General features: G+C 61.2%; 433 protein-coding genes, 8 tRNA genes, 3 rRNA genes, 6 pseudogenes and 1 riboswitch (2 of these 451 cut by a window edge). Of the genes and pseudogenes, 162 read left to right on the top strand and 288 right to left on the bottom strand.

Translation table 11 applies throughout. The features are described from left to right. Together FAY22_RS21655 and FAY22_RS21650 are read left to right on the top strand one after the other, a co-directional pair. Positions 1-594: the 3' portion of a homoserine kinase gene (locus FAY22_RS21655; protein WP_146332990.1), read on the top strand. It extends 363 nt beyond the left edge of the window; 594 of the gene's 957 nt are visible here — the last part of the coding sequence; the start codon falls outside the window, past its left edge; its stop codon occupies positions 592-594. A 2-nt stretch (positions 595-596) separates the two neighbouring features. Continuing rightward, positions 597-1370 carry a BPSS1780 family membrane protein gene (locus FAY22_RS21650; RefSeq protein WP_146332988.1) on the top strand — a complete coding sequence of 258 codons (774 nt, stop codon included), beginning with the start codon at positions 597-599 and terminating at the stop codon, positions 1368-1370. 37 nt (positions 1371-1407) lie between these two features. Here FAY22_RS21650 and FAY22_RS21645 read toward each other — a convergent pair whose 3' ends face one another. From FAY22_RS21645 to FAY22_RS21625, 5 genes are all read right to left on the bottom strand, one after another. Next, positions 1408-1887 (bottom strand): hypothetical protein, encoded by a 480-nt coding sequence (locus FAY22_RS21645; RefSeq protein WP_146332985.1) that lies wholly within the window; start codon positions 1885-1887, stop codon positions 1408-1410. Between the two features lie 90 nt (positions 1888-1977). Continuing rightward, entirely contained in the window at positions 1978-2448 is a 471-nt protein-coding gene (locus FAY22_RS21640) for a periplasmic heavy metal sensor (protein WP_146332983.1), read from the bottom strand. Further along, entirely contained in the window at positions 2445-2879 is a 435-nt protein-coding gene (locus FAY22_RS21635) for an anti-sigma factor (RefSeq protein ID WP_146332981.1), read from the bottom strand. Before FAY22_RS21635 ends, FAY22_RS21640 begins: the two co-directional genes overlap by 4 nt. After that, on the bottom strand, positions 2876-3442 hold the full coding sequence (locus tag FAY22_RS21630) for a sigma-70 family RNA polymerase sigma factor (RefSeq protein ID WP_146332979.1): 567 nt from the start codon (positions 3440-3442) through the stop codon (positions 2876-2878). Before FAY22_RS21630 ends, FAY22_RS21635 begins: the two co-directional genes overlap by 4 nt. A gap of 108 nt (positions 3443-3550) precedes the next feature. Continuing rightward, entirely contained in the window at positions 3551-5839 is a 2289-nt protein-coding gene (locus FAY22_RS21625) for a UvrD-helicase domain-containing protein (RefSeq protein WP_146332977.1), read from the bottom strand. Positions 5840-6235: 396 nt separating this feature from the next. Between FAY22_RS21625 and FAY22_RS21620 the strand changes: the two genes are divergently transcribed. Continuing rightward, positions 6236-6745, top strand: a complete 510-nt coding sequence (locus FAY22_RS21620) for a dihydrodipicolinate synthase family protein (RefSeq protein WP_146332975.1) — start codon at positions 6236-6238, stop codon at positions 6743-6745. A 26-nt stretch (positions 6746-6771) separates the two neighbouring features. Here the strand turns inward: FAY22_RS21620 and FAY22_RS21615 are convergent, their stop codons facing one another. Further along, a complete protein-coding gene (locus FAY22_RS21615; RefSeq protein WP_146332973.1) occupies positions 6772-7149 on the bottom strand; it encodes a cupin domain-containing protein in 378 nt (125 codons plus the stop codon). 120 nt (positions 7150-7269) lie between these two features. Between FAY22_RS21615 and FAY22_RS21610 the strand changes: the two genes are divergently transcribed. After that, positions 7270-8220 (top strand): LysR family transcriptional regulator, encoded by a 951-nt coding sequence (locus tag FAY22_RS21610; protein ID WP_146332971.1) that lies wholly within the window; start codon positions 7270-7272, stop codon positions 8218-8220. On the opposite strand, the gene thiE is transcribed toward FAY22_RS21610, so the two are convergent. Genes thiE through thiC form a run of 5 tightly spaced genes read right to left on the bottom strand, consistent with a single transcriptional unit; the run spans position 8163 to position 12482 of the window. Beyond that, on the bottom strand, positions 8163-8771 hold the full coding sequence (gene thiE, locus FAY22_RS21605) for a thiamine phosphate synthase (RefSeq protein ID WP_146332969.1): 609 nt from the start codon (positions 8769-8771) through the stop codon (positions 8163-8165). The two genes, FAY22_RS21610 and thiE, sit on opposite strands and share 58 nt — an antisense overlap. Further along, complete coding sequence (locus tag FAY22_RS21600) at positions 8768-9556, bottom strand: hydroxymethylpyrimidine/phosphomethylpyrimidine kinase (RefSeq protein WP_146333577.1); 789 nt, start codon at positions 9554-9556, stop codon at positions 8768-8770. The genes thiE and FAY22_RS21600 overlap by 4 nt, the downstream gene beginning before the upstream one ends. Further along, entirely contained in the window at positions 9556-10347 is a 792-nt protein-coding gene (locus FAY22_RS21595) for a thiazole synthase (RefSeq protein WP_146332967.1), read from the bottom strand. Before FAY22_RS21595 ends, FAY22_RS21600 begins: the two co-directional genes overlap by 1 nt. 15 nt (positions 10348-10362) lie before the next feature. Continuing rightward, on the bottom strand, positions 10363-10566 hold the full coding sequence (gene thiS / locus FAY22_RS21590; protein WP_146332965.1) for a sulfur carrier protein ThiS: 204 nt from the start codon (positions 10564-10566) through the stop codon (positions 10363-10365). A gap of 2 nt (positions 10567-10568) precedes the next feature. Then, positions 10569-12482, bottom strand: a complete 1914-nt coding sequence (gene thiC / locus FAY22_RS21585) for a phosphomethylpyrimidine synthase ThiC (RefSeq protein ID WP_146332963.1) — start codon at positions 12480-12482, stop codon at positions 10569-10571. A 46-nt stretch (positions 12483-12528) separates the two neighbouring features. Continuing rightward, positions 12529-12627: riboswitch (TPP riboswitch) on the bottom strand. A 118-nt stretch (positions 12628-12745) separates the two neighbouring features. Between thiC and FAY22_RS21580 the strand changes: the two genes are divergently transcribed. Next, positions 12746-15559 carry a valine--tRNA ligase gene (locus FAY22_RS21580; protein WP_146332961.1) on the top strand — a complete coding sequence of 938 codons (2814 nt, stop codon included), beginning with the start codon at positions 12746-12748 and terminating at the stop codon, positions 15557-15559. 151 nt (positions 15560-15710) lie between these two features. Beyond that, entirely contained in the window at positions 15711-16166 is a 456-nt protein-coding gene (locus FAY22_RS21575) for a DUF2147 domain-containing protein (protein ID WP_146332959.1), read from the top strand. Positions 16167-16264: 98 nt separating this feature from the next. Here the strand turns inward: FAY22_RS21575 and FAY22_RS21570 are convergent, their stop codons facing one another. The 3 genes from FAY22_RS21570 to ruvA all read right to left on the bottom strand — a co-directional run bounded on the left by FAY22_RS21570 (position 16265) and on the right by ruvA (position 18983). Further along, entirely contained in the window at positions 16265-17095 is an 831-nt protein-coding gene (locus FAY22_RS21570; protein ID WP_168204913.1) for a 2-keto-4-pentenoate hydratase, read from the bottom strand. Between the two features lie 241 nt (positions 17096-17336). Next, complete coding sequence (gene ruvB, locus FAY22_RS21565) at positions 17337-18395, bottom strand: Holliday junction branch migration DNA helicase RuvB (RefSeq protein ID WP_146332957.1); 1059 nt, start codon at positions 18393-18395, stop codon at positions 17337-17339. Positions 18396-18404: 9 nt separating this feature from the next. Then, a complete protein-coding gene (gene ruvA / locus FAY22_RS21560; protein WP_146332955.1) occupies positions 18405-18983 on the bottom strand; it encodes a Holliday junction branch migration protein RuvA in 579 nt (192 codons plus the stop codon). A gap of 289 nt (positions 18984-19272) precedes the next feature. On the opposite strand from ruvA, the gene FAY22_RS21555 reads away from it, so the two are divergent. After that, positions 19273-19737, top strand: a complete 465-nt coding sequence (locus FAY22_RS21555; protein ID WP_146332953.1) for a hypothetical protein — start codon at positions 19273-19275, stop codon at positions 19735-19737. On the opposite strand, the gene ruvC is transcribed toward FAY22_RS21555, so the two are convergent. The 8 genes from ruvC to tyrS all read right to left on the bottom strand — a co-directional run bounded on the left by ruvC (position 19734) and on the right by tyrS (position 26473). Further along, the gene (ruvC, locus tag FAY22_RS21550; protein WP_146332952.1) at positions 19734-20276 is read right to left on the bottom strand and encodes a crossover junction endodeoxyribonuclease RuvC; all 543 of its coding nucleotides are present in this window, start codon (positions 20274-20276) and stop codon (positions 19734-19736) included. The two genes, FAY22_RS21555 and ruvC, sit on opposite strands and share 4 nt — an antisense overlap. A 45-nt stretch (positions 20277-20321) precedes the next feature. Beyond that, positions 20322-21887 (bottom strand): bifunctional phosphoribosylaminoimidazolecarboxamide formyltransferase/IMP cyclohydrolase, encoded by a 1566-nt coding sequence (gene purH / locus FAY22_RS21545; protein ID WP_146332950.1) that lies wholly within the window; start codon positions 21885-21887, stop codon positions 20322-20324. 88 nt (positions 21888-21975) lie between these two features. After that, positions 21976-22209, bottom strand: coding sequence for a Fis family transcriptional regulator (locus tag FAY22_RS21540; protein WP_146332948.1), 234 nt, complete (start codon positions 22207-22209; stop codon positions 21976-21978). A gap of 27 nt (positions 22210-22236) precedes the next feature. Beyond that, the gene (gene dusB, locus FAY22_RS21535; protein WP_146332946.1) at positions 22237-23283 is read right to left on the bottom strand and encodes a tRNA dihydrouridine synthase DusB; all 1047 of its coding nucleotides are present in this window, start codon (positions 23281-23283) and stop codon (positions 22237-22239) included. Positions 23284-23425: 142 nt separating this feature from the next. After that, on the bottom strand, positions 23426-24079 hold the full coding sequence (locus FAY22_RS21530) for a histidine phosphatase family protein (protein ID WP_146332944.1): 654 nt from the start codon (positions 24077-24079) through the stop codon (positions 23426-23428). Between the two features lie 16 nt (positions 24080-24095). After that, positions 24096-24740, bottom strand: a complete 645-nt coding sequence (locus tag FAY22_RS21525; protein WP_146332942.1) for a YbhB/YbcL family Raf kinase inhibitor-like protein — start codon at positions 24738-24740, stop codon at positions 24096-24098. Positions 24741-24797: 57 nt separating this feature from the next. Further along, positions 24798-25247: a D-aminoacyl-tRNA deacylase gene (dtd, locus tag FAY22_RS21520; protein WP_146332939.1), complete on the bottom strand. Its 450-nt coding sequence runs from the start codon at positions 25245-25247 to the stop codon at positions 24798-24800. Continuing rightward, positions 25247-26473, bottom strand: a complete 1227-nt coding sequence (tyrS, locus tag FAY22_RS21515) for a tyrosine--tRNA ligase (RefSeq protein ID WP_371417325.1) — start codon at positions 26471-26473, stop codon at positions 25247-25249. Before tyrS ends, dtd begins: the two co-directional genes overlap by 1 nt. A 359-nt stretch (positions 26474-26832) precedes the next feature. On the opposite strand from tyrS, the gene FAY22_RS21510 reads away from it, so the two are divergent. Together FAY22_RS21510 and FAY22_RS21505 are read left to right on the top strand one after the other, a co-directional pair. After that, on the top strand, positions 26833-28206 hold the full coding sequence (locus FAY22_RS21510; protein ID WP_146332935.1) for a M23 family metallopeptidase: 1374 nt from the start codon (positions 26833-26835) through the stop codon (positions 28204-28206). 157 nt (positions 28207-28363) lie between these two features. After that, complete coding sequence (locus FAY22_RS21505; protein WP_246860601.1) at positions 28364-29461, top strand: anhydro-N-acetylmuramic acid kinase; 1098 nt, start codon at positions 28364-28366, stop codon at positions 29459-29461. Between the two features lie 28 nt (positions 29462-29489). On the opposite strand, the gene FAY22_RS22090 is transcribed toward FAY22_RS21505, so the two are convergent. From FAY22_RS22090 to rplM, 7 genes are all read right to left on the bottom strand, one after another. Then, complete coding sequence (locus tag FAY22_RS22090) at positions 29490-29906, bottom strand: DUF4399 domain-containing protein (protein WP_168204912.1); 417 nt, start codon at positions 29904-29906, stop codon at positions 29490-29492. 255 nt (positions 29907-30161) lie between these two features. Continuing rightward, on the bottom strand, positions 30162-30512 hold the full coding sequence (gene erpA / locus FAY22_RS21495; RefSeq protein WP_040039999.1) for an iron-sulfur cluster insertion protein ErpA: 351 nt from the start codon (positions 30510-30512) through the stop codon (positions 30162-30164). Between the two features lie 51 nt (positions 30513-30563). Continuing rightward, a complete protein-coding gene (locus tag FAY22_RS21490; protein ID WP_146332930.1) occupies positions 30564-30953 on the bottom strand; it encodes a polymer-forming cytoskeletal protein in 390 nt (129 codons plus the stop codon). A gap of 12 nt (positions 30954-30965) precedes the next feature. Continuing rightward, on the bottom strand, positions 30966-31694 hold the full coding sequence (locus FAY22_RS21485) for a DUF6776 family protein (protein WP_246860600.1): 729 nt from the start codon (positions 31692-31694) through the stop codon (positions 30966-30968). A gap of 52 nt (positions 31695-31746) precedes the next feature. Beyond that, positions 31747-32790, bottom strand: a complete 1044-nt coding sequence (gene argC, locus FAY22_RS21480; RefSeq protein ID WP_146332928.1) for an N-acetyl-gamma-glutamyl-phosphate reductase — start codon at positions 32788-32790, stop codon at positions 31747-31749. Positions 32791-32921: 131 nt separating this feature from the next. Continuing rightward, complete coding sequence (rpsI, locus tag FAY22_RS21475; protein WP_146332926.1) at positions 32922-33314, bottom strand: 30S ribosomal protein S9; 393 nt, start codon at positions 33312-33314, stop codon at positions 32922-32924. 9 nt (positions 33315-33323) lie between these two features. Beyond that, positions 33324-33752, bottom strand: a complete 429-nt coding sequence (gene rplM, locus FAY22_RS21470) for a 50S ribosomal protein L13 (protein ID WP_146332924.1) — start codon at positions 33750-33752, stop codon at positions 33324-33326. Between the two features lie 557 nt (positions 33753-34309). Between rplM and FAY22_RS21465 the strand changes: the two genes are divergently transcribed. From FAY22_RS21465 to FAY22_RS22085, 3 genes are all read left to right on the top strand, one after another. Then, positions 34310-34753, top strand: coding sequence for an OsmC family protein (locus FAY22_RS21465; protein WP_146332922.1), 444 nt, complete (start codon positions 34310-34312; stop codon positions 34751-34753). Between the two features lie 298 nt (positions 34754-35051). Further along, the gene (locus tag FAY22_RS21460; protein ID WP_146332920.1) at positions 35052-36131 is read left to right on the top strand and encodes a porin; all 1080 of its coding nucleotides are present in this window, start codon (positions 35052-35054) and stop codon (positions 36129-36131) included. A gap of 263 nt (positions 36132-36394) precedes the next feature. Then, complete coding sequence (locus FAY22_RS22085) at positions 36395-36559, top strand: hypothetical protein (protein WP_168204911.1); 165 nt, start codon at positions 36395-36397, stop codon at positions 36557-36559. 86 nt (positions 36560-36645) lie between these two features. Here the strand turns inward: FAY22_RS22085 and coq7 are convergent, their stop codons facing one another. Then, positions 36646-37272 (bottom strand): 2-polyprenyl-3-methyl-6-methoxy-1,4-benzoquinone monooxygenase, encoded by a 627-nt coding sequence (coq7, locus tag FAY22_RS21455; protein ID WP_146332919.1) that lies wholly within the window; start codon positions 37270-37272, stop codon positions 36646-36648. 373 nt (positions 37273-37645) lie between these two features. On the opposite strand from coq7, the gene FAY22_RS21450 reads away from it, so the two are divergent. From FAY22_RS21450 to FAY22_RS21440, 3 genes are all read left to right on the top strand, one after another. Beyond that, positions 37646-38737, top strand: a complete 1092-nt coding sequence (locus FAY22_RS21450; RefSeq protein WP_146332917.1) for a porin — start codon at positions 37646-37648, stop codon at positions 38735-38737. Between the two features lie 495 nt (positions 38738-39232). Beyond that, positions 39233-40318: a porin gene (locus FAY22_RS21445; protein WP_146332915.1), complete on the top strand. Its 1086-nt coding sequence runs from the start codon at positions 39233-39235 to the stop codon at positions 40316-40318. Positions 40319-40648: 330 nt separating this feature from the next. Continuing rightward, the gene (locus tag FAY22_RS21440; protein ID WP_146332913.1) at positions 40649-41707 is read left to right on the top strand and encodes a porin; all 1059 of its coding nucleotides are present in this window, start codon (positions 40649-40651) and stop codon (positions 41705-41707) included. 153 nt (positions 41708-41860) lie between these two features. Here FAY22_RS21440 and FAY22_RS21435 read toward each other — a convergent pair whose 3' ends face one another. From FAY22_RS21435 to FAY22_RS21380, 12 genes are all read right to left on the bottom strand, one after another. After that, positions 41861-42658, bottom strand: a complete 798-nt coding sequence (locus FAY22_RS21435; protein ID WP_146332911.1) for a DUF3025 domain-containing protein — start codon at positions 42656-42658, stop codon at positions 41861-41863. A gap of 16 nt (positions 42659-42674) precedes the next feature. After that, on the bottom strand, positions 42675-43724 hold the full coding sequence (gene pyrC, locus FAY22_RS21430; RefSeq protein WP_146332909.1) for a dihydroorotase: 1050 nt from the start codon (positions 43722-43724) through the stop codon (positions 42675-42677). A 93-nt stretch (positions 43725-43817) separates the two neighbouring features. After that, positions 43818-44543 carry an amino acid ABC transporter ATP-binding protein gene (locus FAY22_RS21425; protein WP_146332907.1) on the bottom strand — a complete coding sequence of 242 codons (726 nt, stop codon included), beginning with the start codon at positions 44541-44543 and terminating at the stop codon, positions 43818-43820. After that, entirely contained in the window at positions 44540-45223 is a 684-nt protein-coding gene (gltK, locus tag FAY22_RS21420) for a glutamate/aspartate ABC transporter permease GltK (protein WP_146332905.1), read from the bottom strand. Before gltK ends, FAY22_RS21425 begins: the two co-directional genes overlap by 4 nt. 10 nt (positions 45224-45233) lie before the next feature. Beyond that, positions 45234-45962, bottom strand: coding sequence for an amino acid ABC transporter permease (locus FAY22_RS21415; RefSeq protein ID WP_146332903.1), 729 nt, complete (start codon positions 45960-45962; stop codon positions 45234-45236). Between the two features lie 132 nt (positions 45963-46094). Further along, the gene (locus FAY22_RS21410; RefSeq protein WP_146332901.1) at positions 46095-46991 is read right to left on the bottom strand and encodes a glutamate/aspartate ABC transporter substrate-binding protein; all 897 of its coding nucleotides are present in this window, start codon (positions 46989-46991) and stop codon (positions 46095-46097) included. Between the two features lie 233 nt (positions 46992-47224). Further along, positions 47225-48520 (bottom strand): TolC family protein, encoded by a 1296-nt coding sequence (locus FAY22_RS21405; RefSeq protein ID WP_146332899.1) that lies wholly within the window; start codon positions 48518-48520, stop codon positions 47225-47227. After that, the gene (locus tag FAY22_RS21400; protein ID WP_146332897.1) at positions 48517-48831 is read right to left on the bottom strand and encodes a DUF3240 family protein; all 315 of its coding nucleotides are present in this window, start codon (positions 48829-48831) and stop codon (positions 48517-48519) included. The genes FAY22_RS21405 and FAY22_RS21400 overlap by 4 nt, the downstream gene beginning before the upstream one ends. Next, positions 48831-51896, bottom strand: a complete 3066-nt coding sequence (locus FAY22_RS21395; protein ID WP_146333574.1) for an efflux RND transporter permease subunit — start codon at positions 51894-51896, stop codon at positions 48831-48833. Before FAY22_RS21395 ends, FAY22_RS21400 begins: the two co-directional genes overlap by 1 nt. Beyond that, complete coding sequence (locus FAY22_RS21390) at positions 51896-53026, bottom strand: efflux RND transporter periplasmic adaptor subunit (RefSeq protein WP_146332895.1); 1131 nt, start codon at positions 53024-53026, stop codon at positions 51896-51898. Before FAY22_RS21390 ends, FAY22_RS21395 begins: the two co-directional genes overlap by 1 nt. A gap of 308 nt (positions 53027-53334) precedes the next feature. Then, on the bottom strand, positions 53335-54300 hold the full coding sequence (locus FAY22_RS21385) for a LysR family transcriptional regulator (RefSeq protein WP_146332893.1): 966 nt from the start codon (positions 54298-54300) through the stop codon (positions 53335-53337). Positions 54301-54359: 59 nt separating this feature from the next. Continuing rightward, positions 54360-56216 (bottom strand): ABC transporter ATP-binding protein/permease, encoded by a 1857-nt coding sequence (locus FAY22_RS21380; RefSeq protein WP_146332891.1) that lies wholly within the window; start codon positions 56214-56216, stop codon positions 54360-54362. Positions 56217-56331: 115 nt separating this feature from the next. On the opposite strand from FAY22_RS21380, the gene FAY22_RS21375 reads away from it, so the two are divergent. Next, on the top strand, positions 56332-56754 hold the full coding sequence (locus tag FAY22_RS21375) for an acyl-CoA thioesterase (RefSeq protein WP_146332889.1): 423 nt from the start codon (positions 56332-56334) through the stop codon (positions 56752-56754). A gap of 155 nt (positions 56755-56909) precedes the next feature. Then, the gene (locus tag FAY22_RS21370; RefSeq protein ID WP_146332887.1) at positions 56910-58496 is read left to right on the top strand and encodes an alkaline phosphatase; all 1587 of its coding nucleotides are present in this window, start codon (positions 56910-56912) and stop codon (positions 58494-58496) included. Between the two features lie 54 nt (positions 58497-58550). Here FAY22_RS21370 and FAY22_RS21365 read toward each other — a convergent pair whose 3' ends face one another. From FAY22_RS21365 to FAY22_RS21350, 4 genes are all read right to left on the bottom strand, one after another. After that, positions 58551-60233, bottom strand: a complete 1683-nt coding sequence (locus tag FAY22_RS21365) for a long-chain fatty acid--CoA ligase (RefSeq protein ID WP_146332885.1) — start codon at positions 60231-60233, stop codon at positions 58551-58553. 300 nt (positions 60234-60533) lie between these two features. Further along, positions 60534-62216 (bottom strand): long-chain fatty acid--CoA ligase, encoded by a 1683-nt coding sequence (locus FAY22_RS21360; protein ID WP_146332883.1) that lies wholly within the window; start codon positions 62214-62216, stop codon positions 60534-60536. A 256-nt stretch (positions 62217-62472) separates the two neighbouring features. After that, positions 62473-63603, bottom strand: coding sequence for an aminopeptidase (locus tag FAY22_RS21355; protein WP_146332881.1), 1131 nt, complete (start codon positions 63601-63603; stop codon positions 62473-62475). A gap of 3 nt (positions 63604-63606) precedes the next feature. Then, positions 63607-65682: a molybdopterin-dependent oxidoreductase gene (locus FAY22_RS21350; protein WP_146332879.1), complete on the bottom strand. Its 2076-nt coding sequence runs from the start codon at positions 65680-65682 to the stop codon at positions 63607-63609. A gap of 216 nt (positions 65683-65898) precedes the next feature. On the opposite strand from FAY22_RS21350, the gene FAY22_RS21345 reads away from it, so the two are divergent. Both FAY22_RS21345 and FAY22_RS21340 read left to right on the top strand, forming a co-directional pair. After that, positions 65899-67092 (top strand): M20 aminoacylase family protein, encoded by a 1194-nt coding sequence (locus FAY22_RS21345; protein WP_146332877.1) that lies wholly within the window; start codon positions 65899-65901, stop codon positions 67090-67092. A gap of 14 nt (positions 67093-67106) precedes the next feature. Then, positions 67107-68120, top strand: a complete 1014-nt coding sequence (locus tag FAY22_RS21340; protein WP_146332876.1) for a DUF2891 domain-containing protein — start codon at positions 67107-67109, stop codon at positions 68118-68120. A 10-nt stretch (positions 68121-68130) separates the two neighbouring features. On the opposite strand, the gene FAY22_RS21335 is transcribed toward FAY22_RS21340, so the two are convergent. Both FAY22_RS21335 and FAY22_RS21330 read right to left on the bottom strand, forming a co-directional pair. After that, the gene (locus FAY22_RS21335; RefSeq protein ID WP_146332874.1) at positions 68131-69912 is read right to left on the bottom strand and encodes an ABC transporter ATP-binding protein/permease; all 1782 of its coding nucleotides are present in this window, start codon (positions 69910-69912) and stop codon (positions 68131-68133) included. Positions 69913-70002: 90 nt separating this feature from the next. Beyond that, positions 70003-70863 carry an NAD(P)-dependent oxidoreductase gene (locus FAY22_RS21330; protein ID WP_246860783.1) on the bottom strand — a complete coding sequence of 287 codons (861 nt, stop codon included), beginning with the start codon at positions 70861-70863 and terminating at the stop codon, positions 70003-70005. Between the two features lie 118 nt (positions 70864-70981). Between FAY22_RS21330 and FAY22_RS21325 the strand changes: the two genes are divergently transcribed. Together FAY22_RS21325 and FAY22_RS21320 are read left to right on the top strand one after the other, a co-directional pair. Beyond that, positions 70982-71872, top strand: coding sequence for an SMP-30/gluconolactonase/LRE family protein (locus tag FAY22_RS21325; RefSeq protein WP_146332872.1), 891 nt, complete (start codon positions 70982-70984; stop codon positions 71870-71872). A 61-nt stretch (positions 71873-71933) separates the two neighbouring features. After that, on the top strand, positions 71934-72557 hold the full coding sequence (locus tag FAY22_RS21320; protein WP_246860599.1) for an acyloxyacyl hydrolase: 624 nt from the start codon (positions 71934-71936) through the stop codon (positions 72555-72557). Between the two features lie 172 nt (positions 72558-72729). Here FAY22_RS21320 and FAY22_RS21315 read toward each other — a convergent pair. Then, a pseudogene (locus tag FAY22_RS21315) lies at positions 72730-73729 on the bottom strand (IS3 family transposase); the annotation flags it as partial. Positions 73730-73798: 69 nt separating this feature from the next. Between FAY22_RS21315 and FAY22_RS21310 the strand changes: the two are divergent. Beyond that, positions 73799-74919 (top strand): IS3 family transposase gene (locus tag FAY22_RS21310; protein ID WP_146333116.1). Its coding sequence is split into 2 segments (ribosomal slippage): positions 73799-74042 and positions 74042-74919, totalling 1122 coding nucleotides; the frame shifts between segments, so codons are not numbered across the junction. Positions 74920-74975: 56 nt separating this feature from the next. On the opposite strand, the pseudogene FAY22_RS22705 reads toward FAY22_RS21310, so the two are convergent. The 7 genes and pseudogenes from FAY22_RS22705 to FAY22_RS21280 all read right to left on the bottom strand — a co-directional run. Next, a pseudogene (locus tag FAY22_RS22705) lies at positions 74976-75065 on the bottom strand (transposase); the annotation flags it as partial. Between the two features lie 185 nt (positions 75066-75250). Then, positions 75251-75363: ribosomal RNA gene (gene rrf / locus FAY22_RS21305) — 5S ribosomal RNA — on the bottom strand. A 146-nt stretch (positions 75364-75509) separates the two neighbouring features. Next, a 23S ribosomal RNA gene (locus FAY22_RS21300) occupies positions 75510-78385 on the bottom strand. Positions 78386-78672: 287 nt separating this feature from the next. After that, positions 78673-78748 (bottom strand) — tRNA-Ala (locus FAY22_RS21295). A 9-nt stretch (positions 78749-78757) separates the two neighbouring features. Continuing rightward, positions 78758-78834, bottom strand: a tRNA-Ile gene (locus FAY22_RS21290). 63 nt (positions 78835-78897) lie between these two features. After that, positions 78898-80428: ribosomal RNA gene (locus FAY22_RS21285) — 16S ribosomal RNA — on the bottom strand. Together the 16S, 23S and 5S rRNA genes with 2 tRNA genes alongside form the textbook arrangement of a ribosomal RNA operon. A gap of 490 nt (positions 80429-80918) precedes the next feature. Further along, positions 80919-81695 (bottom strand): enoyl-CoA hydratase, encoded by a 777-nt coding sequence (locus tag FAY22_RS21280; RefSeq protein WP_146332870.1) that lies wholly within the window; start codon positions 81693-81695, stop codon positions 80919-80921. 239 nt (positions 81696-81934) lie between these two features. On the opposite strand from FAY22_RS21280, the gene FAY22_RS21275 reads away from it, so the two are divergent. After that, positions 81935-82378, top strand: coding sequence for a bacteriohemerythrin (locus FAY22_RS21275; RefSeq protein ID WP_146332868.1), 444 nt, complete (start codon positions 81935-81937; stop codon positions 82376-82378). On the opposite strand, the gene FAY22_RS21270 is transcribed toward FAY22_RS21275, so the two are convergent. Further along, positions 82379-83560 (bottom strand): murein transglycosylase A, encoded by a 1182-nt coding sequence (locus FAY22_RS21270; protein ID WP_146332866.1) that lies wholly within the window; start codon positions 83558-83560, stop codon positions 82379-82381. Positions 83561-83709: 149 nt separating this feature from the next. After that, positions 83710-84084, bottom strand: coding sequence for a Co2+/Mg2+ efflux protein ApaG (gene apaG / locus FAY22_RS21265; RefSeq protein WP_146332864.1), 375 nt, complete (start codon positions 84082-84084; stop codon positions 83710-83712). Positions 84085-84214: 130 nt separating this feature from the next. On the opposite strand from apaG, the gene rpe reads away from it, so the two are divergent. The 6 genes from rpe to trpC all read left to right on the top strand — a co-directional run bounded on the left by rpe (position 84215) and on the right by trpC (position 89682). Continuing rightward, complete coding sequence (gene rpe / locus FAY22_RS21260; RefSeq protein WP_146332862.1) at positions 84215-84880, top strand: ribulose-phosphate 3-epimerase; 666 nt, start codon at positions 84215-84217, stop codon at positions 84878-84880. After that, the gene (locus FAY22_RS21255; RefSeq protein WP_146332860.1) at positions 84877-85569 is read left to right on the top strand and encodes a phosphoglycolate phosphatase; all 693 of its coding nucleotides are present in this window, start codon (positions 84877-84879) and stop codon (positions 85567-85569) included. Before rpe ends, FAY22_RS21255 begins: the two co-directional genes overlap by 4 nt. 194 nt (positions 85570-85763) lie before the next feature. Continuing rightward, complete coding sequence (trpE, locus tag FAY22_RS21250; protein WP_146332858.1) at positions 85764-87260, top strand: anthranilate synthase component I; 1497 nt, start codon at positions 85764-85766, stop codon at positions 87258-87260. A gap of 1 nt (position 87261) precedes the next feature. Continuing rightward, positions 87262-87825, top strand: coding sequence for an aminodeoxychorismate/anthranilate synthase component II (locus tag FAY22_RS21245; RefSeq protein WP_146332856.1), 564 nt, complete (start codon positions 87262-87264; stop codon positions 87823-87825). Between the two features lie 15 nt (positions 87826-87840). Next, positions 87841-88875, top strand: coding sequence for an anthranilate phosphoribosyltransferase (trpD, locus tag FAY22_RS21240; RefSeq protein WP_146332854.1), 1035 nt, complete (start codon positions 87841-87843; stop codon positions 88873-88875). Between the two features lie 6 nt (positions 88876-88881). After that, positions 88882-89682, top strand: coding sequence for an indole-3-glycerol phosphate synthase TrpC (gene trpC, locus FAY22_RS21235; RefSeq protein ID WP_146332852.1), 801 nt, complete (start codon positions 88882-88884; stop codon positions 89680-89682). Between the two features lies 1 nt (position 89683). Here trpC and FAY22_RS21230 read toward each other — a convergent pair whose 3' ends face one another. From FAY22_RS21230 to FAY22_RS21195, 8 genes are all read right to left on the bottom strand, one after another. Continuing rightward, on the bottom strand, positions 89684-90163 hold the full coding sequence (locus FAY22_RS21230) for a hypothetical protein (RefSeq protein ID WP_246860597.1): 480 nt from the start codon (positions 90161-90163) through the stop codon (positions 89684-89686). Positions 90164-90253: 90 nt separating this feature from the next. Then, positions 90254-92059, bottom strand: a complete 1806-nt coding sequence (locus FAY22_RS21225) for a M61 family metallopeptidase (protein WP_146332850.1) — start codon at positions 92057-92059, stop codon at positions 90254-90256. Between the two features lie 27 nt (positions 92060-92086). Beyond that, the gene (locus FAY22_RS21220) at positions 92087-92545 is read right to left on the bottom strand and encodes a DUF3429 domain-containing protein (protein WP_146332848.1); all 459 of its coding nucleotides are present in this window, start codon (positions 92543-92545) and stop codon (positions 92087-92089) included. Positions 92546-92622: 77 nt separating this feature from the next. Then, positions 92623-93225: an NTP transferase domain-containing protein gene (locus FAY22_RS21215; RefSeq protein WP_146332846.1), complete on the bottom strand. Its 603-nt coding sequence runs from the start codon at positions 93223-93225 to the stop codon at positions 92623-92625. A gap of 37 nt (positions 93226-93262) precedes the next feature. Continuing rightward, positions 93263-93721 (bottom strand): (2Fe-2S)-binding protein, encoded by a 459-nt coding sequence (locus FAY22_RS21210; protein ID WP_146332844.1) that lies wholly within the window; start codon positions 93719-93721, stop codon positions 93263-93265. An 89-nt stretch (positions 93722-93810) separates the two neighbouring features. Next, entirely contained in the window at positions 93811-94800 is a 990-nt protein-coding gene (locus FAY22_RS21205; protein ID WP_146332842.1) for an MDR family oxidoreductase, read from the bottom strand. A gap of 119 nt (positions 94801-94919) precedes the next feature. Further along, complete coding sequence (locus FAY22_RS21200; RefSeq protein ID WP_246860596.1) at positions 94920-95642, bottom strand: DsbC family protein; 723 nt, start codon at positions 95640-95642, stop codon at positions 94920-94922. 23 nt (positions 95643-95665) lie between these two features. Further along, complete coding sequence (locus tag FAY22_RS21195; protein ID WP_146332838.1) at positions 95666-96853, bottom strand: UbiH/UbiF family hydroxylase; 1188 nt, start codon at positions 96851-96853, stop codon at positions 95666-95668. A gap of 116 nt (positions 96854-96969) precedes the next feature. On the opposite strand from FAY22_RS21195, the gene FAY22_RS21190 reads away from it, so the two are divergent. Then, a tRNA-Phe gene (locus FAY22_RS21190) sits at positions 96970-97045 on the top strand. A 343-nt stretch (positions 97046-97388) separates the two neighbouring features. Continuing rightward, positions 97389-97982: a hypothetical protein gene (locus FAY22_RS21185; RefSeq protein WP_146332836.1), complete on the top strand. Its 594-nt coding sequence runs from the start codon at positions 97389-97391 to the stop codon at positions 97980-97982. A 40-nt stretch (positions 97983-98022) separates the two neighbouring features. Here the strand turns inward: FAY22_RS21185 and FAY22_RS21180 are convergent, their stop codons facing one another. Then, positions 98023-98553 (bottom strand): hypothetical protein, encoded by a 531-nt coding sequence (locus tag FAY22_RS21180; RefSeq protein WP_146332834.1) that lies wholly within the window; start codon positions 98551-98553, stop codon positions 98023-98025. 104 nt (positions 98554-98657) lie between these two features. On the opposite strand from FAY22_RS21180, the gene FAY22_RS21175 reads away from it, so the two are divergent. From FAY22_RS21175 to FAY22_RS21140, 8 genes are all read left to right on the top strand, one after another. Then, positions 98658-99344: a response regulator transcription factor gene (locus FAY22_RS21175; protein WP_146332832.1), complete on the top strand. Its 687-nt coding sequence runs from the start codon at positions 98658-98660 to the stop codon at positions 99342-99344. Positions 99345-99491: 147 nt separating this feature from the next. Beyond that, positions 99492-100781 (top strand): glutamyl-tRNA reductase, encoded by a 1290-nt coding sequence (gene hemA, locus FAY22_RS21170; RefSeq protein WP_146332830.1) that lies wholly within the window; start codon positions 99492-99494, stop codon positions 100779-100781. Positions 100782-100871: 90 nt separating this feature from the next. Further along, entirely contained in the window at positions 100872-101954 is a 1083-nt protein-coding gene (gene prfA, locus FAY22_RS21165) for a peptide chain release factor 1 (protein ID WP_146332828.1), read from the top strand. Positions 101955-102030: 76 nt separating this feature from the next. After that, positions 102031-102507, top strand: coding sequence for a disulfide bond formation protein B (locus tag FAY22_RS21160; RefSeq protein ID WP_146332826.1), 477 nt, complete (start codon positions 102031-102033; stop codon positions 102505-102507). A gap of 18 nt (positions 102508-102525) precedes the next feature. Next, a complete protein-coding gene (gene prmC, locus FAY22_RS21155) occupies positions 102526-103377 on the top strand; it encodes a peptide chain release factor N(5)-glutamine methyltransferase (RefSeq protein ID WP_146332824.1) in 852 nt (283 codons plus the stop codon). Between the two features lie 95 nt (positions 103378-103472). Then, the gene (locus FAY22_RS21150) at positions 103473-105818 is read left to right on the top strand and encodes a Tex family protein (RefSeq protein ID WP_146332822.1); all 2346 of its coding nucleotides are present in this window, start codon (positions 103473-103475) and stop codon (positions 105816-105818) included. A 170-nt stretch (positions 105819-105988) separates the two neighbouring features. Then, on the top strand, positions 105989-106300 hold the full coding sequence (grxD, locus tag FAY22_RS21145; protein WP_146332820.1) for a Grx4 family monothiol glutaredoxin: 312 nt from the start codon (positions 105989-105991) through the stop codon (positions 106298-106300). Between the two features lie 35 nt (positions 106301-106335). Further along, positions 106336-106920: a UbiX family flavin prenyltransferase gene (locus FAY22_RS21140; protein ID WP_146332818.1), complete on the top strand. Its 585-nt coding sequence runs from the start codon at positions 106336-106338 to the stop codon at positions 106918-106920. 82 nt (positions 106921-107002) lie between these two features. Here the strand turns inward: FAY22_RS21140 and FAY22_RS21135 are convergent. The 8 genes from FAY22_RS21135 to FAY22_RS21100 all read right to left on the bottom strand — a co-directional run bounded on the left by FAY22_RS21135 (position 107003) and on the right by FAY22_RS21100 (position 113025). Further along, positions 107003-107078, bottom strand: a tRNA-Thr gene (locus FAY22_RS21135). A gap of 26 nt (positions 107079-107104) precedes the next feature. Further along, positions 107105-107587 (bottom strand): ClpXP protease specificity-enhancing factor, encoded by a 483-nt coding sequence (locus FAY22_RS21130; protein WP_146333570.1) that lies wholly within the window; start codon positions 107585-107587, stop codon positions 107105-107107. 82 nt (positions 107588-107669) lie between these two features. Continuing rightward, a complete protein-coding gene (locus FAY22_RS21125; RefSeq protein WP_146332816.1) occupies positions 107670-108281 on the bottom strand; it encodes a glutathione S-transferase N-terminal domain-containing protein in 612 nt (203 codons plus the stop codon). A gap of 90 nt (positions 108282-108371) precedes the next feature. Next, the gene (locus tag FAY22_RS21120; protein WP_146332814.1) at positions 108372-109136 is read right to left on the bottom strand and encodes a cytochrome c1; all 765 of its coding nucleotides are present in this window, start codon (positions 109134-109136) and stop codon (positions 108372-108374) included. Between the two features lie 23 nt (positions 109137-109159). Next, complete coding sequence (locus FAY22_RS21115; protein ID WP_168204935.1) at positions 109160-110566, bottom strand: cytochrome bc complex cytochrome b subunit; 1407 nt, start codon at positions 110564-110566, stop codon at positions 109160-109162. Between the two features lie 2 nt (positions 110567-110568). Beyond that, a complete protein-coding gene (gene petA, locus FAY22_RS21110; RefSeq protein WP_146332810.1) occupies positions 110569-111177 on the bottom strand; it encodes a ubiquinol-cytochrome c reductase iron-sulfur subunit in 609 nt (202 codons plus the stop codon). Positions 111178-111477: 300 nt separating this feature from the next. Next, positions 111478-112182 (bottom strand): response regulator transcription factor, encoded by a 705-nt coding sequence (locus tag FAY22_RS21105; RefSeq protein ID WP_246860595.1) that lies wholly within the window; start codon positions 112180-112182, stop codon positions 111478-111480. Between the two features lie 75 nt (positions 112183-112257). Next, positions 112258-113025 carry a Nif3-like dinuclear metal center hexameric protein gene (locus tag FAY22_RS21100; protein ID WP_146332807.1) on the bottom strand — a complete coding sequence of 256 codons (768 nt, stop codon included), beginning with the start codon at positions 113023-113025 and terminating at the stop codon, positions 112258-112260. Between the two features lie 13 nt (positions 113026-113038). On the opposite strand from FAY22_RS21100, the gene FAY22_RS21095 reads away from it, so the two are divergent. Together FAY22_RS21095 and FAY22_RS21090 are read left to right on the top strand one after the other, a co-directional pair. Next, positions 113039-114220 carry a Do family serine endopeptidase gene (locus FAY22_RS21095; RefSeq protein ID WP_146332805.1) on the top strand — a complete coding sequence of 394 codons (1182 nt, stop codon included), beginning with the start codon at positions 113039-113041 and terminating at the stop codon, positions 114218-114220. A 16-nt stretch (positions 114221-114236) separates the two neighbouring features. Further along, complete coding sequence (locus FAY22_RS21090) at positions 114237-114908, top strand: DUF2461 domain-containing protein (protein WP_146332803.1); 672 nt, start codon at positions 114237-114239, stop codon at positions 114906-114908. A gap of 12 nt (positions 114909-114920) precedes the next feature. On the opposite strand, the gene tatC is transcribed toward FAY22_RS21090, so the two are convergent. The 32 genes from tatC to FAY22_RS20930 all read right to left on the bottom strand — a co-directional run bounded on the left by tatC (position 114921) and on the right by FAY22_RS20930 (position 145102). Continuing rightward, positions 114921-115694 carry a twin-arginine translocase subunit TatC gene (tatC, locus tag FAY22_RS21085; protein ID WP_146332801.1) on the bottom strand — a complete coding sequence of 258 codons (774 nt, stop codon included), beginning with the start codon at positions 115692-115694 and terminating at the stop codon, positions 114921-114923. Positions 115695-115700: 6 nt separating this feature from the next. Continuing rightward, the gene (tatB, locus tag FAY22_RS21080) at positions 115701-116186 is read right to left on the bottom strand and encodes a Sec-independent protein translocase protein TatB (RefSeq protein WP_146332799.1); all 486 of its coding nucleotides are present in this window, start codon (positions 116184-116186) and stop codon (positions 115701-115703) included. 69 nt (positions 116187-116255) lie between these two features. After that, a complete protein-coding gene (gene tatA, locus FAY22_RS21075; protein WP_146332798.1) occupies positions 116256-116456 on the bottom strand; it encodes a Sec-independent protein translocase subunit TatA in 201 nt (66 codons plus the stop codon). A 45-nt stretch (positions 116457-116501) separates the two neighbouring features. Further along, positions 116502-116873 carry a histidine triad nucleotide-binding protein gene (locus FAY22_RS21070; protein WP_146332797.1) on the bottom strand — a complete coding sequence of 124 codons (372 nt, stop codon included), beginning with the start codon at positions 116871-116873 and terminating at the stop codon, positions 116502-116504. 46 nt (positions 116874-116919) lie between these two features. Next, positions 116920-117264, bottom strand: a complete 345-nt coding sequence (locus tag FAY22_RS21065) for a phosphoribosyl-ATP diphosphatase (RefSeq protein WP_146332795.1) — start codon at positions 117262-117264, stop codon at positions 116920-116922. Between the two features lie 7 nt (positions 117265-117271). Next, positions 117272-117676: a phosphoribosyl-AMP cyclohydrolase gene (hisI, locus tag FAY22_RS21060; RefSeq protein WP_146332793.1), complete on the bottom strand. Its 405-nt coding sequence runs from the start codon at positions 117674-117676 to the stop codon at positions 117272-117274. Then, complete coding sequence (hisF, locus tag FAY22_RS21055) at positions 117673-118437, bottom strand: imidazole glycerol phosphate synthase subunit HisF (protein WP_146332791.1); 765 nt, start codon at positions 118435-118437, stop codon at positions 117673-117675. The genes hisI and hisF overlap by 4 nt, the downstream gene beginning before the upstream one ends. 8 nt (positions 118438-118445) lie before the next feature. Further along, positions 118446-119231 (bottom strand): 1-(5-phosphoribosyl)-5-[(5-phosphoribosylamino)methylideneamino]imidazole-4-carboxamide isomerase, encoded by a 786-nt coding sequence (gene hisA, locus FAY22_RS21050; RefSeq protein WP_146332790.1) that lies wholly within the window; start codon positions 119229-119231, stop codon positions 118446-118448. Between the two features lie 61 nt (positions 119232-119292). Beyond that, the gene (gene hisH / locus FAY22_RS21045; RefSeq protein WP_146332788.1) at positions 119293-119931 is read right to left on the bottom strand and encodes an imidazole glycerol phosphate synthase subunit HisH; all 639 of its coding nucleotides are present in this window, start codon (positions 119929-119931) and stop codon (positions 119293-119295) included. Between the two features lie 28 nt (positions 119932-119959). Further along, entirely contained in the window at positions 119960-120556 is a 597-nt protein-coding gene (gene hisB, locus FAY22_RS21040; protein ID WP_146332786.1) for an imidazoleglycerol-phosphate dehydratase HisB, read from the bottom strand. Between the two features lie 19 nt (positions 120557-120575). Further along, the gene (gene hisC / locus FAY22_RS21035) at positions 120576-121664 is read right to left on the bottom strand and encodes a histidinol-phosphate transaminase (protein WP_146332784.1); all 1089 of its coding nucleotides are present in this window, start codon (positions 121662-121664) and stop codon (positions 120576-120578) included. Positions 121665-121671: 7 nt separating this feature from the next. Then, entirely contained in the window at positions 121672-122442 is a 771-nt protein-coding gene (locus tag FAY22_RS21030; protein ID WP_146332782.1) for a site-specific DNA-methyltransferase, read from the bottom strand. A gap of 16 nt (positions 122443-122458) precedes the next feature. Next, a complete protein-coding gene (gene hisD / locus FAY22_RS21025; RefSeq protein WP_146332780.1) occupies positions 122459-123772 on the bottom strand; it encodes a histidinol dehydrogenase in 1314 nt (437 codons plus the stop codon). 3 nt (positions 123773-123775) lie between these two features. Next, positions 123776-124426: an ATP phosphoribosyltransferase gene (gene hisG / locus FAY22_RS21020; protein WP_146332778.1), complete on the bottom strand. Its 651-nt coding sequence runs from the start codon at positions 124424-124426 to the stop codon at positions 123776-123778. After that, a complete protein-coding gene (gene murA, locus FAY22_RS21015) occupies positions 124426-125676 on the bottom strand; it encodes a UDP-N-acetylglucosamine 1-carboxyvinyltransferase (RefSeq protein WP_146332776.1) in 1251 nt (416 codons plus the stop codon). Before murA ends, hisG begins: the two co-directional genes overlap by 1 nt. Then, complete coding sequence (locus tag FAY22_RS21010; RefSeq protein WP_146332774.1) at positions 125676-125912, bottom strand: BolA family protein; 237 nt, start codon at positions 125910-125912, stop codon at positions 125676-125678. The genes murA and FAY22_RS21010 overlap by 1 nt, the downstream gene beginning before the upstream one ends. A 37-nt stretch (positions 125913-125949) precedes the next feature. Then, positions 125950-126705, bottom strand: a complete 756-nt coding sequence (locus FAY22_RS21005) for an ABC transporter permease (RefSeq protein ID WP_146332772.1) — start codon at positions 126703-126705, stop codon at positions 125950-125952. Next, a complete protein-coding gene (locus FAY22_RS21000) occupies positions 126702-127613 on the bottom strand; it encodes an ABC transporter ATP-binding protein (protein WP_146332769.1) in 912 nt (303 codons plus the stop codon). The genes FAY22_RS21005 and FAY22_RS21000 overlap by 4 nt, the downstream gene beginning before the upstream one ends. A gap of 121 nt (positions 127614-127734) precedes the next feature. Continuing rightward, positions 127735-128016, bottom strand: coding sequence for a lipid asymmetry maintenance protein MlaB (locus FAY22_RS20995; protein ID WP_146332767.1), 282 nt, complete (start codon positions 128014-128016; stop codon positions 127735-127737). A gap of 6 nt (positions 128017-128022) precedes the next feature. Beyond that, complete coding sequence (locus tag FAY22_RS20990; protein ID WP_146332765.1) at positions 128023-128673, bottom strand: phospholipid-binding protein MlaC; 651 nt, start codon at positions 128671-128673, stop codon at positions 128023-128025. A 120-nt stretch (positions 128674-128793) separates the two neighbouring features. Beyond that, positions 128794-129615: a VacJ family lipoprotein gene (locus tag FAY22_RS20985; protein ID WP_146332763.1), complete on the bottom strand. Its 822-nt coding sequence runs from the start codon at positions 129613-129615 to the stop codon at positions 128794-128796. Beyond that, positions 129612-130088 carry an outer membrane lipid asymmetry maintenance protein MlaD gene (gene mlaD / locus FAY22_RS20980; protein ID WP_146332761.1) on the bottom strand — a complete coding sequence of 159 codons (477 nt, stop codon included), beginning with the start codon at positions 130086-130088 and terminating at the stop codon, positions 129612-129614. Before mlaD ends, FAY22_RS20985 begins: the two co-directional genes overlap by 4 nt. Before the next feature lie 71 nt (positions 130089-130159). Beyond that, the gene (gene mlaE, locus FAY22_RS20975; RefSeq protein WP_146332759.1) at positions 130160-130939 is read right to left on the bottom strand and encodes a lipid asymmetry maintenance ABC transporter permease subunit MlaE; all 780 of its coding nucleotides are present in this window, start codon (positions 130937-130939) and stop codon (positions 130160-130162) included. Beyond that, entirely contained in the window at positions 130936-131739 is an 804-nt protein-coding gene (locus FAY22_RS20970) for an ABC transporter ATP-binding protein (protein ID WP_146332757.1), read from the bottom strand. The genes mlaE and FAY22_RS20970 overlap by 4 nt, the downstream gene beginning before the upstream one ends. 149 nt (positions 131740-131888) lie before the next feature. Further along, a complete protein-coding gene (locus tag FAY22_RS20965; RefSeq protein WP_146332755.1) occupies positions 131889-133352 on the bottom strand; it encodes a glutamate synthase subunit beta in 1464 nt (487 codons plus the stop codon). 143 nt (positions 133353-133495) lie between these two features. After that, entirely contained in the window at positions 133496-138172 is a 4677-nt protein-coding gene (locus FAY22_RS20960; protein ID WP_146332753.1) for a glutamate synthase-related protein, read from the bottom strand. Positions 138173-138360: 188 nt separating this feature from the next. Then, positions 138361-139086 (bottom strand): transposase, encoded by a 726-nt coding sequence (locus FAY22_RS20955; RefSeq protein ID WP_146333569.1) that lies wholly within the window; start codon positions 139084-139086, stop codon positions 138361-138363. A gap of 115 nt (positions 139087-139201) precedes the next feature. Beyond that, positions 139202-139729 carry a DUF2726 domain-containing protein gene (locus tag FAY22_RS20950; protein WP_168204910.1) on the bottom strand — a complete coding sequence of 176 codons (528 nt, stop codon included), beginning with the start codon at positions 139727-139729 and terminating at the stop codon, positions 139202-139204. Between the two features lie 90 nt (positions 139730-139819). Next, positions 139820-141340, bottom strand: coding sequence for an HDOD domain-containing protein (locus FAY22_RS20945; protein WP_146332749.1), 1521 nt, complete (start codon positions 141338-141340; stop codon positions 139820-139822). Between the two features lie 10 nt (positions 141341-141350). Next, positions 141351-143009 carry a bifunctional diguanylate cyclase/phosphodiesterase gene (locus FAY22_RS20940; protein ID WP_146332747.1) on the bottom strand — a complete coding sequence of 553 codons (1659 nt, stop codon included), beginning with the start codon at positions 143007-143009 and terminating at the stop codon, positions 141351-141353. 356 nt (positions 143010-143365) lie between these two features. Continuing rightward, positions 143366-143854, bottom strand: coding sequence for a single-stranded DNA-binding protein (ssb, locus tag FAY22_RS20935; protein WP_146332745.1), 489 nt, complete (start codon positions 143852-143854; stop codon positions 143366-143368). A 60-nt stretch (positions 143855-143914) separates the two neighbouring features. Then, complete coding sequence (locus FAY22_RS20930; protein ID WP_146332743.1) at positions 143915-145102, bottom strand: MFS transporter; 1188 nt, start codon at positions 145100-145102, stop codon at positions 143915-143917. A 139-nt stretch (positions 145103-145241) separates the two neighbouring features. Between FAY22_RS20930 and uvrA the strand changes: the two genes are divergently transcribed. Together uvrA and FAY22_RS20920 are read left to right on the top strand one after the other, a co-directional pair. Then, a complete protein-coding gene (gene uvrA / locus FAY22_RS20925; RefSeq protein ID WP_146332741.1) occupies positions 145242-148094 on the top strand; it encodes an excinuclease ABC subunit UvrA in 2853 nt (950 codons plus the stop codon). A 16-nt stretch (positions 148095-148110) separates the two neighbouring features. Further along, positions 148111-148389: an acylphosphatase gene (locus tag FAY22_RS20920; protein WP_146332739.1), complete on the top strand. Its 279-nt coding sequence runs from the start codon at positions 148111-148113 to the stop codon at positions 148387-148389. Here the strand turns inward: FAY22_RS20920 and FAY22_RS20915 are convergent, their stop codons facing one another. Together FAY22_RS20915 and FAY22_RS20910 are read right to left on the bottom strand one after the other, a co-directional pair. Next, the gene (locus tag FAY22_RS20915; RefSeq protein ID WP_146332737.1) at positions 148390-149298 is read right to left on the bottom strand and encodes an AEC family transporter; all 909 of its coding nucleotides are present in this window, start codon (positions 149296-149298) and stop codon (positions 148390-148392) included. An 85-nt stretch (positions 149299-149383) separates the two neighbouring features. Next, on the bottom strand, positions 149384-151369 hold the full coding sequence (locus tag FAY22_RS20910; RefSeq protein ID WP_146332735.1) for a monovalent cation:proton antiporter family protein: 1986 nt from the start codon (positions 151367-151369) through the stop codon (positions 149384-149386). 118 nt (positions 151370-151487) lie between these two features. On the opposite strand from FAY22_RS20910, the gene FAY22_RS20905 reads away from it, so the two are divergent. The 8 genes from FAY22_RS20905 to FAY22_RS20870 all read left to right on the top strand — a co-directional run bounded on the left by FAY22_RS20905 (position 151488) and on the right by FAY22_RS20870 (position 158147). After that, positions 151488-152516 carry an SIS domain-containing protein gene (locus FAY22_RS20905; RefSeq protein WP_146332733.1) on the top strand — a complete coding sequence of 343 codons (1029 nt, stop codon included), beginning with the start codon at positions 151488-151490 and terminating at the stop codon, positions 152514-152516. After that, entirely contained in the window at positions 152516-153040 is a 525-nt protein-coding gene (locus FAY22_RS20900) for an HAD family hydrolase (protein ID WP_146332731.1), read from the top strand. The genes FAY22_RS20905 and FAY22_RS20900 overlap by 1 nt, the downstream gene beginning before the upstream one ends. Then, positions 153037-153624, top strand: coding sequence for an LPS export ABC transporter periplasmic protein LptC (gene lptC, locus FAY22_RS20895; protein ID WP_146332728.1), 588 nt, complete (start codon positions 153037-153039; stop codon positions 153622-153624). The genes FAY22_RS20900 and lptC overlap by 4 nt, the downstream gene beginning before the upstream one ends. A gap of 33 nt (positions 153625-153657) precedes the next feature. Further along, positions 153658-154206, top strand: a complete 549-nt coding sequence (gene lptA / locus FAY22_RS20890) for a lipopolysaccharide transport periplasmic protein LptA (protein ID WP_146332726.1) — start codon at positions 153658-153660, stop codon at positions 154204-154206. A gap of 1 nt (position 154207) precedes the next feature. Further along, positions 154208-154948 carry an LPS export ABC transporter ATP-binding protein gene (gene lptB / locus FAY22_RS20885; RefSeq protein WP_146332724.1) on the top strand — a complete coding sequence of 247 codons (741 nt, stop codon included), beginning with the start codon at positions 154208-154210 and terminating at the stop codon, positions 154946-154948. Positions 154949-154966: 18 nt separating this feature from the next. Beyond that, positions 154967-156448, top strand: coding sequence for an RNA polymerase factor sigma-54 (locus tag FAY22_RS20880; protein ID WP_146332722.1), 1482 nt, complete (start codon positions 154967-154969; stop codon positions 156446-156448). A gap of 117 nt (positions 156449-156565) precedes the next feature. Further along, on the top strand, positions 156566-156913 hold the full coding sequence (hpf, locus tag FAY22_RS20875; protein WP_146332720.1) for a ribosome hibernation-promoting factor, HPF/YfiA family: 348 nt from the start codon (positions 156566-156568) through the stop codon (positions 156911-156913). Positions 156914-157058: 145 nt separating this feature from the next. Next, positions 157059-158147: an enoyl-CoA hydratase/isomerase family protein gene (locus tag FAY22_RS20870; RefSeq protein WP_146332718.1), complete on the top strand. Its 1089-nt coding sequence runs from the start codon at positions 157059-157061 to the stop codon at positions 158145-158147. 7 nt (positions 158148-158154) lie between these two features. On the opposite strand, the gene FAY22_RS20865 is transcribed toward FAY22_RS20870, so the two are convergent. The 7 genes and pseudogenes from FAY22_RS20865 to FAY22_RS20835 all read right to left on the bottom strand — a co-directional run bounded on the left by FAY22_RS20865 (position 158155) and on the right by FAY22_RS20835 (position 166095). After that, positions 158155-159288, bottom strand: a complete 1134-nt coding sequence (locus FAY22_RS20865; protein WP_146332716.1) for a deoxyguanosinetriphosphate triphosphohydrolase — start codon at positions 159286-159288, stop codon at positions 158155-158157. Further along, positions 159285-160923: pseudogene (aroKB, locus tag FAY22_RS20860) on the bottom strand (bifunctional shikimate kinase/3-dehydroquinate synthase AroKB). The gene FAY22_RS20865 and the pseudogene aroKB overlap by 4 nt, the downstream one beginning before the upstream one ends. A 93-nt stretch (positions 160924-161016) precedes the next feature. Next, a complete protein-coding gene (gene pilQ, locus FAY22_RS20855; protein ID WP_146333568.1) occupies positions 161017-163170 on the bottom strand; it encodes a type IV pilus secretin PilQ in 2154 nt (717 codons plus the stop codon). Further along, the gene (locus FAY22_RS20850; RefSeq protein WP_146332714.1) at positions 163170-163715 is read right to left on the bottom strand and encodes a pilus assembly protein PilP; all 546 of its coding nucleotides are present in this window, start codon (positions 163713-163715) and stop codon (positions 163170-163172) included. The genes pilQ and FAY22_RS20850 overlap by 1 nt, the downstream gene beginning before the upstream one ends. After that, on the bottom strand, positions 163712-164374 hold the full coding sequence (locus FAY22_RS20845) for a type 4a pilus biogenesis protein PilO (RefSeq protein ID WP_146332712.1): 663 nt from the start codon (positions 164372-164374) through the stop codon (positions 163712-163714). The genes FAY22_RS20850 and FAY22_RS20845 overlap by 4 nt, the downstream gene beginning before the upstream one ends. Positions 164375-164389: 15 nt before the next feature. Beyond that, the gene (locus FAY22_RS20840) at positions 164390-165016 is read right to left on the bottom strand and encodes a PilN domain-containing protein (RefSeq protein WP_146332710.1); all 627 of its coding nucleotides are present in this window, start codon (positions 165014-165016) and stop codon (positions 164390-164392) included. Continuing rightward, on the bottom strand, positions 165016-166095 hold the full coding sequence (locus FAY22_RS20835; protein ID WP_146332708.1) for a pilus assembly protein PilM: 1080 nt from the start codon (positions 166093-166095) through the stop codon (positions 165016-165018). The genes FAY22_RS20840 and FAY22_RS20835 overlap by 1 nt, the downstream gene beginning before the upstream one ends. A 312-nt stretch (positions 166096-166407) precedes the next feature. On the opposite strand from FAY22_RS20835, the gene FAY22_RS20830 reads away from it, so the two are divergent. Beyond that, positions 166408-168750, top strand: coding sequence for a penicillin-binding protein 1A (locus tag FAY22_RS20830; RefSeq protein WP_146332706.1), 2343 nt, complete (start codon positions 166408-166410; stop codon positions 168748-168750). A gap of 51 nt (positions 168751-168801) precedes the next feature. Here the strand turns inward: FAY22_RS20830 and cyaY are convergent, their stop codons facing one another. Continuing rightward, positions 168802-169137, bottom strand: coding sequence for an iron donor protein CyaY (cyaY, locus tag FAY22_RS20825; protein ID WP_146332704.1), 336 nt, complete (start codon positions 169135-169137; stop codon positions 168802-168804). A gap of 31 nt (positions 169138-169168) precedes the next feature. Here cyaY and FAY22_RS22700 point away from each other — a divergent pair, with 31 nt between their 5' ends. From FAY22_RS22700 to FAY22_RS20810, 3 genes are read left to right on the top strand one after another with little or no spacing between them, the layout of a single operon-like run. Continuing rightward, positions 169169-169351 carry a lipoprotein gene (locus tag FAY22_RS22700; protein WP_371417320.1) on the top strand — a complete coding sequence of 61 codons (183 nt, stop codon included), beginning with the start codon at positions 169169-169171 and terminating at the stop codon, positions 169349-169351. Between the two features lie 13 nt (positions 169352-169364). After that, a complete protein-coding gene (gene lysA, locus FAY22_RS20815) occupies positions 169365-170654 on the top strand; it encodes a diaminopimelate decarboxylase (protein ID WP_146332702.1) in 1290 nt (429 codons plus the stop codon). A gap of 8 nt (positions 170655-170662) precedes the next feature. Next, positions 170663-171406 (top strand): transporter, encoded by a 744-nt coding sequence (locus tag FAY22_RS20810; RefSeq protein WP_146332700.1) that lies wholly within the window; start codon positions 170663-170665, stop codon positions 171404-171406. Here FAY22_RS20810 and FAY22_RS20805 read toward each other — a convergent pair. The 8 genes from FAY22_RS20805 to FAY22_RS20770 all read right to left on the bottom strand — a co-directional run bounded on the left by FAY22_RS20805 (position 171373) and on the right by FAY22_RS20770 (position 178940). Then, a complete protein-coding gene (locus tag FAY22_RS20805; RefSeq protein ID WP_146332698.1) occupies positions 171373-172014 on the bottom strand; it encodes a sulfite oxidase heme-binding subunit YedZ in 642 nt (213 codons plus the stop codon). The two genes, FAY22_RS20810 and FAY22_RS20805, sit on opposite strands and share 34 nt — an antisense overlap. 18 nt (positions 172015-172032) lie before the next feature. After that, complete coding sequence (msrP, locus tag FAY22_RS20800; RefSeq protein WP_146332696.1) at positions 172033-173013, bottom strand: protein-methionine-sulfoxide reductase catalytic subunit MsrP; 981 nt, start codon at positions 173011-173013, stop codon at positions 172033-172035. Between the two features lie 70 nt (positions 173014-173083). Beyond that, positions 173084-173833, bottom strand: a complete 750-nt coding sequence (locus tag FAY22_RS20795) for an anti-sigma factor (protein WP_146332694.1) — start codon at positions 173831-173833, stop codon at positions 173084-173086. A 2-nt stretch (positions 173834-173835) separates the two neighbouring features. After that, positions 173836-174345, bottom strand: a complete 510-nt coding sequence (locus FAY22_RS20790) for an RNA polymerase sigma factor (RefSeq protein WP_146332692.1) — start codon at positions 174343-174345, stop codon at positions 173836-173838. Positions 174346-174372: 27 nt separating this feature from the next. Further along, the gene (locus tag FAY22_RS20785) at positions 174373-174756 is read right to left on the bottom strand and encodes a hypothetical protein (protein ID WP_146332691.1); all 384 of its coding nucleotides are present in this window, start codon (positions 174754-174756) and stop codon (positions 174373-174375) included. Between the two features lie 100 nt (positions 174757-174856). Continuing rightward, the gene (gene ccsB / locus FAY22_RS20780; protein ID WP_146332689.1) at positions 174857-176008 is read right to left on the bottom strand and encodes a c-type cytochrome biogenesis protein CcsB; all 1152 of its coding nucleotides are present in this window, start codon (positions 176006-176008) and stop codon (positions 174857-174859) included. An 87-nt stretch (positions 176009-176095) separates the two neighbouring features. Then, positions 176096-178204: a cytochrome c biogenesis protein ResB gene (locus tag FAY22_RS20775; RefSeq protein ID WP_146332687.1), complete on the bottom strand. Its 2109-nt coding sequence runs from the start codon at positions 178202-178204 to the stop codon at positions 176096-176098. A gap of 76 nt (positions 178205-178280) precedes the next feature. After that, positions 178281-178940: a cytochrome c gene (locus FAY22_RS20770; RefSeq protein ID WP_146332685.1), complete on the bottom strand. Its 660-nt coding sequence runs from the start codon at positions 178938-178940 to the stop codon at positions 178281-178283. A gap of 156 nt (positions 178941-179096) precedes the next feature. Between FAY22_RS20770 and yihA the strand changes: the two genes are divergently transcribed. The 3 genes from yihA to FAY22_RS20755 all read left to right on the top strand — a co-directional run bounded on the left by yihA (position 179097) and on the right by FAY22_RS20755 (position 182197). Continuing rightward, a complete protein-coding gene (yihA, locus tag FAY22_RS20765) occupies positions 179097-179795 on the top strand; it encodes a ribosome biogenesis GTP-binding protein YihA/YsxC (protein ID WP_146333566.1) in 699 nt (232 codons plus the stop codon). Between the two features lie 207 nt (positions 179796-180002). Further along, positions 180003-181016 carry a porphobilinogen synthase gene (gene hemB / locus FAY22_RS20760; RefSeq protein WP_146332683.1) on the top strand — a complete coding sequence of 338 codons (1014 nt, stop codon included), beginning with the start codon at positions 180003-180005 and terminating at the stop codon, positions 181014-181016. 92 nt (positions 181017-181108) lie between these two features. Then, on the top strand, positions 181109-182197 hold the full coding sequence (locus FAY22_RS20755) for a magnesium transporter CorA family protein (RefSeq protein ID WP_146332681.1): 1089 nt from the start codon (positions 181109-181111) through the stop codon (positions 182195-182197). A gap of 55 nt (positions 182198-182252) precedes the next feature. On the opposite strand, the gene dsbD is transcribed toward FAY22_RS20755, so the two are convergent. The 37 genes from dsbD to rpsL form a co-directional block, all read right to left on the bottom strand. Further along, positions 182253-183977, bottom strand: a complete 1725-nt coding sequence (gene dsbD, locus FAY22_RS20750) for a protein-disulfide reductase DsbD (RefSeq protein WP_246860593.1) — start codon at positions 183975-183977, stop codon at positions 182253-182255. Positions 183978-184044: 67 nt separating this feature from the next. After that, on the bottom strand, positions 184045-184377 hold the full coding sequence (gene cutA / locus FAY22_RS20745) for a divalent-cation tolerance protein CutA (RefSeq protein ID WP_146332677.1): 333 nt from the start codon (positions 184375-184377) through the stop codon (positions 184045-184047). Between the two features lie 28 nt (positions 184378-184405). Then, positions 184406-185191 carry an ABC transporter permease gene (locus tag FAY22_RS20740; protein ID WP_146332675.1) on the bottom strand — a complete coding sequence of 262 codons (786 nt, stop codon included), beginning with the start codon at positions 185189-185191 and terminating at the stop codon, positions 184406-184408. A gap of 1 nt (position 185192) precedes the next feature. Then, positions 185193-186125, bottom strand: coding sequence for an ATP-binding cassette domain-containing protein (locus FAY22_RS20735; RefSeq protein ID WP_146332673.1), 933 nt, complete (start codon positions 186123-186125; stop codon positions 185193-185195). 177 nt (positions 186126-186302) lie between these two features. Beyond that, positions 186303-186698, bottom strand: a complete 396-nt coding sequence (gene rplQ / locus FAY22_RS20730; RefSeq protein WP_146332671.1) for a 50S ribosomal protein L17 — start codon at positions 186696-186698, stop codon at positions 186303-186305. Between the two features lie 120 nt (positions 186699-186818). Beyond that, positions 186819-187796: a DNA-directed RNA polymerase subunit alpha gene (gene rpoA / locus FAY22_RS20725; protein WP_146332669.1), complete on the bottom strand. Its 978-nt coding sequence runs from the start codon at positions 187794-187796 to the stop codon at positions 186819-186821. Positions 187797-187892: 96 nt separating this feature from the next. Next, positions 187893-188516 carry a 30S ribosomal protein S4 gene (rpsD, locus tag FAY22_RS20720; RefSeq protein ID WP_146332667.1) on the bottom strand — a complete coding sequence of 208 codons (624 nt, stop codon included), beginning with the start codon at positions 188514-188516 and terminating at the stop codon, positions 187893-187895. Between the two features lie 154 nt (positions 188517-188670). Continuing rightward, positions 188671-189075: a 30S ribosomal protein S11 gene (rpsK, locus tag FAY22_RS20715; protein WP_040039200.1), complete on the bottom strand. Its 405-nt coding sequence runs from the start codon at positions 189073-189075 to the stop codon at positions 188671-188673. 42 nt (positions 189076-189117) lie between these two features. Further along, positions 189118-189483 (bottom strand): 30S ribosomal protein S13, encoded by a 366-nt coding sequence (gene rpsM / locus FAY22_RS20710; RefSeq protein WP_146332665.1) that lies wholly within the window; start codon positions 189481-189483, stop codon positions 189118-189120. 27 nt (positions 189484-189510) lie between these two features. Further along, positions 189511-189624: a 50S ribosomal protein L36 gene (gene rpmJ / locus FAY22_RS20705; RefSeq protein WP_014004415.1), complete on the bottom strand. Its 114-nt coding sequence runs from the start codon at positions 189622-189624 to the stop codon at positions 189511-189513. Between the two features lie 33 nt (positions 189625-189657). Continuing rightward, positions 189658-189876: a translation initiation factor IF-1 gene (infA, locus tag FAY22_RS20700; RefSeq protein ID WP_005663428.1), complete on the bottom strand. Its 219-nt coding sequence runs from the start codon at positions 189874-189876 to the stop codon at positions 189658-189660. A gap of 37 nt (positions 189877-189913) precedes the next feature. Then, a complete protein-coding gene (gene secY, locus FAY22_RS20695; RefSeq protein WP_146332663.1) occupies positions 189914-191245 on the bottom strand; it encodes a preprotein translocase subunit SecY in 1332 nt (443 codons plus the stop codon). Positions 191246-191282: 37 nt separating this feature from the next. Beyond that, a complete protein-coding gene (rplO, locus tag FAY22_RS20690) occupies positions 191283-191714 on the bottom strand; it encodes a 50S ribosomal protein L15 (RefSeq protein WP_146332661.1) in 432 nt (143 codons plus the stop codon). A gap of 27 nt (positions 191715-191741) precedes the next feature. Then, a complete protein-coding gene (gene rpmD / locus FAY22_RS20685) occupies positions 191742-191921 on the bottom strand; it encodes a 50S ribosomal protein L30 (protein WP_040039196.1) in 180 nt (59 codons plus the stop codon). Between the two features lie 10 nt (positions 191922-191931). Next, positions 191932-192453, bottom strand: coding sequence for a 30S ribosomal protein S5 (gene rpsE, locus FAY22_RS20680; RefSeq protein ID WP_040039195.1), 522 nt, complete (start codon positions 192451-192453; stop codon positions 191932-191934). A 12-nt stretch (positions 192454-192465) separates the two neighbouring features. Beyond that, on the bottom strand, positions 192466-192828 hold the full coding sequence (gene rplR / locus FAY22_RS20675) for a 50S ribosomal protein L18 (protein ID WP_146333565.1): 363 nt from the start codon (positions 192826-192828) through the stop codon (positions 192466-192468). 12 nt (positions 192829-192840) lie between these two features. After that, positions 192841-193374, bottom strand: a complete 534-nt coding sequence (rplF, locus tag FAY22_RS20670; RefSeq protein ID WP_146332659.1) for a 50S ribosomal protein L6 — start codon at positions 193372-193374, stop codon at positions 192841-192843. Positions 193375-193384: 10 nt separating this feature from the next. Further along, positions 193385-193780 (bottom strand): 30S ribosomal protein S8, encoded by a 396-nt coding sequence (gene rpsH / locus FAY22_RS20665; protein WP_146332657.1) that lies wholly within the window; start codon positions 193778-193780, stop codon positions 193385-193387. 14 nt (positions 193781-193794) lie between these two features. After that, the gene (gene rpsN / locus FAY22_RS20660; RefSeq protein WP_040039191.1) at positions 193795-194100 is read right to left on the bottom strand and encodes a 30S ribosomal protein S14; all 306 of its coding nucleotides are present in this window, start codon (positions 194098-194100) and stop codon (positions 193795-193797) included. Between the two features lie 7 nt (positions 194101-194107). Further along, the gene (gene rplE, locus FAY22_RS20655) at positions 194108-194647 is read right to left on the bottom strand and encodes a 50S ribosomal protein L5 (RefSeq protein WP_146332655.1); all 540 of its coding nucleotides are present in this window, start codon (positions 194645-194647) and stop codon (positions 194108-194110) included. 6 nt (positions 194648-194653) lie between these two features. Then, positions 194654-194968, bottom strand: coding sequence for a 50S ribosomal protein L24 (gene rplX / locus FAY22_RS20650; protein ID WP_146332654.1), 315 nt, complete (start codon positions 194966-194968; stop codon positions 194654-194656). Positions 194969-194977: 9 nt separating this feature from the next. After that, positions 194978-195346 carry a 50S ribosomal protein L14 gene (gene rplN / locus FAY22_RS20645; protein WP_040039188.1) on the bottom strand — a complete coding sequence of 123 codons (369 nt, stop codon included), beginning with the start codon at positions 195344-195346 and terminating at the stop codon, positions 194978-194980. Positions 195347-195581: 235 nt separating this feature from the next. Continuing rightward, positions 195582-195854 (bottom strand): 30S ribosomal protein S17, encoded by a 273-nt coding sequence (rpsQ, locus tag FAY22_RS20640; RefSeq protein WP_057289731.1) that lies wholly within the window; start codon positions 195852-195854, stop codon positions 195582-195584. Further along, a complete protein-coding gene (gene rpmC / locus FAY22_RS20635) occupies positions 195854-196045 on the bottom strand; it encodes a 50S ribosomal protein L29 (protein ID WP_146332652.1) in 192 nt (63 codons plus the stop codon). The genes rpsQ and rpmC overlap by 1 nt, the downstream gene beginning before the upstream one ends. Before the next feature lie 12 nt (positions 196046-196057). Beyond that, complete coding sequence (rplP, locus tag FAY22_RS20630; RefSeq protein ID WP_146332649.1) at positions 196058-196477, bottom strand: 50S ribosomal protein L16; 420 nt, start codon at positions 196475-196477, stop codon at positions 196058-196060. Between the two features lie 2 nt (positions 196478-196479). Next, positions 196480-197307 (bottom strand): 30S ribosomal protein S3, encoded by an 828-nt coding sequence (rpsC, locus tag FAY22_RS20625; RefSeq protein WP_146332647.1) that lies wholly within the window; start codon positions 197305-197307, stop codon positions 196480-196482. Between the two features lie 9 nt (positions 197308-197316). After that, a complete protein-coding gene (rplV, locus tag FAY22_RS20620) occupies positions 197317-197646 on the bottom strand; it encodes a 50S ribosomal protein L22 (protein WP_146332645.1) in 330 nt (109 codons plus the stop codon). Between the two features lie 8 nt (positions 197647-197654). Then, positions 197655-197930, bottom strand: coding sequence for a 30S ribosomal protein S19 (gene rpsS, locus FAY22_RS20615; protein ID WP_040039182.1), 276 nt, complete (start codon positions 197928-197930; stop codon positions 197655-197657). A gap of 10 nt (positions 197931-197940) precedes the next feature. Beyond that, positions 197941-198768, bottom strand: coding sequence for a 50S ribosomal protein L2 (gene rplB / locus FAY22_RS20610; protein WP_146332643.1), 828 nt, complete (start codon positions 198766-198768; stop codon positions 197941-197943). Continuing rightward, positions 198768-199085, bottom strand: coding sequence for a 50S ribosomal protein L23 (rplW, locus tag FAY22_RS20605; RefSeq protein WP_146332641.1), 318 nt, complete (start codon positions 199083-199085; stop codon positions 198768-198770). Before rplW ends, rplB begins: the two co-directional genes overlap by 1 nt. Beyond that, positions 199082-199702 (bottom strand): 50S ribosomal protein L4, encoded by a 621-nt coding sequence (gene rplD / locus FAY22_RS20600; protein WP_146332639.1) that lies wholly within the window; start codon positions 199700-199702, stop codon positions 199082-199084. The genes rplW and rplD overlap by 4 nt, the downstream gene beginning before the upstream one ends. Positions 199703-199705: 3 nt before the next feature. Then, positions 199706-200362 carry a 50S ribosomal protein L3 gene (gene rplC / locus FAY22_RS20595; RefSeq protein WP_146332637.1) on the bottom strand — a complete coding sequence of 219 codons (657 nt, stop codon included), beginning with the start codon at positions 200360-200362 and terminating at the stop codon, positions 199706-199708. 176 nt (positions 200363-200538) lie between these two features. Continuing rightward, positions 200539-200850 carry a 30S ribosomal protein S10 gene (gene rpsJ / locus FAY22_RS20590; protein WP_019139724.1) on the bottom strand — a complete coding sequence of 104 codons (312 nt, stop codon included), beginning with the start codon at positions 200848-200850 and terminating at the stop codon, positions 200539-200541. A gap of 87 nt (positions 200851-200937) precedes the next feature. Beyond that, positions 200938-202128, bottom strand: coding sequence for an elongation factor Tu (tuf, locus tag FAY22_RS20585; RefSeq protein WP_040038612.1), 1191 nt, complete (start codon positions 202126-202128; stop codon positions 200938-200940). Positions 202129-202220: 92 nt separating this feature from the next. Next, positions 202221-204323: an elongation factor G gene (gene fusA, locus FAY22_RS20580; protein WP_146332635.1), complete on the bottom strand. Its 2103-nt coding sequence runs from the start codon at positions 204321-204323 to the stop codon at positions 202221-202223. A 122-nt stretch (positions 204324-204445) separates the two neighbouring features. After that, the gene (rpsG, locus tag FAY22_RS20575) at positions 204446-204916 is read right to left on the bottom strand and encodes a 30S ribosomal protein S7 (RefSeq protein WP_040039176.1); all 471 of its coding nucleotides are present in this window, start codon (positions 204914-204916) and stop codon (positions 204446-204448) included. A gap of 146 nt (positions 204917-205062) precedes the next feature. Continuing rightward, positions 205063-205452, bottom strand: a complete 390-nt coding sequence (gene rpsL / locus FAY22_RS20570; protein WP_146332633.1) for a 30S ribosomal protein S12 — start codon at positions 205450-205452, stop codon at positions 205063-205065. 395 nt (positions 205453-205847) lie between these two features. Between rpsL and FAY22_RS20565 the strand changes: the two genes are divergently transcribed. Beyond that, positions 205848-207710 (top strand): phosphoethanolamine transferase, encoded by a 1863-nt coding sequence (locus FAY22_RS20565; protein ID WP_146332631.1) that lies wholly within the window; start codon positions 205848-205850, stop codon positions 207708-207710. Positions 207711-207790: 80 nt separating this feature from the next. On the opposite strand, the gene rpoC is transcribed toward FAY22_RS20565, so the two are convergent. The 14 genes and pseudogenes from rpoC to FAY22_RS20495 form a co-directional block, all read right to left on the bottom strand. After that, positions 207791-212032 (bottom strand): DNA-directed RNA polymerase subunit beta', encoded by a 4242-nt coding sequence (gene rpoC / locus FAY22_RS20560; RefSeq protein ID WP_146332629.1) that lies wholly within the window; start codon positions 212030-212032, stop codon positions 207791-207793. Positions 212033-212233: 201 nt separating this feature from the next. Next, positions 212234-216340 carry a DNA-directed RNA polymerase subunit beta gene (gene rpoB / locus FAY22_RS20555; protein WP_146332627.1) on the bottom strand — a complete coding sequence of 1369 codons (4107 nt, stop codon included), beginning with the start codon at positions 216338-216340 and terminating at the stop codon, positions 212234-212236. A gap of 276 nt (positions 216341-216616) precedes the next feature. Further along, positions 216617-216997: a 50S ribosomal protein L7/L12 gene (gene rplL / locus FAY22_RS20550; protein ID WP_146332625.1), complete on the bottom strand. Its 381-nt coding sequence runs from the start codon at positions 216995-216997 to the stop codon at positions 216617-216619. A 68-nt stretch (positions 216998-217065) separates the two neighbouring features. Then, positions 217066-217563, bottom strand: coding sequence for a 50S ribosomal protein L10 (rplJ, locus tag FAY22_RS20545; RefSeq protein WP_146332623.1), 498 nt, complete (start codon positions 217561-217563; stop codon positions 217066-217068). Between the two features lie 293 nt (positions 217564-217856). Beyond that, positions 217857-218552, bottom strand: a complete 696-nt coding sequence (gene rplA, locus FAY22_RS20540) for a 50S ribosomal protein L1 (RefSeq protein WP_146332622.1) — start codon at positions 218550-218552, stop codon at positions 217857-217859. Then, positions 218552-218982: pseudogene (rplK, locus tag FAY22_RS20535) on the bottom strand (50S ribosomal protein L11). Before rplK ends, rplA begins: the two are co-directional and overlap by 1 nt. 155 nt (positions 218983-219137) lie before the next feature. After that, positions 219138-219698: a transcription termination/antitermination protein NusG gene (gene nusG, locus FAY22_RS20530; RefSeq protein ID WP_146333564.1), complete on the bottom strand. Its 561-nt coding sequence runs from the start codon at positions 219696-219698 to the stop codon at positions 219138-219140. Positions 219699-219709: 11 nt separating this feature from the next. Beyond that, complete coding sequence (gene secE / locus FAY22_RS20525; protein ID WP_146332620.1) at positions 219710-220093, bottom strand: preprotein translocase subunit SecE; 384 nt, start codon at positions 220091-220093, stop codon at positions 219710-219712. 33 nt (positions 220094-220126) lie between these two features. Next, positions 220127-220202: transfer RNA gene (locus tag FAY22_RS20520), tRNA-Trp, on the bottom strand. 76 nt (positions 220203-220278) lie between these two features. Further along, positions 220279-221469 (bottom strand): elongation factor Tu, encoded by a 1191-nt coding sequence (gene tuf / locus FAY22_RS20515; RefSeq protein ID WP_040038612.1) that lies wholly within the window; start codon positions 221467-221469, stop codon positions 220279-220281. Between the two features lie 78 nt (positions 221470-221547). Next, positions 221548-221622: transfer RNA gene (locus FAY22_RS20510), tRNA-Thr, on the bottom strand. 38 nt (positions 221623-221660) lie between these two features. Continuing rightward, positions 221661-221734: transfer RNA gene (locus FAY22_RS20505), tRNA-Gly, on the bottom strand. Positions 221735-221774: 40 nt separating this feature from the next. Continuing rightward, positions 221775-221860: transfer RNA gene (locus FAY22_RS20500), tRNA-Tyr, on the bottom strand. Positions 221861-221974: 114 nt separating this feature from the next. Then, positions 221975-222925, bottom strand: coding sequence for a gamma-glutamyl-gamma-aminobutyrate hydrolase family protein (locus tag FAY22_RS20495; protein ID WP_146332619.1), 951 nt, complete (start codon positions 222923-222925; stop codon positions 221975-221977). A 211-nt stretch (positions 222926-223136) separates the two neighbouring features. On the opposite strand from FAY22_RS20495, the gene arsC reads away from it, so the two are divergent. Further along, positions 223137-223496 (top strand): arsenate reductase (glutaredoxin), encoded by a 360-nt coding sequence (arsC, locus tag FAY22_RS20490; protein WP_146332617.1) that lies wholly within the window; start codon positions 223137-223139, stop codon positions 223494-223496. A 4-nt stretch (positions 223497-223500) separates the two neighbouring features. Here the strand turns inward: arsC and FAY22_RS20485 are convergent, their stop codons facing one another. The 4 genes from FAY22_RS20485 to FAY22_RS20470 form a co-directional block, all read right to left on the bottom strand. Continuing rightward, entirely contained in the window at positions 223501-224913 is a 1413-nt protein-coding gene (locus FAY22_RS20485) for a DHA2 family efflux MFS transporter permease subunit (protein WP_146332615.1), read from the bottom strand. Positions 224914-224993: 80 nt separating this feature from the next. Next, complete coding sequence (locus FAY22_RS20480; RefSeq protein ID WP_146332614.1) at positions 224994-225191, bottom strand: DUF2905 domain-containing protein; 198 nt, start codon at positions 225189-225191, stop codon at positions 224994-224996. Between the two features lie 36 nt (positions 225192-225227). Continuing rightward, positions 225228-225425, bottom strand: coding sequence for a DUF2905 domain-containing protein (locus tag FAY22_RS20475; RefSeq protein ID WP_146332611.1), 198 nt, complete (start codon positions 225423-225425; stop codon positions 225228-225230). Positions 225426-225471: 46 nt separating this feature from the next. Continuing rightward, complete coding sequence (locus tag FAY22_RS20470; RefSeq protein WP_146332610.1) at positions 225472-226644, bottom strand: class I SAM-dependent methyltransferase; 1173 nt, start codon at positions 226642-226644, stop codon at positions 225472-225474. Between the two features lie 102 nt (positions 226645-226746). On the opposite strand from FAY22_RS20470, the gene FAY22_RS20465 reads away from it, so the two are divergent. The 3 genes from FAY22_RS20465 to ttcA are packed head-to-tail and all read left to right on the top strand — an operon-like array spanning position 226747 to position 228847. Further along, the gene (locus FAY22_RS20465; RefSeq protein ID WP_146332608.1) at positions 226747-227517 is read left to right on the top strand and encodes an SDR family oxidoreductase; all 771 of its coding nucleotides are present in this window, start codon (positions 226747-226749) and stop codon (positions 227515-227517) included. 11 nt (positions 227518-227528) lie between these two features. Next, the gene (locus FAY22_RS20460) at positions 227529-227921 is read left to right on the top strand and encodes a dihydroneopterin aldolase (protein WP_146332606.1); all 393 of its coding nucleotides are present in this window, start codon (positions 227529-227531) and stop codon (positions 227919-227921) included. A 2-nt stretch (positions 227922-227923) separates the two neighbouring features. Then, positions 227924-228847, top strand: coding sequence for a tRNA 2-thiocytidine(32) synthetase TtcA (gene ttcA, locus FAY22_RS20455; RefSeq protein WP_146332605.1), 924 nt, complete (start codon positions 227924-227926; stop codon positions 228845-228847). Between the two features lie 21 nt (positions 228848-228868). Here the strand turns inward: ttcA and FAY22_RS20450 are convergent, their stop codons facing one another. Next, positions 228869-229819: a DUF6279 family lipoprotein gene (locus FAY22_RS20450; RefSeq protein ID WP_246860592.1), complete on the bottom strand. Its 951-nt coding sequence runs from the start codon at positions 229817-229819 to the stop codon at positions 228869-228871. Here FAY22_RS20450 and glmU point away from each other — a divergent pair. Continuing rightward, positions 229775-231133 (top strand): bifunctional UDP-N-acetylglucosamine diphosphorylase/glucosamine-1-phosphate N-acetyltransferase GlmU, encoded by a 1359-nt coding sequence (gene glmU / locus FAY22_RS20445; protein WP_146332601.1) that lies wholly within the window; start codon positions 229775-229777, stop codon positions 231131-231133. The genes FAY22_RS20450 and glmU overlap by 45 nt on opposite strands. A 59-nt stretch (positions 231134-231192) precedes the next feature. On the opposite strand, the gene FAY22_RS20440 is transcribed toward glmU, so the two are convergent. Continuing rightward, on the bottom strand, positions 231193-231666 hold the full coding sequence (locus FAY22_RS20440; RefSeq protein WP_146332600.1) for an Lrp/AsnC family transcriptional regulator: 474 nt from the start codon (positions 231664-231666) through the stop codon (positions 231193-231195). Positions 231667-231820: 154 nt separating this feature from the next. Between FAY22_RS20440 and glmS the strand changes: the two genes are divergently transcribed. Then, on the top strand, positions 231821-233638 hold the full coding sequence (gene glmS, locus FAY22_RS20435) for a glutamine--fructose-6-phosphate transaminase (isomerizing) (protein WP_146332599.1): 1818 nt from the start codon (positions 231821-231823) through the stop codon (positions 233636-233638). A gap of 456 nt (positions 233639-234094) precedes the next feature. Here glmS and FAY22_RS20430 read toward each other — a convergent pair whose 3' ends face one another. Further along, complete coding sequence (locus tag FAY22_RS20430) at positions 234095-234412, bottom strand: hypothetical protein (RefSeq protein WP_146332597.1); 318 nt, start codon at positions 234410-234412, stop codon at positions 234095-234097. A 189-nt stretch (positions 234413-234601) separates the two neighbouring features. Beyond that, entirely contained in the window at positions 234602-235138 is a 537-nt protein-coding gene (locus FAY22_RS20425) for a hypothetical protein (protein ID WP_146332595.1), read from the bottom strand. A 265-nt stretch (positions 235139-235403) separates the two neighbouring features. Here FAY22_RS20425 and FAY22_RS20420 point away from each other — a divergent pair, with 265 nt between their 5' ends. Then, positions 235404-236123 (top strand): Crp/Fnr family transcriptional regulator, encoded by a 720-nt coding sequence (locus tag FAY22_RS20420; RefSeq protein ID WP_146332593.1) that lies wholly within the window; start codon positions 235404-235406, stop codon positions 236121-236123. On the opposite strand, the gene FAY22_RS20415 is transcribed toward FAY22_RS20420, so the two are convergent. Further along, positions 236124-236693: a BON domain-containing protein gene (locus tag FAY22_RS20415; protein ID WP_146332591.1), complete on the bottom strand. Its 570-nt coding sequence runs from the start codon at positions 236691-236693 to the stop codon at positions 236124-236126. A gap of 450 nt (positions 236694-237143) precedes the next feature. Between FAY22_RS20415 and FAY22_RS20410 the strand changes: the two genes are divergently transcribed. Then, positions 237144-237347, top strand: a complete 204-nt coding sequence (locus tag FAY22_RS20410; protein ID WP_146332589.1) for a CsbD family protein — start codon at positions 237144-237146, stop codon at positions 237345-237347. Between the two features lie 144 nt (positions 237348-237491). Then, complete coding sequence (locus FAY22_RS20405) at positions 237492-238163, top strand: hemolysin III family protein (protein WP_246860591.1); 672 nt, start codon at positions 237492-237494, stop codon at positions 238161-238163. A gap of 305 nt (positions 238164-238468) precedes the next feature. Here the strand turns inward: FAY22_RS20405 and FAY22_RS20400 are convergent, their stop codons facing one another. Continuing rightward, positions 238469-240574, bottom strand: coding sequence for a bifunctional diguanylate cyclase/phosphodiesterase (locus FAY22_RS20400; RefSeq protein ID WP_146332587.1), 2106 nt, complete (start codon positions 240572-240574; stop codon positions 238469-238471). A 574-nt stretch (positions 240575-241148) separates the two neighbouring features. On the opposite strand from FAY22_RS20400, the gene FAY22_RS20395 reads away from it, so the two are divergent. From FAY22_RS20395 to FAY22_RS20390, 3 genes and pseudogenes are all read left to right on the top strand, one after another. Beyond that, a complete protein-coding gene (locus tag FAY22_RS20395) occupies positions 241149-242243 on the top strand; it encodes an AI-2E family transporter (protein WP_146332585.1) in 1095 nt (364 codons plus the stop codon). Between the two features lie 638 nt (positions 242244-242881). Beyond that, positions 242882-243022 (top strand): annotated as a pseudogene (locus FAY22_RS22505) (NADH-quinone oxidoreductase subunit B); the annotation flags it as partial. 97 nt (positions 243023-243119) lie between these two features. Next, the gene (locus FAY22_RS20390; RefSeq protein WP_146332583.1) at positions 243120-243521 is read left to right on the top strand and encodes a GYD domain-containing protein; all 402 of its coding nucleotides are present in this window, start codon (positions 243120-243122) and stop codon (positions 243519-243521) included. A gap of 288 nt (positions 243522-243809) precedes the next feature. On the opposite strand, the gene FAY22_RS22080 is transcribed toward FAY22_RS20390, so the two are convergent. Continuing rightward, positions 243810-243986, bottom strand: a complete 177-nt coding sequence (locus FAY22_RS22080; protein ID WP_168204909.1) for a hypothetical protein — start codon at positions 243984-243986, stop codon at positions 243810-243812. A gap of 414 nt (positions 243987-244400) precedes the next feature. On the opposite strand from FAY22_RS22080, the gene mgtA reads away from it, so the two are divergent. Beyond that, positions 244401-246947 carry a magnesium-translocating P-type ATPase gene (mgtA, locus tag FAY22_RS20385; protein WP_146332581.1) on the top strand — a complete coding sequence of 849 codons (2547 nt, stop codon included), beginning with the start codon at positions 244401-244403 and terminating at the stop codon, positions 246945-246947. Positions 246948-247235: 288 nt separating this feature from the next. Then, a pseudogene (locus FAY22_RS20380) lies at positions 247236-247613 on the top strand (type II restriction endonuclease); the annotation flags it as partial. A gap of 48 nt (positions 247614-247661) precedes the next feature. Here the strand turns inward: FAY22_RS20380 and FAY22_RS22630 are convergent. Beyond that, the gene (locus FAY22_RS22630; RefSeq protein WP_371417316.1) at positions 247662-247820 is read right to left on the bottom strand and encodes a GDCCVxC domain-containing (seleno)protein; all 159 of its coding nucleotides are present in this window, start codon (positions 247818-247820) and stop codon (positions 247662-247664) included. 48 nt (positions 247821-247868) lie between these two features. Beyond that, positions 247869-248096 (bottom strand): helix-turn-helix domain-containing protein, encoded by a 228-nt coding sequence (locus FAY22_RS20375; protein WP_146332579.1) that lies wholly within the window; start codon positions 248094-248096, stop codon positions 247869-247871. A 121-nt stretch (positions 248097-248217) separates the two neighbouring features. On the opposite strand from FAY22_RS20375, the gene FAY22_RS20370 reads away from it, so the two are divergent. The 5 genes from FAY22_RS20370 (at position 248218) to FAY22_RS20350 (ending at position 255086) form a co-directional block, all read left to right on the top strand. Next, on the top strand, positions 248218-248598 hold the full coding sequence (locus FAY22_RS20370) for a hypothetical protein (RefSeq protein WP_146332577.1): 381 nt from the start codon (positions 248218-248220) through the stop codon (positions 248596-248598). A gap of 93 nt (positions 248599-248691) precedes the next feature. Then, a complete protein-coding gene (locus tag FAY22_RS20365) occupies positions 248692-249555 on the top strand; it encodes a TnsA endonuclease N-terminal domain-containing protein (RefSeq protein WP_146333562.1) in 864 nt (287 codons plus the stop codon). Then, positions 249545-251725, top strand: coding sequence for a DDE-type integrase/transposase/recombinase (locus tag FAY22_RS20360; RefSeq protein WP_168204908.1), 2181 nt, complete (start codon positions 249545-249547; stop codon positions 251723-251725). Before FAY22_RS20365 ends, FAY22_RS20360 begins: the two co-directional genes overlap by 11 nt. A gap of 21 nt (positions 251726-251746) precedes the next feature. Then, positions 251747-253258, top strand: a complete 1512-nt coding sequence (locus tag FAY22_RS20355; RefSeq protein ID WP_146332573.1) for an ATP-binding protein — start codon at positions 251747-251749, stop codon at positions 253256-253258. Then, a complete protein-coding gene (locus tag FAY22_RS20350) occupies positions 253218-255086 on the top strand; it encodes a TnsD family Tn7-like transposition protein (protein WP_168204907.1) in 1869 nt (622 codons plus the stop codon). The genes FAY22_RS20355 and FAY22_RS20350 overlap by 41 nt, the downstream gene beginning before the upstream one ends. Positions 255087-255104: 18 nt before the next feature. On the opposite strand, the gene FAY22_RS20345 is transcribed toward FAY22_RS20350, so the two are convergent. Further along, entirely contained in the window at positions 255105-256949 is a 1845-nt protein-coding gene (locus FAY22_RS20345; RefSeq protein ID WP_146332569.1) for a TnsD family Tn7-like transposition protein, read from the bottom strand. A 372-nt stretch (positions 256950-257321) separates the two neighbouring features. On the opposite strand from FAY22_RS20345, the gene FAY22_RS20340 reads away from it, so the two are divergent. The 3 genes from FAY22_RS20340 (at position 257322) to FAY22_RS20330 (ending at position 264198) form a co-directional block, all read left to right on the top strand. Then, a complete protein-coding gene (locus tag FAY22_RS20340; protein ID WP_146332567.1) occupies positions 257322-258257 on the top strand; it encodes a bestrophin family protein in 936 nt (311 codons plus the stop codon). A 360-nt stretch (positions 258258-258617) separates the two neighbouring features. After that, positions 258618-260354: a methyl-accepting chemotaxis protein gene (locus tag FAY22_RS20335; RefSeq protein WP_146332565.1), complete on the top strand. Its 1737-nt coding sequence runs from the start codon at positions 258618-258620 to the stop codon at positions 260352-260354. 85 nt (positions 260355-260439) lie between these two features. After that, positions 260440-264198, top strand: a complete 3759-nt coding sequence (locus tag FAY22_RS20330) for an EAL domain-containing protein (protein ID WP_168204906.1) — start codon at positions 260440-260442, stop codon at positions 264196-264198. 9 nt (positions 264199-264207) lie between these two features. On the opposite strand, the gene FAY22_RS20325 is transcribed toward FAY22_RS20330, so the two are convergent. The 6 genes from FAY22_RS20325 to FAY22_RS20300 form a co-directional block, all read right to left on the bottom strand. After that, entirely contained in the window at positions 264208-264642 is a 435-nt protein-coding gene (locus tag FAY22_RS20325; RefSeq protein WP_168204905.1) for a bacteriohemerythrin, read from the bottom strand. A 98-nt stretch (positions 264643-264740) separates the two neighbouring features. Further along, on the bottom strand, positions 264741-266429 hold the full coding sequence (locus FAY22_RS20320) for a GMC family oxidoreductase (protein WP_146332559.1): 1689 nt from the start codon (positions 266427-266429) through the stop codon (positions 264741-264743). A gap of 210 nt (positions 266430-266639) precedes the next feature. Next, positions 266640-267479: a hypothetical protein gene (locus tag FAY22_RS20315; RefSeq protein WP_146332557.1), complete on the bottom strand. Its 840-nt coding sequence runs from the start codon at positions 267477-267479 to the stop codon at positions 266640-266642. 90 nt (positions 267480-267569) lie between these two features. Beyond that, entirely contained in the window at positions 267570-268406 is an 837-nt protein-coding gene (locus tag FAY22_RS20310) for a Sir2 family NAD-dependent protein deacetylase (protein WP_168204904.1), read from the bottom strand. A gap of 25 nt (positions 268407-268431) precedes the next feature. Beyond that, complete coding sequence (locus tag FAY22_RS20305; RefSeq protein WP_146332553.1) at positions 268432-269100, bottom strand: HD domain-containing protein; 669 nt, start codon at positions 269098-269100, stop codon at positions 268432-268434. A gap of 66 nt (positions 269101-269166) precedes the next feature. Next, positions 269167-270387, bottom strand: a complete 1221-nt coding sequence (locus tag FAY22_RS20300; protein WP_146332551.1) for a 6-phosphofructokinase — start codon at positions 270385-270387, stop codon at positions 269167-269169. A 248-nt stretch (positions 270388-270635) separates the two neighbouring features. On the opposite strand from FAY22_RS20300, the gene FAY22_RS20295 reads away from it, so the two are divergent. Further along, positions 270636-273350, top strand: coding sequence for an EAL domain-containing protein (locus tag FAY22_RS20295; RefSeq protein WP_168204903.1), 2715 nt, complete (start codon positions 270636-270638; stop codon positions 273348-273350). A gap of 230 nt (positions 273351-273580) precedes the next feature. Further along, on the top strand, positions 273581-274066 hold the full coding sequence (locus FAY22_RS20290; RefSeq protein WP_146332547.1) for a hypothetical protein: 486 nt from the start codon (positions 273581-273583) through the stop codon (positions 274064-274066). Positions 274067-274200: 134 nt separating this feature from the next. Here the strand turns inward: FAY22_RS20290 and FAY22_RS20285 are convergent, their stop codons facing one another. Both FAY22_RS20285 and FAY22_RS20280 read right to left on the bottom strand, forming a co-directional pair. After that, positions 274201-275034, bottom strand: coding sequence for a Crp/Fnr family transcriptional regulator (locus FAY22_RS20285; RefSeq protein ID WP_246860590.1), 834 nt, complete (start codon positions 275032-275034; stop codon positions 274201-274203). A gap of 207 nt (positions 275035-275241) precedes the next feature. Continuing rightward, positions 275242-278163, bottom strand: a complete 2922-nt coding sequence (locus FAY22_RS20280; protein WP_168204902.1) for a PAS domain S-box protein — start codon at positions 278161-278163, stop codon at positions 275242-275244. Positions 278164-278385: 222 nt separating this feature from the next. Between FAY22_RS20280 and FAY22_RS20275 the strand changes: the two genes are divergently transcribed. The 3 genes from FAY22_RS20275 (at position 278386) to FAY22_RS20265 (ending at position 283740) form a co-directional block, all read left to right on the top strand. Further along, complete coding sequence (locus FAY22_RS20275; RefSeq protein ID WP_146332543.1) at positions 278386-280509, top strand: bifunctional diguanylate cyclase/phosphodiesterase; 2124 nt, start codon at positions 278386-278388, stop codon at positions 280507-280509. A gap of 98 nt (positions 280510-280607) precedes the next feature. Further along, positions 280608-282419: an alpha/beta hydrolase gene (locus tag FAY22_RS20270; RefSeq protein ID WP_146332541.1), complete on the top strand. Its 1812-nt coding sequence runs from the start codon at positions 280608-280610 to the stop codon at positions 282417-282419. Positions 282420-282702: 283 nt separating this feature from the next. Continuing rightward, complete coding sequence (locus FAY22_RS20265; RefSeq protein WP_146333560.1) at positions 282703-283740, top strand: GGDEF domain-containing protein; 1038 nt, start codon at positions 282703-282705, stop codon at positions 283738-283740. Positions 283741-283812: 72 nt separating this feature from the next. Here the strand turns inward: FAY22_RS20265 and FAY22_RS20260 are convergent, their stop codons facing one another. Then, positions 283813-284445 carry a LysE family translocator gene (locus tag FAY22_RS20260; protein ID WP_168204901.1) on the bottom strand — a complete coding sequence of 211 codons (633 nt, stop codon included), beginning with the start codon at positions 284443-284445 and terminating at the stop codon, positions 283813-283815. Positions 284446-284564: 119 nt separating this feature from the next. Here FAY22_RS20260 and FAY22_RS20255 point away from each other — a divergent pair, with 119 nt between their 5' ends. From FAY22_RS20255 to FAY22_RS20200, 12 genes are all read left to right on the top strand, one after another. Continuing rightward, positions 284565-285011: an Lrp/AsnC family transcriptional regulator gene (locus FAY22_RS20255; protein ID WP_246860589.1), complete on the top strand. Its 447-nt coding sequence runs from the start codon at positions 284565-284567 to the stop codon at positions 285009-285011. A gap of 261 nt (positions 285012-285272) precedes the next feature. Further along, positions 285273-286601, top strand: a complete 1329-nt coding sequence (locus FAY22_RS20250; RefSeq protein WP_146332538.1) for a hypothetical protein — start codon at positions 285273-285275, stop codon at positions 286599-286601. Positions 286602-286613: 12 nt separating this feature from the next. Continuing rightward, a complete protein-coding gene (locus tag FAY22_RS20245) occupies positions 286614-287018 on the top strand; it encodes a hypothetical protein (RefSeq protein ID WP_210411859.1) in 405 nt (134 codons plus the stop codon). 126 nt (positions 287019-287144) lie between these two features. After that, positions 287145-288680: a methyl-accepting chemotaxis protein gene (locus tag FAY22_RS20240; RefSeq protein WP_246860588.1), complete on the top strand. Its 1536-nt coding sequence runs from the start codon at positions 287145-287147 to the stop codon at positions 288678-288680. Positions 288681-288893: 213 nt separating this feature from the next. Beyond that, positions 288894-292469 (top strand): indolepyruvate ferredoxin oxidoreductase family protein, encoded by a 3576-nt coding sequence (locus FAY22_RS20235; protein WP_146332537.1) that lies wholly within the window; start codon positions 288894-288896, stop codon positions 292467-292469. A 165-nt stretch (positions 292470-292634) separates the two neighbouring features. Next, positions 292635-295919, top strand: coding sequence for a fused isobutyryl-CoA mutase/GTPase IcmF (gene icmF / locus FAY22_RS20230; RefSeq protein ID WP_146332535.1), 3285 nt, complete (start codon positions 292635-292637; stop codon positions 295917-295919). A gap of 223 nt (positions 295920-296142) precedes the next feature. Beyond that, positions 296143-296775 (top strand): paraquat-inducible protein A, encoded by a 633-nt coding sequence (locus FAY22_RS20225; protein WP_146332533.1) that lies wholly within the window; start codon positions 296143-296145, stop codon positions 296773-296775. Beyond that, positions 296772-297404: a paraquat-inducible protein A gene (locus FAY22_RS20220; protein ID WP_146332531.1), complete on the top strand. Its 633-nt coding sequence runs from the start codon at positions 296772-296774 to the stop codon at positions 297402-297404. The genes FAY22_RS20225 and FAY22_RS20220 overlap by 4 nt, the downstream gene beginning before the upstream one ends. An 18-nt stretch (positions 297405-297422) precedes the next feature. Then, the gene (locus FAY22_RS20215; RefSeq protein ID WP_146332529.1) at positions 297423-299045 is read left to right on the top strand and encodes an intermembrane transport protein PqiB; all 1623 of its coding nucleotides are present in this window, start codon (positions 297423-297425) and stop codon (positions 299043-299045) included. A gap of 3 nt (positions 299046-299048) precedes the next feature. Then, entirely contained in the window at positions 299049-299615 is a 567-nt protein-coding gene (locus FAY22_RS20210; protein ID WP_146332527.1) for a membrane integrity-associated transporter subunit PqiC, read from the top strand. A gap of 223 nt (positions 299616-299838) precedes the next feature. Then, entirely contained in the window at positions 299839-302466 is a 2628-nt protein-coding gene (locus FAY22_RS20205) for a bifunctional diguanylate cyclase/phosphodiesterase (RefSeq protein ID WP_146332525.1), read from the top strand. 177 nt (positions 302467-302643) lie between these two features. Further along, positions 302644-304269: a methyl-accepting chemotaxis protein gene (locus FAY22_RS20200; protein WP_146332523.1), complete on the top strand. Its 1626-nt coding sequence runs from the start codon at positions 302644-302646 to the stop codon at positions 304267-304269. A 17-nt stretch (positions 304270-304286) separates the two neighbouring features. Here FAY22_RS20200 and FAY22_RS20195 read toward each other — a convergent pair whose 3' ends face one another. Further along, positions 304287-304793 (bottom strand): hypothetical protein, encoded by a 507-nt coding sequence (locus tag FAY22_RS20195; protein ID WP_146332521.1) that lies wholly within the window; start codon positions 304791-304793, stop codon positions 304287-304289. A 239-nt stretch (positions 304794-305032) separates the two neighbouring features. On the opposite strand from FAY22_RS20195, the gene FAY22_RS20190 reads away from it, so the two are divergent. Together FAY22_RS20190 and FAY22_RS20185 are read left to right on the top strand one after the other, a co-directional pair. Continuing rightward, on the top strand, positions 305033-306226 hold the full coding sequence (locus FAY22_RS20190; protein ID WP_146332519.1) for a hypothetical protein: 1194 nt from the start codon (positions 305033-305035) through the stop codon (positions 306224-306226). A 304-nt stretch (positions 306227-306530) separates the two neighbouring features. Further along, positions 306531-306935 carry a bacteriohemerythrin gene (locus FAY22_RS20185; protein WP_168204899.1) on the top strand — a complete coding sequence of 135 codons (405 nt, stop codon included), beginning with the start codon at positions 306531-306533 and terminating at the stop codon, positions 306933-306935. 29 nt (positions 306936-306964) lie between these two features. Here FAY22_RS20185 and FAY22_RS20180 read toward each other — a convergent pair whose 3' ends face one another. The 12 genes from FAY22_RS20180 to FAY22_RS20125 all read right to left on the bottom strand — a co-directional run bounded on the left by FAY22_RS20180 (position 306965) and on the right by FAY22_RS20125 (position 319900). Then, entirely contained in the window at positions 306965-308050 is a 1086-nt protein-coding gene (locus FAY22_RS20180; protein WP_146332515.1) for a chemotaxis response regulator protein-glutamate methylesterase, read from the bottom strand. Positions 308051-308076: 26 nt separating this feature from the next. Next, complete coding sequence (locus tag FAY22_RS20175) at positions 308077-308559, bottom strand: chemotaxis protein CheD (protein ID WP_210411858.1); 483 nt, start codon at positions 308557-308559, stop codon at positions 308077-308079. Positions 308560-308563: 4 nt separating this feature from the next. Continuing rightward, positions 308564-309364, bottom strand: a complete 801-nt coding sequence (locus tag FAY22_RS20170) for a protein-glutamate O-methyltransferase CheR (protein ID WP_146333555.1) — start codon at positions 309362-309364, stop codon at positions 308564-308566. A 60-nt stretch (positions 309365-309424) separates the two neighbouring features. After that, positions 309425-309967, bottom strand: a complete 543-nt coding sequence (locus FAY22_RS20165; protein ID WP_146332513.1) for a chemotaxis protein CheW — start codon at positions 309965-309967, stop codon at positions 309425-309427. Between the two features lie 11 nt (positions 309968-309978). After that, a complete protein-coding gene (locus FAY22_RS20160) occupies positions 309979-311889 on the bottom strand; it encodes a methyl-accepting chemotaxis protein (protein ID WP_146332511.1) in 1911 nt (636 codons plus the stop codon). A 144-nt stretch (positions 311890-312033) separates the two neighbouring features. Next, the gene (locus FAY22_RS20155; RefSeq protein ID WP_146332509.1) at positions 312034-312561 is read right to left on the bottom strand and encodes a chemotaxis protein CheW; all 528 of its coding nucleotides are present in this window, start codon (positions 312559-312561) and stop codon (positions 312034-312036) included. An 11-nt stretch (positions 312562-312572) separates the two neighbouring features. Then, entirely contained in the window at positions 312573-314066 is a 1494-nt protein-coding gene (locus FAY22_RS20150; RefSeq protein WP_146332507.1) for a methyl-accepting chemotaxis protein, read from the bottom strand. Positions 314067-314091: 25 nt separating this feature from the next. Then, positions 314092-315738, bottom strand: a complete 1647-nt coding sequence (locus FAY22_RS20145) for a methyl-accepting chemotaxis protein (RefSeq protein ID WP_146332505.1) — start codon at positions 315736-315738, stop codon at positions 314092-314094. Positions 315739-315806: 68 nt separating this feature from the next. Continuing rightward, positions 315807-317975 carry a chemotaxis protein CheA gene (locus tag FAY22_RS20140; protein ID WP_146332503.1) on the bottom strand — a complete coding sequence of 723 codons (2169 nt, stop codon included), beginning with the start codon at positions 317973-317975 and terminating at the stop codon, positions 315807-315809. A 12-nt stretch (positions 317976-317987) separates the two neighbouring features. Beyond that, a complete protein-coding gene (locus FAY22_RS20135) occupies positions 317988-318335 on the bottom strand; it encodes a lipid asymmetry maintenance protein MlaB (RefSeq protein ID WP_146332501.1) in 348 nt (115 codons plus the stop codon). 36 nt (positions 318336-318371) lie between these two features. After that, positions 318372-318740 (bottom strand): response regulator, encoded by a 369-nt coding sequence (locus tag FAY22_RS20130; RefSeq protein WP_146332499.1) that lies wholly within the window; start codon positions 318738-318740, stop codon positions 318372-318374. Positions 318741-318748: 8 nt separating this feature from the next. Next, positions 318749-319900 carry a methyl-accepting chemotaxis protein gene (locus FAY22_RS20125; protein ID WP_146332497.1) on the bottom strand — a complete coding sequence of 384 codons (1152 nt, stop codon included), beginning with the start codon at positions 319898-319900 and terminating at the stop codon, positions 318749-318751. A gap of 437 nt (positions 319901-320337) precedes the next feature. Between FAY22_RS20125 and FAY22_RS20120 the strand changes: the two genes are divergently transcribed. Then, entirely contained in the window at positions 320338-321024 is a 687-nt protein-coding gene (locus FAY22_RS20120; protein ID WP_246860587.1) for a diphthine--ammonia ligase, read from the top strand. A 116-nt stretch (positions 321025-321140) separates the two neighbouring features. Beyond that, positions 321141-322025 carry an EamA family transporter RarD gene (gene rarD, locus FAY22_RS20115; protein ID WP_146332495.1) on the top strand — a complete coding sequence of 295 codons (885 nt, stop codon included), beginning with the start codon at positions 321141-321143 and terminating at the stop codon, positions 322023-322025. 63 nt (positions 322026-322088) lie between these two features. Here rarD and FAY22_RS20110 read toward each other — a convergent pair whose 3' ends face one another. Then, positions 322089-322706, bottom strand: a complete 618-nt coding sequence (locus tag FAY22_RS20110) for an OmpW family protein (protein WP_146332493.1) — start codon at positions 322704-322706, stop codon at positions 322089-322091. A gap of 248 nt (positions 322707-322954) precedes the next feature. Between FAY22_RS20110 and ettA the strand changes: the two genes are divergently transcribed. Then, positions 322955-324622 (top strand): energy-dependent translational throttle protein EttA, encoded by a 1668-nt coding sequence (gene ettA, locus FAY22_RS20105; protein WP_146332491.1) that lies wholly within the window; start codon positions 322955-322957, stop codon positions 324620-324622. Here ettA and FAY22_RS20100 read toward each other — a convergent pair. Continuing rightward, positions 324601-324885 (bottom strand): hypothetical protein, encoded by a 285-nt coding sequence (locus tag FAY22_RS20100; RefSeq protein ID WP_146332490.1) that lies wholly within the window; start codon positions 324883-324885, stop codon positions 324601-324603. The genes ettA and FAY22_RS20100 overlap by 22 nt on opposite strands. Here FAY22_RS20100 and FAY22_RS20095 point away from each other — a divergent pair. Continuing rightward, positions 324875-325552 (top strand): hypothetical protein, encoded by a 678-nt coding sequence (locus FAY22_RS20095; protein WP_246860586.1) that lies wholly within the window; start codon positions 324875-324877, stop codon positions 325550-325552. The two genes, FAY22_RS20100 and FAY22_RS20095, sit on opposite strands and share 11 nt — an antisense overlap. Positions 325553-325701: 149 nt before the next feature. Here FAY22_RS20095 and FAY22_RS20090 read toward each other — a convergent pair whose 3' ends face one another. From FAY22_RS20090 to FAY22_RS20080, 3 genes are all read right to left on the bottom strand, one after another. Next, entirely contained in the window at positions 325702-325926 is a 225-nt protein-coding gene (locus FAY22_RS20090) for a hypothetical protein (RefSeq protein WP_146332488.1), read from the bottom strand. 81 nt (positions 325927-326007) lie between these two features. Next, on the bottom strand, positions 326008-327336 hold the full coding sequence (locus FAY22_RS20085) for an OmpP1/FadL family transporter (RefSeq protein ID WP_146332485.1): 1329 nt from the start codon (positions 327334-327336) through the stop codon (positions 326008-326010). Positions 327337-327560: 224 nt separating this feature from the next. Continuing rightward, positions 327561-327791 (bottom strand): hypothetical protein, encoded by a 231-nt coding sequence (locus tag FAY22_RS20080; RefSeq protein WP_146332483.1) that lies wholly within the window; start codon positions 327789-327791, stop codon positions 327561-327563. Between the two features lie 116 nt (positions 327792-327907). Here FAY22_RS20080 and FAY22_RS20075 point away from each other — a divergent pair, with 116 nt between their 5' ends. Both FAY22_RS20075 and FAY22_RS20070 read left to right on the top strand, forming a co-directional pair. Then, positions 327908-328756 (top strand): helix-turn-helix domain-containing protein, encoded by an 849-nt coding sequence (locus FAY22_RS20075; RefSeq protein ID WP_146332480.1) that lies wholly within the window; start codon positions 327908-327910, stop codon positions 328754-328756. A gap of 97 nt (positions 328757-328853) precedes the next feature. Continuing rightward, positions 328854-329405: a YbhB/YbcL family Raf kinase inhibitor-like protein gene (locus FAY22_RS20070; protein WP_146332478.1), complete on the top strand. Its 552-nt coding sequence runs from the start codon at positions 328854-328856 to the stop codon at positions 329403-329405. Positions 329406-329412: 7 nt separating this feature from the next. Here FAY22_RS20070 and FAY22_RS20065 read toward each other — a convergent pair whose 3' ends face one another. Beyond that, positions 329413-330375 (bottom strand): hypothetical protein, encoded by a 963-nt coding sequence (locus FAY22_RS20065; protein WP_146332476.1) that lies wholly within the window; start codon positions 330373-330375, stop codon positions 329413-329415. A gap of 209 nt (positions 330376-330584) precedes the next feature. Between FAY22_RS20065 and FAY22_RS20060 the strand changes: the two genes are divergently transcribed. Then, a complete protein-coding gene (locus FAY22_RS20060; protein WP_146332474.1) occupies positions 330585-331004 on the top strand; it encodes a hypothetical protein in 420 nt (139 codons plus the stop codon). 9 nt (positions 331005-331013) lie between these two features. Here FAY22_RS20060 and FAY22_RS20055 read toward each other — a convergent pair whose 3' ends face one another. Then, entirely contained in the window at positions 331014-331229 is a 216-nt protein-coding gene (locus FAY22_RS20055) for a hypothetical protein (RefSeq protein WP_146332472.1), read from the bottom strand. A 157-nt stretch (positions 331230-331386) separates the two neighbouring features. Between FAY22_RS20055 and FAY22_RS20050 the strand changes: the two genes are divergently transcribed. From FAY22_RS20050 to lpxO, 4 genes are all read left to right on the top strand, one after another. Beyond that, on the top strand, positions 331387-331623 hold the full coding sequence (locus FAY22_RS20050) for a hypothetical protein (protein WP_146332470.1): 237 nt from the start codon (positions 331387-331389) through the stop codon (positions 331621-331623). Positions 331624-331807: 184 nt separating this feature from the next. Beyond that, positions 331808-333880 (top strand): elongation factor G, encoded by a 2073-nt coding sequence (gene fusA / locus FAY22_RS20045; RefSeq protein ID WP_146332468.1) that lies wholly within the window; start codon positions 331808-331810, stop codon positions 333878-333880. Between the two features lie 113 nt (positions 333881-333993). Continuing rightward, positions 333994-334287 (top strand): hypothetical protein, encoded by a 294-nt coding sequence (locus tag FAY22_RS20040; protein ID WP_146332466.1) that lies wholly within the window; start codon positions 333994-333996, stop codon positions 334285-334287. Positions 334288-334441: 154 nt separating this feature from the next. Next, positions 334442-335341: a lipid A hydroxylase LpxO gene (gene lpxO / locus FAY22_RS20035; protein WP_146332464.1), complete on the top strand. Its 900-nt coding sequence runs from the start codon at positions 334442-334444 to the stop codon at positions 335339-335341. Between the two features lie 91 nt (positions 335342-335432). Here the strand turns inward: lpxO and FAY22_RS20030 are convergent, their stop codons facing one another. The 6 genes from FAY22_RS20030 to FAY22_RS20005 form a co-directional block, all read right to left on the bottom strand. Beyond that, entirely contained in the window at positions 335433-336602 is a 1170-nt protein-coding gene (locus tag FAY22_RS20030; RefSeq protein ID WP_146332462.1) for a zinc-dependent alcohol dehydrogenase, read from the bottom strand. Beyond that, positions 336599-337636: an SRPBCC family protein gene (locus tag FAY22_RS20025; RefSeq protein ID WP_246860585.1), complete on the bottom strand. Its 1038-nt coding sequence runs from the start codon at positions 337634-337636 to the stop codon at positions 336599-336601. Before FAY22_RS20025 ends, FAY22_RS20030 begins: the two co-directional genes overlap by 4 nt. 160 nt (positions 337637-337796) lie before the next feature. Then, positions 337797-338339, bottom strand: a complete 543-nt coding sequence (gene speG / locus FAY22_RS20020) for a spermidine N1-acetyltransferase (protein ID WP_146332460.1) — start codon at positions 338337-338339, stop codon at positions 337797-337799. Positions 338340-338496: 157 nt separating this feature from the next. After that, a complete protein-coding gene (locus FAY22_RS20015; protein WP_146332458.1) occupies positions 338497-339063 on the bottom strand; it encodes a hypothetical protein in 567 nt (188 codons plus the stop codon). A 221-nt stretch (positions 339064-339284) separates the two neighbouring features. After that, positions 339285-339587, bottom strand: a complete 303-nt coding sequence (locus tag FAY22_RS20010) for an antibiotic biosynthesis monooxygenase (RefSeq protein WP_146332456.1) — start codon at positions 339585-339587, stop codon at positions 339285-339287. A gap of 133 nt (positions 339588-339720) precedes the next feature. After that, the gene (locus FAY22_RS20005) at positions 339721-340959 is read right to left on the bottom strand and encodes a hypothetical protein (protein ID WP_146332454.1); all 1239 of its coding nucleotides are present in this window, start codon (positions 340957-340959) and stop codon (positions 339721-339723) included. Here FAY22_RS20005 and FAY22_RS20000 point away from each other — a divergent pair. Continuing rightward, the gene (locus FAY22_RS20000; RefSeq protein ID WP_146332452.1) at positions 340958-341248 is read left to right on the top strand and encodes a hypothetical protein; all 291 of its coding nucleotides are present in this window, start codon (positions 340958-340960) and stop codon (positions 341246-341248) included. The two genes, FAY22_RS20005 and FAY22_RS20000, sit on opposite strands and share 2 nt — an antisense overlap. Before the next feature lie 341 nt (positions 341249-341589). On the opposite strand, the gene FAY22_RS19995 is transcribed toward FAY22_RS20000, so the two are convergent. The 3 genes from FAY22_RS19995 to FAY22_RS19985 form a co-directional block, all read right to left on the bottom strand. Further along, a complete protein-coding gene (locus tag FAY22_RS19995) occupies positions 341590-342714 on the bottom strand; it encodes a DNA topoisomerase IB (RefSeq protein WP_146332449.1) in 1125 nt (374 codons plus the stop codon). Positions 342715-342854: 140 nt separating this feature from the next. Next, entirely contained in the window at positions 342855-343985 is a 1131-nt protein-coding gene (locus FAY22_RS19990; RefSeq protein ID WP_146332447.1) for a sensor histidine kinase, read from the bottom strand. A gap of 310 nt (positions 343986-344295) precedes the next feature. Further along, the gene (locus FAY22_RS19985) at positions 344296-345417 is read right to left on the bottom strand and encodes a branched-chain amino acid ABC transporter substrate-binding protein (RefSeq protein ID WP_146332445.1); all 1122 of its coding nucleotides are present in this window, start codon (positions 345415-345417) and stop codon (positions 344296-344298) included. Positions 345418-345628: 211 nt separating this feature from the next. Here FAY22_RS19985 and FAY22_RS19980 point away from each other — a divergent pair, with 211 nt between their 5' ends. From FAY22_RS19980 to FAY22_RS19955, 7 genes are all read left to right on the top strand, one after another. Further along, positions 345629-345949, top strand: a complete 321-nt coding sequence (locus FAY22_RS19980) for a cupin domain-containing protein (protein ID WP_146332443.1) — start codon at positions 345629-345631, stop codon at positions 345947-345949. Positions 345950-346010: 61 nt separating this feature from the next. Continuing rightward, positions 346011-346886 carry an ion transporter gene (locus FAY22_RS19975; protein WP_146332441.1) on the top strand — a complete coding sequence of 292 codons (876 nt, stop codon included), beginning with the start codon at positions 346011-346013 and terminating at the stop codon, positions 346884-346886. 13 nt (positions 346887-346899) lie between these two features. Further along, on the top strand, positions 346900-348174 hold the full coding sequence (locus tag FAY22_RS19970) for an amidohydrolase family protein (RefSeq protein ID WP_146332439.1): 1275 nt from the start codon (positions 346900-346902) through the stop codon (positions 348172-348174). 29 nt (positions 348175-348203) lie between these two features. Next, a complete protein-coding gene (locus FAY22_RS22205; protein ID WP_210411857.1) occupies positions 348204-348899 on the top strand; it encodes a hypothetical protein in 696 nt (231 codons plus the stop codon). Next, complete coding sequence (locus FAY22_RS22200; protein ID WP_210411856.1) at positions 348785-349288, top strand: DUF748 domain-containing protein; 504 nt, start codon at positions 348785-348787, stop codon at positions 349286-349288. Before FAY22_RS22205 ends, FAY22_RS22200 begins: the two co-directional genes overlap by 115 nt. An 81-nt stretch (positions 349289-349369) precedes the next feature. Next, positions 349370-349996, top strand: coding sequence for a LysE family translocator (locus tag FAY22_RS19960; RefSeq protein WP_146332437.1), 627 nt, complete (start codon positions 349370-349372; stop codon positions 349994-349996). Positions 349997-350096: 100 nt separating this feature from the next. Continuing rightward, positions 350097-350723, top strand: coding sequence for a phospholipid-binding protein MlaC (locus FAY22_RS19955; RefSeq protein WP_146332435.1), 627 nt, complete (start codon positions 350097-350099; stop codon positions 350721-350723). 57 nt (positions 350724-350780) lie between these two features. Here FAY22_RS19955 and FAY22_RS19950 read toward each other — a convergent pair whose 3' ends face one another. The 4 genes from FAY22_RS19950 to mobA form a co-directional block, all read right to left on the bottom strand. Continuing rightward, complete coding sequence (locus FAY22_RS19950) at positions 350781-351128, bottom strand: hypothetical protein (RefSeq protein WP_146332432.1); 348 nt, start codon at positions 351126-351128, stop codon at positions 350781-350783. Between the two features lie 12 nt (positions 351129-351140). Beyond that, a complete protein-coding gene (gene lon / locus FAY22_RS19945) occupies positions 351141-353504 on the bottom strand; it encodes an endopeptidase La (protein ID WP_146333551.1) in 2364 nt (787 codons plus the stop codon). A gap of 285 nt (positions 353505-353789) precedes the next feature. After that, positions 353790-355070, bottom strand: coding sequence for a gephyrin-like molybdotransferase Glp (gene glp, locus FAY22_RS19940; protein ID WP_146332430.1), 1281 nt, complete (start codon positions 355068-355070; stop codon positions 353790-353792). Beyond that, on the bottom strand, positions 355067-355666 hold the full coding sequence (gene mobA, locus FAY22_RS19935; protein WP_146333550.1) for a molybdenum cofactor guanylyltransferase MobA: 600 nt from the start codon (positions 355664-355666) through the stop codon (positions 355067-355069). Before mobA ends, glp begins: the two co-directional genes overlap by 4 nt. Before the next feature lie 180 nt (positions 355667-355846). Between mobA and FAY22_RS19930 the strand changes: the two genes are divergently transcribed. Then, positions 355847-356446, top strand: a complete 600-nt coding sequence (locus FAY22_RS19930; protein WP_146332429.1) for a type 1 glutamine amidotransferase domain-containing protein — start codon at positions 355847-355849, stop codon at positions 356444-356446. 101 nt (positions 356447-356547) lie between these two features. On the opposite strand, the gene FAY22_RS19925 is transcribed toward FAY22_RS19930, so the two are convergent. Both FAY22_RS19925 and FAY22_RS19920 read right to left on the bottom strand, forming a co-directional pair. After that, a complete protein-coding gene (locus tag FAY22_RS19925; protein ID WP_146333549.1) occupies positions 356548-357291 on the bottom strand; it encodes an MgtC/SapB family protein in 744 nt (247 codons plus the stop codon). Positions 357292-357360: 69 nt separating this feature from the next. Continuing rightward, positions 357361-358047 carry a Crp/Fnr family transcriptional regulator gene (locus tag FAY22_RS19920; protein WP_146332427.1) on the bottom strand — a complete coding sequence of 229 codons (687 nt, stop codon included), beginning with the start codon at positions 358045-358047 and terminating at the stop codon, positions 357361-357363. A 217-nt stretch (positions 358048-358264) separates the two neighbouring features. On the opposite strand from FAY22_RS19920, the gene FAY22_RS19915 reads away from it, so the two are divergent. The 7 genes from FAY22_RS19915 (at position 358265) to FAY22_RS19885 (ending at position 366691) form a co-directional block, all read left to right on the top strand. Next, entirely contained in the window at positions 358265-360223 is a 1959-nt protein-coding gene (locus FAY22_RS19915; RefSeq protein ID WP_146332425.1) for a long-chain fatty acid--CoA ligase, read from the top strand. A 1-nt stretch (position 360224) separates the two neighbouring features. Continuing rightward, on the top strand, positions 360225-361013 hold the full coding sequence (locus FAY22_RS19910; protein ID WP_146332423.1) for an ABC transporter ATP-binding protein: 789 nt from the start codon (positions 360225-360227) through the stop codon (positions 361011-361013). A 73-nt stretch (positions 361014-361086) separates the two neighbouring features. After that, on the top strand, positions 361087-361983 hold the full coding sequence (locus FAY22_RS19905; RefSeq protein WP_210411986.1) for a branched-chain amino acid ABC transporter permease: 897 nt from the start codon (positions 361087-361089) through the stop codon (positions 361981-361983). Between the two features lie 54 nt (positions 361984-362037). After that, positions 362038-363096, top strand: a complete 1059-nt coding sequence (locus tag FAY22_RS19900; protein WP_146332419.1) for a branched-chain amino acid ABC transporter permease — start codon at positions 362038-362040, stop codon at positions 363094-363096. A 53-nt stretch (positions 363097-363149) separates the two neighbouring features. Beyond that, on the top strand, positions 363150-364451 hold the full coding sequence (locus tag FAY22_RS19895) for an ABC transporter substrate-binding protein (protein ID WP_146332417.1): 1302 nt from the start codon (positions 363150-363152) through the stop codon (positions 364449-364451). Positions 364452-364516: 65 nt separating this feature from the next. Beyond that, a complete protein-coding gene (locus tag FAY22_RS19890; protein WP_146332415.1) occupies positions 364517-365362 on the top strand; it encodes an ABC transporter ATP-binding protein in 846 nt (281 codons plus the stop codon). 81 nt (positions 365363-365443) lie between these two features. After that, positions 365444-366691 carry a phenylacetate--CoA ligase family protein gene (locus tag FAY22_RS19885; protein WP_146332413.1) on the top strand — a complete coding sequence of 416 codons (1248 nt, stop codon included), beginning with the start codon at positions 365444-365446 and terminating at the stop codon, positions 366689-366691. A 9-nt stretch (positions 366692-366700) separates the two neighbouring features. Here the strand turns inward: FAY22_RS19885 and FAY22_RS19880 are convergent, their stop codons facing one another. Further along, entirely contained in the window at positions 366701-366988 is a 288-nt protein-coding gene (locus FAY22_RS19880) for a hypothetical protein (RefSeq protein ID WP_246860584.1), read from the bottom strand. A 211-nt stretch (positions 366989-367199) separates the two neighbouring features. On the opposite strand from FAY22_RS19880, the gene FAY22_RS22625 reads away from it, so the two are divergent. Both FAY22_RS22625 and FAY22_RS19870 read left to right on the top strand, forming a co-directional pair. Further along, positions 367200-370847, top strand: coding sequence for a PAS domain S-box protein (locus FAY22_RS22625; protein ID WP_146332411.1), 3648 nt, complete (start codon positions 367200-367202; stop codon positions 370845-370847). A 151-nt stretch (positions 370848-370998) separates the two neighbouring features. After that, positions 370999-371583: a hypoxanthine-guanine phosphoribosyltransferase gene (locus FAY22_RS19870; protein ID WP_146332409.1), complete on the top strand. Its 585-nt coding sequence runs from the start codon at positions 370999-371001 to the stop codon at positions 371581-371583. 20 nt (positions 371584-371603) lie between these two features. Here FAY22_RS19870 and FAY22_RS19865 read toward each other — a convergent pair whose 3' ends face one another. Continuing rightward, positions 371604-372635, bottom strand: coding sequence for an AraC family transcriptional regulator (locus FAY22_RS19865; protein ID WP_168204897.1), 1032 nt, complete (start codon positions 372633-372635; stop codon positions 371604-371606). A gap of 161 nt (positions 372636-372796) precedes the next feature. Between FAY22_RS19865 and FAY22_RS19860 the strand changes: the two genes are divergently transcribed. From FAY22_RS19860 to FAY22_RS19840, 5 genes are read left to right on the top strand one after another with little or no spacing between them, the layout of a single operon-like run. Then, positions 372797-373807, top strand: a complete 1011-nt coding sequence (locus tag FAY22_RS19860) for a bile acid:sodium symporter family protein (RefSeq protein ID WP_246860583.1) — start codon at positions 372797-372799, stop codon at positions 373805-373807. Further along, on the top strand, positions 373804-374778 hold the full coding sequence (locus FAY22_RS19855) for an SDR family oxidoreductase (RefSeq protein WP_146332405.1): 975 nt from the start codon (positions 373804-373806) through the stop codon (positions 374776-374778). Before FAY22_RS19860 ends, FAY22_RS19855 begins: the two co-directional genes overlap by 4 nt. 1 nt (position 374779) lies before the next feature. Further along, the gene (locus tag FAY22_RS19850) at positions 374780-375586 is read left to right on the top strand and encodes an SDR family oxidoreductase (protein ID WP_146332404.1); all 807 of its coding nucleotides are present in this window, start codon (positions 374780-374782) and stop codon (positions 375584-375586) included. A 37-nt stretch (positions 375587-375623) separates the two neighbouring features. Beyond that, a complete protein-coding gene (locus FAY22_RS19845) occupies positions 375624-377396 on the top strand; it encodes a hypothetical protein (RefSeq protein WP_210411855.1) in 1773 nt (590 codons plus the stop codon). Between the two features lie 37 nt (positions 377397-377433). Beyond that, on the top strand, positions 377434-378624 hold the full coding sequence (locus FAY22_RS19840; RefSeq protein ID WP_146332403.1) for an MFS transporter: 1191 nt from the start codon (positions 377434-377436) through the stop codon (positions 378622-378624). 101 nt (positions 378625-378725) lie between these two features. On the opposite strand, the gene FAY22_RS19835 is transcribed toward FAY22_RS19840, so the two are convergent. Continuing rightward, positions 378726-379697 carry a nitronate monooxygenase family protein gene (locus FAY22_RS19835; protein WP_146332402.1) on the bottom strand — a complete coding sequence of 324 codons (972 nt, stop codon included), beginning with the start codon at positions 379695-379697 and terminating at the stop codon, positions 378726-378728. Between the two features lie 166 nt (positions 379698-379863). On the opposite strand from FAY22_RS19835, the gene FAY22_RS19830 reads away from it, so the two are divergent. Both FAY22_RS19830 and FAY22_RS19825 read left to right on the top strand, forming a co-directional pair. After that, positions 379864-380526, top strand: a complete 663-nt coding sequence (locus FAY22_RS19830; RefSeq protein ID WP_146332400.1) for a TetR/AcrR family transcriptional regulator — start codon at positions 379864-379866, stop codon at positions 380524-380526. Positions 380527-380539: 13 nt separating this feature from the next. Further along, positions 380540-381403 carry an enoyl-CoA hydratase-related protein gene (locus FAY22_RS19825; RefSeq protein ID WP_146332398.1) on the top strand — a complete coding sequence of 288 codons (864 nt, stop codon included), beginning with the start codon at positions 380540-380542 and terminating at the stop codon, positions 381401-381403. A 59-nt stretch (positions 381404-381462) separates the two neighbouring features. On the opposite strand, the gene FAY22_RS19820 is transcribed toward FAY22_RS19825, so the two are convergent. The 27 genes from FAY22_RS19820 to FAY22_RS19690 all read right to left on the bottom strand — a co-directional run bounded on the left by FAY22_RS19820 (position 381463) and on the right by FAY22_RS19690 (position 406572). After that, on the bottom strand, positions 381463-382371 hold the full coding sequence (locus FAY22_RS19820) for an MBL fold metallo-hydrolase (protein ID WP_146332396.1): 909 nt from the start codon (positions 382369-382371) through the stop codon (positions 381463-381465). Continuing rightward, positions 382368-382817 carry a hypothetical protein gene (locus FAY22_RS19815; RefSeq protein ID WP_146332394.1) on the bottom strand — a complete coding sequence of 150 codons (450 nt, stop codon included), beginning with the start codon at positions 382815-382817 and terminating at the stop codon, positions 382368-382370. Before FAY22_RS19815 ends, FAY22_RS19820 begins: the two co-directional genes overlap by 4 nt. Next, the gene (locus FAY22_RS19810; protein ID WP_246860582.1) at positions 382814-383443 is read right to left on the bottom strand and encodes a 2-hydroxychromene-2-carboxylate isomerase; all 630 of its coding nucleotides are present in this window, start codon (positions 383441-383443) and stop codon (positions 382814-382816) included. The genes FAY22_RS19815 and FAY22_RS19810 overlap by 4 nt, the downstream gene beginning before the upstream one ends. A gap of 17 nt (positions 383444-383460) precedes the next feature. Continuing rightward, positions 383461-383667, bottom strand: a complete 207-nt coding sequence (locus FAY22_RS19805; RefSeq protein WP_146332391.1) for a DUF1289 domain-containing protein — start codon at positions 383665-383667, stop codon at positions 383461-383463. Continuing rightward, positions 383664-384092 carry a thioesterase family protein gene (locus tag FAY22_RS19800; protein ID WP_146332390.1) on the bottom strand — a complete coding sequence of 143 codons (429 nt, stop codon included), beginning with the start codon at positions 384090-384092 and terminating at the stop codon, positions 383664-383666. Before FAY22_RS19800 ends, FAY22_RS19805 begins: the two co-directional genes overlap by 4 nt. Before the next feature lie 27 nt (positions 384093-384119). Further along, complete coding sequence (locus FAY22_RS19795) at positions 384120-384611, bottom strand: YbaK/EbsC family protein (RefSeq protein ID WP_146332389.1); 492 nt, start codon at positions 384609-384611, stop codon at positions 384120-384122. A gap of 5 nt (positions 384612-384616) precedes the next feature. After that, positions 384617-385219 carry a uracil-DNA glycosylase family protein gene (locus FAY22_RS19790; RefSeq protein ID WP_146332388.1) on the bottom strand — a complete coding sequence of 201 codons (603 nt, stop codon included), beginning with the start codon at positions 385217-385219 and terminating at the stop codon, positions 384617-384619. A 27-nt stretch (positions 385220-385246) separates the two neighbouring features. After that, positions 385247-386155, bottom strand: a complete 909-nt coding sequence (locus FAY22_RS19785) for a hydroxymethylglutaryl-CoA lyase (protein WP_146332387.1) — start codon at positions 386153-386155, stop codon at positions 385247-385249. A 1-nt stretch (position 386156) separates the two neighbouring features. Next, positions 386157-387089, bottom strand: a complete 933-nt coding sequence (locus tag FAY22_RS19780; protein ID WP_146332386.1) for a glyoxylate/hydroxypyruvate reductase A — start codon at positions 387087-387089, stop codon at positions 386157-386159. 20 nt (positions 387090-387109) lie between these two features. After that, positions 387110-389125 carry an acetyl/propionyl/methylcrotonyl-CoA carboxylase subunit alpha gene (locus tag FAY22_RS19775; RefSeq protein WP_146332384.1) on the bottom strand — a complete coding sequence of 672 codons (2016 nt, stop codon included), beginning with the start codon at positions 389123-389125 and terminating at the stop codon, positions 387110-387112. Positions 389126-389221: 96 nt separating this feature from the next. Beyond that, complete coding sequence (gene bioB / locus FAY22_RS19770) at positions 389222-390253, bottom strand: biotin synthase BioB (protein ID WP_146332382.1); 1032 nt, start codon at positions 390251-390253, stop codon at positions 389222-389224. A gap of 27 nt (positions 390254-390280) precedes the next feature. Next, complete coding sequence (gene bioD, locus FAY22_RS19765; RefSeq protein ID WP_146332380.1) at positions 390281-391003, bottom strand: dethiobiotin synthase; 723 nt, start codon at positions 391001-391003, stop codon at positions 390281-390283. A gap of 4 nt (positions 391004-391007) precedes the next feature. Beyond that, positions 391008-392186, bottom strand: coding sequence for an 8-amino-7-oxononanoate synthase (gene bioF / locus FAY22_RS19760; protein WP_146332378.1), 1179 nt, complete (start codon positions 392184-392186; stop codon positions 391008-391010). A 2-nt stretch (positions 392187-392188) separates the two neighbouring features. Next, positions 392189-393529 (bottom strand): adenosylmethionine--8-amino-7-oxononanoate transaminase, encoded by a 1341-nt coding sequence (bioA, locus tag FAY22_RS19755; protein ID WP_146332375.1) that lies wholly within the window; start codon positions 393527-393529, stop codon positions 392189-392191. A 47-nt stretch (positions 393530-393576) separates the two neighbouring features. Next, a complete protein-coding gene (locus FAY22_RS19750; protein WP_146332373.1) occupies positions 393577-394365 on the bottom strand; it encodes an enoyl-CoA hydratase/isomerase family protein in 789 nt (262 codons plus the stop codon). Between the two features lie 10 nt (positions 394366-394375). Then, positions 394376-395983 (bottom strand): carboxyl transferase domain-containing protein, encoded by a 1608-nt coding sequence (locus FAY22_RS19745; protein WP_146332371.1) that lies wholly within the window; start codon positions 395981-395983, stop codon positions 394376-394378. 28 nt (positions 395984-396011) lie between these two features. Further along, positions 396012-397706, bottom strand: coding sequence for an AMP-binding protein (locus FAY22_RS19740; protein WP_146332369.1), 1695 nt, complete (start codon positions 397704-397706; stop codon positions 396012-396014). Between the two features lie 14 nt (positions 397707-397720). Then, positions 397721-398119, bottom strand: coding sequence for a YchJ family protein (locus FAY22_RS19735; protein WP_146332367.1), 399 nt, complete (start codon positions 398117-398119; stop codon positions 397721-397723). Next, a complete protein-coding gene (locus FAY22_RS19730) occupies positions 398116-398766 on the bottom strand; it encodes an HAD family phosphatase (protein ID WP_146332365.1) in 651 nt (216 codons plus the stop codon). The genes FAY22_RS19735 and FAY22_RS19730 overlap by 4 nt, the downstream gene beginning before the upstream one ends. Continuing rightward, positions 398766-399167 carry a rhodanese-like domain-containing protein gene (locus FAY22_RS19725; RefSeq protein ID WP_146332363.1) on the bottom strand — a complete coding sequence of 134 codons (402 nt, stop codon included), beginning with the start codon at positions 399165-399167 and terminating at the stop codon, positions 398766-398768. The genes FAY22_RS19730 and FAY22_RS19725 overlap by 1 nt, the downstream gene beginning before the upstream one ends. A gap of 13 nt (positions 399168-399180) precedes the next feature. Beyond that, positions 399181-399786, bottom strand: coding sequence for a 2-hydroxychromene-2-carboxylate isomerase (locus FAY22_RS19720; RefSeq protein ID WP_146332361.1), 606 nt, complete (start codon positions 399784-399786; stop codon positions 399181-399183). Between the two features lie 16 nt (positions 399787-399802). Further along, positions 399803-400933, bottom strand: a complete 1131-nt coding sequence (locus FAY22_RS19715) for an acyl-CoA dehydrogenase family protein (protein WP_146332359.1) — start codon at positions 400931-400933, stop codon at positions 399803-399805. Positions 400934-400952: 19 nt separating this feature from the next. After that, positions 400953-401621, bottom strand: coding sequence for an SDR family oxidoreductase (locus tag FAY22_RS19710; RefSeq protein WP_146332357.1), 669 nt, complete (start codon positions 401619-401621; stop codon positions 400953-400955). Between the two features lie 82 nt (positions 401622-401703). After that, complete coding sequence (locus tag FAY22_RS19705) at positions 401704-402885, bottom strand: acetyl-CoA C-acetyltransferase (protein WP_146332355.1); 1182 nt, start codon at positions 402883-402885, stop codon at positions 401704-401706. Between the two features lie 22 nt (positions 402886-402907). Continuing rightward, a complete protein-coding gene (gene aceK / locus FAY22_RS19700) occupies positions 402908-404701 on the bottom strand; it encodes a bifunctional isocitrate dehydrogenase kinase/phosphatase (RefSeq protein ID WP_146332353.1) in 1794 nt (597 codons plus the stop codon). Between the two features lie 137 nt (positions 404702-404838). Continuing rightward, entirely contained in the window at positions 404839-406023 is a 1185-nt protein-coding gene (locus tag FAY22_RS19695; protein ID WP_146332351.1) for an isovaleryl-CoA dehydrogenase, read from the bottom strand. 99 nt (positions 406024-406122) lie between these two features. Next, complete coding sequence (locus FAY22_RS19690) at positions 406123-406572, bottom strand: MerR family DNA-binding transcriptional regulator (protein WP_146332349.1); 450 nt, start codon at positions 406570-406572, stop codon at positions 406123-406125. 143 nt (positions 406573-406715) lie between these two features. Between FAY22_RS19690 and FAY22_RS19685 the strand changes: the two genes are divergently transcribed. The 3 genes from FAY22_RS19685 (at position 406716) to FAY22_RS19675 (ending at position 408813) form a co-directional block, all read left to right on the top strand. Further along, positions 406716-407783: an MBL fold metallo-hydrolase gene (locus FAY22_RS19685; protein ID WP_146332347.1), complete on the top strand. Its 1068-nt coding sequence runs from the start codon at positions 406716-406718 to the stop codon at positions 407781-407783. Between the two features lie 10 nt (positions 407784-407793). Then, on the top strand, positions 407794-408114 hold the full coding sequence (locus tag FAY22_RS19680; protein WP_146332346.1) for an antibiotic biosynthesis monooxygenase: 321 nt from the start codon (positions 407794-407796) through the stop codon (positions 408112-408114). A gap of 300 nt (positions 408115-408414) precedes the next feature. After that, positions 408415-408813: a hypothetical protein gene (locus tag FAY22_RS19675; RefSeq protein WP_210411854.1), complete on the top strand. Its 399-nt coding sequence runs from the start codon at positions 408415-408417 to the stop codon at positions 408811-408813. Between the two features lie 3 nt (positions 408814-408816). Here FAY22_RS19675 and FAY22_RS19670 read toward each other — a convergent pair whose 3' ends face one another. From FAY22_RS19670 to FAY22_RS19640, 7 genes are all read right to left on the bottom strand, one after another. Continuing rightward, positions 408817-409608 carry a helical backbone metal receptor gene (locus FAY22_RS19670; RefSeq protein WP_146332344.1) on the bottom strand — a complete coding sequence of 264 codons (792 nt, stop codon included), beginning with the start codon at positions 409606-409608 and terminating at the stop codon, positions 408817-408819. A 60-nt stretch (positions 409609-409668) separates the two neighbouring features. Beyond that, the gene (locus tag FAY22_RS19665) at positions 409669-410442 is read right to left on the bottom strand and encodes an SDR family oxidoreductase (protein ID WP_146332342.1); all 774 of its coding nucleotides are present in this window, start codon (positions 410440-410442) and stop codon (positions 409669-409671) included. A 108-nt stretch (positions 410443-410550) separates the two neighbouring features. Then, positions 410551-411270, bottom strand: coding sequence for a thiol:disulfide interchange protein DsbA/DsbL (locus tag FAY22_RS19660; protein WP_146332339.1), 720 nt, complete (start codon positions 411268-411270; stop codon positions 410551-410553). A gap of 19 nt (positions 411271-411289) precedes the next feature. Next, positions 411290-411982 carry an SPOR domain-containing protein gene (locus tag FAY22_RS19655; RefSeq protein ID WP_146332337.1) on the bottom strand — a complete coding sequence of 231 codons (693 nt, stop codon included), beginning with the start codon at positions 411980-411982 and terminating at the stop codon, positions 411290-411292. Between the two features lie 6 nt (positions 411983-411988). Then, positions 411989-413716: an arginine--tRNA ligase gene (gene argS, locus FAY22_RS19650; RefSeq protein WP_146332335.1), complete on the bottom strand. Its 1728-nt coding sequence runs from the start codon at positions 413714-413716 to the stop codon at positions 411989-411991. Between the two features lie 69 nt (positions 413717-413785). Continuing rightward, positions 413786-414190: a gamma-glutamylcyclotransferase family protein gene (locus FAY22_RS19645; RefSeq protein ID WP_146332333.1), complete on the bottom strand. Its 405-nt coding sequence runs from the start codon at positions 414188-414190 to the stop codon at positions 413786-413788. 19 nt (positions 414191-414209) lie between these two features. Further along, on the bottom strand, positions 414210-415451 hold the full coding sequence (locus FAY22_RS19640; RefSeq protein ID WP_146332331.1) for a diguanylate cyclase: 1242 nt from the start codon (positions 415449-415451) through the stop codon (positions 414210-414212). 453 nt (positions 415452-415904) lie between these two features. On the opposite strand from FAY22_RS19640, the gene FAY22_RS19635 reads away from it, so the two are divergent. The 3 genes from FAY22_RS19635 (at position 415905) to FAY22_RS19625 (ending at position 421515) form a co-directional block, all read left to right on the top strand. Next, positions 415905-417545, top strand: coding sequence for a methyl-accepting chemotaxis protein (locus FAY22_RS19635; RefSeq protein WP_146332329.1), 1641 nt, complete (start codon positions 415905-415907; stop codon positions 417543-417545). 228 nt (positions 417546-417773) lie between these two features. Beyond that, complete coding sequence (locus FAY22_RS19630; RefSeq protein ID WP_146332327.1) at positions 417774-418700, top strand: histone deacetylase family protein; 927 nt, start codon at positions 417774-417776, stop codon at positions 418698-418700. Positions 418701-418836: 136 nt separating this feature from the next. Next, entirely contained in the window at positions 418837-421515 is a 2679-nt protein-coding gene (locus tag FAY22_RS19625; protein ID WP_146332325.1) for a bifunctional acetate--CoA ligase family protein/GNAT family N-acetyltransferase, read from the top strand. 57 nt (positions 421516-421572) lie between these two features. Here FAY22_RS19625 and FAY22_RS19620 read toward each other — a convergent pair whose 3' ends face one another. The 3 genes from FAY22_RS19620 to FAY22_RS19610 all read right to left on the bottom strand — a co-directional run bounded on the left by FAY22_RS19620 (position 421573) and on the right by FAY22_RS19610 (position 423832). Then, positions 421573-422304: a hypothetical protein gene (locus tag FAY22_RS19620; RefSeq protein WP_146332322.1), complete on the bottom strand. Its 732-nt coding sequence runs from the start codon at positions 422302-422304 to the stop codon at positions 421573-421575. 134 nt (positions 422305-422438) lie between these two features. Next, the gene (locus tag FAY22_RS19615; RefSeq protein ID WP_146332320.1) at positions 422439-423209 is read right to left on the bottom strand and encodes a ParA family protein; all 771 of its coding nucleotides are present in this window, start codon (positions 423207-423209) and stop codon (positions 422439-422441) included. Between the two features lie 149 nt (positions 423210-423358). Then, positions 423359-423832 carry a helix-turn-helix domain-containing protein gene (locus FAY22_RS19610; protein ID WP_146332318.1) on the bottom strand — a complete coding sequence of 158 codons (474 nt, stop codon included), beginning with the start codon at positions 423830-423832 and terminating at the stop codon, positions 423359-423361. A gap of 170 nt (positions 423833-424002) precedes the next feature. Here FAY22_RS19610 and FAY22_RS19605 point away from each other — a divergent pair, with 170 nt between their 5' ends. Further along, positions 424003-424461 (top strand): DUF4148 domain-containing protein, encoded by a 459-nt coding sequence (locus FAY22_RS19605; RefSeq protein WP_146332316.1) that lies wholly within the window; start codon positions 424003-424005, stop codon positions 424459-424461. Positions 424462-424687: 226 nt separating this feature from the next. Beyond that, positions 424688-424879: a LiaI-LiaF-like domain-containing protein gene (locus FAY22_RS19600; protein WP_146332314.1), complete on the top strand. Its 192-nt coding sequence runs from the start codon at positions 424688-424690 to the stop codon at positions 424877-424879. A gap of 59 nt (positions 424880-424938) precedes the next feature. Here FAY22_RS19600 and FAY22_RS22075 read toward each other — a convergent pair whose 3' ends face one another. Next, positions 424939-425076 (bottom strand): hypothetical protein, encoded by a 138-nt coding sequence (locus FAY22_RS22075; RefSeq protein WP_168204896.1) that lies wholly within the window; start codon positions 425074-425076, stop codon positions 424939-424941. 71 nt (positions 425077-425147) lie between these two features. Between FAY22_RS22075 and FAY22_RS22070 the strand changes: the two genes are divergently transcribed. Together FAY22_RS22070 and FAY22_RS19595 are read left to right on the top strand one after the other, a co-directional pair. Then, complete coding sequence (locus FAY22_RS22070) at positions 425148-425285, top strand: hypothetical protein (RefSeq protein WP_168204895.1); 138 nt, start codon at positions 425148-425150, stop codon at positions 425283-425285. Between the two features lie 192 nt (positions 425286-425477). Then, positions 425478-426284, top strand: a complete 807-nt coding sequence (locus tag FAY22_RS19595; protein ID WP_146332312.1) for an acyl-CoA thioesterase II — start codon at positions 425478-425480, stop codon at positions 426282-426284. A 43-nt stretch (positions 426285-426327) separates the two neighbouring features. Here the strand turns inward: FAY22_RS19595 and FAY22_RS19590 are convergent, their stop codons facing one another. Together FAY22_RS19590 and FAY22_RS19585 are read right to left on the bottom strand one after the other, a co-directional pair. Further along, positions 426328-427008 carry a hypothetical protein gene (locus tag FAY22_RS19590; RefSeq protein WP_246860579.1) on the bottom strand — a complete coding sequence of 227 codons (681 nt, stop codon included), beginning with the start codon at positions 427006-427008 and terminating at the stop codon, positions 426328-426330. Between the two features lie 185 nt (positions 427009-427193). Further along, positions 427194-428336: a hypothetical protein gene (locus tag FAY22_RS19585; RefSeq protein WP_146332308.1), complete on the bottom strand. Its 1143-nt coding sequence runs from the start codon at positions 428334-428336 to the stop codon at positions 427194-427196. A gap of 123 nt (positions 428337-428459) precedes the next feature. Between FAY22_RS19585 and FAY22_RS19580 the strand changes: the two genes are divergently transcribed. Next, positions 428460-428666: a hypothetical protein gene (locus FAY22_RS19580; protein ID WP_146332306.1), complete on the top strand. Its 207-nt coding sequence runs from the start codon at positions 428460-428462 to the stop codon at positions 428664-428666. Positions 428667-428670: 4 nt separating this feature from the next. Here the strand turns inward: FAY22_RS19580 and FAY22_RS19575 are convergent, their stop codons facing one another. From FAY22_RS19575 to FAY22_RS19565, 3 genes are all read right to left on the bottom strand, one after another. After that, on the bottom strand, positions 428671-429969 hold the full coding sequence (locus FAY22_RS19575) for an FAD-binding oxidoreductase (protein ID WP_146332304.1): 1299 nt from the start codon (positions 429967-429969) through the stop codon (positions 428671-428673). A 2-nt stretch (positions 429970-429971) separates the two neighbouring features. Beyond that, on the bottom strand, positions 429972-431387 hold the full coding sequence (locus FAY22_RS19570) for a homospermidine synthase (RefSeq protein ID WP_146332302.1): 1416 nt from the start codon (positions 431385-431387) through the stop codon (positions 429972-429974). Positions 431388-431570: 183 nt separating this feature from the next. Then, the gene (locus FAY22_RS19565) at positions 431571-432215 is read right to left on the bottom strand and encodes an MBL fold metallo-hydrolase (RefSeq protein WP_146332300.1); all 645 of its coding nucleotides are present in this window, start codon (positions 432213-432215) and stop codon (positions 431571-431573) included. A 161-nt stretch (positions 432216-432376) separates the two neighbouring features. Between FAY22_RS19565 and FAY22_RS19560 the strand changes: the two genes are divergently transcribed. The 4 genes from FAY22_RS19560 (at position 432377) to FAY22_RS19545 (ending at position 435482) form a co-directional block, all read left to right on the top strand. Further along, on the top strand, positions 432377-432820 hold the full coding sequence (locus FAY22_RS19560) for a glycine zipper 2TM domain-containing protein (RefSeq protein WP_146332298.1): 444 nt from the start codon (positions 432377-432379) through the stop codon (positions 432818-432820). 154 nt (positions 432821-432974) lie between these two features. Further along, positions 432975-433742, top strand: a complete 768-nt coding sequence (locus FAY22_RS19555) for a GGDEF domain-containing protein (protein WP_146332296.1) — start codon at positions 432975-432977, stop codon at positions 433740-433742. Between the two features lie 118 nt (positions 433743-433860). Further along, positions 433861-434205, top strand: a complete 345-nt coding sequence (locus tag FAY22_RS19550; RefSeq protein ID WP_146332294.1) for a hypothetical protein — start codon at positions 433861-433863, stop codon at positions 434203-434205. Positions 434206-434387: 182 nt separating this feature from the next. Continuing rightward, positions 434388-435482, top strand: a complete 1095-nt coding sequence (locus FAY22_RS19545; RefSeq protein WP_146332292.1) for a diguanylate cyclase — start codon at positions 434388-434390, stop codon at positions 435480-435482. 34 nt (positions 435483-435516) lie between these two features. On the opposite strand, the gene FAY22_RS19540 is transcribed toward FAY22_RS19545, so the two are convergent. After that, positions 435517-436269: a metallophosphoesterase gene (locus FAY22_RS19540; RefSeq protein ID WP_246860578.1), complete on the bottom strand. Its 753-nt coding sequence runs from the start codon at positions 436267-436269 to the stop codon at positions 435517-435519. Positions 436270-436420: 151 nt separating this feature from the next. Here FAY22_RS19540 and FAY22_RS19535 point away from each other — a divergent pair, with 151 nt between their 5' ends. From FAY22_RS19535 to FAY22_RS19495, 9 genes are all read left to right on the top strand, one after another. Then, positions 436421-437245, top strand: coding sequence for a nucleotidyltransferase (locus FAY22_RS19535; RefSeq protein WP_146332290.1), 825 nt, complete (start codon positions 436421-436423; stop codon positions 437243-437245). 117 nt (positions 437246-437362) lie between these two features. After that, positions 437363-439108, top strand: a complete 1746-nt coding sequence (locus FAY22_RS19530) for a cation:proton antiporter (protein ID WP_146332288.1) — start codon at positions 437363-437365, stop codon at positions 439106-439108. A 273-nt stretch (positions 439109-439381) separates the two neighbouring features. Further along, complete coding sequence (locus FAY22_RS19525) at positions 439382-440860, top strand: aldehyde dehydrogenase family protein (protein ID WP_246860577.1); 1479 nt, start codon at positions 439382-439384, stop codon at positions 440858-440860. A gap of 186 nt (positions 440861-441046) precedes the next feature. Further along, entirely contained in the window at positions 441047-443968 is a 2922-nt protein-coding gene (locus FAY22_RS19520) for an HD domain-containing phosphohydrolase (RefSeq protein ID WP_146332286.1), read from the top strand. Positions 443969-443999: 31 nt separating this feature from the next. Beyond that, positions 444000-444689: an SOS response-associated peptidase gene (locus FAY22_RS19515; protein WP_146332284.1), complete on the top strand. Its 690-nt coding sequence runs from the start codon at positions 444000-444002 to the stop codon at positions 444687-444689. Positions 444690-444714: 25 nt separating this feature from the next. Then, positions 444715-444960, top strand: a complete 246-nt coding sequence (locus FAY22_RS19510; RefSeq protein ID WP_146332282.1) for a hypothetical protein — start codon at positions 444715-444717, stop codon at positions 444958-444960. Continuing rightward, the gene (locus FAY22_RS19505) at positions 444944-445696 is read left to right on the top strand and encodes an SDR family NAD(P)-dependent oxidoreductase (protein ID WP_146332280.1); all 753 of its coding nucleotides are present in this window, start codon (positions 444944-444946) and stop codon (positions 445694-445696) included. Before FAY22_RS19510 ends, FAY22_RS19505 begins: the two co-directional genes overlap by 17 nt. Positions 445697-445838: 142 nt before the next feature. Next, positions 445839-448370: a glycerol-3-phosphate 1-O-acyltransferase PlsB gene (gene plsB, locus FAY22_RS19500; RefSeq protein WP_146332278.1), complete on the top strand. Its 2532-nt coding sequence runs from the start codon at positions 445839-445841 to the stop codon at positions 448368-448370. A gap of 166 nt (positions 448371-448536) precedes the next feature. After that, a complete protein-coding gene (locus FAY22_RS19495) occupies positions 448537-448737 on the top strand; it encodes a hypothetical protein (protein ID WP_146332275.1) in 201 nt (66 codons plus the stop codon). A 132-nt stretch (positions 448738-448869) separates the two neighbouring features. On the opposite strand, the gene FAY22_RS19490 is transcribed toward FAY22_RS19495, so the two are convergent. The 5 genes from FAY22_RS19490 to FAY22_RS19470 all read right to left on the bottom strand — a co-directional run bounded on the left by FAY22_RS19490 (position 448870) and on the right by FAY22_RS19470 (position 454072). Continuing rightward, complete coding sequence (locus tag FAY22_RS19490) at positions 448870-449742, bottom strand: SGNH/GDSL hydrolase family protein (RefSeq protein WP_146332273.1); 873 nt, start codon at positions 449740-449742, stop codon at positions 448870-448872. A 345-nt stretch (positions 449743-450087) separates the two neighbouring features. Continuing rightward, the gene (locus FAY22_RS19485; RefSeq protein WP_146332271.1) at positions 450088-451611 is read right to left on the bottom strand and encodes a CBS domain-containing protein; all 1524 of its coding nucleotides are present in this window, start codon (positions 451609-451611) and stop codon (positions 450088-450090) included. A gap of 255 nt (positions 451612-451866) precedes the next feature. After that, a complete protein-coding gene (locus tag FAY22_RS19480) occupies positions 451867-452391 on the bottom strand; it encodes a hypothetical protein (RefSeq protein ID WP_146332269.1) in 525 nt (174 codons plus the stop codon). A gap of 73 nt (positions 452392-452464) precedes the next feature. After that, entirely contained in the window at positions 452465-453040 is a 576-nt protein-coding gene (locus FAY22_RS19475) for a hypothetical protein (RefSeq protein WP_146332267.1), read from the bottom strand. Between the two features lie 795 nt (positions 453041-453835). Beyond that, positions 453836-454072, bottom strand: a complete 237-nt coding sequence (locus FAY22_RS19470) for a hypothetical protein (RefSeq protein ID WP_146332265.1) — start codon at positions 454070-454072, stop codon at positions 453836-453838. A gap of 274 nt (positions 454073-454346) precedes the next feature. Between FAY22_RS19470 and FAY22_RS19465 the strand changes: the two genes are divergently transcribed. Then, positions 454347-455681 carry a ferric reductase-like transmembrane domain-containing protein gene (locus FAY22_RS19465; protein WP_146332263.1) on the top strand — a complete coding sequence of 445 codons (1335 nt, stop codon included), beginning with the start codon at positions 454347-454349 and terminating at the stop codon, positions 455679-455681. 3 nt (positions 455682-455684) lie between these two features. Here FAY22_RS19465 and FAY22_RS19460 read toward each other — a convergent pair whose 3' ends face one another. Next, the gene (locus FAY22_RS19460; RefSeq protein WP_146332261.1) at positions 455685-456647 is read right to left on the bottom strand and encodes an AraC family transcriptional regulator; all 963 of its coding nucleotides are present in this window, start codon (positions 456645-456647) and stop codon (positions 455685-455687) included. Between the two features lie 108 nt (positions 456648-456755). Between FAY22_RS19460 and FAY22_RS19455 the strand changes: the two genes are divergently transcribed. Next, complete coding sequence (locus FAY22_RS19455) at positions 456756-457589, top strand: NAD(P)H-binding protein (protein WP_146332259.1); 834 nt, start codon at positions 456756-456758, stop codon at positions 457587-457589. Between the two features lie 22 nt (positions 457590-457611). Here the strand turns inward: FAY22_RS19455 and FAY22_RS19450 are convergent, their stop codons facing one another. Beyond that, positions 457612-458842, bottom strand: the 3' portion of a protein-coding gene (locus FAY22_RS19450; protein WP_246860576.1) for an alpha/beta hydrolase. 557 nt of this gene lie beyond the right edge of the window; 1231 of the gene's 1788 nt are visible here — the last part of the coding sequence; its start codon lies off the right edge, out of view; its stop codon occupies positions 457612-457614.

Genomic DNA, 458842 nt, shown 5'->3' with positions numbered 1-458842 from the left:
GCTATGCTGGCAAAGATGCATATCGCCGGCCAGGACTTTCCGCTGCACCAACCCAACCTGCGCGGACTGGACTGGTGGCTGGCAACGACGCCGGTCGTGCTGCCCTACCTGCCGCAGGCCGGACAGCATTTGTTGCGTGCGGAAATCCATGCGCAGGATGCGTTTGCCGCCTCGGCGGTGTATCGCGAGCTGCCGCGCGGGCCGATTCACGCCGACCTGTTCCGCAACAACGTCATGTTCGACGGCGAGCGCCTGACCGGCTTTTTCGATTTCTACTTCGCCGGCTGCGATACCTGGCTGTTCGACGTGGCAGTTACGGTCAACGACTGGTGCATCGACCTGGACAGCGGCGCGCTGGACATGGCGCGCTTGCATGCGCTACTCGACGCCTATCATGCGGTGCGGCCGTTTACACAGGCGGAAAAGGAATCCTGGCAACCGATGCTGCAAGCCGGCGCACTGCGCTTCTGGCTGTCCCGGCTGTATGATTTCTACCTGCCTCGCGAGGCGGAAATGCTGACGCCGCACGACCCGACCCATTTCGAGCGCATTTTGCGCCAGCGTATCGACAACCCGGTTCCGGCATTATTTTGACGATGGAAAAATTGCCCGCACGCACAGGCTGGCTTTGGGTGAAGGAAGGCTTCGCGTTGTTCCGCAAGCAACCTTTCGAAATGTCGACCCTGTTCTTAAGCTACATGTTCCTGATGCTCGCGCTCGGCATCGTTCCGCTGCTCGGGCAAATCCTGCCGATGGTGCTGGTGCCGGTGTTTTCGATGGCCTTCATGCAGGCATGCGTGAACATCGAACAGGGCAAGAAAATCTACCCGAACCTGCTGCTGACCGGGTTCCAGTCGCCCGCCTTGCGCCGCCTGCTCATCCTCGGCGCGCTCTACCTGCTGGCGGCGGTGGTCGCGATTGCCGCCTCCGCGCTGATCGACGGCGGTGTCCTGTGGGATTTGTTGAGCGGCCAGAAGGAACTGGACGAGCAAACCGTGCGCCAGTCCAACCTGACGCTGGCGACGATTTTCTCGGCGGCCGTCTACACGCCGGCGGCAATGGGTTTCTGGTATGCCGCGCCGCTGATCATGTGGCAGGACATGAGCGTCGGCAAGGCGATTTTCTACAGCTTCTTTGCCGTGCAGCGCGCGGGCAAAGCCTTCCTGACATATGGACTGGCGTGGATCCTGATAGGCGTGCTGCTGCCGGCCATTGCCAGCAGCATCGTCGCCATGGTGTTCGCACGCGCCGCAGCCGTGATGGTCATTCTATTGCCGCTGACGCTGATGCTGACGGTCGTGATGTATTGCTCGTTCTACCCCACCTACACCCATATTTTCGGGCGGCCCCAGCAGCCTCCCGCCGCCTGAACCGCGCAAGCGGAGACAGGCGGCGTCGCGCCTGTCTTCAATGTGGCAATTTCACCGGCTTCCAGCCGGCGTGGTCAAAGTACTTGCCATAGGTATTGACGGCCTGCGCGGCCTTGACCACGCCAAGCGCCCGGTCCTTGTCAGGCTGCTGACCTTCGAGTGCGTCGACGCCTTGCGTCAGTTGGCCGATGATCACATGCAGCTGCGCATCCGCCTTCGGATCGAGCTTGCAGTTCTGCACGATATAACCGACCTGCGCGTTGATATCCTGCCCCAGCTGTTCGTACTGTGCCGGCGTCAGCTTGCCGGCATGCGCTTGCGGCAGCGCGGCGGCAACCTGATCCCGGATCGTGCTCATCCCCTTGCGCAGCGGCTCATCGGTCGGCCACTTCTTGCCCGCATTGAGTTCGATTTTCTGCGGCACCGTGCCGTGATCATGATGGCTGTGCTCGGCAGCGAGCAAGGTCAACGGGAATGCCAGCGAGATCGCGGCCAGTAAGGATGCTGAAGATTTCATTGCGTATGCGCTCCATAACGATGTTCAAGGCGGGCCGCCTGCAAGCGGCCCTGTCTGCTTAAACGAAGCATCTGTGAAAATGTTCCATGCTTAATGCCGGTGCAGCATTTCCTCTTCGGTGGTTTCCTGCGCATAACGGCTCAAAAACAGCGTCATCAGTTTTTCCCGCTGATGCGGGTTCAGCAGATCGCGCTCCGCCAGCAGCTGCCGCATGACGCGCCGTTGCTGGCTGTCCTGCAAGGCAGCGATCCGTACCTGCTCGGCATCGAGCGCGACGTGGTCCGGCGCCGCCGAAAACGCCTGCCGGATCAAGGTTTCGCGATGCACCTTGATCTCGCGCCAGTTGGCCGCCAGGTCCTTCAGGAAGCCCTGCTCCATGTCGCTCCAGCGCCGACGCTGTTCGGCATTCAATTCCAGGTAATCCGGCAGGCTCACGCGTGCGCTTTGCGGCGCCGCTGGTTGGGACATCGCTCCCAGCCTGCTGACGCCGACAGTTGCGACGATGCCGGCGTTAAGCGCCAGCGAGACGGCCAGCAGCAATTTCAGTGCGCTACGATTCATTTCAGTCCTTTCGATATGCCGCACAGTTCGGCGGCGGCGCACAGCCCGCCGGGCGGGACGGGATCGAACACGCGCGTCACCGACGCCGGCGGCGCGACGGCGGCGGGAGCGATCAGCAGCGCGCCCAGCCAGGCACCGGACGCCAGCGACAGTGCCACGGCCAGGCCGGGCGCGCCCCAGGCCGCCCAAAACGACCGGGCCGGGGGCGGCCGGCTTGCGCTGCGCATGCGATGCTCCAGGTTTGCCGCCAGATCGAAGCCGAGCACCGGCGACGGCAGGTCTCGCAGCGCGCTGCGCAACACCAGCAATTCATCCAGCTGCTGGCGGCACACCGGGCAGCGATCCAGGTGCACCGCGAAACGACGGCGCTCGGATGATGTCAGCGTTTCATCCATGTAGGCGGAGATTTCGGCATGCTTGGGACAGTTCATCGGCGTGGCTCCGTTGGATGTCTGACGATGTCGAGCAATGCGGCGCGCGCCCGTGCAATGCGCGACTTGACGGTACCGATGTTCAGGTCGAGCACGTCCGCGATATGTTCATAGCTCATGTCTTCGATTTCCCGTAGCAGCAGGATTTCGCGATGTTCGGCCGGAAGGCGCAACAACGCCGCTTCCAGGACACGGTAGCGCTGTGCCGTTTCGACGACCGCTTCCGGCCCGGCCGCCGCATCCGGCATGTCGGCCTCGTCGTCCAGTTCCACGAACTCGACGACCTTGCCGCGACGCAGCAGGTCGAATGCGCCATTGCGCGCGATGCGAAACAGCCAGGTCTTGAACTGGGCATCGGGGCGCCAGCGATTGAGCCCCTGGTAAGCGCGCAGGAAGGTGTCCTGGGTCAGTTCCGCCGCGTCTTCCGGCGAGCGGGTCAGCCGCAGCAGGAAGCGGTAGATGCGGTCCTGGTAGCGCGCGACCAGTTCGGAAAATGCACGGCTGTCGCCGCGCTGGGCGAGCGTTGCGCATTGCATGTCGTCGAGGTGGGCAAGAGTTCGCATTATCGATACCCGCTCTAACGAACGGGCGCCGAAAAAGTTCCATCCGCAATCAGGAAAGGCATGCCTGGCTGCGCGCCGCCCCTATCAGCGCGCAGCAACAACTGTGCATCAATTCAGGCGCTGCGCCACTTTTTCCAGCTTGGCAATGCCGAGATCCAGCAGCTTCATGCCGTGCTTGCCGAAATTGATATGCGCCCGCATGTTCGTGCCGCCGCCTTCGATGTTGACGATCACGCCCTCGCCGAACTTCTGGTGCATGACGGTTTCGCCGATGCGCCAGCCGGCATCCTTGCGGGCAAAATTTTGCGCGATCTTGTTGGCGCCCGCTTCCGGCGCCTCGTCCCACGCCGATTTCCGGTGACCGAACCACTGCGGCTGCACGCGCGGCGACAGCCATTTCAGCGTTTCCTCCGGCAGTTCGTCGAAAAAGCGCGACTTCATGTTGTAGCGCGTCTGCCCGTGCAGCATGCGGGTCTGCGAAAAGCTCAGGTACAGGCGCTTCTTGGCGCGCGTGATCGCCACGTACATCAGGCGCCGCTCCTCTTCCAGCCCGCCCTCTTCCTGCGCGCTGTTTTCATGCGGGAACAAACCTTCTTCGAGACCGGTGATGAATACCGCGTCGAATTCCAGGCCCTTGGCCGAGTGCACCGTCATCAGCTGCAGCGCATCCTGCCCGGCCTGCGCCTGGTTGTCGCCCGCTTCCAGCGACGCGTGCGACAGGAAGGCCGACAGCGGCGACATCACCGTCGGCAAGGGCGCATCGGCGTCGAGCACTTCGACGCCGTCGGCGGTGGTGAGCGCCTCGCCGGCCACCGGCTGGCCTTTCGGCCCCAGGAAGGCCGGCGCGTCGATGCCGAAGCCTTCTTCCGACACGAACAGCATCGCCGCGCTCACCAGCTGTTCCAGGTTCTCGATGCGGTCCGCGCCTTCCTTCTCGTTCTGGTAGTGCGGGATCAGGCCACTCATGTCGAGCATCACCTTCACCATTTCCTGCAGCGGCAGGTTCTGCGTCTCGAAGCGCATGGCCTCGACCAGCTTCACGAAACCGCCCAATGAGCTCCCCGCCTTGCCGGCCACGTACGGAACCGCGGCATACAGCGAAATGCCGTACTGGCGCGCCGCATCCTGCAACTGCTCGATCGAGCGCGCGCCGATGCCGCGCGTCGGGAAATTCACCACGCGCAAAAAGGCCGAATCGTTGTGCGGGTTGTCCATCAATTGCAGGTAGGCGATCGCATGCTTGATTTCGGCGCGCTCGAAGAAGCGCTGCCCGCCATAGACGCGGTACGGAATGCCGGCGGTGAACAGCGCGTGCTCGATCACGCGCGACTGCGCATTCGAGCGGTACAGGATCGCGATCTCGCTGCGCGCCGCCCCTTCGTTGATCAGGCTCTTCGCTTCCTCGATGATCCACTGCGCTTCCTGGATATCGCTGCTGGCCTCGTACACGCGCACCGGTTCGCCGTGGCCGGCGTCGGTGCGCAGGTTCTTGCCGAGGCGCTTGCTGTTATTCGCGATCAGCGTGTTGGCGGCGTCGAGGATGTGGCCGTGCGAGCGATAGTTCTGCTCCAGCTTGATCAGGTTCTGCACGCGGAATTCGCGCTCGAACGCGACCATGTTGCCCACGTTCGCACCGCGGAACGCGTAAATGCTCTGGTCGTCGTCGCCGACCGCGAACACCGCGTTGTGCGCCCCGGCCATCAGCTTGAGCCATTTGTACTGCAGATCGTTGGTGTCCTGGAACTCGTCGACCAGGATGTGCTTGAAGCGCGCCTGGTAATGCTCGCGCAGCGGCTGGTTGCGCGTCAGCAAATCATAGGTGCGCAGCAGCAATTCCGCGAAATCGACCACGCCCTCGCGCTGGCACTGGTTGTCGTAGGCGGCGTACAGTTCGACGAACTTACGGTTGTAGTCGTCGTTGGCTTCCACGTCGTGCGCGCGCAAGCCATGCTCCTTCGCATTGTTGATGAAGTACATCAGGTTGCGCGGCGGGTATTTCTCATCGTCGACGTTCAGTGACTTCAATAAGCGTTTGATCGCCGACAGCTGGTCCTGGGAATCGAGGATCTGGAACGTCTGCGGCAAGCCGGCGTCGCGGTAGTGCGCGCGCAGCAGGCGGTTGCACAAGCCGTGAAAGGTGCCGATCCACATCCCCCGTGTATTGATCGGCAACATCGCGCCCAGGCGTGCCGTCATTTCCTTTGCCGCCTTGTTGGTAAAGGTCACCGCGAGTATACCGGCCGGAGACACCTGCCCGGTCTGGATCAGCCAGGCGATGCGCGTGGTCAGCACGCGGGTTTTTCCGGAGCCGGCGCCGGCCAGGATCAGCGCCGATTGCGCAGGCAAGGTGACGGCGGCGAGTTGTTCGGGATTGAGGTTGTGGAGGAGGTTCTGCATCCCGTGATTATACCGGCGAGCACCAGGCAGCTGAGGGCGATATTTCCCTGCGCCAGCGCCAATAGCACCGATCTTTCTTGCGCGCAAACCAAAGCGTTGCTTGACGCATAACACCCGCCACCGCATAATCAAAATGACATTTTTTCCTTCTTGTTATGCCCACGAGCGCCTGCCTCATCGATCGCTTCATCGCTTCCCGCGGCAATGCGCGGATGCAGGCACACGTCGCGCGCAAATCGAAAAAACAGCCGCTCATCTGACCGGGGCGCGCTGTCCCGTCAGGTGGGCTGACAGGACAGCAAGCGCAAAGGCCGGAAACTTTCCTCCTCTGACACGCGCGTTCTTCCAGACTCTCCCGACGGCGACCTTGCCGGTCAATTTTTCATTGGAGTTGCAATGACATCGTTTTCGGGAATCTGGGTTCCATTGGTGACGCCGTTTCATGGCGGCGCGGTCGATTTTCCTTCGCTTCAACAACTGACGCGTCGCATTGTGGACGCCGGCGTCGCCGGCCTCGTGGTCTGCGGATCGACCGGAGAAGCGGCGGCGTTAAGCGGCGAGGAACAGCTGGCGGTGCTGGATACCGTCCTGCGGGCAGCGCCGAACTGCCCGGTCGTGATGGGCCTGGCCGGCAACAACACGACATCGATGCTGCATCGTCTGCAGGAAATCCAGCAACGCCCCGTGCGCGGATTGCTGGTGCCGCCGCCATACTACGTCCGCCCATCGCAGGCCGGCCTGCTGGACTACTACCGCACACTCGCAGATGCGTCAGCAGTACCGCTGATCGTCTACAACATCCCTTACCGCACCGGCGTCAATATCGAACCGGTGCGGCTGGCGCGACATGTCCAGGCTGACGAGCTGCAGGCGGCGCCCCGCAGGCGCGGCGCCGCGCAGCAATAAGTTGCGCGAATCGGCTGGTCGCCGCTTCAGGTCGGCCACGGCAATTCGACCGGCACGCCGTCAGGCAGCCAGACGCCGACCGGCGAAGCCGCCAGCACGGCGAGCGTGTGCAACGGTTCGCTGCCGATACTGACAATCTGGTGATCGACACCGGACGGAATGACTATCGTGGTATTGGCACTAAAGCGCTCGATCCGGCCGTCGACGCGCAATTCCCCCTCGCCTGCCGTGCAGAGCACGACTTCCTCGCAGTCATGGCGATGCGGCGGCGTAGCGCACCCGGGATCCATCGCCTGGTGCCAGACAGACAGGTTACGCAAACCATTAGCGCTGCCGGCCAGCGTGACATGGGCGATTCCCGGAAAGGGCGTGGCGGACGGTGCTTCGTTGCTCAGTATTTGCATGTTTTCTCCTCGCTTGTCGAAACCGTCGGCGACGGTGTGATGCAAGTATGCGTCGGATATACAATGCGCAGAATAGACATCAATATCGGCATATTGAGGAAAATTTTTCGTTAATTGATCATGAGCGGATTCAGCCAGTTTCTCGCTTTCGCCTGCGCGGCCCGGCACGGCAGTTTTGCCGGCGCAGGCCGCGAACTCGGCGTGACGCCGTCGACCGTCGCCAAGCGCATCATGCGCCTGGAAGAGCAGCTCGGCCTGAAGCTGTTCCACCGCACGACGCGGCAGGTGACATTGACCTCCGATGGCGAATCGCTCTATGCGCGCTGCGAAAAGATCCTGGCGGATATCGACGAACTCGAAACCCTCGCCGCCGGCGCCAGTGGTTCGCCGCGCGGCGAGCTGCGCGTCAGCGTGCCCATCACCTACGGCAAGCTGGTGGTGTTGCCGGCACTGGCACGCCTGCTGCGTGCACATCCGGAGATGACGGCGGATGTCCGTCTGTCGGACCAGTTCTGCGACCTGATCAAGGATGGCTTCGACGCCGCGATTCGCGTCGGCACGCTCGCCGACTCCGGCCTGGCGAGCCGCCAGATCGACGTCCAGCAGCTGCGGATGTATGCGAGCCCCGGCTATCTCGACGCGCATGGGGTGCCCAAGCATCCGTGGCGCCTCGACGGGCATCGCTTCATTCTGTTTCGCAATCCCACCTCCGGCCGCGAGCGGCACGTGCAGTTTCAGGTAAATGGCAAGACGATGGATGTGCCACCGCAGCGTCGCCTTCTGGTCAACGACGGAGAAGGGATGGTGAGCGGCGCCTGCCTCGGGCTCGGGCTGCTGCAAGTACCGGACTTTATGGCTGCGGATGCCGTCGCGCGTGGCGCGCTGGTAGAGGTGCTTCCAGGCTTTCAGCCACCGCCCCAGCCCATGAGCGTGGTATGGGCGGGGAACCGGCTGATACCGCCGCGCCTGCGCGCATTCATCGACGCACTGGCGCGGCAGCGGGATGACCGGATTCAGGAGAAGAGAGCAGCGAAACGACGTGCGGACGCCTCCGGATCATCCGCCATGTAGACGCTGCTGATGGCCGCCACCATGTCGGTGCCGAGTGCCACCAGCGGCGCCGCATTCTCATGCGTCATGCCGCCGATGACCACGTTCGGCAGCGGGATCGCCGACTTCGCCTGCGTCACGATAGACGGTTGCGTGGTGACCGCGTACTTTTTCACACGCGACGGATAAAAGCCGCCGAACGCCACGTAGCTGGCGCCCGCGCGATGCGCATCATGCGCCATCTGCAGGCTGCCGTAACAGGATGCGCCGACGATCTTCCCGGAACCCACCACGGCGCGCACCTGAGCCACCGCCATGTCGGTGCCGCCGACGTGGATGCCATCCGCATCAAGCTCCAGGCACAAGTCGACGAAGTCGTTCACGATGAACGGCTTGCCGTAACGGCGGCACAATGCCTGCAGTTGCGCTGCCTGCTCGCGGCGCAGCTCGGCAGACGCCGTCTTGTGCCGGTACTGCACGAGCGCCGCGCCGCCGCGCAGGCCGGCTTCGGTGACATCGAGCAGTTTTTGCGTATCGTCCCAGTCCGGCGTGACGAGATACAGTCCCTTCATACATCTTCCTCAATTGAAACCCGGCGATTGGGTATGCGCTGGCCGTCGGCGATCGCGTACGACGTCACCAGCGCCTGATGACAATAGGATTGCGCCGCCTCGATGGCATGAACCATCGTTTTTCCTTGCGCGAGCAAGGCAGCGACGGCAGATGCGAGCGTACAGCCGGTGCCGTGATAACTTCCTTCCAGACGCGGCCACGTCCATGTCCGCTGATGGCCGTTGGCGAACCAGCGGTTCACCACTTCCGGCCCCGTGCCGTGTCCGCCCTTGATCAAGACATTCGGGCAATGGCGCAGCAGGGTTTCGACCTGCACCTCCGGGCGCAGCTCGCCGCCGCACAAGGCCGCCGCTTCCGGCAGGTTCGGCGTAACCAGCGTTGCCACCGGCAGCAACGGCGCGATTGCCTGCACTGCATTATCCTTGGCCAGCGGGTCGCCATGACCGCTGGCCAGCACCGGGTCGAGCACTACCTGCAGATCGGGCCGGCGCTGCTTCATCGCGCGCACCGTATCCGCGATCGCCTCGGCGTTTTCGCGGTTGCCGACGATGCCGATCTTGACCGCCGCGATGTCGATCTTGCCCATCAGCGCATGCGCTTGCTGCCGCACCAGCTCGGCCGGCACCGGATGCACGTTGAACACGCGGTCGTTGTCCTGCACCGTCAGCACGGTAATGGCGGTCAGCGGGTGCGCGCCCAGCGCCGACACTGCCTGGATATCCGCCTGCAGCCCCGCCCCGCCGCTCGGGTCCGAGCCGGCGAAGATCAGGACGCTGGGACGCATCACGTGGCGCGCCCTTCCATCGGCGAAGACGGCGACGCCGCGAATTTCTTCGGAATCCGGCCCGCCAGGTAGGCGTCGCGCCCGGCTTCCACGGCCAGCTTCATCGCCCGCGCCATGCGGATCGGGTCGCGCGCGCCGGCAATCGCCGTGTTCATCAGCACGCCGTCGCAGCCGAGCTCCATCGCAATGGCCGCATCGGACGCGGTGCCGACGCCGGCATCGACCAGCACCGGCACGTTCGACTGCTCGATGATCAGCGACAGGTTCCAGGGATTGAGGATGCCCATGCCGGAGCCGATCAGCGACGCCAGCGGCATCACCGCGATGCAGCCGATCTCTTCGAGCATCTTCGCCTGGATCGGGTCATCGCTGCAGTACACCATCACGTCGAAACCGTCCTTCACCAGCGTCTCGGCCGCCTTCAGCGTTTCCGGCATGTTGGGGAACAGGGTTTTCTGGTCACCCAGCACTTCGAGCTTGACCAGCTTGTGGCCGTTCAGTAGTTCGCGCGCGAGCTGCAGGGTATACACCGCATCCTTGGCGTTGTAGCAGCCGGCGGTATTAGGCAGGATCGTGTATTTCGAAGGCGGCACCACGTCGAGCAGGCTGGGCGCATTCGGGTCCTGGCCGATGTTGACGCGGCGGATCGCCACCGTGATGATTTCCGCGCCGGACGCTTCGGTGGCGACGCGCGTTTCTTCCAGGTCGCGGTACTTGCCGCTGCCGACCAACAGGCGCGAGCGATACGTTTTACCGGCGATGGTAAGGCCTTCGTTTTGCAGATCAGTCATAAAAATCCTTTGTCATTAACCGCCACCGATCGCACGAACAATATCGACGCGATCGCGCGGTTGCAGCACGCGCTGCGTCCACAGATGCCGCGGCACCACCTCGCGATTGATCGCCACCGCCAGCGACTTGTTCGCCAGGTCGAGCGAGGCGATCAGGTCCTGCACGTTCTGGTTATCGGCAACCGGGTGCGGCGCACCGTTCAGTTCGATCTCCATCATGCTTACTGCTTGCGATAGAGTTCCGCGCCGCTCTTGACGAATTCAACGGCCTTCACTTCCATGCCTTTCTTCAGCGCCTCCTCGTCGGAGACGCCTTGCGAAGCGGCGAAATCGCGCACGTCCTGCGTGATCTTCATCGAGCAGAAATGCGGGCCGCACATCGAGCAGAAATGCGCGACCTTGGCGGAATCCTTCGGCAGCGTCTCGTCATGGAATTCGCGCGCCTTGTCCGGGTCGAGGCCGAGGTTGAACTGGTCTTCCCAGCGGAATTCGAAGCGTGCTTTCGACAACGCGTTGTCGCGGATCTGTGCGCCCGGATGGCCTTTCGCCAGGTCGGCGGCGTGTGCGGCCAGCTTGTAGGTGATAATTCCTTCCTTGACGTCCGCTTTGTTTGGCAAGCCGAGGTGCTCCTTCGGCGTCACATAGCACAGCATCGCAGTGCCGTACCAGCCGATCATCGCAGCACCAATACCGGAGGTGATGTGGTCGTAGCCCGGTGCGATATCGGTGGTCAAGGGTCCCAGCGTGTAGAACGGCGCTTCGGCGCAATCGCGCAGCTGCAGGTCCATGTTTTCCTTGATCAGGTGCATCGGCACGTGGCCCGGACCTTCGATCATCACCTGCACGTCATGCTTCCAAGCGATCTGCGTCAGCTCGCCCAGCGTCTTCAGCTCGCCCAGCTGCGCTTCGTCGTTCGCGTCGTAGATCGAACCGGGGCGCAGGCCGTCGCCCAGCGAGAACGACACGTCGTAGGCCTTCATGATTTCGCAGATCTCTTCGAAATGCGTGTACAGGAAGGATTCCTTGTGATGCGCGAGGCACCACTTCGCCATGATCGAGCCGCCGCGCGACACGATGCCCGTCATACGCTTGGCCGTCAGCGGCACGTATTGCAGGCGCACGCCGGCGTGGATCGTGAAGTAATCGACGCCCTGTTCCGCCTGCTCGATCAGCGTGTCGCGGAAGATTTCCCAGGTCAGGTCCTCGGCCTTGCCGTTCACCTTTTCCAGCGCCTGGTAGATCGGCACGGTACCGATCGGCACCGGCGAATTGCGGATGATCCATTCGCGCGTTTCGTGGATGTGCTTGCCGGTCGACAGATCCATCACGGTGTCGCCACCCCAGCGGATCGCCCAGGTCATCTTTTCCACTTCTTCGCCGATCGACGACGTCACTGCGGAATTGCCGATATTGGCGTTGATCTTCACCAGGAAGTTGCGGCCGATGATCATCGGCTCGATTTCCGGGTGATTGATGTTGGCGGGGATGATCGCGCGGCCACAGGCGATTTCGGAGCGCACGAATTCCGGTGTGATTTCAGACGGGATGTTGGCGCCGAACGATTGCCCCGGATGCTGGCGACCCATCAGGTCGGCCAGCTTCTGTCCCATCGGGCCGGAAGTCTTCAAGCCTTCCAGGTATTCCTTGCGGCGCAGGTTTTCGCGGATCGCGATGTATTCCATTTCCGGCGTGATGATGCCGGCGCGCGCGTAGTGCATCTGCGTGACGTTCTTGCCCGCTACCGCGCGGCGCGGCTTGCGGTGCAGGTTGAAGCGCAGCTCGGCCAGCTTCGGATCGTTCAGGCGCTCGATGCCGTATTGCGAGGACGGTCCGGCCAGCTCTTCGGTATCGCCGCGTTCGGCGATCCACGCCGCGCGCAGCGCCGGCAAACCGGAGCGGATGTCGATCTGCACGGTCGGATCGGTATACGGTCCCGACGTGTCATACACATAAATCGGCGGATTCTTTTCCGCGCCCATGGACGCTGGCGTATCGGCCTGGCTGATCTCGCGCATCGGCACGCGGATATCCGGACGCGAACCTTCGACGTAGATCTTGCGGGAATTTGGCAGCGGCTGGATGGCCGCTTCGTCCACCTTGGCGGTGGCGGCGAGGAATTGCGGGTTGGCGTTCATGGTGCTCCTTTGCGATGTCGGAAAGCGAAGGAGCGACGGAAAAAGGCGGGACTTCCGAGTGCTTCCCTTCGCTGGCATTACCCAGATCAGGTTCGAGGGTATTTCTCACCCGGCCAAACGATGACCAGGACCCCTAGCGTGATGCCTTCAGAATAGAGAAAAAGCTCTAAAAATGGCAATGGCCGAATTATACGCCGATGATCGCCAAAGTCATCAGCCACCTCCCTTATAATGGAAAGTTTCGCTGAAACACAAATTAAATCATGGAATTAGCCAAGTCTTTCGAGCCCGCCGACATTGAAAAACACTGGCGCACCGAGTGGGAACAGCGCGGTTACTACACCGCCACGACCGATCCGTCCAAACCCTCCTTCAGCATCCAGTTGCCGCCCCCCAATGTTACCGGCACGCTGCACATGGGCCACGCGTTCAACCAGACCGTGATGGATGGCCTGACGCGCTACTACCGCATGCGCGGCCATAACACCGCCTGGATTCCCGGCACCGATCACGCTGGCATCGCGACCCAGATCGTGGTAGAGCGCCAGCTCGATGCGCAAAAGATTTCGCGCCACGACCTCGGCCGCGAAAAGTTCCTGGAAAAAGTGTGGGAGTGGAAAGAACACTCCGGCTCGACCATCACCGGCCAGATGCGCCGCCTGGGTGCATCCACCGACTGGAGCCGCGAATATTTCACGATGGACCCGAAGATGTCCAAGGCCGTCACAGAAGTGTTCGTGCGCCTGTTCGAGCAAGGCCTGATCTATCGTGGCAAGCGCCTGGTCAACTGGGACCCGAAGCTGCATACGGCAGTGTCCGACCTGGAAGTCGTGTCAGAAGAAGAAGACGGCTCGATGTGGCACATCCGTTATCCGCTGGCCGATGGCAGCGGACACATCACGGTCGCCACCACCCGCCCGGAAACCATGCTGGGCGACGTCGCGGTTGCAGTCGATCCGACCGACGAGCGTTACACGCACTTGCTCGGCAAGATGCTCACGCTACCGCTGACCGGTCGCGAAATCCCGATCATCGCCGACGACTACGTCGATAAGGAATTCGGCACCGGCTGCGTGAAGATCACGCCGGCACACGACTTCAACGACTATGCGGTAGGCCAGCGCCACCAGCTCCCGCAGATCAATATCTTCACGCTCGACGCGAAGATCAACGAGAATGCGCCTGCGAAATATCAGGGCATGGACCGCTACGACGCGCGCAAGCAAATCGTCGCCGACCTGGATGCGCTGGGCCTCCTGGAATCGGTCAAGCCGCACAAGCTGATGGTGCCGCGCGGCGACCGCACCGGCGTGGTGATCGAGCCGATGCTGACCGACCAGTGGTTCGTCGCGATGAGCAAGCCGGCGCCGGAAGGCACGCACTTCCCCGGCAAGTCGATTGCCGAAGTGGCGCTGGAAAAAGTAGCCGACGGCTCGATCAAGTTCATTCCGGAAAACTGGACCACCACCTACAACCAGTGGTTGAACAATATCCAGGACTGGTGCATCTCGCGCCAGCTGTGGTGGGGACACCAGATCCCGGCATGGTATGACGACGAAGGCAACATCTACGTCGCGCGCAGCGAGGAAGACGCGCAGAAGCAGGCCGGCGGCCGCGCGATCCGCCGCGACGACGACGTGCTCGACACCTGGTTCTCGTCGGCGCTCGTTCCCTTCTCCACGCTGGGCTGGCCGCAAGAAACACCGGACTACCAGATGTTCCTGCCGTCGTCGGTGCTGGTGACCGGCTTCGACATTATCTTTTTCTGGGTGGCGCGCATGGTGATGATGACCACGCACTTCACTGGCAAGGTACCGTTCGAAAAAGTCTACGTGCATGGCTTGGTTCGCGATGCAAGCGGCCAGAAGATGTCGAAGTCGAAGGGCAACACGCTCGACCCAATTGATCTCATCGACGGCATCGACGTCGAGTCGCTGGTCGCCAAGCGCACCACCGGCCTGATGAATCCGAAGCAGGCGGAAAGCATTGCCAAAGCGACCCGCAAGGAATTCCCGAACGGTATTCCCGCCTTCGGCACCGATGCGCTGCGCTTCACGATGGCGAGCTACGCCTCGCTCGGCCGCAACATCAACTTCGACTTGAGCCGCTGCGAAGGCTACCGCAACTTCTGCAACAAGCTGTGGAATGCGACCCGCTTCGTGCTGATGAATACCGAAGGCAAGGATTGCGGCTTCGACGCCGTCACCTGCGGCCCGGAAGGACGCGACTTCTCGCAAGCCGACCGCTGGATCGTGTCGCTCTTGCAGCGTACCGAAGCCGAAGTCGAGAAAGGCTTTGCCGACTACCGCTTCGACAACATCGCCTCCGCGATCTACAAGTTCATCTGGGACGAGTACTGCGACTGGTATCTGGAAATCGCGAAAGTGCAAATCCAGAACGGCACCGAAGCACAGCAGCGCGCCACCCGCCGCACGCTCTTGCGCGTGCTGGAAACGGTATTGCGCCTGGCGCACCCGGTCATCCCATTCATCACCGAGCAGCTGTGGCAAACCGTGGCGCCGCTGACCGGGCGAGAAATGGCCCCGGCCGGCGAGTCGATCATGCTGCAGCCTTATCCGGTGCCAAACCTGGAAAAGCTCGACGACAAGGCGGAAGGCTGGGTCGCGCAACTGAAGGCGATGACCGATGCCTGCCGCAACCTGCGCGGCGAGATGCAGTTGTCGCCGGCGCAGCGCGTGCCGCTGTTCATCGAAGCGTCCGCCGACGACAAGGCACTGATGCAGTCGTTCGCGCCGTATTTGCAGGCACTGGCAAAACTGGCAGAGGTGCAGGTCATCGACACGCTGCCGGAATCGCCCGCGCCGGTATCGATCGTCGGCACGGCCAAGCTGATGCTCAAAGTCGAGATCGATATCGCCGCGGAGCGCGAGCGCCTGTCGAAGGAAATCGCCCGCCTCGAAGGCGAAATCGCGAAAGCGAATGCCAAGCTCGGCAATGAAAGCTTTGTTGCCCGCGCTCCGGCGCATGTAGTTTCACAAGAGAAAGATCGTTTGTTGACCTTTGGGGCCACCCTCAACAAACTGCGTGAGCAATTTGATATATTGCAAAAAAAATAACAGCTAAACACGCAAAACTCGTGGTTCGTCACAATGTCATTTGTGATGAACAAAGCGACAGGCACTGACGGACCACGATTTGATTTTTCTTTTTTCTGCACGATCGTTCTGATCGGCAGGCTATATGACCCCTGGAGACAAGGAAAAAACCATGATTACAAAACGATTAGCCCTGACTTTGGGAGCGGTCACGCTCTCGCTCAGCTCGCTCGCCGCATGGGCTCAGACGAGCTCGCCGGTCGGCGTGTGGAAGACCATCGACGATGAGTCGGGCAAGCCGAAATCCCTGATCCGCATCAGCGAAGTCAACGGCGAACTGCGCGGCACGATCGAAAAACTGTTCCGCGAGCCCGGCGAAGATCCGAACCCGAAATGCGAAAAATGCGAAGGCCCGTTGAAAGACCAGCCGATCGTCGGCATGACCATCCTGACCGGCATGAAGAAGGACGGCAACGAATACAACGGCGGCCAGATCGTCGACCCGAAGAATGGCAAATCGTACAAGAGCAAGATGTCCGTCGCTGGCGGCGGCAAGAAGCTCGACGTGCGTGGCTACATCGGCGTACCGATGCTGGGACGCACCCAGACCTGGGAACGCGTGGACTAAGTCCCGCCCCTTCCGAAAAAAAGGCGCCGCTGGCGCCTTTTTCATTTCCACGATACCGTTTCCGCTTTCATGGAGAAGCGCAGACGGGCCGGCTCAGCTTAAATGAATGAAATGGTCAGCCCCGGCAAGCTCACTCCCGAGAAGGCCGATGTCCAGGTTTCTCCAGGCTTGATCGGGCAGACGTCGGTCCAGGTACCGGTAGTAATGATTTCGCCTTCCTTTAACAAGGGAAATTCCGGCTGCATCTTGAGCAACTGATGCAAATGCCACACGGCGTGCAAGGGGCTGCCCAGCACGTCGCTGCCAAAGCCGGCGGAACGCAGTTCATCCCCGCAAGACAACGACAGGCTGGCGTGCGATAGCACCTCGCCGAGATTGCGGCGGCTGGCAGCCGACAGCACCTTGGGCTCGCCGACAATCAACGAGCCATGCAAGCCGAAGGCGGCAATGGAATCGCTGACCTCGAACTTCCAATCCGGGAAAGGGCATACTACGATCTCGAAGGCATGCGCCATCCATTCGATGCACTCGGCCAGTTGCTCGATGGTCGCGTCCGGCGCGGGCGTGCGGTTCAGCTTGAATACGACTTCCGGCCCAATCCGTGGCTGCAATGCGCCAAGCAGGCTTTGGATACCGCGATTTTCCTCCGCAAATCGTACGGTCGAATCGAACAGCGGTGTCCAGATCGGGGCCCGGACCGGTTCCGCCACGCCATATCTGGACCAGATCTTGCGGTTGGAAAAACCGATCTTGCGGCCCACCATGGTTTCACCCTGAGCGATACGGATATCCATGATGCACTTCGCTACGTCGTAACTATCTCCGATCGTCATCGGCACCTGGCTGGACAATCGCGGAATCATCTCTGCCTGCGCGCGTGCATCGAGTAGCTGAAGCGCATAGCGATTAGCTTGCGTGGACATGAGCATGACGGGACTCGATGGAAAAGATATGTAGTAGGCGACGTTTCGAGCGGCTAATCCATTCGTACGCAGACGGCCACACGACAGATTGGTGCTTCCTTAAAAAAGAAAAGTGCGACCGTGCCAAAAAATTGATTATAAGTCGATGTTCTCGGATTTCTAACATCTTGCTCCGGGCACAGTATTTCTACTGATGTCAAAAATGCAATCCCCTGACATCTTTCCATTCTGAAATCATTCCCGGCCGCTAGGACTGCTCCCACAGGTCGCCAGACAAGCCGCCACGCGGAGCGGTGACACCGAAGTGGGCATAGGCGGTCGGCGTAGCAATACGCCCGCGCGGCGTGCGCTGCAAGAACCCCTGCTGAATCAGATACGGCTCCAGCACATCCTCGATGGTGTCGCGCTCTTCGCCGATGGCCGCCGCCAGGTTGTCGAGCCCGACCGGGCCGCCGTTGAACTTGAACAGAACGGCTTCCAGCAGCTTGCGGTCCATGACGTCGAAGCCGACCGGGTCGACATCGAGCATCTTCAGCGCCGCATCGGCCATGTCCTTGGTGATTTTCCCGTTGCCCTTGACTTCCGCATAGTCGCGCACGCGCCGCAACAGGCGGTTGGCGATACGCGGCGTGCCGCGGCTGCGCTTGGCGATTTCGAGCGCGCCATCGTCGACGATCGCCGCATTGAGGAGGGAGGCGCTACGCGTGACGATGCGCGCCAGTTCCTGCGGCGTGTAAAACTCGAGCCGCGCCACGATGCCGAAACGGTCGCGTAGCGGATTGGTGAGCATGCCGGCGCGCGTGGTCGCGCCGACCAGCGTAAACGGCTGCAGGTCGAGCCGCACCGAACGCGCGGCCGGGCCTTCGCCGATCATGATGTCGATCTGATAGTCTTCCAGCGCCGGATACAGGATTTCCTCGACCACCGGCGACAGGCGGTGGATCTCGTCGATGAACAGGACATCGTTCGGCTCCAGGTTGGTCAGCAGCGCCGCCAAGTCGCCGGCGCGTTCGAGCACCGGGCCGGAAGTCTGCCGCAGATTGACGCCCATCTCGCGCGCGATGATGTGCGCCAGCGTGGTCTTGCCCAACCCGGGCGGTCCGAACAGCAGCGTGTGATCCAGCGCCTCGCGGCGCTGGCGTGCGGCAGTGATGAAGATTTCCAGTTGGCTGTGAATTTTTTCCTGTCCGACGTATTCGCCGAGCTGTTTCGGACGCAACGCGCGCTCGATGGCTTCTTCGTTGCTCGATGCCGGGGTCGCGGAAATGATTCGCTGTTCGGTGAAATTGTCGGTCTGGATGCTCATGAAATCCTCTTACGCCTTGGACAGCGCCTTCAGCGCCAGCTTGATGCCGTCCGACACGCCGGAGCCCGCCGGCACTTGCTTCAACGCAAGCATGGCTTCCTTGTCGGAATAACCGAGCGCCAGCAAGGCATTCAGGATATCGGACGTTGCGTCGTGATAGGCAACGCCGCTCACCGCGCCCAGATCAGCGCCGATCTTGCCCTTGAGTTCCAGCAACAGGCGCTCCGCCGTCTTTTTGCCAATGCCGGGGATCTTGGTCAGGCGGCCAGCTTCCTGCAAGGTGATCGCCTGCGACAAATCCGCCACCGACATGCCGGACAAAATCGACAAGGCCGTACGCGCGCCGACACCGGATATCTTGATCAGCTGCTTGAACACATTCCGCTCTTCGACGGTGCCGAAACCGTACAGCAAGTGTGCGTCTTCGCGTACCGCCAGATGCGTGAGCAACACCACCTTTTCCCCCATGCCGGGCAGGTTGTAGAAGGTGCTCATCGGCACATCAACCTCATAACCGACACCATTGCAATCGACCAGCAATTGCGGCGGATTTTTCTCAAGGAGTATTCCGGAAAGACGACCTATCATGAATGAAAAAACCTTAGGACATTAAGCGAATCATACAGGACATTACCGCCTCCTCCCATTGCAGCGGGGGTTGCGCCAGCCAAGCCGGCTCGGTGTCTTGCCGGCGTCATTCCTGGATTCATGTTCGACTTCCTGGCAAGGATTTTTTCCGATGAGCGAAAATCTAAGAAGCGGTTTCAAATCGGATCGCGATGGATCGGGGCGCAGCGGATCGTTCGGCCCGTCCGGCAGGCAGCGCAACGAGCAACAACATGCGCAACGCGGATTCCAACCGTTATCGAGCCAGCGAATGCGCTTTTTTCATCCTCGCAAGCTTTTCCATCACCGCTATCTGCGCCGCCCGCTATCCTGGATCGGCACGCTGCTGGGCATACTCTGGGCACTGCCGCTGACCGTGGCCGGACTGTTGTTCGCCCTGCCCGTCTTTGCATGGCGCGGCCATGCGCAACTGGTACGCGGTCGCACTGCCGCGCTGCTGGTGCGTGGACCGTTCGCGGATGCCGTGCTAAGCCGCCACCCTTTCGGCGCCATGACAGCCATGGCGCTTGGCCATGTAATCATCGCCGAACACCAGGGGCTGTCCTCGCGCGTGCTGATGCATGAACTGGCGCATGTGCGGCAGGCGGAACGCTGGGGCATCGTCTTTCCATTCGCGTATCTCGCATCCAGCGCATGGGCCGGCATGCGCGGGCGCGACGCCTACTGGCATAACCGCTTCGAGATTGCCGCACGCAAGGCGGAAAAGCACTGCTAGCCGATCAAGCGGCCGCGCCGAACCCGCAAGCCCTTCTTCGTCAACGCCGGCGCCAAGCCTCCCAGGGTCGTAAGCGCCTCGCCGCTGTGCGCATGGCAAATCGCTACGCCAAGCGCATCGGCCGCGTCGGTGGAGGGCGTGCCGGTCAACATCAGCAGGCGCTGCACCATATCCTGTATCTGCTGCTTGGCCGCCCGGCCGTGGCCGGTAACGGCCTGCTTGATTTGCAGCGCAGTGTACTCCGCCACCGCCAGGTCGGCGCCGACGAGCGCGCAAATCGCCGCGCCCCGCGCCTGCCCCAGCAGCAGCGTCGACTGCGGATTGACATTGACGAATACCTTTTCGATCGCCGCGCAATCGGGCGAATAGGTGCGGATGATTTCGGAGACGCCGGCCAGAATGGTTTTCAGCCGCTGCGGCAGGTCGGCATCGGGCGTCTTGATGGTGCCTGACGCAATATAGCCGAGCTTGTTGCCCTGCTTGGTGATCACGCCAAAACCGGTGGTGCGCAGTCCGGGGTCAATGCCGAGAATTTTCATTGAAGAAGTCATCCCCGGGATACCGGGGATGACGATGTTGCGTAATTAATGACGGAAATGGCGCGTGCCGGTAAACAGCATGACCACGCCACGCTCGTCGGCTGCATCGATCACTTCCTGATCGCGCATCGACCCGCCCGGATGAATCACGCAGGTCGCTCCCGCGTCGACCACCACATCAAGACCGTCGCGGAACGGGAAGAATGCGTCCGACGCCACAGCGGACCCCGCCAAGGTCAGGCCGGCATTCTGCGCCTTGATCGAGGCGATGCGGGCCGAGTCCACGCGGCTCATCTGGCCGGCACCGACACCGAGCGTCATGCCGTTTCCGCAGAACACGATCGCGTTCGACTTGACGAACTTGGCGACGCGCCAGGCGAACATCATGTCCTGCAACTGCTGCGGCGTCGGCTGCTTCTTGGTCACCACTTTCAGTTCCGCCACGGCGACGTTCTTCGCATCCGGCGATTGCAGCAGCAAGCCGCCTCCGACGCGCTTGAAATCATAGGCGTTGACCGCGCTTGCCAGCGGAATTTCCAACAGGCGCACGTTCTGCTTGGGCGCGAAAATCTGCTTCGCCTCGGCAGAGAACGACGGTGCGATCAACACCTCGACGAATTGCTTGGCCACCGCTTCGGCGGCCTTGCCGTCGAGTTCACGGTTGAATGCAATGATGCCGCCGAAGGCCGAGGTCGGATCGGTCTGGAATGCTTTGCTGTACGCTTCCAGCGGATTGGCGCCGACCGCCACGCCGCACGGGTTCGCATGCTTGATGATCACGCAGGCGTTTTCCTCGAAGGTCTTCACGCATTCCCAAGCCGCGTCAGCGTCGGCGATGTTGTTGTAGGACAGTTCCTTACCCTGCAACTGCTTGTAATTCGCCAGCGCGCCGGCCACCGGAGCGAGGTCGCGATAGAACGCCGCCGACTGGTGCGGGTTTTCGCCGTAGCGCATTTCCTGCACTTTTTCGAAATGCAGGTTCAGCGTCTGCGGATAGGCGCTGCGGGTCGCATGCTGCTTGTCTTCGCCCAGCGACGTCAGGTAATTGGTGATCGCGCCGTCGTATTGCGCGGTATGGGCGAATACTTTCTTAGCCAGCGCGAACTTGGTGTCGTAGCCAACCTCGCCATTGTTCGCCTTCATTTCATCCAGCACGCGGCCGTAGTCGGCCGGATCGCACACCACCACCACATCCTTGTGGTTCTTGGCCGACGAACGCAGCATGGTCGGGCCGCCGATGTCGATGTTCTCGATCGCGTCTTCCAGCGTGCACTGGTCTTTTGCCACCGTCTGCTGGAACGGGTACAGGTTCACCACCACCATGTCGATGGTTGGAATGCCATGCTTTTCCAGAGCGGCCACATGCTCGGGCAAGTCGCGGCGCGCGAGAATGCCGCCATGCACCTTCGGATGCAGCGTCTTGACGCGGCCGTCGAGCATTTCCGGAAAGCCGGTGTAATCGGCCACCTCGGTCACCTTGACGCCATTGTCCGCCAGCAGTTTGGCGGTGCCTCCGGTCGACAGGATGTTGACGCCCATTGCGGACAGGGCCTTGGCGAAATCGAGCACGCCCGTTTTGTCGGAAACGGAAATGAGAGCTTGTTTGATCATGATGGACTGGCAGAAAGTAATAAATAACGAAAAAACGGTGCCGCGATGGCCGCGCCTCACTGCCACTGCACTGTTTTTGCGTTATAGATCACAGCAAGCCGTGCTGCTGCAGTTTCTTGCGCAAGGTATTACGGTTAATTCCCAGCATGTCGGCCGCAAGCGACTGGTTGCCGGCGGCGCGCGCCATCACTGCTTCGAGTATCGGCTTTTCAACGGTAAAAACCACCATTTCATAGACGTTCGACGGTTGTTGCTCGCCCAAGTCCCTGAAGTATTTCTCAAGGCTTTTCCTGACGACGTCCTGGATATTGTCTTTACTCATTGCAGTGTGTTGTACTTTTTATATGAATCAAGCGGCCAGCCTTTGCTCGGTCCGGCCGCTCGTGACCAAGCCATTCGTGGCCCGGCCGTATTGTAACCGTTCGCCGAATGCCAATTGCGTTTCGAAAAACGCGTCGACGGCGGCGAGCTGCTCTTCGCAGTTTTCCAGCCGGTTCATGCGCTGACGGAATTCCTCGCCGCCGGCCAGATCGCGCACGTACCAGCCGATATGTTTGCGCGCGGTGCGCAAGCCCATGAACTCGCCGTAGAACGCGTAATGTGCCTGCAAATGCTCGCTCATCAATGCGCGCACTTCCGCCACCGTCGGTGCCGGCAGATATTCTCCAGTGCGCAAGAAATGGTCGATCTCGCGGAAAATCCACGGCCGTCCCTGCGCAGCGCGGCCGATCATGACGGCATCGGCGCCGGTTGTCGCCAGCACCTGCTTCGCCTTTTCCGGCGAAGTGATGTCGCCATTGGCCACTACGGGGATCGACACGGCAGCCTTGACGGCCGCAATGGTCTCATATTCCGCCTCGCCGCCGTAACCGTCGGCGCGGGTGCGTCCATGCAAGGTCAGCATCGCGATGCCGCTGGCCTCGGCCATGCGGGCAATGGTCAAGGCATTCCTGTTCTCGCGATTCCAGCCGGTACGAAACTTCAGCGTGACTGGCACATCGACCGAGCGCACCACCGCATCGAGAATTTCGCCAACCAGCTTTTCGTCCTGCAACAAGGCGGAACCGCACCAGCTGTTGCACACTTTCTTGACCGGGCAGCCCATGTTGATGTCGATGATTTGCGCACCGCGCTCGACATTGAATTGCGCGCAACTCGCGAGAATCTGCGGATTGGCACCGGCGATCTGCACCGCTTTCGGTTCCATTTCGCCGTCATGGTTGATGCGGCGCGCCGTCTTTTCGCTGGCCCACAGGCGAGGATCGGATGCTGCCATTTCGGACACGGCATAGCCTGCGCCCAGCTGCTTGCATAACTGGCGGAAAGGCCGATCCGTCACGCCAGCCATCGGAGCGACGAATACATTATTTCGGAGAGAATATGGGCCGATATTCACGGGAAAGGGGCAGCGCAGGCACAAACCGCTATTTTATCCCCTCCGGCGCCGGCATCAAATTGCATTACAAAAATGTGTTGCAATGCGTTCAAGCCATCACCCCGAAAACAAGGAATGGCAATCTTATAAATTCTACAATTTACTATCGATCTATTTCATCGAGCGCCAACTCATCGAGGTTTTCCAGATGAGAAACGTCACCCCACTCCACCAATTTCAACCTGCCTTTACACCATTGCAGGCGATTGACGCTGGCATTGAAAATATCGAAATCGCGTGGATGTGCAAAGCCGACGCCTTGCGCCGCCCGGTAGGCGCATTCGAGCACACCACCATGCGTGACCAGCGCCACCTTGCGATAGCGCCCCTGCTCGACGATGCGCGTGATGGTTTGAATAACGCGCTGGGAAAATTCGCGCAGGGTCTCCGCCTCATGCTCGCCTTGCGGCATACGCGCATCGATGTCGCGTGCCTGCCAGGCGGCATAGGCTTGCGGATAGCGCTGGCTGATGTCGGCGTACATCATGCCTTCGAAGGCGCCGTAGCAGCGCTCGCGCAATCCCCGATCGACCAGCACCTGCATGCCGCGCGGGGCCGCAACCGCCTGTGCGGTTTGATAGGCGCGCTGCAAATCGCTGGAAAACACCGCGTCCAGCGGCTCATCGAGCAGCGCGCGTCCGAGCGCCGCAGCCTGCCGCTCGCCGGTGGCATTGAGCGGGATATCGAGGTGGCCTTGCAGGCGTTTCACGGCATTCCACGCAGTTTCGCCGTGGCGGATCAATAAAACTTCTGTCACTCGGACTTCCTCGGGGTTAGCGGCCGGCCTTGGCCAGCGCGGGGTTCAGGGTATAGGCGCCGACGATATTGGCTTCGGCGAGCACATGGCCGCGAATCGCGTCGCGCACCTGCTGGCCGGTGAATTTTCCGTCGACCGGCACGCGCTCGATATCGAGCGCAAACAGCGTGAACACATAATGATGCTGAATCGAGTCATTCCACGGCGGGCACGGGCCGTCGTAGCCGAAATAGTCGCCTGCCATGTCGGCGTCGCCGGCAAACCAGCCGGTGTAATCGTTGAGTCCATGCCGTCCTGGCTGGCTGCCGCCGATATCGGGGCCGCTCTTGCCGCGCAGCGTCACTTCATTGCAGTACTGGCCAGCCGCAATCGGCGTCATGTCGGCGGGCAGATCGATCAACGTCCAGTGGAAAAAGTCAACGCGCGGCAAGTCGGCCGGCACGCTTTTGCCTTCCTGGTTGACGTCGTCACCACGCGAGGGCACGTCGCGGTCATGGCAGATCAGCGCCAGCGACTTGGTGCCGGCTGGCAGATCGCTCCAGGCGAGATGCGGATTCCTGTTGGATGACATCGCAACATGTGATGCCGGATCGATCACGCAGAATGCATATTCGCCGGGGATGGCATCGCCATCCTTGAACGACTCGCTCCAAAGTTTCATCTTGGCCTCCTTGCCTGGTTAAGGATGTGATTCAACGCGCCGAGCATATCGCGGCGCTCAGTTTCCAGCCTTGATCTGCAGCCAGAACGTCACCGGCCCATCGTTGGTCAACGACACCTGCATGTGGGCGCCGAACTGGCCGGTTTCGACCGCAGGATGTTTATCGCGGGCTCTTGCGACAAAGTAGTCGAACAGGCGCTTGCCGTCTTCCGGCGACGCTGCCGGCGTGAAGGAAGGCCGCGTGCCGGAGCGGGTATCGGCCGCCAGCGTGAACTGCGGCACCAGCAGCAGCGCACCGCCGACATCGGCCACGCTGCGGTTCATCTTGCCTGCGTCATCGCCAAACACGCGATAGGAGAGCAGCTTGGCCAGGAGCGCATCGGCCTCTTTTTCCGTGTCGTTGCGCTCGGCACAGAGCAGCACCATCAAGCCGGCCTCGATGGCACCGACGGCCGCGCCATCGACAACCACACTCGCGTGCGTCACGCGCTGGATCAGCGCGATCATCAGGACAGCGTCACGCGCGCGAACTTGCGCTTGCCGACCTGCAGCACAAACGTGCCGGCCTCGACCTTCAGCGCCTTGTCGCTGATCGTCGCGCCGTCGATGCGCACGCCGCCCTGCTCGACCATGCGCAGCGCTTCCGAGGTCGACGCGCACAGGTTGGCCTGTTTGAGCAACTGGCCGATACCCAACGGTGCGCCCGACAGGCTCACCTCCGGAATGTCGTCCGGGATGCCGCCCTTGGCGCGGTTGTTGAAGTCGGCCAACGCATCGTGCGCCGCCTGGCGCGAATGGAAGCGTTCGACGATTTCCTGCGCCAGCAAGACCTTGATGTCGCGCGGATTGCGTCCGTCCTCGACCTCGCGCTTGAACTGCTCGACCTCGGCGATCGAGCGGAACGACAGCAGGTCGTAGTAACGCCACATCATGGTGTCGGAAATGCTCATCAACTTGGCGAACATGGTGTTGGCCGGCTCGGTGATGCCGACGTAATTGCCCTTGGACTTGGACATCTTTTCCACGCCATCGAGGCCTTCCAGCAGCGGCATGGTCAGGATGCACTGCGGCTCCTGGCCGTAATCCTTCTGCAACTCGCGTCCCACCAGCAGGTTGAACTTCTGATCTGTGCCGCCCAGTTCCAGGTCCGACTGCAGCGCCACCGAATCGTAGCCCTGCATCAGCGGGTACAGCAGCTCGTGCACCGAAATGGGCGTGCCGGCCTTCAAGCGCTTGGTGAAATCCTCGCGCTCCAGGATGCGCGCCACGGTGTACTTGGCCGACAGCTGAATCATGCCGCGCGCGCCGAGCGGATCGCACCATTCCGAGTTGTAGCGGATTTCAGTACGGGAGGGATCGAGCACCAGGCTGGCCTGCGCAAAATAGGTTTTGGCGTTTTCCTCGATCTGCTCGCGTGTCAATGGCGGGCGGGTAATGTTGCGCCCGGACGGGTCGCCGATCATCGAGGTGAAATCGCCAATCAGAAAGATGACCGTATGGCCCAGATTTTGCAATTGGCGCATTTTGTTAAGCACGACCGTATGCCCGAGGTGCAGGTCGGGCGCTGTCGGGTCCAAGCCGAGCTTGATGCGCAGAGGCTTGCCGGTTTTTTCCGAGCGCGCCAGTTTCTGTACGAAATCAGCTTCGATCAAGAGTTCATCGATACCGCGCTTGGTGATTGCCAGCGCTTCCTGCACCGCATCCGAAAGGGGCAAAGCGGTGGCGGGTTGCACTGTATTCTTGTTTTGGGAGACGTCCATGAGCTGAGAAAAATTAAGATGCGCCAGTAAAAAAATCCATACCATCTGTTTGGTATAATCGCTGCTTATTTTCAACCTTGCAATGCAACAATAAAAGCAGCAATAGCAGGTGAAAATCGGAGCTTGTGGGCGGTATTCCCGAGTCCGGGTTCGAACAAGAAGTGCCGCCAAAGATTCCTCGGCAAGCACCATCGCCCGGATCGCACCGCCAGATGCAGTGCGTGCACAAGCTCTACGGCGCTGCCGGAAAACGCGTTACGCGGCCCAAAAACGGCCTGCGATGCGTTTTGTGACAGCGATGCCCGTCAAAACAGCAGATTCTAACTTATTGCATGCTCCCTACAGACAAATTACTGAGCCTGGGCTCGAGCATCAAAGTACTTTTCGGTTCGTCGCGCAAGACGCGCATCATTTCTTCGTCGGCCCTGTTTTTGGCCGCGTGCGCGTTCGGAGCGGCAGGCGTGGCTCCAATGGCGCCGGATCCGGCCGACCTGCCGGTCAAGTCGATCAAGCAGGAATTGGCCATCCCCGACCTGTCCGAACAGATCGCCAAGCTGCAGGCCGACGACCAGTACTTTGTGCGTGAAGAAAGAGTCCGTTCCGGCGACACGCTGGCTACCCTCCTGTCCCGCCTGGGGGTCAACGATGACGCCGCCGCCGCCTTCATCAAATCCGATCGCATCGCGCGCAGCGTGCTGCAATTGAAGGCCGGACGCCGGGTACAGACGCAAACCGCTCACGATGGCACGCTTCTGCGCCTGTCGACCTCGCTGATCGATGGCAGCGGCAACCCGGCCAGGAATCTCGTCATCGCGCGCAATGGCGATCATTTCACCGCCACCGAAATGGCGGCGACGCTCGAGCGCCGCATCGAAATGAATTCTGGCGAGATCAAGTCGTCGCTGTACGCCGCCACCGATGCGGCCCAGATTCCCGATGCCGTCGCGAACCAGATGGTGGACATGTTCGCCACCAATATCGATTTTGCATCGGACCTGCGCCGCGGCGACCGCTTCAATGTCGTCTATGAGACATTCTGGCAAAACGGCGAATACGTGCGCGCCGGGCGCGTGCTGGCGGGCGAATTCGTCAATGCCGGCAATACCTATCAGGCTGTCTGGTTCGACGAGCCCAACAGCCGGCAGGGCGGCGGCTATTACTCGTTCGACGGCAAGTCCCTGAAAAAGGCCTTCCTCAAGTCCCCGCTCGAGTTTTCGCGCATCTCTTCCGGCTTTTCGATGCGCGTGCATCCGATTTCCGGACGCTGGAAGGCGCACCAGGGCGTCGATTTCGCTGCAGCGGTCGGCACGCCGATACGCGCCTCGGGGGACGGCACCATCGATTTCATGGGCACCCAGAACGGTTACGGCAACGTGGTCGTGATCAAGCACTGGAACAATTATTCGACCGCCTATGCGCATATGAGCCGCTTTGCGAGCGGCTTGAAGAAAGGTGCGAAGGTCAACCAGGGCGAGGTGATCGGCTACGTCGGCATGACAGGTTGGACCACCGGCCCGCACTTGCATTACGAGTTCCGCGTCAACAACCAGCCACGCGACCCGATGACGGTTGAGGTGCCGAACGCCCAGCCGCTGGCCGGAGCGGATTTGCAACGTTTCCGCACCGTTGCAAACGACATGCGCCATCGTTTTGCCCTGCTCAATCCCCAGGAAAACGGCATCAAGCTCAAGCTGGCATCCAAGTAGCAGGATCGAGCCCTAAACCGTTTAAGGGCTTGTACAATCGATGGCTATTGCAGCCTAACGACCGAAGGGCGCATTTCGATGCGCCCTTCGTCTTTTTGCAACGGATTCCCCAGCCCCCCCCTGAACGGTTCATATGTCGAAGCTTTTCATCGGTTTAATGTCAGGCACCAGCTTGGACGGCGTGGATGGCGTCCTGGCGGAGTTTCCGGCCGACGGCAGCGACACGCCGGTGAGCACCGTCGCCACCGCCTACATTCCCTTCCCTGCGCCACTGCGTGAGGAATTGATGGCGCTGCAAGCGCCGGCCGACAATGAAATTCATCGCGAAGCGATGGCCGCCAATCTGCTCGCGTGCCACTATGCCGATTGTGTCGCGCAGCTGACTGCGCACAGCGGGATCGCCCCGGCCGCGATTTGCGCCGTCGGCGCTCATGGCCAAACCATCCGGCATCGGCCGGAAGCAGGCTACACGCGCCAGATCAACAACCCGTCCCTGTTGGCCGAGTTATCCGGCATTGATGTGATTGCCGATTTCCGCAGCCGGGACATTGCCGCCGGCGGACAGGGCGCGCCCCTGGTTCCGGCATTTCACCAAGCCATTTTCGGGACTGCCGACGAAACCCGGGTTGTCGCCAACATCGGCGGCATCAGCAATATCAGCGTGCTCGATCATGGACAAAAGGTGATCGGCTTCGACACCGGTCCGGGCAATGTGTTGATGGATGCCTGGATTGCCCGGCATCTTGGCGGGTCTTTCGATGCCGGCGGCGCTTGGGCGGCCGGCGGGCGTGTCATCCCGGCACTGCTGCAGACCTTGCTCGACGAAGCCTTCCTGAAGCTGGCGCCGCCGAAAAGCACCGGCCGCGACCTGTTTCATCTGGCATGGCTGGAAAACAAGCTAAGCGGATTTGCCAGTGCTGCGGCACAGGATGTGCAGGCGACGCTGACGGAGTTCACGGCAGTGACACTGGCCACCGCCATTGCCGATCATGCCCGCGCCGCGCAGGCGGTGTATGTGTGTGGCGGCGGTGCCTACAATGCGCATCTAATGCATCGTCTGCAACATGCGCTGGCCGGCCAAGGACATTCGGCGCATGTGGCGTCGACGGACGCTTTAGGCGTGGCGCCCAATCATGTGGAGGCTCTGGCATTTGCCTGGCTCGCGCATCGCCATGTCGAACGCCAGGCTGGCAACCTGCCCAGCGTTACGGGAGCAAAAGGCTTGCGAATTCTCGGCGCGCTTTATCCGGCTTAAGCGGAACGGCACGCCCAAGCTGCTGGGACTACGGTTTCGCAAATCCGTTTTTCGACAGAACTTCGATCGTCACTTCCTTGCTCGACACGTAGTAAGGCTGGTGATAGGCATTGGCAAACAGCAGACGCAGGGTGTGTTTTCCAACCGGAAGTTCGAGCGTCGCTTCCGTTTCGCCCTTGCCGAAATGCCGGTATTTTTCGGTAAACGGAATCGGCTTGATCAGCATGTCGTTGGTCAGTTTCTGATCGATCAGCAAATGGTGATGACCGGTATTCTCGACATTCACGCCGGCGGGAGCGATCCCCATGCCGACCAGGCCAAACGCAATGCGAAAAGGCGAGGTAACCTTGTCACCATCGCGCAAGTTCACGAAATAGACCGCCTTGGACTCATTCAGGAGAGGACGGGTGCGCTCGGCGGCCCCATTGGAGGAACAGATATCCATATCCTGTGGCGCCTTGCCAATTTCCTTCCCGGTTGCCGGGCTGGCTGCCACTGCATGCATGGCAGTGAAAAGCATCGGAGCAAATAGGGCAAACAACGCGCGACGACGGGACATGACATCAACCTTCCGGGAAAATTTCCAACCGGAAGAAGATTGTACGGATATTGCCTCAGGGTAAATTGATTTGAGGCAAGAAATAGCAAGAAATAAAAAAGCGCAGGGCACGCCTGCGCTTTTCTGCCGATGACGCGGTAGTCAGGCCGAGAATGAAGAACCGCAGCCGCAGGTGGTTGACGCATTCGGATTCTTGATCACGAATTGCGCGCCTTCCAGATCGTCCTTGTAATCGATTTCCGCGCCGACCAAGTATTGGTAGCTCATCGAATCGATCAAGAGCTGGACGCCATTCTTGGTCATCGTTGTGTCGTCTTCATTGACGATTTCATCAAAGGTGAAACCGTATTGGAAGCCGGAGCAGCCTCCGCCTTGCACGAACACGCGCAGTTTCAGATCGGGATTGCCTTCTTCTTCGATCAGTTGCGCCACCTTGTCTGCGGCGCTGTCGGTGAAGATGATCGGTTCAGGCATTTCGGTGACGGCATTCATTGAGGACTCCTGCGAAGCAAACATGCATTCATTATATACGTTTGACGACGATTACGTATTGGACAGCGCCAGTTTGAGCACGGGCTCGCCGACTTGATCATGCGTAAGCTTGCCGGCGACCAAGGCGCCTCCGTGCATTTCCAGCGCCTTGTAATATACATCTCCAGTTATGCGGGCTCTCGGCTGTAATTCAAGCAGCTCGGAAGAATAGACCGGGCCGACGATCTCTCCATTCACCACCAAGTGCGCGACGCGTACCTCTCCTTCCACCTTGGCATGCTCCGAAATCACCAGCATGCTCGGCTCATTGGCATCGGCAATCACGTTGCCCTTGACCGTCCCATCTATGCGCAATCCCCCCTTGAAGTTCACATTGCCTTCAATATTGGTCGAGATGCCGATGAGACTATCAATCGTGCCTTTGGTTTTGCGGCCTAGCATAATGGCCCTCCTTCACAAATTCGCTGATTGTTGCGCCCGTATTTGACCTTTTTCGAGCACGCGTGCCTGGACCACTTTGGTCACAGCGCCTTCCGGCAGGGTGAGCACCCCTTCCACACGCTGATAATGCTTGAAGCTGAGCTTGTACTTGCCCTGCTCAGTAGGATTCCCATCTGGAAAAGTCATCATAGCACTTTTACCGTCTTTCAGAACCGTCGCTACAAGTTGCAAATTGCCAATAAATTCGTGTTCGCCCTTCCCGCCTTGCATGACGAGCAAGCGATAGCGCCATTGGTTCGGCCCGACCTGATCAACCTTCAGGCGGCGGATCGACACCCCCAAGGGGCCGGTGGCAGTCGGCAGCAGGCTTTCAAAGAAAGCCAGATCTTCCTTGAGCCGGGTATTCTCGGATTCCAGCGTTCTCACTTGGGCGGCGAGCTGCTTTTGCGCTGAGCGCTCGATATTGAGCTGGCTTTCCGCCGAATTGACGGTGGTTGAAAACTGGTCCCGCTCGGCGGTGAGGCGTTCGACCTGCTCCTTGTAACGGGAGATTTGTTCCCTGAGGTTGGCAGGATACGGACTCGGCAACCCCAGCCCCGCATCGAAGCTCCACATCGCCATCGCCCCTACCAAGCCGATCATGACCACCAAGAGCAGTCGCACCGACCACGGCAACTGCGACTTGATGGCCATGCGCGGCGACGACACCGACAAGCGTCGCCGCCACAGCCTGAACTTCATCGAGTTGAATGGGGAAGTGGTATGCGACATAAGCAGGCCGTGGCGTAATTCCTTAAGGCAATACTGGAATGTGCATCAATCCCGTCGTTTCATCAAGGCCGAACATGATATTCATGCACTGCACGCCCTGCCCCGCCGCACCTTTGACCAGATTGTCCTCGACCACCAGGATCACCAGCAGGTCGCCGCCACCCGGGCGGTGAAGCGCGATGCGCAACTTGTTCGATGCGCGTACCGAGCGTGTTTCCGGATGACTGCCAGCCGGCATGACGTCGACGAATTTTTCCCCTTCGAAGTAGCTCTGGTACAACGCCTGGAAATCGGTATCGCGCGCTTCCGGCACGATGTTCGCATACAGCGTGGAGTGAATGCCACGAATCATCGGTACCAGATGCGGCACGAAAGTCAGGCCAACTTTGCGTCCGGCGATTGCCTGCAGCCCCTGTACCGTTTCCGGCAGATGCCGATGGCCCTTCACGCCGTAAGCCTTGAAGTTGTCGGCGGCTTCCGCCAGCAGCGTATGCACTTCTGCCTTGCGTCCGGCGCCCGACACGCCGGACTTGCAGTCGGCAATCAGCGTCGCTTCGTTGACCAGCGGCTTGCCTTGCGCGAGCAACGGCGCGAAGCCCAGTTGCATCGAGGTCGGATAGCATCCCGGCAGGCCGATGAGGCGAGCCTTCTTGATTGCCTCGCGATTGATCTCTGGCAGGCCATACACCGCCTCATCGAGGATATCCGGGCAGGAATGCGGCATGCCATACCATTTCTCGAATTCGGCGGTGTCCTTCAAGCGGAAATCGGCAGCCAGGTCGATCACCTTCACGCCGGCGGCAAGCAGTTCGCGCGCCTGCGCCATCGCCACGCCATGCGGGGTCGCGAAAAACACGACGTCACACTCGTTGAGCCCGGCCTTCTCCGGCGATGAAAACGCCAGCGACACGTGCCCGCGCAAGGAAGGAAACATGTCGGCGACCGGCATGCCATCTTCTTTGCGCGACGTGATCGCGGTAAGTTGCACTTGAGGATGAGCGGCCAACAGACGCAGCAACTCCACGCCCGTGTAACCCGTGCCGCCGACGATACCGACTTTGATCATGTTTTTTCCTTGCTAAAGACCGTACATCACACTTGCAAATTTTAACAGGCAGCTCCCATGCCGCCGGGACGAAAAGCAAAAAGCCGCCAGGCGCAAACCCGGCGGCTTTTCGATGTTCTGAAAACGCGAGATTAGCGCTTGGAGAACTGTTTTGCGCGGCGTGCTTTGCGCAGGCCGACTTTCTTACGTTCGACTTCACGTGCGTCACGGGTGACGAAGCCGGCTTTCGACAGCTCCGACTTCAAGCCCGCATCGTAGTCGATCAGTGCACGGGTAATGCCGTGACGGACTGCACCTGCCTGGCCAGACTCGCCGCCGCCATGCACGTTGACCATGATGTCGAAACGCTCGACGTTGCCGGTCAGTTCCAGCGGCTGACGGATCACCATCAGGCCGGTTTCACGCGAAAAGTATTCCGCAGCCGGTTTGCCGTTGACGACGATGTTGCCGCTGCCTGCCTTGATGAACACGCGAGCCACTGCACTCTTGCGGCGGCCGGTTCCGTAATTGTAGTTACCGATCATGTCCGCTCCTTAGATTTCGAGTGCTTTGGGTTGCTGAGCAGCGTGCGGATGGTTGCCATCGGCATACACTTTCAGCTTCTTAATCATCGCGTAGCCGAGCGGGCCCTTGGGCAGCATGCCCTTGACCGCCTTTTCCAGCGCGCGACCCGGAAAACGCTGTTGCATTTTCTGGAAATTGGTTTCGTAGATACCGCCCGGATAGGTCGAGTGACGGTAGTAGATCTTGTTCAGTTCCTTGGTGCCGGTCACGCGCAGCTTGCCTGCGTTGATGACGACAATAAAGTCGCCCGTGTCGACGTGCGGGGTGAACTCGGGCTTGTGCTTGCCGCGCAGTCGGAGTGCCACTTCGCTGGCAACACGTCCGAGGACTTTGTCCGTCGCGTCAATCACGAACCACTCACGCTGAACCTCATGGGTTTTCGCGGAAAAGGTCTTCATGATGATGTCCTAAATAAATAAACGCTCAAATTGGCTGGCGGTTCCGCCCCTTACATCAGCGGACTCGGCCTTGTTATCTTTTCCTGAGCGAACGGAAAGCCTGAAAGTATAGCCTTTTCAAGGATTTGACGTCAAACCCCCCGGTGCAAGTCTGCAGTATGGGATACCACGCCACACGAATCCATAGGGATAAAAAAAACCCGAAGCGATTTGGCTTCGGGTTTAAATCCACACCAAAGGAGGAGGGTGGAGGAGACAATCGGGCGGTTGCCATCGCTCTCTAAGCGTTAACAACCAGCAATTAAAGTATAGGCGAATTTATTGTGCAACGCAAGAAAAATCCCTCGCGAGCGCCCTGTCAAGCACTCAATTACGAGGAAAATTCTATTAAATTCAAATACTTAATTTAATTTCACATTGTGGTTTTTTTCTCGCATTATGAATGCTGGGCTATCACCTGCCGTTTTCATTGGTATTTGGCGCGTTATTAGGCTGGACGGATCGATCAATTTCAAACCAGTTAAAATATTCCCCCTTCTGAACGAATCGAGAAATCAATGGAATGCACAGTGCGGTGGACCGGATTGTCCGGAATGACATTTTTGGCTGAAACGGGTTCGGGCCATGTCGTGGCAATGGATGGGGCTCCCGAGGGCGGCGGACGCGATCTTGCTCCGCGCCCGATGGAACTGGTTCTGGCCGGTACGGGAGGCTGCACTGCATACGATGTGGTCCTCATCCTGCGCAAGAGTCAACAGGATATTCGCGGCTGCGACGTCACCCTCAAGTCTGAACGCGCCGAGAAGGACCCGAAAGTGTTCACGAAGATCCACTTCCACTTCACCGTACGCGGCAGGAATCTGAAGCCCAGCATGGTGGAGCGCGCCATCAAGCTATCGCATGAAAAATACTGCTCCGCCTCGATCATGATGGAAAAAACAGCCGAGTTGACCCATTCATTCGAGATCGTGGACGACGTGGCGGAAGCAACCACCGCCTGAGCAACTGCCAGCCCATCCCGCAGCCCTCTCCTTTGAAAGCCGGCATGGCGCCACAGATGCGCCTGCGCCGGCATTCATTTAGCCAATCCGGCTACTTCCGCAGCATCCTCGCGCGAACGCATTTCCAATGTTGTCGTAAAGCCTATCTATACGGCTTGGAAAGCGGATTGAAAGGTTCGCACTGTTACTCTTGATTTGCCATTGGGCAACCGGTGCGCATCCCGGCGCAGGAGCACGAAACATTACATGTTTTCGATGCGCCCTCGCCTTTTGCATTGCAATTCAGGAGAGTACATTAATGAAAAAATCGCTTCTCGCGCTGACTGCGCTTGCCGCCATCGGCGGTACCGCACAAGCACAGTCGAACGTCACGATCTACGGCATCATGGATGCCGGCGTCGAATACGCCAATAATGCGAATGCCGCCAAGGATTCCGTGTGGCGCCTGACTTCCGGCGGACAAAACACTTCCCGCTTCGGCTTCAAGGGCACCGAGGATCTCGGCGGCGGGCTGAAGGCACTGTTCCAGCTGGAAGGCGGCATGTTCCTCGATTCCGGCGCCGGCGACGGCCCCCTGTTCAAGCGCCAAGCCAACGTCGGCTTGTCCGGCGCCTTCGGCAGTGTAGTCGCTGGCCGCTCTTTCACGACGACGTACGACTTCATATTGCCGTTTGATCCGATGGGTTACGCCCCGGGCTACTCATGGGCGACGTCCGGCAACGGCACCGCCACCAGCAAGTACGGCATGCCGACTGCATTCGACAACATGCTCAAATACCAGGGTGAGTTCAACGGCATCAAGTTCGGCGCATCGTACGGATTCGGAGAAGTTGCAGGAAACAACGCCGACAGCCGCAAATATGCACTCGGCATCGGGTACGCCGTCGGTCCGCTCAGCGTCGCCGCGACTTACGACCAGGCCAACGGCAACACGGTCACCGCGACTGGCAACAGAAACGAAACGACCACCTTGCACCTTGGCGCCGGTTACAAGATTTCGGACAGTATCGACGTGAAGGGCGGCTATCGCAGCTACAAGTTGGTCGCGGGTGCCGTCAATACTGCCGACGTACGCGCGGACACTTACTGGGGCGGCGTGAACTACAAGGCAACGCCCGCCCTGGAGCTGACGGGCGCCGTGTATTATCAAGACGTGAAGAACGTGGCATCGGGAACGGACGCAGACCCGACACTATATGTATTGCGCGCAAAATACGCTCTGTCCAAGCGCACCTTCCTCTACGCAACCACCGGCTATGCCAAGGCCAAGAACAATCAGACGGTGGGCCTGACACGCGACTCCACGGCCGATGGCGGCGTGACCGGCTTCAGCTCCAGCCAGACCGGCTTTATCGCCGGCATTCAGCATCGCTTCTGACGGCTTGCCGTCGACGCAATCGCACGACTCGTAGATGCAGGAACCCCGCCCAATTTGGCGGGGTTTTTCTTTGCGGCGAGGACATAATCAAGATCAAAGAAAGATTAGCTCCATCAATATTCCTTGGCGTTTTTTGAGATGCCTCAATATCCGATGCGTCACACGTGGCAGGGAGTTTTATATCGAAATCGGAGGCCTATATTGAATGATATGAGCTCTCCCAGAAAGAGCCGCTTTTCATAACAACACGAAAGAGGCCTGCCATGAAAAAACTCCTTTCCATTTTGATCGGCGCAATCTTACTGTCCAGCTGCTCCCACATGGGTTCCAGCGGCATGAGCGGCACAAGCGGCGTGAGCAGCTCCGACGAGAACAAGCCGTATTCACAACGCCCGTTCAACCCTGACGATCCTTATCACGGCGGATAAGCCTGCAACCGCCGAGCGCACCGGCACGCTGGCTCCGACAGGAGGGCGCACGAAAATGCTGAGCAATAAATGAATGACGCCGGCGATCAAAGATAGTACGCCGTCGTCGTCATGACTTTCGCCATTGCCTGCATCGCCTTTTGCACCAGTGGCGGCGTATCGGTTGCGCCCATTGCGTGCGCCTTTGCGCCGTGCTCGATTTCATCAAGACGCATCTGTTCGACGATGGCGCGCGACTTGCCGTCCTGAACAGGCAACTGCGTCAGGTGGCTCGCCAGATGCGCCTCGACCTGGCGCTCCGTTTCAACGACAAACCCCAGGCTGCGCGCATCGCCCAGGCGCGCCGCGACCGCCCCAAGCGCATAAGCGCCTGCGTACCATAGCGGATTGAGCAAGCTCGGCCGCGATCCCAATTGCTGCAGGCGCTCGGCGGTCCACGCCAGATGATCCTCCTCCTCTCGCCCGGCTTGCTTGAATTGCTGCTTTAAAGCATCGTTTTTCGTAAATCGCCCTTGCGCGTCGTATAACGCCTGCGCACACACTTCGCCAACATGATTTACGCGCATCAAGCCGGCGCTATGCCGCTTGTCTGCATCGGCCAAGAAATGATCCGGCTCGCCCACACCTGGATTGGCGCGCGACGCCGTGGCCACCCCCGCGATTACGCGTAGTGCTTTGTCAAATTCGCCTATTAACGTGTCGAAGCGCGCCATTTTCTTGAGATTCCTGTTCCTACCAGCTTAATAAATATGCAGACCAATCGCGCCGCACCAACAGAGCGCTTGGCCCGAAACCATCCATAGCGACCGCTGTGGTCGTCTTGCCCACAAAAACATTGCTTCTTTTGCATCAAAAAAATTGCTTTAGATTAGCTTCCCTAGACCATCTGTTGCTGATCAACCACACAATCACCGGAAAACATGCGTATAAGCAAAATTCTCTTTGCTCAACTAGCCCTCTTTTGTTGAAATCACCATTAGCTTCTTTACTAACTGGTTTGGAAGTGAAAGCAAGGAGAGTTACCACTAGTGGCCTTGCTGAGGGCAAGTAAAAAAATTTTAGCACGCCAACCTTGGAGATAAATTAATGAAAAAATCGCTTCTCGCACTTGCAGTTCTGGGCGCATTCGCAGGCGCAGCACAAGCACAATCGGCTGTAACTATCTACGGCTCGTTTGACGGCGGCGTTCGCCATCAAAACCGCACGGTGGCTGATACCGCCAGCGCAAATGGCGGCGTGTGGACGATGAGCTCGAACGGCCAATACAACTCCAACCGTATCGGCTTCAAAGGTGTCGAAGATCTCGGCGGCGGCCTGAATGCCCACTTCAACCTGGAAACCGGCTTTAACACCGGTACCGGCGTACAAGACGGCGCACTGTTCAACCGTTCCGCTTTCGTCGGTCTGGGCGGCTCCTGGGGCTCGCTGGATTTCGGTCACCAGTACTCCATCAACTTCAAGGTCGTCGGCACCTATGATCCGTTCAGCTACAAGTACGTCAGCATCATTCCGCTGGCAGGCTTGGGTGTTATCGGAGGCACTGCCGCCAACCCCATTGGTGGCGTAGGCACGCTGTACGCAGCCCCCCTCACCCGTTTGGACAACGACGCTCAATACAGCGGCAAGTTTGGCCCGGTAACGGTGTATGCGGAGCACGCTTTCGGTGAACAGGCTACTGGCTTTAGCGACGCTTCGACCAACGCAGTAGGCGCGGTCTATGCCGAAGGCCCGATTACCGTCGGCGGCGCATACACTACCCGCAAGAACAACGTGGCTACCGCTCCTGCGGTCAGCTATCAAGACTACAAGAGCTGGACAGTTGGTGGCGCATACGCTACCGGCCCGTTCCGTGTCGCTGCAGGCTACTCTGACTCCAAGCAAGACACCGGCGTTACCGCTGCCCCGGAAGCTCGTGGCAAGAACTGGTGGGTTGGCGGCAGCTACAACCTGACTCCGGAAGCTGCTCTGACCGCTGGCTACTACGAAACCAAGACCACGCAGCCGGCAGTACCGGCATTGGAAACCAAGCGCAAGCTGTTCATCGTTGGCGGCACCTACGCTCTGTCCAAGCGCACGAACCTCTATGCTGACATCGATAACAGCCGTTACAGCGTCAGCGCAGGCACTGCACCGAAGAACCTGACCGGCTTCTCCGCTGGTATCAACCACCTGTTCTAATCAGGAAAAGCGATTGCTTTCTATGGAAAGCAATCGCAGGGTTGCATGACCTGAAAAGGCTACTTTGAATAACATCGGAGTGCCTTGCACCAAAATTTAGATGGCCCTACAGAAATGTGGGGCCATTTTTCTTTTCATATGCCGTCGGCTCCCTTCGTGGACTACTTGGGACAACGGATATCTCAGATTCCAAATATTTAGGCCTATAGCCATTACCAACTGTATCCAATTCTTTCCATGAGGCATGTTCATTCTATAAATCGATGACAAATTGATATGGTTTTAGTAATGATGCGTTGCGACAAAGCTACAAATATCACGTTGTGATCCCCAAAACTAAAAACTCCTTTTGCTTTCATCCCGATTCTTTGATGAAATAACTACTAGCTTCTTAGTGATTCTGTTAGGAAGCTTTCCTTCGGCAAGCGGTTGGCACTCATAGCCCGGCCGGGAAAACAATAAAACGTAGTTCAAACATACCTTTGGGGATTTTCAATGAAAAAATCGCTTCTCGCACTCGCAGTACTGGGCGCCTTCGCAGGCGTAGCAAATGCACAAACCAACGTGACCGTTTACGGCATCGTTGATGCAGGCGTCGCGTATGACAATGGCGCCAGTGCTGCAGGAAAGACCTGGAAGCTGCAAAGCGGCCAACAGTCCGGTAGCCGTCTGGGCTTCAAAGGCACCGAAGATCTCGGTGGCGGTCTGTCCGCAATCTTCACTCTGGAAAACGGCTTCACCGTGGATGATGGCCAAGCGTCGACTTCCCTCGGTGGTCGTCTGTTCGGCCGCCAAGCATGGGTCGGCCTGAAGGGCTCCTTTGGCGAAGTCAAGCTTGGCCGTCAACAAACCCCTCTGTACTACGCTGTAGCAGCAGTTGATCCGTTCGGCATCGGCTTGGCTGGTAATGCACAGCGTGCATTCGGCTATGGCATGTACGGCCAAGATCCGCTGGCTCGCACCGACAACACCATCAGCTACGCTATCAGCAACAGCGGCTTCAACGCTGGCCTGAACTATAGCTTCGGCGAGCAAGCTGGCGATAACAACAAGAACCGTAACATTGGTGTTGCTCTTGGCTATGCTAACGGCCCGTTGAATGTGCAATTCGCTTATCAGAAGTCGAATAACGCCACGCTGCTGCCGAATGGGACTGCCTCGGCACAATTCCTCGATCTGACAGGCGTAGATGGATTGAACACTACGACGGCCGAGACGCTGAAAGCTGCCTTCATCGGTGCAACCTATGACTTCGGCGTTGCTAAAGCGCACGCTGCTTACGCAGACAACAAGCTGGAAGTTACCGGCGGCGAGGTGAAGAATCGTGACCTGATGCTGGGCGTTTCCGCACCGGTTGGCGCTGCAGGCACCGTCATGGCTTCGTGGATTCGTAACGATTTCAAATCCAGCGATGACAAGTCGAACCAATATGCAATCGGCTACACCCACAACCTGTCCAAGCGCACCAACCTGTACACCTCGTTCGCTTACACCAAGAACGACGCAGGCGTTCTCTTGAACTCCGCAGAAGCTGGCACGAGCGACCGCCTGCTCAACGTCGGCGTTCGTCACGCATTCTAATCGCACGCAGGCTTTTGCCTGCAGTGATATGAAAGCTGTTTAAAAGAGGCACCTTCGGGTGCCTTTTTTCATGAATAGCAATTTTCCCAATGTTGCATCCTTCTCAAGACCCAGCAATCAGAGGGTGGGTAAGCATCGCACAGGCGTTGTTACCAGACAACAAATAAGGATTTTATTGTTCAAAGAGGCAATTTTTCTTTGCTCTCCCATCCTTTCTTTGGTGAAATATCAAGCGCTTCAGCAGCCAACCTTCTGAAGTAGCAGGAAGGATGACCACTGCCCTGACTGCAGAAATAACAACTTTAACCTGACACCTTTGGGGATTTTGTAATGAAAAAATCGCTTCTCGCGCTCGCAGTGCTGGGCGCTGTTGCTGGCGTAGCAAATGCACAAACCAACGTGACCGTTTATGGCGTAGTTGACGCTGGTATTGCTCGTGAATCTGGCGACGTCGCTGGTACCGCATGGAAACTGGCCTCTGGCGTGCAGTCGGGTAACCGTTTGGGCTTCAAGGGTACCGAGGACCTCGGCGGTGGCCTGAAGGCAAACTTTCAATTGGAAAACGGCTTCAACGTTGACACCGGCACCCAGCGCCAAGGTGCACTCTTTGGCCGTCAAGCTTTTGTCGGTCTTTCCGGCAACTTCGGTGCAGTTAACCTGGGTCGTCAATACAACCCACTGTTCATCGCTCTGGACTCCATCGACCCGTTTGGTACCGGTCTGACTGGCGCTTCCACCAACTTGATGGCTGGCGGCTCTAATGGTGATGTTCGCGTCAACAACGCCATCACTTACACCTCCCCGAACATGAGCGGACTCTCTGCCACCGCTCTGTATGGCTTCGGCGAACAAGCTGGTGATACCTCCAAAAACCGCAACTACGCTCTGTCCGCAAACTATGCGAACGGCCCGGTGGCTGCAGTTTTGGCATATAGCAACACCAATGACAATGCGGCATCGCCTAACAGCGCCAAGGTATGGTTGATCGGCGGCACCTACGATCTCGGCGTCGTCAAGGCTCACCTGGCATATGAATCGGAAAAAGCTGATGCAAACTTCCCGACCGTAGGTGGCGCAGACTTCCGTGACTGGATGGCTGGCGTTTCCGCACCGGTCGCTGGTGGCACCGTCATGGCTTCCTACATCAAGAAGACCGACAAGACGAACAGCGCCGAAGGTGCTAAGCAATATGCTGTCGGCTACACCTATCCGCTGTCCAAGCGTACCAACGTGTACACTTCGTACAGCCGCGTTACCAACGACAGCAATGCGCAATTCTTCGCTGGCGATGCATCCAGCGGTGGTCCCTCGGACGCTGCTGGCAACAACACCCAGAAGGTGGGCGGCACCTCCACCGGCTTCGCTGTTGGTATTCGCCACACGTTCTAATCATTCGCAGGCGTAAGCCTGCAGTGATTTGCAACTGCTGTATTGAAAAGGCACCTTCGGGTGCCTTTTCTTTTGTATGCCGAAATCAGCGCGCAAAAACTGCGGTCCTAATAATGTTGAGTCGTGAGTCGTGCAGTTGCTCCAGCCTAAGGCTTAAGCGGTAATGGTTTTGCCCTGCCGCTTCGGTCGAAACACCGCAGCATCGTCATAGAATTCCTGGCCTTGTCCATCCCACCAGCCTGGAATCCCCAACACCGGCAGCGGCGTAAATTCCGCAGTTGTTAAGCCGGCGCCAAGCTGATTCTTAACAGCCTCATCAATCCAGATACGCTTATCGCACGGCGACAAGCCGAAATACGCATTTTCCGCGATGACTGGCCGCGCATGCGCCGTAATCGCCTTGTACGGCGACACCAGCTTTTCCATCAAGGCGTGCCCAAACAGCCAGACGTCGCAGCTCTGTGCGAACTCATGCCGGCGCTCGATGAACACTTCGTGCCAGGCGTGCGCGCGCAAGGCGTCGATCAGCGAGGCATCCCGCACCACCAGCAGCGCGGCGTTTTCATCGAAAATCGTGGCGGCGTCGCGCACCTTGCCGCGGGATGCGGGGATCGCTCCGGCCTTGACGATTTCCGCCGCCTGCAGCGCGTTCAGCTGGACTTTGATGCGGGGAAAAGTCAGCCACACCAGCGCGTTGAAGAAATCGTGCAGATTCTCGCGGGTCGGCACGCCGCCAGTGGCACTGATGAAGGCTTCGTAGGCCATGCCGTGCGGCAGGCTGGCTTGCGGCACGAAACGGATGGGCAGGCCGCGGTGATTCTTCAAGCCGATCTGTTCTGCCCGGTGATTGATTGCCGCGCGCCAGTCCGGACTGTGTACGATCGATTCAGCCGTTGCACGCAAGGGAGCCAGCCACGGCCGCTGCCAGTCGATCGCATCGAAAAAGCGCATGCCGGCGACTACCGTTTCAGGCGAGCTTCCATCCGATCGACTCGCCGCCATTCAAGGGCACGACGCTGGTGTCTCCCAACGGCACTTCGGCCGGCAAGGTCCAGGTTTCGCGCTGTAGCGTGATCTTGGTCGCATTGCGCGGCAAACCGTAGAAATCCGGTCCGTGGAAGCTGGCGAACGCTTCCAGCTTGTCGAGCGCGCCGGCCTGGTCGAATGCGTGCGCGTACAGTTCCATGGCGTGCAGGGCCGTATAGCAGCCGGCGCAGCCGCAGGCATGCTCCTTCAGGCCCTTCGGGTGCGGCGCGGAGTCGGTGCCGAGGAAGAATTTCGGGCTGCCGGACGTGGCCGCCCGCACCAGCGCCTGGCGGTGCTCTTCTCGTTTCAGCACCGGCAGGCAGTAGTAGTGGGGGCGGATGCCGCCCTTGAAGATTTCGTTACGGTTGTACAGCAGATGATGCGCGGTGATGGTGGCGGCCACATGGTCGTCCGCTTCGCCGACGTATTGCGCGGCATCCTTGGTCGTGATGTGCTCGAACACGACTTTCAGCGCCGGCATGTCGCGCCGCAGCGGTTGCATCACGCGCTCGATGAACACGGCTTCGCGGTCGAAGATGTCGACTGCGGGGTCGGTCACTTCGCCGTGCACCAGGAATGGCATGCCAACTTCCTGCATCACTTCCAGCGTCTTGTAGCACTTCGACAAGGCGGTAACGCCGGCGTCGGAGTTGGTGGTGGCGCCGGCCGGATAGAGCTTGACGGCATGGATGAAGCCGCTGTCCTTCGCGCGCCGGATTTCATCGGGCGGCATGTTATCGGTCAGGTACAGCGTCATCAGCGGCTCGAAATCCATGCCCGACGGCAGTGCAGCCAGGATGCGCTCGCGATAGGCGGCGGCCTGCACGGTGGTGGTGACCGGCGGCTTCAGGTTCGGCATGACGATGGCGCGCGCGAATTGGCGCGCGCTGTGCGGCAGCACGCTGGCGAGCGCCGCGCCGTCGCGCAGGTGCAGGTGCCAGTCGTCGGGACGTGTCAGGGTAAGGGAATGTGCGGGAGATGGAGTGGACATGGCGGTGGTTCCTTCGGAGAGCCGCTATTTTACCCGCTTAATTTCATGCCGATGGCGGCCTCTCCCGCTGGCAGGAGAGGCGTTGTGCGTGAATCAGTGAATGATCTTCGCCAGGAAGTCGCGGGCACGCTCCGAGCGCGGCGAGCCGAAGAAGTCGTCCTTGCTGCAATCCTCGACGATGTAGCCCTTGTCCATGAACACGATGCGGTTGGCGACCCTCTTGGCGAACCCCATTTCGTGGGTGACCACCATCATGGTCATGCCTTCCTGTGCCAGGCCGACCATTACGTCCAGCACTTCGTTGATCATCTCGGGATCGAGCGCCGAGGTCGGCTCGTCGAACAGCATCGCGACCGGGTCCATCGACAGCGCGCGCGCAATCGCCACGCGCTGCTGCTGGCCGCCGGAGAGCTGGCCCGGGTACTTGTCCTTGTGCGCCAGCAGGCCGACGCGGTCAAGGTACTTGAGCCCCTTCTCGGTTGCCTCTTCCTCGCTGCGGCCAAGCACCTTGACCTGGCCGATGGTGAGGTTCTGGCGGATCGACAGGTGCGGGAACAGTTCGAAATTCTGGAACACCATGCCAATGTGCGAGCGCAGCTTCGGCAGGTCGGTTTTCGGGTCGCCGACCGACTGGCCGTTGACCACGATCTGGCCCTTCTGGAACGGTTCCAGGCCGTTGACGGTCTTGATCAGGGTCGACTTGCCGGAACCGGACGGGCCGCACACCACCATCACGTCGCCCTTGGAGACATGGGTCGTGCAGTCGGTCAGCACTTGAAAGCTGCCGTACCACTTGCTGACATTCTTAATGTCGATCATGAAATCACCTTTTTCTGAAACCGCCGCACCAGCAGCGAGGCGCTGAAGCAAATCACAAAATATACCGCGCCGGCGAACAGCAGCAGCTCGACAATCCGCCCATCGCGTTCGCCGATGCCGTAGGCCTGGCCGAAGAAATCGGCCAGCGCGCTGACGTAGACCAGCGAGGTATCCTGGAACAGCACGATGCCTTGCGTCAGGAGCAAGGGGATCATGTTGCGGAATGCCTGCGGCAGGATCACCAGCCGCATCGACTGGCCGTAGGTCATACCGAGCGCGAGCGAGGCGTTGATCTGCCCTTTCGGCACCGACTGGATGCCGGCGCGGATGATCTCGGAGTAATACGCCGCTTCGAAAAGCGCGAACGCTACCAGCGCCGAGGTCAGCCGGAAATCGGTGCTGGGCGACAGGTTCAGCAGATTCTGCAACAGTTGCGGCACGATCAGGAAGAACCACAGCAGCACCATCACCAGCGGAATCGAGCGGAACGTGTTCACGTAGCCGGCCGCCAGCCATTGCAGCGGCTTGGCGCCCGACAGGCGCATCATCGCCAGCAGCGTGCCCCAGACGATGCCCACCACTACGGCGACGGCGGTAATCTGCAGCGACACGATCATGCCGTCGCCGAGCACCGCGAGGTTGTCGGCGTTGATCGAACTGAAATCGAATGAATATGCCATGGCCCGCCCCTTATTTGCTGCCGATGTAGCCGGGCACCCGGGTACGGCCTTCGATCCACCGCATCAGCAGCATCACGGTGATGTTGATCACGACGTAGAGCAAGGTCACCGCGATAAAGGATTCATAGGGCTGTGCGGTGTAGTCGACCAGTTGCCGGCCCTGCGCGGCCAGCTCCAGCAAGCCGATGGTGGACGCGACCGCCGAATTCTTGAAGATGTTGAGGAATTCGGAGGTCAGCGGAGGCACGATGATGCGATAGGCCATCGGCAGGATCACGTAGCGGTAGGTTTGCGGCAGCGTCAGGCCCAGTGCCAGCCCGGCATTCTTTTGCCCGCGCGGCAGCGAGATGATGCCGGAACGTACCTGTTCGCACACGCGCGCGGCGGTGAAGGTCCCCAGGCAGAGAATGGCGGCGATGTATTGCTGCAGGACCGGGTTCATCTGCTTGATCGCCTCGCCGCCCGGCAGCAGGTCGGGCATCACGAAATACCAGATGAAAAGCTGCACCAGCAGCGGAATATTGCGGAAGATTTCAACGTAGGTGGCGGCGATACCGGACAAAAATTTGTTCGGCACCGTGCGCAGCACGCCCAGTATCGAGCCCAGCGCCAGCGCGATGAGCCAGCCGGACAGGCCGATGATCAGCGTGGTGAGCGCGCCCGACAACAGCCAATCGAGATACGTCTCGTTCCTGGCCGCGCTCTGGAAAAAAACGTCCCAGTTCCAGTGGTAGTTCATTGTCAGCCTTCAAGAAAAAGCGGAAGGAGTCAGAGGGTATCCTGAACTGGTTCAGGGCGCACGTCCTTGCAGCCCCGGGAACCTGTTCGGGAAACCGTCGACCTTCCGCCTTGTTCCGTCACAAATATCCGCTTATTCGTAAGCCTTGTCGTTCGGATTCTTGAACAGCTGCTTCATGTCGTCGGACAGCGGGAAGTTCAGGTTCAACCCCTTCGGCGGAATCGGCTCCAGGAACCACTTGTGGTAGACGCGCTCGATCTGGCCCGACTTCATCAGCTTGGCGATCGAGTTGTCGACCACCTTCTTGAACGGCTCATCGTCCTTGCGCATCATGCAGCCATACGCTTCACGCGATTGCGGCTTGCCGACGATTACCCATTCGTTCGGATTGCGTGCCTTGGCGCGCTCGCCGTACAGCAAGGCGTCGTCCATCATGAAGGCGGCGGCGCGTCCGGACTCCAGCGTCAGGAAGGACTGGCCATGTTCCTTGGCGCTGATGATGTTCATGCCCAAGTTCTTTTCTTCATTCATCTTGCGCAGCAGGCGTTCGGACGTGGTGCCGGCGGTCGTGACGACGTTCTTGCCCTTCAGGTCGGCGAAATCGTTGATGCCGGAATCCTTCTTGGTCATCAGGCGGGTGCCGATGATGAAGATGGTATCGGAAAACGCGACCTGCCTCTGGCGCTCGGTATTGTTCGTGGTCGAACTGCATTCCATGTCGATGGTGCCGTTCTGGGTCAGCGTGATGCGGTTTTGCGGCGTGACCGGGATTTCCTTGACCTGAAGATTCGGCATCTTCAGTTCGGCCTTGATCGCGTCGACCGCGTTCATCATGACGTCATACGAATAGCCGACGTAACGCACGCCGCCGAGGCTGTAGTTGAACGGGATGGACGATTCGCGCACGCCGAGCGTGATGGTGCCGGTATCCTTGATTTTCTTCAGCGTGCCGGTCAGCTCGGCGGCCTGCACAGCGCCTGCGAATGCCCCTACACCGATAAGAACGGCGATCATTTTCGATAGCTTCATATTTGTCTCCTGAAAAATTATTGCCAACTTAGTGTAGCAACCAAACTCCTCGTTTCAAAGCTGATATTCCTTTTTGTCCAGCTTGCCCGGTATTCTCTCTCAGCCAGCCTCATGACGCAGTGCGGAAATGCGCATCCTCCCAGCGGCTGCGTATTTCTGCGCAGTATTCCATCGGTAGTAATACGCAGGCTCAGCAGCCACGCACCGCCCTGACCGGGCCTGCCGCCAGGAGCTTAGAGCGGTTTGCGGGTCAGTGTAGGTGCCGCATCGCGCTGGCTGTCGGCCGCCTGCTCGTCCCAGATGACATGGGCATCGAGCAATAGCCTGGCGTACGCCTCGAGCGCATCGAAGCGCCCTTCCTCCGCGCTGGCGACGGCGTCGAGCGATTGCCGCCTGGCGAGAAGCAGCTCGCCCAGCGGCGCTTCGCCGAGGGAATACGCCTTGGATACCACCGCCGTGTTGGCTTCGGTTTGCCGGGCAACCTGCTCCAGGCGTTGCCAGACTTCGTAGGCGGACTCGGCATTCATGGCGGTGCTGATCGCGTCGCTTTGCGCCTTGGTCTCCGACTGCCGGGCGCGATCTTCCGCAATGCGCGCCTGCGCCAGGCCGGCGTCCTGCTGTGCGCGGCGCAGCGTGCCGGACAGCGGGATCGACAATGTGAGGCCGACGATCTTTTCCTGGCTGTCGCGTTCCTGCGCGATGCGCACGCCGATGGTCGGGTCGGGCACGCGATCGAGCGCGGCGCGCTCGGCGCTCAGCTTGCCTTGCGTGGCCTGGGCGCGCGCCAGCAGGAGTTCGTGATTCTCGGCCAGGATGCGCTGCTGCCACTCGCTTGCGGAACCGGCGATCGGCGCCGGCGCGGGCAGCTGCTGCGGCGCCTGCGGCGCGATGCCTGGATAGCGCACGCGCAGATCGGCCACGCTGCGCTCGGCACGCAGCGCCGCCTGGCGTTGCGCGCCGAGCGCCCTGTCGCGTTCGGTTTCGGCCAGCATCAGCTCGACGCGCGGCGCATCCCCGGCCTTGTAGCGCTTGCGCACGACATCGGCCTGTTGGCCGAGCAGGTCCGCCTGCTCTTGCAAGCGCGCCGCGGCGCGCAGGTTGCGCAGCGTGTCGAACCAGTTCTTCAGGAAGGCGCGGCCGGCTTCATGCCAGGCATCGGCCAACGCATGCTCGGCCAGCGTCACGCCAATTTCGCCGAGCGCCCGATCCTTGTCGGCCTTGCCGAACCAGCGCACCGGGCGCTCGACGGCCAACTCGTTTTCGCGGTAGCGGGGACCGGCGCGCTCGCGGCGCTGCTGCAGCGTGCCCTTGACGGTCCATTCATAGGGGCCGGCGCCCAGGCGGCTGGCATTCGCCTGTCCCAGTTCAATACCGTTGCGAGCGGCCTGCACCTGCGGCAACTGGTTCAGGTAATTGCGCACCGCGCCCTCGGGCGGCAACAGCGGCGGATATTCTTGCGCGCCCGCCGAGGCGGCCACGACCACGGCCAGCATCGGCCAGGCGAACGAAAACAGCTTCATTGCTTTCATGCGAATCGTCCAAACTTGATCAAAGGGGTGATCCAGTACGCCATTTCCGGATTGCGGAATTCGGCGTGCAGGCTCGCCAGCAACGGCTCGATGTGCGCCTGCTCCATCAGGATCGTGATGAGGCGGCGGCGTGCCCTGCCGCGCACCTGTTCCAGCGTGCTGGGCAACGAAGTGCCGTTGCCGAAGCCCTCGGCTTGCGCGACGGAGAAGCCGCTGACCCAGTCCGGGCGCGCCTGCAGATGGTCGAGCACCTCTTCTTCCAACGCGGCGGGCAGCGCCAGCGTCAGGACATGGCTATATCGATGTTCCATTATTTTTTCCCCATGCCGAATTGTTGGAACAGGATCGGCAGCAGCACCAGCGTCAGCAGCGTGGAACTAACCAGGCCGCCGATGACGACGATGGCCAGCGGCCGCTGGATTTCCGAGCCCGGCCCGGTCGACAGCAGCAAGGGAATCAGGCCGAAGGCGGCGATACTGGCCGTCATCATGACCGGGCGCAGGCGCCGCTTCGCGCCCTCCACCACGACGTCGACCGCGCTCAATCCCTTGGCCTTCAACTGGTTGAAATAGCTGATCATCACCAGCCCGTTGAGGACCGCGATGCCCATCAGGGCGATGAATCCGACCGAGGCCGGCACCGACAGGTATTCACCGGTGACGGCCAGGCCGACGACACCGCCGATCAATGCGAACGGGATATTGGCGAATACCAGCGTGGCCTGCCGCACCGACCCGAAGGTAGTAAACAGCAGCAGGAAGATGAGCGCCAGCGCAATCGGCACGACGATCGCCAGACGCGCCGCGGCGCGCTGCTGGTTTTCGAACTGGCCGCCCCAGGCGATGCGGTAACCGGCCGGCAGCGCGACCTGTTTGGCGACAGCAGCCTGCGCGTCTGCCACGAAACCGACCAGGTCGCGCCCGCGCACATTGGCGCGTACCACCACCATGCGCGACGAATTCTCGCGCTCGATCTTGACCGGCCCGTCGACCGCGCGCAGCCTGGCCAGATGCGCCAGCGGGATGGCCTGGCCGTCAGCCAGCGGCAGGCGCAGCTCGCCAAACAGTTGCGGCGACATCTGCAGCGCGCTGCTGCCGCGCACGATCAGCGGCAGGCGCCGGCCCTCCTCGATCACGATGCCCGCAGTGCGCCCCTCGACCAGCGTGCGCAAATCGTTCTGCACCTGTTCGACGGTCAAGCCGTAGCGGCCGGCCGCCACCCGGTCGATCTCGACCTGCAGGTACTGCACGCCGGCGTTCTGGACCGTCAGCACATCCTGGCTGCCGGGGATGGCTTCCAGCACGCGCACGATCTGTTCGGCCATCGCGTTGAGCTTCGCCAGGTCGCTGCCGTAGACCTTGACCGCGAGGTCGCCGCGCACGCCGGACAGCATTTCCGAAGTGCGCATTTCGATCGGCTGCGTGAAGCTGACGTTAATCCCCGGGAATTCCGCCGCCACCTGGCGCAGGCGATCGATCAGCTTTTCCTTGTCCGGGTCGCGCCACTCGGCGCGCGGCTTGAGCACCAGGAAGGAATCGGTTTCGTTGAGCCCCATCGGATCGAGCCCGAGCTCGTCGGAGCCGACGCGCGCCACCACGCTGCGGACCTCCGGCACCGCCGCCAGGATGCGCGCCTGCAGCGTCCGGTCGATTTCCGCCGAACGTGCCAGATTAATCGACGGCATCTTCTCGACCTGCATGATGATGTCGCCCTCGTCCATCGTCGGCATGAACGATTTGCCGATCAACATGAACAAGCCGAGCGCCGCCGCCAGCCCCGCGAGCGATGCGATGTACACCGTCCTGCGGTGCTGCAGCGCCCAGCTCAGCAGCGGCAGATACGCGTGCTCGATTTTGCGCACCAGCCACGGGCTTTCATGCGCCGCCGCGCCGAGGAAAAACGACGCCAGCACGGGAATCACCGTCAGCGACAGCAGCAGCGAGCCGGACAAGGCGAAGACGATGGTCAGCGCCACCGGCTTGAACAGCTTTCCTTCCAGCCCCTGCAGGGTAATCAGCGGCAGGAACACGATCACGATGATGGCCATGCCGGAGGTGACCGGCACCGCGACTTCCTGCACCGCGCGGTAGATCGTGTGCAGCCGGGTGCGGGCGGCGCCAGGTGCTGGATGCGCGGCATGCGCCTCGATATTCTCGACCACCACGACCGCCGCATCGACCAGCATGCCGATGGCGATCGACAGGCCGCCGAGCGACATCAGGTTGGCCGACAGCCCGAAGTAGCGCATCATCAGGAAGGTCATCAATGCCGACAGCGGCAGGATCACCGCCACCACCAGCGCCGCGCGCAGATTGCCGAGGAACAGGAACAGCAGCACCATCACCAGCGCGATCGCCTCCACCAGCGCCTTGGACACGGTACCGACGGCGCGCTCGACCAGGTTGCCGCGGTCATAGAAGGATTTGATCGTCACGCCCTTGGGCAGACTTTTCTGGATATCGGCGAGCTTGGCGCGCACCTGGTCGACCACCTGCTGCGCGTTGGCCCCGCGCAGGCCCAGGATCAGCCCCTCGACCGCCTCGCCGCGCCCGTCCTTGGTCACGGTGCCGTAGCGCGTCATGCTGCCGACACGCACCTCGGCCACGTCGCCGATGCGCACCGGCGTGCCGTTACGGCTGACGATCGTGATGGCTTTCACATCGTCGATGCTGCGCACGCTGCCGTCGCTGCGGATCAGCAGCGACTCTTCGTTGTCGGACAGGCGCCCCGCTCCGTCGTTGCGGTTGTTGGCTTCCAGCGCCGCCTGCACCTGTGCCAGCGAAATGCCGCGCGCGGCCAGCGCCGCCGGATCGGGAACCACCTCGAAACTCTTCACCAGTCCTCCGAGCGCATTGACATCCGCCACGCCGGGAATGGCGCGCAGCTGCGGGCGGATCGTCCAGTCGAGCAAGGTGCGCTTGTCGGTCAGCGGCAGGTCGCCTTCGATGGTAAACATGAACATCTCGCCCAGCGGCGTGGTGATCGGCGCCAGCCCGCCCTGGGCGCCGGGCGGCAGGGCGCCGAGCACGTTGTTGAGGCGTTCGGCGACTTGCTGGCGCGCCCAGAAGATATCGGTGCCGTCCTCGAAGTCCAGCGTGATGTCGGCAATCGCGTATTTCGACTGCGAGCGCAGGACCGTCTGGTGCGGGATGCCCAGCAACTCCTGCTCGATCGGCGCGGTGATGCGCATCTCGACTTCTTCCGGCGTCATGCCGGGTGCCTTCATGATGATCTTCACCTGGGTCGAGGACACATCGGGAAAGGCGTCGATCGGCAAGCCGCGAAAAGCCAGCGCGCCGGCGCCGATCAACGCCGCCGTCAAGACCAGCATCAGCAGGCGCTGTGCCAGAGAAAAAGCAATCAGACGTGCAATCATCATTGTCCCTCGCCCGCGCCCATCCCCAGCCACATGCCCTTGAGCGTGGCCATGCCGCGCACCGCGACCTCGGCCCCGGGCTGGAGCGGCCCCTGCACCATGGCGCTGTCACTGCCGCGGCTGGCGACCGTGACGGCGACCGGGCGCAAGCCGCCGCCTTCACGCACGAATACGTGGTCCTTGCCGTCAAGCCGTACCAGCGCCGCCGCCGGGATCTGCAACGCGCCCGGAGGCAGGCGCGTCGGCTTGACGAGCGCTTCGACGAACTGGTTCGGCCGCAGGCAGCTTTCCGCCGCCGGCAGCTCCGCACGCACCGTGACGGTCTGCGTCGCGCTGTCGAGCTGCATGCCGACTGCCGTCACGCGCCCGGCCTGGGTGCAGCCAACCACGTTGACCGCATCGCCGACACCGATCGCCGCGGCCTGCGCGCGCGCCGCCTGCAAGTCGATCCACAGCTGGCCGGACTGGCCGATGCGCGCCAGCGGCGCGCCGGCTTCGACGCGCTGGCCGGGCGCGGCCATCTGCTCGATCACGGTGCCGGGAGCCGGCGCCGTCACGGTGAGAACCGGGGAAATGGATTGCGACTGCGCCAGCGCGCCGATGGCCTTGTCGCCCATGCCGGCCAGCTTCAATGTCTGTCGCAGTTCCTGCTCGGCCGCGCGGCTCTGGATCATCGCGCTGCGCGTTTCCTGCAGCCGGCTTTCCGGAATGATGCCTTCCTTGAACAAGGCTTCGTCGCGCTTGAGCTTGCTGCCGGCAAGCTGCGCCTGCACGCTCGATTGCACGTAGCCGCGCTGCCATTCCAGGAGCTGCGGGCTGTACAGGCGGGCGATCGGCGCGCCGGCGGCGACCTTGCTCATCGGGTCCGCCAGCACGGCCTGCACCACGCCGGCCGCCGGCGCACTCACGATCCGGATCGCCTTGGCGGGAAAAACCGCCGTGCCGGACAGCCTGAAACCGTCACCTGCGCCAGCCTGCGACGATGCGCCGCCCACGCGCTCGAGCACGATGCCCGACTTGCGCATCTGCTCGTCGCTCAGCTTGAGCAGGCCCGAGGTGGCCGCGATGGCCGACGCCACCCATGCGCCGGATAAGATCAATACAGCAGAGAATTTCCCAAGTTCAGTCATGACGCGTCCGCAGCTTGTTTTTGTGGATGTCGACTCTAAAAAATGAATCTTAAGAAACTCTTAAGACAGATTTTCCGAGCCGATCTGCTGTCGACTGCCTGTTCGGGGAAAAAGCGAGCGATGCGCGATAGCCGCTATTCCCCATGACGGAAAACAGCATGTATGAACCCATTGTCGCGCCCGGCGGCGGCGGTCGCCACCGATAATGCCGCAGTGCGTCAAGCGTCATTAAAAACCTTGAGCACCATCAAAATCGCGGGAATAAATAGGAGGGCGGGGCCGGCCGTCGCCTGCAATACCGCGCAGTCTCAGTGCGGCGCTCTGGCCTTGGAGGCGCGCGCCTTGCCCTCTGCCGCGTTCCTCGCGACCAAGTAATCCCACAGCCGGGCCACGATCGGCTTGCCGGGGCGCTGCGCCGTGGGACGCTCGCGGTACAGGCGGATGTCCATTTCCACCTCCCATTCCGGCTGCCCGCCGTCGGCGCGCGCCAGCTGCCTTTGCCGCAGCTCGCGCGTGACCGCCGACTCCGGCAGGAACGCCACGCCGTGGCCTTCCAGCGCCATCATCTTCAAGCCTTCGGCCATGTCCGTTTCGTAGCGCTTGTCGAGGTGCGGCGCGCGTTTGGCGTCGGCCAGGATCAGGTCGACCATGCGCCCCAGGTAAGCGTTGCTGGTATAGGACAGGAAAGGCAGCGGCGATTTCGCGGTGCCCGGCAACGCGAATTTCGGCGTGCCGGACTTGTCGCAGCGCGCATAGGCACGCAGGGCTTCGCGCCCCAGCACAAGCATGTCGTAGCGGCTGGCATCGAGCTGCACCGGCTGGCGCGGATGGTGATAGCACAGCAGCAGGTCGCAGCCGCCGTCGACCATGGCCATCACCGCGTCATGCACGTTCAGTGCGATCAGGCGCGTGTGCAGCGGGCCGAAGCCGGATTCCAGCTGCGTCATCCACTTCGGCATGTAGGTCAGCGACAGCGTGTGCGGCACGGCGAAATCGACCGTGGTATGCGCCGTCGGCCGCTTGCCGCGCAACAGCGCGCGCGCGTTGTTGATCTGGCCGAGCATTTCCATCGCCTGCTCGTAGAACACTTCGCCCGCCGGCGTCAGCCGCGTCGGGTACGAGGTGCGGTCGATCAGGTCGGCGCCCAGCCAGGCTTCCAGCGACTGGATGCGGCGCGAAAACGCGGGTTGCGTCACATGGCGCAGCTCAGCGGAGCGGCTGAAACTGTGCGTTTCAGCCAGCGAAATGAAGTCTTCCAGCCATTTGGTTTCCATCCCGCCATGGTAGTGCGATTCAGCGGCCGAAGCAAAGCACGCGGCAGCCGCCGCGCTCCTCAGGCAACGGCCGTCTCGCTGTCGATGCCTCCGGAGGGCGACGCCGTGGCATCATCCTTCCTGGCTTGCTGGCGCTCCCACATCTGCGCGTAGGCGCCGCCGGCCACCAGCAGCTCGAAGTGCGTGCCGCGCTCGACGATGCGGCCATGGTCGAGCACCAGGATTTGCGCGGCGTCGGCGATCGTCGACAGGCGGTGCGCGATGACAAGCGTGGTGCGGTCTCGCGCGATTTCCTTCAACTGCCCCTGGATCGCCTGCTCCGCGCGGGAATCGAGCGCCGAGGTCGCTTCGTCGAAAATCAGGATCGCCGGGTTTTTCAGCAGCGTGCGCGCGATAGCCACCCGCTGCTTTTCGCCGCCGGACAGCTTCAGTCCGCGCTCGCCGACCATGGTGGCGTAGCCGTCCGGCAGGCTTTCGATGAAGTCGTGGATGTAGGCCGCTTTGGCCGCCGCGACGATTTCCTCCTTGCTCGCGTCCGGCTTGCCGTAGGCAATGTTGTATTCGATCGTGTCGTTGAACAGCACCGTGTCCTGCGGCACGATGCCGATCGCCCGGCGCAGCGAGGTCTGGGTCACGTCGCGCAAGTCCTGCCCGTCGATCGTGATGGCGCCGGAACCGATGTCGTAGAAGCGGAACAGCAGGCGCGACAGCGTCGACTTGCCGGAACCGCTGTGGCCGACCACGGCGGTGGTGGTGCCGGCGCGAATCGTGAAATCGACATCGAACAGAATTTGCCGCTTGGTCTCGTAGCTGAAATCGACGTGCGAGAATTTCACCTCCGCGCCCTTGACCGCCAGCGGCTTGGCGTGCGGCGCATCGGCGATCTCGCGGTGCTGGTCGAGCAGCGTGAACAGGCGTTCCATGTCGGCCAGGCTTTGCTTGATCTCGCGGTAGATCACGCCGAGGAAGTTCAGCGGGATATAGAGCTGGATCATGAAGGCGTTCACCAGCACCAGGTCGCCCAGCGTCATCTTGCCGTCGATGACGCCCTGCGTCGCGCGCCACAGGATCAGCGTGACGGCAATCGCGATGATCAGCGACTGGCCGGTATTGAGCAGCGACAGCGAAGTCTGCGACTTCACCGCCGCCGTTTCCCATTTTTCCAGGCTGCGGTCGTAGCGGCTTGCCTCGTACTCTTCGTTGCCGAAGTATTTGACGGTTTCGTAATTGATCAGCGAATCGATCGCCTTGGTGTTCGCCTTCGAGTCGAGCTCGTTCATGGTGCGGCGAAAGTGGGTGCGCCACTCGGTGATCAGGACGGTGAAGGCGATGTAGGTCAGCAGCGCCGCGAAAGTGATGACGGCAAACCAGATGTCGTAATGCAGCACCAGATAGCCGATCACCAGCGAGATTTCGACCAGGGTCGGCAGGATGCTGTACAGCGTGTACGACACCAGCGACGAAATGCCGCGCGTGCCGCGCTCGATGTCGCGCGTCATGCCGCCGGTCTGGCGGTTCAGGTGAAAGCGCAGCGACAGCGCATGCAGATGCCGGAACACCTTCAGGGCAATGGTGCGCACCGCGCGCTGCGTGACTTTCGCAAAGACGAATTCGCGCAGTTCGGTAAACAAGGTGGTGCATACCCGCAACGCGCCGTAGGCGACCAGCACTCCGAGCGGCAGCACCAGCAGGGCGCGCGGATGATCGGGCGAGACCGTCATGCGATCGATCAGCGCCTTCATCACCAGCGGCACGCCGACATTGGCGAGCTTGGCGCCGACCAGGAACAAGAGCGCCAGCAGCATGCGCCACTTGTATGCCCACAGATACGGGAACAGGGTCTTGAGCGTGGTCCAATCGTTGCGCGTGCCCTGGTTGGCGGCGGGTTCGGGATAGGAAGCGGAATGACGGCGCATGGCGACGGGGGAAATCAGAATGGTTTATGCTTGGACGATTGTAGCGTAGGCCCTGTCATTCGACAGACGCAGGACAGGCGCCATGCCGATGCGGATACTCTTGGGAGAATAAAACATGACAGACACACATCAATCCTGCTTGCCGGTCGGGAAAATGCCGGAATTGCGCGTGATGCCGATGCCGGCCGACGCCAACGTGCACGGCGATGTGTTCGGCGGCTGGATCATGGCGCAAGTCGATATCGCCGGTTCGCTGCCGGCGGTGCGCCGCGCCAACGGGCGCGTGGCGACGATTGCGGTAAATTCCTTCCTGTTCAAGCAGCCGGTGTTCGTCGGCGACCTGCTGTCCTTCTACGCGGACGTCGTCAAGGTCGGTAATACCTCGATCACGGTCAACGTGGAAGTCTATGCCGAGCGTAATCGTTTGCAGGCAGAAACGGTCAAAGTGACGGAAGCCACCCTCACCTACGTTGCCACCGACGAAAGGCGCAAGCCGCGCCCCATCCCGCCGCTGTCGGCGCTGACCGGACAGTCTTGATGATCCGGTAATGCCTCGGGACGACGCCTTCCCGTCACCGCAGCAAAGCCTGAGTTTTCTCAAGCAGTCGCGCTCTTTCACGCGACTGCCCTCGCCGCCGCGCCCGAACCTGCAAGAATGATCCAACGTCATTGTGGCCTGATGAGGAGTTCGTCATGCAACTTGCACGCAGGATTTTTCTTGCACGCGCCGCTCGCCTGTTATCGCTGGCGGCCTACGCGGCGGCTTTTCCGGGCGGCGCTGCCACGCGCCTGACGCGCTACCCGTTTCGCCTGGGGGTGGCGTCCGGCTCGCCGCGCCCGACCGCCATCGTGCTGTGGACGCGTATACTGCCCGATCCGCTCGATGCCGCGTCTATCGCACCGGTGCCACTGGCGGTCCGTTGGGAGTTGGCCGAAGACGAGGCGTTCCAGAAGGTGATCGCCACCGGCATGGCGACCGCCCTGCCGGAACTGGCTCACAGCGTGCACGTCGATGTCGCCGGATTGCGTCCCGACCGCTGGTACTGGTATCGCTTCATGCTGGGCGACGCCGTCAGCCCGTCCGGACGCACCCGAACCGCGCCGGCCACCGACGCCATGCCGGCAGCACTGCGTTTTGCCTTCGCATCATGCCAGCATTGGGAATTCGGGCACTATGCGGCGCACCGCCATATCGCCGATGCCGCACCGGACCTGGTCGCGTTCCTGGGCGATTACATCTACGAGTGGGGGCCATACGACCTCGGGCATCCCGCGGCACCGCGCGCCCGCAGCAACGAGTGCGTGACGCTGGAAAACTATCGTGCCCGCTATGCCCAGTACAAATCCGATCCCGACCTGCAGGCGGCGCATCGCGCCGCGCCCTGGATCGTGACCTGGGACGATCACGAAGTCGCCAACGATTACGCCGACGATCGCGACGAACGCCTCGACTCCGGCTTCCTCGCGCGGCGCGCTGCCGCCTATCAAGCCTTTTACGAGCACATGCCGATCCGCCTGCCCGCCTTGCCGGCCGGGCTACAGCGTTTCGCCCATCTGCGCCTGTACGAACGGTACGATTGGGGGCGGCTGGCGCGCTTCCACGTGCTCGACGACCGGCAATACCGCTCTTACCAGGCCTGTCCAGCGCCGGGCCGCGGCGGCTCCCGCTCGGTGAGCGCCAGCTGCACCGAACGCACCGATGCCGCGCGCACGCTGCTCGGCACTGAACAGGAAGCATGGCTGGCGGATGGCTTTGCGTCGTCCGGCGCAACGTGGAATATCCTCGCGCAGCAAACGCTGATGGCGCAGGCAAGCCAGGTGCCGATCACCCGCCCGGACGAGGGCCGCTTCTGGACGGATGGCTGGGACGGTTATCCGGCCGCGCGCCAGCGCCTGTTCGACAATATCGTCAGGCATCGCCCGGCCAACCCGGTCGTGATTTCGGGCGATGTGCACACGTTTTACGCGTGCAACCTGAAGCCGGACTTCGGCCGCCCGGTCTCCCCCGACAATCCGGTCATTGCCAGCGAATTCTGCGGCACCTCCGTCACGTCGGATTCCCGCCCGCAGTCGCGCGTCGACCGGTATGTCGCGCAGAACCCGCATATCCGCTACGGCCGCGCCGACCGGCGCGGATTCGTGATGATGGAAGTCGGCCCGGAACGGACCATTGCGCAGCTGATGGGGCTGGACGATGTACACATGCCCGATTCCGGCGTGTCGACGCTGGCGCGATTCACGGTCGAAAATGGCCGTCCCGGTGTCGTCCAAACCGGATAAAAAAACCGCCTGGCAGGCAGGCGGTTTCAAAGGTACAGGTGCGGGGGCGGCTGGTCAGGCAGCCTTTTTCTCGTCGCGCAATTCGCGCCGCAGGATCTTGCCCACGTTCGTCTTCGGCAGCTCGTCGCGGAACTCGATGTATTTCGGCTTCTTGTAGCCGGTGAATTGCTCCTTGCAGTAGCTCATCAGCTGGTCCACCGTCAGGGTCGGGTCCTTGCGCACCACGAACAGCTTGACCGCCTCGCCCGAATTCGCATCCGGCACGCCGATGCACGCGCATTCCAGCACGCCCGGGTGCGCCGCCACCACGCCTTCGATCTCGTTCGGGTACACGTTGAAACCGGACACCAGGATCATGTCCTTCTTGCGGTCGACGATCTTCACGTAACCGCGCTCGTCCATCACGCCGACGTCGCCCGACTTGAAGAAGCCGTCCGGCGTCATCACTTTCGCGGTTTCGTCCGGGCGGTTCCAGTAACCGGCCATCACTTGCGGGCCGCGGATCGAAATTTCGCCCGGCTGGCCCAGCGCCACCGGCTTGCCGTCGTCGTCCAGGATCGCGATCTCGGTCGACGGGATTGGCAGGCCGATCGCGCCGGAGAATTCCGTCGCATCGGCCGGATTGATCGTCGCCGACGGCGAGGTTTCGGACAAGCCGTAGCCCTCGACGATCGGACAGCCGGTCACCTTCAGCCATTTCTCGGCCACCGCCTGCTGCACGGCCATGCCGCCGCCGTTGCACACCTTGAGAGTGGAAAAGTCCAGCTTGGCGAAGTCGGGGTTGTTCAGCAAACCGTTGTACAGCGTGTTCACCGCCGGCAGCAGGTTGAACTTGTACTTCCCCAGTTCCTTCACGAAGCCAGGAATATCGCGCGGATTCGGGATCAGGATATTCAGCGATCCCCAGCGCGTGCCCATCAGGAAGCACGCGGTCAAGGCGAAGATGTGATACAGCGGCAGCGCGCAAACGATGGTGAGCGGATCGATCTTCGGTTCTTGCTGCAACGCCGGTTGCGCCCAGGCGTCGTTTTGCAGCACGTTGGCAATCACGTTGCGATGCAGCAGGGTCGCGCCCTTGGACACGCCGGTAGTGCCGCCGGTGTACTGCAGGAAGGCGACGTCGTCATGCTTGAGATCGACCGGTTTCAACGACATGCGTGCGCCTTCGGACAGCACCTGCTTGAAGCGCACCGCGCTGGGCAGCGAAAACGCCGGCACCATCTTCTTCACGTTGCGCACCACAAAGTTGACGATCATCCCCTTCACCCCGCCCAGCATTTCGCCCATGCTGGCCACCACCACATGCTTGACCTTGGTCTTCTTGATCACATGCTCGAGCGTGGTCGCGAAGTTTTCCAGGATGATGATCGCTTCAGCCCCGGAGTCGTTCAACTGGTGTTCCAGTTCGCGCGGCGTGTACAGCGGGTTGACGTTGACCACCGTGTAGCCGGCGCGCAGGACGCCGGCAATCGCTACCGGGTATTGCAGAACGTTGGGCATCATCACTGCCACGCGCGCGCCCTTCTTCAGCCCCTTGCTCTGCAGCCAGGCCCCCAGCTGCTTCGAGTATTCATCCAGCTCCGCATACGTCATGAACTTGTCCATGCAGACGAATGCATTGCGCGAGGCATACTTGCGGAACGATTCTTCCATCAAGTGCACCAGCGATCGGTATTGTTTGTAATCGATCTCCGCCGGTACGCCCTTCGGATACGATTTCAGCCAGATTTTCTCCATTGTCTGCCTCTTTGTCTCTCGTTATGTTGGATGGAAAGCTCGGGATTTTTATAAAACGAACGATAGTTCTTTTTTTGTTGACATAGATGCTATCGATCAGCGCATCAGCGTGCAAGCTTTTTAATTCGCTTAAGAATAGCGCCTTTTTCAAACAACACATCTTGCGATGCAACAATGTGTCTGCATCGGTCTGCGCTCCAATTTCCCTGCCATGAACGGCCACTCGGCGTTGTCCGACAAGGATAAAAAAACCGCCTGGCAGGCAGGCGGTTTCAAAGGTACGGGTGCGGGTGCGGCTGGTCAGGCAGCCTTTTTCTCGTCGCGCAATTCGCGCCGCAAGATCTTGCCCACGTTCGTCTTCGGCAGCTCGTCGCGGAACTCGATGTATTTCGGCTTCTTGTAGCCGGTGAATTGCTCCTTGCAGTAGCTCATCAGCTGGTCCACCGTCAGGGTCGGGTCCTTGCGCACCACGAACAGCTTGACCGCCTCGCCCGAATTCGCATCCGGCACGCCGATGCACGCGCATTCCAGCACGCCCGGGTGCGCCGCCACCACGCCTTCGATCTCGTTCGGGTACACGTTGAAGCCCGACACCAGGATCATGTCCTTCTTGCGGTCGACGATCTTCACATAGCCGCCGTCATCCATCACGCCGACGTCGCCGGTCTTGAAGAAGCCGTCCGGCGTCATCACTTTCGCGGTTTCATCCGGGCGGTTCCAGTAACCGGCCATCACTTGCGGGCCGCGGATCGAGATTTCGCCCGGCTGGCCCAGCGCCACCGGCTTGCCGTCGTCGTCCAGGATCGCGATCTCGGTCGAGGAAATCGGCAGGCCGATGGTACCGGTAAATTCCTTCGCATCGGCCCGGTTGATGGTCGCGCCGGGCGAGGTTTCGGACAAGCCGTACGCCTCGAGAATCGGGCAGCCGGTCACCTTCAGCCATTTCTCGGCCACCGCCTGCTGCACGGCCATGCCGCCGCCGAGGGAAATCATCAAGCCGGAGAAATCGAGTTTGGCAAAGTCGGGGTTGTTGAGCAAACCGTTGTACAACGTGTTCACCGCCGGGAACATGTTGACCTTGTACTTTTCCAGTTCCTTCACGAAGCCAGGAATATCGCGCGGATTCGGGATCAGGAGGTTCAAGGCGCCCCAGCGCATGCCCATCAAGCCGCAGGCCGTCAGCGCGAAGATGTGATACAGCGGCAGCGCGCAGACAATCGTTATCTGCTCGGACTTTGATTTTTTCTGCAGCGCAGGTTGCACCCAGGCGTCGTTTTGCAAGACATTCGCCAGCACGTTGCGGTGCAACAGGGTCGCGCCCTTGGACACGCCGGTGGTGCCGCCGGTGTACTGCAGGAAGGCGACGTCGTCATGCTTGAGATCCACCGGTTTCAACGACATGCGCGCGCCTTCGGACAGCACCTGCTTGAAGCGCACCGCGCTGGGCAGCGAAAACGCCGGCACCATCTTCTTCACGTTGCGCACCACGAAGTTGACGATCATCCCCTTCACCCCGCCCAGCATTTCGCCCATGCTGGCCACCACCACATGCTTGACCTTGGTCTTCTTGATCACATGCTCGAGCGTGGTCGCGAAGTTTTCCAGGATGATGATCGCTTCCGCGCCCGAGTCGTTCAACTGGTGTTCCAGTTCGCGCGGCGTGTACAGCGGGTTGACGTTGACCACCGTGTAGCCGGCGCGCAGGACGCCGGCGACCGAAATCGGGTATTGCAGCACGTTGGGCATCATCACTGCCACGCGTGCCCCCTTCTTCAGCCCCTTGCTCTGCAGCCAGGCACCCAGCTGCTTCGAGTATTCATCCACCTCGGCATAGGTGAGGGACTTGTCCATGCAGACGAATGCGTTGCGCGAGGCATACTTGCGGAACGATTCTTCCAGCAGGTGCACCAGCGATCGGTATTGTTTGTAATCGATCTCCGCCGGTACGTCCTTCGGATACGATTTCAGCCAGATTTTCTCCATTGTCTGCCTCAGTGTTGATGTGCTTTGGGGGAATATCGATGTCGACGTAAAAAAACGAACGACAGTTCTTTTTTAGTAACATAGATGCTATCGGTCGGCGCGTCCGAGTGCAAGGTTTTTAGGCGTTTCCTGAGTAACTTCTCTAGCCCGGAAATAATATTGCGATGCAACAATGCGCGACCGCTCCGGCACTCCCTATTTCGCCGTCTCCAGATGCGACAAAGCGACCGCACGGGTCGCTTTGCTTGCCTGTAGATTATTGCGCTGCAGCCTGTTCCGGCTTCGCGTCTAGCCTGACCGGCATCGCTTCAGCGCCGTCCGGCCCGGCGGCCATGGTGGGCGGCGGGCTCATCGCCGCCAGTTGCCGGTGCCGCTCATTCTCGTCGAGCGAGGCCAGCCGTTTGACCGCCTGGTAGAACTTGTCGAACCGCTTTTGCTGCATCAGCAGCGCCTTAAAGCCGGGCACGAAATCGTGGTACGTCGCGATGGCGGACAGATGGGCGTTCGACAATGGCTCGGCGAACCAGCGGTCGTAGCCGCTGTAGCCGCCCCAAGACGCCTTGAGCGCCTGGTAGTCATCCTTGAGCGACTGGAAAATTGCAGCCTTTTCCTTGCGCTTGTCGGTGTCGCTCGCATCGCGCTTGTAATTTTCTTCGAGCGCCTTGCGATGCTTCATCAGCAAGGCGAGAAAATCCCGCTTGCGGCCCTCGTATTCGGCATAGGTCTTGCGCATCTTGTCGTTGCCGTACATGGCGAGCCAGCGCTCGACGCCGGCTTCCTCGACGGCCACCGCGAACGATTCGTTAAAGCGCGAGTCGCCCGGCACGTACACCACCTGGTGCGCCAGTTCGTGGAACACCATGCGCGCCACTTCGCCATCGGGGTACTTGATGAAGGTAGACAGGACCGGGTCGCGGAACCAGCCCAGCGTCGAATAGGCCGGCACGCCCGACACTTCGACATCGTAGTGCTCGGCGCGCAACTCCTTCGCATACGACTGCGCATCATCCTTGCTGTAGTAGCCGCGATAATTTACGCAGCCGGCGACCGGGAAACACCATTGCAAGGGCTTCAGCGACAGCTCCGGCGTCGCGACCACGTTCCACATCACGAACGGGCGCTTGAGGTCGGCGTAGGTGGTAAAGGTGTCATTGTCGGGCAGCGCCAGTTCCTTGGCGGCGAAGGCGCGGATCTCCTTGACCTTGGTGAGCTTGTCGCGCAGCGTGTCGTTAAGGTCGCTCCTGGCGAGCCAGTCGTCGATCGGCTGCGCTTCGGCCAGCAGCGAAAACTGCCCCTGCGCGGCCTGCACAAAGTATCCCATCTGGGAACAGCCGCCGACCAGGGCCGCCACTCCGCAAAAAACCAACGCCCGCCACTTTATCTTCATGTCCTACGCTTTCTCCACCTGCACCAGCACGTCGTAAAACGTCGGCGCGTTACCCATGTCGGTCAAGCGCTGGCTGGTGACTTCATTGGCGTTCTTGCCATCGGCGGCGAACTTCTTCCACCAGATGGACAAACCGACCACCAGTCCCTGTCGTGCCCTGTCGGTCACGCGCGCTTTCGCAAAGAATGAGCCGCGCGCGTTGTGGATGCGTACCCGGTTGCCATCTTCAATGCCGCGTTCGATGGCATCGACAGGATGGATGTCCAGGTGCGGCTCGCCTTCCGTATCGCGCAGACTCTCCACATTGACGAAGGTGCTGTTTAGAAAGTTCCGCGCTGGCGGCGAAATCATCGCGAGCGGATATGTCTTCGCCAACTCCGGGTTGCTCGCTACCGATTCGTGCGGCGGGATATAGGTTGGCAAAGGGTCCAGTCCTTCGTGCAGCATGCGCTCGCAATAGAATTCGCATTTGCCCGACGGTGTGGGGAAGCCGCCCTCGGCAAACGGCGCGTCCGGCATGTTGAGCTTTTGCCAGCCCTTGCGCTTCAATGCATCCCAGTCGAAATGAATGGCGCGCTCGTTGGCGCGATTGAATGCCTGCGCCGCGATGTCGTCGTCGCTCTCGCGAAAGCAGGGGTCGTCAAAACCCATGCGCTGCGCCAGCAGGCGGAAGATTTCGGTGTTCGGCTTGGCTTCGCCCAGCGGCGCGATGGCCGCGTTGTTGGCCATCATGTACAAATGGCCATAAGTGGCATGGATGTCCACGTGCTCCAGCTGCGTGGTGGCCGGCAGCAGGATGTCGGCATAGTCGGCGGTGTCGGTCTGAAAATGCTCCAGCACGACGGTAAACAAATCCTCGCGCGCGAACCCTTGCGCCACCTTCGCCGACTCCGGCGCGACCGCCACCGGATTGGCGTTGTAGACGACCAGCGCCTCGATCCGCGGACCGAAGTCCGGCGCGGCGGCGCGCAGCAAGTCGTCGCCGATGGTGCTCATGTTGATGGTGCGCGGACGTTGCGCCGGCATGAGATCGGGGCGCTGCAGCGCACGGCTATTTTTCGGAAAGGAATCGGAGGACGATAGCTGCACGCCGCCGGCAGCGTGACGCCATGCCCCGACCAGCGCCGGCAGGCAGGCGATATTGCGCACCGCCATGCCGCCGCCGTGCACGCGCTGCACGCCATAGTTCAGGCGGATCGCCACGGCTTCGCCGCGTTGCGCCGTCGAACCGTATTCCCGCGCCAGCTGCTCGACCTCGGCAGCCGCAATGCCGCACACTTGCGCGGTGCGCTGCGGCGTCCACTCCTGCACTCGTTCCTTCAACTGATCGAAGCCGAGCGTGTGCCTTGCCACATAGTCTTCATCGATCAGCTTTTCCCTGATCAGCACGTGCATCAGCCCGAGCGCGAGCGCCGCGTCGGTGCCCGGCAGCAGCGCGATATGCTGGTGGCATTTTTCGGCGGTCAGCGAGCGGTAGGGATCGATGGCGATCAGCTTTGCGCCGCGCCGCTTGGCTTCCTGCGCGCGCATCCAGAAATGCAGGTTGGACGCGACCGGATTGCCGCCCCAGATCAGGATCAGGCGCGCGTTCTGGAACTGCTCGACGTCGGTGCCGATCCGGGCGCCGATCGTGTAGAGGTAGCCGGCGCCGCCGGCGGACGCGCAAATGGTGCGCTCCAGCAGCGATGCGCCCAGCTTGTGAAAGAAGCGCCCCGCCATCGATTCGCCCTGCACCAGCCCCATCGTGCCGGCATAGCTGTAGGGCAGGATCGCCTGCGGGTCGCGCGCGGCAATCGCCTTCAGGCGCGTCGCGATCGTGTCGAGCGCCTCGTCCCAGCCGATGCGCTCGAACTTTCCCTCGCCCTTCTTCCCCACCCGTTTCATCGGATACAGCAGGCGATCCTTGTGATAGGTGCGTTCGGCGTAACGCGACACCTTGGTGCACAGCGCGCCCGCGGTGGTCGGATGCTCCGGGTCGCCGCGCACCTGGGTGGCGACGCCATCCTGCACGGTCACCAGCAAGGCGCAGGTATCGGGGCAATCATGCGGGCAGGTAGCGCGAACAATCGAAACGGTCATGGGAATCTTCCACGTTATGCGCATGCATGGCATGCGGCGGCAAATCCTGGCGCGAACCGGGTTTTGCAATAGTTAAAATACGGGCTTCGAGCGTAAGCGTAATATATAGTCATTAAGTGCGCGTCATTAAGCGCGTGTCATTAAATGCGACAATGCATCAAAAGTATTCCGCCGTGCAACGCTATCCCTGTGCGCTGCCGACGCCTGGAGAAGACAATGAAGTTGCTTGACCCGATCACCCGTTTCCAATCCGAATTACAGCAGATCCGACGCGACATCCATGCGCATCCCGAACTGTGCTTCGAGGAGCAGCGAACCGCAGACCTCATCGCCTCGAAACTGACGCAATGGGGCATTCCAATCGACCGCGGCATGGGCGTGACCGGCGTGGTCGGCATCATCCAAAACGGCAGCAGCAAGCGCGCCATCGGCCTGCGCGCGGACATGGACGCCTTGCCGCTTCAGGAAGTCAACTCATTCCCGCACGCCTCGACCCATGCCGGGAAAATGCATGCCTGCGGCCACGACGGCCATGTCGCGATGCTGCTTGGCGCAGCCCATTACCTGGCCAGTCACCGCAATTTCGACGGCACCGTCTACCTGATTTTCCAGCCGGCGGAAGAAGGCGGCGGCGGCGCGAAGCGCATGATGGATGATGGCCTGTTTGCCAAATACCCGATGGATGCGGTGTTCGGCATGCACAACTGGCCGGGTGTGGCCGTCGGCACGTTCGGCGTCACAGCAGGCCCGATGATGGCGTCGTCCAACGAATTCGAAGTCATCGTCAAGGGCAAGGGCTCGCATGCGGCGCAGCCGCACAAGGGGATCGACCCGATCATGACGGCGATCCAGATCGCCCAGAGCTGGCAAACCATCATCACCCGCAACAAGAGCCCGATCGACGCCGGCGTCATCTCGATCACCCAAATCCACGCCGGCAGCGCCACCAACATCGTTCCCGACACCGCCACCCTGATCGGCACGGTGCGCACCTTCACCACTGAGACGCTCGACCTGATCGAACATCGCATGCGCGACGTGGCGCAGCACACGGCGGCCGCGTTCGACGCCGAAGTCGATTTCCGTTTCACCCGCAACTATCCGCCGCTGATCAACCATGCAAAGGAAACCGCATTCGCCGCCGAGGTGATGCGCTCCATCGTCGGCGACGATTGCGTCAACACGCAGGTCGAGCCGACCATGGGCGCGGAAGACTTCGCCTTCATGCTGCAGGAAAAACCGGGCTGCTATGTCTTCATCGGCAACGGCGAAGGCGCGCATCGCCATGACGGCCACGGCATGGGCCCCTGCAACCTGCACAATCCGAGCTACGACTTCAACGACGACCTGCTGCCGATCGGCGCAAGCTACTGGGTGCGCCTGGCCGAAGCGTACCTGCGCAGCGCATAACACGGCCGGCCGCCATGAACGCATCGCCGGCCGCGCCATACGCCAGCGCATTCTGCCGGGCTGCGCTGGCCAACATCGGGCAGGAATACCCGAACAATCCCGGCCATGTGCTCAACAGCGCGGCCGACCTGCAGTCGCCCCAGACAATTCATCCGCTGTTTTTCGGCAGTTACGACTGGCACTCCTGCGTCCACATGCACTGGCTGTTGGTGCGTCTGCTGTGCGGCTTTCCGGCGCTGCCTGAGATTCCACAGGTCCGGCAAACCCTCGACGCACATTTCACTGAAGCCAAGGTCGCAGCGGAAATCTCCTTCCTGCAGCAACCGTCGCGCCAGACCTTCGAGCGGCCCTACGGCTGGGCGTGGCTGCTGAAATTGCAGACGGCCCTGATCGAAGGCGCCAAGACAGATTCCGGGATGGCGCGCTGGCGCGATGTGCTGCAACCGCTGGCGGATCTGGTTGTCGAACGCTATCTGAATTTCCTGCCGCTGGCGCACTACCCGGTCCGGGCCGGTACGCATGGCAACAGCGCATTCAGCCTGCTGTTTGCGCTCGACTATGCCGAATGCAGCCAGCACTTCGCGCTGCGCAAGCTACTCTGCGACAAGGCGAACGCCTGGTTCGGGCGCGACCAGCGCTATCCGGCCGCCTACGAACCCAGTGGCGATGACTTTCTCTCCGGCGGCTTGATGGAAGCAGTCCTGATGCTGCGGGTGGTCGACGGCTGCAGCTATGCCGACTGGTGGGAAGTGTTTTGCCCACCGCCGAATGAGCTGCCAGTCTGGCTGAAGCCGGTGGCGGTATGTGACAGAAGCGATCCCAAACTCGCCCACCTGGACGGGCTGAATCTGACCCGCGCCTGGTGCTGGAAAATGCTTGCTCCGCAATTGCCCCAGACGCTGCAGGCGCCGGTTCATGAGGCGGTCGCGGCGCATCTTGCCGCGTCTCTGCCGCAGGCAACGGATGGCGACTATGCCGGAACACACTGGCTGGCCAGTTTTGCCTTCCTTGCCCTCGCTCAACCCTAGGGGCGATCGTCTAAGCCGTGGCGGTAGCAGCAATGGCCGTGGCGCGGATGGCATAGCGGGGCATACCCGTGTCCGTCGCCGTGTCATCCCGGCCCCAACCCTCGTGCACGAAGCGCCAGCGCAGATCATGGAAGCTGGCTACGGCTTCGCGGTGGGCGATGCTGATGATCGCGGCATCGGGCAGTTCGCGCGACACCAGTTCGTAGAGCCATGCTTCCGACTCCGGATCCAGCGCGCTGGTAGCCTCATCCAGAAAGACGATGCCGGGCCGCGTCAGCAGCACGCGCACGAAGGCAAGCCGCTGCTGCTCGCCGGGAGACAAGCGCTGGCTCCAGTTGTCGGCCATATCGAGGTGGTCCTTCAGATGCGACAGCCGGCACAGGTCGAGATAGTGCGCGATCGCCAAGTCCCGATACGCATGGTCAGCCGCGGGATAGGCGATGGCAGCGCGCAGGGTGCCGATCGGCAGATACGATTTTTGCGGCACGAACAATAGCCGTGCCTCCTGCGGCAGTTCCACCGTGCCGGCGCCGTAGGGCCAGATTCCGGCGATGGCGCGAAACAGCGTCGATTTGCCGCAACCAGAAGGCCCTTCGACCAGGATGCGCTGCCCGCGGTGGATCTCGAAGGATAGAGGGCGGGTCAGCGATTGGCCGTTGGGCAGATGCAATTGCACTCGGTCGGCCAGGATGGCGCCGACATTGTTACGTTCCACCGTAATGCCCCGCTCCTGGCTACGTGCCAGCGCGACGGCGGCATGAAAGCCTGCCAGACGGTTGACGCTGGCCTTCCATTCCGCGAGACGGTTGAACGCGGTCACGAACCACGACAGCGCGTCCTGCACCTGGCTGAACGCATCGCCGATCTGCGAATACACGCCAAGCGTGATGGCACCGGAAAAGTAGCGCGGCGCGGCCACCAGCATCGGGAAAATAATGGCGAATTGCGCGTAAAAGGTCGACACCACATTGAGCTGCTTGGTGGTGCGCATGATGCGCCACCAGTTGGCCCGGATCTGCTCGAACCGCCCATCCAGGTGCGCCTGTTCCTGCGCCTCGCCGCGGTACAGGGCGACCGCCTCGGCATTCTCGCGGATGCGGATCAGCCCGAAGCGGAAATTGGCCTCGTAGCGCTGCTGATGGAAGTTCTGGCGCACCAGCGGCCGGCCGACCAGCCAGACCATGCCGGAGCCGACGGCGGCGTAGGCGATGGCGAACCACACCATGTAGGCAGGAATGGTGAACTCCGTGCCCGCGAGCGCGAAGGCCAGCGGGCCGCTGACCGACCACAGGATGCCGATGAACGACACCAGCGTCACGACGCTCGACAGCAGTTCGAGCGACAGCATCAGCGTTTCGGTTGTCAGCATGTTCAGGTCTTCGGCAATCCGTTGATCGGGATTGTCCGCGATACGGCTTTGCTCGATGCGATAGTAGGCTTGATTGGCGAGCCACTCCCCCATGTAATGGCGCGTCAGCCAGGCGCGCCAGCGCATTTCCAGCGACTGCCTGAGGTAGACGCGGTAAATGGCGACCGTAATGTAGATGAAGGCGAGATAGGAAAAGCGCCACAACTGCTCCTTGAAGGCAGCGTAGTTCTTGCTTTCCAGCGCGTTGAAGGAATCTCGGCTCCAGGTATTGAACAGCACGTTCAGATACACCATCCCCAGCGCCAGGCCAATAACCGCGGCAAGCAGGCCGAGCGCTTTCCATTTTTCTTCCGACACCCAGTAAGGCTTGATCAACTGCCAGACGGCGCGCCAGTCGGTGCGTTCGGGATGCTGTTCTGTCATGGAGGGGATCGGTTCGTCGTGTCGTTAATTAGTGGTGGCGATGGAAAGCGAAAGCCGCGATCACCTCACGCATCGTCCCCGCGTCACCTGTCAAGGCAAGCGGTCCGGAGCGTCGCCGACACGCTTGCCAGGATTCAGTCGTTCCAGGGCGAGCAGCGCGGCCGATTGGTCGGCGTTCGGCAGAGTATCGAGAATGCTGCGGTAGGCTTGCGTCACCAGTTCGGTCACCGGCAAATGCACGCCTGCCGCTGCAGCGGCGATCAACACGTTTTCCAAATCTTTCGTCTGACTCTTGACCTGTCCACCGGGCATAAAGTTTCGTTCAAGCATGCGCTGACCGTGTACTTCGAGGATGCGGCTCTCGGCGAAGCCGCCGCGAATGGCAGTGCGCACCGCAACCGGATCGGCACCGCCAGCCTGCGCCAGCAACAGCGCTTCCGCAACGATCGCCAGCGTGCCGCCGACAATGAGCTGATTGCACAACTTGGCGACTTGCCCGCAGCCAGGCGGCCCCACCAAGGTCGGGCGGCCCATGACACGCAATACCGGTTCGGCCCTTGCAAAGTCTTCCTTATCCGCACCTGCCATGATGGCCAGAGTGCCTGTCTCTGCGCCGACGACGCCACCGGAAACCGGCGCATCGATGAAGGCGACGCCCCTTTCCAGCAATATGGTATGCATCGCTTGCGCTTCCGACTGCCGGGTTGAACTCATATCAATCACGAGCGCCCCGTGTTGCAGGGATGGCATGGCAAGCTGAATGACTTCGGCCACCGCAGGGCCGGCTTCGAGCATGGTAATGACAATATCCGCATCGCGTACCGCATCGGCCGGACTGTCTGCAACATCTGCGTGCAAGGCGCTGAGCGCCTCGGCCTTGCTGCGTGAACGGTTCCAGGCAACGAGGGAATAGCCGGCCTGCAACAGGCGCGTTGCCATTGGCCTTCCCATTAATCCAATACCAAGGAAAGCAACTTTGGGTAATGTCATTGATGCGGTCACGCTCGCTCCTTCGGCCAGTTGTTTTTCATAGCATAATGTGCATCATCATCTCAAATAAGTAGCGACCATGTCGATGCACGAAATTCGTCCCCTGCTCGATACGCCGATGCTGCTTGGAGAATGCCCGATGTGGCATCCGGACGAAGCGGCGCTTTACTGGATTGATATTGCGGCTAAAGAAGTGCACCGTTACCAGTCGGCGACGGGCGCTCATCAAGTCTTTCCCCTGCCATCCGAGCCGGGCTGCATCGCACGCTGCTCGAATGGCGGCCTGCTGGTCGCCATGCGCGCCGGCCTAGCCTTTCTTGACACCGGCGACGGCACGCTGAGCAAACTGGCGGACGCTCCATACGACCCGTCACGTGCTCGCTTCAACGACGGACGCTGCGACGCCGCCGGCAGGTTGTGGACCGGCTCACTGTACGATCCGCGGGACCGGCCAGGCGGCTCGCTTTTCTGCGTCGAACATGGCGCGATTCGCGATGCAGACAAGCCGGTAACGGTTTCCAACGGCGTTGCCTTCAGCATCGATAACCGAACGCTCTATCACACCGATACCACCGCCCACCGGATCACCGCCTATGAGTTCGACCTCGCCAGTGGGCAAATCGGCAAAGGGCGCCCATTCAAGCAGTTTTCCAGTGACAAATCGCATAACTATGGCGGACGCCCCGATGGCGCCGCGGTCGACAGCGAAGACACTTACTGGTGCGCGATGTATGAGGGCGGACGCATTCTCCGCCTGGCGCCAACGGGCGAGGTGCTGCTCGATATCCCATTGCCCGTGAAGTGCCCGACGATGGTGGCGTTCGGCGGCCCGGATCTCAAGACGCTCTATGTCACCTCCGCCCGTCACAACCGTCCGCAGGACGAGCTCGATCGCTATCCACTTTCAGGCTACGTATTGATGCTAGACGTGGATACGCCGGGCAGCGAGGAACACGCCTATATCCGCTAACGCCACGCGTAAATGTTCCTCGTACGACGCCTCCGGCCAGGGAAGGAGGCATTCCTCCGCCATGCAGCCAAGCAAAAGAGTAAGCCAACCGACGTCCGATTTGAATCATTATTACTTGGGAAAACCCATGATAACTACATGCAAGACTTTGAATATAGTGGCTGTTGCCTGCACTGCCGTTGTTTTGCAGATCGCGCCGATGACAGCACATGCGCTCGACTCGGCCACTATCGACTATGGTTCAGGTAATCAAACCCGTATGATTCGCGTCGGCATGCAGTGGAAATGGGAAAAGAAGTGGTGGCAATCTAATGGAAGCCACGTCGGTGGATATTGGGATTTGGGTCTTGCCCAATGGCGCGAAAGACGCTTTCAGGGCATGCCGAGCAACACACACAATCTTGCATCAATCGGAATGACTCCTGTGTTCCGTCTTCAGAGCGACTCGTTAACGGGTCCATACGGAGAAGTCGGAATCGGCATTCACTATCTTTCCGATCTATATAACAACAACGGACGGCAGCTCTCCACGAGATTCCAATTTGGCGATCGTATCGGGATGGGCTATGTATTTCACAACCAGCTTGATTTAGGGCTCATGTTCGAGCACTTCTCGAATGGCGGTATCAAAGCACCGAACTCCGGAGTCAACTTTGGCGTTGTTCGTGTGCGTTACCAGTTCTAGAGTATTTCCCCCCTGATCGACCGTAGCGTACATGCTGAATGTAACGGAATCTCTCAGTGGAGGGGTATTAGGATTCAATGGCGAATCAAAGTGAACAGCCAAGCGAAGTGGCGTCCAAACGCTTGAAGAGGGGGGTAATCCCCCCATTTTTGAAGCGGCCTGAGAGTAGAGATTATGCGGCCAAGGCCAATTTATGCTTCGGGGTGATGCCGCCGATGGCCATATTAGGGCGTTCGTGATTATAGGTCCACAGCCAGCGCGTCGCGTAATCCTGAACCTCTTCAATGCTGTCGAACAGATAGTGCGCCAGCCAGTCATAGGGAACGGTCCGGTTGTAGCGTTCGATGTACGCATTCTGCTGCGGCTTGCCGGGCTGAATGAATTCGACATGAATGCCACACCGACTTGCCCATGCCATCAGCGCCGCACTGACGTACTCGGGACCATTGTTACAACGAATCCTGTCCGGTCTGCCACGCCATTCGATGATCTGCTCCAGTGATCGAATCACTCGTTCGGACGGCAGCGAGAAGCCGACTTCGATGTTCAGCCCTTCGCGGTTGAAGTCGTCGATCACATTGAACAACCGGATGCTGCGGCCGTCTGCCAGTTGGTCGTGCATGAAGTCCATCGACCAGACTTGATTGATCGCTGTCGGTTCGGCCAGCGGCTCCGGCTTCTCGCGCACCAGGCGTTTCTTCGGCTTGATGCGCAGGTTAAGCTCCAGCTGCTGGTAGATCCGGTACACGCGCTTGTGATTCCAGCCGTAGCCTTTCACGTTACGCAGGTAAAGGAAGCACAGGCCGAAGCCCCAGTTGCGCTGGTTGGCCGTCAGCCGAATCAGCCAGTCGGCGATTTCATTGTTCTCTGAAGACCGTTTGGCCTGATACCGATAACAGGTCTGACTAATGCCAAACGCTTGGCATGCTGCCCGAATGCTGACGGCCTTGTCTTGCACTGCCCATTGCGCCATCTCGCGTCGTCGAGATGGCGCTACCACTTTTTTGTAGCGCCTCGGCGACGATCTCAGCCTTGAGCCGCTCTTCGGCATACATCTTCTTCAGGCGCCGGTTCTCTTCTTCGAGCTCCTTGAGCCTTGCCATCATCGACGGATCCATGCCGCCATAGCGGCTGCGCCACTTGTAAAACAGCGCTGAACTCATCCCGTGTTCATGATGTGCCCCCAATAAAGAGTGCCAATCGGGATCTAGTAAAGTTCGTTTTCGAAAGGGAGAATGAACGTGAAGAAGCGGTTTACCGACGAGCAGATTATTGGATTTCTGAAGCAGGCAGATGCCGGCGTATCGGTCAAAGAGCTGTGTCGACAGCATGGCTTTAGCGATGCATCGTTTTACACCTGGCGCGCCAAATTCGGCGGCATGACGGTGCCGGATGCGAAGCGGCTGCGGGACCTGGAAGCAGAGAATGCCCAGCTCAAGAAACTGTTGGCCGAATCAATGCTGGATGCAGAAGCTCTGAAAGTGGCGTTAGGCCGAAAGCACTGAACCCACAGGCCAAGCGTGAGATGGTCGCAGCGATGCGGGAGAAGACTACGATTTCCGAGCGCCGCGCCTGTCTGCTTGTGGGGCTGTCACGCACTGTCTTGCACTACCAGGGCAAGGCACAACCCGAGAACGAGCAATTGCAGGCTCGCATGGTTGAACTGGCCGGCGAACGCCGCCGCTTTGGCTATCGTCGCCTGCATGCGCTGTTACGACGTGAAGGCATCGAGGCAAATCACAAACGGATCTTTCGTCTTTATCAGGGCGCTGGCCTGGCGGTAAAGCGCCGGCGCAAGCGGCATGGTGTAGCAGTCGAACGGGAGCAACTGGTACTGCCAAGCCGGCCCAATGAAGTATGGTCTATGGATTTCGTCAGCGATGCGCTGGCCAATGGCCGCAGGATCAAGGTGTTGACCATCGTGGACGACTTCACCAAGGAGTCGGTCGACTTGGTGGCTGAGCATGGCATTTCCGGTCACTACGTCGTTCGCGTGCTGGAGCGAGCAGCGCAGTTCCGTGGTTTGCCATCAGCAATCCGAACGGATCAGGGTCCGGAGTTCACCGGCAAGGCATTGGATCAGTGGGCGTATCAGAATGGCGTGCAACTCAAGCTGATTGAGCCGGGCAAGCCAACGCAGAACGCCTACATCGAGAGTTTCAATGGTCGCTTCAGAGATGAATGCCTGAACGACCACTGGTTCACCAGCCTGGCGGAAGCGCGCATTCGAATCGCGGCATGGCGGCGCGATTACAATGAGCATCGGCCGCATAGCGCATTGAACTACCAGACACCAGCCGAATTTGCTGCAAGCTGCCGGACAAACCGGCTGCCAAAGGCCGGCGAGCAGGAAAGAATTTGATGTTTTTAATTGGACTTTGCTAGAAGGCCCCTGGCACTACGAATGGGGGCACATCATTCACGGCACAGCTCCGGGACCGGTGTACCGGCTTCGGCCTGCTTGAGAATGGCGATGATCTGGCTTTCCGAAAAGCACGACTTCTTCATGTAAAACTTCCTCGTTTCTGATTGGAGAAAATTCTACTTTCAAATCCGCTTCTTTTTCGGGGGATTACCAGGGCGTTCGACATACGGGCAGCCGTTTTCTGATCGCGCTGCGGGGAGTGATTGGAGGGCTGACCAAAGCAAAACGCCCCGAGCAGTTGGATGCTGGGGGCGTTTTTGGGTAACAAGCCTGACGATAACCTACTTTCACACTGGTTGCAGCACTATCATCGGCGCGAAGTCGTTTCACGGTCCTGTTCGGGATGGGAAGGGGTGGTACCAACTCGCTATGGTCATCAGGCATAACTTGTAAAGCCGGTTGTTCAGCGGTTGCTGCAACAAACGGCCCAATCTGGAAAGAAGTAGCAATCAGGGGTACTACAAATTTTGGCGGGTGTGATGAATCAGTCATTCACACGCTTACTTGCCTATACCTGCTAAGGTTATAGGGACAAGCCGCACGGGCAATTAGTATCAGTTAGCTTAACGCATTACTGCGCTTCCACACCTGACCTATCAACGTCCTGGTCTCGAACGACCCTTTAGGGGAATCAAGTTCCCGGGAAGTCTCATCTTGAGGCAAGTTTCCCGCTTAGATGCTTTCAGCGGTTATCTCTTCCGAACTTAGCTACCCGGCAATGCCACTGGCGTGACAACCGGTACACCAGAGGTTCGTCCACTCCGGTCCTCTCGTACTAGGAGCAGCCCCCCTCAAACTTCCAACGCCCACGGCAGATAGGGACCAAACTGTCTCACGACGTTTTAAACCCAGCTCACGTACCACTTTAAATGGCGAACAGCCATACCCTTGGGACCGGCTACAGCCCCAGGATGTGATGAGCCGACATCGAGGTGCCAAACTCCCCCGTCGATATGAACTCTTGGGAGGAATCAGCCTGTTATCCCCAGAGTACCTTTTATCCGTTGAGCGATGGCCCTTCCATACAGAACCACCGGATCACTATGTCCTACTTTCGTACCTGCTCGACTTGTCAGTCTCGCAGTTAAGCACGCTTATGCCATTGCACTATTAGCACGATGTCCGACCGTACCTAGCGTACCTTCGAACTCCTCCGTTACACTTTGGGAGGAGACCGCCCCAGTCAAACTGCCTACCATGCACTGTCCCCGACCCGGATAACGGGCCAAGGTTAGAACCTCAAACAAACCAGGGTGGTATTTCAAGGACGGCTCCACGAGAACTAGCGTCCTCGCTTCAAAGCCTCCCACCTATCCTACACAGATTGGTTCAAAGTCCAATGCAAAGCTACAGTAAAGGTTCATGGGGTCTTTCCGTCTAGCCGCGGGTAGATTGCATCATCACAAACACTTCAACTTCGCTGAGTCTCGGGAGGAGACAGTGTGGCCATCGTTACGCCATTCGTGCAGGTCGGAACTTACCCGACAAGGAATTTCGCTACCTTAGGACCGTTATAGTTACGGCCGCCGTTTACTGGGACTTCAATCAAGAGCTTGCACCCCATCATTTAATCTTCCAGCACCGGGCAGGCGTCACACCCTATACGTCCACTTTCGTGTTTGCAGAGTGCTGTGTTTTTATTAAACAGTCGCAGCCACCAGTTTATTGCAACCCCTTCACCCTCCTGGCGCAGGCCAGTCAAGCTACAAGGGCGTACCTTATCCCGAAGTTACGGTACCAATTTGCCGAGTTCCTTCTCCCGAGTTCTCTCAAGCGCCTTAGAATACTCATCTCGCCCACCTGTGTCGGTTTGCGGTACGGTCTCGTTAGACTGAAGCTTAGAGGCTTTTCTTGGAACCACTTCCGATTGCTTCGCGGCACAAGGCCGCTCGTCCCATACCCTTGAATTACGCCAGCGGATTTGCCTACTGGCCTTCTTTGATACAGGAACCGGGACATCCAACACCCGGACAACCTTCCGCGATCCGTCCCCCCATCGCATCTAACGACGGTGCAGGAATATTAACCTGCTTCCCATCAGCTACGCATCTCTGCCTCGCCTTAGGGGCCGACTCACCCTGCTCCGATGAACGTTGAACAGGAAACCTTGGGCTTACGGCGTGCGGGCCTTTCACCCGCATTATCGCTACTCATGTCAGCATTCGCACTTCTGATACCTCCAGCATCCTTTACAAGACACCTTCGCAGGCTTACAGAACGCTCTCCTACCATCTGCATTACTGCAGATCCGCAGCTTCGGTGACTGGCTTAGCCCCGTTACATCTTCCGCGCAGGACGACTCGATCAGTGAGCTATTACGCTTTCTTTAAAGGATGGCTGCTTCTAAGCCAACCTCCTGACTGTTTTAGCCTTCCCACTTCGTTTTCCACTTAGCCAATCTTTGGGACCTTAGCTGGCGGTCTGGGTTGTTTCCCTCTTGACGTCGGACGTTAGCACCCGGCGTCTGTCTCCCAAGCTCGCACTCACCGGTATTCGGAGTTTGCAATGGTTTGGTAAGTCGCGATGACCCCCTAGCCATAACAGTGCTCTACCCCCGGTGGTGATACTTGAGGCACTACCTAAATAGTTTTCGGAGAGAACCAGCTATTTCCAGATTTGTTTAGCCTTTCACCCCTATCCACAGCTCATCCCCTAGTTTTTCAACACTAGTGGGTTCGGACCTCCAGTGCGTGTTACCGCACCTTCATCCTGGCCATGGATAGATCATCTGGTTTCGGGTCTACACCCAGCGACTGAACGCCCTATTCGGACTCGCTTTCGCTACGCCTTCCCTACACGGTTAAGCTTGCCACTGAATGTAAGTCGCTGACCCATTATACAAAAGGTACGCAGTCACCCCTTACGAGGCTCCTACTGTTTGTATGCACACGGTTTCAGGATCTATTTCACTCCCCTTCCGGGGTTCTTTTCGCCTTTCCCTCACGGTACTGGTTCACTATCGGTCGATATCGAGTATTTAGCCTTGGAGGATGGTCCCCCCATGTTCAGACAGGGTTTCACGTGCCCCGCCCTACTTGTCGCAAGCTTAGTTCCACAATCCAGATTTCGCATACGGGGCTATCACCCGCTATGGCTGCACTTTCCAGAGCATTTTGCTATCTCGACTGCTAAATCTTGCAGGCTGTTCCCATTTCGCTCGCCACTACTTTGGGAATCTCGGTTGATTTCTTTTCCTGTAGCTACTTAGATGTTTCAGTTCGCCACGTTCGCTTCACACACCTATGTATTCAGTGTGAGATGACCCAAAGGGCCGGGTTTCCCCATTCGGAAATCTGCGGATCAAAGCTTGTTTGCCAGCTCCCCGCAGCTTATCGCAGGCTACAACGTCCTTCATCGCCTGATATCGCCAAGGCATCCACCATGTGCACTTAGTCGCTTGTCCCTATAACGTTAGCTTCTCTTGCAAGAAACGCTATAGAGCTTGAGTTTGCGTGCCGTATTCCAGAACTTGTCGCTCGTATTTCTACTTGCGAGAACTCTTTCATACTAATGATTGATACAATCACAACCCACCAGTCGTCACCAATACGTCATCACAACATATCAGCTCCAACTGATAAATCTTTACTACTTCTTCCAGATTGTTAAAGAACAAAAACAGCCTATCGATCGTAAAAGATCAAACCTAAATCACCTCGCCACCCTGGCGATGACTTAGGTTTGATGTCTTGGTGGAGGTTGACGGGATCGAACCGACGACCCCCTGCTTGCAAAGCAGGTGCTCTCCCAGCTGAGCTAAACCCCCAATATCCGATGGTGGGTCTAGTTGGGCTCGAACCAACGACCCCCGCGTTATCAACACGGTGCTCTAACCAGCTGAGCTACAGACCCATTGCTGTTCTCGAATAACACACCGATAAGTGTGAACGCTTGATTTCTGCGCGGATACTCTAGAAAGGAGGTGATCCAGCCGCACCTTCCGATACGGCTACCTTGTTACGACTTCACCCCAGTCACGAATCCTACCGTGGTAAGCGCCCTCCTTGCGGTTAGGCTACCTACTTCTGGTAAAACCCGCTCCCATGGTGTGACGGGCGGTGTGTACAAGACCCGGGAACGTATTCACCGCGACATGCTGATCCGCGATTACTAGCGATTCCAACTTCATGTAGTCGAGTTGCAGACTACAATCCGGACTACGATACACTTTCTGGGATTAGCTCCCCCTCGCGGGTTGGCAGCCCTCTGTATGTACCATTGTATGACGTGTGAAGCCCTACCCATAAGGGCCATGAGGACTTGACGTCATCCCCACCTTCCTCCGGTTTGTCACCGGCAGTCTCATTAGAGTGCCCTTTCGTAGCAACTAATGACAAGGGTTGCGCTCGTTGCGGGACTTAACCCAACATCTCACGACACGAGCTGACGACAGCCATGCAGCACCTGTGTGATGGCTCCCTTTCGGGCACTCCTCAATCTCTCAAGGATTCCATCCATGTCAAGGGTAGGTAAGGTTTTTCGCGTTGCATCGAATTAATCCACATCATCCACCGCTTGTGCGGGTCCCCGTCAATTCCTTTGAGTTTTAATCTTGCGACCGTACTCCCCAGGCGGTCAACTTCACGCGTTAGCTGCGTTACCAAGGAAATTAATCCCCGACAACTAGTTGACATCGTTTAGGGCGTGGACTACCAGGGTATCTAATCCTGTTTGCTCCCCACGCTTTCGTGCATGAGCGTCAGTGTTATCCCAGGGGGCTGCCTTCGCCATCGGTATTCCTCCACATATCTACGCATTTCACTGCTACACGTGGAATTCTACCCCCCTCTGACACACTCTAGCCGTGCAGTCACAAAGGCAGTTCCCAGGTTAAGCCCGGGGATTTCACCTCTGTCTTGCACAACCGCCTGCGCACGCTTTACGCCCAGTAATTCCGATTAACGCTTGCACCCTACGTATTACCGCGGCTGCTGGCACGTAGTTAGCCGGTGCTTATTCTTCCGGTACCGTCATCCCTTCCGGATATTAGCCAGAAGGATTTCTTCCCGAACAAAAGTGCTTTACAACCCGAAGGCCTTCTTCACACACGCGGCATTGCTGGATCAGGGTTGCCCCCATTGTCCAAAATTCCCCACTGCTGCCTCCCGTAGGAGTCTGGGCCGTGTCTCAGTCCCAGTGTGGCTGGTCGTCCTCTCAGACCAGCTACTGATCGTCGCCTTGGTAGGCTTTTACCCCACCAACTAGCTAATCAGATATCGGCCGCTCTAAGAGCATGAGGTCTTGCGATCCCCCACTTTCACCCGTAGGTCGTATGCGGTATTAGCTAGTCTTTCGACTAGTTATCCCCCACTCTAAGGCACGTTCCGATATGTTACTCACCCGTTCGCCACTCGCCGCCAGGCCGAAGCCCGCGCTGCCGTTCGACTTGCATGTGTAAGGCATGCCGCCAGCGTTCAATCTGAGCCAGGATCAAACTCTTCAGTTCAATTCCTGTTTTGTGCCGTTTTACCGGCAGGTTCCTAAGAACCGTCGCTCACTCAAAATACTGACTAGGTCCGTTCTTGCGAACTTACCTGTATTTCTTGCGAGCACTTGATATGCTTTGAGCTTCGGCAGCTTCCGCCACCGCCGCACGCCCACCAAGCGCCCACACTTATCGGCTGTTACTTGTTAAAGAACTTGTCCTGCCGTCGCTTTCGCAACTCGCTAACAAAGCGTTTTGTTTGTCAGCAGCAGAGAAATGAGATTATGAAGCGCTTTATTGCTTGCGTCAAGCGTTTTATTTCATCTTGTTCGCGAGCATTTGTTGCTAACCGCTTCTTTTTGCAAGACTTTTCAGGCTTGCAATCTACCAACGAATCGTTTTATTCGTCAGCAGCAAAGAGGCGAGATTATGACTACTTCTCTCAGTGCCGTCAACTGCTTTGCAGAAGTAGTTGACGGCGATCTTTCTTGCCCTTCCAACACCTCGTACGTCAGTTATTGCGGAAGCTCGGCGCACGCTTTTCGACAAACGCCGCCATCCCCTCTTTCTGGTCCTCAGTGGCGAAGGTGCTATGAAACAAGCGTCGTTCATATTGAATACCTTCTGCCAAGGTTGTTTCATAGGATCGATTCACCGATTCCTTGATCATCATAACAATAGGTAGAGACATGCCGGCGATAGCCTTGGCTGCTGCCATTGCTTCGTCTATCAGTTTGTCGGCCGGGACAACACGCGAAACCAATCCTGCCCGCTCAGCCTCCGCCGCGTCCATCATCCGCGCAGTCAGACATAGGTCCATGGCCTTTGACTTGGAAATTGCGCGCGGAAGCCGCTGTGTCCCCCCAGCACCTGGCATAGTCCCCAACTTGACTTCAGGTTGTCCGAATTTGGCTGTCTCGGCCGCGATGATGAAGTCGCACATCATCGCCAGTTCGCAGCCGCCGCCAAGTGCATATCCAGCGACGACCGCAATCACCGGCTTGCGCACCCGCCGAATCTGCTCCCAGTTGCGGGTGATGTAATCACCTTTGTACACATCCATGAATGTGTACTTGGCCATGGCACCAATATCTGCCCCGGCCGCGAACGCCTTTTCGCTGCCGGTAATGACGATGCAGCCAATATTGTCATCGGAGTCGAACTTCAATAACGCATCTCCCAGTTCGTCCATCAACTGATCATTCAATGCGTTCAAAGCCTTGGGGCGATTGAGCTGAATGACCCCGACTTTTTCACGTGTGTCGACCAAGATATTTTCATACGCCATTTTTACGCTCCTTGACAAAAAGGTAAGCCGCCATTGTACCGTCTCGACAATGCCAAGCCGCCCCTCTGAAGTCAGGCGTTACGCCAGGGCTCGCTTGAGACATATCAAATGGGTCCTGGACTGAACAAGTAGCATAATCTGAACAGGTGAACAGCAAGCTCCCTACCCTAGTCACCGACCATCAAGCACCGCAACTCTGCTTCCCGCCGCGTTCACTTCTATACAACGGAGGGTCACCGATGTTAAATACCACTTGGCCATCCGATGAACCGCTCGGCGTCATCGCTTTGGATCGCTTGCATGACGATTTATTTGGCATGCTAGACAAGCTGTCGAGTGCGCAAGATCATGAATTCGGAAATGGATACATCGCTCTTGTTCAGCAAATGGAACATGCTTTTGAAACAGAAGAGCGATGGATGGAAGAAATGGACTTCCAGTCACTGAAAGTTCATCGCGAACAACATGCACGGGTGCTCGGAGCGCTGCACAACGTGAACTGCCGCGTAATGAATGGAGAACTCGGCGTGGGACGAGAGGTGGTCAGGGAATTGCTGCCGCAATGGTTTGCCTTCCACATTTCCACCATGGATGCGACCCTGGCGCGCAGCATGCAGACAATGACCGCCCGAGCGGCAGGAATTCCCCACCCCGCGGCGGCTGAGCCGCTTGGCCCGCATTGATTAACGCAGCTTCGGCAGCAGCACCCACATCATGCCGCGCTGCTTCATCTTGCCCGCCTTGTCGCCGGCTTCCGTGCCGAAGCCCCAGAAGTAATCGGCACGAACGGCATTGCGAATCGCGCCGCCGGTATCCTGCGCCATTGTCAGTCGCTGCATTGGCGTGTCCGCGCCCGGCTGGGTTGTAGCCAGAAATACCGGCGCGCCGAGCGGGATGAATTGCGCATCCACGGCTATGGAGCGGCGGGGCGTCAGCGGTACGCCAAGCGCCCCTTTCGGCCCCTTGCTCGGATCGATGACTTTCTCTTCCTTGAAAAAAACATAACTCGGGTTCGCGTTCAGCAACTCTTGACGACGTTCCGGGTGGACGACAAACCATGTCTTGATGTTTTGGGCTGATGCCTGTTCCAGCGACATCTCCCCTTTGTCGACCAGATAGCGGCCGATCGACTTGTAGGGATATCCATTCTGGTCGGCATAGGCAACTCGCACCGTTTCCTTTGTGTCGGCCAGCTGTACGCGCCCGGAGCCCTGCACTTGCAGGAAAAATGCCTCAATCGCATCGTCCACCCAAAGCAGTTCCTTGCCGACCAGAATATCGGACTGCATCAGCTCGGCACGCGACAGATATGGCACGACCTTGTTGCCCACCACGCGGCCGCGCAGGCGCATACTTTTCAATTCGGGATAGAGCGCGGTCAGATCGATAGTCAGCATGTCATCCGGGGCGCGATGCAGCGGGATCTGGTACGGGCCGCCTCTCTTGCGCGCACCGTGCAAGAGAGGCTCGTAGTACCCAGTCACCAGGCCGGTATCGCTTCCATCCGGATTGACGACCTGATGCGGTACCAGGAACGCTTCAAAGAAGGCGCGAATAGTCTTGTCCTTGCCTGCATCGACGTCGCGCGCGACAGCACACGGCTCACGCCATTCGGGTTTCTTGGCCAATATGGCGCAGGATGCCAGAAAGGCTGGCCAAGCTTCGCGCAAATCATCTTTGCCCCAGCCCGGCAGTGCCGCAAAGCTTGTCGGCTTGAGCAACTCCTTCGGACCTTCCGGCTGCGTCACAGCGGACGTCGGCGGCGGGCATTTGCATGACTGTTCCGGCGGAACGATTGTGCAAGCGGCCAAGCCGAATACGACTGCCGCCGTCGATGCGAGTAAACTGGGGCGAATGAATGACATTGAGGGAAAGCTATGTGGCTGTTGATGCTTGAAGCAGGAGTCGCCCTGTTCTTGCTGGTGTTTATTGTATGGTGGACGATGTTCTCGGGGAAGAAACCCTCGCCTCCAGCGCCACGGAAACCCGAAGCGCCGCAGGATGAAGTGCAACATTAATGCAAGGTGCGCGGCTGAGACAAGATGAATTCCGGAATTTTTGCCTCGAATCGTTCGCCATCCTCCGCTACACAGAAGTAGTTGCCCGACATCGAGCCGTGCGGCGTGTTGAGCGCCGTGCCGCTGGTGTATTCGAACTGTTCGCCCGGTTGCAAAAGCGGCTGATGGCCGACCACCCCCAATCCGCGCACTTCCTGCACGTGATTGACGGCATCGACAATGGTCCAATGGCGCGAAATCAGCTGCGCTGCGACGCTGCCGGTGTTTTTGATCGTGACGGTGTACGCAAATACGTAATGCGCGCGCTCCGGCTCGGATTGTTCCTCCAGATACCGGGTCTTGACCGAGACGGTGAATTCGTAGGTGGCCATCGGCATTCCTTGTTTCTCTTTTTGCATGACGGATTCTAGCGGCTCATGGCGCTTGCGCTACTGGCATAGCGCAATACGTGGCCGGCCGGCGAGCGGGTAAAATACCGCATCCTCATTCACTTTGCTTGTCATGCCCAATTACCGCATCGCCCCCAGCATCCTGTCCGCCGATTTTGCCCGCCTGGGCGAGGAAGTCCGCAACGTCGTTGCCGCCGGCGCCGACATCATCCATTTCGACGTGATGGACAATCATTACGTCCCCAACCTGACCATCGGGCCGATGGTGTGCGAGGCGATCCGTCCGCATGTGCAGGTGCCGATCGACGTGCATCTCATGGTCAAGCCCGTGGACCGCATCATTCCGGATTTCGCCAAGGCCGGCGCCAATATCATCACGTTCCACCCCGAGGCATCCGAGCACGTCGATCGCTCCCTGCAGCTGATCCGCGATCACGGCTGCAAGGCGGGCCTGGTATTCAATCCGGCCACACCGCTGCATTACCTCGACCACGTGATGGATAAGCTCGACATCATCCTGATCATGTCGGTCAACCCAGGCTTCGGCGGGCAGTCGTTCATTCCGGAAGCGTTGAACAAGATCGCCGCGGTGCGTCAGCGCATCGACGCTGCCGGGCGCGACATCATGCTGGAAGTCGACGGCGGCATCAAGGTCGAGAACATCGCGGCCGCGGCGCGCGCCGGTGCGGACACCTTCGTCGCCGGCTCGGCCATTTTCGGCAAACCGGATTACAAGGCCGTGATCGACGCCATGCGCGGCCAGTTGGCGCAAGCATGAACGCGCCCGAACGGCTCCCCCTCTCCGGCATCCGCGCGGCGATCATCGACCTTGACGGGACGATGCTGCACACCGCGCCGGATTTTCATGTCGCGGTCAATCGCATGCGCTCCGAGCTGGCCCTGGCCCCGCTCGATATCGGCACCATCACCCATTTTGTCGGCAAGGGGACGGAAAACCTGATGCGGCGCGTGCTCGCGGTCGATTACGAGCCGGAGGCGGTGGAGCAGCATTTTCCAGTCGCGCTTGCGTCTTACCAAAAGCATTACCTGGCCATCAACGGCGACTATGCGAGCGTTTATCCCGGTGTGCGCGAGGGACTCGACGAACTGAAACGCAAGGGATTGCGCCTGGCTTGCGTGACCAACAAGCCGATCGGCTTCGCCGTGCCGCTGCTGGAGAAGACCGGCTTACGCCCGTATTTCGACCTGGTGTACGGCGGCGATTCGCTGCCGAAGAAAAAGCCGGACCCGTACCCGCTCTTGAAGGTGTGCGAGGATTTCGGCCTGCAGCCGGCGCAGGTTGTGGCCATCGGCGATTCGTCAAACGACGCGCAGGCGGCACGCGCTGCGGGATGCCGGGTGCTGAACGTGCCCTACGGGTATAACCATGGCGAACCTATACATAACGTCGATTCGGATGGTATAGTTTCCACGCTGCTTGACGCAGCCCATCTCATTTCCGCATAAAAACGCATGTTTCTCGGCAAAAAACTGAAAGTTTGCGCACCGGGCCTGTTCGAGGCCTGGCTGTGGCGACGCTGGCAATCCTGGGCTGAATAATCCCTGATCGCCGCCGGCCGACCTTGTTCTGTTGGCAATGTTTTTTGCACAATCACCCCCGCTATTACCCGCTCGTTCTACAATAGCGCCCGGAGAGAAACATGACTGAACTCGAATTCAAATCGCTGGCCGCACAGGGCTACAACCGCATTCCGCTGATCGCCGAAGCGTTCGCGGACCTCGAAACGCCGCTCACGCTGTACCTGAAACTGGCGCAAACCCAGAACGGCGGCAAGAATTCCTTCCTGCTCGAATCTGTGGTTGGCGGCGAGCGTTTCGGCCGCTATTCGTTCATTGGCCTGCCGGCATCGACCCTGATGCGCAGCTACGGCACCAAGACCGAAGTGGTCAGGAACGGCGCCGTAATCGAAACGCACGAAGGCAATCCGCTCGAATTCATCGCGCAATTCCAGTCGCGCTACAAGGCGGCGGTGCGCCCGGGCATGCCGCGCTTCTGCGGTGGACTTGCCGGCTACTTCGGTTACGACACGGTGCGCCATATCGAGAGGCGCCTGGCACACACCGCGCCCAAGGACGATCTCGGTCTGCCCGAAATTCAGTTACTGGTCACCGAAGAACTGGCGGTCATCGACAACCTGTCCGGCAAGCTGTATCTGATCGTGTATGCCGATCCGACCCAGCCGGAAGCGTATTCGAAAGCGCGCCAGCGCCTGAAGGATCTGCGCGCGATGCTGCGGCGCGCGGTCGACGTGCCGGTCACGTCGGCGACGGTGCGCACCGAGACCGTACGCGATTTCGCAAAGGAAGACTATCTGAAAGCGGTGGTCAAGGCGAAGGAATACATCATGGCCGGCGATCTGATGCAAGTGCAGGTCGGCCAGCGCCTGAAGAAATCGTATGTCGACTCGCCCTTGTCGCTGTACCGCGCGCTGCGTTCGCTGAATCCGTCGCCGTACATGTACTTCTACAACTTCGGCGACATGCAGATTGTCGGCGCGTCGCCGGAAATCCTGGTGCGCAACGAGCAGACCGGCGACGGTAACAAGAAAGTCACGATCCGGCCGCTGGCCGGGACTCGCCCGCGCGGGGCGACGCCGGAGAAGGATGCGCAACTGGCGAAGGAACTGCTGGCCGATCCGAAGGAAATCGCCGAACACGTGATGCTGATCGACCTGGCGCGCAATGACATCGGCCGGATCGCCGAGACCGGCAGCGTGAAGGTGACCGACAAGCTGGTGATCGAAAAGTATTCGCACGTACAGCACATCGTGTCGAACGTCGAAGGCATCCTGAAGCCGGAACTGACGAACCTCGACGTGCTGAAGGCGACCTTCCCCGCAGGGACGCTGTCCGGTGCGCCGAAGGTGCGCGCGATGGAACTGATCGACGAACTGGAGCCTATCAAGCGCGGCATCTATGGCGGCGCGTGCGGCTACCTGTCGTTCGGAGGCGAGATGGATCTGGCGATCGCGATCCGCACCGGCGTGATCAAGGACGGCATGCTGTACGTGCAAGCTGCCGCCGGCGTAGTCGCCGATTCGGTGCCCGAGATGGAATGGCAGGAAACCGAGAACAAGGCGCGCGCCGTGCTGCGCGCGGCCGAGCAAGTGCAAGACGGACTGGATGGGGAGCTCTGACATGTTGCTGATGATTGATAACTACGACTCCTTCACCTACAACCTGGTCCAGTACTTTGGCGAGCTCGGCGAAGAGGTGCGCACTTTCCGCAATGACGAGATCACGCTGGAGCAGATTGCGGCGATGCAGCCGGACCGCATCTGCATTTCGCCAGGTCCCTGCACGCCGCACGAAGCGGGCGTGTCGGTGCCGGTGCTGAAGGAATTCGCCGGGAAGATCCCGATGCTAGGCGTGTGCCTCGGGCACCAGAGCATTGGCGCAGCGTTCGGCGGCAAAGTGATCCGCGCCAAGCAAGTCATGCACGGCAAGACGTCCGTCATCACGCATACCGGCGCCGGCGTATTCAAGGATTTGCCGAGCCCATATACGGTGATCCGCTATCACTCGCTGGCGATCGAGCGCGAGTCGCTGCCGGACTGCCTGGAAATCACCGCCTGGACCGACGACGGCGAGATCATGGGCGTGCGCCACAAGGAATTCCAGATCGAAGGCGTGCAATTCCACCCCGAGTCGATCCTGTCCGAGCATGGCCACGCGCTGCTGAAAAACTTCCTGACCGCCTGATCCGGAGAGCCCGATATGCCGATTACCCCGCAAGAAGCCCTGCTGCGCTGCATCGAGCACCGCGAAATTTTCCACGACGAGATGCTGTCCTTGTTCCGCAAGATCATGGGCGGCGAGATGTCGCCGGTGATGATCGCGGCGCTGACGATGGGCCTTCGCGTGAAGAAGGAAACCATCGGCGAGATCGCGGCAGCGGCGCAGGTGATGCGGGAATTCGCGACCAAGGTGCCGCTGAAGGAGACCTCCGGCTTGCTCGATATCGTCGGCACCGGCGGCGATGGCGCGCACACCTTCAACATCTCGACGGCGTCGATGTTCGTCGCCGCCGCGGCCGGCGCGCGCGTCGCCAAGCACGGCGGGCGCAGCGTGTCGTCTTCCTCGGGCAGCGCCGACGTGCTGGAAGCGCTGGGAGCGAACATCAACCTCAAGCCGGAGCTGGTGGCGCAATCGATCGAGGAAACCGGCATCGGTTTCATGTTCGCGCCGAACCACCACGCCGCAATGAAGCATGCGGCGCCGGTGCGCAAGGAGCTCGGCGTGCGCACGATCTTCAATATCCTCGGACCGCTGACCAATCCGGCCGGCGCGCCTAATATCCTGATGGGCGTATTCCACCCTGACCTGGTCGGCATCCAGGTACGCGTGCTGCAGCGCCTCGGTGCGCAACGCGCGGTTGTGGTGTGGGGGCGCGACAACCTGGATGAAGTCTCGCTCGGGGCCGCGACGATGATCGGCGAACTGGTCAACGGCGAAGTGCGCGAATATGAAATCCATCCGGAAGACTTCGGCCTGCAGATGGTCGCCACCCGCAACCTGAAGGTGGCGGGCGCGGCGGAATCGAAGGAAAAGATTTTCGAGGCGCTCGACAACAAGCCGGGAGCGGTGCGCGATATCGTGGTGCTCAATGCCGGCACGGCGCTGTATGCGGCCGGCATCGCGAACTCGATTGCCGACGGCTTGACCAAGGCACGCGAAACGATCGCCTCGGGCACGGCGCGCGCCAAGCTCGATCAATTCGTGCAAGTGACGCAAAAACTGGGCGCAGCCTGATCCATCATGTCCGATATCCTGAAAAAAATCCTCGACGTCAAGGCCTATGAAGTCGCCGCGGCGAAGAAGCAACGTGATCTCGCCAGCCTGCGGCGCGCAGTGGAAACCGACAGCGCATTGCGCGCGGACCTGCGCGGCTTCGAAGCCAGCCTGCGCGGCAAGATCGCCGCCGGCCAGGCCGGCGTGATCGCGGAAGTCAAGAAAGCATCGCCCTCCAAGGGCATCCTGCGGGAAGACTTCCAGCCGGCGCAGATCGCGCAAAGTTATGCGAAACACGGCGCGGCTTGCCTGTCGGTGCTGACCGACGTGCAATTCTTCCAGGGCGCGCCCGACTACCTGAAGCAGGCGCGCGCTGCCTGCGAGATCCCAGTGTTGCGCAAGGATTTCATCGTCGACATGTACCAGGTCTACGAGGCGCGGTCGTGGGGTGCGGACTGCATCCTGCTGATCGTCGCCGCGCTTGAGCATGGCTTGATGGCGGAGCTGGAAGCCTGCGCACTCGAACTCGGCATGAGCGTGCTGGTCGAGGTGCATGACGCCGACGAGTTGACCGCGGCGCTGAAGCTGAAGACGCCGCTGCTGGGCATTAACAACCGCAACCTGCGCACTTTTGAGACATCCCTGCAAACTACGATCGGCCTGCTGCCGCGCATCCCGGCGGATAAGCTGGTCGTCACCGAGTCCGGCATCTTGACGCCGGACGACGTGAAAACGATGCGCGATGCCGACGTACACGCCTTCCTGGTCGGCGAAGCCTTCATGCGCGCGCCCGAACCGGGCGTCGAACTGCAGCGCCTGTTCGGTTGAATCAAGCCGGGCTGCGGCGGCTGATCAGGCCGCGCGCGGCCAAGCCCACCGCAAGCGCGCCGTAAATCGCCGCCAGTGATTTGCCGGAAAGACGCAATTCGAACCCGGGGGTCAGGCGCTTGGGCACCAGATAGTAATCGGTGACATAAGCGCCGGCCGTCACGGCCACCGCCCCCAGCACGGGCTTGAGCAGCGATTGCCCGGCACCGGATTGCTGCCCAAACAGTTTTTCGTAGATGGCGGCCCAAAATGTCGCCGAGGCCACATTGGTCGCCAAGCCAGTCAATGTATATTTTGCCGATGCCTCGTCATGCTGCGCGGCTTCGTTGCCCCAGAATGCATGGCTGATTGCGTTCAGCGGCGCCGCGTAGGATCCTGCTTCACGCTTTCCGGCCAAGCTGGCAGCCAGCGCCGTCGTGAGGCCGGCAATGGCTCCTGAACTCAATACCTTTCCCATCAGGTTGTCTGCAATTCGCATCATCGTCGCTCCTTCGCGGTCATCGTGACACCGGCCCCGGTGCAAGGCCGGCTTGCTGGCGATGATGTTTGCAAGGCCCATGCCATGAAACGGCTATCCGCCTTTCTTGAGCGCCAGCCACTGGCCGCGCTTGCGTGCCGATGCGACCGGCTTGGCCTCGGCCGCGAGGCTGATCTGGGGAGCCTCGCCCTGGGTCAATGTTACTGAAAACACCATCAATTCATCGCGGCGGAATGCGTGCAGCGTCACCGTATCCCCCGCACGGTAGCGCGACAACAGGGTATCGAGGTTATTCGCGGAAATGCGCAAGCCATCGAGCGCGATGAGCACGTCGCCGGCCGACATGCCGGCTTGATGCGCGGCCCCGCCTTCATACACATTGGCAAGCTTGCAGTCGTTGCCCTCGCGCGTAGTGCGCATGCCCAGGCCCGGCTTGGCATCCTTGCGCTTGTCGGCGAAGGTAACGCCGAAGCCGGCGAGCAGCTTGTCGAACGGCGGATCATCGGTGCCGCGCACGTAGCGGTCGAAGAAGCGCTTCAGTTTCAGGCCGGTCACTTCGTCGAAGATCGCTTCCACTTCCGTTTCGGACACGCCGGTGCCATGCTCCGGTCCGGCATAGAAATCGCGGCCGTAGCGCTGCCACAGCGCGCGCATTACGTCGTCGAGCGACCTTTTCCCGTTGGTCTGCTCGCGGATGGTCAGGTCGAGCGCCAGGCCGATCAGCGAACCCTTGGTGTAGTAGCTGACGATGGCGTTGGGCGCATTCTCGTCCTGACGGTAGTACTTTACCCAGGCGTCGAAGCTCGACTCGGCCACGCTCTGCTTGGTGCGCCCGCTGCCACGCAACACGCCGTTGATGGTCTTGGCAACCAGCTTGAAATACGCCGCTTCGTCGATCACGCCGCTACGCACCAGCATCAGGTCGTCGTAATAACTAGTGAAGCCCTCGAACAGCCACAGCAGCGAGGTATAGCCTTCCAGCTGCAGGTCGTACGGCGCGAAGGTCGCCGGCTTGATGCGCTTGACGTTCCAGGTGTGGAAGTATTCGTGGCTGCACAACCCGAGATAGCCGCGGTAGCCGTCGCTCATCTCCTTCTGTCCCTGCACCGGCAGGTCGGCGCGCGAGCAGATCAGCGCGGTCGAAGCGCGATGCTCCAGCCCGCCGTAGCCGTCGCCCACCACCATGGTCATGAACACGTAGCGCGCCATCGGCGCGCGCTTGGTCTTCGGCTCGAACAGCGCGATCTGCGCCTCGCACACCTTTTTCAAGTCGGCGCACAGACGCGCCATGTCCAGGTTCGGCACGCGCCCCGTGATCACGATATCGTGCGGCACGCCGTGCGCCTTGAAGGTGGCCAGCTCGAACGCGCCCATCTCGACCGGATGGTCGATCAGCTCGTCATAGTCGGCGGCGACATAGGTGCCAAAGCCGTAGCGCCGTGCCTTCAGCTCCGGCAAAGCGGTGGCCACGCGCCATGCCTTGTAGACGTCGCCGTCGGGGCGCTGGATATCGACCACGTGCGGCAGATGATCCTGCCCCTGTACCCGCAAGAAGACGCTGGTGCCGTTGAAGAAGCCATGCGTCTGGTCGAGGTGGGCTGCGCGCACCGACAAGTCCCACGCGTAGACTTCATAGGTAAGCACCAGGCGGCGCGTACAGGGTGCGGCCTGCCAGCGATGCTTGTCGAGCTTCTTGAGAGAGACCTTGGCGCCGTCCGATTGCGCACTAAGGCGCACGATGTTGCGGGCGAATTCGCGGATCATGTAGCTGCCTGGGATCCAGGCCGGCAGGGCGAACACCTGGCCGTCGGGATCGGGCGCCTCGACAGTGAGCGTGACCTCGAACAGGTGGGCGGCGGGGTCCTTGGGGACAATGGTGTAGTGAAGCGCGTTTTTCATTCTCGGTCCGTCCAAAAAGTGGCGCGATCAGCCCCTTACATTCGCGGCCGTCACCGTCAGCGCCAATGCGCCGACCGCCACGCAGGTCAGGTTAAAGCGCAAGCGGAGCAGCCAGTCCGGCATGCGGTACCACGCAAACAGGTGCTTGTCGACCTGATAGGCGACGATGAAGCCGGCCATCAGCACCGCGAAGCCGAAGCCGCCGACCATCGTCGCCAGCCATGCAATCAGCGCCGGCATGACACTCCAGACCAGCGCCCGCTTGGTTTGTTCTACGGACAAGTCGCCCGACACCATCGTCGCCCCCCAATGCATGCCACCCAGAAAGGAAAGGATGGCGATACCGTAAGCCAACTGCCCCTTGATGAAATCGCCCAGCCAGCTGGGATGCACCAGCCAGCAAGCGAGCGTAAGCAGCACGAAAGGGACCAGGCCGAGAAAGCCGAGCAGATGGGCGAGGCGTTTGTTCAGGAAATGTTTATTCATGGGCAGGCGCGCACAGGATCGGCTTCGTCCGAAAAACTTGCCGGATTGCAAAAGCTATAGTGTAGCGGATCGCATCGTCATGTCCGATATTGCGCCTCCACGTCCGCCGGGGTATCGATGTCCAGCGTCACACCCGGGTCGTCGACCGCGATGTCAGTGACTGGATATGTCTGCAGCAGGCGACGCGCGCCCTGGTCGCCTCCCAGTGTCAGCAATTGCGGCAAATACTGCCGTCCAAAGCCGACCGGGTTGCCGCGCCGGCCGAGGTATGCCGGCGCGACGATGCCGCCCTCCTGCGCCAGCCGGGTGGCCAGCGCTTGCAGCGTTTCCCTTTGCACGAACGGCATGTCGCCCAGCGCGATCAGCCAGCCAGCCGCGTCGGAGGCATGCGCGAGCGCGTGAACGAGCGACGCGCCCATGCCCTGCCCGGCCTGCGCGCACTCCGTGACCTCGCAACCCAGCGCGCGCAGGCAAGCCGCAACGTCTTCCGCCTGCGGCCGCACCACAGCGACCACCCTAGGCAGCACCGCCAGCATCTTTTTCGCGCTCGCTGCAACCACGGTGTCGCCAGTCGGAAGCATATGCAATAGCTTGTCTTGCCGGCCGCTGGCATCGAAGCGGGAGCCGCGCCCTGCAGCCAGCAGGATGCCGGTCACCGGGGAATTGCCGGTGTTGTTCATGACAAAGCCGGATGAAAAACTGTCATCGCCAGCCGCATCAGGCCAGGCTTTGCGCAGCGTCCTTGATCGCGGCGCGGATGCGCTGGTACGTCCCGCAGCGGCAGAGATTGCCGCTCATGGCGGCGTCGATGTCGGCATCGGTCGGATTTTTTCTGGCTTTGAGCAGCGCGGTGGCGCTCATTACCTGCCCGCTCTGGCAATAGCCGCACTGCGGCACGTCGTGCCTAAGCCAAGCCTGCTGCACCGCCTTGCCGACCAGATCGTCCTCGATCGCCTCGATGGTCGTGATCTTTTGGCCGGCGGCGGCTGAAATCGGCGTGACGCAGGAGCGCACGGGCTCGCCGTTCAGATGCACGGTGCAGGCGCCGCACAATGCCGCGCCGCAGCCGAATTTGGTGCCTGTCATGTTCAGGTTGTCGCGCAGCGCCCACAGAAGCGGCGTGGCCGGATCGGCGTCAACCTGCATGTCCTTGCCGTTGATGTGAAGTGTCACCATGTCTGTCTCCTCCTGTCGGATTGGGGGCATTGCCTTTTTATTGATGATATCGGTATGCCGGCCAAGGCATGTTGCGCCGGGCGGCGCTTTCAGCGGTTGACATCGACGACCAGTCGCCCGCGCACCTTGCCCGCCAGGAGGTCTTGCGCCTTGGCGATGGCTTCGGCGAGCGCGATTTCCTGCGTGATTTGCGCCAGCGCGGAGGCATCCAGCTCGGCGGCAAGGTTGCGCCAGGCAGCCAGCCGCCTCTCCTTTGGCGCCATCACGCTGTCGATACCGATCAGCTTCACGCCGCGCAGGATGAAGGGGGCGACCGATGCCGGCAAGTCCATGCCCTGCGCCAGTCCGCATGCGGCGACCGCGCCGCCGTAACGGGTCTGCGCCAGCGCGTTGGCCAGCGTGTGCGAGCCGACGGCGTCAACCACGCCGGCCCAGCGCTCCTTTTGCAGCGGCTTGCCAGGCGCCGACAGTTCGGCACGGTCGATCACCTCGGCCGCGCCGAGCGCCTTCAGGTAATCCGCTTCTTCCGGCTTGCCGGTGGAAGCCACGACGCGATAGCCACGACGCGCCAGAATGGCGATCGCGACACTACCCACGCCGCCCGACGCGCCGGTAACGAGAATGTCGCCGTCATCGCTGGTCACGCCTTGCTCCTGCAGCGCCATTGCGCACAGCATCGCGGTATAGCCGGCCGTGCCGATGGCCATCGCGCTTTTGGCCGGCATGCCTTGCGGCAGCGGAATCAGCCAGTCTCCCTTGAGTTTTGCGCGCTGCGCAAGGCAGCCCATGTGCATTTCGCCCACGCCCCAACCATTGAGCACGAATGCGTCGCCCGCCTTCCAGGCGGGATGCGAGGAGGCGATCACCTCGCCGGCGCCGTCGATGCCCGGCACCATCGGCCACTTGCGCACCACCGGGGACTTGCCGGTGATGGCCAGCGCATCCTTGTAATTGATGGTGGAATAGTCGATACGGACAGTGACGTCGCCTTCCGGCGGCAGCTGTGCATCATCGAGTTGCGCCAGCCTGGCGTCAGTCGTGCCGTCGTCTTTTTTAGTGAGCAGAATCGCAGCGAACATGAATGGCCTCCGGAAAAGGAGCTTCGATTATAGTTCGCGACGAAACATGACGTCTTGATATGAAAATGACGCGCCGCCTTTGCAGGAGACGCGTCATCAGGCTCGCGGGAGCGAGCGGCTTACTTGATCGATGCGAACTTGGCTTCGAGCGCCTTGGCATCGACCGCGCCGGGAATGCGCGTGCCATCCGTAAAGAAAATGGTCGGCGTACCGGTCACCTTCAATTTCTGGCCGAGTGCCAGGATCTTGTCGTTGGGCGCGGTGCAATTGGCTGGCGCGCCAGCAGCGGCCTTGCCTTTCAACATCCACTCATCCCATGCCTTCGCCCGGTCGGCCGAACACCAGATGTCGCGCGACTTCGTCGCCGAATCCGGCGACAGGATGTTGTACATGAAGGTATAGACCGTCACGTTGTCCATCTCGGTCAGCGTATGGCGGAAGCGCTTGCAGTAGCCGCAGTTGGGATCTTCGAAGACGGCGATGACGCGCTTGCCATTGCCTTTCACGGTCTTGAGGGCGGCATCAAGCGGCAGGTCGGAAAACTTGATCTTGTTGATCTCGTCCAGGCGTGCCTTGGTCTGATCCGCCATGGTCTTGGTATCGATCACGCGCCCGACGAACAGATACTCGCCCTTGGCATCGGTGTACAGGATGTCGCCGCCGATGCGTAGCTCGTACAAGCCGGCGTACGGCGTCTTGGTAATGGAATCGATCTTGACATCCTCGCCCAGGCGCGGCTCGATCGCTTTTTTGATCGCGGCGTCCTGCGCCGGATCGGCCAGCGCTGTTGCTGCAGCCAGCGCCAGCAGCGCGGATGCCAAAAATTGGATCGGTTTGTTCATGTCTGTCATTCTTTCCTGCAGTGTTATGACCGGCGTCCCAGTGCATGGGAAATCAGGTGCCGCTTTATGACCGGTAATTTATTTACCAAGTTCAATCCTATATTACGCGCCACGCGCAAGGGCTCGAAATTGACGGAGAACAAGCGTTCCAGCCCATCGGTCGCCAACTGCATCAGCAGGATGTCTTCCTTGCGCGCGCGTGCATACCGCGCCAGCACCCGCTCGTCGCCGCAATCGCGGTGCGCCTCGCGCTCGATCACCGCCTTGACCAGTCCCGCCACGTCGCCGAAACCGAGGTTCATGCCGTGTCCGGCCAGCGGATGCACGACATGCGCGGCGTCGCCCACCAGGGCCACGCGCGGCGCCACCAGGGAATGCGTACGCAGCAGCGTCAGCGGAAAAGCCTTGACCAGCTCAGGCTGCAGCGGACGCAACTGGCCCAGCTGATGCCCGGGCAAATCCGACAGGCGCTGCGCCAGTTGCGTCAGCGGCTCGCGCAGCAGCGTGTCGGCCAGCGGCTCCGGCGCCGACCAGACCAGGGAAACGCGCTGTCCCGGCAGGGGCAGCAGCGCGATGATGCCGTCGGAAGAGGTGAACCATTGATACGCCACGCCGTGGTGCGGCTTGTCGCATTCGAAATTGCTGACCACGCCGCGCTGCCCGTAAGAGCGGTAATCGATACCGATTTCGCACTGGCCGCGCACCCACGACTGCGCGCCATCTGCGCCCACCACGAGCGACGCTTCGATCACATCGCCATTGTCGAGCCGCACCCTCGCCGCCTGCGCATCCGCCTCAAGCCCGACCGCGCGGCCAGTGACCACGCGCATGTTCGGCGCGAACTTGAGCGCCGCATCCATGGCGGCGTTCAAGTTCCGGTCTTCCACGATCCACGCCAACGCGCCGGTACGCGCGCCGTAGGCGTCGAATCCCAGCTGCCCGGCCTGCGCGCCGTCGCCCTTGATGTCCATGGCATCGACCGGCGCCACTCGGGTAGCATCGAGCGCGTCCCAGACCCTGAGCGACGTGAGCAAGTCATGCGCGGTATGGTTGAGCGCGTAGACGCGCACGTCCCACGATGCCTGCGCGTCGAGCGGCGTGGCCGCCGGGCTGAGCAAGGTCACGCTCAATCCGGCCTGAGCAAAGGCCAGCGCGGCGGCCTTGCCGACGGCGCCATTGCCAATGACGCAAATATTGCTTTGGAATTGCATAATGCGGGAACCCTGTGGGGAAAAGCGAACAGTGCAGGCCATTATAGCGGTTATGTTTTCTTTGATTGCATACAAGACTTGCATATTTCAACAGGCTTGCTATACTTGCGCGTCTTGGCCCGGTAGCTCAGTTGGTAGAGCAGAGGATTGAAAATCCTTGTGTCGGTGGTTCGATTCCGCCCCAGGCCACCAGAATCAAGGGCTTAGCTTCGGCTAGGCCCTTTTTCTTTTCGCATCGCGCATTCCCTGGTCGCCGCCAAATTGTTTCCTGCGCGGAACTAAGTTTCCTTGTGGCACGTCATAGCCTTGTTATAGGCAAGTGCATTCTCAAGGAAGCATCATGGCGCAGTCCAAACGGACAAGAAAATCGCAGCGGCAGCATCAGCCGGAGCATCACCGCAGTTCGGCAGAGCCGCATCACGAGGAACATGCGCCGGATACGCAGCCTGGCGATGCACACGCAAGTACTTCTTGCCACCTGCCCGCCGTCGTCGCCAACGGACATGATGCGCAGGGCGGCAGCAAATCAAGCGCCTTGGCGCTCATCCCGTCGCCCAGCGCAGCAGCAACATCCCCGGCGGCGAAACGCGGCCTTCCCAGCTCCGCCAAGGCAATCCTGATCAGCCTTTGCCTGACGGCGGTCGTAGTACTCTCGCTCGGCGCGCTCAAGCCCAATCGATACGATATGCAAGTGGGACCGGCCGCGGTAACTACCCCGCCGGTTAAGGCCCTGGCCGAAACATCCGAAAAAACTGCCCCGCCGCCGAAAATGAAGGTGGCAGCAAAACGCCCGCCTCATGTCGCCCCTAGCGCAAGCAAGCCGGAAACCGACAAGAAACTGGTCCAGGCGCCCACCCGGCATGCGCCGCAACCGCTGGCGGACGGCACGCAGAAAAAACCGTCGGCCAGCGTTGCCAAGTCACAGCACAAGCAGCCGGAAGACCAGCCCCTCCTGGCACAAAACAGTGCGCAGGCGGGCCAGTTAACCGGCATGCAGAACCGGTACGCGCAATGCCAAGAACTCGGCAGTTTCTTCCGCCGCGAACAATGCAAGTGGCAAGCCTGTAACGGGAAATGGGGGCAGGATGGCTGCCCGTCGTACGCAAACGACAATCGGGATATCAACTAGCGTTGCGGCGGCCCCGAGGGCCGGATTTCATTTCGGGCATTCAATGCGCCGGCGTTGCGCCGAGCACCATCAGTTCGCGCGCCACCTTGGCACAAGCCTCCACGTGCTGATAGCCGATCACCCGGAATGCGGCGAAACCGAGCGTGGCCGACGCGATCTGTCCGGCGACCGGAACGATCTTCGCGCTGTACTTCACCATCGCCTTCATACCGGCGCGCTTGAGCAAATGCGCCACCAGTTCGCGCGTGACGAGTTTTCCGACCAGCACGCTTCCCATGCCGGCGACAACTTCGTAGACGAGCACCCTGGTTTTCGGCTGCAGCCGTTGGATCTGTTCGGGCGTGAGCCCGAATTCGACATTGATTTCCTCGATCAGTCTCATCAGCAGGCCGAGGTCGGCCGCGAGATCGAGGCCGGGAATCGGCACGGCGGACATGCCGGCCGACACGGCCGCGCGCCGCGTCACAAGACGCCGGCATTTCGTGCGCACAGCCTCGATGTCCTTCTCGGTGGATGGAACCAGAGTCCAGTCGTCCCTGGATCGCTTGCCGAACGCGCTAAACGGATTCATGTGCATGGCCGGAAAACGGTGTGATGGTTCAGGCAATCCCGATTGTAGCCCCGGTGCAGCGATAATATGCGGAAAATCGATCACCCCATTCATCGAACTGGTCCATGAGAATTGCCGTCATTGACAACGACCCGGCGCAAGCCGAACTGGTACGCCAAGTGCTCGCAACGGCAGGCCACGCCTGCATGCCGCGTGCCGGCAGCCCGGACGGGCTCGATCCAATGCAGCATGCAGATGCCGACCTGTTCATTATCGACTGGCAGGCGCATCTCCCTTCAACGCTGGATGTGATCCGCGCCATACATGACCATCGCCCCGCGCTGCCGATATTGCTACTTGTCGGGCGCACCGAGGATGACGGCCTGCCCGCCGCGCTGGCCGCCGGCGCCACCGATTATCAAGTGAAACCGCTGCGCCGCGGCGAACTGGCCATGCGCGTGCAAACACTGATCAGGCGCGCCTACCCCCAGCAGCAAGCGGATACCGTCATCCACTTCGGCAGCTATGCATTCGATGTCCCCACCTGCCGCCTGACAATTAACGAGGCGGCGGTCGAGTTGACGCAAAAGGAATTCGCGCTTGCCTTGCTGTTTTTCCGCAATCTTGGCCGGCCGCTATCTCGCGCCTATATCCAGGAAAACGTCTGGTCGCGCGACGCCGATGTTCCGTCGCGCACCGTGGACACGCACGTATCCCGGGTGCGCAGCAAGCTTGGCCTGCGCCCGGAAAACGGCTTTCGGCTGGCCCCGGTCTACAGCTTCGGCTATCGGCTGGAACAGTTGGCCAGATGAACCTGTTGCGCGGAACACACTCGAAGCTTTCGCATGCGGAGCGCAAGCGGGCGACGTGCCGTTTTGATAACGGCGACACCTTGCTCATGCGTTTCAGCAACAAGCGTATAATACCCTGTTGAAATCCCGGAATAGATCGATATCCGAATGCAGCTTCTAGCCGTTGGCCTCAACCACACCACTGCGCCCGTATCCCTGCGCGAAAAGGTGGCCTTTCCCGCGGACCAGATTGGTCAGGCCGTGGCATCGGCCCGTGCCTGGTTCGGCCGCGGCGCATCCAGCCTCGCCAGCGACGAAGCGGCGATCCTATCCACTTGCAACCGCACCGAGCTGTACGCTGCAAACCACATTCCGGGCGGCGTCGAGGCGGCAATCGATTCTACCGCGCATTTCCTCGCGCAATACCACAGCCTGCCCTACGCGGAGCTGCGTCCCTACCTGTATACGCTGCCGCAGGAAAACGCGGTACGCCACGCCTTCCGCGTCGCGTCCGGGCTCGACTCCATGGTGCTGGGCGAGCCGCAGATCCTCGGCCAGATGAAGGATGCGGTGCGCCAGGCGGAAGCCGCCGGCGGACTCGGTACCTACCTGCATCAGATGTTCCAGCGCACCTTCGCCGTCGCGAAAGAGGTGCGAACCACCACCGAAATCGGCGCGCACAGCGTGTCGATGGCTGCGGCGGCCGTGCGGCTGGCGCAGCGCATCTTCGACAAGATCTCGCATCAGAACGTGCTGTTCATCGGTGCGGGCGAAATGATCGAGCTGTGCGCCACCCACTTCGCGGCGCAGAATCCGAAGACGCTGACCATCGCCAACCGCACGCTGGAACGCGGCGAGGCGCTGGCGCACCGCTTCAACGGCCACGCGATCCGGCTGGCGGAACTGCCGGACCAGCTGGCGAAATACGACATCGTCGTCTCCTGCACGGCATCGTCGCTGCCCATTATCGGCCTAGGCATGGTCGAGCGCGCCATCAAGGCGCGCCGCCACAAGCCGATGTTCATGGTCGACATCGCCGTGCCGCGCGATATCGAATCGGAAGTCGGCCGGCTCGACGACGTCTTCCTGTACACCGTCGACGACCTCGGCGCGGCGGTACAGACCGGTCTGGAAAACCGGCAGGCGGCGGTCGCGCAAGCCGAAGCGATCATCGAAACACGCGTGCAATCCTTCATGCACTGGATCGACAGCCGCGCCGTGGTGCCGGTAATCCAGGAATTGCGCGAAACCAGCGAAGCCGTGCGCATGGCCGAACTGGAGCGCGCCAGGAAACTGCTCGCCAAGGGCGAAGACATCGACATCGTGCTGGAAGCGCTGTCGAAGGGCCTCACGGCCAAGTTCCTGCACGGCCCGCAACAGGCCTTGCATAATGCACAAGGCGACGAACGCGCGCGCCTCGCGGCCTTGCTGCCGCAACTGTTCCGCACCAAGCGCTAGCGTCCTTCTCCCACGCTTCCCGCAGCGGAAGCGCCCGCGTCGCGGCTTCACGCCGCGACGCCCGCCACGATCTCACCTTTCCGGACCGATATGAAACCATCAATGCTCGCCAAACTCGACCAGCTTACCGAACGGCTGGAAGAGGTGAACAACCTGCTGATGCAGGAAGGCATTACCGCCAACATGGAACAGTATCGCAAGCTCACGCGCGAACATGCCGAGCTCGGCCCGCTGGTCGCGCTGTACCGGGACTACGTGAAGGCGGGCGAAGACATCAAGGCGGCGCAGGACATGCTGTCCGACCCCGACATGAAAGAGCTGGCGCAGGAAGAGATCGCCGATGCCAAGGCACGCATCGAGCAGCTCGAACTCGACCTGCAAAAGATGCTGCTGCCGAAAGATCCTAACGACGAGCGCAACATTTATCTCGAAATCCGCGCCGGCACCGGCGGCGACGAAGCGGCGCTGTTCGCGGGCGACCTGCTGCGCATGTACACGCGCTTCGCCGAACGCAACCGCTGGCAGGTCGAGATGGTGTCGGAGTCGCCGTCGGAAATCGGCGGCTACAAGGAAGTCATCGTGCGCATCATCGGCTTCGGCGCCTATTCCAAGCTGAAGTTCGAGTCGGGCGGCCACCGCGTGCAGCGCGTGCCGGCCACCGAAACCCAGGGACGCATCCACACCTCGGCCTGCACGGTGGCGGTGATGCCGGAAGCCGACGAGGTGGAGGACGTCGACATCAACCCGGCCGATATCCGCATCGACACCTTCCGCGCATCCGGCGCCGGCGGCCAGCACATCAACAAGACTGACTCGGCGGTGCGCATCACGCATATCCCGACCGGTATCGTGGTCGAATGCCAGGACGACCGCAGCCAGCACAAGAACAAGGCATCCGCCCTGAAAGTGCTGGCCGCGCGTATCAAGGACATTCAATTGCGCGAACAGCAGGCCAAGGAAGCCGCCACCCGCAAGTCGCTGATCGGCTCGGGCGACCGCAGCGAGCGCATCCGCACCTACAACTTCCCGCAAGGCCGCATGACCGACCATCGCATCAATCTGACACTGTACAAGCTCGATTTCATCATGGACGGCGACCTGGAAGAACTGACCAATGCGCTGGTGGCGGAACACCAGGCCGAACTGCTGGCGCAACTGGGCGAAGAGGGTTAATCTGCCGCTATTGCAAAAAGGGAACTTTTTCTTGCAACTTGGCTCCAAGGCCATGCTCCATCATCAACAGGAAAAAATGAAAACATCCAAACCCGTGTTACTGGCCGTCGGCATCATCGCGCTCTCGCTGGTCGGCTTTGCGCTTTACCTGCAACATGTGAAGAACATGCTGCCCTGCCCGCTGTGCGTGATCCAGCGCTATCTCTTTGTCGGCCTGGCGCTGGTGTGCTTCATTTTCGCGGCGCTGCCGCGCGCCTTGACACGTCTCGGCGCGGCGCTGGGCGCGCTGGTCGCCCTGTCCGGCGTGGGTGTGGCCAGCTGGCACCTGTGGGTAAAGGCGCATCCCAACGTCTCCTGCGGCATCGATCCGCTGGAAACCTCGCTCAACAAGATCCCCACTGCCGAGCTGCTGCCGTACGTGTTCAAGGCCGACGGCCTGTGCAGCACAGAGTACGCGCCCATTCTCGGCCTGCAGACGCCGAACTGGTCGCTGATCTGGTTCTCGATATTTGCGCTGGCCCTGATCTGGGCGGCGCTGCGGCAAAGCCGCTAAATAGCGCCGAGCCCCGCCATGACGGACACGACGCTCCCTCCGTCCCGCTCCTTCACGATTGCGCCCGGTAGCACGATTGCCGATGCACTGCGCGGCGCGCCGCTTAGCGCGCTCGAGGCGCGCATCCTGCTGGGCCATGCGCTGCAACTGACGCGCGTGCAGCTCATTACGCAGTCGCAGCGCGTGCTAGGCGCCGATGAATGCGCGCGGATCGCGGCGCTGTTCCAGCGCCGGCTCGACGGCGAACCGATCGCCTATATCGTGGGCGAGCGCGAATTCTACGGCCTGACGCTGTACACCACGACGGACGTTCTGATACCGCGGCCGGAAACCGAATTGCTGGTGGAGCTGGCGCTCGAACGCGCTGCCGACAACGCACGCGTGCTCGATCTTGGCACCGGTTCCGGGGCGATAGCGATTGCCATCGCCTACGCCTTGCCTGAAGCCCAAATCACCGCGATCGACAGCAGCGCAGGCGCGCTGGCCGTTGCCCAGCGCAACGCGGCGCGCCATGGCGTGAATGTGGATTTCCTGCAAAGCGACTGGTACGAAGCCGTGGCCGGACGCCGATTCGACATCATCGTCTCCAATCCGCCATATATCGTCGCGGGCGATCCGCACCTGTCGCAAGGCGACCTGCGTTTCGAGCCGGTGGGCGCGCTCACCGATCATGCCGACGGACTGTCGGCGCTGCGCAAAATCGTCGACGGTGCGCCGCGCAACCTAGTGCCCGGCGGCTGGCTGCTGATGGAGCATGGCTACGACCAGGCGCACGCGGTGCGCAGCCTGCTTGCCGCCCATGGCTTCCAGGATGTGCAAAGCTGGAAAGATCTGGCCGGCATCGAGCGCGTCAGCGGCGGCCGCCTGTAACGCCTGCACAAAACTGTTATCCACCCTGTCAAGACTGACGCTTTCGTATAAATTGCGTATCATCATCCGCCTGATTTTCTTCATTCCGATTTCTCATGCTGCCATCGATCGAACAACGCCTAGCCGTTGAACTCGCCGCCAAGCCGGCGCAAGTCACCGCCGCCGTCGCCCTGCTGGATGAAGGCGCCACCGTGCCGTTTATCGCGCGCTACCGCAAGGAAGCCACCGGCGGGCTGGACGATATCCAGTTGCGCCTGCTGGAAGAGCGGCTGCGCTATCTGCGCGAGCTGGAAGACCGGCGCGCCGCGATCATTGCGTCGATCGAGGAGCAAGGCAAGATGACGCCGGAGCTGCTCGACGCCATCGTGCACGCCGAGGACAAGACCCGGCTGGAAGACCTGTATCTGCCGTACAAGCCGAAGCGCCGCACCAAGGCGCAGATCGCGGCCGAAGCGGGGTTGACCGAACTGGCCGACGCGCTGTTGGCGAATCCGTCGTTGAATCCCGAGGAAGAAGCGGCCAAATACCTGAAGCCGGCCTTCACCACGGCCAACGGCGACAATCCGGGCGTCCCCGACGCCAAGGCGGCGCTCGACGGCGCGCGCCAGATCCTGATGGAACGCTTCGCCGAAGACGCAACGCTGCTGCAAGCCTTGCGCGAATACATGACCGAGCACGGCGTGGTCGAGTCGAAAGTCGTCGAAGGCAAGGAAGACGCGGGCGCGAAGTTCGCCGACTACTTCGATTACTCGGAAACCATCGGCACCATTCCGTCGCACCGCGCGCTCGCCCTGTTCCGCGGCCGCCGCGAGGAAGTGCTGACGGTGTCGCTGCGCCTGGACAGCGAGGAAGAAAAGCCGAAATGGGACGCGCCGCACAACCCGTGCGAAGGCCGCATCGCCGCCCGCTTCGGCGTCGCCAACCAGGGCCGCCCGTCGGACAAATGGCTGGCGGACACCGTGCGCTGGGCTTGGCGCGTGAAGGTGTTCATGCACCTCGAAACCGAACTGATGACGAACCTGCGCGAACGCGCCGAAGCCGAAGCGATCAACGTTTTCGCGCGCAACCTGAAGGACTTGCTGCTGGCGGCGCCCGCCGGCCCGCGCGCCACCATGGGGCTGGACCCCGGCTTGCGCACGGGCGTCAAGGTGGCGGTGGTGGACGCGACCGGCAAGGTAGTCGACACCGCGACGATCTACCCGCACCAGCCGCGCAACGATTGGCATGGCTCACTCCACACGCTGGCGCTGCTGGCGGCCAAGCACAACATCGCTCTGATCTCGATCGGCAACGGCACCGCCTCGCGCGAAACGGACAAGCTGGCGCAAGACTTGATCAAGCAGCATCCGGAATTGAAGCTCACCAAGATCGTTGTGTCGGAAGCTGGCGCGTCGGTCTATTCCGCCTCTGAATACGCCTCGCGCGAGCTGCCGGAGCTGGACGTGTCGCTGCGCGGCGCGGTATCGATCGCACGCCGCCTGCAGGACCCGCTGGCCGAACTGGTGAAGATCGATCCGAAGTCGATCGGCGTGGGCCAGTACCAGCACGACGTGGGCCAGACGCAGCTGGCGCGCTCGCTCGACGCGGTGGTCGAGGATTGCGTGAACGCGGTCGGCGTCGATGTGAACACCGCTTCCGCGCCGCTGCTGGCGCGCGTGTCGGGTCTGAGCTCGAGCGTCGCGCAAAGCATCATCAACTATCGCGACATGAAAGGCATGTTCAAGTCGCGCGCCGAGCTGCGCGCGGTGCCGCGACTGGGCGACAAGACCTTCGAGCAGGCCGCCGGCTTCTTGCGCATCATGAACGGCGACAATCCGCTCGACGCCTCCGCGGTGCATCCCGAGTCGTATCCGGTCGTCGAAAAAATCCTGGCCGACATCAAGAAGGATGTGAAAAGCGTGATCGGCGACGGCAAGGCGCTGAAGGCGCTCACCCCGGCAAAGTACGCCGACGAGCGGTTCGGCGTGCCGACCATCACCGACATCATCAAGGAACTGGAAAAGCCGGGCCGCGACCCTCGTCCCGAGTTCACCACCGCGACCTTCAAGGAAGGCGTGGAAGACATCAAGGACCTGCGCCCGGACATGATCCTGGAAGGCGTGGTCACCAATGTCGCCGCCTTCGGCGCGTTCGTCGATATCGGCGTGCACCAGGACGGCCTAGTGCATATTTCCGCGCTGTCCAACACCTTCGTGCGCGACCCGCACAGCGTCGTCAAGGCTGGGCAGGTGGTCAAGGTCAAGGTGCTGGAAGTCGATGAAAAGCGCCGCCGCATCGCACTGACGATGCGCCTGTCCGATACGCCCGCGCCGGCCGGCGCGCGCCCGGAACAGCGCGCCGACCGCAACGATGCGCGCAGGATGGCGCAGCACCAGCAGCAGTCGCGCCAGCCCGCGGTGAACGGCGCAATGGCGGCGGCATTCGCGAAGCTCAAAGGCTAGTCCGGCCGCCTGATCTCGCCCCCGAGGGGGAGTGCGCGGGCGACTGCGCGCTCCCCCTCGCCGTTTTCCCCTCCGACACCCATCCTGCCGCATTATTTGGCAACTGAGTCGGGCACCCCTGCCCGCTTTTCCATATAATGGACGCGTTCTGAACTTTTAGAGGTAACGCCATGAGCGACGTACAAAATTGGATCAAGGAAACCGTAACCCAGCACCCGGTCGTGCTGTTCATGAAGGGCACGGCCCAGTTTCCGCAATGCGGCTTTTCCGGTCGTGCAGTGCAGATTCTGAATGCCTGCGGCGTGCAGAACATCATCACGGTCAATGTGCTGGAAGACGCGGAAGTGCGCCAGGGGATCAAGGAATTTTCCAACTGGCCGACCATTCCGCAGCTGTACGTGAAGGGTGAATTCATCGGCGGCGCCGACATCATGAGCGAGATGTTCGAATCCGGCGAACTGCAAAACCTGCTCAAGGCCTGAGCAAACACGATTTCGCAACCACGCTCGTGCCACCTATGCCAGCGTCGAAGCGGCTGATCGTTGCCATTACCGGCGCCACCGGCTCGGTATACGGCGTACGGCTGTTGCAGGTATTACGCGAGCTGAGCGAGGTGGAAACGCATCTGATGGTGTCCGATGCCGGCGTGCTCAACCTGCATCAGGAATTGGAAATGAGCCGCAAGGAAATCGAAGCGCTCGCCGATGTGGTGCACAATGTGCGCGATGTCGGCGCCTCGGTTGCGAGCGGCTCGTTTCAGTCGGCGGGGATGGTGATCGCGCCATGCTCGATGAAGACGCTGGCATCGGTCGCGCACGGCTTGTCGGACAATCTGATCGCGCGCTCGGCGGACGTCGTTCTCAAGGAGCGGCGACGGCTCGTGCTGATGGTGCGCGAAACGCCGCTGAACCTGGCGCACCTGCGCAACATGACCGCAGTGACTGAAATGGGCGGCATTGTCTTTCCTCCGCTGCCCGCTTTCTACCTGCGTCCGCAAACCATTGAAGAGATGGTCGACCATACCATCGCACGCGTGCTGGATTTGTTCGATCTCCCGCATACGCTGGCGTCGCGCTGGAGCGGAATGAAGCCTGCGGACTAACTTGCATGCCGTTGCCGCAGATACGTCACACTTTCGGCGCCGGAAAGAAAAAACCGCGATCATCAGATCGCGGTTTTTTTATTGGTGCCGGCTGCAGGACTCGAACCCGCCACCTGATGATTACAAATCAACTGCTCTACCAGATGAGCTAAGCCGGCAAAACTTGAACGACCCGTATTGTACTTTATTTGATCCGGGTGAGTGTCGGTCGTCCGCCTTTTTTTGACGGACCTCCATTATCATCGGGGTCCGTTGTCGACGAGGTAGTAGCCTGCTCGGCTGCGGGAACCGCCGCAAGCGCTGGCCCCTTTGCCATATCATCGCTCACGCTGTCGGTTTCTTCGCGGGCAGGCACCGGCGAGACTTCGAATGCCATTCCCTGTCCATTTTCGCGCGCATAGATGGCGACAACATTTTCCACGGGAATAGAAATATCGCGCGCGACACCGCCAAAGCGCGCGTGGAAATTAATGAAATCGTTCTCCATCTTCAAGCCGCTTGTCGCGGTAAAGCTGATATTGAGAACAATCTCTCCGTTCTTCACGAATTCGCGCGGCACGCGCGTATTGGCATCCACCATCGCCGCGAGATACGGAGTGTATCCATTGTCGGTGCACCATTCATAAATAGCGCGCAGCAAATAGGGCTTGGTCGAGATTTCAGACATAATTTCTGGCCAGAATGTATTTGCCGTCACGGCACCCACGCATTGTTCCTACAATGCGCAGATGCACGACAAGGGGCGCTGATTATCGGCGCATAACCTTTTCGGACGGCGTCAATGCTTCAATGTAGGCCGGACGCGAGAAAATGCGCTCCGCATATTTCATCAGAGGCGCGGCGGTCTTGGATAGTTCGATTCCATAGTGATCCAGGCGCCACAGCAGCGGCGCGATTGCCACGTCGAGCATGGAGAATTCGTCGCCGAGCATGTACTTGTTCTTCATGAACAAGGGGGCCAACGTCGTCAGACGATCACGAATTTCCGCACGAGCCTTTTCATGGAGCTTTTCCGAACCCTTCGATTTATCGTTTTCCAGCGTATGCACGTGGATAAACAATTCCTTCTCGAAGTTAAAGAGCATCAATCGTGCGCGGGCACGCATGAGCGGATCAGCCGGCATCAGTTGCGGATGCGGGAAACGCTCGTCGATATATTCATTGATGATGTTGGATTCATACAGAATCAGGTCGCGCTCGACCAGGATCGGTACTTGCCCATACGGATTCATTACCGAAATATCTTCCGGCTTGTTGAACAAGTCGACGTCGCGAATTTCGAAGTCCATGCCCTTTTCAAACAGGACCAGGCGGCAACGTTGTGAAAATGGGCAGGTCGTGCCCGAATAGAGAACCATCATATGCAGTTCCTTAGAAACAAAGGGGGTGAGACGTCATACGGCTCACCCCGAAACAAACGCCCGCCGTTCAAGAGAACTGCGAGCAATACTTTATTTAACGTCTTTCCAATAGGAAGCGTTCAAGCGCCATGCGAGCACGGCAAAGATACCCAAGTACAAGAGGACCCAGACACCCAAGCGTTTGCGCGTGTTTTGCGCAGGTTCACCCATCCATTCCAGGTAAGCGACCAGATCGGCGACCGCATTGTCGTACTCGGTCTTGGTCATCTTTCCTGGCTTCACTTGCTCGAAGCCTTCGAACTTGTGAATGGTTTTACCTGCCTCGTGCGGATCTTTTTCCTCGACGAATTTGGCGCTATTGATACCCTGCAGTTCCCACAGCACGTGCGGCATGCCGACGTTCGGGAAAACCAGGTTGTTCCAGCCGGTCGGACGGGAGTCATCCTTGTAGAAAGTGCGCAGGTAGGTGTACAGCCAGTCCGCGCCGCTTCCTGCTTCGGATGACTTCGCACGGGCGATGACCGACAGGTCGGGCGGTGCTGCACCGAACCATACCTTGGCGTCCTTGGGCTGCATCGCGACCTTCATCAGATCACCAACCTTGTCCGAAGCGAAGAGCAGGTTGTTCCTGATCTGATCTTCGGTCAGGCCGATATCCTTCAGCCGGTTGTAACGCATTGCGGACGCAGCATGGCAGTTCAAGCAGTAATTCACAAAAAGCTTGGCGCCATTTTGCAACGCGGCCAGATCCTTCGTGCGATCCGGAGCATGGTCGAGCGAAAAACCTCCCTCATTCGCCAGCGCCAGCGCCGGCACCAACGCCAGGGCCGCAATCAGTTTTTTCAGAAATGTCATGATTCTCTTATCCCTTTTGCGGCTTAATGCGGATGGAAGTTGACGCGGTCAGGCACTGGCTTGAAGGAGCCCATCTTGCTCCACCACGGCATCAGCAGGAAGAAGCCGAAGTAGATGAAGGTGCAAACCTGCGATACCAAGGTACGCCCTTCAGTCGGCGGCAACACACCCAGATAACCGAGGATCACGAACGCGATGCCGAACACGAGGTAGACATACTTGTGCCAGCTCGGACGGTAGCGAATCGATTTGACCGGAGAGTGATCGAGCCACGGCAGGCCGCCGAGGATCATTACGGAAACGCCCATCAGCACCACGCCCCAGAACTTGGCGTCGAAAACGAACATGCCGACCAGTGCCACGGCCGCGACAATCGTTGCCCCCAGCTTCACCTTGCCGCTCAGCTTAGACTTCGTCAACAGCAACACGAGATAGGCGATCACGCCGATTTCCAGCGCATACATGAACTGCGAAGTAGTTGCACGCAGGATCGAGTAGAACGGCGTGAAATACCAGACCGGGGCGATATGCGGCGGAGTCTTCAGCGGGTCTGCCGGGATGAAGTTGTTCGCTTCGAGGAAGTAGCCGCCCATTTCCGGTGCGAAGAACACGATCGCAGCAAACACGATCAGGAACACCGCGGCGCAAAACACGTCGTGTACCGTGTAATACGGGTGGAACGGGATACCGTCGAGCGGATGGCCGTTAGCATCGGTCTTCGCCTTGATCTCGATGCCGTCCGGGTTATTGGAACCGGTTTCGTGCAGCGCTACGATATGCGCGACCACGAGACCGATCAGCACCAGCGGAATGGCGATCACGTGGAACGAGAAGAAGCGGTTCAACGTCGCGTCGGACACCACGTAGTCACCACGAATCCACAGCGACAGATCCGGGCCGATGAACGGGATCGCGCCGAACAGGTTCACGATCACCTGCGCACCCCAGTACGACATCTGGCCCCACGGGAGCAGGTAGCCCATGAAGGCTTCACCCATCAGGCACAGGAAAATCGCCACGCCGAACAGCCATACCAGCTCACGCGGTTTGCGATAGGAGCCGTACAGCAGGCCGCGCAGCATGTGCAGGTAGACTACGATGAAGAATGCGGAAGCGCCGGTGGAATGCATGTAGCGCACCAACCAGCCCCACGGCACATCGCGCATGATGTACTCAACCGAATTGAACGCGAGGCTCGCTTCCGGCTTGTAATGCATCACGAGGAAGATACCGGTGACGATCTGGATCACCAGCACCAGCAGTGCGAGCGAACCGAATGCGTACCAGTAGTTGAAGTTCTTCGGCGCGTAGTATTCGGATACGTGCGCTTTCCAGGTCGCGGACAGCGGGAAGCGTGCATCGATCCAGTTCAGCGCCTTGGCGGAGAACGGCGCGTCAGCAGGAAGCTGTTTCTCTTGGAATGCCATAATGGTTATGCCTCGCCTTTCTCGTCTTTACCGATGACCAGCTTGGTTTCGCTGAGGTACATATGACGCGGCACTTGCAGGTTGTCCGGGGCTGGTTTGTTCTTGAACACGCGGCCGGCCAGGTCAAAAGTCGAACCATGGCACGGGCACAGGAAGCCGCCTTGCCAATCGTCCGGCAGCGAAGGCTGCGCGCCCGGCTGGAACTTGGAACTCGGCGAGCAACCGAGGTGGGAACAGATACCGACCGCAACCAGGATTTCCGGCTTGATGGAACGGTATTCGTTACGTGCGTATTCCGGCGTCAGGTCATCCTTGTTGCGCTCGGACTTCGGATCGGCAACCTGGGCATCGGTCTTCTTGAGCGACTCGACCATTTCCGGGGAGCGTTTCAGGATCCACACGGGCTTGCCGCGCCATTCCACCGTTTTCATTTCTCCCGGCGCCATGCCGGCGATATCCACTTCTACCGGCGCGCCTGCAGCCTTCGCGCGCTCGGACGGCTGGAAGGTGGACACAAAGGCCCCCGCCGTAGCCAATCCGGCCACACCGCCCACCGCGCATGTAGCGGCGAGCAAGCCGCGTCGACCGGAATCGACCTGCTTTTCGTTACTCATACCAACCCCAATCAGTCAACAAAATTCGGAATATGTCGAAACCACCAGCAACATTCGATTATAGCGTGGGGCGCATTTGATTTAAAGCGTATACCTGACGCCTTGCACAAATTCCGGGAACTTTTTGGAGTACGCATAACCGCGCGTAGCGCGGCGTCAGCAGCAATAAATTGCCATTTCTGCAATATGGCAATGCGTGATGAATGAGGGGGTGGATGGCGGTTTTATCAACCGGTCGCAGCCTTCAGCGACGGCAGTCATCCCCACAGAAGAAGCAGGCGGCGCGCCGTCCTAGAGGCGTTAATGGCGAGCCCTCGGCCGCCCCAACTGAAGCAGGCCGCGCCGATGCGCTTCAAATACCGCTTCCCCGCGCGAGTGCACGGACAGCTTGCCGTAAATGTTCTTAATATGGGTTTGCACCGTACCGACGGATACGGAAAGCATTTTGGCAACCTCGCCATAGCTGTCGCCCTGCGCGATCAAGTCGAGAATCGCCGCCTCGCGCTTGGTCAGAGTGGTGGCGACGCTGTCCTGCCCGCTTGTCGCGAAAGGTTCTTTTTTCCCGTCACGCACCTTGGCCAGCACCATGCGGGCAATCGCGGGACTCATGGGGGCGCCGCCGTCGCGCAGGTCCAGCACCGCGCGCGCAATATCCACCCGCCCCGCATCCTTGAGCACATAGCCGGACGCCCCCGCCTCGATACAGGCCAAGACATTGGCTTCGTCACTCGACATCGTGACCACCATGATGTCGGTTTGCGGATGATGCTTGACACATGCATGAATGATCTCGATGCCCGATCCGTCAGGCAGTCCGAGATCCGTCAGCAGCACGTCGGCCGTCTCGTCTTCCAGCCAAGCCAGCGTCGACTGGACGCTGTCGAAGGCGGCGAGCAGCCGCAGCGCAGGATCCGCCTCAATTGCCAGACACAGGGACTTGCGGGTCACCGCATCGTCTTCAACGATCAAGACGCCGACCTGCTTGCGCGATGATTCAGCCAACATTATTTCCATTCCTCGCCTGCAATAATAATTTCCCAATCATAGTATAGGGATAACGTCCGCTTTTAGTGCATTTCGTCAGACGGGGTTGGCGATATCGATGAAATGATGGGCCAAGCCATACGTTTCAGCAAGGTGCCGTCCAAGAGCCTGTATGCCGTAACGCTCGGTCGCGTGATGCCCGCATGCCAGATAAGCGACGCCAGTCTCCCTGGCCAGGTGAACAGTCGGTTCGGATATCTCGCCGCTGAGGTAGACGGTGGCTCCAGCGGCGATTGCATCGCCCAGCAGATTCTGGGCCGCGCCGGTGCACCACCCCACCGAGCCCAGTGGCCGCTCCCTGTCGCCAATGAGAAGAGGAACGCGCCCGACCTCCCGCTCCACGACGCGCACCAGGTCCCCGACCGTCTTCACCTCAGGATCTTTCGGCATACCGAGCCATCCCAAGCCATCCTCGCCAAACCGCCCGCGAGGCTCGAGCCCGAGCTGCCGCCCCAGTTGCGCGTTATTCCCCAACTCCGGATGCATATCGAGCGGCAAATGGTAGGCAAAGAGGTTGATATCTCGTGTTAAAAGCAACTTCAGGCGCTTTTGCTTCGGCCCGACAATCCTCGCATCCTCCCCGCGCCAGAAGTAGCCGTGGTGAACGAGAATCGCATCTGCATTTACCTCAATGGCGGCTTCGATCAGCGCCAAGCTGGCTGTGACTCCCGTTACAATAGTTTCAATCCCGACCCTGCCTTCGACCTGCATGCCGTTTGGGCAATAATCGCGAAAGCGGTTAATATCGAGCGCCTGCTCTAGATATTTTGCAAAATCATCCCTATCTACTGAACTTCGATTCATTTTTACACCTTTTATGCGACGTCTCTGGCTATTGTTTGCCCAAACCGTCACCGTCGGTTTAGCCGTTTGGTTCATTGTAGCGAGCCTCAAGCCGGAATGGGCCAAGGACTTGGTGAGCGGCGCACGCACGACGCGCATTGCGACCTCGTCCGTGCCGGTGATGGAAGCTCCCGAACATTCGGCCCCGGCGCAGAATTCCTATCGCGATGCAGCCCGGCGTGCAATGCCGGCCGTGGTCAATATTTTCACGACCAAGGGCACGCGCCAGCCGCAAAGCCCGTTCATGGACGACCCGCTGTTTCGCCGCTTCTTCGGCGAGCAGCAGGAAGAAAAGCAGTTCAGCCTCGGTTCCGGCGTGGTGGTCAGTACGCAAGGCTATGTCTTGACCAACAATCATGTGATCGAAACGGCCGACGAGATTGAAGTGGCGCTGGCCGATGGCCGCAAGGCGTCAGGCAAACTGGTCGGCGCCGATCCGGAAACCGACCTTGCGGTGATCAAGGTCGACATACCGAACCTGCCCTCCATCACCTTGGGGCATGCGGAACAGGCCAGAGTGGGCGACGTAGTGCTCGCCATCGGCAATCCGTTTGGTGTCGGGCAAACGGTCACCATGGGAATCGTGTCGGCCCTGGGCCGCAACCACCTCGGCATCAATACCTTCGAAAACTTTATCCAGACCGATGCCGCCATCAACCCGGGCAATTCGGGCGGCGCGCTGATCGATGCCAACGGCAATCTGCTCGGGATCAACACTGCCATTTATTCCCGCAGCGGCGGCTCGCTCGGCATCGGCTTTGCGATACCTGTAACGACCGTCAAGACGGTGATGGAAGCGATCATCGCGAATGGCCAAGTCATCCGCGGCTGGATCGGCGTAGAGCCGCAAGACATCACGCCGGAACTGGCCGAGAGCTTCGGGCTGGCGAAAAAATCCGGCGCCATCATTGCCGGCGTGCTCAAGGGCGGACCGGCAGACAAGGCCGGCATAAGGCCGGGCGACATCCTGGTGGCGGTCGAGGGCAAGCCGGTGACCGATACGACCGACATGCTGAACCTGATCGCGCAGCTCAAGCCCGGCAACAAGGCCAGGATGACGGTGCTGCGCCGGAGCCAGGAGTCGACGCTGGATGTGGTCGTCGGCAAGCGCCCGAAGCCGCGCCGCGAAGAGCGGGAAGAAGACGACGAACGCTAAAACCAACGGGCCCACCATGCATATTCGTGACCTGATCCAGTTCCTCGGCGAGCTGTCGGAGAACAACAACCGCGCCTGGTTCGTGATGAACAAACCGCGCTATGACATCCTGCGCGCAGAATTTCTCGAACTAGTGGGAAAACTAATCGCGGAAATCAGCAAGTTCGATCCCGAAGTCGCCGGTTGCAATCCGAAAAAAGCGCTGTTTCGCATCAATCGCGATATTCGCTTCTCGCATGACAAGAGCCCGTACAAGACTGCATTTTCCGCCTCCATCACGGCAAGCGGCTTGAAGAAGCCAAGCCAGGGCGGCGGCCCCGCCTATTACTTCCACATCGATGCGAGCGGAACTTTGCTGGCGGCCGGTGGCGAATACATGCCGCCTCCGGATCGCTTGCGCACGATTCGCCAGCATGTGATTGAGGATGCTGCCGGCTTCGGCAAGGTCTTGAAGAACAAGAAACTGAAAGATGCTTTCGGCGACTTGCAGGACGAAGGCAAGCTCAGCCGCCCGCCCAAGGGCTTTTCTCCCGACGCTCCGCACATCGAGTACATCAAGCACAAGAGCTTCATCGTGTGGAAGGAGACAAGCCTGAAGAAAAAGATTCCTGCCGACGTCGGTAAGGAACTGGCGGCCGAATTCAGAAACGCGTATCCGCTGATCGCCTGGTTACGGCAGGCAAAATAACAACCAACGCGCTCAGGTTGTTTCCTCCGACGCGGCTTCGTCAGGTGCCTGCGTCGCGCGCACGAACATGGGCGCCACCAGCAGCCCGGCTTCGTACAACAGGCAAATCGGCACGGCCAGCAGCAGCTGACTCATGATATCGGGCGGCGTGACGATCGCCGCAACCACAAACGCGCCGACGATCACATAAGGCCGGATCGCCCTGAGCTTTTCCACTGTGACCAGGCCCAGCCGTACCAGCACGATGACCACGATCGGCACTTCGAAGGTGATGCCGAACGCGATGAACAAGGTCATCACGAAGCCGAAATAGCTTTCAATGTCCGGCGCAACGGCGATCGACTTCGGCGCGAATTCGTTGATGAACTTGAAAATCACGCCAAACACGAAGAAGTAGCAAAATGCCACGCCGGTAATGAACAGGATGGACGACGACACCACCAGCGGCGCCACCAGCTTCTTTTCATGCTCGTACAAACCGGGCGCAATGAAGGCCCAGGCCTGGTACAGCACGATCGGCAGCGCGATCAGGAAGGCCACGAGCAGCGTCACCTTCACCGGGATGAGGAATGGCGTGATCACGCCGGTGGCGATCATCTTGCTGCCGGCGGGGAGCGCCGCCATCATCGGCTGCGCCAGAAAGTCGTAGATCTTGCCGGCCCACGGCATCATGCCCAGGAACACCACGATGACCGCAATCGACGCCTTCATGATGCGATTGCGCAGCTCCACCAGATGCGAGATGAAGGTGTCGCCCTCACCCGTGGTTTGTTGTTCGTCGCTCATGGAATGTTAGTGAAATGATGCGGTGGTTTTGCGCGCTGCACTGGCCGGACGGTATTTGGCGACGCGCGCCGCCCCCGACAGCACATGCGTCTTGCGGCCGGTTTGCTTCTTGTACCAAGACGGGACGGCGGAATTGCGCGCGAGCTTTTTCTTGCGGAAGTCTTTTGCCTTGACCACCTGCCGGTCGGGCATCGGCGTGTCGAGCAAGGGATTGGTGAATGCTTCGCTCACCTCTTTCTCGACCTCCGACATGTTCTGCGCAATTGTCTGCTCGACGTTGCTGGCTGCTTCCTGCATTTCCTTTTGCACCTTGCGCAGTTCTTCGAGCTCGATCTCGCGGCTGACTTCCGACTTGACGTCGTTGATATAGCGCTGAGCCCTTCCGAACAGGGTGCCGGCCATGCGCGCGACCTTGGGCAGGCGCTCTGGACCGACCACGACCAGCGCAACGACGCCAATCAGCGCAAGCTTGGAAAGACCGAGATCAATCATGGGGGAGATGCAAAAGTGGAGCGTGACGCGCCTGACGCGGTGTCACGCATGAACAGCGGGGAAAGAGCATCAGCTCTTTTTTTCTTTGGCTTCGACGTCGATCGCGGCCTTGTCGGCAGCAGCCTTGTCTTCTTCACCCTTCACGCCATCCTTGAAGCCTTTGACAGCCTTGCCCAGATCGGAACCGATGTTGCCCAGTTTTTTGGTGCCAAACACCAGCATCACGATCACCAGCACGATCAACCAGTGCCAAATGCTAAACGAACCCATTACTTTCTCCTAAAACGGACATCAAGTCCTTGAAACTGCCTGCCTTCAGGCAGAACGACGCCACGGGCGCGGTCCGCCGATGACGTGCAAATGAAGATGGTACACCTCTTGCCCGCCGTTCGGTCCGGTATTGAACAGCAACTTGAAACCGCCGCTGCCCACGCCGTCGCTATTGACCACATAACCGCAGCCTTGTTCCTCAGCAAGTTTCGGCGCCAAGAGCAGCATTTTACTCAACAATGCGGCATGACTTTCATTACACTCTGCAACAGTGGGGATATGCTGCTTGGGAACCACCAGAAAATGGACCGGGGCCGCCGGGTTAATATCGTGGAAGGCGATCAAGTCGTCGTCTTCATATACAGTCTTGGTCGGAATTTCCTTTGCAGCGATTTTGCAGAATATACAGTTCGTCATGTTTTTCCGATCAGGTTAGTGTGCATTCATCGCCGGCGCGCTGCACTCACGGCTTGTCGGCGCGGCTCACCTTTTCCTCGATGCCGGAAATACCTTCGCGGCGGGCCAGTTCCTTCAACACATCCTGTGGCGTCAGATCGAACTGCGCAAGCATGACCATCGAGTGAAACCACAGGTCGGCGCACTCGTAGAGTACTTTCGACTTGTCGCCGCCGGCGCGCACATCCTTGGCCGCCATCACGGTTTCCGTCGCTTCCTCGCCGATCTTCTTTAGGATCGCGTCGTCGCCCTTGGAGAACAGGCGCGCAACATACGACTTGTCTGGATCGCCGCCGTTGGCCGGCTTGCGCGATTCGATCACCTGGGCCAGGCGCGTTAATGTATCACTCATCGTGGGTTCACTTGTAAATTTGGTCCGGGTCTTTCAGTACCGGCTCGACCGCGTGCCATTCGCCGTCTTTCGCGTTGCCCTCAAACTTCTGGAAGAAGCAGGAATGGCGGCCGGTATGACAGGCGATGCCGTCGGCCTGCTCGACTTTCAGCAGCACCACGTCCTCGTCGCAGTCGAGGCGGATCTCGTGCACCTTTTGTACATGACCGGACTCTTCGCCCTTGTGCCACAGCTTCTTGCGCGAACGGCTCCAGTAAACCGCCTCGCCCAGCTCCACCGTCTTCGAGAGTGCTTCGCGGTTCATCCATGCGAACATCAGCACGTCGTTGGAGCCCACTTCCTGCGCGATGACCGGCACCAGGCCGTTTTCATCCCACTTGACCTTGTTGAGCCATTTGGCCTTGATGCTCATGCCAGCCTCATCGGAATGCCTTGCTCCGCCATGAAGCGCTTTGCTTCCTGCACCGTATGCTGGCCGTAATGGAAGATGCTGGCGGCCAGCACCGCGTCAGCCTTGCCGAGCTTGACGCCATCGGCCAGATCCTGCAGTCCGCCGACACCGCCGGATGCGATCACGGGAATCGATACCGCATCCGACACCGCGCGCGTCAGCGCCAGGTCGAATCCGCTCTTGGTGCCGTCGCGATCCATGCTGGTCAACAGCACTTCGCCGACGCCCAGGCTTTCCATCTTCTTGGCCCATTCGACCACGTCCAGCCCGGTCGGCTTGCGGCCGCCGTGGGTAAATACCTCCCACTTGCCGTCGCCGCTCTTCTTGGCGTCGATCGCCACCACGATGCATTGCGAGCCGTATTTTTGTGCGGCGTCGGCCACCATCTGCGGATTCGAGACGGCGGCGCTGTTGATGCTGATCTTGTCGGCGCCGGCATTGAGCAACCGGCGCACGTCGTCGACGGTGCGTACGCCGCCGCCCACGGTCAGCGGGATGAAGACCTGCGAGGCGACCGCCTCGATGATGTGCAGGATCAGGTCGCGTTGGTCCGAGGTCGCAGTAATGTCGAGGAAGGTCAGTTCATCGGCACCCTGCTCGTCATAGCGGCGCGCGATCTCGACCGGGTCGCCTGCGTCGCGCAGCTCGACGAAATTGACGCCCTTGACGACGCGACCGGCGGTCACGTCCAGACAAGGGATGATGCGTTTTGCCAGGGTCATGATGGGCTCTACTCTTCTTCCGCCTCTTCCAGGCCGCTCAGTTCGTCGGCGCGCTCCTGCGCCGCGCGCAGGTCGAGCGTGCCTTCGTAGATCGAACGGCCGCAGATCACGCCTTCGATGCCTTCGTCCTGCACCGCGCACAGCGCTTCCACGTCCTTGATGTTGTGCACGCCGCCGGAGGCGATGACGGGAATGGTCATGCTGCGCGCCAGCTTGACGGTGGCGTCGATGTTCACGCCGGCCATCATGCCGTCGCGGCCGATGTCGGTGTAGACGATCGCTTCGCAGCCGTAATCCTCGAATTTCTTGGCCAGGTCGATCACCTCGTGGCCGGACAGCTTGCTCCAGCCGTCGGTGGCGACCTTGCCGTCCTTCGCATCGAGGCCGACGATGATCTGGCCGGGGAAGGCGCTGCAGGCATCGTGCAGGAAGCCCGGATTTTTCACCGCAGCGGTGCCGATGATGATGTAGGACAGACCGTCGTCCAGATAGCGCTCGATGGTGTCGAGATCGCGAATGCCGCCACCCAGCTGCACCGGAATTTCGTCGGTGCCGTTTTCGGCGGCGAAGTCGCGCACTGCCTGAATAATCGCCTTGACCGCCGCCTCGTTCTTCGGCTTGCCGGCAAACGCGCCGTTCAGGTCCACCAGATGCAAGCGACGCGCGCCCTGTGCCAGCCAATGTCGCGCCATCTGCGCGGGATCGTCGGAAAACACGGTGGCTTGGTCCATATCGCCTTGTTTGAGGCGCACGCAGTGACCGTCCTTGAGGTCGATGGCAGGTATGAGCAGCATGGCTACATTAGTGATGGATTAATGTTGGTAAAGTTGATATGCAACGACTACTCGCCCGAAATCAGGGATTCCAGTGAACGAAATTTTTATATAGCTGCAAACCGGCTGTCGCGCTTTTCTCCGGATGAAACTGGGTCGCGAATATATTGTCTTTTGCCACGGCACAGGCAAACGGCGCGCCATAATCGGTTTCGCCGGCGATGTGCTCCGGCTTGTCCGGCACCGCGTAGTAGCTGTGCACGAAATAGAAGTAGCTGTTGTCAGCAATGCCATTCCACAGCGGATGGGACAGCGTTTGTTTCACGCGGTTCCAGCCCATCTGCGGCACCTTGAAGCGCGAGCCGTCCGCCTGCAGCTTGTCGTCCAGCCGGAAGCGCACCACTTTCCCCGGCAGCAAACCGAGGCCCGGGGTATTCCCCTCTTCGCTCCAGTCGAACAACAACTGTTCGCCGACGCACACGCCCAGCAGCGGCTTGCTGCGGGTCGATTCGATCACCGCCTCCTGCAAGCCCGATTCGCGCAGGCAGCGCATGCAATCGGGAATGGCGCCCTGCCCCGGCAGCACCAGACGATCGGCCGACTTGATGTCCGCCAGTTCGCCGGAAATGCGCACGTCTGCTTCCGGCGCGACGTGGCGCAACGCTTGCGCCACGGAGCGCAGGTTGCCCATGCCGTAATCCACTACAACGATTTTGTTCATGTCAAAAAATGAGTCGCGACTGCTGCTCTTACAGACTGCCCTTGGTCGAAGGAATCGTGCCTGCCGCACGTGCATCCAGCTCGGCCGCCATGCGCAGCGCGCGGCCAAACGCCTTGAATACGGTTTCGCACTGATGATGCGCGTTTTCGCCGCGCAGGTTATCGATATGCAGCGTCACCAGCGCGTGGTTGACGAAACCCTGGAAAAATTCGTGCGTCAGGTCGACATCGAAGGCGCCGATCATCGCGCGCTTGAACGGCACGTGGAATTCCAGGCCGGGACGGCCGGAAAAATCGACGACCACGCGCGACAACGCTTCATCGAGCGGCACATAGGCGTGGCCGTAGCGGCGGATGCCCTTCTTGTCGCCGATCGCCTTGGCGAATGCCTGGCCGAGCGTGATGCCGACGTCTTCCACGGTGTGGTGGGCATCGATGTGCAAATCGCCCTTGGCGTCGATGTCGAGGTCGATCAAGCCGTGCCGCGCAATCTGGTCGAGCATGTGGTCGAGGAACGGTACGCCGGTATTCAGCTTTTGCTGGCCGGTGCCGTCGAGGTTGATCACGACGCGGATCTGCGTCTCGTTGGTATTGCGGGTGACCTCTGCAACGCGTGGCGTGGGCATGTTAAGCGGATACAAAAAATTACGATGCGAACGATGCCTTCAAGGCATCGAGGAATATCTGGTTTTCTTCTGGCGTGCTGACGGTCACCCGCAAGCAGTTTTCCAATAATGGGTGCATTTTACCGACATTTTTGATTAAAACCTTACGGTCTAACAACGCCGAAAACACAGAATCTGCATTATTTTTGCCGTCGGCGATGCGAATCAGCAGGAAATTTGCTGCTGAAGGGAAAACTTCGACGCCGGGCAAGGCCTTCAGTGCGTTGGCCAGGCTGGCGCGTTCGGCGCGCAGAGATTCCGCCTGGGCATCGAGCACGTCGACATGCTCGAGCACGAATTCCGCCGCCGCCTGGGTCAAGACATTGACGTTGTACGGCGGGCGCACCTTGTCGAATTCAGCCAGCAGCGCGGCATGCGCCGCCATGTAGCCGAGGCGGATGCCGGCCAGCCCCAGCTTGGATACGGTACGCATGACCACGACGTTGCCAAACTCCGACAGGCGAGGCATGAAACTCTCCTGCGCGAACGGCTGATAGGCCTCGTCGACCACCACGATGCCGGTGTCGCCCACGGCACGGATGATCTCCACCATGGCGTTCGCATCGAACAGGTTGCCGGTCGGGTTGTTCGGATACGCGAGGTAAGTGACCGCTGGCTTATGCTGCGCGATCGCCGCCAGCATGGCGTCCCTATCCAGCGAAAAATCCGGCTTGAGCGGCACGCCGACGAATTGCAGTCCGGCGAACTTGGCGGACATGGCATACATGACAAAGCCGGGCATCGGCGCCAGCACCTTGGCGCCCGGCTTGGCGCAGGCAACGGAGATGATCGAAATCAGCTCGTCCGAGCCGTTGCCGAGCACGACGTCGAAGCCGGCCGGCACACCCAGCTTGTCGCAAATCTTTTTCTTCAGCTCCGTATACGACGGCACCGGGTAGCGATTCATTGCAACATCAGCAAGACGTTGGCCAAGCTGCGCGCGCAAATGCTCCGGCAAGGCGTACGGATTTTCCATCGCGTCGAGCTTGACGAAGCCGGCGGAGTCCGGCACGTGATACGCCGACAGTGCGCGCACGTCGGGGCGGATGATATTTTCGATCAGGGACATAGGGTTCTCAGGCTGCGGCTGGCTTTTCCAACTCGGCCAGGCGGTGTTCAATCAGTTCGCAATAATCGGAATTTAACTCAAATCCCACGAAATTCCGGTCGCAACGCTTTGCTGCGACGGCTGTCGTGCCGCTGCCCATGAACGGGTCGAGCACGATGCCGCCCGGCGGGCAGGACGCTTTAATCATGCGCTCGACGATCTCCAGCGGCTTTTGCGTCGGATGGTCGGCGCGTTCCCGGTGTTCGCGGTGCAGGCGTGACACGCTCCATACATCCTTCGGGTTGTAGCCGATTTCGAGCCACTTGGCGCCGACGAAAATCGAGCGCGAGCGAGCTTTCTTGGTTTCGGCATCGTACGGAATGCGCACCGCATCGAGGTCGAAATAGTAATCCTTGGCCTTGACGAAAAAGCCGATGGTGTCGTGCACCGACGAATACTTGCGGGTGCTGCCGCCCATCGATGGCACGCGCCGGTCCCAGATGATTTCGTTAATCATCGTCATGCGTTTTTTCAGCATCACGAAGATTTCCGGAGAATAGCGCCAGGTCAGGAAGATATACAGGCTGCCGTTCGGCTTCAGCTTCGGCAGCGCGGCATCGATCCACTGCTCCATCCAGCGCAGATAAGCGTCGGTATCGAGCTTGTCGGAGTTGTTGCCATAGTCCTTGCCCAGGCCATAAGGCGGATCGGCCAGCAGCAAGTCGATGCTTGCATCCGGAATACGCGCCAATCCGTGCAGCGCGTCTTCGCAGTAAATGCGATTGAGCCAGCTAGTCATTGGACGGCGCTGGCTTTCATTTCAAGCGATACTCCGCCGATCCGGCATGCGCCTGCAAGCCTTCGCCATAGGCGAGCTCCGCCGCGACCTTGCCGAGGGTTTGCGCGCCTGCCTCGCTCACATGGATGATGCTGGAGCGCTTCTGGAAGTCATACACGCCCAGCGGCGACGAAAAGCGCGCGGTGCGCGATGTCGGCAGGACGTGGTTGGGACCGGCGCAATAGTCGCCCAGCGATTCGGACGAAAAGCGTCCGAGGAACATGGCGCCGGCGTGGCGTACCTTATCGGCCCACTGCTGCGGATTTTCCGCGGAAATCTCGAGGTGCTCGGCGGCGATCAGGTTGGCGATCTCGCATGCCTCGTCCATGTCGCGCACCTTGACCATCGCGCCACGATTGGTGAGCGAAGTGCGGATCACGTCCTTGCGCGGCATCGCGTCGAGCTGCTTGTTGATGCTCGCCTCGACACGGGCGATGTAATCGGCGTCGGGGCATACCAGGATCGATTGCGCCAGCTCGTCGTGCTCGGCCTGCGAAAACAGGTCCATCGCGACCCAGTCCGGATCGGTGGTGCCGTCGCAGATCACCAGGATTTCGGACGGGCCGGCGATCATGTCGATGCCGACGACGCCGAATACGCGGCGCTTGGCAGCGGCCACATACGCGTTGCCAGGGCCGACGATCTTGTCGACCTGCGGAATGGTGGCCGTACCGTACGCGAGCGCGCCAACCGCTTGCGCGCCGCCAATGGTAAATACGCGGTCGACGCCGGCGATGGCGGCGGCCGCCAGCACCAGCTCGTTCTTCACGCCGGCCGGCGTCGGCACCACCATGACGACTTCCTGCACGCCGGCGACCTTGGCTGGAATCGCGTTCATCAGCACCGACGACGGATAGGCGGCCTTGCCGCCCGGGACGTAGATTCCGACGCGGTCCAAGGGCGTGACTTTCTGACCCAGCACGGTGCCGTCCGCTTCCGTGTATGCAAAACCGTCCGAGCCGCATTCCTTCTTCTGCCGCTCGTGGTAGGCGCGCACGCGGTCGGCAGCGGTCTGCAGCGCCGCGCGGCGCGCCGGGGCGAGGCTATCCAATGCGGCGCGCAGTTCATCCTGCCCAATCTCCAGACCGGCAACGCTTTGCGCTTCGAGCTTGTCGAAGCGGTTCGTATAGCCGAGCACGGCGGCGTCGCCGCGGGCCTTGACGTCGGCCAGAATCTGCGCCGCCGCGCGATCGATGGCTTCGTCTTCGCTCGCCTCGAAGGCGAGGGCCGCCGACAGCTGCGCCTTGAAATTTCCTGCCGTGGAATCGAGTTTGCGAATCTGGATCATAATGATTTATCGGGCTTCCGATGCTTTTTCGAATGCTTCCAGGATCGGCTGCAAGCGTTCGCGCTTCAGTTTCAGGGCAGCCTGGTTGACGACCAGGCGCGAGGAGATATCCATGATGTGCTCGACCTCGACCAGGTTGTTGGCGCGCAGTGTGCTGCCGGTAGAAACCAAATCGACGATCGCGTCCGACAGGCCGACCAGCGGTCCCAGCTCCATCGAGCCGTACAGCTTGATCAGGTCCACGTGCACGCCCTTGGCCGCGAAATGCTCGCGCGCGCATTGCACGTACTTGGTCACGACCCGCAGGCGCGCGCCCTGGCGCACGGCGCTGGCGTAATCAAAACCGGCGGGCACGGCCACCGACAGGCGGCATTTCGCGATGTTCAGGTCGATCGGCTGGTACAGCCCTTCGCCGCCGTGCTCGAGCAGCACGTCCTTGCCGGCCACGCCGAAATCGGCCGCGCCATACTGCACATAGGTCGGCACGTCGGACGCGCGCACGATGATCACGCGCACGTTCGGATCGTTGGTCGGCAGGATCAGCTTGCGCGACTTTTCCGGATCTTCGGTCACCGTGATGCCGGCCGCGTTCAGCAACGGCATCGTTTCTTCGAATATGCGTCCCTTGGACAGCGCGAGTGTCAGTTGCTGGTTCATTATTTGACCCGCTGGATATTGGCGCCGACGGCGGACAATTTGGCTTCCATACGGTCGTATCCGCGGTCCAGGTGGTAGATGCGATCGATCAGGGTTTCGCCTTGCGCCGCCAGGCCCGCGATCACCAGCGAGGCGGACGCGCGCAGGTCGGTCGCCATCACCGGCGCACCAACCAGCTTCTCGACGCCGCGCACGATCGCGGTATGGCCATCGATGTCGATCGATGCGCCCAGGCGGTTCAACTCCTGCACGTGCATGAAGCGGTTTTCGAAAATGGTTTCGGTCACGTGGCTGCTGCCGTCGGCGATGCAGTTCATGGCCATGAACTGCGCCTGCATGTCGGTCGGAAAGCCCGGATATTCGGTGGTGCGGAAACTCACCGCCTTCGGGCGCGCCGCCATCTGCACCCGCAGCCAGTCGGGACCGGAAGTCAGGATCGCGCCAGCCTCGCGCAGCTTGTCCAGGGCGACATCGAGGAAATCGCTGCGCGTATTCTTGAGCGTGACGTCGCCGCCAGCGGCAGCGACCGCACACAGGAAGGTGCCGGTTTCGATGCGGTCGGCGATGACGGTGTGCGACGCGCCATGCAGCTTGTCGACGCCTTGCACCACCAGGCGATCGGTGCCGATGCCGCTGATGTTGGCGCCCATGGCAACCAGCAGATTGGCGAGGTCGGTCACCTCCGGTTCGCGCGCGGCGTTCTCCAGCACCGTCTCGCCTTCGGCCAGCACGGCGGCCATCAGCAGGTTTTCGGTGCCGGTCACCGTGATCATGTCGGTGACGATGCGCGAGCCCTTGAGGCGCTTGGCCTTGGCGTGGATGTAGCCGGCTTCGATCGTGATCTCGGCGCCCATCGCCTGCAGGCCTTTTATGTGCTGATCCACCGGGCGCGATCCGATCGCGCAGCCGCCCGGCAGCGACACCTTCGCCTCGCCGAAGCGCGCGACCAGCGGTCCGAGCACGAGGATGGCTGCGCGCATAGTCTTCACCAGCTCGTAGGGCGCCTCGCACTTGTCGATGGCGGCACCGTTGAGCGCCATGCGATCGCCGTCCTGCTCGATGCGCAAGCCCATCTGGCGCAGCAGCTTGGTCATGGTCGACACGTCCTGCAGGTGCGGCACGTTCGACAACTGCACCGTATCGGCCGTCAGCAAGCCGGCACACAGGATCGGCAGCGCCGCGTTCTTGGCGCCGGAAATGGTGATGTCGCCGGACAGTCGGTTGCCGCCGGTAATGAGTAATTTGTCCATTAGCTCTGGAATTCTTCCGGGGTAAGGGTTTTCATCGACAGCGCGTGAATTTCCTGACGCATGCGCTCGCCAAGGGCGGCATACACCAGCTGATGACGCTGAACCATGCGCTTGCCGGCGAAGGCGGACGACACGATGACGGCGCTGAAGTGCTGGCCGTCGCCTTCGACTTCCAGGTGGGTGCAGTCGAGGCCGGCGGCGATATAGCTTTTGACGAGCTCAGGAGTAGGTAACATGATGGGGTTCTTATAAAAAAATCCGTGTCGTTGGCGCTCAGTGGCGCAACTTGTAGCCCGCTTTCAGCAGGCGCACGGCAAAAGCGGCAAGCGCCAGGAAAAAGACGGAAACGATCGCGACGCTGGTCCACGGATTGACGTCGGACTGGCCGAAAAAGCCGTAGCGGAAGCCGTCAATCATATAAAAAAACGGGTTGAAACGCGATACGGACTGCCAGAACGGCGGCAGCGAGTGGATCGAATAAAACACACCGGACAAAAAGGTTGCCGGCATGATCAGGAAGTTCTGGAACGCCGCGAGCTGGTCGAACTTTTCCGCCCAGATTCCGGCGATCAAGCCCATGGTGCCGAGCATGGCGGCCCCGAGCAGCGCAAAGACCACGATCCAGCAAGGGGCGACGAAACTCAGCTTGGCGAACCATGCGGTGATCGCGAATACGCCTGCACCGACCGCCAGGCCGCGCGTCATCGACGCCAGCACATAGGCGCCGAACAAGTCCCAGTGCGACAGCGGCGGCAACAGCACGAACACCAGGTTGCCGGTAATCTTGGACTGGATCAGCGACGATGAGCTGTTGGCGAACGCATTCTGCAGCACGCTCATCATCACCAGGCCCGGGATCAGGAAAGCGGTATAGCGCACTTGCGGATAGACGTGCACATGGTCTTCCAGCACATGGCCGAAAATGAGCAGGTACAGCATCGCGGTCAGGATCGGCGCGGTGATGGTCTGCATCGCGACCTTCCAGAAGCGCAGCACCTCCTTGTAGAACAGGGTCTGGAAGCCCGTCATTTCTCGCCCTCCATGATCTGGATGAACACGTCTTCCAGGTCGGCCTGCTGCAGCTGCATGTCGTCGATCGTCACGCCGGCCTGCCGCAACGTGGCGAGGATCGGCTCGACATCGGTATATTCGTTGACGCGCAAGGTGTATTTGCGCCCGGCGACCAGCTCATCCGGGTGTGACACCAATGACTTCAACGCGTCAGGCAATTCACCTTGCGCCAAGCGCATCACCAGTTGCGAGCCGGAGATGCGCCTGATCAGCGCCGAGGTGGAATCGAGCGCGACCACCTTGCCAGCCTTGAGCATCGCGATACGGTTGCACAGTGCCTGCGCCTCTTCCAGGTAATGCGTGGTCAACACGATCGTGTGCCCCTCGCGATTCAGGCGCGAAATGAACTTCCACAGCGTCTGGCGCAATTCGACGTCGACGCCGGCCGTCGGCTCGTCCAGCACGATCACCGGCGGCTTGTGCACCAGCGCCTGCGCCACCAGCACGCGGCGCTTCATGCCGCCGGACAGCGCGCGCATGTTGGTGTCGGCCTTGTTAGTCAGGTCGAGGTTGGCCATCACCTCGTCGATCCACTTGTCGTTGTTCTTCAGGCCGAAGTAGCCGGACTGCATGCGCAAGGTTTCACGTACGGTAAAGAACGGGTCGAACACCAGTTCCTGCGGCACCACCCCCAGGCGCTTGCGCGCTTCGCGATAATCGCGCACCACGTCATACCCATGAATCGCCACGCTACCGGAATCGGCGCGATTCAAGCCGGCGATGATCGAGATCAGGGTCGTCTTGCCGGCGCCGTTGGGCCCGAGCAGGCCGAAGAATTCACCTTCTTCGACGGATAGCGTCACGCCGCCAAGCGCCTGCAGCGACTTGTAGCGTTTTTCGACGTTAACGATTTGGAGAGCAGCCATGGTGGCTAGATCAATTTAGCGGGGAAATGCCTCCGGCCGGATAAAACCTTTGGCGAAACCTTTGATTATATGGGATTTCCGGCAGGGAAACCGGATCAGCGCGAGAGGATTGACCGAACGGTCAATGATGGGAAGCGTCGGCGTGTACGTGCAGCAGGTCGCCGACGCCGTACAACGCGACGATGCTTTCCAGATTGGGGGAAAGATTCTTGAAGCTCAGCGGCTTGCCGGCCTGGTGCGCGGCGCGATGCCAGGCAAGCAAGGTCGCCACGGCCGCCGAATCGACCGCCGTCAGGCCTGACAAATCGATTTGCGACTGACCATCGGCAATCGCGCGCAAACCGTCGTCGAGCACGGTTTGCGCGTTATGGAAAGTGAGTGTCGATGCGGGGCGAAAAGTCATGACAGATCAGGAGGCGCTTTTCACGCCCTTGGCCGTGCCTGTCGCGAGGCGCTTGTTACGTTCTGCCAGCGTCTTGATCAAACCTTCAATGCCGCCCTTGCTGATTTCGGAGGCGAAGTTGCCCTTATAGGTTTCGACCAGCCATGCACCCAGCACATTCATGTCGAAAATCTTCCAGCCCGCCGGCGTCTTCTCCAGACGGTAATTCAGCTGGATCGGGTCGCCGCCGCGCGGCTGCAGCACTTGGGAGCGCACCTCGACTTCGGTATCGCTCGGATCGGCGCGGAACGGCTTGAATTCGAGTTTTTGGTCGCGGATCTGGGCAATGGCGCCGGAATAGGTATAGACCAGCAGGGCACGGAATTCATCGGTCAGCTGCTTTTGCTGCTCCGGCGTGGCTTGACGCCAGAAACGTCCGGCAGCCAGCGCCGTCATACGCTGGAAATCGACATGCGGCAAGACCTTGGCTTCAACCAAGTCGAGGATACGCTTTTGATTTCCGCTCTGGATCTCCTTGTCGCCTTTGGCGGCGTCGAGGACTTCCTGGCTGATCCGCTTGATCAGCACATCCGGTGCCTCCTGCGCGAATGCGGTCTGGACAGACACCAGGCCCAAGGCCAGGGTGGCAACCGCAAACAATTTTTTCACGATATTCATATTTTCCTGGATGAACAAAAAGTGCCGGAAGTGGCACAGGACAATCATTTAACTGGTCAACGTGCTTTTAGGATGACACAGAATAACAAGCCAAGCCGAAAGCGGCCTGGCACTGCGCCTTTACTTTTCCTTTTTTGCAACCGGTTCAGGAGTGGCAACCTGATCGCTGGCCGGCCCCTGTTTGACGGCATCCTTCGTTTCCGGTTCCGCCACATTTTCCGCAGTGAAAGCAGACGGACCGACATCGTCCTCGTAAAAGGAGCGCGGCGCTTCACCGTCGTGCACCTTGCTCTCGCGTCGCTGCAAATAGGCGTCGCGGACAAATTCATAGCGATCCAGCGCCGCGTCTTCAAGCAGATTGGACGCACCCAGTAATGACGCGCGCTGGTCCACCAGCCGGACGATGGTGCCGGTGTTACGCCAGCGCACCGGATATTTGTACTGCCATGGGTCTGCCGCCAGATCCAGCGGCGTAGCCGCCGTGTCGCGCAGCGTGGAGGGCCCCAACACCGGCAACACTACGTAAGGTCCGGGATGCACGCCCCATTTGCCGAGCGTCTGGCCAAAATCTTCCTTATGCTTGGCCAGGCCCGCTTCCGTGCCGATATCCAGCACGCCGCCGAAGCCGAGCGTGGTATTTACCGCCACCCGCATCACGTCCGAAAATCCGTCCGCGACCTTACCCTGCAAAAAGTTGTTAACGGTCGTCCAGACATCGCCGAGATTGCCAAAAAAATTGCCGACGCCGATTTGCACAAAGTCTGGCACGACTTTGCTATACGTTTCCGCCACCGGCTTGACCGCGCGCTGATCGAGCGCGTCATTGAAGCTGAACATCGCGCGATTAAAGCGCTCGAACGGATCCTTGGGGTTGTTCGCCGTTGCACAGCCGCCAAGAGCGCACGTCAGTGACAGCACGACGATGCGTGTTGCAGAATTCATTGCTTATTGCCTTCCTTTCCCTCGGCCGCTTTACTGAAGAGGAATTGACTGATCAAGTTCTCCAGCACGATAGCCGACTGAGTCATGGTGATGCGATCGCCAGCGACCAGATTGTTGGTATCGCCGCCCGCCTCCAGACCGATGTATTGTTCTCCAAGCAATCCGGACGTCAGGATCTTGGCCGATGAATCTTTCGGGAACTTGTAACCGCTATCCAGATTGAGCGTCACAACCGCCTGAAACGTCTTGTCATCGAACTTGATGTCGCCGACCCGGCCGACGACCACGCCAGCGCTCTTTACCGGAGCGCGCGGCTTCAGTCCGCCAATGTTGTCAAATTTGGTGACAACGGGATAAGTCGCCTGGAACGACAGCGAGCTCATGTTCCCCGCCTTGAGCGCCAGGAAAAACAATGCCGCCGCGCCCAGCAGCACGAACATGCCAACCCATAAGTCTAACGATTTTCTTTGCATAATCAGATCCCCTAATAATGGGATACACGGCCCTTCTCAGGCGTAATTTGTAAAAACAGGGCGCCCCGGCGTCAGTTGAACATGAGGGCCGTGAGCAAAAAGTCCAGCCACAACACGGTGAGCGAGGCGATCACGACGGTGCGGGTGGTGGCCCGCGCCACGCCTTCGGGCGTCGGCTGCGCTTCGTACCCCTGATACAGTGCGATAAACGTTACCGCAAATCCGAACACCACGCTCTTGAGCACACCGTTGGCGATATCTTTCCAAACGTCGACGCCGTCCTGCATCTGGGACCAGAACGCGCCCTCGTCGACCCCGATCAGTTTCACGCCGACGATATAGCCGCCGATGACGCCGACGGCACTGAAAATCGTTGCCAGAATCGGCATCGCGATCACGCCCGCCCAGAAACGTGGCGCCACCACGCGTTCGAGCGGATTGACCGCCATCATTTCCATCGCCGACAGCTGCTCGCCCGCTTTCATCAGGCCGATCTCGGCCGTCAGCGACGTCCCGGCACGGCCGGCAAACAGCAAGGCGGACACCACCGGCCCCAGTTCGCGCGTCAAGGACAACGCCACCAGCAAGCCGAGCGCCTGCTCCGAACCGTACTTATTCAGCGTGTAATATCCTTGCAGGCCAAGCACGAATCCGACAAATAAGCCGGACACCGCAATGATGACCAGCGAATAATTGCCGATGAAATGGATTTGATCGCTCACCAGCCGCGGGCGACGCAAGGCGCGTCCGGACGCGCCGAGCAATGCGAAAAACATGCGCGTCGCAAATCCCACGTTGGCGATGTATTCGCGCACCCAGCGCCCGAGCGATGAAACTGCATCGAGTATCATCGCGGTGCCTCCAGGTGCAGGTCCTGCGCAAGCGAGCGGCCCGGATAGTGGAACGGCACCGGTCCATCCGGTTCGGCATGCACGAATTGCTTCACGTAGGGATCCTCGGAGGCGAGCATCTGCTGCGGCGTGCCGTGCGCAACGATCCGCCCCTGCGACAGGAAGTATACGTAATCGGCAATCGCGAACGATTCATGCACGTCGTGCGACACCAGGATCGAGGTCGATCCGAGCGCATCGTTCAAGCGCCGGATCAGGTTGGCCGTCACGCCCATGGAAATCGGATCGAGCCCGGCAAACGGTTCGTCATACATGATGAGCTGCGGATCGAGCGCAATGGCGCGCGCCAGCGCCACGCGGCGCGCCATGCCGCCGGAGATTTCGGACGGCTTCAGTTGCGCGGCGTTGCGCAGGCCGACTGCATGCAGCTTCATCAAGACCAGGTCGCGTATCAATTCCTCCGGCAAGCGCGTGTGCTCGCGCAGCGGGAAGGCGACATTCTCGAACACTGTCAAATCGGTAAACAGCGCGCCGTGCTGAAAAAGCATCCCCATCTGGCGCCGCATGGCGTACATGGCCGGAATATCCCGGGCATCCACGGCCTTGCCATCGACTTGGATCGTGCCCTTCTGAGCCTGCAGTTGCCCGCCGATCAAGCGCAGGATCGTCGTCTTGCCCGACCCCGATCCGCCCATGACGGCGACCACTTTCCCGCTCGGGAAATCCATATGGAGTCCCGACAGAATTGGTCGCGCTCCATAGGCGAAGTGCAGGTCGCGAATTTCAACGAGGTTTGGCACAACGAATATTTTTGGTCAAAAGTGAGATTGTAGTGCAGAAATGGCAAACGCACTTTTGGTAGAAGCCAAAATACCCCCGAATTCTCACGGTGCGCAATAAAAAACCCGCCTGAGCTTGCGCTCAGGCGGGTGAAAGGGATTAACCTGGGTTAGCGCGGCAATACGGACGATCCCATCAGGAATTCATCCACGGCGCGCGCGCACTGGCGGCCTTCGCGAATCGCCCACACCACCAGCGACTGCCCGCGGCGCATGTCGCCTGCTGCAAACACCTTGCCCACGGACGTCTGGTAACAGCCTTCGCCGTCGGTCGTCGCCTTGGCGTTGCCGCGCGCATCCTTGTCCACGCCGAACGCGTCCAGCACCTGCTGCACTGGAGACACGAAGCCCATCGCGAGCAGCACGAGGTCGGCCTTGATTTCGAATTCGGAATTCGGCACTTCGACCATCTTGCCGTCCTTCCATTCGACGCGCACGGCGATCAGCTTCTCGACCTTGCCGTTCTTGCCTTCGAGGCGCTTGGTCGCTACCGCCCAGTCGCGCTCGCAGCCTTCCTCGTGCGACGACGAGGTGCGCAGCTTGGTCGGCCAGTACGGCCACACCAGCGGCTTGTTTTCCTGCTCGGGCGGCTGCGGCAGCAGTTCGAACTGGGTGACGGCGGCCGCGCCGTGACGGTTCGAAGTGCCGACGCAGTCGGAACCGGTATCGCCGCCGCCGATCACGACGACGTGCTTGCCGGTGGCCATGATCTGGTCCTTCACCTTGTCGCCGGCATTGACCTTGTTTTGCAGCGGCAGGAATTCCATCGCGAAGTGCACGCCCTTCAGCTCACGGCCGGGAACCGGCAAGTCGCGCGGCTGCTCGGCGCCGCCGGAAATGACGATCGCGTCGAAATCCTTCTTCAACTGGTCAGGAGAAATCGTCTCTTTCGCCCAGTTGTAGACGTTCGACGGAAAGTCCTTGCCGACGAAAACGCCGGTGCGGAAGGTGACGCCTTCGGCCTTCATCTGCTCGACGCGGCGGTCGATATGCGACTTTTCCATCTTGAAGTCGGGGATACCATAGCGCAGCAGGCCGCCGACACGATCGTTCTTTTCGAACACGGTCACGTCATGACCGGCGCGCGCCAGTTGCTGTGCGGCGGCCAGGCCGGCCGGGCCGGCGCCGACCACGGCGACCTTCTTGCCCGTTTTTTGCGCAGGCACCTGCGGTACCACCCAGCCGTTTTCCCAGCCCTTGTCGATGATGAAGTGCTCGATCGACTTGATGCCGACCGGATCGTTGTTGATGCCAAGCGTGCATGCGGCTTCGCATGGCGCCGGGCAGATGCGGCCGGTGAATTCAGGGAAGTTGTTGGTGGAGTGCAGGACTTCCAGCGCTTCCTGATAGTTGCCGTGATAGACCAGATCGTTCCAGTCAGGAATGATGTTGTTGACCGGGCAGCCGTTATTGCAGAACGGGATGCCGCAGTCCATGCAGCGCGCCCCCTGGATCTTGGCATCGGCATCCGACAGGTGCAGCACGAATTCCTTGTAATGCTTCTTGCGCGATTGCGGCGCTTCGCTCGCTTCTTGCAGGCGTTGGTATTCCAGAAAGCCGGTTACTTTTCCCATGATGTTCCTTCAGTATTCTTTCTCGTCTCCCTCCCTCCCCGTCGCGGGGAGGGCCGGGGCGGGGACGGGTTTCAACCATCCGAAAACCATCCCCCACCTAACCTCTCCCTTGCACGGGAGAGGGACAACTGCATTGAACTGACTTAAGCCGCGATCTTTTCCTTGGCCTGTTTCGCCGCGTTCAACTCGCCCAGCGCCCGCTTGTATTCGTTCGGGAAGACCTTGACGAACTTGTTGCGGGCATTGTTCCAGTCATCCAGCAGGTTGCGCGCGCGCGTGCTGCCGGTGTACTTGAAGTGACGCTCGATCAAGCCCTTCAGGATCGCTTCGTCGGTCTGGCCTTCGCCGCCGCGCACGGTGCTGTGCCACAGCGCGCGCTCGATCTTCGACTCCTGGTCGGCGCTTGCCAGCACCGGCTCGAGCGACACCATGGCCATGTTGCACTTCCTGGCGAAGTCACCGTCCGGGTCGTACACGTAGGCGACGCCGCCCGACATACCCGCCGCGAAGTTGCGGCCGGTGGCGCCCAGCACGACGACCGTGCCGCCGGTCATGTACTCGCAACCGTGATCGCCGGTGCCTTCGACCACCGTGACCGCGCCAGAGTTACGCACCGCGAAACGCTCGCCGGCGACGCCGTTGAAGAAGGCCTCACCGGAAATCGCGCCGTACAGCACGGTGTTACCGATGATGATGTTGTCGACCGCCCAACCGCGGAACTCAGTGTTCGGACGCACGATGATGCGGCCGCCCGACAAGCCCTTGCCGACGTAGTCGTTGCCTTCACCGACCAGGTCCAGCGTGATGCCGTGCGCCAGGAAGGCCGCGGCCGACTGCCCCGCCGTGCCTTGCAGCTGGATGTGGATCGTGTCGTCCGGCAGTCCTTCGTGGCCGTACTTCTTCGCGACTTCGCCCGACAGCATGGTGCCGACGGTGCGGTTGACGTTCTTGACCGGCGAAATGAACGACACTTTCTCGCCCTTTTCGATGGCCGCCTTTGCCTGCGCGATCAGCTTGTGGTCGAGCGCCTTGTCCAGGCCGTGATCCTGCACTTCGACCTGGAAGCGCGGTTCCTCGGCCGGCACGTCCGGCTGGTGGAATATCTTGCTGAAATCCAGGCCCTTGGCCTTCCAGTGCGAGATCGCCTTCGACTTGTCGAGCAGGTCGGCGCGCCCGACCAGTTCGTTGAAGGTACGAATGCCCAGCTGCGCCATGATCTGGCGGACTTCCTCGGCGACGAAGAAGAAGTAGTTCACCACGTATTCCGGCTTGCCGGAGAACTTCGCGCGCAGCACCGGATCCTGGGTCGCAACGCCGACCGGGCAGGTGTTCAGGTGGCACTTGCGCATCATGATGCAACCTTCGACGACCAGCGGAGCCGTTGCGAAACCGAACTCGTCGGCACCCAGCATCGCGCCGATGACGACGTCGCGGCCAGTCTTGATCTGGCCGTCGGTCTGCACGCGGATGCGGCTGCGCAGGCGGTTCAGCACCAGCGTCTGCTGCGTTTCGGCCAGGCCCAGCTCCCACGGCGAGCCGGCATGCTTGATCGAGGACAGCGGCGACGCGCCGGTGCCGCCGTCATGGCCGGCGATCACGACGTGGTCGGCCTTGGCCTTTGCCACGCCCGCGGCAATCGTGCCCACGCCGACTTCCGACACCAGCTTGACCGAGATGTCGGCCTTCGGATTGGCGTTCTTCAGGTCGTGGATCAGCTGCGCCAGGTCTTCGATCGAATAGATGTCGTGGTGCGGCGGCGGCGAAATCAGGCCCACGCCCGGCACCGAGAAGCGCAGCTTGGCGATGTACTCGGACACCTTGTGGCCCGGCAGCTGGCCGCCTTCACCCGGCTTGGCGCCCTGAGCCATCTTGATCTGGATCTGGTCGGCCGAAGTCAGGTATTCGGTGGTCACGCCGAAACGGCCCGACGCCACCTGCTTGATCTTCGAACGCAGCGAATCGCCCGCCATCAGCGGCAGGTCGACCTCAACGCGGTCCTTGCCGATCACGGAGGCGAGCGTCTCGCCCTTCTTGATCGGGATGCCCTTCAGTTCCTGGCGATAGCGCTGCTCGTCCTCGCCGCCTTCGCCGGTGTTGGACTTGCCGCCGATGCGGTTCATCGCGATCGCCAGCGTGGCATGCGCCTCGGTCGAGATCGAGCCGAGCGACATGGCGCCGGTGGCGAAGCGCTTGACGATTTCCTTGGCCGGCTCGACTTCGTCGATCGGGATCGCCTTGGTCGGGTCGATCTTGAACTCGAACAGGCCGCGCAGCGTCATGTGGCGCTTGCTCTGATCGTTGATGATCTGCGCGTATTCCTTGTACGTGTTGAAGTTGTTGGAGCGGGTCGAATGCTGCAGCTTGGCGATCGCGTCCGGCGTCCACATGTGCTCTTCGCCGCGCACGCGGAAGGCGTATTCGCCGCCGGCGTCGAGCGCGTTAGCGAGCACCGGGTCGCTGGAGAATGCCAGCTTGTGCAGGCGCAGCGCTTCTTCGGCAACCTCGAACACGCCGATGCCTTCGACGTTGGAGGCGGTGCCCTTGAAATACTTGTCGACCAGCGCCTTGTTCAAGCCGATCGCTTCGAAGATCTGCGCGCCGCAGTAGGACATGTAGGTCGAGATGCCCATCTTGGACATGACCTTCATCAGGCCCTTGCCGACCGCTTTCTGGAAGTTGTAGATCGCTTTTTCCGGCGTCAGGTTCGGGATGTTCTGCGCCATGTCGGACAGCGTATCCATCACGAGATAGGGATGGATCGCTTCGGCGCCGTAGCCTGCCAGCAGGGCGAAGTGGTGCGTCTCGCGCGCGGAACCGGTTTCGACCACCAGGCCGGTGGAGGTGCGCAGGCCCTTGCTGACCAGGTGCAGGTGGATAGCCGACGTGGCGAGCAAGGCCGGAATGGCCACCTGGTCGGCGTCGACCTTGCGGTCGGAGATGATCAGGATGTTGTGGCCCGACTTGACTGCATCGACGGCCTTGGCGCATAGCGATGCCAGACGTGCCTCGATGCCTTCCTTGCCCCAAGCCACCGGATAGCAGATGTTCAGTTCATACGACTTGAACTTGTTGCCGGTGTGCTTGCTGATGTTGCGCAGCTTGGCGATGTCCGCGTAGTCGAGGACCGGCTGCGACACTTCGAGACGCATCGGCGGGTTGATGTTGTTGGTGTCGAGCAGGTTCGGCTTCGGGCCGACGAAGGACACCAGCGACATCACCATCGCTTCGCGGATCGGGTCGATCGGCGGGTTGGTCACTTGCGCGAACAGCTGCTTGAAGTAGTTATAGAGCGGCTTATTCTTGTTGGACATGACAGCCAGCGGCGAGTCGTTGCCCATCGAGCCGATCGCTTCTTCACCACCGCTTGCCATCGGCGCGAGCAGGAACTTGATGTCTTCCTGGGTGTAGCCGAACACTTGCTGGCGGTCCAGCAGCGGAATCGCGGATTTCGCCTCGGCCGGCTCGGCGTCGAGCTCGTCGAGCTTGATGCGCACCGACTCGATCCATTGCTTGTACGGCTTGGCGTTGGCGTAGGTGTCCTTGAGTTCCTTGTCGTCGATGATACGGCCGGCTTCGAGGTCGATCAGGAACATCTTGCCCGGTTGCAGGCGCCACTTCTTGATGATCTTCGATTCCGGGATCGGCAGCACGCCGGATTCGGACGCCATCACGACCAGGTCGTCGTCGGTCACGATGTAGCGCGCCGGGCGCAAGCCATTGCGGTCGAGCGTGCCGCCGATGTGGCGGCCGTCGGTGAAGGCCATCGCGGCGGGGCCGTCCCACGGCTCCATCATCGCGGCATGGTATTCGTAGAAGGCGCGGCGGTTGTCATCCATCAGCGCGTGGTTTTCCCACGCTTCCGGGATCATCATCATCATCGCCTGGGCGATCGGATAACCGGCCATCACCAGCAGTTCGAGCGCGTTGTCGTAACAGGCGGTATCGGACTGGCCTTCATAAATCAGCGGGAACAGCTTTTGCAGGTCTTCGCCGAGCACGTGAGACTTCATCACGCCTTCGCGGGCGCGCATCCAGTTGAAGTTGCCCTTCACCGTGTTGATCTCGCCATTGTGCGCGATCAGGCGGTACGGGTGCGCCAGTGGCCATTCCGGGAAAGTGTTGGTGGAGAAGCGCTGGTGCACCAGGGCGAGCGCGGAAATGCAGCGCGGGTCCTGCAGGTCCTTGTAATAGACGCCGACCTGGTCGGCCAGCAGCAGGCCCTTATAAACGATGGTGCGCGCCGACATCGACGGCACGAAGAATTCCTTGCCGTGCAACAGGTTCAGCGCCTGGATCGCGTGGCCGGAGGATTTGCGGATCACGTACAGCTTGCGCTCCAAAGCGTCGGTGACCATGATGTCCGGACCGCGGCCGATGAAGATCTGGCGGATCACCGGTTCTTTCGCGCGCACGGTCGGCGACATCGGCATGTCGAAGTCGACCGGCACGTCGCGCCAGCCGAGCACGACCTGGCCTTCGGCCAGCACCGCGCGCTCGATTTCCTGCTCGCAGGCGATGCGAGAAGCATTTTCCTTCGGCAAGAACACCATGCCCACGCCATATTCGCCCGGCGGCGGCAGCGTCACGCCTTGCTTCGCCATTTCTTCGCGGAAGTACTGATCCGGGATCTGGATCAGGATGCCCGCGCCATCACCCATCAGCTTGTCGGCGCCGACCGCGCCCCGGTGGTCGAGGTTTTTCAGGATCAGCAGGCCCTGCTCGACGATCGAGTGGCTTTTCTTGCCTTTGATATGAGCGACAAAACCGACGCCGCAGGCGTCATGTTCGTTGGAAGGGTCGTATAAACCTTGCGCGTGCATAAGCGTAACTCCGCGAGTTTGTTGTATCGAGCTTGAAGGATAGTGCAGCGCAGTAGATAGTTCAATCTAAATAAATAGGGTCAGAGCAAAATTAAGATTAACCGAAATAAATAGCTTTATTAAATGGGGACAGAGTAAATCGCGGCGTGCCGAACTGCCGCGCTCCAGTGCGCCTGCCTGGCAGGCGGTTAATTGTCGTGCTGTGGGGAAACGTTGGAATCTGGGGCAGCCGATTTCGCGGGGCGTCCGCGCTTGGCCGGTGCGACGCGGCGCCGTACCTGCTTTGCCAGCGCATTCTTGAATTTCTCGGAGCCGAGCGGCCAGCCTTTCAAGGCCGCCTCGCTCAACGCGTTCACTTCTCCCGCCGCAAGGGCAGACTCCATTAGTTCCCGGTAGGCCGCCTCGCGGTCGAACGGGGTATTTCCCAGCGCCCAGTACACTGCATGATCTGTGATGACGGGGTCCGGCTTGGCGCCGATGTGATGGGAAAAACTGGACCAGGGATAGTCGCCGGGTTGCGCGACAAGGCCGGCGCGCACCGGGTTGAGCTCGATATATTTACTGCAAACAAGAAAATACTGCTCGGAATCAATCACTGTTGCCCGATATCGCCCCTGCCACAAGGTGCCGGTGCGCTGATATTTGGCATTGAAATACGGCACATAATGCCGCCCCACCCACTGCATCATGCGCGCCAACCCGGTGTCGTCGCTTGGTGTTGCCAGCAAGTGCAAATGATTTGGCATCAGGACGTAGGCGTGAATCGCGACCTTGAATTGCCGGGCCGCTTCGCGCAGCCAGCGCAAGAAACTGCCGAAATCGTCGGTGTCGCGAAATATCGCTTGGCGATCGACACCGCTTTGGATGAGGTGGTGCGGCTGATGGGGAACGACAAGTCGGGGAAGGCGGGCCATACGCAATTTAATCATTAAATCGCGTCAAACCTGCGCGATTTTGCGATCAATTTTATGTATCAATAGGCGCCGCGAGCAAGCAGTTGCAAGCCGGCGCCTCTCCCCCGCCGCCGGCTCACATCCGGATCCTGGTGGTATTGCGCCACGGCGAGTCGGCACGCCGGTTGCGGACCTTCTCGCCGCGCTGGCCGGGGCGCGGCCAGTGATGGGGCTTCCCCTGCATGAGAATGCTGTCCGCGATCTGCCTGGAAGTCGGCGGGAGTTTGGCATGGAAACGAACGGTCTTGATGCCTGCACTGGAAAACCAGGCATCCCTGGCGATTTCACGCCGACTGACGCGCGAGCGGTGACTCAACTCGACCACGGCCAGCAAGCGCATTTCCTGGTCAAAAACAGCGTAACCCACCCGGCCACCGGCAATGTGCGCCATCGCCTGCTGACGCGATGTGCCTGCACCGGCCGGTTCGATCAGGGCCGATATCGCCACGCGCGGACAAACGACACATCCCGGCAAGGCATCGCGCAGACGGAAAAAAAAGTCGAGGTCGCCGCCGGTCAGGACCGACCGTTGACGGAATCGCATCGGTTTTTGCCGATGCAGGAACAACCACAGGAGCAGGCCACCCAACAGAATGGCCGCCATGACAATGGCATCTCTCATGTTTCACGCATTATCAATTCAACAATGCGCGAGACAATAGCACTTCGTTATTTCATTAGCAATTCGCCACGCTTAAATCAACTTCCTGGCCCAGGACGCTTCCATCTGGCGCCGCTGCTCGACGGCCCGCACAATGAGCATACGTAACTCATCGAGCAAGTCAGCCTCGGATTGCGTGATTTTGGCGCTCGGCCGGGAGCCGTTCCAGTCGCCGTAGATGAATCCGATCGGCTGCCGGTTGACGGTCAGCGGCAGCACCATGAAACTGCGCACTGTCGGAAACGCCTGCCGCCACCAACGCGGCACCTTGTTGGCGAACGCCGAGTCCTGCGCGTTCTCGATGAAAATCATCTTGTCGTTGGCCAGCGCCGCATGGAATACGTCGGGCTGGTAAGCATCCCCGAATACCAGGCGCGGCAGCATCCCCTGCATGACATCGCCGAAGTACATGCGGGCAGCATATTGCGCCTGTTCGAGATCGCGCAAGAATGCAATCGAGCGGCCGAATCCCAATCCCTGATAAACCGTTTCCAGCGCCATCGTCATCAACTGGCTGATGCTTGCCGCATGCAGGGCGCCGCGGATATCGGCGATGCCGCGCATCAGGATCAGCGTCGCATCCGCCGGCTTGCCGGCATGCCGCTGCGCCAGCAGCGACTTGTCGAACTCGACCCGCTTGAGCGGACGCACCACGACCGGCTCTTCCTGGGCGACCGTTTGTTGCGCGGCATTTAACGCCGTCAATACCGCCGCCCCCTCCAGGCCGAGCATCTCCGCAAAATTGTGGGCCAGTGCTGCCAGCGTCTTGTCCGAAGCATCGTCGTTGGCGCACAGCACGCTGGCACACTGAGATGACAGCGTCGACACGGCTGCCAGCCAATCGGCATGCCCGAGCGGCTCGCTCACCGGTTCGGGCGTCACCTCGCGCATGGTATGCACCAAGGTGGCCGGCAGCCCCCATTGCTGTGCGACCTGGCGCCCGATTTCATCGAGGCTGAGTCCGAGGATATACAGCGCAGCCTGCTCCTCGCTCAAGCCCGACTCGATGCGGCATTCCTGCATCCGCTGCCAGCGGTCGTACAGGTAAAACGTTGTCATCATGCGGCCTAGCGAGTGCAGCATCGCGCAGACCACCGCCTCCTCGGCATCGCGCGTGCCGGCCGAAGAAGCCAGATGGCGGGCGACGTGGCCGGCCAGCACCGCCTTTTCCATTTCCATGCGTGCTACCGCGGAATCGGTCGATGCGGCCGCCAGGTCTTCGATCAGCTTCAGGCCGATCGCCAGGTGGCCGATGGCTTCGGTGCCAAGCACGATCACCGCCTTGGAGACGGTATTGATGCCCTGGCCAAACACGGAATACATCGCGCTGTTGGCCAGCCGCAGGACTTTCTGCGTCAAGGCCGGGTCCTGCAGGACCGTCTTGGTCATGTTGAATTCGCGATCGTCGTCGTCGTGCATGGCGCCGATGATCGCGCCCACCACCTTGGAAAAGCCGGGCAGGTCGCCGCGCTGGCGCACCCGCGACCAGAGCAGTTCCATCGTTTCCTCCGCGTTTTCGCGCGGCAGGGAGTCGGAGTCAGGAGAGGTATTCATGATGTTGTTCTTACTGGAGCACGCGTTTTAGCGGCGCGGATGGGGGTGCCTTCAGCACCGCCAATGCCTGCTCGGGCAGCAGCGGACTGCCGGTGAGGTATCCTTGTATCAGACTGCAGCCCTGCCTTGCGAGAAACTGCAGCTGCGCTTCGTTCTCCACGCCTTCGGCCACCGTGCTCAGGTCCAGGTGCTTGGCCAGGCTCAGCACCACGTTGCAGATCGCGACGTCCTTCACCGAGCCCGGCAAGTCCTTGATGAATGCGCGGTCGATCTTCAGCGTGGCGATCGGGAAGCGCTTCAGGTAGGCCAGCGAAGAGTATCCGGTGCCAAAGTCGTCGATGGCGATGCGCACATTGCGCGCGACCATCTCCTTGAGAAACGCCTCGGCATGCTCCGGGTCCGACATCAGGATACCCTCGGTGATTTCGAGCAGCAGCTGTTCGCCGCGCAGGCCCGACAAGCGCATCGCTTCATCGATGATGCCGAGGAACTGGTCGTTGCGGAACTGGCGCGGACTGACGTTGACCGAGATGTAGAGCGGCCTGCCGGCCGCCTCCTCGAAGCGCTTGAGCTGCACGCAGGCGGCTTTCAGCGCCCATGCGCCAAGCAGGTTGATCAGGCCGTTGCTTTCGGCCATAGGGATGAATTGCGAAGGCGGCACCAGGCCTTCGCCCGGCCGCTGCCAGCGCATGAGCGCCTCGAAGCCCATGATCTGCCGGCTGCCGGCATCGACGATCGGCTGGTAATTCAGCAGGAATTCGCCATTGCGTACCGCCTGGAACATCGCGGCTTCCAGCGACACGTCGTGCTCCGGCTGCGTGAATTTCTGCTGATCGTAGATCACGCAGCGCCCCTTGCCGATTTCCTTGGCACGGTACATCGCGGTGTCGGCGTGTGCGAGCAGCTTGACTTCGCCGTCGCCGTGCTGCGGGAAGACGGCTGCGCCGATCGAGGTGCCGATGTACAGCGTATGACCCTGGATATCGAACGGCATTTGCATCACCGAGATCATGCGGCGCGCAATGGCGTAGATCTCGGCATCCGATACCGCTTCCGGCAATACCGCGACGAATTCGTCTCCGCCCACGCGCGCCAGCGTATCGACGTCGCGCAAGGTTTCGGAGAGGCGGGCCGCCGCCACGCGCAGCAAGGCATCGCCCAGCTGATGGCCGAGCGCATCGTTGACCTTCTTGAAGCCGTCCAGGTCGAGCGCCAGCAAGGCGAATCCTTCGCCGGTGCGGCGCGACTGCGCAATGGCCATGCGTACGCGGTCGGACAGCAGTGAACGGTTCGGCAAGCCGGTGAGCGCGTCGTGCGTGGCCATGTGCCGCAGGCGCTCCTCGGTTTCCTGCTGGCCCGAGATATCCCTGCCTACCGCGAGCAACTCGATCTGGTCGTCGGCATTGGAAAAGGCGGCAATCTGCAACTCCATCCAGAGCGCGCCCTGTGGCGTCGTCAGCCGGGCGTTGACCCGGCTCGGCGTTTCCGTGCTGGCCGCGTGGGCGATGGCGGCCTCCAGCGCGGCATGGTCTTCTTCCTCGACGATTTCGCCCAGATGCGGCCCCACCAGGCTGGCACCGGGACAAACCAGCTCGATGGCGCGCCCGCTGGCATACAGGATGGTCCCGTCTTTCGCCATTCGAAACACGGCGTCGCCGGCGGCCTCCATCAGGCTTTCCAATTGCAAATTAACAGGGTAATCGGTCCGCGGTCGAGGTCTGGGAAACATTATCGAATTGTCTTGAATGGCGGTGCTGCAATCAGACGGCGCATGTGCATCGTTCGTTTGCTGGCACGATCTTAACAAAATGCGTTGAGGAAATTAAAGTACGGCAACATCTTATTGCAGAAAATCCACAAAAAGACGTAGGAAATGCCCTTGACATGAAAAACCGGTTGACTAGACGTGATGCATCTCGCAAGTGGATGGAGCGACCTCGTTAGCCATGGAGCGGTAGCGCGCAAACAAAAAGGGCTGGAAGTCTTTGCGCTTCCAGCCCTTTTTTCAATCAAGAACGGCGTGCTTCAGAATGGAATGTCGTCATCCATGTCGCTGAAGTTCGGCGCCGGACGGGACGCTGCCGGACGGGCCGCACCGCCGCCGCCTGCGCTTTGGCGCGGCGCCGGCGCACTGCCGTAGTCGTCATCCATCGGCGCCGGTGCGCCGCCGCCCATACCCTGGCGGCTACCCAGCATCTGCATGGTATCGGCGATGATCTCGGTGGTATAACGCTCGACGCCTTCCTTGTCGGTCCATTTGCGCGTCTGCAGGCGCCCTTCGACATAGACTTGCGAGCCCTTCTTCAGGTATTGGCCGGCGATTTCAGCGAGCTTGCGGTAGAACGTGATGCGGTGCCATTCGGTCAATTCCTTCTTCTCGCCGCTATTCTTGTCTTTCCAGCTTTCCGTGGTCGCTACCGCGACATTGGTGACGGCTTCGCCGTTCGGCATGTAGCGCGTTTCCGGATCGCGCCCCAGGTTGCCGACGATAATGACTTTATTGACCGAGGCCATAACTTTCTCCTAATACTTGAACTTTAAGTGAATCGAGGTGCGAATCTGGCGTGCCGGCATTCAGGCAGTCTTTGCCGCCGTGCCGCGCCGCGGCAGGTTCTTCATGTTTGCGGCAATTATAAGCCAGACGATGGTCAGTCCCGCCCCCAGCGCGAACACCGAAGACGCGCTCACATGCTGGCGCAGCCAGCCGCCGACCACGCCACCGCAAGCCAGCCCCAGCGCCTGCAGCGTGTTGTACACGCCAAGCGCGGCGCCCTTGGCCGACGACGGCGCAATGCGCGACACCAGCGATGGCTGGCTGGCTTCCAGAATGTTGAACGAGATGAAAAAGGCCAGGAGCAGGATGACCAGGACCGACCAATGCATCGGCGTCTGCAAGAACAGCCACAACCCGGCTTGCACAGCCAGCATCAGTGCAATCGCGGCCACAAACACCTGCTTCATTTTGCCCTGCCGCTCGCCGACGAAGATCGGCGGCAGCATCAGCACGAACGAGGCGACCATCACCGGCAGGTACACTTTCCAGTGCGATGCGATCGGCAGGTCGGCGTACTGGACCAGGGCCGGCGGCACGACGACAAACATGGCGACCTGCGTCATGTGCAGGACGAACACGCCGAAATTCAGGCGCATCAGCTCGGCGCTTTTCAGCACCAGGCCGAAATCGGCACGGCCCGACGGCACGCGCGGCATGGTCGGCACCATGAACAGCACCACCGGAATTGCAATTATCGCCAGCACGCCAGTCAGGCTGAAGATCCCGCCCATGCCCATCCACTGGTACAGCATCGGCGACAGCACCATCGATACGGCGAAGGTGATGCCGATCGAGCCGCCGACCATCGCCATGGCCTTGGTGCGGTGCTCCTCGCGCGTCGAGTCGGCGATGAAGGCTGTGACGGCCGCCGAAATCGCGCCGGCGCCCTGGATCGCCCGGCCTGCGATGACCCAGTGAATATCGGTGGCGGCGGCGGCGATGAACGAGCCGATGGCGAACAGCACCAGGCCGATGACGATGACCGGCTTGCGTCCGTATCGGTCGGACGCCATGCCGTAGGGGAGCTGGCCGAAGGCCTGGGCCAGCCCGTAGATTCCCATCGCCCAGCCGACCAGGGTCACGCTGTCGCCACCGGTCAGGCTTTTTGCGGCAACGGAAAACACCGGGAGGATCAAGAACCAGCCGAGCATGCGCATCGCCAGAATCGATGCCAGCAAGCCGCTGGCGCGGATTTCCGCGCGGCTCATGCGGGGGTTAATTTCAACGGAAGCGGTCGAGGACATGGGAGGCGGAAGTAAAGGACTGGATACGGCGCGTTTCAAAACCCGTTATAGTATCAGGTTGACCGGGATTAAGCCGGTGTTGTCTACCAGTTAAAGGCAGTTCATGGAAGAAATCCGAATCCGCGGTGCGCGCACGCACAACCTCAAGAACATTAACCTGGAATTGCCGCGCAACCAGCTCATCGTCATCACCGGCCTGTCCGGTTCCGGCAAGTCCTCGCTGGCCTTCGACACGCTTTATGCGGAAGGGCAACGCCGCTACGTGGAATCGCTGTCGGCCTACGCGCGCCAGTTCCTGCAACTGATGGAAAAGCCCGACGTCGACCTGATCGAAGGCCTGTCGCCGGCGATCTCGATCGAGCAGAAGGCGACCTCGCACAATCCGCGTTCGACCGTCGGCACCGTGACCGAAATCCATGACTACCTGCGCCTGTTGTATGCGCGCGTGGGCACGCCCTACTGCCCCGACCACCCGGAAAATCCGCTGGCCGCACAGTCGGTGTCGCAAATGGTCGACGCCGTGCTCGCCATGCCGGAGGATACCAAGCTGATGATCCTGGCGCCGGTGGTGGCCAACCGCAAGGGTGAACACGTCGACCTGTTCGAGCAGATGCAGGCACAGGGCTTCATTCGCTTCCGCATCCAGAGCGGCACGCACGCGGCGAAGATCTATGAAATCGACGACCTGCCGAAACTGAAGAAGACCGAGAAGCACACCATCGATGTCGTGATCGACCGCCTGAAGGTCAAGGCCGACGTCAAGCAGCGGCTGGCGGAAAGCTTCGAGACCGCGCTGCGTCTGGCCGAGGGTCGCGCGATCGCGCTCGAAATGGACAGCGCCAAGGAGCACCTGTTCTCCAACAAGTTCGCCTGCCCCACCTGCGGCTATTCGCTGCAGGAACTGGAGCCGCGCCTGTTCTCGTTCAACAACCCGATGGGCGCCTGCCCGGAATGCGACGGCCTCGGCCACATCGAGTTCTTCGACCCCAAGCGCATCGTCGCCTTCCCCAATCTGTCGCTCGCCTCCGGTGCGATCAAGGGCTGGGACCGCCGCAACCAGTTCTACTACCAGATGCTCACCAGCCTGGCCGAGCATCTCGGATTCGATCTGGATGTGGCGTTCGAAAAACTGCCGGACCAGGTGCAGCAAGTGGTGCTGCACGGCTCCGGCCGCCAGACCATCCCGTTCACCTACATCAACGAGCGCGGCCGCGCCGTGGTGCGCGAGCATACCTTCGAAGGCGTGGTGAACAACCTGCAGCGGCGCTACCGCGAAACCGATTCGATCGCGGTCAAGGAAGAGCTGGCGAAATTCATCAACCAGAAGGAATGCCCGTCGTGCCAGGGCGCGCGCCTGCGCGTCGAGGCGCGCTACGTGAAGGTGGGTTCCGGCAAGCAGGAGCGCACGATTTACGACGTGTCGCGCACGCCCCTGCGCGACACGCTCGAATTCTTCGACAAGCTGAAGCTCTCCGGCGCGAAGAAGGAAATCGCGGACCGCATCATCAAGGAAATCGTGTCGCGCCTGAAGTTCCTGAACAACGTCGGCCTCGACTACCTGTCGCTGGAGCGCAGCGCCGACACACTCTCCGGCGGCGAGGCCCAGCGCATCCGCCTGGCGTCGCAGATCGGCTCGGGACTGACCGGCGTGATGTACGTGCTGGACGAGCCGTCGATCGGCCTGCACCAGCGCGACAACGACCGCCTGATCGACACCTTGAAGCACCTGCGCGACATCGGCAACAGCGTGCTGGTGGTTGAACATGACGAGGATGCGATCCGCTGCGCCGACTATATCGTCGACATGGGCATCGGTGCCGGCGTGCATGGCGGCGAAGTGATCGCGCAAGGCCCGCTGAACGCCATCCTGAAAAACAAGAAGTCGCTGACCGCGAAATACCTGAACGGCACGCTGGCGATTCACGTGCCGAAGAAGCGCACCGCCCCCGACCCGGAGCGCCAGCTAGTGATTGCCGGCGCCTCCGGCAACAACCTCAGGAACGTCACGCTCAACCTGCCGGTCGGCCTGTTGACCTGCGTGACCGGCGTGTCCGGCTCGGGCAAGTCGACGCTGGTCAACGACACCCTGTACCACGCCGCTGCGCGCCATCTGTACGGCTCGCAGACGGAACCCGCGCCGTACGAGTCGATCCACGGCATGGAACATTTCGACAAGGTGATTGCGGTCGATCAGGCTCCGATCGGCCGCACGCCGCGTTCCAATCCGGCGACCTATACCGGCGTATTCACGCCGATCCGCGACCTGTTCGCGACCGTGCCGACCGCCAAGGAGCGCGGCTACAGCGCCGGGCGCTTCTCGTTCAACGTTAAGGGCGGCCGCTGCGAGGCTTGCCAGGGCGACGGCGTGATCAAGGTCGAGATGCACTTCCTGCCGGATGTATACGTGCCTTGCGATGTGTGCCACGGCAAGCGCTACAACCGCGAAACGCTGGAAGTCCAGTACAAGGGCAAGAACATCCACGAAGTGCTGGAGATGACGGTCGAGGAAGCGCATGAGTTCTTCAAGCCGGTGCCGGTCGTCGCGCGCAAGCTGCAGACGCTGCTCGACGTGGGCCTCGGCTATATCCGTCTGGGCCAGAGTGCCACCACGTTGTCGGGTGGCGAAGCGCAGCGCGTGAAGCTGTCGCTGGAATTATCCAAGCGCGATACCGGCCGCACGCTGTACATCCTGGACGAACCGACCACCGGACTGCACTTCCACGATATCGATTTGCTGCTGAAGGTGATCCACCGCCTGCGCGACCAGGGCAACACGGTGGTCATCATCGAGCACAACCTGGACGTCATCAAGACTGCCGACTGGATCGTCGATCTCGGCCCCGAGGGAGGTGCCGGTGGCGGGCAGATCATCGCCGCAGGCACGCCGGAAGACGTCGCCAAGAGTCCGGTGAGCTTCACCGGCAAATACCTGGCGCCGATGCTGAAGAAGAAGTAAAGATCGGGAGGCGCGAATGGCAAGACATCTCGTCATCACGGGCCTGGTGCAAGGCGTCGGCTACCGCGCCTCCTTCGAGGCGCAGGCGCGCGCGCTGCGGCTTTGCGGCTGGGTGCGCAATCGCCGCGACGGCTCGGTGGAGGCGATGGTGCGCGGCGATGATGCAGCGCTCGAAAAAATCGTCGCATGGTCGCGGCGCGGCCCCGCCGCTGCCGTGGTCAGCGATGTGAAAGTGAACGAAGCGGACGACGTCTCGCTGCCGGATGACCGGTTCGAGGTGCGTCAAACCGAGTAGTTACGCCCGCAGCCCCAGCCACAACCCGGCCGGCACGAACGCCAGCGCCGCCAGGTTCCCCAGCAAGACGATCGACGCCACCTTGTCCGGCTCCTGCTTGTACTGCTCGGCCACCATGAAGCAGAACACGGCCGGCGGCAGCGACGCGAACAGGTACATCTGACCGCGCTGATCCGACGTCAGGCTCAGCACGCCGTCCAGCAGCCAGGCGACGATCAGGCCGGCGACCGGGCAGACGATGGCGCCGATGACGCCGATATGCCAGCTCTTGAAATTGACGTCGAGCATGCGTACGCCGAGCGCGAACAGCATGACCGGGATGCTGGCGTCTCCCAGCATCTTCATCGCCTGCATCAGCGGCATCGGCAGCGTGACATGCCATATCGCGAACAGCATGCCGGCCATCATCGAAAGCATCATCGGGCTCATCAGGAATTTCCAGAATGGCGTGTGCTGCTTGCGCCCGCTCTCGATGATCTTGATGCCGACCGAAAAATAGATCAGGTTGCATGCCATGAACAGCGCCACCGCCGCCGACAGTCCGGCCGTGCCGAAGGCCAGCACCGCCAGCGGCAAGCCCATGTTGCCGCAATTGTTGTACATCATCGGCGGCACGAAGGTGCGCGGATCATAACCCAGCATTTTCGCCACCGGCCAGGCGATCAGGCCCGAGCCGAGGGCGATCAGGATGCCTGCCAAGATCAGCGTGCCGTTATGCACGAGATCGAAGTCCTTCGCCGCCAGCGCGGTAAACACCAGCAGCGGACACAGCACGCCCATGCTGACGCGATTGACGGCCGCCATATCCTCCTTGACGCTTACGCCGCGCAGCCGGGCATAACCGTAGCCGAGGGCGATGATAAGGAAGACCGGCAGGATGATGCCAAGGATACGCTCGAAGACTTGCATGGAAACTCTTTCAGGGACAGTGATGCTGCCCTGGGATTGTAGCGAGAACCGGCGAAACGTGTTTTCCTGTGGAAACTTTTGCCGATTACTTGAGCAAGCGCTGTTCCGCACGCGCCACAGCTTCGGACGCGCCGCGCAGCACGACGATGTCGCCTGCTTGCAATACCGTCTCGGGCGTCACTTCGACACGGTTCTTGCCGCGCCGAAGAATCGTCACTTCAGCGCCGATCTCCGGCAGCTTCAGCGTACCCAGCGACTTGCCGATCGCTCTTGCGCCATCGTTCAGGATGACCGAATGCAGGCGCACATGCAGATGCTCGGCATCTTCCGGCGCATCGCTGGCGCCGTGAAAATACCCGCGCAGGGAAGCGTAGCGTTCGTCGCGCGCGGCCTGCACGCGGTGCACCACGCGCCGCAGCGGCACGCCCAGCATCACCAGTGCATGCGAGGCCAGCATCAGACTTCCCTCGATAGCCTCCGGCACCACCTCGGCCGCGCCGGCGCCGCGCAGTTTGTCGAGGTCGCTGTCGTCGTGGCTACGCACGATGACCGGCAAGGCCGGCGCCAGTTCGTGCGCAAAGTGCAACACTTTCAATGCGGACGGCGTATTGGCATAGGTAACCACCAATGCTGCCGCGCGATGGATACCGGCCGCCACCAGGCTTTCGCGCCGGGCGGCATCGCCGAACGAGACGCTGGCGCCGGCGGCCTGCGCTTCGCGCACCCGGTCGGGATCGAGGTCGAGCGCGTGATACGCGATGCCCTCCTCTTCCAGCAGCTTGGCCAGGCTTTGCCCGGTGCGGCCGAAGCCCGCGATCAATACGTGCTGCTGGGTAGACATGGTGCGGGTCGCAATCTGCGTCAGGGCCAGCGACTGCATCATCCATTCGTTGGCCGACAGCTTTAGCACGATGGCGTCGGACTTGGCGATGATGAACGGCGCAGCCAGCATCGACAGCACCATCGACGCCAGGATCAGCTGGATGAGGAGCGGGTCCATCAGGTGCAGGCCGCCCGCCTGGTTCAGCAGCACGAAGCCGAATTCGCCGGCCTGCGCCAGCGCCAGGCCGGTGCGCAGGGCCACGCCGGTCGAGGTGCCAAACAGCCTAGCCAGCCCCGCGATCAGGCCGAACTTGAGCAGCACGGGGCCGGAGAGCAGCAGCAGCACCAGCCACCAGTTGGCCAGCACCAGCCGCACGTTGAGCAGCATGCCGATGGTGATGAAGAACAGCCCCAGCAGCACGTCGCGGAACGGCTTGATGTCCTCTTCCACCTGATGCTTGTATTCCGTTTCGGAAATCAGCATGCCTGCCACGAAGGCGCCCAGCGCCAGCGACAGGCCGGCCCGCTCGGTGATCCAGGCGCAGCCGAGCGTGATCAGCAGCAGGTTGAGCATGAACAATTCCTGCGAGCGGCGCTTGACCACGATGTGGAACCAGCTGCGCATCAGCTGCTGCCCGATCACCAGCAGCAGCACCAGCACGATCATCGCCTTCATGCCGGCCAGCGCCAGTGTCGCCAGCAGGTCGCCGGAATTTTTCGCCAGCGCCGGCACCAGGATCAGCAAGGGCACCACCGCCAAGTCCTGGAACAGCAGGATGCCGATGATCTGGCGACCGTGCGGACTTTCCAGTTCCAGCCGTTCGGTCAGCAGCTTGGAGACGATCGCGGTGGACGACATGGCCAGCGCGCCGCCCAGCGCAAAGGCAGCGCGCCAGCTGATATCGGTCAGCTGCGGCAGCAGGTGCGCCACCAGCCAGCCGAACAGCATCGCCGCGGCGATCGTGCACAACACCTGCGCCATGCCCAGCCCGAACACCGTGCGCCGCATCGATGACAGCTTCGGCAGCGAGAACTCCAGCCCGATCGAGAACATCAAAAACACGACGCCGAATTCGGCCAGCGTATGGGTAGTTTCATTCTCCACGGCAACGCCCAGCCCGTGAGGCCCGACGACGATACCAACCAGCAAGTACCCCAGCATCGGTGGCAAATGCAGCATGCGGAACGCGACCACGCCGAGTACCGCGGCACCGAGCAAAAGCAAAGTCAGTTCGAGAGCTGAAAACATGGGTTATTAAAAACCAAATTTGATATGCGATTCGCAATCACATTGAGGTGTGTCAAACCGGCTTTTTTGTTGTCATTGGCAGGTTTTTTGCTTTCCTAATTCGTTTATACTTTCGGGCATGAGTGTACCCCATGCAAAAACCCCGCCGATAGCTTTTGATATAAAAAGCGCACAGCGCGCGCTGGACTTGGCGCGCGACACCTTGCAAATCGAAGCCGACGCCCTCCTCGCGCTGAAGAGCCGGTTGTCCGACAGCGCCGACGACAGTTTCGTGCAAGCCGTCGCGCTGCTGCTGCAGTGCAGCGGCCGCGTGGTCGTGTCAGGCATCGGCAAGTCCGGCCATATCGCCCGCAAGATCGCGGCAACCCTGGCATCGACAGGCACGCCTGCGCTGTTCGTGCATGCGGCCGAAGCCTTGCACGGCGACCTCGGCATGATTACCGAGAACGATGCCTTGATCGCCATTTCCAACTCCGGCGAAGCGGCCGAATTCCTGGCGATCATTCCGATTCTCCGCCGCATGGGCGCCAAGCTGATCGCCATCACCGGTAACGCGCAATCGAGCCTGGCCAAGCTCGCCGATGTCCACCTGGACGCACGCGTGGACAAGGAAGCCTGCCCGCTCAACCTGGCGCCGACGGCCAGCACAACCGCCGCGCTGGCGCTGGGCGATGCGCTTGCCGTGGCGTTGCTCGACGCGCGTGGTTTTCGCGAAGAAGACTTTGCGCGCTCCCACCCGGGCGGCGCGCTCGGGCGCCGCCTGTTGACGCACGTGCGCGATGTCATGCGACGCGGCGATGCGATTCCGGCGGTGGCCCCCGATACGCCTCTGCCGGCGGCATTGCTCGAGGTAACCCGGAAAGGCATGGCGATGACGGCCGTCGTCGACGAGGCGTTCCGCGCCGTCGGCATTTTCACGGACGGCGACTTGCGCCGTCTGATCGAATCGGTGCAGGATTTCAGCAAGCTGAAGGTGGCCGACGTGATGCATGCCAATCCGCGCACGGTTGGCCCCGATCAACTCGCAGTGGAAGCGGTGGACGTGATGGAGCAGTTCCGCATCAACCAGATGCTGGTCACCGACGCCGACGGCAAGCTGGTCGGCGCGCTGCACATCCATGACCTCACCCGCGCCAAGGTAATCTGATGGAAGACGCCATCGCCAGAGCCGCGCAAGTACGGCTGATGATTTTCGATGTCGACGGCATCCTGACCGACGGCAGCCTGCATTACGGCCCGGACGGTGAAGTGATCAAGACATTCAACGTACTCGACGGCCACGGCATCAAGCTGCTGCAGCAATCCGGCGTGGCCGCCGCCATCATCAGCGCCCGAAAATCCGATATCGTGGCGCGGCGCGCGGCCGACTTGGGCATCCGGCACCTGTTCCAAGGCGTGCACGACAAGCTCGCCGCATTCCGGCAGTTACTGGAGCACACCGCCATTGCGGCGGAACATTGCGGCTTCATCGGCGACGATGTGATCGATTTGCCGGTCCTGACGCGGGTCGGATTTGCCGCCAGCGTGCCGAACGCGCATCCGGAAGTGCGCTCGCGCGTGCATCATGTCACGCAAGCCGCCGGAGGACGCGGAGCGGCGCGCGAATTGTGCGACTTTATCCTGCGCGCCCAGGGCAACTACGAGACGGCACTGGCGCCGTATCTGCAATGAACGGCAAGGCCCGCCCTTTCCGTGTCGCCGCCATCCTGGTGCCGATGATCGCACTGGCGCTCGGCAGCTTCTGGCTGCTGGAAGTCATGCGGCGCGACAGCGGCGATACCGGCCCCGGCGCGGCGAGGACGGAGCCGGATTTCTACGTTGAAAATTTCAATTACGTCAAACTCGCGCGCGACGGCAAGGTCCAGTACCACTTCTCGGGCGAACGGCTGACGCACAATCCGCAGGACGATTCCTACGATATCCGGCATCCCGTGGTCGTCAGCGTGGGCAATGGCCCGGCGCCGACGACGATGCGTTCGGCGCGCGCGCATGTCAACAGCGACAGCAGCCAGGTGCATTTGTACGACAACGTCCACATGGATCGGCCGGCATCGCAAGACAGCGTGCATATGCACATGACGTCGGAATATCTGCTGGTCTTGCCTGACGATGATGTGATGCAGACCGACAAGCCGGTCCAAATCAATTACGGCCAGTCAGTACTGAACGGCACCGGCATGTTTGCCAATAATGCGACGCGCGAGTTCAGACTGGCGAGCAATGTCCATGGCACGTATCAAGCCCCGGCGCACTAATTCAGGTATAACTTGATTCACTCGAGAGTTTTCATGACACGTTTCTTCTTGCTGCTATTCATGCTCAGTACTGCCATTGCATACAGCGCGCATGCCGAGAAGGCCGATTCCGACAAGCCGACCAATGTCGAAGCCGATCAGATGTTGTATGACGATGTGAAACAGGTCAACACATTTACCGGCAACGTCATCCTCACGCGCGGCACCCTGATCATGAAAGCGTACAAGCTGATCGTGACGCAGGATCCGGCCGGCTATCAGCATGCCACCTTGCTCGCGCCCGCCGGCGGGCTTGCCACCTTCCGTCAGAAGCGCGATGGCAACGACAATCAGTGGGTGGAAGGACAGGCCGAACGCATCGAATACGACGGCAAGTCCGAAATGGTCCGGCTGTTCTCGAAGGCGAAACTGCGGCGGCTGGAGGGCACCAGGCCGACCGACGAAGTCGAGGGCGAATTCATTTCGTATGACAGCCGCGCCGAGTTTTACACGGTGAACAATACGCCGACCGGAGAAAGCAAGCCGGGCGGCGGACGCATCAAGGCCGTCATCCAGCCGCGCACCGAATCGCAGGGCAAATGACATGACGAGCACCTTGGTTGTACGCGGTTTGCAAAAGAGCTACGGCACGCGCCAGGTCGTGCGTGACGTCTCGCTTGACGTCGCCAGCGGCGAAGTGGTCGGCCTGCTCGGTCCCAATGGCGCCGGCAAGACCACATCGTTTTACATGATCGTCGGGCTCGTGCCTTCGGACGCGGGCGAAATCGATCTGAACGGCTCGGCGATTTCGCGCCTGCCGATTCATCGGCGCGCCATGCTCGGCCTGTCGTACCTGCCGCAGGAAGCCTCGGTGTTCCGCAAGCTGACGGTGGCGGACAATATCCGGGCAGTGCTGGAATTGCAGCGTGAGAACGACAAGCCGCTGCCGCGCGCGACCATCGAAAAGCGCCTGAATACTCTCTTGGCCGAACTGCAGATCGAGAAGTTGCGCGACAACCAGGCGTTGTCGCTGTCGGGCGGCGAACGCCGACGGGTGGAAATCGCACGCGCGCTGGCCACCAGCCCGCGCTTCGTGCTGCTGGACGAACCGTTCGCGGGTGTCGATCCGATCGCCGTGATCGAGATCCAGCGCATCGTGCGCTTCCTGAAGGAGCGCGGCATCGGTGTGCTGATCACCGACCACAACGTGCGCGAAACGCTCGGCATCTGCGACAGGGCATACATCATTAACCAAGGCGCGGTTTTAGCCAGCGGCCGCCCCGACGACATCATTGCCAACGAGTCGGTGCGCCGCGTGTATTTGGGCGAACACTTCCGGATGTGAGGAAGCAACCAAACAGGTATGAAACAGACTCTCCAACTTCGCGTCTCGCAACATCTGGCGCTCACGCCGCAGTTGCAGCAATCGATCCGGTTACTGCAGCTATCCACGCTCGAGCTGCATCAGGAGCTGGAGCAGATCCTGTCCGACAATCCGATGCTGGAACGGGTCGACGACCCGCTCGATCATTCGGTGCGCCTGCTGGCCGACGGCGCCATCACGCCCGGCAACGGCAGCGCCGACACCGCGGCACCGGAAGCGAGCGCGCCGGCGGCCTCGGACGAAGGCGAAGGCGGATTCGATAGCCCGCCCGAAGGCGGTGAAGCAGCGTCGTCGGCCGAGGGCGAATGGAGCTTCGACGACGTTGCGCGCACCTCGAAGGCGCCGGAGGACGACGATGCGCGCCCGCAGCTGGAAGCGCACGAAACCACCCTGCGCGAACACCTGCTGGAACAGATGCGCGTGACCGTGCACAGCCAGCGCGACCGCGCACTGGTCGAACTGATCATCGACGCGCTGGACGACAACGGCTACCTGGAAGAGCCGCTGGAGGAAATCCATGCTCGCCTGCCGGCCGAGCTGGAAATCGAACTGGAAGAGCTGCAGGTCGCACTGAAGCTGGTGCAAAGCTTCGAACCGGCCGGCGTCGGGGCGCGCAATGCGTCCGAGTGCCTGGCGATCCAGATCGCACGCTTTCCGAAAGTGCCGCTGGTGACGCGCAGGAGAGCGCTGGAGATAGTCGAAAACCATCTCGCGCTGTTTGCGCAACGCGACTTCAACAAGCTCAAGAAGGCGCTCGATTGCGACGACGAAGACTTGCGTGAAGCGCATGCGGTGATCCGCCGCTGCAATCCGCATCCCGGCGCCATGTTCGCGTCCGATGCATCGGACTATGTCGTGCCGGATGTAATTGTCAAAAAAGCAAAGAACGGCTGGCAAGTGATGCTCAATCACGATGTCATGCCCCGCCTGCGCGTCAATGCGCTGTACGCGAATATCCTCAAGCAGAGCAAGGGTGAGGGTTCACTGACCGCGCAGCTGCAGGAAGCCAAGTGGCTGATCAAGAACATGCGGCAGCGCTTCGACACGATCTTGCGCGTTGCACAAGCGATTGTTGATCGGCAAAGAAATTTCTTCTCGCATGGCGCAGTCGCGATGCGCCCCCTTGTCTTGCGTGAAATAGCTGATACACTGGGTTTACACGAAAGTACTATCTCACGTGTAACAACTCAAAAATATATGCTGACCCCGCATGGCATGTTTGAGTTGAAGTACTTCTTCGGTAGCCACGTCGCGACCGAAGCCGGGGGCGAAGCTTCGTCGACCGCGATACGGGCACTGATCAAACAATTGATAGGAGCTGAAGACCCCAAGAACCCATTCTCTGATAGCAAAATAGCGGATATGTTGGGTGAACAGGGCATGGTCGTTGCGCGTCGCACAGTCGCGAAGTACCGCGAAGCTCTGAAAATCCCTCCAGTCAATCTGCGCAAATCCTTGTAGTCATCGTGTAGTGAGTGTTGTTTCTGTTGCCGTGTTCCTGCGTAGCCCTCACGTCTACGCGACGATCGAACGGGGCACGTTGCGAACCTCCGGCGACACCATCCATAGGAGCGCTGTATGAATCTGAAAATCAGTGGACATCATCTCGAACTGACGCAACCCATCCGCGACTACGTACAAACCAAACTGGAACGCATCAGACGTCATTTCGATAATGTCATTGATGTCACGGTCATCCTGTCAGTCCAGAAGCTATCGGAAAAAGAACGGCGCCAAAAGGCCGAAATCAACTTGCACATGCGCGGAAACGTCATCCACGTCGAGAGCATCCACGAGGACCTGTACGCCGCCATCGACCTGATGACCGACAAGCTGGACCGTCAAGTCTTGAAGCACAAGGACAAGATCCAGGATCACCAGCACGAAGCGATCAAGCGCATTCCGGAAACCCAAAGCGCCGCCTGACACGGCGGCAAGGCCGGCCAGACCGGCGACAGAAAGGACGCAGCGATGCGTCCTTTTTTATTGCAGCCACTGTCCTTCCGACGACAGTCCCGCCCCCGCCGATCCCGATAAAATACCGCTTTCCCGTCGACCTCCTTCCGCTTCCATGTCCGACCATATCCAGACCAGCATCCAGAATCGCACCGGCTTTCTGACGCTCGACCGCCCCAAGGCGCTCAATTCATTGTCGCTGCAAATGGTGCGCGCGCTGACCGCCACCCTGCTGGGGTGGCGCAGCGACCCCGAGGTGCGTGCTGTCGTCATCCGCAGCACGAGCGAGCGTGCATTTTGCGCCGGCGGCGACATCCGCTTCTTTCATGACGCCGGCACCAGAACGCCGCAGGGCGGCAGCGCCCTGCTGGAAGATTTTTTCACGGAAGAATATGCGCTCAACCACCTGATCCACCACTATCCAAAACCGTATATCGCCATCATGGACGGCATCGTGATGGGCGGCGGCATGGGAATCTCGCAGGCCGGCCCGGGCAACCGCCTGCGCGTGGTAACCGAGCGTACCAAGATGGCGATGCCGGAAGTGAATATCGGCCTGTTCCCCGATGTGGGCGGCAGCTTCTTTCTGTCGCGTGCACCAGGGCAGATTGGCGCCTATCTCGGCGTCACCGGTGAAATCATTGGTGCCGCCGATGCGCTGTACGCCGGCCTGGCGGATGTCTATGTGCCATCCGCCCGCCTGCCCGCCCTGCTGGAGCTGATCGCATCCGATAACGGCGACGACGTTCGCGCGACGATCCGCTCGTTTGCCATGCAGGCTGACACGGTCGTTCCGGCGACCAGTATGCTGGCTGAGCAACGCGCGCTGATCGATCGCCATTTCGCACACGACGACGTCGTGTCGATTGCCGCCTCGCTGGCAAGCGATGTCGATCCGTTCGCGCAAAAAACGCTGGCGGTGATGAACAAGCGCTCGCCGCTGATGATGTGCGTGACGCTTGCGCAACTGCGGCGCGGCGCAAAACTGGGCATTGCCGATTGCCTGCGCATGGAACGCACGATGGTGCGACGCTGCTTCGAGCATGGCGAAGTGCTTGAGGGCGTGCGCGCCGTGGTGATCGACAAGGACAATGCGCCACGCTGGAATCCGTCCATGCTGGACGAAGTGTCGCCGGACATGATCGAGCACTTCTTCGCCTCGGCATGGCCGCCGCACGCGCATCCGCTGCGTGACCTCGGCTGATTCGTCGTCAGATTTCGTCGACCTGGAACAGGCGCCGATGCTCGCGCATCGCGTAGCGATCGGTCATGCCTGCGATGTAGTCGGCCACCTTGCGCGCCTGCGACGGCGCCCCGATCGTCACCTGGTAATCGGGCGGCAGCAAGCCCGGCTCCTGCATGAAGGCGTCGAACAGCTCCTTGATGATGCGGCGCGCCTTGCTGGTCATGCGGTTGACTTGGTAATGGCGATACAGGTTTTCCCGTAAGAAGCGCTTGAGAAAGGCCGCTTCCCGAGTCATCCCGTCGGAAAAGGTGATCAGCGCCGGCGCGCGGCGCACATCCTCCAGCGTCTTCACCTGCGCATCCTGGATGCGTGATTGCGACGCCTGGATCAGGTCGACAATCAGGGCGTTGATCATGCGGCGGATCGTTTCGTGAATGGCGCGGCGCCCGCTTATTCCCGGATACACGGTTTCCACTTCGCCGCGGTGACGGGCATAGAAATCGATCTGATCCAGCTGCGCAGTGGTGAGCAGCCCCGAACGCAGCCCGTCGTCGATGTCATGGTTGTTGTAGGCGATTTCATCGGCCAGGTTCGCCAGCTGCGCTTCCAGCGTCGGCTGCGTCCTGTCCAGGAAGCGCTGGCCGATATCGCCGAGCCTGGCCGCGTTGGCCGCCGAGCAGTGCTTGAGAATGCCCTCGCGCGTCTCGTACATCAGGTTCAGGCCGTCGAACGCGCCGTAGTGCTCTTCCAGCTCGTCCACCACGCGCAGGCTTTGCAGGTTATGCTCGAAACCGCCGTAGCCCTTCATACACTCGTTCAAGGCATCCTGGCCGGCATGGCCGAATGGCGTATGACCGAGGTCGTGCGCCAGCGATATGGCCTCTACCAGGTCCTCGTTCAGGCGCAGGTTGCGCGCGATGGAGCGCGCAATTTGCGCCACCTCGATGCTGTGCGTGAGGCGCGTGCGAAACAGGTCGCCCTCGTGGTTGACGAATACCTGGGTCTTGTATTCCAGCCGGCGAAATGCAGTGGAATGGATGATGCGGTCGCGGTCGCGCTGGAATTCGCTGCGCGAACCGGGGGGCGGTTCGAAGAAGCGCCGGCCTCGCGACGCCGCGGAATGCGCGGCGTAAGGCGCGAGGCGGGCATCGAAATTCATTGCTGCACGCAAGCCTTCAACGTGGCCAGCAGGGCTTCCTGCGGCACCGGCATGATCACCGGCGCGCCCAGCGGCTTGATCAGGATGAACTTGATCTGGCCGCCTTCGTTCTTCTTGTCGACCTGCATCAGCTCCAGCCAGCGCTCGGCGCCAAGGTCGGGCGCCGCCACCGGCAAGTCGGCGGCTTTCACCAGCGCCTTCACCCGCTCGCGAGTGGTCGCATCAATGAAGCCGAGCCGCTGCGACAAATCGGCCGCCATCACCATGCCGCATCCGACCGCCTCGCCGTGCAGCCACTCGCCATAGCCGAGGCCGGCCTCGATGGCGTGGCCGAAGGTGTGGCCGAAGTTCAGGATCGCGCGCAGGCCGCCTTCGCGTTCGTCCTGCCGCACCACGTCGGCCTTGATCTCACATGAGCGTCGGATCGCATAGGCCAGCGCCTGCGCATCCCGGGCAACGAGCTTGCCGATATTCGCCTCGATCCAGTCGAAGAACGGGGCATCGATGATCGCGCCATGCTTGATCACCTCAGCCAGCCCGGCCGACAGTTCGCGCGCCGGCAGCGTGTCGAGCGTGGTGGTATCGGCAATCACCGCCTGCGGCTGGTAGAACGCGCCGATCATGTTCTTGCCGAGCGGATGATTAATGCCGGTCTTGCCACCGACCGACGAGTCGACCTGCGCCAGCAGGGTCGTCGGCACCTGAATGAAGGGCACGCCGCGCATGTAGGTAGCGGCGGCAAATCCGGTCAGGTCGCCAATCACGCCCCCGCCCAAGGCGATCAGCGTGGTCTTGCGGTCGCATTTCTGTTCGAGCAGCGCATCGAACACCTTCATCAGGCTGGCCCAGTTTTTCTCTTCTTCGCCGTCCGGCAGGACGATCGGCGTCACCTGCTTGCCGGCCTGGATCAGGGTCTGCGTCAGCCTGTCCAGATACAGCGGACCGACCGTGGTATTGGTCACGACAGCGACGCGCTTGCCGGCGACATGGCGGCCGATCAGGTCGGCGTTCGACAGAAGCGATTGTCCGATCACGATCGGGTAACTGCGCTCGCCCAATTCGACTTGCAAGGTGATCGGGGAAATTTGCTGCGTCATCATGAAAATGTCAGGAAGTTGGTTTCGGCTCGTCGTTGCCGTCGGGCGCCTTCTTGCAGGCCGTTTCCAATTGGGCAACGATCGTCTGCACCAGTGATTGTACGTTAGGACGGCCGGTGTCGACGATGAAGTCCGCCACTTCCAGGTAGTAGGGCTCGCGTTCGCGTGACAATTGCTCAAGGCGGGCGCGCGGGTCGGCGGTTTGCAGCAGCGGCCGGTTCTTGTCGTGGCTGGTGCGCTGCAGGATGCTGTTGACGCTGGCGCGCAAATAAATCACGGTGCCGCGTGTTTTCAGATACGCGCGATTTTCCGGCTTGAGAATGGCTCCGCCGCCAGTCGCCAGCACGATGCCGCTTTGCGCGGTCAGATCGCGGATCACATCCGATTCGCGCTGGCGAAAGCTGGTTTCGCCCTCGATTTCGAAAATCAATGGGATAGAGGCGCCAGTGCGCGCCTCTATCTCGTGATCGGAGTCGATGAACCGCTTGTTGAGTTTTCTGGCCAGGGCGCGGCCGACGGTGGTCTTGCCGGCGCCCATCAAGCCAACTAGGAAGATATTTTGCGACACTGTTTTACCAATTATTCGATCATCCTCGCCATGAGAAGAATTTAAGTATCTGCCAAAAATAGCTTATTTCACTGCAATCTTATCGGCGAGGACACGCGGCGTCAGGAATATCAGCAACTCGGTCTTGTCATTCGTCGCTGCCGTATTCTTAAACAAGTTCCCAACGACCGGTAGATCGCCAAACAAGGGCACCTTGTTCACCGTATTGCGTTCCGTCTGCTGGAAGATACCCCCGATCACGACAGTACCACCATTATCGATTAAGACTTGTGTCTTGACATGTTTGGTGTCGATTGCAAAGCCAGCCCGGGTTTCCGTCCCCACGCTATCCTTGCTCACATCGACATCAAGAATCACATTGCCGTCCGGCGTAATTTGCGGCGTCACTTCCAGCTTCAGATTCGCCTTGCGGAACGCAATACTTGTAGCGCCGCTGCTTGTTGCCTGCTGATACGGCAATTCCGTTCCCTGCTCGATCAATGCCTTCAGTTGATCCGCCGTAATAACACGCGGGCTGGAAATAATTTTCCCCTTCCCGTCAGCCTCCAGTGCGGACAGTTCCAGGTTAATAAATTTGGACGCAGCCGCATTAAACAAGGTCAGTGCAAAAGTGCCGGGAGTATTTCCGTTGATAGCACTTGCCGGCAGGTTTACCGCATTTCCATTCACTGTTTGCAAAGCGGCCGAGTTAAGACCAACGGCATCGGGAGCACTGCCCCCTGCAGTCTTGGTCGTTCCCGTTTGCTGCCCGCTGGCTTCCAGAATGGCATTGTTGGGCGTGCCCCGATACCCAAACGCCAGCTTCGCCCCCAGGTTTTTACTGAATGTGTCGGTCGCTTCCACGATACGCGCCTCGATCAACACTTGCCGGCTTGCGATATCGGTTTTTTGCACCAACTTGCGTATTTCTTCCAGCTTCGAGGCGACATCCGTCACAAAAAGCTGGTTCGTACGCGGATCGATGACGGCGCTGCCCCGTTTCGACAAGATGCTTTTCTTGGCGTCGCCGCCGCTATCCAAGCCAAAGACTTGCTTGAACGATTCCGCCTTTTGATAATTCAGCTGGAATATCTCCGTTTTCAACGGTTCCAGTTCCGCAATCTGCGCCTTCTGCTCCAGTTCCAGCTTTTCCTTCGTCAGCAGCTCGTCCTTGGGCGCAATCCACAGCACTGAGCCATTCTTGCGCATGTCCAGGCCCTTGGCCTGCATCACGATGTCCAGCGCCTGATCCCAAGGCACATCCTTCAGGCGCAGCGTCAGGTTGCCGCTCACGGAATCGCTGGTGATGATGTTCAATCCGGTAAAGTCGGCGATCACTTGCAGCACTGCGCGGACTTCAACATTCTGAAAGTTGAGCGAGAGACGCTCGCCACGGTAACCCTGCGTGCCTTGCGTGAGCTTGTTCGGATCTTCCTTGATCGGCCTGACGTCGATGATCAGCTGCGATTCGCTCTGATAAGCGCTGTGCTCCCACAAGCCTTTAGGCTCGATCACCATGTGCACGTTCTCTCCCTGCGGCGTGGTGGTGATCGTCTGCACCGGGGTACCGAAATCACGCACATCGAGCCGGCGGCGCAGCACTTCCGGCAGGCGGGTTTTCTGGAAGTCGGCAACGATGGTCTGCCCCTGCTGTCGCACGTCCACGGCGACCTGGCTGTTGGGCAGGTCCACCACGATGCGTCCTTCTCCATTGACGCCGCGGCGGAAATCGATATCGCGCAGAACCTGCTTGCCTGCCGGCGCGGCCGCCATGGGGGATGGCAAGCCGGCAGCGTTGACCGGCGTGGCGGTGCCGCCTGAACCGTCGATCGTCACCACGACCATGTTGCCGTCGACGGCGGTGGCGTAGTTCAGCGGGCGCATCAGGTTGAATACGAGGCGCGAGCGCTCACCGGCCTGCACCACGTTCACGTTGCGCACATCTCCCAGGCCGATTTCCTGCACCGATTTTCCGGTCGCATTCGCGGTGCCGGCGAAGTCGAGCGCAATGCGCGCCGGGCTGGTGATGGAAAAGCCGATCGGCGGTTTGGCCACGGGGTTTTTCAGCGCCACCTTGACGATGACATTCGCCCCCTGCTGATTCGCAGAGATGGATTCGATCGCATTTTCCTGCGCATATGCCAGTCCGCACAGCGCCGCGGCAGCTACGAAAACGAATCGCCGCACGAAATTGCGCGTCGTTGCGGCCAGGTGGTCATGGTGTTTTGTCGTCGCCATCATTTTTTATTCTCCTGCAGCTCTAACTTCGCTTGACGCTCGACCCACTCGCCGGACGCATCGCGCACGATTTCCTTCAATTCGACTTCGGTTTCCGTAATCCGGGTGATCATGCCGAAGTTCTCGCCGACGTAATTGCCGACCTTGGCCTGAAATACTGCTTTGTCGATCTGCAGCAAGGCGTAGTTCAGCCCCGGCTTTTGCAAGGTCCCGACCATCTTGATGCTGTCGAGCGGGTAGCTCTCCAGCGGTTCCTTGCGGCGCTCGAGGTCGGGTTTCAATCCGCTGTTCGAGCCGGACTGCAACTTGGCGAGGGCGACCGAAAGCTTGGCGGGACTGTACGGGTCCGGCTGGTCCTTGCCGCCATAGACAAACGGAGTGAACTTCTTCGGCTCCGGAATTTTTTGTATGGTGACAGGCGTTTTCCGGCGAACTTCCTCCATCCATTGCCGCAACTCCTGCACGCCGCTGTCGCCGCAGCCGGACAGCGCCGAGAACACGGAAGCGGCGGCAAGCGCCTTGCCGAGGGTGCGCGCATTCATCATTTCTTCGCTCCCTTCGCTTTATTCTTTTCGGCCGCCTTGCGTTGCTCCGCCACTTCTTCCAAGTCGAGGTAGCGGAAGGTCTTGGCTACCGCATCCAACGTGAGCGAACCATCCTTGTTGGCGATCAGGTTCATTTTGTTGAGCGTCACGATACGCGGCAAGTTAGCGATATCGCTGGTAAAGGCGCCAATGTCGTGATAGCCGCCGCTGATCTTGATGTCGATCGGGAGTTCGGCGTAATAGTCCTTCACCACGACCTGGCCCGGCTTGAACAATTCGAATTGAAGCCCGCGTCCAAGGCCGGCCTGGTTGATATCGGAAAGCAGCGCATCCATTTCCGCCTTGCTGGGCAATTGCTTTTCCAGCGTCGACACGTATTCGCTCACCTGCTCCTTCTGTTTTCGCAGCGCATTGAGATTGATCGCCTGCGTGATCTTCTGCTTGTACGCTTCGCGCAGCCTGACTTCTTCTTGTTCGCCGTTGTTCAATTCCTCCTGCTGGCCGTTCAGATAGGCGAACCAGCCGAGAATCACCACCACGATCAAGGTTACAAGGCCGCACATCAGTCTCGGAATCAGCGGCCACTGGCCGGGATGGCGTCCATCCAGGCCACGGAACTGCGCTGCGATCGAGTCTCCGATTTTTTTCAGATCTGCCATGATGTGTCTTTCCTGTCAGGACCGTTTTACAGCGCCGGCTGCCGGCGCACCACCCGTGCCGGGCGAGGCCGCCTGGTCCTTGTCGCGCGGACGCTTGATGCCGACATTGACAGTGAAGTCAAAGATCTTCTTTGCATCCTTGCCTTGTCCCAGTAGCGTCGACCGGATCTCGATCAGGTCAGGGCGCTCCAGCCAGGGCGAGTTGTTGCTCATGTTGCGCAACAGTTCCGACACCCGCTCGTTGGATTGCGCGTATCCGCTGACGACGATGCGCTGGTTGTCTTGCTTGAGCGAGCGCAGGTAGATTCCTTCGGGGACCTGCTTGACCAGCTCGTCCATCAGGTAGACCGGCTGGTTGCGGTCGCTCTGCAAATCCTCCACCGCTTGCTGGCGCGCCTTGAGCGAGTCGATTTCCTGCTTGAGCGTGCGGATTTCCTGGATCTGCGCATCCAGTTTTGCGTTCTCGGCCTTGATGAAGGCGTTGCGCTCGTTCTGACCGGCGATCTTCGCGGCGATGATGCCGCCCAGGGCGATCACGATGGCAAATCCGGCGAATGCAGAGATGACCAGCATCCGTATGAAAGCAGCCTTGCGCTGCTTGCGTCTTTCCTCGCGATGAGGCAGGAGGTTAATTCGGATCATCAGTCGAACCTCCGCATGGCCAGGCCGCACGCAACAAGATAAGCCGGCGCTTCCGCCCGCAACTGTTTTTCACGCACGCCGGAAGCCAGCTGCATTCCCTTGAACGGGCTTACGACCGAGGCAGAAATTTTCGTGCGCTCGGCCACCATCTCGACCAAACCCGGGATGACGGCGCAGCCGCCGGCCAGAAACAGGTGGTCAATACGCGTATAGGGTGTCGAAGTGAAGAAGAACTGGATCGCGCGCGTGACTTCCAGCGCCGCATTTTCCAGGAAGGGATCAAGCAGCTCGCGCTCGTAACCTTCGGGTAGTTCCCCCACCTTTTTCTTTGTCTCGGCCTCGTCAAAGGCCATGCCGTAGGAGCGCACGATATCCTGGGTAAGCTGGTTGCCGCCGAAAGGCTGTTCGCGCTCGTACAGCGTCTGTCCGTCCTGCAGCATCGAGACATGCGTCATTTGCGCGCCGATCTGGAACAAGGCCATGATCTGTCCCTGCCCACCGTTTGGCAATTGCGCGACGATCCGGTCGAGCGCCGTGCGCGCGGCGAATGATTCGATATCCATGACCAAGGGCTTGATTCCCGCACCTTCGGCGGCGGCAACTCGATCCTCGACCTTTTCCTTGCGGGTGGCGGCGATGAGCACGTCAATATCATCCGGGGCATTCTGCGCCGGGCCGATGACATCGAAGTCGAGGCTGACTTCGTCAAGTGCAAACGGAATATATTGGCTGGCTTCGCTTTCGACCTGGACCTCCAACTGGTCTTCCGTCAATCCACCGGGCAGCACGATCTTCTTGGTGATCACCGATGCCGGCGGCATACCCAGGGCCGCGTGCCTGACGCGCGTGCCACTCTTTTTCCAGACGCGGCGCACCGCCTCCGACACCTGCTCGATATTCTCGATATTGCCGTCCACGACGGCGCCACGCGGCAAAGGCTCGCTCGCAAAGCGTTCCAAGCGGTACTCGTGCTTCCCCACCTCCGACAGCTCGACCAGCTTGACACCGGAGGTGCTGATATCCAGGCCGATGAGTGGTGGATTCTTCTTGCCGAGTAACAGTCCGATATCTATGGTCAAGGGTTGCTCCCCGAAAATGTGGTTTATTGCGTGAACGCACCACTTATTTAGATGTCGAATCTACGAATAAAATAGTTGCAACGCAAAAATTCCGTTTAAAAACCAGTATTTAGGCGACATATATCCAACGTTACATTAAATCCTAGCAATAAGGCTTGAAGAGTGTAAAGTAATTTCCGCCCAGTAATTTGTAACTTCGTTGCCAAAAATCCACGCGGTCCGGAAATAACAATTGCTATTTGATCAATATCAACACCGTGTTGCCGACCGTTATAATTCCCTGCTCCATTTCTCTCCACTCACGTTTTCCGCATGACCTCTCAACACTCCGCAGGCGACACTTCCCAGGAAGCGCCCAAGCGCTCGCTCCCTCTGCCGGCCCGCATCGCGCTCGGCGTGATCGCAGGGATCGTCGGCTTGGCCGTCGCCGGCGCCTTGATTATTGCCTTCATGCTGGCGATGGCTTACCCCAACCTGCCGCCGCTGGACGCGCTGACCGATTACCGCCCCAAGATTCCGCTGCGGATCTATTCGGCCGATAACGTGCTGATCGGCGAATTCGGCGAAGAGCGCCGCAACCTGGTGCGCATCAAGGATGTGCCGGACGTGATGAAGAAGGCGGTGCTGGCGATCGAGGACGACCGCTTTTATGAACACGGCGGTGTGGATTACATTGGCATCGCGCGCGCGGCGTTCCACAACCTGACCGGCGGCGCCAAGCAGGGCGCGTCGACGATTACGCAGCAGGTTGCCCGCAACTTCTTCCTGTCGAGCGAACAGACCCTGAAACGCAAGCTGTATGAAGCCTTGCTCGCCTGGAAAATCGAACAGAGCCTGTCGAAAGACCAGATCCTTGAAATTTATATGAACCAGATTTATCTGGGCCAGCGCGCCTACGGCTTCGCATCGGCGGCCCAGATTTATTTCGGCAAGAACCTGCACGACATTACCGCCGCAGAAGCCGCGATGCTGGCCGGCCTGCCGAAGGCGCCATCAGCCTACAATCCAGTGGCCAACCCGAAGCGTGCGCGCGCCCGCCAGCAATACATCCTGCAGCGCATGGCCCAGCTTGGCTATATCACGCCGGCGGAATACGAACAGGCGAAAGGCCAGGCCCTGAAGGTCAAGACCAACACCAACGAATTCGGCGTACATGCCGAGTACATCGCGGAAATGACACGCCAGCTGGTGTACGACCAGTTCAAGGAAGACACGTATACCCGCGGCCTGAACGTCTACACCACGATCCTCAAGGCCGACCAGGAAGCAGCCTACCAAGCCCTGCGCCGGGGCGTAATGGATTATGAAAAGCGCCACGGCTACCGCGGCCCGGAAAGCTACATGGAAATCCCGGAAGCGAAGGACGAAGCGGAAGATGCCATCGAAGTCGAACTGGCCGAGCACCCGGACAGCGACGACATCGTCGCGGCCGTCGTGCTGGAAGCGTCGCCCAAGAGCATCAAGGCGGTATTGTCGTCCGGCGAAGAAATCACGATCACCGGTCCGGGGCTGACGTTCGCCGCCCACCTGCTGTCCGACAAGGCGCCGCCGAACAAGAAGGTCAAGCGCGGCGCGATCATCCGCGTGACGAAGGACAACGATGCCTGGTCGGTCACCCAGATGCCGGAAGTCGCATCGGCCTTCGTTTCCGCCAATACCGAGGATGGCGCGATCCGCGCGCTGGTGGGCGGCTTCGACTTCAACCGCAACAAGTTCAACCACGTGACGCAGGCATGGCGGCAGCCGGGCTCGTCGTTCAAGCCATTCATCTATTCGGCATCGCTGGAGAAAGGCTTGTCGCCGGCCACCATCATCGCCGACTCACCGATCAGCTTCGACGCCGGGCAGACCGGCGGACAGGCCTGGGAGCCGAAGAACTACGACGGCAAGTACGAAGGCCCGATGACCATGCGCCGCGGTCTGACCAAGTCCAAAAACATGATTTCGATCCGCATCCTGCACAAGATCGGCGCCAGGTACGGGCAGGAATACACGACCCGCTTCGGCTTCGACGCGGACAAGAATCCGCCCTACCTGACGCTGGCGCTGGGCGCGGGCGCAGTGACGCCGCTGCAGATGGCCGGCGCCTACGCGGTGTTTGCCAACGGCGGCTACAAGGTCAGCCCCTATATCATTTCCAAGGTCACCGACGCCAGCGGCAAGGTGCTGTCGCAGGTCGAACCGGACAAGGCCGGCGTCGACGCCAACCGCGTGATCGACGAGCGCAACGCCTTCCTGATGGACAGCATGCTGAAGGACGTGGTCAAGTTTGGCACTGCCACCCGCGCACTGGTACTGAACCGTCCGGATATCGCCGGCAAGACCGGCACCACCAATGATTCGTTCGACGCCTGGTTCTGCGGTTACACCCCGAAGGTCGTCGGCGTGGCCTGGATCGGCTTCGACCAGCCGAAGAACCTCGGCAATCGCGAAACCGGCGGCGGCCTGGCGCTGCCGATCTGGATCGGCTACATGCAAAAGGCGCTGAAGGATATACCGGTGGAGGAACGTCCGGTGCCGGAAGGCGTGGTGCAAATCAACGGCGATTATTACTACGCCGAGAATCCTCCGGGCACCGGCGTGCGCTCGCTCGGCGAGCACGCGCCGACGGAAGAAGAAAAAGCCAAGGACGAAGTGAAAAACGAGTTGTTCTGACGCAGGCTTGCACCGGCTCGGCCGAAGCCGCGGCGACGCGCTTCGGCCGTTTTATTTGTCGGACAGGACGACAGGAATACCGCCCTGCTCGCTCACCATCGACGACAGCGCCGCGTACAGTTCCGAGCCGTCGCGCGTGTTAAGCCATTGCCCCGCTTCGCGCCGGTAGTGAAAGCCGCCCGATTTGGCCGCGACCCACATTTCCTGCATCGGCGCCTGGCTGTTGACGATGATTTTCGAGCCGTTGTCGACAAACTCAATTTCCAGCACATTGCCGCTGCGGCTGCATTCCACGTCGAGCTCGCCTTCGTCCGATACGCGCTCCAGGGCGCTTTCGATCGTGCTCAGGGTCTGTTCCGCCAATGCCAGGAATTCCGATTCAGTCATGCTACACTCCAATGCGTTTTGTCCTTAAACCGTGATTCTAATCGTGAAGTCTTGCTTTCACCTGATCCGCCTTGGCGCCGCTGCCCTGCTCTTCGCAGTGGGCGGATGCGGCCAGAAAGGACCGCTTTATCTGCCTGCCAAGCCGCAGCCGGTTGCCGCTCCCGCCGCGCAGCCCGCGCCGGCTCCGGTCGGCAGTACGCCCGAATCCAAATAATCCGTTTTCACCCATGTCGCATTTTTCCTATCGCAATGGCGAGCTGTACGCCGAAAACACGCCGCTGACCCAGATCGCCAAGCAGTTCGGCAGCCCGACCTATGTCTACTCGAAGGCGGCGCTGGTCGAGAATTTTTCCGCCTACGCCAATGCATGCAAGGAGAACCGGCGCGACGACAGCACGGCGCTGGTTTGCTATTCGGTCAAGTCGAATTCCAACCTGGCAGTGCTGAACCTGTTAAGTCGCATGGGCTCCGGCTTCGATATCGTATCGGGCGGCGAATTGCTGCGCGTGATCGCCGCTGGTGGCGATGCGCGCAAGGTGATTTTTTCCGGCGTGGGCAAGACGCATGACGAAATGCGCCTGGCGCTGTCGCACGACATCCTGTGCTTCAACATCGAGTCGACCGCCGAACTGCTGCGCTTAAACGAAGTCGCCGGCGAAATGGGCAAGCAGGCGCCGGTCTCGTTGCGCGTGAACCCGAACGTCGATGCCAAGACGCATCCGTACATTTCCACCGGATTGAAGGAAAACAAGTTCGGCATCGCGTACGACGAGGCGCTGGCGACTTACCGCACCGCAGCGGCCCTGCCGCACATCCGCGTGGTCGGCATCGACTGCCATATCGGTTCACAACTGCTGGACGACGCGCCGCTGCTGGAGGCGCTGGAGCGCGTGATCGAGCTGGTCGACCGCCTCGCGGCCGAAGGCATCGCCATCCACCACCTCGATATCGGCGGCGGCATCGGCATTTCCTACGACAATGAAAAGCCGGTAGCCATCGGCGACTATCTCGGGCGGCTGTTTGCGAAGATCGACAAGTGGCGCCTGCTCAACCATAAGGGTGCGCCGATCCAGGTGATGTTCGAACCGGGCCGCTCGATCGTCGGCAACGCCGGCCTCCTGCTGACCGAGGTCGAGTATCTCAAACATGGCGCGGCGAAGAATTTCGCGATCGTCAATGCCGCCATGAACGACCTGATGCGCCCGGCCATGTACGAAGCGTGGCACGGCGTGCAGCCGGTCGTGCAGCGCGCCCAGCAGGCCAAGGCCAAGACCTACGACATCGTCGGCCCGGTGTGCGAATCCGGCGACTGGCTGGCGCGCGATCGTACGCTGGCGATCGAGCAGGGCGACCTGTTGGCCATCATGTCGGCCGGCGCCTATGGCATGACGATGTCGTCCAACTATAATTCGCGCGGACGCGCCGCCGAAGTAATGGTCGACGGCGACAAGGCGCACCTGATCCGCCAGCGGGAAATGCCGAGCGAGCTGTTCCGGCTTGAGTCGCTGCTGCCGTAACTGCTGCCATGCTGCGGGGCTGCCTGCTTGCTGCGCTGCTGTGCGGCCTCGCGCCTCTTGCCAATGCAACCCATCCGCTGGTCACGGACGACCCGAACACGCAAGGCAGCGCCCATCACCAAATCGAAGCCAATACCGACTGGGCCAGGCAGGATGCGGCCCATACCCACGTCGGCACACTCACCTATTCCTATGGCGCATCGGATACGCTGGACGTGTACGTCAACGTCCCGCTGACCTTCACCGCGCCGTCGGGCCTCAACGATCTGTCGCTGGGGGCGAAATGGCGCTTTCTGGAAAGCGACGCATTCAGCGCAGCCCTCAAGCCGGAATTGCTCCTGCCGACTGGCGATGAAACAAAGGCGCTGGGATATGGCCGTCCGGGCGCCAAGCTGACGGCCATCGTTGACTACGAGGCTCGACCTTGGCGGCTGCTTGGCAACGTCGGGGTAACCGTCAATCGCTACAAGCTGCCTGCCGATCGCGAGACGATGCGCAATGTGATCTGGCAAGCATCGGCGTCGGCCTGGTATGCCTTGAGCGAACATTGGAAAATGCTGAGCGATGTCGGCATTGCGCGCGCCATCGACAAGGCCAGCAATGCATTACCCGGCTTTGTGCTGGCCGGGCTGATGTATTCGCCGACGCCCAACCTGGACCTTGACGCCGGCATGCGCGTCGACCTGCGCTGCCGCACATGCTCGGCGCTGTCCAATCGTCAGGTCGGCGTCGGGCTGGCCGCGCGTTTTTGAACGTGCGCCCGGGTCAGATTCCAATACGTCCGCGCCAGCAGAAGAATTGCCACGATGGTCCCGAACAGGATCGGTTGCGCGAAATCGTGCTTGCCTGCCTTCATCCACCAGAAATGCAGGATGCCGAGCGGCGCGATCACGTAGATCGCGCGATGCAGCCATTGCCAGCGCCGGCCGCCCAGGCGCCGCACCATGCCGTTGGTGCTGGTGACGGCCAGCGGGATCAACAGCAGGAAGGCGGAAAATCCCACGGTGATGAACGGCCGCTTGATGACATCCCGCGTCATTTCATCGATTTCGAAGAAATGGTCGAACCACAGGAAGGTCGTGAAATGCAGGCACGCATAGAAGAAGGCGAATAGCCCGAGCATGCGGCGCAGCTTGATCAGCCAGTTCCATTTCGACAGGCGCCGCAACGGCGTCACCAGCAAGCTAAAGCACAGGAAATACAGCGTCCAGTCGCCGGTGCTGCGGGTGATGAACTCGATCGGATTGGCGCCAAGCCGGTCCGTCACCGCAAACAGGAACAGGCGCGCCGCCGGCAACAAGGCGGCGCAAAACAAAGCTGCCTTGATCGCGGCGATCTGTTTCGGCGTCGGGTTAAGCATGACCGTCATCTCCGGCATTCAATAGAATTTCTTCAAGTCCATGCCGGCATAGAGCGACGCCACATCGCTGTAGCCATTGAACATGAGCGTCTTGCGCTTCCTCGTGAAGAAGCCGTCTTCACCGATGCGGCGCTCGCTCGCCTGCGACCAGCGCGGATGGTCGACTTCCGGATTGACGTTGGCATAAAACCCGTATTCGCGCGGCGCGGAAATGTTCCAGGCGGTGCGCGGCTGATCCCGCGTGAAGCGGATCCTGACGATCGACTTGGCCGACTTGAAGCCGTACTTCCACGGCACCACCACGCGCACCGGCGCGCCGTTCTGGTTGGGCAGCACCTCGCCGTACATGCCCAGGGCGAGCAGCGCGAGCGGGTGGCTCGCTTCATCGAGCCGCAGCCCTTCCACATACGGCCACTCCAGTACCGGGCTGCTGACGCCGGGCATCTGCTTCTTGTCCGCCAGCGACGTGAACTCGATGTATTTGGCATTTCCCGTCGGCTCGGCGCGCCGGATCAGGTGGGACAGCGAATAACCGACCCACGGGATCACCATCGACCAGCCCTCGACGCAGCGCAGGCGGTAGACGCGCTCTTCCAGCGGCGCTAGCTTCTTGAGCGCGTCGAGGTCGAGCGTGAACGGCTTCTTGACCTCACCTTCGATTGCGACAACCCACGGGCTGGTTTTCAGCGTACCGGCATACTGGGCCGGGTCGGACTTGTCGGTGCCGAATTCGTAGAAATTGTTATAGGTGGTTGCGTCCTTGTACTCGGTCGGCTTGTCCATCACGCGGTAGGCCGGATTGGGTGCGGCCGCGAGTTTTTTGCCTTCGGCCGGCTGTGCGAACGCCTCGCGCATGAGCATGTCGGCAATGGTGCCACCGGCAAGCGCGCCGGCCGTCAGCTGCCGGATGAAGCTTCGACGCGACTCGAACACGGCGCGCGGCGTGATTTCGGAGGCAAAGGGAATGTCGATCCCGTTCGGATTGCGTTTAATTAACATGGTGATTTCCGGAGTGGCGGTGCGATAGCCCTTGGTCTATGCAAGCCGTAATAACCTTACACCGATTTGCTCAGCGGCGAAGCTGCGCATCGATGGCATGCGCCACCGCCAGCATGCGTTGCTTGCCGATATTTCCTGACAAGGCATAGCCGTAGTCGCGGTCGATCCAGTAGAACACGCTGTTGCCATCCCGCTCCAGCAGCTTGAAGCCGGTTTCCGGCTGTGAGCGCGGCGCGTGCTTGACCGTCAGCGTCAGGCGTTCACCGCTGGCGGCCTCGTACATCAGTTGCGCCAGCGGCGCGTTCTCGTCACCCGGCAACAGCCGTCCGCCGAGCAGCGAAAAGCCTTGCTGCTGCAAGTCGGGAGCCCGAATCGGCGCATCCAGGCGCTTGGACAGCCACGCCACCAGGTGCGCCTCCTGTGCGCCGGGCACCTCGACCGGATGCCGCTTTTCCGCCACATACAGCACGTGGGCTGCCAGCGCCTTTTGCGCGAACACGGTCGGCCCGACGGGCGCGGACATCCAGGCGCGCGCAAACCAGCCCGCCGCCAGGCCGCACGCGAGCCAGACCAATCCCGCCGCCATCGCGCGCGGACGGTGCCAAGGCCGCAGCGCATGCGTCAGGCGCAGCGGCACCGGTTCATTGAGCACGCCGTCATAGTGCCTGTGCAGCGCCAGATTCTGCAAGCGCAATGCGTGCACGGTGCTTGCCGCTTCGGAATGGGCTGCCACGTAGGCTTCCACCTCGGCGCGGCGCGCGGCGTCCAGCTGCCCATCGACGTAGGCATGCAGATCGATTTCGCCGATGGGAGAACTCATGTTTACTTGATCCGGGTAAGGTGGGGAGCGGTCTCGGCCGCCGACGTAGGCTGATCGGACAGCAGCTTGCGCAACAATGTGCGGGCGCGTGTCAGGCGCGACATGACCGTGCCGAGCGGAATATCGAGCACCTCGGCCGCTTCCTGGTAACTCATTTGCTCCAGCCCGATCAGGATGATCACTGCGCGATGCTCGGGACTGAGGCTGTCGAGCGCGCGCCGCATGTCGAGCTGCAGCGCGGGATCATCCGGCGCCGCCGCTTCCGCCGCCTCCTCGTCCACTGCTGATACCCGCGTGCGCCGCTTGGCCTCGTTGAGATACAACCGGTGCAGCATCGTGAACAGCCAGGCGGTGAGATTGCTGTTGATCCGGAACAGCCAGCGCCGCTGCAGCGCGCGCTCCAGCGTGTCCTGCACCAGGTCGTCGGCCCAGGACACGTCGTGCGTCAACGCGCGCGCATAGCGCCGCAGCCGTGGAATCTGCAGTGCCAGCGCGTCGGCGAAGTCGGACATCGTGCGGCGTAGCGGACTGGATAGGCGTTACGGCTTGGCGGCGTGCCAGACGTTCTTGACGCCGTCGCCAGTCTTGTCGCCCGGCTTCTTGTCGTTGACCCACTGGTACAGCGGCTTGCCCTTGTACGCCCACTGCTTCTTGCCGTCATCGCGCTTGACGATGCTGTAGTCGCCGCTGGGCTGGTCGCCGTCCTCGGCCTGCAAGGGCGGCCAGTTGGTGGCGCAGGGGCCGTTGCAGGCGCTCTTGCCGCTGCCGGCGGCATCGTTGTCGAAGGTATAGAGAGTCATGCCGGCAGGGGTCGTCAAGACGCCGTCCGACGCCTTTGCCGGCGTCGCCGCCGATGCGATGCTTGAATAGCCGGCCAGGGCGGCCAGGGCGGTGGTGACGATAAATACGGAAACAGTTTTCATGGGATCCTCGCTTGACTGGTTGATCACGCGTGCCGATGCAACTTGCACAACTGGTAAACAAGCGGGCGCGAGGATTTATTCCATCCCCATGAAAATTTTGTTAAAGCTGCCCGTAGGAATGCAAGCCGGACAAGAACATGTTTACGCCCAGGAAAGCAAACGTGGTGACCAGCAAGCCGATCAATGCCCACCACGCGGCCACCTGTCCGCGCAAGCCTTTCATCAGGCGCATGTGCAGCCAGGCCGCGTAGTTGAGCCAGACGATCAGCGCCCAGGTTTCCTTCGGGTCCCACGACCAGTAGCCGCCCCACGCCTCGGCCGCCCACAATGCGCCGAGAATGGTCGCGATCGTGAAGAAGGCAAAACCGACGGCGATGGCCTTGTACATCACGTCGTCGAGGACGTCGAGCGCGGGCAAGCGATCGGCAAACACCCCTTTCGATTTCAGAAGGTAGGCGGCCGATACCATCGCCGCCAGCGAGAACGTGCCGTACCCGATGAAATTGGCCGGCACGTGGATCTTCATCCACCAGCTCTGCAGCGCCGGCACCAGCGGCTGGATCTGCGAGGCTTCGCGGTTGACGGTGTACCACAGCAGGAAGCCGACCGCCGCCGAAATCACCAGCAGCACGAACGGCCCCAGCTGGCGCGTCGCATAATGCTGTTCGTAATACAGGTAGAACAGCGCGGTGATCAGGGAAAACAAGACGAACACTTCATACAGGTTCGAAATCGGAATATGGCCGACGTCGGTGCCGATCAGGTAAGACTCGTACCAGCGCGCCAGCATGCCGGTGAATCCCATCACCACCGCCGCCCAGCACAGCTTGCTTCCGACCGCACCGCCGAAATCGGAGCGGGTCAGCAAGCCGCCCCAGTAGAACAGCGTCGACAGGAAAAACAGCGTGCTCATCCACAGCACGGCGGACTGGCTGGACAAGCCATACTTGAGCAGGAACTTCTGGTTGGCTGCGTCCAGCACGCCGCCATACAGCGAGATCGACGACAGCGCCAGTACCGCCAGCAGCGCGATCAGCCAGCGCACCGGCTTCCAATGCCATCCGAGCCAGGCGAAGGTCGGCGCGGACAGCACCAGGATCGCCTTTTCATAGTAATCCATGTGGGCGCCGAAGCGACTCAGCGCAAACAGCACGCCGGCCGCCAGCGCCGCGCCATAGACCCAGTCGAGGACCGACAGGCGCCGGAAAAAGCCCGGCGGCGGGGAATAGATTTGCGATTGTGTTAATTCCATTACTTTTCTCCACGCCACCTCCGGCAACGGGCCGAAGTGGCATTGTGCTACGAAGATATTGCTACGGCGAGGCGTCTGGGCGACAGCTTACGCCGATTGCGCCAGCCGCGCTTTCAGCGCCTCGAATTCCTTCTCGAAGTCGAGCGTCTTGCGCTGCGTGCTCATGGCCATCAGCGCATGCGACTTGCCATCCATATCCGATTTCAGCCAGATCCACAGGCGCCGCTCGCGGATATAGAACATCGCAAACACGCCGAGCGTCAGCAACAGGCAACCGAGATACACGACTTTCTTGCCGGGCGAACGCGTCACTTGCAGCACGGAGGCTTTGACTTCCTGAAAGTCCTTGAGTTGCAGATAGACCGGCGCGCCATAGAAGAACGCGTCCGACATGGCATTCGTCGCCAGCTGCAGGAAACGTCCGTTCTTTTCGTCGGCGGCGGCCGGCGGCACGCCGTCCTTCTCGCGCGCAGCTTGCCACAGTTCCCACAGGCTGCCGTTCAGGATGCGCATGAACACCTCGGCAGCCTTTTCCTGCTCGGCGGCGGGCAGTTTTTCAAGGAAGTGCGCGACGGCGAAATAGCCGCCCTCCTTTCCCTCGCCGGCAAAGATTTCCAAGCCACGCACGGCGGACTTCTGTAACTGGCTGCGCAGCCTTTCCGCATCGCCCTTGGGATCGGGCAAGGCATGCAACGCGTACCGCGTCGCCGCCTGCTCGCGCAAGGCCGGATTGAACAGCGCGGCCCGCAGACGCATCCACTCGTCGACGCTGCCCTTGTCGTCGGCGGGAATGCGCAGATAGCGGAACGGTTCATTGGGCGAGTCGCGCATGCCGGTCAGAAAAACGCTGGCGCCGTCCAGCAGCACGGGCTGCATGTAGTTGTGATACTCGCGCGCCTGCCCCGTCTTGTCGCGCAGCTTGTACTGCACGCTGGGCCCCACGTTCTTCAAGTCCTTGCTGTTGGCATTCTTCGCGCCCGAGCCGAGCTGCTTGTCCAGGCCGGCGGCGAATCGTTCATTGAAGCTTTTGCCGGTATCGACGGCGCGCACATCCTGGCCGTCCCGCGCCATGTTTTCGACGTTAAACGGACGGAACCCCGACCATTCGATCGTGTAGTCTTCCCCCGCTTGGCTTCCAAGCGCGGTGGTGCCGCCGACTTCGCCCGCCAGGGAAACGGTGTCGCGCTGCGTTCCAGTCATCGGATAGCCCAGCAGCTTGAGCTTGCTGCCGCCATCGTCGAAACTTGACTGATAGACGGCAACCCCCTTGTAAATCAGCGGCTCGTTGACCTTGATCGTTGCCGGGAAAGACTTGCCGGTTTCACGGTCATGCACCACGACCTCGCTGGCAAACAGCTTGGGCATGCCGGTCGAGTAATGCTCGACGATAAATTTTTTCAGCTCAATCGTAAACGGCAAGTCCTGCACCAGCACGCCGTTTTGGCGGGCAATGATGGCGGTGCTGCTGCTGGCGCCCTCGGGAATGAAGGTATTGCCGCGGAAAGTGGGATTGTTCAGCCCCAGACGATGCTGCGGCGCGATGTCGGAAATGACGCCGCCGCCGGCAAACGGCGTCTTGTTGTCAAACCACTCCTGGAAGCGGATCGGTAGGTCGGAATCGAGCAAGCCGCCGATGCAGATGATGACGATCGCGCTATGGGCAAAGATGTAGCCCCATTTGTTGCCCGCGCCGCGCTTGGCGGCGATCAGCACCGCTTCCTTCTTGTCGACCACCTTCACCTGGTAGCCGTCGCCGGCGACGCGCTCGGCCAGTTGCTTGGTCAACGCGGCCAGCGGCGCCGACGAGCTCCACTCCAGCTTGTGGTGGAAGTTGCGCAGCGAATGTTCGCGCACGTTTTCCCGCCAGCTGCGCATATCCTTGAGCATCTTCGGCGTGTTGCGCACGATGCACAATGATGTCGACACCACCAGGAATGCCATGATCAGCAGGAACCACCAGGCCGAATAAACGGCATACAACCCGAGCTTGTCGAACACCTCGAACCAGAACGGCCCGAACTGGTTGACATAGTTCGTCATCGGCTCGTTCTGCTTGAGCACGGTGCCGATCACCGACGCTACCGCGATCAGGGTCAGCAGGCTGATGGCAAAGCGCATCGACGAAATCAGTTCGACGGCGTCCGCCAGCCAGCGACGCTCGGTCTTCAATTGCAACCCGGAGGTACTTACGCTCATGTATTTCTACTTCCAAAAGAAAAAGGGGGCGGCTTTTGCCACCCCCTCCATCATTTTTTTACCGCTATTGGTTGGATTACTTCAAGCCAGCGACATAGTCTGCCACAGCTTGGATTTCCTCGTCGGACATGCGCTTGGCGATGGTCGTCATTTGCGGGCTGTTCTTGCGCGTGCCGGCGCGGAAGGCCGTCAGCTGCGCCGCCGTGTATTCCTGATGCTGGCCAGCCAGGCGCGGGAACTGCGCCGGAATGCCGTCGCCGCTGGCGCCATGGCAGCCTGCGCAGGCGGGAACGTTCTTTTCAGCGATGCCGCCACGGTAAATCTTCTTGCCTGCTTCGACCGTTTCCTTGTTCTTGGCAGCGCCCGGCTGGACGGTCTGCTTGTCGAGGTAAGCGGCCACATTCTTCATGTCCGCTTCGGTCAAGCCGTTGGCAATCGAACTCATCACCGGGTTGTTGCGTTGCGGCGTCTTGAAATCGGCCAGTTGCTTGGCGATATAGGCGTCATGCTGGGCTGCCAGCTTCGGATTCTGTGCAATGGTCGAGTTGCCTGCCGCACCATGGCAAGCCACGCATGCCGGAATGTTGCGAGCATTGTCGCCAGTGCTGTACAGCGCTTCGCCTTTGGCCGCATCAGCCTTTGGCGCCTTGTTTTCTTCTGCTGCGTATGCGATGGAAGAAACCGCCAACATCGCAACGAACAACGACTTCACACACGGTAAAAACGCACGGTTCATTCAAACACCCTGAGACTTGATATTAAAATTCTGGCCCGTACAGCGGTCTGACTATTGCACCACTGGCCTTTTGCGGCGCAACATAGCAATAACCCCTTATTGTACAATAGCTTTGAAGCATTTTTACCTCCTCTCGCTGCAATTTCTGGTCTCTCTATGTCCCTACTTTGGCAAGCCCGTTTCTTCACGACCGTGAATCACCTCCGCGACTTGCCAAAAACGCAAGCTCCTGAAATCGCCTTTGCCGGACGCTCGAACGCCGGCAAGTCGACTGCGATCAACATCCTGTGCAACCAGAAGCGACTGGCGTTCGCGTCCAAGACGCCCGGGCGCACCCAGCACATCAACTATTTTTCCATCGGTGGCGCGCATGTCGGGCAGCACCGGAACGATCCGACCATCGTCGAAGAAATCCGCGGCATGCTGGTCGACTTGCCGGGCTACGGTTATGCCGAAGTGCCGGGCGATGCGAAACTGCACTGGAATCAGCTGCTCGGAAACTACATCCAGTCCCGCCCGCAATTGGCCGCACTGGTCCTGATCATGGATGCGCGCCGGCCGTTCACGGAGCTGGATGTGCAGATGCTGGAATGGTTTGCGCCGACCGGCAAGCCGGTTCATTGCCTGCTGACCAAGGCGGACAAGCTCAACCGCAATGATTCGACCAATGCCTTGCGGCTTGCGCGCACCGTTCTGAACAGCTATGTTGATGCGCAAGGTCAACCACTTCCCTTTTCCGTGCAACTTTTCTCTGCATTGAAACGCACCGGTATCGATGAAGCAAACGACCGCATCATCGCATTGCTTGGGCTAGGCGAGGAGAGCGCGGGAACGCAGCAAGATGCCGACCAATAAGCCTCTTGCTGAAGACAAAAAAAACCCTGGAGAAAGGGGAAGATCTCCAGGGTAGTAACGCCTTATCGCTAATGCCACGATAGGCCCCGCTCAGGGAGGAGAAGCGGGAGGTGAGTGATCACCTATGCATATGATGAACGTCGAACGAAAAAGTTTCAGACATTTCTAAAAAGTTTAGCCACTCGTTTTAACTCTCCGAAAGCCGCTATGACCAACTCCCTGTCCACCCATCAGTTCCCGGCCGTTCGCATGCGCCGCATGCGCAAGGATGCCTTTTCCCGCGCGATGATGCGCGAGCACGTGCTTACCGCCGCCGACTTGATCTATCCAGTGTTCATCCTGGATGGGAAAAATCAGCGCGAACAAGTGGCATCGATGCCGGGCGTGGAACGCCTGTCCGTGGATTTGCTCCTGGCTGTGGCAGAAGAGTGCGTTGCGCTCGGCATTCCGGTCATTGCGCTGTTTCCCGTCATTGATGCATCGCTGAAGACTCCGGACGGCATCGAAGCGATCAATCCGGAGGGGCTGGTGCCGCGCGCGGTGCGCGAACTGAAGCAGCGCTTCCCGGAGCTCGGCATCCTGACCGATGTCGCGCTCGACCCCTACACCAGCCACGGCCAGGACGGGGTGATCAACGCCGACGGCTACGTGCTCAACGATGAAACCAAGGCGATCCTGACCAAACAGGCGTTGACGCATGCGCAAGCCGGCGTGGACATCGTCGCTCCGTCCGACATGATGGACGGCCGCATCGGCGCGATCCGCGAGGCGCTGGAATCGCAAGGCCATATCTACACCCGCATCATGGCGTACTCCGCCAAGTACGCTTCGGCGTTCTACGGCCCGTTCCGCGACGCGGTGGGCTCCGCAGCCAATCTGGGCAAGAGCAACAAGGCGACCTACCAGATGGACCCTGCCAACAGCGATGAAGCATTGCGTGAAGTGGCTCTCGACTTGGCCGAAGGCGCGGACATGGTGATGGTCAAGCCCGGCATGCCCTACCTCGACATCGTGCGGCGCGTGAAAGACGAGTTCAAGGTGCCGACCTTCGCCTATCAGGTCAGCGGCGAATACGCGATGATCAAGGCGGCGGCTCAAAACGGCTGGCTCGACCACGACAAGACCATGATGGAAGCCATGCTCGCCTTCAAGCGCGCCGGCGCCGACGGCGTATTGACCTATTTTGCACGCGACGTAGCGCGCATCCTGAAGGCGAACTGATCGATCCGGCCGGGTGCGCCACGATGGCGGCGGACGGCATGGCTCGGCTGCTACAATGAGCCGGCACGCAGCAATCCGCCCCGCCGCCATTCATGGACATCTTTCATATCAGTAGCACCCAGGCCGTCCTACTGCAGGACATCTCGGCTGTTCCTTCACCCGGCTTTCTCTGGCTGGACGCGACGCACGACGAAGTGACTGCCGACGTCAACGCCTGGCGCGATACTGTCGAACGCGCCACCGGCGTGCATATTTACGATCTTCACCTGAGCGACGCCGTCAACCTCTCGCACCCCTCCTACTTCGATGCGACTCAGGATTACGCGCTGATGGTGTTCCGCAAGCTTGCACTGGCCGCCGACAAATCCGATGCGGACCAAGCAAAGCGCCGCATTCCGCCCGCGCTGAGCAAGCTCGACACCAAGCCGGTCACCTTCCTGTTAATGGACAATGCGCTCGTAACCGTGCATGCGGAGAACAGCCGAACGATCGACGCCATGCGCAGCCGCCTGCTGGAGGCCAGGAACAAGCGCGAAGGCGCGACCTACGCGAACCGCCCGCCCGCATCGGCGGAAGAATTGATGCTGCGACTGCTCAACGCGATGGTCGATCAATATCTTGCATTGCGCCAGCCACTGACAGCTCAGATCGACCGGTGGCAGCGTGCCCTGCTCAATCCCCGCAGCCTGTTCAACGACTGGACGGCGCTGCTCGACGCCCGCATCGAATTGCGCAAGCTCGACCAACTGTCCGAAGGACAGCACGACGCGGTGCAGGAGCTGCGCGACTATCTAATCGACAGCCACAGTGGCGGCGACGGCCGCGCCAAGGACATGCTACTGGTGCGCGCCAACGACGTCATGGAGCACATCGCGCGCGTGCTCAATCATGCGCGCCGGCTGGAGTCGACGATCGAGTCAGCGGTGCAGATCCACTTTTCCGCGATGGCCCATCGCACCAGCGAAATCATGCGCACGCTGACGGTGATCACCGCACTATTCATGCCGCTGACGCTCATTACAGGCATTTTCGGTATGAATTTCGTCGACATGCCGCTGATAAAAGGCAGGGATGGATTCTGGATCGCGATGGCGTTGATGGCCGCGATCGTGGTCGTGCTGTTGTTCGTGTTCCGGCGAAAACGCTATTTGGATGACGGTGGACTGAACGGCGACCAATAAAAAAGCGCTCCTTCCGGAGCGCCTTTCCCATCCTTTCCGCTAAAGACAAGCGCGTTCAGGACTTGTTCGCATTATGCAGCGAGCGCAGAAACTTGTCCGCGTCCTGGTAGCCGATCACCCGGGCGTCCTGGAGCTCCCGTCCCTGCTTGTCGAAGAAAATGATGCCGGGAGGGCCGAACAGCTTAAAGCGCTTGAGCAGCGCCTTGTCATCGTCGTTATTAGCCGTCACATCTGCCTGAACCAGCACCATATGGGCAAATTGCGCCTGAACGCGCGGATCACTGAATGTCAGCTTTTCCATTTCCTTGCACGATACGCACCAGTCGGCATAAAAATCGAGCATGACCGTCTTGCCATTAGCGCGCATGATCGCAGCATCGAGCTCCTGCACCGACTTCACGCGCGTGAATTCAGCCTTTTTCGCCGGGCTTGTCAGATGTGCCAGCGGCGCAAGCGCATCGCGCCCGCCGGTGGCTGCGCCCACCAGTTGCACCAGCCCCAACAGCGCAAACGCCACGCCGACCGCCTTGGACACCCAGCCCCACTGCTTGAGCCACACAAGATAGACGCCATAGCCGATGCCCAGCGCCGCCCACCCCAGCATCGGCAACCAGCCGGGAAGCACCGGCGAAACGATCCACACCGCCAAGCCCAGCATCAGCACGCCAAAGAAGAACTTCACCGACTCCATCCATGCGCCTGCGCGCGGCAGCAAGGCACCGGCGGATACACCAATCAGCAGCAAGGGCACGCTCATGCCGATGGCCATCGCAAAAAGCGCGCTGCCGCCGATCACCACGTCGCGCGTCTGGCTGATGTAAAGCAACGCACCGGCCAGCGGCGCCGCCACGCAGGGGCCGACGATCAGCGCAGACATCGCGCCCATCACAAACACGCCGATCATCTTGCCAGAGGCCTGGCGGTCGGAGGCCTTCATCAGCTTGTGCTGGATCGCCGCCGGCACCTGCAATTGATAAACGCCGAACATCGACAATGACAGCACCGCCATCAGGGTTGCGAATGTTCCCAGCGCCCATGGATTCTGCAGCGTTGCGGCCAGCCCTTCGCCGACCAGGCCAGCGGCGACGCCGAGCGCGGTATAGATCAACGCCATGCCGAGCGAATACGCCACCGACAGCGCAAGACCGCGTCCGCGGCTCACCTGCGAGCCTTCACCGACAATGATCGACGACAGGATCGGTACCATCGGCAAGACGCAAGGCGTCAACGACAAGCCGACGCCCAGCAGCAGGAAGAGCGGCAGGATAGCAACCAGGCGACCGCTCTTGAGCGCTGCTTCGATCCGTCCCATCTCGGTGTCCTGCGAATCGCCCGCGGCGGCCGCGACCGCCCCACTCGCCGCCGCAACCTGCCCGACGCCATTCGTCGACAATGTCGCCTGCGACTCCATCGGCGCATAGCACAAGCCCTTGTCGGCGCAGCCCTGGCCTGTCGCCGTCAGGGTAAAGCTGCCCTCGGCCTCCACCGGCACCCTGATCGTTACCTCCCGATGGTAGATTTCGACGTTTTTCTGGAAGGTGTCGTCGAATTTTACTTTCCCCGGCGGGATCACCGGCTCGCCAAGCTTGCCGCCCTCGGCCTTGAAGGCAAATCGCTCGCGGTACATGTAGTAGCCGTCCGCGATCTTGTACGTCACCTCGGCAGTGCGGGCATCGATCATTTTTGCGGAAAACTGGAATGCCTTCTCGGGTTCGAGAAAATCATCCGCTGCATGAGAAAGCGGCGCACTCAATAGCGCCCAGACGACAGCTAGGGCCATCGGCAAAGATGCGAGAAGGGATCGCAAGCTCGATAGCGGTTGCGCGCGCATGCATCTTTTGGACATGTTAAACATCGATTTCCTTTTGAGATTCTTGTGCCACCCAGTCAAGATAGGCTGGCAAGCCGGCCACGACGGACGTTGCGACGATTTCCGGGACGTCGTAGGGATGCCCGGACTTGATTGCTTCTTCCAAAGCAGCATAGCGCTCCGGCGTCGTCTTGATCAGCAATGTCACTTCATTGGCCTGCTCGACGGCCCCCTGCCAGCGATAGACCGAACGCACGCCCGGCAGCATGTTCACGCAGGCGGCCAGGCGCCGCTCCACCAGGGCGCGCGCCATCGCCTGCGCTGATGCTTCGTCGGGCAGGTTGGTCCATACCAGGAGCGCTTGTTGCATGGTCGGCCTTTACGTTCGAAACTTACAGTTATTTCAGCAAGCGGCGGCGTGTAAATATCGTCGCGATATAAAAACCGACTACGCAGTACACGACCAGAACCGCGATGTCGGCCAGCGGTGTGGGCGGCCATTCACCCAGAATCAGCGGCCGCACCAGGTTCACCGCTGCCCCCAAGGGCAGCAGCTTTGAAACGAGCTGCAGCCAAGGCGGTAGTTGGGTGGTCGGATAATACACGCCTGACAAAAAGATCATCGGCGTCAGCACCAGCGTGAAATAGTAGGTAAAGAAGTCATACCCGCGCGCCACGGCGTTCATGATCAACCCGATCGACGCAAAAGTCATGCCGATCAAAAACATCAGCGGCAGCACCGCCAATGTATGCGGATGCAGTCCGATGCCAAGCATGAAAATCACCAGCAGGATGGCGATGCCGGAAAAAAGTGACTTGCTGGCTGCCCATAGCATTTCGGCCAGTACCACGTCATCCAGCGCCAGCGGTGCATTCAACAGCGCATCCCAGGTCTTTTGCACATGCATGCGTGAAAACGCCGAATACAAGGACTCGAACGACGCCGCCATCATGATCGACATACAGATCGAACCCGATGCCAGGAACTGGATATAGGGAATGCCGTTCACCGATTGCAGCAGGCTGCCCAGGCCATAGCCAAACGCGACCAGGGTAATCAGCGGTTCGGCGATGTTGCCGACGATGCTGGCGATCGCCAGCTTTTTCCAGACGAGGAAATTGCGCCGCCAGATCGGGAAAAATCGCAGCGAAAATACGGGAAATGCAAAACTGGATGCCGCCATCTCAGTCCCTCATTTCCCTGCCGGTGAGCTTCAAAAACAAATCCTCCAGGTTGGCCGGGCGGTGCAGGTAACGTACGCCTTGCATATCATGCAAGCTTTGCAGCAAGGGTTGCGCGTCATTGGTATAGCAGAATATCGTTTCTCCGCTAACCTCGATGCGCGCCGCCTTCGAGCGCCCTTCATCGTTGCCCCAGGCACGCGCGTTGTCGCCGTACACTTCGACCACCTCGGCCTCGATATGTTGCGCGATGAGATCCCGGGGCGATCCTTCCGCAATCATCTGGCCGTGATCGATCACGGCCAGCCGGTTGCACAAGCGCTCCGCCTCATCCATGAAGTGGGTGGTCAAGACAATCGTCTTGCCTTCGCCGAGCAGAGTCTTCAAACGGTCCCAGATCATGTGGCGCGCCTGAGGATCAAGTCCGGTGGTTGGCTCATCCATGAAGATCAGATCGGGGTCGTTAATCAGTGCGCGTGCCAGCGTCAGGCGGCGCTTCATCCCGCCGGACAGCTCGCCGATCTGCGCATCCTTCTTCGCGGTGAGATTCGCAAAGTCGAGCAGTTTCGGAATGCGAGAATAGATCTGATCGTCGCTTGCGCCGAAATACCTGCCGAACACTAGCAGATTTTCCGCAACCGTGAAGTCCGGATCAAGATTATCCGCCTGCGGCACAACACCGACACGTAGCCGTGCCGATCGCGCTTCATCTGGAACACGTTTTCCCACAAGGGTGATTTCGCCGCTGTCGGGCGCAGTCAAGCCGAGACAAAGACGTAAGGTCGTCGTTTTCCCCGCGCCGTTCGGCCCCAGCAATCCGTAGCACTCGCCGCGACGAAGTGCGAACGAAAGACCGTCCACCACCATGTGCCGCGACGCGCCGTTTCCATAGGATTTACGCAAATTCACGACGGCCAAAATGCCGGGTTCAGTCATGCTGCGCCAATACTCCATTCAAAAAGAAACATCTTGCCATAAACATGGCACCGGCATTACGCCCGCATTCCGGAATGGGAAGTCAATCCATCGCCCGAATGCAGTCAGTAAAAAAAGCAAAAAAGCCAGGCGACGCCTGGCTTTTTCGATCTGCTTCGCTCAGCGAGCAGCAGGTACTTATTCCGCGGTCGGAACTTCTGCTGCGTCGCTGACTTCCGGACGGTCAACCAGCTCGACGAACGCCATCGGCGCATTGTCGCCCTGACGGAAACCCATCTTCAGGATACGCAGGTAGCCGCCGTTACGGCCGGCATAACGCGGGCCCAGTTCGGCAAACAGCTTGAGGACGATTTCACGATCGCGCAGGCGATTGAAGGCCAGGCGTTTGTTCGACAGGTTGTCGGTCTTACCCAGGGTGAGGATCGGTTCGACGACGCGGCGCAGTTCCTTTGCCTTCGGCAGAGTGGTCTTGATCGCTTCGTGACGCAGCAGCGAAACAGTCATGTTGCGCAACATGGCGAGGCGGTGCGACGAAGTACGATTGAGCTTACGGAGGCCGTGACGATGACGCATGTTATTTCCTTTCAGTTTCGAGTTTTAGGTCCAGCTCTTCTATCGATCGGCATTCGCCGAACGCGGGCCGGTGTCTTGTGGTTGGTACTACAGAATGAATGGGAGCAAGCTCCCATCCGATTACTTCTCCAAACCGGCCGGCGGCCAGTTTTCGAGCTTCATGCCCAGGGTCAGACCACGCGACGCCAGCACTTCCTTGATTTCATTCAGGGACTTGCGGCCGAGGTTCGGGGTCTTGAGCAATTCGTTTTCGCTGCGCTGAATCAGATCGCCGATGTAGTAAATGTTCTCGGCCTTCAGGCAGTTTGCGGAACGAACGGTGAGCTCCAGATCGTCGACCGGGCGCAGCAGGATCGGGTCGACTGCCGGTGCGCGCGACGGTGCTTCGGCAGCAGCCTCGGTGCCTTCCAGCGCGGCGAACACGTTCAGTTGATCGACCAGCACCCGGGCCGATTGGCGAATCGCTTCTTCCGGCGAAATCACGCCGTTGGTCTCGATGTTCATTACCAGCTTATCGAGGTCGGTACGCTGTTCCACGCGGGCAGATTCGACGGCGTAGGACACGCGACGTACCGGCGAGAACGACGCATCCAGGATGATGCGGCCAATAGTCTTGTTCGCATCTTCCGACAGACGACGCACATTACCCGGTACATAGCCGCGGCCCTTTTCGACCTTGATCTGCATGTCCAGCTTGCCACCAGCGGTCAGATGAGCGATGACATGATCCGGATTGATGAGCTCTACGTCATGCGGCAGGTCGATGTCGGAAGCCAGCACGGCGCCTTCGCCTTCCTTCTTCAGGTTCAGCGTCACTTCGTCGCGGTTGTGCAGCTTGAACACGACGCCTTTGAGATTCAGCAGCATGTCGACAACGTCTTCCTGCACGCCGTCAAGCGAAGAATACTCGTGCACGACGCCAGCGATCGTCACTTCGGTCGGCGCGTAGCCCACCATCGACGACAGCAGCACGCGGCGCAGCGCGTTGCCCAGGGTGTGGCCGTAGCCACGCTCGAACGGCTCCATCACGACTTTGGCGTGACCGGCACCGAGTGCCTCAACTTCGATAATACGGGGCTTCAACAGACTGTTTTGCATGAAATGTCCTTTTCAATACCCTCGGCTCGTTACACCGATAAGGCTGATGGCATTACAAAAAAACCCACCTCGGCGAGGTGGGCGGGAATTGCGGGATTAGCGGGAATACAATTCAACGATCAGCGATTCGTTGACATCATTTGCAATTTCGCTGCGATCCGGCATCGACTTGAAGGTGCCTTCCATCTTCTTGGCGTCGACCGACACCCACGACGGCATGCCGCTTTGCTCGGCCAGCGACAGAGCTTCAACGATACGGGCCTGCTTCTTGGCCTTTTCGCGCACGGCGACCACGTCGCCGGTCTTGACCATATAGGAAGCGATATTGACGACCTCACCGTTCACGGTCAGTGCCTTGTGGCTGACCAGCTGACGCGCTTCTGCGCGAGTCGAACCGAAGCCCATGCGGTATGCGACGTTGTCGAGACGGGATTCCAGCAGCTTGAGCAGGTTTTCACCGGTATTGCCCTTGCGGCGGTCTGCTTCGGCGAAGTAGCGGCGGAACTGGCGCTCGAGGATGCCATACATGCGCTTGACCTTCTGCTTTTCACGCAGCTGGTTGCCGTAGTCGGAAGTACGTGCACCGGAAGTGCGGCCATGCTGACCCGGCTTGGAATCCAGCTTACACTTGGAATCCAGCGAGCGACGGGTGCTCTTCAGGAACAGGTCGGTGCCTTCACGGCGGGAGAGTTTAGCTTTCGGTCCAATATAACGTGCCACGTTAATTTCCTTTTATTGAATGACGCCCCGACCAAATCGGAATGATTTGCCAGGCGCTAGTCTGATCCTCATGCAATCAGACGGTGGTCTTAAGAACAAAACCCGCCAAGTTTCGTTGGCGGGCATTTTACTGCAACTTCAACTTCTGCGCGAATTAGATGCGACGGCGCTTCGGCGGACGGCAGCCGTTATGCGGCACCGGGGTCACATCTTGAATCTGCGTAATCTTGATACCGAGGCCGTTCAGCGCACGAACTGCCGACTCGCGCCCCGGGCCCGGGCCCTTGATACGAACTTCGAGGTTCTTTACGCCACACTCAATTGCCACCCGCCCAGCTGCTTCAGCCGCAACCTGCGCTGCGAACGGGGTCGACTTACGCGATCCCTTGAAGCCTGCGCCGCCAGACGTTGCCCACGACAGAGCATTGCCCTGACGATCAGTGATGGTGATGATGGTGTTGTTGAAGGACGCGTGAATATGCGCGACGCCTTCTGCAACATTCTTCTTAACTTTCTTGCGCACGCGTGCTGCTGCGGCTGCGTTAGGGGCTTTTGCCATGTTGATTTCCTTGAATCCGACTACAAGTCAAACTACGCTGGATTATTTCTTCAGCGACTGCGCTGCTTTGCGCGGGCCCTTGCGGGTACGTGCGTTCGTACGAGTACGCTGGCCGCGAACCGGCAGGCCCTTACGATGACGCAGGCCACGATAGCACCCGAGGTCCATCAAACGCTTAATGTTCATCGACACTTCACGACGCAGGTCACCTTCGACGACGAACGTGCCGATCGCGTCGCGCAGCTTTTCCAGCTCGTTATCGTCCAGATCCTTGACCTTTTTAGTGGTCGGAACACCTGTCTGCTCACAGATTTCCTGCGCGCGCGGACGGCCAATACCATAAATCGCTGTCAAGCCGATAACGGTGTGTTGGTGATTGGGGATATTCACCCCTGCAATACGTGCCATTCGTTATTCCTCGATCAATAACGTTAATTAACCCTGGCGCTGCTTGTGACGCGGTTCGGTGCAAATAACACGAACAACGCCTTTGCGCTTGATGATTTTGCAGTTGCGGCAGATCCGCTTGACTGACGCGAGCACTTTCATTTTTGCCCTCTTTCTTTCAGCTTTGGTTACTTATTACTTTGTACGGAACACAATGCGTGCCCGGCTCAAATCATAGGGTGTCAATTCCACCGTCACCTTATCACCTGGCAGGATACGGATATAGTTCATACGCATCTTGCCAGAAATATGTCCGAGTACTACATGCCCGTTTTCCAACTTCACTCTAAATGTTGCATTCGGAAGATTCTCAAGAATCTCGCCCTGCATCTGGATAACGTCGTCTTTTGCCATGCCGTCTCTTCGTTCCCGTAGGTAGGCTGCCCGCAATTCAACGCGTCGGCATTCCACCTTTGAAGTTCGCCTTGCGCAACAGCGATTCGTACTGCTGCGACATTACATAGTTCTGTACCTGTGCCATGAAGTCCATCGTGACCACGACAATAATCAGCAACGACGTACCGCCGAAGTAAAACGGCACCTTCCAGCGTGCGATCAAGAATTCCGGCAATAAACACACCAGCGTGATGTACACGGCACCGGCAAGCGTCAAACGCATCAAAATCTTGTCGATATAACGTGCGGTCTGATCACCCGGACGAATGCCGGGCACAAATGCACCGCTCTTCTTCAAGTTGTCCGCAGTCTCTTTGCTATTGAACACCAAGGCGGTATAGAAAAAGCAGAAGAAAACGATTGCAATCGCATACAGCAACGCATGAATCGGCTCGCCTGGGGCCAGCGATGCAGCCAGATCCTTCAGGAAACGAACAAACGGGTTGCTCGTGTCACCGGAGGTAAACCAGCTGGTAATCGTCGCCGGGAATAGAATGATCGACGATGCAAAAATCGGCGGAATCACACCAGCCATATTCAATTTCAATGGCAGATGGCTGCTCTGCCCACCGTAAATCTTGTTACCTACCTGGCGCTTCGCATAATTCACCAAGATCTTGCGTTGGCCACGCTCAATGAACACGACCAGGAAGGTTACCGCAGCAACGATGATACAAATCAGAATTGCTGACAACGCATTCATCGAGCCCGTGCGCACCAACTCGAACAAGCCGCCAATTGCGTTCGGCAGACCTGCCGCAATACCAGCGAAAATAATGATCGAGATGCCGTTCCCAAGACCACGTTCGGTGATCTGCTCACCCAACCACATCAAAAACATTGTTCCCGTTACCAACGTCACCACGGTGGTAAGGCGGAACGCCAGACCCGGATCCAATACCAGACCGGCTTGCGATTCCAACGCTACCGCGATGCCTAGTGCCTGGAACGTAGCCAATACCAAGGTGCCGTAGCGCGTGTATTGCGTAATCTTGCGACGCCCTGCTTCGCCTTCCTTTTTCAGCGCTTCCAGTTGCGGCGCCACGATCGACATCAGCTGCATAATGATCGATGCCGAAATATACGGCATGATACCCAGCGCGAAAATCGTGAATCGCGACAGCGCACCACCCGAAAACATGTTGAACATGCCGAGGATGCCGCCCTGATTTTGCTTGAACAACTGCGACAACTGGTTCGGATCAATGCCAGGAACCGGGATGTGCGCACCAATACGGTACACGACCAAGGCAGCAAGCAGGAACCATAGACGGCCCCATGGAAAACCGCTTGCTGCACTCTTCGCGAGTTGGGGTTTCGTAGCCAATTATTGCTCCGAACTAACTGCGTCTTTGTTTAGTTGCTTAAGCAACCGAACCACCGGCAGCTTCAATGGCAGCCTTCGCGCCTTTAGTGGCGATCAGACCTTTCACTGTCACTTTCTTGGTGATTTCGCCTGCCTTAATCACACGCACAACGCGCGCCAACTCAGGGACCAGCCCGGCTTGTTTCAACGCCAGCATGTCGATTTCAGCAACCGGCAGAGTTTCCAAGTCACCCAAACGAACTTCAGCCTTGAACGGGGTTGCCAAAGACTTAAAACCACGCTTCGGCAAGCGACGCTGCAGCGGCATCTGACCGCCTTCGAAACCGACCTTGTGGAAACCGCCCGAACGCGACTTCTGACCTTTATGACCACGGCCTGCAGTCTTGCCCAGGCCCGAGCCTATACCACGTCCGACGCGACGCTTAGCGTGTTTAGCACCGTCTGCCGGTTGGATGTTATTCAATTCCATGATTTGCTCCGTTCGCAAGCGCAATGCTTACGACACCACTTTCACGAGATACGACACCTTGTTGATCATGCCGCGCACCGCCGGCGTGTCCTGCAGTTCAGATACCGAATTGACACGACGCAGACCGAGACCACGAACGGTGGCGCGATGATCCTGGCGAGTCCCGATCAAACCTTTGACCAGTTTCACTTTGATTGTGTTTGCCATTCGGACCACCTTAACCAAAAATTTCTTCAACAGACTTGCCGCGCTTGGCTGCAATTTCCGAAGGAGTGCTCATGTTAGCCAGGCCGTTCAACGTGGCACGAACCATGTTGTAAGGATTGGTCGAGCCGTAGGACTTCGCCACGACGTTGGTGACGCCCATCACTTCGAAAATCGCACGCATCGGGCCACCGGCGATCACACCGGTACCATCTTTCGCCGGCGAAATCATTACAGTAGAAGCACCATGCTTACCAGTAACGGTGTGTTGCAGGGTGCCGTTCTTCAGCGTCACCTTGATCATCTTGCGACGTGCCTCTTCCATTGCCTTCTGCACGGCGACGGGCACTTCCTTCGACTTGCCTTTGCCCATGCCAATGCGGCCATCGCCGTCACCAACCACGGTTAATGCTGCGAAACCCATGATACGGCCGCCCTTGACCACTTTGGTCACGCGGTTAACCGCAATCATTTTTTCGCGCAGGCCGTCGTCGCGCTCTTCGCCTTGCTGCGTCTTTGCTTGCATTTTTGCCATGACGATTCTTCCTTAGAACTTCAGACCGGCTTCGCGAGCTGCGTCAGCCACCGCCTTCACGCGACCGTGATAGCGGAAACCGGAGCGATCGAAAGCGACTTCCGAAATACCGGCTTTCAGTGCTTTCTCTGCCACGCGCTTGCCGACCAATGCAGCGGCTGCGGTATTGCCACCCTTACCCGATTTGCCAGCCAGTTCCTGACGCACTTCCGCTTCCGCTGTGGAAGCCGATGCCAGCACTTTGGCGTCCGGGCCAATGATGTTTGCGTAGATGTGCAGATTGGTACGATGCACTGCCAGGCGGTTCACCTTCAGCTCTGCAATCTTTGCGCGGGTTTGGCGCGCGCGGCGCAGACGTGATTCTTTCTTGTCCATCGTCAACCCCTATTACTTCTTCTTGGTTTCTTTGAGCGTTACCACCTCGTCCACATAGCGGACGCCCTTGCCCTTGTAAGGCTCGGGGCTGCGGTAAGCACGAATTTCAGCGGCGGTCTGCCCCACCTTCTGCTTGTCGACGCCCTTAACCACGATTTCCGTTTGCGACGGAGTTTCGCATTTGACGCCAGCCGGCATTTGGTGAACAACCGGGTGCGAAAAGCCAAGCGACAGGTTCAGTTTGTCGCCTTGCGCCTGAGCACGGTAACCCACGCCTACCAGCGACAGCTTTTTCTCGAAACCCTTGGTGACGCCGTTGACCATATTGCTAACCAACGCGCGCAGCGTTCCGGACATCGCATTTGCCTCGCGGCTATCGTTAGCCGGCGAAAACTTCAGCGTGCCCTCGGTATTTTCGATCTTGACCAAGCCATTAAGGGACTGGCTCAGCGTGCCCAGCGGGCCTTTTACAGTAATTTGCTCTGCCGTAATGGTCGCTTCAGCGCCCTTCGGCAGTGCAATCGGCATTTTACCTACACGAGACATCTTGCACTCCTTAGGCCACGTAGCAAATGACTTCGCCACCGACACCGGTTGCGCGCGCTTTGCGGTCTGTCATCACACCCTTGGGCGTGGAAACAATCGCCACACCAAGGCCGTTCATCACTTGCGGAATATCATCCTTGCCTTTGTAAATACGCAGACCAGGACGAGAAACACGCTCGAGGCGCTCAATAACGGGGCGACCGGCATAATACTTCAGGCCAATCTTCAGTTCCGCCTTGCCACCAGCCTCGGATACCGCGTAATCTTCGATATAACCTTCGTCCTTCAGGACGTTAGCAATTGCCACCTTGACCTTAGACGACGGCATAGCGACCGTGGTCTTCTGCACGCCTTGGGCATTGCGAATGCGGGTCAGCATATCGGCGATAGGATCGCTCATACTCATTGCTTGTTCTCCTATTACCAGCTAGCTTTAGTCATACCCGGAATCTCGCCGCGCATGGCGATTTCACGGATCTTATTACGGGCCAAACCGAACTTGCGGAAGGTTCCGCGCGGGCGGCCAGTCAGGGTGCAACGATTACGCTGACGAGTCGGATTTGCATTACGTGGCAGGGCCTGCAACTTCAGGCGTGCTTCATAACGCTCTTCTTCCGATTTCGATTGATCGTCGATGATTGCCTTCAACTCGGCGCGCTTGCCTGCGTACTTTTTCACCAGGTCGGCGCGCTTTTGTTCACGGTTAATCAGTGCCAGTTTCGCCATGGCAGCCTCAGTTTCTGAACGGGAATTTAAATGCGGCGAGAAGCGCTTTCGCTTCATCGTCGGTCTTCGCAGTCGTGGTGATGCTGATATTCATGCCACGCAGCGCGTCGATCTTGTCGTACTCGATCTCGGGGAAAATGATCTGCTCTTTCACACCGATGTTGTAGTTGCCACGACCGTCGAACGAACGACCGGACACCCCACGGAAGTCACGCACACGCGGCAGCGCCACGGTGATCAGACGATCCAGGAATTCGTACATGCGAGCGCCACGCAGGGTCACCATGCAACCGATCGGATAGCCTTCGCGAATCTTGAACCCCGCGATAGCCTTGCGTGCCTTGGTGACAACCGGCTTCTGACCGGCGATCTTCGTCATGTCGCCGACAGCATGCTCGATGATCTTCTTGTCCGCAACAGCTTCTGACAAGCCCATGTTCAGGGTGATCTTTGTCAGACGCGGCACTTCCATTACCGACTTGTAACCAAACTTGCTAGTCAAATCAGCAACGACTTTTTCTTTGTAGAATTGTTGGAGACGGGCCATGATGTCTTACACCTTAACGACTTCGCCATTGGACTTGAAGACGCGGACCTTCTTGCCATCCACTTCCTTAACGCCCACGCGATCTGCCTTGCCAGTCGCCGCATTGAACAATGCAACGTTGGACACGTGAATTGGCATCAGCTTATCAACGATGCCACCAGTAGTACCGGTCATCGGGTTCGGGCGCAGCGCCTTCTTGGCGACATTCACACCCTCGACCACGACGTAGTCTGCGCCCACACGCGCCTTGACCACGCCGCGCTTGCCCTTATCCCTACCGGTCAGGACGATGACCTCGTCGTTTTTCCGAATCTTATCCATGACGACTCCTTACAGAACTTCAGGCGCGAGCGACACGATCTTCATGAAGCGCTCGGTACGCAGCTCACGCGTCACCGGCCCGAAAATACGGGTGCCGATCGGCTCAAGCTTGTTGTTCAGCAACACAGCCGCATTGCCATCGAACTTAACCAGCGAGCCATCCTGGCGACGAACGCCTTTAGCTGTGCGGACGACCACGGCATTGTAAATTTCACCCTTTTTCACGCGACCACGCGGGGCTGCAACCTTGACGGTGACTTTAATGACATCACCAATGCTGGCATAACGGCGCTTGGAACCACCCAGCACCTTAATGCACATGACTTCACGCGCACCCGTGTTGTCGGCTACCTCGAGCCGGCTTTCAGTTTGAATCATAGTATTTTCTTTCCCAACTTAATCCGCACAACCAAATTGGCGAGCGGTCAGTCTTGGTCCCGTCAGCCGACTTAGCGAAGCCAGGCCGATTAGGTGGACGGTTACAAAAACTACGCAGCCTACAGCGGCCACGATTTTCGAACTGCAGGGTACTTCCTACAAACTTTCGCAAAACATCTTTACGAAAGCCGAGCCCAGCATTATGACAGCAAAATGCCGGGCTCGCAACAACTATTTAGACAATTTGCGCAACCTGGACCACGCGGGTCACAGACCATGCTTTCGTCTTGGAGATCGGGCGACCCTCCTGGATTTCAACGGTATCGCCTTCCTTCGCCTGATTTGCTTCGTCGTGTGCGTGGTACTTGTTGGAACGCACAACGATTTTGCCGTACAACGGATGCTTAACGCGACGCTCGACCAGCACGGTCACGGTCTTGTCCATCTTGTCGGACACCACCTTACCAATCAGGGTGCGCTTGAGCGACTGTTTCACTTGATCGTTCATTATTTGGCGTCCTTCTGATTCATGACCGTTTTCACGCGCGCGATATCGCGGCGCACCTTCTTGAGTTGGGCGGTATTGTTCAGTTGCTGCGTCGCGATTTGCATGCGCAGACCGAATTGTGCCTTCAACAACTCGTTGAGCTCTTTTTGCAGAGCTGCCTGATCTTTGCCGCGGAGTTCAGATGCTTTCATAATTCACTCCTGTTATTGGCCGACTTGACGAAGAACGAAAGTCGTCGGCAGCGGCAGCTTGGCAGCTGCCAGGCGGAACGCCTCGCGTGCCAATGCTTCGTCGACACCATCCATCTCGTACAGCACTTTACCCGGATGGATTTCGGCCACGTAGTACTCCGGGTTGCCCTTACCGTTACCCATGCGGACCTCTGCAGGCTTCTGGGAAATCGGCTTATCCGGGAAAATGCGGATCCAGATACGACCACCGCGCTTGATGTGACGCGTCATGGCACGACGAGCCGCCTCGATCTGGCGCGCGGTGATACGCCCGCGACCAACCGCCTTCAGGCCGAATTCGCCGAACGAGACGGCGGTGCCGCGCTCGTGCGAAATACCCTTGTTGCGACCTTTTTGCTCTTTGCGATATTTTCTGCGTGCTGGTTGCAGCATGATTATTCTCCTGCTTTCTCAGCCGGCGCCGCGCCTTCGGCCTTCTTCGGAGCGCGAACACGTTTGGCTGCCGGGGTAGCTGCGCCGGTTTCGCCCTCTTTCCTGGCGCGCGGACGACCGCCCGGTTTTCCGTCGTCACGGCGCGGACCGCGACGCTTCTTCTCTTCGTCGACCGGAGCCTCGATAGTCGGCGCTTCACCGCTAGCCAGTCGATCGCCCTTGTAGACCCAGACCTTGATGCCGATGATGCCGTAGGTCGTTTCAGCTTCGCCGAAGCCATAGTCGATATCGGCACGCAGAGTATGCAGAGGCACGCGACCTTCGCGGTACCATTCCTGACGTGCGATTTCGATGCCGTTCAGACGACCGGACGACATGATCTTGATGCCCTGTGCGCCCAGACGCATGGCGTTCTGCATCGCGCGCTTCATTGCACGGCGGAACATGATGCGCTTTTCGAGCTGCTGGGCGATCGAATCGGCGATCAGTTGTGCGTCAACCTCAGGCTTACGAATCTCTTCGATGTTCACGTGCACTGGCACGCCCATCATCTTGGTCAGATCGGACTTCAGGACTTCGATGTCCTCGCCCTTTTTGCCGATCACAACACCCGGACGGGAGCTGAAAATCGTGATGCGGGCGTTCTTTGCCGGACGCTCGATCAGGATGCGGCCAACGGAGGCGTTCTTCAGTTTCTTCTTCAGGTAGGCACGAACTTCGAGGTCCTCATTGAGCATGCTGGCGAAGTTACTATTGCCAGCGTACCAGCGCGAACCCCAGTTGCGCGTTACCGCAAGACGGAAACCGGTCGGATGAATTTTCTGTCCCATCGTGACTCCTTAGTTACCGACAGTCACGTAGATGTGACAGGTTTGCTTCGAGAAGCGATCACCACGGCCTTTTGCACGCGCGATGAAGCGCTTGAGGACCGCACCTTTTTCGACGTAGATCGTCTTGACTTTCAGTTCGTCGATATCCGCACCATCGTTGTGCTCGGCGTTCGCAATGGCGGACTCCAGCACCTGCTTGATGATGACCGCGCCCTTTTTCGGGCTGAAGGCCAGGATATTCAACGCTTGATCAACTTTTTTGCCGCGGATCAGATCGGCGACAAGACGGCCTTTTTGGGCCGACAGGCGCGCGCCACGGAGAGTAGCTTTAGTTTCCATATCGGACCTTATTTCTTAGCCTTCTTGTCAGCGGCGTGACCCTTGAACGTGCGAGTCAGCGCGAATTCACCGAGCTTGTGACCAACCATGTTCTCGGATACATAGACCGGCACGTGCTGCTTGCCGTTATGCACCGCGATTGTCAAGCCGATGAAATCCGGCATGATCGTCGAACGGCGCGACCAAGTCTTGATCGGCTTCTTATCCTTCGTCGCTTGCGCGGCCTCGACCTTCTTGATCAGGTGGGCGTCACAGAACGGCCCTTTTTTCAATGAACGTGTCATGTGTTACCCCTTATTTCTTGCCGCGGCGCGAGACGATCATCGAAGTCGTGCGCTTGTTGCTGCGCGTCTTCTTACCCTTAGTCTGCTGGCCCCATGGCGATACCGGATGACGGCCTGCGGAAGTACGACCTTCACCACCACCGTGCGGGTGGTCGATCGGGTTCATCACAACGCCGCGAACGGTCGGGCGGACACCGCGCCAGCGCGTTGCACCGGCCTTACCGATCTTGCGCAGGTTGTGCTCGCCATTGCCGACTTCACCGACGGTTGCGCGGCACTCGATGTGCACGCGACGAACTTCGCCGGAACGCAAGCGCACCTGAGCGTACATACCTTCGCGCGCCATCAGCACAACGCCGGCACCGGCGGTACGAGCCATCTGAGCACCCTTACCCGGCAACATTTCAACGCAGTGCATGGTGGTACCGACCGGAATGTTGCGAATCGGCAGGCAGTTACCCGCCTTGATCGGCGCTTCAGCGCCGTTCATCAGCTGGTCGCCGACTGCGACACCCTTCGGAGCGATGATATACTTCCGCTCGCCGTCGGCGTAGCACAGCAAGGCGATGTGGGCGCTGCGGTTCGGGTCGTACTCGAGACGCTCGACCTTCGCCGGAATGCCGTCCTTGTTGCGACGAAAATCGACCACACGGTAATGCTGCTTATGACCACCGCCGATGTGACGAGTGGTGATGTGACCATTATTGTTGCGACCTGCGGTCTTCGATTTCTTTTCGACGAGACCAGCGAACGGACGGCCTTTGTACAGGTCGGGATTAACGACCTTGACCATGCCGCGGCGACCGGCCGACGTCGGCTTCATTTTCACGAGTGCCATTATTTAGCCTCCTCGGTGAAGTTGATTTCCTGACCCGGCTTCAGGCAAACGTATGCCTGGCGAGTATGGTTGCGGCGACCGATGAAACGACCGGCGCGCTTTTGCTTGCCCTGACGGTTCACCACTTGCACCGACTCCACTTGCACCTTGAACAGCAACTCGACAGCCGCCTTGATTTCGGGCTTGGTTGCGTCCGGAGTGACACGGAAAACAACTTGTTCGTTCTTCTCTGCGACGAACGTGGCCTTCTCCGAAATCACCGGAGCCAGCAACACTTTCATCAGGCGCTCTTCGCTATGCTTCACAGTCGCGTTCATGCCAGCATCTCCTCAATCTTGGCCAATGCCGGCTTGGTGATCAGGACTTTCTTGTAGAACACCAGCGAAACGGGATCGGCATGACGCGGCTCGACCACCAGCACGTTCGGCAGATTGCGCGAAGCGAGCAACAGGTTCTCGTCGAGGTTGTCAGTAATTACCAGCACGGAGTCCAGCCCCATGCCTTTGAGCTTTTGCGCCAGCAGCTTGGTCTTCGGCGCATCGACCGACAGATTCTCGACAACCGACAGACGACCTTCACGAGCCAACTGGGAGAGGATCGAGCAGACACCTGCGCGATACATCTTCTTGTTGACCTTGTGCGAAAAATTCTCATCCGGGGCATTCGGGAAAATACGGCCACCACCACGCCACAGCGGCGAGGACGACATACCGGCACGAGCGCGGCCCGTACCCTTTTGGCGCCACGGCTTCTTGGTCGTGTGGCTGACTTCTTCACGGTCTTTCTGCTTGCGGTTGCCGCTGCGAGCGTTCGCCTGGTAGGCAACCACGACTTGGTGAATCAGCGCTTCATTGTAGTCACGGCCGAAAATCGTATCCGGCGCAGCGACGTTGGATGCAGCTTGACCCTGGTCATTCAGGAGCTTGAGTTCCATCGATTAGGCTCCCTTCTTGGCTTTAACTTTGACAGCGGGAAGAACGATCACTTGACCGTTCTTCGCGCCCGGCACCGCACCCTTGACCATCAACAGCTGGCGCTCGGCGTCGACGCGAGCGATCTCAAGGTTTTGCACGGTGGTGGTGACATCACCCAGGTGACCGGTCATGCGCTTACCCGGGAATACGCGACCCGGATCCTGCGCCATACCGATGGAACCCGGCACGTTGTGCGAACGGGAGTTACCGTGGGTTGCGCGACCAGAACCGAAGTTATAACGCTTGATCGTACCGGCATAGCCCTTACCGATGGACACGCCCTGCACGTCCACTTTCTGACCAGCCTCGAACATGCTGACGGCGATGGTATCGCCGGCTTTCAGCTCGGAAGCCTTGGCTGCATCGATACGGAATTCTTTCAGAACGGTACCAGCTTCAACACCTGCTTTCGCGAGGTGACCGGCTGCCGCTTTGTTGACACGGGAAGCACGGCGCTGGCCGAAGGCGACTTGAACAGCGGAATAGCCGTCTGTTTCGTCGGTTTTGATTTGCGTCACACGGTTGTTCGACACGTCCAACACGGTAACAGGAATCGTATCCCCGTCATCTGTGAAGATGCGCATCATACCAACCTTGCGACCAACAAGGCCTAGGCTCATTGTTTTCTCCATTCCCACCTGCGATTGGGCGGGGCTGATGTTGTACCACTAAAACGCATTGGCACAGATCACCGTGCCAATACCGAAGCCGAGCAGTATATCCCGAATTTTTTTATAGCACAATCACCAAACTGCAAAATTGTGGTATGTCGGGTTACACGCCCCTTTTTCAACGATTACTGCAGCTTAATTTCGACGTCTACGCCAGCCGGCAGATCCAGCTTCATCAGCGCATCAACCGTCTTGTCGGTCGGATCGACGATGTCCATCAGACGCTGGTGAGTACGGATTTCGAACTGGTCGCGCGACGTCTTGTTGACGTGCGGCGAACGCAAGATGTCAAAACGCTGGATGCGGGTCGGAAGCGGAACCGGTCCTTTAACAACTGCGCCGGTACGCTTGGCGGTATCGACGATTTCCAGTGCGGACTGGTCGATCAGGCGATAGTCGAATGCTTTCAGGCGGATGCGGATTTTCTGGTTTTGCATGGTTTTTCCTCAAAAGAGCGAGCCGCGAGCGAGTGACCACTCGCGGCGATGTTTAATCAAAGAGCGGAGATAAATCCTGCAACCGAATTACTCGATGATCTTGGCAACGACGCCGGCGCCGACGGTACGGCCGCCTTCGCGGATGGCGAAGCGCAGACCTTCTTCCATCGCGATCGGGGAAATCAGTTTCACCGTGATCGAGACGTTGTCACCCGGCATCACCATTTCCTTGTCCTTCGGCAGCTCGATCGCGCCGGTCACGTCCGTGGTACGGAAGTAGAACTGCGGACGGTAGTTGTTGAAGAACGGGGTGTGACGACCACCTTCGTCTTTCGACAGCACATAGATCTCGCCCGTGAAGTGGCTGTGCGGCTTGATCGAACCCGGCTTGGCCAGCACTTGGCCACGCTCGACTTCTTCACGCTTGGTACCGCGCAGCAGCACGCCGACGTTGTCGCCAGCCTGACCTTGGTCGAGCAGCTTGCGGAACATTTCCACGCCGGTGCAGGTGGTCTTGACGGTGTCGCGGATACCGACGATTTCGATTTCTTCGCCAACCTTGATGATGCCGCGCTCAACACGACCGGTCACCACGGTGCCGCGGCCGGAGATCGAGAACACGTCTTCCACCGGCATCAGGAAGGTGCCGTCCACGGCACGCTCCGGCGTCGGGATGTAGGAATCCAGCGCATCGGCCAGCTTCATGATCGCTTGCTCGCCCAGCTCGCCCTTGTCGCCTTCCAGCGCCAGTTTGGCCGAACCGCGGATGATCGGCAGATCGTCGCCCGGGAATTCGTACTTGGACAGGAGCTCGCGCACTTCCATTTCAACCAGCTCGAGCAGCTCGGCGTCGTCGACCATGTCGCACTTGTTCAGGAACACGATGATGTACGGCACACCGACCTGACGGGCCAGCAGGATGTGTTCGCGGGTTTGCGGCATCGGGCCGTCAGCGGCGGAGCACACCAGGATTGCGCCGTCCATCTGCGCTGCGCCGGTGATCATGTTCTTCACATAGTCGGCGTGGCCAGGGCAGTCCACGTGCGCATAATGGCGGTTCGCGGTTTCGTATTCGATGTGCGCGGTGTTGATCGTAATGCCGCGCGCCTTTTCTTCCGGCGCCGCATCGATTTCGTCGTATTTCTTCGCTTCGCCGCCAAACTTCGACGACAACACCGTTGCAATTGCTGCAGTCAGGGTGGTCTTGCCATGGTCAACGTGACCAATCGTGCCCACATTCACGTGCGGTTTTGTCCGCTCAAACTTGCCTTTTGCCATTTTAAATTTCCTTCAAAAAGAACGATTTGTGTAAATTGTGATGACTCACGAAAGCCGGTTGCAATCTGTCTTGATTACAACCAGCCCTCGTATTACTTGCCCTTGGCAGTGATAACTGCGTCGGCAACGTTTTTCGGCGCTTCCGAGTAGTGCTTGAACTCCATCGTGTACGTCGCACGACCTTGAGTCAGCGAACGCAGCGTGGTGGAGTAGCCAAACATTTCCGACAGCGGAACTTCGGCGCGAACGATCTTGCCGCCGCCCGGAATGTCGTCCATGCCCTGGATCATGCCGCGACGGGACGACAAGTCACCCATCACGTCGCCCATCTTCTCCTCCGGCGTCTCGACTTCCACGGCCATCATCGGCTCGAGCAGAACCGGGTTAGCCTTGCGGCAGCCTTCCTTGAATGCCATGGAGCCAGCCATGCGGAACGCGTTTTCGTTCGAGTCCACGTCGTGGTAAGAACCGAAGAACAGCGTAACCTTCACGTCCACCACCGGATAACCCGCCATCACGCCGGTCGGCAGCGTGTCGATAATGCCCTTTTCGACTGCCGGAATATATTCACGCGGAACCACGCCGCCCTTGATCGCATCGACGAATTCGAAGCCCTTGCCCGGTTCTTGCGGCTCGATCTTCAGAACCACGTGACCGTACTGACCGCGACCACCCGACTGCTTGACGAACTTACCTTCGGCTTCTTCGCAAGTCTTGCGAATCGTTTCGCGGTAGGCCACCTGCGGCTTGCCGACGGTCGCTTCCACGCCAAATTCACGCTTCATACGATCGACGATAATTTCCAGGTGCAGCTCGCCCATACCGGAAATAATGGTCTGACCGGATTCTTCGTCGGTCTTCACGCGGAACGACGGATCTTCCTGCGACAGGCGGTTCAGTGCCAGACCCATCTTTTCTTGGTCAGCCTTGGTCTTCGGCTCGACAGCCTGCGAAATCACCGGCTCCGGGAACACCATGCGCTCAAGCGTAATGATGGATTCCGGATCGCACAGCGTTTCGCCGGTGGTTGCTTCTTTCAGGCCCACGGCAGCGGCGATGTCGCCTGCGCGCACTTCCTTGATTTCTTCGCGCTGGTTGGCGTGCATCTGCAGCAGACGGCCGATACGCTCCTTCTTGCCCTTCACCGGGTTGTACACGGTGTCGCCCGAATTCACCACGCCGGAATAGACGCGGAAGAAAATCAGCTGGCCGACGAACGGGTCGGTCATGATCTTGAATGCAAGTGCGGAGAACTTCTCGTTGTCATCGGCCTTGCGCTCAGCCGGCTGTTCGTTCTGGTCGAGCCCCTTGACCGGCGGGATGTCGGTCGGTGCCGGCAGGTATTCGATCACGGCGTCGAGCATGGCCTGCACGCCCTTATTCTTGAACGCGGTGCCGCACATCATCGGGACGATTTCGCCGGCGATGGTGCGCTGGCGGATCGCCTTCTTGATCTCGGCTTCGGACAGATCGCCTTCTTCCAGGTACTTGTTCATCAGCTCTTCGCTGGATTCGGCCGCAGCCTCGACCAGCTTCTCACGCCATTCGTTGCAAGTCGCCTGCAGATCGGCCGGAATGTCGCGGTAGTCGAACTTCATGCCCTGGGACGCGTCATCCCAGTAGATCGCCTTCATCTTCACCAGGTCGACCACGCCTTCGAAGTTTTCTTCGGCGCCGATCGGCACTTGCACCGGAATCGGGTTAGCCTTCAGGCGAGCGCGCATCTGCTCGTAGACCTTGAAGAAGTTCGCGCCGGTACGGTCCATCTTGTTGACGAACGCCAGACGCGGCACGCCGTACTTGTTAGCCTGACGCCACACGGTTTCGGATTGCGGCTGCACGCCACCCACTGCGCAATAGACCATGCAAGCACCGTCCAGCACGCGCATGGAACGCTCCACCTCGATAGTGAAGTCAACGTGACCAGGGGTGTCGATGATGTTGATGCGGTGCTCGGGGAAGTTGTTCGCCATGCCCTTCCAGAAGCAGGTCGTCGCAGCGGAGGTAATGGTGATGCCGCGCTCTTGTTCCTGCTCCATCCAGTCCATGGTCGCCGCACCGTCGTGCACTTCGCCGATCTTGTGATTAACACCGGTGTAGTACAGGATACGCTCGGTAGTGGTGGTCTTGCCGGCATCGATGTGAGCGGAGATACCGATATTGCGGTAGCGCTCGATGGGGGTCTTGCGAGCCATATTCAATCCTAAGTCTTTAATGGTCGAAAACCGAGCGCCGCTTTTTCAAGAGATGCGCCCGGTTTCGACCGATTTACATTGCTGAACCTTCAACGATGCGAAGGCCACGATTCAAACTACTATTAGAAACGGAAGTGGGAGAACGCCTTGTTGGCTTCTGCCATACGGTGCACTTCGTCACGCTTCTTCATCGCACCGCCGCGGCCTTCAGCCGCTTCCATCAACTCGCCGCCCAGACGCTGCGGCATGGACTTCTCGCTGCGCTTGTTGGCAGCTTCGCGCAGCCAGCGCATGGACAATGCCATGCGGCGCACCGGACGCACTTCCACCGGCACCTGGTAGTTGGCACCGCCGACGCGGCGGGACTTCACTTCAACCATCGGCTTGCAGTTGTTGATAGCAGCAGTGAACACTTCCAGCGGATCCTTGCCGGACTTGGCCTTGATGTGGTCAAACGCACCGTAAATGATGTTCTCGGCGACCGATTTTTTACCGGACAGCATCAGGACGTTGACGAACTTTGCTACTTCAACATTGCCGAACTTCGGATCCGGCAGAATTTCCCGTTTCGGGACTTCACGACGACGTGGCATTTCGATTCCTTTCACTCTTCAGTTGAGCTGCGGCGCTGAGTGTTGTTGCCGCCCGCTCGCGGACACCCCTACCGAGCATCCACTTACTCGACCCGTTCGGGGCCGACACCTACTCCGCACAGTGAAGCACCCTGCGGAACACTTGATTACTTCTTGGCTGCACCAGCCTTCGCACGCTTGGCACCGTACTTCGAACGGGCCTGCTTACGATCCTTGACGCCCTGGGTATCCAGCGCGCCGCGCACCATGTGGTAACGCACACCCGGCAAGTCCTTCACACGGCCGCCGCGGATCAGCACGACGCTGTGCTCCTGCAGGTTGTGGCCTTCACCGCCGATGTACGAAATGACTTCGAAACCGTTGGTCAGGCGCACCTTGGCGACCTTACGCAGCGCCGAGTTCGGCTTCTTCGGAGTCGTGGTGTACACGCGGGTGCAAACGCCGCGCTTCTGCGGGCTGTTTTCCAGCGCCGGAGACTTGCTCTTCACAGCAGCGGAAACCCGCGGCTTGCGAATCAGTTGATTAATGGTTGGCATCGGTCTAAATCCAACAAAAACTACGTTAATAAAAATACGGCCCCGGAAGCGTCTGCCCGGAACCAGGAGGGAAAGTCTTTGCGCAATCTGCGCGTTCGATTCAAAACCAAAGGAAAAGCGTTGCGAAAGGCGGGGAAATCTGACCAAAGAACGCTTAAGCCCTGGAGAGCCTAAAATCGAGAACTCGCGAGTATAGCTTCGTTAACAGTCCTCGTCAACCAGCCTAGGCGATACGGTTCAAAATTGCAACCCTGGCGGCTTTCTCCAAGCGTGCCTCAATGTGAGTGCACACTTTCATAGGGGGTAATTGGGTGCCAAGGTGCATTGAGACGTGGCGATAGCGCCTTTCCAAGCGTAAAGTTATACATTGCACTTGGAAATCTTTTTCTCGAATAATGCGCGCTCCACCGCCCGTTCCTGTCACGCGCCGGCTGCTTCGCCCAGCCCATCTGTTCGTCGCATTGACCTATCTGATTTTATCGGCTGCGCCGTTCTTACCCCTGCTATTTGGTCGCGGCGTACCGAATGCCGCGCCTATCCTGGGAATGGAGCTGGGCGCCTGGATCGCGGTATGGGCCCTGTTCGCACGCCCTGCGCGGTTTCACTGGCTGCTGCTTCCTAGCTTTTTCGTCCTGCCGCTCGAGCTGTATCTGAACATGTACTACAACCAGGGCGTGTCGACACATCACCTCGGTATCATCGCAGAGACCAGCCCGAAGGAAGCGCTGGAATTTCTTGGCAATAAGGTCTGGCTTCTCGGCGCGACGCTGATCGGTGTGAGCGCGTGGTGGCTGGCGAGCTGGAAAGCCGCACGGCAGGCGCGGGAACTCGACTGGCGCGGACCATCACGCTGGGTAATGCTCGTTCTGCTGGCTTGCGGACTTGGCATCTGGCTCTACCAGCAGGAATATGGCATTGAAAAGGCGATCGCCTCCGCCAACGCCGACAACAGCGACGACGATGAGGAAGACAACCAAGCGGCCAAACCTGTCGTCGCGGCGAGCGCCAGCGACGCCTCATGGCAGCCGCCGAAGCTGCCGGCGTGGGCCGGAATTCCATTTTCGGTGTCTGCGTTCGGCGCAACCCGCCCCTTCGGGCTGGTCGTGGTGGGGAGCGATTTCTGGAAGGAGCGCAAATACCTGGGCGAACTCGCACATAAGAGCATGCTGTTCAAGTTCGGCGCACAGCAATCAGGCAAGTTGGACATTCCCCAAGTGGTCGTGATGGTGATCGGTGAATCATCGCGCTATGACCGCTGGAGCCTGAATGGCTATGCCCGCGACACCAACCCGCTGCTGAGGAAGGAAGCCAATCTGGTCAGCCTGTCGAACGTTATTACCTCGGTCTCGGCAACGCGCCTGTCGGTGCCCGTCCTCGTTTCACGCAAGCCGGCAATGCAAAGCCTGCAGGCCGGCTTTTCCGAGAAGTCGTTCCTGACCGCATTCAAGGAAGCCGGATTCAAGACATACTGGCTGTCGAATCAGATGTCGTTCGGGCAGTTTGATACGCCCATCTCGGTATTTGCGAAAGAAGCCGATGTCACGCGGTTTCTGAATATCGGCGGCTTCACCAACAACTCCAGCCTTGATGAAATCCTGCTTGACCCGCTCAAGGCGGCGATCGGCGACCCGGCGCGCAAGAAGCTGATCGTGCTGCACACGCTTGGCAGTCACTGGAACTACAGCCATCGCTATCCGAAAGCCTATGACAAATGGCAGCCTTCGCTGTTCGGCGTGGAGAATCCCGCTTACACCGACCTGGCGATGAAGACCCAGTTAAACAACAGTTACGACAACTCCATCCTGTACACCGACTGGTTCCTGTCGCAAGTCATCGATACGCTCAAGACCTCCAAGCTCATGACGACCATGATGTATGTCGCGGACCACGGCCAAACGCTGTACGACGGCACCTGCAAGCTGGCCTTTCACGGTCACAACACGCAATTCGAATTCCATGTGCCGGCGCTGGTTTGGTATTCCGACCTTTATCGCCTGACCCATCCGGCGAAGGTCACCCAGCTACAGAAAAACAAGCGCGCCAAACTGGCTACCGAAAACATCTTTCACTCGCTGCTCGACATGGCGGATATCCATTACGGCACGGAGCAGCTGGAATGGAGCTTCCTCAACAGGAAGTTCAAGACGCACAAGCGCTATGTGGACAGCTACGGCTGGAGCGACTATGACAACGCCACCTTCCAGGGAGATTGCCGGGAGGTGATCGACAAAGGTACGCCACTGGCGCAATTGAAGTAGGCCCGCCGCACCACAAATCCGGAGCACATAAAAAAACGGCACCGAGAATTCGGTGCCGTTTTTCATCAGGTAGACAGCAATCAGGCTTCGCCGCCGCCCTGTTCGTCGTTGACTTCCGTCGTGGCGGCAGCTTCGGCTTCGGCAGCGCGAGCCGCTTCCTCAGCTTGCAACAGCGCGCTGCGCTCCTCGGCTTCCCACGTTTCCTTTTCCTTGCGGGCACGGTGATAAGCCAGACCAGTACCTGCCGGGATCAGGCGGCCAACGATCACGTTTTCCTTCAGGCCGCGCAGGCCGTCCTGTTTGCCCATGATCGCGGCTTCGGTCAGCACGCGGGTGGTTTCCTGGAACGACGCAGCCGAAATGAACGAATCGGTCGACAGCGATGCCTTGGTAATACCGAGCAGTACGTTTTCGTACGTTGCCGGGCGCTTGTTCTCGGCAATGACGCGATCGTTTTCGTCCAGCAGCTCGGAGCGCTCCACCTGCTCGCCCGGGATGTAGGACGTATCGCCCGCATCGACCACCTGCACGCGACGCAGCATCTGACGCACGATCACTTCAATGTGCTTGTCGTTGATCTTCACGCCCTGCAGACGGTACACGTCCTGCACTTCGTCGACGATGTAGCGTGCCAGCGCTTCGATACCCAGCAAGCGCAGGATGTCCTGCGGATCGGCCGGGCCGTCCACGATCATCTCGCCCTTGTTCACCACCTGGCCGTCGTGCACCAGCACTTGCTTGTCCTTGGTGATCAAGAACTCGTGCTTGTTGCCTTCCATATCGGTGATTTCCAGACGCTGCTTGCCCTTGGTTTCCTTACCAAACGCAACCGTACCGGTAACCTCCGCCAGCATGCCGGCATCCTTCGGCGAGCGTGCCTCGAACAACTCGGCCACGCGCGGCAGACCGCCGGTAATGTCACGGGTCTTCTGCGATTCGGTCGGGATACGTGCGAGCACTTCACCGACCGACACTTGCTGACCGTCTTTCACCGTGATCAGCGCGCCGACCTGGAAGCCGATCGTCACTGCGTGTTCGGTGCCGGCGATCTTGACTTCCTCGCCCTTCTCGTTCAGCAGTTTCACCTGCGGGCGCACCACCTTGGTGGACGGGCCGCGGCGCTTCGCATCGATGACCACCAGCGTTGCCAGACCGGTCACTTCGTCGATCTGCTTGGCCACCGTCACGCCTTCCTCGACGTTCTCGAACTTCACGGTACCAGCGTACTCGGTGATGATCGGACGGGTCAGCGGATCCCACGTCGCCAATGCAGTGCCAGCCTTGATCACCAAACCGTCCTTGACCAGCAGGGTCGCGCCGTATGGCACCTTGTGACGCTCGCGCTCGCGGCCGTGGTCGTCGGTGATCAGCACTTCGCCGGAACGGGAAATGACGATCTGCTCGCCCTTGCCGTTGGTGACGTAACGCATGGTCGCGGTAAAGCGGACCGTGCCGTTCGACTTGGCTTCCACGCTCGACGCCACCGCCGCACGCGATGCCGCACCACCGATGTGGAAGGTACGCATCGTGAGCTGGGTGCCCGGTTCGCCGATCGACTGCGCGGCAACCACGCCGACTGCTTCGCCGGCGTTGACCAGCATGCCGCGGCCGAGATCACGGCCATAGCACTTGGCGCACAGGCCGTAGCGGGTATCACATGTCAGCGGTGTACGGACCTTCACTTCGTCGATGCCGAGGCGCTCGATTTCTTCGACTGCATCTTCATCGAGCAGCGTACCGGCTTCGAACAGGGTCGACTGGTCTTCCGGATTGACGACATCAGTCGCGGCAACGCGGCCGAGGATACGGTCGCGCAGCGCTTCGATCACTTCACCGCCTTCGACCAGCGCCTTCATGGAAGCGCCGTTGGAGGTGCCGCAATCGTCTTCAATCACAACGAGATCCTGGGTCACGTCGACCAGACGACGGGTCAGGTAACCGGAGTTCGCGGTCTTCAGCGCGGTATCGGCCAGACCCTTACGGGCGCCGTGGGTCGAGATGAAGTACTGCAGAACGTTCAGGCCTTCGCGGAAGTTCGCGGTAATCGGCGTCTCGATAATCGAGCCATCCGGCTTCGCCATCAGGCCGCGCATACCGGCCAGCTGACGGATCTGGGCTGCGGAACCACGGGCGCCGGAGTCGGCCATCATGTAAATCGCGTTGAACGATTCCTGCGTGGTCTTGGTGCCGTCGCGCTTGACGACGTCCTCGACCTTCAGCTGGTCCATCATCGCCTTGCCGACTTCGTCGCCGGCCTTGCCCCAGATGTCCACCACCTTGTTGTAGCGCTCGCCCGCGGTCACCAGACCGGAAGCGTACTGCTGCTCGATCTGCTTCACCTCGTGTTCGGCTTGCGCGATGATGGTGTGCTTTTGCGGCGGCACCAGCATGTCGTCCACGCAGATCGAAATACCTGCGCGGGTCGCGAGGCGGAAGCCCGACTGCATCAGCTGGTCGGCGAACACCACGGTGGCGCGCAGGCCGCACTTGCGGAACGACGTGTTGATCAGCTTCGAGATTTCCTTCTTCTTCAGCGCGCGGTTCAGCACGGTGAACGGCAAGCCTTTCGGCAGGATCTCCGACAGGATGGCGCGGCCGACGGTGGTTTCGTAGCGCTTGATGGTCTTCACGAATTCGCCAGTCGCCGGATCCTTCGGATACTCGGTGATGCGCACCGTGATACGGGTGGTCAGCTCGACTTCCTTGTTGTCGTATGCGCGGATCACTTCCGACACGTCCGGGAACATCATGCCTTCATTCTTGCCGTTGATCTTCTCGCGGGTGGCGTAGTACAGACCAAGCACGATATCCTGCGACGGCACAATCGACGGTTCGCCGTTGGACGGGAACAGCACGTTGTTGGACGCCAGCATCAGGGTGCGAGCTTCCATCTGCGCTTCGATCGACAGCGGAACGTGGACAGCCATCTGGTCGCCGTCGAAGTCGGCGTTGAACGCCGCGCAAACCAGCGGGTGCAGCTGGATCGCCTTACCCTCGATCAGCACCGGCTCGAACGCCTGGATACCGAGACGGTGCAGCGTCGGCGCACGATTGAGCATCACCGGATGTTCGCGGATGACTTCTTCCAGGATGTCCCACACCACGGGTTCCTGAATTTCAACCAGCTTTTTCGCGGCCTTGATGGTGGTTGCCAGTCCCATCAGCTCCAGCTTGTTGAAGATGAAGGGCTTGAACAGTTCCAGCGCCATCAATTTCGGCAGACCGCACTGATGCAGTTTCAGTTGCGGACCGACCACGATCACCGAACGGCCGGAGTAGTCGACGCGCTTACCGAGCAGGTTCTGGCGGAAGCGGCCGCCTTTACCCTTGATCATTTCAGCCAGCGATTTCAGCGGACGCTTGTTAGCGCCGGTCATTGCCTTACCGCGACGGCCGTTATCCAGCAGCGAGTCAACCGCTTCCTGCAGCATGCGCTTTTCGTTACGCGTAATGATTTCCGGAGCGCGCAATTCCATCAGGCGCTTCAGGCGGTTATTACGGTTAATCACACGGCGATACAAGTCGTTCAGGTCGGAGGTCGCAAAGCGGCCGCCGTCCAGCGGAACCAGCGGACGCAGTTCCGGCGGCAGCACCGGCAGCACTTCCATGATCATCCAGTCCGGCTTGATGCCGGAACGCTGGAATGCCTCGAGCACTTTCAGGCGCTTTGCGTACTTCTTGATCTTGGCTTCGGACTTGGAATCCTTCAGTTCCTGACGCAGCGTTTCCACTTCGCGATCGATGTCGATCGAACGCAGCAGCTCGCGGATGCCTTCGGCGCCCATGTGCGCAACGAAGTCGTCGCCGTACTCTTCGTACTTGGCGGCGTAATCGTCTTCCGACATGATCTGGCACTTCTTCAGCGGCGTCATGCCCGGATCGGTCACGACGTAGGCTTCGAAGTACAACACGCGCTCGATATCGCGCAACGTCATGTCGAGCACCATGCCCAGACGCGACGGCAGCGACTTCAGGAACCAGATGTGGGCGACCGGCGAGGCCAGTTCGATGTGGCCCATGCGCTCGCGGCGCACTTTGGCCAGCGTGACTTCTACGCCGCACTTTTCGCAGATGACGCCACGGTGCTTCAGGCGCTTGTACTTGCCGCACAAGCACTCGTAATCCTTGATCGGGCCAAAGATCTTGGCGCAGAACAGGCCGTCACGTTCCGGCTTGAAGGTACGGTAGTTGATGGTCTCCGGCTTCTTGACTTCGCCGTAGGACCAGGAACGGATTTTCTCGGGCGATGCGAGGCCGATCTTAATCGCATCGAATTGTTCGCTTTGCTGAACTTGCTTGAATAGATCGAGCAGTGCTTTCATTTCTATCACTCCAGTTAGGCGTGAATGACGCTTGGCTGCGCGTGCATACGCTGAATCGCTTTTACCCTGTTCGCATCGCCGGGAGAGCCCTTCGCCATGTGGCGAGAGTTCCGGCGATACCGGGAGCGGTCACCGCATCCCCACGCTGCCGAATACTGTGTGCCCGCCGGTCGGCTATGCAACCGGCGGGGCTTTCCTTCCTTAATCCCTCTCGAGATCGATATCGATGCCAAGCGAGCGAATTTCCTTCACCAGCACGTTGAAGGATTCCGGCATGCCTGCGTCGATGACGTGATCGCCCTTGACCAGGTTCTCGTACACCTTGGTACGGCCGGTCACGTCGTCCGACTTCACCGTCAGCATTTCCTGCAGCACGTAGGACGCGCCGTAGGCTTCCAGCGCCCAGACTTCCATCTCGCCGAAACGCTGGCCGCCGAACTGCGCCTTGCCGCCCAACGGCTGCTGGGTCACCAGCGAGTACGGGCCGGTCGAACGCGCGTGCATCTTGTCGTCGACCAGGTGGTGCAGCTTAAGCACGTGCATGTAGCCGACCGTGACGGTGCGTTCGAACGCTTCGCCGGTACGGCCGTCGTACATCGTGACCTGGTTCTTCGACGGCGTCATGCCGAGCTTCTTGGCGATGTCGTCCGGGTAAGCGAGGTCGAGCATACGGCGGATTTCTTCCTCATGCGCACCGTCGAACACCGGTGTCGCGAACGGCACACCATGCTTCAGGTTGTTCGCCAGAGACAGGATCTCTTCATCGGTGAAATTATCGAGGTCTTCCTGCTTGCCGGACTCGTTGTAAATGGTCTTCAGGAACTGACGCAGTTCGGCTGCCTTGGCTTGCACCTGCAGCATTTCGCCAATACGCAGGCCCAAGCCCTTCGATGCCCAACCCAGGTGTACTTCCAGCACCTGACCGACGTTCATACGGGACGGCACGCCCAGCGGATTCAGCACGATGTCGGCCGGCGTACCATCCGCCATGTACGGCATGTCTTCCACCGGCACGATACGCGAGACCACACCCTTGTTACCGTGGCGGCCTGCCATCTTGTCGCCAGGCTGCAGGCGGCGCTTCACCGCGAGGTAGACCTTGACCATCTTCTGCACGCCCGGCGGCAGTTCGTCGCCTTGGGTGAGCTTCTTGCGCTTCTCTTCGAACGCGAGGTCGAACTGGTGGCGCTTCTCAGCGATCGATTCCTTGATCGCTTCCAGGGCTGCCGCCACGTCGTCCTCTGCCGGACGGATGTCGAACCAGTGGTACTTGTCCAGATCGTCCAGGTATTCCTTGGTGATCTTCGCGCCCTTGGCCAGCTTCTTCGGACCACCGTTGACGACCTTACCGATCAACATCTTCTCCAGACGCTGGAATGCATCGCCTTCCACGATACGCAACTGGTCGTTCAGGTCGAGACGGTAGCGCTTCAGTTCGTCGTCGATGATCTGCTGCGCGCGCTTGTCGCGTGCGATGCCTTCACGGGTAAACACCTGTACGTCGATCACGGTACCGACCATGCCGGACGGTACGCGCAGCGAAGTATCCTTCACATCGGAGGCCTTCTCGCCGAAGATCGCGCGCAGCAGCTTCTCTTCCGGCGTCAGCTGGGTTTCACCCTTCGGCGTCACCTTACCAACCAGTACGTCGCCGGCTTCGACTTCCGCACCGATATACACGATGCCGGATTCGTCCAGACGCGCGAGCTGGTTCTCTGCCAGGTTGGAAATATCGCGTGTGATTTCTTCCGCGCCCAGCTTGGTGTCGCGTGCCACGACCGACAACTCTTCGATGTGGATCGAAGTATAACGATCGTCCGCAACAACACGCTCCGAGATCAGGATCGAGTCCTCGAAGTTGTAGCCGTTCCACGGCATGAACGCCACCAGCATGTTCTGGCCGAGCGCCAGTTCGCCCAGGTCAGTCGATGCGCCATCGGCGATGACGTCACGCCTGGACACGCGGTCGCCAACCTTGACGATCGGACGCTGGTTGATGTTGGTGTTCTGGTTGGAACGGGTGTACTTGATCAGATTGTAGATATCAACACCGACTTCGCCTGCGGCGGCTTCATCGTCGTTCACACGAATCACGATACGGCCCGCGTCGACGTAATCGACCACGCCGCCGCGCAACGCCTGCACCGTAGTGCCGGAATCGACCGCCACGGTACGCTCGATACCGGTACCGACAAAGGCCTTTTCCGGCCGCAAGCAAGGAACCGCCTGACGCTGCATGTTTGCGCCCATCAACGCACGGTTCGCATCATCGTGCTCGAGGAACGGAATCAGCGATGCAGCCACCGACACCACCTGGCCCGGTGCCACGTCCATGTACTGCACGCGCTCCGGCGACACCAGGATCGTTTCGCCTGCCTGACGCGCGGACACCAGTTCGTCCGACAACTTGCCTTCCTTGTCGATGGTCGCGTTCGCCTGAGCGATCACATAACGACCTTCTTCGATGGCGGACAAATAGTCGATCTGGTTCGTGACGCCGCTGTTATCGACCTTGCGGTACGGCGTCTCGAGGAAGCCGTACTCGTTCAGGCGCGCATACAGCGCCAGCGAGTTGATCAGGCCGATGTTCGGACCTTCCGGCGTTTCGATCGGGCACACGCGACCGTAGTGGGTCGGATGCACGTCGCGCACTTCGAAGCCAGCGCGCTCACGAGTCAGACCGCCCGGGCCCAGTGCCGACACGCGGCGCTTGTGGGTGATTTCCGACAGCGGGTTAGTCTGGTCCATGAACTGCGACAACTGAGACGAACCGAAGAACTCGCGAATCGCAGCCGAGATCGGCTTGGAGTTGATCAGGTCATGCGGCATCAGGTTTTCGGTTTCAGCCTGGCCCAGACGCTCCTTCACGGCACGCTCAACACGCACGAGGCCGGCGCGGAACTGATTTTCCGCCAGCTCGCCGACGCAGCGCACGCGACGATTACCGAGGTGATCGATATCGTCCACTTCGCCACGGCCATTGCGCAATTCGACCAGGATCTTGATCACAGCCAGGATGTCTTCGTTCGACAGCGTCATGGCGCCCGTCAGTTCGTCGCGGCCGATACGGCGATTGAACTTCATGCGGCCAACCGCGGACAAATCGTAACGTTCTTCGCTGTAGAACAGACCGTTGAACAGCGCCTCCACCGACTCCTCGGTCGGCGGCTCGCCGGGGCGCATCATGCGGTAGATTGCCACGCGCGCCGCCATCTGGTCAGCGGTGTCATCCATGCGCAGCGTCTGCGAAATGTAGGCGCCCTGATCCAGGTCGTTGGTATACAACGTCTGAATGTCGGCAACGCCCGCTTCGCGCAGGCGGCCGATCAGTTCTTCGGTCAGCTCGTCATTGGCGTTGGCAATCACTTCGCCGGTTTCAGCGTCGACCACGTTCTTCGCCAGTACGCGGCCGATCAGATAGTCTTCCGGCACGGAGATATGCTTGATGCCGGCTGCGTCGATTTCGCGCACATGCTTGGCGTTGATACGCTTGTCTTTCGCGACGATGACCTTGCCCGACTTGTCGGTGATATCGAAGCGCGCCACTTCACCGCGCAAGCGCTCGGCGACGAATTCCATCTCACCGCCATCGGCGCGCAACGTGAAGTTGTCAAAGACGAAGAAGTTCGCCAGGATCTGCTCCGGCGTCATGCCGATGGCCTTCAGCAGGATCGTGACCGGCATCTTGCGACGACGGTCGACGCGGAAGAACAGGATGTCCTTCGGATCGAATTCGAAATCGAGCCAGGAGCCGCGGTACGGAATGATACGGGCGGAGAACAGCAGCTTGCCGGACGAATGCGTCTTGCCGCGGTCGTGCTCGAAGAATACGCCCGGCGAACGGTGCAACTGCGACACGATCACGCGCTCGGTACCGTTGATCACGAACGAACCGTTGGTCGTCATGAGCGGCAGTTCGCCCATGTAGACTTCCTGCTCTTTCATTTCTTTCACGACCGGCTTGGTCGGCGATTCCTTGTCCAGAATGACCAGGCGCACCTTCGCGCGCAGCGGCGACGCAAAGGTCAGCCCGCGCTGTTGGCACTCCTTCACGTCGAACGGCGGGTCACCCAACACATAAGACAGAAACTCTAGCCGCGCAAATCCATTGTGCGATACGATTGGGAAAATCGAGGTGAAGGCGGATTGCAGACCTTCATTCTTGCGTTGAGATGCAGCTTTATCGGCCTGCAGGAAGCTCGTATACGACTCGAGCTGGGTCGCCAGCAGGAACGGAACGTTGTGAACGTTAGCGCGCTTCGCGAACGACTTGCGAATGCGCTTCTTCTCAGTGAATGAGTAGTGCATGGACACTCCGTGAGTGACAGGAAGGATGGAGAATTCAGGACTCGCTGCAGGTTATTACGTCGCCCGCTGCCATCTGCGAAACCTCAAGTCTCAGCCCTTCGGCGTTAACTAGACTACCTACTAACTCGACTCTTCCTTTGCCTAAGTCCAGGCCTTGATACAGGCAAAGGCACGACAAAACACGAAAACGACAAAGGAGCCAAAGCCGAACCCCCTCTTGCAAGAGAGTTCTGAGCTTTGACTCCGGCGATGTTGACTCGCCCTGGCAAGCCGAAATTACTTGAGTTCGGCCTTCGCGCCAGCTTCTTCCAGCTTCTTCTTGGCAGCTTCTGCATCTGCCTTGGCAACGCCTTCCTTGACCGGCTTCGGTGCACCGTCAACCAGGTCCTTGGCTTCCTTCAGGCCCAAGCCGGTGATTTCGCGAACTGCCTTAATCACGCCAACCTTGTTCGCGCCCACTTCGGACAGAACAACGGTGAACTCGGTCTGCTCTTCAGCAGCAGCCGCGCCAGCGCCAGCGCCAGCTGCCGGGCCAGCAACTGCCATTGCAGCTGCGGACACGCCAAATTTTTCTTCAAAAGCCTTGACCAGATCGTTCAGGTCCATCACGGACATCTGGCCTACTGCTTCGAGGATATCTTCTTTGCTAATTGCCATTTGAAACTCCTAAATTGATTCGGTAATTACATCTAATCGGTATTGACGCAAAAAGGTGCGAAAAGCGGTTAAGCGCTTTCGGCTTCCTTTTTCGCTGCGAGAGCAGCCAGTGCACGGGCAAAGCCGGAAACCGGAGCCTGCATAACACCCAGCAACTGGGAGATGAGGACTTCACGGCTCGGAATGCTAGCCAACGCAGCAACACCCGCCTTATCGAGCGGTTTGCCTGCGTAGTTACCTGCCTTAACAACCAGCTTGTCGTTGCCTTTGGCAAAGTCGTGAACGACTTTAGCAGCTGCAACGGCGTCCTCGGAGATCGAGTAGATCAACGGGCCGGTCATTTCGGAGGCGAGGCCAGCAAACGGCGTACCCTCGACGGCGCGACGTGCGAGCGTGTTTTTCAACACGCGCATGTACACACCTTGGGCACGCGCTTTGGCGCGCAGTTGCGTCAAGTGACCAACCTGGATGCCACGGTATTCGGCCACGACGATAGTCTGCGCAGTTGCTACCTTTGCGGAGACTTCGGCGACGACGGCCTTCTTGTCATTCAGATTGAGACTCAAGATCAACCTCCAAAAATGATGTTCGGTAAATACCTCGCATCGGTTCGAACACGGCGTCCGAAGTTTAGGAGTTCAGTACTGGCAAAACCAGCGTTGAGACTACAAAACTTGTTCGGGTACACCATCTGCGTTGGGTGCCGGAGATTGCTCTGCCGGTGTTTAACTTTGTGCACCAATGCATGCACGCCGCCCAACGGTCTTTGATAATCTGGCCCTTCTTCCATCTTGCCGAAGCAGGCCCAGCCCAAAGATTCGCCTCATGCCTGGCTCGGCATGAGGACTTGATTCGCTACTTAGGCAGCCAGGCTCGACTGATCGACGCGCACGCCTGCGCCCATCGTCGACGAGATTGCAACGCGACGCAGGTAAACACCTTTGCTGGTTGCCGGCTTGGCCTTGTTCAGTGCGTCGATCAGTGCCAACAGGTTGGTCTTCAGATCGGCGTCGTTGAACGACTTGCGACCGATGGTCGCGTGAATGATGCCTGCCTTGTCAGTGCGGTACTGCACTTGACCGGCTTTCGCATTCTTGACTGCAGTCGCGACGTCCGGAGTCACGGTGCCAACCTTCGGGTTCGGCATCATGCCGCGCGGGCCGAGGATTTGACCGAGCGTACCAACGATACGCATGGTGTCCGGCGAAGCGATCACGATATCGAACGGCATGTCGCCCGCCTTGATACGCTCAGCCAGGTCTTCCATGCCGACGATGTCTGCGCCTGCGGCTTTTGCAGCTTCTGCCTTGTCGCCGGAAGCAAACACGGCAACACGAACGGTCTTGCCGGTACCAGCCGGCAGAACGACGGAACCACGAACCACTTGGTCCGACTTCTTGGCGTCCACGCCGAGTTGCACGGCAACGTCGATCGACTCATCAAACTTGGCAGTTGCGCATTCCTTGATCAGCGCAATTGCATTGTCATACGGATAGAGCTTGGTGCGATCGACTTTTGCCTTGATCGCTTTTGCGCGCTTGGACAGCTTAGCCATTACAGACCCTCCACCGTGATACCCATGGAACGTGCGGAACCGGCGATCGTACGCACGGCAGCATCCATGTCAGCCGCCGTGAGATCCGGCATCTTGGTTGTTGCGATTTCTTCCGCTTGCTTGCGGGTGATCTTGCCGACCTTGTCGGTATGGGGCTTGGACGAACCCTTCTGAATGCCAGCAGCCTTCTTGATCAGGATCGTTGCCGGCGGAGTCTTCATCACGAAGGTGAAGGACTTGTCGGCAAATGCGGTGATCACCACCGGAATCGGCAGACCCGGCTCGACGCCTTGAGTCTGGGCGTTGAACGCCTTGCAGAATTCCATGATGTTCAGGCCGCGCTGACCCAGCGCCGGGCCGATCGGGGGGATGGGTTGGCTTTACCAGCCGGCACCTGCAGCTTGATAAAACCGATGATTTTCTTTGCCATGATGGCTCCTACGTTGATTGAGTGTTAGCGCCCGGTCGCTCGTCTATTCGACTCACTATTGAGGCTCCTCTCTTGCTGCTCCTAGATTCCACAGGCGGTGAGGCATGCGACGCTCCGGGGGGCGTTTTACTGCAAATAATCTTAAAAACGGCAGATCAGACTTTTTCGACCTGCCCAAATTCCAGTTCGACCGGCGTGGCGCGACCGAAAATGGTGACCGAGACGCGCACTCGCGATTTCTCGTAATTGACCTCTTCAACGTTACCGTTGAAGTCAGTGAAAGGACCGTCCTTGATGCGCACCAACTCACCCACTTCGTACAGCACTTTCGGGCGTGGCTTTTCAACACCTTCTTGCATCTGATGCAGGATCTTGTCGACTTCGTGCGGAGGAATCGGCGTCGGCTTGTTGGATTTCCCGCCGATGAAGCCGGTAACCTTGCTGGTGTTCTTTACCAAATGCCAAGTTTCATCCGTCATTTCCATTTCAACCAGGACATACCCCGGGAAGAAACGGCGCTCAGTGACCGATTTTTGACCATTCTTGACTTCGATGACTTCTTCGGTCGGCACCAGGATCTGACCAAATTTATCCTGCATCCCGGCACGCTCGATGCGCTCCATCAAAGCACGCTGCACGCTCTTCTCCATGCCGGAGTAAGCGTGCACAACGTACCAGCGCTTATTGCCGCCAGATCGGGGCGCGGTATCTTGCATGTTCTCGCTCATTATTTCTTCCAGCCCAAGATCAGGTCGTACAACACGAATTCAAGAATTTTGTCAGTACCCCACAGGAAAATCGCCATCAACAGAACGAAACCGAACACAACGCCGGTGATCTGCATAGCTTCTTTACGGGTTGGCCAGACGACCTTCTTGGTTTCACGCACAGACTCCTTGGCAAAACCAAGGAAATTGCGACCCGGATCGGATGTCCAGGCGATTGCGATTGCGACTATCAAGCCGGCGACCAACGCACCGGCACGCACCAGAGTGGGCTTATCGGACAGGAAATAAAAGCCGACGACACCCGCAATCACGGCACAGATTGCCAGGACGACTTTGACCTTGTCGCCCGATGTGCTGACAGTTTCGACGGGGTGGTTAGACATACGCTTTGCTTTCGTGCCCTGCGGCCTTATCGGTGGCAGGGGCAGAGGGAATCGAACCCCCAACCTTCGGTTTTGGAGACCGACGCTCTGCCAGTTGAGCTATACCCCTACGCGTAAAACTTTGCTTGAATGACGGGCACCACGAGATCGGATTCAACCCGATCGTCGCGGCGCTCTGTCAGGTATTACTCGATGATCTTGGCAACGACGCCGGCGCCGACGGTACGGCCGCCTTCGCGGATGGCGAAGCGCAGACCTTCTTCCATCGCGATCGGGGAAATCAGTTTCACCGTGATCGAGACGTTGTCACCCGGCATCACCATTTCCTTGTCCTTCGGCAGCTCGATCGCGCCGGTCACGTCCGTGGTACGGAAGTAGAACTGCGGACGGTAGTTGTTGAAGAACGGGGTGTGACGACCACCTTCGTCTTTCGACAGCACATAGATCTCGCCCGTGAAGTGGCTGTGCGGCTTGATCGAACCCGGCTTGGCCAGCACTTGGCCACGCTCGACTTCTTCACGCTTGGTACCGCGCAGCAGCACGCCGACGTTGTCGCCAGCCTGACCTTGGTCGAGCAGCTTGCGGAACATTTCCACGCCGGTGCAGGTGGTCTTGACGGTGTCGCGGATACCGACGATTTCGATTTCTTCGCCAACCTTGATGATGCCGCGCTCAACACGACCGGTCACCACGGTGCCGCGGCCGGAGATCGAGAACACGTCTTCCACCGGCATCAGGAAGGTGCCGTCCACGGCACGCTCCGGCGTCGGGATGTAGGAATCCAGCGCATCGGCCAGCTTCATGATCGCTTGCTCGCCCAGCTCGCCCTTGTCGCCTTCCAGCGCCAGTTTGGCCGAACCGCGGATGATCGGCAGATCGTCGCCCGGGAATTCGTACTTGGACAGGAGCTCGCGCACTTCCATTTCAACCAGCTCGAGCAGCTCGGCGTCGTCGACCATGTCGCACTTGTTCAGGAACACGATGATGTACGGCACACCGACCTGACGGGCCAGCAGGATGTGTTCGCGGGTTTGCGGCATCGGGCCGTCAGCGGCGGAGCACACCAGGATTGCGCCGTCCATCTGCGCTGCGCCGGTGATCATGTTCTTCACATAGTCGGCGTGGCCAGGGCAGTCCACGTGCGCATAATGGCGGTTCGCGGTTTCGTATTCGATGTGCGCGGTGTTGATCGTAATGCCGCGCGCCTTTTCTTCCGGCGCCGCATCGATTTCGTCGTATTTCTTCGCTTCGCCGCCAAACTTCGACGACAACACCGTTGCAATTGCTGCAGTCAGGGTGGTCTTGCCATGGTCAACGTGACCAATCGTGCCCACATTCACGTGCGGTTTTGTCCGCTCAAACTTGCCTTTTGCCATTTTCGACTCCTAACGATTTGATGAGAATGTCTAGGCACGTGCCCGACTGCCTTGCTATTTGGATACACCAATGAAAACTGGTGCCCTTGACGTGGATTGAACACGTGGCCTCTCCCTTACCAAGGGAGTGCTCTACCACTGAGCTACAAGGGCATTTGCTGTCCGTATTACTTACTACGTCCAACCAAAACTGGAGCGGGTGAAGGGAATCGAACCCTCGTCATAAGCTTGGAAGGCTTCTGCTCTACCATTGAGCTACACCCGCAGGGAACCTCTTCAGCCGCACATTTCTCCTGCGTTACTGCTGGTGGAGGGGGCTGGATTCGAACCAGCGTACTCGTAAGAGGGCAGATTTACAGTCTGCTGCCATTAACCACTCGGCCACCCCTCCGCAGGGAACCCCAAACTATAGTAGAGAGTCCTTCCCTTGTCAACTGAAATAAGAATTTGGCCAGCAATTTCTCACAACAACATGCAAACACATTGCCAATAAGTAAATAAATTGTTAGAACCGTGTTTCGCGTGCTGCCCTTAGAAAGTCATCCAATATCGGTGTGCAGTCCAACAATTCGGCGCTGCGTCCGCGATGAAATTCCGGATGCCACTGCAGCCCCATCACGAAGCGCGCCTTTTGATAGCGAATGGCTTCCACGATGCTGTCCGGTCCCGATACCGCCTCCACGACGAGGTCGCGCCCCAGGTCCTTGACCGCCTGATGGTGAATCGAATTGACGAGCGCGTCCGGTTTGGCCGGGAACATCGACTCAAGCGACGATCCCTGGCGAAAATGAATGGTGTGGTAATGGCTGTCGTACAGGTCGTTGACATGCTCGATCGCCGCCGGCACGTCCGAGGCAATGTCCTGGTAAAGCGTGCCGCCGAACGCGACGTTGATCAACTGACAGCCTCGGCATATGCCGAGCACCGGCTTGCCGGCTTCGACGAATTCATGCAGCAGCTCCAGCTCGTACATGTCTCGTGCGCGGTCGCCACTCCATTCCGGCCGGGTCGCGACTTCCGAATAAGTCTGCGGCGAGACATCGGCGCCGCCCTGCAATACCAAACCGTCGAGGTGTTTGGCATAGTCGCGCAGACGGATATTGCTGGGGTGTAGCAGACTGTTGTTGTTCACGGTCGGGATCATGAACACCATGACATCGCGCGACATCACCCATTGGGCAATCGACTCTTCCAGGTATTGCAGCGTCTTGCTGCGCAAGCCCTTGGCTCCCATTTCGGGATGAAAAATCCGCGCCGATACGCCGATTTTCAGGGTTCTCTGCGTGAGACGGCGTAATACCTTGCCGGACAGGGCTTGAAAGCGCGCCGAAATCACGCGCTGGGTCAGCGCCCACGGCGATTCCTGGCGACGTGCGTGGATACCCGGCCGCGCGGCACCGGCGGCGGCAGAGGGATTGGCAAAATCAGTAGGTGGATCGTTCTTCTCTTGAGGCATAAAGTCGAGTCAGCACAACGTTTGCTGCCCACCCTCCCAAGGCAGCCGGCAGGAGAACAGTATAGGGCAGCGCGCAGTGATGCGTTTTGGGTGGGAAATATTGACTCTGACTCATTTATTGCCCAGTGGGTTCAATTCGCCGCCAGCACCGATGGAGCGCTTGTAATAAGATTGCGGGCGCCCTGCACACCGACCTACTCAAAACTTCAACATGCTTACCATTTTTCACAATCCGCGCTGCTCGAAATCGCGCGAAGGCTTGGCCCTGGTCGAACAATTCGCCAGCAAGCATGGCTTGCCGCTAACTGTGGTGGAATACCTGAAAACGCCGCCCGATCTCGCCCGACTCCAGTCCTTGCACCAACTCCTGGGCGGCAGCGTGCGCGACATGGTGCGCACCAACGAGGAGGAATACGACACCCTCCAGCTCGCGCAAGCCGATGACGAAACGCTATTGAGCGCCATCGTCGCGCATCCCAAGCTGCTGCAGCGCCCAATTATCGAATTCCGCGGCCGCGCCGTGATTGCCCGGCCGCCGGAACTGTTAACCGAATTCTTGCGGGCGGATTAGCGAGTCACTCGGCAGGATGGTGCACCGGCATCATGCGCCAGGCGGCCAGGATGGCACTGGCGCAAATCAGTGCCACCAGCAGGAAGGTTTCGTTAAATGCACGCAGGCTCACCCCAGGCGCGCCGGCCGGGTACAGCGACAGGCGCCACTCCAGCACGATGCCTACCAGGCTTACGCCGATGGCGCCGCCGAGCTGGCGCAGGAAGTTGATCGCGCTGGCGCCCTGCGCAATCAGGCTAGCGTCGACGCCGCGCATCGATCCCAAACTCAACGAAGGCAGCACAAAGCCCAGACCGATGCGGCCGAGGATCGCCAGCGCGATCAGCGTGGCGTAGCCGGAGGCGATCGTGCCGAGCCCCATCAGTCCCAACGACAGGGCCAGCAGGAAGAGCCCGATCGACACCAGCACATTCGGCGCGACCCAGTCCGATAGCCTGCCGGCGAAGACGATCGTCACGGCCAGGACGATCCCCGCCGGCAGCAATACCAGGCCCGCCTGCGACGGCGCGTAATTCAGCGCCATCTGCATATAAACCGGCAGCAGGTACGTCGAGCCGAACAGGCCGGCGCCGTAGATGAACGCAACCATGGCCCCCATTGCGAACTGGCGGTAGCGGAACAGGCCCATATTGAGCAAGCCGTGCTCGGCACGTCGCTGGTAGGCGACAAAGCCCGCCAGGGTGGCAGCGCCGATCGCCAGCAAGCCGAGTGCCCGCGCCAGATCGTGATGCAGTTGCACCAACCCGTTCAGCAGGCTGGTGATGCACACCGTGGCCAGCGCCAGCCCTTTCCAGTCGAGCGCTTTGGCCTCGCCCATGAACGGCGAGTTGACGGCCAGCAGGCGGCGCACCATCACCAGCACGACCAGGCAGAACGGAACGACGACGAAGAAAATCGAGCGCCAGCCGAAATGCTCGACCAGAAAGCCGCCCAGGCTGGGGCCGATGGCCGGCGCCAGCACGACGCCGAAGCCGAAGATGCCCATCGCCGTGCCGCGCTGCTTGTTGTCGAATGCACGAAACACCACAATGGAGGGGATCGGCTGCAGGATGCCGGCAGCCAGGCCCTCGGCCACGCGCATGGACAACAGCATCGGGTAGTTGACGCTGAAGCCACCGATGACGCCACCCGCCAGCAGAAGCAGGACGGCGCCGGTATAGGTGCGGCGCAGGCCGAAGCGCAGCAGCAGCCAGGGCGTCGTGAGCATCGACAGCGTCATGGCCTGCATGAAGCCGGCCGACACCCATTGGGCGCGCTCCTGGCCAAGCGCGAAGTGATGGCTGAGGTCGGGCACGGCGACATTGACGATGGTCGACGACATGATCGAAGCCATGGTGCCGATCATGACGGTCAATAGAACCAGCCACTTGTAGCGCGCGCCGTGGCGTTCGCGCAATTGTTCCAGGGTGGGTTGCATCTTGGTATGGAGTGCCGCGCCTTAGGTAAGGCTCAACAGTATATTGGTTTGCGGCCGCGCACGTTGACGCGGCAACAGGGTCATTTCAAGAACCGCGCAACTAGGAAGGCCAGCGCCGACCACAGCACGGTCGAGCCGAACGGCAGACAAAAGATCATGGCGCGCAGACGAAAACGAATATCGCCCGGCATGCGTCCGACGCCGAGCTTTTCCAGGAACGGCAACAGCGGATAGAACACGAACAAGCCGATGAATATCGCGGCGACCCAGCGGATCATGGCGCCCCCTTTGTCAGATGGATGCGCGGATTGTACTCATTTCAGCAGGCGCCCGAGCAGCACGACCGCCAGCGACAACAAGATGGTGGAAGCGAACGGCAGAAAAAACGTCTTGCCGAACAGGGTGAAGCGCAGGTCGCCCGGCAGGCGGCCGATGCCAAGCTTTTCGAGCCAGGGCAGCAGCGACGAGAAAATGACGAGCGCCAGGAAAATGGTAAGCACCCAGCGGATCATGCGCGTCCCAGGTCTAGAAGGTCGATTGCGGAAAAAGCGGTAGCGTTCATAGCCGGTGGCTGCGGTCGTTGCGGGCGAATCGATCCGGCAGCTGCGCATGCTTGCCCAGCACCAGTACCTTGAACAGTTCGCCCATTTCGGCCGGCGAAATCAACTTTTGCACCGCGTTCGCCTGCGGAAGGTAGCGCAACAAATCCTCCGGCGAAGTGCGCAGCAACAGGTCGCCGATGCCGGCATCGAGCAGGAAAGCAGCCTGACTGGTATAGCCGAGCAAGTCCAGTCCGCCGTCAATGGCGGCGCGCGCCATGGCGGTAAAGTCGACATGGGCGGTAATGTCCTGCAGCCCGGGCAGATAGAACGGATCGGGATGCGCGTGGTGCCGGTAGTGGCACATCAGAGTGCCCTGCGCACGCTGGCCGAGGTAGTATTCGTGCGCCGGAAAACCGTAGTCGATCAGGAGCGCCGCGCCGCCATGACCGGACTGTTCATAGCCGGCGTCGAGCATCGCGGCCAGCGAATGCATGAACCCTGCGGCGATTGGATGCACTTCGGTGACGTACCCGACGGGCAGCTCGTCGGCGTGCGGAATCTGCGCGGCCAGTGCGGCTTGCAGCGCCTCGTCGCACGGCTGGTCCTGGAATGCAAAACCGCTGGGCGACAGACCCACGCCGCGCTCCTGCCAGCCCTGCGCGGTCTTGGCCACGAGGTTGACCGGCATCGCATCGAGCACTTCGTTGCCGACGACAACGCCGGAAAACGCGGCCGGGAAGCGGTCGAGCCAGGCCACCTGTGGAAAATCGCGCAAGGTTTCTTCCTGGCGCGCGCGCAACTCGCCGGACACCTCGACGATGTAGTAACGGTGCACCGACACACCTATCTCGTTCAGCTCGGTCAGGATATCGCGCGCCAGCTTGCCGGTGCCGGCGCCGAATTCGAGGACTTGCGGGCTGGTCCGGGCCATCAGGTCGGCCGCGACGCGCGCCAGCGTGGCGCCAAAAAGCGGCGTAATTTCGGGGGCGGTTGTAAAATCTCCGTCTTTACCGAGTTTTGCCGCGCCGCCGCTGTAGTAGCCCAGGCCGGGCGCGTACAGCGCCAGCTCCATGTACTGGGCGAATGAAATCCAGCCGGAATTGCGCCGGATATCGTTGACGATCAGGTCGAGCAGCGCGCGCGAAGCGGCCAGCGCATCGGATGAGGGTTCGGGCAATTGCAGTTGCATAGCCGGTATTGTATTGAAATCGACGCGCCGCTTGGAATAAATCGGCGCGCCTGCGCCGGAGCGTGATCGAAATGACAACCCGGCGCGAGACACCACACGCATATGACTACAGACGCCAGAAAAGTTGCACTTGTGACCGGCGCGGCCAAACGCATCGGCCGCACGATCGCGCTCGCGCTGGCGCGGCACGGCTGGGACGTCGTCGTGCATTACCACCGCTCCGCCGAAGAGGCGGCGGCGACCGTACGCGACATCGAAGCGCTGGGCCGGCGCGCGGTGGCGTTGCCATGCGAGCTGTCCGACGAACAGGCAGTCAAGGCGCTGCTGCCCCAGGCGGCGCGGCTCATGGGCGCAACGATCTCCTGCGTGGTCAATAATGCATCGCTGTTCGAGCACGACGGCGCGGCCGATTTCTCGCTGGCGCGGCTCGACGCGCACATGCATGCGAACCTGGGCGCGCCGGTGCTGCTGGCGCAGGCCCTGCATGACATGGTGCCGATAGGCGCGCCAGGCGTGGTAATCAACCTGCTCGACCAGAAACTGTTCAACCTCAATCCCGACTTCCTGTCGTACACGCTGTCGAAGGCGGCGCTGCAGGCGGCGACCACCATGCTGGCGCAGGCGTTGGCGCCGAAGCTGCGCGTGGTCGGCGTGGCACCCGGCATCACACTGGTCTCCGGCGACCAGACCGAGGAAGGCTTCGCCAAGGCCCATACCAAGACGCCGCTGGGCCGCTCCAGCACGCCCGAGGACGTGGCGGCGACGGTTTGCTTCGCCGCCGACAATCCGGCCATTACCGGCACCACCCTGCTGGTCGACGGCGGCCAGCACCTGATTCCCCTGCAACGCGATGTGATGTTCATCGCAAAATAACTGTTTGAACCATGCTCTCTTCTCTCTCGCACCCCCGCCTCGCCAATTGCCGGCGCCTATTCCTGCGCAATTACGAAGTGATGATCAATATCGGCGTCCACGAATTCGAAAAGAAAGGCGAGCAGCGCGTGCTGATCAATGTCGATCTGTTCATTCCGCTGGCGGAATCGACGCCGAAGGAGGACCACCTGTTTGAAGTGGTCGACTACGATTTCATGCGCGACACCATTGCGCGCCGCATGGCGCGTGGCCATATCCACCTGCAGGAGACGCTGTGCGACGACGTTGCGCGCGAGATGCTGGCGCATCCGAAGGTGCGCGCGGTGCGGGTGACGACCGAGAAGCCGGACGTGTACCCGGACTGCGAGGGCGTCGGCGTGGAAGTCATTCATATCAAGGAATAAAGATGGAATCGGTAATCAACGAGGGCGCCGCCGTCAGCGCCAAGCAGGCGGAAAAAATCGCTTACGAAAACAACAAGCTGCACAAGCGGCTGTGCCGGCTGGTCGGCCAGGCCATCGGCGACTTCAACATGATCGAGGATGGCGACAAGGTCATGGTATGCCTGTCCGGCGGCAAGGACAGCTACGGCCTCCTGGACATCCTGCTCACGCTGCGCGAGCGCGCGCCGATCCATTTCGATATCGTCGCCGTCAACCTGGACCAGAAGCAGCCGAATTTCCCGGAGCATGTGCTGCCCGAGTACCTGGCCAAGATCGGCGTGCCCTTCCACATCGAGAACCAGGACACCTACAGCATCGTCAAGCGCGTGATCCCGGAAGGGAAGACGACCTGCTCGCTGTGCTCGCGCCTGCGGCGCGGCATCCTGTACCGCGTGGCCGACGAGCTGGGCGCGACCAAGATCGCGCTCGGCCATCACCGCGACGATATCCTGGAAACTTTCTTCCTCAACATGTTCTTCGGCGCGAAGGTGAAAGGCATGCCGCCCAAGCTGCAGTCGGACGACGGCAAGCACATGGTGATCCGCCCGCTGGCCTATGTGAAGGAAACGGATATGGAACGCTATGCGCAGGTCAAGCAGTTCCCGATCATCCCGTGCGACTTGTGCGGCAGCCAGGAAAACCTGCAGCGCAAGCAGATCAAGGCGATGCTGCGCGAATGGGAAAAGAAATTCCCGGGCCGCGTCGAGAACATTTTCTCGGCGCTGTCGACCGTGGTGCCGTCGCACCTGATGGACCGCCAGCTGTTCGGCTTTGCCGATCTGAAGCTGACCGGCGAGATCATGCTCGATGGCGATATCGCTTTCGACGAAGAGCCGTGCGCTCCGCCCTCCAGCAATGTCGTGCGCTTCGGCGATCTGGGCGACTGAGTGCCCTGACCAGTTTGACAGCTACTGCACCGCCAGCGCCCGGCAATCCTCGATCAGGCTCTGCAGGCGCTTTGCCGCATGCGCCTTCTGCTGCGGCGTGGCGATATTCACCAGCAGTGCCACCAGCTTCGCGTTGGCGTCTTGCGAGGCGTCGAAAAGCGCCTTGTGTTCGTCGTAGCTGACAATATTGAACACCGCGTCGATATACGAACGCAGCATCGTCATCACCGCTTCGCGGCCCGGCCTCTCCGCCTGAATTTTTCGCAGCAGCCGGAGCAGTTCCTGCTGGCGCCGCAGGCGATCCGCCATCCACAGCTCGTTATCGAGCGGGCGCGCATCGGACGCGGCGCGAATCCGCGCTTCCTGCTGCGCGCTGAAGTCGCCGAACCAGTACTCGGCCTGTTTCATAAATTTCTTGAAACGGAAGCGTTGACGTTCCTCGACGCCGCCTTGCAGGGCGTCCTTGCGATACTTTTCGTTGTTCGCCGCGAACTTCCTCGCCAGGTGGTCGATCTGTTTCGGCTGCAGCGACAAGGCCAAGTCGGCCAGCGCCGGCAGCGCCTTGTCGGTCACCAGCATGGCGCGCTTCTTCAAGGCCGCATAATCTTCCAGCGCATCGGCCGCGGTCAGCGGGCGCTGCAGGTCTTGCTGCGCTTGTGCGAGCAGGCGCGCATAGTCCTGCAGCTGGGTCGCGCGATGCCATGCAAAAAGCTGCCTGATCTGGCTTTTGACCAAGGGCTTTTGCTCGCTTGTAAAGTCGACGTAGCCATCCAGCCACCAATAGACGACGCTCTCGCCGTTGGCATAGCCGAGGCGCAGCGCGCTGCACCCGGCAATCAGGCAGGCCAGAGCCAAAACGCTGAGCTTCGCCAAAAAGCCGCGACGGGATCGCATGATAAAATTTTGTATCACATCACCTCTACTTCTATGAACGTTGTCATTCTCGCTGCCGGCATGGGCAAGCGCATGCAATCGGCACTGCCGAAAGTCCTCCACCCGCTGGCCGGAAAACCGCTGCTGTCGCATGTGATCGATACCGCGAAATCCCTGTCGCCAGGCGCCATGTGTGTGATCTATGGCCATGGCGGCGAAGCGGTTCCGCAAGCGGTGGCCGCCCCCGATATCAGTTTTGCCAAACAGGAGCCGCAGCTCGGCACCGGGCACGCGGTGATGCAGGCGGTACCGCATCTGCGCGACGACGCGCCGACCCTGATCCTGTACGGCGACGTGCCGCTGACGACCGGGCAATCGCTGCAACGACTGTTGGACAGCGCCGGCGCCGATAAGTTGGCGGTGCTGACCGTGGAGCTGGACGATCCGACCGGTTACGGCCGCATCGTGCGCCAGGACGGCAAGATCGTCGGCATCGTCGAACAGAAGGATGCCGACGATGCCGAACGCGCGATCCGCGAGGTCAACACCGGCATCATGGTCGCGCCCACCGCGCAACTGAAAAAATGGCTGGCGACGCTATCGAACGATAACGCTCAGCGCGAATATTATTTGACCGACATCGTCGCGCGCGCGGTCGCCGACGGCATTCCCGTTGTATCGGCGCAGCCGTCGGCAGTCTGGGAAACGCTGGGCGTCAACAGCAAGGTACAGCTGGCCGAGCTGGAGCGCATCCATCAGCGCAATATCGCTGGCGCGCTGCTCGAACAAGGCGTGACGCTGGCCGATCCGGCGCGCATCGACGTGCGCGGCAGCCTGATCTGCGGGCGCGACGTGACCATCGACGTCAATTGCGTCTTCGAGGGCAAGGTCGAACTGGAAGACGGCGTGACCATCGGCGCACATTGCGTGATCAAGGATGCGCGCATCGCGCGCGGCGCGAACATCAAGCCGTTCTGCCATATCGAGGATGCCTCGGTGGGCGCCGATTCGCAGATCGGGCCCTACGCGCGCCTGCGCCCCGGCACCGAACTGGGCGACGATGTCCATATCGGCAATTTCGTCGAGGTGAAGAACAGCCAGATCGCCGCGCACAGCAAGGCCAATCACCTGGCATATGTCGGCGACGCCACCGTCGGCTCGCGCGTCAACATCGGCGCCGGCACCATCACCTGCAACTACGACGGCGCCAACAAGCACCGCACCATCATCGAGGATGACGTCTTCATCGGCAGCGACACGCAGCTGGTGGCGCCGGTACGGGTGGGCAAGGGCGCCAATCTGGGCGCCGGCACCACGCTGACCAAGGATGCGCCGGAAGGCAAGCTGACGCTGTCGCGCGCCAAGCAGATGACGATCGACGGCTGGAAGCGGCCGGTCAAGGCGAAGAAGTAATACCGCGTTTCACCCCGGCGGACACGGCGAAAAACCAGATCAGGCTTTTCGCCGTTTTTTTACAGCGGAATGCGCGTCTCGAACTTGCTGCGATGGATGGAAAAGAAGCTGCGCACGTTGCGCACGTTCGCATGCGAGGCGAACAGGCGGTGCGCCAGCGCGTGGTAGGCCGGCATGTCCGCCACCTGCACCACCAGCACGAAATCCGGCCCGGGCGACACCCGGTAGCATTGCAGCACGGCCGGCTCGCCTGCCACCAGCGCCTCGAATTCCACCATGCGCTCGGCGGCCTGGTGATCGAGAGTGATCTCGACTAAAGCCGTGAGCCCAGCCCCCACCTTTTCCGGAGCGACGATCGCCACCTGCCGCTGGATGACGCCGGCGTCGACCATCCGCTTGACCCGGCGCAGGCAGGTCGGTGCCGAGGCGTGCACGCTGGCGGCCAGCTCATTATTGGTCTGCGAGGCATCCGCCTGCAAGGCGTTCAGGATGCGCCGGTCCAGCTCGTCGAGCATGAGGTTGTCTTCGGACATGAATTCAGAAAAAATAACATTGCATGATGAAATAATATTTCATCACTAACGAAGTGAGAAATATTAATTCAATTTCTCTGAAATTTCGCAAACTTATTTCAACCGCTCTCTTCTACGATTACGGCTGTTACCCGAATTCAAGAAGGAGCACCTTATGTGTGGCATCGTCGGCGCGGTCGCGCAGCGCAACATCACCCCCATCCTGCTGGAAGGCTTGAAACGCCTGGAGTACCGCGGCTACGATTCCTGCGGCGTGGCGCTGCATGTCGACGGCGCGCTGCAGCGCTCGCGCAGCACCTCGCGCGTGGCCGAGCTGCAGGCGCAGGTCGAGAAGGCCGGGCTGGCCGGCTTTACGGGGATTGCGCATACGCGCTGGGCCACGCACGGCGCGCCGGCCTCGCATAACGCCCACCCGCACTTCTCGCGCGAGCGCATCGCGCTGGTCCACAACGGCATCATCGAGAACCACGACGAGCTGCGCGAGGAACTGCGCGCGGCCGGCTATGTCTTCGAAAGCCAGACCGACACCGAGGTGATCGCCCACCTGATCGACCACATGTACACCGGCGACCTGTTCGAGACTGTGCAGCAGGCGGTCAGGCGCCTGCACGGCGCCTATGCGATCGCGGTGTTCTGCCGCGACGAGCCGCACCGCGTGGTCGGCGCGCGCCAGGGCTCGCCGCTGATCGTGGGCGTGGGCAACGGCGAGAACTTCCTGGCGTCCGACGCCATGGCACTGGCCGGCACCACCGACCAGATCATCTATCTGGAAGAAGGCGACGTGGTCGACCTGCAGCTGCAGCGCTACTGGATCGTCGACGGCGACGGCAAGCCGGCGCAGCGCGAGGTGCGCACCGTGCACGCGCACACCGGCGCGGCCGAGCTCGGCCCGTACCGCCACTACATGCAAAAGGAAATCTTCGAGCAGCCGCGCGCCATCGGCGACACGCTCGAAGGCGTGACCGGCATCGCGCCGGAGCTGTTCGGCGACGAGGCCTACCGCATTTTCAACAAGGTCGACTCAGTGCTGATCCTCGCCTGCGGCACCAGCTATTACGCCGGGCTGACCGCGAAATACTGGATCGAATCGATCGCCGGCCTGCCGGTCAATATCGAAATCGCCAGCGAATACCGCTACCGCGACAGCGTGCCCAACCCGAACGCGCTGGTGGTGACGATTTCGCAAAGCGGCGAGACGGCCGACACGCTGGCGGCGTTGAAGCACGCGCGCTCGCAGGACATGAACAACACGCTCACGATCTGCAACGTCGCCACCAGCGCGATGGTACGCGAATGCAAGCTGTCCTACATCACGCGCGCCGGCGTCGAAGTCGGCGTGGCATCGACCAAGGCATTCACCACGCAGCTGACGGCGCTGTTCCTCTTGACGTTGTGCCTGGCACAGGTGCGCGGACGCCTGACCGACGAGCAGGAAGCGGCGCACCTGAAGGCGATGCGCCACCTGCCGGCGGCGGTGGGCGCGGTGCTGGCGCTGGAACCGCAGATCATCGCCTGGGCGGAGGAATTCGCGCGCAAGGAGAATGCCCTCTTCCTCGGCCGCGGCCTGCACTACCCGATCGCGCTGGAAGGCGCCTTGAAGTTGAAGGAAATCTCGTACATCCACGCCGAGGCTTACCCGGCCGGCGAATTGAAGCATGGCCCGCTGGCGCTGGTGACGCAGGAAATGCCGGTGGTGACGGTGGCGCCGAACGACGCGCTGATCGAAAAGCTGAAATCGAACATGCAGGAAGTGCGTGCGCGCGGCGGCCAGCTGTACGTGTTCGCCGACGCCGATTCGCGCATCGCGCCGAGCGAAGGCGTGCACGTGATACGGCTGCCGGAACACTACGGCCATCTGTCGCCGATCCTGCACGTGGTGCCGCTGCAGCTGCTGGCGTATCACACTGCGCTGGCGCGCGGCACGGATGTCGACAAGCCGCGCAACCTGGCGAAATCCGTGACGGTCGAATAAGCCGGGCAGCAACCGCGCGCTCATGAAGAATTCCAATTATGTCTGTAAGTTTTCCAATTATGTTTGTAAATTTCCTGCTAAGTTTGTAAGTACCTGCTGAACGTTTTGAATTGGGTGTGTCAAGTGTTCCTTTGGAATAAAGCTCAGAAGTTTGTCACATGCATTAAGACATAAGAATGGCGGGGGCTATTCTACGTTTCAGGCTTCTTCGGCACGCCTGTAATACGACATAGCTGCCCCGGTAATCCCCTCCAATTAAGGCATGCAGTACATGTAATTCCCTGCGATCTCAAAATAGTCAGCAAAAAATTAAGGGTTTAGCTTCGGCTAAACTGTCAGTTTTAAATTGCCGTTGACATCCTGCTATTTCAATCTCGCCCTGTATTCGATTTTGCGGTTCGGCGCCTTGTTGCCAGTCCCATTGTTTGAAGGATTTTCGCTATGGCGCTGCCAAGCCTAGCGATCCGGCTCGCGGAGCTTTCCATCGATGTAGATCGCCTTTTTGTTCCCGTGGACAATGTATTTGATGACCGATTTGTCACTTACCTTGCCATAGGAAATGCCATTCACTTCCAATACTCCGCTTTTGACCTCAACCACGTCATCGTTGACTGTATGCCTGCCACTATTGCCTGTAAACGTCAGCTCGCTATTGGAGTGCGAGGAACCGGACACCGAACTTGTCATGAAGGATGAAGCGACACTGACCGAAGAGTGCATGTTGGCAATGGCGCCGATTGAAAAGGCTACGGCGATAAGGGATGAGGTTTTCATGCCTTAACTTTCCGTATGTTTGAAAGTAAAGGGGGGATGGGTATGAACGGACCTTACGGGTCTTTTCACGGAACGTCAACGGGACCGCATTTAAGCCATTCAGAAATAACTGCGCGAACACAGCAAAAAATCCTGCGCGGCCTTGATACCCGAAGGCTCGTTGCGACTATAGCCTACACGTTGGAAGACCTACATTGCGCCTGACGATCGTGTTTGCTGTGCGTAGTGGATGGCGTCCACGAGGTGGTCATAACGATAATCGTGATATCGGTAATACTTGCCGTCGAACGTGATGGCGAGTTTTTCCATCATCCGCTTGTCCGCTTCTGTGGGCTTGTCAGGTTCTATCCATTGTGGCGGGGCAGGAGCCTCTTCCTGCTCTTCCAGGTATGAGGAACTGGAGTGTTCCAGGCGTGCGTAGTTGAGCGCATCGGAAAGGAGGTCATAACGATACTCCTTGTAGCGGTAGCTACGTCCATCGTACGTAACGCCAAGTTCAGCCATCTGGCGTTTTTCATTTTCGATTTGCGAATCTCTATTCGGCACCGTCGCCATGTCGGGTGCATAAGGGGACGTGAAACTCACGGCAATCGGATCGCTCGCCGGAAAACTTTCACGTAACGCCTCATCCAGCGCGGCATCTCGATGCGCTCTTTCCAGTGCGGTGATTCCGTCGTTTCGGATACCTGTCGGTAGATGGGAATAATTCATATCTTGCGTTTTCATGATGCAGTCCTTCTGAGTAATACCGGCGTCACCCCTATGGCGACGCTCACCGGATGACGGTCCTGGCAGCTGGCTTCATTTCGCCGCCCGTTAAAACAGCCTGCTGGCCACCCCAACATTTCAAGCATCTACTAAACTGATCACGATGTCGGTGCGAAAGCGCACATATAGAGGGACACATAACTTTCCCCCCTATTCCAAAGTGTGTTGGGCCTCCGTAAAAACTCAGTATTTGACGACATAAACCCCGGGATCGATTCTCATCATGTTTCCAGAGCATTACCCGCAGCAAAACCGTTTGTTGGCGGCGCTGTCGCCAGCCGAGTTTGCACGCCTCTCGCCTCAACTGGAACTCGTGCCCATACATCTTGACGACGTCTTGTACGAGTCGGGAAGCCGGATGGCGCACGCTTATTTCCCCACCACATCGATCATATCGCTGCTGCATATAATGGAGGATGGCGCGTCGACTGGAATTGCGGTGGTCGGCAATGAGGGAATACTGGGCATATCCCTGTTCATGGGTGGTGAAACGACTCCCAGCCGGGCGGTTGTGCAAAGTTCCGGCTATGGATATCGCTTGAAAGCGCAGCTTCTTAAAGACGAGTTCAATCGCGCGGGCCCCATGCTGCATCTACTGCTGCGATACACACAGGCACTGATTACGCAAATTGCGCAGACAGCAGTGTGCAACCGTCACCATTCAATCGAACAGCAATTGTGCCGATGGCTGTTGCTTATCCTTGATCGTCTTTCTTCAAATGAATTGCGGATGACACAAGAACTGATTGCAAACATGCTTGGCGTGCGACGCGAGGGAGTAACGGAAGCAGCAGGAAAACTGCAAGCCGCCGGCCTGATCCATTACAGCCGTGGCCACATCACCGTGATCGACCGGAAGGGAGTGGAGGCCCTGGCATGTGAATGCTATGCGGTCGTCAAGAAGGAATTCGATCGCCTCTTGCCCAATACCACAGCAAATTAATCATTTTTTCTCCCGAACATGGATCTGGCTGTTGACACCTGTCACGTCCGGCAGTTGACTTATTGCGGCTTCGGCCATCCATCGCTCGTAGCCCCACGCCACGTCTCCCGACAGGGATACCCATCCATTATTGACGCGCACTTTGACACCGTTGTTTGGGCCGGACATTGCCACGCCCAACACGTTTTCGCACTCGCTCAAAATGTCATCGTCACTGCGTATGCCTAGTTCCGGCGAACGAAGTTCCAGCTTCATCATCACTCCTTTCACTCCCGCAATGCGTCGTGCCGCGGTTTCGATCAACGACAATTCTCCATTGCCATCGGCTCGACCGCTCAATGTCGCAATACCGTCCTTCACCGCCACACTAATCTGCATGGCGGATAGAGACGTTTCCAATCGCAGTTCATTCATCACGTCTCGCGCAATTTGCGCATCATCGTCATGCCTGGTCCCTTTCATTCGCCTTTTCTGATCTGCAGCTGACGACGAAAGTGGCCTATTGCGGAGGTTTATGTTTAACGAAGCAGGTATGGCGCCGTTATTGATAATAGTTGGGTGATAACGCATGGCAGCGCTCCTTGATCAATTTAGTCGAAGCCAGCAGTGACATCACTCTGGGGTCGCATACAAGGCCGATATGAAATTTCAATCTTAATATTTATATGTTGGGCTGATTGTTGGGGCCAGTCTGTGCGCTAGCGAACAGAAACAATCGGATACGCAGGTAGTGCCGCCGCATGTGGCCGTGACGGCATGCCCTGATACATTGTTACCAGAGGGTCGTTTTGCGTATGGAGCACGGCTTTCATTTCACATCACCAGGAACTATTCTCCTGCGCTGGTCCCCGGTCGTACATCATGTTGGATCAACGAGGCTGCCTTCTCCCAATATTGCGAACCCGATAGCCGTCCCTCTGTCGCACCAGCTTGAATTGAAATTTCATTCCGACTGGAACCCCATGGCACGATAGCACTCAAACTTCAGCGACTAGTTCTTTCTGCAAGAAAGGAGACGACATGAATCGCGATCAAATCAGAGGCGGCCTCAAGGATGCAGCCGGCAAGATTCAACGGAAATTCGGCCAAATGGTTGGAAGCCATCGCCAGGAAACCAGTGGGATGGAGACCCAAGCCGAAGGCAAGACCCAGAAAACAGCTGGCGATGTCACCGGCACACTGGATAAAGCGGCAGATAACGTGAGGGATACTTTTAGAAAATAGAAATAAGTGAGCTCACAGCGCAAATAGGGAAAGCGGTGGGTTTACCCGCCGCTTTTTGTTTGATGGGCGTACTACTGAGCGCTTTGCCGGAAACAGCGGTACAGGCTATTCCAAAACTTGAATGCCATACCGTGCTACCGTCGAATGAATGAAGCACTAATGCAGCGATCTGCAACAAGGACCATGCGCATCCAGTCGCAGCCAGAAGAAATGGCAAACAGCGTTAGCCATGGAATCGGTTTTATCGCGGCACTTGTCGGCACACCGTTCCTGATCATGCAAGCGGTAAAGCGCGATGACGCGGGCGTTGTCACTGCGATGGCATTGTTCTCGACAAGTATGATTATTCTTTACCTCGCATCGACGCTCTATCATGCGCTACCGGGCGGGAAGGCAAAGCGGGTGTTTCGGATGATCGAGCATTCCGCAATTTATTTGTTGATTGCCGGGACGTACACGCCTTTTACGCTTGGCATTCTCCGAGGGGCATGGGGATGGTCACTGTTCGGCGCGGTATGGACGATTGCCGCTGTCGGGATTGCGCTGAAGGTGTTTGGCTTAGGCTCCCATCCGGTGGTGTCGACAAGCCTTTATTTGTTAATGGGATGGCTCGTGGTCGTGGCCGCTGTGCCGCTGGTCGCACATATGCCGCGAACTGGTCTTCTGCTCCTGCTTGCCGGAGGTTTGTCTTATACGGTGGGTGTAAGCTTTTTTGCGGCCGATTCACGATTGAAATACGGCCATTTCATTTGGCATCTCTTTGTCCTTGCCGGGACTGTATGCCATTACTTCGCGGTGCTCTGGTATGCAGTTTGACGGGCGATCGGCATCAGCCTGTTGGTCGCCATGGGGCGCCATGCACGGATGGCGCTTTTCGTTGCCGTTGCGATGGCTCTTTGCCAGGCATGAAGACCCGCGCCATCGTTCCGAAAGCCTTTCAGTCCGCATCAGCGATTCTTTCAATCGCTTGCTGTTGACTGAACACCGCTTTTTCGACGAGCGCTGTGTGCAAGGCTGCGTGTCAGTCTCCCATTCATTTATTGTTTGTTGTCAAATAATTCTCGTCGAGCGATCTTGCTTTGCGGCGCATGCTGCAGCGAATGCATCTGGTGCAAGTATGGCTACTGCAAGCAACCTATCCCGGTAGAATTGGCTGCCGTGAAAAATCGACCAAACTCTTCGGCCGGCATCGCAGCACTAAATAAATAGCCTTGGCCTTCATCGCAATGATGGGCATGAAGGAAGTCGAGTTGTTCCTTGGTTTCGACGCCTTCCGCAATCACCCTTTGACTGAGACTCGCCCCCATGCCGATGACCGCGCTCACGATCACACCATTATCGTTATTGCCCGTAATTGCATGGACAAAGGACCGGTCGATCTTCAGCACATCGATAGGGAGTTGGCTCAGGTAGCTCAGGCTCGAATAGCCGGTCCCGAAGTCGTCAATGGCGATCTGCACTCCCATCTGCTTGAGATCCCGAAGAATCGCGATGCTTGTTTCAATGTTGCGCATGAGAGCAGATTCGGTCAACTCCAGCTGGAGCAGGTGCGACGCCACACCGGTTTCCTGCAGTAGCTGACGCACATTCCTCGAGAAGCGTTTGTCCCGAAACTCGAGTGCGGACATATTCACCGACACGACGATTGGCGCCAACCCTTCTTCCCGCCACTTCTTGAGCTGCTCGCATGCTTTTCGAAGGACAATGCTCCCGATGGGAACGATCAGACCAGAGTCCTCGGCCACCGGAATAAACGATTCGGGAAGGACGGTGCCGCGTTGCGGATGCTGCCATCGGATCAGCGCTTCCGCCCCAGTCACCTTTCCTGATTCGAGATCGACCTTGGGTTGATAATGCAAAACAAACTCGTCACGCTCAATGGCCCGGCGCAGCCCGACTTCCGTCGTCTGTCGTGCAACTGCGCGGGCGTTCATCTCGCTGTTGAAGAACTGGAAGTTATTTTTCCCCTTTTTCTTCGCGTGATACATCGCAGTATCGGCATTTTTAATTAGGGTTTCGGCATTGGCCCCATCTTCTGGGAACAGACTGATACCGATACTTGTCGTGACATGCAGTTCGTTGCCTGAGAGATGATGCGGTGCAGCCAGCGCCCGAAGAATTTTCTCTGCAGTGACGGGAAAATGTTCGACATCGGTATCTTCCAGAACCAGCACAACGAATTCATCACCGCCCAGACGGCTGACGGTGTCGGAGTGGCGAACCTGCGACGTCAGGCGTTTCGCGACCTCGCTGAGTATCTCGTCTCCTACACCATGGCCGAGCGAGTCATTGATATGCTTGAAGTTATCGAGATCCAAAAAAAAGACGGCAAGTTTGGAATGATGACGCACGGCGTAGGCGATAGCCTGGGACAGGCGGTCACTGAGAAGCAAGCGGTTCGGCAAGCCGGTGAGATAATCGTGTTCCGCGAGATGCGCCATTTTCTGCGCCATCGCCTGGGTTTCCGACACATCGCGAAACGTGACGACAGCACCAGTCACGTTGCCGTTTCTGTCGAAAATCGGTGCAGCGGAATCTTCAATCGGCGCTTCATAACCATTCCGTCGAACGAGGATCGACCTGGCATACAGAGCCATGTTCTTCTTGTCTGCAATAACGGCTTCAACCGGGTTTTTGGCAGGCTGCCGCGTATCGCTGTTAATGAGGTGAAAGATTTCAGCAATCGGCCGTCCGCGTGCTTCGTCGCGCGACCATCCGGTCATTCGTTCGGCTTCCGGATTGAGATAAGTGATATTGCAATCCACGTCGGTACTGAGTACGCCATCGCCGATGGATTCAAGCGTCACGCGGGCGCGCTCTTTTTCGACGTAGAGCGCTTCCTCGATCTTCTTGCGCTGGATAATGCTACGCAACGCCTGTGGGATAAGCGTGTTGGAGAAATACCCCTTTGACAGATAGCCCTGCGCACCGTGTTGTACCGCCTCGATGGCGGTGGCCTCGTTTTCCTCATCACACAGCGTCATGATGGGAACGGAAGGTTTCAACTGAAACAGCGCATCAAAAGTTGCGCCTCCTTCGCTATCCTTGAGGAACAGGTCGACAAGAACGATGTCGATGCCTCCCCTGCGTAACCGGTTCTGCGCCGCGGACAGGTCGCGCGCCCGGGCGGTAATAAAAGGGCCGTCTCTTGCCTTCTTTAACGTTTCTTCAATCATCAAGGCATCATTGTCATTACTTGTGATGATCAATACAGTATTAGCCTCCATCTCACGCTCTTTCTTGATTGAATTTCACGTCACTTTTTTGGATTTGGCTTGTCTCTGCTTCCAGTTAATTACGACAAGGGCACTTCTTCTCAGTTCATTGCGGGAGTAAGCAGTGCGCGACGTTTTTCTGGAATAGTTTCGAAGGAACTTCTTGCGAACTGAATTGCTCCGGCATCGTAGCCAAGAAGAAACGTCTGCGCCTAAAATTTGACCAGCTGCTTTCGGAAAGCCTGGGTGTCAGCCAAGGGGCGATTGCACTAATTGCACTATATTCTTCCGTCCTGAGGATCGTCCGCAAACCGAATGACGCAGTAATACCGGTGCCAGTTTGCTGCGGAAGAGTGCCATGCGTAACGCATTCACCATCAGTTCCCGGGGCATCCGACCATCCATCGAAAAACCCACTGCTGTCATCGTCGGTATCCGAAATTCACGGTTAGCCTCACATAACGGCACCGTGATCGCAGCAAATCCCTGCACTTGCATTCATTGCGTTGCAACCAACCATGACGAAAGAAGGCATGATGGTGACTCCATCTGCGGTTGTCCTGACTTGACCATAATTGGAGGATGTATGCTTGGCATTGATACCCGCGCGGCAAAGGCCGCATGGACCGTATTCCTGTTGGCTGCGGTGTTGTACCTACTCTACATGGTTCGGGCCACCCTGTTGATCGTGGTGCTTTCGATCTTTTTCGCCTACCTGGTTTACCCGCTGGTTCGAATCGGGGAGCGTTACAAGCCCCGCCTCATTCCTCGAACCGCCGTCGTTGCGATGGTGTTCCTGTTTTTGATTGCGCTCGCTGGTGTATCTGGCGCTGTGTTTGGGAGTCGGATCGTTGATGAAGCGGTGCGCCTGAGCCAGGACTTGCCCAAACTACTCGACGTCGCCAACGTCTCGGAACGGATCCCCTTGCCAAGGTTTCTCGAACCGCAGCGCCATAAGATGGTTGCGTTTGTGACGGAACAGGTGCAAGCCGGAGCGGGCCAGGCTGTCCCCTTTGCCAAACGCCTAGGAGTTGGCGTACTGCATTTGGCCAGCAACCTGATCTACCTGATTCTGATCCCGATTCTCAGCTTTATGCTGATCAAGGAAGGACCGGCAATGCGCCAGAATTTCCTGATGCTGCTCGATCGTTCGCAAAGCAAGCTGTGGGGACGCATTACGGGCGACCTGGATCTGCTGTTGGCTGGCTTTGTGCGCGCCCTCCTGCTGCTGTCGTTGGCCACCTTCATTAGCTACAGCGCTGCCTTATCCCTCATGGGCGCCCCCTACGCGCTGCTCTTGGGCGGGACGGCGGCGCTTCTGGAATTTATTCCTTTCGTCGGGCCACTGGCAGCCGTCGGCGTGCTCCTGGCGGTGCTTGGATTCAGCGGGTTTGAACATTTGCTTTGGGTATTCTTCTTTATCCTGGCGTACCGTGGGTTGCAGGATTATGTTCTCGCCCCCTATCTGATGAGCGAAGGAGTTGAAGTTGCGCCGCTGCTGGTGATCATCGGATTGCTGGCTGGCGACCAGATCGCAGGGATTGCGGGAATTTTTTTATCAGTGCCCGTAATTGCGGCAATTCGGATCATTTTCATGCGGATACGCGAAGCCTACACCGCGAAAACTGGGGCGCCCGCCCCCAGCCCGGTTGGCCTTGGTACAAATAGCGGGTTGCACTAAAATTTTTCAATTTTAGCGCCATGGCGAAGCAGAAAAATGTCTACGACTTGTTTAACGATCGGCATTTCGAACGGGAAATCGTCGTGTTGTGCGGCCGTGGTGGCTTTGGCGCGCTAGCGAACGAAAAGGACAGTAGTGCCTGCCGTGTCATGTAGCGTTTACAGGGGTAATCATACTTTCGATGCAGTTTGCTGCACGTATGACGAGAAAATCCTTGTGTAGCAAGACTTTTCCAATTCATCGCTGCCGATCCAACGCCCTTGTGTAGGTTGCTGATTCATCGCTGGCTCTTCGTACCGTCCGTAGCGTTCGACATCGAATGTACGAACACCCCGAAAAAGGTTGCTCGTAACAGCCATTGCGACGACATGCTCACCGGCGCTATCGACTAGGTTGCGGTCCGAAGCGGTCATTGCCGCTACTATGAGTTACATGCAACAAGCGTCCAGTTGCGGGCGCTGATGAGCACCAAAACTTGAATACGCAAGCCACCGTCCGCTCATCTCATCATAGTGGCTGCTCGAAACGCACGACTAAATGGCGGTCCATCGATTGCCATGCATTTTCTGCCGACTTGCATTGTCAAATAAATTCGGGATTTCGGCCAAGCGGGGAATGTTCCGAAGCAGGAGCGCATCATGTTATTTGAAGGCGTGTTAAACGAAGGGTGCGTAGCAACGGAAGTGGATAAGCTAGCGAACGGGGTGCGTTCCGGTCCGATGTGGCCGATGGCGTTTGGCTTGGCCTGCAGCTCAATGGAAATGATGCATGCTGGTGCGCGTCAGCTATAGTGCAGAAGCACACTGGCCAGCTGCCAGAACCGCTTTATCAGAGCGGTTCCCCAGTAAGGTGCGAATAACCTGGAAGGAGATTCAAATGCCAAAGTATCTCATTCAAGCCAGATATTTCAGCGACGGTGTAAAGGGCCTGCTCAAAGAGGGAGGGACGGGGCGACGTGATGCTGTTGAGGAACTATTCAAATCGATCGGCGGAACCGTTGAAGCTTTTTATTTTGCCTTTGGTAACGAGGACGTTTTCATCATTGGCGATCTCCCAGACAATGTCACTGCCGCCGCACTTGCGATCAGAGTCAATGCCGCTGGAGTGACCCAGTGCAAAACGACCGTGCTGCTTACCCCTCAGGAAATTGACGAGGCGGTGACGAAGACCGGTACTTATCGACCGCCGGGGTATGAGATTGACCAAGCTGAAGTCGCAAAGTGGGATAGCGAAGGCGGACATCTTGCAAAAGATTCGCCCGGAAAAAGAAATCAGTGAATGAAAATATGCCCATCACAATGCTGTATTTGATGGGTAATTCAACGCTAATGTCGTATTTCCATTGACCAGACTCGCTAGGTCACCCCATGAAATGCCAGTACGTCCTCATAGAACGGCTTCAGTAAAAAGCCGATGATCGGCGACGGCGCGACCGAGGTCGCTTTTCCTTCCCGGCAACAGGCGTCCCGATGCGCTGCCAATGCGCGTTGCTCATCTGAGTACGAATCATTCTGGCTTCCCATGAAAATCAGAATGCAAATAGGTTATTCTGAGTCTCAGCAGTTCCTAGAACTGCTTCAATTTCCCCAGAATGCTTTGGATCATATGTTCTTGCGCTTTGATCTGATCGCGGTATCCTTGGCGATCCGTATGGCTGATTTCAGTGCTCAGTTCGGACAAAATGCTCGTCAAGACTTCTGCAAGTGTTTCTTTTTCCTGATCGCTAAGTTCCAGTTGTGGCATAGCCACGTTCCAAAACGATGATCATGAGTCGCCCCCACTTTTTTATCCGAAAAAAGAGAGCGTGCTTGTGCTCACTGCTTTCCCTAAAAAGCCATAGGGCCAAATGATGGGACTTCAAATTGCTCTTCCGTTTCCAGGGCATGGACCTAAAGCGCGAGACAATGTTCTCAGACTAAACTGGGGCTATGAGAACGATAGGATCTTAATTAAGCATTTTTATCTAACAAGAGACAAGCACTTTGCTGCGCGGCAGAAAGAGTGCTGAAACCCTACCTGATACTCCTCAATGAAGGATGAACTTACTGAACGATTCGCGCGCTGCCAAACGGTCTTGGAAATTTATCGGAGTGATCGGTTCAGTTTGAGCAACGCTAGACCTTCTAATTTTTATTCGGCTCTCCAAAGGGCGCCACCATGCCGACATCCGCGGTCAAAACCGATTTCCCATTCTGGCGCCTTCCCATTACGGAAATCTTGGAACGAATCGGCGCAAGCCCTGACGGACTGAGTAGCGGCGAGGCGGCCGCACGTTTGATTCAGTTCGGTCCAAACGTGATTCATGGCGAACGGAAAAGGGCGCTAGTCCTTCAATTCCTGGCCAAGTTCCGCAACCCCCTGGTCATCATTCTCCTTGTCGCCAGCGCTCTTTCCGCGCTTACCGGCGACGCTACCAGTTTCTTCATCATCAGCGCCATCGTCCTGATCAGTGTGACCCTCGATTTTGCCCAGGAGTATCGGGCCGGACAGGCGGCGGAAAGGCTGCGTCAGTCGGTGGCGGTACGCGGACAGGTGCTACGGGACGGCAAGCCCGTTGAGATACCCTTGGCGGAGCTGGTGCCCGGCGATGTGGCGCTCCTGACCGCTGGCGACCTGATTCCCTGCGATGGCCGGGTGCTGGAGGCAAAAGACTTCTTCGTCAACCAGGCTCTCCTGACCGGAGAACCCTATCCGGTGGAAAAGGCCCCTGATGAATTGTCGGCAGAAACCAAGATCCTCGCAGCCGGCAATACCGTTCTGTTAGGAACTTCAGTGATCAGCGGTTCGGCCAGGGTGCTGATGTGCCGCACCGGACAGGACACGGCGCTGGGTGAAATTGCCGACACCTTGCTTGCCAAGGCTCCGCCGACGGCCTTCGAGCAGGGAATCCACCATTTCGGGATTCTCATCCTGCGCATGACGGTCCTCCTCGTCCTGTTCGTCCTTCTGGTCAATGCTTTCTTTCATCGCCCCTGGCTCGACTCTTTCCTGTTTGCCGTCGCCTTGGCCGTCGGGCTGACACCTGAACTGCTCCCGATGGTGATCTCCGTGACGCTGTCTCGTGGCGCGCTGCGCATGGCGGCCAGCAAGGTAATCGTCAAGCGGCTCGCCTCGATTCACAACTTGGGAAGCATGGATGTCTTTTGCACCGACAAGACCGGCACGCTGACCGAGGCTCGCATCCACTTGGAGCGCCACCTGGATCCCTTCGGCCGGGAAAGTCAGCCGGTTATGGAGTTTGCCTATTTCAACAGTTTTTTTGAAACGGGGGTGAAGAGTCCCCTGGATAATGCCATCCTTGAGCATACAGAGATCGACGTCAGCGCTTGGCGCAAGATTGATGAAGTACCGTTCGACTTCGAGCGCCGCAGGATATCGGTGCTCCTGGACAACGGCACTAACAGGCTGCTCGTGGTCAAAGGCGCTCCCGAAGATATCCTGCGTCTGTCGGTCAGTTGCGAGCTGGTGGGAGAGGACAATCGGCATCCCCTAAATGGTGTGGCGCACGCGCGCATCAATGCGCAATTTGAAGCCCTCAGTCGAGAAGGTTTCCGCGTGTTGGGAATTGCGTCGCGCCAGGTGGGGATGGAACATGCGCATGCCGTCGTCGGTGATGAAGCGGAATTGGTCTTCGCAGGCTTCGCTGCCTTCCTCGATCCGCCCAAGGAAAGCGCCAAGGCGGCGCTGGCCGGGTTGGCCGCCGACCAAGTCGCGGTCAAGATCATCACCGGCGACAATGAACTTGTCACCCAGCATGTTTGCACACAACTCGGACTCCCGGTTACGGGTGTGCTGAACGGCGCGGATATCCAGCAATTGGATGACCAGGCACTCGCAGCGCGGGTCGAGCAAGTCAACCTCTTCTGCCGCGTGGCGCCGGCCCAGAAAAACCGCGTCATCCTCGCGCTGAAGCGGCGCGGCCACGTGGTGGGATATCTCGGCGACGGCATCAATGACGCGCCTTCGCTCCATTCGGCCGATGTGGGCATTTCCGTGGACAGCGCGGTGGACGTGGCGAAAGCGGCAGCGGACATGATCCTCCTGGAGCACGATCTGGGCGTTCTCCATGCCGGCGTTCAGGAGGGCCGGCGCACCTTCGGCAATATCATGAAATACATCATGATGGGCACCAGTTCCAATTTCGGCAACATGTTCAGCATGGCCGGGGCCTCACTTGTTCTGCCCTTCCTCCCCATGTTGCCGGTGCAGATCTTGCTCAATAACTTGCTCTATGACGTTTCCGAACTTCCCATCCCGCTGGACAGGGTCGATGACGACTACTTGAGCCATCCGCGGCACTGGGACATGACCTTCATCCGCAACTTCATGCTGATTATCGGCCCTGTCAGTTCAGCCTTCGACTTCCTTACCTTTTACATCATGCTGGCAATCTTCCATGCCGGCGAGGCGCTCTTCCATACCGGCTGGTTCATTGAATCCATGGCCACTCAGGTTCTGGTCATTTTCATTATTCGCACCCGCAGAACACCCTTCCGGAGCCGCCCCAATCCGTGGCTCGTCGTCTGTTCACTGGCCGTGGCGGCGGTTGCCGTACTGCTCCCGTTCACTCCTGCTGGCATGCAGCTTGGTTTCGTGGCTCCGCCGGCTCTTTTCTTTCTTATCCTCGTCGCCATGCTGATCTTCTATCTGTTGGCGGTGGAAGGAGTGAAACAATGGTTCTTCATGCGCTTTGTCGCAGAGTAAAGTTGCTCGTACGCTTCTGTCGAGGCTTACATCAATGACGGCTGTAGGTCAGGAGAGTCAGTCCAGACCACAAAAAGCCGAGGTTCTAGCATGGCCGCTTCCGGTAATTGACCATGGGGAGTGATTTGCTGACGTACGGACAACCGATCGTTTTCTCGACTGTCTTTTCCGCTTTCGGTAGCGGACTATCGGGCAGCCGAAATTTGAATGACGCTTATGGGTCGGTTGCCATCTTTCAATTTAGCAATGGCAATGACTGCTTATCGGCAAATTGCCGCCACTTGCGACGTGACGGCAGGTATGGACTCAGTGCGACTGATTAACGTCGTGTGGATTGGTCGTGGCTCACTTGAAGTTGCAGCTGCATTTGAGGTGGAGCATTCAACCTCGATTTATTCCGGCATTGTACGTATGCTCGACTTGGCGCTCGGCACCGGCGTTGGCGAGAACAGCACGTTGTTCTTGGTTGCGCCCGATAATCGTCGGGACGAGGTCGAACAGCAGCTGTGCAGGCCGGCGTTTTCTCGCGTTTCCGAACTGAATATACGTTACTTACCCTACAGTGAACTGAAGGAAAACAGAGGCGCCATTGCGCGCTTTGGCTCTGGAATTAAACCACTTCTGGAAATTTCACAGCAGCTCCAAAGAAGTACGGCACCCAGATAGACGAGTCCAGTCGTTTTGCCCCATTTTGGCGGCATTGAACCATGAATTCTAGTCATTGGCACAGTAGTTGGCGCGGTTGCTCTGTACTTGCATCGGTGGGCATGGGACATTTTCATACGAACAGAAGACACACCAGTCGTCCGCCTTGGGCTTGAGTAGTTTATGACACCGTTCGCATTCGTAGAACCACTGGCAGGTATTCAGCATTGTTGGGCTACGAGGTATCTCGCGATGGTCAAAGTTTGCTTTAACACCTTAAAGTTTTAGCAATTCACCAATATCCAGATTAAGGGCCTCTGCCAAACGTTCGATATTGTCGAGCGAAACATTGGTTAAGCCATTTTCCATTTGTGAAAGAAACGTCTGCGTCAGCCCTGCCTGCGCGGCTAGATTCTCTTGGGACCACCCCTGCGCTTCTCGATAGCTACGCAGGTTCCGTCCAAGTCTTTCCCTCGCGGATATTGTTTTTTTAGCGCTACTCATAAGAGCCGTAGCATCGCTCGGCTCTATGTGCTAGTCTATTTAGTATACTTAATAGGCACCCCATGCTTCCCAGCTTGCCTCACGAGAGCTAAGCCTTAGCGCTCTTCTTGTAGAGGGAAACATGAACAATTCACCACCAGTCCCTGACCATTCGGTAGTTCCCACAAATTTCCCTCGCCCCCGCCCTGTAGTGGCCGCGGTCAACGGGAAGCTCACCGAGTCCCTCGAAGAATACGATGGCAAGTTATATGCATTAGGCTCATCGCCTCTTTCACTCTGGAGATCATGGGAAATTTGTGAAGAGTTAGCACAGCATTTAGCTGCCGAATGTTGCGAGTTACAAACCGGCGCATGGGTGCATTTATCCAAGGCAGAAATTCTGGCGAATCAATTTATCAGAATGGAAAAGTGTGGCTGGGGAACGGCTCCTGAAATGCATTGGATAATCCGTCGGGTTGCCAAACTCCTTGATTGGACGCCACTGCTTGATGATACGCCTTAATTCGGTTTGACGTCATCACGTCACCCTATAGACTGAATAGATGATCAACGCGGCAATCATCGGTAGAAAGTCAATTCTGCAAGGATAGAGATGATGAGGCGTTTTCCAATCACCATTGAAGACATTCAAAGGTGGAAGTCTCAAGGACTTGGCCAGGGTGAAGGCGAAAACTACAAGCCATGGATCGACGTTCGCTGCTTTTCGTCGAAGGGACGATCAAGCCGCGCACCAGGCATTACTACAGGACGCACCCATCATCTTTTTTCAGACAACGAAGATGACTTTTGCTTGATGGCGGACTATGCACAGCAAGTAGTCGATATCCGTGAACAATTTCCACTGCTACCGGAACGAGCGACGCAGACCATCGCTGAAAACCTGCGCATTCGTCATCCGCGGTATCCGAACAGCAAAACGATGCTGGTGATGACCACTGATTTCCTTCTTACCATAAGAAATCGTGTTGGCGACCACAGACTGGTGGCGTATAGCATTAAGTCGGAAGAGGACCTTAACGGCGAGAGCCGCAGCAGGGTTCTCGAAAAGCTGGAATTGGAACGTCGTTACTGGTTGGGGAGAGGCATCCAGTGGATCTTGATCACTGATCACGACATACCTGCTACCCTAATCAGAAATCTGGACTGGCTGAACTACCTGGTCGTTGAAATCGATCGTTCAGCACCTCAACTACATGCCAGGCTACCAGCGTTTCTTCGCGCATTTCGCATCGCGTGGGAAGAAGGCTCTCCGCTAAAGCAAATACTCGCCGCGTGCGCGGACTTGATTGGGAAACCCGACAATGAAGCGCTCTATCAGCTATTTCGGCATTGTGTCTGGCACCATCTGATTGAACTCGACTTGACGCACCCGCTCGGCCCCCTCCATCCAGTGCGCGCACTTGCCATAGATGATGTGTCCATTCGTTTCGGCAACAAAGGAGCGTGTCATGCCGGATGATGGGGAAAAGTTCTTGCTATGCCATGGGCAGGTCTTCGAACAAACGCCTGGTGAAGAAAACGTGGGTTTCCATGTACCCCAACGCGTGCTTTGGGTAGACCGCGCTCAGGACTTGTTGGTAACGATCGGCATTGAAAAACAACTGAAAAAGCCAAAGCTCTACCCGCTCTCGCAGGTTGAACAATTAATTGCTCGCAAGCTGCTTCGTTTCATCGAATCAGATCCGCGTCCATATGCCTTTCTAAACGAATCCGACCTCCCCAAGATCAGCAAGGATGTCCGGGACCGAGGCTGGGAGATCATCCAACCTCTTGTGGACGATCATCATATTCCTCAGATCTATCTTCCCGGGACCCGCGGGGCGCTTGTGTCGGCGCGTGCTGCCGAACTAGGTAAGGAATGGATACAAGTCTACCGCCCCCTATACAAATACTTCGCCTATGGATGCTGCGACGACGCATTGCTTGGCCGCTATGATCGATGCGGCTGTGCTGGAAGCAAGCAAGCACCGAAAACAGCAAAACGAGGTCGACGGCCAGATAGAGCCAAACTTGGCCTTGGCAGCACCGAAAAGATCGGCCCTTCAATTGCCGATGTCCGGAATTCCATCATTGAGGGGATAGACCGATTCTGGAAGCCCGGAACGACGATCAAGAAGGCATGGCAAGATACCAAAAACGCCTTTTTCAGTCAGGGAGAAATCGACCACCGCGGTTTGCGTATTCCAATTCCGCCGGAAATACACCAAACGATCACCTATAAACAATTCTGGTTGGTCTTCCGGGAGGAAGACTATCGACTGGACCTGACTAAGAAACATGTCAGCACAACGACTTGGGCACTGAAATATCGCGGCGTTCTCGGTTCCTCGCGCCAAGGTGTCTTCGGCCCATGCGCGCGCTACGAGATCGATTCGACAATCGTCGATGTCTATCTTGTTTCCGCCTTCAATCGTGCTTGGGTCATCGGCCGGCCGGTTCTGTATGTCGTTGTGGACGTGTTTTCGCGAATGGTCGTGGGTTTCTACCTTGGGCTCGAGGGACCGAGCTGGGAGGGCGCTCGCCTGGCACTATTCAACGCATTTACCTCCAAGGTCGACTTCTGCCGACGCTTTGGAGTGGAGATTACAGAGGACATGTGGCCATGCCACCACCTCCCACACAAGGTGTTGGCTGACAACAGTGAAATGAAGTCCAAGGCATCTGACGCGCTGCCTAAGGCACTCGGCATCAAGCTGCAGAATGCCACTGCTCGGCGTGGGGATTGGAAGCCAAACGTCGAACGGCAGTTCCGTCTGATCAACGACCATACCGTTCATTTTCTTCCCGGTGCGTTGAATCCTCGATTGGAGGATGTCAAGCAGCGTCAATACAGGTTGGATGCGTGCCTGACAATCGGGGAGCTAACGCGCATCCTGATACGCCGATTGATCATCTATAACTGGTCGGCATACCAGTCAGCGGCACTACCGAATGAAATGCTTGGCGCAAACCTGACAGAAGCCACTCCGATTGCGGTATGGAATTGGGGACTGGAGAACCTGACAGGTGGCGCCAAGTCGATCAGCAAGCAAAAAATATGGACTTACTTGTTGACCGCAGGGACAGGCACCATTCGTCCTGAAGGCATCTATTTTTCAGGCCGCCATTACGCTAGTGATCGAGCAATCAAGGAGGAATGGTTTGCCCGCGTCCGTACAACGGGCAAGCGAAACCGGATAGAGCTTCGTTACGTACCGGATTGGCCGGAATTTATCTGGATACCAAATCCTCGATCAAATCAATGGGAACCATGCAAGTTATTGGACCGCGAGGAACAATATCGGCTTGCCAGAATTGAGGAGATACTTGACCGAGCGAAGTTGCTCTCACTTGCAAGCGATGAGATAGAAGACAGGACGAACAAGAAATTTGCCGTATTCGAGGCAGAGTGCAATGACATTGCCGAGCGTGCAGAACAGGCCGCGGCCAAAGCCAAAAAGGGTCTTTCAAAAACTGAGAAGACTGCAAACATTGACAGTAATCGGACATTCGAAAAGACTGCTGAGCGGGTGGAGCGTGCCCGCGACGCGGCCGAGTCCTACGGTAACAAGCCAGTTGCATCCAACGTGATTCCACTTCGCCGGGACCTTGCGGGCCCCGACCCATTGGAAGATTTATGGGACATCTAGCTGCTCTTTACGGAGCCCGCCATGGAGCCTAACTCCTATTCACCCGCCTACCGGGAACAGCCTATAGAAGAGTACCGCGGCAATCCACTGATCGAGGCGTTGCCTGAGATATTGAGTGAAAAACAGGCGGCATTAAAGATGCTGTTCAAACCTCCGTTTGACACTGGTGAGCGCCAGCTCCCCACTGAATTGAGATGGCATCTACTTGGAAGATTGAAGCATATTGTTGTTCCACGAAGGCCCACATTCTATGAGGTAGAACGAACCATATCCCGATTGATTCGGACAGGTTATGTTGTACGCAATCCTGCCGAACCAGCCACCTGGCGCACGATCTATACCGCACGCAATGGTGCCGCAACGTTCGTCGACCCTAGACTAGTTCTCACCGAATCGCAGGCGTTTATCGTTGGTTTGAGTGGCTCCGGCAAAACGACATGTGCAGATGCCGTTTTGCGCACCTATCCCCAGCAAGTGATCCGGCATTCGTTCTGGAATGGACGCCATATGCCGATTACCCAATTGGTATGGTTGAAGGTGACTTGCCCGAAGAATGGGTCAATCTCCAGCTTTTGCCGGGAATTCGCGCGGCAAGTCGATATCGCGTTGAATACAGGGGGGACGTATGAGAAGGACTTCTCAAAGTCGAAGATGCGTGAAGACATGCTGGAAGGATCGATGCGCCAGATCGCCGCGTCGCATTTTCTCGGACTCCTTTTTATCGACGAAATCCAACGGCTAAGTCTTGCAAAGACTGGTGGAGCAATCCCTTTGTTGCGCTTTCTACAAGATTTGAGAACCTTGCTCCGTGTCCCTGTTGTGGAAATCGGCACTTCCAAGGCGGCTGCGCTATTTTCCTACGAAATGAAAGATGCGCGCAGGGCGTCCGAGAACGGTCCGATCTATTTTCGACGACCTCCCAAGCGAAACAAGGAGTGGGACGACTTTGTGCGGCGGGTATGGGCCTACCAGTGGGTGAGAAATGCAACTCCGCCGGACGACAATATGCTTGATACGGTATTTGACCTCAGCCAAAGTATTCCTGATTTCGTCGTATTGCTGTTCAAGCTGGCACAGCAACAGGCAATGGTCGACGAATCAGAAACGATCACTATTCCTCTCCTAAAACAAATATACGACGAATATTTCACATTGCTGCATTCGGCACTGAACAAACTGCGCGAGGGTACTGTGGAGTCACTGTCTATTTACGAGGATTTGCTTCCGCCCGAGGACGTTATTGCACGGTTGACCGTGAATCGGCGAGAAGTAGAAATCATTCAGGACCATCTGGATGAGCTAGATCCTTTGCCAGAGGGCTACACCACAGACAATTCGCCGTCACCAGCGGCAGATCCAGCGCAACATCCGGATGTAGTGGATCATGAGAGCGCCCACGTCCCGTCAACGGACGAATTCAATGATGGAGATTTGCGCAACGCCGGCAATTCTTCGTCAACAGCTGAGGCGCTACGCAATCAAGGATCAATCGATGCTGACCCGCTTGGACTTCATTCCTCCGCAGGAAGGTGATCAAGGTGGAGCTATACGGTGCCCGAAGCGATATGGTTACCCCGGATCTCCGCTGATTCCAGACGAAACGATCTACGGCGCGCTCTCTCGCCATCATGTCTTGCGAGGCCACGCTTGGGGAACCGATACGCTTTACGAGATGATGGGTACCCGAACAAGAAGCACCGGAACAGCTTTTCCCAGTAACCTGCCCTTGCTCGTCAAGCGACTGAATTTCCTTGGTGACGACATTGAAGCCTTAATTCGAGAGCATACCTGCCTGCCGTACTTTCAACCCTTCTATAGCTGCAAGCGCTATGACTCTGTCTTCCAGAAGATCAAATCGGGAAATGCTGCCACCTCCAAGATATCGTTAGGCATGCTGGCAAGCCGCATTGGTGCCGCAGATTGGCTGCGGTATTGTCCAGCGTGTGCATCGGAAGACCTCGAAACAATAGGCATTACGACATGGTATAGGGTTCATCAATTGCCTGGCGTGCTCCTATGTCCTTACCATGCGATTGCACTCTCGCAAAATGGTGACCTTGCTTGTCGAATCCGATGGCAGAAATTTGCAATTCCAGGCGAGAATGGTCGTGGTCATTTCCCTAGTGTTGTTTCCGCAAACGAGGGGGCTCAAGATCGGTTGCTGCTCGTCGCCAGGATGAGTGCTGAAGCACTGACTCTCGCTTCCGACCAACGCATCCCTGCGCCTCTCTATGATCAGTATTTTGACCGCCTATTGCGTCGCAATCTTGCTGTTCCGTCGCAGCGCATACGACAGCATCAACTCGCTCAGCAGTTTTATGACTTCTGGGCTCCGCTCGCAAACGTTCCTCCTTTTGACTGCCTGCTCCGTTCGCTCAAATCGGAGTCAAGCTGGCTCGCGACCCTATGCAGAAAGCCACGCTGTAATCACCATCCCTTGAAACACTTGCTGCTCATTGGCCTTTTAGAGAACAACTTGCGCTTCTGGATCACAGAAAAAGCGGGTAATACGCAGGTGGCTGTATCGCATGCAACGGCAAGAGGTGCTTGCAATGTAAGCTCGATCGATCAACCTCTGCGTGAGTTGATAGAAACACAGCGAATATCAATCCGCAAGGCCGCAATCCAGCTTGGCGTAACGGTCAATACGGCATTGCTACATGCAGCAAGATTGGGTATGACCGTGAAACGTCGTCCCAAAAAAATGGGCGATGAAACGCGTGAGCGCGCAACGGATGCATTGGCAAAAGGCGAAGCCATCGAAACAATCTCGAGTCGCTTGCATATCTCTGCTTCCACGGTGAATCGACTGCTAGCAGCTGACGAGAGCTTGCGGCAGCAACGACGATTCGCACTGGAATTGGTGCGACGCCGACGGGCGAGGATCGCACTCAGTGAAGTGCAGGCCAAGTTGCCAAATGCAGGGTTCAAAGAATTACAATCCAACATTCCGGCAGATTTTGCATGGTTGTATCGACACGATAGGGTATGGCTTGATCGACAGATTGCCTTGCAAGAGCCAAAGGCAATTACCAGAGAACGGGTTAACTGGCCTGCGCGCGATAACGATTTCGCTTTAGTGGTTAAACAAACTGCAGCTCAAATTCGGAAACCTGGCGACAAGCCAATCCGTGTCACGATCAATGAAATCGGCCGTCGCACGGGCCATACAGCATGGCTGCAAAAATATTTGCATAAGCTTCCGCAAACCGCAACGGCTTTGTCCTCTGAGCTGGAATCAGTTGAAGCCTTTCAGGCGCGTCGCATTCAATGGTGCAAGCAACAATTGAGTCCATCCGGCATGTTCAATGAGGTGCGCGAATGGCGTGTTTTCAGGATGGCTGGCATTTCAAGCGGCTAGTAAATTGCAACCGCTGCATCACCCCTTCTTGCGATAAGCACGCCCAGGACTCAGGAACTGCCTGTCTGGACATGGTCCTTGCCAATGCTTGTTGATTCCGTACTTCGCGAGCACGTTGAGTATAGTGTTTTTTTCCATGGCTACAGGACGGCCCATCAAGCCAGAAAAATATGCCGCAAGAGCCTTTGCACGCTCATATTCGACACCGGATTTGTTTCTGATTGCGGTGTCGACGACGGCCCCATGGAGTATCGCCCAGACCACGCGCCGTGCATAGAAATGCCAGTTCGATTCAACTTCTTCCTTCAAAATACGCTGCGAAGCAGGAAAGCGGGTCGCGTTCGGCGCCGAGGCATTCCAAGGAATATCTTTTAACAAGAAGTTGGCGCTCACGCGGACGGGCTTTTCAACGGAAGCATACAACTGCTCAGCAGACATCCTTATCGCTTCGGCGATCTCACCGTCCTTTGGATGAGCTTCTAGGAGACTCGGGCGTTTAGGGTGAGTCCTTGGCTTGACCGTTGCCAACTGTTCCTTCAGCCATGGCACCGCCATCGGATCCCGCTGCATCAACCAAGTCATCGTCCTGAACTTATGTTTCCATAAATCCCCGATCGTACAATTCGGAATTTCCTTTGCTGATGCCATGACTTCACGTCGGAGCTCCTTCAGTCGCGACTCTTTTTTGAGCGATGCGGAAGTCCTTCGCTTGGGCTCGTCTGATCCGGCACCCTTGCTGTGTGATTTGGTCTGATTGGCTTCCTCCGAAAGGTCGGGAGCATGATATGGAATCATGTATTGCCAGAACAGGTTAGTCTTTCGAAATAAAAAATGGGCGAACAGCAGATGCCGTCCAAGAGGAATTTCTGGCGAATACTGTTCGTTGACTAAGTTGAACCAGCCGGACATGCGTTGCTCCCGGTATGCCCTATCTACCTTTGCAATAAGATCTGATCCGTAAAATTGCTCAAAGTCGGAGAAGATGCGAGTTCGTTCAAATTGTGAACCCCAGGTCGCATAACCCAGCTCTTGAAGGCGCCTCTTATATCCCTGGACCAATGTATATGCGTTGACATGTATGGGTTCAGCTGAAAGCAAATCCGCTGCAAACCGGGCATACGACACTTGTACCAAATTTCCTGATTTTTCCTTTGGCAACGGAAAGTCGGAAAGCAATCTCGCACAGTGACAGGCAGTCCAGAGAGCCAAAACGAGATCCTTTTTTCTGGTGAAATGGCATTCACAGTATGGGCATTCGACAATCAATGGTGTTCGGTGCCTGGCACAAACCCGTACGCCGGGAACTTGATGTGACAAATGAATGTAGGCAAAGCCATATGATTTCAGATCGTCATGAAGACAGTTCAGACAGATTCGAATCTCTTCTGTAACAAGGCGCCTTGGAGTTTCTATTGAATCAGATCCCTGCCCCAGGGCATCCTCATTATCATCGTGAGTTTTCTTTTTATTTGGGCTGCCATAATCAGGCAACATCACTCCAGAAAAAACCTGGAACAATGGAAAGAGCGTTTTCGACTGTAGGAGAGCTAAGGTATTTGCAACCGGATCACCAGCCATGTGGCGCGTCAATCGCGATATGTGACCTGGGATCCAGGAATTTAGCGGAAAGGGAGGCGCATTATATAACTCACGATACGTTTGCTCTGAGGTAGAGTGCGCATGTACGATGTGATACCGCCCGACATCTGAAATTAGGGCTTCATCTGGAACGCTTGGCGGTGTGAGGCAAATGCTGCGGCCTGTACCATATTGAAACCTACCGACGTTGCGTGGATTCCGCCCCGTGGTTTGAGTTGTCCCAGTTTGCCCAAGCAAATCGGGTGGCGGTTTCCTTGTGACCATTAATGTCGTGCTCTTCTAGACGGTTACTATAATAGTTAATCTAGAAAATCAGTCGACAAACAACAAGGCAAACTTACAAACATAAGGGGAAATCTTGAGGATCATCCCAGCTTGCTAGGCAGAAATTTTACAAACTTCAAACGTGTTGAATGACGTCTAGGCCATTGATTTTAAAAGCAGTAAACTAACAAACATAATTGGAAATTTTCACTCATACGCTATACCCATCGAGAATGGCATCCGGCCCGCTCGGGCCGGAAAGACCATCAGGGAAGCGCCTGCTCCCGTCTGCGCAGGCGGGACAATTCTGGAAGACACGCATGCATGCCTTACCACCGCAGCGGTATGGCATGCATGGCAAGGAGCATCATCATGATCATGCGGGACCGGCCATCCGGGCTTCACCTTTTTTTCGTGATACGGGGATCGATCCTGTCGAGCATCTGGAAAGTGCTGCTCATCAACGTCATCGTCGCCATCGCGGTGACCGTCGGCCATGGCGCCTTGTTCAATTTCAAAATCACCCTGACTCCCATTCCGTTTACCTTGATTGGCTTGGCGCTGGCAATCTTTCTGGGATTTCGCAATGGCGCAGCCTATGACCGCTATTGGGAAGGGAGAAAACTCTGGGGCCGGCTGGTATCCGACAGCCAGAACCTGGCGCGGCAATGCCAAAGCCTGATCCAGCATCCGCTGCTCGCCGGCCAGGATGTGAGCGATATCCGGGTCAGAATGATTTACCGTGCCATCGCATACGCGCATTTGCTGCGGCAGCGCGTACGCGATATCTGCGAGCCCGGCGAAGTGCGCGGTTTGCTTGCGGAACAAGAATGGCGGCAAATGCAGCAGGCGACGAATGCGCCGAACTTCCTCATGCAGCAGATGGGCGCGGACCTGGGGCAATGCATCAGGGACGGGAAAATCGACCCATGCCTGGCGCCGGCCGTGGATGCGACCTTGTCTTCCATGGTGGCCGCAGGGATTGGCTGCGAACGGATCAAGAACACGCCGCTTCCCTTTTCCTACACGTTGCTGCTGCACCGGACGGCCTATCTGTATTGCTTTCTCCTGCCATTCGGCCTGGTCGATACGATCGGCTTCATGACACCGCTGGTGGTGGCGATCGTCGCCTATACCTTTTTCGGCCTGGATGCGCTGGGGGACGAGATCGAAGAGCCATTCGGCCTGTCCGACAACGACCTGCCGCTTGACGCGCTCTGCCGCACCATCGAAATCAATCTCCGGGAAGCCAGCGGCGACACCGCCCTGCCGCCACCACTGGTTCCCGTCAATTACCGCCTGACGTAAAGGCCAGTCAATCGCCGCGTGCCACATGCTGCCGCCAAAAGCGTTTCCATTATGTAAATCGCGGCTTCGAAAAAGATGATCTGAATCAAGACATTTCCCCTCGGAAATCTCGCCAATAAAATATACTTTTAGTATATGTTTTACCGGCAATAGACCGGCCGATCAAGAACGAACCTCGTTTTTTCTGCCCGCGCAGGCCGCATCCTGCCTGCGCGTCAAATCGGCCATTCCGCGCCACGCGATGACCAGCCGCCGCCATCATTGCCCCCACCGCAGACCATATCGCCGGACGAAGCCGTCTCAGGAATGAGCGACGCCCGTGCCGTGCCAAAGGCACGTCGAAATCTTCAAGAGGAAAAAATGCACTTTCGAAACATGAACATCGGAACGCGCCTGACCATCGGTTTTGGCATCGTGCTCACCCTGTTACTCACATTGATCGTGGTTGGCATGGCACGACTTTCCAGTATCGAGAGCTCCACCGCGGAAATGATCGACATGGAATGGGCGAAAGCGGAGGCAGCAAACACGATCAACGCGACCATCCGGGCGCAGGCGCGACGCACGTTGGAGTTGTTCCAGGCGCCGGACAAGGAATATCGGGAAAAGACTTACGCGTTTATCGAGTCCAACAAGAAAATCATTGTCGAGGCGCTGGGAACCCTTGACCGCCTGGTGTATTCGTCCAAGGGCAAGGAACTGCTGACGGCCGTCAAATCCGAACGCGCACAATATGTGACGTCGTTTACCAAGGTCAGCCAGCTGATCGAAGACGGCAAGCCCGACGAGGCAAAGAAGGTGATGCTCGACGAAACGCTCCCGCTCCTCGACACGCTGCAGGCATCGGTGCACGACCTCGCGGATCTGCAGAAGAAGCTGGCGCAGGCGGCCGCAGGGGAGATAAGAAGCGCATCGGCGTCTGGCACGCGGATGATGCTCGCATTAGGCGCGGGCGCCGTCATCATCGGCATCGCCTTCGCATTCCTGATCACGCGCTCCATCACGCGCCCCATCCATCGCGCCGTCGGCGTGGCGAAGACCGTTGCCGCCGGCGACCTCACCAGCGTCATCGACGTGCCGTCGACAGACGAAACCGGGCAGTTGCTGCAAGCGCTCAAAGACATGAATGCCAGCTTGCTCGCGGTGGTGAGCGAGGTGCGCAGCGGCACCGATACCGTGTCGACCGCCTCGGCACAGATTGCCGCCGGCAATCTCGACCTGTCGTCACGCACCGAGGAGCAGGCCAGCTCCCTCGAACAGACGGCCGCCTCGATGGAAGAGCTGACTTCCACCGTCAGGCAGAATGCGGACAGCGCCGCGCAGGCAAACGCGCTGGCCGCCTCCGCATCCGACGTGGCGCTCAAGGGCGGCGCGATCGTCGCCGACGTGGTGAAAACCATGGACGCGATCAACGAGTCGTCCAGGACGATCTCCGACATTGTCGGCGTCATCGACGGCATCGCCTTCCAGACCAATATCTTGGCGCTTAACGCGGCGGTGGAGGCGGCGCGCGCCGGCGAGCAGGGGCGCGGCTTCGCGGTAGTGGCCGCCGAAGTGCGCGCGCTGGCGCAGCGTTCGGCTGCAGCGGCCAAGGAAATCAAGACCCTGATCGGTAACTCGGAGGAAAAGGTCGACGCCGGCTGCCGGCTGGTCGAGCAGGCTGGCAGCACCATGGATGAAATCGTGGTAAGCGTGCGCCGGGTGACCGACATCCTGACCGAGATTAGCGCCGCAAGCAACGAGCAGACCACGGGAATCGGACACGTCAACCAAGCCATCAGCCAGATGGACCAGGTGACGCAGCAGAACGCCGCGCTCGTCGAAGAGTCGGCCGCGGCGGCGGCGTCGCTCGAGGAAAAGGCGCGCAGCCTGGCCCAGGCCGTTGCCGTGTTCAAGACCAGCGGCGACGGCTTGCACGATGGTCCCGCACGCGAGCAGCTTGCACCGCTGTCGAACGTCAAGCAGATTTCCGCGCCCCGGCCGCTCGTACAACAGCGTGCTGCGGATTCTGTCGCTGTATCGGCGACGCCACCAACGCAGTATCGCCGCGTGGCGAATGCACGTGTGGAATCCGCCGGGGAATGGGAAGAATTCTAGGAAATCGCGCCCGGCTGCGGCAAGGAATGGCGAGGCCTTCATGACTGCCGCCGGCAACAGGGCTGACAAGACAAGGATGGAAGCCGTGGCAAATCAAAAACGCTGGTTTGGCAACACCGGGCTCGCGGCGCGCATTTCCGAATCGGGCCGGGCGCCGCGCCTGGCGCGGGTGTTCCTGGCGGTCGGGCTGATGGCGTCGGCCTTCGTCTATTGGGAAGGCGTCCACCTTGTCAGGCAGGAGCTCCAGTCCCAGCTCGACATCCGCGCGAAAGAAGCCAGGCACAATCTGGAACGCCAGCTCGATGCCTATGCCGAAGCGCTGCGCAGCATGCAGGCCGAATACCGGACCGCGCCGCTTCCGACGCGCGAGCGGTTCCGGCAAAGCGTCGAATGGCTCAAACTGAACGACCGGCTGCCTGCGGTACAGGCGGTCGGCTTCAGCGCACGGGTTGCGCCGCCGGACAGGCCGGCGTTTGAACAGGCGCTGCGCAAGGACCATGCAAGCGACGCGCAGGCCCAGCCGCCGGCCATACATCCGGCGCCCCTGTCGCGCACTGCCGACGCGTTTGTCGTCAACGTCATCGAGCCGCTTGCCAAAAACCGTTTCGGCCTCGGCTACGACCATGCCACGCAGCCGCGCAGAGTCGAGGCGATCGAGCGCGCCCGGGATACCGGCGAATGGGCCGCCACCCGCCGTGTCCGCCTGTTCGTCGAGCCGGGCGATGTGGACGGCGTCGTGTTCTACATGCCGCTCTACCGCGGCGGCATTCCCGATACGCAGGCACTGCGCCGCGACGCATTTTCCGGTTTTTTCTTCCTGGCGATCCGGGTCGACGAAATGCTGCGCAACGTCTTCGGCGCCCGGCTGCTCGAGGATCTGGACATTGAAATCCGCGACAAGGCGGGCACGCGGTCCGGCGAGGACGACCAGACCCTGATTTTCAGCAGCGCCCTCGCCCGGCTGGCAGGCTCCGCCGGCAAGGCAGACGCGAACGCGCCCTTGCGGCGCAGCTTCGACCTGACGTTCGGCGGCAATACGTGGGAGCTCGGCCTGACCATGCGGCCCAACTTCCAGACCCGTTCGCAATACTGGCTGCCGCCGATTGCCGCGCTGTCGGGCGTGCTGCTCAGCTTTCTCGCCTTCCTGTTCATGCGTTCCCTCAACGTCGCGCGCCAGGCCTCCGATGCCGGCATGCGCCAGGCCTACCTGAGGCTGGAATCGAAGGAAGAGCAGCTCAAGGACATCGTGGAATCCATCGACGAAGTGCTGTGGACGTTCGATACGGCTTCCGGCAAGGTGCGGTATGTGAGCGCCGCGGTGGAACGGCTGTACGGGCACGCCGCGCAGTCCTTCCTCGACGACCCGCGGCTGTGGCTGCGCTGCGTGCACCCGGCGGACCGCAAGCGGGCGACCCGCTTCGCGAGAGGCTTGGCCGACAAGCGCCGCGACGCCCTGCTCTGCCGCATCGTCCGTTCCGACGGCGCCGTGCGCTGGATGCACTATGACGCGCATTACGTCGCCAGCACGCCGTCCAAGCCGGGGCGAGTGGACTGCCTAGGACGGGACATCACCGAGCAACGGCGCATGGAAGAGTCGATTCGCCGCAGCAACCGCGCGTTGCGCACCATCCATGCCTGCGATGTCGAGCTGGCCAATGCCCCGCATGAAAACGCGCTGCTGCAGGGAATATGCGAAGTGGTCGTGCGCGAGGGATACCGCATGGCCTGGTCCGGCCTGCTGGCGGAAGACGGCAGCGTTACTCCTGCCGGTATCGCTGGCGCACATGACGGCTACCTGACCTGCATCGAAAGCGCCCTGCACGCCGGCATCCGTGAAGGCGGCACCATCGGCGCAACGCTGCGCACGGGCCGCCCCACGATCAGCAACAATCTCCAGTGCGATCCGCAAATGAGCATGTGGCGGGAACAGGCTTTGCAACGCGGCTTTAATTCGAAACTGACGCTTCCGCTGGCGCATGACGGCAAAAATCTCGGCTTGCTCAACGTGTATGCGGCCGAGCCGGATGCGTTTGACGCGGAAGAAGTGGAACTGCTGGCCGGGCTGGCCAACGCGGTGGCGGTCGCGCTCCAGTTCCTGCGCCATCGCAGCGGGCAGCAGGCCGCCGAGGCCGCCTTTCATCTGCGCCAGCGCGCGATCGAAGCCAGCGCGAATGCCATCGTCATCACCAGCGCGACGCCCCCCCACTACCCGGTCGAATACGTGAACCCCGCATTCGAGCGCATGACTGGCTATTCAGCACAGGAAATCGTCGGCAAAAGCCTGCGCGTGCTGCACCGGAACGACAAGGAACAAGCAGGGCTGGAAGAACTGCGCAGGCTGCTTCGCACGCAGCAGGAAGGCCATGTGACGTTGCGGAATTATCGCCGCGACGGTTCGATGTTCTGGACCGACGTCCACGTCGCCCCGGTGCGCGACAACAGCGGCGCGGTCACCCATTTCGTGGGGGCCAAATACGACGTCACCACCACCAAGCGTTATGAGGAGCAGCTCGAGGTCCAGGCCAACCGCGACGCGCTCACCATGCTCGCCAATCGCAACCTGCTGCATGACAGGCTCAACCAGGCCATCGTCTGCGCATCGCAGAGGCGCGCGCAAGTCTGGGTGATGTTCGTCGATCTCGACCGCTTCAAGTTCGTCAACGACACGCTCGGCCACCAGGCGGGCGACACCCTGCTGAAACAAGTGTCGGAGCGTCTGCTGAGCGTCGTGCGCCATACGGACACCGTCGCCCGCCTCGGCGGCGACGAATTCGTCCTGGTGCTGTCCGAACATGCGGACGACGCGCTCGATCCGGCGACCGTGCAACGCATCATGGATGTGATCGCTCCGCCCTTTATCATCGACGGCCACGAATTCTTCCTGACGTGCAGCGTGGGGATCGCCGCCTACCCGGCCGACGGCGCGAGCGCGGAAACGCTGATCAAGCACGCCGACATCGCCATGTACCGAGCCAAGGAAATCGGACGCGACAACTTCCAGTTTTACACGTCGTCGCTGAATGAAAAGGCGCTTGAGCGGCTGCGCCTGGAAAGCGATCTGCGCAACGCGCTGGAACGCGGCGAATTCCTGCTGCATTATCAGCCGCAGCTCGATCTCTATACGGGCAACGTCGTCGGCATGGAGGCGCTGATCCGCTGGCAGCATCCGGAACTCGGCATGGTATCGCCGGCCCGCTTCATCGGGCTGGCCGAGGAGCTCGGATTGATCGTGCCGATCGGAGAATGGGTCATCCGCACCGCGTGCCGGCAGAACCGCGCGTGGCAGCTGGCCGGCCTGCCGCCGTTGCGCGTCGCCGTCAACTTGTCCGCGCGGCAGTTCGCGCAAGGCGGGCTGGCGAAATCGATCGCCGCCATCCTCGCGGAAACCGGCCTGCCTGCCGAACTGCTGGATATCGAACTGACGGAGAGCGTGGTGATGACCGATGTCGACTTCGCGATCGGCATTCTGTGCGACCTCAAGAAACTCGGTGTGCACCTGTCCGTGGACGATTTCGGCACCGGCTATTCCAGCCTGTCGTATCTGAAACGCTTCCCGATCGACGTGCTGAAAATCGACCAGTCATTCGTTCGCGATATCACGCTCAATGGTGACGGCGCCGAGCTCGTGCGTTCGATCATTTCGCTGGCGCACGGCTTGCGTCTGCAAGTCATTGCCGAAGGCGTGGAGACCGAGGAACAACTCGCCTATTTGTGGCGGCACGGCTGCGATCAGATGCAAGGGTATTACTTCAGCAAGCCGCTCACCGCCGACGCTTTCGAACATCTTCTCCGGGAGGGCAGGAAATTGCTCGTGCAGCACAAGCCCGCGATGGCCGAATCCTGAACGCGTCCCTTATTCCGCCGCCTTGATGCCGCGCACCAGTTCCATGTCCATGTGCAGGATGTGGTGCGTCAGCCACATGCGTAAAAAGTCCAGCACCTCGCTGGACGAATCGCCGTTGCCGTCCATGAAGTTGCGATGCAGCGCGTTCACCTTCTGCACCAGCAGGTCGTGTTCCCGCTTGTGTTCGTCGTAGCCGGAAAACCCGATCGAGCGCATGATCGCCTCTTCCCGCAGGAAGTGCTCGCCCGTGTACTCGATCAGCTCGACCAGGACTTCCCCCACGCTCGAGTGTTCCGGCGGAGCGATGATTTCCGCTTCCAGACGATGGGCAATGTCAAAGATGTTGCGATGATCGGCGTCGATCCGTTCATGGCCGGTCAGCAGGTCGTCGGTCCAGGAAAGGGATGATGCATTGCTGGTGCATGTTGTCGCTGAATTAAGCATGAGAAACCCCGGTTGCCTTGCCATGTATCCACAGAGAAATTATTTAATCATGGATGTTTTGGCCGGGCAGCCCGGGGCTCGATTTCCCTTGACTGAAATCAAGCCTCCATCGCCCTGTCGTCAGCCGTACGGCGTGCCGGAGCTTCCCCGCTTTCCGTTCCGGTCGCGTTCCAACGCTGCCGCTCGCGCGGCGGGACATGGCTCATCGCGTGCTCGGTCAGCGCGGTGATGGTCAGACTGGGATTGACGCCGAGGTTCGCGCCCAGCATGGAACCGTCGCAGATGTACATGTTGTAGTAACCGAACACGCGGTTCTTGCCGTCGCACACGCCCTCAGCGCGCGTGCGGCCGATCGCTGCGCCGCCCATGCAATGCGCGGTGGTCGGCACATCGAGCAGGATTTCGGTGAGCGATGTGAGCGGCACGCCGCCGGTGGCCTGGGCGGCCTTGACGGCGAAATCGTTGGCGGCGGGGATGAAGGTCGGGATCTTCTTGCCGTGCGTGGTCAATTGCCTGGAAAACGGCCAGAACCAGCGCCGCTTCAGGCGCATCGTCAAATGCCCGTCGAGCGTCTGCATGCACAGGAAGATCATCGTTTCGCGCGCGAAGCCGAACGGCGTCAACAGGCGCAGCGTGGTGAGCGGCCTGGTGAGCAGGAGCCTGGCCAGCGTAGCCAGCCAGGTGAGCGGGCGCGTCCAGCCGGGACGCCCGAGCGTCATGACGGTGCTGAGCAATCCCATCGTGTCGGAACCCGCCGGGTAACGCGTCGCCTCGATATGCGTATGCTCGTCGACATACACGCCCGAGCCGATGGCGATGCCTTTGGACAGGTCGACCTGCGAGCCGGGAAAGCGGATGCCGATGATCGATTCGGCATTGGTGCGCACATGCTGGCCGAGCGCGTCCGAAATGCGCGGCAGCGACTTTTTCTCCCGCAGGCGGAACAGCAAGTCCTGCGTGCCCAGCGAGGATGCGGCGAACACGACGCCGCGACAGGTCAGGCGGCGTCTCTGCCCGCGCGCCGGGCCGGCCAGCGCCAGCGTTTCCACCGCATAGCCGGCCGCACCGTCTTCCCTCGAGTGCAGCGGCCTGACGTCGACCACCCTGGTTTCGGCAAACAGCGCGGCGCCCTTTTTTTCGGCCAGGTACAGGTAATTCTGGTCGAGCGAATTCTTCGCGCCGTGGCGGCAACCCACCATGCAGCCGCCGCAGCCATGGCAGGAGGTGCGCGGCGGCCCTTCCCCGTCGAAGTACGGGTCGGCGTAGGTGGTGCCCGCCGCGTCGCCTTCCTTGCCGAAAAAGACGCCGACTTCGGTCGGGTAGTAACTGGCTGCGACGCCGGCAGCTTGCGCCATTTCCCGCAGGCGCAGGTCGGCTGGCCCCAGGCGGCGGTTGGTGGTCACGCCGAGCATGCGCCGCGCCGTCGCAAAATGGGCCGGCATGATCTTTTCCCAGTCATTCAGGCCGGCCCAGGTTCCTTCGCGCCAGACCCTGTCGGGCGGAACCAGCAGCGTGTTGGCATACGTGATGGAGCCGCCGCCGACGGCATTGCCGTGCAGGACAACGACATGCCTGAAAAAGCGCATGCTGAAAAAGCCGCGCAATCCCAGTGCCGGGCGCCACATCCAGCGCGACAGCGACCAGGTGCTCCTGGGCAGGTTGTCGGGCGTCCAGCGCCGCCCCTGCTCGATGACGGCGACGCGGTAACCCTTTTCCGCCAGGCGCAGCGCCGACACGCTGCCACCGAAGCCGGAACCGATCACGATGAAATCAAAATCTGTATGCATTGCGCCTCCCGGGGATGCGGGGCGCCAGCCCCGGTCATGTCGTGGTCACATCGTCCCGGGAAACATGCCGCATGGCGGAAGCGCGCTGCCGATGATTGTCGTTCTCGCAATCTGTCGCCGGTCGATTGCGCCGACTCTAGTGCAGGCGCCGGCGGCCGTCTTGTTCAATGACGACAGCCGCCATGACATGAACGCACAATCAAGTCGCCGTCAGGCCGGACGCCGGGCCTCGTCGAGTGCGGCGGTCAGCGTGGCGACCTGCGCCTTGAGCGCGCTGTTTTCCGCTTCCAGCGCGGCGATTCTGGTCGTCAGCGCGGCACTATCGGCGGACGGCGCCGCCGCTGGCGCCTGGCCTGCCGCTGGTTCGGTCCGGGGCGGCTTGGCTGGGGATTTCGCCTCGCGCACCTGCCTGGCGACCTGCCGCAGCTCCTGTTTCCCGGCCACGACGGCGGCGACCTGCGCCTCGACCGGCAGCTCGGCCACCGCGGCGGCGGCATTGAGCGAGATGGCGCCAGTCCTGACCGCCTCGACCAGTTCGGGCGCGGCGGTTTTCTGGATTTTCTCGATCCGGCTGATCGCATTGCTGCTGATGCCGGCGGCCCTGGCGACATCCTCGCGCGTGCTCAGCGCCGGCTGCGCGGCGGCAGGGGCCGGCGCGGCTTCGGACTGGTTCGCCGGCTCGTTGGCCGGTTGCGGGTCTGCCGGATTTTCCTGCTGCTCCTTGACCCGCGCGGTAAGAATCGCTTTCTTGCGCAATGCGAACATGCCACGCTGGAAATCTGTCACGCTGCGCCGCGCCAGGTGGTTGTCGATCATCCACAGCTGCACGTCTTCCAGCGATGCGAAGCTGTCGTTCTGGACAGTCTTGAAGTCGATCCCGTGCTTCTTGCAGATCGCATAACGGTTATGTCCGTCGATCAGCACGTCGCCCCACAATACCAGCGCGTCGCGGCAGCCTTCGGCGAGAATGCTGCGCTCCAGCGCCGCATATTCGCCAGCGGTCAGCGGGTCGGTATAGGCCCGCAATTCATCGTGAATCCTGATGTTCATTTTTCCTGAATGCCAATAGTCCGGGCACGGCGCCGATCCGGCGCGCCATGCGGGGAACGGAATTGTACCGGCGCGGAAGTGGCAAAGGAATTATTTCGCCCAGGCAGGCAGCCATTGCAGGTACCAGGGAATCGGCCTGCCTTCGATCCGCCGGCGCGCGACCGCGTCGCGCACCAGCACTGGCAGCGCCTCGCGCGCGCCGGCGAACAGCTGCCAGCGCGCGTAGTGCAGGTTCTCGCACCATTCGGGGTTGATGACGCAGATGGCGGCGCCGGCGCGATGCGCGGTTTCGACCACGGCCGCGCCGGGATACATTTCCGCCGGCGTGCCAACCACCAGCACCATGTCGGCCTCGGCGGCCGCCGCTTCCGCCTCGACCATGTCGAGCTGGTCCGGCATTTCGCTCATCCAGACAATGGCCGGGCGCACCTGACCGCCGCAACGCGGGCAGGGCCGGAACAGCACATCGGGGCTGGACACGGTAGCGTGCCAGGAACACTGGGTGCACTTGAGTTCGTCGTAGCGACCGTGCAGGTGCACGACCGCCGAGCAGCCGGCACGCTCCAGCAAGGTGTCCACGTTTTGTGTCACGTGCGTCACCGTCCAGTGCGGTTCCAGCTCCAGCAGCGCGTAGTGGCCGGCATGCGGCTGCGCGGTGTGCAGCCGCATCGCCTGATGCACGTACCAGTCGACCGCGAAGGCCGGGTCGCGCGCGAAACCGGCCGGCGTGGCCACCTTGCGCAGCACGTCGCCGGTCCACAGGTGCTCGCCGGCGCCGCGATAGGTGGGCAGCCCCGAATCGGCCGACATGCCGGCGCCGCTGTACACCACGACGCGCTTGGCATGCGCGAACTGGTCGAGCAACTGGCGATAGCCGGCCGGTTCCAGGCCGAAGGTGGCGGTGGCCGCCGTACTGGGAGTTCTCATGGGGTCGTGCGCAAGTTTGCCGCCATTATCCTCCCGCGCCGGCGGCGGCGCCATCGATCCATTCGTCGACGAAAGTGGCGCGGAACGCGAGCAGCCAGTCGAGCCGCTCCTGCGCAAGCTTGCGCCCGGCCGCTGTGCGCATGCTGGCAGGCAGGCGCGCCAGCTTGACGCCGATGTGGTCGAGGGCATAGGTCCGGTCATCGGGTGCGCGATTGAGCGCCTGCGGGTCGTCCGGATGGGCCAGGGCCGAGGCCATCCGCCCCGCCGTGTAGAACAGCCGCGCCAGCCCGACCGCGCCAAGCGCATCGAGCCGGTCGGCATCCTGCACGATCATGGCTTCGATCGTCGCCGGCGCGATCGCCGCGGAAAAGCTGTGCGCCTCGATCGCATGCGCCACGCCCGGCAGCTTGTCGCCCGGGAATCCGGCCCGCTCAAGCTGGCTGCAGGCGGCTTGAGCGGCCAGGCGGGAAGCGCGGGCGCGGTCGGGGTGGTTCTTCGGCAGGTTGACGAGGTCGTGCAGGTAGCAGGCGGCCAGCACCACCAGCGCATCGGCGTCGGCGTGCCCGGCCAGCAGTTGCCGCGCGACGCGCCAGACGCGATGCAGGTGCTGGAGGTCGTGCGCGCCGTCGTCCTGCTGGCCGGCACCGGCCATGGCGATCAGGCGCGGCTGCCAGTCGCCCAAAATGTCATGCATGAAAAATCCGAATAGAAAACAGGCCGGGCGTCAGGTTACGCTATTTTCCCCGACAGCGCCGCCTTCTCAGCGCGCCGCATTCCTCACCTTGGGCACCGGATTGGGCCGCAGGCGGAACGCGTCCGGCATGCCCGAACCCAGGAGCGGGCGCAGGTACAGACGGAAGGCGTCGGTGATGTCGGTGCCGCCCGGCGCGATGAATTCATCCTCCATCACGCGCGTCTTGCCGGCCACGTCGTCGAGCGCCAGCAACTCGTAGTCGACCGAATAAAAGCCGGTGCGCTTAATCGCGACCGAGCCGTCGCGCTTGCCCCACATCGCGAACTGCACCGCCTTTTCGCCGACCTCGCGCGCCTCGCGCTGGTCGACGTCGGACACGCAGCCGATGAAGGAGCGCTGCAGGTAGCCGAAGGTGTCGCCGCGCACGCGCTTGATGCCGAGCTTGGACTTGATTTCTTCGCACAGCAGGTCGGCCAGCGCGCCGCTGCCGGAGAGCTGCACGTTGCCGTGCTCGTCGCGCTCGATGTCCTTGGCCAGCAGGCTGGCCATCGGCGCGCCCGAGGCATCGTGGATGCCTTCGGAAACGGCGATCACGCAGCGCCCGAAGCGCTGGTAGGTCTGTTTGACGTCGTGCAGGAACTGCTCGATCGCGAAGGTGCGCTCCGGCACGTAGATCAGGTGCGGCCCATCGTCGGGGAATTTCTTGCCCAGCGCGGAGGCGGCCGTCAAAAAGCCGGCATGGCGCCCCATCACCACGCCGACATAGACGCCGGGCAGCGACGCATTGTCGAGATTGGCGCCGGCAAACGCCTGCGCCACGAAGCGTGCGGCCGACGGAAAGCCGGGCGTGTGGTCGTTGCCGACCAGGTCGTTGTCGATCGTCTTCGGAATGTGGATGCAGCGCAGCGGATAGCCGGCCTTTTGCGCTTCCAGGCTGACGATGCGCGTGGTGTCGGCCGAGTCGTTGCCGCCAATGTAGAAAAAATGCTCGATCTCGTGCGCGCGGAGCACTTCGAAAATTTCGTGGCAATACTTCGCGTCCGGCTTGTCGCGGGTGGAACCGAGCGCCGACGACGGCGTGTTGGCCACCAGCTCCAGGTTGTGGCTGGTTTCCTGGGTCAGGTCGTCGAAATCTTCGTTGATGATGCCGCGCACGCCATGGCGTGCGCCGTAGACCCGTTCGACGCCGCGAAAGCGCCGCGCCTCCAGCGCCACGCCGACCAGCGACTGGTTGATCACTGCCGTGGGGCCGCCGCCTTGGGCGACCAGGATTTTTCCGGAAGGCATTTCATTCCTCCTTATCCATTGTTGAGCGTCAAACCCATTGTTCTCGCCAGTATGGCCGAAACGTGCGCAGGAATGGCTGATATTTAGCCAAGGATGCTCAAACCTTTCAGAACGCGATGGCCGGCATTGGCCCGACATATTGTCGGGAGAGATATAGATTTTTGCAATTTCGGCCCTGAATGAGGTTAACGATATTGATTTTTGGTTGTCAAAGTCCTTCCGGCGCACATCACTTTTTCAAATTTTTCATGGCGGCAGCGGAAATCGGCATCGGCAGGCGCTCCAAGCTGAAATCTAATTTCGGCGACTGGCCCTTCCTCAGAAAAAAGCTTGGCCTGCTGCTGCTCTGGCCACTCAAGTCCGTCGTCCTGTGCCTGATCGGCTGGCACCTGCTGTTGGGACAACTGGAGCAGGAAAAATTGGCGACAGAACGCGCCGCGTTGCGCGAGGCCGAAACCTTGAGCCGCGCCTATGCGCAGCACTTGTACCGCGCACTGGAAGCGGTCGATCAGATCACCTTGTACGTGAAGAATGGCTATGAGCTCACGGAGGGCAACTTTCCGCTGGAATCGATGGGCGGTAGCGGGCTGTTCACGGCGCAGGCGGGCTTTTACGTAAGCATCATCGATGCCGCCGGCAACCTGCGTACCAGTACGATTCCGTCCGCCAGCCGCGTCAATATTGCGCAGGAACCCTATTTCAGGGCCCAACTCGACGCGCATGACTTGTTCTACATTGGCACCGCGCGCCTCGGCAATTTTTCGAAAACCCCGGTGGTTCCCTTTACCCGCCGCCTCGAAGATAAAAACGGCAATTTCCGTGGCATTGTCCTGGTGTCGGTGGCGCCTGAGTATTTTATTTCCGGGTACGACAAAGTGGTGCTGAAGGATACCGGCTTCATCGGCATCCTCAGCGCCGACAAGGTGATGCGCCTGGCCCGGATCGGCGACGAGGTGTTTCTTCCCCATAGCGACAAGGCCGCCGTGCTGCATTCACTGCCATTCTCCGCCTCTGCCGGCAGCACAGTTCTGAACGGAAAAGAGTGGTTTGCCGACCAACGCACGCGTTTTGTTGGCTGGCACGCTACTTCCGGTTACAAAATGATCACCGTCGCAGGTATCGATGAGGAAACCGCCCTTGCGCCATATTGGGCGGACCGGAAAGAGTCGCTCAGGCAAGGCTGGTGGGCAACGGCCTTGCTAGCGCTGGTGACGTTGATTGCAATGCTCGTGACGCTGCACATTATGTGGCGGCGGCATGAGTTGCTGGTGATGCAATCCACTTACCGAATAGCAACGGAAGTCGGCAACGACGGTTTCCTCATTGCGCATCCGGTCTATGGCACCAACGAGAGAATCGACGACTTTGAAATCATCGACTGCAACGAACGCGGCGCGAACCTCTTGCGTTATCGCCGGGAAGAACTTATCGGCCAAAAGATTTCCCTGATGTACCAAGGCGTGGCTGCCGAGCGCGCCATGCGCATGCTGTGCCGGGCGATGAAAACACGCTTCTACGAGGGCGAATCCGAAATGGCTGCCCTCGGGGTGGAGAACGGTCCCAAATGGCTGCATATCCGCATCTCCCGCCCGAACGACGATCTGGCAATCACCCTGCGCGACATTAGTCAGTTAAAAACCCATGTGGCCGAGCTGGAACGCCGCGGCAATGAGGATGCGCTGACCGGGCTGCCCAACCGGCACTGGCTCAATTCCTACCTGCCGCGTGCTGTCGACCAGGCCGCCATCGCACGCCGCATGATCGCGCTGCTGTTCATTGACCTCGACGGATTCAAGGCGGTCAACGACACGATGGGGCACAGCGCCGGCGACGACATCCTGCGCAACGCGGCGCAGCGGCTGCGCGACGCGACCCGGCCGCACGACCACGTGGTGCGCATCGGCGGCGACGAGTTTCTCGTCATTCTCGAACGCATCGGTCACGCATTGGATGCCGCACACGTAGCCGACCGCATCTTGGACGCCTTCCGCACCGAGTTTCGCATCACCCAGGGCACGCGCTCGATCGGCGCGTCAATCGGGATCAGCCTGTATCCGATCAACGGCACGGACGCCAACACGCTGCTCAACAATGCCGACATCGCGATGTATTCAGTCAAGACCACTGGCAAAGGCACCTACCGCTTCTTCGACCAGCAATACTCGGAAGCCATCCTCCAGCGCCATCGCAACGAGGCGGAACTCCGCCATGCGCTGGAATACGACCAGTTCGTGATGTACTTCCAGCCGCGCGTGGACGTTTCCACCGGCATCACGTCCAGCATGGAAGCGCTGGTGCGCTGGGCGCATCCGACGCGCGGCATCGTCGGCCCGAACGAATTCATTCCGCTGGCGGAAGAAACCGGACTCATCATATCGCTTGGCGAACAGGTGATCGAAAAAGTCTTTGCCCAGGTCGCCAGCTGGGCAAAGCAAGGCCAGGAATTGGTGCCGGTGTCGATTAATGTCTCTGCCAAGCAATTCCGCGAATCGAACGTCGTGAAGACCCTTTCCGCCTGCCTGTCCCGCTATCGCATCGATCCTGCGCTAATCGAAATCGAACTGACCGAATCGTCAATGATCGAGGAAGGCCAGAACGTGGTGGAAACCCTGAAGGCGATCCAGCAGATGGGCATGAAGCTGCTGGTCGATGATTTCGGCACCGGTTACTCGTCGCTGTCGCAACTGCAGCGGCTCGACTTCGACGTGATCAAGGTCGACCGCGCATTCACGAAAGACATGGCAAACTCCACCGGCGGCACCGCCCTCATCACCGCCATCATCACCATGGCGCACGCACTGGGCATGCGGGTGGTGGCCGAAGGCGTCGAATCGATCGAGCAAATCATCGCGCTCAAGCGCTTGCGTTGCGACGAGGTGCAAGGCTTCTTCATCTCGCATCCGCTGCCGCCGTCCGACACGCAGCCGATCCTCCCGCGCTGGTTCTTCCCGTCGACGGCATGATGCCGGGCGCGCGCCATCTCGATCTCGCGCCGTGTCATTCGAACGCATATCGTCGGCTGTGCGCCACGGCATGCCGTTTTCCAAGAAGCAGACATGATGATTGCGGTAAATCTAATGCGGAGGGCAAACGCTCTGCGGGCTTTTTTGTCTATTGCAGAAAAACTTCGTGAAACGCACATACGTTTCCGCGTCAAACTTGCCCACTGCAATCCACACCGAAAGGATCCGCGATGAACACCAGCCCCGACTATGAACTGCTCAAGGACGCCTATGCCATTATCGATGGCATTCCCGAAACCGCGATCGCGCTCGGCAGCCTGCAAACGGCCAAGGGTGAATCGTTGGCGCAAGGCACTATCTGCTCGCCCGCCGGCTGGCTTGCCCAACATCCACGCTTTACCGCGCTCGGGTTGTCGCTCTCGAACGACGGCATGCGCCTGCGCTACCAAGACGAATCGGTGCCAAGCGGCGCAGAGGCGCAGATCATGGCGCGCATTTTCAGCCTGCAGCCGACCGAGGCCGACTATCTGTTTGGCAACCGGGAAACCTATTCCCTCGGCGACGACTCCGGCCTGAGCGACAAGCGGCTGTGGCTGCGCGAGGTGCGCGAGTTCCTGCAGCGGCGCGGGCAGCTCGACAAGGAATTCGAGGAGCGGCTGGAAACCCGTATGCCGTTTGCGGAACCGGTCAACCCGGCGGAGATCCGGGCGCTGTGACTGCTTGCCGGCGGGGCCGCCTGCGGGCAGCCGCGCCGGGCCGCTGAGCGTCTACTGAAGCGCCGCTGAATCGTTACCCCGAGACGTTGCCGCCGCATGTCGACGGCAAAGGTTTGCGCGAGCCGCGCGGGTTCTTAGATGGCGGCGAGCTGGTCCGGCCCCTGGGTGGCGAGCGCAGCGGCCTGCTTGGTGCGTCCGCGCGATGGCGGCAGGCGGCGCAGCGTGCGCAATGCCGCACAATCCTTGATTTCGATGGCCCGCTGGTCGACCGTGATCAGGCCCATTTCATTGAAGGCCGACAGCGTGCGGCTGACCGTCTCCAGCGTCAGGCCGAGATAGCTGCCGATTTCGTGGCGCGTCATGCGCAGGTTGAACTGCCGCCCCGAATAGCCCATCTCGGTAAACCGCTCCGACAGACTCACCAGGAAGCGGGCCACGCGCGCCTCGGCCGACAGCGAGCCGAGCATGCTCACCATGGCCTGTTCACGGATCAGTTCGCGACTCATGACGGAATAGATCGCCGTTTCCAGTTCCGGGTGGAGCTTGCCGATCGACGTGAATTTCTTGAACGGCACTAGGATGATGTCGCAGTTGGAGAGCGCGACCGCTTCCGATTCGTAGCGCTTGCCGTGGATGCCGTCCACGCCGAACAGGTCGCCTTTCATCGGGAAGCTCAATACCTGCTCGTTGCCGAACACATCGATGGCCACCGTCTTGAGGAAACCGGAATTGACGATGTACAGCATGTCGAACGGCTGCCCGATGGTATGGATGCGCTGGCCGGCCTTGAACTGCACATGCTGGAAGAGCGTGTCGTGCTGCCCGTAGGCGGCGTCGTCGGGAATGCGCAGCAGGCTGCACACTTCCTTGAGCGTCGACCACAGCCGGGAGGTACGCTGTAATCCGGTGTCGGCAAGAAGCGCCGGATTGACCGATACGGAGGAAAAATCGGCGATGTGATTGTGCAAGGCGGTCTCCTGATGGTGTGGTTGGGTGGAGCGGGAGGGGAATGCGGCTTGTCGGCCACGCGCATCGGTGGCGAAGCACAGCAGCGGCAAGCCGATGCGGCAGTATCGCAATCCCGCGCCCGTTCCACCATCCGCATGTGGCTGAAAATCAGCGTCAGCGAATCAACGAACGACGTAGGACATTTCCGAGTCATACTTTTTGCGCGGTTAATGCAGCTCCAGTGCTCCCGCCGCATCGGCGCCGCCCCAGCGGTTGATGCGTGCCCAGCTCCCCGAGAGCATCAGCTCCTCGATCTTGTCCGCCGGCAGCGGAGGGCTGAAGATGAAGCCTTGCGCGCTGGTACAGTCGCGCGCCTTCAGGTAGGCCAGCTGCTCGGCCGTTTCCACGCCGCCGGCGGCGACCTTGATGCCAAGGTTGTGGGCCAGGCTGATGATGGCCGAGGCGATGGCAGAATCCTCGCGCCGGTGCGGCAGGTGCTGCACGAAAGCCTTGTCGATTTTCAGCGCATCGATCCGGAAATCCTTCAGGTCCACCAGCGCGGTGGCGCCAGTGCCGAAATTATCGATCGTCACGCGCATGCCGAGCGCGCGCAGCTCGCTCAGCTGCGCCTTGATTTCCGGGTGCCGCGCCAGCAGCGCTTCCGGCACTTCCAGCTCCAGGCTGGAATAGGCGACACCGGCTTCGTCGGCGATGGCCGGTATCTTGGTGACGAACTTCGGATCGCGGAACTGGCGCGCCGAACAGTTGATCGACAGGCTCAGCTCGCTCAGGCCGTGCAGTTGCCATTCTCGCAATTGCCGGCAGGAGCGCCGCAGCACCCATTCGCCGATCTCGACGATCAGGCCGCTGTCTTCGGCGATGTCCAAAAAGTCCTGCGGCAGCACCAGCTCCATCTCGGTCGCCTTCCAGCGCAAGAGCGCCTCCACCGTCGATATCTTCCAGCTGTCGAGTTCGACCTGCGGCAGGTAGTGCAGCTCGAACTGCTCGTGCAGCAGCGCGCTGCGCAGGGCCGCCTCGCGGTCCTTCTTCCAGGCCTGCTCGGCAAACAGGTCCGGCGTGTAGAACTGATAGGTGTGGCGGCCCGCGTTTTTCGCGCGGTACAGCGCCAGGTCGGCGCGCTTGATCAAGTCGACCGAGTTGCGCGCGTCATCCGGATACAGGCTGATGCCGATGCTGGTGCCGCTGATGACTTCATGCGACTCGATCAGGTACGGCCGGCCCATTTCGAGGATCAGCTTCCTGGCGAGGGTTTCGGATGCATCCGGCTGCGTGACATCCTTCTGGATGATCACGAATTCGTCGCCGCCCAGGCGCGCGACAAAGTCGGTTTCGCGCACCGACGACAGGATGCGCAAGGCCACTTCCTTCAACAGCAGGTCGCCGGCGTGGTGGCCGAGCGTGTCGTTGACCTGCTTGAAGCGGTCCAGGTCGAGCAGCAGCACCGCCAGCGGCACGTCATTGCGCTCCGACAGCGCGATCGACTTGTGCAGCTGGTTGCTGAAGTACACGCGGTTGGGCAGGCCGGTCAATCCGTCGTGATTGGCCAGGAACTGCGTCTGCTCCTCGTCCAGGTGGCGCCGGGTGTGGTCGCGCATGATCTTCACGAAGCCGCGCAGCGGGCCGCCCTCGTGCCATAGCGGCGCGACCACGCCGGCGGCCCAGAAGCGCGTGCCGTCGCGCCGCAGGTGCCAGCGCTCGTTGTCGGCACGGCCGGCGTTCCGCGCTTCGTCCAGCTCGCGCTCGGACTCGCCGCACTCGCGGTCTTCCGGCGTAAACAGGCGCGCGATATTCTGGCCGATGGCTTCCTGCGCCGAGAAGCCGAACATGATCTGCGCGCCGGAATTCCAGCTCAGGATGCCGCCGTCCGGATCCAGCATCACGATGGCGTAGTCGGTCGACGCCTCCACCAGGGCGCGGAAATCCTGCTGCGACGCGCGCAGCGCGCGCTCGGTCTGGCGCGCTTGCGTGACGTCGGTGTTGATTTCCAGGTAACGCGACGGCCCCGATTCGTTGACTTCCAGCGCCCACTGGCTGAACACGGTGATTTCCTTGCCGGCCTTGCTGACGTGGATCAGTTCACCTTCCCAGTACTGCTGCTCGCGCACGATGGCACGGATGCGCTCGAGCGGCGTGAAAAATTGCGTCCGGAGCAGGACATGGCTGACGGTGCCGGTCGCCTCTTCCCTGCTGTAGCCGTACAGCTTTTCCGCGCTGCGGTTCCAGTACGTGACGACGTCATCCATGGTGCGCACCATGATCGCGTCATGCGCCAGGTCGAGCAGGCTGGCCTGTTCCTGCAGGCGGCGCGCCTGCAACGCAGCCGCTTCCCCATTGCGGCGCAGCTCGGTAACGTCGTGGAACACCACCACGCCGCCGGCGGGCGCGCCATGCTCATCGGCCAGCGGGCGCGCATTGCAGTTGACCCAGATGCCGTCGGACGCGGCGGCGTGGCGCACGAGCGCAAGCAGGCCGTCGACCGCTTCGCCGCGCAGCGCGCGCGCCATCGGCCGCTCGCTCTCCGGGTATTCGCTCTTTCCGTCCGGCTGCAGCAGCTGGAAGGAAAGATAGGAATGTTCCGGTGCGTGGTCGGCCGAACGGAGGTTAAGCAGGCGCTGCGCGGCCGGATTCACCAGAACGAGTTGTCCGGACGGATCGGCGACGGTGACGGCGGCGGCCATGCTGTCGATGATCGAGCGGGTGATGTTGGCTTGACGGCGCACTTCATCCTCCAGCGCGCGCCGCTCCGAAATGTCGCGCAGCGAAGCGAAGAAAATCACCCGCTCGGACGAGCGGATCGGCGTCACCGTCAGCTCGATCGGAATTTCGCGCTGGTCCCGATGGCAGGCGATAATCTCGACGCGGCGGCTCAGGAAGCGCCCGCTGCCGTCGGCCAGATAGCGCCGCATGCCTTCCAGGTGGGCGGCGCGGTAACGCTGCGGGATGATGGTATCGACCAGAGGGCGGCCGAGCACTTCCTGCTTGCTCCAGCCGAAGGTATTTTCCGCCTGCACGCTCCAGTCGAGAATGTTGCTTTGCTGATCGATGGCAATGAATGCGTCGAGCGCATTGTCGATGATCAGGCGATAGAGGTTTTCAGCCTGTTGTGCTTCTTGGAACAGAAGTTTCATGAATGGGTTTTCGTGGCCGCGTACGCACTGATAGCGATCTGACATCGTTGCTTCCGCCAAGTTTCGCGGGGAAATCCCGGCACCCTTCTTGCAACCGCCAATCACCCATTCAGGTTAACCATCTGACATAACGCATACCGCCCTGCATTTGCTGCGACGCGGCGAAACCGCACCACGTTTTTCGGGTCTTATTGACAAACACTCCACTGGACGTGACACGCCATGTTCCTCGACAAATCCGCAGGCGACATCCAGGACCGCTACCGGGAGCTGGTGGACATCCTGGATCGGATACCTATAGGCATCCTGGTCGCAGGCAGCGGCTCGGGAGAATTGCTTCTCCTGAACCGGGCCGGAGCCGAACTGCTGGAGCATCCGCCTTCCCCCGGCCGCGCCGAGGACTACGCGACGCATTTTCGGGCGATTCATGAGGATGGTTCGCCCTATACGGACGAGGAATATCCACTAGTTCGGGCCTTGAAGGGCGAGACGGTATATCCGGAAGAAATGTTGTATGTGCGCGGCGACGGCCGCCGCGGCTGTCTGCAAGTCACCGCCTCGCCCGTCAGGGACGAGCAGGGCCGCACGACCAGGGTGATCGAAACGCTATGCGACGTATCGCGCGAGTGGCAGGCGCGGCAGCAACGCACGCAGGCCCACTTGGCCGACTTGGAAACCAAGCTGCGCCTGGCCGCCGAGATCGCCGGGCTCGGCTTCTGGGAGTGGGACGTCCGCAACAACGAAACGTATTTCTCGCCGCAATGGAAGCGCCATCTTGGCTACCGCGACGACGAACTGCCGAACCGCTACGAGGAATGGGAATCGCGCGTGCATCCAGCCGACCGCGCACGCGTACTCGCCGGCCTGGAAAGCGAGTTGCGGAGCGGCGCCAGCGACTACCAGGTGCAATTCCGGATGCAGCACCGCGACGGTTCCTACCGCTGGATCGAAGCCAGGGCGCAGGTTCAGCGCGACGCGCAGGGGCAGCCGCTGCGCATGGTCGGCACCCACATCGACATTTCCGACCACAAGGAGCGCGAGGAACAGGTGCGGCTGACGGCGCAGCACGACCGCCTGACCGGCCTGCCCAACCGCGCCCTGACGTTCGAACTGGCCGAACAGTCGCTGTCGGCCGCGCACCGCAGCGGGAAAATGTGCGCCGCGCTGTTCCTCGACCTGGACGGCTTCAAGCCGATCAACGATACCTACGGTCACCATATCGGCGACGAAGTGCTGAAGGAGGTCGCGCAGCGACTGAAGGGCGCGTTCCGCGCGCAGGACACGGTGGGACGCATCGGCGGCGACGAATTCCTGGTCGTGCTTACCCAGGTCGATGCGGCGCCGGGCGCGGTGCATGCCGCCACCCACGTGCTGCATCATCTCAGCCTGCCGTATCACATCGGCGACCTGGTGCTGCGCTCGTCGCCCAGCATCGGCATCAGCATGTATCCGCAAGACGGCACCGATATCGAAACGCTGGTGCGGCATGCCGACGCCGCCATGTACGAGGTCAAGCAGCATGGCAAGGCGGGTTACCGCTTCTACGCCGACAGCGGCACCATGCAGCCGGACGCGATGCAGCTGCAGCACCGCCTGCGCGAAAGCATGGCGCACCAGAGCCTGCAGCTGTATTTCCAGCCGATGGTGAACCTGTCCACGCGGCAGGTGATCGCGGCCGAGGCGCTGCTGCGCTGGCCAACGCCGCAAGGCGTGGCGATGTCACCCGACATGTTCGTGGCGATCGCCGAGCAAAGCGGCTTCATCGACGAGCTGAGCAACTGGGTGCTGCAGGCGGCCTGCGCCCAGCATGACGAGTGGAAGCGGCAAGGATTGCCGGCGATCGACATCGGCATCAACCTGTCGCCGTCCCAGCTGCGCGAAGCCGGGCTGCCGGACGCCATCCTGCAGCAGATCGCGCGCTGCCCGATCGAACCGGATCACCTCTGGATCGAAATCAGCGACCGCGCCTTGAACGGCGGCACGCAATACGCGCTGGCCGCGCTCGACCGGCTCAAGGCATTGGGCGTGCGTATCGCGCTGGACGACTTCGGAGCCGGTTACCTGACGCTGGAACAGCTGAGCCGGCTGCCGTTCGACCGGGTCAAGATCGACCGCACCCTGATCACGGCGCTGCCACATGACAAGGCCTGCGCGGCGGTGACCGAAGCCGCCATTTCGTTCGGCAATTCGCTCGGCATCGAAGTGGTCGCCGAAGGACTGGAGTCGCAGCAGGCGCTCCAGTTTCTGCAGGAGCGCGATTGCCATTACGCGCAAGGATTTTATTTGGCCAGGCCGATGCCCGGCCCCCAGTTCGCGGAATGGTACAGCCATGCCGGATTGCATTGACAGGCTGTCCAGCCGCCCCACGGTGCCGCCGCACCGTGTCATCACGACGTTCGGGGAGTTCGCCGCCGGCGGTCCGGCACCCCTGCCTGGAGAAAAGCATGGACAGAGTCCGTCCCGACTTCAACGCCGCTAGCCCGGCCGGCCAGCATGCCGCGTCGCACTTCACGCATTTGCCGTGGAGCGTACCCGACATCGAACCCCCGGCCACCATCGACCGTCTGCTGCATGCCGCGAGCGGGCGCCTGAGCGGCGGCCTGTCGCCGGTCAGCCTGGCGCTCGCCTACGCGGACTGGGCGCTGCACTTGGCGGAGTCACCCGGAAAGTGGCAGCGGCTGGCGGAAAAGGCGGTGCGCAAGGCGGCGCGCTTCAACATCTACGCGGCCCACGTGCTGAACAACGCCCAGACCGAGCCCTGCATCGAGCCCTTGCCGCAGGACCGGCGCTTTCGCAACGATGCTTGGCGGCGCTGGCCATTCAACCTGATCTACCAGGGCTTTTTGTTGCACCAGCAATGGTGGCACAACGTCACCACCGGCCTGGGCGGCGTGTCGCCGCACCATGAGCAGGTCGTGTCGTTCGTGGCGCGCCAGTTGCTGGACATGGTGTCGCCGGTAAACTACATCGCGACCAATCCGGAAGTGCTCGACGCGACCGCGCGCGAAGGCGGACGCAACCTGCTGCGCGGCTTCATGAATTTCATCGAAGACCTGGAACGCAATATGGGCGACAAGCCGCCGCAGGGCACCGAGGATTTCCAGCCGGGCAAGCAGGTCGCAATCACGCCGGGACAGGTGGTGTACAGCAACCGCCTGATCGAGCTGATCCAGTATTCCGCCGCCACGCCCGAAGTGCATGCGGAACCGGTCCTGATCGTGCCTGCCTGGATCATGAAGTACTACATCCTCGACCTGTCGCCGCACAACTCGCTGGTGAAATACCTGGTCGAGCGCGGCCATACCGTGTTCATGATTTCCTGGCACAACCCGACCGAGAACGACCGCGACCTCGACATGGAAGACTACTTGCGCCTGGGCGTGCTGGAAGCGCTCAACGCGGTGCAGGCGATCGTGCCCGGCAAGAAGATCAACACCGTCGGCTATTGCATCGGCGGCACCCTGCTGTCGATGGCCGCCGCTTACATGGCGCAGGTGGGCGATGAGCGCCTGAACACGATCACGCTGCTGGCTGCGCAAACCGACTTCACCGAGGCCGGCGAACTGATGCTGTTCATCGACGACAGCCAGCTGAACTACCTGGAAGACATCATGTGGAAGCAAGGCTATCTGGACAACCGCCAGATGGCCGGCGCCTTCCAGCTGCTGCGCTCGCACGACCTGGTGTGGTCGCTGGTGGTGCAGCAGTACCTGCTCGGCGGGCGCCAGACCCTGACCGACCTGATGGCCTGGAATGCCGACGCCACGCGCATGCCCTACCGCATGCACAGCGAATACCTGCACCGGCTCTTCTTGCGCAACGACCTGGTCGCGGGTCGCTACAAGATCAACGGCCGGACGATTTCGCTGGGCGACATCAGCGCACCGATATTCGCAGTGGCGACCGAAACCGACCATGTCGCGCCGTGGAAATCGGTCTACAAGATCAACCTGATCGCCGACCCGGACGTGACCTTCCTGCTGACCAACGGCGGGCACAACGCCGGCATCGTCAGCCAGCCCGGCCACAAGGGCCGGCACTACCGGCTGGCGCACCGCCCGTCCGGCACCAACTACATCGACCCGGAAACCTGGTTCCTGTCCAACCAGCAGATCGAGGGCTCGTGGTGGCCGGCCTGGGCCGACTGGCTGGAGCGGCATGCCAGCGGCCAGAGTGCGCCGCCAACCATGGGCGCGCCGCACAGGGGATATGCACCGCTGATGGCCGCGCCCGGCAGTTACGTGCTGGAGCGGTAAGACGCCGGCCGGCCCTCGGCCCGGCCGGCGCCGCGCATGGCGTAAACGAGACAGCCTGCAAAAATTCAGCCGATTCGGGATAGAATAGAAAAATAGCCTAAATGAAATAAAAAATAGTACCTGTCCGGCCGTCATTGTGCGGCACAACAAAAACAGGACTGAGACAAAGCCCCTCGCTCATACGGATTCGATAAAGCCCTTCCATGCAGAACCCGTCCAGTACCCTCTTCCGGCCGCGCGCGGCCGGCGTCCTGCTGCCGCGCAGACGGGGAGCGTGACCGCCATGGAAGCGCTGCTCAAGCACCTGATCGACATCACCTGCCAGCGCGACCACGCGCTGCTGGACAGCTCGGTGGCGTCGGCGCTGCATGAACTGGTCGGCGCCAAGCAGGTGCGGGTGCACGAACTGTTCCGCTTTCGTGACGAACTGTTTGTCCGCCCGCGAGTCTGGATCCAGGACGGCGAGGTGGTGTCGTGCGAGGACAGCCTGACGGCCGATCATTCCGGCGAAGCGATCAGCAAGTATCCGGCGCTGGTCGACAGCATCAAGGACCGCGCGACCTGCAGGGAAGAGATCACTGCGGACGGCGACCGGGTCCTGTGGCTGCCGGTCTGGCTGAACGACAAGGTCAGCACCTGCATCGAGGTGATCAACCCGACGCCGTACAGCGGCGACACGCTGCACATGATCGAAGGGATCATGTGCGTGTACCGCAATTACCAGAACATCCTCGATTACAGCGAGCGCGACTCGCTCACCGGCCTGCTCAACCGCAAAACTTTCGACGAAAAGTTTTCCAGGCTGCTGGCCAGCAGCAGCTCCGACGCCACGCCGGAGAACCAGGAAGACCGCCGCCACCACCACACCGACGGCATCGGCCAGTGGCTGGCCGTGGTCGACATCGACCATTTCAAACGCGTCAACGACCAGTTCGGCCACTTGTACGGCGACGAAGTGCTAATTTTGGTCGCCAACCTGCTGCGTTCCTCATTCCGCGCGCAAGACCGGGTGTTCCGTTTCGGCGGCGAGGAATTCGTGGTGCTGTTGCGCTCGACCACCCTGGAGCAGGCACACCATATCTTCGAACGCTTTCGCACCAATGTCGAAAAGCATGAATTCCCGCAAGTGGGCAAGGTGACCGTCAGCCTGGGCTTCGCCAGCATTTCGACCGAGTCGCCGGTGGTCATCCTCGGGCACGCCGACCAGGCGCTGTACTACGCCAAGGAAAACGGCCGCAACCGCGTGTGCCACTACGACGAACTCGTCAGCAGCGGCCTGCTGCATTCGGAAGTGTCGAACGACGAAGTCGAGTTCTTCTGACGCAGGGCGGGCCGAGACCCGCCAATAAAGCACATCTACGTTGTTTGGCGGATCTTGATCCGCCCTACGCCGTCAATGGATGGTGCGCTTGACCGTCGCCATCATCGCCCCCGCAATCATCAGCAGACCGCCCGAGGCGCGGTTGCTCGTCTTGACGAAGCGCGCGTTCGCGGTAAAGCGCTGCGTGGTGCTGCCCAGCCAGGCGTACAGGCTGTAGGACATCAGGTCGAGCGCGATGGTGGTCGCGCCGAACACCAGCATCTGCAGGCCCACGGATTGGCCGGGATCGACGAACTGCGGCAGCAGGGCCACGAAGTACAGCAGCGCCTTCGGATTGGACAGCTCGACCACGACCGCTTGCCAGAACGCGCGCGGGCCGCTGACCGCATGGCCGGGGTTGGCGCTCACTGTCAGCGCGCTGGCCTTGCTGCGCATGGCGGCGATGCCGAGGTAGAACAGGTAGGCGACGCCGGCCCATTTGATGGCGGAAAACAGGGTGCCGCTGGCCACGATCAGGGCCGCCACGCCGGTGGCCGACAACGCGAAGTAGACCGCGTTGGCCAGCGCGATGCCGGCGATCGCCCAGTACGAGCGCCGGTAGCCGTTGGAGATGCCCTGCGTGACGATCAGCAGCGCCGCAGGTCCCGGCGTCAGGCAAACCACGGCGGTGGTGACGAAAAAGATCAGATACGTGTGCCAGTTCATGGCGAGCTCCCTTGTTGATTTACCCATAGTGTATGCACCATAAAGCGCGCATTGAAGGGATAATCAAAGGAAAAATCCCCTGATAACTTTTGTTTTCATCGAAAAATGGAGCACACGCCGTGAAAATAGAATTCGACGCGATGGACGCGAAAATCCTCGACATCCTGCAGGCCGACGCCCGCACCACGCTGGCCGAAATCGGCCGGCGCATCCACATGAGCCAGCCGGCAGTCGCCGAGCGCGTCAAGCGCATGGAAGCGGCCGGCGTGATCGAGGGCTATCACGCGCGGGTCAACCCGGCCGCGCTCGGCTACGGCATGACCGCCTTCATCCGCGTGTCCAAGCGCAGCCACGAAACGCCGGTCGAGGTGGTGGCCGCGCAGGTGCCGCAGATTATCGAGTGCCATTCGATCACCGGCGACGACTGCAGCATCGTCAAGGTGGTCGCTTCCTCGGTGTCGGAACTGGAAAAGGTGATCCTCGAACTGACGCGCTGCGGCGTCACCTCCACCTCGCTGATCCTGTCGTCCTGCATCGAACGCAAGGCGATCAGGCCGGCCAACTGAGCGCTGCCGTTCCGCGCTCATGCCCCTAGGCCATTTCGGCAAAACGCATAAAAGCGTCGAAATTCCCGCAAATATTTTCCAAAAGAAACTTTTTTGCACCAAAATTGCGCAAAAATGTATTCTTTGTCCGGCATATCCCTAGCCCGAGTGGGCCTACTAGATCGGAATCTTGGCTGTTTGACTTAACGCAACAAAAATTCATTTAAATACGACTAATTTCCGCTTTGCAATTCATTACCAATTCACCGAGGCGGAAATTACATGAACCTTCACTTCAGGCCGCGAGCATTGCGGATAAGCGTCGTTGCACTAGCGGTCAGCCAGCTGTTTTCAATCCCGGCCGGCGCGGCGCAACCCGAAGCGGCACGTATCGCGGAACTGGAGAAAAAGCTGGAAAAAAGCCTTGAGCTGATCCAGCAGCTGTCAGCACGCGTCAACCAGCTCGAGGCTGGCAAGGGCGCAGCCCCGGCGGCCCCTGCTGCAACCGCCGATGCGGTAGCAGCGCAGTCCGAGCGCATCGACCAGCTGGAAAAGAATATCGTGCAGGTTTCCGAGACTTCGGCCAAACGCGGCAGCACCGGCCTGCCGCTGCACGGCTTTGCCGACGTCGGCTATGCGCACTCGTCGAACGATCCGAACGGCCGCAAGGGCGGATTTGCGCTCGGGAACCTCGATCTGTACATGACCCCCGACCTGGGCGACCGCGTCAAGGGAATCGCCGAGCTGGTCTTCGAAATGGGTGAAAACGGCGTGCTCAATACCGACCTGGAACGGCTGCAGCTCGGCTACACCTTCAGCGATGCGCTGACTGCCTGGGCCGGCCGCTTCCACACGCCGTACGGCTACTGGAACACCGCCTTCCACCACGGTGCGCAGATCCAGACTTCGCTGCTGCGACCGCGCTTCATCGCATTCGAGGACCAGGGCGGCATCCTGCCGGCGCATACGGTCGGCCTGCTGGCGTCCGGCGGCGTGCGTCTCGGCTCCGGCAAGCTGCAATACGACGCCTATTACGGCAATGGCAGCCGCATCGTCGAACGCGAGCTCGACTTCAACGCCTTCAAGGACGACAACGCCAACAAGGCGGTGGGCGGCAACGTGCGCTACGCGTTCGGCGGCGCGCTGGAAGGCCTGATGCTGGGCCTGCACGGCCTGTCGGAACAGGTCGCCGCGTTCGATGCCAACAACGTCAGGCTCAGCAATACCAAGCTCAATGTGTACGGCGGCTTCGCCTTCCTCGACAAGGACGACTGGGAAGTCATCAGCGAGTACTACCGCTTCCGCAACGACGACCTGTCCGGCAACAGCGGCACGCACGCCAGCTGGGCCGGCTTCGCCCAGGTCGGACGACTGCTCGGCGGGCGCTGGACGCCGTATTACCGCTTCGAAAAAGCCGTGCTTGACCAGGGCGACAACTATTTTGCCTCCCTCGACAGCGGACGTTCCTACAAGCGTAACGCGCTTGGCGTGCGCTACGACGTGAATCCGCAGGCCGCGCTCAAGCTGGAGCTGAACCAGACCACCGAGCAGCAGACGGTCTCGGATCAGAAATCGAATGAAGCACGTGTGCAGTTCGCGGTGCGCTTTTAAGGGATATCCGTCATGAAAATCACTCGAATGATCGCCCTGTCCGCCCTCGCGGGCGGCATGCTGGCCGGCGCGCCCGCGCTGGCCGCCGACGTGTACGTGATCGCCAACAGCGGACTGGAACTGTCCGCGGACGACATCAGAGACGTCTTCATCGGCGAAAAGCAGGTTGCCGGCAGCGCGAAGATTGTCCCTCTGGACAATGCCGGCCTGCAGAAAGCCTTCCTGGAAAAAGCCATCAAGCTGGATGCGACCAAGTATGGCGCAATCTGGACCAAGAAGGGATTCCGCGACGGCCTGAATCCGCCGCCGGTCAAGTCCGGCGATGCGGAAGTGATCGCGGCGGTGAAGTCGACGCCAGGAGCGGTCGGCTACGTCTCGAGCGCACCGGCGGGCGTGAAGGTCGTGCAGAAGTACTAGGAGCAGGGACGGAGCACCGGCGGGCGGCCCTTCCCGGCCGCTCATCATTCCATAAGAAGCACAGCATTGCGGCGGAGGCCCGCAAAAGGAACAATGATGCTAAAAAAAATCTCTCTGAAATTTGGCATGTACATGGGTGTTTTCGTCGCCGTCATGCCGCTGGTGCTGGTGCTCTTCTTTCAGATCTTCTCCAACACCAACCTGCAGCAACGCGTCGACCAGACGCTTGCCATATATGACGTGGGCCTGCAGGCTTCCTCGCAGTACAAGGATTTCCTCAATGGCGTCAACGACGCGGTCGACTCCGGCAAGTTCGGCGTCAAGGCGCTGAAAGCGCTCGACGACGCCCGTGCGAAGGCCGGCGAGCTGGCTAAACTGGCGCCGGGCGCGAACGCCGCGGCCGCCGTCGCCGCGCTCGACAAGGTGCATGCCGCGCTGGCGGCGAACAATTCGATCGAGTCGATCACGCCGCTCAAGGCCGAGATCCACGGCATCGACTCGTCGCTGACTGCGGCGGTCGGGGAAGTCAAGGCCAGGCTATCGACGCTGGTGGGCGATGACGACAAGTCGGCGCGCAGCAAGGGGCGCATCCTGCTGGCGGTCGCCTGCGTGACCCTGCTGCTGCTGGCTGTCGTCATTCACCAGATGGTCAACGCGGTCACCCGGCCGCTGGCGCAGGCGGTGGAAACGGCGCGGCGCGTCGCGCAGGGCGACCTGTCCAACCGTATAGAAGTCACCAGCCACAATGAGATCGGCGCGCTGCAGCAGGCGCTGGCCGAAATGAATAATGCGCTGGTGGCGATCGTTGGTGAAGTGCGCGCCGCATCGCAGGAAATCGCGCATGGCACCGGCGAGATTGCCAACGGCAACAACGACCTGTCGCGCCGCACCGAGCAGCAGGCGGCCAGCCTGGACAAGACCACGTCGAGCGTCGCACAGCTGGCGGCCGCGGTCGGCCATAACGCCGACAATTCGCGCCAGGCCAACGCACTGGCGCAGAACGCCTCGGAAGTAGCGCTCAAGGGCGGCGAAGTGGTCGAACAGGTGGTACGGACCATGGGCTCGATCAACGACAGCTCGCGCAAGGTGGTCGACATCATCGGCGTCATCGAAGGCATCGCGTTCCAGACCAATATCCTGGCGCTCAACGCGGCGGTGGAGGCGGCGCGCGCCGGCGAACAGGGACGTGGCTTTGCCGTGGTGGCATCCGAAGTGCGCAACCTGGCACAGCGTTCGGCGGCGGCAGCCAAGGAAATCAAGGACATGATCGGCAACTCGGTCGACAAGGTCAACGACGGCACCAGGCTGGTGGAACAGGCGGGCAAGACCATGCAGGATATTGTCACGGCGATCGCGCGCGTGAATGGGATGATGACCGACATCCAGTCCGAATCGGCCGAGCAGCGCGACGGCATCGAGCAGGTCAGCCAGGCAATGCAGCAGATGGACCAGATGACGCAGCAAAACGCGGCACTGGTGCAACAGGCCGCGGCCGCCGCCGAAGCGGTGCGCGAACAGACCGAGCGGCTGTCAAATGCCGTCGGCAAATTTAAGCTGGACGGAACGGCGGCACAGCTCAATGGCCGGCACCTCGAGGTCGTCGCGGGCAGCAAGGCGGTCGAGCTGCGTGTCGTGCCCGAGCGCCTGAAACTCGTGTCCTGAGGTAATGCAGCAGCGCCCGGTCTCCCGGGCGCTGCATTTTTCCCTTCCGATTTGCGGATCGCCCCGGTTCCGTTCTAAACTTGCATTTATGGCGATATCGTTATCCGGTGTCGCCGTAACGACCGATACCCCCGGTCCCGCTGCTTGGCTCCACCCCGCCTTACCCGGCGCTTCAAGCCAAGCCGCAATCCGAACAACAATTTTGGAGACATCATGCAAGCCGACACAGCAGCTACCCCTGCTGGGCTGTCTGCCGCCGCACCCGGCGCAACATCCCTCGCCCCCCTCGCCCAGGTTTCTCTCGACGACAAATACACCTCCACCTCGGGCCTGATCTTCATTTCCGGCATCCAGGCGCTGGTACGCCTGCCGCTGATGCAGCGCCAGCGCGACCTGGCCGCCGGACTGAACACCGCCGGCTTCATTTCCGGCTATCGCGGCTCGCCCCTGGGCGGCCTCGACGAAAACCTGTGGAAGGCGCAAAAGCTGCTGGAGCAAAACCACGTCAAGTTCGTGCCCGGCGTAAACGAAGACCTGGCGGCGACCGCGGTCTGGGGCACACAGACGGTCGACCTGATCGGACCGGCCAGGTACGACGGCGTGTTCGCCATGTGGTACGGCAAGGGACCAGGCGTGGACCGCTGCGGCGACGTGTTCAAGCACATGAACCATGCCGGCACCGCCAAGCACGGCGGCGTGCTGCTGGTGGCCGGCGACGACCACGGCGCGTATTCCTCGACGCTGCCGCACCAGTCGGACCATATCTTCGCTGCCTGCATGATTCCCGTGCTGTATCCGTGCAATGTGCAGGAATACCTCGACCTCGGGCTGCACGCCTGGGCGATGTCGCGCTATTCCGGCTGCGCGGTCGGTTTCAAGGCGCTGGCCGACACGGTCGAATCGACCGCCTCGGTCGACGCCGATCCGTTCCGCCTCAAGATCGTCTATCCGACCGACTTCGTGATGCCGGAAGGCGGCCTGAACACGCGGCTATCGACCGACACGCTCGGCATCCAGGCGCGCAAGCAGGAAGCGCTGATGCAGGATTACAAGATCTACGCCGCGCTGGCCTACGCGCGCGCCAACAAGCTCAACCGCACCACCATCGACAGCCCGCAGGCCAAGCTCGGCATCATCGCTTCCGGCAAGTCCTACCTCGACGTGCTGGAGGCGCTGGAGGAGCTCGGCATCGACGAAAAGATGGCGGCCGAGATCGGGATACGCGTCTATAAAGTGGCGATGCCCTGGCCGCTGGAGCCGGACGGCGTGCGCGAGTTCGCGCAGGGTCTCGACGAAATCCTGGTGGTGGAGGAAAAGCGCCAGATCGTCGAATACCAGTTGAAGGAACAGCTGTACAACTGGCGCGACGACGTGCGCCCGCGCGTGATCGGCAAGTTCGACGAAAAGGGCGAATGGGTGCATCCGCGCGGCGACTGGCTGCTGGCGCCAAAGGCCGATTTCTCGATTGCCCAGATCGCGCGCGTGATCGCCGCACGCATCGCGCGCCTCATTTCCCATTGTCCTACCAGCGACCTGATCAAGGCGCGCCTGGCCTTCCTGGAAGCGAAGGACAAGGTGCTGACCAAGGCGGTCAACACGCCGCCGCGCCCGGCCTGGTACTGCTCGGGCTGCCCGCACAACACCTCGACCAAGGTCCCGGAAGGCTCTTTCGCGCTGGCCGGCATCGGTTGCCATGTGATGGCCACAGCGATCTACCCGGAACACAACAAGCTCACCACCCACATGGGCGGCGAAGGCGCGCCGTGGATCGGGCAGGCGGCGTTTTCCCAGGTGCCGCACGTGTTCCAGAACCTGGGCGACGGCACCTATTTCCACTCCGGCTATCTCGCGATCCGCGCCGCGGTCGCGGCCAGCGTCAACATCACCTATAAAATCCTGTACAACGACGCGGTGGCGATGACGGGCGGCCAGCCGGTCGACGGCATCACCTCGGTGCCGATGATCGCGCAGCAGATGGCGGCCGAGGGCGTCAAGCGCATCGCGCTGGTGACCGAAGACCCAGATCGCTACGCCGACCGCTCGGCGTTGCCCAACATCGTCACCCTGCACGACCGCAAGGAGATGGACGCGGTGCAGCGCGAGTTGCGCGAAGTACAAGGCGTATCGGTGCTGATCTACGATCAGACCTGCGCCGCCGAAAAGAGGCGCCGCCGCAAGAAGGGCGAATACCCCGATCCGGCCAAACGCTTATTCATTAATGACGCGGTATGCGAAGGCTGCGGCGACTGCGGCGCGCAGTCGAACTGCACCTCGATCCTGCCGCTGGAAACCGAGTTCGGCCGCAAGCGCGCCATCGACCAGTCGTCCTGCAACAAGGATTACTCGTGCGTGAAGGGGTTCTGCCCGAGTTTTGTCACGGTCGAGGGTGGTACGCTGCGCAAGTCGAAGACGGGCGTCGCACGGCAGGACGATTTCGGTCCCCTGCCCGACCCCTTGCTGCCGGCCTGCGACGCGCCGTACAACATTCTGTTGAACGGCATCGGCGGCACCGGCGTGATCACCATCGGCGCGCTGATCGGCATGGCTGCCCATCTCGAAGGCAAGGGAGTGTCGGTGCTCGACATGACCGGCATGTCGCAGAAGAACGGCTCGGTCACCTCGCACATCCGCATCGCGCGCGTGCCGGGCGCAATCCGGGCGCAACGCATCGCCACCGGCGAGGCGGACCTGGTGCTAGGCGGCGACATGCTGACCGCCGGCGCGCAGGATGCGATCTCCAAGATGCGCGCCGGCCGCACCCGCGCTGTGGTCAACACTCACCGGCAGCCGACCGGGCATTTCACGAAGAACCCCGACTGGCAATTCCCGTTCGAGCAGGTCAAGGAGCTGATCAATGAATCGGTAGCCGAGCGCGCCGACTACATCGACGCCACCCGCCTGGCCACGGCGCTCATGGGCGACGCGATCGCGACCAATCTGTTCATGCTCGGCTTCGCCTACCAGAAGGGCGCGCTGCCGGTATCGGAAGCGGCCCTGCTGCGCGCGATCGAACTGAACGGCGTGGCGATCGAATCGAACAAGAAGAGCTTCCTGTGGGGCCGGCGCGCGGCGGTCGACCTGGCGCGCGTGGAACGCATCGCGGTTCCCGCGCAACCGGTCGTGCTGCAGATGCCGCAAACCTTGAATAGCCTGATCGCGCGCCGCGTCGCCTTCCTCACCGGCTACCAGGATGCGGCCTATGCCGGGCGCTACGAGGCGCTGGTCAATACGGTGCGCCAGGCGGAAAGCGCGCTGGGCGCGGGCGATCGCCTCACGCGCGCGGTGGCGCAGTCCTACTTCAAGCTGATGGCGTACAAGGACGAATACGAAGTGGCCCGGCTCTACACCGATGGCCAGTTCATGGACAAGCTCAAGCAGCAGTTCGACGGCGAGTTCACGCTGGCATTCAATCTCGCGCCGCCCTTGTTCGCCAAGAAGGATGCGAACGGCGTTCCGCTCAAGACGCGGTACGGCTCGTGGATGTGGCATGGCTTCAGGATGCTGGCGAAGCTGAAGACGCTGCGCGGCGGCGCGTTCGACCTGTTCGGCTATACGGCCGAGCGCAGGATGGAGCGGCGCCTGATCGACGAATACCGGGCGACGGTGTTGTCGCTGCTCGATGGTCTGCGCACGGACAACCTGGCGCTGGCGGCGGAGATTGCCGCCCTGCCGGAAAAGATCCGGGGCTTTGGCCATGTGAAGGCAAAGGCGATCTCGCAGTTCCGCATCGAGCAGGAAGCTCTTCTGAAGAAATACGTGCAGCAATCGGGATTGCCGCACGCCGCGTAAGCGCCCACTCTCCTCTCCCGGCGCAGGGAGAGGAGAATCCGCATGCACATAAATTTCCTATAGCCAATGAAATTTCCCCCATTTGACGGCACTCTCTATTGACGTTAACGTAAACGTAATTAACAGCGCCGATTATTCATACCAAAAGGAAGAGACACCCGCGCCATGACTGATCTTTCCGTAGCCAAAAAACTCGCCGAATACAAACCCGCCAACAAGGTCCGCTTCGTCACCGCCGCTTCGCTGTTCGACGGCCACGATGCGTCGATCAACATCATGCGCCGCATCCTGATGTCGCACGGCGCGGAAGTCATCCACCTCGGGCACAACCGCTCGGTCGACGAGATCGTCACCGCCGCATTGCAGGAAGACGCGCAGGGCATCGCCGTGTCGAGCTACCAGGGCGGCCATGTCGAATACTTCAAGTACATGATCGACCTCTTGAAGCAGCGCGGCGGCGCGCACATCAAGGTGTTCGGCGGCGGCGGCGGCGTGATCGTTCCGTCCGAGATCGCCGAGCTGCATGCCTACGGCGTGGCGCGCATCTTCAGCCCGGAAGACGGCCAGCGCATGGGGCTGGCGGGGATGATCGGATCGATGGTCGAAGCCTGCGACGTCGACCTCTCCACCTATGCACCGGCCAGTCTCGATGCGCTCACCGGCGGCGACATCGCCGACCGCCAGCGCCCATTGGCGCAGCTGATCACGGCACTGGAAAACGGCAAGGCCGACCCGGCGCTGAAGAATGCTTTGCACCAGGCGGCCGACACCATCACCACGCCAGTGCTCGGCATCACCGGCACCGGCGGCGCGGGCAAGTCCTCGCTGACCGACGAGCTGATCCGCCGCATCCGGCTCGACCAGGATGACGCGCTCAATATCGCGGTGATCTCGATCGATCCGTCGCGCCGCAAGTCGGGCGGCGCGCTCCTGGGCGACCGCATCCGCATGAATGCGATCAATCCCTGGAATGGCCAGGCGCAATCTCGCGTATTCATGCGCTCGCTCGCCACGCGCGAAGCCGGTTCCGAGATTTCGCAGGCGCTGCCGGACGTGGTCGCCGCGTGCAAGGTAGCCGGCTTCGATCTGGTGATCGTGGAAACCTCGGGCATCGGCCAGGGGGATGCCGCCATCGTGCCGCACGTGGACTTGTCGATGTACGTGATGACACCCGAGTTCGGCGCCGCCTCGCAGCTGGAAAAGATCGACATGCTGGATTTCGCCGATTTCGTCGCGATCAACAAGTTCGACCGCAAGGGCGCGCAGGATGCGCTGCGCGATGTGGCCAAGCAATACCAGCGCAACAGGGAACTGTTCAGTAAAAAGCCGGAAGAGATGCCGGTGTACGGCACGCAAGCCTCGCGCTTCAATGACGATGGCGTCACCGCCCTGTACCAGGGCTTGCTGCCGAAACTGGCCGAACTCGGCCTGAAGGCGCGGCCGGGCAAGCTGGCGCCGGTGCATGTGCGCCACTCCTCGGGCAAGAACGCGATCGTGCCGCCGGCACGGACCCGCTATCTGGCCGAGATCGCCGACACCGTGCGCGGCTATCACAAGCAAACGGCGAAGCAGGTGAAGCTCGCGCGCGAGCGCCAGCAGTTGCAGGAATCGAAGCGGATGCTCGCCGCCTGCGGCAAGAGCGCGGACCTGGATGAGCTGATCGCCGAGCGCGACAACCTGCTCGATGCGCGTGCGAAGACGCTGCTGGCCTGCTGGCCGGAAATGAAAGCGGCCTATGCCGGCGACGACTTCGTCACGAAAATCCGTGACAAGGAGCTGCGCACCCGCCTGACCTACAAGACACTGTCCGGCAATATCATCCGCAAAGTATCTCTGCCGAAGTTCGAGGACCACGGCGAGATCCTGCGCTGGCTGATGGCGGAAAACCTGCCCGGCTCCTTCCCATACACCGCCGGCGTGTTCCCGTTCAAGCGCGAAAACGAAGACCCGACCCGCATGTTCGCCGGTGAAGGCGACCCGTTCCGCACCAACCGCCGCTTCAAGCTGGTTTCTGCCGGCATGGACGCCAAGCGCCTGTCGACCGCGTTCGACTCGGTCACGCTGTATGGCGCCGACCCGGCGCTGCGCCCCGACATCTACGGCAAGATCGGCAATTCCGGCGTATCGGTGGCGACGCTGGACGACATGAAGGTGCTGTACGACGGCTTTGATTTGTGCGATCCGGCCACCTCGGTGTCGATGACGATCAACGGCCCGGCGCCGACGATCTTGGCGATGTTCATGAATACCGCGATCGACCAGCGCATGGACAAATTCCGCGCCGAGCACGGGCGCGAGCCGAGCGCCGAGGAAGCGGCGCAATTGCGCGCCTGGGTGCTGCAAAACGTGCGCGGCACGGTGCAGGCCGACATCCTGAAGGAAGACCAGGGCCAGAACACCTGCATCTTCTCCACCGAGTTCAGCCTGAAGGTGATGGGCGACATCCAGGAATACTTCGTGCAGCACCAGGTGCGCAATTTTTACTCGGTGTCGATCTCGGGCTACCACATCGCCGAAGCGGGCGCGAACCCGATCTCGCAGCTCGCGTTCACCTTGTCCAACGGTTTCACCTTCGTCGAAGCTTACCTGGCGCGCGGCATGCGCATCGACGACTTCGCACCCAACCTGTCGTTCTTCTTCAGTAACGGCATGGACCCGGAGTACACGGTGCTGGGGCGCGTGGCGCGCCGCATCTGGGCGGTGGCCATGCGCGACAAGTACGGCGCCAACGAGCGCAGCCAAAAGCTGAAATACCATATCCAGACTTCCGGCCGCTCGCTGCATGCGCAGGAAATCGACTTCAACGATATCCGCACCACGCTGCAGGCGCTCATCGCGATCTACGACAACTGCAACTCGCTGCATACCAACGCCTACGACGAGGCGATCACCACGCCGACCGACGAATCGGTGCGCCGGGCGCTGGCGATCCAGCTGATCATCAACCGCGAATGGGGCCTGGCGAAGAACGAGAATCCGAACCAGGGCTCGTTCATCATCGAGGAGCTGACCGACCTGGTGGAAGAAGCGGTGCTGCGGGAGTTCGAGCGCATCGCCGAACGCGGCGGCGTGCTGGGTGCGATGGAGACTGGCTACCAGCGCGGCAAGATCCAGGAAGAGTCGATGCATTACGAGCACCTGAAGCACGACGGCACACTGCCCATCATCGGCGTCAACACCTTCCGCAACCCGAAGGGCGACGCCACGCCGCAGCAGCTGGAACTGGCGCGCTCGACGGAAGAGGAAAAGCAGTCGCAGCTGCGGCGCCTGACCGACTTCCAGCAGCGCCACGCACAGCAGGCGCCGGCCCTGCTGCAGCGGCTGCAGCAGGCGGTGATCGACAACGACAACGTGTTCGCGGCACTGATGGACGCGGTGCGCGCCTGCTCGCTCGGCCAGATCAGCAACGCCTTGTTCGAAGTCGGCGGCCAGTACCGCCGCAACATGTAGCAGGCCCAAGCCCCTTTCCCGGCACCCAACGGGAAAGGGACGCCGCCTTTCGCTCCCCGCATCCACTGCGCAGCCGGCTGCTTGTGCCGGCCTGATCTTCCATCCTTGATTCTTGTCGTCACCCCCGACGCAACCTCCTCGCAATTCTGTTGTCTACTGTGCAATCGAATAGCGCGGCCCGCATTTCCGGTGGAGTGCCCGGCACCGGCAGGCCGCAACATGTATGGAAACGTCCTCGCCACAAAAACTGCTTGCCTGCCGGCATTGCGACCTGCTTCAGCATGAGGTCGTGCTGCACCGGCACCACGACGCGCATTGCGTGCGCTGCGGCGCGCTGCTGTACCGGGGCACGCGCGCGCGGCTGGACTGGATGATTGCGCTGGTGCTGGCGTCGGCCATCCTGCTTCTCGTATCGAACCTGTTCCCGATCGCCGCGCTCGAAAAGTACGGCACCTACCATGCCACGACGCTGGCCGGCACCGTGCTGACCCTGTACTACCAGGACCGGCCGCTGGTGGCCGCGCTGGTGCTGGGCACGGCGATCCTGGTGCCGGCGCTGGAGTTGTGCGCGCTGCTGTACATGCTGCTGCCGCTGCGTGCCTGCCGCATCGCGCCGGGGCTGGCGTATGTCTTTCGCTTCGTGCTGGCGATCCACCGCTGGAGCATGATGGAAGTGTTCCTGCTCGCCCTGTTGGTCACGCTGGCCAAGCTGTCGGATCTTGCCACCATCGTGCCGGGCATTGCGCTGTGGGCCTTCGCCGGCCTGATCGCCTCCTTTTCGGCGGTTGCCGCCTCGTTCAGCGCGCGCGATTTCTGGGGCTGGGTGGATGCAATCGGCGCGGAGGGCCGGCCATGAGCGCGACGTCAGCAGATGGCGGCTGCGCCACCCTGCGCGGTCTGGTCACCTGCCAGGCGTGCGGCCTGCTATGCCGCTGCCGCGGCACACCGGACACGCTGTGTTGCCCGCGCTGCCGCGCCCGCCTGCATGCGCGCAAGCCTAACAGCGTGTCGCGTACCTGGGCCTTCGTGATCGCCGCCTACATCCTCTACATCCCGGCCAATACCCTGCCGATCCTGGAAACGCGCTCGCTGTTCGACGTGCACAGCAATACGATCATGAGCGGCGTGATCCTGTTCTGGAACAGCGGCTCGTGGTTCGTGGCGGCGCTGATCTTCTTCGCCAGCATCGTGGTGCCGCTCACCAAGCTCATTGCGCTGACCCTGCTGCTGGTGTCGGTGCAGCGCCGCATGGACTGGCAGCCGCGCCAGCGCACCCGGCTGTACCGCCTGGTCGACGCCATCGGGCGCTGGTCGATGCTCGACATTTACGTGGCGGCCCTGTCGGTGGCGCTGGTGCAGGTCGAATCGTTCGCCTCGATGCGCGCCGGGCTGGGTGCGGCCGCATTCGGCGCGGTCGTGGTGTTGACGATGCTGGCCGCGCACAGCTTCGACCCGCGGCTGATCTGGGACGAGAGAGGGTCATGAGCCGGATCGGGGAGCGCGATGCCTGACACGCCGCCGCCGGACCAATCCTCCATCCCCGACGCGGTGGCTGTGCCCAAGCGGCACTGGACGGTGCCGCTGGTCTGGATCATTCCGATCGTCGCCGCCCTGCTCGGGATCTGGCTGGCCGCGCACTACCTGTTTTCGCAGGGACCGGTCATCACCATCGCCTTCAAGAATGCGGAAGGGCTGGAAGCCGGCAAGACCAAGGTGCGCTACAAGGAAGTCGACATCGGCACGGTGTCGGCGGTCGCGATCGCCGAGGACCGCTCGCACGTGATCGTCACCGCCGAGATCGCCAAGCAGGCCGAGCAATTGCTGGTGAGCGATACGCGCTTCTGGGTGGAGCGTCCGCGCATCACGCTGGGCAGCATCACCGGGCTGGGCACATTGTTTTCCGGCGCCTACATCGGCACCGACGCCGGCACCTCGGCCCAGGAACGGCGGCAGTTCGTCGGCCTCGACACGCCCCCGCCGGTGCTGTCCGACGCCCAGGGCCGCCAGTTCATGCTGCATGCCGACAGCATGGACTCGCTATATCTCGGCGCGCCAGTCTATTTCCGGCGCGTGGCCGTCGGCCGAGTCACCGGCTACCGGATCGACGACGACGGGCGCGGCGTGACGCTCGACATTTTCATCGACGCCCCCAACGACCGCTTCGTCACCGCCGACGCGCGCTTCTGGCAAGCCAGCGGCCTGGACCTGGCAGTCGGCAGCGGCGGCATCAAGCTCAATACCGAATCGCTGACCTCGGTCGTGGTCGGCGGCATTTCCTTCCAGGCGGCGCCCGGCGCCGAGGGCGGCGCGCCGGCGCCGGCCGATACCCGCTTTGCCCTGTACCGCGACCGCGACAGCGCCTTGAAGCCGCAAAGCCGGCTGGCGCAGCCCTACGTGCTCTATTTCGGCGAATCCCTGCGCGGCCTGGCGCCGGGCGCCGCCATCGACCTGCGCGGCATCGAGATCGGCGAGGTCAAGTCGATCGGCGTGGAATACCCGGACGATTCCGGCGCGATCCGCTTCCCGGTTGAAATCAGCCTGTTCCCCGAACGCCTGCGCGTACGCGGCGGCGTGCCGTCCCCTTCGCCGCTGGAGCGCAACCCGCAGGCCTTCCTCGACAAGCTGGTGGCACGCGGCCTGCGCGCCCAGCTCAAGAGCGGCAATCTGTTGACCGGACAGCAGTTCGTGGCGCTCGACTTCTTCCCGCACGCGCCCGGCGCCAGGATCGACTGGCGCCATGCGCCCCCCGAGCTGCCGACCGTCGCCGGCGGCTTCGCCGATCTCCAGGACACCCTGGCCGGCATCGCGCGCAAGCTCGACCGCGTGCCGTTCGACACAATCGGGCGCGACCTGGACCGCTCGCTCAAGAGCCTCGACGCCACGCTGCGCAGCGCCGACACCGTGCTGCGCCAGCTGGACGCCTCCGTGCTGCCGGAACTGAAGGGAACGCTGGAGCAGGCGCACAAGGCGCTGGGCAATGCCGAGCGCGCCCTGTCGTCGGACGCGCCGGTGCAGGAAGACCTGCGCTCGACCCTGCAGGAGGTGAACCGGGCCGCGCGCGCGCTGCGGGTGCTGGCCGACTACCTGAGCCGCCACCCCGAGGCGCTCATCCGCGGAAAGGAGTAGCGCATGCCGCCCCGTGCCCGTCTCATCCTTCCGGCGGCGATCCTCGCCCTGGCCGCATGCCGCACGCCGCCGCAGGAAACCTTCTATACCCTCAACCCGGTGCCCGAGCCGACCGAAAGCGGCGGCCGCGCCCGCTTCAGCGTGACGGTGGGGCCGGTCGCCGTGCCGGAAATGGTCGACCGCCCGCAACTGGTGGTGCGGCGCAGCCCCAACCGGGTCGACGTGCTGGAACACCATCGCTGGGCGCAGCCGCTGGGTGCCGAAATCGCGCGCGTGCTGGCGGCCGACCTGTCAAGCCGGCTGGGCGGCGCACGTGCCGTTTCCGCCGCCGGCCGGGGCGAAGGCGCCGACTACCGGGTTGCGGTCGATATCGAGCAGTTCGACGCCGTGCCGGGGCAAGACGTGACGGTGCGGGGGGCGTGGAGCGTGCGGCATGCCGGCGCAACGCTGTGCAAAGGCCGTTCGGCGCTGCGAGAAGCAGTGCAGGCGGACGGCTACGAGGCGCTGGCCGCGGCCTACGCCCGTGCCCTGGCCCGCATGAGCGCCGAAATCGCCGATGCAATGCGCTAGAATTCCGCACTTCCCACACATTTTCTGAAAAGCAATTAATTGTCCTGGATCAAGGAAATACCCGGGACTGACGCCTATGCTTGGGTACGCTGTGCCCGGCTCCAGCGGCCGCCTTGCCGCCCATCCGCCCGCCTCCCCTGCTTTTTCGGACAGTTTTCTGGCGCGGCTCCCCTACGCCGCGCCCGCCGCACATAGATTCACACTGATATAGAGGACTCGCACCATGCGAGGTATATATAAAACGATTTCCAGGGTGCTCGGCAGCCTGCGGGGATTTGTGTTCCTGTCCACCGTCAGCGTCGCGCTGCTGGTATTCCTGGGCGCGACCTTCGCGTCGTCGATTCTTTACGAAAAGCTGCTGGAGGAACGCTCGCGCGCCACCTCGGAAGAAGTCGCGGCGCAAAACCGCAACGCGATCTACCAGGTGCTGCGCAGCGGCGGCCTGCGCAGCCAGATCGACGAAGCAGCCGCGGCCAGCCGTTACGCCTTTCCCAGCTTCGTCGAACGCATCGACGTCTACCGCAGCGATGACGTGGCCGCCCTCTACGGCCGAGCCGGCACGCCGCTGCCGCCGGACCTGGCGCAGCAGGTGCTGCACGACGGCAGGAACGCCGTCGCGACGACCGGCGACCAGATCCGCTACCTGTATCCGGTGCGTGCCGAGGGCGAGTGCCTGGGTTGCCACGCCAATGCCAAGGCCGAAGACGTGCTCGGCGTGATCGATATCCGCCACAAGCTCGAGCCGGTGGCGGGCACCGTGCGCGGCTATTACGTCGCGCTGTTTCTGGCCCTGGGCACGCTGGTGCTGGTGGCGGCCGGCGCCTTGACCTCGTGGGTCGCGCACCGGCTGGAGCGCTCGGCCTACCTGTTCAAGCGCGAGGTCGAGTCGTTCAACACGATCAAGGATTTCGAGCACTTCGATATCGGCAAGGTCGAGTTCGGCTTCAGCGAATTCAACCAGGCCTTCGAGCACGTGGCGCTACTGGTGGACAAGATCAAGAGCGTCGCGGTCGACAAGGGCGTGCTCGAATTCGAGATCCGGCTGCTGGAAAAATTCATCATCACCTCCAACGTGGTACGCGACTGGCGCGAATTCATCCAGAACCTGCTACTGGAAATCAATCCGATCATCGAGGCCTACGCGCTGGTGACGATTTTCCGGGTGGAGGAAGAAGCCTACGAATGCGAAGTGTTCTGGCGCAACCGGCCCAGCGACAACACGGTGCGGCTGCTGGAACGCATCCTGCGCCAGCAGATTCGCGAGTACTCGCTGCTGCACGGCGCCAGCCTGCTCAACATCGTGCACAACATCGCCGACGACAAGCACACCCTGCCCGAACTGAGCCTGCGCGACATCGAGCTGCAGACCAAGACGCTGCTGCTGGACACGCCCAAGATCGGCGGCATCGTCGGCATCGGCGTGCAGTCGACCATGGCGCAGGACAACGTGCGGCACATGGTCATCGGCAGCATCCTGACCACGCTCCTGAACCTGGTCGGCTCGGTCAAGGCGATCTACAAGTACACCAAGGACCTGGAGCATTACGCCACGCGCGACCCGCTCACCGACCTGTACAACCAGCGCATGTTCTGGGAACTGCTGGGCTACGAGGTCGGGCGCGCCCGGCGACACGAGCAGAAGTTCGCCGTGATGATGCTCGACATGGACAACTTCAAGACCATCAACGACCGCTTCGGCCATCATTTCGGCGACGCCTTCCTGCAATCCTTCGCCAAGCTGCTGCAAAAGGCAGTACGCAACGGCGACCTGCTGGCGCGCTACGGCGGCGACGAATTCTGCATCATCCTGCCGGAAGCGTCCGAGACCCAGGCGTACGTGGTGGCGCAGCGCATCGGCGAGATGCTCGAGGAATTTTCGATGGACACGCCCGACGGCATCAAGCTCAAGGCCACCACCTCGATCGGCATCGCCATCAGCCCCGACCACGGCGAGAATCCCAAGGACTTGTTCCTGGTCGCGGACAACATGATGTACAAGGCGAAGAGCGCCGGCAAGAACGCCATCGCCATCCCGAACGAGGACGAGATGGCCGAAGTGTTCCGGAAAGCCGGCGAAAAGTCGCTGATGATCCAGAACGCGCTCGACGAACACCGCATCGTGCCGTTCTTCCAGCCGATCTGCGACACCGCGACCGGCGAGATCGTGATCCACGAGCTGCTCATGCGCATCCAGCTCGACGACGAGATCGTGACCGCCAACGATTTCATCGAACAGGCCGAGAGCATGGGCATCGCCCACAAGATGGATTACCAGCTGATCGAAAAGGCGTTCACCCAGGTCAAGGAGCAGGGCTACCAGGGCATGCTGTTCGTGAACCTGTCGCCCAAGGCCTTGATCGTCGGCGAATTCGCCGCGCGCGTAAGCCGGCTGGCCGAGCAGTTCGAGATCGAACCGAGCCGCATCGTGTTCGAGATCACCGAGCGGGAAACGGTGCGCAACCTGACCCTGCTCGAAAAGTTCGTGCTCGACGTGAAGATGCAGGGCTTTTCCTTCGCGATCGACGACTTCGGTTCCGGCTTCTCCTCGTTCCAGTACATCAAGCGCTTCCCGGTCGACTACATCAAGATCGAGGGCGAGTTCATCCGCAACATGCTGCATGACGAGGTCTACCTCGCCTTCATCAAGAGTATCGTGACCCTGGCCAAGGAACTGAAGATCAAGACCGTCGCCGAATTCGTGGAAGATGCCGACGTGCTGGCCGCGGTCGGCCGCCTGGGAATCGATTATGCCCAGGGCTACCATATCAGCCGGCCCTCGCCGCAGATGCACGTTCGCGGCACGCCAGGCAGCGCCCAACCGATATTGCAAGTCGGAAATAAATTATCCTGAATCAAGGAATTGAAGGCGAGCACGGCCTATGCTGGCCTCATCAGCCGCCAGATTCGGTGACTGGATACACATAAAATAAGCGCGCCCCATTGCGGCATGCATGGCGGCTCCATGAGTTGCGGAGACAAGAGGCGCCGGCGGCGTCCGGCGAAGACCTAACGCAACCATGGGGGCGCCATGAAATCGCGCATCTCCAACAGGAATATCTGGGTGCAGCTGCTGCTGACCATCGGTGTCGCGCTGCTGGTGGTCTGGTCCGGGGTGATCGTCTGGCAGGACCATGTCTATCGCAAGGCCGCGATCGAACAAGCGAACGACTTTTCCCTCAGCATGCACGACGCCACCATGGCCGGGCTGACCGGCATGATGGTGACCGGCACCGTGCAGCAGCGCGACGTGTTCCTCGACCAGGTCAAGCAGCTGGGCACCATCCGCGACCTGCGCGTGATCCGCGGCGACGCGGTCAGCAAGGTGTTTGGCGCGGGCAATGCCAAGGATCAGTTCACACCGGACGAGGCCGAACTCAAGGTATTGCAAAGCGGCAGGGAAGTCGTGCAAATCGAGTCCGACAGCCGCGGCGAATACCTGCGCGCGGTGCGCCCCGCGCTGGCGAAGAAGAACTCGCTCGGCAAGGACTGCACCGCCTGCCACCAGGTGCCGGAAAACACGGTATTGGGCGCGGTCAGCATGAAGCTCTCGCTCGACCACGTCAACGCCGGCCTCGCGCAGCAGCGCCTGAAATCGATCCTGGCCGCCGTCATCACCTGCATTCCGGTGCTGCTGCTGATCTATCCCTTCATTCACCGCGTCGTCACCAAGCCGCTGGAAAAAGGCGTGCAGGTGGCGCGCGGCATCGCCACCGGCGACCTGACCCAGGACATCACGATCGATTCGCACGATGAAATCGGCACCCTGCTGCAGGCGCTAAAGGACATGAACGACAGCCTGGTGGGCATCGTGCGCCAGGTACGCGAAGGCAGCGACGCGATTTACGGCGCATCGCGCGACATTGCCAGCGGCAACGCGGACTTGGCATCGCGCACCGAGCTGCAGGCCGGCTCGCTCGACAAGACCGCCGCCTCGATGGAACGCCTGACCGGCGCGGTCAGGCAAAATGCCGAGCACGCGCGGCAAGCCAACCAGCTGGCCGAGTCCGCGTCGGAAGTGGCGGCCAAGGGGGGCGCTGCGGTAGCGCGCGTGGTGGAAACCATGGACCGGATCAGCGAGTCCTCGCGCAAGATCTTCGACATCATCGGCGTGATCGACGGCATCGCCTTCCAGACCAATATCCTGGCGTTGAACGCGGCGGTGGAAGCGGCCCGCGCCGGCGAGCAGGGGCGCGGCTTCGCGGTGGTGGCGTCCGAAGTGCGCAACCTGGCGCAACGCTCGGCGGCCGCTGCCAAGGAAATCAAGGCGCTGATCGGCGGCTCGGTCGAGCAGGTCCGGGATGGCACCACACTGGTGCACCGGGCAGGCGCCACCATGCAGGAAGTCGTCGTCAGCATCAAGCACGTGACCGACATCATGGGCGAAATCGCCGCAGCCGGCACCGAGCAGACCGCCGGCATCGAGCAGGTCAACCAAGCGCTCATCGAGATGGACGCCGTGACCCAGCAGAACGCGGCGCTGGTGGAGCAGGCGGCGGCCGCCTCCGAATCGCTGCAGGACCAGGCAGGGCAGCTGGAGCGGCTGGTCGGCGTGTTCAAGCTGGCCGCAGCGCCCGCATCCACCGCAACAAGCGCGCCGGCGTCCGGCCCCGCCCGGCGGCAGGAACTGAAGCTCGTCGCGACCAGGCGTGCCTGAGCGACGGGCACGCGCCGCTACTGCAGCTTGCTGTCTTCCTGTTTGGCATCCCGCATCGCCTCCGGCTCCAGTTCTTCGGCGAAGCGGTTCAGCCGCACGAATACGCCCCAGCCAGCCAGAAGCACGCCGACCGCGCCCAGGATGCTGGCCGCATGCGGCAGCAAGGCAATGCTTTCATGCACCGCCTTGAAAGCCGCCACCATCCCCTCGACGGCCAGCGCAACCACGATGACCACCATGAAGCGCGATAGATAGCGCCGCACCCGCGTCGGCGCGCTGACGTGCGCGGAGCGGATGACTTCCTCCTCGCCGATGGTCTGCGCGATCTGGACCGCCACCACGGCCACCGCCAGCAGGCCGACCGCCTCGATCACCCCCATCGCGCCTTGCGGGCTCAGGCCGTCCTGCTGCAAGGCATGCCACCCGGTGTTGGCGCTGATGACGATTAGCACCAGGGCGGCGCCGACGAAGAAGACGGTGATGACGGTGTAGATGACCACAGACAGGCGTATGAGCGCTTTCATGGAGTCTTTGTCGGAGAGATGGGCTTGCTTGTTCAGGTTGTCCATCGCACGAAAAAGTTTCCGGGAAATTGGATTGATTTATCCCAACGCGGAGTCATGCAGCGGGAATAGTCCGCGAACACCGAAGCCTGTTCATCGTCTGAACTGATGCTCGGGGATGCGAACTCGTTTTCCTGCCGGGCTGCAGTTACCTGCAATGCGCTGCCATTACCAGCAAGCTTCCAGCCAGCGAGGTCCCCATGCCGCTTCACGCCAGAAAAGCGATATCCATCTCCCTTGCCCTCCTACTGGCCGCGTGCGGCGGCGGTGGCGATTCAACACCGGCCGGACCATTCGGCGGCGGCACCAGCAGCAGCGGCAACACGCCTGCCGCGCCGGGTTCGACACCCAGCGGAAGTGGGGGCGACACCACCGGCACCCAGCCGTCGAGCCCGCAAGCCGGATCGACGCCCGCCGGCAACAGCGGTTCCGCCACCGAGAATACCGCGTTTCAGCTGGATGCCACGGCGCGGTTCAACTTGCCGAGCGATATCGTGGCCGACAATGCAGGCAACCTGTTCGTGATGGACCGCGGCAACCAGGCTGTGCGCAAGATCGCCGCCAATGGCGATGTCAGCACGCTTCCCGGCAGCTATGCCGCCAGGACCACGCTGGCCATCAGCCCCTCCGGGCAATTATTCATTCTGACCGGCACCGATATTTACAAGGTCGGGGCCGATGGCGGCAAGACGCTGGTAAAAAGCTACCCACAATCGCCGGGAAGCTATGCTCCGCTCGACATTGCCATCGATGGCCAGGAACGCGTTTATGTGCTGCTGGAGTACAGGAATATCTTCCGGATCAGCCGCCTCAACGCAGACAATTCGGAAACCGGCGTGTACTACGTCAACTCTTTCGGCAGCGTCACCCATATCGCCAGCGACGCCGCGGGGAACCTGGCCGTCGGCGTTTCTGCCGCGGGCGGCCCGGCGGTTTCCGCCGACGGCAGCGGCATCAACGTGAGCCATGTCGACCTCGTACCGCTGTCGGCACAATCGGAGGCGAACGCACCGTCGCCAGGCGTCGTGCACCGGCCGGTCGACGACATTTACGTATCCGGGAAAATGGCCTTCGATGCGACAGGAAACCTCTTTCTGACAGGCGCCCGCTATGGCACGGCAACCACGGCTGGCAGCCTGCTCGCGACCGCGATGAAGGTCGGCAAGCTGGCAGCGGATGGAACGGTGACCACCGTCTTGAACGGCTTTCCCAACGGGGATGACACGCCGCGCCAGATTGCGGCCGATTTTGCCGTCAATCCCGGCATTGCGGCGGACAAGAATAGCAACCTGTACCTCGCCGATCCATTCGACCAGGCGATCTATCGGCTGACTGCCTCCGGTGCGCCGATCCTGATCGCCGGCAAGCCCGGCGAGGCGGGCAACGCCGATTAAGGCTTGGCACGCGTTTATCACAAGCGCCGGCAAGCGCGCATTCAATCCCTGGCTTGCCTGTTCGATGCAGCCAGTCAGGGGTGTGCTCACTTCCTCCCTCTTGGACCGCGCCCTTGAAAGCGCATGCCCTTGGCTCCCGCATCAAGCGTCTTGACATGAGTCAAGCATTTCCGGATATCCCATAAACAGGGGGTTTTTCCCTCTTCCAAGGTCGCGTACTGTCACTTCCGCTTGATTTTAGTCAAGAAAAGCCCGGATTCTTGATCCGATGCCGGGTGTGAAATCGCTCAACATGGAGAAAGATATGGCGTACTTTGCATGGACTGATGAATTACAGGTCGGAAATTCATTTATCGATAGCGACCATCAAAAGCTCATCAGCCTGTTAAATCAGCTTCACGAAGCCATGGCGCAAGGCCAGGGCAAGAATATCCTGGGAAAAATCCTCGACGAACTGATCCGCTATACGCGCGAACACTTCAAGCGTGAAGAAGACCACATGCAAAAAATCCGCTATGCCGACTTCGCCGCGCACAAGCAGGAACACGACAAGCTGATCAAGGAGGTGGTCGATTTACAGGCGAAATTCAATGCCGGCAACGGCATGCTGTCCGTTCAGGTATCCGGCTTCCTGCGCAACTGGCTGATCAACCACATCATGAAGACGGACAAGCTGCTTGCCTCCGCCCTCAAACAGGCTGCGGCGTAAGCCCAGGCCGGCGCAACCCCCGGCCGCCGTCACCCGGCGAACTTCGCCAGCTGCTGAAGAATTTCCTTGTCGATCGCGTTCAGGGGCACGGTCTTTTCCACCGCGCCGCGCTTGACCGCTTCCTTCGGCATGCCATACACCACGCAACTCTGCTCATCCTGCGCCACGGTGCGCGCGCCGGCCTTTTTCATCTCCAGGAGGCCGGCCGCGCCGTCGTCGCCCATGCCGGTCATGATGACGCCCAGCGCGTTGGCGCCGGCCGCTTTCGCCACCGAGCGGAACAGCACATCGACCGAGGGCCGGTGCCGGTTGACCAGCGGGCCGTCGACCACTTCGACGTAGTACTGCGCGCCGTTGCGGCGCATCAGCATGTGCTTGCCGCCGGGGGCGATCAGCGCGCGGCCCGGCAGCACTCGGTCGTTGTTCTGCGCTTCCCTGACCTCGATCTGGCAGATGCTGTTGAGGCGGTCAGCAAAGGCGGCGGTGAATTTTTCCGGCATGTGCTGCACGATCACGATCCCCGGCGACACGCGCGGCAGCGCAGTCAGCACTTCTTCCAGCGCCTGGGTGCCGCCGGTGGAAGTGCCTATCGCCACCACCCGCTCGGTGGTCTGCGTCATCGCGTTGCCGTCGGCGGGCGCCAGGATCACGTCGGCGCTGTGCTTGGCCACCACCGGCAATGGCGCATGCTGGCGCGAGACCAACCGTTTCACATTGGCGCGGGCGGCGGCGCGCACGGCGCCGATCAACTCATCGGTGCTGTCGTTCAGGAACTGCTTGAGCCCGAGCCTGGGCTTGGTGATGATCGCCACCGCCCCGGCGGCCAGCGCCTCCATCGTCGTTTGCGCCCCCTTTTCGGTGAGCGTCGAGCAGATCACCACCGGCGTGGGGCGCTCGCTCATGATCTTCTTCAGGAAGGTGATGCCGTCCATGCGCGGCATTTCCACGTCCAGCACGATCACGTCCGGCCACTGCATCTTCATGCGTTCCATCGCCAAAAGCGGGTCGGCCACCGCGTGGATAACCTTGATGCCGGGCGCGGCATCGAGCAAGGCGGTCATTACCTGGCGCACCACGGCGGAATCGTCCACGACCAATACTTTGATGCTGTCCATGCGCAGTATCTCTTCTACAGGTTGCTTCAGGCAGGCTTGATCTGGCGCGACCAGACGTTGCCGCTGCTTACATCGAAAATGATTTGGCGGTGACCGACGCCGAACAGGCTTTCGGACACGATGGAAATGCCGTGCGAATACAACAGGTCGCGCGCCATTACGCCGTTTTTCTTACCCACGTTGATCCCGGCGGTCCGCATATTCCCCGGGAACATGTCGCCGCCGCCGAAGACCTTGCCCTGGCATTCCGACGGCGCCACGCCGGCACGGTCCAGTTCGCGCAGCATCAACCACATCGCTTCCTCGCCGTAACGCGCGTCGAGCTCGACTGCCGGCCGTGCCGGGCGCCGCGCCAGCAAAAAGTGGGACATCGCGCCCACCTTGGCGACCGGATGCCAGAGCGTGATCGAAACGCAGGAGCCGAGCAGCGTGCGGATGCGGTAATCGGCATCGCCGACGAAATACTCGCCCGGCTGCAGGAAGACGTCGATCACCGCTTTCTTCGTCATGTGTTCAGGACTTGCGGTAGACGGACGGCATCACCGGCTGCACCAGGTCGGTGACGCCATGCAGGCTTTCCGAATGGCCGATGAAGAAGAGCCCGCCCGGCCTGAGCAGCGACAGCACGCGCGCCACGACCTGCTGTTTCGTGGCGCCGTTAAAGTAGATCATCACATTACGCAGGAAGATCACGTCGAAGGTGCCGAGCTGCGGCAGCGGCGCGTTCAGGTTCACCTGCAGGAACTGCACGCGGCTGCGCAGGCCACGCTCGACCAGCAGCGTTCCCTGCTCGCTGCCGGTTCCCTTCAGGCAGAAGCGCCGCAGGTAGCTCATCGGGACATGCGTGGTGCGCTCCAATGGATAGTGGCCGGTACGCGCCCGTGTCAGCACGCGCGTGCTGATGTCCGAGCCGATCACGTCCCACTGCCCTTCTTCCATCACATCCGCCAGCACCATCGCGATGCTGTACACCTCCTCGCCGCTGGAGCAGGCCGCGCTCCACACGCGCAGCGGCTGGCCGCGCATGCGCATGGCACGCGCCTGCTCGCGCAGCAGGTCGAAATGCTTCGGCTCGCGGAAAAAATAAGTCTCGTTGGTGGTCAGCAGGTCGACTGCCATCTGCACCTCGGCATCGGCCTTGCCACTCGCGAGCAGGCGGAAGTAATCGCCGTAACTGTTCAGATGACAGTGCTGCACGCGCTTGGCCAGCCTTCCGCTGACCAGCGCCTTCTTGGCCGGCGACAGGCTGATGCCGGCTGCATCGTAGATGAAACGCTGGAACTGGGTGAATTCCTGATCGGTGATTGCGACGATGTTTGACACTGCTACCTCTGTTTCTTCGCCCTGCTCCCGTCTGCGGGAGCGGGGCCTTCCTTATGCGACGCTTGGCGCGTCCGCGGCAAGCTCAACCAGCGCACCTACCTCCTCCGCCGACAGCACGTTGTCGACGTTGAGCAGGATGACGAACTTGCCGCCCACCTTGCCCATGCCGGCGATGAAGTCAGTGCGGATCTTCGCGCCAAAGCTCGGCGCCGGTTCGATCTGCGACGCCGGAATCTCCAGCACCGCGTTGACCGCATCGACCATCACCCCCACCACCTGCTGCTCGCCGCCCGCCTCGATCTCCACGATCACGATGCAGGTGCGCTTGCCGACTTCCGTGGCCCGCCGCCCGAAGCGCGACGACAAGTCCATCACCGGCACCACCGCGCCGCGCAGGTTGATCACCCCGCGTATACAGTCAGGCATCATCGGCACCGCCGTCACGCCGCCGTACTCGATGATTTCCTTCACCGCCAGGATGCCGATCGCGAACACTTCCCCGCCCAGCATGAAGGTCAGGTATTGCGCGTGGTCGTCCGCCGCCGCGCTCGCCACGCCCGCCTGCCTGCTGCCAGTCTGAATCAACTCGGCCATGGTTTCACCTCTTAAAAACGGGTGAAGTGGGTTTCATCCGGCATGCCGACGGCGGAAACCGTCTGGCCGATGATTTTTTTCGCAGTGCCCGGCTTCATCGCTGCGGCCTTGAATGCTTTCCCCTCGGCGGTCGCCCGCATGCTTTGTCCACCCTGCAGCTTGAAAAACGCCATTGTCTGCTGCAGCTGCTCGGCTTGCCCGCTCATCTCTTCGGCGGTCGCCGCCAGCTCTTCCGAGCTCGATGCATTCTGCTGCGTGGTCTGACTGAGCTGATTCACCGCCGCGTTGATCTGCCCCACTCCGGAAGACTGCTCTTCGGATGCCGCCGTGATTTCCTGCACCAGGTCCGACGTCTTCTTGATACTCGGCACCATCTCGTCAAGCAGCTTGCCCGCCTTTTCCGCCAGGGCCACGCTGTTGGTCGCCACTTCGCCGATTTCCTGCGCCGCCACCTGGCTGCGCTCGGCCAGCTTCCTCACTTCCGCCGCCACCACCGCGAACCCCTTGCCATGCTCGCCGGCGCGCGCCGCCTCGATCGCCGCATTCAAGGCCAGCAGGTTGGTCTGATAGGCGATGTCGTCGATGATGCCGATCTTCTTGGCAATCTGATTCATCGCCGATACCGTTTCCTTGACTGCCTCGCCGCCTTCTGCCGCTTCCTGGGCCGCCTTCGCCGCCATGCCATCGGTGACTTTCGCGTTCTCGGTGTTTTGCGCAATCGATGACGTCATCTGCTCGATCGAGGCGCTGGTTTCCTCCACCCCGGCCGCCTGTTCGCTTGCCGACTGCGACAGCGACTGCGCCGTTGCGCTAACTTCTTCCGAAGCGCTGGCCAGCGCGTCAGCCGCACCGTTGACATCTGCCACCACCTGCGACAGCTTGTCGACCGTGTTGTTGGCGTATTCCTTCAACTTGCCGAACTCGCCTTCGTATGACTTGTCGATGCGCTTGGTCAGGTCCCCCTCGGACATGGCGCCCATCACCCGCACCACATCCTCGATGCTCGCACCGGTGGTCGTCACCAGCTGGTTCAGGCCCTCACCCATCTCTTTCTGGAACCCCTGCAATCCATTCAGCTCGATGCGCGCATCGAAGTTGCCGCGGTTGGCAGCTTCCACTACGCGCTTTTGTCCATCGATCACTTGTGTGAGCTTTCCCACCATATTCCGCATGGCACGCAAGAGCTGGCCGGTTTCATCGCCGGACGTCGACGCAATCGTGATAGACAGGTCGCCGGCTTCAAGCTTGTTGGCGGCCTGCACCGCCTGGCCCAAGGGCTGGGTAATGCCGCGTGTAATCCACCAGGCCGTGACAAGCGCCAGCAGAAGGGAAATGGCCGAGAGCGCAAACATTAATGTGCGCGTGGAGCTATATTGCTCTGCGGCCGTCTTGCCAGCCGCATCGACCAGGCCGCTCTGGAACTTGATCATCTCATTAATGCTTGCCTGGTATGCCGCCAGAATCGGGCGCAGTTCATTGACGAGGAAAAGCTTGGCCTCATCGAACTTTCCCTCCTCGGCCAGCTTGACGATCTTTTCCTGTCCAGCAACATAGCGCTCGCGCTCTGTCTTGACTATTTTCAGGAGCTCCTCGCCACGCGGCAGGGCGATGAGCCTGGCCAGCTCCCCGAACTTTTCCGCGCCGGTTTTACGGAGTTCCAGGATGTGCTCGACCTGCTTTTTCTGGTCATCCTTGTTTGGCGTGAGCAGCATGTTGCGTATTGCGATGGCGATGCCGTCGGCGCTTTTGCTCAGCTCGTTGGCCGTTACCGTCTTGGGCCATTTGTCGCTGACGATGTCATGCAGCGAGTCATTCATGCTGCTCAGCTTGAGCATGCCGATAGTCGTCATCATCATCATCAAGACAACCAGCGCGCCAAATCCGGCACCCAGACGGGTGCCGATTTTCATACTTTTAAACATATTGTCTCCAATCCCAACTTCCAATCCGCCACCATGACCGCGCGTCATTTCCACGACACTGCGGGTTCACATCCATTATTGTCTTGTTGCCTTGTTTTCTCGCCCTTATTCCCTCCTCTTCGGCCGACGCGAAATCGGGCTTCCTTAATCCACCGCCAATTCCGCCAGCGCCCCCACTTCTTGCGCCGACAGCACGTTGTCGACGTTGAGCAGGATGACGAACTTGCCGCCCACCTTGCCCATGCCGGCGATGAAGTCGGTGCGGATCTGCGCGCCAAAGCTTGGCGCCGGTTCGATCTGCGACGCCGGAATCTCCAGCACCGCGTTGACCGCATCGACCATCACCCCCACCACCTGCTGCTCGCCGCCCGCCTCGATCTCCACGATCACGATGCAGGTGCGCTTGCCGACTTCCGTGGCCCGCCGCCCGAAGCGCGACGACAAGTCCATCACCGGCACCACCGCACCGCGCAGGTTGATCACCCCGCGTATACAGTCAGGCATCATCGGCACCGTCGTCACGCCGCCGTACTCGATGATTTCCTTCACCGCCAGGATGCCGATCGCGAACACTTCCCCGCCCAGCATGAAGGTCAGGTATTGCGCGTGGTCGTCCGCCGCCGCGCTCGCCACGCCCGCCTGCCTGCTGCCAGTCTGAATCAACTCGCCCATGTCTTTCCTCTTTAGAATCTGGAAAAATTCGTCTCGTCCGGTCCGGCCTGCAGCGGCAACCCGGGATTGCGCGCCGTCCGGGCGCCGCTCCTGGCCGCTGCCGGATTGGTTCTGCCAGCCGGCATTTGCGCAACCGGCTCCGCAGCCTTGCCGCCCTCGGTCTTGAAGAAGGCCATCAGTTGGCGCAACTGTTCTGCCTGACTGCTCATTTCCTCGGCAGTTGCCGCCAGCTCTTCCGAGCTCGACGCATTCTGTTGCGCGGTCTGGCTCAACTGGCCGACCGCGCCGTTGATCTGGCCCACGCCGGACGCCTGCTCTTCGGAAGCCGCCGCGATTTCCTGCACCAGGTCGGAAGTCTTCTTAATGCTCGGAACCATCTCGTCGAGCAGCTTGCCAGCCTTTTCCGCCAGTTCCACGCTATTGGTCGCCACCTCGCCGATTTCCTGCGCCGCCACCTGGCTGCGCTCGGCCAGCTTGCGCACTTCCGCCGCCACCACTGCGAAGCCCTTGCCGTGTTCGCCGGCACGCGCCGCCTCGATCGCCGCATTCAGCGCCAGCAGGTTGGTCTGGTACGCGATGTCGTCGATGATGGAAATCTTCTTCGCAATCTGGTTCATCGCCGCGGCGGTCGCCTTCACCGCCTCGCCGCCCTCCATCGCTTCCCGCGCCGCCTTGGTTGCCATGCCGTCGGTGACTTTCGCGTTTTCGGTATTCTGCGAGATCGACGCCGTCATCTGTTCGATCGACGCGCTGGTTTCTTCCACGCCGGCGGCCTGTTCGCTCGATGCCTGCGACAGCGACTGCGCGGTCGCGCTCACCTCGTCGGACGCACTGGCCAGAGAATCGACGACGGCGCGCACCTCGCGTGCAATCTGCGAAATCTGCACTAGGCTGCGCGACATCCAGAACGCCATGAGCAGACCGATCACCACGATGGCCGCGCCGAATGACAGGACCCAGCGCTTGGCCGTTTCGGCGGCTGCCGTCATGCGCTCAGACTGCGCCTTCGTTTCGCTGGCGTTAAGCGCCAGCAAACGCTGCAAGGCGGCGTAGATCGGCTTGTCGGCGCCCTTGATGGCCGCATCCATCTCGGCAACGGTGGAGCCCTTCTCGCGCATCGCGACCAGCTGCCCCATGCTGTCGATGTAGAGCTTGGTGGAATTGTGGATTTCGCTCAGCAGCGCCAGCTCTTCTTGCTGCAGGTTGCCGATTGCACGATAGTCGTCGGCAGCCTTGTCGATCGCCTCCAGCTCGGCGGCGAACTTCTTGTTGTACTCGCCGCCGCGGATCAGATAGTTCTTGAAATTATGGATGGTATTGCCAAGCGCTGTTTCGCCGGCCAGCACCGCATCCTTTTTCGCCATCGTGACCGACTCGACCGCCTTCCATTGCACATTCATCGCGGATAGGTTGATGAAGGCAACCACACCAAGCATGATCGCCAACATCACCAGAATGCCGAACCCGAGTTGCAGGCGTGTTTCCAGTTTCATTTGCTTCAACATGTTGCCTCCCTGTGTTGATGAATGGTCAGAACCTGGTGAAATTCGCCTCATCTATTGCGGGTGCAAGCGCGGCGTTACCTGGCGTTCCCTTGCCGACGGCCTTGCGAAATGACGAGGCTTCGTTCGGCTTGTGCTTCGACTGTACCGCGACGACGCGCTCCGAATTGTCGAGCTTGAAGAAGGACATCAGCTGCTGCAGCTGTTCAGCCTGGCTGCTCATTTCCTCGGCAGTCGCCGCCAGCTCTTCCGAGCTCGATGCATTCTGTTGCGTGGCCTGGCTCAATTGTCCCACCGCCGCATTGATCTGGCCCACCCCGGACGATTGCTCTTCCGACGCAGCCGTGATCTCCTGCACCAGGTCCGAAGTCTTCTTGATGTTCGGGACCATCTCGTCGAGCAGCTTGCCAGCCTTTTCCGCCAGCCCGACGCTGTTGCAAGCCACTTCACCGATTTCCTGCGCCGCCACCTGGCTGCGCTCGGCCAGCTTGCGCACTTCCGCCGCCACCACCGCGAACCCCTTGCCGTGTTCGCCGGCACGCGCCGCTTCGATCGCCGCATTCAGCGCCAGCAGGTTGGTCTGGTATGCGATGTCGTCGATGATGCCGATCTTCTTGGCGATCTGGTTCATCGCTTCCACCGTGGCCATCACCGCCTCGCCGCCTTCCATCGCTTCCTTGGCTGCCTTGGCCGCCATGCCGTCGGTGACTCTGGCGTTCTCGGTGTTCTGGGAGATCGATGCCGTCATCTGCTCGATCGAGGCGCTGGTTTCTTCCACGCCCGCGGCCTGCTCGCTCGATGCCTGCGACAGCGATTGCGCGGTGGCGCTCACCTCTTCCGAGGCGCTCGCCAGCGCCTGCGCGCCGCCATTGACTTCGGTAACCACGTGCGACAGCTTGGTCACCATGCTCTTCATGGCATGCAACAGGCTGGATTCATCCTTCGCCTTGATGCGAATATCCAGCGCGAGGTTGCCGGCGGCGACCTCGCGCGCGATTTCGGTGGCGTACGCCGGCTCGCCGCCCAGCTGGCGCAGCAGATTAATCACGATCCAGGTCGACAGCACGACTGCCATCAAGGCGGCGGCGCCCGACATCATGAGGATCGAGTTGCGTGCATCGTGATAGAGCTCATCAGAATCCTTACCGGATTCCTGCATCAATTCGCCCTGATAGCGAATTAACGTGCCCACTGCCTCCATGTAAGCGAGCTGGGCCGGCCGCAACTCGGTCAGCAGCAGGTTTTTCGCTTCGTCCTTTTTGCCGCTTACAGCCAGGGAAATGAATTCCTCCTGATGTACCCGGTATTTGCTGCGCGCATCGAGCATCGCCTTGAGCAGTTCTTTGCCCTTGGCAGAGGTGATGGATTTTTCCAGCTTGTCGATGCTCTCTTTGATATCCGACTTCGCGGTGTCGATCTTCGCGAGCTCTTTCTTGACTGCTTCCGGGTCCGAGAAGATGACAACATTGCGCATCGAACGCGCGATTTGGTTGATATCGCCGATCAGCTCGTAGCTCAACACCACCTTCGGATAGCGGTCGTCGACAATCTTTTTGACACCCTCATCCAGTTTTTCCAGACGCGAGATCCCGAGCCCGGCAATGCCGAGCAATAGCAGAATGACGACGCTGAAACACAAGCCCAAGCGCACACCGATTTTCATATTTTTTAACATACCGCTCCCTTTTTATTGACCTGTCTTTGTTGACATATTCTTGTTGAACGATCTCTGCCGTTACATGCTCAAGCCGCCAGCTGCCTTCGCTCCCTGCCGTCGATTTCCGCAAACAGCGCCGCCACGTCGAGGATGAGCGCCACTTCGCCGCTGCCGAGGATGCTCGACCCGCTGATGCACTTGACCTGGTTGAACATCTTCCCGAGCGGCTTGATGACGGTCTGGAATTCACCGAGCAGGTTGTCGACCACCAGGCCGGCCTTTTGGCCCGCATACTTGACCACCACGATGCTCTCGCGCCGTCCGGCCGGGCCTTCGACGTCGAACAGCTCGCGCAGGCGGATGAACGGCAGCACCTCGCCGCGCAGGTTGGTGTAGTCGTGGCCGGGTTCGCAAGAGAATTCGACGCACTCCTCGATCATGTCCAGCGGCACCACGAAGGTGCTCTTGCCGAGACCGACCATGAAGCCGTCGATGATTGCCAGCGTCAGCGGCAGTCGCACCATCACCGTGGTGCCGATGCCTTCCTCGCTCCTGATCTGCACGCTGCCGCGTAGCGCGACGATGTTGCGCTTGACCACGTCCATGCCGACGCCGCGCCCGGACAGGTTGGTGACTTGCTCGGCGGTGGAAAAGCCGGGCTCGAAGATCAGTGCATAGATTTCGCTGTCGGTCAGCACGCGGCCCAGCTCGATCAGCCCGCGCTCGACCGCCTTGGCCATGATCTTGTCGCGTTTCAGCCCGCCGCCGTCGTCGCTGACCTCGATCACGATGCTGCCGGAGTCATGGTAAGCGTTGAGCTTGACCGTACCTTTGGCCGGCTTGCCGCGCGCGGTGCGCACGTCGGCCGGCTCGATGCCGTGGTCGATCGCGTTGCGCACCAGGTGCGTGAGCGGATCGGCGATCTTTTCCACCACCGTCTTGTCGAGCTCGGTATCTTCGCCGGACACGACCAGGCCGATGTCCTTGCCGATCTCGCGCGACACGTCGTGCACCACGCGCTGGAAGCGATTGAAGGTGGCGCCGATCTTGACCATGCGCAGCTGCAGCGCGGAGTCGCGCACTTCCTCCACCAGGCTCGACAGGGTCGACGTCGCTTCCTGCAGCTCGGCGATCTGGGCGCGGCGCGCGATCAGGTTGGTCGAGGCGCCGGCGATGATCAGCTCGCCGATCAGGTTGATCAGGTGGTCGAGCTTGTCGGCATCGACCCGAATCGAGCGGTTTTCCTGCGCCTTCGAGTCGCTCACCTGTTTCTGCTTGACGAGTGCCGCTTCCACCACGCCCGGCTGCACCGCACGCTGCTCGACCAGGATCGTTCCGATCGGCGGTGCCTTGTCCGGAGAACCCAAGGCTGCCTCGGATTGCGCATTCAGGGCGGCGTCCAGCTCGTGCGCGGTCACGCTGCCGCATTGCACCAGGATTTCGCCGAGGCGCGCCTTTTCCTCGGGCAGCGCCTGGATCAGCTGCACGTATTCGGAGATGCGGCTGTTGGGCGCCAGAATGCTGATGCGGCAGTCGTCACGCACGAACTCGAACACGCTGTCGATGGCGGCCTTGTCGGCGTCGCTCTCGAACGCGATCTCGAAGCCGAGATAGCAGGATTCCGGGTCGATCGCGTCCAGCACCGGCACCGCGTCGGGCAGCGTGACGATGCCGACGATCCTGCCGAGCTTGTTGAGGTAGCGCAGGAAGGACAGCGGGTCCATGCCGTTCTTCAGCACGTCGGTGCCGAAGCGCAGCGAGATGTGCCAGTGGTCGTTGCTGCCGCCCAGGCTCTCGATGCGCTCGACGGTGGCGGCGTCCGGTTCCGGCACGGTGGCCGGCAATACGTTCTTCGGCTTGGCGCCGGCCAGGTACCCGCGCAGCTGCTCGGCCAGCGGCGCGCCGCGCTGCGCCATCGCCTCGTTCGCGTCCAGCCGCCCCGCTTCCACCTCGCCGATCAAGCCGCCGATGTGGTCACAGCAAGCAAGCAGCAGCGCGACCAGCTTGTCGTCGATGCCGAGCTTGCCGTCGCGCAGGCGGTCCAGCACGCTTTCCAGCACGTGCGTGAATTCGACGATATGGTCCAGGCTGAACAGGCCGGACGAACCCTTGATGGTATGCGCGGCACGGAAGATGGCGTGGATCATTTCGCCCTTCTCCGCCGCCGCCTCCACGGCGAGCAGCGCGCTTTCCATGTCTTCCAGCAGTTCGCGGCTTTCGGCGATGAAGGTCTGCAGTGCGTCGTCAAGATTCATTTTCCGCTCCCTTCAATTGGAACTGGATGCCGCAGCCTGCGGCGCCATCACCAGCGGATCGCCGAAGTAGCCGCCCAGATCGAGCAGCTCGAAGGCCTCGACCACGGCGTCGCTGTGCGCCACCAGGTGCAATTCCTTGCCGGCGGCATGCGCCGACTTCTTGGCGGCGATCAGCAGCTGCACGCCGGCGGTATCGATCTCGCCGACCGCGGACAGGTCGATCTCCAGCGCCTCGCTCTGCTGCAGCGCCGCCGCCAGCATCGGCTTGAGTTCGGCAGCCTGGTAAATCGTCATCTCGCCTTCGATACGTAACGGATGCGAAGGACGTGCGCCGTCCTTACGCTCTGTTCCAGCGTTCATGGTGTACTCCGCGAAAAAGGGGGAATGAGAGGAGCGTTAGGGCAGTACCAGCTTCTGCACCGCGTTCAGCAGCAGCTCCGGCTTGAATGGCTTGACCACCCAGGCTTTGGCGCCGGCTGCCTGGCCCTGGCGTTTTTTTGATTCCTCGGATTCGGTCGTGAGCATGATGACCGGCGTGAACTTGTAGGCCGGCATCTTCTTGACCTCGCTGACGAAGGTGATGCCGTCCATCCTCGGCATGTTGACATCGCTGATGATCAGGTGGACTTTCTGTCCGGTGAGCTTGGCGAGCGCGTCGGCGCCGTCGCAGCCTTCCAGCACGTCGTAGCCCGCGCCTTTCAGCGCGATGCCGACCACTTGCCGTAGCGACGCGGAATCGTCGACGATCATGATTGTCTTTGCCATGATTCCCTCTAAAAGAACGTGATTTCGCTGTCTTGTGTTTTCACTGTCTGATGGCCGCCATGGACGGCGCGCTCCTCGGCCATCGCATAGGTGCTGGCCAATTCCTCCAGCAGCTCTTTCGAATCGAGAGGCTGCAGCACGGACTCCTGTTCGAACTTGCGGCTGTTTTGCCGCAGGAATTCGGGCAGGCGCTCGATGTTGTGCTTGACGTGGCTCATGATCTGGCAGACACGGTCCTGGAATTGCAGCTGGACCAGCGCCTCGCCCACTTCCGACTTGATGCCGATGCTTTCTTCCTTGAGCAGGTTGGAGGAATGCACCAGTGCGTCGGTCACTTTGCGGAACTCGGCCAGCACCGCGTCGATGGTGGCCTCGGAGGCAGCCATCGACGTTTCTTCCTGCCGCATCGATTGCTCGGCCGCTTCGCAGGTGGCGATGATGGCGTCGCTGACCAGGCCGACCTTTTCGGTGATGCGCCGTCCGGTTTCGCCGGACTGGTTGGACAGCATGCGCACTTCCTTGGCGACCACCGCAAAGCCGCGTCCCATCTCGCCGGCGCGTGACGCTTCGATGGCGGCATTCAGCGCGAGCAGGTTGGTTTGCGCAGCGATCTGCGCGACTTCCGCCGCCATGCCCTTGAGTTCGGAAATGAATTGTTCGAGGCCGTGGATTTTTTCCAGCATCGCGGCCTTGCTGGTGGTGACCGCCTTGAGCGACGCGATCACCTCGCCCAGTTCCTTCTCGCCCGACGCGAATACCGCGACCAGGCCGGAATGGCGGTCTTCCACCGATTCAGTGGCGCTGCTGGAGGCGCGCACCGCCTGGTCGAGCTTGTCGACGATGCCGGAAAAACGCTGGGCCAGCGACGCGATGGCGCTTTCCATCTGCGACATGGACGACTCGATGTGGCCGCTCCACACCGGCGCCAGCGCTTCGCCGAACTGCTGGCGGCCGGCGATGTAGTTTTCGATGGTATTGCGCACATGCGCACGGGCGGCGACCGCGCGCAGTCCGAGGACGATGCCGCTGCCGGCCAGCGCTGCTGCGCACAGCGCGCTGCCCCAAGACAGCCCGCCGAACCCAAGTACCGCGACGCTGCCCGCAATTCCGAGGGCGACCGGAGCGATCGCATGACCGTGTATATGATCAGGGCGACTCATTGCCCTGCCCTCCTGTTATCAAACGCTCTCGCCGCCGCCGCAATCCTGCAACGACGCAAACAAGCACTTCCTTAATGCTTCATGTCACCTAAAACTCTGCAACCGTTGTTCGGTTTTTTGTTGCAGGCAACTTTAGCGTTCTTGTAACCGGATGTAATTTTTCTTCGTTTCCGAGTGGAAACAATATTAGCAGCGTTGCGCGCTTCCCAATAGCGATTTTTCCCGGAGTGTGTCAATTTTTGATCACAAATAATATTTTTAAAAATCGAACAATTCGTTATAACTCGTGATGCTCAAAATTCTCCCATGTTCATGGGAACCAACAGTGAAATGAAGGTTGCTTTACTTGTTACACCTGTTCATCATGCCCGCTTCACACCGATAACGCCCGCGTGCCGCGGCGTAAATTGCAAGTTACGAAAAGGATATTTATTCCCATGAATCACACGACGATGCCCGATGCACTGGTTTCCTGGAGCGGCGGCAAGGACTCCTGCCTGGCGATGTGGCGCGCGCGCCAGTCGGGCATGACGATCCGCCGCCTGATCACGGCGATGGACGAGGCCGGCGGCGACTCGCGCTCGCACGGCGTTCCGCCGCAACTGCTGCAGGCGCAAGCCGATGCGATCGGCGCCGAGATGCGTTTCTACGCAACCTCATGGAGCAATTACGAAGAAAAATTCATCGCCACGCTGGGCGATGCGCGGCACGACGGCATCACGCAAGCCGTATTCGGCGACATCGACCTGGTGCCGCACCGCGAATGGGAAGAAAAGGTATGTGCCCGGGCCGGCATCACGCCCATCCTGCCGCTGTGGGACGAGCCGCGCCGCGCGCTGGTCGACGAATTCCTGTCGCTCGGTTTTAAGGCCGTGGTCGTCTGCGTCAACGGCAACTATCTCGGCGAGGAATTCGTCGGCCGCGAATTCGACGAAGACTTCCTCGCCGACCTGCCGGCGCACGTCGACGCCTGCGGCGAGAACGGCGAGTTCCACACCTTCGTGTACGACGGCCCGGCGTTTGCGCATCCGGTTTCCTTTCGCCGCCTCGAAAAATGGAGCTGCCGCGCCGAAGCGCCGCTGACGCCGGCCACCTATTTTTTCCAGAAGCTGGGCGCCGCGTAAGCATGCCGCCCGGGCCGCCGACCCGATCGATCGATTGCTGAGATAATTAACGTGCAGCAATACCTATGCTGCGCCGCGCTGCCGGCATATTTCGCCCTTCTCCTGATCGATCCGACATGAATATTGGAATGCTGTACGCCGCTGCCGCCTACGCAGCGTGGGGCTTGTTTCCCGTTTATTTCAAGGCGCTGCAATCGATCGCACCGACCGAAATCCTGATGCACCGCATGCTGTGGTCGCTGCTGTTCCTCGCCATGGTGATCGCATGGCGCCGGCAATGGGCCTGGCTGGGCGATGTCGTGCGCCGCCCGAAAGTGCTGGCCGGCTTTGCCGCGAGCGCGGTCCTATTGTCGAGCAACTGGTTCATCTACATCTGGGCGGTCAACAATGACCGCGTAGTCGATGCCAGCCTCGGCTACTTCATCAATCCGCTGTTCAACGTGCTGCTCGGTTTTCTGATCCTGCGCGAACGGCTGCGCCCGGTGCAATGGACGGCAGTGGCACTGGCGGCGGCCGGCGTGGCATGGCTGACCTGGCAAGGCGGGCAGCTGCCGTGGGTGGCGCTGACGCTGGCCGTCACCTTCGGGCTGTACGGCTTGCTGCGCAAGACGGCTGCGCTGGGCGCGCTGGAAGGATTGGCGCTGGAAACGCTGCTGCTGTTTCCGCTGGCGCTGGCTTACCTGGCCGTGCTGACCCTGCAGGGCAAAAACGGCTTTGCGAGTGCGCCGCTGTCGCTGCAGCTCTTGCTGGCGGCGGCCGGGCCGATCACGGCCATCCCGCTGCTGCTGTTCGCCGCCGGCGCGCGCCGCATCCCGCTGTCGGTGCTCGGCCTGCTGCAATACATCGGCCCGACACTGCAATTGCTGCTGGGCGTATGGCTGTATCACGAACCGTTCGGCGGTGGCCGGATGTTCGGCTTCGCGCTGATCTGGGGCGCGCTGGCCGTATATTCCCTCGAGGGCGTGTGGCGCGTGTGGAGAGGAAAACAGCGCGCGGCATGATGCCGCTTGCAGAAAAAAAGCCGGTCGAACGACCGGCTTTTTCGTTGGGGCGTAGCCTGCCGATCAGAAGCGGTAGCCGACACCCACGCCGACCAGCAGCGGGTCGACTTGCACGTTGCTGATCTTTCCAGCGCCAGATACCGTCACGTCGCTGCGGATCTGCACTTTCTTGACGTCGAGGTTGATCGACCAATTTTTGTCGATCTTGAAATCCACGCCAGCTTGCAGCGCGAGGCCGAAGCTGTTGCGGTCGAGGTCTCCATTACCATTCAACAGGTTCACGTTCGAGATGCGGGTGTAGTTGACACCGGCGCCGACGTACGGGCTGAACTTCGCTTCCGGCGTGAAGTGGTACTGCACGGTCAGGGTCGGCGGCAGGTGCTTGAAGGTGCCGATATCATTGCCATCCAAATAAACAGTGTGTTTTTGCGGATAAGTCAGGATCAACTCAGCCGCGATGTTCGGCGTGAAGAAGTAAGAGATATCCACTTCCGGAATGACCTTGCTGCTGACCGTAATGCGGTCGGCAGCGCCCGTGCCGCCTACTGCGTCGGACTTGTTGGCCGGATCGATATTGACCGCGCGTACGCGTACCAGCCACGGGCTTTGTTGTTGGGCCATCGCTTCCCCGGCGATCATTCCCAGTGCGGCAACGACGAGAGCTACAGCAGTTTTCTTCATGATGCTTTCCTTATTAAAAGTCACTCTGCGATAAAACTGCCGCCCACTGTAGTGATGCGCCGCATCAAAATCGTTGATCCATATCAATAAATAACCATACTCATAACATGGTTTTATTTTGCATCAATAGAGATTTTGCAAAGTTATGGTAAGCGCCGCCCTATGCCGTGCCGATGGCACCGCTGGCCAGTCCGATGGGGTATCCTTGCACTCTTCCGTTCCCCCCTATTCATCATTCGGTATTTCTAATGGCTCAATACGTCTACACCATGAACCGCGTGGGCAAAATCGTTCCGCCCAAGCGCCAGATTCTCAAGGACATTTCGCTGTCGTTCTTCCCGGGCGCAAAGATCGGCGTGCTCGGCCTGAACGGCTCGGGCAAGTCGACGCTGCTCAAGATCATGGCTGGCATCGACAAGGAGATCGAGGGCGAAGCGGTGCCGATGCCGGGCCTGAACATCGGCTACCTGCCGCAGGAGCCGCAGCTCGATCCCGAGATGACGGTGCGCCAGGCGGTGGAGTCCGGCCTGGGTGAAGTGGCCGAAGCGCAAAGCAAGCTGGACGCCGTGTACGCCGCCTACGCCGACCCGGATGCCGACTTCGACGCGCTGGCCGCCGAGCAGGCGCGCCTGGAAGCGATCATCGCCACTTCCGGCGGCGGCAACCTCGACCAGCAGCTCGAAATCGCGGCCGACGCGCTGCGCCTGCCGCCGTGGGATGCCAAGATCGGCGTGCTGTCGGGCGGCGAGAAGCGCCGCGTCGCGCTGTGCAAGCTGCTGCTGTCCAAGCCCGACATGCTGCTGCTGGACGAGCCGACCAACCACCTGGATGCGGAATCGGTCGAATGGCTGGAGCAGTTCCTGCAGCGCTTCCCCGGCACCGTGGTCGGCATCACGCACGACCGCTACTTCCTCGACAATGCCGCAGAATGGATCCTGGAACTGGACCGCGGCCACGGCATCCCGTGGAAGGGCAACTACAGCTCCTGGCTGGAACAGAAGGAAGCGCGCTTAAAGCAGGAAGAAGCGCAGGAATCGGCGCGCCAGAAGACGATCCAGAAAGAGCTGGAATGGGTGCGCCAGAACCCGAAGGGGCGGCAAGCCAAGAGCAAGGCGCGCCTGGCCCGCTTCAACGAACTGTCCGAGCACGAATACCAGAAGCGCAACGAGACGCAGGAAATCTTCATCCCGGTCGCCGAGCGCCTGGGCAATGAAGTGATCGAATTCAAGAACGTGAGTAAAGCGTTCGGCGACCGCCTCTTGATCGACAACCTCAGCTTCAAGATCCCGGCCGGCGCCATCGTCGGCATCATCGGCCCGAACGGCGCCGGCAAGTCGACGCTGTTCAAGATGATCGCCGGCAAAGAGCAGCCGGATTCCGGCGAAGTGGTGGTCGGCCCGACCGTCAAGCTGTCGCTGGTCGATCAATCCCGTGAAGACCTGGGCAACAAGAAGACGGTGTGGGAAGACGTATCCAACGGCGCCGACATCCTGACCGTGGGCCGCTTCGAGATGCCGTCGCGCGCCTACCTCGGCCGCTTCAACTTCAAGGGCGGCGACCAGCAGAAAATCGTCGGCAACCTGTCCGGCGGCGAGCGTGGCCGCCTGCATCTGGCCAAGACCCTGCTCATGGGCGGCAACGTGCTGCTGCTGGACGAACCGTCGAACGACCTCGACGTGGAAACCCTGCGCGCGCTGGAAGATGCGTTGCTGGAGTTCGCAGGCAGCGTGATGGTGATCTCGCACGACCGCTGGTTCCTCGACCGCATCGCCACTCACATCCTCGCCTTCGAAGGCGATTCGCAAGTCGTGTTCTTCGACGGGAATTACCAGGAATACGAAGCGGACAAGAAGAAGCGCCTGGGCGAGGAAGCCGCCAAGCCGAAGCGCATCCGCTACAAGCCGATCACGCGATAAGTCAAGAAGCGCCGCGGCGCTTTTTTGCCGATCGACGGCCCGCAGAAGCGAGAAGCTTTTGCGGGCTTTTTTGTGCGTGCCGGCAACAGACTCGATTCCCTGCCGCGCCCGATTGCAGTTCTGATATCGCAGGCGCAATCGTGCAACATCGCCGTCAGATTTAATTGACGTACGGCAATTTGGTCGCATAGGATCGTTTTGGCTGTGGCACACCACACGCCTGTTCCATCGTCCTTTTCCAAATTGCCATCAATGAAAAACATCGCCCTCGCGCTCGGCCTTGCAGGCCTTGCCAGCCTTTTTGCAGCAAGCACAGCATCCGCCGAAGTCGGTGTAACCGCCGACCTCGGCAGCACCGGCATCGGCGCGCACATCAGCGTGCCCGTGCAACCGAAACTCAATGCCCGCTTCGGCATCAACGCGCTGAACTATAACTACAGCACCAACGCCAACAACGTCGATTACGATTTCAAGCTCAAGCTGCAGACTTTCGACGCGCTGTTGGATTGGTTCCCTGGCGACACCCAGTTCCGCATCTCCGGTGGCGTGGTCTACAACGGCAACAAGATCGATGCGGTCGGCATGCCGAACGCAATCGGTAGCTATACCATCAACGGCAATACCTATACGGCTGCCAATGCCGGCGTCATCAATGGCAAGATCGACTTCCGCAAGGTCGCGCCCTATCTCGGCATCGGCTGGGGCAATGCCCTGGCAAAAGACAAGGGCTGGGGTTTCTCCGCCGACCTGGGCGTGCTGTTCCAGGGCTCGCCCAATACGACGCTGACCAATACCGGCTGTACCGCTCCCGCTGCGCAGTGCGATCAGCTCGCAACCGACGTCGCCGCGGAACAGAGCAAGCTGGCCGACAAGGCGAGTTCGTTCAATGCCTATCCTGTGGTGCGCGTGGGCGTCAGCTATAAGTTCTGAGCGTCTTGTAATGCACGTCGAACGCCGCACTCCACACCGGATGCGGCGTTTTTTTATTGCGCCTCTATGTGAAATTTGAGGCAGACAAACGTCCGCCCCCCGGGACATTCATCAAAGCGAGCCGTCTCGCGCCCGCCTGCAAGACCGCGTCACTCCATGTCGCCGAGCAGGTGGTGCGCCAGGTTCTTCCCTTCTTCCAGCGCGCCATCCACCGTGTCCGAAACATTGAAGGCTCTGTGCAGGATCTGTTGCCGTTCGACGGAAGAACTTCCTTCGTGGAATAGCTGGACAATGCCTTGGAATTTTCCGCTCGCCAGTTCCTCGAAATCCACCTCCGCCTTCCAATTGCCCTTGTGGTAAGTCGCGGCAGCCATGCTCGCCTCCTGCAACAACAATACGGGAATCCACCATCCGGATCAGTATGGTCCAGGCGGTGGACAGCATCAAGGCGAACTTCAGAATGCGCGGCTGTACTGCACACTGAGGATGTTGACGTCATTGTTGTAATCGCCGACCAGCGTGCCGCCGACGGGCGGTTCGGACTTGTTGATCGACGAGTCGCTCACGAACAGGTGGGCATAGCCAAAGTCCCAGGTATCTTGGCGCGACGGCTTGTACTGCGCGCCCAACGCCAGCCAGCGGCGGTTGTTGTCGGGGATGCGCGGCGTGCGGAATTGCCCCTCGACCGGCGACTGATCGTAGGCCAGGCCCGCGCGCAGCTTCCACATGTCGTTATAGCGGTAATTCACCGCCGCCGCGACCCGGTAGGTATTGCGCCATTCTTCCGGCGTCACGCTGTCGGGCGCGCCACTGTCGAAGCGGATGCGCAATTCCTTGAAGCGGCTCCAGTGCATCCAGGTCACATCGGCCATCACCGACCATTTCGCGTCGAGGTCGGCGTAGCCGCTCACGGAGAGCGAATCGGGCAAGTCGAGGTCGGCCCGGGCGCCGGTATTGGCAAACGTGGGGGATGCCGCAATCGGCGCCGGCAAGCCGGCAGGTTTGGTGAAATTGGCGCTGCCGGACAATTCGTGGGTGACCTTGGAGCGATAGGCGATGCCGAATCGCATGCGCGCATCGGGCGAGAACAGCGCACCGAGATTGAAGCCATAGCCCCAGTCGTTGCCCTTGACCGTCGCGCTGCCGTCCTTGGCCTGGGGCAGGAAACCGATGGCGCTGCAGGTGGGCAGGCCGGCGCTGCCGACGCAGATGCTGCCAAAGTCGATCGCGCGCGACAGTTCGACGTTGATGTACTGCGCGCTCACGCCGCCGCCGATGGAAACGGTGTCGCTGAGCCGGTAGGCGAGCGCGGGATTGATGTCGACCGTAATGAGATCAGACTTCAATGCCTGGTAACGCCCGACCCAGCCCGCGTCATATTCGGTAGTCAGGCCGAACGGAACTTGCACGCCGAGCCCGAAACGCAGATCAGGCGAGATATCCATCGCGTAATACAAGGCCGGCACCACGGCCCAGCTTCCGGCATCACCGCCATTGCCGCCGGAAAGCGGACCGGCCGCGGAAAACGAACCACGATTCTCGAAGGTGGCCGATGGCCGGATTCCGGAGCCGGAAACCATGAACTGGCGCCCGGAGAGCCGCGTCAGGCCGGCCGGGTTGAAATAGATTGTGCTTAAGTCTTCAGCGGCGGCGGCACCACCGGCGTGCGCATTGCCGACGCTGGCGGCCCCCATTTCACTCAGGGCGAAGCCGCCGGCGCTGGCCGGGGCGGGAAGCATCAGTGCGACGGTGGAGGCGGCCAAAGCGAAGCGAACGAATTTCATGCGGTTCTCCTTTTTTCCCGGCACTCCCGCAAGGTACACATCGCGCGAGCGGAAGCGGCAGGATTGTTATCCTGAATGCATTCATGGCGTTGCGCAGTCAACCGCTCACCAGTGTTCGGTATTTCACCCGCACGAGGTCTGACGCAAATCAAGCATGCATATACATGCCGGGTGTCACTCCTGCCCGCTTGCCGCGTGGCGGCATCGCTGTCCCGTCGTTCGCGCTATTGCACCGCCCCCTGGTCGCGCAGCCATTCGACCAGTTTTTGCAGGTTCGATTGATTAATCGAGATCGAGGTCGACACCAGTCCTCCCGACACATCTTCCTTGATCTGGATATGTGCCGTCGAGTCGCTGCCGGGATGCAAGGTCACCAGCAGTTGCTCGGTCCCGGTGGCGGTGGTGTTCTGGAAAACGGCTTGTCCCGATTCGGATCCGCGGAATGTCGATTGCATGCCCATCCTCCTGATATCCATGACGGCCGCCCGACGCGGACGGCTCCTATCACTTTAGACCTTGTGGAATAATACGGGCACCTTTCTCGCCTCCATGGGGACGCGCAGTGCAGCAGATGAGCAATCGGATGGCGGCCGCCCCGCTTCCGGAGTGGCTACAGACAGGCATCTCTCGTGCGGGAAGCCAGGTCATGGTCGTGGCACGCCAGGCGTACCGGTTAAGCGCGGTACGCGTCGACCTGCCCCTGCTGCTCCTGCCGCTGGCGGGCACCAAGCGGCTGGAACTCGGCGCCCAGAAGGACGAGGTGGTGCCCGGGCAATTCGTGATGATTCACCATGCGACTTCCTTGCAGGTGGAAAACCTGCCTCCGAGCATCGACGGAGAAAGTTATCGGGCGTGGGCGATCGCCTTGCCATGGCGCGTGGTGGAGCTGGCGCGCAGCCTGCTCCATGCCCATGCCGCCCCCGCGGAACGGCGCGCCGCCGTTTCCTTTTCGACCGGTCCCGTGACGCCCCTGCTGCCCTTGCTGCAACACTTGCTGGCCGTGCTGAGTGCGCCGGCGACGCCGGACGCGGTGCTGCTGGAGCACGCCTTGCTCGGCGTCGCGCTGGCGCTGGCGCGCAATGGCCACGGCCATTTCCTGCATGCCGACGATCCATCATTGAGTGCGCGCATCCGCCTGCTGATTGGCGCCGCTCCCGAACGCGACTGGAGTTCGGCCGACTTCGAAGCGCGCCTGCATGTGAGCGGCGCGACGCTGCGCCGGCGCCTGGCCGAAGAAAACACTTCGCTGCGCCTGTTGCTGCGCGAAGCAAGGCTGCACCACGGCCTGGCCTTGCTGCAGACCACGCGCAAGCCGGTCAAGTCGGTGGCGCAAGCCTGCGGTTACCGGTCGGTGCCCAGTTTCACGCGCAACTTCGTTGCGCATTTCGGCATCGAACCGGCCGCCGTCGCCAACCCCTGAGCACGCTGAGCGATTGGCGCACCGAGTTGAGCGCCCGGCAGCGACATGCTGCGCGATGATGGGCCTTACTGTTCATCACATCGAAAGGAGCGATGCCATGCGAAACCTGCGTTCTGTTCTCATCCTCAGCCTGTGCCTAGGGGCCGGCACGGCTTCTGCCGAACAGGCATTCCAGCTCAAGAGCGCGGATATCCAGAACAACCGGCAGCTGCATGCCAGCCAGGTCTATCAAGGCTTCGGCTGCAGCGGTGACAACCAGTCGCCGCAGCTGGAGTGGTCGGGGGCGCCGGCCGCCACCAAGAGCTTTGCCGTCACCATGTACGACCCGGACGCGCCCACCGGCAGCGGCTGGTGGCACTGGGTGGCGTACGACATTCCGGCGTCGGTCCACATGCTCGCCGGCGGCGCCGGCCATCCCGGCAAGCTGCCCGATGGCGCCAGGCACGGCCGCAACGATTTCGGCAGCATGGATTTCGGCGGTGCCTGCCCGCCCGCCGGCGACAAGCCGCACCGCTATGTCGTGACGGTGTATGCGCTCAAGACCGACAAGCTCGGCGTCCCGGCCGATGCCTCGCCGGCCATGATCGGCTTCATGCTGAACTCGAACCGGCTGGCGACAGCGTCGCTTACCGGAATGTATGGGCGATAGGGGCCGCTCAGGACTTGGTACCGACGAACACCACGCGGTCGTCGGTACCGGTCATTTTCCCGACGATGTAAAGACGCTTGGCCGCGCTATCCAGGTACACGTTGCCGCCAAACGATTTCCCTGACAGCGGATGGGTGCCGCTCTTGAAGTCCAGCGTCGCGCCATAGGCGGTGCCGCCCTGCACCTGCAGTTGCGCGGTGATGGCGCATCCACAAGTCAAGTGCCCGGTCACCTGGCCGTCTGCGCCAATGTCCAGCACGATGTTATCTTCGCGCAGGCTCTTGTTGGCGATGCTGCCCGTGTAGACGCCGGCCAATTGGCTCAACGGCGGCAGCGTTTCATACGCGTTGTTGTAGCTGCTGGTAAAACTTGCCGCCCTGTTGTCTGCGGTATAGGTCACATTGCCGTTGAAAACACTTTTCTCGGTATAGCTTGCCGACAGGTTGACGGCATTCGTTATCTGTCCGCCGATGCCGATCAGGGTCAGGTCAAGGCCGTTCGTCGAGGCGAAGCTGCCATTGTTCAGCGTGCCGGTGCCGAGTATGACGCCAATCGGCTTGCCGGTGGACGGGTCCGAATAAACGATGAAGTAGGATCCGTCATCCTGCAGCAGGATGGTGAGCGGCCGATCGGCACTGTTGGTGCCGCCGAATACGCTGGCGATGACCGTGGTTGGAAACGCGACTACCGGGTTGGCCTGCGTGCCGCTATTGCTAGTGTTACCCGTGTTGCCGGTACTGCCGGAATTGGATTGCGAGGGCGCGATTGTGCTGCCGCCGGTATCGGTCAGCGTGGTGTCTGTCGTATTGGTCGAGACGCTGCCTCCACCGCCGCATCCTGCCAGCAGCAGGCTTGCGGCAAACATGACCGATAAGATATTCCGTACCGAACGAAGCATGTCTTCCCCCTGTGCGCCCACGCCATTTTCTTCAAAGAAGAAATTGCGTTCAGCAATGTTTATAAGATTCATTACTGCCTCATTGAATCATTCATCGCCGCATTGCTTTTTGACTTTGCTTAAGCGCTTATTTCGACTGGAAATGTCTTGCTTTTCGGAAGGGAAATTGCGTAGCCCAGTGCTGCGCGGTCCGCCTGTGCCATCCTGAATCGTTTTACAATCGGATGAAGATGCAGCGGCCTTTCCGACTGGCTGCATGCGACAAGACAAGCGGAGGCATGATGCGGCTGACCCTGCTTTACCCGCCTGGCCGCCTGTACGGCCACTATCGCGGCGCCGAGGAGGCACTGGATTTCGCCAAGAAGATGCACGAGCAGCAGATGGCGCTGAAGTCCTTCCATCCGCAGTATTACGATCCCGACGTGCATGCCACGGTGCTGGCCTTTAACCTGCGGATCGTCGCCCGAAAAATCGATGCCCTGGCGGCAGCGTTTCGCGCCTGTATGCGCCCCGGTCAGGCTGGCGGGCTGACGGAGCGAACGATCGAATTGCAGCGCGCGCTGCAGCAGTACAATGCGGCGGTCGCCTGCCGGGATGCGTGGGACAACCCGGTGGAGGCGTCGATCAACGTGCTCGACATGGCGTTCGATTGCTTCGCGTCGATGGAAAGCGATATCCGCCTGTTCGAGCGCAGAAATTGATGCCGCACACTACTCGTCCATGCCGTTGAGCGCCTCGATGTCGGCGATCGCCATGCGCAGCATCAGGTCGGCGGTGGCTTCGTTGGGCGACATGCCGGTGGCCATGGCATCCGGAAAAGCCTTTTTCATCTGGCCGTCGCGCTGAATAAAGTATTCCCCTTGATCGTACTCAATCGTGTAAGTCAGGCGCTTTCCGGTGCGACGCGTATATTCATAAATAGGCATGTTTTCCCCATCTTCGCTGGTAGTACCGCGCCGGTGAAACTGCATCCCATGCGTAGTCTCACTAGCTTGCCGGCACATTTACATTACTATGGCGCGCCCGACATCAATGCGCGTTTCGTCAAACCGGCGATGCGCAAGCGCGACCAAGGAGGCGGCAATGGGAATGGAAACCATCGGCGAATATGAAATTGAGTACGCCGGCGTTCATCTCGTCGAGCAAGAAGGCTGGGCCGCCTACGTGACGGTCTACGGACCATCGACCAACCCGATGCACAGGAACAGTATTTTTCCGACACAACGTGTATCGCTGGAGAGCGTCTTTGCCAGCGAAGCCGAAGCGGAGGCGGAAGCGCGCCGGGTGGCGCATGCGATGGTCGAGCAGGCGAACCGCTAGCCGGGAAACGGCTTGTTTCAGCTCAAGCAAAAGCCATCGCCCACGCCTGCAAGCGCGGTCCGCCGGCGCAATTGAAATACAATGGCTCGACACTGTTGTGCACTTGTGCTCCGTCGGCCGGCGGCTGGCAAGGTATGCGGCGCCGGCGTAATCGGGGTCTGACCACGCGGGAGGAGATCAACCGATGCTTTACAGTACAGAAGCCATCCGCACCATTGCGCTGCTGGGGCACACCGCCAGCGGCAAGACCAGCCTGACCGAGGCGCTGCTGCACGGCAGCGGCATGATCTCCGCGCCGGGCAGCCTGGAGCGCGGCGGTACCGTCGCCGATTCCGATCCGCTCGAACGCAAATACCGGCATTCGCTGTATTCCGCGCTGATCCATCTCGACTATCACGACACCCGCATCCATCTGATCGACACGCCCGGCTATCCCGATTTCATCGGTCAGGCCGTCAGCGCGTTGTCGGCGGTGGAGACGGCCGCCATCGTGATCAATGCGCAAAACGGCATCGAGATGATCGCCGGCCGCATGATGGCATTGGCGCAGCAGCGCAAGCTGTGTCGCATGATCATCATCAACCAGATCGACGCGGACAATATCGACCTGCCGGGACTCTTGGCCAGTATCCAGGAAACCTTCGGCAAGGAATGCCTGCCGATCAACCTGCCGGCGGCGGGCGGCACCAGGGTGGTCGACTGCTTTTTCAATCCGTCCGGAGACCGGGACGCCGGGCGAACCGATTTTTCATCCGTGGAGCAGGCCCACCGCACACTGGTCGACCAGGTGGTGGAAGTCGATGCCGACCTGATGGCGCTCTACCTGGAACAGGGAGAGATCGAGCCGGAGCAGTTGCACGCGCCGTTCGAGCAGGCGCTGCGCGAAGGCCACCTGGTGCCGATCTGCTTCGTGTCGGCGCAGAACGGCGCCGGCATCCAGGAACTGCTCGACGTATTCGTGAAGCTGTTGCCCAACCCGACCGAGGGCAATCCGCCGCTGTTCTACCGCGAAGACCTGAGCGCATCGAGCACGGAAGACCGGCAGCGCGAAATCCGGTCGGTGCCGGACCCGTCGCAGCATGTGCTGGCGCATGTATTCAAGCTGATGGTCGATCCCTACGTGGGCAAGCTCGGCATCTTCCGCATTCACCAGGGCACGGTCCGGCGCGACAGCATGCTCTACATCGGCGACGCCAGGAAGCCGTTCAAGGTCGCGCATCTCTATCTGTTGCAGGGCAAGGAACAGATCGAGGTGCCGCAGGGCGTGCCGGGCGATATCTGCGCCGTCGCCAAGGTGGAAGACATCGCCTTCGACGCTGTGCTGCACGATGCCGCCGAAGACGAGCACATCCACCTGAAGCCATTGCCGTTCCCGACACCGATCTATGCGCTGGCGATCGAGCCGAAAAAGCGCGGCGATGAACAGCGCCTGTGGGAAATCCTGCAAAAGATGACCGCCGAAGACCCGTGCCTGAAGGTCGAGCACCAGATCCATACCAACGAAACCGTGATGCTGGGACTGGGCGAGTTGCATCTGCGTTGCGCGCTGGAGCGCATGATGGAGTTCTACAAGATCGACATCGCGACTCGGCCGCCGAAGATCGCGTATCGCGAGACGATCGCCGGGCACGCCGAGGGGCATCACCGGCACAAGAAGCAAAGCGGCGGCGCCGGCCAGTTCGGCGAAGTGTTCCTGCGGGTGGAATCCCTGCCGCGCGGCGCCGGCTTCGAGTTCGTCGACGAGGTCAAGGGCGGCGCCATTCCCGGCCAGTTCATTCCGGCCGTGGAAAAAGGGATAAGGCAAGCGCTGGAAGCCGGCCCGCTGGCGGGTTTCCCGATGCAGGATGTGCGCGTGGTCGTGTACGACGGCAAGAGCCATCCGGTCGATTCGAAGGAGGTCGCGTTCGCCACCGCAGGGCGCAAGGCCTTCATCGACGCGGTGCTGAAGGCGCGGCCCGCCATCCTGGAGCCGATCGTCAATATCGAAATCGTCGTGCCGGAACAGACCATGGGCGATATCACCGGCGACCTGTCGTCCAAGCGCGGGCAGGTGCTCGGCATGCAGACGGTGCAAGGCAATACCGTCGTGATCTCCGGACAGGCGCCGCTGGCCGAACTGAACGACTACCAGTCGCGCCTGAACTCGGTCACCGGCGGGCGCGGCAGCTACACCATCGAGTTCAGCCACTACGATCCGGTACCGCCGCCGACGCAGCAGCGCATGGTGAGCCAGCACAAGGTGGAACCGGAAGAGTAGTACCGGTTTTGGCGCGCCGTGCGGTGCATTCGGCATGGCGCAGGGAGATGCAACTTCTCAATCTTTCCATACTCCAATGTTTTCGACTAGAAACGAAACATTGTCACGGAGTCATGGAACAACTATTGAGCGTAATGTACGGCGCATCGGGCATCGTCGCCTCTGCCTTGTACTTGCCGCAAATTCTCAAATATCACCGTGACCTCGACGCGCGCCGCTCGATCTCGCTGACCTCGTGGAGCGGCTGGATTGCCATTGCCATGATCGCCATTCTTTACGCGATCGTCGTCGTCAAGAATTACCTGATTGCGGCGGTAGCCGGGCTGAACGTGGCCGCCCAGACGGTGGTGCTGTTTTATGGGGTGAATGCACGGCTGGCCGCCCCCCGGCAGCCTCTTCGGCGCTAACCGGCAAACCAGCTTACTCGATTTCATTTTCACAACATGTCATCCGGAAAACCACTCGGGCTTGCGTCCGCTTAAATCAGTGTTCGGCAAACTGCGGTATTGATCGCTATTTCGGCTGCGGCGGCGCAGCCATTCTCGCGAGGTCGGTATCGTCATGAAGTGGGCTGTCGTGTCTCTGTATCTGCTGTCGATCTTTCATGTGCATTTCCGCGGCAAGGTGCGGCTGCCGCCATTGCGCCAATTGTTCGATCACTCCTCCTTTGTCGCGCCGATCAACATGTTCATGCACCTGTTCTCGAAGGTGCCGTCCACGCCCTTTCTGCCCGTCGCCGATTTCCGCGAGCTGCGCACGCTGCAAGAGAACTGGGAAACGATCCGCGACGAGGCGCTGAACCTGCTGGCGCTGCAAAAGATCAAGGCCGCCGACAAGAATGACGACGCCGGCTTCAATTCCTTTTTCAAGAATGGCTGGAAGCGCTTTTACCTGAAATGGTACGACGCCAGCCATCCCTCGGCCGAGCGCCTGTGCCCGAAGACGGTGGCGCTGCTGCGCGGCATTCCGAGCGTGAAGGCGGCGATGTTTGCCGAGCTGCCGCCCGGCGGCAAGCTGAACATGCACCGCGACCCGTATGCCGGCTCGCTGCGCTACCACCTGGGCCTGGTCACACCCAACAGCGAGCGCTGCTTCATCGAAGTCGATGGCCTGCGCTACAGCTGGCGCGACGGCGAAGGCGTGATGTTCGACGAGACCTATATCCACTGGGCGCAGAACGCCAGCCAGCGCAACCGCATCATCCTGTTCTGCGATGTCGAACGACCGATGCGCTACCGCTGGGCGCAGGCCGTCAACCGCTGGCTCGGCCGCACCCTGGTGACGGCAGCCAGCTCGCCGAACGAAGCCGGCGACCAGACCGGCGGCATCAACCGGATTTTCCGCTTCGTGTGGGTCATGGGCCAGTACCGGCGACGCTTCAAGGCGTGGAACAGGAAGGCCTATTACGCGACCAAGACGCTGCTGATCGTGGGCGCGGCGCTGCTGATTGTCTTTGGCTGACGGCCTGGATTATCGGGTCGCATTGATTCCATATCCGCTACGGGATCGTCGCTCCCTCCTGCACGGGAGAGACGGATGATGCCTGCCCCGGTCACGGCTTCAACACCACCTTGACACAGTCATTCTGCTTGTTGCAGAAGATGTCATAGCCGTAGGCCGCATCCTGCAGCGGCAGGCGGTGCGTGATGACGAACGACGGATCGATCGCGCCTTCCTCGATGCGCTCCAGGAGCGGCTTCATGTAGCGCTGCACATGCGTCTGCCCGGTCTTGATGGTCAGCGACCGGTTCATCACCGAGCCGAACGGGATCTTGTCGAGGAAACCGCCATACACGCCGGGCACCGACACCACGCCGCCGTTGCGGCAAGCCATCAGCACTTCGCGCAAGGCCAGCGGGCGGTCGGTTTCCATCTTCATCACCTGCTTGACGCGATCGTACACGCCGATCATGCCCATGCCGTGCGCTTCCATGCCGACGGCGTCGATGCACGCATCCGGGCCGCGCCCGCCGGTCATCTGCTTCAATGCGTCGAGCACGTTGGCCTCTTCGTAGTCGATGGTTTCCGCCTTCGACACTTCGCGCGCCATGCGCAGCCGCTCCGGCAGGCGGTCGATGGCGATGACGCGTTCGGCGCCGAGCAGGTAAGCGCTCTGGATCGCGAATTGCCCGACCGGACCGCAACCCCATACCGCCACTACCGAGCCCGGCTTGATCTCGCAGGCTTCAGCGGCCTGAAAACCGGTCGGCAAAATATCGGACAAAAACAGCACCTGCTCGTCGGACAAGCCGGCGGGGATCTTGAGCGGGCCGACGTCCGCGTACGGCACGCGCACGTACTCGGCCTGGCCGCCGGCATAGCCGCCGGTCAGGTGCGAATAGCCGAAGATGCCGGCCGGCGAATGGCCCCACATCTTTTCCGCCATCCAGGCATTCGGGTTCGAGTTTTCGCACACCGAATACAGCTGCTCCTCGCAGAAGAAGCAGTGGCCGCATGCGATCGGGAACGGCACCACAACGCGATCGCCGATCGAGAGGTTCTTCACCTCGGCGCCGAGCTCGACGATCTCGCCCATGAATTCATGGCCGAGGATGTCGCCCTTTTCCATGGTCGGCACGAAGCCGTTGTACAGGTGCAGGTCGGAGCCGCAGATCGCCGTGGAGGTCACCTTCACGATCGCGTCGCGCGGATTGATGATGTGGGGGTCGGGCACGTCCTGCACACGTATGTCGTGCTTGCCCATCCAGCAGGTCGCTTTCATCCCGGCTCTCCTTTCCTGAACAACAGGCGGTTGACGACGCCACGCGAACCGGACGGCTGGCCCACCGTGGTCGGCACCTCGCCGGTTTCGATCAGCCACTTGAAGCGGCGCAGGTCTTCGTCGATATGCTGCTCGGGCGCTTCGCCGAACAGCCGCGCGACCCAGGCGCCGGCCGCGCCGCCCGGCGGGCGGTACTGCAGCAAGACGCGCACGATCGTGCCGCGCCCCCCCGGCGCCCGCTCGAAGCGCACGCTGCCGGTATGGTCGACGTCAGCGCCTTGCAGTGAATGCCAGGCGATGTACTGGCCCGGCTCGTCGGCGATCAGCTCGGCGTCCCATTCGACGTGGGTGCCGGCCGGCCCCTTGGCTTTCCAGTGGATGCGGTTTTCGCCGGTGATCTGCACCGTATCGAGATGCTTCATGAAGCTGGGGAAATTCTCGAAGTCGTGCCAGAAGCGGTAGCACTCTTCGGCCGAGCGGTTGATGGTGATGCTCTTTTCGACGTGCAGCATGCTGGACTGCGCCCCGTGTTCGGCCGCCTGCTGCTGCCGGTATTTCATGCCGGCGAGGACATCGAGCGCCGCCACGCCGGCCACGGCCGCAGCCGTCAGCGCCAGGCGCCGGCGCTGCGACGTCGCCGAGCGCGCCGCCGTGCCGAGCAGTGCCAAGTCCATCGCGTCGCCGGCCACGCGTGCCCACAGCCACGTCTGTCTGCGGCGCTGGCTGAGGATGCCGATGCCGCTGGCCAGTTCGCGCACGCCGAAGGCGCGCAGCATGCCGCTGCTTTGCGGCGCGCCGATGGCGCGCGCCACCGTGCGCGGCGCCAGCAGTTGCGCCACCCCGACCCCGATGCTAAGCCAGCCTAGCGCCTGCGCCACCTGGCGTGCGCGCAAGGCGCCATCGGCATGTTGCTGCTCGTAATAAGCATGGGAGCTGAACTGCCGGTTTTCGTATGGGGGGTATTCGTCGGCCTGTGTCGCCGGGAGAAGCGCGCCGGCCGGCGCGCCCGTGTCTGCTGCTTGACCCTGCATCATTCTTGCCTCCGTTGACTGAGTACGACTCACGGATGAGAAAGCGAATGGAAACGGCGCGGCCGCCGCGCCTGTTCTGCTTTCGGCAGGTCATGTCAGGCACACCTCAAGGCACGCGCAAGCGGTCAAGTTAGTCAGAATTCGGATTGCGGTAGTTCCCGCCCTACTCTTTGGCGCTGCGTGCCGCGAGATAATTTTTTTGGAACATGCACATGCGGATGGCGTCGCGATACACGCCGTTGACGAAGAATTCGCCGGTCAGCATCCCCTCCGGCTGGAAGCCGCATTTTTCATAGATGTGGATCGCCTTGATGTTTTCCCGGTCCACCAGCAGGTAGAGCTTGTACAGGTTGAGCACGCAGAACGCGTATTCGATCGCCATCTGGGTAGCGCGCTCCGCATAGCGCTTGCCCTGCCATGATGGCGCAATAATGATCTGGAACTCCGCGCGGCGGTGGATGTAGTTGATCTCGACCAGCTCGACCAGGCCGACCAGGTCGCCCGCATCGTTTTCGATGATGAAGCGCCGTTCGCTCTGGTCGTGGATATGGCGGTCGTACAGTTGCACCAGCTCGACGTAGGCCTCGTAAGGCTCCTCGAACCAGTAGCGCATGATATTGCTGTTGTTGTTGATCTGGTGCACGAAGTGCAGGTCGTTGCGCTCCAGCGGGCGCAGCTTGATATGGGGTTGGGAAAGCGTTGTCATAGGTCAGGAGAGCAAAACAAGCGGCGGCAATACCGTTCGTTCCTGCCGCAGTGTTGATCGTCGGCCTAGATTACGCCGGCTTTCCAGCATTGACAATGAGCAATGGAATGGCTGCGGCACTGCGGCGCCGGATCGGCCGCAGTGCGAAAAATGCTTGCTAAAGATCGCTTTTCTTCGGCACGCCGGTAGTCACCTGTTCGAACTGCTCCCATGGCAATTCTTCCACTTCCGGCTTCGGAATATGGCGGTAATGCTCCAGGCCCTCATTGATGTATTCGTCGGAAAATTCGTCCGCCTTCTTTTCGCCGGCCGGCGTTGCCTGCGCGGGAGCGGCTTGCGTGCCGGCCTGGGCGGCCGTCACCGCGTCGGCCACCTGCTTGACCGGGAAGCGCCAGTAAATCTTGTCCAGTTCCAACCCGCAGCTTTTGCGCACATGCTCGCGCAGGGTCATTTCGATGATATGCGACAGGCGGAAGCGCTTCATCGGCTCCGATTCCACCACGGCAGTAAATCCGGCGTCGCCCGGCAGCCGGACGCAGGCAACCGCCACTCCCACGCCGCTGCGCCGGAAATAGTCGAGGATCGATTCCCGGATGGCGGTAAGGTTTTCCTGGTCGCGGCGTCCGCGCAGCCTAGCCGACAATGCATAGGCGACAATGCCGATCACGGTGAGCGCAAGCAGTATCAACAGCGTCAGGGTGGCTGAGTCAGCTCTGATAGACATTCCTATTTGACCTCGGGAAGTAACTTTTATTCGCTAGATGCGATGCATTTCAGACTCATATTGCATCGCCCCAAGATCATATCATTCCGTTTGGAGGAATAAATCGAATTCATGCCAACATGGCAACAAGGTGCATGACATCCGAAACGTTTTTACCTCCTCCCGGGCATTGGCGTCCTTGCAAGACGGGGCGACCGGGTATGTGCGTCGCTCTGTGTCGCTTAGTCCGACTTGGCAAGCAGGGTGAAATGTTCGACGGTTGGCGGGGCGGCAAAATAGGGGCCGACGATGGCGCGCCACTCTTGGAAGGCTGGAGACTGGCGGAAATCGACCGTGTGGTTTTCCAGGGTTTCCCAGAAAATCGTCAGGACATAGCGCTCGGGCGATTCGATCCCTTTATTGATCTTGTAGCCGCAAAAACCCTTTGCCTTGGAAATGACTTGCTGCACGCCTTGCTGGATGGCGGCATCGAATTCGGCTTGTTTGCCGGGTTGGATACGAATATCGGCGAGCTCGAGAATCATGGGGAACTCCATTTGGCTGGGACGGAAAATATTGCATTATTGCATCTTCCTCGCCTCTTGCCTTGACCAAATGCAGGATTGGCGCTGCAGCCGCGCCCTGATGAAGGCGCAACCGCAACGGCAACGATCCCGACTACTGCTTGCGGACGATAAAGCCGCCGAGGACGGCTTCGCCAGCCGCGTTCTTCAATGCGAAAGCGCCGCCGGCTTCGGCCGGGCCCTGAGCAGTGGAGCCCGTTGAGACGACTGGTCCGAAGTAGCGGCCGGTAACGGTACCCGTCAATTTGCCATTGTCCACGCTCCCCGACATGGCATTGCGCGCGTTGCCGCTCCCGGTACCGAATGTCGTGGTGGCCGTAAATCCGGCAGGAATGGTGCCACTGTCGGGCTGGATCGTGATGCTAGCCTGGTGTTTGGCGAAATCGACAGTCACCGTTGCCGTGCCTTCGAATCCCGTGGGCTCGGCATCCTTGCTGGAAGCGTAGCGGCCGTACACCCTGCCGCTATAGGTGGCGCTGCCGATGGCCGGGATCACGGCCGGATTGGTCAGCGCGCCGAAGGCGACGACGCCGCGCCGGTTGGTGCTGTGTTCGAGGGTTCCCGCCTGCCCCGTCCATTCCGCGATCTGCACCGTATCCTGAGTAAACCAGGCCCCCAGATTCGCATACTGATAGCTCAAGCCGGTGTAAGTACGAAATCCCTTACTTCCCGGGAATGGCACGCCGAAGCCGCTACCCCCGTCCAGCCAGCTGCCATTGGTGGCGTCGCCGGCATGGATATCACCGTCCTCATGAAAGCGTAGCGCATTGATGGCGTCGGGCCGGCTGCCTCCACCGCGCCAATCGCCTGGCGCGACTTGCGGGCCGTCGGTTTCCTTCGATCCGCACCATGCCGATGACCCGGTCGGGCAGCGATCCGGCGTGCTGCGCGGAAAATAGCGGTTGTACGCATAGTTCGCCTGGGTGCCGTTGCGCCCGGCCGTGGCGAAATCGTAGTAGCTCAGGTTCGAACTCGGCGGCAATGGATTATCGAATTTGAGCTTGCCGGACGTCGAGGTCACCACCCCTTGCGTGGGATCGAAACCTTCGATGATCCGCGGACGATCCTTCACGCCGTCCCAACTGATGCCGATGCGGTCGAGCAGCACCGCCACGCGCGAGACCGATCCGTCGCTGGAACGGCCGAGCCTCACCTCGGTCGTGCCACCCGAAGCCAGTTCGAACCCGGTGGCCGTGGTCGGATCCCGGTCGGCCTTCTGATCGCTGGTCGAACGTCCGTATGCCTGCACGCCGAAATCGGTCAATGCGACTTCACCGGCGGCGACGACCTGCGCACCGCTGCATTGATATGTCGCCCCGTCGTCGCATGTCATGACGGTCGCCTGGGTGGACGACGCACCGCCTGTATTGGTGCCCCCGGACGGCGTGCCGGAGGAAGGATCAGCATTCGATCCCGAAGAAGTGCCGTTCGTGTTTCCGCTCTGCTGGCTACCGCCCGCAGTGTCCGTGGATGTGCCGGAGGTCGTCGACTTGCCATCGCTGCCGCCGCCGCACGCCGAGAGCATGCCCGCCATGAGCAGCGCGGCGGCGAGCGGTTTGATGTTGAGATGTGACGGCCTCATGCGTTCACCTCCGGCGCATCGCATGCGCGTGCGCCAGTGATGCGCGGCAGGCAAGTTGTTCTCGTTTGCTGATTCATCACGATCCATTCTCTCCATGGCAATAGCATCGCTGCACGCAGGCGGCGCGACACGAGGGATGATGTGGATTCCACCAGTCATTAGTTGCGATGGCTGGGGCGGCAAGTACGCATCACGGAGCGCCGCGACAACACCGCGTCACTCCAATTGATTCTTCATGTTCCAACCGATTCGCACAGGCAGGCTTGATCGTTGTTAAGCGCGGGATGCGTTGCCCCGCAACGTGTTGTATTGATGCGCCATCGGCCTGTAGGAAATGATTTGCGGATACGTGCGTTCCGCGCCCGGTGGAAACAATGAACGTCAGTGATGCTGCGGTATGGCACTTCTGCGCGGGTTAGCCTGTTGCTGCAGTCTCTCTTGCAGCAAGGCCAGAACCGCCGCTTCTTCCGCGCGCAATGCATGCAACTCGTTTTGTAGTTTTTCCTGCGCTCGCTGCCGCAATGCCTGCAGCATGGTGCCGTCGAGATAGGATTCGATCACGGCGGGATGCACATAGCACTTGCGGCAAATGCTGGGCGTGTTGCCAAGCTTTTCGGCGACGGCTTCGATTGCGCGGACGATATTTTTCTTGGCCTGCGCCTGTGAATCGAATTTTTCATATTCCTGCAGCGCGAGCGCGGCCAGCACCGTGCCCGACCAGGTGCGGAAATCCTTGGCCGTATAGTCTTCGCCGGTGAGCGTGCGCAGGTAATCGTTGACATCGGCCGAATCGACTGTACGCTGCATGCCCTCGTCGTCGATGTACTGGAACAATTCCTGCCCCGGCAAATCGCGCATGCGGCGCACGATGCGCGCCAGGCGCGGGTCATCGACCGCAATCGTGTGACGCACACCACTCTTGCCGCGGAATTGGAAGGCAACTTCGCCACCGTCGATACGCACATGGCGGTCACGCAGAGTGGTCAGGCCAAACGACTTGTTCTGCCGCGCATATTCTTCGTTCCCAATGCGCATCATGGTCGCTTCCAGCAGATAGACGATGGTGGCCAATACTTTTTCGCGCGGCAACCCCGGCAAACGCAAGTCCTGGTCAACGTGCGCGCGGACGGTGGGCAGGATCCGGCCGAAGTTGAGCATGCGCTCGTATTTCGCTTCATCGCGCACGCTGCGCCAACGCGGGTGATAACGATACTGCTTGCGGCGCCGCGCATCGCGCCCGGTTGCCTGGATATGGCCATTGTCCCAAGGAGAAATCCAGACCTCGGTCCAGGCCGGGGGAATGGCAAGCGACCTGATGCGTGTCAGCGTTTCCTCATCGCGAATCAAGCGGCCCTCGGTATCGCGATAGCGAAACCCGTTTCCGGCAGGTTCGCGCGTAATACCGGGCCGCGCGTCGTTCACATAGCGCAATCCAGCCTGGCGGGCAGCCGCCGGTGCGGCGCGCGCGGCATGTGCGGGAGTTTCGGTGATGGCGTGTTGTTTCATCGCAGCCTGTGCGACGGTGAGCCGCACCTGAGTTCACGGGGAAGTCCCGGTCGGCCACGATATATGCATAAGCCGCGCCAGGCAGGCATGTTGCCTTCCGGTCAAACGGCAGCAAGGAAAAATGTAAGACGCGCTGCCTGCTACGCGTTGACGACCGCCGGCTGCAGCATTTCCAACGGCACCTTCAGGTGCAGCACCGTGCCCTGCCCCGGTGTGCTTTCGATGGTCAGCTCGCCGCCCAGCATGCTGGCACGCTCCTGGATGCCGATCAGCCCGAAGCGGCGCGCCTTGCGCCGGTCGCCGGGGTACATGCCGACGCCGTTGTCCTCGATGTCCATCCTGAGCAGGCCATCTTCGATGCGCACGCCGATGCGCACGATGGAGGCGCGCGAATGACGGCCGATATTGGTGAGCGACTCCTGCAGGATGCGGAAGACGGCAGTGGCGTGCTCATCGTCCAGCTGCAGGCCCTCGTCGTCGACGGACAATTCGCAAGGTATGCCGTTGCGCTGCTCGAACTGTTTGACCTGCCACTCGATCGCTGCCTGCACGCCAAGGTCGAGCACCGACGGCCGCAGATTGTTCATGATGGTACGGATCGACTTCATCGTGGCGTCGATGTATTCCAACGCCAATTCGGCGCGTTTCTTGAGCCGCGGATGCCGTTCGCCGGCGCGCGCGTGCAGCATTGATACTTCCAAGCGCAAGGCGAGCAGGGTCTGCCCGAGTTCGTCGTGGATTTCGCGCGCAATGCGCTTGCGCTCGTCTTCGCGGATTCTTTCCTGGTATGCGGCCAGTTCGCGCAGCGTTTCCTGCGACTGGCACAGCGCTTCTTCCACGTGGCTGCGTTCGGCAATTTCATGCTCCAACTGGGTGACGAGATTGCGCAATTGCGCCGACGTCGGCAGTCGCAGGATTCTCGGGATCAGCCACCACAGCAGCACGGCAGTGGCGGCGGACGAGACCACGGTAGCGACCCGGGCGACGGCGCCCAGCCACAGGCCCGAATACCAGGGGCTCAACGCCGAGGTCAGGTAGGAACTGCCGCAGGCGAAAAGGAAGCTGGAAAACAGCACGAACATCCACTTGTAGCGCAGCCGTTCCCGCTTGCAAGCGATGTAGATCAGAGCGGCGGCAATGCCGTAATAGGCAACCGCAATGGCCGCGTCGGAGACAAGATAAATCCACGGCAGCGAGGACAACCACAAGCTGCCGTCACCCTGGGCGGCAAGGCCGCCGCCTGCAAACCAGTTGGACAACATGCCCGACATTCACTCTCCTTGACTGATGTCCGCCGCCCGGCGCGAACCGGCCGCGGCAGGCAACGCCGGGGTGTGGAAGTGTGACCGGCGCCTGCTGCTGAGGTTTTCCAAAAATGCATCCGAGCGGCATCAAATAAGGCTGGCGAGCCAGATGCGAGTATCCGGATAGTGTAGCAGGAGCGACAATGCTTTCACGTCATTCATATCAATTATGCAAGTGCCCCAACAATCGTGCTGCAAAAAAAAGCGGCGCAATTGCTTGCGCCGCTCCTTGGTATTCCGGAGCGCATATGCGTTCCGGAATGAATGCTATTGGTTATTAATAGCTGGTCAATGCTGCCGGCTGGCCGTTCTTGAAATTGAAGATCGTGACCGGAGACTGCTTCATGTTGCCCTTCGCATCGAATGCGTAGGTGCCGGCGACGCCCTTGTACGAGGTCTTCGCGATTTCGGCGCTGACCTTGGCGGCCTCGGTCGAGTTCGAGCTCTTCATGGCGTTCGCGTACAGCATCATGCCGTCATAGAAGGATGCGGCATACACGTCCGGATCCTGGTTGAAGCGCTTCTTGTACTTGGCCTTGAACTCGGGACCGGCTGCGGCCTTGTCGAGGATGGCGCCACCCTGCGCGCACAGCACGTTGTCGCCCACCGCATCACCGCCGAGCTTGGCAGTTTCCGCCACGCAGACGGTGTCGCCGCCGAGCAGCTTGGCATTCACGCCGAGCTGCTTCATCTGGCGTGCCATCGGGCCGGCTTGCGGCGCGTAGCCGCCGAAGAAGATCGCTTCGACTTTCTTCGCCTTCAGGCTGGTCAGGATCGTGCTGAAGTCGGATGCCTTGTCGGTGGTGAATTCATGCGCGACCACGTTCAGGCCGGATGCCTTGGCTTGCTTCTTGAACTCTTCGGCCACGCCCTGGCCATAGGCGGTGCGGTCGTCGATCACGGCCACGTTCTTGAGCTTGAGTTCCTTGGCGGCGTACAGCGCCATCTTGCCGCCCAGCTGAGAGTCGCTGGCGTTGATGCGGTACAGGTTCTTGTAGCCCTGCTCGGTGACCTTCGGGTTCGAAGCCACGGTGGCGACGACGGCGCCGCCTTCGTTGTACACGCGCGAAGCGGGGATGGTCACGCCCGAGTTGTACGGACCGACGACGAATTTCACACCGCTGTCGATCAGCTTCTGTGCGGCGTTCACGCCGGACTTCGGATCGCCCTGGTCGTCTTCCGACACCAGCTCGAACTTGACCTTCTTGCCGCCGACGGTGATCGGCTTGGCGTTCAGTTCTTCGATGGCCAGACGCACGCCGTTTTCATTGTCCTTGCCGGAGAAGGACTGGGAGCCGGACAGCGGACCGCTGTGGCCGATCTTGACGACGACTTCCTGTGCCGATACGGTGCCGGCCAGACCCAACAGGGCGATGCCGCTGATAATCTTGTTTAACATTGTTTTCCTCACTTGAATGGATCCCGGGTGACCGATTTTGTCGATTGCCTCGGGGTACTTGCGTGAATCTGACGTTTCACGGACTTGGATTATGGAGAAGTTCCGGGCAAATTTTCTTGCGTTCTTCCATTCGAATTGACAAGCAGGCAGCAATTTATTTCTCCATTACCCGCAAATTCGAATTAAATTCGGTTTACCGACAGGAATCGACATGGAATACGGAAATTTATATCGCGACATTCCGGCGCAACTGCCTGCCGAGATCACAAACAGGCTGGCCGGCGCCGGTGACGTCAGGATCGAGCGCATCGTCTCGCGCGGCCACCGCTCGCCCCCAGGCTTCTGGTATGACCAGCCCGAACGGGAATGGGTGATGGTGCTCAAGGGCGAAGCGGCGCTGCGCTTCGAACAGGGCGACCGCCTGTTACGACTGGCCGAAGGCGACCATGTGACGATCCCGGCGCATGAAAGGCACCGCGTGGAATGGACCGCGCAGCACGAAGACACCATCTGGCTGGCCGTGTTTTATTGATGCGCGCCGCTACCGCCACGCGAGCGTTCCCCAGGCAACGACACAGGATCTATCCGCAACCATGAAGAAGCAGACAACCCCTTCCCGGATCGCGCAAGCCAATTTCGGCAAGCCTGACGCTGGCTGGCAGCTACGCCTGTACTCCATCATCTTCGAAGCCGACACGCCGGCCGGGCGGCGCTTCGACCTGCTGCTGATTTCGGCCATCCTGTTCAGCATCGTGGTGGTGATGGCCGACAGCGTGCAGGCGATCAGCCAGCGCCATGGCGCGGCGCTCGACGTGCTCGAATGGATCATCACGTTGCTGTTTACCGCCGAATACCTGTTGCGCATGGCATGCGTGAAAAACCCCTGGCGCTACGCGAAGAGCTTTTTCGGCATCATCGATCTGCTGTCGGTGCTGCCCACCTACCTGGCGTTCTTCGTGCCTGAAGTGCACTTGCTGCTCGATATCCGCATCCTGCGCCTGATCCGCATCTTCCGGATCCTCAAGCTGAGCCTGTACGTGCAGGAATACCAGATGCTGACCGACGCTGTGCGCGCCAGCAGCCGCAAGATCATGGTGTTCCTGTCGCTGGTGCTGATGGTGGTGCTGGTGATGGGAACGGTGATGTACGTGGTCGAAGGTCCGGAAAACGGCTTCACCAGCATTCCGAAGTCGATGTACTGGGCGATCGTGACCATGACCACGGTCGGCTACGGCGACATGACGCCGCATTCCGACATCGGCAAGGCGATCGCCTCGCTGATGATGCTGCTCGGCTGGGGCGTGCTGGCAGTCCCGACCGGCATCGTCACCGCGGAGATGACGACCCAGCGCCTGACGCGCGTGGTCACCACCCGCACCTGCCCGAACTGCCTGAGCGAAGGGCACGAAGCATCCGCGCAATACTGCAAGGATTGCGGCGCGCATCTGCCGCCCTACCGTCACAGCTGAAAGGAACAAGACGATGGATCTGCTCGTCCGCAACGCGACCCTGCCCGACGGCCGGCGCGGCATCGACATCGCCATTGCGCAGGGCCGCATCGCCGCGCTCGGCCCCGCCCTCGCCGCACGCGGCGCACGGGAAATCGACGCGGCCGGCGACCTCGTCACGCCGCCCTTCGTCGACGCCCACTTTCACCTGGATGCCACGCTCAGCCACGGTCTGCCGCGCGTGAACCGCTCCGGCACGCTGCTCGAAGGCATCGCGCTGTGGGGCGAGCTGAAACCGCAGCTGACGCAGGAAGCGCTCGTCGAGCGCGCGTTGCAGTATTGCGACTGGGCGGTGGCGCGCGGGCTGCTGGCGATCCGCACCCACGTCGACGTATGCGACGACCGCCTGCTGGCGGTGGAAGCGCTGCTGCACGTTAAGCGCCAAGTCGCCGCCTACCTCGACCTGCAGCTGGTGGCATTCCCGCAGGACGGGCTCTTGCGCAGCCCGACCGCCTTCGCCAACCTCAAGCGCGCCATCGCGCTGGGTGTCGAGGTGGTCGGCGGCATCCCGCATTTCGAGCGCACCATGGCCGACGGCGCGGAATCGGTGCGCCTGCTGTGCGAATTCGCAGCCGAACGGGGCCTGCGGGTGGACATGCACTGCGACGAAACGGACGACCCGGCCTCGCGCCACATCGAGACGCTCGCCTATCACGCGCAGCGGCTCGGCCTGCAGGGACGCGTGGCGGGCTCGCACCTGACTTCGATGCACTCGATGGACAACTATTACGTGAGCAAGCTCTTGCCGCTCATGCGCGAGGCTGGCGTAGCCGCCATCGCCAACCCGCTCATCAACATCACGCTGCAGGGCCGGCACGACAGCTACCCGAAGCGGCGCGGCATGACGCGCGTGCCGGAGCTGATGGCGGCCGGCATCGATGTCGCCTTCGGCCACGACTGCGTGATGGACCCGTGGTACAGCCTCGGTTCGGGCGACATGCTGGAAGTCGCGCACATGGGATTGCACGTGGCGCAGATGACGTCGCAGGAAGCGATGCAGGCTTGCTTCCTGGCGGTGACGCAAGCGCCGGCGCGCATTCTGGGGCTGGAGGGCTACGGCCTGGCGCCGGGCTGCCATGCCGACCTCGTGATCCTGGACGCGGGCGATGCGGTCGAGGCGATCCGCCTGCGCGCCGCACGCCGCTACGTGATCCGGCGCGGGCGCGTGATCAGCCAGTCGCCGCCGGCGCGCGCGACGCTGGACCTGCCGGGACGGCCGGACGGGGTCGACTTCCGGCTGCGGCGGTAAAAGCATAGAGGGAAGCAATGAAAAGAAACATGCAACGCACGCTGCTCGTCTCGGGCGCGGTGCTGATTGTGCTCGGCGCTGCCGCGGCCGGCGGCCTGCACATGGCGACCAAGGCGCTCAAGACCCAGGTCGAGCAGGCGCTTGGCGCCGACAGCGAAGTGGGGCAGATCGTGGTCGGCTGGTCGACCATCGAGGCGCATGGCGTGCGCATCCGCGCGCCCAAAGGCTGGCCGGCACCGGATACGCTGCGCGCCGAGCGCGTGGTGGTCACGCCCGACCTGGCCGGCCTGTTCTCGGCCAAGGTGCGCGTATCGCGCATCGCCGTCGACCATGCGTACCTGTCGGTCTGGCGCACCCGCGACGGCCGCGTGCGCCTGTTGCCCAGCCTGCTGGAAAAGCCGAGGGCGGACGGCACGCAGCCTGCTGCTGCGTCATCGCCGGCGCCGGAAGTCGCCATCGGCAGCATCGAACTGCGCGACGGCGTGCTGGAATTTTTCGATGCCAGCGTGCGCCAGCCTGCGCATAAGACGCGGCTGGATCAGTTGCAGGTGCGCGTCGACGACTTGCGCGTGCCGAGCCTGGCCTGGCGCTGGACGGCACCGTCAAGGGCGTGCAGCGCGACGGCCGGGTGTCGATCGGCGGCTGGGCCGAGCTGGCGGACAAGAATTCCGAAATCGCGACCAAGCTCTCCGGCGTCGACCTGGTGGCGCTGCAGCCGTACCTGATCAAGGCGTCGGAAACCGGCGTCAGGCGCGGCACGCTCGATCTTGCGCTGCAATCGACGGTGCGCCAAAACCGGCTGCATGCGCCGGGAACGGTGACGCTCTCCGGGCTGGAACTGGCGCCGGGCAATGGCGCCTTCGGCACCTTCATGGGCGTGCCGCGCCAGGCGGTGGTGGCGGCGCTGAAGAATCGCGACGGCCGGATCGCGCTGCACTTCACCCTCGACGGCAACCTGAACGACCCACAGTTTTCGCTCAACGACAGTTTTGCCCGGCGCATCGGCGCGTCGGTGGCGGAAACGCTGGGCATCAGCATCGAAGGGCTCACGCGCGGCGTGGGCAGCGCCGCACAGGGCCTGGGCGGAATGGTCAAAAAACTGTTCGGCAAGTAGATGCCATCTGCCCTGCCGCAATCAACGCGGCGGTGACGGCGTTACAATCGGCATGCACTCTTGCTTCTAGACAGGAAACCCATGATCCCGCTCGCAACCGCACTCGCTTTCTTCGCCACATCGGTCCTGCTGGCAATGACGCCCGGCCCCGACAATATTTTCGTGCTCACCCAGTCGGCGCTGCGCGGGCGGCTGGCCGGCATCCTCGTCACGCTGGGCCTGTGCACCGGGCTGATCGTCCATACGCTGGCGGTGTCGCTCGGCGTGGCCGCCATCTTCCAGGCGTCGGCGCTGGCCTTCACCGTGTTGAAGCTGGCCGGCGCGGCCTACCTGCTCTACCTCGCGTGGCAGGCGTTCCGCGCCTCGTCTTCCGGTATTGCAATGGGGAAAGGCAGCAGTGCCAGCCCCGGGCAGCTCTATCGCCGCGGCATCATCATGAACATCACCAATCCGAAGGTGTCGATCTTCTTCCTGGCCTTCCTGCCGCAATTCGCCGATCCGGCGCGCGGTTCGCTGAGCGGCCAGATGGTGCAACTGGGCGGCTTGTTCATCGTGTCGACCCTCTTGGTGTTCGGCGCCATCGCCCTGCTGGCCGGCCTGATCGGACAGCGCCTGAGCCGCTCGCAGCAAGCCGAGCGCGTCATGAACCGGATGGCCGGCACGGTGTTCGCGGCACTGGCACTGAAACTGGCGACCACGCAACGATGATGCCGCAGTGACGGCGCAGGCTGTCTTGGGCCATTTTCACGCGCGAGTGAACCGGCGCGGCGGCATCCCCTCTAACGAAATTCCATTCAGAAAGACGACGATGCAACTATTCCGCCTGTTCCTCGCGCTCGCCGGCTGGTCGCTGGCCGCCCTGTCCTTCGCCGCCGCCGAGCCGGCGCAGGAAGCACCGGACGAGATGGTCAAGCGCGTCACCGCCGAAGTGATGTCCATCGTGCGGCACGACAGAGAAATCAAGTCCGGCAACCAGGAGCGCATCCAGGAAGTCGTCGAATCCAAGATCCTGCCGTACCTGGACATGCGACGCGCCACCGCGCTGGCGGTCGGCCGGCACTGGCGCGCCGCCACGCCGCAACAGCAGCAGCAGCTGATCGACGCGTTCCGCTCGCTGCTGATGCACACCTATGCCGGCGCGCTGTCGCAGGTCGGCGACCAGAAGCTGGACTACGAGCCGCTGCGCGCCGCGCCCGACGCCACCGACGTGGTGGTGCGCTTCCGGGTGCAGCCCAAGCGCGGCGCCGAACCGGTGCAGGTCGGCTATCACCTCTACAAGTCGCCCGACGGCTGGAAGGTATACGACGTCAACGTGCTCGGCGTCTGGATGATCCAGACCTACAAGGACAGCTTCACCGCCGAAATCGGCCGTGGCGGCATCGACGGCCTGATCCGCACGCTGGAGGAAAAGAACAGGACGCTGGCGGCGCGCTAGCTCGCGCATGGCCGGCGCCACCCGGCGTGGCGCAGCGGCGCGTCACGTCTTCATCGCCTATTCATCGTGGCGCCCGCGCGGCGCGAACGGCAGATAAAACATCCGCATCGCCTGGTTCATCTGCTCGATGAAAACCTGCTGGGCCTGATCGACCATGCGGTCGTAGGCTTCTCGGTGAACGGTGCATTCGCACTCTTCGGTGACGAACCTGCCTTCCTCGAAGCGCGTTTCGCGCCGCTTCACATGCGCCTCGCCACCCTGGGCCGAGATTTCGGTGCAGGAATAACGGAAGGTGAACATCGCATTCCATGGACCGGGTGGACTGAACGGCGCCGGCGGCCTGCGCGGCTCTTCCTCGGCCAGTTGCCACAAGGCTTGCCTGAAGATGTCGAGTGCTCTGTTCATGCCAGTCTCCGTTCAGTGGTGGATGGGTAAGCCGACCGCCTCGCGCAACGCGTCGTCGACCGTTTCCAGCCAGACGAATTGCAGCGCGCGGCGTGCCTCTTGCGGAATGTCGTCCAGTTCCTTCCTGTTACGCGCCGGCAGCAGCACGCGCTTGATGCCGGCCTGCAGCGCCGCCAGCACCTTTTCCTTGATGCCGCCGACCGGCAGCACCAGCCCGCGCAGGCTGATCTCGCCGGTCATCGCGCAATCGTTGCCCACCGGACGGCGCGTCAGCAGCGAGCACAGCGCGACATAGATCGCCACGCCGGCGCTGGGGCCGTCCTTGGGCATGGCGCCGGCCGGCACGTGCACATGGATGTCGCTGCTGTCGAAGACAGCGGCATCCACGCCGAGTTCTGCACAATGCGCCTTGACCAGCGTGTGCGCGGCCTGCGCGCTTTCCTTCATGATGTCGCCCAGCTTGCCGGTCAGGATCAGCTTGCCCTTGCCCGGCGTCATGGTCGCCTCGATGAACAGGATGTCGCCGCCGGCCGGCGTCCACGCCAGGCCGGTGGCTACGCCAGGCAGGCTGGCATGCAGCGCCAGCTCGCTCTCGAACGTCTTCGGTCCGAGAATTTCCGCCAGATCGTCCGCGCCGAGATGCATCTGCTGCACGGACCCCTCGGCGATGCGCATGGCGACATGCCGGAAGGCGTTGCCGATCTCGCGTTCGAGGTTGCGCACGCCGGCTTCGCGCGTGTAATCGCGGATGATGGTGTCGATGGCCGCATCGTCGATGCGGCATTGCTGCTCGGTCATCCCATCCGCTTCGCGTAGCCGCGGCACCAGGTAGCGGCGCGCGATCTGCGCCTTTTCCTGCGCAGTGTAGCCGGGCAGGCGAATGACTTCCATGCGATCGAGCAAAGGCGCGGGGATAGTGTCGAGCATGTTGGCCGTGCCGATGAACATGACCTTGGACAAGTCGAATGGCTGGCCGAGATAGTTGTCGCGGAAATGCGCATTCTGCTCGGGATCGAGCACCTCCAACAGCGCCGCCGCCGGGTCGCCGTGCACGCCGGCGCCGAGCTTGTCCAGTTCGTCGAGCATCATGACGCAATTGCGGGTGCCGGCCTTGCGCAGTGCCTGGATGATATTGCCGGGCAAGGCACCGACATAGGTGCGGCGGTGACCGCGGATTTCCGCTTCGTCATGCACGCCGCCCAGAGAAACGCGCGCGAACTTGCGGCCGGTGGCGCGCGCCACGCTCTGGCCGAGCGAAGTCTTGCCCACGCCGGGCGGGCCGGCGAAGCACAGGATCGGGCTATTGCCGGCCGGATTGAGCTTGCGCACCGCCAAGTGTTCGAGGATGCGGCGCTTGACCTTGTCCAGGCCGAAATGGTCTTCGTCGAGGATGCGCCGCGCCTGCCCGATGTCGATGTGTTCCTCGCTCATGGCCGACCACGGCAGCTCGCTCATCCATTCGAGATAGGTGCACAGCATCGAATATTCGGCGGCCGCTTCCTGCATGCGTTCCAGCCGCTGCAGTTCCTTGCGCGCGTGCGCCTCGACCTCGGGCGGCATGCCTGCCTTGAGTAGCGCGGCCTTGAGCGTTTCGACGTCGGCCGTGGCGTCGGAGGCTTCGCCGAGCTCCTTCTGGATCGTCTTCAACTGTTCGCGCAGCAGGAATTCGCGCTGGCGGTCATCCATGCGCTCCTTGGTCTGCTCGTTGATTTCATGCGACAGCTTCAATACCTCGATGCGGTCGGACAAAAATTGCAGCACCTTGTCGAGCCGCTGCTGCAGGTTGCGGGTTTCCAGCACCTCCTGCTTTTGCTGCAGCGGCAAATCCATCAGGCCGGTGACGAAGTCGGCCAGCGCCGCCGCCGAGCTGATGTTCTGGGTTGCCGTCACCAGTTCGGCCGGGGCCTGCGGCAAGAGGTCGATGATCTCGGCGGCGCACTGCCTGAGCTGCAGCAGGCGGGCCTGGATATCGTGGCCCTGCTCGTTCTCGTCTTCCAGGAACTCGACGCGCGCCACGTGAAACGGATAGCCCTCCAGGAATTCCAGCGCGCGGATGCGCCGCTCGCCCTGGCACACGATATAGTGGCCGCTATCCTGCGACGTCAGGTAGCGCAGGATGTTGGCGCAGGTGCCGACCGGGTGGATCTGTTCGGGCGTGGGCGCCTCGATCTCGGAATCGTGCTGCAGCAGCAGCCCGACCGGCCGTTCGGCGCGCACCGCCTCCTGCGCTGCCGCGATCGAGCTTTCGCGGCCGACATTGATGGGCACGATCATGCCTGGAAACAGCACCGTGTAGCGTAAGGGAATGATGATCATCGCATCCGCCGGCAACGCCGGAAACTTGCTGGGAGTGGCCTTGATTTCTTCCATTGCCATGGCACTGTCGCTTTCAAGCGCGACTTCGAGGAATTGCTGCTGTTCCGTCTTGATCATTCTCGTTCTCGTCCAGGTTCTGAGGCCGGGCATGACGTCAACGGCGGCAAATCCTCTTGAATTCATCCCGCGAACTCATCCCGATATCGTCCTGTTTGACACGAACGGCCGGTGGGCTGTTCCGATAGCAAAGACCTTTAATGAATCAAAAGTGATACAAAAGATTGATGCCGGAAAAGAAAAAGGGCGGCCCATCGCCGCCCTTGCCGCTTGCCGAAGCAGGCAGGATCAGAGCAGGCCATCGAACGGCACCACCTCGACCAGATCGCCCGCATTGACCGTGCCCTGCTCGTGATGCAGCACCACCATGCAGTTGGCTTCCGACATCGAGCGCAGGATGCCCGAGCCTTGCGAGCCGGTAATGCGTACCGTCGCGCGGCCGTCCGCCCCGGCCGACAACATGCCGCGCTGGTATTCGGTGCGGCCCGGCTTCTTGCGGATCGGCGCCTGCGATACGGCCTGCAGGCGCGGCAGCGGCTCGGCGTACGCGCCCATCATGCGCAGCAGCGCGTCGCGCGCAAAGAAATAGAACGCCACCATCACCGCCACCGGATTGCCGGGCAAGCCGAACAGGTAGGCGCTCCGGCCGTTGGACGCGATGCGCCCGAAGGCCATCGGGCGTCCCGGGCGGATGGCGATTTTCCAGAATGCCACTTCGCCCAGTGTCGCCATCATCTGCTTGGTGTAGTCGGCATCGCCGACCGACACGCCGCCGGAAGTGATGACGGCATCGGCGTTTTCGCAGGCGCTGCGAAACGCCGCTTCCAGCGCCGCCGGCTCATCCTTGACCACGCCCATGTCGATCACCTCGCAGCCGAGCCGCGCCAGCATGCCGTACAGGGTGTAGCGGTTGCTGTCGTAGATGCAGCCGGGATCGAGCGGCTCGCCGATGGAACGCAATTCGTCGCCGGTGGAAAAGAAGGCCACGCGCAGCCGCCGGTAGACCGGCACTTCGGCGATGCCGAGCGAGGCGATCAGGCCGAGATCGGCCGGGCGCAGGATTTTTCCCGCCCGCAGCGCGGGCTTGCCGGCTTGCAGATCTTCGCCTTGCCGGCGGCGGTTGTCGCCGGGCTTGACCGCGCCGGGCGGAATCGTCACGGCCGTCTCCGATGCATCCTGCGTCAATTCCTGCGGCACCACCGTGTCGCAGCCGGCAGGCATGGGCGCGCCGGTCATGATGCGCACGCATTCGCCGGCGCCGAGCGTGCCCTGAAAGCCGCCGCCGGCCAGCACGGTGGCGGCGACCGTCAGTGTCACCGGCTGCGTCGCGTGCAGGTCGGCGCCGCGCAAGGCGTAGCCGTCCATCGCCGAATTGTCGTGCGGCGGCACGTCGATCGGTGAGACCAGGTCGTCGGCCAGCACGCGGTCGAGCGCGCTGCGCAGGGCCAGTTTTTCGACCGCCGTCACGGGCGTGACGAACTGGCCGATGAGGTGTTGCGCTTGCGCGACCGGCAAGGCGTCCGGATCGTAGCCGGATACGAGGCTGGCGAGGTGGGATAGGCTGTTCATGGATATTCAAAGCGGCGCAACTCTTCCACGGTATTGATGTTGCGGAAGGCGGCCTCATCGGGGAAAGGGACTTCGGCAAGCCGGTGCGAGCGGCACCAGGTCTCGAACTTGCGCCCGCCGTCTTGCAGGTAGGCTGTCAGGCTGGGCAAGACCGACACGCACATCAGGCAAAACACCGGGTGCAGCCGGCGCGCGCCGTTTTCGCCGGTAGCGGCCACGGCCAGTTCGGCATCCTGCGCGGCCAGTGCATCCCCCAGGCGCGCCACCAGGTCGGCCGGCAGGAACGGCGAATCGCAGGGCGCCGTCACCATGTATCCGGTGGCGCAATGCATCAGCCCGGCCTGCAGCCCGGCGAGCGGGCCGGCGAATCCGGACAAGTGGTCCGCCTGCAGCGGCAGGCCGAACGACTGATAGTGTGCCAAATTCTGGTTGGCGTTGATCATCACTGTCCCTACCTGGGGTGACAGGCGGTCGATGACGTGCTTGACCATCGGCTTGCCGTTCAAGGGTTGCAAGCCCTTGTCCACGCCGCCCATACGCGAGCCACGCCCGCCGGCGAGGACGAGTCCGGTGATCTGGCTGGTACTGGGTGTCATGAATGGGAAGTCGTGGGCAAGCGCCGGCCGGCGCGATGCGGCCATTGTAATTCCGGCATGCCTGTCTGTCGAATCGGCAAGCCCGGCCAGCCCTGCGTCGGCCAGGCCCGCAGAACTTAATGCCATTCAGCCAAGTCCAAGCAAACCCCGATGGCGGTCCTCTTTTTTGGAAAGACAAGCATGGATACCACACTCAATGGCATGAATATCGCGATTCTCGTCACCGACGGTTTCGAACAGGTGGAATTCACCGGCCCGCGCGATGCGCTGCTGCAGCAAGGCGCATCGACCAAGGTGATTTCCGAAAAACACGGCAAGATCCAGGGCTTTCATCACGACACCAAGGGCGACCAGTTCGACGTCGACCTGACGTTCAGTGAAGCCGACCCGAAGGATTTCGACGGCGTGGTGCTGCCGGGCGGCGTGATGAATGGCGATCACATCCGCATCATTCCCGAAGCACAACGCTTCGTGCAGCAAATGGATGACGACGGCAAGCCGATCGCCGCCATCTGCCATGGCGGCTGGCTGCTGGTCTCGGCGCGCCTCGTCGAAGGCCGCACCATGACGAGCTGGCCGACGCTGCAGGACGATATCCGCAATGCCGGCGGCAACTGGATCGATCAGGAAGTGGTGGTCGACGGCAACCTGGTCACCAGTCGCAAGCCGGACGATATCCCGGCCTTCAACAACAAGGTCGTCGACCTGCTGTTCCAGCGCTTTGCCGGCAGCGTGCGCGGCACGCGCGACGAGCAGACCGGCATCGGCCTGGCAGGGTGACGGTTATTCCCCTCTCCCGCTCGCGAGGCGAAGGCAGGATTTCGCGAAGCGGGAGGCCGGAGCAGGGAGTCTATCTTCGAATACGGGCCTAGCAATCCGCGCTAATTGCGCGCGTGCGACAAGTTAAACCCTTCCACCCCATCCACTTCACTGAGCTCGCGCGCCAGTTCGGAAATCGGCGCGCCGCTGTTCTTGTTCAATGCCACGGCCACGAAATGCCATTCGAGCTTGCCATGGTGCGCCGAAATCGAGATCGAGCCGCCGGCGATTTCATAGCCGCGCTTGAGGGCTGCTTCGCGCAGCCGTTCCTCGGTCGGCGAGGCGCCCTCCTTGAAGCGCAGCACGATGGCGATCGCCTGGCGCGACGGCAGCCGGCTCGACAGCTTCGGCACGCCGATCATGCACGCGGCCGCCAGCAGGGCCAGCAGCATCGCCGACAGGTAGAAGCCGACGCCGACAAGCACGCCGATCACCGACGCGGCCCAGATCGAGGCGGCGGTGGTCAGGCCGCTGATGTTGAAGCCTTCCTTCATGATCACGCCGGCGCCGAGAAAGCCGATGCCGGTGACGATGCCCTGGATGACGCGGGTCGGGTCGGCGCCCGCGCTGATCATGACTTGCCCGCCGTACCAGTCGGCCGAGTAGCCTGACATCACGGTCAGCGCGGCCGACGCCATGCACACCAGGCCGTAGGTGCGCATGCCGGCGGCGCGGCCGTGATAGGCGCGCTCGTAGCCGACGATGAGCCCCAGCAGCAGCGCGCCGAACAGGCTGAAGAACACCAAGAGATTGGTCGCCACCACTTCGCCGGACCAGAATGCGGTCAGGGATGTACGGGACGGCAGGTCGGACAACAGATTTTGCAGAAGCACTATCGATTCACCACGCAAGGTTATTCATCGGCCGCGGCCGCATCAATTGCTGAAACGGCGCAGGCCGTCCAGGTCGAGGATCTGGATGCCGCCGTAATCCACCTTCAGCAGGCCGGCGCGCTCCAGCACCTGCAGCGCCTGGTTGGCGCGCTGGCGCGACGCGCCGGACAAGAAGCCGATCTCTTCCTGGGAAATCTGCAGCAGCGTGTCGGTGCCCGGATAGAGATGGGTATTGAACAGCGCCGCCAGGCAGCGCGCCACGCGCGCGTCGACATCGAGCAGGCGGTCGAACTCGACCATGCCGATGAACTGGCCGAGGCGCTCATTGAGCTGCATCAAGAGGAATTTGTTGAACGGCAGGCTGGTATCGAGCAGCCACATGAAGGTCTTGGCCGGCATGCGCGCGATGCGCGAGTCGCGCAGCGCCACCACGTCGTACTTGCGCGTCTCCTGCTTCAGGAGGGTGCCTTCACCGAACCAGCCGCCGGCCGGTACGCCGGTGAAGGTGACCGACTTCCCTTCCGGAGAAAGGTTGTTCATCTTGACCAAGCCGTCGATCACGCCGATCCATGCATCGACCTGCTCGCCCTTGCGGCAGATGTAGCCCCCCTTCGGCACGCACTGCTCGACCGTGTCCGCCTCCACGCGCGCCATCTGCTCCGCCGTGAGCTGCCTGGCCCAGATTGTCTTGCGCAGCAGCTCGCTCAGGGAGGTTTTTGGTCGGGTCATTGTGCAACGCGTCAATGAAAATCACGGATTCAGGGAGATTGTCAGCCAGATGACAGCAAGGCAGAGTAAAACTGCCTAGCATGCTGACAAACAAAAAAGAACTACGGAGACATTGTAAGCCGATCCGTGTGCCGCGCATACACCTGCGGCACCGTCCCTGGCTTAGTCTGCTCCGCCCCTTGACGACGGTTGTACCTTGTTAAGAGAGAGTGGAACGATGGCAGAACATATCGATAGCGCGGGCCAATCGACGTTTCCGCGCATGCTGCTGCAGCATGCGCGTACGCGCCCCGGCCACCCGGCCTTCCGCGAGAAAGACCTCGGCATCTGGCAAACCTGGAACTGGGGGCAAGTCGCCGATGAAGTGCGTGCCCTGGCCTGCGGATTGGCGGCGATGGGCTTCAAGCGCGGCATGAACCTGGCGATCATCGGCGACAACCGCCCCCGCTTGTATTGGGCGATGGCCGCCGCGCAGGCGCTGGGCGGCGTGGCCGTGCCGCTATATCAGGATGCGCCGGCGGCCGACATGGCCTATGTACTGGACGATGCCGAAATCGACTTCGCGGTGGTGGAAGACCAGGAGCAGGTCGACAAGCTGTTCGAAATCAAGCAGAACTTGCAGCGCGTCTCGCACATCATCTACGACGATCCACGCGGCATGCGCCATTACAAGCAGCCGGAACTGGCGTCGTACGATCAGGTGCAGCAGCTTGGACGCGCCTTCGACGCCGAGCGGCCGGGCTTCTTCATGAACGAAGTCGATGCCGGCCGCACGGACGACGTGGCGGTGATGCTGTACACCTCCGGCACTACCGGCAAGCCCAAGGGCGTGTGCCAGACCCATGGCTCGTTCATGGCAGCGGCCACCGGCGGCGTCTCGTTCGACAAGCTGACCGATCAGGAGAACATCCTTTCCTATCTGCCGATGGCATGGGTCGGCGATCATCTGTTCTCGTACGCACAGGCGCTGGTCGCGGGTTGCACCATCAACTGTCCGGAATCCGGCGACACGGTGCTGACCGACCTGCGCGAGATCGGACCGACCTATTACTTCGCGCCGCCGCGCGTGTTCGAGAACATGCTGACGACGGTCATGATCCGCATGGAAGACGCCGGCGCCATCAAGCGCAAGATGTTCCACCACTTCATGGAAGTCGCCCGCCGCGTCGGCGCCGACATCCTCGACGGCAAGCCGGTGGGGACGGCGGACCGCATCCGTTACGCGATCGGCAACCTGCTGGTGTACGGCCCGCTGAAGAACGTGCTCGGCCTGTCGCGCGTGCGCGTGGCCTATACGGCGGGCGCGGCGATCGGACCGGACCTGTTCCGTTTCTACCGCTCGATCGGCCTCAATCTCAAGCAGTTCTACGGCTCGACCGAAACCTGCGCCTATGTGTGCATGCAGCCGGACGGTCACATCAAGTTCGACAGCGTCGGTCTGCCGGCGCCGGGCGTGGAGGTGAAACTCGCGCCCAACGGCGAGGTGCTGGTGAAATCTCCGGCGATGCTGAAGGAATACTACAAGCGTCCGGATGCGACCGCGGAGGTGATCGACGAACACGGCTACTTCCATACCGGCGACGCCGGCATCTTCGACGAGGAAGGCCACCTGAAGATCATCGACCGCGCGGCGGATGTCGGCAAGATGACCAGCGGCGAAATGTTCGCGCCGAACTATATCGAGAACAAGCTGAAGTTCTTCCCCTTCATCAAGGAAGCTGTCGCCTTCGGCCACGAGCGCGACCGCGTGTGCGCGTTCATCAATATCGACATGGAAGCGGTCGGCAACTGGGCCGAGCGGCGCGGCATCGCCTACTCCGGCTATACGGACCTGGCCGGCAAGCACGAAACCTACGAGCTGATCGCCGAATGCGTGGAAAAGGTCAATACCGATCTCGCCGGCGAAGCGCTGATGGCCGGCACCCAGATCCACCGCTTCCTGGTGCTGCACAAGGAGCTCGACCCGGACGACGACGAACTGACCCGCACCCGCAAGGTGCGCCGGCGCTTCGTCGCCGACAAGTACAAGGTGTTGATCGATGCGCTGTATTCCGGCCGCATCTCGCAATACATCGAGACGCAGGTGAAGTTCGAGGATGGCCGCCAGGGCAAGGTCGCGGCCGACCTGCGCATCGTCGACGTGAAGACCTATTCCACCCTGAAGAAGGCGGCCTGACATGCATGGCAACCGCAACATCGGCGAGGTGATCCTCGACCTGCGCAACATCTGCCTGTCGTTCGGCGGGGTCAAGGCGCTCACCGACATCTCCTTCAACGTGCGCGAGCACGAGATCCGCGCCATCATCGGCCCCAACGGCGCGGGCAAGAGCTCGATGCTTAACGTGATCAACGGCGTCTATCGCCCGCAGGAAGGCGAAATCATCTATCGCGGCCAGCAACGGCGCGGCATGGACACCTATGCGGCGGCGAAAAGCGGCATTGCGCGCACCTTCCAGAACATCGCGCTGTTCAAGGGCATGTCGGTACTCGACAACATCATGACCGGCCGCAACCTGAAGATGCAGACCAATTTCCTGCTGCAGGCGCTGTACTGGGGCCCGGCGCAGAAGGAAGAAATCGCACACCGCAAGAAGGTGGAAGAGATCATCGACTTCCTCGAAATCCAGGCCATCCGCAAGACGCCGGTGTCCCGCCTGCCCTATGGCCTGCAAAAGCGCGTCGAACTCGGGCGTGCGCTGGCGGCGGAGCCGGAAATCCTCTTGCTGGACGAACCGATGGCCGGCATGAACGTGGAGGAAAAGCAGGACATGTGCCGCTTCATCCTCGACGTCAACGACCAGTTCGGCACCACCATCGTGCTCATCGAGCATGACATGGGGGTGGTAATGGATATCTCGGACCGCGTCGTCGTGCTCGACTACGGCAAGAAGATTGGCGACGGCACGCCCGACGAGGTGCGCAACAACCAGGAAGTGATCAATGCCTACCTGGGCGTGGCGCATTGACGCACCCGCCTTCTCCCGTGGACGGGAGAAGGGAGCAGTCCGAAGCAACGAATAACAGGGATACGAAATGGACATCAGCTTCTTCTTCGAAGTCTTCATCGGCGGCCTTTTGGCCGGCGTGATGTACGCGCTGGTCGCGCTCGGCTTCGTGCTCATCTACAAGGCCTCCGGCGTGTTCAACTTCGCGCAGGGCGCGATGGTGTTCTTCGCGGCGTCGACCTGCGTGGGCATCGTCGCCAAGTTCGGCGTCTCCTTATGGATCGCGGTGCCGCTGACGATGGCGGCGATGGTGCTCTTGGGCCTGGCCACCGAAAAGATCGTGCTGCGCCCGCTGGTAAACCAGCCGGAAATCACGCTGTTCATGGCGACCATCGGCCTGACTTTCTTCATCGAAGGATTGGCGCAGCTGATCTGGGGTTCGGAAGTGCGCCGGCTGGATATCGGCATCGAGGACGTGCCGCTGCAGTTCCTGCTCGACCGGTTCAACATCGCGGTGTCGCAGTTCGATGTGACATCAGCCGGCATCTGCGCGGTGCTGGTGACGGCACTGGCGCTGTTCTTCTCCAAGACCAAGATCGGACGCGCGCTGCGCGCGGTGGCCGACGATCACCAGGCGGCGCTGGCGGTGGGCATTCCCCTGCAGCAGATCTGGGGCATCGTGTGGGCGGTGGCCGGCTTCGTCGCGCTGGTGGCGGGCATGCTGTGGGGCGCGCGCAACGGCGTGCAGTTCGCGCTCACCTTCGTCGCCCTGAAGGCGCTGCCGGTGCTGATCCTCGGTGGCTTCACCTCGGTGCCAGGCGCGATCATCGGTGGACTGATCATCGGTGCTTCCGAGAAACTGGCCGAGGTCTATATCGGCCCGATGGTGGGCGGCGGCATCGAGGGCTGGTTCCCGTATGTGCTGGCGCTGCTGTTCTTGCTGGTGCGCCCAGAGGGGCTGTTTGGCGAAAAGATCATCCGACGAATCTAGCCGGAATCGCAAGCGCATTCCAGGCATAACGTTTCAACGAATCGGGAATAAAACATGTTCTACCGTGAAGCAGGCCAATTCAAAATCACCTACCAGGCAGACAGCCAGATCTTCCCCATCCGCCAGGACCGCGTGGGCATCGCGCTCGTGCTGGCGATCGCCTTCCTGGGGGTGCCGCTCGTCGCCTCGCCCTACCTATTCTCGGCGGTGCTGATCCCGTTCCTGATCTTCGCGCTGGCCGCGCTCGGGCTGAACATCCTGACCGGCTACGCGGGGCAGCTGTCGCTCGGGACCGCCGCGTTCATGGCGGTCGGCGCGTTCGCGTCGTACAACTTCATGCTGCGCATACCCGGCATACCGGTGCTGCTCGCTTTCGTGCTCGGCGGCTTGTGCGCGGCCATGGTCGGCATCGTGTTCGGCCTGCCTTCGTTGCGCATCCGCGGCTTTTACCTCGCCGCCGCCACGCTGGCGACGCAGTTCTTCGTGGTGTGGTGCCTGACCAAGATCGGCTGGTTCACCAATAACAGCTCGTCGGGCGTGATCACCGCGCAAAAAATCGTGATCCTCGGTTATGAATTCGACACACCGGCCAGCAAGTACCTGCTCACGCTATGCATCGTGTGCGTGATGGCGGTGCTGCTCAAGAACATGATCCGCACCAATGTCGGCCGCTCCTGGATGGCGGTGCGCGACATGGACGTCGCGGCCGAAGTGATCGGTTTCCGCCTGATGCGCACCAAGCTCTTGGCATTCGCGGTCAGCTCGTTCTATTGCGGCGTGGCCGGCGCCCTGTACGCCTTCGCCTACCTGGGGACGGTGGAGCCGGAAGCGTACAGCCTGGATCTGTCCTTCCGCATCCTGTTCATGATCATCATCGGCGGCGTTGGCTCGGTCATCGGCGCCTTCTTCGGGTCGGCCTTCATCGTGCTGCTGCCGATTTTTCTCAACATCATCGCGCATTCGCTGGCGCTGCCGACCTCGGTCGCCTCGAACCTGGAACTGATGGTGTTCGGCGCGCTGATCATCTTCTTCCTGATCGTCGAGCCGCACGGCCTAGCACGCCTGTGGCAGATCGCCAAGGAAAAGCTGCGCCTGTGGCCGTTCCCGCACTAAAAAACATGCTTTGGTTTCACCGTCTCATTGCTGTCTATAACAAGGAGGAGCACATGAAGTTGATCAAATCAATTCTGCTGGGCGCAGCCCTGGCCGGCAGCATCGGCGCCGCGGCGGCGCAAGAGCAGTACATCCCGCTTCCGTCCTACCGTGTCGGCCCCTATGCGGCGGGCGGTTCCGGATTCTATGGCGGCGCCATCGATTACTTCAACCTGGTCAACGCCAACGGCGGCATCAACGGTGTGAAGATCAAGTGGGAAGAATGCGAGACGGAGTACAACGCGTCGCGCGGCGTCGAATGCTACGAGCGCATGAAATCCAAAAACGGCGGCGCGGCGCTGGTGGACCCGCTGTCGACCGGTATCGCCTACGGCATCCTCGACCGCGTCGCGACCGACAAGATTCCGATGACGATGCTTGGCTATGGCCGCTCCGATGCAGCCAACGGCAAGGTGTTCCCGTACGTCTTCCCGCTCATTACCAGCTACTGGAACCAGGCGGCGGCGATGGTCGCCTACCTCGGCAGCCTGAACGGCGGCGCCGAAAAGCTCAAGGGCAAGAAGATCGTGCACCTGTACCACGACTCGGCCTTCGGCAAGGAGCCTATGCCGGTGCTGGACGCGGAAGCGCAGAAATACGGCTTCGAGCTGATCAAGATCCCGGTTGCGCATCCGGGCAACGAGCAGCAGTCGCAATGGCTGCAGATCCGCCAGGCCAAGCCGGATTACGTGATCCTGTGGGGCTGGGGCGTGATGAACGCGGTAGCGATCAAGACCGCTCAGCGCAACGGCTTCCCGCGCGAGAAAATCCTTGGCGTATGGTGGGCCGGCTCGGAGGAAGACACAGTCCCGGCCGGCGATGCGGCCAAGGGCTACACCACGATGACCTTCAACACTCCCGGCAACTATCCGGTGCTCGACGACATCCGCAAGAAAGTCTATGACGCCGGCAAGGGTAACCTGGACGACAAGGGCCGCATCGGATCGGTCTACCACATGCGCGGCGTGACGGCGGCGATCCTGTGGACGGAAGCGATCCGCAAGGCGCAGGAAAAATTCGGCAAGGGCAAGGTAATGAGCGGCGAGCAGGTGCGCTGGGGCTTCGAAAACCTTGATGTCAACGAGGCGCGCCAGAAGGCGCTCGGCGCGCTCGGCATGTTCCCGCCGGTGAAGACTTCGTGCGACGACCACGAAGGCTCGGGCGCGGTGAAGGTGCAGCAATGGACCGGCAGCAAGTGGGTGCCGATCACGCCTAACTGGGTCACCGGCGACAAGGCACTGACGCGCAGGCTGCTGGAGGAATCGTCGGCCAAGTATGCGACGGAGAAGAACATCAAGCCGGCCTGCGCCAGCTGATCACTTCGACGCTGCCCCTCTCCCGAGACGGGAGAGGGATCTACAAATCGCTCCGGATCACTGACATGAGCATTGCACCCGTAACGAACGCTACGCCGGCCGACGCCGGACGCCCCTACCTCTCGGTCAACAACATCGAGGTCATCTACGACCACGTGATCCTGGTGTTGAAAGGCGTCTCGCTGCAAGTCCCGCAAGGGAAGATCGTCGCGCTCCTGGGCGCCAACGGCGCCGGCAAGTCGACCACGATGAAGTCGATCTCGACGCTGTTGCGCGGCGAGCGCGGCGACGTCACCAAGGGCAGCGTCGAGTTCAAGGGCGAGCGCGTCGACCAGCTCACGCCCAACGAACTGGTGAAGCGCGGCCTGTCGCAGGTGATGGAAGGCAGGCACTGCTTCGGCCACCTCACGGTCGAGGAAAACCTGTTGACCGGCGCCTACACGCGCCGCCTGTCGCGCGGCGAGCTGAAGGATGCGCTGGACAAGGTGTACCACTACTTCCCGCGCCTGAAGGAGCGGCGCAACTCGCAGGCCGGCTACACCTCCGGCGGCGAGCAGCAAATGTGCGCGATCGGCCGATCGCTCATGGCCAAGCCGTCCATGATCCTGCTCGACGAACCGTCGATGGGCCTGGCGCCGCAGATCGTGGAAGAGATCTTCGAGATCGTCAAGGACTTGAACCGCAAGGAAAACGTGTCGTTCCTGGTGGCCGAGCAGAACACGATGGTGGCGCTGCGCTACGCCGACTTCGGCTACATCCTGGAAAACGGCCGGGTCGTGATGGAAGGCGCGGCACAGGATCTCGCGACCAACGAAGACGTCAAGGAATTCTACCTGGGCGTGGCCGGCGCCGAGCGCAAGAGCTTTCGCGACATGAAGTTCTATCGCCGCAGGAAACGCTGGCTGGCCTGATCCCTGCCCCCCCTATTTATCGATTGCACGACAGGCGCCCCACGCGGTGCGCATGGCCTCCCCTACTTTGACGGACCTGCTATGACCGACCATCTCGATTCGCTGGAAACCCGCGCCCCGCAATTGCGCGAGGCCGATCTGATGACGCGCCTGCCGCAGCTGGTGGCGCGCGCCCGCTGCGCTCCCGGCTGGATGCGCACCCTGGACGGCGTGAATCCGCGCGATGTCACCTCGCGCGCCGCGCTGGCGCAGCTGCCGGTCACGCGCAAGTCGGACCTGAAGCAGTTGCAGCAGGAAGCCATGCCGTTCGGCGGTCTCAACGCCACGCCGGTGCGCGAACTGCGGCGTCTGTTCATGTCGCCCGGGCCGATCTTCGACCCGGAAGGCCAGGGGGTCGACTGGTGGCGCTTCGCGCGGCCGATGGCGGCGGCGGGCCTGCGCGCGGGCGACGTGGTGCAAAACTGCTTTTCGTATCACTTCACGCCGGCGGCCTACATGGTCGAAGGCGGCGCGGCGCGCCTGGGCTGCCCGGTGATCCCGGCCGGCATCGGCCAGACCGAGATGCAGGTGCAGGCGATGGCGGCGCTGCAGCCAGACGCCTACATCGGCACGCCCTCCTTCCTCAAGATCATCATCGAAAAGGCGCGCGAAATGAACGCCGACATCAGCAGCGTGCGGCGCGCGGTGGTCGGCGCCGAGGCGCTGCCGCCGTCGCTGCGCGCCTGGTTCCACGACAACGGCGTGCCGACCGTGCTGCAGATGTACGGCTCGGCGGACATCGGCAACATCGCCTATGAAACGCAGACCGGCGGCAAGGTCAATCCCGGCATGATCGTCGACGAAGACTTGATCCTGGAAATCGTACGCCCCGGCACCGGCGATCCGCTGCCCGAAGGCGAAGTCGGTGAAGTGGTGGTCACTTCGTTCAACCCGGACTATCCGCTGCTGCGCTTTGCCACCGGCGACCTGTCGGCGGTGCTGCCGGGCGCCTCGCCGTGCGGCCGCACCAATACCCGCATCCGCGGCTGGATGGGGCGCGCCGACCAGACGACCAAGGTGCGCGCCATGTTCGTGCACCCGGCACAGGTGGCGGAAGTGGCGCGGCGGCATCCCGCCATCCTCAAGGCCCGGCTGGTCGTGTCGGGTGAAATGGCCAACGACGTGATGACGCTGCATTGCGAAGTGGCGCAGGCTGCCGCCGTGCCGGTCGAGGCCATCGTCGCTACCATCCGCGACATCACCAAGCTGCGCGGAGAGGTCATGCTGGTGCCACCCGGCAGCCTGCCGAACGACGGCAAGGTGATCGAGGATGCGCGCAACTACGAATAAGGCCCGTCCCTAAAACGGTTTCTTCACCACCTTGTCCGGCGACTGTCCGGGCCGCTTGTTGACCACTTCGTCGACGCCGCCGGTTTCCCGCAAATCGGTGTCGACCATGCCTTTTTGCAAGTCGTCGTAGGCCTGCCGCATGTCGGTGCGGCCGGCGACATCGTGGCCGGTGGTGCGTCCCGCGCTTTCCTGGCTATCCTCCGACTCGTCCCGTTCATGCGGCAGGCGCGGCGTCGGGCTGCTTTCCTCGCTCGGCCGTTTGGTGCGGATCTGGTGTTGCTTCAATGTAGTTTTCATCGCTTTCTCACCATCAGCAATATCACCGTTCGAACGCGCCGCATGGCAAAAATTCCCGGCGCAGGAGACCGGATGCCAAGCGGATTATTGATCCGACCGGGGCGCCGGCGCACTGTCTTGGTGCCCCTGTGGAACCTCACGCCGCAGTGTGCATTCCAATCCACTGGACCGTTGGAGCCTGCGCTGCCGGTGGCGGTCGTTGCGGAACCGCATGGAAACGCACATTCTCGTTGGTCAGATCAAGCGGCTGTCGAAGATCTTCGCCGGCATCACTGCAATGCTTGGAGCAAGCATTGCAGTGACACGCCTGTATCTTTTTGGCGTAGCGGTCGAACCGCAATTCCCCCATGCCGTCGCCAGCGTGTGCTTCATGCTGTGCGGCGCGGCCGTTTATCTGCGACATCGCGATGAACGTTCCACTGCCGTCGCCAGCGGCTTGGCCGCCGCAGTGCTCAGCATCGCTGTGCTGACCATCGCGTACTACCTGTCTATCGGCACCCCGACGGCACTGACGAAGATTGCCGTCATGCCGCCCAACACGGCGGCGGCGCTCCTGCTGCTGTCGCTGGCGATCCTGCTTTTGCCCGGCCGGCCCCGCAGCGTGCTCGCCGCCCAGGTCTTCGCCGCCGGTGGCTTGGGCATGGCGGTGCTGGTCATGGTCGGGCACGCGTTCGGCGTCATCGCGCTGATCCAGGTCGGCGCCAACATGCCGATGACGGTGGGCGTGTCTGTCCTGCTCCTGCTGCTGTCGCTGGCCGTGCTGTTCGCGCGACCGGATGCCGGCTTGATGCGGGTTGTGGCCAGCCCGGGCGCCGGCGGGATCTTGGCGCGGCGCCTGCTCTCGCCGGCCGTCGCCACTCCCGTCCTGAGCGCCTGGCTGACCTACCAGTGGCAACAAAACTCCGCGCACGGCATCGCGTTCGTCCTGGCCGTCGCGGCGGCAGGTGCCGCGCTGCTGCTACTGATTTTCACGTGGGCGCAGGCGATGGCGCTCGACCGCTACGACGCCGCACGCATGCACCGCAAGTCGGAGCTGGCGCGCATCGAGGACAACCTGCGCCTGCTGGTGCAGACGGTGCGCGACTACGCGATTTTCAGGCTGGCCCCGGACGGGCATATCGCCAGCTGGAATACCGGCGCGCAGCATATCCTGGGGTACCCCGCCGACGACATCGTCGGCGCGTCGTTCGAGCGCCTGTTCGCGCGGGAAGAGGTGCAATCGGGCGTGCCCGCCCAGATGCTGGAGACCGCACGCAACCACGACCATGTGTCGCGCGAGCACTGGAGCGCGCGGCAGGACGGCACGATGTGCTATGCCCATACCACCATGACCGCGCTGCACGAGGGCGGCGAACTGGTCGGCTTCGTCAACGTCATGCAGGACATCTCCCACAGCAAGCACGCCGCGGAGGAACGCGCGCTGCTCAGCTCGATGCTGTCGACCATGCCGGATGCGGTGATCGTGATCGACGAGGGCGGCATCATCGAGCGGGCCAACCCGGCGGCGGAAAGGGCATTCGGCTACAGCATGGACGAGCTGATCGGGCGCAACGTCAAGATCCTGATGCCGTCGCCGCACCGCGAGCAGCACGACGCCTACCTGACGCGCTACCTGCGCAGCGGCGAGCGCCACGTGCTCGGCATTAACCGCGAGCTGGTGGCGCAGCGCAAGGACGGCACGCCGTTCCCGATCGAGCTGATGGTCAGCGAAATGCTGGTTGGGGGCCGGCGCAAGTTCACCGGCGTGGCGCGCGACATCACCGAGCGCAAGCGCACCGAAGAAAAGCTGGCGCAGTACGACCAGCGCTTTCGTGCGGTGTATGACAATGCGGCAGTCGGCATCGCGCTCATGGCGCCCGACATGCACCTGCTGTACGTCAACCGCAAGATGACCGAGATTATCGGCTACTCGGGGGAAGAACTGACCAGCCGCAACGTGCAGGACATCACCCATCCCGACGACATCGAGATCGGCCGCGAACCCTACCGCAAGCTACTGCGCGGCGAAACCGACAGCATCCTGATCGAGAAGCGCTACCGCTGCCGCAACGGCGACACGATCTGGGTCGACGCCAGCATTTCCTGCGTGCGCGACAAGAACGGCGAAGCAGCATACGCCATCGCCGTCATCGAAGACATCTCGGCGCGCAAGGCGGCGGAAGCGGCCGTCCTCAAGAGCAAGCAGGATCTCGACGTGGCGCTGGAAGGCGCCGACGTGCACCTGTGGCACCTCGATTGCGAGAGCCGCACGCTGCAATATCTGGACAAGCTGCCGGCGGCACTCGGCCTGGTGCAAGACGAGGTGCGGAACGATATCGACTTCTGGCTGGCATTGATCCCCCCGGACGACCGCGAGCAGCTTGCCAAGCTGGTGCACGAAGTCAGGCACGGCTCGCGCGACGCCGTCGAGACCGAGCTGCGCATGCGCACCCGGGACGGACAATGGAAATGGATGCTGGTGCGCGCGCGCGTCCTGGAGCGCAATGCCAACGGCACGCCGCGGCACGTGACCGGCACCTGCCTCGACATCACCGAGCGCAAGCAAAGCGAACAGGAAATGCTGCAACTGGCGCAGCACGACACCCTCACCGGCCTGCCCAACCGCGCGCTGTCGTACGCCTTCGGCGAACGCACGCTGGCGTCGGCGCGGCGCGACGGGCTGCAAAGCGCGGTGCTGTTCGTCGACCTGGACCGCTTCAAGCCGATCAACGACACCTATGGCCACGACGCCGGCGACGCGGTGCTGCGCGAGGTGGCGCGCCGCCTGCGCGGCTGCGTACGCGCCGATGACATGGTGGGCCGCCTGGGCGGCGACGAATTCCTGCTCGTGCTGGGCGACGTCGACGGACCGCGCGGCGCGGGGCGGGTGGCGGCGCAATGCATCGCCGCACTGGGCCAGCCGTGCCCCTACAAGGAGCTGCAGCTGCAGGTGTCATCGAGCATCGGCATCGCCATGTTCCCGGCCGACGGCGACGACATTTTCACGCTCGCGCGCAACGCAGACGCCGCCATGTACCACGCCAAGGAATGCGGGCGCGACAACTTCCAGTTCTTCACGCAGGAATTGAACGAACGCTCGGCATCGACACTGGCGATGGAGAACCGGCTGCGCGGCGGCTTGCGGCAGGACGAATTCCGGCTCCATTACCAGCCGATCGTCGACCTCGAATCGGGCTTCGTCATCGGCGCCGAGGCGCTGCTGCGCTGGCCGGGCGCGGGCGTGACGCCCGACCAGTTCATTCCGGTGGCGGAATATACCGGCGTCATCCATCAGCTCGGAGAATGGGCGCTGAACGAGGCGTGCCGCCAGCAGCGCGCCTGGCAGGCCAACGGGCTCGACGCGCTCACCATGTCGGTCAACGTGTCGCCCGCGCAGTTCCGGCAGGAGGGCTTTCGCGCCACGGTGGCCAAGGCGGTGGCCGCCAGCGGCATCGACCCGGACTGCCTGCAGCTGGAAATCACCGAGAACGCGCTGGCCAAGAATGCGGAAACGGCGGTCGACGCACTGCGCGCGCTGCGGCAGATCGGCGTGCATGTGGTGCTCGACGACTTCGGCAAGGACTATTCGAGCCTGTCCAACCTGAAGCAACTGCCGGTGGACGCGATCAAGATCGACAAGGATTTCATCCACGATCTCGACAGCGACCGCGGCAACATGGCGATCACCTCCGCCATCATCGACCTGGGCCGGGAGCTGGGCCTGCAGGTGATCGCCGAAGGCATCGAATCGCAGGCCGTACTGGACTCGCTGCGTGCGCGCCGCTGCAAGGCGATTCAGGGCTTTTATGTCTGCGAGCCGGTGGCCGGCGACGAATTCGAGGACTGGTACCGTCACCGCAGCGGGCTGGTGGCGGCTTGAATTTCCATTTTGATCACGAAACCGGCAACGGCGCGACGCGACTGTTGCGCCATCGCCTCGCCCGGCATTTGTGGCGGCGAGCGAACCTAGGGTACGATGCCGGGTTACAACGTGTTACACATTGAATACTCTTGCATCGAGGTTTTGCATCATGTCTTTTTTCGATTCCGAATTCCACCGTAACAAAGCGCGCGCGCTGCTTTCCGACGCCGAACTGATTTTCGACGAGACGGCCGTGCAGCAGGCAGTCGACAAGGTAGCGCAGCAGCTTAACGAGCGCTTCAACGTCGACGACGGCGAAGCCTTTCCGCTGGTGCTGGGCGTCATGGGCGGCGCCGTCGTGTTTTGCGGCCAGCTGCTCACGCGCCTGCGCTTCCCGCTCGAATTCGATTACATGCACGTGACGCGCTATGGCAGCCTGGACCAGGGCGGCAAGATCGAGTGGAAAGTGATTCCGCGCTCAAGCGTGCAGGGCCGCACGGTGGTCGTGCTCGACGACATCCTCGACGAAGGCGAGACGCTGGCGCACGTGAAGGAGCGGCTGCTGGAGATGGGCGCGGCCGACGTGGTGGTGGCCGTTTTCGCCGACAAGGACATCGGCAAGAAAAAGCCGATCAAGGCAGATTACATCGGGCTCACGCTGCCCAACAAGTTTGTGGTCGGCTATGGCATGGATGCCTATGGCTACTGGCGCAACCTGCCGGGAATCTGGGCGATCAAGACCGGCAACAGCTAAGGAGAACCGCGCAGCTCGGTTCAGGCGCCCGCCCGGAATTCGCTGGGCGTCTTCCCGCTCCACTTCTTGAACGCATGCCGGAAGTTGGCGGCGTCGCTGAAGCCAAGGGATGCGGCGATGTCCTCCGTGCTCATGCGCGTCTTGCGCAAATAGTCCATGGCAAGCTGCTTGCGCACCTCGGTCAGGATGGTTTGATACGACGTGTCCTGCGCCTGCAGTTTCCGGCGCAGGGTGCGGGAAGTCATATGGAGTTGGCCGGCGACTGTCTCGACATCGGGGAAGCGCCCGGGCTGCGCCATCAACATGCCGAATACCTTGCCGGCCAGGCCGGACGAGGTTTTCAATTGGGTCAGGAGCTGATCGCAGGTCTCGCGCACCAGCGCGGCCGTGATCGGATTGGCGAAGGTCAGCCGCTGCTCCAGCCATTCGCGGCTGAAACGCAACTCATTGCGCGCCTGGCCGAAGCGGGCGGGGCATCCCAATATCTCTTCATAAACAGAGGCATGCGGCGGCGCCGGATAGACCGTTCGTATTTCCACCGGCGTAACAGACTGGCCGAGGATATCGCCATGCAAGGACAATTGCGTCCCCAACTGGAATTCGAGCACGAAGCGGAATAGTTCGCTGTCGACGCCCAGCGACAGCACATCCGAAAATTCCCAGACCGCCGCGCCGGCCGCTTCCTCGAAACGCAATCCGATCAGCGGAGCAGCCAACGGCCGATACTTGATCGCGAAGTCGATGGCGTCACGCGGCGTGGCGCTGCTGAGCAACGCATAACCGTACAATCCGAAATGCGTGATGTGTATCCGCTTGCCAGCCTTGAGGGCGATGCCCGGATCCTTGGACAGGCGCAAGGCATTGCCGCATACCGCCAGCAACTGACGCGCCGAGACGCGCACTTCAGGCGCATGCACCTGTTGCGCATCGATGCCGCTGCCTGCCAGCGCCTCCTCCGGCGCGATGCCTTCCTCATGCAGGATGTCGACCAGGACAGCCATTTTGTGCGGAGGCTCGACGCGGTCGTCGATGCCGGGAAATACTTGCTCCATCTTGGTCCGCCCCTCCTCTTCTATTTGCCTTCGCTGTCTTGGTCTGCGCGATTGTTCGCGGAGTCTAGCATGGGCATGTCCGTTTTCCACACCCCTTTTTCTTTGCATCCGCAAGCCGGTCTTTGTCCGCCACACACAGGTAGTTGGCCGGAATCAACCTGTTGACAGCCGCCGCTTCCAAGCAAAATCCTTCTATAAATTTCCAAAAACGAGAGGAGACCTGTCATGCCCATCCCCAACAAGGGAGGCCGGCGATGATGCATATCGATCAAGTGCATCTGAATTTCAATCCGCAGGCATTGCTGGCCCTGAATCTTGTGCTCGCCCTGGTCATGTTCGGCGTTGCGCTGGATCTGAAACTGTCGGATTTCAAGCAGGCGCTGAGAACGCCGAAAGCGCTCGCAATCGGACTCTTGGGACATCACGTCCTGTTCCCGGCGGGAACCTATCTGCTGATCCTGGCACTCAACCCGCTGCCTTCGATCGCGCTGGGGATGCTGCTCGTTTCTTCCTGCCCTGCCGGCCACATTTCCAATTTCTTTACGCATCGAGCCGGCGGCAATGCCGCTCTGTCGGTGTCGATCAGCACGCTGTCGACCGTCGGCGCGGTATTCATGATGCCCATTAACGTCGCGTTCTGGGCCAATCAGCATGAGGGCATGCGCGCCATCCTGCGCGATTTCTCGCTGGACCCGTTGTCGATGCTGTTCGAAGTCGCCCTGCTGCTGGGCGTCCCGCTGGCGCTGGGCCTGACCATGTCGCACCGTTTTCCGAAAATGGCCGCACGGCTGCTCAAGCCGATGCGCGTCTTTTCGCTCGTCGTTTTTGGCGTCTTCGTGTCCGGCGCGCTGCTGGCCAACTGGAAGTTTTTCCTTGCGTACGGCGCGATGGTGGTGGGCATCGTGTTCATCCACAATGCCTGTGCGCTCGCCAGCGGCTATGGCCTAGGGAAACTGACCGGGCTCGCCGAGCGCGACTGCCGAGCGGTCGCGTTTGAAACCGGCATCCAGAATTCCGGCCTTGGCCTGGTATTGATCTTCAACTTTTTCGGCGCGCTGGGCGGCATGGCCATCGTCACCGCGTGGTGGGGCATCTGGCATATTTTCGCCGGGATGGCCTTGTCCACCTACTGGATGAAAAAGCCGGCGCAGGCGGCAAAGGCGGGCGCATGAACGGCAAATCGATACTGGTGACCGGCGCCGGCGGCTATCTCGGCCGGCAGCTGATCGAGCATCTTGCCGCGCGACGCGATGCGGGCCGGATTGACACCGTCATCGCCACCGATGTGCGGGAAACGCCGGGCGCGCAGCAGCGTCCCGGCGTGGTCTATCTGCAGGCCGACATCCGCGATGACGGACTGGACGCCGTGTTGCGCGAACATCGCGTGGATACGGTCGTTCACCTCGCTTCCATCGTCACGCCCGGCAAGAAGAGCAACCGCGCATTCGAATACAGCGTGGATGTCGAAGGCACCCGCAAAGTGCTCGATGCCTGCGTGGCCGCGGGCGTGCACCAAATCGTCATCTCTTCGAGCGGCGCGGCGTACGGCTACCACGCAGACAACCCGGCCTGGCTGACCGAAACCGATCCCACCCGGGGCAACCAGGAATTCGCTTATTCCTGGCATAAGCGGCTGGTGGAAGAAATGCTGGCCGAATACCGCCGGCGGCACCCCGAGCTGATGCAAACCATCTTCCGCATCGGCACCATACTGGGCGATTCCGTGCGCAACCAGATCACTGACTTGTTTGAAAAGCCGCGCCTTATTGCCATCCGCGGCTCCGACAGCCCATTTGTGTTCATCTGGGACCAGGATGTGGTTGGTGCCTTTCTCATGGCAATCGACACCGGCAACGGCGGCATCTTCAACCTGGCCGGGGACGGCGCCCTGTCCATCTATGAGCTTGCCGAACGGCTCGGCAAGCCCGTCGTGGCGCTGCCCGCATCGGTCATTGCCTGGGCGCTGCGCATCCTGAAGGCGCTGGGCCTGACCCAGTACGGTCCTGAGCAAGTCAATTTCCTGCGCTATCGCCCGGTCCTCGACAACCGTCGGTTGAAGGAAAAATTCGGCTACATCCCGGCGAAATCCTCGGCCGCCGTGTTCGATTACTGGCTGCAGTCGCGCAAGATCGGCAAGGACTGATATGGAAACGGTCGACTATGCAGGGAAGGTCGTCGTCGTCACCGGCGGGGCCGGCGGCCTGGGGTTTGCGCTGTGCCGCAAGTTTGTCTTGGCAGGAGCGCATGTCGCGCTGCTCGACCTGGACCGCGATGCGACAAGATCGGCGGCCAATTACTTGCGAGCCTCGGAAAAGAGCAAGGTGCTCGGCATCGCCTGCGATGTCACGAATCCGGCAGCCTGCCATCAGGCGATGCAAGCCGTGATCGCCGAGTTCGGCGGGATCGACCTGTTGATCAACAACGCCGGCATTGCGCATCGCAGCCTGCTGCGCGACACGGATATCTCCGTGCTGCACCGGGTAATGGATGTCAATTTTTTCGGCGCCGTCCATTGCACGCGGGCGGCCTTGCCTTCCATTTGCCGGCGCCGCGGGCAGATTGCCGCCATCTCCAGCATCGCCGGCTTTTCGCCGTTGTTCGGGCGCACCGGATACAGCGCCAGCAAACATGCGCTGCATGGCTTCTTCGACAGCCTGCGCAGCGAGGTGGAAGCCGACGGCGTCGGCGTGTCCATCATCTGTCCGGCATTTATCGCGACCGGCATCGAGCGCGCCGCACTGGGAGGCGATGGCGGACCCGCGACGCTGCCGCGCAATGCAGTCGGCAGCGAAATGAGCGCCGCCGACATGGCCGACCGGATAGTCGACGCGCTGCGGCAGCGCCGGCGCCTGTATTTGCCGACGCTGCTGGCCAAGGCAGCCTGGTGGACCAGCCGCCTGGCGCCGGCGTATTTCGCGTGGCAGATGAAACGCCGCGTCGCGTCAAGATGATTAACCCATCATTCAATAAGAACCGATGAAATCCCGCATGCATCGCTTGTCCGCGCTGGTCGTCTGCAGCGCCATCACGACCACGGCTCCGGCGGCCGTCATCTCCGTCACGGACGCGGCCGGCGCGCCGCTCGGGTCCGCCATGGTGACGCAGTCCGTCGCGAATCCCGCGCCGAAAGACACCTCCGATCATGGTTACCAGCAACCGGGAAGAGCGCACATCACGGAAGCCGAAGCCACTGCGTTCACCGGCAAGACCGGCACGGCGCAACTGCCGGACCGCCAAGGCGAACTGCATTACCGGGTGCGCAAGCCCGGCTACCAAGATGCGGAGATCCGCGCCACCGCGGGCCAAGCCGCCATCAAGATCACGCTGAACGCGGAAACCGACCCGCTCAAGCTCGCCGAAGCGAAGCCGGCCAATGCCTGGCTGGGAGCGCTGCAGATCGGCGACGCCAGGTCGAAGCAACATTTCCAGATGCAATGCGGCTTTTGCCACCAGCAGGGCAGCGCCTTTACGCGCGCGGAGCGTTCTCCCGAGGAGTGGCGGAAAACCATCGCCCGCATGATCCGATACGGCTCCCGGCTGCCGACGGATCTGCAGCAATCCTTGCCGGAAAAGCTGTCAGCCGGCTATCGCCACTTGCGCGAGAACCCCCAGCTGGTGCAGGGAGGAGCGACATGGGAATCCGATCTCGACAAGGTTGCCATTACCGAATGGCCGATCGGCAATGCGATGTCGCAGACGCATGACATGCTGCTTGCCGCGAACAAGATGGTCTATGTCGCGGACAACATCCAGGACCGGCTGTATGAAATCGACCCCGCCACCGGTGCCGTCACCGTCTATAAGATCCCGCACCGGCCGGACGACAATCCTGGCGGCCTCATCGCCGGCCGACTGAAGGATTTTCCGAGCCATGACAGCACGTCCAACGCGCACTCCCTCGCCGAATCGGCGCGCGACGGCCACATCTTCATCACGCCTTCCGCGCAGCGCCGGCTGGTCGAGTTCGATCCGGTGAAGAAGAAATTTGTCTTGCACGAGATCGGCGGCGGCTTTTATCCGCACACGATCCGCATCGACGTCCGGGACAATGTCTGGTTCACGCTGGCCTTGTCGAACCAGGTCGCAAAGTTCGACCGGGCCGCGCAAAAATTCACGCTGTACGACCTGCCGACGCGCAGCCTGAAAGAAAAACTGACTGTGTCGTCGATCGGCGTGCTGTTCAAGCTCATCGGCTGGGGGCTGCCGCTGTCGAACTGGATGCCGGTGGATTGGGCCGCAAGCGGCACGCCGCTCCCTTACGGCATCGATGTCACGCCCGACGGCGCGGTCTGGTTTGCACGGTTGCACGCGCAGGACATCGGCAGGATCGATCCGGCCAGCGGGAAAATCACCATGATCCCGGCACCCTTTATCGGCCCGCGCCGCCTGCGCGCCGACGCCGATGGCAACCTGTGGATCGTGGCATTCGCCGAATCAAAGATCGCCCGGTATTCGCCCGCGACCGGCAAGTTCTCGCTGTTCGATCTGCCAGTCCTGCCGAAGGGGAGCGAAACGCCGTATTCGCTGAATGTCGACAAGAAGCGCGGCATCGTCTGGGTCAACGGCAATCAGTCCGACGCGCTCTACGGCTTCGACATCAAGACCGAAACCTGGCGCACCATTCCGCTGCCGCGGCGCACCACCTTCACCCGCGACATCGAGATCGCCGAAGACGGAACGCTGTACACCTCCAATTCCAACTTCCCGAGCTGGCATATCGAAGGCGGCCAGCCGACCTTGATACGGATACAGCAGAAATGAGCGTTCCGCTTAACACACTGGCGCGGAGGGCCGGCTGATGCAGCGTCATTGGGCATTTTTCCTGTCGTGCCTGCTGGCTTTTACGGCGGGCCATATCATCAACTACTCGGTCATCATCTACGCGCAGGATGCATTGCGCTCCGATCTGCTGTCCGGGATCGGATTCGGCCTGTGCTTCGGACCGCCGCTGCTGCTTGGCTGGTATGCGGGCGTACTGTGCGACCGTCATGCGCCGACCCGCATCATTCACGTCGCGCAAGGATTGTTCATCGCCGCCGCACTGACGCTGGCCGCCGGCGACCGCTTCTTTCCCGAGCCGTCGACGCGCACGCCGTTCCTGCTCGTTGCCGCCGCATTCGCCGGTATCGGCTGGTCCTTCGTCGCCCCCGCGCGCATGACCGCGCTCGGCCAAATCGTCGGCGCCGCCGCCTTGCGGCGCGCGTCGCTGCTCTTCAATCTGCTGGTCATGCTGGGATTCGGTCTGGGCCCGCTGGCGATTTCGGCTTGCCGTCTTTATTTCGGCTGGCAGGGCGTGTTTTTCCTCGCCGTAGCCTTGTTCGTCCTCGGCTCGATCCTGCTGCTCAACGTCGCCACCAAAGCCTCGCACAAACCGCACCGCCCTGTCGGCAAGGAGATCCTGGACGGCTTGCGCGCGGTGCGTGCCAACCCCTTGCTGGCCCAACTGCTGGTCACGGCCATGTTCTGCTACATGCTGATGGGGCCGATGCAGGTGATCTTGCCGAAGCTGGCGCGCACCTCCCTCGGATTGACCGAACTCGGGCGCGGCGCCTTCCTCGGGACGCTGGCTCCGGCGCTGATTGTCGGCGGCCTGCTTTGCCTGTTCGTCGCCCGGCGCCTGCCGCACGGGAAAGCCATATTCAGCGCGTCCGCGCTGTCCGGCGTCCTGTTTGCATCAATGAGCAGCGTGCACACGCCGGCCATCGCGTTTGCGCTGCTGGCGTGCGTGGGCATCCTGGGCGGGGTCGCCATCAGCCTCATCGTGACCGGAATTCAGGAAAACGTGGACGATGCCGTGCGCGGGCGTGTGCTGAGCATGTACACCATCATTTCGCAGGTCATTCCCGCCGCCTCCGGCCTCAGTGCCGGCGCGCTCACTCATGCGCTGGATGCGCAACGCGCCGTGCTGATCTGCGGCGCCGCACTGGCGCTCGCCGCGGCAGCCAATGCCTTGCGCATGCATACGCTACGCGTCTATCGCGGACATTGAAGGGATAGCGAATCAGCGCAGGGACTTGCGCGCGCCATCAAAACAAAAGCCCGGATGGCCCGCCTGCAAGGAAGCCATCCGGGCTTTTTTCATGATGCCGGTTACAACGCCAGGCGCTTTCTCGCCGCCGCGTACTCCGCCTTCAGGCGCTCAACCACTTCCGCCACGCTCGGCACATCGTCCATCAGGCCCACGCCCTGCCCTGCGCCCCAGATGTCGCGCCAGGCCTTGGCCTTGCTGCCGCCGCCGGAGCCGAAGTTCATCTTCGACTTGTCGGCTTCCGGCAGGTTGTCCGGATCGAGGCCGGCGGCCACGATCGACTTCTTCAGGTAGTTGCCGTGCACGCCGGTAAACAGGTTCGTGTACACGATGTCGGCCGCGCTCGACTCGACGATCGCCTGGCGATACGCTTCGTCCACGTTCGATTCCTTGGTCGCCAGCCAGCGCGAGCCGATGTACGCGAAATCGGCGCCCATCGCCTGCGCTGCGAGGATCGCGTCGCCGCTGGCGATCGAGCCGGACAGCGCGATCGGGCCGTCGAAGAATTTACGCACCTCGCCCACCAGCGCGAACGGCGACAGCGTGCCCGCATGGCCGCCGGCGCCGGCCGCAACCAGAATCAGGCCGTCCACGCCCGCTTCCAGCGCCTTCTGCGCATGGCGGATCGAGATCACGTCGTGCAGCACGATGCCGCCGTAGCTGTGGATCGCGTCCAGCATTTCCTTCGGCGGCGCGCGCAGGCTGGAAATAATGATCGGCACCTGGTGCTTCACGCACACTTCGACATCGTGCGCGAGACGGTCGTTGGACTGGTGCACGATCTGGTTGACGGCGATCGGACCGACCTTGGCGCCCGGATTGGCTTGCTTGAATTCCGCCAGTTCGGTCTGGATCTCGGTCAGCCAGGTATCGAGCAGTTCGGCCGGACGCGCGTTCAGCGCCGGGAACGAACCGACGATACCGGCCTTGCACTGCGCCTTGACCAGCGCCGGGCCGCTGGCGATGAACAGCGGCGAGCCGATCACCGGCAGCGACAGGTTCTGCAGCGCGGCGGGCAAACGATTGCTTGTCATGTTGACTCCTTTGGTTAGCGGGACGCAAGCCGGGCATGTTCGGATAGCGCGGTTGCGATATTTTTAATATGCAATCTTCATTTTCGATTGCGTTTTTTTATATTCTGGTTATGATGTTACCAGAAAAAACAATGTTTTTGTCAAACGCTTTTTTGTCCCTTTCCCGATGAAATCCAAGAAGTCGCCGATCGATTTTCGCCAGGCCCAGGAAGATCTGCGCCAGTCGCTGCGCCAGGGCATGCTGGACGCCGCCACCCGCCTGCTGACCGACGAAGGCCCATCGGCGCTGACGGTGCGGCGCGTGGCGGAAGCGGTGAACTGCTCGACCACGCTGCTGTATTCTTTCTTCGGCGGCAAGGACGGCTTGTCCAACGAGCTGTACCTGGAAGGCTTCGCCCGGCTGAAGGAGGAATTCCGGGTAGCGTCAGAACAGGCGGGCAGCAAGAACGACAGTGACGGGCTGGCACCGCTGCGGCTGCATGCGCGCGTCTACCATCAGTACGCCAAGCACAACCCGAGCTATTACATGGTGATGTTCGGCGACGCGATCGCGGGCTTCGTGCCGCCGGTCGAATCGCGCAAGAAGGCGTGGGAATCGTTCGAGGTCCTGATCGACGCGTTCGACGCCTGCATGAAGAGCGGCGCACTGCCGCCATCGAACCCGACCGCCGCGGCGCGTCTGCTGTGGGCAGCGATGCACGGCGCGGTCAGCCTGGAGCTGAAAGGCTATTACCTGAAAACCGAGCGCGCGGACGAACTGTTCGAGGCGGCGGTCGACGCGGTGCTGCGCTCGCTGCAGATGCCGCGCAACGAGTCAACCAAACAATAAAAGGAGGCTACCCATGACGTATCAATGCATCGATTTCAGCATCACCGACAAAGTCGCCCACCTAGTCCTCAACCGCCCCGCTGCGCTGAACACCATGCAGCCGGTGCTGTGGCGCGAGCTGACCGAAGTGCTGCAGGCGCTGCAGCGCATGGCGTCGGCCCGTGCACTGGTGATCTCGTCGACCGGCAAGCATTTCACCGCCGGCATGGCGCTCGACGTGTTCGCCGGCGGCCCGGAGTCCGGCATCTCGCTCAATGAAAAATCGGCGGGCGGGCGCGCCAGCATCGCGTCGCTCATCGACGACATGCAACAGGTATTCAACCTGATCGAGCAGCTGCGCATGCCGGTCATCGCGGCAATCCAGGGCGGCTGCATCGGCGGCGGCCTGGACATGGTGTGCTCCTGCGACATCCGCTTGGCGAGCGCCGACGCCTTCTTCTGCATCCAGGAGATCAACATCGGCATGACAGCCGACATGGGCACGCTGCAGCGCCTGCCGAAGCTGATCCCGGAAGGTATCGTGCACGAGCTCGCCTACACCGGCCGCCGCCTGCCGGCGCAGCGCGCGCTCGCGGTGGGCCTGGTCAACGAGGTGTTCGACACGCAGGAGGCGATGCTGGAAGCCGCGCTGCAGATGGCACGCGAAATCGCCTCCAAGCCACCGGTCGCGATCTGGGGCAGCAAGCAGGCGATCCACTACGCGCGCGACCACTCGACGCACGACGCGCTGCAGCAGATGGGCTGGCTGCAGTCCGGCATCTGGCAGGGCAGCAACCTGCTGGAGTCGTTCATGGCCAAGCAGCAGGGACGCGCACCGCAATTCGAAGACCTGCCGGAGTTGAAGTCGTTCGCGGATGTGAAGTACGAGTTGAAGTAACAGTAGCTGGGCAGGCTGGAGGATGTATCTCCGGTCTGCCGATGCACAATCGGCGGGCGCTAATCGCGGTTCACCAAGACGCCATCCGCCAGCTGCGCCGCGCCGGCCCGTACCAGTTGATCCACTGCCCACTGCGCGAGTTCCGCCTCGGACAGATTGAAGTAGCGCCGATTCGCTTCCACCGACAGGCGCATGCGCGCAAACAGCCCCCGCACCTCGTCGAGCGTCATGCGCTGCCGGTCCAGCAGCAGGAATTTCAGCAGCACCTTGAGCGCATTCTGCGCATTGCGCCTCGGGTCCGCCATGAAATAATCGATGCGCGAAAACGCCGTTTCCAGCGCCTTGTCCACGCCGGCAAACGGCGCACCATGCCCCGGGATCACCAGCTTCACGTCGAGCGACGCAATCAGTTCCAGCGTCGCGCGCACCTCGGCGAATCCCGGCTCCCCTTCCAGCTCCGGGAACACCACGCCGAAGCCGCTCTCCCACAGGGCATCGGCGGAAATCAGGATGCGTTCGTCGGGACAATAAAAAATCAGCGAATGCGGGTCATGGCCCGGCGCGCCCAGCGCCTGCCAGGTCATGTCGCCCAGCGTGAGCACATCTCCAGGCGCGAGCGTGTCGTCGAAACCGAAGCGCGCGCAAGCCTGCCCTGTCGCCGCATACGTCAGCGCGTCCTCGTTCCAGGCGCGCACCTTGTCGGCTTCGGCGGCGGGAATCGACGTGCGGCAGCCGAACGCGCTGTGCAGCGCCGCGTTGCCGCCGCAATGATCGGAATGCAAGTGCGTGTTGATCAGGCGGTTAAGCGCCCTGCCCTGCAATGCATGCGACACCAGCGCCACGGTCTGCGCCGCATGGGTGACGTAGCCGCTGTCGACCAGCGCCGTCTCTTCACTCCCGACAAACAGGATATTGTTGGACGACAGCCAGCCGCGCTGGAACACATGCATCGATGCAGGCAGCTTCATTTTTTCATCTGGTAGGCAAGTGAAATTTTCGCGAACTCGACCAGCACCGCCTGCGAGCCGCCGTTGAAGGTCAGGAATGCATTCCCGGTGCGCACCACCAGCCGCGGCGGGAACAGCCAGCCAGCGTAGGGGATGCCGATCATCTTCGCGCTGCGGATGTCGCGCCATTCGACGTGGCGGTTGTACATCCAGGTCTGCGTAATGCCATTGGCGTCGATGGTGATGGTCGAGCGCAGGAACCAGTAATAGCTCACGCCCAGCATCAGCGCGGCGCCGAGCAGCAAGGCCTTCACGCCGAAGCTGTACTGCATCAGCGGGAAGTTCAGCGCGATGTGGATGCCATAGGCGGCCAGCACCGCCGTCAGGCCGGTCGCGACCAGCTTGAACCAGGGACTGTAGGCAGGACCGGTGACGGGCTTTTCCGGCTTGTAGAACTCGAATTTCATGTCTTGTTGCGATGTACGCCTTGCGGCAGGGTTTGCGCCAGCTTCAGCTGTTCGGATTGGAAAAAGGGGTCGCCGTGCAGATAGGCGATCAGCATGTCGGTTGCATCGAGCCCCCAGAAAGAGCGCCCGTCGACGACGGCGGTCGGCACGCCGAACACACCGGCGGCGATCGCCTGCTCGCCATTATTGCGCAATTGCTGCTTCACATGCGGCGCGTCGAGCATTTCGGTAGTTGCACGTAGCTCCCGCAACAACGCCTGCCAGTGTTCCGCCTCGGTGGGCAGGTGACCGTCGCGCCAGACGTAGCGGAACAGGCGGCGCACCACCTCTTGCGTGCCGCCGAGCGCGATGCATAGCCGCAAGAGCGGCAACGGATTGAACGGGTGATGAGCCGGCGCGGTCAGCTTGACACCGTGCTTGTGCGCGAGCCATGCGCAATGCTCGAAGGTCCACAGCCGCTTGGGCGGGATCTCGGCCGGGCCCTTGTTGTCCCAGTGGTTGAGCAGGCCGGCGAACAGCACCGGCTTAAAACGGATCTCTATGTCCGCAGGCAGTGTGTGCAGCAGCTCGCTTTGCAGGTAGGAGAACGGAGAGATGAAATCGAAATACCAATCGAGCTGCCGCATGCCACCTCCCATCCTGGTTATTGGAACAACTGCTCCTGCCGCCGCTTGATCTCGTCCCACACCGCGCGCTTGAACTCGTTGCTCGCCGTCCCCCAGCGCGCGATCTCGTCGATGGTGCGAAAACAGCCCTCGCACAAGCCGGTCTGCGCATTCATCCGGCACACATTGATGCAGGGCGACGGCGTCTGCGCGCCATCCGTCGCCGGATCGAAATCGATACTCATGCCGCCAGCTTCGCCTTCTTCTGTTCCACTTTGGCGTTGAACCTTTCCGGCGCGATGATCATGCGCTCGTGCACGCCTTCGGTAATCTTGTCGATGCCATCCCAGGCCTCGACGCGGAATTTCACGCGGCGCCCGTCGACCTCGGTCACCTCGCCCCTGATGGTGAGCGTCATGCCGGGCGGGGTCGGCGCCAGGTGCGAAAAGCTCACATGCACGCCCAGGCTCTGCTCGCGCGGCCAGTCGACATAGGGCATGATGCCGTGCACGCAAGCGAGTTCCATCATGCCGACCATGTAGCCGGTGGCCAGCACGTCCGGCATGTCGAGGCAGAACGCGGTGTCATGGTACAGGTTGGGCACGGTCGAGCGCTCGGGCACGACATAGGTCCATTCGAAGGTGATGCCGGGGGCAAGGGTCGGTTTCATCGGATCGGCGAAGAGGCTGGTTTCGAATCAATTGGAGCTGCGCAATGCGACGTCAGCCACCGGCGCACCGGTCAGCGCCAGCAGCTGCTGCGGCGTCAGGTTGAACACCGCGTGCGGATGGCCGGCCGCCGCCCACACGCTGTCGAACCTGAGCAAGTCTTCATCGACCAGCATCACCGTCTTTTGCACATGCCCGATCGGGCACACGCCGCCGATGGCGTACCCGATGCGTTCCTTCACGAACCGGGCGTCGGCGCGGCCGAGCGCGCCGACGAGCGCTGCCACCTTGCCTTCATCGACGCGGTTGGCACCGCTGGCGACCACCATCACCGGCGCATCGTCCGCCAGCCGGCGAAATACGATCGATTTCGCGATTTCGGCGACCGAGCAGCCGAGGCCGGCCGCCGCTTCGGCGGAAGTCTTGCCCGTTTCCGGCAGCATCACGACCGGCTTGTCGTGGCCCAGTTCCTTCAGCAGGTCGGATACGCGCTGGGCTGTATCTGGAAGCTTCATGTGCATTCGATTCAGGTTAGTGCCGCGGCGACCAGGCGCTTCAGTACCGGCACCACGTCGCGTTCGAACCAGCCGTTCGCCTTGAACCACAGGCGGTTGCGCGGGCTCGGGTGCGGCAGCGGGAAATACCGCGGCAGATATTGTTCATAGGCGGCCACCGTTTCGGTCAGCGTCGCCTTGCAATTCTCTCTTAAATAGAATTCCTGCGCATAGCGTCCGATCAGCAGGGTAAGCCGCACGTCGCGCAGCTCCGCCATGAGCGGCGCATGCCACAAGGGCGCGCATTCGGCGCGCGGCGGCAAGTCGCCGCTCTTGCCCTTGCCCGGATAGCAAAACGCGGTCGGCACGATCGCCACGCGCTGCTCGTCATAGAACACGTCGGGCGCCAGGCCCAGCCAGGCGCGCAGGCGGTCGCCGGACGGATCGTTCCAGGGTATGCCGGTTTCATGCACCAGCCGGCCGGGCGCCTGCCCGACAATCAGCAGCCTCGCATGCGCGCCCGCCTGCACCACCGGGCGCGGCCCGTGAGGCAGATGCGCGGCGCAGGCCTGGCAGGACCGGATTTCGGCCAGCAATGGCGGCAGCTTCGATTTTTTCACCACACGTCCACCCATGCGGGCGGCGCCTGCCCGCCCCTTCCGTCAGCCGTTGCGCTTGGCGGCGATCGCATTGCCGGCGCGGCTGGCCGCCTTGCGGCCGAGGTGGCGCGAGATGAACTGGCCGGCATCGACCACGGCGTCCAGGTCGATGCCGGTGGAGATGCCGAGGCCGTTCATCATGTACAGCACGTCTTCGGTCGACACGTTTCCGGTCGCGCCTTTGGCGTACGGACAGCCGCCCAGACCGGCCACCGACGAGTGGAAGATCGCGATGCCGACTTCCATGCTGGCATAGATGTTGGCCAGCGCCTGGCCGTAAGTGTCGTGGAAATGCCCGGACAGGCGCGCGATCGGGAATTCCCTGGCCGCGCGCTCCATCACCGCCTGCACCTTTTTCGGCGTGCCCACGCCGATGGTGTCGGCGATGTCGATCTCGTCGCAGCCGAGTTCGCGCAGGCGCCGCACCACGTCGGCCACGCTGTCGGCGCTTACTTCGCCCTGGTAGGGGCAGCCGAACGCGCAGCTGATGCTGCCGCGCAGGCGCACATTGTTTTGCTTGGCGGCTTGCGCGACGTCGCGGAAGCGTTCGATCGATTCAGCGATCGAGCAGTTGATGTTCTTTTGCGAAAATGCCTCCGACGCGGCGCCAAAGATCACCACTTCGTCGGCCTTCGCTTCCAGCGCCGCCTCGAAGCCCTTCATGTTCGGCGTGAGCACCGAATACACCACGCCTGGCTTGCGTGCGATGCGCGCCATCACCTCCGAGGAAGTTGCCATCTGCGGCACCCATTTCGGCGACACGAAGGACGCTGCCTCGATATTGGAAAAACCTGCCGCGGTCAGCCGATCGACCAGTTCGATCTTGATCTCAGCGGGGATGGTTTCCTTTTCATTCTGCAGGCCGTCGCGCGGCCCGACTTCGACGATTTTGACTTGGGAAGGCAGGGTCATATCAATATCCTTTCATGCGGTCCACGATACCGGCGACCGTTTCGCCGCGTTGCATCGCCCGGATTTTCGCGGCGATCTGAATCACACTTTCCTCGAGCAGGGTCAATGCCGCGACATGCGGCGTGATCGTGATGCGAGGCTCTTGCCAGAACGGATGGCCCGCCGGAAGCGGTTCAGCCTGGAAGACGTCGAGCGTCGCGCCGGCGACATGCCCTTCGTGCAGCAACGCGAGCAAGTCCTCTTCGACAAGATGCGCGCCGCGCGCGATGTTGATGACGTAAGCGCCGCCGCGCAGTTTCTCCATGTTCGCGCGGTTCAGGATGCCTGCGGTTTCCGATGTCAGCGGCAATACGCACACGAGCACGCGCGAGCCGCGCAGGAAAGCGTCCAGTTCGGACTCGCCAGCGTGGCAGCTGACACCCGGAAGTTCTTTCCTGCCGCGGCTCCAGCCGAGCAGCGGAAAACCGAACGGGGCGAGCGCCTGCGCGATGCTTGTGCCGAGCACGCCGAGCCCCAAGATGCCGACCGGGAAATCACTTTTCCGAAACGGCTGCAATTCCCGGTTCCAGCGGCCGGCCCGCGCCTGCGCATCCAGTTCATCGAAGCGGCGGTAGTGGCGCAGCACCGCATGAGTGACGTATTCGGCCATCTGGATCGCCATGCCGGCGTCGTCCAGACGCACGATCGGCACGCCGGCCGGCAAGACATCGCCCAGTTGCAGGATCGCGTCGACTCCCGCGCCCAGATTGAAGATTCCTTTCAAATCATGGCGCGCTTGCAGCATCGCGGCGGGCGGTTTCCATACAATCGCGTAATCCGCCGGATCGTTGTCGCCCTCCCGCCACACACGCACGCTTGCCTCGGGCAACGCGGACGCCAGCGCCGACGTCCACGCAGCCGAATCGTCGGCCGGAGAATGGAACAGGATACGCATCGCGTGCAATCCCGTCAGGCTCAGGCGGCTTTGAACGCCAGCAGTTGCGCACCTTCCGCGACCTGGTCGCCGATCGCGTACAGCAGCTCTTCCACGATGCCGCTGGCGGGCGCGGCGATCGTGTGCTCCATCTTCATCGCTTCCATGATCAGCAAGGGCGCGCCTTTTTCGACTTCCTTGCCCTTCTCGACCAGCAGCGCGACGATCTTGCCGGGCATCGGGGCAGTCAGGCGGCCGCCTTCGGCTTCGGCCTCGCCCGCATGCGCGAGCGGGTCGTTGTAGTTCAGCGCGACATGCGCGCCGCCGCTAAAGACGTGGAAGGCATCGGCGTCGCGCACCACGGTGCCGCGCACGGTAGCGCCGTTCAGCTTGATCACGAGATGCTGTCCATTGCGCTCGACCAGCGTCATCACCGCCGATTCGTCACCGAGGCGAACCGTCCAGCCGGTCTCGCGATAGCCGACCGCCAGCGGATAGGCCGTCGAATCGTCGGCGAAATCGAGCTGACGTGCCAGCGTGGAATTCATGCGCCAGCCGCTCGTATTGGCCCAAGGATCGTTGGCTGCCGCGCCCGTGCTCTGCTCCGAGGTCAACAGCGATGCGGCTGCCAGCGCCAGCGTCGGCAGCGCCGCCGGTTGCGCCGGCGGGAACAGTTCTTCCTGGTGCCGCTCGATCAGGCCGGTGTCCAAATTGGCCTGCGAGAACGGCGTGCTCTCGACCAGGCGCTTGAGGAAAGCGACATTGGTGGCAAGGCCGACGATCTGGTATTCCGACAAGGCTTGCGCCATGTGCGCCAGCGCCTCGTCGCGGTCGTTACCCCAGACGATCAGCTTGGCGATCATCGGATCGTAGAACGGAGAAATCGCGTCGCCTTCGCGCACGCCGGAGTCGATGCGCATCGCGGCGGGAGCACCCACCGCCGCGCCGCCGCCCACCTCGAAGGTCACCGCGTGCGGCGTGTGCATGTGGCGCAGCGTGCCGATCGACGGCAAAAAGCCCTTCTCGGGGTTTTCCGCGTAAATGCGCGCTTCGAGCGCGTGGCCGCGAATCGTCAGCTCGTGCTGCTGTTTCGGCAACGCCTCGCCGGCCGCCACGCGCAGCTGCCACTCGACCAAGTCGAGCCCGGTGATCATCTCGGTGACCGGATGTTCGACCTGCAGGCGCGTGTTCATCTCCATGAAATAGAACGAACCGTCCTGGTTGGCGATGAATTCGACCGTGCCGGCGCCGACATAGCCGACCGCCTTGGCCGCGGCCACCGCGGCCTCGCCCATCGCGCGGCGGCGTTCTTCCGTCATGCCGGGCGCGGGCGCTTCCTCCAGCACCTTCTGGTGGCGGCGCTGCACCGAGCAGTCGCGCTCGAACAGGTAGACGCAGTCGCCGCGGCCGTCGGCGAACACCTGGATCTCGATATGGCGCGGGCGCGTCAGGTATTTCTCCACCAGCACCTTGTCGTCGCCGAAGCTGTTGATCGCTTCGCGCTTGCACGACTCCAGCGCCGCCTTGAACTGCGCGCTCTTCTCGACGATGCGCATGCCCTTGCCGCCGCCGCCGGCGGATGCCTTGAGCAGTACCGGATAACCGATCCGGTCGGCCTGCTCGTGCAGGAAATCCGCATCCTGATTATCGCCGTGATAACCGGGCACCAGCGGCACGCCGGCCTTTTCCATCAATGCCTTCGCGGCCGACTTGGAACCCATCGCGCGAATCGCCGACGCCGGCGGGCCGATGAAGACCAGTCCCGCCTTGGCGCAGGCTTCGGCGAAATCCTCGTTCTCCGACAAGAAGCCGTAGCCGGGATGGATCGCCTGGGCGCCGGTCGCCAGCGCGACCTCGATGATCTTGTCGGCGCGCAGATAGCTTTCTTTCGCCGGCGCCGGTCCGATCAGCACGGCTTCGTCGCATACGGCAACATGCTTGGCGTTGGCATCCGCTTCCGAATACACCGCGACGCTTTTGACGCCGAGGCGGTGTGCGGTGGCGGCAACGCGGCAAGCGATCTCGCCGCGGTTGGCAATCAGGATCTTGGTGAACACACTATCTCCTTTGGGTGGCAGTTTTGTTCTGTCCGGCGCCGGTGCGCCGGAGTCTGGTCTTCCCCGCGCGGGCGCGCAAGGAAAAATGCGTTTGCTTTAATTGTTCGCGGCCAGCTTGGCGTCGATCTTCGTGTGCTTGACACGCATGCCTAGCTTTTCCAGCAAGGCCATGTCCGCTTCCGCATCCGGGTTCCCGGTGGTCAGCAGCTTGTCGCCGTAGAAAATCGAGTTTGCGCCGGCGGTAAAGCACAGCGCCTGGATGGCTTCGCCCAGCTCGCGCCGTCCCGCCGACAGGCGCACGCGCGCCTTCGGCATGGTGATGCGCGCCACGGCGATGGTGCGCACGAATTCGAGCGGGTCGAGCGGGTCGAGGCCGTGCAGCGGCGTGCCGGCCACCTGCACCAGGTGGTTGATCGGCACCGATTCCGGATAGGGGTCGAGGTTCGCCACCTGCGCGATCAGGCCGGCGCGCTGGCGGCGCGACTCGCCCATGCCGACGATGCCGCCGCAGCAAACCTTGATGCCGGCGTTGCGCACCTTCTCCAGCGTGTCGAGACGGCTGTCGTAATTGCGGGTGGTGATGATGTCGTTGTAGAACTCGGGCGCGGTGTCGAGGTTGTGGTTGTAGTAGTCGAGGCCGGCGGCCTTCAGGCGCTCGGCCTGGCCGTCTTCCAGCATGCCGAGCGTGACGCAGGCTTCGAGGCCGAGATCCTTCACGCCGCGCACCATCGCTTCCACATGGTCGAGGTCGCGGTCCTTCGGTCCGCGCCACGCGGCACCCATGCAGAAGCGCGTCGCGCCGTGCGCCTTGGCCGCGCGCGCCGCCTCCAGCACGTTTTCCAGTTCCATCAGTTTTTGCGCCTGCACGCCGGTGTCGTAGCGCGCGGCCTGCGGACAGTAGCCGCAGTCTTCCGGGCAGCCGCCGGTCTTGATCGACAGCAGCGTGGCCAGCTCGACTTCCTGCGGGTCGAAATTCTCGCGGTGCACCTGCTGCGCGCGGAACAGCAGATCGTTGAACGGCAGTTCGAACAGTTCCAGCACCTTGTCGACCGGCCAGAGCTGCGCGGCGGCGGCCCGGAGTTCAGCGGGAGTGGGAAGGGAATGGAACGTAATCGGTTGCGACGACATAAACAGCTTCCTTAGAGTCAAGGTCAATCAGGGTGAAAGGGGACGCGCCGGCCGGCTCTTAGGCCAGCCCGGCAAACTTGAGAAATCGAGGTGCGCCGCCGCGGCATTCGGCAGCGCCGCCGGCAGGCGCGGCACGCAGCCCAGCATCGGCGCGGACAGGCGCGAGGTCAATGCATTGATGTTGTCCATGCCGTAAAGCATGCCGAGATCGACCACGTTGGCAACCCAGCCGGCCAGCGTTAAGCCACGCGCGGCGATCGCCTCCGCGGTCAGCAAGGCGTGGTTCAGGCAGCCGAGGCGCAGACCGACCACCATGATCACAGGAAGCCCGAGCAGCCGGGCCAGATCGGCGGTGTCGAAGGTATCCGACAGCGGTACGCGAAAGCCGCCCACGCCTTCCACCACGACCGCATCGGCCGCGTCCGCCACCTGGTCGTAGCAGGCGCGGATATGCGATGCATCGATCGTCACGCCTTCCTGCTGCGCTGCGATGTGGGGCGCGGTCGCCTCGCGCAGCAGGTAGGGCGTGGTCAGCTGCGGCGGCAGAGTGACATTGGCGGCGGAAGCCAGGCGATCCGCGTCTTCGTTGCGCCAGACGCCATCGCGCAATTCCGCGCCGGCGGCGACCGGCTTCATGCCGGCCGCTCGCAATCCCTGCTGCGTCAGCGCGTACAGCAATGCGCTGGAAATCAGCGTCTTGCCGATTTCGGTGTCGGTGCCGGTGACAAAGTAGGCAATGTTCGCGCTCATGGCTTCACTCCTGTTCCAGTGCATTGAACGCGTCGGCCAGCAGCTTCACGTCCTGCGCGCTGTGCGCGGCCGACAGCGTGATGCGCAACCGCGCCGTATTGGCCGGCACGGTCGGCGGGCGGATCGCCGGCACCCACAGGCCCTGCTCATGCAGCCTGGCCGCTGCCCGCAATGCCTCGTCATTGGCGCCGATGATGACCGGCTGGATCGCCGTTTGCGACGGGAAAAGCTGCCAGCGGCTGAATTGCAGCGAGTCTTTTAGCTGTGCGATCAATGCCTGCAGATGGGCGCGCCGCTGCGCGCCTTCTTCGCCGTCGATGATGTCGAGCGCGGCCAGCAACGCGTGCGCCAGCGCGGGCGCCGCCGCCGTGGTGTAGATGTAGGGGCGCGCACGCTGCACCAGCCATTCAATCACGGTGTCATGCGCGGCGACGAAAGCGCCGCCGACACCGGCGGCCTTGCCCAGCGTACCCATGTAGACCAGATGGGGCGAGCGCATCGCGAAATGCTCCAGCGCGCCGCGTCCGTGTTCGCCCAGCACACCGAAACCGTGCGCGTCGTCGATCACCAGCCAGGCGCCGTACTGCTCGCACAATTGCAGCAGGCGCGGCAGCGGCGCGAGATCGCCGTCCATGCTGAACACGCTGTCGGTCACCACCACCTTGGTGGCGGCCGTGCTGGCCTGGAGCAGGCGCTCCAGCGCTTCGGTGTCGCCGTGCGGGTAGACGTGCAGGTTGGCGCGGGAGAGCCTGGCGCCGTCGATCAGCGATGCGTGGTTGAGCGCTTCGGAAAACAGGTCGGCGTCGCGTCCGGCCAGCGTCGACAGAATTGCCAGGTTCGCCATGAATCCGGTGCAGAAATACAGCGCGCGCGCCGATTCCAGGTGCGGCGACATGAATTCCGCCAGCCGTTCCTCCAGCTGCGCGTGCGCGCGAGAGTGGCCGCTGATTAAGTGCGATGCGCCGCTGCCGGCGCCATACAGCGCCGCGCCTTCCTGCAGCGCGGCGACCAGGCGCGGGTGCGCAGCCAGGCCAAGATAGTCGTTGCTGCAAAACGCCAGCATGGCGCGCCCGTCGACTGTGACGTGCGGCGCGCAGGGCGTGTCGGCGATGCGGCGGCGGCGGCGCAGGCTGCGCTCGTCCAGCTGTTTCAGTTCGCGTTCGAGTGCGGTGAGCAGTTCCATCGTCATGCTCCGATCACTTGTTCGAACACGGCGCCGGTGCGCTTGGCCAGTCCATCGATTTCTTCCTCGTCCAGGATGTACGGCGGCATCAGGTACACGGTGCGGCCAATCGGGCGCAACAACAGCTCGCGCTTCAAGCCTTCGGTAAAGAAACGGCGCGAGAAGGTCGCGGCCTGCGCGGCATCGTCGACCACCGCATCGAACGCCCAGATCATGCCGCGCTGGCGGAAGTTGCGCACCTTTTCATGCATGGCAAGCGGAGCCAACGCGGCGGTGATGCGCGCCGCGCGTTCACGGTTTTTGGCAAGCACGTCGTCTTCATCGAAGATCGCCAGCGTCGCGAGCGCGGCGCGGCATGCGAGCGGGTTACCGGTGTAGGAATGCGAGTGCAGAAAGCCACGCGTTACGTCCGCGTCGTAGAACGCCTGGTAGATCGTATCGCGCGTCATCACCAGCGACAGCGGCAGGTAGCCGCCGCTGATGCCCTTCGACAGGCACACGAAATCGGGCCAGACGCCTGCCTGTTCGCAGGCGAAGAAGGTGCCGGTGCGGCCGCAGCCGACCGCGATTTCATCAGCGATCAGGTGTACCCGATAGCGGTCGCACAGGCTGCGCACTTCACGCAGGTAAACCGGATCGTACATCGCCATGCCGGCCGCACACTGCACCAGCGGCTCGACGATCACTGCCGCGATGTGATCCGCGCGCTGCTGCAACAGGACCTCCAGTTCCCGGGCCGCGCGGCGCGCCACGTCGGCCGCCGATTCGCCTTCTTGCGCATGGCGCGCGTCGGGCGTGGCGACCACATGCGATTGCTGCAGCAGCGGGCCGTAGGCATCGCGAAACAGCTGCACGTCGGTCACCGACAAAGCGCCGACCGTCTCGCCGTGATAACTGCCTTTCAGGCAAACGAATTCGCGTTTTTCACTTTTTCCGCCGTTGCGCCAGAAGTGAAAGCTCATCTTCAGCGCGATCTCGGTGGCGGATGCACCGTCCGACGCGTAAAAGCAGTGGCCGAGCACGTGATCGGTGCGCGCGGAGAGCTGCTCCGACAGCGCGATCACCGGCTCGTGCGTGAAGCCGGCCAGCATCGCATGCTCGAGCTTGTCGAGCTGGTCCTTCAACGCGGCATTGATGCGCGGGTTCGCGTGGCCGAACAGATTGACCCACCACGAGCTGATCGCATCCAGGTAGCGATTGCCGTCGGCATCGTACAACCATGCGCCGCGGCCATGGCTGACCGGCACCAGCGGCACCGTTTCATGGTGCTGCATCTGGGTGCACGGATGCCACACGCTCTTCAGGCTGCGTGCGATCCAGGTGGATTGTTGGCTTGACTTCAAATACAGCTCCGAAATGGTAATCCCGTCCCGGCGGAACGAGTTGCGCTTTACTGGTTCAACCAGGCCGGCTTGCGCTTTTCAAGGAAGGAGCGCACGCCTTCCTTTCCCTCGTCCGAACTGCGGATATCCGCGATGCGCTGCGCGGTGTCGGCGATCAGCGCGTCGGAAAGCGGCATGCCGGCCACGTCGTGCACCAGGCGCTTGGCTTCCTTCACCGCATGCGGACTGTTCGATACCAGCGCTTTGATGATCTCGTCGCAGGCCGCATCGAGCCGGTCGGAACTCACCGCTTCATGCACGAATCCGATCCGGTGCGCATCCGACGCGGAAAACCGCTCTGCGGTCAGGAAATACCGGCGGGAGGCGCTTTCGCCCATGGCCCTGATCACGTAAGGCGAGATTGTCGCAGGAATGAGGCCCAGTTTGACTTCGGACAGGCAAAAATTTGCATTCTCTACAGCAACAGCGATGTCGCAGGCGGCGACCAATCCCATGCCGCCCGCATAGCAATCGCCTTGCACTTTTGCCAATGTCGGCTTCGGGCAGGTGTAGATGGCGCGCAGCATTTCCGCCAGTTGCGCCGCATCCGCCCGGTTTTCTTCGTGCGTGTAGCCGGCCATTTTCTTCATCCAGTTCAGGTCTGCGCCCGCGCAGAAGGCCGGGCCGCGCGCGGCCAGCACGATGGCGCGAATGCTGCCATCCGCTCCCAGTTCCCGGAACGCCTGCATGAGTTCGGCGATCGCCGTTTCATTGAATGCGTTGCGCACGTCGGGCCGATTCAGCGTTACCGTCGCCACGTACCCCTGCCTGCCGATCTCGATCGTCTGCCAGTTCATATTCTCTCCATCACATCCGGAACACGCCGAACTTCGTTTCCGGAATCGGCCCATTCAGCGCTGCGGAAAGCCCCAGTCCCAACACCATGCGCGTGTCGGCCGGATCGATCACGCCGTCATCCCACAGCCGCGCGGTCGCGTAATACGGATGGCCCTGGTGCTCGTACTGCGCGCGGATCGGCGCCTTGAACGCTTCCTCCTCTTCGGCGCTCCAGCTGCCCCCCTTGGCCTCGATGCCGTCGCGCTTGACAGTCGCCAGCACGCTCGCTGCCTGCTCGCCGCCCATCACCGAGATGCGCGCGTTCGGCCACATCCACAACATGCGCGGCGAAAAGCCGCGGCCGCACATGCCGTAGTTGCCGGCACCGAAGCTGCCGCCGATGATGACGGTGAATTTCGGCACCGCCGCAGTCGACACGGCCGTGACCATCTTCGCGCCGTTGCGCGCGATGCCCTCATTCTCGTACTTGCGGCCGACCATGAAGCCGGTGATGTTTTGCAGGAATACCAGCGGGATCTTGCGCTGGCAGCACAGTTCGATGAAGTGCGTGCCTTTCAGCGCCGATTCCGAGAACAGGATGCCGTTGTTGGCGATGATCCCGACCGGCATGCCGAAGATGTGCGCGAAGCCGCACACCAGGGTCGTACCGTAGCGCGCCTTGAATTCGTCGAATTCGCTGCCGTCGACGATGCGCGCGATCACTTCGCGCACATCGAACGGTTTGCGCGTATCGGTCGGGATCACGCCGTACAGCTCGCGCACGTCGTATTTCGGCTCGACCGGTTCGCGCAGCACCAGTTGCTGCGGCTTCTTGCGGTTCAGGTTGGACACGATAGTGCGCGCCAGCGCCAGCGCGTGCATGTCGTTTTGCGCCAGATGGTCGACCACGCCGGACAATCTCGTGTGCACATCGCCGCCGCCCAGGTCTTCGGCGCTGACCACCTCGCCGGTGGCCGCCTTCACGAGCGGCGGACCGCCCAGGAAGATCGTGCCCTGTTCCTTGACGATGATCGATTCGTCGCTCATGGCCGGCACATAGGCGCCGCCGGCGGTGCACGAACCCATCACCACTGCGATCTGCGGAATGCCTTTGGCGGACAGGTTGGCCTGGTTGTAGAAGATACGGCCGAAGTGGTCGCGGTCGGGGAACACGTCATCCTGGTTCGGCAGGTTGGCGCCGCCGGAGTCGACCAGGTAAATGCACGGCAGGTTGTTCTGGTCGGCGATTTCCTGCGCGCGCAGGTGCTTTTTCACAGTGATCGGATAATAAGTCCCGCCCTTGACGGTGGCGTCGTTACACACGATCACGCATTCCTGGCCCGCCACCCGCCCGATGCCGGTGATGATGCCGGCGCCCGGCGCGGCGTTGTGGTACATGTCGTACGCCGCCATCTGCGAGAATTCCAGGAACGGCGTGCCCGGATCGAGCAGCATCTGGACGCGGTCGCGCGGCAGCAGCTTGCCGCGCGCGGTGTGCTTCTTGCGCGCGTCCTCGCCGCCGCCCAGCATGATTTTCTCGACTTTTTCCTTGAGGTCGTCGACCACGCGTTGCATCGCTTCGGCGTTTCCCTTGAATTCCTCGCTGCGCGGATTCAGTTTGCTTTCAATTTGCGGCATTTCACCTTCCCTTGTTTTCTATCTCTGTTCAAGCCGTCTTCTCTTCGGAGAGATGCAGCTCTTGTTTCATCAGGTCGCGGATCCGGAATTTCTGCACCTTGCCGGTGATGGTCATCGGGAAGGCGTCGACGAAGCGGATGTAGCGCGGAATCTTGTAATGCGCGATCTGCCCCTTGCAGTAGTCGCGCAACGCCTCGGCATCGAGCTGCGCATCCGGGCGCAGGATGATCCATGCGCACAATTCCTCGCCATATTTCTTGTCCGGCACGCCGACCACCTGCACGTCGCGCACTGCCGGATGGCGGTACAGGAATTCCTCGATCTCGCGCGGATAAATGTTCTCGCCGCCCCGGATCACCATGTCCTTGATGCGGCCTGCGATGTTCACATAGCCTTCGTCATCCATCACCGCCAGGTCGCCGGTATGCATCCAGCCTTCGGCATCGATCGCCTCGGCCGTCTTTTCCGGATCGCTCCAGTAGCCGTGCATGACCGAATAACCGCGCGTGCACAGCTCGCCGGAAGTGCCGACCGGCACCGTCTTGCCCGAGTCCGGATCGACGATTTTGACTTCCAGGTGCGGCTGCGTCTTGCCCACTGTCGACACGCGCTTTTCCAGCGGCGTGTCGGTCGTGCTCTGGCAGCTCACCGGGCTGGTTTCGGTCATGCCGTAGGCGATCGTCACTTCGCCCATGTGCATGTCGGACACCACGCGCTTCATCACCTCGATCGGGCAGGGAGAGCCGGCCATGATGCCGGTGCGTAGCGTCGACAGGTCGAAGTCCTTGAAGCGCGGATGATCGAGTTCGGCGATGAACATGGTCGGCACGCCGTGCAGTCCGGTGCAGCGCTCGTCCTGCACCGCCTGCAGCACGGCCAGCGGGTCGAAGGCGTCGTTCGGATAGACGATGGTCGCGCCGTGCGTCAGGCAGGCGAGATTGCCGAGCACCATGCCGAAGCAATGGTACAGCGGCACCGGAATGCACAACCGGTCGGCCGGCGTCAACTTCATCGCCTCGCCGATGAAATAGCCGTTGTTGAGCACATTGCGATGCGTGAGCGTCGCGCCCTTCGGAAAGCCGGTGGTGCCGCTGGTGAACTGGATATTGATCGGGTCGGTATTCTTCAGCGTCGCGCCGATCTGCGTGATGCGCACATCGTCGGCGCTGCCGCCTGCCATCAGGTCGGCAAAGCGCAGCATGCCGGGCACATTGTCGTCTCCCAGCTGAATCACGGTCGTCAGCTCCGGCACGCGCGCCGCCTGCAGTTTTCCCGGCTCATATTGGGAAATCTCGGGCGCGACCGAGCGGATCATTTCCAGGTAATCGCTGGTCTTGAAGGTCGTCATCGTGATCAGCGCCTTGCAGCCGACCTTGTTCAAGGCATATTCCAGTTCCGCGATGCGGTAGGCCGGATTGATATTGACCAGCACGATGCCGACCTTGGCGGTGGCGATCTGCGTCAGTAGCCATTGCGCGTTGTTGTGCGACCAGATGCCGACCCGGTCGCCGGGCACGATGCCCAGGCCGAGCAGCGCGCTGGCCAGCCGGTTGGCTTCGCGCTGCAATTCACGATAGCGATAGCGCAACTGCTGGTGGCACGACACCAGCGCCTCGTTATCCGGAAAACGGCCAACCATCGCATCGAAGAAATCGCCAATCGTCTGTTCAATCAACGGCGCATCCTGACTGCCTTGGTCATAGCTTATAACCAACCGTACCATCGCACTTTCTCCAGTTATTTTGTTATTGGAAAACTGCCATCTACATAAAACCAACGTCCATCTTCACGTACAAAGTTACTGATCTCGTGCAGGCGGTGCGCGCGTCCTCCCACCTTGTAGCGGGCCACGAATTCCACGGTTGCCTTGTCGCCGGCCGGCACATGCCTGCGCACCTCCAGACCCAGCCATTTTCCGCCGTCGTTCTCGACTACCGGCTCGACGGGGCGCGTGCTCGGATGCCAGGTCGACTTCAGGTATGCCTCGTTCCTCGCCACGTAGGCGCTGTAGCGCGAGCGCATCAGCTCATCGGCGGTCTGCGGCGCGATGCCCTCTTCGATGAAGCGCCCGCAGCACGCCGCATAGCTCCTGCCGCTGCCGCACGGGCACGGCATGGCCTGCGCCTTGGCGGTCATGCCACCAACTCCGCCAGCTGCGCCATGTCATCAAACACCTCGGCCGCGCCGGCGTCGCGCAGCAGCTGCGGATCCATGCGTTCCGCATAGCCGAACACGGTCATGCCGGCGGCAAGGCCAGCGGCAATGCCGGTCGGCGTGTCCTCGATCACTGCGCAGCGCGCCGGGTCCGCGCCCATCGTCCGCGCTGCCAGCAGGTAGACGTCCGGTGCAGGCTTGGTGCGCGGCACTTCCATACCGCTGAATAACCGTCCTTCAAAAAACGGCAGCAAACCGGTGCGACCCAGGGTCAAACGCATCTTGGCGCGGTCTGCGCCGGAAGCCACGCAAAACGGCGTATTGCGCACCGCCAGTTGCTCGATCGCGCCGTGCACGCCACGCACGGCCGTGATGCTCGTCTCGAGGCCGCGGTTGCGCCGCTCGATGAACTGCTCGTAAAAATCCGGCGGCAACGGCTTGCCGATACGCGCTTCAATATTCGGCATCTCGTCGCGCACGTGCTTGCCGACGAAGGCGCGGATCGTTTTCTCCACCGACATTTCCCATCCCAGCTCGGTCAGCATGTCGGCCAGTACGCCGCAGGTAATCGGCTCGCTGTCGACCAGCACGCCATCGCAATCGAATGCAATCAACTCAAAACGAGACATCAGACTTTCTTCACTTTCTCTGCCACCGGCGCCCCGGCCTTCTTCCACGCGCCGAAGCCGCCTTCGATATGCGCGACGTTTTCCATCCCCATGTCCTGCACCGTCTTGGTGGTCAGCGCGCTGCGCCAGCCGGCCGCGCAAAAGAAGATGAATTCCTTGTTTTCCCCGAACACCGGCTTGAAATAGGGAGACTCCGGATCGACCCAGAACTCGATCATCCCGCGCGGCGCCGGATATGCACCGGGGATGATGCCTTCGCGCTCCAGCTCGCGCACGTCGCGCACGTCGACGAACTGCACGTTGGGATCGTCGAGCTTGGCGCGCGCCTGCTCCACGGTGTAGGTCTTCACTTGCGCCATCGCTTCGTCGACCAGCGCCTTGTAACCTTTTTTCATCGGCATCGCTGTCTCCCTGTCAGATTTTTCCATTCTTCAGATACGCCTCCACCTGATCGAAGCGGTCAAAGCCCCAGAACGGCTCGTCGTCGACGATCACGAAGGGCGAACCGAACACGCCGCGCGCGACCGCCGCCTCGATGTCGACTCGCAGGCGCTCCTTGATATCCGCGCCGTTGGCGCCGTCGACCAACGCTCCGGCGTCGATGCCGATGGCTGACGCGAGCGGGCCGATCACGTCGGGGTCGATGATCTTCTTGCCGTCGGCAAAGTACGCGCGATAGACCGCTTTTGCGAATTCCACCGCCTTGGCTTCGCCCTGGCTTTGCTCAATCCACAGCATTGCGCGCGCCGCCAGTTGCGTCGGCAGCGGAAACAGTTCCGGCCGGGCATAGGGAATGTCGTGAAAGCGCGCGGTGCGCTCGAAATCGCGGAATGCGTAGTCCCCTTTCAGCGGCACTGCCGGCAGCGGCGCGCCGCCGGTGGTCTTGAAGATCACGCCGAGTAAAAGCGGATGCCATTTCACCGCGCGACCGTAACGCTCGGCGAGCTGATCGATGCGGGTCGACGCGAAATAACCGTAGGGCGAAGAAAAATCGAAATAGAAGTCGATCGGCTTACTCATGATTCCCTCTCGATAATCAGGCCAGCGCGCGGCCGATCAGGATTTTCTGAATGTCGCTGGTGCCCTCGTAGATCTGGCACACCCGCACGTCGCGGTAAATCCGCTCCACCGGGAAGTCGCTGACATAGCCGTAGCCGCCATGGATCTGGATCGCATCGGAGCAGACGCGCTCGGCCATTTCGCTGGCAAACAGTTTCGCCATCGCCGCTTCCTTGAGACACGGCTTGCCGGCGTCCTTCAGGCTGGCCGCATGCCAGATCAGCTGGCGCGCCGCCTCGATCTGGGTTGCCATCTCCGACAGCTTGAACTGCACCGCCTGGTGCTCGAACAACGGTTTACCGAAGCTGGTGCGCTCCTTCGCATATGCCAGCGCCGCCTCGAACGCGGCGCGCGCCATGCCGACCGACTGCGAGGCGATGCCGATGCGCCCGCCTTCCAGGCCCGACAGGGCGATCTTGTAGCCCTGCCCTTCCTCGCCGATCAGATTCTGCGCCGGGATGCGGCAATCCTCGAACAGGATCTGCGCGGTGTCCGACGAGTGCTGGCCCATCTTTTCTTCCAGCCGGGCGACCACGTAGCCGGGCGTATTGGTCGGCACCCAGAACGCGCTGATGCCCTTCTTGCCGGCGGCCTTGTCGGTGACCGCCATGACGATGGCAACATCGGCATGCTTGCCGCTGGTGATGAACTGCTTCACGCCGTTGAGCACGTAATGGTCGCCGTCACGCGTGGCCGTCGTGCGCAGCGCGGAGGCGTCGCTGCCCACGTGCGGCTCGGTCAGGCAGAATGCGCCGAGCATTGCGCCTGCCGCCAGCGGCTTCAACCATTGCTCCTTCTGCGCCTCGTTCGCATACATCATTGCGATGCTGCATACCGGGCAGTTGTTGACCGAGATGACGGTCGAGGTGCCGCCATCGCCGGCTGCGATTTCTTCCAGTACCAGCGCCAGCGACACATAGTCCAGGCCGGCGCCGCCCAGTTCTTCGGGAACGGCCACGCCGAATGCGCCGAGCTGCGCCAAGCCCTTCAGTTCGTCCTTCGGAAAGTGGTGTTCCTTGTCCCAGCGCGCGGCATGCGGCGCGAGCCGCTCCTGCGCAAAGGCGCGCAGTGCGTCCCGGATCATTTCATGCTGTTCGGATAAAACCATGTCTCCCCCGTTATTTTTATCACCACGCCCGTTCGCGGTCGGCGCGGTTGCGGAACGTGCCGCTATCGCTCTTGTCCAGCCCCTGTAGCACCTGCAGCAATCCCGAAACGCTTTCTTCGACGGTGGTCGGCGCATTCTCGCCGCCCATGTCGGTGCGCACCCAGCCGGGGTCGAGGGCAACGAAGGTGGCCTGCGGATAATCGAGCGACGCGCTTTTCATCACCATGTTCAGGGCCGCCTTCGACGCCCGGTACACCCAGCCGTAACTCGATTCGACCTCGCCGATGCTGGCCATGCCGCTCGACAGGAAGCCGAACCTGCCCTGCGCGGCCTCGACCATGGGCGCCACCAGCGGGATGGCCTGCATCGCGCCCAGCACGTTGGTATGCATGACGCGGTCGAATTCCTCGGCCGTCGGAGAGACGGTCGCGCCGTCGCGCGAACCGAACACGCCTGCCACATAGACGGCCAGGTCCAGCTTTTCGCCGTCGAGCTGCCAGCCCAGCCCTGCCAGCGATTCCGGCCTGGTGACGTCGAGCTTGAGCGCTTCGGCGCCGAGCGTGCGCAATTCCGCCAGCGCCTCGTCGCTGCGCGCGGTGGCGAACACCTTCCAGTTGCCGGCTCTCAGCTGGCGTACGAATTCATGGCCGATGCCGCGCGAGGCGCCGATGATGAGTGCGGTAGGCATGATGGACCTCGTCAGTACTGATTAACATGCGTTCGGAAAAAACCGCTCCCTTTCCCCCGTGGGAAAGGGAGCTACCGCCAGATCACACCAGCTCGATCGCCATGGCCGTGCCTTCGCCGCCGCCGATGCACAGCGACGCCACGCCCAGCCGGCCGCCGGTCTTCTTCAGCGCGCCGATCAGAGATACGATGATGCGTGCGCCGGATGCGCCGATCGGATGCCCGAGCGCGCAAGCGCCGCCGTGGATGTTGATCTTCTCGTGCGCAATGCCGTGATCGCGCATCGCCGCCATCGGCACCACCGCGAATGCCTCGTTGATCTCGAACAGGTCGATATCCTTGGTGGTGAGGCCGAGCTTCTTGTACAGCTTGTCGATTGCGCCGACCGGCGCGGTCGTGAACCAGTTGGGCTCCTGCGAATGCGTCGCATGTCCCAGCACGCGCGCAATCGGCGTGCAGCCGAGCTTTTTCGCGGTCGATTCGCGCATCAGCACCAGCGCCGCCGCGCCGTCGTTGATCGACGACGACGATGCGGCGGTGATCGTGCCGTCCTTCTTGAACGCCGGTTTCAGGGTCGGAATCTTGTCCAGCCTGGCTTTCAACGGTCCCTCGTCCTTGTCGATAACCACGTCGCCGCCCTTGCCGGCCACGGTCACCGGCGCGATTTCCCACTTGAAGGATCCGTCATTAGTCGCGGCCTGCGCGCGCTTGACCGATTCGATCGCAAACGCATCCTGCGCCTCGCGGCTGAACTGGTATTTCGCCGCGCATTCCTCGCCGAAGGTGCCCATCGAGCGGCCCTTTTCATACGCGTCTTCCAGGCCGTCCAGCATCATGTGGTCATACATCATCGCGTGGCCGATGCGATAGCCGCCGCGCGCCTTCGGGATCAGGTAGGGCGCATTGGTCATCGATTCCATGCCGCCCGCCACCACCACCTCATTGCTGCCGGCCAGCAGCGAGTCGTAGCCGATCATGGCCGCCTTCATGGCCGAGCCGCACATCTTCGACAGCGTGACCGCGCCGGCCGATAGCGGCATGCCGGCCTTGATCGCGGCCTGGCGCGCCGGTGCCTGGCCCTGCCCCGCCATCAGACAATTGCCGAACAAGACTTCGTTCACGTATTGCGGCTCCAACCCCGCTCGCTCGACGGCCGCGCGGATCGCAACCGCGCCCAGATCATTGGCCGACAGCGCCGAAAAATCGCCTTGGAAAGCGCCCATCGGGGTGCGGGCGGCGCCAACAATAACAATCGGATCGTTCATCGAAGTTCTCCAATAAGTAAGCTCAGGCAGCCTGCGCCGCGGGAGCCACAGGTTTGTAACTGAAGCGCAATTCCTGCGGATACGGGAACACGTCTTCGACATGGCCGTCCAGCAGGCGCTGCTTCGCGTTTTGCCAGTACTGCGGGGTGAGCAGATCGGCATGGTGCTTCATGAAATATTTCCTGACTTCCGGATTGCCGAGCAAGAAAGTGCCAAACTGTTCCGGGAACACGTCGTTCTTTGCCACCGGATACCATGGCTCGCTCGCCATCTCGTCTTCCTCGTTGCGCGGCGCGGGGATCGTGCGGAAGTTGCAGTCGGTGATGTATTCGATCTCGTCGTAGTCGTAAAACACCACGCGCCCGTGCTTGGTCACGCCGAAATTCTTGTACAGCATGTCGCCCGGGAAGATGTTCACGCCGACCAGGTCCTTGATCGCATTGCCGTATTCGACCACGCCGCGCTCGACGGCGGCATGGTCGCCGCGCTTTTCCGCCTCGGTCAGCCAGATGTTGAGCGGCACCATGCGCCGCTCGATGTACAGGTGCTTGATGATGATTTCGTTGCCGTCCTCCTCGACGATCGAGGGCGCGACTTCCTTCAGCTCGGCCAGCAGGTCGTCGGAAAAGCGGGAGCGCGGGAAGGCGACGTTCGAATACTCAAGCGTGTCGGCCATGCGCCCCACGCGGTCGTGCTGTTTCACCAGCAGGTATTTTTCCTTGACCTGCGCGCGCGAGGTTTCCTTGGGTGGAGGGAAATGATCCTTGATCACCTTGAACACATACGGGAAGGACGGCAGCGCGAATACCACCATCACCAGGCCGCGGATGCCGGGCGCGACTTCGAAGCAGTCCGACGAATGATGCAAGTGGTGCAGGTAGTCGCGGTAGAACGCGGCCTTGCCCTGCTTTTGCAAGCCGAGGATGGTATAGATCTCGCTCCTCGGCTTGTACGGCATCAGGGTGCGCAAAAACTGCACATAGGCCGACGGCACTTCCATGTCAACCATGAAATAGGCGCGGGTAAACGAGAACAGCACCGTGATCAGGGTCGGGTCGAACAGCACGGTGTCGAGGATCAGCTCGCGCTTGCGGTTATAGAGGATCGGCACCACGAACGGATAGATGCGGTTGCCGTTGATGCCCTTGCCGACGATGTACGCGCCCTTGTTGCGATAAAACAGGGAAGACAGCACCTGGATCTGGTGGTTCGGCTCCAAGAGGTCGCTGCCGAACATGGCGCGCATGCGCGTTTCCACGAAGGCGACATCGCGGTCGAGGTCGGCGAACCTCGGCGACAGCTGGAAATTGGTGATGATGCGCTTCAACGTATAGCGCAGCCCGTCGGTGGCCGGATAATACACGCGGTAGGTCGGCTGCCCGTCTTCCGGTTCGATATATTCGGTCGCCACCGCCGGCCGCACGAAGATGAAATCGTTGTGAAAATAGGTGCGGTGCAGGATATTGCAGCACACCGAATTGAAAAAGGTTTCGGCCAGCTCCGGCTGCTTGTGGTTGATCAGCAAGCCGATGTAGTGCAGCTTCACCTCGCGCCACACCTCGTCGCCGATTTCCTCCGGGTCGTATTCGTCTTCCAGCATCTGCACGCACTCCTGCACCCGCGCATCGTAGTAGGCGATGCGATCGCGCGCCTTGACCTGCGCGGTCTTCCAGTCGCAGGTTTCGAAATAACGCTTGGCATCCTGGCTTTCGGCACGAAACAGGCGGTAATGCTTGTCGAAGCCGTCCAGGATGGTGCGCGCGATGTCGAATGCGATCTGCGAGGACAGGAGTTTGGGAAATGCGGTGTGCGGCATGGGTGCGTGCTCGGTTTGTTTTCCAAACCTCCAGTGTAGCGAATTACCTGCGGCTGCTGCGCATGACGCAAGACCGGCGCCTTGCCTTTGCCGCAACGCACCGCATAGGCGGCGCGGGCGGCAGGGGATGCACGTTCCTAGCGGGTCTCGGCGAACAGCTCGCGGCCGATCAGCATGCGCCGGATTTCACTGGTGCCGGCACCGATCTCGTAGAGCTTGGCATCGCGCCACAGGCGGCCGGTCGGGTTTTCGTTGATGTAGCCATTGCCTCCCAGCGTCTGGATCGCTTCGCCCGCCATCCAGGTCGCCTTTTCCGCAGAATACAGGATGGCGCCGGCGGCATCCTTGCGCAGCGCGCGCACTTGCTCCGGCGTCTTCGCCCGATCACAAGCCTGGCCGACGGCGTAGACGTAGGCCTTGCACGCCATCATGGTCGAATACATGTCGGCGATCTTGCCCTGCATGAGCTGGAATTCGCCGATCGGCTGGCCGAACTGCTTGCGCTCGTGGATGTATGGCACCACGACATCCATGCAGGCATCCATGATTCCCAGCGGTCCGCCGGACAGCACCGTGCGCTCGAAGTCGAGACCGGACATCAGCACATTGACGCCCTTGCCCAGGCCGCCCAGCACGTTTTCGGCCGGCACTTCGCAGTCCTGGAACACCAGTTCACCGGTGTGCGAGCCGCGCATGCCGAGCTTGTCGAGCTTTTGCGCGACCGAAAAACCCTTGAAGTTCTTTTCGACCAGGAAGGCGGTCATGCCGCGCGGACCCGCTTCGAGATCGTTCTTGGCGTATACCACCAGCACGTCCGCATCCGGCCCGTTGGTGATCCACATCTTGCTGCCATTCAAGACCCAGCGGTCGCCCTTGAAGTCGGCGCGCAGCTTCATGCTGACCACGTCGGAGCCGGCGTTCGGTTCCGACATTGCCAGCGCACCAACGTATTCGCCGGAAATCAGCTTGGGCAGGTATTTCTGTTTCTGCTCTTCGGTGCCGTTGCGCTTGATCTGGTTGACGCACAGGTTGGAATGCGCGCCGTACGACAGGCCGACCGAGGCCGAGGCGCGCGAAATTTCCTCCATCGCGACGATGTGCGCGAGGTAACCCATGTCGGTGCCGCCGTACTCCTCGCCGACGGTCACGCCGAGCAAGCCGAGTTCGCCCATCTTGCGCCACAAATCCATCGGGAACTGGTCGCTGCGGTCGATTTCACCCGCGCGCGGTGCGATTTCGGATTGTGCGAATTGCTGCACGGTGGCGCGCAGCGCCGCGATATCTTCGCCGTGATCAAAGGTCAAGCCGGGCAAATGGAGCATGTCATCCTCGTGTTGTTGGAAGTTGGGCAAATAATACTTCTAATTTACGTTTACGTAAACGTAAAGTAAATCAGCTAACGATGCACATCAAACTGCCGCTCAGGCCGCATCTTCCAGCTTGCGCGAGCCGGTCCTTTTCCCGGAAGAGGCTGCTTCGTCCTTTTCCGCCTGATCGGCGGCCAGCAGCCGCCTGCATTCCTCTTCGTGCGCGGCGATCTCGTCGAGCGTGACTTCCAGGTCTTCGCGCTGGCGCTCCAGGGTTTCGCGGTGCTGGGCCAGCACCGCCAAAAAGCGCTTCAGCTGCGCCTCGGTATCCTTGGGCGACTCATACATGTCGACCAGTTCCTTGATTTCCGACAGGCTCAGGCCGAGCCGCTTGCCGCGCAGGGTGAGTTTCAGGCGCGTGCGTTCGCTTGCGCTGTAGACCCGGGTGCGCCCGCCCGCGCCCTCGCGCGCCGGACTCAGCAAGCCCTGGTCTTCATAGAAGCGGATCGCGCGCGGCGTGATGGCGAATTCGCGCGCCAGTTCGGTAATGGTGTAGGTCGGCATGGGTCGGCCAGCAGTAATTGGGGTTTGTGTTTAGAATCGGGGAATCCGATTGCAGTTTACGTTAACGTAAAGCGATACGGTATTGTAGCCTGCTGCCGCGGCATATGGACATGCAGGATTTGCAACGATTTTTAGAGAATTGAATGAATCCGCTGGAATCCCAACTGCATTACCCCTTCGGCGACCAGCTGCCCGCACCGGGGGCGCTGCGCGAGATTGCGCCCGGCGTGCACTGGCTGCGCATGGGCCTGCCGTTCGCGCTCGACCATATCAACCTGTGGCTGATCGCCGACGAATTCGACGACGGCAGCGGCCCGCAGCCGGGATGGACGGTGGTCGACTGCGGTATCGCCAACGACGCCACGCGCGCGGCCTGGGAATCGGTCTTCGCCGAGGGCTTGGCCGGACGCCCGATCGTGCGCGTGATCGCCACCCACTGCCACCCGGACCACGTCGGCCTGAGCGACTGGCTGTGCAGCCGATGGAATGCGCCGCTGTGGATGACCACCGGGGAATACGGCTTTGCGCGCATGATGTCGGCCTCGCTGCCGGGCGTGGACGGCACTGCGATGCTGCCGCACTTCCAGCGCCACGGCGTGACCGATCCGGAACTGATCGAGAAGCTGCAGGGCCGCAAGAGCTATTACCCGACGCTGGTGCCGGCCGTGCCCGCGTCCTACCACCGCATGCAGGATGGGCAAGTATTTCGCATCGGCCGCCACGACTGGCGCGTCATCACCGGTTTCGGCCACGCACCGGAACACGCCTCGCTGTATTGTGCTGACCTGAACATGCTGATTTCCGGCGACATGGTGCTGCCGCGCATTTCGACCAATGTGTCGGTGTTCGCGGTCGAACCGGAAGCTAACCCGGTGCAGCTCTACCTTGATTCGCTGAAAAAGTACGCTGACCTGCCAGCCGACACGCTGGTACTGCCATCGCACGGGAAACCGTTCTCCGGATTGCATACCCGCATCGGGCAACTGGTCGCGCATCATGACGAACGGTTGGCGGAAGTGATCGACGCATGCGCCTCACCCAGGTCGGCGGCGGACATCGTGCCGATCATGTTCCGCCGCGCGCTCGATGCGCACCAGCTCACCTTTGCCATGGGCGAGGCGCTGGCGCACCTGCACAAGCTGTGGTTCGATGGCGTATTGCGCCGCGAAACAGGCACGGACGGTATCATTCGATTCCGTACCCGCCGCTAAGGAGCCGTCCATGCCTGCCGATATGCCCAAGCCCCCCTATTACGCCGTGATCTTCACTTCGCTGCGCACCGATGGCGACAACGGCTATGCCGATACCGCACGCCGCATGGTCGAGCTGGCGGCACAGCAGCCGGGCTTTCTCGGCATCGAATCGGTGCGCGACGGCATCGGCATTACCGTGTCGTACTGGGAATCGCCGGAAGCGATCCGGGCATGGAAAGCGAACGCCGAACATCAATTGGCGCAAGAGCGCGGGCGCGGCGACTGGTACAGCGCCTACCGGATCAGAATCGCCCGCGTGGAACGCGATTACGGCTTCGGCGAAATGTAATTTCTCCTAGCGCAAATTCAGGCTGACGATACAGCTGTTCTACATTGGCGGCCGCGGCGTCTTCTCCCCCTGCCTGCAGCTGCCGTCGGAGAGGGCAGCGTTTCCGGCCTCTATCCTAGAGTATTGCTTCGGATTTACGCCGCCTTTCCCCTTGTCCGCCCATCGTCGCGCTCTACAATTGATCAATATTGATGCGACGATGCCGATATGTGTTACCTTTACTTAACACATTTGGTCACAAGAAGTTCCAGCCAACGAGAGACTGACTGTCAAAGCGTGACATGGAATAGTGCGCGGATAATGAATCCATCAATTGAACGAGAAGGTTTTAGCGAGCGTCTGCAACAAGCCTTGCGCAATGCCGACTATTCCCCGGAGAGTCCCACCCAATTGGCGCGGGAATTCAACATCCGTTTTGAGGGTCGTCCGATCACCGTCCATGCAGCACGGAAATGGCTGGTCGGAGAAGCCATTCCCACCCAGGAAAAGTTGCGCACGCTTGCGCAATGGCTGGGCGTGCCTGCCGAATGGCTGCGTTTCGGCGGCGAGAGCCATGCGCCGGACGGCACGGATAGCACGGCGCGCTTCGAATCCGCCGATGTGAAACTGATGGCCGATCTGCAACGGCTAGATGCGCATCACCAGGCGCTGGCGCGCGAATTCATCCGCATGCTGGTGCGCATGAACCGGCAAAAATAAGCGTCACCCCGTCGCCAATATGCGCAGATAGCGCAGACCGTCGATCGCGCGGCTGCCGTACCAGGACATCATTTCGCCATCCACCAGCTGCACCGGCTTGCCGATCTGCCTCTCCAGCGCATCTGCATGCGCTTGCGTGAAACGGTAGGGTTCGCTCGACAGCAGCACGCCGTCGATAGACTCCACCAGCGCATCCGACCATGCGAACTTCGGGTAGCGCGCCGCGTCCGGCGCCTGCCAGCATTGCCAGCCGATCTCCGCCATCATGCTGGCGATATAGGTATCGCGCGACACCGTCATCCACGGGTCTTTCCATATGCAATACAACATGGTCTGCGGCCGCCCCCGGGGAGCCGCCGCCAGCGCCGCGTACTCGTGTTCGAATGCGTCGCACAGCTGCTGCGCCCGTTGCTCGACGCGGAAGATCGCGCCGAGCAGGCGATACAGCGCCAGGTTGTCGCGCGGCGTCATGGGATGCGTGACGATCACGTGCGGGATGAACTGTGCCAGCGCCTCGACCGCCGGCTTTTCATTCTCGTCGATATTGACCAGCAGGTGGGTCGGCGCAAGCCGCCGGATCTTGTCGATGTTGACATCCTTGGTGCCGCCCACCTTCGGGATGGCCGCCACCGTCTCCTGCGGATGGATGCAAAATCCGGTGCGGCCGACGACGCTGCGCGCCAATCCGAGCTCGCACAGCAGCTCGGTCAGCGACGGCACCAGCGACACGATGCGCGGCGTCTCGCCCGGTGCAATCGGCGTATGTTCGCAGCCGATGGCGTCGATCAGATTCATAGTGTCACTCCGTTCTCGCCTTCCCTTGGCAAACAGTAACCTGCGGTCTGCGTCTTATTGTCACCGCCCCTTGTGCGGCGCCTTCGCAAATGCGAAGTCGTACACGCAGTTCGGCAGCAGCCGCAATGCCTTGGCCACCACGCCCATCTGCCAGGGAATCACGCGGTAGCCGGCGCCGGCCTCGATGGCGGCGACCGCCTGCGCCGCGAATTTTTCAACCGGCATCAGGAACGGCATCGGATAGGTATTCACCTGCGTCATCGGCGTGTCGATGTAGCCGGGCGCGATCGTGACCACCTTGATGCCGCCGGCTTTCAGTTCCACCCGCAGCGACTCGCAATAACTGATGACCGCCGCCTTCGATGCGCTGTACGCCTCGGCGCCGGGCAGGCCGCGAATGCCGGCCACGCTGGCGATGCCGACCAGGCGGCAGTCGCGGCTGCCGGCCTGTGCCTGCTGTTTCATCGCCGCGACAAAGGGCGCAAAGGTCGCCACCGTGGCCGTGACGTTGGTGGCGACGATGCGCTCGAACACCACCAGGTCTTCCGCATGCTCGGTCAGCGTGCCGCGCGAGATGCCGGCATTGGCGATCACCACGTCGGCGCCGCCGTTGGCGGCGATGAAGTCGGCGGCGGCCGAGGCCAGAGCCGCATGGTCGGTAACGTCGAGCGCATAGATGCGGTGGCGATCTTGATGCGGCAGGCTCGACTGCAGCTGTTCCAGCAAGACCCGCCGGCGCGCGACTAGGCCGAGCGCCGCACCTTGGGCAGCATAGCGCCGCGCCAGCGCGGCGCCGATGCCGCTGGACGCGCCGGTGATGAATACGCGTTTCATGCTCTCCCACTTATACGAAGTGCCGGTGCAGCCAGGCTGCGCGGCGAGTTCAAACAAAAAAGTCCGCCCTCTTGCGAGAGGCGGACTTGCGATGCGGCCGATGCCGGCTTACTTGCTCTTGGATGCCTTGGCCGGCGCAGCTGCTGCCGGAGCGGCTTGCGGCGCCTTTTCCTTGGTGACCTTCGCCACCAACCAATCCATCACCTGCAGCGTGCCGGCAGCCAGAGCCGGCTCGGATGCGTTGCCCATGGACGCCGACACGATCGACGGCGAGGTCAGGAAGCGGCCCTCGACGGCAATGGTCGGCACGCCATCGATTTCATAGGCCTGCTGCAATTGCGCTGCGCGACGCACCTTGCTCTGCACGCCGAACGAGTTGTACAGGTCGAGGAATTTCTGCTTGTCGATGCCCTGCTTGGCAATGTAGTCTGCGATTGCCGCGTCGGTGTTGAGCATCTGGCGCTGCACGTGGATCGTATTGAAGATGCGCTTCTGCATTTCCTCCGCCTTGCCCATCGCTTCCAGCGCGTAGAACAGCTTCTGCTCCGGAATCATGGTATCGCGGAAGGCGACCGGCACGCGCTTGAACACGATCTTGTCGCCCTGCTTCTTGATCCAGGCTTCCAGGTCCGGCTCGAAGGCGAAGCAGTGCGGGCAGGAGTACCAGAAGAACTCGGTGATTTCGATCTTCTTGCCGGATTCGGTCTGCTGCGGCTTGTTCAGGGTGCGGTAATCGACGCCGTTCTGCGGGTTGGCGGGCGTCGCGCTTGCGCTGATGGCGACCAGGCCGAGGGAGAGTGCAGCCAATGCATGTTTCAGAAAACGCATAGTGTTCCTTTTTTATTGGTTAGTTCTTCGCGATGCGCACCACCGCCGCATCGACACCGTTGTCAGTCAACTTGCCGCGTACCTTGTTCATGGCGTCGATCTGTCCGTACGGGCCGACCCGCACCCGGTACAGCACACCGTTCTCGGATGGGCGTTCGGATACGCGTGCTTCGACACCCATCAGCGCCAGCTTGCCGCGCAGCGCTTCCGCGTCGGACTGATCGCGGAATGCGCCCGCCTGTAGATAATAGTTCCACTTCTCATCGCTCTTGGCTGCCGCATCCTTGGCGACATCATTTCTGACGTCCGCCGGCTTGGCATCAACTGCCTTGACCTCGGCCGGCTTGGCTTCCGGCTTTTTCAGCTTGTCCACCAGGGTGGCCAGATCGACCACCGGCGCCTTGTTGTCCTTGGCGTCGGCCGGCTGCGCGGCAGCATTGACCTGCACGACCTCGGCCGGCTCCTTGACGAATTCCTTGGCCGCCGCCTTGGCCGCGGCCTTGTTGCCGTACAGCGGCTTGTTCAGGTCGGAAATCTGGGCCGGCGACGAATCCGCCTTGTTTTGCCGGCTCACCTTGTCGACGAACGGCATCGGTGTCTTGTTGATCGTCATCGCCACCGCCAGGGCGATGCCCAGGCCGATGACTAAACCGATGATGATGCCGAGGATGGTCCCGCCTTGCTGCCTGTTCAGATTTTGCAGATTTTGCATACTTTCCTACATTCTTGACGGCGCCGACACGCCGATCAGCGCCAAACCGTTACGCAATACCTGGCGTGTCGCACACAATAACGCCAGACGCGCCATCTTGGTGGACGCATCGTCGACCAAGACCCGTTCGGCGTTGTAATAGCTGTGCAGCTCGCCGGCCAGGTCGCGCAGATAGAACGCTACCTGATGCGGGCCGAGTTCGTCGAGTGCTTTCTGCAGCATTTCCGGATATTCCGCCAGCTTGGCCAACAGCGCGGCCTCACGCGGAGAGCTCAGCGGTGACAAGTCGACATTGTTTACCGCGTTCTCGTCGCCGCCCCACTGTGCCAGCACCGAGCAGATGCGCGCATGTGCGTATTGCACGTAATACACCGGGTTCTCGTCGGACTGCGACAGGGCCAGATCGACGTCGAAGGTGAATTCGGTGTCGGCCTTGCGCGAGATGAGGAAGAAGCGCACCGCGTCGCGGCCGCGCGTGATGTCGCGTTCGCCATTTTCATTTTTGGCATCGCCCGCCGACCATTCGATCAGGTCGCGCACCGTCACGTAGGAGCCGGCGCGCTTGGAAATCTTGACTTCCTCGCCGTTCTTCATGACGGTCACCATCTTGTGCAGCACGTAGTCAGGAAAGCCCTGCGGGATACCGAGATTGACCGCCTGCAGGCCGGCGCGCACGCGCGCGATCGTGCCGTGGTGGTCGCTGCCCTGCACGTTGATCGCCTTGGTGTAGCCGCGCTGCCACTTGGTGACGTGGTAGGCGACGTCCGGCACGAAATAGGTATAGGAGCCGTCGGACTTCTTCATCACGCGGTCCTTGTCGTCGCCGTACTCGGTGGTCTTCAGCCACAGCGCGCCGTCCAGTTCATACGTCTTGCCGGCCTTGACCAAGGCCTGTACCGCGGCTTCCACCTTGCCGTCGTGGTACAGCGAGGATTCCAGATAGTAGTTGTCGAACTTGACGCCGAACGCCTGCAGGTCGAGGTCCTGTTCGTGGCGCAGATAGGCGACCGCGAACATGCGGATCGATTCGAGGTCGTTGGCGTCGCCGCTGGCGGTGACCGGCACGCCGTCGGCGGCGGACACGGTCTTCTTGGCCAGGAAGTCGGCGGCGATGTCGGCGATGTAGTCGCCGTTGTAGGCGGACTCCGGCCAGTGCTCGTCGCCCGGCTTCAAGCCGCGCGCGCGCGCCTGCACCGAGTAAGCCAGGTTGCCGATCTGGGCGCCGGCGTCGTTGTAATAGAACTCGCGCGTGACGTCATAGCCTTGCGCTTCCAGGAGCGACGACAAGGCGTCGCCCAGTGCGCCCTGGCGGCCGTGGCCGACGTGCAACGGGCCGGTGGGGTTGGCCGACACGAACTCGACCATCACCTTCTTGCCGGCGCCGGCAGTGCCTTGACCGAAACGCGCACCCTCGGCCAGGATGGCGTGCACCACTGCCTGCTTGGCGGCGGCGGCCACGCGCAGGTTGATGAAGCCGGGACCGGCGATGTCGGCGCTATCGATCAGCGCGCCCTTGTTGGCGAGGATGGCGGCGACGATCGCCTGCGCCAGCTCGCGCGGATTCTTTTTCAGCGGCTTGGCCAGCTGCATGGCGATGTTGCAGGCGATGTCGCCGTGCGACGGGTCGCGCGGGCGCTCCAGCACCACGTTCGGGGTCAAATCGGTGCCGGCGACGATGGGCGCGAGCGCAGCCTGGAACAGGTCGATAATCTGTTGTTTTTGTGAAGCGAGCATGGAATGAAAGAATGGCAACCGTGCGGCTGCCCATTGTGAAGTTGGAGGATGGGGAGAATTATACCGGCTTCATCCACCCAGCCTATCCCGGCAGTAGGTGCCAATGAAGCGCTCCATCTGGAAGGCTTCCGGCCGCCACGGCAACGGCAACAAGTTTTGCGGCAGCAGGTAAATATAGGCTTGCGCCTCGCGCATGCATCCGGCAGCGGACGCGACGCATACCGCCTCCCGCCGGTAGTCCTGCCCTTCGAACGCGTCGAGCGCCGCCATGTCGCGCTCATCGACGTCGAAATACAGTACGCCGGCCACCGCCGCGCCGTCCTGCGCCACCATGCCGGGATACGTCTGGCTGCGGATGGCAAACCGCGCGAAACCGTCGAGGCGGGCCGGCTCGGACCGGTAATGCCCGCGCACCACGCGCTGCCAGACGGGCGCGAACATCAGCGAACCATAGGTGAAAACGTGGCGCGGCATGGCGTTTCCCCTTACCCGACTAACCGGCGGCGCCGGCCTCGCCTTCGGCGCGCCTGTCCGCCGCCACCCGGTCGCGCCCGGCCTGCTTGGCGCGGTACAGGGCGGCGTCGGCCTTGTCCAAGAGGACTGCGGCCTTGTCGCTGTCGACGGGGCGCATGGCGCACACGCCGAAGCTGGCGGTGACGATCGGCGCCGCACTCGATGCCTCGTGCGGCAGTTGCAGCTCGCGCACGGCGACCCGCATGCGCTCGGCCAGGGCCGCCGCTTCCTCGGCACCGGTGGCCGGCAAGAGCGCCACGAATTCCTCGCCGCCGAAGCGCGCTACCAGGTCGGACGAACGCTTGAGCACCGACGACAGCCGCGAGGCGACGCCGCGCAGGCAGGCGTCGCCGGCCGGATGGCCGTAATGGTCGTTGTACGCCTTGAAGCAATCAACGTCGATCAGGATCAGCGCCAGGAACTGGCCCTCGCGCTTGGCGCGCGCCCATTCCAGCTCGAGGCGGCGGTCGAACTCGCGCCGGTTCGCTACCTGCGTCAAGGCGTCTTCCGACGACAGCTTGCCGAGCAATTCGACCGCATGGCTGAGTTCGGCGTTACGCGCCTGTTCGCGCGAACGCGCCAGGTAGGCACGGCGCTGGTCCTGATCGGTGCGGAAATTGGCAAGCAGGCTGATCACCACCAGGGAAAACGAGAACAAGCCGTTGTTCAGCCGCACTTCTGGCGGCAACTTGTGCTGCACGCTCAAAAAGATGGCATACGTTCCCAACAGGATGACGGAACTGACTACCGCGCTGCGAAACCGTAGATTCAGCACGATATTGCCGAACAGGATGACCAGCGTGATGCCGGTTTCATAGTAGGCGGAATTCGGATGATTGCTCAGGCTGAAAATCCACGGCAGGCTCGCGCCGGTGACGATCACGATGGATGACAGCAGGATTTCGCGCAGCAGCGGCTTCTTGACTCGGGGGATGCTGAACGTCGCCAGCAGCAGCAGCGGAATCACCAGCAAAAACCGAATGGTCAGGGCTTGAAGGTAAACGTCGGGCACCATCACGCGGTCAGTGATGGCAAACGCCGCATACAACACCACCGCAGCCAGCCCGGTGCGACGCACGCGCAAGTCGCGCAAGCGATCCATCTCTGCCTGGAAAGCCGCTTCCATGGCGGGCGAGAATTTCTTCCGCCGGGACCAGAAACTCTGTTCCTGCTCCGCACGGAAGCTGGATGTTTCATCTACCGAAGGGCGCTGGCTGGACATGGTGTTTCAGACGTGTTCAAAGGCCGATCGCCGGCATGATTCTTGAAACCAAAGGCAACACCATCAGGTTTCATTACAGCAATGGTTTCCTTGTAGCAATTCCAGCTTAACGCTGCCACGCCATGCTGTCCAGTCAGTAACATCCACAGGCATTTTCCGCTACCTTCAGCCTTCGCCCCCGCTTTTGGCAGTAATAGCTTTTCCGTTCGGACAACAACCTGCTGGCCGGGTTCATGGCTCCGCCCCGTTGTAGCAACGAAAACGACACGCTTCCTAAATTCAAGAATTTTTCTCACCCTTAGTCGCAGAGTTGATAAGTGGCAAGAAAAACAAAAATGCCTTTCCTGCAATATTCATGCGCCAGTTGCAACAAGCATAATTGCTAAAGATGTATTTCTCCGACACAAACATCTGCCTCATGCCGGCCCTCCCGCACAACCGGAAAAGAAAACAATGGAAACTTTTGCCCGATTTAGCGTTGCAACCCGTTTAACGATCGTCATGACGATCATCCTTGCGCTGTCCTTCCTCGCCACCGGCATGGCGATCCTGAACCTGCAGCAAGTGGCCGCAAGCACCGACACGATGATGCAGGAGCCGCTGGCCAAGGAGCGCCATATCGCCGACTGGTATCGCGTCATCCACACCGCCGTGCGACGCACGGCGGCCATTGCCAAGAGCAACGACCCATCCCTGGCGCAATTTTTTGCGCAAGACGCCGCTGCCTCGACCAAGTATGCGTCGGAGATGCAGAACAAGGTCGAGGCACTGCTGACTTCGGACAAGGAAAAGGCGCTGTTCGCCGCCATCGCCGACAAGCGCAAGGAATACATCGCCGCGCGCGAGGCGGTCGTCAAGGCCAAAGCGGCCGGCAATGCCGAAGAAGCCAACCGTGTACTCGACACGGCGTTCATGCCGACGGCCCAGGCGTATCAGGACCTGGTGCAGCAGCTGCTAGACAACCAGCGCAAGAGCATCGACGCCACCGCCGCCGGCGTCCAGGCGCAGTACGCTTCCAGCAAGCGCGCGCTGATCGGCATCGGCATCGTGTCCCTGCTGGTTGCCATGGCCTGCGCGGCCGTGCTGGCGCGCAGCCTGCTGTCGCAGCTGGGTGGCGAGCCGCAGTATGCCGCCGAGATCGCCCGCCAGATCGCCGCCGGCGACCTGGCGATCGCGGTCGAAACCCGGCCGGGCGACCAGAGCAGCCTGCTGCATGCGATGCAGCACATGCACGCCGAGCTGGCGGCCATCGTCAGCCAGGTGCGCAGCGGCGCCAATGCCATCGCGGCTGCCTCCGGACAGATCGCTAGCGGCACGCAGGACTTGTCCTCCCGCACCGAGCAGCAGGCCGCCTCGCTGGAAGAAACCGCCTCCTCGATGGAACAGCTCACCGCCACCGTCAGGCAGAACGCGGATCATGCGCGCCAGGCCAACCAGCTGGCCGTCTCGGCTTCCGACGTGGCGCTCAGGGGGGGCGACGTGGTGGCGCAGGTGGTGCGCACGATGGAATCGATCCATGCGTCGGCCAGGCAGATCGTCGACATCATCGGCGTGATCGACGGCATCGCCTTCCAGACCAATATCCTGGCGCTCAATGCCGCGGTCGAAGCGGCGCGCGCCGGCGAGCAGGGTCGCGGCTTTGCCGTCGTCGCCAGCGACGTGCGCAACCTTGCGCAGCGCAGTGCATCGGCCGCCAAGGAAATCAAGTCGCTCATCGGCGCCTCGGTGGAACAAGCTGAAAACGGCAGCGCCCTGGCCGGGCAAGCAGGTGCCACCATGCGCGAGATTGTCGGCAGCGTGCACCGCGTGACCGAAATCATGGCGGAAATCACTTCCGCCAGCCAGGAGCAAAGCACCGGCATCGAGCAGGTGAACCGGGCGATCGCGCAGATGGACCAGGTCACGCAGCAAAACGCGGCGCTGGTGGAAGAAACTGCCGCCGCGTCGGAAGCGATGAAGGGTCAGGCTGCCGCCCTGGCGCGCAAGGTAGATGTCTTCAAGCTGGCCGAGCCGGCCGGCGGCAACGTCATTGCGCTGCGCGAACCCGGCATGGCGGCGGCCGGCGACGCGCCGCGGTTGACGCAGGCGGCCTGAACCGGTTTTCCAACCATGAAAATTCTTGTAAAAATTGATTTACCGCAGGGAAACATAAAATAAACCCCTCTACCATCCGGCGAGGATGCACTGACAAGCCGTATTTGCGGCGTCGGTCGCGCTCGCCGAACCGACCTGCCGCAGGATGCTGCGGCATCGTTGGCTGCCGGCAGGCGCAGTGCTCGATGCCATTCCCAATTCCGCCGAACCGATGGAGAGCGAGCGCGCATGCTGCCTGCCTATATTTCGCATAGCGACTGCGTGCGACACGACATGGGTGAACACCACCCGGAGTGCCCGGAACGCATCGGCGCCATCAGCGACCACCTGCTGATCAAGGGCCTGCTCGATTACATGCAGCCGTATGACGCGCCGCTGGCGTCTGAAGAACAGCTCGCGCGCGCCCATTCGCTGTCGTATGTGCGCGAGATCGCGAACATGACGCCGGGCGAAGGTTATGCGCAAGTCGATCCCGACACCTGGATGAACCGCTACACCTATCTGGCCGCCCTGCGCGCAGCCGGCGCGGCGGTGCTCGCCACCGACCTGGTGGTGCAGCGCAAGGCGGCGGTCGCCTTCTGTAACGTGCGCCCGCCGGGACACCATGCCGAGCGCAACGCGGCCGGCGGCTTTTGCTTCTTCAACAACGTCGCCGTCGGCATCCGCCACGCGCTTGACGTGCACGGGCTGGAGCGCGTGGCGCTGGTCGATTTCGACGTCCATCACGGCAACGGCAGCGAAGATATCCTGTACGATGATGTGCGCGTGCTGATGTGTTCGACCTTCGAAAAGAACCTGTATCCGTATCGCGGCGCCGTTCCGCGCGGGCCGAACATGATCAATGTCGGGCTGGCGCCGCACTCGGGCGGCGAGGCATTCCGCGCCGGGGTGACGGAGCACTGGCTGCCCGCGCTTGACATGTTCCGTCCGCAGATGATCTTCATCTCGGCCGGCTTCGACGGCCACCGCGAGGACGACATGGGCAACCTGGGCCTGGTCGAAGCCGATTACGAATGGGTGACGCGGCAGGTCATGCAGGTCGCGCGGCGCCATGCGCAGGGACGCGTCGTGTCCTGCCTGGAAGGCGGCTATGTCATGTCGCCGCTGGCACGCAGTGTGGCGGCACACGTCAAGGTATTGATCGGCGCCGACTGACGTCGATCAAATGTAAATGTATAAGCGGGCAACAGACCCGTGACAAGAACGCTATCCGGTTGGCGGAGGCAAATGTATGGCCCGTTACTTGCATCGGTGACGGCCAAAACAAGACAACGATTGACGATTAGCCAACATGGACAAGCACTATCTAACTCCACTCTTTTCCCCCCGCTCGATTGTCGTGTTCGCCGGCAATCCGGAAATGCCCGACACGCAGAGCGCGCAGGCGCGCCTGGTGGTGGAACAATTGCGCGAAGGCGGTTTCGCCGGGCCGGTCACCTATCTCGACATCGGCATGACCGGCACCCTAAGCGAACTGGCGCAATCACGCTCGGACCTGGCCATCATCGCCCTGCCCAGCGAGCAGCTGGTCGCGGCGCTGGAGGTGGCCGGCCGCATCCAGAGCAAGGCTGCGCTGATCATTTCCTCCGGCGTGGACGCCGCCCTGGGTGCCGAGCTGCATACGATCGCGCGCCGCCACGGCATCTACCTGCTCGGCCCCAACAGCGCCGGCTTCCAGCGTCCGCGCCAGCGCCTCAACGCCAGCGTGCTCGGCCCGATGGCGCAGGAAGGATCGCTCGCGCTGGTATCGCAGTCGGGCGCGCTGACCGCGTCGATCCTCGACTGGGCGGTCAAGAACAAGGTCGGCTTTTCCCATGTGGTGTCGCTCGGCCCCAACACCGCCGTCGACATCGCGCAGGTGCTCGACTTCCTGGCTGACGACCGCGGCACGCAAAGCATCGTGGTCTACCTGGAAGGCATCCGCAATGCGCGCCGCTTCATGAGCGCGCTGCGCGCCGCCGCCAATGCGAAACCGGTGATCGTGCTCAAAGCCGGCCGCAAGCCGGCCGGGTCGAAGGCAGCGCTCACTCACTCCGGCACCATCGTCGGCAGCGACGACGTGTTCGACGCGGCGCTGCAGCGCGCCGGCGCGGTGCGCGTGCGCTCCTTCGTGCAGCTTTTTTCGGCAGCCAAATGCCTGGCCTCGCGCTTTCTGCCGGTCGGCAAGCGTCTGGCGATCATCACCAACGGCGGCGGCCCGGGCGTGCTGGCCGCGGACTGGGCCGACGCGCTCGGCCTGGAACTGGCGACGCTGTCGCCGGAAGGCTGCGCCGAGCTCAAGCCGCAGTTGTCGCCGCTGGCCAGCCTGTCAGCGCTGCTCGACCTGGCAGAAGATGCCGAAGCCGGCCACTACCGTGCCGCCATTACTGCCTGCGCCGCCAGCAAGAACGTGGACGGCATCCTGGTGATCCTGTCTCCCAAGCCGGGCATCGATTCCGCCATGGTCGCGCAGACGCTGGCCGAACTGCATCCGAACGTGGGCAAGCCGCTGATCACCTGCTGGATGGGCGATAATCAAGTCGCCGCCGCGCGCGTCATTCTGAACAACGCGGCGATTCCCACTTTCCGCACGCCGGAAGCGGCGGTCGGCGCCTTCTTCAATATCGCCTCGTTCCACCAGAACCAGCAGCTGCTGCATCAGACCCCGCCGCCGCTGTCGCAACTGGCCAAGCCGGATTTGGAAGGCGCGCGCATCCTGATCGAGAGCGTGCTGGCCGAACGCCGCAAGGTGCTGACCGAAATGGAATCGAAGGCGCTCCTGTCGGCCTTCCATATCCCGGTGACGAAGACCATCCTGGCGCGCTCGGCCAACGAGGCAATGCTGGTGGCTAACCAGCTTGGCTACCCGGTGGCGCTGAAGATCGATTCGCCCGATATCTCGCACAAGTCCGACGTGCACGGCGTGGTGCTGAATTTGCAGAACGGCGCGGCGGTGCGCGACGCTTGGCAGGACATGATGGCCACTGTCGCGCGCCTGTGCCCCGAGGCGCGCATCAACGGCGTGACGGTGCAAAACATGTCGGGCAAGACGTCCGGGCGCGAGCTGTTCATCGGCGTATCGACCGACCAGCCGTTCGGCCCGGTGATCTCGTTCGGCGCCGGCGGCACCATGATCGAGCTGATTGCCGACCGCGCCATCGAACTGCCGCCGCTGAACCAGTTCCTCGCGCAACGCCTGATCGACCGCGCGCGCTGTGCCGAAACGCTCGACGCATGGCGCGGCGCGCCGCCGGCCGACCGTGAAGCGATCGAGCAGATCCTGCTGCGCGTGTCGGAAATGGTGTGCGCGCTGCCGCAGCTGCGCGAGATGGACATCAACCCGGTCATCGTCGACGCCAATGGCGCCCTGGCGGTGGATGCGCGCATCGTGATCGATCACGCGGCGGGCGGCGCCGACAACTACCACCACCTCGCGATCCTGCCGTATCCGGCCGACTATGCGCAGGAATGGCAGCTGCGCGGCGGCGGCCATTACAACGTGCGTCCGATCCGCCCCGATGACGCGCAGATGCTGCAGGATTTCGTGCGCGCCATGTCGCCGCAAAGCCGCTACTTCCGCTTCGTGTCGTCGATGCGGGAATTGTCGGTCAAGATGCTGGCGCGCTTCACGCTCATCGACTATGACCGCGAAATGGCCCTGGTCGCCGTGCACTGTCAGCGCGTGCCGACCGAGGACGGCGGCTTCACCGAGACCGAACGCATCATCGGCGTGTCACGCTACGTCACCAACCCGGACCTGAGCACCTGCGAGTTTTCGCTGGCGATAGCCGACGATTTCAGTGGCCAGGGCATGGGGTCGCGCCTGATGCTGTCGATCATGGACGTGGCGCGCAGCAAGGGCCTGGCGTACATCGAAGGCTTGGTACTGACCAACAACACCACCATGCTCAAGCTGATGAAGAGCCTGGATTTCGAGATCAAGCGCTACGAGGACGATCCGGACTTCAGGCTGTGCGTGCGCGCGCTGTAGGCGTGCGGCCCGGGCGCGGCGCCTGTCACATCTGCCGCACGCGCCCCGGCTGTCCGGTTACTTGTTCACGTAGTTCACCAGCGATCTGGTCGATGCGACCAGGTAGGTGCCGGCCGGCGGCACCGGATAGCTGAAATTCACCGTTTCCTTCACCGTCAGTCCCAGGACCGGATCGATCCAGATCGATTCGCTGACGGCGTACTTGAAGTTTTCGCCAGGCGCAGTCCGCTCGATGCTGACCGTGGCCGTTTCCTTGACCGCCTTGTAGGTGATGCCGCGCACGTCGATTTGTTCGGCGGCCGCGACCGTCGCCGCCTCCTCGGTATTGAACGCATAACCGTTCGAGCAGCTGTCGGTGTATTTGTTTTCGATCGCCTGCCCGATCCTGAGAGTGTCGGGGAAACTGTTCAGCACCACGTTGGGGCTGCAGGTGAATCCCGAGGGGTAATAGGTGACGGAGCGGATGCCCTGGGCGTCGTAACGCAGGCTTTGCAGCAGGGTGTTGTTGTCGTCGAAGGTTTGCCGCTCCCCGGAGCGGTCGGCATTCAGCATGGTCTGCACCATCCTTCTGGTATATGTCAGCGTGGCGTTATCGCTGTATCGCTCGACAATTTCATACACGCGCTCGTCGCCCTGCCTGGTTGCACGCGTCGCAAATTCGGCTGGCGCCACCGTTGATGTCGGCTCCGTGCTTGTCTTGGCATCGGCCGGTGCATCGCCGCCTCCGCCGCCGCAGGCGGCCAATATTGCGGCAAACAGGCATGCGCCAGCCAGCAGTCTTTTCTCCATGAGACGCCCCTCCCAAGGCTGATTTCAAGTCATCAGCAAGACGTTAACAGACCGACAACATGCAATGAATGACATTGCACAGACTTATGCCGGTTCGGATCGGGATGGGATGAAAAGGAAAGCGGCCCTGCGGCTTATGCCGCCTGCAGCTCCTCATACAGGGCGAGATATTCCCGGCTCAGCTTATGGCGCGCATCCAAGTGAATCATCGGCAAACCGCGCTCGTGCGATTCGCGGATCTTGACCGAGCTGGAGATCTTGCTGTCGAAGACCGGCAAGCCTTCCGCCTTCAGCTCGTCGACCAAGCGCTGCGGCAGGCTGGCACGCGCGACGAACTGGTTGACTACGATGCCTTCGACTTCCAGTTGCGGGTTATGGTCCGCCTTGATCTCCTGCACGTTCTGCATCAGGGTGTAAAGCGCTTGGCGCGAGAAATCGTCGCAGTCGAACGGGATCAGGCAGCTGTCGGCCGCGATCAGCGCCGACTGGGTGAAGATGTTGTAGGCCGGCGGCGTGTCGAGGTAGATCTCGTCGTATTCCTTCGCCAATTCATTGAGCATGTCGCGCAGCTTGTAGATCTTGTGGCGCGACTCCAGCTTGGATTGCAGCTCGCCGATGGCCGGGTGCGACGGGATGAGCGACAGGCCGTCGAAAGCGGTGCCATGCACGAAGGCACCGGCCGGTTTCGGGTAGAAGATGAAGTTGAGCGTCTGCTCGAAGTAGTCGGCCAGGGTGGGCTTGGCTTCCGCTGCCGCGCCGCCCAGCAGGTAGCGACTGGAATTGCACTGCGGGTCGAGGTCGATGAGCAGCGTTTTCCTGCCGTGCGAAGCTGCGATCGCCGCCAGGTTGACCGCAATCGTCGATTTCCCGACCCCGCCCTTTTGATTGAAAATCACGCGCTTCATGCGGCATTCCCCGGATGGTTGAGACTGCGCAGATTCTAGCATTTGCTGCGACGCAACAACAGACCCACCGGCTGGCGCCGCATGCTTATCGTTGCATAGTGTTGTGCGTTGTCACGGAACGACAGGCAAGCGGAACCGGGCGCCGAGCCTCATCTGTCCGGTGCAACGCCATCCTGCACGTCGTCTTCCAGCCGCACGTTCCTGATGGTCAGGGGCGCGCCGCATTCGGAGCAGGTCTGGCCGGGCCATGACAATTTGCCGCAGTCGAGGTGGCGCAAGCGCAGCGGCGGCGCATCCTTGGCTGGCAGCCATTCATTTCCATAACGCATCAGCTCCAGCACCACCGGAAACAGGCCAAGTCCACTGTCCGTCAGGGCGTACCTGTAGCGCACGGGCCGTTCCTGGTACGGGGTTTTTGTGACCAGGCCGGCCTCGATCATGCGGGCCAAGCGGCCAGTCAGGATATTGGTCGCCGCCCCGGTCAGGGCTTGCAAATCGTCAAAACGCTGCGGCCCGCGAAACAGCGCACGCAGCACGAGCAAGATCCATTCGTCGCCGATCAGACGGACGGAACGCACGATCGGGCAAGTCAACGGCGCGACAGATTTGAGCGGTTTTTCCATGAATATTCATTCTACTCACTTGCAAAATAAAAGTCACTGGCTTATGATGCAATCATCACTTGCATTTTGCAAGTTACTTGCCGGCCTCCCGGCAAGACGCCCTGCGCTAGTGCCAAGGCACAGCTACGGCATGTCTTGCCGCCTATCAATCGGACCATGGAGAATTTCAAATGAACGCCACAATGACCAGTATCGCTTTAGCCATCATCGCCACCTCGACCGCCGCTTTTGCCGCCGACACCGCTACCTCCGGTAAGACCCGCGCCGAGGTTCGGGCCGAGATTGCCCAGGCTCGCGCCCAAGGGCAGGTCGGACAGACCCAGGAATTCGTGGATTTCACAAACATTCAGACAACCAGATCACGCGCCGAAGTACAGGCAGAACTGGCGCAATCGCAACCGGCAGCCAGCACCGAATACGTCGAAGCGCCGCATATCGTTTCCGGCAAGACGCGGGCCGAAGTGCGTGCTGAATTGCAACAAGCCTATGCGCAGGGCGAGCTGAAGCAACGTTCCGAATATGTCGAGTTCACTAATGTCGCCTCGACCAGGTCGCGCGAAGAAGTCCGTGCCGAAGCGATCCGCGCGGCTCGCGCAGGGCGCGGCGGAGCCGATTATTCCGGCCGCTGATTTTCCCGTGGCCGCGCCGGCGCGGATGCGGCCCGCCAGATTGTCTCGTCCATATGCTATGGATTTGGCCTGCGGCATGCCGCAGGCTTTTTTACGTTCCATCCCACCGTTTCGCGCCGGGGAAACCGCGTTTTGCAGCCGCAAGCCCACGCTTCGTCGCATCCCGCTTCCCCTGCCATGCCCGCCCGCTTATCCTGCGGCATATCGTTCAAGAGGGAAAAATGACATGGAAAGCACCTCATCGCGGCGCAACAGAGGCTTGTTCGGTCCGCTCATCTTGATCCTGGTCGGCATGGTCCTGTTGCTAGAAAGAATTGGCATGCTCGATCGCCACACCATCTGGCAGTGGCTGCCCCTGTTCCCCATTCTCATCGGAGGCGTCTTGCTCCTGAAAAGACTCCGCCGCGGCCCCCGCTGATTCAGACTTGTGCCATCGGCAGATGCTGTAAATGCCGAACTCGCTAGAGTGCGATCTCTCTAATTGATGAGCTGCCAACGCAGTGACGACGATGCGGTCTCGCGCATCGATTCGACGCCGTTACGCTGCATGTCACCGATGCAAACAGCGCGGACGGCGTCGCGGTGCGGGCTGTTGTCTGCGCCGATCTTTTTCATGTCAAGCCAAGGAGTTTGCAATGACACAGACCACTCCGAACAGGAACAGAGTCCAATCTGCCGAACATCATATGAAACAAAAGAAATCGGGCGACCAGCACCTGCTGCCTGAAGACGAACCGATGGAGGATCCACACCGGCCGCACCGGCTGAACCGGGAAGACATGCAGAAATTGCGTTCGCCCGAACAGGAGCCGGACGAAAGCTGACACCGGCGCCGACGTTTCCATGACCACAAGGCGGCGCGCATGCGCGACCGCCCGCCAGGCTGCAATAGCGGCCTTCTCCCCGCCGGGTTCACAGCATCTTCCAGCTTTCCGCCAGAGCGCCTTGCCGCGAGCCCCAGGCGGGCACAAATATTTTCCACTAAAATAGAACGACTGTTCTTTTTATGACGCCCCATGACTCCATTTGTCCATCCATTCGACCAAGCCATCGAGCTGGCGCGTGCCGGAGACGGCACCTTCTCCGGTCGCACCTCGACGCACTACTGGAACGCGATTTCACCATTCGGCGGCACGACGGTGGCCACGCTGCTGCAGGCAATGCTCGCGCATCCGCAGCGGCTGGGCGATCCGCTTTCGATGACGGTCAATTTCGCCGGTCCCCTCCAGCCGGGCGAATTCACGGTCCGAGTGACGGTGGCGCGCGCCGGCCGCTCGACCCAGCACTGGCAGATGGAAATCCGCCAGGCCGGCGACGAACAGCCGGCCGTCACCGGCACGGCCGTGTTCGCGGTGCGGCGCGAGACCTGGTCGGATACCGAAGCGACATTGCCCGACGTCCTGCCGCCGGGGCAGCTTGCGCGCTACGCCCCTCCGGTGCAGGTACCGTTCCTGCAGATGTACGACATCCGCTATGTCGACTGCGACCCGCTCGCCGGCGGACCCGACAGCACGACGCAATGCTGGATCAGCGACGTGCCGCCGCGCCGGCTCGACTTCCCCGCCATCGCAGCCTATTGCGACTCCTTCGTGCCGCGCCTGTTCGTGCGCAAGGGCGCGGCGCGCCCCATTTCGACCGTTACCCTGAGCATCAACTTCCATGTCGACGATGCCGCGCTGGCGCGGCAACAAGGCCGTCACGCGTTCGGCAAGGCCCGGGCGAATGCCTTCAACGGCGGCTATTACGATCAGGAGGGCCAGCTCTGGGCGGAGGACGGCACGCTGTTGGCAACCACGCACCAGCTGGTATGGTTCCGCGAATAGGATGCCGGCGACGGCAGGCAGAAATGAAGGCGTGGCGTTTTGTTCAGAAGCGGTAATCGACACGCACGCTCAATGCCCTGCGCGCATGCTCTGCCTGCGTCACGAATCCGACGGGGACGCCGCCTCTGAATAATACGGCGTCGCCGCTTCGTCCGACGCGCAGCCAGTCCCATTCCGTGGTGATTGCCAGCTTGGGCCAGGCGGTCGGATATACATCGAGCGCGAGACGCATCCCGGTGGCCGGCTGGGTTGTCAGATGGGCGTCGTCGAATGCCCCGTTTTCAAAGCGCACCCGTAGCCTTTCGGGTGCGGACCGAACCACCAATGCCCTTGCCCGCATCTGCGCCCAGCTCGCCTGCAATACACGCATCTGCGCCCCGGCCAGCAAGCGCCACGAGAAGTAGCGCTCGTTCAGTCCCAGCACATTGCCGCGGCCTGCGATATCGCGCTGCCAGCGGTCCCATTCGATCCCGCCGATCAGGCGCGCGGCGTCGGCGACCTGCTTCGACACCTCGATGCCCACCCGCGTTTGCGTGGTGCCGGTATCGGACGCGAAAGGAACGCCGCTTTGCATCTGGCCGTCATAGGTGATTTGGTGACGGTATACCTCTCCCGTCACGCCGACCTGCCAGTCACGGACGGCATAGTCCGCGCGTAGCGTAACGCCGGGCAGCCATCCATGCTCCTGCACCATGTCGCGGCCGCTTTGATCGGTCTCTGTCACTTGCAGCTGCCGCACGCCGGCGCCGGCAGAAAATTGCCATTCCGCACAGGCACTGCCTGAGGCAAGGATTCCAGCGGCAAGAGTTGTGAAAAAAATGGTGCGATTCATGGGACAAAACAATTGAATAGGGGCGTCGAAAAAACAAGGGGCGCTTCAAGCGCCCCTGCTGGCTTGCCGGCCTTACATCAGATCGCGCTGTTGAGCGCCACCCAGGTCGTATCGATAGTCTTGTCGATCGTGCCATCGCCGTTCGAGTCCACGTCAATCCGGACATTGGTGCTGCTGACGGCGGTCACGGTTGCCGTGCTGCCGTTGCCGGCCGTGATGGTCATCGCGCCTTCATACGGATAGCTGCTGCCGCTCGTCTGCTTGAACGGGGTAATGGTCTTGACATTGTACGACGTCAGCGCAGCCGCCAGATTGTCGATGAAGGTCAGGTTGATGCTTTGGGTTTCCAGTGTCGAGGCGATATCGTTCTTGATGATATAAGACGCGAGCGTTTCGTCGAGAACGGTCGCACCGCTCCTGGCGACGTTGGTGCGCACCGACTTGCCGCTGATGGAAGCGGAGGCGTTCTGGCTATTGGTTTGCGAGTATGCCAAAGTCATGTCGCCGTTGGTGCCCGCGACTTCTCCGTTTTCCTCTACAGTGAAATTGGCAAACGTCATCGTCATGGTGGCGCTCCATACATAGGCGCTGCCGATTGTGCCGTTCAGATTGTTAAACGTCATGGTGACCTTGCCGTTTATTTTCTGGCCGTTCTCGACGCAATTGGTGGACGTGACCGACAGGCTGTCGCCGTTGCTCAAACCGCTTGTCGAAGAATACGTGAGGGACAGCGAGAGCGTGCCGCCGCCCGTACATGCGACCGGCGCAGGATTCGCAGTGATCCCGGTAACAAGATTGTTTTGGGGAGCCGCGTCCAGACCTTTGTAGAGCTGCTGCAGAACGGTACGCACCAGCCCGGACTGCGCCGTGGTCGTACCGGAAATGGATACGCCGGTGGCAAATCCGCTCGCCGTGGATGCGCCGCCATTGACGGCGGTATTCGCATTCAGTGCCTGTGCCGCTACCGCCTGCGCATTACTGGAGGTAATTGCGGAGGTATTGGTCTGGCCGGCTCCGTCACCGCCGCCACCGCCGCCGCATGCGGCAAGAAGGGTCAGAGATGCAAGCGACAGCACAGCCTTTTTTGAAATGATGGTTTTCATGATGGTGTTGATTGTTGGTAAGGAAAATGTTTGGTGCGCAGCATAGCAAAGGGATAACTGGGAGGACATACCCTGTTTATGGTAGGCGCGGTCATTCCGCTGCTTGTCCGTCCGCATCGCGATTTCCGCTTCCCCGCCACGGCCTGTTTTCGTGCACTTATCTTGAATTAAGGTAAATTCATATCGTTCGAACTAGCATGTCCGATAACGGCTTTCCGACATCATCGGCAGGAGGTGTGCATGCAGCATTACTACGTCGACAAGAAGGAAACATCCAACGGCGACCACGAAATCCACGTGCCTCGATGCGAATATCTGCCCGAGGCGAACGACCGGATTTATCTGGGAACATTCAGCAATTGCGGCGACGCGTTGCGCCAGGCGAAGACCCATTACGACCAGTCGAACGGGTGCCGATGGTGCTGCGGCGAGTGCAGCACGGGCTAAAGCGTTACAGCAGGTCGCGCAGCCGGTAATACAGCACGCCGAGCGCAACGGCCGGCTTGCGTATCCATGCGCCGCGCGGAAACGGCGCATGCCGGATGCGGGTGAACAGATCGAAGCGTTCGGCCTGACCGGCCAGCGCGTCGGCCACCAGCTTGCCCGCCATGCCCGCCAGCGCCAGGCCATGGCCGGAAAACCCCTGCAAATAATAGATGTTGCTGCCAATGCGTCCGAAATCCGGCGCGTGGTTGATCGTCACGTCGACGAATCCGCCCCACGCATACGGCACGGACAAATCCCCCAGCTGCGGGAATACCGCCAGCATGCGTTGCCGCACATGCTCGACCAGGTCGGGCGGCGTGGCGCCGCTGAAGGCATCGGCGCCGCCGAACAGCAGACGGTGATCGGCGGAGGGGCGAAAATAGTCGAGCACGAAGTTGGTGTCGCTCACCGCCGCGCGATGCCGGATCAGGCTATCGGCGCGTTCCTTCGGCATCGGTTCGGTGGCGATGATGTAGGTCCCCACCGGGATGATGCGGCGCATGAGTTCGGGCGCGATGACGCCGCCGAACTGGTCGAGATAGACGTTGCCCGCCAGGACCACGAAGCGGCAGGCGATTTCGCCTTGTGCCGTTCTCACCAGCGGCTGCGCCGCGCGCCGGACGTCGATGACGGCCGAATCCTCGAAAATGCGCACGCCGGCATCGCGTGCGGCGGCCGCCAGTCCAAGGCAGTATTTCAAGGGATGCAGGTGGCCGGAGTGTGGGTCGAACGCACCGGCGTGGAACTGTTCGCTGGCGACCCAGTTGCGCACGTCGGCCGCCCCCACCCACCGCATCGCGTAACCGTAGGCGCGCGCCAGGTGCTCGACCCAGGCATCGAGCGCGCGCGCCTTTCTCGGCGTGACGGCGAGGTAGAGATAGCCGGGCGTGTAGTCGCAGTCGATCGCATGCGCGGCGATGCGTGCCTGCAGCAGTTGCAGCGCTTCCACCGAGATGTCCCAGGCGCGGTGCGCGTCGCCTGACGACAATTGCCGCTCCATCGCGCCCTGGCCGGCGTAGCCGACGATCGCCTGCCCGCCGTTTCTGCCGGATGCGCCCCAGCCGATGCGCCGAGCTTCCAGGAGTGCGACAGAGTAGCCGCGCGCGGCCAGCTCGAGCGCCGCGGACAGGCCGGCATAGCCGCCGCCCACGACGCCGACATCGGCGGTGATGTGCCCCTGAAGCGGCGCGTCCGCAGGCGGGCGCACCACGCTCGCTTCGTAGTAGGAGTTGTCGTTGAGCGTGGCTTCCTTTTTCAGCAACACATCTACGCCACCCGGATGTTCTTGAACTGCCAGGGGTCGTCGCGGTCGAGGTCTTCGCCGAACAGCCGTTCCCGGTCGTCGAGCGGCGTCCAGACGCCGTACACGCCCACCATTTCGCCCAGGTAGGGCCGGGCGATTCTCATGATGGCATCGTGATCGAGATCGTCCGGCTCGACGATGCCGGCATGCGGGTTGTGCAGCGCCCAGACCACGCCGGCCAGCACGCCCGCAGCCACCTGCAGGCTGGTCGCGTTGTTGTACGGCGCCAGCGTGCGCGCCTGTTCGATCGTCAGGCGCGACCCATACCAGTACACGCCACTTGGATTGCCCATGAGCAGAACGCCCAGCTCATCGGCGCCCGACACGATGTCGTCGCGGATGATGCGCCGCTGTGCCTGCGCATGCCAGTTGCGCCCCGCCAGTTCGTGTATCGACAGCACAGCGTCGTCGCACGGATGATAGGCGTAGTGCACGGTCGGGCGGTAGACCACCTCGCCATCGCGGCGCAGCGTCAAATGGTCGGCGATCGAAATCGATTCGCTGTGCGTGATCATGAAGCCGTGGTACGCGCCTTCCAGCGGCGTCCAGCTGCGCACGCGGGTGGCGGCGCCCGGCCGGTTGAGATAGATCGCCGAGCCGCAGCCGGAGGCGTGGCGCGCCGCGTCGTGCGGCCAGTGGCGCTCGTGCGTGCCCCAGCCCAGTTCGGCCGGCTGCAGCCCTTCCGCGATGAAGCCGTCGACCGACCAGGTGTTGACGAACTCGCCGCGTTGCTTGCGCTGCGCGGCGGCCTGCGTGTCGCGCTCGGCGATATGGATGGCCTTGATGCCCAGCCGGCGCGCCAGCCCGGCCCAGCCGGCATGGCTGTGCGGGCTGTCGCCCGGCGCACCGGTGTCGGCGGCCATTTTCAGCAGCGCCTGCTTGACGAAGATCGACGCCAGCCCGGGATTGGCGCCCAGCGTCAGGATCGCGGTCGGGCCCTGCTGCCGGGTGCGCAGCGCCAGCGCTTCTTCGCGCAGCGCATAGTTGGAGCGGTGCGCCACCGGCTGCGAGGCGTCGACGTAACCGCCGGCCCACGGCTCGATGCAGGTATCGAGGTACAGCGCACCGCAGCGCTGGCAGTATTCGACTAGGGCGCAGCTCGACACATCGACCGACAGGTTGAGCAGGAAATCGCCCTCGCCCAGCAGCGGCGCAAGCACCGCGCGATAATTTTCCCTGGTCAGCGGCTGCACGCGCAGCGCGACGCGATATTCGCGCGCGATCCGATCGCCCTGCGCGGTTGCGGAAAGGATGATGATCTGTTCCGGATCGATGTCGAGATGGCGCAACAGCAGCGGCAAGATTGCCTGGCCGATGCTACCGAAGCCCACCATGACCAGCCGGGCATGAAAACGCGCGTGTGTGAGGTGTGCTGTCATCTCGTCCCGGGTTCTTGTTCTCGCAAGCAGCAGCGCGCCGGCCGGCGCTCATGGCGAGGCAAGGCCGTTGCGGCATGCGGTTGAAGTTGGACATGCCAAGTGCGATGCGGTTGCATGATTGCTCAAGCACATCGCATTCGGCACGCGTGCCGGTCAACAAGCTGCTAAGGGACGACAATCGACCTAGCCGAAGCGGGTGTCGGCGACGAATGGATTGCTGGCGCGTTCTTCGCCAAAGGTGGATGCCGGACCATGGCCAGGCACGAAGGTGACGTCGTCGCCGAGCGGCCACAGCTTTTCGCGGATGGAATGGATCAGCGTATCGTAGTCGCCGCGCGGGAAATCGGTGCGGCCGATCGAGCCGCGGAACAGCACATCGCCCACCAGCGCCAGGCGCACGCCGCGATGGAAAAAGACGACGTGGCCCGGCGTATGGCCGGGGCAATGGATCACTTCCAGCGTTTCGGCGCCGAACGAGACGGTGTCGCCGTCATCGAGCCAGCGGTCCGGCTCGAACGGCTCGGCCGGCGGAAAGCCGGAGCGCCTGGTCGCCTCGCCGAGCTGGTCGAGCCAGAACTTGTCGTCGCGGTGCGGGCCTTCGATTGGCACGCCGAATTCCCGCCGCACGACATCGCCCGCCGCGCAGTGGTCGAGATGCGCATGCGTCAGGAACACCTTTTCCAGCGTCACGTCCAGCTGTTCGAGCGCCTCCCGCAGGCGCGGCACGTCGCCGCCCGGATCGACCAGCGCGGCGCGCCGCGTCGTCTCACAGACCAGGATGCTGCAATTCTGTTGATAGGGAGTGACCGGGACGATCGCGCATTTCATGGCGGGCAGGCGAAATTGGGGGAAGGCCGTGAGTATGCCATGCGGCGGCGCTCCTGTTACAAGTGCTTGCCCCTGAAACATTTCCTCATCACATGGCCCGTGCCCACCGCCTTACCCTGTCGCCATACCGTATGTCCGGTGTTTGTTCGTAGTTGAGAAAAATGAAGTCAATGTTGCAAGGATTTTCCACAGTGGCGCGTCATGCCTCGTTGTCCATCTTGTTCTTCGGCATATTCGCCGCCGCACCTGCCGCGCAGGCGGCATCCTGTGCCGGCTGCGGCACGGTGGTATCCGCCCATACCTATCAACAGCCGGCGGCGCAAGGCAGCGGCGTGGGCATGGTGACGGGTGCGGTGGTAGGCGGCTTGCTTGGCAACCAGGTCGGCGGCGGCAATGGCCGTACCCTGGCGACCGTCGCGGGCGCCGTCGGCGGCGGTTATGCCGGCAACGTCATTGAAAAGCGCGCGCGCTCGACCACCGTCACGCAGGTGCGCGTACGGATGGGCAATGGCGCAGTGCGCACATTTACCGAACGCGGTGCCCGCCGTTGGGTCGCCGGCGAGCGTGTGCGCGTGCACAACGGCGCGCTCGTGGCGCGCGCTTGAGTCCCTGCTTCTGCCCCGCGCCTGCCGCCGGGCATGCTGCCCTGGCAAGAGCCGCGACAAGACGGTGCCCTCCTCAATTTTTCCCGGATCCGTCCGATAACCTCACCATGAGGGCGCGCCGCATGGCGCATGTCCACGCTTGACGGAGAAAAAGATGAGCGCAGTATTCGACAATCATGCCGCTTTGCCAGCCGCACGGCGCAGCTTGGCACCGCCCGCGCCCTCCTTCAGCGCGTGGCTGCAGGGCCTTTCCGCCGGCCTGCCGCTGGCCGGCGGCCTGCGCCAGGCGCTGGACGACTTCCTGCGCGAGATGCCCGGCGCCGGCGCCCCGGTGCTGCAGTCGCGCGTCGACATGCTGCTGGCGCGCGCCGAGGCCCGGGCGGCGCAGCGCCGCGTTCAGGAACTCGAAGCCGAGCTGGCGCGCATGCGCGAACTGGTGTGCGAGGATCAGCTCACCGGCAGCCTCAACCGGCGCGGCCTGGCGGCCGTGCTCGACCGCGAGCTGGCGCGCGCCGCGCGCAGCAACTCGCCGCTATGCGTGGCGCTGCTCGACCTGGACGATTTCAAGAAACTCAACGACACCTACGGCCACTGCGTCGGCGACGCGGCCCTGAAGCACCTGGTGCGCATGGCAAAGGATGCGCTGCGCAAGACGGACGTGGTCGGCCGCTTCGGCGGCGAGGAATTCATGATCGTGCTGCCCGATACCCCGCTCGAGGATGCCATATCGGCAATGACGCGCATGCAGGGCGCATTGCGCAGCCGGCCGTGCTTGCATGACGGCACCGGCGTGCCGCTCGCCTTCAGCGCCGGGGTGGCGCAGTACGACACCGGCGACGAGCAGGAAACGCTCGTCGCGCGCGCCGACGCCGCGCTCTACCGGGCCAAGCGGGCCGGCAAAAACCGGGTCGTCAGCGCGTAAGCGCGGAAAAGGCGCATTTTTGCCACAGTCGCGCGGCGCCGCCGACGTGCGGATTTCATTCCTTCCCGCCAGCTGTTTAAAATAGCGGCCTCGATGGTTCCTCAGCTTGGGCAGCGATATGGATTACGGTTTTCCGGCATTGTTGGCATACGCATTCGGCGCGGCTTTTCTGCTGGGCTTGCTGAAGACCGGCCGGTGGAAGACGGTGCTCATCGCCGTTCTCGCCGTATGGGCCGTGCGGCTCGGGCAAACCGAGATCGACCTGCTCACCAGCGGCACGCCCCAGTCCTATGCCTGGTTCGCCTTCCTGTCGGCGGGCACGGCGTTTCCGGCTTTTGTGGTGGCCATGGTCGGCTCCGACCTGGGCTTGCGGCTGCACCGCGTCCTGTTTGGCAAGGACAAGGAAGACGAGCCCGTGATACAGGCGCAGGAAGCGCCCGACGAGGAAGCAGCCGAGCCATAGCCGCCGGCATGATGTGCGCCGCAAAACGAACGCTTGTTCCATTTCGGAGTGGCAACGGTTACAATAAATTTCTCTGAAGAAACTACTTTTAGTTTCCTCCGTTTTCAGGCACGTCGGCACCGCCGGCCATGGCCGGCAGTCGATCCGGTTGACAAGGCGCTTCTCTGCATAAGGCAGCATTCATGAAGGTTTTGTTGAGAAAGGCAATCACGCGCAAGCCGAGGCTGAATCTCGGCAACGAGATGGGCCATGCGCGCTTTCGCCTGATCTGCGGCGTGATTTTTTCGGCGTTCATGGTGCTTGCGCATGCGCTGGGCCAGATCGAGGATATCCGTGGCACGGCGCTCGCCCTGGCGGCCTTCAATGCTTTCGGGCTGGCTTGGCTGGGCGTCGTCGGCGCTTCGCTGTTTACGTTCAAGGCGCGCCGCATCGCTTCGATCCTGCTCGACCAGGCGCTGTTTGCGCTGGCGTTGTACCTGGGCGGCGCCGCACTGGCGCCGGTAATGTGGGCGCCGGTGCTCATGGCCATCGGCAACGGGCTGCGCAACGGCCCTTCTTTTGCGCGCCTTTCCGCGCTTTCCGGCGCCTGCTTCCTGTCGCTCGCGACGTGGCTTTCGCCCTTCTGGCACAAGCTGCCGCTGGTGGCCGAAGGATTGGTGCTGTCGGTGCTGATCCTGCCGTGGTATGCCCATCTGCTGTCGGCCCAGATTGCGCGCGACAAGCGCGAACTCAAGCTGCGCGCGGCCCAGTACGAATTCGCCTCCAGGACCGATTCCCTGACCGGCTTGCTGAACCGCTCGGGCTTCTTCGTGGCGCTGGAGAGCCTGCTGGCCGATGTCGGGAGCAAGTCGATCCGCGGCGCGGTGATGCTGCTCGACCTGGACGGGTTCAAGGCCATCAACGATACCTGCGGACACAGCGCGGGCGACGCGGCGCTGAAGGAAATCGGCATGCGCCTGATGCGCTACCTGTCGAACGGCGACCGCGCGGCGCGCATCGGCGGCGACGAATTCGGTATCGCGCTGGTCGATACCGCTTCGCACGAGGAGGTGGAGCAGCTGGCGCAGGAACTGGTCGAGGCCATCGCCGCCATCCGCGTGCCCGGCGCCCCTGAATTGCGGCTGGGCGCGAGCATCGGTATCTGCCTGTTGCCGGACGAGCGCTTTATCACTTCCTCGGCCATCATGGAAGAAACCGACCGCCTGATGTACCAGGCCAAGCGCGCCGGGAAAAACCGCTTCCGCAGTTCCCGCGCGAGCGCCGCGGCCGAGATCTAGCGAACGGAGTTCTATCGCCCTTGGCCGGTCAAACTTACACGCTGCCGGCCTCGGTTTTTGGAATTTCTATAATCCGGAACGGCGGACGGTCGGGAAAGCTGCGCTGCAGCAGAGGCTTGGCGACGTTATAGACGGGAATGTTGTTGACTGTTTTACCCTCCGGACTGCCGCGGTGGGCATGGCCGTGGAAGACGGCGTTGACGGGGTAGCGGATCAGCGGCTCCTCCAGCCGGCTGGTGCCGAGGAAGGCGTAAATTTCCACCGGCTCGCCCTTGACCGTCGCCTCGATCGGCGAATAGTGCAGCATCGCGATGCGCTGGCTGGTGCGCAGCTTGGCCAGCGCCGATTCCAGCTTCAGCGCTTCGTGCAGCGCTTCGTTGACGAACTGCTTGATCGAATTTTCCCCCCACGGCCCGAGCGTGCCACGCCCGTAGCCGCCGGCGAAACCCTTGACGCCGACGATGCCCACGCCATGGATTTCGCAGGCCTCGCCATCGAGCACGCGCACCCCGGCCTCGATCAGGATGCGCTGCACCTCTTCCTGCCTGCCGGACTCGAAATCGTGATTGCCCAGCACGGCGACGATCGGGATCCTGGCCGCCGCCATTTCTTCGACCAGCACGTGCGTTTCCTCGGGCAAACCGTAGTCGGTCAAGTCACCGCACAGCAACAGCGCGTCGGCTGCCTCGGCGGCCTGGGCAAACAGGTTGCGCAGGCTACCTGCCGATTCCTTCCTGCAATGCAAGTCGCCCACGGCTGCAAAACGAATGGATTCTTGTGAAATCACGATATGCTCCTCGTCCGGAAAATACTTCGCCAGGAACCGCCCAGAGGGTGTGCCGGATCGGAGCCGGCGGCCTGATCCGTCCCCTCTAAAGACCGTGACTGCGTGGCATAAGTTTTGCTGATTCTTTCTGTCATGTTCCTGGGGGCTCGATATGGAAAGCGCCATCTCGCAATCACGGCCCGGTGACGAACCCGGCGCCGATACGGCAGTGTTTTACCGGCACGTGCTCGAAACGCTGAATGCGTCGACAGTCCCGTTCCTGGTCGGCGGCGCTTACGCGCTGCATCGCTATACCGGGGTCAACCGCCATACCCGGGATCTGGACATCTTCATTCGCCGCAGCGATTTGGCGGCGGTGAGCGCAGCGCTGCGCCAGGCCGGCTACGACACCGAGCTGACGTTTCCCCACTGGCTGGCAAAGGTACGCGCCAACGGCGTGTATATCGACCTGATCTTCAGCTCGGGCAACGCCATCGCGGAAGTCGACGACGCGTGGTTCGAGCATGCCAGCGACGACGAGGTGCTGGGCCTGCCGACCCGGATCTGCCCGGCCGAGGAAATGATCTGGTCCAAGGCCTTCATCATGGAGCGCGAGCGTTTCGACGGCGCCGACATCCTGCACCTGCTGCGCGCGCGCGCAGACCAGCTCGACTGGCAGCGCCTGTTCCGCCGCTTCGAGCCGCACTGGCGCATCCTGCTGGTGCACCTGACGCTGTTCGGCTTCGTCTACCCGGCGCAGCGCGCGCTGGTGCCGGCGGCGATCATGGATGAGCTGATCGAGCGCCTGCGCCGCGAAACCCACAGTGCCGCACCGCAGCACGCCATCTGCCTGGGCACGCTGCTGTCGCGCGAGCAGTACCTCAACGATGTCGGGCAGGATGGCTTACGGGACGGGCGCGCCACGCCGCTCGGCAACATGTCCGAACGCGACATCGCGATCTGGACCGAGGCAATCCCCCGCCCCAATTCGCACTGAAAACGCTTCTTATCCTGCATCAAGCACGGCGCGCACGGCGGAATCGGCGTTATAAAATGCACGTCGGACTGCGCCGGCCACGCCCGGCGCAGCGGCTCACTCATTCGTCGGTCAACCGTGCAAGAACAACACGCCCTACCCTATTTGCGCGAAACGCTTCTGTTTCTTGCCCTCGCGGGCATCCTCATTCCTCTGTTGCAGCGCTGGCGCGTCAACCAGGTGCTGGGCTTTCTGGCGGTGGGCGCACTGCTCGGCCCGTTCGGGCTCGGCCTGTGGGCGCACGCGGTGCCGTGGCTCGGCTATCTCACGGTGTCGCGCGTGGAAGGCGTGGAGGCGCTGGCCGAACTGGGCGTGCTGTTCCTGATGTTCATGATCGGCCTGGAACTGTCGGCCGAGCGCCTGTGGGCGCTGCGCCGCTGGGTCTTCGGCGCCGGCACCGCCCAGGTGTGCCTGTCCGCCGTCATCATCGGCTGCCTCGCCTATTTCTTCGGCAATTCGCTGGAAGCGGCGCTGGTGCTCGGCTTCGTGCTGTCGCTGTCGTCCACAGCGGTCGTGATGCAACTGATGGCGGAGCAGCGCTCGATGAATTCGCCGCTGGGCCAGGCCGGCTTTTCGATCCTGATGATGCAGGACCTGGCGGTGGTGCCGCTGTTGATCCTGATCGGCGTGCTCACGAGCGGGCAAAGCGAAGGCCTGGCTGCCCTGGTGACCGTCACCGTGGCCAAGTCGATCGGCGCCATCGTGCTCATCTACCTGATCGGCCGACGCGTGATCCGCCCGCTGTTCCGCTCCTTCGCCCGGCAGCGCCAGCCGGACGTGTTCATGGCGCTCACGCTGCTGAGCACGCTAGGCATCGCCAGCCTGACCGCCTCGGCCGGCCTGTCGATGGCGCTGGGCGCCTTCCTGGCCGGGCTGCTGCTGGCCGAGACCGAATTCAAGCACGAGGTCGAAATCACGATCGAGCCGTTCCGCGGCCTGCTGATGGGCCTGTTCTTCATGTCGGTCGGCATGGCCATCGACGTGCGCGAAGTGATCGCGTCGCCACTATGGCTTCCGCTGTCGGTGATTGGCCTGTTCACCATCAAGGCATGCGTGCTAGCCGTGTTGTTTCGCATCGGCGGCTTTTCCTGGGCGCGCGCCTTCGAAGGCGGCCTGCTGCTGGGGCAGGGCGGCGAATTCGCGTTCATCGTGGTCGGCTATGCCATGACCACCCACCTGGTGGCGCCGCCGATCGGGCAGTTCATCATGCTGGTGGTCAGCCTGAGCATGTTCCTCACGCCGCTGGCCGCGCGCGTCGGGCGCGCCATCGGCGAGCGCTGGGAACAGCGCCACCATGAGCAGGCGTTCGGCGAGGCCGTGCTCGAAGCGGCCGGCGGACGCGTCATCATCGCCGGCTTCGGCCGCGTCGGCCAGATGCTGGCGCAGCTGCTGAGCGCGCAGAAGATCCCGTACATCGCTTTCGAAAACGACGCGCGGCTGGTGGCGCGCCTGCGCGCGGCGGGCTTTCCGATTTATTTCGGCGACGCGGCGCGCGCCGAACTGCTGCGCAAGGCGCATGCCGACCTGGCGCCGGCGATCGTGCTGACCATGGACCATCCCGCCTCCGCGCTCAACGCGGTGCGCGGCATCCGGCGCGAGCTGCCGCACGTGCAGATCTTCGCCCGCTCGCGCGACGAAAAGCATGCGCGCGCCTTGAAGCAGGCCGGCGCCACCGTCGTCATCCCGGAAACGCTGGAATCGAGCCTGCAATTGTCGTCTTTCGTGCTGCAGACGCTGGGCGTGTCCGAAGGCGCGGCCGCCCACCTGGTCCAGCGCGAACGCGAACGGCATATCGCGGAGCTGGAAGGAGAGGCCGCGCCGTAACGGCGCGGCTTCCCGGGTCAATGTTGATCTGTTGCGTGACGACATTGCGCTGATTACCATCCTATTCTTGGCCGTCCCGTGCTGCATTCCCGCTGCCGTGGCGGTCCAGCAAATTTGCAGCCGTATTGCGCGATTGCCCGCTTGAGAAATCGCAAGCCGCGCGCGTCGGCAGCATGGAAGAGTCGTACGATACGAACGTAGCGCAACCTCCTTCCCGAACGGGCTAGCGCAGTTTTAGCGATAAGCAGCCCCATTTCCTTATGGAGCACGACGATGAGCATGAACCTCTCCAGCCAGCCCCTTGTCCCTGTTTCGTCCCTGGAGGAAAGCAATCCCGCGCAGATCGGAGCGGTGTTCGACAGCCAGCTGGAAACTGCGCTGCGCTGGCGCGAGTCCACCGCCGCCGAACGCATTGCGCGCATCAAGAAATTGCGCGATGCCATGCTGGCGCGGCGCGAGCAATTTTATGAAGCGTTCATGCAGGATTACCGCAAGTCGCCGTCCGAGGTCGAGGCGTCCGAACTGCTGCCGGTGATGGACGAAATGCGGCACGCCATCGGCCGCGTCAAGCGCTGGATGAAGCCCAGGCGCGTCTGGCCGACCTCCACCATGCTCGGCACCTCCGCCTGGGTGCAGCACCAGCCGCGCGGACGGGTATTGATCATCGCCCCGTGGAACTATCCGCTTTCGCTGTGCTTCGGCCCGCTAGTGTCGGCGCTGGCCGCCGGCAATACCGTCATCGTAAAACCATCGGAAATGACGCCGGCAGTATCCGCGCTGATGGCACGCATCCTCGCCGAGGTCTTCCCGACCTCGGAAGTGGCGCTGTTCGAGGGCGGGCCTGCCACCTCGCAGGCGCTGCTGGCGCTGCCGTTCGACCATATCTTCTTTACCGGCTCGCCTGCCATCGGCAAGGTCGTGATGGCGGCGGCGGCCAAACACCTGACCAGCGTGACGCTCGAACTCGGCGGCAAGTCGCCCACCATCGTTACCGAGCACGCCGACCTCGCGCAGGCAGCCGAAACGCTGATGTGGGGCAAGTTCCTCAACGCCGGGCAAACCTGCGTGGCGCCGGACTACGTGTACGTGCACGAGTCGGTGAAGGATGCCTTCATGGCCGAATGCCGCAAGGTGCTGCAGCAGCGCTACGGCGCGAGCGCCGCCGAGCAAAAGCGCAGCCCGGACTTCACGCGCATCGTCAACCAGCGCCACACGCAGCGCGTGGCGGGCCTGCTGTCGGAGGCGACCGCGCGCGGCGCGACCGTGCAGGCCGGCGGCGAAGTCGACGTGGCGCAATGCTATGTCGCGCCTACCCTGCTCGACCGCGTACCAATGGATGCAGGCATCATGGAAGAAGAGATTTTCGGGCCGCTGCTGCCGATCCTCGGCTACAGCGAGCTCGACGCGGTGATCGCCGACATCAATGCCCGTCCCAAGCCGCTGGCGCTGTACATCTGGAGCCGCCGGCAGAAAGAGATCGACCGAGTCCTGGCGCGCACCAGTTCCGGCGGCGCCTGCGTAAACCATTGCGTGATGCACTTCGCGCACGGCGAACTGCCGTTCGGCGGCGTGAACAATTCCGGCATCGGCAGCGCGCACGGCCATTACGGCTTCATGGCGTTTTCGCACGAGCGCGCCGTGCTGCGCGCGACGCCGCTGATGCTGGTCAAGCTGTTCTTCCCGCCGTTTACCAAGGCCAAGCGCCGCATCATTCGCAGCGTAACCGACACGCTGCGCCTGCCAATGGTGTGATGGTGTAAGCGGGACGGCCGGGGCGCGCGGCAAGCGTCCATCGGCCGCCCCCTTCTCTGCATTGCCCCTCGTCCATCCTGCCGGCAAAATAATCGAACTTGACGCGGCAACCTTAGCCTAAAGAAAGCGCACCCGGCCGCAAGAAAGCCGGCTTCGCGCTTTTGTTTCCCCAGCAGGAATCGGCCGATGGATTGGACTACCGCCAAGAGGCGTTCGCTCAGCGCCAGGATCGCCCACCGCCTCGGCGCGCGGCTGTTCCCGATCCGCGTGTATATCGGCGTGCTGATCATCGGCCTGATGCTGATTTCCGGCTTTTGCATCGGCCTGTACAACTATGCGGAAAACACCCAGTTGCTGTTAAAGACGGGCAACGTGCTGTTCGAGCGGGCGCGCCAGGCAACCCGGCTGACCGTGTCGAATCTGTTCGCGCCGACGCAGATGCTGGTAAACCTGTTGTCGCAGCAACAGGTCACCCGTGCCGGCACGCTGCAAGAGCGCCTGGACAACCTGCCGTACCTGGTCGAAGCGCTGAACCAGCATCCGCCGCTGTCGGCGCTGTATGTCGGCAACGAGCGCGGCGACTTCTTCCTGGTGCGCCCCTTGCGCACCGAAGCGCAGCGCATCGCGTGGCAGGCACCGATCGGCACATTCTACGTGGTGCAACACGTCGATCGCAGCCGCGTGTCGGCACCGGTCGGTACCTACCTCTTCTTCGACGCCGCACTGCGCCTGATCGAGCGGCGCGATGAGGCCGGCTACCATTTCGATCCGCGCGTGCGCCCCTGGTACCGGCAGGCATGGGCGAACACGGCGGCGGTGGTGACCGATCCCTATGTGTTCTATTCCACGCGCGAGCCGGGAATGACCGTGGCGCGCCGCGCCAGCGGCAGCGTGGTGGGCGCCGACATTACGCTGGCGGCGCTGACGGACTTGCTGGTGCGCGTGAAAATGTCGCCGTCGGCGCAACTGATGCTGCTCGATACCGATGAAAACGTGCTTGCCTATTCGGACGCCGGCGCCACCGTGACGGTCGAAAACGGCGTGCTGCGGCTGCCGCAGTTAAAGGCGCTCAAGCAGACGGTGCTCATGGCGCTGCTGCGGCAACCGGAGGAAGGAAAGGTGCAGGCATTCGAATACCGGCAGGAAGCGTGGATCGGCTTCGCCGACCGCTTTGCGGTGGCCGGCCACCCGCTGCTGCTGGCGATGGCCGCGCCGCGCGCCGAATTGCTGGCCCATGCCGAGCGCGTGCGCCGCAACGAGGCCGTGCTGACGATTTTCATCCTGATCCTGGCCACGCCCGTCGCCTGGCTCGCCAGCCTGTGGATCGCGCGCCCCCTGCAGCGCCTGGCCGACGATGCGCGCGCAGTGCAAGCCTTCGATTTCGGGCGGCCCGTGGAGCGCTCCTGGATCCGGGAGGTCGACCAGCTGGCGACTTCGATGGGCAGCATGAAAAGCACCATCAGCCGCTTCCTCGACCTGAGCGCGTCGCTGTCGTCCGAACGCCATGTACCGGCGCTCTTGGAAAAGGTGCTGGCCGAGTCGGCCGGCGCGCTGCATGCGGCCGGCGGCGGGATTTACCTCAACGAGGAGGTGCCGGAGAGCTATGCCCTGGCAGTGTCGCATGGAGCCGCGCCCGGGTTGCCGCGCGAAATTTCCCTGGCAGACGCCGGACCGGACGGCGCCGGCCCGGGGCGCTTTTCCCGGCTGTGCGGCGCGGCGATCCATATCCGCGGCCCGCTGGTGTCGGAGCGGCCTGAAGGCGAAGGGCTGTCGGCCGTGGTGCCGCTGTTTAATCACGAGGGTGAAGCTATCGGGCTGCTCGCGCTGTTTCTGGCGCGCCAGTCCGGCCCGCCGAGCGCGGAGAAGATCGGCTTCGTCACCGCCCTCTCGGGCACGGCAGCCATCGCGATCGAGGCGCAGCGCCTGCTGGAAAAGCGCAAGGCGCTGCTGCAATCGCTGGTCGAGCTGATCGCCACCGCCATCGACACCAAGTCGCCTTATACCGGCGGCCACTGCCAGCGCGTGCCGGTGATTGCGAAGATGCTGGCAAAGGCGGCCTGCGATACGGACGAAGGCCCCTTCCGGCATTTCAGCATGGACGACGACGCCTGGGAAGCGCTGCACCTGGGCGCCTGGCTGCACGATTGCGGCAAGGTCACCACGCCGGAATACGTGGTCGACAAGGCCACCAAGCTGGAGACGCTGTACGACCGCATCCACGAGGTGCGCATGCGCTTCGAGGTGTTGAAGCGCGATGCGCAGATCGCGTACTGGCAAGAACTGGCGCAAGGGGGCCACGACGGGGAGGCGGCACTGGCGCGCGATCTGGAGACAGCTTTGCGCGCGCTGGACGAGGATTTCGCCTTCGTCGCGCAATGCAATGTCGGCGGCGAATCGATGTCCGACGAGCAGATCGCGCGCCTGCGCCGTATCGCGCAGCGCACTTGGGTGCGTACGCTGGACGACCGCATCGGCATTTCACGCCAGGAAGCCGAGCGCAAGGCGCGCTCGCCCGCGCCGGCACTGCCGGTGACGGAGCCGCTGCTGGCCGACCGCCCGTGGCACCTGATCCGGCGCCTGCCGCAAGACATCATGCCGCCCGATAATCCATGGGGCTTCAAGGTGAACATGCCGACGTATAAGTACAACCAGGGCGAGGTCTACAACCTGTGCGTGCGCCGCGGCACGCTGTCGAAAGAGGAGCGTTACAAGATCGGCGATCACGTGGTGCAGACTTACATGATGCTGTCGCGCCTGCCGTTTCCGCCGCATTTGCGCAGCGTACCCGACATTGCCGGTGGTCATCATGAAAAACTCGACGGCAGCGGCTATCCGCGCCGCCTGCATGCCGAACAGATGAGCCTGCCGATGCGCATGGTCGCCATCGCCGACGTGTTCGAAGCGCTCACCGCCGCCGACCGCCCCTACAAGCCCGGCAAGCCGTTAAGCGAAACCCTGGCGCTCATGGCTAGAATGCGTGACGAGCGGCATATCGATGCCGATCTGTTCGAACTTTTCCTGACCGGAGGTGTATATCGTGAATACGCGCTAGCGTATCTGTTGCCGGAGCAAATCGACGTGAGCGATATCACGCCGTTTCTTCACTGACTATCGGCTGACCAACTTCCCGGACCTTGCCATGTGCGCCAATTACCGTCCTTCCACGCGCGACCAGCTGCAACAGCATTTCGGCGTGGCGCCGCCGGATTCGGAATACCAGGCTGAAGCGTTTCCGGCATCCATGGCGCCGCTGATCCGCCTGCCGCGCGCCGATGCCGTCGCCGGCGACCGTGCCTGCGCGCTCGGCATGTTCGGCATGGTGCCGCACTGGGCCGATCTGAAGCTGGCGCGCCAGACCTACAATGCCCGCACCGAAACGGTGGCCGGCAAGCCGACGTTTCGCCACGCCTACAAGCACCGGCAATTCTGCATCGTGCCGGTCGCCTCCTTTTACGAACCGTCCTACGAATCGGGCAAGGCCGAGCGCTACGAGATCGCCGGTGCCGATGGCGAGCCGCTCGGCATCGCCGGCCTCTGGGAAGCCCGGCCGGCGGACAAGGACGGGCTGGCGCTGCTGTCGTTTTCCATGTTGACGATCAATGCCGACGGCCATCCCTTGATGCAGCATTTCCACAAGCCCGGCGACGAAAAGCGCATGCTCGTGATCCTGCACCCGGACCAGTACGACGCATGGCTGACATGCGAGGCGCAGGACGCGGCGCGCTTTTTCGAGCGCTATCCGGCAGAGCGGCTGGTGGCGCATCCGGCGCCGCGCACCGGTAGCCGCAGTGGCCGCGGAGCGCAGCAGGAGACGCTGCCGGAGCTCTGAAGGCCATCATTCCGAAGGCCATGCGATGCGCGCCGATAGCGCCTTGTCCCACCTGCGCGACGACGAGCCGTGCATCGCGACCCTGAAGGATGGCACGCAATGCGCGGTGAGATGGAGCCGGAAAGACTGGTGCTTCTTCCATGCCGGCACCAATGCCGTCTGCCCGCATGACGACATCCGGGAATGGCGGCTGGCGTCGATCCGTTTTGACCAGGCCGGACAGGAATTCCGGCCACCAGAGAAAGGGTCCGAGCATGGGCAAGCTTCTTGAACACAAGGTCGCGCTGGTCACTGGCGCCGGGTCCGGCATCGGCCGCGCCATCGCGCTGCTGTACGCCGCCTCGGGCGCGAAGGTGATGGTCTGCGACATCAATGACGGGCCGGGCCGGCAAACCGTCGAACAGATCGTCCTCACCGGCGGCGAGGCGATCTTCCAGAAAGCCGATGCTTCCCGCGCCGCCGACAATGCCGCGCTGGTCGAGGCCACACTGGGCGCCTTCGGGGCGCTGCATGTGGCGTGCAACAATGCCGGCGTGGGCGGCGCGGCCGCTCCGGTGGGCGAGGCCCGCCCCGAGGACTGGGACAAGGTCGTCGCGATCAATCTGTCCGGCGTGTTTTACGGCATGCGCTACCAGATTCCCGCCATGCTCAAGTCGGGCGGCGGCGCGATCGTGAACATGGCGTCGATCCTGGCGCAGGTGGGTTTTCGCGAACACGCGCCCTATGTCGCGGCCAAGCACGGCGTGATCGGCCTGACACGCACGGCCGCGCTCGAATACGCGCAACAGAAAATCCGCATCAATGCCATCGGACCGGGCTTCATCCGCACCCCGCTGCTGGACAACCTGTCCGACGACATGCTCAACGGACTGGCCGCGCTGCACCCGATGGGGCGCATCGGCGACGCGGCCGAAGTGGCGGAGCTGGCGCTGTGGCTGTCGTCGGACAAAGCCTCGTTCGTGACCGGTTCGTACTATCCGATCGATGGCGGCTACTTGGCGCAATAGCCGCCATCGCCGGTCCGGCGCGGCCGGCGCGGGCTTGCCGCACCGATTTTCCAGAGGCTTTGCTCTACTGCCGGCGGGCCCGTTTCGCCGTTGCGCGCATTCAAACAAGCTAGAATGAAGGCCCAAAACTTGCCCGAACGGAATGTTTAACATCCTCGGCATCGACCGCCCGCTCCTGCACGCAGCGCGCAAGCTGCTCTATTTCTGGGTCCGCACGCACGTCCTGCCGCAAGAGCCGGCGGCGCTCGAACTCGATCCCGCCAAGCCGGTCGTGTACGTGCTGCAGCGCCGCTTCCTGTCGAACCTCCTGGTGCTGTCGCGCGAGACCGAGGCCGCCGGCCTGCCGCCCGCATTGAAACCGCTGGCGGCGGGCCGCGTGCGCGATTCGCGCTCGTTCTTCTTCCTGTCGCGCCCGCGTCCGTGGCTGTTTGCAGCGAGAACGCCGGCCTATTCCAGCCTGATGCGCCGGCTGGTGGCGGCCGCCCATAGCGATCCGGCGTTCGACGTGCAGATCGTGCCGGTATCGATCCTGTGGGGCCGCGCGCCGGACAAGGAGCACTCGATCTGGAAGCTGATCTTCGCCGAGAGCTGGGGCCGGCAGCGCGCGTTCAGGCGGCTGTTCACGGTGCTGCTGCACGGGCGCAACACTCTCGTGCGCTTTTCGGCGCCGCTATCGCTGCGCGCGATCGCCGATGAAGACCGGGACCGCGCAGTCACGCTGCGCAAGCTGGCGCGCGTACTGCGCGCGCATTTTCGCCACCAGCGCGAAATCGCCATCGGCCCCGACCTGTCGCACCGCCGCACCCAGCTCGACGGCTTGCTGGAAGCGCCGCGCGTGCGCGCCGCCATCGACGCGCTGGCGCAGGACAACGGCGGCGGCCCGACCGCGCTGCGGCGCGCGCAGCAAGAGGCGCGCGGCTATGCGTGGGAAATCGCGTCCGACTATTCCTACCCGGTGATCCTGATCTTCCGGCGCTTCCTGACGTGGCTGTGGACGCGGCTTTACGACGGAGTCGAGGTCTGCAACTTCGACACCGTCGTCAACATCGCGCTCGACCATGAAATCATCTACGTGCCCTGCCACCGCAGCCATATCGATTACCTGCTGCTGTCGTACGTGGTGTTCAACCACGGCCTGATGGTGCCGCACATCGCCGCCGGCGTGAACCTGAACCTGCCGCTGTTGGGCGGCTTTTTGCGGCGCGGCGGCGCGTTCTTCCTGCGCCGTTCGTTCAAGGGCAACAGGCTGTATGCGGCGGTCCTGAACGAATACCTGCACATGATGATCGCCAAGGGCTATCCGATCGAGTATTTCGTCGAGGGCGGCAGAAGCCGCACCGGGCGACTCTTGCCGCCAATGGGCGGCATGCTGTCGATGACGGTGCAGAGCTTCCTGCGCGACTCGTCGCGACCTGGCGCAGCCCGTCCGATCGCGTTCCTGCCGGTGTATGTCGGCTATGAAAAGCTGTTCGAGGGCCGCACCTATGTCGGCGAGCTGCTGGGACGGCCGAAAAAGAAGGAATCGCTGTTCGACCTGCTGGCTTCGCTGCGCGAGCTGAAAAAGAACTTCGGCAAGGTGCATGTGAATTTCGGCGAACCGATCAGGCTGGCCGACGTGCTGACGGCCGAGCATGCGGAATGGCGCAACGAGGAAGTGGCGGAAGACGCGCGCCCGGCCTGGCTGGCCGCCGGCATCGAGCAACTGAAGGCGCGCATCGCCAGCGGGATCAATACCGCGGCGGTGGCCGATCCGGTCAACCTGGTCAGCCTGGTGCTGTTGGCCACGCCGCGCCACGCGCTCGACGAGCAGCAGCTGGCGCGCCAGCTCGACGCCTATCGCAGGCTGGCGCACGACGCGCCCTACGCCGGAAGGGTACAGGTCACCGCGCTGTCGGGCGCGGACATCATCGCCTATTGCGAAAAGCTCAAGCTGCTGCAACGCCAGCCGCACGCGCTGGGCGACGTGCTGTACTTCACGCAGGACGATGCGGTGCTGGCGACCTACATGCGCAACAACATCCTGCACCTGTATGCGCTGCCGGCGCTGGCCGCCTGCCTGCTGACGCAAAACCGCAGCCTGAACCACAGGCACCTGCTGCGGCTGGCGCACGCGGTATACCCGTTCCTGCGCGCCGAGCTGTGCCTGCGCTGGAACGACGACGAGCTCGACGCCGCGCTCGAAGGCTGCCTGCACGCGCTGTCCGGCATGGGATGGCTTGCCCGGAGCGAGCGCGACGACATGTACGCGGCACCCGACATCCGCAGCGACGAATATGCGCAGCTGGCGCTCCTGGGCCAGGCGCTGCGCCCGACCCTGATCCGCTACTTCATCACGCTCGCCACCCTGCACCGGAAGGGCTCGGGCGTAATCACGCCAACCGAGTTGGAAGCGCTGTGCCACCTGCAGGCGCAGCGCCTGTCGCTGCTGCGCGAGTTCAACGCGCCCGAATTTTTCGACAAAACGATCTTCCGCATCTTCATCGACACGCTCACCAGGAACGGCCGCGCCGAGCTGCGCGGCGATGGCAGGCTGCATTTCGGCGAGGCGCTGCAGAAGGCATCGGGCGAAGCGCGCTTCGTGCTGCCGGCCGACGTGCGGCAGGCGATCCTGCACATGGCGCACACCGACGCCGAAACGGACGCGCCGGACGGCGCGCCCCGGGAAGCGGCCTGAATTGGCAGATACCTCATCGACCTGTTGAAAGCAACAACCGTTACAAATCCCATCTTAGTCGTCACCGAAATTTATTTTCCTCACGGAACAAATTTTCCCGCCTGTTGGTCTATAGCCAATGTAAGGCTATGTATGGTTTTTGTTACGAGGACAGGTGAGGATTGTGATGAAGTGGTACTACGAGTGGCGACTCAATAAAGTACGCGCCGAGATATCGGTATTGAAGGAAGCAACCCAGGCGAAGCTGCTGGAAGACTATACGGCGCATTCGCGGCTGCGCGTGCTGGACCGGGTAGCGGCCGGCCTGCAGCAACGACTGGCCAAGTTCCCCGACTCTTCCATCGATCATGCCAAAGGGGCGCATTGATCAGCGGGTAATCCCCTCCTGAAGAACCGGCTGCCGGGCGTACTGCCCTCCAGCCGGTTTTTTTCATTGGTCCTGCTAGCGCAAAAACAAACGGCCCGCATCACTGCGGGCCGTTTGCATTGGCACATGCGATTACTTCAGCAGGGTGAGCTGCTTGGCCGAGTAATGCCCTTTCATCACGTAGATGTCCGGATTGGGATGCAGGCCGTCGGCGCAGATATCCCACACCGTCTTGCCGCTGCTTGCCAGGTAGTCTTTCAAATAAGCCGACTGGTCGATCACCGGCACGTTCTCGGCGGTCGCCGCGTCGCGCTGGGCCTGCGAAATCTGTTCCCAGCTCAGGTTGCCGGAGTGGTTGCCCGGCCCGATCGTCTCGACGATGACTTTCTTGCCGCTGGCCTTGGCGATCTGGATCAGCTTGCGCACGCGTGCGGTGGTGTCGGCCACGGTGTCGTGCGAGTGATATTCGATCACCACATGGGTCGCCTTGGAGTTGGCCATCTGCTGGTCCCAGGCCGGATAGACGCTGTCGCCGGCGAGCGCGTTTTCGGCCAGGCGGCCCGGGCTGCCCATGTTTTGCACGTTCAGGCCGGTGTCGGCACCGACCACGGCCGGTTCCGGCTGGTCGACGCGCACCCAGTCATTGTTCGGCAGCCATCCCCAGATGATTGAATCGCCGTAGTACTCGACCAGCACCGGCGCGCCCGATGCGGGCGTTGGATTGGTCGTGGTCGGCGTGGACGGAGTGGCGGTGGCCGCCGGTGTCGGGGTGGTTTGCGTAGACGTGCTCGACGTCGCAGGCTGCGCGGACGCGGTTTGCGTCGCTGTGCTCTGACTGGCGTCCGTAGACGTGGCAGCGGCTTGCGCAGGAGCCGGGGCGCTCGGCTCCGCAGACATGGCCGTGGCGGCCGGCTGCGTCGCGCTGGCCTGCTCTGGGCTGCTGCCTCCGCCGCCGCAGGCGGCGAGCAGGAACGGAACGACGGCGAGGAGTGTGGATAGTTTCATGTCAAATTTCAAAAACGATGGAGAAACCCGCAGTCCTGACGCCTTGGCCCGATCCGGTATCCCCTTCTGCGCCATGGCGCATGATGGCCACCGGAGGCCGGTATCAAATTGCAAAACTGCGGAACAAATTAACCGTGGGAAAGACAAGATTGCTTACAGGAAGTTTCCTGGAAGCGAAAATCGGAGGGAAATATCGGCGGACGTGTTACAAGAAAAATGCTGTGCCTGAGGCGAAGCCGCTGCGTGGCCTGCCAAGACATCAATTGTGGGATTGGCTACGGCGCCCGTCGTCCAGGCGCCGCAGATCATGCACGAGGCGCTCCCGTGGCAGGAACGCTTGTCATGTTACTTCTGGCTCTTTGATCCCTTGCCGCTCGCGCGTCCCGCGCTGTCAGTCGGCGCAGCGACATTGGATACGGTTCCCGCCCTGCCGGCCGAACCGAGCGCGTTATTGCCGGTCCCCGCCGTTCCCGGCTGCGGACCGCCGGCTTCCCGCGCAGCTTGCCTGCCTCCGGCGGTGCCGGTCGCGCCTGTGGCTCCGGTATCGGTTGCCATGTCAGTCGCCATCGGGCTGCCGATTTCCGCACTCGCCTCGTTGCCGCCAGTGTCGAGCATGTCGGAGCCGGCCAACCCGGTGGCAGTCCCGGTATCGGAGCCGGTGGCACTGGAGATGCGCGATTTCAATGTGGTAGATGTTGCGGGCGTTGCATTCGCTGCCGCTTTCGCCGGTTGCCGCTGCGCGCGGTCGGGCTCCGAAGGTGTGGAAATTTTTTCCATGGTCTGCTGCGCCTCCTGCTTCTGCCCGCGCCCGCCAGCCTTGGTCACCACGTCGCCCAGCGACACGATGCCGACCAGCTTGTGTTCATCGTCGTGCGATACCACCGGCACGCGGCGGATCTGCGTGTCGGCCATTTGCCGCATCACATCATCCAGCGGCTGATCCTCGAAGCACCAACGCACATCGGTGCTCATCACTTCGTCGACATGGGTGTCGCCGGGCGCCCTGCCTGCAGCGGTCGCCCGCACGGTGATGTCGCGGTCGGTCACCATGCCGACCAGCCGCTCGCCGTCGCATACTGGCAGCGCCCCGACGTTCAATTCATCCATCAGTTGCGCGGCGCGTTGCAGGCTCTCCTGCGGCGACACGAAACGGATGTCGCGCGTCATCACTTCCGAAATTCTCTGCATGACAATCTCCTTTTGCTGCATGGTTTGCGCGGCGGACGCCGGGTCGTTGCGCTGCCCGGCCGCCGCGCGCACGGATGATGCCACCGGCTGCCCGGGCTCTTCCTCGCCGCTGAAGCCTTCCGAGCCGGCCGCATAGCTCGACGTCGGCACGGGTGCGTTGCGCGGCCTGCCGCGCTCGCCCGGCGTCGATTCGGCCACGCCTTCCCGCTGCCCCGCACTGAGCCCGCTTGCGCGGCTCGGCATGGCAGGCATGACGGCGGGCGATTCCTGCGCTTCGATGAAATCCTTCAGACGCGCCATGTCCAGCTTGAGCTGCAGCGCCAGCGCCTGTTCGCTGTTGCCGGCCAGCGAACCGGGCACTTGCTCCGGCTCGCTATGCAGCGTAAAGGTGACGCGCGCGGCATCCTGTCCGACAGCCTGCAGCTCTACCCTGCCGTCGCCGGTCGGGCCGCTGGTGTTGTGCCAGGCGATGCAGCGGTCGGTTTCCTGCTCCGTGATTTCGGCATCCCACTCCACCGGGCGGTTCGCCATGATGGTGGTCCAGTGCAGGTGGGTGTCGTCGAGCCGCCGGATGCCTTTGACTTCATCCATAAACTGCGGATAGTCCTCGAACCGGGCGAGCCGGTTGTAGACCGCGTGGATCGGGACACGGATATCGATCGATTGCTGAATGGTTGCCATGCTTGCTCTCCTCGTCTTGATCGAAATGCATGCGCGCCGCGCATTGCATCAGCCGCGCACAAGCAAGGAAATCCGTCCTTTCTACAGATTAAGGCTTGTGGCAGCAAACGGACAGGAGGACAAGGGAAGCGAAAGCTATGCCCGAGGACGACGCTACGGGCAGGCAGGATGTATGGGCATGCGACGCGCACTATTACGCAGAACAGAGGTGGCGCGGGCGGTAATTTATACCGCCCGTGGCGCCGTCCGGAACGGCTAGGCAGCCTTCTTGCCGTACCGGTCTTCCTCCGGAAGGCATTTGACGGCGATCGCAAACCACTCTTCCGGCGTCAGCGAGCGGAACGCCAGCGGGATCAGTTCGCTTTCTTCCTTACCGAGGCGTTCAGTGAGATGACTGCAATACTGTTCCATTGCGGAGAATACCGATTGCTCTGCCGGCGGCCTGCCGCCCTGCAGCTGCTCGTTCGCGCGCTGCAGGATCCGCTCCGAACCGGCGGCCAGCACTTCCAGTTCGGCCAGCAGCGTATTCGCTTCCGCGATGCTGGCGCGGATGGCGGGAATGACATGCTGTTCCAGCGCACGCCCCTGATAGAAACGGTTGGCGTCGGCAAATTGGCGCAATGCCGACGCCGCGCTGCGTGCATCGGCCGAAGCGCGTTTTGCTTCTTGCAGCGTGGCCGTCAACTTCGATAAAACCTGGCGTGCGTTTTTCTGTTCATGCGATAGCGCCACCGTTGTATAAGTCTTGGTCAACATTCCCTGTTCTTCAATTTTCTTCATGGGTCCAAACATATTTTTCTGCTCAGCCCGTCCGGCGGGATCGGCCGGGTTGAAACACGATGCGCCGAGCGCATCAATGCACGTAGTAATACCGGCGACGTCCATGCGCGCGCCCGCCCGCTGAACAGGATTGCCGGCATGCGTCGTGTCGCGCGCCCGCATCCGACAGGCAGCGCGCCGCCAGCCGGAACCATTCCTCGTTCGACAGCATGCGGCTGGCGACCGGAAACAGTTCCTCCTCTTCGAGGGCGAGGCGTTCCAGCATCCGCAGGCAATATACTTCCATGGTCGCGATCAGCATCTCCAGATCGACGTCGCCGCCCTCCATCGCGCATTGCATCCGTTCATATGCAAAGCGCAGGATGCGCAATGCCTCCACGTTCAATGCATCGAGCTTCTCGAGCAAGGCGTCGGTATCGGTGGAGGCGTTGCGGATGGCGGGAATCACGTAGCGTTCGATTTTGCGCGCGTGGCAATAGCGGTCGATCATCACGAGCTTGTGAAATGCCGCTTCAAGCCAATCCAGATCGATGCCCTCGTCCGAAGTCCACGCGCTGTTATGCAGGCATTGCACCAGCTTGCCGAGAATGCTGCGCGCATTCTGCTGTTCGCTGGACAACGCCACGATGGAATAGCCGTTCGTCTGCATATGCCGTCCTCCGTTTCGTCAGAAACGGCGTGCGGGACGCATGTTCCGCACGCTGCAGCCGCATTCGCGGTGCACGCAAACCGGCCTTGTCCCGGCCGGTACTTTTGCGTCTCCATCGGCTTCCGCTGATAACCAACTCTTTGTTCAGAGTACACGATGGATGTTGACTTCGCATTAAAGGAAATTGAGCAAAATCAACGGAATCCAAACGGCATATAGACAAATGGTGAAAATGTGTTGCGTCACAGAAATCTATTGAGCAACATCAACAGATTGCTTTCCACAATGCAATTAATCGGCAATTACCAGCTAAAAGCTGCGTTCTTCGCACATTTTTATGATTGCCGGACTTGGCTGCCCGCACAAGGGCGACACCTTAGGCAAGGAACTGCGGTGATGCGCCGTGCAACAATCCATCAGAACGCCTGCACGGCACCAATAACTTGTATCCGACTGTATTCCGGGTAATCGAATGTAATAAGACTGCGCCACGGCGGGACGGTCAGGTAAGGTAGCTGCATCAGCCATCTCCCTGCTGATGCCAAAGAAGACTTCGCCCGCTACCGCAAGGCTAGCGGGCTTTTTTGTATTTCCGCTACGGCGCCGCGCGCGGTAACATGCGAGGTCCGCCATTTTCCTTCATGCGCATGTTCCGCCAAGCCTGCTCCACGATTCAAGCATTCGCCCTGATGGCGCTTGTCCATGGCGCGCTGCTGCTGGCCGACGATGCGGCCATGATCGCCCTGCTGTTTTGTTAAGCGCGGGTTTGCGAACGCCGGCGGCTTCACCTGCCCGTCACGAACCGGATTCGGGTGTTTCTCCCATGAATTGCAGATAGCCTTGCTCGATGCACTCGATTTCTTGCTCGGTAGGCAGCTTCTTTTTTTCGCAATTCGCCACGATCGCGTCGATATCCTTTTGCACTTCCTTTTGCACTTCGGATTCGCGCGCGGCCGCGTCTGGCTCGGCCGCATAAGTAGTTCCGGCGCACAACGATGCCGCCAGCAGCAAACAGGTGATCGAGGTATTCATGTCTTGTTTTCCAATCATGCCGAATCATCGGCGCAATGAACTGTCCGCCCGCGCGGTGAAATGACTATCCAAGCTGAGCATCCATTATGTCAATGGATGCGCCTTCGAAGCAATCGCGCGCAGCAGTCTCAATGACGGTGTCGATACAATTTCCTACATTTCGGCGAGTTGACGAAATATACCGGACACAGTCGCAGGCTTTAATAGCGGCAAACAGCGATCGACCCGGATCGCGCTGCCCGCCCCCCCCTTTTTCTCTGCCTCGACCTCTGACATGCATCACATCAAGCGCCCTTTTTGGGGATTGCTGCTAGCCCTCAGCATTTTATGGCTGCTGGCCGACTCGTTCCTTCCCTCTCCCTTCACCTATTTTTCGTTCCGCAACGTGTTCATGCAATACAGCGGCGTGCTGGGCATCGGCGTCATGAGCGTAGCGATGCTCATCGCCACCCGCCCGGCATGGCTGGAGCGGCGCTGGGGCGGGCTGGACAAGATGTACCGCTTGCACAAGTGGCTCGGCATTGCGGGGCTGGCGCTTGCCATCGTCCACTGGTGGTGGGCGCAGGGAACCAAGTGGATGGTGCGCTGGGGCTGGCTGGCGCGGCCGCAGCGCAAGCGCATCACCGACGTCGAGCTGGGGCTGGTCGAGGGCTGGCTGCGCAGCCAGCGCGGCCTGGCCGAGAGCGTCGGCGAGTGGGCGTTTTATGCAACCGTCATCCTGATCGCGCTGGCACTGATCAAGCGCTTCCCGTACCGTCTCTTCGCCAAGACCCATCGCTGGATCGCGGCCGTCTATCTGGTACTGGCGTATCACGCCGCCGTGCTCCTCAAGTTCAGCGACTGGCCGCAGCCGCTGGGATGGGTCATGGCGACGCTGCTGCTGGCCGGCACGGTCTCCGCCGCGCTCGTGCTGTCGGGGCGCGTGGGCGCGCATCGCAAGACGCTGGGCACGGTCGAGGCAGTCACCGCCTATCCGGATCTGCGCGCCATCGAAGCCGCCGTGCGCCTGCAGGAGGGCTGGCCGGGCCACGCCGCCGGGCAGTTTGCCTTCGTCACCTTCGACGCGAAGGAAGGCGCGCATCCCTACACGATCGCCTCGGCCTGGGATGCCACCGCGCGCCGCATCGTCTTCATCATCAAGGCGCTCGGCGACCATACCAGCACGCTGCGCGAACAGCTGAAGGAGGGCGACGCGGTGAGCGTGGAAGGGCCCTACGGCCGCTTCGATTTCCACGACCGCCATGCGCGCCAGATCTGGATCGGCGCCGGCATCGGGATCACGCCGTTTGTCGCGCGCATGAAGCAACTGGCGCAGCGGCGCGCGCATCATGCTATCGACCTGTTCCATCCAACCTCGGACTTCGACCAGTCCGCGATCGACAAACTCACCGCCGACGCACGCGCGGCCGGGGTACGCCTGCACCTGCTGCGCAGCCCGCGCGACGGCGTGCTGGACGCGGCCACCATCCGCGCCGCCGTGCCCGACTGGCGTCAGGCCAGCATCTGGTTCTGCGGCCCGGCGGGGTTCGGCAGCGCACTGCGCAAGGATTTCGTCGGCAGCGGCCTGCGGCAGGCCGACTTTCATCAGGAGCTGTTCCAGATGCGCTAGGGGCTACGAAAAACGCCAGTCCAGCGCCTTGTCCTGGCGGTCGCGCGCGCGGAATTCCTTGGGCGGGATGCCGGCGACTTTCTTGAATGCCTTTGAAAAGCTGAACGCATCCTTGTAGCCGACCGCCTGCGACACGGTCTCCATCTTGTCGGACGTGTTCGACAGCAGATCCATCGCTTTCTGCACCCGCACGGTGGTCAGGTACTGCAGCGGCGGCGTGCCCAGCGCATGCTTGAATTTCTGCGCGAAGCCGGCGCGCGACAGGCCCACGCGCCGCGCCAGTTCGTCGAGGGTCCAGTCGCGGCCGCAATCGCCGTGCATCAGTTCGAGCGCCGACCTGATCGGCGCATTCTGCAGCGCATGACTCCAGCTGCGCGGCGTCGCATGGCGCTGGGCGATGATCTTGCGGATGATCTGCGTGAAGAGAATGTCGAGCAGCGCCTGCGTCACCGTCTCCGAACCGACTTCATGCCTGGCCGTTTCTGCGGCCAGCATGCTGATGGCCAACTCCACCTGGTCGAAGCGTTCGATGTCGTGCGCGCGCAGCACATACCAGCGCGGCATTTCATCGAAAAAGGGATGGACCGGGGTATTCCAGACCTGGTAGGCGCCGCTGACGATGGTCAGCAGCGGCTTGCCGCCCTCAGGCAAAGCGGGCAGCGCCGCGTCCGCCATGCGCAAAACCGTGGGCGGCAGCTTTTCCTGCGTGGAGACGACGTGGTTGCAGCCGCGCGCCATCAATGCCACGTCGCCGCTGCCCAGCGCCAGCGGCGCCTCGTGCTCGGGCGTGTGAATGAACGCCTGCCCCTGGGTGACGACATGAAAGCCGAAGCTTTTTTCGCATGGGAAGGCCAGCGCCGCGGGCGCCGCAAAAACGCGCTGCTGGAGAATCCGGGTTTGCAGCCCGGCCTGACGCAAGACATCGGCGAGAAGATCCATGGCCGCATTATAGGCGAATGCCGGCATTATCTTTTCCAATTTGGATTTTCAGACATTAAAAATCGACTTTTAACCATTAAAACCATTTAAATTCACAGTTAATCTGGACGCCTGAAATTTTTACGGAGGTAAATCATGAGCAAGGTTTTAGTGGTCGGCGCCAGCGGCATGGTCGGTTCGGAGCTGGTCAACAAGCTGCGCGCCAAGGGACATGAGGTAGTGCGCGCCACCAGCAAGACGCAGCTGCAGCCGGATCAGGTGCATGTGAACCTGGCGACCGGCGCGGGGCTCGAACAGGCGTTCCAGGGAATCGACAAGGCTTTTTTCCTGTGCCCGCCGGGCTACACCAATCAGCATGAACTGCTCGGCCCGCTGATCGACAAGGCCAGGGAAAAGCAGTTGCAGAAAGTCGTGCTGATGACAGCGATGGGCGCCAACGCGGTCGAGGCCGCGCCGTTGCGCCAGGCGGAAATCAGGCTGGAACGCTCGGGGCTGCGCTATAACATCATCCGCCCCAACTGGTTCATGCAGAATTTCAACACCTTCTGGCTGCATGGCATCCTGCAAGCCGGTACGGTATTCCTGCCGGTGGGCGACGCCAAGGCGAGCTTCATCGATGCGCGCGATATCGCGGCAGTCGCAGCGGAGCTGCTGGACTCCGGCCGGTTCGACAACCAGGATTTCGACCTCACCGGCGGCGAGTCGCTCACCCATGCCGAGGCCGCCGAGCTGATCAGCCAGGCCACGGGCAAGCAGATCCGATTCCAGGACATCACGCCGCAAGCCATGCTCGACGGCTTGCTCCAGGCCGGCGTGCCCGCCGATTACGCGGAATTCCTGGTCATGATTCTTGGCTTCCTGAAGCAAGGCGCGGCCGAGCGCCGCACCGACGCGGTGGAAAGGATCACCGGCCGCGCGCCGATCGGCTTTGCGCAGTACGCGCGCGACTATCGGGCGGCGTGGCTGTAGGCTAGCTGTTTTTCCCGGCGCATCAGCGTTCGAATACGTAGGTCCCCGGCGCCGCACCCGACGCCGGATAGGCCTTCGCACCGACTGGCGGCGGGGCGGACTTGCCGGCGGAGCGCTGCGCCAGCCACTCGGCCCACGCCAGCCACCAGGAACCGTCGATGCTCGGCGTGGCGAGATACCAGGTGTCCGGATCGACGTAATTCTCGCCGCGCCGACGGTGCGACACGCGATAGCGCCGCCCGAGCTTGCCCGGTTCGCTGACAATGCCGGCGTTGTGCCCGGCGCTGGTGAGGGCAAACGTGATGTCGGTGTCGGCCGCCAGGTTGATCTTGTAGACCGAACGCCACGGCGCGACGTGGTCGGACTCGGTGCCGACCGCAAACAGCGGCACGCGGATGTCGGCCAGCGCGAGAGGCTTGCCGTTGACCCGGAATCGTCCCTCGAACAGGTCATTGTTCAGAAACAGCTTGCGCAGGTATTCGCTGTGCATGCGGTAGGGCATGCGGGTGGCGTCCGCGTTCCAGGCCATCATGTCGGTCATCGGCTCGCGCTTCCCGAGCAGGTATTGCTGCACCATGCGCGACCAGATCAGGTCGTTCGAGCGCAGCAGCTGGAAAGCGCCGGCCATCTGCCGGGTGTCGAGACAACCCTGGTTCCACATGATGTCTTCCAGGTAGTTCAACTGGCTGTCGTCGATAAACAGCGTCAGCTCGCCGGCTTCGGTGAAATCGGTCTGCGCGGCCAGCAGCGACATGGAGTTCAGGCGCTCGTCCCCGCGCTGCGCCAGGTAGGCCGCGGCGATCGCCAGCAGCGTGCCGCCCAGGCAGTAGCCGGCCGCGTTCACCTTGCGACCCGGCGCGATGGCGCTCACCGCGTCGAGCGCATCGAGCACGCCCAGCCGCAGGTAATCCTCCAGGCCGAGGCCGCTGTCGTCCGCGCCGGGGTTGTGCCAGGAGATCATGAATACCGTGTGTCCCTGGTTCACCAGGAAATTCACCAGCGAGTTGTGCGGCGACAGATCGAGGATGTAGTACTTCATGATCCAGGCCGGCACGATCAGGATCGGCTCGGCATGGACGTTCTTCGTTTTCGGCGCGTACTGGATCAGCTCGATCAGGCGATTGCGCAATACCACCGTGCCGGGTGTGACGGCCACATCACGCCCGACCTGGAAGTTTTCCGTACCAACCGGCGGCTTGCCGCCGACGCCGCGCTCCATATCCTCCAGAAAATTCATCGCGCCGCGCACCAGG

The organism is Noviherbaspirillum sp. UKPF54 (genome assembly GCF_007874125.1).
Lineage (GTDB): Bacteria > Pseudomonadota > Gammaproteobacteria > Burkholderiales > Burkholderiaceae_D > Noviherbaspirillum.
This window is presented reverse-complemented; position numbering and strand designations above follow the sequence as displayed.

Coding starts and splice junctions, on each gene's coding strand:
- FAY22_RS19545 (WP_146332292.1), top strand. CDS start 434,388: ATGAAGGTTTTGTTGAGAAAGGCAATCACGCGCAAGCCGAGGCTGAAT.
- FAY22_RS22085 (WP_168204911.1), top strand. CDS start 36,395: ATGAAAAAACTCCTTTCCATTTTGATCGGCGCAATCTTACTGTCCAGC.
- FAY22_RS19705 (WP_146332355.1), bottom strand. CDS start 402,885: ATGAACGATCCGATTGTTATTGTTGGCGCCGCCCGCACCCCGATGGGC.
- rplX (WP_146332654.1), bottom strand. CDS start 194,968: ATGGATAAGATTCGGAAAAACGACGAGGTCATCGTCCTGACCGGTAGG.
- hemB (WP_146332683.1), top strand. CDS start 180,003: ATGACCAACTCCCTGTCCACCCATCAGTTCCCGGCCGTTCGCATGCGC.
- FAY22_RS19565 (WP_146332300.1), bottom strand. CDS start 432,215: ATGAAATGCGCGATCGTCCCGGTCACTCCCTATCAACAGAATTGCAGC.
- FAY22_RS21340 (WP_146332876.1), top strand. CDS start 67,107: ATGAACGCATCGCCGGCCGCGCCATACGCCAGCGCATTCTGCCGGGCT.
- FAY22_RS20140 (WP_146332503.1), bottom strand. CDS start 317,975: ATGAATCTTGACGACGCACTGCAGACCTTCATCGCCGAAAGCCGCGAA.
- FAY22_RS19485 (WP_146332271.1), bottom strand. CDS start 451,611: ATGGCAACCATTCAGCAATCGATCGATATCCGTGTCCCGATCCACGCG.
- FAY22_RS21595 (WP_146332967.1), bottom strand. CDS start 10,347: ATGACTGATCTGCAAAACGAAGGCCTTACCATCGCCGGTAAAACGTAT.
- FAY22_RS19870 (WP_146332409.1), top strand. CDS start 370,999: ATGTCTTTTTTCGATTCCGAATTCCACCGTAACAAAGCGCGCGCGCTG.
- FAY22_RS21365 (WP_146332885.1), bottom strand. CDS start 60,233: ATGGAGAAAATCTGGCTGAAATCGTATCCGAAGGGCGTACCGGCGGAG.
- FAY22_RS20100 (WP_146332490.1), bottom strand. CDS start 324,885: ATGTTTTTCATTGATGGCAATTTGGAAAAGGACGATGGAACAGGCGTG.
- FAY22_RS19790 (WP_146332388.1), bottom strand. CDS start 385,219: ATGGGTGGACGTGTGGTGAAAAAATCGAAGCTGCCGCCATTGCTGGCC.
- FAY22_RS20340 (WP_146332567.1), top strand. CDS start 257,322: ATGATCATGCGGGACCGGCCATCCGGGCTTCACCTTTTTTTCGTGATA.
- FAY22_RS20000 (WP_146332452.1), top strand. CDS start 340,958: ATGACGGTCGCCTGGGTGGACGACGCACCGCCTGTATTGGTGCCCCCG.
- apaG (WP_146332864.1), bottom strand. CDS start 84,084: ATGGCCACCTACGAATTCACCGTCTCGGTCAAGACCCGGTATCTGGAG.
- FAY22_RS19580 (WP_146332306.1), top strand. CDS start 428,460: ATGCAGCATTACTACGTCGACAAGAAGGAAACATCCAACGGCGACCAC.
- FAY22_RS19725 (WP_146332363.1), bottom strand. CDS start 399,167: ATGCCGATGAAAAAAGGTTACAAGGCGCTGGTCGACGAAGCGATGGCG.
- FAY22_RS20480 (WP_146332614.1), bottom strand. CDS start 225,191: ATGATCCGCTGGGTCGCCGCGATATTCATCGGCTTGTTCGTGTTCTAT.
- FAY22_RS20015 (WP_146332458.1), bottom strand. CDS start 339,063: ATGTCTATCAGAGCTGACTCAGCCACCCTGACGCTGTTGATACTGCTT.
- hisB (WP_146332786.1), bottom strand. CDS start 120,556: ATGCCCACGCCACGCGTTGCAGAGGTCACCCGCAATACCAACGAGACG.
- rpsN (WP_040039191.1), bottom strand. CDS start 194,100: ATGGCGAAACTGGCACTGATTAACCGTGAACAAAAGCGCGCCGACCTG.
- FAY22_RS19505 (WP_146332280.1), top strand. CDS start 444,944: ATGGGCAAGCTTCTTGAACACAAGGTCGCGCTGGTCACTGGCGCCGGG.
- FAY22_RS20365 (WP_146333562.1), top strand. CDS start 248,692: ATGAGGCGTTTTCCAATCACCATTGAAGACATTCAAAGGTGGAAGTCT.
- ruvB (WP_146332957.1), bottom strand. CDS start 18,395: ATGAGCATCCAGACCGACAATTTCACCGAACAGCGAATCATTTCCGCG.
- FAY22_RS21630 (WP_146332979.1), bottom strand. CDS start 3,442: ATGCGAACTCTTGCCCACCTCGACGACATGCAATGCGCAACGCTCGCC.
- mlaE (WP_146332759.1), bottom strand. CDS start 130,939: ATGATACTCGATGCAGTTTCATCGCTCGGGCGCTGGGTGCGCGAATAC.
- FAY22_RS19900 (WP_146332419.1), top strand. CDS start 362,038: ATGTTCTACCGTGAAGCAGGCCAATTCAAAATCACCTACCAGGCAGAC.
- FAY22_RS20080 (WP_146332483.1), bottom strand. CDS start 327,791: ATGCAATCGACATTCCGCGGATCCGAATCGGGACAAGCCGTTTTCCAG.
- FAY22_RS19835 (WP_146332402.1), bottom strand. CDS start 379,697: ATGACAAGCAATCGTTTGCCCGCCGCGCTGCAGAACCTGTCGCTGCCG.
- FAY22_RS20845 (WP_146332712.1), bottom strand. CDS start 164,374: ATGGCAGATCTGAAAAAAATCGGAGACTCGATCGCAGCGCAGTTCCGT.
- FAY22_RS19570 (WP_146332302.1), bottom strand. CDS start 431,387: ATGACAGCACACCTCACACACGCGCGTTTTCATGCCCGGCTGGTCATG.
- FAY22_RS20065 (WP_146332476.1), bottom strand. CDS start 330,375: ATGAATCTTATAAACATTGCTGAACGCAATTTCTTCTTTGAAGAAAAT.
- FAY22_RS19890 (WP_146332415.1), top strand. CDS start 364,517: ATGAGCATTGCACCCGTAACGAACGCTACGCCGGCCGACGCCGGACGC.
- FAY22_RS20075 (WP_146332480.1), top strand. CDS start 327,908: ATGAGCAATCGGATGGCGGCCGCCCCGCTTCCGGAGTGGCTACAGACA.
- FAY22_RS21465 (WP_146332922.1), top strand. CDS start 34,310: ATGGAATGCACAGTGCGGTGGACCGGATTGTCCGGAATGACATTTTTG.
- FAY22_RS20240 (WP_246860588.1), top strand. CDS start 287,145: ATGTACATGGGTGTTTTCGTCGCCGTCATGCCGCTGGTGCTGGTGCTC.
- thiS (WP_146332965.1), bottom strand. CDS start 10,566: ATGATGGAGATCGAACTGAACGGTGCGCCGCACCCGGTTGCCGATAAC.
- rplL (WP_146332625.1), bottom strand. CDS start 216,997: ATGGCAATTAGCAAAGAAGATATCCTCGAAGCAGTAGGCCAGATGTCC.
- infA (WP_005663428.1), bottom strand. CDS start 189,876: ATGGCAAAAGACGACGTTATCCAGATGCAGGGCGAGATTCTTGAGAAT.
- FAY22_RS21350 (WP_146332879.1), bottom strand. CDS start 65,682: ATGACCGTTTCGATTGTTCGCGCTACCTGCCCGCATGATTGCCCCGAT.
- FAY22_RS19845 (WP_210411855.1), top strand. CDS start 375,624: ATGCATCGCTTGTCCGCGCTGGTCGTCTGCAGCGCCATCACGACCACG.
- FAY22_RS19995 (WP_146332449.1), bottom strand. CDS start 342,714: ATGAAACAACACGCCATCACCGAAACTCCCGCACATGCCGCGCGCGCC.
- FAY22_RS20425 (WP_146332595.1), bottom strand. CDS start 235,138: ATGAAAACGCAAGATATGAATTATTCCCATCTACCGACAGGTATCCGA.
- FAY22_RS20960 (WP_146332753.1), bottom strand. CDS start 138,172: ATGCACGCGCAAGGTTTATACGACCCTTCCAACGAACATGACGCCTGC.
- FAY22_RS21095 (WP_146332805.1), top strand. CDS start 113,039: ATGCGACGTCTCTGGCTATTGTTTGCCCAAACCGTCACCGTCGGTTTA.
- erpA (WP_040039999.1), bottom strand. CDS start 30,512: ATGAATGCCGTCACCGAAATGCCTGAACCGATCATCTTCACCGACAGC.
- FAY22_RS21580 (WP_146332961.1), top strand. CDS start 12,746: ATGGAATTAGCCAAGTCTTTCGAGCCCGCCGACATTGAAAAACACTGG.
- FAY22_RS19795 (WP_146332389.1), bottom strand. CDS start 384,611: ATGCACATGAAGCTTCCAGATACAGCCCAGCGCGTATCCGACCTGCTG.
- pilQ (WP_146333568.1), bottom strand. CDS start 163,170: ATGGCGACGACAAAACACCATGACCACCTGGCCGCAACGACGCGCAAT.
- FAY22_RS20775 (WP_146332687.1), bottom strand. CDS start 178,204: ATGAGCGTAAGTACCTCCGGGTTGCAATTGAAGACCGAGCGTCGCTGG.
- FAY22_RS19475 (WP_146332267.1), bottom strand. CDS start 453,040: ATGCAGACGAACGGCTATTCCATCGTGGCGTTGTCCAGCGAACAGCAG.
- rplB (WP_146332643.1), bottom strand. CDS start 198,768: ATGGCACTCGTGAAAATGAAGCCGACGTCGGCCGGTCGCCGCGGCATG.
- glmU (WP_146332601.1), top strand. CDS start 229,775: ATGAACGTTGTCATTCTCGCTGCCGGCATGGGCAAGCGCATGCAATCG.
- FAY22_RS19525 (WP_246860577.1), top strand. CDS start 439,382: ATGAGCATGAACCTCTCCAGCCAGCCCCTTGTCCCTGTTTCGTCCCTG.
- ruvA (WP_146332955.1), bottom strand. CDS start 18,983: ATGATAGGTCGTCTTTCCGGAATACTCCTTGAGAAAAATCCGCCGCAA.
- hisA (WP_146332790.1), bottom strand. CDS start 119,231: ATGCTGCTCATACCTGCCATCGACCTCAAGGACGGTCACTGCGTGCGC.
- rplQ (WP_146332671.1), bottom strand. CDS start 186,698: ATGCGTCATCGTCACGGCCTCCGTAAGCTCAATCGTACTTCGTCGCAC.
- FAY22_RS20910 (WP_146332735.1), bottom strand. CDS start 151,369: ATGTTTTCAGCTCTCGAACTGACTTTGCTTTTGCTCGGTGCCGCGGTA.
- FAY22_RS21485 (WP_246860600.1), bottom strand. CDS start 31,694: ATGAAGTTCAGGCTGTGGCGGCGACGCTTGTCGGTGTCGTCGCCGCGC.
- FAY22_RS19625 (WP_146332325.1), top strand. CDS start 418,837: ATGGACAAGCACTATCTAACTCCACTCTTTTCCCCCCGCTCGATTGTC.
- FAY22_RS21090 (WP_146332803.1), top strand. CDS start 114,237: ATGCATATTCGTGACCTGATCCAGTTCCTCGGCGAGCTGTCGGAGAAC.
- FAY22_RS20165 (WP_146332513.1), bottom strand. CDS start 309,967: ATGGCCGAGTTGATTCAGACTGGCAGCAGGCAGGCGGGCGTGGCGAGC.
- trpE (WP_146332858.1), top strand. CDS start 85,764: ATGACTGAACTCGAATTCAAATCGCTGGCCGCACAGGGCTACAACCGC.
- secE (WP_146332620.1), bottom strand. CDS start 220,093: ATGTCTAACCACCCCGTCGAAACTGTCAGCACATCGGGCGACAAGGTC.
- FAY22_RS20475 (WP_146332611.1), bottom strand. CDS start 225,425: ATGATCCGCTGGGTGCTTACCATTTTCCTGGCGCTCGTCATTTTCTCG.
- FAY22_RS20145 (WP_146332505.1), bottom strand. CDS start 315,738: ATGTTAAAAAATATGAAAATCGGTGTGCGCTTGGGCTTGTGTTTCAGC.
- FAY22_RS19535 (WP_146332290.1), top strand. CDS start 436,421: ATGGAAAGCGCCATCTCGCAATCACGGCCCGGTGACGAACCCGGCGCC.
- nusG (WP_146333564.1), bottom strand. CDS start 219,698: ATGCAAGATACCGCGCCCCGATCTGGCGGCAATAAGCGCTGGTACGTT.
- rpmJ (WP_014004415.1), bottom strand. CDS start 189,624: ATGAAAGTGCTCGCGTCAGTCAAGCGGATCTGCCGCAACTGCAAAATC.
- FAY22_RS21210 (WP_146332844.1), bottom strand. CDS start 93,721: ATGGTGACACTTCACATCAACGGCAAGGACATGCAGGTTGACGCCGAT.
- FAY22_RS20740 (WP_146332675.1), bottom strand. CDS start 185,191: ATGGCGGCATCCAGTTTTGCATTTCCCGTATTTTCGCTGCGATTTTTC.
- FAY22_RS22070 (WP_168204895.1), top strand. CDS start 425,148: ATGAAACAAAAGAAATCGGGCGACCAGCACCTGCTGCCTGAAGACGAA.
- FAY22_RS20055 (WP_146332472.1), bottom strand. CDS start 331,229: ATGCCTATTTATGAATATACGCGTCGCACCGGAAAGCGCCTGACTTAC.
- FAY22_RS21130 (WP_146333570.1), bottom strand. CDS start 107,587: ATGTCTGAAATCTCGACCAAGCCCTATTTGCTGCGCGCTATTTATGAA.
- FAY22_RS20830 (WP_146332706.1), top strand. CDS start 166,408: ATGACCTCTCAACACTCCGCAGGCGACACTTCCCAGGAAGCGCCCAAG.
- FAY22_RS20785 (WP_146332691.1), bottom strand. CDS start 174,756: ATGAAAACTGTTTCCGTATTTATCGTCACCACCGCCCTGGCCGCCCTG.
- FAY22_RS19715 (WP_146332359.1), bottom strand. CDS start 400,933: ATGGTTTTATCCGAACAGCATGAAATGATCCGGGACGCACTGCGCGCC.
- FAY22_RS19510 (WP_146332282.1), top strand. CDS start 444,715: ATGCGCGCCGATAGCGCCTTGTCCCACCTGCGCGACGACGAGCCGTGC.
- FAY22_RS20395 (WP_146332585.1), top strand. CDS start 241,149: ATGCTTGGCATTGATACCCGCGCGGCAAAGGCCGCATGGACCGTATTC.
- FAY22_RS19915 (WP_146332425.1), top strand. CDS start 358,265: ATGGCAGAACATATCGATAGCGCGGGCCAATCGACGTTTCCGCGCATG.
- FAY22_RS20310 (WP_168204904.1), bottom strand. CDS start 268,406: ATGAGAACTCCCAGTACGGCGGCCACCGCCACCTTCGGCCTGGAACCG.
- rplE (WP_146332655.1), bottom strand. CDS start 194,647: ATGGCCCGTCTCCAACAATTCTACAAAGAAAAAGTCGTTGCTGATTTG.
- FAY22_RS21230 (WP_246860597.1), bottom strand. CDS start 90,163: ATGATGCGAATTGCAGACAACCTGATGGGAAAGGTATTGAGTTCAGGA.
- msrP (WP_146332696.1), bottom strand. CDS start 173,013: ATGTTAATTAAACGCAATCCGAACGGGATCGACATTCCCTTTGCCTCC.
- trpD (WP_146332854.1), top strand. CDS start 87,841: ATGCCGATTACCCCGCAAGAAGCCCTGCTGCGCTGCATCGAGCACCGC.
- FAY22_RS20260 (WP_168204901.1), bottom strand. CDS start 284,445: ATGAACTGGCACACGTATCTGATCTTTTTCGTCACCACCGCCGTGGTT.
- FAY22_RS21425 (WP_146332907.1), bottom strand. CDS start 44,543: ATGATCGACATTAAGAATGTCAGCAAGTGGTACGGCAGCTTTCAAGTG.
- FAY22_RS20125 (WP_146332497.1), bottom strand. CDS start 319,900: ATGAGTCGCCCTGATCATATACACGGTCATGCGATCGCTCCGGTCGCC.
- ruvC (WP_146332952.1), bottom strand. CDS start 20,276: ATGAAAATTCTCGGCATTGACCCCGGACTGCGCACCACCGGTTTTGGC.
- FAY22_RS20245 (WP_210411859.1), top strand. CDS start 286,614: ATGAAAATCACTCGAATGATCGCCCTGTCCGCCCTCGCGGGCGGCATG.
- FAY22_RS21650 (WP_146332988.1), top strand. CDS start 597: ATGGAAAAATTGCCCGCACGCACAGGCTGGCTTTGGGTGAAGGAAGGC.
- FAY22_RS20400 (WP_146332587.1), bottom strand. CDS start 240,574: ATGGAGGCTAATACTGTATTGATCATCACAAGTAATGACAATGATGCC.
- FAY22_RS20850 (WP_146332714.1), bottom strand. CDS start 163,715: ATGATGAATGCGCGCACCCTCGGCAAGGCGCTTGCCGCCGCTTCCGTG.
- FAY22_RS20840 (WP_146332710.1), bottom strand. CDS start 165,016: ATGATCCGAATTAACCTCCTGCCTCATCGCGAGGAAAGACGCAAGCAG.
- FAY22_RS21205 (WP_146332842.1), bottom strand. CDS start 94,800: ATGTTCGCTGCGATTCTGCTCACTAAAAAAGACGACGGCACGACTGAC.
- FAY22_RS21345 (WP_146332877.1), top strand. CDS start 65,899: ATGAAGTTGCTTGACCCGATCACCCGTTTCCAATCCGAATTACAGCAG.
- rpsS (WP_040039182.1), bottom strand. CDS start 197,930: ATGACACGTTCATTGAAAAAAGGGCCGTTCTGTGACGCCCACCTGATC.
- FAY22_RS21570 (WP_168204913.1), bottom strand. CDS start 17,095: ATGCTCATGTCCACGCAAGCTAATCGCTATGCGCTTCAGCTACTCGAT.
- FAY22_RS20290 (WP_146332547.1), top strand. CDS start 273,581: ATGAACACCAGCCCCGACTATGAACTGCTCAAGGACGCCTATGCCATT.
- FAY22_RS19645 (WP_146332333.1), bottom strand. CDS start 414,190: ATGCCGCGCCACGTTTTCACCTATGGTTCGCTGATGTTCGCGCCCGTC.
- hemA (WP_146332830.1), top strand. CDS start 99,492: ATGCAGCTTCTAGCCGTTGGCCTCAACCACACCACTGCGCCCGTATCC.
- FAY22_RS19685 (WP_146332347.1), top strand. CDS start 406,716: ATGAATCCGCTGGAATCCCAACTGCATTACCCCTTCGGCGACCAGCTG.
- FAY22_RS20905 (WP_146332733.1), top strand. CDS start 151,488: ATGAGTGTACCCCATGCAAAAACCCCGCCGATAGCTTTTGATATAAAA.
- FAY22_RS19460 (WP_146332261.1), bottom strand. CDS start 456,647: ATGCCGGCATTCGCCTATAATGCGGCCATGGATCTTCTCGCCGATGTC.
- hisC (WP_146332784.1), bottom strand. CDS start 121,664: ATGTCCCTGATCGAAAATATCATCCGCCCCGACGTGCGCGCACTGTCG.
- arsC (WP_146332617.1), top strand. CDS start 223,137: ATGCTTACCATTTTTCACAATCCGCGCTGCTCGAAATCGCGCGAAGGC.
- FAY22_RS19830 (WP_146332400.1), top strand. CDS start 379,864: ATGAAATCCAAGAAGTCGCCGATCGATTTTCGCCAGGCCCAGGAAGAT.
- FAY22_RS20120 (WP_246860587.1), top strand. CDS start 320,338: ATGAATCACACGACGATGCCCGATGCACTGGTTTCCTGGAGCGGCGGC.
- mobA (WP_146333550.1), bottom strand. CDS start 355,666: ATGACACCCAGTACCAGCCAGATCACCGGACTCGTCCTCGCCGGCGGG.
- FAY22_RS20205 (WP_146332525.1), top strand. CDS start 299,839: ATGCGAGGTATATATAAAACGATTTCCAGGGTGCTCGGCAGCCTGCGG.
- purH (WP_146332950.1), bottom strand. CDS start 21,887: ATGATCAAACAAGCTCTCATTTCCGTTTCCGACAAAACGGGCGTGCTC.
- FAY22_RS20160 (WP_146332511.1), bottom strand. CDS start 311,889: ATGTTTAAAAGTATGAAAATCGGCACCCGTCTGGGTGCCGGATTTGGC.
- rpsC (WP_146332647.1), bottom strand. CDS start 197,307: ATGGGACAGAAAATTCATCCGACCGGTTTCCGTCTTGCGGTAACGCGC.
- FAY22_RS19805 (WP_146332391.1), bottom strand. CDS start 383,667: ATGAGTATCGATTTCGATCCGGCGACGGATGGCGCGCAGACGCCGTCG.
- FAY22_RS20870 (WP_146332718.1), top strand. CDS start 157,059: ATGTCCGACCATATCCAGACCAGCATCCAGAATCGCACCGGCTTTCTG.
- FAY22_RS19800 (WP_146332390.1), bottom strand. CDS start 384,092: ATGAAACCGACCCTTGCCCCCGGCATCACCTTCGAATGGACCTATGTC.
- FAY22_RS22205 (WP_210411857.1), top strand. CDS start 348,204: ATGCAACGCACGCTGCTCGTCTCGGGCGCGGTGCTGATTGTGCTCGGC.
- thiC (WP_146332963.1), bottom strand. CDS start 12,482: ATGAACGCCAACCCGCAATTCCTCGCCGCCACCGCCAAGGTGGACGAA.
- FAY22_RS21275 (WP_146332868.1), top strand. CDS start 81,935: ATGTTAAATACCACTTGGCCATCCGATGAACCGCTCGGCGTCATCGCT.
- FAY22_RS19690 (WP_146332349.1), bottom strand. CDS start 406,572: ATGCCGACCTACACCATTACCGAACTGGCGCGCGAATTCGCCATCACG.
- ccsB (WP_146332689.1), bottom strand. CDS start 176,008: ATGGAATTAACACAATCGCAAATCTATTCCCCGCCGCCGGGCTTTTTC.
- FAY22_RS20755 (WP_146332681.1), top strand. CDS start 181,109: ATGGACATCTTTCATATCAGTAGCACCCAGGCCGTCCTACTGCAGGAC.
- FAY22_RS21160 (WP_146332826.1), top strand. CDS start 102,031: ATGAAAACATCCAAACCCGTGTTACTGGCCGTCGGCATCATCGCGCTC.
- FAY22_RS20930 (WP_146332743.1), bottom strand. CDS start 145,102: ATGAGCCGCGCGGAAATCCGCGCCAGCGGCTTGCTGGCATCGATTCTG.
- gltK (WP_146332905.1), bottom strand. CDS start 45,223: ATGGCATATTCATTCGATTTCAGTTCGATCAACGCCGACAACCTCGCG.
- FAY22_RS20060 (WP_146332474.1), top strand. CDS start 330,585: ATGCGGCTGACCCTGCTTTACCCGCCTGGCCGCCTGTACGGCCACTAT.
- FAY22_RS20335 (WP_146332565.1), top strand. CDS start 258,618: ATGCACTTTCGAAACATGAACATCGGAACGCGCCTGACCATCGGTTTT.
- FAY22_RS20250 (WP_146332538.1), top strand. CDS start 285,273: ATGAACCTTCACTTCAGGCCGCGAGCATTGCGGATAAGCGTCGTTGCA.
- FAY22_RS19980 (WP_146332443.1), top strand. CDS start 345,629: ATGGAATACGGAAATTTATATCGCGACATTCCGGCGCAACTGCCTGCC.
- FAY22_RS19655 (WP_146332337.1), bottom strand. CDS start 411,982: ATGCAAAATCTGCAAAATCTGAACAGGCAGCAAGGCGGGACCATCCTC.
- FAY22_RS21175 (WP_146332832.1), top strand. CDS start 98,658: ATGAGAATTGCCGTCATTGACAACGACCCGGCGCAAGCCGAACTGGTA.
- FAY22_RS20985 (WP_146332763.1), bottom strand. CDS start 129,615: ATGAATTCTGCAACACGCATCGTCGTGCTGTCACTGACGTGCGCTCTT.
- lon (WP_146333551.1), bottom strand. CDS start 353,504: ATGGCAATGGAAGAAATCAAGGCCACTCCCAGCAAGTTTCCGGCGTTG.
- rpoA (WP_146332669.1), bottom strand. CDS start 187,796: ATGCAAAACAGTCTGTTGAAGCCCCGTATTATCGAAGTTGAGGCACTC.
- FAY22_RS20225 (WP_146332533.1), top strand. CDS start 296,143: ATGGAAACGTCCTCGCCACAAAAACTGCTTGCCTGCCGGCATTGCGAC.
- FAY22_RS19780 (WP_146332386.1), bottom strand. CDS start 387,089: ATGCGTATCCTGTTCCATTCTCCGGCCGACGATTCGGCTGCGTGGACG.
- FAY22_RS19465 (WP_146332263.1), top strand. CDS start 454,347: ATGCATCACATCAAGCGCCCTTTTTGGGGATTGCTGCTAGCCCTCAGC.
- FAY22_RS19930 (WP_146332429.1), top strand. CDS start 355,847: ATGGATACCACACTCAATGGCATGAATATCGCGATTCTCGTCACCGAC.
- FAY22_RS19670 (WP_146332344.1), bottom strand. CDS start 409,608: ATGAATCTGATCGACGCCATCGGCTGCGAACATACGCCGATTGCACCG.
- FAY22_RS19710 (WP_146332357.1), bottom strand. CDS start 401,621: ATGCCTACCGCACTCATCATCGGCGCCTCGCGCGGCATCGGCCATGAA.
- FAY22_RS19615 (WP_146332320.1), bottom strand. CDS start 423,209: ATGAAGCGCGTGATTTTCAATCAAAAGGGCGGGGTCGGGAAATCGACG.
- petA (WP_146332810.1), bottom strand. CDS start 111,177: ATGAGTAACGAAAAGCAGGTCGATTCCGGTCGACGCGGCTTGCTCGCC.
- FAY22_RS19720 (WP_146332361.1), bottom strand. CDS start 399,786: ATGAGTAAGCCGATCGACTTCTATTTCGATTTTTCTTCGCCCTACGGT.
- bioF (WP_146332378.1), bottom strand. CDS start 392,186: ATGGAACTGCTCACCGCACTCGAACGCGAACTGAAACAGCTGGACGAG.
- FAY22_RS20410 (WP_146332589.1), top strand. CDS start 237,144: ATGAATCGCGATCAAATCAGAGGCGGCCTCAAGGATGCAGCCGGCAAG.
- FAY22_RS20175 (WP_210411858.1), bottom strand. CDS start 308,559: ATGACGAAGAAAGCGGTGATCGACGTCTTCCTGCAGCCGGGCGAGTAT.
- FAY22_RS20215 (WP_146332529.1), top strand. CDS start 297,423: ATGCCTGACACGCCGCCGCCGGACCAATCCTCCATCCCCGACGCGGTG.
- FAY22_RS21540 (WP_146332948.1), bottom strand. CDS start 22,209: ATGAGTAAAGACAATATCCAGGACGTCGTCAGGAAAAGCCTTGAGAAA.
- FAY22_RS21440 (WP_146332913.1), top strand. CDS start 40,649: ATGAAAAAATCGCTTCTCGCGCTCGCAGTGCTGGGCGCTGTTGCTGGC.
- FAY22_RS21625 (WP_146332977.1), bottom strand. CDS start 5,839: ATGCAGAACCTCCTCCACAACCTCAATCCCGAACAACTCGCCGCCGTC.
- mlaD (WP_146332761.1), bottom strand. CDS start 130,088: ATGCAAAGAAAATCGTTAGACTTATGGGTTGGCATGTTCGTGCTGCTG.
- FAY22_RS21100 (WP_146332807.1), bottom strand. CDS start 113,025: ATGAATCGAAGTTCAGTAGATAGGGATGATTTTGCAAAATATCTAGAG.
- FAY22_RS20280 (WP_168204902.1), bottom strand. CDS start 278,163: ATGAAACTTCTGTTCCAAGAAGCACAACAGGCTGAAAACCTCTATCGC.
- FAY22_RS21140 (WP_146332818.1), top strand. CDS start 106,336: ATGCCAGCGTCGAAGCGGCTGATCGTTGCCATTACCGGCGCCACCGGC.
- FAY22_RS21400 (WP_146332897.1), bottom strand. CDS start 48,831: ATGGAACATCGATATAGCCATGTCCTGACGCTGGCGCTGCCCGCCGCG.
- FAY22_RS22090 (WP_168204912.1), bottom strand. CDS start 29,906: ATGGATATCTGTTCCTCCAATGGGGCCGCCGAGCGCACCCGTCCTCTC.
- cutA (WP_146332677.1), bottom strand. CDS start 184,377: ATGCAACAAGCGCTCCTGGTATGGACCAACCTGCCCGACGAAGCATCA.
- FAY22_RS20465 (WP_146332608.1), top strand. CDS start 226,747: ATGACTACAGACGCCAGAAAAGTTGCACTTGTGACCGGCGCGGCCAAA.
- ssb (WP_146332745.1), bottom strand. CDS start 143,854: ATGGCCTCGGTCAATAAAGTCATTATCGTCGGCAACCTGGGGCGCGAT.
- FAY22_RS20030 (WP_146332462.1), bottom strand. CDS start 336,602: ATGAAAGCGACCTGCTGGATGGGCAAGCACGACATACGTGTGCAGGAC.
- FAY22_RS19975 (WP_146332441.1), top strand. CDS start 346,011: ATGAAGAAGCAGACAACCCCTTCCCGGATCGCGCAAGCCAATTTCGGC.
- FAY22_RS20880 (WP_146332722.1), top strand. CDS start 154,967: ATGAAACAGACTCTCCAACTTCGCGTCTCGCAACATCTGGCGCTCACG.
- FAY22_RS21610 (WP_146332971.1), top strand. CDS start 7,270: ATGAGCGGATTCAGCCAGTTTCTCGCTTTCGCCTGCGCGGCCCGGCAC.
- FAY22_RS19820 (WP_146332396.1), bottom strand. CDS start 382,371: ATGAAGCTGCCTGCATCGATGCATGTGTTCCAGCGCGGCTGGCTGTCG.
- FAY22_RS21445 (WP_146332915.1), top strand. CDS start 39,233: ATGAAAAAATCGCTTCTCGCACTCGCAGTACTGGGCGCCTTCGCAGGC.
- FAY22_RS21395 (WP_146333574.1), bottom strand. CDS start 51,896: ATGATTGCACGTCTGATTGCTTTTTCTCTGGCACAGCGCCTGCTGATG.
- FAY22_RS20430 (WP_146332597.1), bottom strand. CDS start 234,412: ATGAAAACCTCATCCCTTATCGCCGTAGCCTTTTCAATCGGCGCCATT.
- pyrC (WP_146332909.1), bottom strand. CDS start 43,724: ATGTCCACTCCATCTCCCGCACATTCCCTTACCCTGACACGTCCCGAC.
- FAY22_RS20090 (WP_146332488.1), bottom strand. CDS start 325,926: ATGGCTGCCGCGACTTACCACAAGGGCAATTGGAAGGCGGAGGTGGAT.
- FAY22_RS20275 (WP_146332543.1), top strand. CDS start 278,386: ATGTTCCTCGACAAATCCGCAGGCGACATCCAGGACCGCTACCGGGAG.
- hisH (WP_146332788.1), bottom strand. CDS start 119,931: ATGAACAAAATCGTTGTAGTGGATTACGGCATGGGCAACCTGCGCTCC.
- FAY22_RS19785 (WP_146332387.1), bottom strand. CDS start 386,155: ATGACCCTGCCTTCCCAAGTCAAAATCGTCGAAGTCGGGCCGCGCGAC.
- FAY22_RS21330 (WP_246860783.1), bottom strand. CDS start 70,863: ATGGGAAGGCCAATGGCAACGCGCCTGTTGCAGGCCGGCTATTCCCTC.
- rplA (WP_146332622.1), bottom strand. CDS start 218,552: ATGGCTAAGCTGTCCAAGCGCGCAAAAGCGATCAAGGCAAAAGTCGAT.
- FAY22_RS19750 (WP_146332373.1), bottom strand. CDS start 394,365: ATGAACTGGCAGACGATCGAGATCGGCAGGCAGGGGTACGTGGCGACG.
- FAY22_RS19605 (WP_146332316.1), top strand. CDS start 424,003: ATGAACGCCACAATGACCAGTATCGCTTTAGCCATCATCGCCACCTCG.
- FAY22_RS21280 (WP_146332870.1), bottom strand. CDS start 81,695: ATGGCGTATGAAAATATCTTGGTCGACACACGTGAAAAAGTCGGGGTC.
- rpsK (WP_040039200.1), bottom strand. CDS start 189,075: ATGGCAAAAGCCCCTAACGCAGCCGCAGCAGCACGCGTGCGCAAGAAA.
- FAY22_RS20305 (WP_146332553.1), bottom strand. CDS start 269,100: ATGCATGACATTTTGGGCGACTGGCAGCCGCGCCTGATCGCCATGGCC.
- FAY22_RS19895 (WP_146332417.1), top strand. CDS start 363,150: ATGAAGTTGATCAAATCAATTCTGCTGGGCGCAGCCCTGGCCGGCAGC.
- FAY22_RS20920 (WP_146332739.1), top strand. CDS start 148,111: ATGGCAAGACATCTCGTCATCACGGGCCTGGTGCAAGGCGTCGGCTAC.
- rpoB (WP_146332627.1), bottom strand. CDS start 216,340: ATGCACTACTCATTCACTGAGAAGAAGCGCATTCGCAAGTCGTTCGCG.
- FAY22_RS21105 (WP_246860595.1), bottom strand. CDS start 112,182: ATGTTGGCTGAATCATCGCGCAAGCAGGTCGGCGTCTTGATCGTTGAA.
- FAY22_RS20190 (WP_146332519.1), top strand. CDS start 305,033: ATGCCGCTTCACGCCAGAAAAGCGATATCCATCTCCCTTGCCCTCCTA.
- FAY22_RS20195 (WP_146332521.1), bottom strand. CDS start 304,793: ATGAAAGCGCTCATACGCCTGTCTGTGGTCATCTACACCGTCATCACC.
- FAY22_RS19865 (WP_168204897.1), bottom strand. CDS start 372,635: ATGGAGCAAGTATTTCCCGGCATCGACGACCGCGTCGAGCCTCCGCAC.
- speG (WP_146332460.1), bottom strand. CDS start 338,339: ATGACAACGCTTTCCCAACCCCATATCAAGCTGCGCCCGCTGGAGCGC.
- FAY22_RS21505 (WP_246860601.1), top strand. CDS start 28,364: ATGTCAGGCACCAGCTTGGACGGCGTGGATGGCGTCCTGGCGGAGTTT.
- FAY22_RS19680 (WP_146332346.1), top strand. CDS start 407,794: ATGCCTGCCGATATGCCCAAGCCCCCCTATTACGCCGTGATCTTCACT.
- FAY22_RS20295 (WP_168204903.1), top strand. CDS start 270,636: ATGGCGGCAGCGGAAATCGGCATCGGCAGGCGCTCCAAGCTGAAATCT.
- FAY22_RS20915 (WP_146332737.1), bottom strand. CDS start 149,298: ATGCAAGTCTTCGAGCGTATCCTTGGCATCATCCTGCCGGTCTTCCTT.
- FAY22_RS21640 (WP_146332983.1), bottom strand. CDS start 2,448: ATGAATCGTAGCGCACTGAAATTGCTGCTGGCCGTCTCGCTGGCGCTT.
- FAY22_RS20735 (WP_146332673.1), bottom strand. CDS start 186,125: ATGACTGAACCCGGCATTTTGGCCGTCGTGAATTTGCGTAAATCCTAT.
- FAY22_RS21120 (WP_146332814.1), bottom strand. CDS start 109,136: ATGACATTTCTGAAAAAACTGATTGCGGCCCTGGCGTTGGTGCCGGCG.
- FAY22_RS20180 (WP_146332515.1), bottom strand. CDS start 308,050: ATGGACAGCATCAAAGTATTGGTCGTGGACGATTCCGCCGTGGTGCGC.
- FAY22_RS19610 (WP_146332318.1), bottom strand. CDS start 423,832: ATGGAAAAACCGCTCAAATCTGTCGCGCCGTTGACTTGCCCGATCGTG.
- FAY22_RS20950 (WP_168204910.1), bottom strand. CDS start 139,729: ATGGCGGCCATTCTGTTGGGTGGCCTGCTCCTGTGGTTGTTCCTGCAT.
- rplM (WP_146332924.1), bottom strand. CDS start 33,752: ATGAAGACCTTTTCCGCGAAAACCCATGAGGTTCAGCGTGAGTGGTTC.
- FAY22_RS19495 (WP_146332275.1), top strand. CDS start 448,537: ATGAAGTGGTACTACGAGTGGCGACTCAATAAAGTACGCGCCGAGATA.
- FAY22_RS19970 (WP_146332439.1), top strand. CDS start 346,900: ATGGATCTGCTCGTCCGCAACGCGACCCTGCCCGACGGCCGGCGCGGC.
- FAY22_RS21270 (WP_146332866.1), bottom strand. CDS start 83,560: ATGTCATTCATTCGCCCCAGTTTACTCGCATCGACGGCGGCAGTCGTA.
- FAY22_RS20345 (WP_146332569.1), bottom strand. CDS start 256,949: ATGGTCACAAGGAAACCGCCACCCGATTTGCTTGGGCAAACTGGGACA.
- FAY22_RS20315 (WP_146332557.1), bottom strand. CDS start 267,479: ATGAACATCAGGATTCACGATGAATTGCGGGCCTATACCGACCCGCTG.
- FAY22_RS21615 (WP_146332973.1), bottom strand. CDS start 7,149: ATGCAAATACTGAGCAACGAAGCACCGTCCGCCACGCCCTTTCCGGGA.
- FAY22_RS19840 (WP_146332403.1), top strand. CDS start 377,434: ATGCAGCGTCATTGGGCATTTTTCCTGTCGTGCCTGCTGGCTTTTACG.
- rpsI (WP_146332926.1), bottom strand. CDS start 33,314: ATGATCGGTAACTACAATTACGGAACCGGCCGCCGCAAGAGTGCAGTG.
- FAY22_RS19635 (WP_146332329.1), top strand. CDS start 415,905: ATGGAAACTTTTGCCCGATTTAGCGTTGCAACCCGTTTAACGATCGTC.
- FAY22_RS20390 (WP_146332583.1), top strand. CDS start 243,120: ATGCCAAAGTATCTCATTCAAGCCAGATATTTCAGCGACGGTGTAAAG.
- FAY22_RS20955 (WP_146333569.1), bottom strand. CDS start 139,086: ATGGCCCGCCTTCCCCGACTTGTCGTTCCCCATCAGCCGCACCACCTC.
- hisF (WP_146332791.1), bottom strand. CDS start 118,437: ATGACCCTGGCAAAACGCATCATCCCTTGTCTGGACGTGACCGCCGGT.
- tuf (WP_040038612.1), bottom strand. CDS start 221,469: ATGGCAAAAGGCAAGTTTGAGCGGACAAAACCGCACGTGAATGTGGGC.
- FAY22_RS20945 (WP_146332749.1), bottom strand. CDS start 141,340: ATGAATACCTCTCCTGACTCCGACTCCCTGCCGCGCGAAAACGCGGAG.
- FAY22_RS21575 (WP_146332959.1), top strand. CDS start 15,711: ATGATTACAAAACGATTAGCCCTGACTTTGGGAGCGGTCACGCTCTCG.
- FAY22_RS19665 (WP_146332342.1), bottom strand. CDS start 410,442: ATGAAACGCGTATTCATCACCGGCGCGTCCAGCGGCATCGGCGCCGCG.
- FAY22_RS20095 (WP_246860586.1), top strand. CDS start 324,875: ATGAAAAACATCGCCCTCGCGCTCGGCCTTGCAGGCCTTGCCAGCCTT.
- FAY22_RS20565 (WP_146332631.1), top strand. CDS start 205,848: ATGCGCGCTCCACCGCCCGTTCCTGTCACGCGCCGGCTGCTTCGCCCA.
- aceK (WP_146332353.1), bottom strand. CDS start 404,701: ATGCCGCACACCGCATTTCCCAAACTCCTGTCCTCGCAGATCGCATTC.
- FAY22_RS19560 (WP_146332298.1), top strand. CDS start 432,377: ATGAAGTCAATGTTGCAAGGATTTTCCACAGTGGCGCGTCATGCCTCG.
- FAY22_RS20940 (WP_146332747.1), bottom strand. CDS start 143,009: ATGGAGGCCGCCGGCGACGCCGTGTTTCGAATGGCGAAAGACGGGACC.
- rplC (WP_146332637.1), bottom strand. CDS start 200,362: ATGAGCCTAGGCCTTGTTGGTCGCAAGGTTGGTATGATGCGCATCTTC.
- FAY22_RS19825 (WP_146332398.1), top strand. CDS start 380,540: ATGACGTATCAATGCATCGATTTCAGCATCACCGACAAAGTCGCCCAC.
- FAY22_RS19960 (WP_146332437.1), top strand. CDS start 349,370: ATGATCCCGCTCGCAACCGCACTCGCTTTCTTCGCCACATCGGTCCTG.
- FAY22_RS21620 (WP_146332975.1), top strand. CDS start 6,236: ATGACATCGTTTTCGGGAATCTGGGTTCCATTGGTGACGCCGTTTCAT.
- icmF (WP_146332535.1), top strand. CDS start 292,635: ATGACTGATCTTTCCGTAGCCAAAAAACTCGCCGAATACAAACCCGCC.
- FAY22_RS20405 (WP_246860591.1), top strand. CDS start 237,492: ATGAATGAAGCACTAATGCAGCGATCTGCAACAAGGACCATGCGCATC.
- FAY22_RS21370 (WP_146332887.1), top strand. CDS start 56,910: ATGCAACTTGCACGCAGGATTTTTCTTGCACGCGCCGCTCGCCTGTTA.
- tuf (WP_040038612.1), bottom strand. CDS start 202,128: ATGGCAAAAGGCAAGTTTGAGCGGACAAAACCGCACGTGAATGTGGGC.
- prmC (WP_146332824.1), top strand. CDS start 102,526: ATGACGGACACGACGCTCCCTCCGTCCCGCTCCTTCACGATTGCGCCC.
- lysA (WP_146332702.1), top strand. CDS start 169,365: ATGTCGCATTTTTCCTATCGCAATGGCGAGCTGTACGCCGAAAACACG.
- fusA (WP_146332468.1), top strand. CDS start 331,808: ATGCTTTACAGTACAGAAGCCATCCGCACCATTGCGCTGCTGGGGCAC.
- FAY22_RS21355 (WP_146332881.1), bottom strand. CDS start 63,603: ATGAAGATAAAGTGGCGGGCGTTGGTTTTTTGCGGAGTGGCGGCCCTG.
- FAY22_RS20235 (WP_146332537.1), top strand. CDS start 288,894: ATGCAAGCCGACACAGCAGCTACCCCTGCTGGGCTGTCTGCCGCCGCA.
- FAY22_RS19885 (WP_146332413.1), top strand. CDS start 365,444: ATGACCGACCATCTCGATTCGCTGGAAACCCGCGCCCCGCAATTGCGC.
- FAY22_RS21220 (WP_146332848.1), bottom strand. CDS start 92,545: ATGAATAAACATTTCCTGAACAAACGCCTCGCCCATCTGCTCGGCTTT.
- cyaY (WP_146332704.1), bottom strand. CDS start 169,137: ATGACTGAATCGGAATTCCTGGCATTGGCGGAACAGACCCTGAGCACG.
- bioB (WP_146332382.1), bottom strand. CDS start 390,253: ATGTCGTCGCAACCGATTACGTTCCATTCCCTTCCCACTCCCGCTGAA.
- FAY22_RS20370 (WP_146332577.1), top strand. CDS start 248,218: ATGAACAATTCACCACCAGTCCCTGACCATTCGGTAGTTCCCACAAAT.
- FAY22_RS21030 (WP_146332782.1), bottom strand. CDS start 122,442: ATGACTAGCTGGCTCAATCGCATTTACTGCGAAGACGCGCTGCACGGA.
- FAY22_RS21645 (WP_146332985.1), bottom strand. CDS start 1,887: ATGAAATCTTCAGCATCCTTACTGGCCGCGATCTCGCTGGCATTCCCG.
- FAY22_RS20795 (WP_146332694.1), bottom strand. CDS start 173,833: ATGAGTTCTCCCATCGGCGAAATCGATCTGCATGCCTACGTCGATGGG.
- argC (WP_146332928.1), bottom strand. CDS start 32,790: ATGATCAAAGTCGGTATCGTCGGCGGCACGGGTTACACGGGCGTGGAG.
- FAY22_RS21200 (WP_246860596.1), bottom strand. CDS start 95,642: ATGAACAAACCGATCCAATTTTTGGCATCCGCGCTGCTGGCGCTGGCT.
- hisG (WP_146332778.1), bottom strand. CDS start 124,426: ATGAACCAGCAACTGACACTCGCGCTGTCCAAGGGACGCATATTCGAA.
- ttcA (WP_146332605.1), top strand. CDS start 227,924: ATGGAATCGGTAATCAACGAGGGCGCCGCCGTCAGCGCCAAGCAGGCG.
- argS (WP_146332335.1), bottom strand. CDS start 413,716: ATGCTCGCTTCACAAAAACAACAGATTATCGACCTGTTCCAGGCTGCG.
- FAY22_RS21410 (WP_146332901.1), bottom strand. CDS start 46,991: ATGAAGCTATCGAAAATGATCGCCGTTCTTATCGGTGTAGGGGCATTC.
- FAY22_RS20420 (WP_146332593.1), top strand. CDS start 235,404: ATGTTTCCAGAGCATTACCCGCAGCAAAACCGTTTGTTGGCGGCGCTG.
- FAY22_RS19515 (WP_146332284.1), top strand. CDS start 444,000: ATGTGCGCCAATTACCGTCCTTCCACGCGCGACCAGCTGCAACAGCAT.
- FAY22_RS21635 (WP_146332981.1), bottom strand. CDS start 2,879: ATGAACTGTCCCAAGCATGCCGAAATCTCCGCCTACATGGATGAAACG.
- FAY22_RS21525 (WP_146332942.1), bottom strand. CDS start 24,740: ATGAAACTTTGGAGCGAGTCGTTCAAGGATGGCGATGCCATCCCCGGC.
- trpC (WP_146332852.1), top strand. CDS start 88,882: ATGTCCGATATCCTGAAAAAAATCCTCGACGTCAAGGCCTATGAAGTC.
- FAY22_RS19950 (WP_146332432.1), bottom strand. CDS start 351,128: ATGAACAGAGCACTCGACATCTTCAGGCAAGCCTTGTGGCAACTGGCC.
- rplP (WP_146332649.1), bottom strand. CDS start 196,477: ATGCTGCAACCAGCACGCAGAAAATATCGCAAAGAGCAAAAAGGTCGC.
- FAY22_RS19585 (WP_146332308.1), bottom strand. CDS start 428,336: ATGCGGACGGACAAGCAGCGGAATGACCGCGCCTACCATAAACAGGGT.
- FAY22_RS21010 (WP_146332774.1), bottom strand. CDS start 125,912: ATGTTACCTACTCCTGAGCTCGTCAAAAGCTATATCGCCGCCGGCCTC.
- mgtA (WP_146332581.1), top strand. CDS start 244,401: ATGCCGACATCCGCGGTCAAAACCGATTTCCCATTCTGGCGCCTTCCC.
- FAY22_RS21405 (WP_146332899.1), bottom strand. CDS start 48,520: ATGAAAGCAATGAAGCTGTTTTCGTTCGCCTGGCCGATGCTGGCCGTG.
- FAY22_RS21450 (WP_146332917.1), top strand. CDS start 37,646: ATGAAAAAATCGCTTCTCGCACTTGCAGTTCTGGGCGCATTCGCAGGC.
- FAY22_RS21065 (WP_146332795.1), bottom strand. CDS start 117,264: ATGAGTGATACATTAACGCGCCTGGCCCAGGTGATCGAATCGCGCAAG.
- FAY22_RS20415 (WP_146332591.1), bottom strand. CDS start 236,693: ATGCGTTATCACCCAACTATTATCAATAACGGCGCCATACCTGCTTCG.
- uvrA (WP_146332741.1), top strand. CDS start 145,242: ATGGAAGAAATCCGAATCCGCGGTGCGCGCACGCACAACCTCAAGAAC.
- FAY22_RS20155 (WP_146332509.1), bottom strand. CDS start 312,561: ATGGGCGAGTTGATTCAGACTGGCAGCAGGCAGGCGGGCGTGGCGAGC.
- FAY22_RS21390 (WP_146332895.1), bottom strand. CDS start 53,026: ATGACTGAACTTGGGAAATTCTCTGCTGTATTGATCTTATCCGGCGCA.
- FAY22_RS20470 (WP_146332610.1), bottom strand. CDS start 226,644: ATGCAACTGCAATTGCCCGAACCCTCATCCGATGCGCTGGCCGCTTCG.
- tatB (WP_146332799.1), bottom strand. CDS start 116,186: ATGATTGATCTCGGTCTTTCCAAGCTTGCGCTGATTGGCGTCGTTGCG.
- FAY22_RS20440 (WP_146332600.1), bottom strand. CDS start 231,666: ATGTCCGAAGACAACCTCATGCTCGACGAGCTGGACCGGCGCATCCTG.
- FAY22_RS21000 (WP_146332769.1), bottom strand. CDS start 127,613: ATGGCTGCTCTCCAAATCGTTAACGTCGAAAAACGCTACAAGTCGCTG.
- rpoC (WP_146332629.1), bottom strand. CDS start 212,032: ATGAAAGCACTGCTCGATCTATTCAAGCAAGTTCAGCAAAGCGAACAA.
- FAY22_RS21320 (WP_246860599.1), top strand. CDS start 71,934: ATGCAGCCAAGCAAAAGAGTAAGCCAACCGACGTCCGATTTGAATCAT.
- rplD (WP_146332639.1), bottom strand. CDS start 199,702: ATGGAACTCAAGCTCCTGAATGACCAGGGTCAAGCTGCATCCAACGTC.
- FAY22_RS20200 (WP_146332523.1), top strand. CDS start 302,644: ATGAAATCGCGCATCTCCAACAGGAATATCTGGGTGCAGCTGCTGCTG.
- FAY22_RS20220 (WP_146332531.1), top strand. CDS start 296,772: ATGAGCGCGACGTCAGCAGATGGCGGCTGCGCCACCCTGCGCGGTCTG.
- FAY22_RS21070 (WP_146332797.1), bottom strand. CDS start 116,873: ATGACGAACTGTATATTCTGCAAAATCGCTGCAAAGGAAATTCCGACC.
- FAY22_RS19810 (WP_246860582.1), bottom strand. CDS start 383,443: ATGCGGCAGCTCGATTGGTATTTCGATTTCATCTCTCCGTTCTCCTAC.
- FAY22_RS20485 (WP_146332615.1), bottom strand. CDS start 224,913: ATGCAACCCACCCTGGAACAATTGCGCGAACGCCACGGCGCGCGCTAC.
- FAY22_RS20185 (WP_168204899.1), top strand. CDS start 306,531: ATGGCGTACTTTGCATGGACTGATGAATTACAGGTCGGAAATTCATTT.
- glmS (WP_146332599.1), top strand. CDS start 231,821: ATGTGTGGCATCGTCGGCGCGGTCGCGCAGCGCAACATCACCCCCATC.
- FAY22_RS19550 (WP_146332294.1), top strand. CDS start 433,861: ATGGATTACGGTTTTCCGGCATTGTTGGCATACGCATTCGGCGCGGCT.
- FAY22_RS20270 (WP_146332541.1), top strand. CDS start 280,608: ATGGACAGAGTCCGTCCCGACTTCAACGCCGCTAGCCCGGCCGGCCAG.
- FAY22_RS19630 (WP_146332327.1), top strand. CDS start 417,774: ATGCTGCCTGCCTATATTTCGCATAGCGACTGCGTGCGACACGACATG.
- FAY22_RS19735 (WP_146332367.1), bottom strand. CDS start 398,119: ATGACCGCCAAGGCGCAGGCCATGCCGTGCCCGTGCGGCAGCGGCAGG.
- FAY22_RS20810 (WP_146332700.1), top strand. CDS start 170,663: ATGCTGCGGGGCTGCCTGCTTGCTGCGCTGCTGTGCGGCCTCGCGCCT.
- lptA (WP_146332726.1), top strand. CDS start 153,658: ATGACACGTTTCTTCTTGCTGCTATTCATGCTCAGTACTGCCATTGCA.
- lptB (WP_146332724.1), top strand. CDS start 154,208: ATGACGAGCACCTTGGTTGTACGCGGTTTGCAAAAGAGCTACGGCACG.
- rplV (WP_146332645.1), bottom strand. CDS start 197,646: ATGGAAACTAAAGCTACTCTCCGTGGCGCGCGCCTGTCGGCCCAAAAA.
- FAY22_RS20350 (WP_168204907.1), top strand. CDS start 253,218: ATGCTGACCCGCTTGGACTTCATTCCTCCGCAGGAAGGTGATCAAGGT.
- FAY22_RS20900 (WP_146332731.1), top strand. CDS start 152,516: ATGGAAGACGCCATCGCCAGAGCCGCGCAAGTACGGCTGATGATTTTC.
- FAY22_RS20460 (WP_146332606.1), top strand. CDS start 227,529: ATGCTCTCTTCTCTCTCGCACCCCCGCCTCGCCAATTGCCGGCGCCTA.
- FAY22_RS19740 (WP_146332369.1), bottom strand. CDS start 397,706: ATGGTACGGTTGGTTATAAGCTATGACCAAGGCAGTCAGGATGCGCCG.
- dsbD (WP_246860593.1), bottom strand. CDS start 183,977: ATGGCCCTAGCTGTCGTCTGGGCGCTATTGAGTGCGCCGCTTTCTCAT.
- grxD (WP_146332820.1), top strand. CDS start 105,989: ATGAGCGACGTACAAAATTGGATCAAGGAAACCGTAACCCAGCACCCG.
- FAY22_RS19920 (WP_146332427.1), bottom strand. CDS start 358,047: ATGACCCGACCAAAAACCTCCCTGAGCGAGCTGCTGCGCAAGACAATC.
- rpsG (WP_040039176.1), bottom strand. CDS start 204,916: ATGCCACGTCGTCGTGAAGTCCCGAAACGGGAAATTCTGCCGGATCCG.
- FAY22_RS20135 (WP_146332501.1), bottom strand. CDS start 318,335: ATGAACGCTGGAACAGAGCGTAAGGACGGCGCACGTCCTTCGCATCCG.
- FAY22_RS19490 (WP_146332273.1), bottom strand. CDS start 449,742: ATGAAACTATCCACACTCCTCGCCGTCGTTCCGTTCCTGCTCGCCGCC.
- FAY22_RS21375 (WP_146332889.1), top strand. CDS start 56,332: ATGACAGACACACATCAATCCTGCTTGCCGGTCGGGAAAATGCCGGAA.
- FAY22_RS19910 (WP_146332423.1), top strand. CDS start 360,225: ATGCATGGCAACCGCAACATCGGCGAGGTGATCCTCGACCTGCGCAAC.
- FAY22_RS19600 (WP_146332314.1), top strand. CDS start 424,688: ATGGAAAGCACCTCATCGCGGCGCAACAGAGGCTTGTTCGGTCCGCTC.
- FAY22_RS22630 (WP_371417316.1), bottom strand. CDS start 247,820: ATGCTGAATACCTGCCAGTGGTTCTACGAATGCGAACGGTGTCATAAA.
- FAY22_RS20360 (WP_168204908.1), top strand. CDS start 249,545: ATGCCGGATGATGGGGAAAAGTTCTTGCTATGCCATGGGCAGGTCTTC.
- FAY22_RS20130 (WP_146332499.1), bottom strand. CDS start 318,740: ATGGCAAAGACAATCATGATCGTCGACGATTCCGCGTCGCTACGGCAA.
- FAY22_RS21180 (WP_146332834.1), bottom strand. CDS start 98,553: ATGAATCCGTTTAGCGCGTTCGGCAAGCGATCCAGGGACGACTGGACT.
- lpxO (WP_146332464.1), top strand. CDS start 334,442: ATGAAGTGGGCTGTCGTGTCTCTGTATCTGCTGTCGATCTTTCATGTG.
- thiE (WP_146332969.1), bottom strand. CDS start 8,771: ATGAAGGGACTGTATCTCGTCACGCCGGACTGGGACGATACGCAAAAA.
- rplF (WP_146332659.1), bottom strand. CDS start 193,374: ATGTCTCGTGTAGGTAAAATGCCGATTGCACTGCCGAAGGGCGCTGAA.
- FAY22_RS22075 (WP_168204896.1), bottom strand. CDS start 425,076: ATGAAAAAGATCGGCGCAGACAACAGCCCGCACCGCGACGCCGTCCGC.
- ettA (WP_146332491.1), top strand. CDS start 322,955: ATGGCTCAATACGTCTACACCATGAACCGCGTGGGCAAAATCGTTCCG.
- yihA (WP_146333566.1), top strand. CDS start 179,097: ATGTCCCTACTTTGGCAAGCCCGTTTCTTCACGACCGTGAATCACCTC.
- rpsQ (WP_057289731.1), bottom strand. CDS start 195,854: ATGAACGATCAAGTGAAACAGTCGCTCAAGCGCACCCTGATTGGTAAG.
- FAY22_RS22080 (WP_168204909.1), bottom strand. CDS start 243,986: ATGCCACAACTGGAACTTAGCGATCAGGAAAAAGAAACACTTGCAGAA.
- FAY22_RS21335 (WP_146332874.1), bottom strand. CDS start 69,912: ATGACAGAACAGCATCCCGAACGCACCGACTGGCGCGCCGTCTGGCAG.
- FAY22_RS20375 (WP_146332579.1), bottom strand. CDS start 248,096: ATGAGTAGCGCTAAAAAAACAATATCCGCGAGGGAAAGACTTGGACGG.
- bioD (WP_146332380.1), bottom strand. CDS start 391,003: ATGAGCGCGAACATTGCCTACTTTGTCACCGGCACCGACACCGAAATC.
- FAY22_RS21600 (WP_146333577.1), bottom strand. CDS start 9,556: ATGCGTCCCAGCGTCCTGATCTTCGCCGGCTCGGACCCGAGCGGCGGG.
- lptC (WP_146332728.1), top strand. CDS start 153,037: ATGAACGGCAAGGCCCGCCCTTTCCGTGTCGCCGCCATCCTGGTGCCG.
- FAY22_RS20110 (WP_146332493.1), bottom strand. CDS start 322,706: ATGAAGAAAACTGCTGTAGCTCTCGTCGTTGCCGCACTGGGAATGATC.
- FAY22_RS19620 (WP_146332322.1), bottom strand. CDS start 422,304: ATGGAGAAAAGACTGCTGGCTGGCGCATGCCTGTTTGCCGCAATATTG.
- FAY22_RS19455 (WP_146332259.1), top strand. CDS start 456,756: ATGAGCAAGGTTTTAGTGGTCGGCGCCAGCGGCATGGTCGGTTCGGAG.
- rpsH (WP_146332657.1), bottom strand. CDS start 193,780: ATGAGTATGAGCGATCCTATCGCCGATATGCTGACCCGCATTCGCAAT.
- FAY22_RS21255 (WP_146332860.1), top strand. CDS start 84,877: ATGAACGCGCCCGAACGGCTCCCCCTCTCCGGCATCCGCGCGGCGATC.
- FAY22_RS19480 (WP_146332269.1), bottom strand. CDS start 452,391: ATGAAGAAAATTGAAGAACAGGGAATGTTGACCAAGACTTATACAACG.
- FAY22_RS21360 (WP_146332883.1), bottom strand. CDS start 62,216: ATGGAGAAAATCTGGCTGAAATCGTATCCGAAGGACGTACCGGCGGAG.
- FAY22_RS20325 (WP_168204905.1), bottom strand. CDS start 264,642: ATGCTTAATTCAGCGACAACATGCACCAGCAATGCATCATCCCTTTCC.
- FAY22_RS21005 (WP_146332772.1), bottom strand. CDS start 126,705: ATGACGGGCTTCCAGACCCTGTTCTACAAGGAGGTGCTGCGCTTCTGG.
- murA (WP_146332776.1), bottom strand. CDS start 125,676: ATGGACAAATTACTCATTACCGGCGGCAACCGACTGTCCGGCGACATC.
- FAY22_RS19675 (WP_210411854.1), top strand. CDS start 408,415: ATGAATCCATCAATTGAACGAGAAGGTTTTAGCGAGCGTCTGCAACAA.
- FAY22_RS21460 (WP_146332920.1), top strand. CDS start 35,052: ATGAAAAAATCGCTTCTCGCGCTGACTGCGCTTGCCGCCATCGGCGGT.
- FAY22_RS20865 (WP_146332716.1), bottom strand. CDS start 159,288: ATGAATTTCGATGCCCGCCTCGCGCCTTACGCCGCGCATTCCGCGGCG.
- prfA (WP_146332828.1), top strand. CDS start 100,872: ATGAAACCATCAATGCTCGCCAAACTCGACCAGCTTACCGAACGGCTG.
- glp (WP_146332430.1), bottom strand. CDS start 355,070: ATGAACAGCCTATCCCACCTCGCCAGCCTCGTATCCGGCTACGATCCG.
- FAY22_RS20025 (WP_246860585.1), bottom strand. CDS start 337,636: ATGATGCAGGGTCAAGCAGCAGACACGGGCGCGCCGGCCGGCGCGCTT.
- FAY22_RS20050 (WP_146332470.1), top strand. CDS start 331,387: ATGGGAATGGAAACCATCGGCGAATATGAAATTGAGTACGCCGGCGTT.
- rpmC (WP_146332652.1), bottom strand. CDS start 196,045: ATGAAAGCATCTGAACTCCGCGGCAAAGATCAGGCAGCTCTGCAAAAA.
- fusA (WP_146332635.1), bottom strand. CDS start 204,323: ATGGCTCGCAAGACCCCCATCGAGCGCTACCGCAATATCGGTATCTCC.
- FAY22_RS20770 (WP_146332685.1), bottom strand. CDS start 178,940: ATGAACCGTGCGTTTTTACCGTGTGTGAAGTCGTTGTTCGTTGCGATG.
- tatA (WP_146332798.1), bottom strand. CDS start 116,456: ATGGGTTCGTTTAGCATTTGGCACTGGTTGATCGTGCTGGTGATCGTG.
- FAY22_RS20355 (WP_146332573.1), top strand. CDS start 251,747: ATGGAGCCTAACTCCTATTCACCCGCCTACCGGGAACAGCCTATAGAA.
- coq7 (WP_146332919.1), bottom strand. CDS start 37,272: ATGGCGCGCTTCGACACGTTAATAGGCGAATTTGACAAAGCACTACGC.
- FAY22_RS20300 (WP_146332551.1), bottom strand. CDS start 270,387: ATGCCTTCCGGAAAAATCCTGGTCGCCCAAGGCGGCGGCCCCACGGCA.
- FAY22_RS20150 (WP_146332507.1), bottom strand. CDS start 314,066: ATGTTGAAGCAAATGAAACTGGAAACACGCCTGCAACTCGGGTTCGGC.
- FAY22_RS21245 (WP_146332856.1), top strand. CDS start 87,262: ATGTTGCTGATGATTGATAACTACGACTCCTTCACCTACAACCTGGTC.
- rarD (WP_146332495.1), top strand. CDS start 321,141: ATGAATATTGGAATGCTGTACGCCGCTGCCGCCTACGCAGCGTGGGGC.
- FAY22_RS20995 (WP_146332767.1), bottom strand. CDS start 128,016: ATGACTTTTCGCCCCGCATCGACACTCACTTTCCATAACGCGCAAACC.
- FAY22_RS20010 (WP_146332456.1), bottom strand. CDS start 339,587: ATGATTCTCGAGCTCGCCGATATTCGTATCCAACCCGGCAAACAAGCC.
- FAY22_RS19985 (WP_146332445.1), bottom strand. CDS start 345,417: ATGTTAAACAAGATTATCAGCGGCATCGCCCTGTTGGGTCTGGCCGGC.
- FAY22_RS21225 (WP_146332850.1), bottom strand. CDS start 92,059: ATGAAAAACGCGCTTCACTACACCATTGTCCCCAAGGACCCCGCCGCC.
- FAY22_RS21435 (WP_146332911.1), bottom strand. CDS start 42,658: ATGCGCTTTTTCGATGCGATCGACTGGCAGCGGCCGTGGCTGGCTCCC.
- FAY22_RS22625 (WP_146332411.1), top strand. CDS start 367,200: ATGGAAACGCACATTCTCGTTGGTCAGATCAAGCGGCTGTCGAAGATC.
- FAY22_RS19990 (WP_146332447.1), bottom strand. CDS start 343,985: ATGTCGGGCATGTTGTCCAACTGGTTTGCAGGCGGCGGCCTTGCCGCC.
- FAY22_RS19855 (WP_146332405.1), top strand. CDS start 373,804: ATGAACGGCAAATCGATACTGGTGACCGGCGCCGGCGGCTATCTCGGC.
- FAY22_RS19695 (WP_146332351.1), bottom strand. CDS start 406,023: ATGCTCCATTTGCCCGGCTTGACCTTTGATCACGGCGAAGATATCGCG.
- FAY22_RS21150 (WP_146332822.1), top strand. CDS start 103,473: ATGCTGCCATCGATCGAACAACGCCTAGCCGTTGAACTCGCCGCCAAG.
- FAY22_RS19470 (WP_146332265.1), bottom strand. CDS start 454,072: ATGAATACCTCGATCACCTGTTTGCTGCTGGCGGCATCGTTGTGCGCC.
- FAY22_RS20085 (WP_146332485.1), bottom strand. CDS start 327,336: ATGAAATTCGTTCGCTTCGCTTTGGCCGCCTCCACCGTCGCACTGATG.
- FAY22_RS20790 (WP_146332692.1), bottom strand. CDS start 174,345: ATGTCCGACTTCGCCGACGCGCTGGCACTGCAGATTCCACGGCTGCGG.
- FAY22_RS19955 (WP_146332435.1), top strand. CDS start 350,097: ATGCAACTATTCCGCCTGTTCCTCGCGCTCGCCGGCTGGTCGCTGGCC.
- FAY22_RS19660 (WP_146332339.1), bottom strand. CDS start 411,270: ATGCGTTTTCTGAAACATGCATTGGCTGCACTCTCCCTCGGCCTGGTC.
- FAY22_RS20320 (WP_146332559.1), bottom strand. CDS start 266,429: ATGCATACAGATTTTGATTTCATCGTGATCGGTTCCGGCTTCGGTGGC.
- FAY22_RS20005 (WP_146332454.1), bottom strand. CDS start 340,959: ATGACATGCGACGACGGGGCGACATATCAATGCAGCGGTGCGCAGGTC.
- FAY22_RS21415 (WP_146332903.1), bottom strand. CDS start 45,962: ATGAACTACCACTGGAACTGGGACGTTTTTTTCCAGAGCGCGGCCAGG.
- hisI (WP_146332793.1), bottom strand. CDS start 117,676: ATGAGCATCAAGGCCAAATGGCTCAACAAGGTCAAGTGGGATGAAAAC.
- FAY22_RS20070 (WP_146332478.1), top strand. CDS start 328,854: ATGCGAAACCTGCGTTCTGTTCTCATCCTCAGCCTGTGCCTAGGGGCC.
- FAY22_RS19520 (WP_146332286.1), top strand. CDS start 441,047: ATGGATTGGACTACCGCCAAGAGGCGTTCGCTCAGCGCCAGGATCGCC.
- rpsJ (WP_019139724.1), bottom strand. CDS start 200,850: ATGCAAAACCAGAAAATCCGCATCCGCCTGAAAGCATTCGACTATCGC.
- FAY22_RS21195 (WP_146332838.1), bottom strand. CDS start 96,853: ATGCAATTCCAAAGCAATATTTGCGTCATTGGCAATGGCGCCGTCGGC.
- FAY22_RS19640 (WP_146332331.1), bottom strand. CDS start 415,451: ATGTCCAGCCAGCGCCCTTCGGTAGATGAAACATCCAGCTTCCGTGCG.
- FAY22_RS20265 (WP_146333560.1), top strand. CDS start 282,703: ATGGAAGCGCTGCTCAAGCACCTGATCGACATCACCTGCCAGCGCGAC.
- FAY22_RS21125 (WP_146332816.1), bottom strand. CDS start 108,281: ATGATGGTTCTCTATTCGGGCACGACCTGCCCATTTTCACAACGTTGC.
- FAY22_RS21490 (WP_146332930.1), bottom strand. CDS start 30,953: ATGCTAGGCCGCAAAACCAAAGGCACGATTGATAGTCTCATCGGCATC.
- rplN (WP_040039188.1), bottom strand. CDS start 195,346: ATGATTCAAACTGAAAGCCGGCTCGAGGTAGCCGACAACACGGGTGCG.
- FAY22_RS21510 (WP_146332935.1), top strand. CDS start 26,833: ATGCTCCCTACAGACAAATTACTGAGCCTGGGCTCGAGCATCAAAGTA.
- rpmD (WP_040039196.1), bottom strand. CDS start 191,921: ATGGCAAACACAATCAAAGTGAAACTGGTCAAAGGTTTGATCGGGACT.
- rpe (WP_146332862.1), top strand. CDS start 84,215: ATGCCCAATTACCGCATCGCCCCCAGCATCCTGTCCGCCGATTTTGCC.
- FAY22_RS21215 (WP_146332846.1), bottom strand. CDS start 93,225: ATGAACAACACCGGCAATTCCCCGGTGACCGGCATCCTGCTGGCTGCA.
- FAY22_RS20990 (WP_146332765.1), bottom strand. CDS start 128,673: ATGAATATCGTGAAAAAATTGTTTGCGGTTGCCACCCTGGCCTTGGGC.
- FAY22_RS20495 (WP_146332619.1), bottom strand. CDS start 222,925: ATGCCTCAAGAGAAGAACGATCCACCTACTGATTTTGCCAATCCCTCT.
- FAY22_RS20805 (WP_146332698.1), bottom strand. CDS start 172,014: ATGCTTAACCCGACGCCGAAACAGATCGCCGCGATCAAGGCAGCTTTG.
- FAY22_RS19850 (WP_146332404.1), top strand. CDS start 374,780: ATGGAAACGGTCGACTATGCAGGGAAGGTCGTCGTCGTCACCGGCGGG.
- FAY22_RS19815 (WP_146332394.1), bottom strand. CDS start 382,817: ATGAAATTCGAGTTCTACAAGCCGGAAAAGCCCGTCACCGGTCCTGCC.
- FAY22_RS20210 (WP_146332527.1), top strand. CDS start 299,049: ATGCCGCCCCGTGCCCGTCTCATCCTTCCGGCGGCGATCCTCGCCCTG.
- dtd (WP_146332939.1), bottom strand. CDS start 25,247: ATGATCGCGCTGATCCAGCGCGTGACGCACGCGAGTGTGGTTGTCGAT.
- FAY22_RS21325 (WP_146332872.1), top strand. CDS start 70,982: ATGTCGATGCACGAAATTCGTCCCCTGCTCGATACGCCGATGCTGCTT.
- rpsL (WP_146332633.1), bottom strand. CDS start 205,452: ATGCCAACCATTAATCAACTGATTCGCAAGCCGCGGGTTTCCGCTGCT.
- FAY22_RS20040 (WP_146332466.1), top strand. CDS start 333,994: ATGGAACAACTATTGAGCGTAATGTACGGCGCATCGGGCATCGTCGCC.
- rplO (WP_146332661.1), bottom strand. CDS start 191,714: ATGGAATTGAATAACATCCAACCGGCAGACGGTGCTAAACACGCTAAG.
- FAY22_RS19730 (WP_146332365.1), bottom strand. CDS start 398,766: ATGTCTCGTTTTGAGTTGATTGCATTCGATTGCGATGGCGTGCTGGTC.
- rplR (WP_146333565.1), bottom strand. CDS start 192,828: ATGGACAAGAAAGAATCACGTCTGCGCCGCGCGCGCCAAACCCGCGCA.
- rpsE (WP_040039195.1), bottom strand. CDS start 192,453: ATGGCAAAAATGCAAGCAAAGACGCAGCAAGGCGAAGAGCGCGACGAC.
- hpf (WP_146332720.1), top strand. CDS start 156,566: ATGAATCTGAAAATCAGTGGACATCATCTCGAACTGACGCAACCCATC.
- FAY22_RS19595 (WP_146332312.1), top strand. CDS start 425,478: ATGACTCCATTTGTCCATCCATTCGACCAAGCCATCGAGCTGGCGCGT.
- plsB (WP_146332278.1), top strand. CDS start 445,839: ATGTTTAACATCCTCGGCATCGACCGCCCGCTCCTGCACGCAGCGCGC.
- FAY22_RS21385 (WP_146332893.1), bottom strand. CDS start 54,300: ATGGAAACCAAATGGCTGGAAGACTTCATTTCGCTGGCTGAAACGCAC.
- FAY22_RS19745 (WP_146332371.1), bottom strand. CDS start 395,983: ATGCCGCAAATTGAAAGCAAACTGAATCCGCGCAGCGAGGAATTCAAG.
- FAY22_RS19555 (WP_146332296.1), top strand. CDS start 432,975: ATGAGCGCAGTATTCGACAATCATGCCGCTTTGCCAGCCGCACGGCGC.
- rpsM (WP_146332665.1), bottom strand. CDS start 189,483: ATGGCACGTATTGCAGGGGTGAATATCCCCAATCACCAACACACCGTT.
- FAY22_RS21380 (WP_146332891.1), bottom strand. CDS start 56,216: ATGCGCCGTCATTCCGCTTCCTATCCCGAACCCGCCGCCAACCAGGGC.
- rplW (WP_146332641.1), bottom strand. CDS start 199,085: ATGAACGCGACTGTGAAGCATAGCGAAGAGCGCCTGATGAAAGTGTTG.
- tatC (WP_146332801.1), bottom strand. CDS start 115,694: ATGAGCGACGAACAACAAACCACGGGTGAGGGCGACACCTTCATCTCG.
- FAY22_RS20965 (WP_146332755.1), bottom strand. CDS start 133,352: ATGGGAAAAGTAACCGGCTTTCTGGAATACCAACGCCTGCAAGAAGCG.
- FAY22_RS21555 (WP_146332953.1), top strand. CDS start 19,273: ATGCGCTTTTTTCATCCTCGCAAGCTTTTCCATCACCGCTATCTGCGC.
- FAY22_RS19880 (WP_246860584.1), bottom strand. CDS start 366,988: ATGAAAACTACATTGAAGCAACACCAGATCCGCACCAAACGGCCGAGC.